The sequence below is a fragment of the Geodermatophilus sp. Leaf369 genome (assembly GCF_001424455.1).
GTDB lineage: Bacteria > Actinomycetota > Actinomycetes > Mycobacteriales > Geodermatophilaceae > Klenkia.
Map to the genome: position 1 here is coordinate 343,299 of NZ_LMQA01000001.1, position 453,209 is coordinate 796,507.

454 protein-coding genes, 11 tRNA genes, 1 other RNA gene and 1 pseudogene (2 of these 467 cut by a window edge) are annotated in these 453,209 nt (G+C 74.1%); 199 read left to right on the forward strand and 268 right to left on the reverse strand.

Annotation, left to right across the window (positions count from 1 at the left end):
* Together trpD and ASG36_RS01660 are read right to left on the reverse strand one after the other, a co-directional pair.
* Positions 1-463, reverse strand: partial view of an anthranilate phosphoribosyltransferase gene (trpD, locus tag ASG36_RS01655; RefSeq protein WP_235494474.1) — the beginning only. Its footprint begins 599 nt before the window's first position; 463 of the gene's 1,062 nt are visible here — the first part of the coding sequence; the start codon lies at positions 461-463; its stop codon lies beyond the left edge, outside the window.
* 2 nt (positions 464-465) lie between these two features.
* Positions 466-885 (reverse strand): hypothetical protein, encoded by a 420-nt coding sequence (locus ASG36_RS01660; protein WP_055758609.1) that lies wholly within the window; start codon positions 883-885, stop codon positions 466-468.
* A 128-nt stretch (positions 886-1,013) separates the two neighbouring features.
* Here ASG36_RS01660 and ASG36_RS01665 point away from each other — a divergent pair, with 128 nt between their 5' ends.
* From ASG36_RS01665 to ASG36_RS01680, 4 genes are read left to right on the forward strand one after another with little or no spacing between them, the layout of a single operon-like run.
* Complete coding sequence (locus ASG36_RS01665) at positions 1,014-1,628, forward strand: heme-copper oxidase subunit III (protein WP_055758612.1); 615 nt, start codon at positions 1,014-1,016, stop codon at positions 1,626-1,628.
* A 7-nt stretch (positions 1,629-1,635) separates the two neighbouring features.
* Positions 1,636-2,520: a cytochrome c gene (locus ASG36_RS01670; RefSeq protein ID WP_082522712.1), complete on the forward strand. Its 885-nt coding sequence runs from the start codon at positions 1,636-1,638 to the stop codon at positions 2,518-2,520.
* Positions 2,517-3,623, forward strand: a complete 1,107-nt coding sequence (locus ASG36_RS01675) for a ubiquinol-cytochrome c reductase iron-sulfur subunit (protein ID WP_055758615.1) — start codon at positions 2,517-2,519, stop codon at positions 3,621-3,623. Before ASG36_RS01670 ends, ASG36_RS01675 begins: the two co-directional genes overlap by 4 nt.
* Positions 3,623-5,284, forward strand: a complete 1,662-nt coding sequence (locus ASG36_RS01680) for a cytochrome bc complex cytochrome b subunit (RefSeq protein WP_082522713.1) — start codon at positions 3,623-3,625, stop codon at positions 5,282-5,284. The genes ASG36_RS01675 and ASG36_RS01680 overlap by 1 nt, the downstream gene beginning before the upstream one ends.
* A gap of 725 nt (positions 5,285-6,009) precedes the next feature.
* Here the strand turns inward: ASG36_RS01680 and ASG36_RS01685 are convergent.
* Positions 6,010-6,411, reverse strand: a complete 402-nt coding sequence (locus ASG36_RS01685) for a cytochrome c oxidase subunit 4 (RefSeq protein WP_055758618.1) — start codon at positions 6,409-6,411, stop codon at positions 6,010-6,012.
* A 33-nt stretch (positions 6,412-6,444) separates the two neighbouring features.
* A complete protein-coding gene (gene coxB, locus ASG36_RS01690) occupies positions 6,445-7,329 on the reverse strand; it encodes a cytochrome c oxidase subunit II (RefSeq protein WP_082522714.1) in 885 nt (294 codons plus the stop codon).
* 246 nt (positions 7,330-7,575) lie between these two features.
* On the opposite strand from coxB, the gene ASG36_RS01695 reads away from it, so the two are divergent.
* From ASG36_RS01695 to asnB, 3 genes are read left to right on the forward strand one after another with little or no spacing between them, the layout of a single operon-like run.
* The gene (locus ASG36_RS01695; protein ID WP_157498504.1) at positions 7,576-7,935 is read left to right on the forward strand and encodes a metalloprotease; all 360 of its coding nucleotides are present in this window, start codon (positions 7,576-7,578) and stop codon (positions 7,933-7,935) included.
* On the forward strand, positions 7,925-8,281 hold the full coding sequence (locus ASG36_RS01700) for a DUF3817 domain-containing protein (RefSeq protein ID WP_235494475.1): 357 nt from the start codon (positions 7,925-7,927) through the stop codon (positions 8,279-8,281). The genes ASG36_RS01695 and ASG36_RS01700 overlap by 11 nt, the downstream gene beginning before the upstream one ends.
* 52 nt (positions 8,282-8,333) lie before the next feature.
* Positions 8,334-10,268 (forward strand): asparagine synthase (glutamine-hydrolyzing), encoded by a 1,935-nt coding sequence (gene asnB, locus ASG36_RS01705; RefSeq protein ID WP_055758623.1) that lies wholly within the window; start codon positions 8,334-8,336, stop codon positions 10,266-10,268.
* Between the two features lie 120 nt (positions 10,269-10,388).
* Here asnB and ASG36_RS01710 read toward each other — a convergent pair whose 3' ends face one another.
* A complete protein-coding gene (locus ASG36_RS01710; RefSeq protein ID WP_055758626.1) occupies positions 10,389-10,760 on the reverse strand; it encodes an iron-sulfur cluster assembly accessory protein in 372 nt (123 codons plus the stop codon).
* A gap of 178 nt (positions 10,761-10,938) precedes the next feature.
* Here ASG36_RS01710 and ASG36_RS01715 point away from each other — a divergent pair, with 178 nt between their 5' ends.
* Positions 10,939-11,544, forward strand: coding sequence for a DUF3043 domain-containing protein (locus ASG36_RS01715; protein ID WP_055758629.1), 606 nt, complete (start codon positions 10,939-10,941; stop codon positions 11,542-11,544).
* An 11-nt stretch (positions 11,545-11,555) separates the two neighbouring features.
* Complete coding sequence (locus tag ASG36_RS01720) at positions 11,556-12,539, forward strand: aldo/keto reductase family protein (RefSeq protein WP_055758633.1); 984 nt, start codon at positions 11,556-11,558, stop codon at positions 12,537-12,539.
* A 33-nt stretch (positions 12,540-12,572) separates the two neighbouring features.
* On the opposite strand, the gene ASG36_RS01725 is transcribed toward ASG36_RS01720, so the two are convergent.
* Positions 12,573-12,797 carry a hypothetical protein gene (locus ASG36_RS01725; protein WP_055758636.1) on the reverse strand — a complete coding sequence of 75 codons (225 nt, stop codon included), beginning with the start codon at positions 12,795-12,797 and terminating at the stop codon, positions 12,573-12,575.
* A 112-nt stretch (positions 12,798-12,909) separates the two neighbouring features.
* On the opposite strand from ASG36_RS01725, the gene ASG36_RS01730 reads away from it, so the two are divergent.
* Genes ASG36_RS01730 through ASG36_RS01740 form a run of 3 tightly spaced genes read left to right on the forward strand, consistent with a single transcriptional unit; the run spans position 12,910 to position 14,819 of the window.
* Complete coding sequence (locus tag ASG36_RS01730; RefSeq protein ID WP_157498506.1) at positions 12,910-13,350, forward strand: phage holin family protein; 441 nt, start codon at positions 12,910-12,912, stop codon at positions 13,348-13,350.
* Complete coding sequence (locus tag ASG36_RS01735; RefSeq protein WP_055758639.1) at positions 13,347-13,628, forward strand: DUF3618 domain-containing protein; 282 nt, start codon at positions 13,347-13,349, stop codon at positions 13,626-13,628. Before ASG36_RS01730 ends, ASG36_RS01735 begins: the two co-directional genes overlap by 4 nt.
* Positions 13,629-13,676: 48 nt before the next feature.
* Positions 13,677-14,819: a YihY/virulence factor BrkB family protein gene (locus tag ASG36_RS01740; protein ID WP_055758642.1), complete on the forward strand. Its 1,143-nt coding sequence runs from the start codon at positions 13,677-13,679 to the stop codon at positions 14,817-14,819.
* Here the strand turns inward: ASG36_RS01740 and gcvT are convergent, their stop codons facing one another.
* Complete coding sequence (gene gcvT, locus ASG36_RS01745; protein WP_055758645.1) at positions 14,820-15,938, reverse strand: glycine cleavage system aminomethyltransferase GcvT; 1,119 nt, start codon at positions 15,936-15,938, stop codon at positions 14,820-14,822.
* Positions 15,939-15,993: 55 nt separating this feature from the next.
* Between gcvT and ASG36_RS01750 the strand changes: the two genes are divergently transcribed.
* Positions 15,994-17,499 (forward strand): leucyl aminopeptidase, encoded by a 1,506-nt coding sequence (locus ASG36_RS01750; RefSeq protein WP_055758649.1) that lies wholly within the window; start codon positions 15,994-15,996, stop codon positions 17,497-17,499.
* 31 nt (positions 17,500-17,530) lie between these two features.
* On the opposite strand, the gene ASG36_RS01755 is transcribed toward ASG36_RS01750, so the two are convergent.
* The gene (locus ASG36_RS01755) at positions 17,531-17,869 is read right to left on the reverse strand and encodes an oxidoreductase (protein ID WP_235494476.1); all 339 of its coding nucleotides are present in this window, start codon (positions 17,867-17,869) and stop codon (positions 17,531-17,533) included.
* Between the two features lie 211 nt (positions 17,870-18,080).
* On the opposite strand from ASG36_RS01755, the gene lpdA reads away from it, so the two are divergent.
* The 3 genes from lpdA to ASG36_RS01770 all read left to right on the forward strand — a co-directional run bounded on the left by lpdA (position 18,081) and on the right by ASG36_RS01770 (position 22,376).
* Positions 18,081-19,460: a dihydrolipoyl dehydrogenase gene (gene lpdA, locus ASG36_RS01760; RefSeq protein WP_055758652.1), complete on the forward strand. Its 1,380-nt coding sequence runs from the start codon at positions 18,081-18,083 to the stop codon at positions 19,458-19,460.
* A gap of 42 nt (positions 19,461-19,502) precedes the next feature.
* Complete coding sequence (gene sucB / locus ASG36_RS01765) at positions 19,503-21,311, forward strand: 2-oxoglutarate dehydrogenase, E2 component, dihydrolipoamide succinyltransferase (RefSeq protein WP_055758656.1); 1,809 nt, start codon at positions 19,503-19,505, stop codon at positions 21,309-21,311.
* Positions 21,312-21,470: 159 nt separating this feature from the next.
* Positions 21,471-22,376, forward strand: coding sequence for a TIGR01777 family oxidoreductase (locus ASG36_RS01770; protein WP_055758659.1), 906 nt, complete (start codon positions 21,471-21,473; stop codon positions 22,374-22,376).
* Between the two features lie 11 nt (positions 22,377-22,387).
* On the opposite strand, the gene ASG36_RS22955 is transcribed toward ASG36_RS01770, so the two are convergent.
* The gene (locus tag ASG36_RS22955; protein ID WP_055758662.1) at positions 22,388-24,031 is read right to left on the reverse strand and encodes a serine/threonine-protein kinase; all 1,644 of its coding nucleotides are present in this window, start codon (positions 24,029-24,031) and stop codon (positions 22,388-22,390) included.
* A gap of 119 nt (positions 24,032-24,150) precedes the next feature.
* Here ASG36_RS22955 and ASG36_RS01780 point away from each other — a divergent pair, with 119 nt between their 5' ends.
* Genes ASG36_RS01780 through ASG36_RS01795 form a run of 4 tightly spaced genes read left to right on the forward strand, consistent with a single transcriptional unit; the run spans position 24,151 to position 27,245 of the window.
* On the forward strand, positions 24,151-25,392 hold the full coding sequence (locus ASG36_RS01780) for an NAD(P)/FAD-dependent oxidoreductase (RefSeq protein ID WP_055758665.1): 1,242 nt from the start codon (positions 24,151-24,153) through the stop codon (positions 25,390-25,392).
* Positions 25,389-26,138, forward strand: a complete 750-nt coding sequence (locus ASG36_RS01785; protein ID WP_055758668.1) for a peptidase E — start codon at positions 25,389-25,391, stop codon at positions 26,136-26,138. The genes ASG36_RS01780 and ASG36_RS01785 overlap by 4 nt, the downstream gene beginning before the upstream one ends.
* A gap of 40 nt (positions 26,139-26,178) precedes the next feature.
* Entirely contained in the window at positions 26,179-26,823 is a 645-nt protein-coding gene (gene lipB, locus ASG36_RS01790; protein ID WP_055758671.1) for a lipoyl(octanoyl) transferase LipB, read from the forward strand.
* Positions 26,820-27,245: a PPOX class F420-dependent oxidoreductase gene (locus ASG36_RS01795; protein ID WP_055758676.1), complete on the forward strand. Its 426-nt coding sequence runs from the start codon at positions 26,820-26,822 to the stop codon at positions 27,243-27,245. The genes lipB and ASG36_RS01795 overlap by 4 nt, the downstream gene beginning before the upstream one ends.
* On the opposite strand, the gene leuS is transcribed toward ASG36_RS01795, so the two are convergent.
* A complete protein-coding gene (leuS, locus tag ASG36_RS01800) occupies positions 27,226-30,084 on the reverse strand; it encodes a leucine--tRNA ligase (protein ID WP_055758679.1) in 2,859 nt (952 codons plus the stop codon). The two genes, ASG36_RS01795 and leuS, sit on opposite strands and share 20 nt — an antisense overlap.
* 276 nt (positions 30,085-30,360) lie before the next feature.
* On the opposite strand from leuS, the gene ASG36_RS01805 reads away from it, so the two are divergent.
* The 3 genes from ASG36_RS01805 to ASG36_RS01815 all read left to right on the forward strand — a co-directional run bounded on the left by ASG36_RS01805 (position 30,361) and on the right by ASG36_RS01815 (position 33,740).
* Positions 30,361-31,800 carry a hypothetical protein gene (locus tag ASG36_RS01805; protein WP_055758682.1) on the forward strand — a complete coding sequence of 480 codons (1,440 nt, stop codon included), beginning with the start codon at positions 30,361-30,363 and terminating at the stop codon, positions 31,798-31,800.
* Positions 31,801-31,892: 92 nt separating this feature from the next.
* Positions 31,893-32,870 (forward strand): lipoyl synthase, encoded by a 978-nt coding sequence (lipA, locus tag ASG36_RS01810; protein WP_055762187.1) that lies wholly within the window; start codon positions 31,893-31,895, stop codon positions 32,868-32,870.
* Between the two features lie 45 nt (positions 32,871-32,915).
* On the forward strand, positions 32,916-33,740 hold the full coding sequence (locus ASG36_RS01815) for a DUF4191 domain-containing protein (RefSeq protein ID WP_055758683.1): 825 nt from the start codon (positions 32,916-32,918) through the stop codon (positions 33,738-33,740).
* Between the two features lie 3 nt (positions 33,741-33,743).
* Here ASG36_RS01815 and ASG36_RS01820 read toward each other — a convergent pair whose 3' ends face one another.
* Positions 33,744-34,163 (reverse strand): transporter, encoded by a 420-nt coding sequence (locus ASG36_RS01820; RefSeq protein ID WP_055758686.1) that lies wholly within the window; start codon positions 34,161-34,163, stop codon positions 33,744-33,746.
* 166 nt (positions 34,164-34,329) lie between these two features.
* On the opposite strand from ASG36_RS01820, the gene glnA (ASG36_RS01825) reads away from it, so the two are divergent.
* From glnA (ASG36_RS01825) to ASG36_RS01835, 3 genes are all read left to right on the forward strand, one after another.
* Positions 34,330-35,766 carry a type I glutamate--ammonia ligase gene (gene glnA, locus ASG36_RS01825; protein ID WP_055758689.1) on the forward strand — a complete coding sequence of 479 codons (1,437 nt, stop codon included), beginning with the start codon at positions 34,330-34,332 and terminating at the stop codon, positions 35,764-35,766.
* Between the two features lie 141 nt (positions 35,767-35,907).
* Positions 35,908-37,413, forward strand: coding sequence for a methyl-accepting chemotaxis protein (locus tag ASG36_RS01830; protein ID WP_055758692.1), 1,506 nt, complete (start codon positions 35,908-35,910; stop codon positions 37,411-37,413).
* A 62-nt stretch (positions 37,414-37,475) separates the two neighbouring features.
* On the forward strand, positions 37,476-38,498 hold the full coding sequence (locus tag ASG36_RS01835; protein ID WP_055758695.1) for an iron-containing redox enzyme family protein: 1,023 nt from the start codon (positions 37,476-37,478) through the stop codon (positions 38,496-38,498).
* A gap of 50 nt (positions 38,499-38,548) precedes the next feature.
* Here the strand turns inward: ASG36_RS01835 and ASG36_RS01840 are convergent, their stop codons facing one another.
* The 6 genes from ASG36_RS01840 to ASG36_RS01865 form a co-directional block, all read right to left on the reverse strand.
* Positions 38,549-38,806: a CDGSH iron-sulfur domain-containing protein gene (locus tag ASG36_RS01840; RefSeq protein ID WP_055758699.1), complete on the reverse strand. Its 258-nt coding sequence runs from the start codon at positions 38,804-38,806 to the stop codon at positions 38,549-38,551.
* Between the two features lie 35 nt (positions 38,807-38,841).
* The gene (locus ASG36_RS01845) at positions 38,842-39,951 is read right to left on the reverse strand and encodes an LLM class flavin-dependent oxidoreductase (protein WP_055758702.1); all 1,110 of its coding nucleotides are present in this window, start codon (positions 39,949-39,951) and stop codon (positions 38,842-38,844) included.
* Between the two features lie 68 nt (positions 39,952-40,019).
* Positions 40,020-43,124 carry a bifunctional [glutamine synthetase] adenylyltransferase/[glutamine synthetase]-adenylyl-L-tyrosine phosphorylase gene (locus ASG36_RS01850; protein ID WP_055758704.1) on the reverse strand — a complete coding sequence of 1,035 codons (3,105 nt, stop codon included), beginning with the start codon at positions 43,122-43,124 and terminating at the stop codon, positions 40,020-40,022.
* A 5-nt stretch (positions 43,125-43,129) separates the two neighbouring features.
* Positions 43,130-43,864: a type 1 glutamine amidotransferase gene (locus ASG36_RS01855; RefSeq protein WP_055758707.1), complete on the reverse strand. Its 735-nt coding sequence runs from the start codon at positions 43,862-43,864 to the stop codon at positions 43,130-43,132.
* A 9-nt stretch (positions 43,865-43,873) separates the two neighbouring features.
* Positions 43,874-45,214: a type I glutamate--ammonia ligase gene (gene glnA, locus ASG36_RS01860; RefSeq protein WP_055762190.1), complete on the reverse strand. Its 1,341-nt coding sequence runs from the start codon at positions 45,212-45,214 to the stop codon at positions 43,874-43,876.
* A 50-nt stretch (positions 45,215-45,264) separates the two neighbouring features.
* Positions 45,265-46,482 (reverse strand): Ig-like domain-containing protein, encoded by a 1,218-nt coding sequence (locus ASG36_RS01865; protein ID WP_055758710.1) that lies wholly within the window; start codon positions 46,480-46,482, stop codon positions 45,265-45,267.
* A 166-nt stretch (positions 46,483-46,648) separates the two neighbouring features.
* Between ASG36_RS01865 and panB the strand changes: the two genes are divergently transcribed.
* Entirely contained in the window at positions 46,649-47,497 is an 849-nt protein-coding gene (gene panB / locus ASG36_RS01870) for a 3-methyl-2-oxobutanoate hydroxymethyltransferase (protein WP_055758712.1), read from the forward strand.
* Positions 47,498-47,620: 123 nt separating this feature from the next.
* Here panB and npdG read toward each other — a convergent pair whose 3' ends face one another.
* Both npdG and ASG36_RS01880 read right to left on the reverse strand, forming a co-directional pair.
* On the reverse strand, positions 47,621-48,331 hold the full coding sequence (gene npdG, locus ASG36_RS01875) for an NADPH-dependent F420 reductase (RefSeq protein ID WP_055758714.1): 711 nt from the start codon (positions 48,329-48,331) through the stop codon (positions 47,621-47,623).
* An 86-nt stretch (positions 48,332-48,417) separates the two neighbouring features.
* Positions 48,418-48,609: a hypothetical protein gene (locus ASG36_RS01880; RefSeq protein WP_055758716.1), complete on the reverse strand. Its 192-nt coding sequence runs from the start codon at positions 48,607-48,609 to the stop codon at positions 48,418-48,420.
* 202 nt (positions 48,610-48,811) lie between these two features.
* On the opposite strand from ASG36_RS01880, the gene ASG36_RS01885 reads away from it, so the two are divergent.
* From ASG36_RS01885 to ASG36_RS01895, 3 genes are all read left to right on the forward strand, one after another.
* Positions 48,812-49,933 (forward strand): diguanylate cyclase, encoded by a 1,122-nt coding sequence (locus tag ASG36_RS01885; protein WP_235494477.1) that lies wholly within the window; start codon positions 48,812-48,814, stop codon positions 49,931-49,933.
* Positions 49,934-49,957: 24 nt separating this feature from the next.
* Positions 49,958-51,280 (forward strand): M24 family metallopeptidase, encoded by a 1,323-nt coding sequence (locus ASG36_RS01890; protein ID WP_055758723.1) that lies wholly within the window; start codon positions 49,958-49,960, stop codon positions 51,278-51,280.
* 130 nt (positions 51,281-51,410) lie between these two features.
* Positions 51,411-52,628 (forward strand): HNH endonuclease signature motif containing protein, encoded by a 1,218-nt coding sequence (locus ASG36_RS01895; protein WP_055758726.1) that lies wholly within the window; start codon positions 51,411-51,413, stop codon positions 52,626-52,628.
* Positions 52,629-52,635: 7 nt separating this feature from the next.
* Here the strand turns inward: ASG36_RS01895 and ASG36_RS01900 are convergent, their stop codons facing one another.
* The 14 genes from ASG36_RS01900 to ASG36_RS01965 form a co-directional block, all read right to left on the reverse strand.
* Entirely contained in the window at positions 52,636-53,067 is a 432-nt protein-coding gene (locus ASG36_RS01900; protein WP_055758729.1) for a ChaB family protein, read from the reverse strand.
* 10 nt (positions 53,068-53,077) lie between these two features.
* On the reverse strand, positions 53,078-53,485 hold the full coding sequence (locus tag ASG36_RS01905) for a thioesterase family protein (protein WP_055758731.1): 408 nt from the start codon (positions 53,483-53,485) through the stop codon (positions 53,078-53,080).
* Between the two features lie 2 nt (positions 53,486-53,487).
* Positions 53,488-53,700: a hypothetical protein gene (locus tag ASG36_RS01910; RefSeq protein WP_055758734.1), complete on the reverse strand. Its 213-nt coding sequence runs from the start codon at positions 53,698-53,700 to the stop codon at positions 53,488-53,490.
* Positions 53,701-53,737: 37 nt separating this feature from the next.
* Positions 53,738-54,628 (reverse strand): type II secretion system F family protein, encoded by an 891-nt coding sequence (locus ASG36_RS01915; protein ID WP_157498510.1) that lies wholly within the window; start codon positions 54,626-54,628, stop codon positions 53,738-53,740.
* Positions 54,628-55,566 (reverse strand): type II secretion system F family protein, encoded by a 939-nt coding sequence (locus tag ASG36_RS01920; RefSeq protein WP_235494478.1) that lies wholly within the window; start codon positions 55,564-55,566, stop codon positions 54,628-54,630. The genes ASG36_RS01915 and ASG36_RS01920 overlap by 1 nt, the downstream gene beginning before the upstream one ends.
* Positions 55,563-56,993: a CpaF family protein gene (locus ASG36_RS01925; RefSeq protein WP_055758737.1), complete on the reverse strand. Its 1,431-nt coding sequence runs from the start codon at positions 56,991-56,993 to the stop codon at positions 55,563-55,565. Before ASG36_RS01925 ends, ASG36_RS01920 begins: the two co-directional genes overlap by 4 nt.
* Entirely contained in the window at positions 56,990-58,180 is a 1,191-nt protein-coding gene (locus tag ASG36_RS01930) for an AAA family ATPase (RefSeq protein ID WP_055758740.1), read from the reverse strand. The genes ASG36_RS01925 and ASG36_RS01930 overlap by 4 nt, the downstream gene beginning before the upstream one ends.
* Positions 58,177-58,926: a Flp pilus assembly protein CpaB gene (cpaB, locus tag ASG36_RS01935; protein WP_055758743.1), complete on the reverse strand. Its 750-nt coding sequence runs from the start codon at positions 58,924-58,926 to the stop codon at positions 58,177-58,179. Before cpaB ends, ASG36_RS01930 begins: the two co-directional genes overlap by 4 nt.
* Before the next feature lie 8 nt (positions 58,927-58,934).
* Positions 58,935-59,885 (reverse strand): pilus assembly protein TadG-related protein, encoded by a 951-nt coding sequence (locus ASG36_RS01940; protein ID WP_235494479.1) that lies wholly within the window; start codon positions 59,883-59,885, stop codon positions 58,935-58,937.
* The gene (locus ASG36_RS01945) at positions 59,882-60,271 is read right to left on the reverse strand and encodes a TadE/TadG family type IV pilus assembly protein (RefSeq protein WP_055758749.1); all 390 of its coding nucleotides are present in this window, start codon (positions 60,269-60,271) and stop codon (positions 59,882-59,884) included. The genes ASG36_RS01940 and ASG36_RS01945 overlap by 4 nt, the downstream gene beginning before the upstream one ends.
* Positions 60,272-60,392: 121 nt before the next feature.
* Complete coding sequence (locus tag ASG36_RS01950; RefSeq protein WP_055758751.1) at positions 60,393-60,590, reverse strand: Flp family type IVb pilin; 198 nt, start codon at positions 60,588-60,590, stop codon at positions 60,393-60,395.
* A 229-nt stretch (positions 60,591-60,819) separates the two neighbouring features.
* Positions 60,820-61,368 (reverse strand): prepilin peptidase, encoded by a 549-nt coding sequence (locus ASG36_RS22140; protein WP_055758754.1) that lies wholly within the window; start codon positions 61,366-61,368, stop codon positions 60,820-60,822.
* 413 nt (positions 61,369-61,781) lie between these two features.
* Entirely contained in the window at positions 61,782-62,036 is a 255-nt protein-coding gene (locus ASG36_RS01960; RefSeq protein WP_055758757.1) for a hypothetical protein, read from the reverse strand.
* A 159-nt stretch (positions 62,037-62,195) separates the two neighbouring features.
* Complete coding sequence (locus tag ASG36_RS01965; protein WP_055758760.1) at positions 62,196-63,371, reverse strand: ROK family transcriptional regulator; 1,176 nt, start codon at positions 63,369-63,371, stop codon at positions 62,196-62,198.
* 172 nt (positions 63,372-63,543) lie between these two features.
* Between ASG36_RS01965 and ASG36_RS01970 the strand changes: the two genes are divergently transcribed.
* The 7 genes from ASG36_RS01970 to ASG36_RS02000 all read left to right on the forward strand — a co-directional run bounded on the left by ASG36_RS01970 (position 63,544) and on the right by ASG36_RS02000 (position 69,482).
* Complete coding sequence (locus ASG36_RS01970; RefSeq protein ID WP_055762199.1) at positions 63,544-64,272, forward strand: amino acid ABC transporter ATP-binding protein; 729 nt, start codon at positions 63,544-63,546, stop codon at positions 64,270-64,272.
* A 73-nt stretch (positions 64,273-64,345) separates the two neighbouring features.
* Positions 64,346-65,299 (forward strand): glutamate ABC transporter substrate-binding protein, encoded by a 954-nt coding sequence (locus ASG36_RS01975; RefSeq protein ID WP_055758763.1) that lies wholly within the window; start codon positions 64,346-64,348, stop codon positions 65,297-65,299.
* A 33-nt stretch (positions 65,300-65,332) separates the two neighbouring features.
* Positions 65,333-65,977, forward strand: a complete 645-nt coding sequence (locus ASG36_RS01980; RefSeq protein ID WP_055758766.1) for an amino acid ABC transporter permease — start codon at positions 65,333-65,335, stop codon at positions 65,975-65,977.
* The gene (locus ASG36_RS01985) at positions 65,974-66,846 is read left to right on the forward strand and encodes an amino acid ABC transporter permease (RefSeq protein ID WP_055758769.1); all 873 of its coding nucleotides are present in this window, start codon (positions 65,974-65,976) and stop codon (positions 66,844-66,846) included. The genes ASG36_RS01980 and ASG36_RS01985 overlap by 4 nt, the downstream gene beginning before the upstream one ends.
* Positions 66,839-67,801 (forward strand): asparaginase, encoded by a 963-nt coding sequence (locus ASG36_RS01990; protein ID WP_055758773.1) that lies wholly within the window; start codon positions 66,839-66,841, stop codon positions 67,799-67,801. The genes ASG36_RS01985 and ASG36_RS01990 overlap by 8 nt, the downstream gene beginning before the upstream one ends.
* A complete protein-coding gene (locus tag ASG36_RS01995; RefSeq protein ID WP_055758776.1) occupies positions 67,798-68,538 on the forward strand; it encodes a copper homeostasis protein CutC in 741 nt (246 codons plus the stop codon). Before ASG36_RS01990 ends, ASG36_RS01995 begins: the two co-directional genes overlap by 4 nt.
* On the forward strand, positions 68,535-69,482 hold the full coding sequence (locus ASG36_RS02000) for an ROK family protein (RefSeq protein WP_055758779.1): 948 nt from the start codon (positions 68,535-68,537) through the stop codon (positions 69,480-69,482). Before ASG36_RS01995 ends, ASG36_RS02000 begins: the two co-directional genes overlap by 4 nt.
* 1 nt (position 69,483) lies before the next feature.
* On the opposite strand, the gene ASG36_RS02005 is transcribed toward ASG36_RS02000, so the two are convergent.
* The 4 genes from ASG36_RS02005 to ASG36_RS02020 are packed head-to-tail and all read right to left on the reverse strand — an operon-like array spanning position 69,484 to position 72,888.
* Positions 69,484-70,209, reverse strand: a complete 726-nt coding sequence (locus tag ASG36_RS02005) for a GntR family transcriptional regulator (protein ID WP_055758782.1) — start codon at positions 70,207-70,209, stop codon at positions 69,484-69,486.
* The gene (locus ASG36_RS02010; protein WP_055758785.1) at positions 70,206-70,991 is read right to left on the reverse strand and encodes a glucosamine-6-phosphate deaminase; all 786 of its coding nucleotides are present in this window, start codon (positions 70,989-70,991) and stop codon (positions 70,206-70,208) included. The genes ASG36_RS02005 and ASG36_RS02010 overlap by 4 nt, the downstream gene beginning before the upstream one ends.
* Positions 70,992-70,993: 2 nt before the next feature.
* Positions 70,994-72,142, reverse strand: coding sequence for an N-acetylglucosamine-6-phosphate deacetylase (locus ASG36_RS02015; protein WP_055758788.1), 1,149 nt, complete (start codon positions 72,140-72,142; stop codon positions 70,994-70,996).
* A 44-nt stretch (positions 72,143-72,186) separates the two neighbouring features.
* The gene (locus ASG36_RS02020; protein WP_055758791.1) at positions 72,187-72,888 is read right to left on the reverse strand and encodes a TetR/AcrR family transcriptional regulator; all 702 of its coding nucleotides are present in this window, start codon (positions 72,886-72,888) and stop codon (positions 72,187-72,189) included.
* 81 nt (positions 72,889-72,969) lie between these two features.
* Between ASG36_RS02020 and ASG36_RS02025 the strand changes: the two genes are divergently transcribed.
* The gene (locus ASG36_RS02025; RefSeq protein WP_055758794.1) at positions 72,970-73,815 is read left to right on the forward strand and encodes an NAD(P)H-binding protein; all 846 of its coding nucleotides are present in this window, start codon (positions 72,970-72,972) and stop codon (positions 73,813-73,815) included.
* Positions 73,816-73,821: 6 nt separating this feature from the next.
* On the opposite strand, the gene rnpB is transcribed toward ASG36_RS02025, so the two are convergent.
* From rnpB to ASG36_RS02045, 5 genes are all read right to left on the reverse strand, one after another.
* An RNA gene (rnpB, locus tag ASG36_RS08800) (RNase P RNA component class A) lies at positions 73,822-74,224 on the reverse strand.
* Positions 74,225-74,253: 29 nt separating this feature from the next.
* A complete protein-coding gene (locus ASG36_RS02030; RefSeq protein ID WP_055758797.1) occupies positions 74,254-74,973 on the reverse strand; it encodes a PIG-L deacetylase family protein in 720 nt (239 codons plus the stop codon).
* Between the two features lie 16 nt (positions 74,974-74,989).
* Entirely contained in the window at positions 74,990-75,688 is a 699-nt protein-coding gene (locus ASG36_RS02035; RefSeq protein WP_055758800.1) for an alpha/beta hydrolase, read from the reverse strand.
* 19 nt (positions 75,689-75,707) lie between these two features.
* Positions 75,708-77,237: an MFS transporter gene (locus ASG36_RS02040; RefSeq protein WP_235494480.1), complete on the reverse strand. Its 1,530-nt coding sequence runs from the start codon at positions 77,235-77,237 to the stop codon at positions 75,708-75,710.
* A 49-nt stretch (positions 77,238-77,286) separates the two neighbouring features.
* Positions 77,287-77,640 carry a DoxX family protein gene (locus ASG36_RS02045; RefSeq protein WP_055758803.1) on the reverse strand — a complete coding sequence of 118 codons (354 nt, stop codon included), beginning with the start codon at positions 77,638-77,640 and terminating at the stop codon, positions 77,287-77,289.
* Positions 77,641-77,664: 24 nt separating this feature from the next.
* Between ASG36_RS02045 and ASG36_RS02050 the strand changes: the two genes are divergently transcribed.
* Both ASG36_RS02050 and ASG36_RS02055 read left to right on the forward strand, forming a co-directional pair.
* Positions 77,665-78,417: a sulfite exporter TauE/SafE family protein gene (locus ASG36_RS02050; RefSeq protein ID WP_055758806.1), complete on the forward strand. Its 753-nt coding sequence runs from the start codon at positions 77,665-77,667 to the stop codon at positions 78,415-78,417.
* Positions 78,417-79,667, forward strand: coding sequence for an SLC13 family permease (locus ASG36_RS02055; protein ID WP_055758809.1), 1,251 nt, complete (start codon positions 78,417-78,419; stop codon positions 79,665-79,667). Before ASG36_RS02050 ends, ASG36_RS02055 begins: the two co-directional genes overlap by 1 nt.
* A 66-nt stretch (positions 79,668-79,733) precedes the next feature.
* Here ASG36_RS02055 and nadA read toward each other — a convergent pair whose 3' ends face one another.
* Positions 79,734-80,753: a quinolinate synthase NadA gene (nadA, locus tag ASG36_RS02060; protein ID WP_055758812.1), complete on the reverse strand. Its 1,020-nt coding sequence runs from the start codon at positions 80,751-80,753 to the stop codon at positions 79,734-79,736.
* Between the two features lie 123 nt (positions 80,754-80,876).
* Between nadA and ASG36_RS02065 the strand changes: the two genes are divergently transcribed.
* The 3 genes from ASG36_RS02065 to ASG36_RS02075 are packed head-to-tail and all read left to right on the forward strand — an operon-like array spanning position 80,877 to position 83,364.
* On the forward strand, positions 80,877-81,743 hold the full coding sequence (locus ASG36_RS02065) for a transporter substrate-binding domain-containing protein (RefSeq protein ID WP_055758816.1): 867 nt from the start codon (positions 80,877-80,879) through the stop codon (positions 81,741-81,743).
* Between the two features lie 29 nt (positions 81,744-81,772).
* Complete coding sequence (locus ASG36_RS02070) at positions 81,773-82,618, forward strand: amino acid ABC transporter permease (RefSeq protein ID WP_055762205.1); 846 nt, start codon at positions 81,773-81,775, stop codon at positions 82,616-82,618.
* Positions 82,615-83,364, forward strand: coding sequence for an amino acid ABC transporter ATP-binding protein (locus tag ASG36_RS02075; RefSeq protein WP_055758819.1), 750 nt, complete (start codon positions 82,615-82,617; stop codon positions 83,362-83,364). Before ASG36_RS02070 ends, ASG36_RS02075 begins: the two co-directional genes overlap by 4 nt.
* Positions 83,365-83,413: 49 nt before the next feature.
* Here the strand turns inward: ASG36_RS02075 and ASG36_RS02080 are convergent, their stop codons facing one another.
* The 4 genes from ASG36_RS02080 to ASG36_RS02095 form a co-directional block, all read right to left on the reverse strand.
* On the reverse strand, positions 83,414-84,508 hold the full coding sequence (locus tag ASG36_RS02080; protein ID WP_055758821.1) for a bifunctional RNase H/acid phosphatase: 1,095 nt from the start codon (positions 84,506-84,508) through the stop codon (positions 83,414-83,416).
* Positions 84,505-85,245: a zinc ribbon domain-containing protein gene (locus tag ASG36_RS02085; RefSeq protein ID WP_055758825.1), complete on the reverse strand. Its 741-nt coding sequence runs from the start codon at positions 85,243-85,245 to the stop codon at positions 84,505-84,507. The genes ASG36_RS02080 and ASG36_RS02085 overlap by 4 nt, the downstream gene beginning before the upstream one ends.
* Before the next feature lie 53 nt (positions 85,246-85,298).
* Positions 85,299-86,549 carry a Nif3-like dinuclear metal center hexameric protein gene (locus tag ASG36_RS02090; RefSeq protein ID WP_235494481.1) on the reverse strand — a complete coding sequence of 417 codons (1,251 nt, stop codon included), beginning with the start codon at positions 86,547-86,549 and terminating at the stop codon, positions 85,299-85,301.
* Between the two features lie 230 nt (positions 86,550-86,779).
* Positions 86,780-90,544 (reverse strand): ABC transporter ATP-binding protein, encoded by a 3,765-nt coding sequence (locus ASG36_RS02095; RefSeq protein WP_055758827.1) that lies wholly within the window; start codon positions 90,542-90,544, stop codon positions 86,780-86,782.
* A gap of 51 nt (positions 90,545-90,595) precedes the next feature.
* Here ASG36_RS02095 and ASG36_RS02100 point away from each other — a divergent pair, with 51 nt between their 5' ends.
* Positions 90,596-92,539 (forward strand): FUSC family protein, encoded by a 1,944-nt coding sequence (locus tag ASG36_RS02100; RefSeq protein WP_055758833.1) that lies wholly within the window; start codon positions 90,596-90,598, stop codon positions 92,537-92,539.
* Positions 92,540-92,752: 213 nt separating this feature from the next.
* Here the strand turns inward: ASG36_RS02100 and ASG36_RS02105 are convergent.
* The 4 genes from ASG36_RS02105 to ASG36_RS21705 form a co-directional block, all read right to left on the reverse strand.
* Positions 92,753-92,824: transfer RNA gene (locus ASG36_RS02105), tRNA-Val, on the reverse strand.
* 34 nt (positions 92,825-92,858) lie between these two features.
* Positions 92,859-93,320 carry a peroxiredoxin gene (locus tag ASG36_RS02110; RefSeq protein WP_055758836.1) on the reverse strand — a complete coding sequence of 154 codons (462 nt, stop codon included), beginning with the start codon at positions 93,318-93,320 and terminating at the stop codon, positions 92,859-92,861.
* Between the two features lie 34 nt (positions 93,321-93,354).
* Positions 93,355-93,780 carry a DUF3052 domain-containing protein gene (locus tag ASG36_RS02115; protein ID WP_055758839.1) on the reverse strand — a complete coding sequence of 142 codons (426 nt, stop codon included), beginning with the start codon at positions 93,778-93,780 and terminating at the stop codon, positions 93,355-93,357.
* A 127-nt stretch (positions 93,781-93,907) separates the two neighbouring features.
* On the reverse strand, positions 93,908-94,429 hold the full coding sequence (locus ASG36_RS21705; RefSeq protein WP_055758842.1) for a hypothetical protein: 522 nt from the start codon (positions 94,427-94,429) through the stop codon (positions 93,908-93,910).
* Between the two features lie 195 nt (positions 94,430-94,624).
* Here ASG36_RS21705 and aceE point away from each other — a divergent pair, with 195 nt between their 5' ends.
* Together aceE and ASG36_RS02130 are read left to right on the forward strand one after the other, a co-directional pair.
* The gene (aceE, locus tag ASG36_RS02125) at positions 94,625-97,426 is read left to right on the forward strand and encodes a pyruvate dehydrogenase (acetyl-transferring), homodimeric type (protein ID WP_055758845.1); all 2,802 of its coding nucleotides are present in this window, start codon (positions 94,625-94,627) and stop codon (positions 97,424-97,426) included.
* Positions 97,427-97,636: 210 nt separating this feature from the next.
* On the forward strand, positions 97,637-98,653 hold the full coding sequence (locus tag ASG36_RS02130; RefSeq protein WP_055758848.1) for a type IV toxin-antitoxin system AbiEi family antitoxin domain-containing protein: 1,017 nt from the start codon (positions 97,637-97,639) through the stop codon (positions 98,651-98,653).
* Between the two features lie 95 nt (positions 98,654-98,748).
* Here the strand turns inward: ASG36_RS02130 and ASG36_RS02135 are convergent, their stop codons facing one another.
* Complete coding sequence (locus ASG36_RS02135) at positions 98,749-99,951, reverse strand: M20 family metallopeptidase (protein ID WP_235494484.1); 1,203 nt, start codon at positions 99,949-99,951, stop codon at positions 98,749-98,751.
* 80 nt (positions 99,952-100,031) lie between these two features.
* On the opposite strand from ASG36_RS02135, the gene ASG36_RS02140 reads away from it, so the two are divergent.
* Both ASG36_RS02140 and ASG36_RS02145 read left to right on the forward strand, forming a co-directional pair.
* A complete protein-coding gene (locus ASG36_RS02140) occupies positions 100,032-100,346 on the forward strand; it encodes a helix-turn-helix transcriptional regulator (RefSeq protein ID WP_055758853.1) in 315 nt (104 codons plus the stop codon).
* Positions 100,343-100,825 carry an SRPBCC family protein gene (locus tag ASG36_RS02145; protein WP_055758855.1) on the forward strand — a complete coding sequence of 161 codons (483 nt, stop codon included), beginning with the start codon at positions 100,343-100,345 and terminating at the stop codon, positions 100,823-100,825. Before ASG36_RS02140 ends, ASG36_RS02145 begins: the two co-directional genes overlap by 4 nt.
* Before the next feature lies 1 nt (position 100,826).
* On the opposite strand, the gene ASG36_RS02150 is transcribed toward ASG36_RS02145, so the two are convergent.
* Both ASG36_RS02150 and ASG36_RS02155 read right to left on the reverse strand, forming a co-directional pair.
* Positions 100,827-101,384, reverse strand: coding sequence for a pirin family protein (locus tag ASG36_RS02150; RefSeq protein WP_055758858.1), 558 nt, complete (start codon positions 101,382-101,384; stop codon positions 100,827-100,829).
* Positions 101,372-101,989 (reverse strand): phosphatase PAP2 family protein, encoded by a 618-nt coding sequence (locus ASG36_RS02155; RefSeq protein WP_235494486.1) that lies wholly within the window; start codon positions 101,987-101,989, stop codon positions 101,372-101,374. The genes ASG36_RS02150 and ASG36_RS02155 overlap by 13 nt, the downstream gene beginning before the upstream one ends.
* Positions 101,990-102,100: 111 nt before the next feature.
* Between ASG36_RS02155 and ASG36_RS02160 the strand changes: the two genes are divergently transcribed.
* From ASG36_RS02160 to ASG36_RS02185, 6 genes are all read left to right on the forward strand, one after another.
* Positions 102,101-103,270: a CdaR family transcriptional regulator gene (locus tag ASG36_RS02160; protein WP_055758865.1), complete on the forward strand. Its 1,170-nt coding sequence runs from the start codon at positions 102,101-102,103 to the stop codon at positions 103,268-103,270.
* A 145-nt stretch (positions 103,271-103,415) separates the two neighbouring features.
* Positions 103,416-104,621, forward strand: a complete 1,206-nt coding sequence (locus ASG36_RS02165; protein ID WP_055762211.1) for an ACP S-malonyltransferase — start codon at positions 103,416-103,418, stop codon at positions 104,619-104,621.
* Positions 104,618-105,592, forward strand: coding sequence for a beta-ketoacyl-ACP synthase III (locus ASG36_RS02170; protein ID WP_055758868.1), 975 nt, complete (start codon positions 104,618-104,620; stop codon positions 105,590-105,592). The genes ASG36_RS02165 and ASG36_RS02170 overlap by 4 nt, the downstream gene beginning before the upstream one ends.
* Positions 105,593-105,675: 83 nt before the next feature.
* The gene (locus tag ASG36_RS02175; protein ID WP_055758871.1) at positions 105,676-105,921 is read left to right on the forward strand and encodes an acyl carrier protein; all 246 of its coding nucleotides are present in this window, start codon (positions 105,676-105,678) and stop codon (positions 105,919-105,921) included.
* 62 nt (positions 105,922-105,983) lie between these two features.
* Positions 105,984-107,222 (forward strand): beta-ketoacyl synthase, encoded by a 1,239-nt coding sequence (locus ASG36_RS02180; RefSeq protein WP_055758874.1) that lies wholly within the window; start codon positions 105,984-105,986, stop codon positions 107,220-107,222.
* Positions 107,223-107,254: 32 nt separating this feature from the next.
* Positions 107,255-108,667, forward strand: coding sequence for an acyl-CoA carboxylase subunit beta (locus tag ASG36_RS02185; RefSeq protein WP_055758877.1), 1,413 nt, complete (start codon positions 107,255-107,257; stop codon positions 108,665-108,667).
* A gap of 119 nt (positions 108,668-108,786) precedes the next feature.
* On the opposite strand, the gene ASG36_RS02190 is transcribed toward ASG36_RS02185, so the two are convergent.
* Positions 108,787-109,287, reverse strand: coding sequence for a DUF3145 domain-containing protein (locus tag ASG36_RS02190; protein WP_055758880.1), 501 nt, complete (start codon positions 109,285-109,287; stop codon positions 108,787-108,789).
* Between the two features lie 308 nt (positions 109,288-109,595).
* On the opposite strand from ASG36_RS02190, the gene ASG36_RS02195 reads away from it, so the two are divergent.
* Entirely contained in the window at positions 109,596-109,868 is a 273-nt protein-coding gene (locus ASG36_RS02195; RefSeq protein WP_055758882.1) for a hypothetical protein, read from the forward strand.
* Positions 109,869-109,933: 65 nt separating this feature from the next.
* Here ASG36_RS02195 and ASG36_RS02200 read toward each other — a convergent pair whose 3' ends face one another.
* Complete coding sequence (locus ASG36_RS02200) at positions 109,934-110,437, reverse strand: OsmC family protein (RefSeq protein ID WP_055758884.1); 504 nt, start codon at positions 110,435-110,437, stop codon at positions 109,934-109,936.
* A 39-nt stretch (positions 110,438-110,476) separates the two neighbouring features.
* Here ASG36_RS02200 and ASG36_RS02205 point away from each other — a divergent pair.
* From ASG36_RS02205 to ASG36_RS02215, 3 genes are all read left to right on the forward strand, one after another.
* Positions 110,477-110,550, forward strand: a tRNA-Ile gene (locus ASG36_RS02205).
* Positions 110,551-110,632: 82 nt separating this feature from the next.
* The gene (locus ASG36_RS02210; protein WP_055758886.1) at positions 110,633-111,082 is read left to right on the forward strand and encodes a hypothetical protein; all 450 of its coding nucleotides are present in this window, start codon (positions 110,633-110,635) and stop codon (positions 111,080-111,082) included.
* A 192-nt stretch (positions 111,083-111,274) separates the two neighbouring features.
* Entirely contained in the window at positions 111,275-111,754 is a 480-nt protein-coding gene (locus tag ASG36_RS02215; protein WP_055758889.1) for a DUF2505 domain-containing protein, read from the forward strand.
* A gap of 2 nt (positions 111,755-111,756) precedes the next feature.
* On the opposite strand, the gene ASG36_RS02220 is transcribed toward ASG36_RS02215, so the two are convergent.
* Positions 111,757-112,281, reverse strand: a complete 525-nt coding sequence (locus ASG36_RS02220) for a gamma carbonic anhydrase family protein (protein ID WP_055758891.1) — start codon at positions 112,279-112,281, stop codon at positions 111,757-111,759.
* 287 nt (positions 112,282-112,568) lie between these two features.
* On the opposite strand from ASG36_RS02220, the gene ASG36_RS02225 reads away from it, so the two are divergent.
* Genes ASG36_RS02225 through ASG36_RS02235 form a run of 3 tightly spaced genes read left to right on the forward strand, consistent with a single transcriptional unit; the run spans position 112,569 to position 114,839 of the window.
* On the forward strand, positions 112,569-113,714 hold the full coding sequence (locus tag ASG36_RS02225) for a serine/threonine-protein kinase (protein WP_055758894.1): 1,146 nt from the start codon (positions 112,569-112,571) through the stop codon (positions 113,712-113,714).
* Between the two features lie 31 nt (positions 113,715-113,745).
* Positions 113,746-114,246 carry a DUF664 domain-containing protein gene (locus tag ASG36_RS02230; RefSeq protein WP_055758897.1) on the forward strand — a complete coding sequence of 167 codons (501 nt, stop codon included), beginning with the start codon at positions 113,746-113,748 and terminating at the stop codon, positions 114,244-114,246.
* A gap of 53 nt (positions 114,247-114,299) precedes the next feature.
* Positions 114,300-114,839, forward strand: coding sequence for a GyrI-like domain-containing protein (locus tag ASG36_RS02235; RefSeq protein ID WP_082522719.1), 540 nt, complete (start codon positions 114,300-114,302; stop codon positions 114,837-114,839).
* On the opposite strand, the gene ASG36_RS02240 is transcribed toward ASG36_RS02235, so the two are convergent.
* Positions 114,832-115,941: a glycerate kinase gene (locus ASG36_RS02240; protein WP_157498512.1), complete on the reverse strand. Its 1,110-nt coding sequence runs from the start codon at positions 115,939-115,941 to the stop codon at positions 114,832-114,834. The two genes, ASG36_RS02235 and ASG36_RS02240, sit on opposite strands and share 8 nt — an antisense overlap.
* A 28-nt stretch (positions 115,942-115,969) precedes the next feature.
* On the opposite strand from ASG36_RS02240, the gene ASG36_RS02245 reads away from it, so the two are divergent.
* Complete coding sequence (locus ASG36_RS02245) at positions 115,970-117,175, forward strand: acyl-CoA dehydrogenase family protein (protein ID WP_055762220.1); 1,206 nt, start codon at positions 115,970-115,972, stop codon at positions 117,173-117,175.
* Here the strand turns inward: ASG36_RS02245 and ASG36_RS02250 are convergent.
* On the reverse strand, positions 117,172-117,426 hold the full coding sequence (locus ASG36_RS02250) for a hypothetical protein (protein ID WP_055758902.1): 255 nt from the start codon (positions 117,424-117,426) through the stop codon (positions 117,172-117,174). The genes ASG36_RS02245 and ASG36_RS02250 overlap by 4 nt on opposite strands.
* A gap of 75 nt (positions 117,427-117,501) precedes the next feature.
* Between ASG36_RS02250 and ASG36_RS02255 the strand changes: the two genes are divergently transcribed.
* Positions 117,502-118,029 (forward strand): GNAT family N-acetyltransferase, encoded by a 528-nt coding sequence (locus tag ASG36_RS02255; protein ID WP_055758904.1) that lies wholly within the window; start codon positions 117,502-117,504, stop codon positions 118,027-118,029.
* 16 nt (positions 118,030-118,045) lie between these two features.
* Here the strand turns inward: ASG36_RS02255 and ASG36_RS02260 are convergent, their stop codons facing one another.
* The 3 genes from ASG36_RS02260 to ASG36_RS02270 are packed head-to-tail and all read right to left on the reverse strand — an operon-like array spanning position 118,046 to position 120,824.
* Positions 118,046-118,507: a cupin domain-containing protein gene (locus ASG36_RS02260; protein ID WP_082522720.1), complete on the reverse strand. Its 462-nt coding sequence runs from the start codon at positions 118,505-118,507 to the stop codon at positions 118,046-118,048.
* A gap of 2 nt (positions 118,508-118,509) precedes the next feature.
* Complete coding sequence (locus tag ASG36_RS02265) at positions 118,510-119,748, reverse strand: alpha-hydroxy acid oxidase (protein WP_055758910.1); 1,239 nt, start codon at positions 119,746-119,748, stop codon at positions 118,510-118,512.
* On the reverse strand, positions 119,748-120,824 hold the full coding sequence (locus tag ASG36_RS02270; RefSeq protein WP_255354615.1) for a LacI family DNA-binding transcriptional regulator: 1,077 nt from the start codon (positions 120,822-120,824) through the stop codon (positions 119,748-119,750). Before ASG36_RS02270 ends, ASG36_RS02265 begins: the two co-directional genes overlap by 1 nt.
* Before the next feature lie 108 nt (positions 120,825-120,932).
* On the opposite strand from ASG36_RS02270, the gene ASG36_RS02275 reads away from it, so the two are divergent.
* Together ASG36_RS02275 and rhaI are read left to right on the forward strand one after the other, a co-directional pair.
* Positions 120,933-121,277: an L-rhamnose mutarotase gene (locus tag ASG36_RS02275; protein WP_235494490.1), complete on the forward strand. Its 345-nt coding sequence runs from the start codon at positions 120,933-120,935 to the stop codon at positions 121,275-121,277.
* Entirely contained in the window at positions 121,274-122,473 is a 1,200-nt protein-coding gene (rhaI, locus tag ASG36_RS02280; protein ID WP_055758917.1) for an L-rhamnose isomerase, read from the forward strand. Before ASG36_RS02275 ends, rhaI begins: the two co-directional genes overlap by 4 nt.
* Positions 122,474-122,581: 108 nt before the next feature.
* Here rhaI and rhaD read toward each other — a convergent pair whose 3' ends face one another.
* From rhaD to ASG36_RS22145, 12 genes are all read right to left on the reverse strand, one after another.
* Positions 122,582-124,621 carry a bifunctional rhamnulose-1-phosphate aldolase/short-chain dehydrogenase gene (rhaD, locus tag ASG36_RS02285; protein ID WP_055758919.1) on the reverse strand — a complete coding sequence of 680 codons (2,040 nt, stop codon included), beginning with the start codon at positions 124,619-124,621 and terminating at the stop codon, positions 122,582-122,584.
* A gap of 59 nt (positions 124,622-124,680) precedes the next feature.
* Positions 124,681-126,141, reverse strand: a complete 1,461-nt coding sequence (locus ASG36_RS02290) for an FGGY family carbohydrate kinase (protein WP_055758922.1) — start codon at positions 126,139-126,141, stop codon at positions 124,681-124,683.
* Between the two features lies 1 nt (position 126,142).
* Positions 126,143-126,838 carry an HAD family hydrolase gene (locus ASG36_RS02295; RefSeq protein ID WP_055758924.1) on the reverse strand — a complete coding sequence of 232 codons (696 nt, stop codon included), beginning with the start codon at positions 126,836-126,838 and terminating at the stop codon, positions 126,143-126,145.
* Positions 126,835-127,611, reverse strand: coding sequence for a class II aldolase/adducin family protein (locus ASG36_RS02300; protein ID WP_055758928.1), 777 nt, complete (start codon positions 127,609-127,611; stop codon positions 126,835-126,837). The genes ASG36_RS02295 and ASG36_RS02300 overlap by 4 nt, the downstream gene beginning before the upstream one ends.
* Entirely contained in the window at positions 127,608-128,696 is a 1,089-nt protein-coding gene (locus ASG36_RS02305) for an ABC transporter permease (protein ID WP_082522722.1), read from the reverse strand. The genes ASG36_RS02300 and ASG36_RS02305 overlap by 4 nt, the downstream gene beginning before the upstream one ends.
* A complete protein-coding gene (locus ASG36_RS02310; RefSeq protein WP_082522723.1) occupies positions 128,693-129,727 on the reverse strand; it encodes an ABC transporter permease in 1,035 nt (344 codons plus the stop codon). The genes ASG36_RS02305 and ASG36_RS02310 overlap by 4 nt, the downstream gene beginning before the upstream one ends.
* Positions 129,724-131,253: a sugar ABC transporter ATP-binding protein gene (locus ASG36_RS02315; RefSeq protein WP_055758931.1), complete on the reverse strand. Its 1,530-nt coding sequence runs from the start codon at positions 131,251-131,253 to the stop codon at positions 129,724-129,726. Before ASG36_RS02315 ends, ASG36_RS02310 begins: the two co-directional genes overlap by 4 nt.
* 42 nt (positions 131,254-131,295) lie before the next feature.
* Positions 131,296-132,330 carry an autoinducer 2 ABC transporter substrate-binding protein gene (locus ASG36_RS02320; protein ID WP_055758933.1) on the reverse strand — a complete coding sequence of 345 codons (1,035 nt, stop codon included), beginning with the start codon at positions 132,328-132,330 and terminating at the stop codon, positions 131,296-131,298.
* A gap of 99 nt (positions 132,331-132,429) precedes the next feature.
* Positions 132,430-133,932: a rhamnulokinase family protein gene (locus tag ASG36_RS02325; protein ID WP_055758936.1), complete on the reverse strand. Its 1,503-nt coding sequence runs from the start codon at positions 133,930-133,932 to the stop codon at positions 132,430-132,432.
* A complete protein-coding gene (locus ASG36_RS02330; protein ID WP_055758939.1) occupies positions 133,929-134,714 on the reverse strand; it encodes a DeoR/GlpR family DNA-binding transcription regulator in 786 nt (261 codons plus the stop codon). The genes ASG36_RS02325 and ASG36_RS02330 overlap by 4 nt, the downstream gene beginning before the upstream one ends.
* A gap of 193 nt (positions 134,715-134,907) precedes the next feature.
* Positions 134,908-135,564, reverse strand: coding sequence for a TetR/AcrR family transcriptional regulator C-terminal ligand-binding domain-containing protein (locus ASG36_RS02335; RefSeq protein WP_055758942.1), 657 nt, complete (start codon positions 135,562-135,564; stop codon positions 134,908-134,910).
* Positions 135,561-135,770 (reverse strand): hypothetical protein, encoded by a 210-nt coding sequence (locus tag ASG36_RS22145; RefSeq protein WP_055758945.1) that lies wholly within the window; start codon positions 135,768-135,770, stop codon positions 135,561-135,563. The genes ASG36_RS02335 and ASG36_RS22145 overlap by 4 nt, the downstream gene beginning before the upstream one ends.
* A gap of 44 nt (positions 135,771-135,814) precedes the next feature.
* Here ASG36_RS22145 and ASG36_RS02345 point away from each other — a divergent pair, with 44 nt between their 5' ends.
* Entirely contained in the window at positions 135,815-136,786 is a 972-nt protein-coding gene (locus ASG36_RS02345; RefSeq protein WP_055758948.1) for a helix-turn-helix transcriptional regulator, read from the forward strand.
* 69 nt (positions 136,787-136,855) lie between these two features.
* Here the strand turns inward: ASG36_RS02345 and ASG36_RS02350 are convergent.
* Positions 136,856-136,928 (reverse strand) — tRNA-Asn (locus ASG36_RS02350).
* Between the two features lie 116 nt (positions 136,929-137,044).
* Here ASG36_RS02350 and ASG36_RS02355 point away from each other — a divergent pair.
* On the forward strand, positions 137,045-137,254 hold the full coding sequence (locus ASG36_RS02355) for a hypothetical protein (RefSeq protein ID WP_082522724.1): 210 nt from the start codon (positions 137,045-137,047) through the stop codon (positions 137,252-137,254).
* A 4-nt stretch (positions 137,255-137,258) separates the two neighbouring features.
* On the opposite strand, the gene ASG36_RS02360 is transcribed toward ASG36_RS02355, so the two are convergent.
* The 8 genes from ASG36_RS02360 to ASG36_RS02395 form a co-directional block, all read right to left on the reverse strand.
* On the reverse strand, positions 137,259-137,813 hold the full coding sequence (locus ASG36_RS02360) for a hypothetical protein (RefSeq protein ID WP_055758950.1): 555 nt from the start codon (positions 137,811-137,813) through the stop codon (positions 137,259-137,261).
* Entirely contained in the window at positions 137,810-140,653 is a 2,844-nt protein-coding gene (dnaG, locus tag ASG36_RS21710) for a DNA primase (RefSeq protein ID WP_055758954.1), read from the reverse strand. The genes ASG36_RS02360 and dnaG overlap by 4 nt, the downstream gene beginning before the upstream one ends.
* A 131-nt stretch (positions 140,654-140,784) precedes the next feature.
* A complete protein-coding gene (locus ASG36_RS02370; RefSeq protein ID WP_055758957.1) occupies positions 140,785-141,294 on the reverse strand; it encodes a hypothetical protein in 510 nt (169 codons plus the stop codon).
* Positions 141,291-141,911 carry a YdcF family protein gene (locus ASG36_RS02375; protein ID WP_082522725.1) on the reverse strand — a complete coding sequence of 207 codons (621 nt, stop codon included), beginning with the start codon at positions 141,909-141,911 and terminating at the stop codon, positions 141,291-141,293. The genes ASG36_RS02370 and ASG36_RS02375 overlap by 4 nt, the downstream gene beginning before the upstream one ends.
* A 40-nt stretch (positions 141,912-141,951) precedes the next feature.
* A complete protein-coding gene (locus ASG36_RS02380) occupies positions 141,952-142,398 on the reverse strand; it encodes a hypothetical protein (protein ID WP_055758960.1) in 447 nt (148 codons plus the stop codon).
* Positions 142,395-143,558: a tRNA dihydrouridine synthase DusB gene (gene dusB, locus ASG36_RS02385; protein ID WP_055758964.1), complete on the reverse strand. Its 1,164-nt coding sequence runs from the start codon at positions 143,556-143,558 to the stop codon at positions 142,395-142,397. The genes ASG36_RS02380 and dusB overlap by 4 nt, the downstream gene beginning before the upstream one ends.
* Before the next feature lie 125 nt (positions 143,559-143,683).
* Positions 143,684-145,096: a glycine--tRNA ligase gene (locus ASG36_RS02390; RefSeq protein WP_055758967.1), complete on the reverse strand. Its 1,413-nt coding sequence runs from the start codon at positions 145,094-145,096 to the stop codon at positions 143,684-143,686.
* A gap of 60 nt (positions 145,097-145,156) precedes the next feature.
* Complete coding sequence (locus ASG36_RS02395) at positions 145,157-145,426, reverse strand: antibiotic biosynthesis monooxygenase (protein ID WP_235494492.1); 270 nt, start codon at positions 145,424-145,426, stop codon at positions 145,157-145,159.
* Between the two features lie 57 nt (positions 145,427-145,483).
* Here ASG36_RS02395 and ASG36_RS02400 point away from each other — a divergent pair, with 57 nt between their 5' ends.
* From ASG36_RS02400 to ASG36_RS02415, 4 genes are all read left to right on the forward strand, one after another.
* Positions 145,484-145,885, forward strand: coding sequence for a helix-turn-helix transcriptional regulator (locus tag ASG36_RS02400; RefSeq protein WP_082522726.1), 402 nt, complete (start codon positions 145,484-145,486; stop codon positions 145,883-145,885).
* The gene (locus ASG36_RS02405; RefSeq protein ID WP_055758974.1) at positions 145,885-146,301 is read left to right on the forward strand and encodes a Fur family transcriptional regulator; all 417 of its coding nucleotides are present in this window, start codon (positions 145,885-145,887) and stop codon (positions 146,299-146,301) included. Before ASG36_RS02400 ends, ASG36_RS02405 begins: the two co-directional genes overlap by 1 nt.
* 42 nt (positions 146,302-146,343) lie before the next feature.
* Positions 146,344-148,026, forward strand: coding sequence for a serine/threonine-protein kinase (locus tag ASG36_RS21715; RefSeq protein ID WP_055758977.1), 1,683 nt, complete (start codon positions 146,344-146,346; stop codon positions 148,024-148,026).
* Between the two features lie 100 nt (positions 148,027-148,126).
* Positions 148,127-149,746: a serine/threonine-protein kinase gene (locus ASG36_RS02415; RefSeq protein WP_055758979.1), complete on the forward strand. Its 1,620-nt coding sequence runs from the start codon at positions 148,127-148,129 to the stop codon at positions 149,744-149,746.
* A 7-nt stretch (positions 149,747-149,753) separates the two neighbouring features.
* On the opposite strand, the gene ASG36_RS02420 is transcribed toward ASG36_RS02415, so the two are convergent.
* Genes ASG36_RS02420 through era form a run of 3 tightly spaced genes read right to left on the reverse strand, consistent with a single transcriptional unit; the run spans position 149,754 to position 152,193 of the window.
* On the reverse strand, positions 149,754-150,518 hold the full coding sequence (locus tag ASG36_RS02420) for an isoprenyl transferase (protein ID WP_055758983.1): 765 nt from the start codon (positions 150,516-150,518) through the stop codon (positions 149,754-149,756).
* Positions 150,519-150,528: 10 nt separating this feature from the next.
* Positions 150,529-151,278, reverse strand: coding sequence for a DNA repair protein RecO (gene recO / locus ASG36_RS02425; protein ID WP_055758986.1), 750 nt, complete (start codon positions 151,276-151,278; stop codon positions 150,529-150,531).
* Entirely contained in the window at positions 151,279-152,193 is a 915-nt protein-coding gene (era, locus tag ASG36_RS02430; protein WP_055758990.1) for a GTPase Era, read from the reverse strand.
* 61 nt (positions 152,194-152,254) lie between these two features.
* Here era and ASG36_RS02435 point away from each other — a divergent pair, with 61 nt between their 5' ends.
* The gene (locus ASG36_RS02435; RefSeq protein ID WP_055758994.1) at positions 152,255-152,848 is read left to right on the forward strand and encodes a hypothetical protein; all 594 of its coding nucleotides are present in this window, start codon (positions 152,255-152,257) and stop codon (positions 152,846-152,848) included.
* A gap of 18 nt (positions 152,849-152,866) precedes the next feature.
* Here the strand turns inward: ASG36_RS02435 and ASG36_RS02440 are convergent, their stop codons facing one another.
* The 6 genes from ASG36_RS02440 to ASG36_RS02465 form a co-directional block, all read right to left on the reverse strand.
* On the reverse strand, positions 152,867-153,205 hold the full coding sequence (locus ASG36_RS02440) for a hypothetical protein (RefSeq protein WP_055758997.1): 339 nt from the start codon (positions 153,203-153,205) through the stop codon (positions 152,867-152,869).
* A gap of 6 nt (positions 153,206-153,211) precedes the next feature.
* A complete protein-coding gene (locus ASG36_RS02445; protein ID WP_055759000.1) occupies positions 153,212-154,543 on the reverse strand; it encodes a hemolysin family protein in 1,332 nt (443 codons plus the stop codon).
* Entirely contained in the window at positions 154,540-155,031 is a 492-nt protein-coding gene (ybeY, locus tag ASG36_RS02450) for an rRNA maturation RNase YbeY (protein WP_055759003.1), read from the reverse strand. Before ybeY ends, ASG36_RS02445 begins: the two co-directional genes overlap by 4 nt.
* 2 nt (positions 155,032-155,033) lie before the next feature.
* The gene (locus ASG36_RS02455) at positions 155,034-156,002 is read right to left on the reverse strand and encodes a PhoH family protein (RefSeq protein ID WP_082522728.1); all 969 of its coding nucleotides are present in this window, start codon (positions 156,000-156,002) and stop codon (positions 155,034-155,036) included.
* A 243-nt stretch (positions 156,003-156,245) separates the two neighbouring features.
* Positions 156,246-157,088: an enoyl-CoA hydratase/isomerase family protein gene (locus ASG36_RS02460; RefSeq protein WP_055759005.1), complete on the reverse strand. Its 843-nt coding sequence runs from the start codon at positions 157,086-157,088 to the stop codon at positions 156,246-156,248.
* A 26-nt stretch (positions 157,089-157,114) separates the two neighbouring features.
* A complete protein-coding gene (locus tag ASG36_RS02465) occupies positions 157,115-157,474 on the reverse strand; it encodes a histidine triad nucleotide-binding protein (RefSeq protein WP_235494494.1) in 360 nt (119 codons plus the stop codon).
* A 138-nt stretch (positions 157,475-157,612) separates the two neighbouring features.
* On the opposite strand from ASG36_RS02465, the gene ASG36_RS02470 reads away from it, so the two are divergent.
* The 4 genes from ASG36_RS02470 to ASG36_RS02485 all read left to right on the forward strand — a co-directional run bounded on the left by ASG36_RS02470 (position 157,613) and on the right by ASG36_RS02485 (position 161,520).
* The gene (locus ASG36_RS02470) at positions 157,613-158,500 is read left to right on the forward strand and encodes a putative selenate ABC transporter substrate-binding protein (protein WP_235494496.1); all 888 of its coding nucleotides are present in this window, start codon (positions 157,613-157,615) and stop codon (positions 158,498-158,500) included.
* Positions 158,501-158,562: 62 nt separating this feature from the next.
* On the forward strand, positions 158,563-159,243 hold the full coding sequence (locus ASG36_RS02475) for a phosphonate ABC transporter ATP-binding protein (protein WP_235494498.1): 681 nt from the start codon (positions 158,563-158,565) through the stop codon (positions 159,241-159,243).
* The gene (locus ASG36_RS02480; protein ID WP_055759017.1) at positions 159,240-160,835 is read left to right on the forward strand and encodes an ABC transporter permease; all 1,596 of its coding nucleotides are present in this window, start codon (positions 159,240-159,242) and stop codon (positions 160,833-160,835) included. Before ASG36_RS02475 ends, ASG36_RS02480 begins: the two co-directional genes overlap by 4 nt.
* A 142-nt stretch (positions 160,836-160,977) precedes the next feature.
* Positions 160,978-161,520: a hypothetical protein gene (locus ASG36_RS02485; protein WP_157498518.1), complete on the forward strand. Its 543-nt coding sequence runs from the start codon at positions 160,978-160,980 to the stop codon at positions 161,518-161,520.
* 54 nt (positions 161,521-161,574) lie between these two features.
* On the opposite strand, the gene ASG36_RS02490 is transcribed toward ASG36_RS02485, so the two are convergent.
* The 3 genes from ASG36_RS02490 to hrcA are packed head-to-tail and all read right to left on the reverse strand — an operon-like array spanning position 161,575 to position 164,545.
* Entirely contained in the window at positions 161,575-162,342 is a 768-nt protein-coding gene (locus ASG36_RS02490; protein ID WP_055759025.1) for a 16S rRNA (uracil(1498)-N(3))-methyltransferase, read from the reverse strand.
* A gap of 2 nt (positions 162,343-162,344) precedes the next feature.
* Positions 162,345-163,484: a molecular chaperone DnaJ gene (gene dnaJ / locus ASG36_RS02495; RefSeq protein ID WP_055759030.1), complete on the reverse strand. Its 1,140-nt coding sequence runs from the start codon at positions 163,482-163,484 to the stop codon at positions 162,345-162,347.
* 14 nt (positions 163,485-163,498) lie between these two features.
* Entirely contained in the window at positions 163,499-164,545 is a 1,047-nt protein-coding gene (hrcA, locus tag ASG36_RS02500) for a heat-inducible transcriptional repressor HrcA (RefSeq protein WP_055759033.1), read from the reverse strand.
* A gap of 185 nt (positions 164,546-164,730) precedes the next feature.
* Between hrcA and ASG36_RS02505 the strand changes: the two genes are divergently transcribed.
* Positions 164,731-165,054: a type II toxin-antitoxin system VapB family antitoxin gene (locus ASG36_RS02505; protein ID WP_055759035.1), complete on the forward strand. Its 324-nt coding sequence runs from the start codon at positions 164,731-164,733 to the stop codon at positions 165,052-165,054.
* A 65-nt stretch (positions 165,055-165,119) separates the two neighbouring features.
* On the opposite strand, the gene ASG36_RS02510 is transcribed toward ASG36_RS02505, so the two are convergent.
* The 5 genes from ASG36_RS02510 to ASG36_RS02530 form a co-directional block, all read right to left on the reverse strand.
* A complete protein-coding gene (locus ASG36_RS02510; protein ID WP_055762239.1) occupies positions 165,120-166,004 on the reverse strand; it encodes an endonuclease domain-containing protein in 885 nt (294 codons plus the stop codon).
* Positions 166,005-166,161: 157 nt separating this feature from the next.
* Positions 166,162-166,767 carry a DNA-binding response regulator gene (locus tag ASG36_RS02515; RefSeq protein WP_055759038.1) on the reverse strand — a complete coding sequence of 202 codons (606 nt, stop codon included), beginning with the start codon at positions 166,765-166,767 and terminating at the stop codon, positions 166,162-166,164.
* The gene (locus tag ASG36_RS02520; RefSeq protein WP_055759041.1) at positions 166,764-167,873 is read right to left on the reverse strand and encodes a sensor histidine kinase; all 1,110 of its coding nucleotides are present in this window, start codon (positions 167,871-167,873) and stop codon (positions 166,764-166,766) included. The genes ASG36_RS02515 and ASG36_RS02520 overlap by 4 nt, the downstream gene beginning before the upstream one ends.
* Positions 167,874-167,890: 17 nt before the next feature.
* Positions 167,891-168,634: an ABC transporter permease gene (locus tag ASG36_RS02525; protein WP_055759044.1), complete on the reverse strand. Its 744-nt coding sequence runs from the start codon at positions 168,632-168,634 to the stop codon at positions 167,891-167,893.
* Positions 168,631-169,518, reverse strand: a complete 888-nt coding sequence (locus ASG36_RS02530; protein ID WP_055762242.1) for an ABC transporter ATP-binding protein — start codon at positions 169,516-169,518, stop codon at positions 168,631-168,633. Before ASG36_RS02530 ends, ASG36_RS02525 begins: the two co-directional genes overlap by 4 nt.
* Positions 169,519-169,613: 95 nt before the next feature.
* Between ASG36_RS02530 and recQ the strand changes: the two genes are divergently transcribed.
* Complete coding sequence (gene recQ / locus ASG36_RS02535) at positions 169,614-171,434, forward strand: DNA helicase RecQ (RefSeq protein WP_200944310.1); 1,821 nt, start codon at positions 169,614-169,616, stop codon at positions 171,432-171,434.
* On the opposite strand, the gene hemW is transcribed toward recQ, so the two are convergent.
* Positions 171,431-172,663 carry a radical SAM family heme chaperone HemW gene (gene hemW, locus ASG36_RS02540; RefSeq protein ID WP_082522730.1) on the reverse strand — a complete coding sequence of 411 codons (1,233 nt, stop codon included), beginning with the start codon at positions 172,661-172,663 and terminating at the stop codon, positions 171,431-171,433. The genes recQ and hemW overlap by 4 nt on opposite strands.
* Before the next feature lie 40 nt (positions 172,664-172,703).
* Here hemW and ASG36_RS02545 point away from each other — a divergent pair, with 40 nt between their 5' ends.
* Both ASG36_RS02545 and ASG36_RS21720 read left to right on the forward strand, forming a co-directional pair.
* Positions 172,704-173,465: an enoyl-CoA hydratase-related protein gene (locus ASG36_RS02545; protein ID WP_055759047.1), complete on the forward strand. Its 762-nt coding sequence runs from the start codon at positions 172,704-172,706 to the stop codon at positions 173,463-173,465.
* Positions 173,466-173,503: 38 nt separating this feature from the next.
* Positions 173,504-173,662, forward strand: a complete 159-nt coding sequence (locus tag ASG36_RS21720; protein WP_157498520.1) for a hypothetical protein — start codon at positions 173,504-173,506, stop codon at positions 173,660-173,662.
* A gap of 2 nt (positions 173,663-173,664) precedes the next feature.
* Here ASG36_RS21720 and ASG36_RS02550 read toward each other — a convergent pair whose 3' ends face one another.
* The 4 genes from ASG36_RS02550 to ASG36_RS21725 form a co-directional block, all read right to left on the reverse strand.
* Positions 173,665-174,102 (reverse strand): GNAT family N-acetyltransferase, encoded by a 438-nt coding sequence (locus ASG36_RS02550; RefSeq protein WP_157498522.1) that lies wholly within the window; start codon positions 174,100-174,102, stop codon positions 173,665-173,667.
* A 53-nt stretch (positions 174,103-174,155) separates the two neighbouring features.
* A complete protein-coding gene (gene selB, locus ASG36_RS02555) occupies positions 174,156-175,901 on the reverse strand; it encodes a selenocysteine-specific translation elongation factor (protein ID WP_055759053.1) in 1,746 nt (581 codons plus the stop codon).
* Positions 175,892-177,172 (reverse strand): L-seryl-tRNA(Sec) selenium transferase, encoded by a 1,281-nt coding sequence (selA, locus tag ASG36_RS02560; RefSeq protein WP_055759055.1) that lies wholly within the window; start codon positions 177,170-177,172, stop codon positions 175,892-175,894. Before selA ends, selB begins: the two co-directional genes overlap by 10 nt.
* An 18-nt stretch (positions 177,173-177,190) precedes the next feature.
* Positions 177,191-177,286 (reverse strand) — tRNA-OTHER (locus ASG36_RS21725).
* A 27-nt stretch (positions 177,287-177,313) separates the two neighbouring features.
* Here ASG36_RS21725 and selD point away from each other — a divergent pair.
* Entirely contained in the window at positions 177,314-178,315 is a 1,002-nt protein-coding gene (gene selD, locus ASG36_RS02565) for a selenide, water dikinase SelD (RefSeq protein ID WP_055759058.1), read from the forward strand.
* A 41-nt stretch (positions 178,316-178,356) separates the two neighbouring features.
* Complete coding sequence (locus ASG36_RS02570) at positions 178,357-179,322, forward strand: zinc-binding dehydrogenase (protein WP_055759063.1); 966 nt, start codon at positions 178,357-178,359, stop codon at positions 179,320-179,322.
* 90 nt (positions 179,323-179,412) lie between these two features.
* Here the strand turns inward: ASG36_RS02570 and ASG36_RS02575 are convergent, their stop codons facing one another.
* The 4 genes from ASG36_RS02575 to lepA are packed head-to-tail and all read right to left on the reverse strand — an operon-like array spanning position 179,413 to position 184,321.
* A complete protein-coding gene (locus tag ASG36_RS02575; RefSeq protein ID WP_055759066.1) occupies positions 179,413-181,131 on the reverse strand; it encodes an MFS transporter in 1,719 nt (572 codons plus the stop codon).
* Entirely contained in the window at positions 181,100-181,786 is a 687-nt protein-coding gene (locus tag ASG36_RS02580) for an LppX_LprAFG lipoprotein (protein WP_055759069.1), read from the reverse strand. The genes ASG36_RS02575 and ASG36_RS02580 overlap by 32 nt, the downstream gene beginning before the upstream one ends.
* 52 nt (positions 181,787-181,838) lie before the next feature.
* Positions 181,839-182,486, reverse strand: a complete 648-nt coding sequence (locus ASG36_RS02585; protein WP_055759072.1) for an MOSC domain-containing protein — start codon at positions 182,484-182,486, stop codon at positions 181,839-181,841.
* Positions 182,483-184,321 (reverse strand): translation elongation factor 4, encoded by a 1,839-nt coding sequence (gene lepA / locus ASG36_RS02590; protein WP_055759075.1) that lies wholly within the window; start codon positions 184,319-184,321, stop codon positions 182,483-182,485. Before lepA ends, ASG36_RS02585 begins: the two co-directional genes overlap by 4 nt.
* Positions 184,322-184,520: 199 nt before the next feature.
* On the opposite strand from lepA, the gene rpsT reads away from it, so the two are divergent.
* Positions 184,521-184,781, forward strand: a complete 261-nt coding sequence (gene rpsT, locus ASG36_RS02595; RefSeq protein WP_055759078.1) for a 30S ribosomal protein S20 — start codon at positions 184,521-184,523, stop codon at positions 184,779-184,781.
* 89 nt (positions 184,782-184,870) lie between these two features.
* Here rpsT and holA read toward each other — a convergent pair whose 3' ends face one another.
* The 4 genes from holA to ASG36_RS02610 form a co-directional block, all read right to left on the reverse strand.
* Entirely contained in the window at positions 184,871-185,839 is a 969-nt protein-coding gene (gene holA, locus ASG36_RS02600; RefSeq protein WP_235494743.1) for a DNA polymerase III subunit delta, read from the reverse strand.
* On the reverse strand, positions 185,743-188,328 hold the full coding sequence (locus ASG36_RS21350; protein WP_082522732.1) for a ComEC/Rec2 family competence protein: 2,586 nt from the start codon (positions 188,326-188,328) through the stop codon (positions 185,743-185,745). The genes holA and ASG36_RS21350 overlap by 97 nt, the downstream gene beginning before the upstream one ends.
* Before the next feature lie 105 nt (positions 188,329-188,433).
* Positions 188,434-189,078, reverse strand: a complete 645-nt coding sequence (bluB, locus tag ASG36_RS02605) for a 5,6-dimethylbenzimidazole synthase (RefSeq protein WP_055759084.1) — start codon at positions 189,076-189,078, stop codon at positions 188,434-188,436.
* Positions 189,079-189,101: 23 nt separating this feature from the next.
* Positions 189,102-189,986 (reverse strand): ComEA family DNA-binding protein, encoded by an 885-nt coding sequence (locus ASG36_RS02610; protein ID WP_055759087.1) that lies wholly within the window; start codon positions 189,984-189,986, stop codon positions 189,102-189,104.
* A gap of 110 nt (positions 189,987-190,096) precedes the next feature.
* Here ASG36_RS02610 and ASG36_RS02615 point away from each other — a divergent pair, with 110 nt between their 5' ends.
* On the forward strand, positions 190,097-191,668 hold the full coding sequence (locus ASG36_RS02615) for a hypothetical protein (RefSeq protein WP_055759090.1): 1,572 nt from the start codon (positions 190,097-190,099) through the stop codon (positions 191,666-191,668).
* An 11-nt stretch (positions 191,669-191,679) separates the two neighbouring features.
* On the opposite strand, the gene ASG36_RS02620 is transcribed toward ASG36_RS02615, so the two are convergent.
* From ASG36_RS02620 to ASG36_RS02705, 18 genes are all read right to left on the reverse strand, one after another.
* Positions 191,680-192,537, reverse strand: a complete 858-nt coding sequence (locus ASG36_RS02620) for a DegV family protein (RefSeq protein ID WP_055759093.1) — start codon at positions 192,535-192,537, stop codon at positions 191,680-191,682.
* A 20-nt stretch (positions 192,538-192,557) separates the two neighbouring features.
* Positions 192,558-193,367, reverse strand: a complete 810-nt coding sequence (locus ASG36_RS02625; protein WP_055759096.1) for a histidine phosphatase family protein — start codon at positions 193,365-193,367, stop codon at positions 192,558-192,560.
* Positions 193,364-193,912, reverse strand: coding sequence for a ribosome silencing factor (gene rsfS / locus ASG36_RS21355; protein WP_082522733.1), 549 nt, complete (start codon positions 193,910-193,912; stop codon positions 193,364-193,366). The genes ASG36_RS02625 and rsfS overlap by 4 nt, the downstream gene beginning before the upstream one ends.
* Positions 193,909-194,640 carry a nicotinate-nucleotide adenylyltransferase gene (nadD, locus tag ASG36_RS02635; protein WP_235494501.1) on the reverse strand — a complete coding sequence of 244 codons (732 nt, stop codon included), beginning with the start codon at positions 194,638-194,640 and terminating at the stop codon, positions 193,909-193,911. Before nadD ends, rsfS begins: the two co-directional genes overlap by 4 nt.
* Before the next feature lie 288 nt (positions 194,641-194,928).
* Entirely contained in the window at positions 194,929-196,341 is a 1,413-nt protein-coding gene (locus ASG36_RS02640) for a VWA domain-containing protein (protein ID WP_055759099.1), read from the reverse strand.
* Positions 196,341-197,231: a MoxR family ATPase gene (locus ASG36_RS02645; RefSeq protein WP_055759102.1), complete on the reverse strand. Its 891-nt coding sequence runs from the start codon at positions 197,229-197,231 to the stop codon at positions 196,341-196,343. Before ASG36_RS02645 ends, ASG36_RS02640 begins: the two co-directional genes overlap by 1 nt.
* Before the next feature lie 20 nt (positions 197,232-197,251).
* Entirely contained in the window at positions 197,252-198,529 is a 1,278-nt protein-coding gene (locus ASG36_RS02650) for a glutamate-5-semialdehyde dehydrogenase (RefSeq protein WP_082522734.1), read from the reverse strand.
* Between the two features lie 10 nt (positions 198,530-198,539).
* Positions 198,540-199,019, reverse strand: a complete 480-nt coding sequence (gene def / locus ASG36_RS02655; protein ID WP_055759107.1) for a peptide deformylase — start codon at positions 199,017-199,019, stop codon at positions 198,540-198,542.
* A gap of 13 nt (positions 199,020-199,032) precedes the next feature.
* Positions 199,033-200,166 carry a glutamate 5-kinase gene (gene proB, locus ASG36_RS02660; protein ID WP_055759110.1) on the reverse strand — a complete coding sequence of 378 codons (1,134 nt, stop codon included), beginning with the start codon at positions 200,164-200,166 and terminating at the stop codon, positions 199,033-199,035.
* A complete protein-coding gene (gene obgE / locus ASG36_RS02665) occupies positions 200,163-201,674 on the reverse strand; it encodes a GTPase ObgE (RefSeq protein ID WP_055759113.1) in 1,512 nt (503 codons plus the stop codon). The genes proB and obgE overlap by 4 nt, the downstream gene beginning before the upstream one ends.
* A gap of 102 nt (positions 201,675-201,776) precedes the next feature.
* Positions 201,777-202,052 carry a 50S ribosomal protein L27 gene (gene rpmA / locus ASG36_RS02670; protein WP_055759116.1) on the reverse strand — a complete coding sequence of 92 codons (276 nt, stop codon included), beginning with the start codon at positions 202,050-202,052 and terminating at the stop codon, positions 201,777-201,779.
* A 7-nt stretch (positions 202,053-202,059) separates the two neighbouring features.
* Entirely contained in the window at positions 202,060-202,377 is a 318-nt protein-coding gene (gene rplU / locus ASG36_RS02675; RefSeq protein WP_055759119.1) for a 50S ribosomal protein L21, read from the reverse strand.
* 217 nt (positions 202,378-202,594) lie between these two features.
* The gene (locus tag ASG36_RS22240) at positions 202,595-205,774 is read right to left on the reverse strand and encodes an Rne/Rng family ribonuclease (RefSeq protein WP_055759121.1); all 3,180 of its coding nucleotides are present in this window, start codon (positions 205,772-205,774) and stop codon (positions 202,595-202,597) included.
* 301 nt (positions 205,775-206,075) lie between these two features.
* A complete protein-coding gene (locus ASG36_RS02685; protein ID WP_055759124.1) occupies positions 206,076-206,843 on the reverse strand; it encodes a TIGR03936 family radical SAM-associated protein in 768 nt (255 codons plus the stop codon).
* Entirely contained in the window at positions 206,843-208,846 is a 2,004-nt protein-coding gene (locus tag ASG36_RS02690; RefSeq protein WP_235494506.1) for a TIGR03960 family B12-binding radical SAM protein, read from the reverse strand. Before ASG36_RS02690 ends, ASG36_RS02685 begins: the two co-directional genes overlap by 1 nt.
* Before the next feature lie 90 nt (positions 208,847-208,936).
* Positions 208,937-209,356 (reverse strand): nucleoside-diphosphate kinase, encoded by a 420-nt coding sequence (ndk, locus tag ASG36_RS02695; protein ID WP_055759127.1) that lies wholly within the window; start codon positions 209,354-209,356, stop codon positions 208,937-208,939.
* Positions 209,357-209,366: 10 nt separating this feature from the next.
* Complete coding sequence (locus tag ASG36_RS02700) at positions 209,367-209,759, reverse strand: DUF4233 domain-containing protein (protein WP_055759130.1); 393 nt, start codon at positions 209,757-209,759, stop codon at positions 209,367-209,369.
* Positions 209,756-211,168 carry a folylpolyglutamate synthase/dihydrofolate synthase family protein gene (locus ASG36_RS02705; RefSeq protein WP_055759133.1) on the reverse strand — a complete coding sequence of 471 codons (1,413 nt, stop codon included), beginning with the start codon at positions 211,166-211,168 and terminating at the stop codon, positions 209,756-209,758. The genes ASG36_RS02700 and ASG36_RS02705 overlap by 4 nt, the downstream gene beginning before the upstream one ends.
* Before the next feature lie 42 nt (positions 211,169-211,210).
* Between ASG36_RS02705 and valS the strand changes: the two genes are divergently transcribed.
* Positions 211,211-213,781, forward strand: a complete 2,571-nt coding sequence (gene valS, locus ASG36_RS02710; RefSeq protein ID WP_055759138.1) for a valine--tRNA ligase — start codon at positions 211,211-211,213, stop codon at positions 213,779-213,781.
* A 145-nt stretch (positions 213,782-213,926) separates the two neighbouring features.
* On the opposite strand, the gene clpX is transcribed toward valS, so the two are convergent.
* From clpX to ASG36_RS02735, 5 genes are all read right to left on the reverse strand, one after another.
* Positions 213,927-215,201 carry an ATP-dependent Clp protease ATP-binding subunit ClpX gene (clpX, locus tag ASG36_RS02715; protein WP_055759139.1) on the reverse strand — a complete coding sequence of 425 codons (1,275 nt, stop codon included), beginning with the start codon at positions 215,199-215,201 and terminating at the stop codon, positions 213,927-213,929.
* A 258-nt stretch (positions 215,202-215,459) separates the two neighbouring features.
* Positions 215,460-216,086, reverse strand: coding sequence for an ATP-dependent Clp protease proteolytic subunit (locus tag ASG36_RS02720; protein ID WP_055759143.1), 627 nt, complete (start codon positions 216,084-216,086; stop codon positions 215,460-215,462).
* A 17-nt stretch (positions 216,087-216,103) separates the two neighbouring features.
* On the reverse strand, positions 216,104-216,706 hold the full coding sequence (locus ASG36_RS02725) for an ATP-dependent Clp protease proteolytic subunit (RefSeq protein WP_055762254.1): 603 nt from the start codon (positions 216,704-216,706) through the stop codon (positions 216,104-216,106).
* 317 nt (positions 216,707-217,023) lie between these two features.
* Positions 217,024-218,541 carry a trigger factor gene (gene tig, locus ASG36_RS02730; protein ID WP_082522735.1) on the reverse strand — a complete coding sequence of 506 codons (1,518 nt, stop codon included), beginning with the start codon at positions 218,539-218,541 and terminating at the stop codon, positions 217,024-217,026.
* A gap of 120 nt (positions 218,542-218,661) precedes the next feature.
* Positions 218,662-218,735: transfer RNA gene (locus ASG36_RS02735), tRNA-Pro, on the reverse strand.
* A gap of 69 nt (positions 218,736-218,804) precedes the next feature.
* Between ASG36_RS02735 and ASG36_RS02740 the strand changes: the two genes are divergently transcribed.
* Positions 218,805-218,878 (forward strand) — tRNA-Gly (locus ASG36_RS02740).
* A gap of 245 nt (positions 218,879-219,123) precedes the next feature.
* Positions 219,124-220,287: an HD domain-containing phosphohydrolase gene (locus ASG36_RS02745; protein WP_055759145.1), complete on the forward strand. Its 1,164-nt coding sequence runs from the start codon at positions 219,124-219,126 to the stop codon at positions 220,285-220,287.
* Positions 220,288-220,296: 9 nt separating this feature from the next.
* Here the strand turns inward: ASG36_RS02745 and ASG36_RS02750 are convergent, their stop codons facing one another.
* Entirely contained in the window at positions 220,297-222,057 is a 1,761-nt protein-coding gene (locus ASG36_RS02750; protein WP_055759147.1) for a bifunctional diguanylate cyclase/phosphodiesterase, read from the reverse strand.
* Positions 222,058-222,254: 197 nt separating this feature from the next.
* Here ASG36_RS02750 and ASG36_RS02755 point away from each other — a divergent pair, with 197 nt between their 5' ends.
* Together ASG36_RS02755 and ASG36_RS02760 are read left to right on the forward strand one after the other, a co-directional pair.
* Entirely contained in the window at positions 222,255-223,304 is a 1,050-nt protein-coding gene (locus ASG36_RS02755; RefSeq protein ID WP_157498524.1) for a helix-turn-helix transcriptional regulator, read from the forward strand.
* An 87-nt stretch (positions 223,305-223,391) separates the two neighbouring features.
* Positions 223,392-224,309 (forward strand): LysR family transcriptional regulator, encoded by a 918-nt coding sequence (locus ASG36_RS02760; protein WP_055759153.1) that lies wholly within the window; start codon positions 223,392-223,394, stop codon positions 224,307-224,309.
* Here ASG36_RS02760 and ASG36_RS02765 read toward each other — a convergent pair.
* Entirely contained in the window at positions 224,306-225,313 is a 1,008-nt protein-coding gene (locus tag ASG36_RS02765) for a sigma-70 family RNA polymerase sigma factor (RefSeq protein ID WP_055759156.1), read from the reverse strand. The two genes, ASG36_RS02760 and ASG36_RS02765, sit on opposite strands and share 4 nt — an antisense overlap.
* Before the next feature lie 13 nt (positions 225,314-225,326).
* Entirely contained in the window at positions 225,327-226,970 is a 1,644-nt protein-coding gene (locus ASG36_RS02770) for a hypothetical protein (RefSeq protein WP_055759159.1), read from the reverse strand.
* Between the two features lie 158 nt (positions 226,971-227,128).
* Here ASG36_RS02770 and ASG36_RS02775 point away from each other — a divergent pair, with 158 nt between their 5' ends.
* A complete protein-coding gene (locus ASG36_RS02775) occupies positions 227,129-228,373 on the forward strand; it encodes a GNAT family N-acetyltransferase (RefSeq protein ID WP_055759161.1) in 1,245 nt (414 codons plus the stop codon).
* Here ASG36_RS02775 and ASG36_RS02780 read toward each other — a convergent pair.
* Genes ASG36_RS02780 through ASG36_RS02795 form a run of 4 tightly spaced genes read right to left on the reverse strand, consistent with a single transcriptional unit; the run spans position 228,360 to position 230,882 of the window.
* On the reverse strand, positions 228,360-228,932 hold the full coding sequence (locus ASG36_RS02780) for a hypothetical protein (protein ID WP_055759164.1): 573 nt from the start codon (positions 228,930-228,932) through the stop codon (positions 228,360-228,362). The genes ASG36_RS02775 and ASG36_RS02780 overlap by 14 nt on opposite strands.
* Before the next feature lie 3 nt (positions 228,933-228,935).
* Complete coding sequence (locus tag ASG36_RS02785) at positions 228,936-229,403, reverse strand: ribose-5-phosphate isomerase (RefSeq protein WP_055759167.1); 468 nt, start codon at positions 229,401-229,403, stop codon at positions 228,936-228,938.
* A 14-nt stretch (positions 229,404-229,417) separates the two neighbouring features.
* Positions 229,418-230,185 (reverse strand): SDR family oxidoreductase, encoded by a 768-nt coding sequence (locus ASG36_RS02790; protein WP_082522737.1) that lies wholly within the window; start codon positions 230,183-230,185, stop codon positions 229,418-229,420.
* A 28-nt stretch (positions 230,186-230,213) separates the two neighbouring features.
* A complete protein-coding gene (locus tag ASG36_RS02795; RefSeq protein WP_055759170.1) occupies positions 230,214-230,882 on the reverse strand; it encodes a DsbA family protein in 669 nt (222 codons plus the stop codon).
* A gap of 134 nt (positions 230,883-231,016) precedes the next feature.
* On the opposite strand from ASG36_RS02795, the gene pepN reads away from it, so the two are divergent.
* Positions 231,017-233,578 (forward strand): aminopeptidase N, encoded by a 2,562-nt coding sequence (gene pepN / locus ASG36_RS02800; protein WP_055759172.1) that lies wholly within the window; start codon positions 231,017-231,019, stop codon positions 233,576-233,578.
* 96 nt (positions 233,579-233,674) lie between these two features.
* Here the strand turns inward: pepN and ASG36_RS02805 are convergent, their stop codons facing one another.
* From ASG36_RS02805 to ASG36_RS02815, 3 genes are read right to left on the reverse strand one after another with little or no spacing between them, the layout of a single operon-like run.
* Entirely contained in the window at positions 233,675-234,121 is a 447-nt protein-coding gene (locus tag ASG36_RS02805) for a DUF5130 family protein (protein WP_082522738.1), read from the reverse strand.
* Positions 234,122-234,178: 57 nt separating this feature from the next.
* The gene (locus tag ASG36_RS02810; RefSeq protein WP_055759175.1) at positions 234,179-234,496 is read right to left on the reverse strand and encodes a hypothetical protein; all 318 of its coding nucleotides are present in this window, start codon (positions 234,494-234,496) and stop codon (positions 234,179-234,181) included.
* Positions 234,497-234,530: 34 nt separating this feature from the next.
* Complete coding sequence (locus tag ASG36_RS02815; RefSeq protein ID WP_055759178.1) at positions 234,531-235,952, reverse strand: amidase; 1,422 nt, start codon at positions 235,950-235,952, stop codon at positions 234,531-234,533.
* Between ASG36_RS02815 and kynU the strand changes: the two genes are divergently transcribed.
* A complete protein-coding gene (gene kynU, locus ASG36_RS02820) occupies positions 235,951-237,258 on the forward strand; it encodes a kynureninase (protein ID WP_235494508.1) in 1,308 nt (435 codons plus the stop codon). The two genes, ASG36_RS02815 and kynU, sit on opposite strands and share 2 nt — an antisense overlap.
* Positions 237,259-237,280: 22 nt before the next feature.
* On the opposite strand, the gene ASG36_RS02825 is transcribed toward kynU, so the two are convergent.
* Positions 237,281-237,829, reverse strand: coding sequence for an HNH endonuclease (locus tag ASG36_RS02825; protein ID WP_055759181.1), 549 nt, complete (start codon positions 237,827-237,829; stop codon positions 237,281-237,283).
* A gap of 221 nt (positions 237,830-238,050) precedes the next feature.
* Between ASG36_RS02825 and ASG36_RS02830 the strand changes: the two genes are divergently transcribed.
* From ASG36_RS02830 to ASG36_RS02855, 6 genes are all read left to right on the forward strand, one after another.
* Positions 238,051-240,144 carry a prolyl oligopeptidase family protein gene (locus ASG36_RS02830; RefSeq protein ID WP_055762267.1) on the forward strand — a complete coding sequence of 698 codons (2,094 nt, stop codon included), beginning with the start codon at positions 238,051-238,053 and terminating at the stop codon, positions 240,142-240,144.
* 102 nt (positions 240,145-240,246) lie between these two features.
* Positions 240,247-241,281, forward strand: coding sequence for a mechanosensitive ion channel family protein (locus tag ASG36_RS02835; RefSeq protein WP_055759184.1), 1,035 nt, complete (start codon positions 240,247-240,249; stop codon positions 241,279-241,281).
* A 59-nt stretch (positions 241,282-241,340) separates the two neighbouring features.
* Entirely contained in the window at positions 241,341-242,570 is a 1,230-nt protein-coding gene (locus tag ASG36_RS02840; RefSeq protein WP_055759187.1) for an MFS transporter, read from the forward strand.
* Entirely contained in the window at positions 242,567-242,998 is a 432-nt protein-coding gene (locus tag ASG36_RS02845; RefSeq protein WP_055759189.1) for a globin, read from the forward strand. Before ASG36_RS02840 ends, ASG36_RS02845 begins: the two co-directional genes overlap by 4 nt.
* On the forward strand, positions 242,995-244,563 hold the full coding sequence (locus tag ASG36_RS02850; RefSeq protein WP_055759192.1) for a glycoside hydrolase family 13 protein: 1,569 nt from the start codon (positions 242,995-242,997) through the stop codon (positions 244,561-244,563). Before ASG36_RS02845 ends, ASG36_RS02850 begins: the two co-directional genes overlap by 4 nt.
* Positions 244,564-244,657: 94 nt before the next feature.
* On the forward strand, positions 244,658-246,136 hold the full coding sequence (locus ASG36_RS02855; protein ID WP_055759195.1) for an ATP-binding cassette domain-containing protein: 1,479 nt from the start codon (positions 244,658-244,660) through the stop codon (positions 246,134-246,136).
* A 53-nt stretch (positions 246,137-246,189) separates the two neighbouring features.
* Here ASG36_RS02855 and ASG36_RS02860 read toward each other — a convergent pair whose 3' ends face one another.
* A complete protein-coding gene (locus tag ASG36_RS02860) occupies positions 246,190-246,558 on the reverse strand; it encodes a hypothetical protein (protein WP_055759198.1) in 369 nt (122 codons plus the stop codon).
* A 405-nt stretch (positions 246,559-246,963) separates the two neighbouring features.
* On the opposite strand from ASG36_RS02860, the gene ASG36_RS02865 reads away from it, so the two are divergent.
* The 4 genes from ASG36_RS02865 to ASG36_RS02880 are packed head-to-tail and all read left to right on the forward strand — an operon-like array spanning position 246,964 to position 249,414.
* Positions 246,964-247,527 carry a biotin transporter BioY gene (locus ASG36_RS02865; RefSeq protein WP_055762269.1) on the forward strand — a complete coding sequence of 188 codons (564 nt, stop codon included), beginning with the start codon at positions 246,964-246,966 and terminating at the stop codon, positions 247,525-247,527.
* A complete protein-coding gene (locus ASG36_RS02870) occupies positions 247,524-248,273 on the forward strand; it encodes an energy-coupling factor ABC transporter ATP-binding protein (RefSeq protein ID WP_082522739.1) in 750 nt (249 codons plus the stop codon). The genes ASG36_RS02865 and ASG36_RS02870 overlap by 4 nt, the downstream gene beginning before the upstream one ends.
* Positions 248,270-248,902, forward strand: a complete 633-nt coding sequence (locus ASG36_RS02875; RefSeq protein WP_055759201.1) for an energy-coupling factor transporter transmembrane protein EcfT — start codon at positions 248,270-248,272, stop codon at positions 248,900-248,902. Before ASG36_RS02870 ends, ASG36_RS02875 begins: the two co-directional genes overlap by 4 nt.
* Complete coding sequence (locus tag ASG36_RS02880; protein ID WP_055759204.1) at positions 248,899-249,414, forward strand: MOSC domain-containing protein; 516 nt, start codon at positions 248,899-248,901, stop codon at positions 249,412-249,414. The genes ASG36_RS02875 and ASG36_RS02880 overlap by 4 nt, the downstream gene beginning before the upstream one ends.
* Here the strand turns inward: ASG36_RS02880 and ASG36_RS02885 are convergent.
* Complete coding sequence (locus ASG36_RS02885) at positions 249,411-249,836, reverse strand: thioesterase family protein (protein WP_055759207.1); 426 nt, start codon at positions 249,834-249,836, stop codon at positions 249,411-249,413. The genes ASG36_RS02880 and ASG36_RS02885 overlap by 4 nt on opposite strands.
* 44 nt (positions 249,837-249,880) lie before the next feature.
* Between ASG36_RS02885 and ASG36_RS02890 the strand changes: the two genes are divergently transcribed.
* Positions 249,881-250,312, forward strand: coding sequence for a protein-tyrosine phosphatase family protein (locus ASG36_RS02890; protein WP_055759210.1), 432 nt, complete (start codon positions 249,881-249,883; stop codon positions 250,310-250,312).
* Positions 250,313-250,399: 87 nt separating this feature from the next.
* Here ASG36_RS02890 and ettA read toward each other — a convergent pair whose 3' ends face one another.
* Both ettA and ASG36_RS02900 read right to left on the reverse strand, forming a co-directional pair.
* Positions 250,400-252,070, reverse strand: a complete 1,671-nt coding sequence (ettA, locus tag ASG36_RS02895; RefSeq protein WP_055759213.1) for an energy-dependent translational throttle protein EttA — start codon at positions 252,068-252,070, stop codon at positions 250,400-250,402.
* A 149-nt stretch (positions 252,071-252,219) separates the two neighbouring features.
* A complete protein-coding gene (locus ASG36_RS02900) occupies positions 252,220-252,717 on the reverse strand; it encodes a single-stranded DNA-binding protein (RefSeq protein ID WP_055759216.1) in 498 nt (165 codons plus the stop codon).
* Positions 252,718-252,893: 176 nt separating this feature from the next.
* Here ASG36_RS02900 and ASG36_RS02905 point away from each other — a divergent pair.
* Both ASG36_RS02905 and ASG36_RS02910 read left to right on the forward strand, forming a co-directional pair.
* Positions 252,894-252,966, forward strand: a tRNA-Arg gene (locus ASG36_RS02905).
* A 344-nt stretch (positions 252,967-253,310) separates the two neighbouring features.
* Positions 253,311-253,640, forward strand: coding sequence for a tyrosine-type recombinase/integrase (locus ASG36_RS02910; RefSeq protein ID WP_055759219.1), 330 nt, complete (start codon positions 253,311-253,313; stop codon positions 253,638-253,640).
* Positions 253,641-253,676: 36 nt separating this feature from the next.
* On the opposite strand, the gene ASG36_RS21735 is transcribed toward ASG36_RS02910, so the two are convergent.
* The 7 genes from ASG36_RS21735 to ASG36_RS02945 all read right to left on the reverse strand — a co-directional run bounded on the left by ASG36_RS21735 (position 253,677) and on the right by ASG36_RS02945 (position 260,043).
* Positions 253,677-254,639, reverse strand: a complete 963-nt coding sequence (locus tag ASG36_RS21735) for a hypothetical protein (RefSeq protein WP_157498526.1) — start codon at positions 254,637-254,639, stop codon at positions 253,677-253,679.
* Complete coding sequence (locus ASG36_RS02920) at positions 254,636-255,565, reverse strand: hypothetical protein (RefSeq protein ID WP_055759225.1); 930 nt, start codon at positions 255,563-255,565, stop codon at positions 254,636-254,638. The genes ASG36_RS21735 and ASG36_RS02920 overlap by 4 nt, the downstream gene beginning before the upstream one ends.
* Before the next feature lie 195 nt (positions 255,566-255,760).
* Positions 255,761-257,332, reverse strand: coding sequence for an AtzH-like domain-containing protein (locus tag ASG36_RS02925; protein ID WP_055759228.1), 1,572 nt, complete (start codon positions 257,330-257,332; stop codon positions 255,761-255,763).
* Entirely contained in the window at positions 257,329-257,766 is a 438-nt protein-coding gene (locus ASG36_RS02930; protein ID WP_055759232.1) for a cupin domain-containing protein, read from the reverse strand. The genes ASG36_RS02925 and ASG36_RS02930 overlap by 4 nt, the downstream gene beginning before the upstream one ends.
* Before the next feature lie 8 nt (positions 257,767-257,774).
* Positions 257,775-258,515, reverse strand: coding sequence for a cysteine hydrolase family protein (locus tag ASG36_RS02935; protein WP_055759235.1), 741 nt, complete (start codon positions 258,513-258,515; stop codon positions 257,775-257,777).
* Positions 258,512-259,267, reverse strand: coding sequence for an SDR family NAD(P)-dependent oxidoreductase (locus tag ASG36_RS02940; RefSeq protein WP_235494510.1), 756 nt, complete (start codon positions 259,265-259,267; stop codon positions 258,512-258,514). The genes ASG36_RS02935 and ASG36_RS02940 overlap by 4 nt, the downstream gene beginning before the upstream one ends.
* The gene (locus ASG36_RS02945; protein ID WP_055759238.1) at positions 259,264-260,043 is read right to left on the reverse strand and encodes a creatininase family protein; all 780 of its coding nucleotides are present in this window, start codon (positions 260,041-260,043) and stop codon (positions 259,264-259,266) included. The genes ASG36_RS02940 and ASG36_RS02945 overlap by 4 nt, the downstream gene beginning before the upstream one ends.
* Positions 260,044-260,135: 92 nt before the next feature.
* On the opposite strand from ASG36_RS02945, the gene ASG36_RS02950 reads away from it, so the two are divergent.
* The 5 genes from ASG36_RS02950 (at position 260,136) to ASG36_RS02970 (ending at position 266,796) form a co-directional block, all read left to right on the forward strand.
* Positions 260,136-261,434, forward strand: coding sequence for an amidohydrolase family protein (locus ASG36_RS02950; protein WP_055759240.1), 1,299 nt, complete (start codon positions 260,136-260,138; stop codon positions 261,432-261,434).
* A 123-nt stretch (positions 261,435-261,557) separates the two neighbouring features.
* Positions 261,558-263,120: an NAD(P)/FAD-dependent oxidoreductase gene (locus tag ASG36_RS02955; RefSeq protein WP_055759243.1), complete on the forward strand. Its 1,563-nt coding sequence runs from the start codon at positions 261,558-261,560 to the stop codon at positions 263,118-263,120.
* A gap of 87 nt (positions 263,121-263,207) precedes the next feature.
* Positions 263,208-264,284: an aromatic ring-hydroxylating dioxygenase subunit alpha gene (locus tag ASG36_RS02960; protein WP_055759246.1), complete on the forward strand. Its 1,077-nt coding sequence runs from the start codon at positions 263,208-263,210 to the stop codon at positions 264,282-264,284.
* Positions 264,284-265,648, forward strand: a complete 1,365-nt coding sequence (locus ASG36_RS02965) for an amidohydrolase family protein (protein ID WP_055762277.1) — start codon at positions 264,284-264,286, stop codon at positions 265,646-265,648. The genes ASG36_RS02960 and ASG36_RS02965 overlap by 1 nt, the downstream gene beginning before the upstream one ends.
* Complete coding sequence (locus ASG36_RS02970; RefSeq protein WP_082522742.1) at positions 265,645-266,796, forward strand: acetamidase/formamidase family protein; 1,152 nt, start codon at positions 265,645-265,647, stop codon at positions 266,794-266,796. Before ASG36_RS02965 ends, ASG36_RS02970 begins: the two co-directional genes overlap by 4 nt.
* Here ASG36_RS02970 and ASG36_RS02975 read toward each other — a convergent pair.
* From ASG36_RS02975 to ASG36_RS03005, 7 genes are all read right to left on the reverse strand, one after another.
* Positions 266,785-268,212 (reverse strand): amidase family protein, encoded by a 1,428-nt coding sequence (locus ASG36_RS02975; protein WP_055759249.1) that lies wholly within the window; start codon positions 268,210-268,212, stop codon positions 266,785-266,787. The genes ASG36_RS02970 and ASG36_RS02975 overlap by 12 nt on opposite strands.
* Before the next feature lie 124 nt (positions 268,213-268,336).
* On the reverse strand, positions 268,337-269,509 hold the full coding sequence (locus ASG36_RS02980; RefSeq protein WP_055759252.1) for a hypothetical protein: 1,173 nt from the start codon (positions 269,507-269,509) through the stop codon (positions 268,337-268,339).
* Positions 269,510-269,683: 174 nt separating this feature from the next.
* Positions 269,684-270,571 carry an ABC transporter permease gene (locus ASG36_RS02985; protein ID WP_157498704.1) on the reverse strand — a complete coding sequence of 296 codons (888 nt, stop codon included), beginning with the start codon at positions 270,569-270,571 and terminating at the stop codon, positions 269,684-269,686.
* A gap of 32 nt (positions 270,572-270,603) precedes the next feature.
* Positions 270,604-271,392, reverse strand: a complete 789-nt coding sequence (locus ASG36_RS02990) for an ABC transporter ATP-binding protein (protein ID WP_235494512.1) — start codon at positions 271,390-271,392, stop codon at positions 270,604-270,606.
* Positions 271,393-271,509: 117 nt separating this feature from the next.
* Positions 271,510-272,751: an amidohydrolase family protein gene (locus ASG36_RS02995; RefSeq protein WP_055759257.1), complete on the reverse strand. Its 1,242-nt coding sequence runs from the start codon at positions 272,749-272,751 to the stop codon at positions 271,510-271,512.
* Positions 272,748-273,719: a methylenetetrahydrofolate reductase gene (locus ASG36_RS03000; RefSeq protein WP_055759259.1), complete on the reverse strand. Its 972-nt coding sequence runs from the start codon at positions 273,717-273,719 to the stop codon at positions 272,748-272,750. Before ASG36_RS03000 ends, ASG36_RS02995 begins: the two co-directional genes overlap by 4 nt.
* A 35-nt stretch (positions 273,720-273,754) precedes the next feature.
* Entirely contained in the window at positions 273,755-274,720 is a 966-nt protein-coding gene (locus tag ASG36_RS03005; RefSeq protein ID WP_055759262.1) for a PDR/VanB family oxidoreductase, read from the reverse strand.
* Between the two features lie 91 nt (positions 274,721-274,811).
* On the opposite strand from ASG36_RS03005, the gene ASG36_RS03010 reads away from it, so the two are divergent.
* Both ASG36_RS03010 and ASG36_RS03015 read left to right on the forward strand, forming a co-directional pair.
* On the forward strand, positions 274,812-276,152 hold the full coding sequence (locus tag ASG36_RS03010) for an FAD-binding oxidoreductase (RefSeq protein ID WP_055759265.1): 1,341 nt from the start codon (positions 274,812-274,814) through the stop codon (positions 276,150-276,152).
* Positions 276,149-276,742 carry a pyridoxamine 5'-phosphate oxidase family protein gene (locus ASG36_RS03015; RefSeq protein ID WP_055759268.1) on the forward strand — a complete coding sequence of 198 codons (594 nt, stop codon included), beginning with the start codon at positions 276,149-276,151 and terminating at the stop codon, positions 276,740-276,742. The genes ASG36_RS03010 and ASG36_RS03015 overlap by 4 nt, the downstream gene beginning before the upstream one ends.
* Before the next feature lie 15 nt (positions 276,743-276,757).
* On the opposite strand, the gene ASG36_RS03020 is transcribed toward ASG36_RS03015, so the two are convergent.
* From ASG36_RS03020 to ASG36_RS03030, 3 genes are all read right to left on the reverse strand, one after another.
* The gene (locus ASG36_RS03020) at positions 276,758-277,783 is read right to left on the reverse strand and encodes an LLM class flavin-dependent oxidoreductase (protein WP_055759271.1); all 1,026 of its coding nucleotides are present in this window, start codon (positions 277,781-277,783) and stop codon (positions 276,758-276,760) included.
* Between the two features lie 111 nt (positions 277,784-277,894).
* The gene (locus ASG36_RS03025; protein ID WP_235494514.1) at positions 277,895-279,010 is read right to left on the reverse strand and encodes an alkene reductase; all 1,116 of its coding nucleotides are present in this window, start codon (positions 279,008-279,010) and stop codon (positions 277,895-277,897) included.
* Positions 279,011-279,041: 31 nt separating this feature from the next.
* Positions 279,042-279,803: an SDR family NAD(P)-dependent oxidoreductase gene (locus tag ASG36_RS03030; protein WP_055759274.1), complete on the reverse strand. Its 762-nt coding sequence runs from the start codon at positions 279,801-279,803 to the stop codon at positions 279,042-279,044.
* Positions 279,804-279,994: 191 nt separating this feature from the next.
* Between ASG36_RS03030 and ASG36_RS03035 the strand changes: the two genes are divergently transcribed.
* Positions 279,995-281,719, forward strand: coding sequence for a bifunctional diguanylate cyclase/phosphodiesterase (locus tag ASG36_RS03035; RefSeq protein ID WP_235494516.1), 1,725 nt, complete (start codon positions 279,995-279,997; stop codon positions 281,717-281,719).
* A gap of 12 nt (positions 281,720-281,731) precedes the next feature.
* On the opposite strand, the gene ASG36_RS03040 is transcribed toward ASG36_RS03035, so the two are convergent.
* Complete coding sequence (locus tag ASG36_RS03040; protein ID WP_055759277.1) at positions 281,732-282,502, reverse strand: SGNH/GDSL hydrolase family protein; 771 nt, start codon at positions 282,500-282,502, stop codon at positions 281,732-281,734.
* Between the two features lie 90 nt (positions 282,503-282,592).
* On the opposite strand from ASG36_RS03040, the gene ASG36_RS03045 reads away from it, so the two are divergent.
* A complete protein-coding gene (locus ASG36_RS03045) occupies positions 282,593-283,378 on the forward strand; it encodes a transglutaminase family protein (protein ID WP_055759281.1) in 786 nt (261 codons plus the stop codon).
* A 28-nt stretch (positions 283,379-283,406) separates the two neighbouring features.
* Here ASG36_RS03045 and ASG36_RS03050 read toward each other — a convergent pair whose 3' ends face one another.
* Both ASG36_RS03050 and ASG36_RS03055 read right to left on the reverse strand, forming a co-directional pair.
* On the reverse strand, positions 283,407-284,333 hold the full coding sequence (locus ASG36_RS03050; protein WP_055759285.1) for an NAD(+)/NADH kinase: 927 nt from the start codon (positions 284,331-284,333) through the stop codon (positions 283,407-283,409).
* 4 nt (positions 284,334-284,337) lie between these two features.
* Positions 284,338-285,756 carry an NAD(P)/FAD-dependent oxidoreductase gene (locus tag ASG36_RS03055; RefSeq protein WP_055759288.1) on the reverse strand — a complete coding sequence of 473 codons (1,419 nt, stop codon included), beginning with the start codon at positions 285,754-285,756 and terminating at the stop codon, positions 284,338-284,340.
* 33 nt (positions 285,757-285,789) lie between these two features.
* Between ASG36_RS03055 and ASG36_RS03060 the strand changes: the two genes are divergently transcribed.
* From ASG36_RS03060 to ASG36_RS03090, 7 genes are all read left to right on the forward strand, one after another.
* Positions 285,790-286,302, forward strand: coding sequence for a flavin reductase family protein (locus ASG36_RS03060; RefSeq protein WP_055759291.1), 513 nt, complete (start codon positions 285,790-285,792; stop codon positions 286,300-286,302).
* 37 nt (positions 286,303-286,339) lie between these two features.
* Positions 286,340-288,940, forward strand: coding sequence for a bifunctional FO biosynthesis protein CofGH (locus tag ASG36_RS03065; protein ID WP_055759293.1), 2,601 nt, complete (start codon positions 286,340-286,342; stop codon positions 288,938-288,940).
* A 17-nt stretch (positions 288,941-288,957) separates the two neighbouring features.
* Complete coding sequence (locus ASG36_RS03070; RefSeq protein ID WP_055759296.1) at positions 288,958-289,386, forward strand: cupin domain-containing protein; 429 nt, start codon at positions 288,958-288,960, stop codon at positions 289,384-289,386.
* A 263-nt stretch (positions 289,387-289,649) separates the two neighbouring features.
* Entirely contained in the window at positions 289,650-290,369 is a 720-nt protein-coding gene (locus ASG36_RS03075; RefSeq protein WP_055759299.1) for a hypothetical protein, read from the forward strand.
* Entirely contained in the window at positions 290,366-291,865 is a 1,500-nt protein-coding gene (locus ASG36_RS03080) for a glycosyltransferase family 2 protein (protein WP_235494518.1), read from the forward strand. The genes ASG36_RS03075 and ASG36_RS03080 overlap by 4 nt, the downstream gene beginning before the upstream one ends.
* Before the next feature lie 55 nt (positions 291,866-291,920).
* Positions 291,921-293,597, forward strand: coding sequence for a DUF885 domain-containing protein (locus ASG36_RS03085; protein WP_055759301.1), 1,677 nt, complete (start codon positions 291,921-291,923; stop codon positions 293,595-293,597).
* A 9-nt stretch (positions 293,598-293,606) separates the two neighbouring features.
* Positions 293,607-294,617, forward strand: coding sequence for an NADPH:quinone reductase (locus tag ASG36_RS03090; protein ID WP_055759306.1), 1,011 nt, complete (start codon positions 293,607-293,609; stop codon positions 294,615-294,617).
* A 16-nt stretch (positions 294,618-294,633) separates the two neighbouring features.
* Here ASG36_RS03090 and ASG36_RS03095 read toward each other — a convergent pair whose 3' ends face one another.
* From ASG36_RS03095 to ASG36_RS03115, 5 genes are all read right to left on the reverse strand, one after another.
* Complete coding sequence (locus tag ASG36_RS03095) at positions 294,634-294,885, reverse strand: Txe/YoeB family addiction module toxin (protein WP_055759308.1); 252 nt, start codon at positions 294,883-294,885, stop codon at positions 294,634-294,636.
* On the reverse strand, positions 294,882-295,127 hold the full coding sequence (locus tag ASG36_RS03100) for a type II toxin-antitoxin system Phd/YefM family antitoxin (protein WP_055759311.1): 246 nt from the start codon (positions 295,125-295,127) through the stop codon (positions 294,882-294,884). The genes ASG36_RS03095 and ASG36_RS03100 overlap by 4 nt, the downstream gene beginning before the upstream one ends.
* 151 nt (positions 295,128-295,278) lie before the next feature.
* Positions 295,279-296,439: an acyl-CoA dehydrogenase family protein gene (locus ASG36_RS03105; RefSeq protein WP_055759314.1), complete on the reverse strand. Its 1,161-nt coding sequence runs from the start codon at positions 296,437-296,439 to the stop codon at positions 295,279-295,281.
* A gap of 1 nt (position 296,440) precedes the next feature.
* Positions 296,441-298,438, reverse strand: a complete 1,998-nt coding sequence (locus ASG36_RS03110) for an acetyl/propionyl/methylcrotonyl-CoA carboxylase subunit alpha (protein ID WP_055762290.1) — start codon at positions 298,436-298,438, stop codon at positions 296,441-296,443.
* A 45-nt stretch (positions 298,439-298,483) separates the two neighbouring features.
* Entirely contained in the window at positions 298,484-298,663 is a 180-nt protein-coding gene (locus tag ASG36_RS03115; RefSeq protein WP_055759317.1) for a hypothetical protein, read from the reverse strand.
* Positions 298,664-298,761: 98 nt separating this feature from the next.
* Between ASG36_RS03115 and ASG36_RS03120 the strand changes: the two genes are divergently transcribed.
* Positions 298,762-299,289 (forward strand): ferritin, encoded by a 528-nt coding sequence (locus ASG36_RS03120; protein ID WP_055759320.1) that lies wholly within the window; start codon positions 298,762-298,764, stop codon positions 299,287-299,289.
* A gap of 1 nt (position 299,290) precedes the next feature.
* On the opposite strand, the gene ASG36_RS03125 is transcribed toward ASG36_RS03120, so the two are convergent.
* The gene (locus tag ASG36_RS03125; protein WP_055759322.1) at positions 299,291-300,904 is read right to left on the reverse strand and encodes a carboxyl transferase domain-containing protein; all 1,614 of its coding nucleotides are present in this window, start codon (positions 300,902-300,904) and stop codon (positions 299,291-299,293) included.
* Positions 300,905-300,972: 68 nt separating this feature from the next.
* Here ASG36_RS03125 and ASG36_RS03130 point away from each other — a divergent pair, with 68 nt between their 5' ends.
* Positions 300,973-301,566 (forward strand): TetR/AcrR family transcriptional regulator, encoded by a 594-nt coding sequence (locus tag ASG36_RS03130; protein WP_055759325.1) that lies wholly within the window; start codon positions 300,973-300,975, stop codon positions 301,564-301,566.
* A gap of 3 nt (positions 301,567-301,569) precedes the next feature.
* On the opposite strand, the gene ASG36_RS03135 is transcribed toward ASG36_RS03130, so the two are convergent.
* Both ASG36_RS03135 and ASG36_RS03140 read right to left on the reverse strand, forming a co-directional pair.
* Positions 301,570-303,402: a hypothetical protein gene (locus ASG36_RS03135; protein WP_055759328.1), complete on the reverse strand. Its 1,833-nt coding sequence runs from the start codon at positions 303,400-303,402 to the stop codon at positions 301,570-301,572.
* 147 nt (positions 303,403-303,549) lie between these two features.
* A complete protein-coding gene (locus ASG36_RS03140) occupies positions 303,550-304,755 on the reverse strand; it encodes a hypothetical protein (protein WP_157498528.1) in 1,206 nt (401 codons plus the stop codon).
* A 74-nt stretch (positions 304,756-304,829) separates the two neighbouring features.
* Between ASG36_RS03140 and orn the strand changes: the two genes are divergently transcribed.
* Entirely contained in the window at positions 304,830-305,486 is a 657-nt protein-coding gene (orn, locus tag ASG36_RS03145) for an oligoribonuclease (protein ID WP_082522746.1), read from the forward strand.
* Positions 305,487-305,528: 42 nt separating this feature from the next.
* Positions 305,529-305,604, forward strand: a tRNA-His gene (locus ASG36_RS03150).
* Between the two features lie 62 nt (positions 305,605-305,666).
* On the opposite strand, the gene ASG36_RS03155 is transcribed toward ASG36_RS03150, so the two are convergent.
* Positions 305,667-306,899: an Ig-like domain-containing protein gene (locus ASG36_RS03155; protein WP_235494522.1), complete on the reverse strand. Its 1,233-nt coding sequence runs from the start codon at positions 306,897-306,899 to the stop codon at positions 305,667-305,669.
* 178 nt (positions 306,900-307,077) lie between these two features.
* On the opposite strand from ASG36_RS03155, the gene ASG36_RS03160 reads away from it, so the two are divergent.
* Positions 307,078-307,150 (forward strand) — tRNA-Lys (locus ASG36_RS03160).
* A 69-nt stretch (positions 307,151-307,219) separates the two neighbouring features.
* The gene (locus tag ASG36_RS03165) at positions 307,220-307,579 is read left to right on the forward strand and encodes a hypothetical protein (protein WP_055759339.1); all 360 of its coding nucleotides are present in this window, start codon (positions 307,220-307,222) and stop codon (positions 307,577-307,579) included.
* A 6-nt stretch (positions 307,580-307,585) separates the two neighbouring features.
* Here the strand turns inward: ASG36_RS03165 and ASG36_RS03170 are convergent, their stop codons facing one another.
* Positions 307,586-308,743 (reverse strand): MFS transporter, encoded by a 1,158-nt coding sequence (locus tag ASG36_RS03170; protein ID WP_055759342.1) that lies wholly within the window; start codon positions 308,741-308,743, stop codon positions 307,586-307,588.
* A 32-nt stretch (positions 308,744-308,775) separates the two neighbouring features.
* On the opposite strand from ASG36_RS03170, the gene ASG36_RS03175 reads away from it, so the two are divergent.
* A complete protein-coding gene (locus tag ASG36_RS03175; protein ID WP_055759344.1) occupies positions 308,776-309,315 on the forward strand; it encodes a gluconokinase in 540 nt (179 codons plus the stop codon).
* A gap of 3 nt (positions 309,316-309,318) precedes the next feature.
* Here ASG36_RS03175 and pruA read toward each other — a convergent pair whose 3' ends face one another.
* Together pruA and ASG36_RS03185 are read right to left on the reverse strand one after the other, a co-directional pair.
* Positions 309,319-310,944 (reverse strand): L-glutamate gamma-semialdehyde dehydrogenase, encoded by a 1,626-nt coding sequence (gene pruA / locus ASG36_RS03180; RefSeq protein WP_055759347.1) that lies wholly within the window; start codon positions 310,942-310,944, stop codon positions 309,319-309,321.
* Between the two features lie 14 nt (positions 310,945-310,958).
* The gene (locus tag ASG36_RS03185) at positions 310,959-311,885 is read right to left on the reverse strand and encodes a proline dehydrogenase family protein (RefSeq protein ID WP_055759350.1); all 927 of its coding nucleotides are present in this window, start codon (positions 311,883-311,885) and stop codon (positions 310,959-310,961) included.
* Between the two features lie 99 nt (positions 311,886-311,984).
* On the opposite strand from ASG36_RS03185, the gene ASG36_RS03190 reads away from it, so the two are divergent.
* From ASG36_RS03190 to ASG36_RS03200, 3 genes are read left to right on the forward strand one after another with little or no spacing between them, the layout of a single operon-like run.
* Positions 311,985-313,136 carry a helix-turn-helix domain-containing protein gene (locus ASG36_RS03190; protein ID WP_055759353.1) on the forward strand — a complete coding sequence of 384 codons (1,152 nt, stop codon included), beginning with the start codon at positions 311,985-311,987 and terminating at the stop codon, positions 313,134-313,136.
* Between the two features lie 12 nt (positions 313,137-313,148).
* Positions 313,149-313,802 carry a biliverdin-producing heme oxygenase gene (locus ASG36_RS03195; protein WP_235494524.1) on the forward strand — a complete coding sequence of 218 codons (654 nt, stop codon included), beginning with the start codon at positions 313,149-313,151 and terminating at the stop codon, positions 313,800-313,802.
* On the forward strand, positions 313,799-316,171 hold the full coding sequence (locus ASG36_RS03200; protein WP_055759356.1) for a SpoIIE family protein phosphatase: 2,373 nt from the start codon (positions 313,799-313,801) through the stop codon (positions 316,169-316,171). Before ASG36_RS03195 ends, ASG36_RS03200 begins: the two co-directional genes overlap by 4 nt.
* A gap of 1 nt (position 316,172) precedes the next feature.
* Here ASG36_RS03200 and ASG36_RS03205 read toward each other — a convergent pair whose 3' ends face one another.
* Positions 316,173-317,216, reverse strand: coding sequence for an FAD-dependent oxidoreductase (locus ASG36_RS03205; RefSeq protein WP_055759359.1), 1,044 nt, complete (start codon positions 317,214-317,216; stop codon positions 316,173-316,175).
* Between the two features lie 136 nt (positions 317,217-317,352).
* On the opposite strand from ASG36_RS03205, the gene ASG36_RS03210 reads away from it, so the two are divergent.
* The gene (locus ASG36_RS03210) at positions 317,353-318,327 is read left to right on the forward strand and encodes an ATP-binding protein (RefSeq protein ID WP_055759362.1); all 975 of its coding nucleotides are present in this window, start codon (positions 317,353-317,355) and stop codon (positions 318,325-318,327) included.
* On the opposite strand, the gene idi is transcribed toward ASG36_RS03210, so the two are convergent.
* The 6 genes from idi to paaA form a co-directional block, all read right to left on the reverse strand.
* Positions 318,320-318,853, reverse strand: coding sequence for an isopentenyl-diphosphate Delta-isomerase (gene idi / locus ASG36_RS03215; RefSeq protein ID WP_082522749.1), 534 nt, complete (start codon positions 318,851-318,853; stop codon positions 318,320-318,322). The genes ASG36_RS03210 and idi overlap by 8 nt on opposite strands.
* A gap of 40 nt (positions 318,854-318,893) precedes the next feature.
* Complete coding sequence (paaE, locus tag ASG36_RS03220; protein WP_055759365.1) at positions 318,894-319,970, reverse strand: 1,2-phenylacetyl-CoA epoxidase subunit PaaE; 1,077 nt, start codon at positions 319,968-319,970, stop codon at positions 318,894-318,896.
* Positions 319,971-320,477, reverse strand: a complete 507-nt coding sequence (gene paaD / locus ASG36_RS03225; RefSeq protein ID WP_082522750.1) for a 1,2-phenylacetyl-CoA epoxidase subunit PaaD — start codon at positions 320,475-320,477, stop codon at positions 319,971-319,973.
* Complete coding sequence (paaC, locus tag ASG36_RS03230) at positions 320,474-321,385, reverse strand: 1,2-phenylacetyl-CoA epoxidase subunit PaaC (RefSeq protein ID WP_055759368.1); 912 nt, start codon at positions 321,383-321,385, stop codon at positions 320,474-320,476. The genes paaD and paaC overlap by 4 nt, the downstream gene beginning before the upstream one ends.
* A 123-nt stretch (positions 321,386-321,508) precedes the next feature.
* On the reverse strand, positions 321,509-321,904 hold the full coding sequence (gene paaB, locus ASG36_RS03235; protein WP_157498530.1) for a 1,2-phenylacetyl-CoA epoxidase subunit PaaB: 396 nt from the start codon (positions 321,902-321,904) through the stop codon (positions 321,509-321,511).
* Complete coding sequence (gene paaA / locus ASG36_RS03240) at positions 321,901-322,881, reverse strand: 1,2-phenylacetyl-CoA epoxidase subunit PaaA (RefSeq protein WP_055759372.1); 981 nt, start codon at positions 322,879-322,881, stop codon at positions 321,901-321,903. Before paaA ends, paaB begins: the two co-directional genes overlap by 4 nt.
* Positions 322,882-323,070: 189 nt before the next feature.
* On the opposite strand from paaA, the gene paaK reads away from it, so the two are divergent.
* The 3 genes from paaK to paaZ are packed head-to-tail and all read left to right on the forward strand — an operon-like array spanning position 323,071 to position 327,088.
* A complete protein-coding gene (paaK, locus tag ASG36_RS03245; RefSeq protein WP_055759375.1) occupies positions 323,071-324,414 on the forward strand; it encodes a phenylacetate--CoA ligase PaaK in 1,344 nt (447 codons plus the stop codon).
* A complete protein-coding gene (locus tag ASG36_RS03250; protein ID WP_055759378.1) occupies positions 324,411-325,025 on the forward strand; it encodes a TetR/AcrR family transcriptional regulator in 615 nt (204 codons plus the stop codon). Before paaK ends, ASG36_RS03250 begins: the two co-directional genes overlap by 4 nt.
* Positions 325,022-327,088 (forward strand): phenylacetic acid degradation bifunctional protein PaaZ, encoded by a 2,067-nt coding sequence (gene paaZ / locus ASG36_RS03255; RefSeq protein WP_055759381.1) that lies wholly within the window; start codon positions 325,022-325,024, stop codon positions 327,086-327,088. Before ASG36_RS03250 ends, paaZ begins: the two co-directional genes overlap by 4 nt.
* Here the strand turns inward: paaZ and ASG36_RS21740 are convergent.
* Both ASG36_RS21740 and ASG36_RS21745 read right to left on the reverse strand, forming a co-directional pair.
* The gene (locus ASG36_RS21740; RefSeq protein ID WP_235494526.1) at positions 327,074-327,772 is read right to left on the reverse strand and encodes a uracil-DNA glycosylase; all 699 of its coding nucleotides are present in this window, start codon (positions 327,770-327,772) and stop codon (positions 327,074-327,076) included. The genes paaZ and ASG36_RS21740 overlap by 15 nt on opposite strands.
* A gap of 30 nt (positions 327,773-327,802) precedes the next feature.
* On the reverse strand, positions 327,803-328,204 hold the full coding sequence (locus ASG36_RS21745; RefSeq protein WP_055759384.1) for a VOC family protein: 402 nt from the start codon (positions 328,202-328,204) through the stop codon (positions 327,803-327,805).
* An 81-nt stretch (positions 328,205-328,285) separates the two neighbouring features.
* Here ASG36_RS21745 and ASG36_RS03270 point away from each other — a divergent pair, with 81 nt between their 5' ends.
* Genes ASG36_RS03270 through ASG36_RS03280 form a run of 3 tightly spaced genes read left to right on the forward strand, consistent with a single transcriptional unit; the run spans position 328,286 to position 331,256 of the window.
* Positions 328,286-329,119 carry an alpha/beta fold hydrolase gene (locus tag ASG36_RS03270; RefSeq protein WP_055759387.1) on the forward strand — a complete coding sequence of 278 codons (834 nt, stop codon included), beginning with the start codon at positions 328,286-328,288 and terminating at the stop codon, positions 329,117-329,119.
* Positions 329,116-330,186 (forward strand): winged helix DNA-binding domain-containing protein, encoded by a 1,071-nt coding sequence (locus ASG36_RS03275; protein WP_055759390.1) that lies wholly within the window; start codon positions 329,116-329,118, stop codon positions 330,184-330,186. The genes ASG36_RS03270 and ASG36_RS03275 overlap by 4 nt, the downstream gene beginning before the upstream one ends.
* Before the next feature lie 17 nt (positions 330,187-330,203).
* Entirely contained in the window at positions 330,204-331,256 is a 1,053-nt protein-coding gene (locus ASG36_RS03280) for an NAD-dependent epimerase/dehydratase family protein (RefSeq protein WP_055759394.1), read from the forward strand.
* A 3-nt stretch (positions 331,257-331,259) separates the two neighbouring features.
* On the opposite strand, the gene ASG36_RS03285 is transcribed toward ASG36_RS03280, so the two are convergent.
* Together ASG36_RS03285 and ASG36_RS03290 are read right to left on the reverse strand one after the other, a co-directional pair.
* Positions 331,260-331,937 (reverse strand): PaaI family thioesterase, encoded by a 678-nt coding sequence (locus tag ASG36_RS03285; protein ID WP_055759399.1) that lies wholly within the window; start codon positions 331,935-331,937, stop codon positions 331,260-331,262.
* A complete protein-coding gene (locus ASG36_RS03290) occupies positions 331,930-333,084 on the reverse strand; it encodes an acyl-CoA dehydrogenase family protein (RefSeq protein ID WP_055759402.1) in 1,155 nt (384 codons plus the stop codon). Before ASG36_RS03290 ends, ASG36_RS03285 begins: the two co-directional genes overlap by 8 nt.
* A gap of 116 nt (positions 333,085-333,200) precedes the next feature.
* Between ASG36_RS03290 and ASG36_RS03295 the strand changes: the two genes are divergently transcribed.
* Both ASG36_RS03295 and ASG36_RS03300 read left to right on the forward strand, forming a co-directional pair.
* Positions 333,201-334,247 (forward strand): chemotaxis protein CheB, encoded by a 1,047-nt coding sequence (locus ASG36_RS03295; protein WP_055759404.1) that lies wholly within the window; start codon positions 333,201-333,203, stop codon positions 334,245-334,247.
* Positions 334,240-336,075, forward strand: a complete 1,836-nt coding sequence (locus ASG36_RS03300) for a CheR family methyltransferase (protein WP_055759406.1) — start codon at positions 334,240-334,242, stop codon at positions 336,073-336,075. Before ASG36_RS03295 ends, ASG36_RS03300 begins: the two co-directional genes overlap by 8 nt.
* An 8-nt stretch (positions 336,076-336,083) precedes the next feature.
* Here the strand turns inward: ASG36_RS03300 and ASG36_RS03305 are convergent, their stop codons facing one another.
* Entirely contained in the window at positions 336,084-337,415 is a 1,332-nt protein-coding gene (locus tag ASG36_RS03305; RefSeq protein WP_055759409.1) for an ANTAR domain-containing protein, read from the reverse strand.
* Between the two features lie 105 nt (positions 337,416-337,520).
* Between ASG36_RS03305 and ASG36_RS03310 the strand changes: the two genes are divergently transcribed.
* Positions 337,521-338,786, forward strand: a complete 1,266-nt coding sequence (locus ASG36_RS03310) for a CynX/NimT family MFS transporter (RefSeq protein WP_055759412.1) — start codon at positions 337,521-337,523, stop codon at positions 338,784-338,786.
* On the forward strand, positions 338,779-339,384 hold the full coding sequence (locus tag ASG36_RS03315; protein WP_235494528.1) for a histidine phosphatase family protein: 606 nt from the start codon (positions 338,779-338,781) through the stop codon (positions 339,382-339,384). The genes ASG36_RS03310 and ASG36_RS03315 overlap by 8 nt, the downstream gene beginning before the upstream one ends.
* Here the strand turns inward: ASG36_RS03315 and ASG36_RS03320 are convergent.
* The gene (locus tag ASG36_RS03320) at positions 339,381-340,472 is read right to left on the reverse strand and encodes an EAL domain-containing protein (protein ID WP_055759416.1); all 1,092 of its coding nucleotides are present in this window, start codon (positions 340,470-340,472) and stop codon (positions 339,381-339,383) included. The two genes, ASG36_RS03315 and ASG36_RS03320, sit on opposite strands and share 4 nt — an antisense overlap.
* Positions 340,473-340,662: 190 nt before the next feature.
* Here ASG36_RS03320 and ASG36_RS03325 point away from each other — a divergent pair, with 190 nt between their 5' ends.
* Complete coding sequence (locus ASG36_RS03325; protein ID WP_055759419.1) at positions 340,663-341,283, forward strand: TetR/AcrR family transcriptional regulator; 621 nt, start codon at positions 340,663-340,665, stop codon at positions 341,281-341,283.
* A gap of 81 nt (positions 341,284-341,364) precedes the next feature.
* On the opposite strand, the gene ASG36_RS03330 is transcribed toward ASG36_RS03325, so the two are convergent.
* Genes ASG36_RS03330 through ASG36_RS03355 form a run of 6 tightly spaced genes read right to left on the reverse strand, consistent with a single transcriptional unit; the run spans position 341,365 to position 345,194 of the window.
* Positions 341,365-343,599: a cation-translocating P-type ATPase gene (locus tag ASG36_RS03330; RefSeq protein WP_055759423.1), complete on the reverse strand. Its 2,235-nt coding sequence runs from the start codon at positions 343,597-343,599 to the stop codon at positions 341,365-341,367.
* The gene (locus ASG36_RS03335; protein WP_055759425.1) at positions 343,596-343,802 is read right to left on the reverse strand and encodes a heavy-metal-associated domain-containing protein; all 207 of its coding nucleotides are present in this window, start codon (positions 343,800-343,802) and stop codon (positions 343,596-343,598) included. The genes ASG36_RS03330 and ASG36_RS03335 overlap by 4 nt, the downstream gene beginning before the upstream one ends.
* Before the next feature lie 25 nt (positions 343,803-343,827).
* A complete protein-coding gene (locus ASG36_RS03340; protein WP_082522907.1) occupies positions 343,828-344,121 on the reverse strand; it encodes a metal-sensitive transcriptional regulator in 294 nt (97 codons plus the stop codon).
* A 40-nt stretch (positions 344,122-344,161) separates the two neighbouring features.
* Entirely contained in the window at positions 344,162-344,656 is a 495-nt protein-coding gene (locus tag ASG36_RS03345; RefSeq protein ID WP_055759430.1) for a DUF427 domain-containing protein, read from the reverse strand.
* Between the two features lie 22 nt (positions 344,657-344,678).
* Positions 344,679-344,909 carry a DUF3618 domain-containing protein gene (locus tag ASG36_RS03350; protein WP_055762311.1) on the reverse strand — a complete coding sequence of 77 codons (231 nt, stop codon included), beginning with the start codon at positions 344,907-344,909 and terminating at the stop codon, positions 344,679-344,681.
* A 36-nt stretch (positions 344,910-344,945) separates the two neighbouring features.
* Complete coding sequence (locus ASG36_RS03355) at positions 344,946-345,194, reverse strand: hypothetical protein (RefSeq protein ID WP_055759433.1); 249 nt, start codon at positions 345,192-345,194, stop codon at positions 344,946-344,948.
* 42 nt (positions 345,195-345,236) lie between these two features.
* Between ASG36_RS03355 and ASG36_RS03360 the strand changes: the two genes are divergently transcribed.
* A tRNA-Leu gene (locus ASG36_RS03360) sits at positions 345,237-345,317 on the forward strand.
* Between the two features lie 22 nt (positions 345,318-345,339).
* Complete coding sequence (locus ASG36_RS03365; protein ID WP_055759436.1) at positions 345,340-346,044, forward strand: spermidine synthase; 705 nt, start codon at positions 345,340-345,342, stop codon at positions 346,042-346,044.
* Between the two features lie 42 nt (positions 346,045-346,086).
* Here ASG36_RS03365 and ASG36_RS21750 read toward each other — a convergent pair whose 3' ends face one another.
* Positions 346,087-346,245: a hypothetical protein gene (locus ASG36_RS21750; RefSeq protein ID WP_157498534.1), complete on the reverse strand. Its 159-nt coding sequence runs from the start codon at positions 346,243-346,245 to the stop codon at positions 346,087-346,089.
* Between the two features lie 21 nt (positions 346,246-346,266).
* On the reverse strand, positions 346,267-347,460 hold the full coding sequence (locus ASG36_RS03370; RefSeq protein ID WP_162245165.1) for a glycosyltransferase family 2 protein: 1,194 nt from the start codon (positions 347,458-347,460) through the stop codon (positions 346,267-346,269).
* Between the two features lie 200 nt (positions 347,461-347,660).
* Between ASG36_RS03370 and ASG36_RS03375 the strand changes: the two genes are divergently transcribed.
* Entirely contained in the window at positions 347,661-350,327 is a 2,667-nt protein-coding gene (locus ASG36_RS03375; RefSeq protein ID WP_200944314.1) for a glycosyltransferase, read from the forward strand.
* Positions 350,324-350,860 carry a hypothetical protein gene (locus tag ASG36_RS03380; RefSeq protein ID WP_055759438.1) on the forward strand — a complete coding sequence of 179 codons (537 nt, stop codon included), beginning with the start codon at positions 350,324-350,326 and terminating at the stop codon, positions 350,858-350,860. Before ASG36_RS03375 ends, ASG36_RS03380 begins: the two co-directional genes overlap by 4 nt.
* On the opposite strand, the gene rdgB is transcribed toward ASG36_RS03380, so the two are convergent.
* Together rdgB and rph are read right to left on the reverse strand one after the other, a co-directional pair.
* Positions 350,857-351,459 carry an RdgB/HAM1 family non-canonical purine NTP pyrophosphatase gene (gene rdgB / locus ASG36_RS03385; protein ID WP_055759441.1) on the reverse strand — a complete coding sequence of 201 codons (603 nt, stop codon included), beginning with the start codon at positions 351,457-351,459 and terminating at the stop codon, positions 350,857-350,859. The two genes, ASG36_RS03380 and rdgB, sit on opposite strands and share 4 nt — an antisense overlap.
* Positions 351,456-352,178 carry a ribonuclease PH gene (rph, locus tag ASG36_RS03390; protein ID WP_055759446.1) on the reverse strand — a complete coding sequence of 241 codons (723 nt, stop codon included), beginning with the start codon at positions 352,176-352,178 and terminating at the stop codon, positions 351,456-351,458. The genes rdgB and rph overlap by 4 nt, the downstream gene beginning before the upstream one ends.
* 106 nt (positions 352,179-352,284) lie before the next feature.
* Between rph and ASG36_RS03395 the strand changes: the two genes are divergently transcribed.
* From ASG36_RS03395 to gndA, 3 genes are read left to right on the forward strand one after another with little or no spacing between them, the layout of a single operon-like run.
* Positions 352,285-352,689: a YjbQ family protein gene (locus ASG36_RS03395; protein WP_055759448.1), complete on the forward strand. Its 405-nt coding sequence runs from the start codon at positions 352,285-352,287 to the stop codon at positions 352,687-352,689.
* A gap of 39 nt (positions 352,690-352,728) precedes the next feature.
* Positions 352,729-353,220, forward strand: a complete 492-nt coding sequence (gene bcp / locus ASG36_RS03400; RefSeq protein ID WP_055759452.1) for a thioredoxin-dependent thiol peroxidase — start codon at positions 352,729-352,731, stop codon at positions 353,218-353,220.
* A 41-nt stretch (positions 353,221-353,261) separates the two neighbouring features.
* Positions 353,262-354,698 carry an NADP-dependent phosphogluconate dehydrogenase gene (gene gndA / locus ASG36_RS03405; RefSeq protein WP_055759455.1) on the forward strand — a complete coding sequence of 479 codons (1,437 nt, stop codon included), beginning with the start codon at positions 353,262-353,264 and terminating at the stop codon, positions 354,696-354,698.
* Positions 354,699-354,753: 55 nt separating this feature from the next.
* Here the strand turns inward: gndA and ASG36_RS03410 are convergent, their stop codons facing one another.
* From ASG36_RS03410 to ASG36_RS03440, 7 genes are all read right to left on the reverse strand, one after another.
* The gene (locus tag ASG36_RS03410; protein ID WP_055759459.1) at positions 354,754-355,692 is read right to left on the reverse strand and encodes a DNA polymerase domain-containing protein; all 939 of its coding nucleotides are present in this window, start codon (positions 355,690-355,692) and stop codon (positions 354,754-354,756) included.
* 41 nt (positions 355,693-355,733) lie between these two features.
* A complete protein-coding gene (locus ASG36_RS03415) occupies positions 355,734-356,474 on the reverse strand; it encodes an MBL fold metallo-hydrolase (RefSeq protein ID WP_055759462.1) in 741 nt (246 codons plus the stop codon).
* Positions 356,471-357,274: a glutamate racemase gene (gene murI, locus ASG36_RS03420; RefSeq protein WP_055759465.1), complete on the reverse strand. Its 804-nt coding sequence runs from the start codon at positions 357,272-357,274 to the stop codon at positions 356,471-356,473. The genes ASG36_RS03415 and murI overlap by 4 nt, the downstream gene beginning before the upstream one ends.
* 4 nt (positions 357,275-357,278) lie before the next feature.
* Positions 357,279-357,983: an HAD-IA family hydrolase gene (locus tag ASG36_RS03425; protein ID WP_200944315.1), complete on the reverse strand. Its 705-nt coding sequence runs from the start codon at positions 357,981-357,983 to the stop codon at positions 357,279-357,281.
* Positions 357,974-358,924, reverse strand: a complete 951-nt coding sequence (locus tag ASG36_RS03430; protein WP_055759468.1) for a PLP-dependent cysteine synthase family protein — start codon at positions 358,922-358,924, stop codon at positions 357,974-357,976. Before ASG36_RS03430 ends, ASG36_RS03425 begins: the two co-directional genes overlap by 10 nt.
* A gap of 4 nt (positions 358,925-358,928) precedes the next feature.
* Positions 358,929-359,204, reverse strand: a complete 276-nt coding sequence (locus tag ASG36_RS03435) for a MoaD/ThiS family protein (protein ID WP_055759471.1) — start codon at positions 359,202-359,204, stop codon at positions 358,929-358,931.
* 78 nt (positions 359,205-359,282) lie between these two features.
* Entirely contained in the window at positions 359,283-359,729 is a 447-nt protein-coding gene (locus tag ASG36_RS03440; protein WP_055759474.1) for a Mov34/MPN/PAD-1 family protein, read from the reverse strand.
* Positions 359,730-359,832: 103 nt separating this feature from the next.
* Here ASG36_RS03440 and ASG36_RS03445 point away from each other — a divergent pair, with 103 nt between their 5' ends.
* On the forward strand, positions 359,833-360,189 hold the full coding sequence (locus tag ASG36_RS03445; protein ID WP_055759477.1) for a hypothetical protein: 357 nt from the start codon (positions 359,833-359,835) through the stop codon (positions 360,187-360,189).
* Here the strand turns inward: ASG36_RS03445 and ASG36_RS03450 are convergent.
* Positions 360,128-360,610, reverse strand: coding sequence for a DUF2017 family protein (locus ASG36_RS03450; protein WP_055759480.1), 483 nt, complete (start codon positions 360,608-360,610; stop codon positions 360,128-360,130). The two genes, ASG36_RS03445 and ASG36_RS03450, sit on opposite strands and share 62 nt — an antisense overlap.
* Positions 360,607-360,903, reverse strand: coding sequence for an ATP-dependent Clp protease adapter ClpS (gene clpS, locus ASG36_RS03455; RefSeq protein WP_055759483.1), 297 nt, complete (start codon positions 360,901-360,903; stop codon positions 360,607-360,609). Before clpS ends, ASG36_RS03450 begins: the two co-directional genes overlap by 4 nt.
* Before the next feature lie 36 nt (positions 360,904-360,939).
* Between clpS and ASG36_RS03460 the strand changes: the two genes are divergently transcribed.
* Positions 360,940-362,223 carry a nicotinate phosphoribosyltransferase gene (locus tag ASG36_RS03460; protein ID WP_055759486.1) on the forward strand — a complete coding sequence of 428 codons (1,284 nt, stop codon included), beginning with the start codon at positions 360,940-360,942 and terminating at the stop codon, positions 362,221-362,223.
* 19 nt (positions 362,224-362,242) lie between these two features.
* The gene (locus ASG36_RS03465; protein WP_055759489.1) at positions 362,243-362,821 is read left to right on the forward strand and encodes an isochorismatase family protein; all 579 of its coding nucleotides are present in this window, start codon (positions 362,243-362,245) and stop codon (positions 362,819-362,821) included.
* A gap of 3 nt (positions 362,822-362,824) precedes the next feature.
* Here ASG36_RS03465 and serB read toward each other — a convergent pair whose 3' ends face one another.
* The 3 genes and pseudogenes from serB to ASG36_RS03480 all read right to left on the reverse strand — a co-directional run.
* A complete protein-coding gene (gene serB, locus ASG36_RS03470; RefSeq protein WP_055762320.1) occupies positions 362,825-364,057 on the reverse strand; it encodes a phosphoserine phosphatase SerB in 1,233 nt (410 codons plus the stop codon).
* Positions 364,058-364,168: 111 nt separating this feature from the next.
* On the reverse strand, positions 364,169-365,065 hold an 897-nt coding region (locus ASG36_RS03475; RefSeq protein ID WP_235494530.1), incomplete at its 5' end, for a cbb3-type cytochrome c oxidase subunit I.
* Position 365,066: 1 nt separating this feature from the next.
* Positions 365,067-365,964, reverse strand: a pseudogene (locus tag ASG36_RS03480) (cbb3-type cytochrome c oxidase subunit I); the annotation flags it as partial.
* Between the two features lie 381 nt (positions 365,965-366,345).
* On the opposite strand from ASG36_RS03480, the gene ASG36_RS03485 reads away from it, so the two are divergent.
* Positions 366,346-366,615 carry a GlsB/YeaQ/YmgE family stress response membrane protein gene (locus ASG36_RS03485; RefSeq protein ID WP_055759492.1) on the forward strand — a complete coding sequence of 90 codons (270 nt, stop codon included), beginning with the start codon at positions 366,346-366,348 and terminating at the stop codon, positions 366,613-366,615.
* 124 nt (positions 366,616-366,739) lie between these two features.
* Here ASG36_RS03485 and ASG36_RS03490 read toward each other — a convergent pair whose 3' ends face one another.
* Both ASG36_RS03490 and ASG36_RS03495 read right to left on the reverse strand, forming a co-directional pair.
* A complete protein-coding gene (locus ASG36_RS03490; protein ID WP_235494531.1) occupies positions 366,740-367,585 on the reverse strand; it encodes a putative RNA methyltransferase in 846 nt (281 codons plus the stop codon).
* Entirely contained in the window at positions 367,582-368,091 is a 510-nt protein-coding gene (locus ASG36_RS03495) for a metallophosphoesterase (RefSeq protein WP_055759496.1), read from the reverse strand. The genes ASG36_RS03490 and ASG36_RS03495 overlap by 4 nt, the downstream gene beginning before the upstream one ends.
* A gap of 87 nt (positions 368,092-368,178) precedes the next feature.
* On the opposite strand from ASG36_RS03495, the gene ASG36_RS03500 reads away from it, so the two are divergent.
* Positions 368,179-369,675 (forward strand): MFS transporter, encoded by a 1,497-nt coding sequence (locus ASG36_RS03500; RefSeq protein ID WP_235494533.1) that lies wholly within the window; start codon positions 368,179-368,181, stop codon positions 369,673-369,675.
* A gap of 21 nt (positions 369,676-369,696) precedes the next feature.
* Here the strand turns inward: ASG36_RS03500 and ASG36_RS03505 are convergent, their stop codons facing one another.
* The 3 genes from ASG36_RS03505 to ASG36_RS22505 form a co-directional block, all read right to left on the reverse strand.
* Positions 369,697-370,653 (reverse strand): cytochrome c oxidase assembly protein, encoded by a 957-nt coding sequence (locus ASG36_RS03505; protein ID WP_235494535.1) that lies wholly within the window; start codon positions 370,651-370,653, stop codon positions 369,697-369,699.
* A gap of 100 nt (positions 370,654-370,753) precedes the next feature.
* The gene (locus ASG36_RS03510; RefSeq protein ID WP_055759500.1) at positions 370,754-371,683 is read right to left on the reverse strand and encodes a cation diffusion facilitator family transporter; all 930 of its coding nucleotides are present in this window, start codon (positions 371,681-371,683) and stop codon (positions 370,754-370,756) included.
* A gap of 58 nt (positions 371,684-371,741) precedes the next feature.
* Positions 371,742-372,941, reverse strand: a complete 1,200-nt coding sequence (locus ASG36_RS22505; protein WP_235494537.1) for a M23 family metallopeptidase — start codon at positions 372,939-372,941, stop codon at positions 371,742-371,744.
* A gap of 287 nt (positions 372,942-373,228) precedes the next feature.
* On the opposite strand from ASG36_RS22505, the gene ASG36_RS03525 reads away from it, so the two are divergent.
* The 3 genes from ASG36_RS03525 (at position 373,229) to ASG36_RS03535 (ending at position 376,630) form a co-directional block, all read left to right on the forward strand.
* Positions 373,229-374,407 (forward strand): alcohol dehydrogenase catalytic domain-containing protein, encoded by a 1,179-nt coding sequence (locus ASG36_RS03525; protein ID WP_055762333.1) that lies wholly within the window; start codon positions 373,229-373,231, stop codon positions 374,405-374,407.
* A 112-nt stretch (positions 374,408-374,519) separates the two neighbouring features.
* Positions 374,520-375,737, forward strand: a complete 1,218-nt coding sequence (locus tag ASG36_RS03530) for an MFS transporter (protein WP_055759507.1) — start codon at positions 374,520-374,522, stop codon at positions 375,735-375,737.
* Positions 375,738-375,763: 26 nt separating this feature from the next.
* Positions 375,764-376,630, forward strand: coding sequence for an oxidoreductase (locus ASG36_RS03535; protein ID WP_055759510.1), 867 nt, complete (start codon positions 375,764-375,766; stop codon positions 376,628-376,630).
* 49 nt (positions 376,631-376,679) lie between these two features.
* Here the strand turns inward: ASG36_RS03535 and ASG36_RS03540 are convergent, their stop codons facing one another.
* Entirely contained in the window at positions 376,680-378,032 is a 1,353-nt protein-coding gene (locus tag ASG36_RS03540) for an MFS transporter (RefSeq protein WP_235494539.1), read from the reverse strand.
* Between the two features lie 189 nt (positions 378,033-378,221).
* Positions 378,222-378,854, reverse strand: a complete 633-nt coding sequence (locus tag ASG36_RS03545; RefSeq protein WP_055759516.1) for a TetR family transcriptional regulator — start codon at positions 378,852-378,854, stop codon at positions 378,222-378,224.
* Positions 378,855-378,949: 95 nt separating this feature from the next.
* Between ASG36_RS03545 and ASG36_RS03550 the strand changes: the two genes are divergently transcribed.
* Together ASG36_RS03550 and ASG36_RS03555 are read left to right on the forward strand one after the other, a co-directional pair.
* On the forward strand, positions 378,950-379,834 hold the full coding sequence (locus tag ASG36_RS03550; protein ID WP_082522754.1) for a shikimate dehydrogenase: 885 nt from the start codon (positions 378,950-378,952) through the stop codon (positions 379,832-379,834).
* The gene (locus tag ASG36_RS03555; RefSeq protein ID WP_055759519.1) at positions 379,827-381,662 is read left to right on the forward strand and encodes a sugar phosphate isomerase/epimerase and 4-hydroxyphenylpyruvate domain-containing protein; all 1,836 of its coding nucleotides are present in this window, start codon (positions 379,827-379,829) and stop codon (positions 381,660-381,662) included. Before ASG36_RS03550 ends, ASG36_RS03555 begins: the two co-directional genes overlap by 8 nt.
* A 2-nt stretch (positions 381,663-381,664) precedes the next feature.
* Here ASG36_RS03555 and ASG36_RS03560 read toward each other — a convergent pair whose 3' ends face one another.
* From ASG36_RS03560 to ASG36_RS03570, 3 genes are all read right to left on the reverse strand, one after another.
* Entirely contained in the window at positions 381,665-383,284 is a 1,620-nt protein-coding gene (locus ASG36_RS03560) for an ABC-F family ATP-binding cassette domain-containing protein (protein ID WP_055759522.1), read from the reverse strand.
* A gap of 148 nt (positions 383,285-383,432) precedes the next feature.
* A complete protein-coding gene (gene sfnG, locus ASG36_RS03565; protein ID WP_055759525.1) occupies positions 383,433-384,578 on the reverse strand; it encodes a dimethylsulfone monooxygenase SfnG in 1,146 nt (381 codons plus the stop codon).
* A 165-nt stretch (positions 384,579-384,743) separates the two neighbouring features.
* A complete protein-coding gene (locus ASG36_RS03570; RefSeq protein ID WP_235494540.1) occupies positions 384,744-385,337 on the reverse strand; it encodes a bifunctional 2-polyprenyl-6-hydroxyphenol methylase/3-demethylubiquinol 3-O-methyltransferase UbiG in 594 nt (197 codons plus the stop codon).
* 99 nt (positions 385,338-385,436) lie between these two features.
* Between ASG36_RS03570 and ASG36_RS03575 the strand changes: the two genes are divergently transcribed.
* The 3 genes from ASG36_RS03575 (at position 385,437) to ASG36_RS03585 (ending at position 388,355) form a co-directional block, all read left to right on the forward strand.
* On the forward strand, positions 385,437-386,195 hold the full coding sequence (locus tag ASG36_RS03575; protein ID WP_055759528.1) for an SDR family NAD(P)-dependent oxidoreductase: 759 nt from the start codon (positions 385,437-385,439) through the stop codon (positions 386,193-386,195).
* Between the two features lie 85 nt (positions 386,196-386,280).
* Positions 386,281-387,801 (forward strand): FUSC family protein, encoded by a 1,521-nt coding sequence (locus tag ASG36_RS03580; RefSeq protein ID WP_055759531.1) that lies wholly within the window; start codon positions 386,281-386,283, stop codon positions 387,799-387,801.
* The gene (locus ASG36_RS03585) at positions 387,798-388,355 is read left to right on the forward strand and encodes a GNAT family N-acetyltransferase (RefSeq protein ID WP_055759534.1); all 558 of its coding nucleotides are present in this window, start codon (positions 387,798-387,800) and stop codon (positions 388,353-388,355) included. The genes ASG36_RS03580 and ASG36_RS03585 overlap by 4 nt, the downstream gene beginning before the upstream one ends.
* Here the strand turns inward: ASG36_RS03585 and ASG36_RS03590 are convergent.
* From ASG36_RS03590 to ASG36_RS03620, 7 genes are read right to left on the reverse strand one after another with little or no spacing between them, the layout of a single operon-like run.
* Positions 388,352-388,693, reverse strand: coding sequence for a hypothetical protein (locus ASG36_RS03590; RefSeq protein WP_055759536.1), 342 nt, complete (start codon positions 388,691-388,693; stop codon positions 388,352-388,354). The two genes, ASG36_RS03585 and ASG36_RS03590, sit on opposite strands and share 4 nt — an antisense overlap.
* Before the next feature lie 53 nt (positions 388,694-388,746).
* Positions 388,747-389,589 carry a biotin-dependent carboxyltransferase family protein gene (locus ASG36_RS03595; RefSeq protein WP_055759539.1) on the reverse strand — a complete coding sequence of 281 codons (843 nt, stop codon included), beginning with the start codon at positions 389,587-389,589 and terminating at the stop codon, positions 388,747-388,749.
* On the reverse strand, positions 389,586-390,197 hold the full coding sequence (locus ASG36_RS03600; protein ID WP_055759542.1) for an allophanate hydrolase subunit 1: 612 nt from the start codon (positions 390,195-390,197) through the stop codon (positions 389,586-389,588). Before ASG36_RS03600 ends, ASG36_RS03595 begins: the two co-directional genes overlap by 4 nt.
* Positions 390,197-390,949, reverse strand: coding sequence for a LamB/YcsF family protein (locus ASG36_RS03605; protein WP_055759545.1), 753 nt, complete (start codon positions 390,947-390,949; stop codon positions 390,197-390,199). The genes ASG36_RS03600 and ASG36_RS03605 overlap by 1 nt, the downstream gene beginning before the upstream one ends.
* Positions 390,949-391,911, reverse strand: a complete 963-nt coding sequence (gene ligD / locus ASG36_RS03610) for a non-homologous end-joining DNA ligase (RefSeq protein ID WP_055759549.1) — start codon at positions 391,909-391,911, stop codon at positions 390,949-390,951. The genes ASG36_RS03605 and ligD overlap by 1 nt, the downstream gene beginning before the upstream one ends.
* 41 nt (positions 391,912-391,952) lie before the next feature.
* Positions 391,953-392,882: an SDR family NAD(P)-dependent oxidoreductase gene (locus ASG36_RS03615; protein ID WP_200944316.1), complete on the reverse strand. Its 930-nt coding sequence runs from the start codon at positions 392,880-392,882 to the stop codon at positions 391,953-391,955.
* Positions 392,786-393,232 (reverse strand): nitroreductase family deazaflavin-dependent oxidoreductase, encoded by a 447-nt coding sequence (locus tag ASG36_RS03620; protein ID WP_055759552.1) that lies wholly within the window; start codon positions 393,230-393,232, stop codon positions 392,786-392,788. The genes ASG36_RS03615 and ASG36_RS03620 overlap by 97 nt, the downstream gene beginning before the upstream one ends.
* A gap of 81 nt (positions 393,233-393,313) precedes the next feature.
* Here ASG36_RS03620 and ASG36_RS03625 point away from each other — a divergent pair, with 81 nt between their 5' ends.
* From ASG36_RS03625 to ASG36_RS03640, 4 genes are read left to right on the forward strand one after another with little or no spacing between them, the layout of a single operon-like run.
* A complete protein-coding gene (locus tag ASG36_RS03625; RefSeq protein WP_055759555.1) occupies positions 393,314-393,730 on the forward strand; it encodes a hypothetical protein in 417 nt (138 codons plus the stop codon).
* Positions 393,727-393,954: a helix-turn-helix transcriptional regulator gene (locus tag ASG36_RS03630; RefSeq protein WP_055759557.1), complete on the forward strand. Its 228-nt coding sequence runs from the start codon at positions 393,727-393,729 to the stop codon at positions 393,952-393,954. Before ASG36_RS03625 ends, ASG36_RS03630 begins: the two co-directional genes overlap by 4 nt.
* 9 nt (positions 393,955-393,963) lie before the next feature.
* Positions 393,964-394,341 (forward strand): helix-turn-helix domain-containing protein, encoded by a 378-nt coding sequence (locus ASG36_RS03635; RefSeq protein ID WP_055759560.1) that lies wholly within the window; start codon positions 393,964-393,966, stop codon positions 394,339-394,341.
* Positions 394,338-394,694 carry a hypothetical protein gene (locus ASG36_RS03640; RefSeq protein ID WP_055759562.1) on the forward strand — a complete coding sequence of 119 codons (357 nt, stop codon included), beginning with the start codon at positions 394,338-394,340 and terminating at the stop codon, positions 394,692-394,694. Before ASG36_RS03635 ends, ASG36_RS03640 begins: the two co-directional genes overlap by 4 nt.
* Here the strand turns inward: ASG36_RS03640 and ASG36_RS03645 are convergent.
* The gene (locus ASG36_RS03645) at positions 394,681-395,403 is read right to left on the reverse strand and encodes a DUF4184 family protein (protein ID WP_055759565.1); all 723 of its coding nucleotides are present in this window, start codon (positions 395,401-395,403) and stop codon (positions 394,681-394,683) included. The genes ASG36_RS03640 and ASG36_RS03645 overlap by 14 nt on opposite strands.
* Positions 395,404-395,564: 161 nt before the next feature.
* Between ASG36_RS03645 and ASG36_RS03650 the strand changes: the two genes are divergently transcribed.
* Both ASG36_RS03650 and ASG36_RS03655 read left to right on the forward strand, forming a co-directional pair.
* Positions 395,565-396,017: an antitoxin gene (locus ASG36_RS03650; RefSeq protein ID WP_055759569.1), complete on the forward strand. Its 453-nt coding sequence runs from the start codon at positions 395,565-395,567 to the stop codon at positions 396,015-396,017.
* 37 nt (positions 396,018-396,054) lie between these two features.
* Complete coding sequence (locus ASG36_RS03655) at positions 396,055-397,707, forward strand: helicase HerA-like domain-containing protein (RefSeq protein ID WP_082522755.1); 1,653 nt, start codon at positions 396,055-396,057, stop codon at positions 397,705-397,707.
* Between the two features lie 24 nt (positions 397,708-397,731).
* Here the strand turns inward: ASG36_RS03655 and ASG36_RS21755 are convergent, their stop codons facing one another.
* Complete coding sequence (locus ASG36_RS21755) at positions 397,732-397,899, reverse strand: hypothetical protein (protein ID WP_157498536.1); 168 nt, start codon at positions 397,897-397,899, stop codon at positions 397,732-397,734.
* A 160-nt stretch (positions 397,900-398,059) separates the two neighbouring features.
* Between ASG36_RS21755 and ASG36_RS03660 the strand changes: the two genes are divergently transcribed.
* Genes ASG36_RS03660 through ASG36_RS03675 form a run of 4 tightly spaced genes read left to right on the forward strand, consistent with a single transcriptional unit; the run spans position 398,060 to position 401,116 of the window.
* The gene (locus ASG36_RS03660; protein ID WP_055759571.1) at positions 398,060-398,722 is read left to right on the forward strand and encodes an SIMPL domain-containing protein; all 663 of its coding nucleotides are present in this window, start codon (positions 398,060-398,062) and stop codon (positions 398,720-398,722) included.
* Entirely contained in the window at positions 398,719-399,648 is a 930-nt protein-coding gene (locus tag ASG36_RS03665; RefSeq protein WP_055759574.1) for a neutral zinc metallopeptidase, read from the forward strand. Before ASG36_RS03660 ends, ASG36_RS03665 begins: the two co-directional genes overlap by 4 nt.
* Positions 399,645-400,433: an enoyl-CoA hydratase/isomerase family protein gene (locus tag ASG36_RS03670; protein WP_055759577.1), complete on the forward strand. Its 789-nt coding sequence runs from the start codon at positions 399,645-399,647 to the stop codon at positions 400,431-400,433. Before ASG36_RS03665 ends, ASG36_RS03670 begins: the two co-directional genes overlap by 4 nt.
* A 17-nt stretch (positions 400,434-400,450) precedes the next feature.
* Positions 400,451-401,116: an NADPH-dependent F420 reductase gene (locus ASG36_RS03675; protein WP_055759579.1), complete on the forward strand. Its 666-nt coding sequence runs from the start codon at positions 400,451-400,453 to the stop codon at positions 401,114-401,116.
* 46 nt (positions 401,117-401,162) lie between these two features.
* Here ASG36_RS03675 and ASG36_RS03680 read toward each other — a convergent pair whose 3' ends face one another.
* From ASG36_RS03680 to pdxA, 3 genes are read right to left on the reverse strand one after another with little or no spacing between them, the layout of a single operon-like run.
* The gene (locus ASG36_RS03680) at positions 401,163-401,990 is read right to left on the reverse strand and encodes a siderophore-interacting protein (protein ID WP_055759582.1); all 828 of its coding nucleotides are present in this window, start codon (positions 401,988-401,990) and stop codon (positions 401,163-401,165) included.
* Positions 401,991-402,030: 40 nt separating this feature from the next.
* Positions 402,031-402,864, reverse strand: coding sequence for a DeoR/GlpR family DNA-binding transcription regulator (locus ASG36_RS03685; protein ID WP_200944317.1), 834 nt, complete (start codon positions 402,862-402,864; stop codon positions 402,031-402,033).
* Positions 402,865-402,880: 16 nt separating this feature from the next.
* The gene (pdxA, locus tag ASG36_RS03690) at positions 402,881-405,142 is read right to left on the reverse strand and encodes a 4-hydroxythreonine-4-phosphate dehydrogenase PdxA (RefSeq protein ID WP_055762349.1); all 2,262 of its coding nucleotides are present in this window, start codon (positions 405,140-405,142) and stop codon (positions 402,881-402,883) included.
* A gap of 188 nt (positions 405,143-405,330) precedes the next feature.
* Here pdxA and ASG36_RS03695 point away from each other — a divergent pair, with 188 nt between their 5' ends.
* From ASG36_RS03695 to ASG36_RS03735, 9 genes are read left to right on the forward strand one after another with little or no spacing between them, the layout of a single operon-like run.
* Positions 405,331-406,929, forward strand: a complete 1,599-nt coding sequence (locus ASG36_RS03695; protein WP_055759586.1) for an ABC transporter substrate-binding protein — start codon at positions 405,331-405,333, stop codon at positions 406,927-406,929.
* Positions 406,926-407,900, forward strand: coding sequence for an ABC transporter permease (locus ASG36_RS03700; protein ID WP_055759588.1), 975 nt, complete (start codon positions 406,926-406,928; stop codon positions 407,898-407,900). Before ASG36_RS03695 ends, ASG36_RS03700 begins: the two co-directional genes overlap by 4 nt.
* Positions 407,897-408,862: an ABC transporter permease gene (locus ASG36_RS03705; RefSeq protein ID WP_055759590.1), complete on the forward strand. Its 966-nt coding sequence runs from the start codon at positions 407,897-407,899 to the stop codon at positions 408,860-408,862. The genes ASG36_RS03700 and ASG36_RS03705 overlap by 4 nt, the downstream gene beginning before the upstream one ends.
* Entirely contained in the window at positions 408,859-409,707 is an 849-nt protein-coding gene (locus tag ASG36_RS03710; protein WP_055759593.1) for an ABC transporter ATP-binding protein, read from the forward strand. Before ASG36_RS03705 ends, ASG36_RS03710 begins: the two co-directional genes overlap by 4 nt.
* Positions 409,704-410,510, forward strand: coding sequence for a dipeptide/oligopeptide/nickel ABC transporter ATP-binding protein (locus ASG36_RS03715; protein ID WP_082522757.1), 807 nt, complete (start codon positions 409,704-409,706; stop codon positions 410,508-410,510). The genes ASG36_RS03710 and ASG36_RS03715 overlap by 4 nt, the downstream gene beginning before the upstream one ends.
* Positions 410,507-411,481, forward strand: coding sequence for an aldo/keto reductase (locus tag ASG36_RS03720; RefSeq protein ID WP_055759598.1), 975 nt, complete (start codon positions 410,507-410,509; stop codon positions 411,479-411,481). The genes ASG36_RS03715 and ASG36_RS03720 overlap by 4 nt, the downstream gene beginning before the upstream one ends.
* Positions 411,482-411,496: 15 nt before the next feature.
* Entirely contained in the window at positions 411,497-412,297 is an 801-nt protein-coding gene (locus ASG36_RS03725; RefSeq protein WP_082522758.1) for an HpcH/HpaI aldolase/citrate lyase family protein, read from the forward strand.
* On the forward strand, positions 412,297-413,475 hold the full coding sequence (locus ASG36_RS03730) for an exo-alpha-sialidase (protein WP_055759601.1): 1,179 nt from the start codon (positions 412,297-412,299) through the stop codon (positions 413,473-413,475). Before ASG36_RS03725 ends, ASG36_RS03730 begins: the two co-directional genes overlap by 1 nt.
* Entirely contained in the window at positions 413,475-414,143 is a 669-nt protein-coding gene (locus ASG36_RS03735; RefSeq protein WP_055759604.1) for an SDR family NAD(P)-dependent oxidoreductase, read from the forward strand. Before ASG36_RS03730 ends, ASG36_RS03735 begins: the two co-directional genes overlap by 1 nt.
* A 4-nt stretch (positions 414,144-414,147) precedes the next feature.
* Here the strand turns inward: ASG36_RS03735 and ASG36_RS03740 are convergent, their stop codons facing one another.
* Positions 414,148-415,326, reverse strand: a complete 1,179-nt coding sequence (locus ASG36_RS03740) for an acyl-CoA dehydrogenase family protein (RefSeq protein WP_055762356.1) — start codon at positions 415,324-415,326, stop codon at positions 414,148-414,150.
* A 140-nt stretch (positions 415,327-415,466) separates the two neighbouring features.
* Here ASG36_RS03740 and ASG36_RS03745 point away from each other — a divergent pair, with 140 nt between their 5' ends.
* On the forward strand, positions 415,467-415,712 hold the full coding sequence (locus ASG36_RS03745; protein ID WP_055759607.1) for a hypothetical protein: 246 nt from the start codon (positions 415,467-415,469) through the stop codon (positions 415,710-415,712).
* Positions 415,713-415,739: 27 nt separating this feature from the next.
* Entirely contained in the window at positions 415,740-416,930 is a 1,191-nt protein-coding gene (purT, locus tag ASG36_RS03750) for a formate-dependent phosphoribosylglycinamide formyltransferase (RefSeq protein ID WP_055759610.1), read from the forward strand.
* Here purT and ASG36_RS03755 read toward each other — a convergent pair whose 3' ends face one another.
* Entirely contained in the window at positions 416,931-418,010 is a 1,080-nt protein-coding gene (locus ASG36_RS03755; RefSeq protein WP_055759614.1) for a winged helix DNA-binding domain-containing protein, read from the reverse strand.
* A 55-nt stretch (positions 418,011-418,065) separates the two neighbouring features.
* Positions 418,066-418,647, reverse strand: a complete 582-nt coding sequence (locus ASG36_RS03760; RefSeq protein ID WP_055759616.1) for a TetR family transcriptional regulator — start codon at positions 418,645-418,647, stop codon at positions 418,066-418,068.
* Between the two features lie 112 nt (positions 418,648-418,759).
* Between ASG36_RS03760 and ASG36_RS03765 the strand changes: the two genes are divergently transcribed.
* The 3 genes from ASG36_RS03765 to ASG36_RS03775 all read left to right on the forward strand — a co-directional run bounded on the left by ASG36_RS03765 (position 418,760) and on the right by ASG36_RS03775 (position 421,805).
* Entirely contained in the window at positions 418,760-419,578 is an 819-nt protein-coding gene (locus ASG36_RS03765) for a mycofactocin-coupled SDR family oxidoreductase (protein WP_235494542.1), read from the forward strand.
* Between the two features lie 29 nt (positions 419,579-419,607).
* The gene (locus tag ASG36_RS03770; protein ID WP_055759621.1) at positions 419,608-420,462 is read left to right on the forward strand and encodes a mycofactocin-coupled SDR family oxidoreductase; all 855 of its coding nucleotides are present in this window, start codon (positions 419,608-419,610) and stop codon (positions 420,460-420,462) included.
* A gap of 101 nt (positions 420,463-420,563) precedes the next feature.
* Positions 420,564-421,805: a DUF2786 domain-containing protein gene (locus tag ASG36_RS03775; protein ID WP_157498538.1), complete on the forward strand. Its 1,242-nt coding sequence runs from the start codon at positions 420,564-420,566 to the stop codon at positions 421,803-421,805.
* On the opposite strand, the gene ASG36_RS03780 is transcribed toward ASG36_RS03775, so the two are convergent.
* Complete coding sequence (locus ASG36_RS03780) at positions 421,788-422,684, reverse strand: ABC transporter substrate-binding protein (protein WP_055762359.1); 897 nt, start codon at positions 422,682-422,684, stop codon at positions 421,788-421,790. The genes ASG36_RS03775 and ASG36_RS03780 overlap by 18 nt on opposite strands.
* A 30-nt stretch (positions 422,685-422,714) precedes the next feature.
* Here ASG36_RS03780 and ASG36_RS03785 point away from each other — a divergent pair, with 30 nt between their 5' ends.
* The gene (locus ASG36_RS03785) at positions 422,715-423,113 is read left to right on the forward strand and encodes a TIGR03618 family F420-dependent PPOX class oxidoreductase (protein ID WP_055759629.1); all 399 of its coding nucleotides are present in this window, start codon (positions 422,715-422,717) and stop codon (positions 423,111-423,113) included.
* A 48-nt stretch (positions 423,114-423,161) separates the two neighbouring features.
* On the forward strand, positions 423,162-423,560 hold the full coding sequence (locus ASG36_RS03790; RefSeq protein ID WP_055759632.1) for a hypothetical protein: 399 nt from the start codon (positions 423,162-423,164) through the stop codon (positions 423,558-423,560).
* Positions 423,561-423,655: 95 nt separating this feature from the next.
* Here ASG36_RS03790 and ASG36_RS03795 read toward each other — a convergent pair whose 3' ends face one another.
* Positions 423,656-424,753 carry an SDR family oxidoreductase gene (locus tag ASG36_RS03795; RefSeq protein WP_157498540.1) on the reverse strand — a complete coding sequence of 366 codons (1,098 nt, stop codon included), beginning with the start codon at positions 424,751-424,753 and terminating at the stop codon, positions 423,656-423,658.
* A 62-nt stretch (positions 424,754-424,815) separates the two neighbouring features.
* Here ASG36_RS03795 and ASG36_RS03800 point away from each other — a divergent pair, with 62 nt between their 5' ends.
* Positions 424,816-425,013 carry a hypothetical protein gene (locus ASG36_RS03800; protein ID WP_055759634.1) on the forward strand — a complete coding sequence of 66 codons (198 nt, stop codon included), beginning with the start codon at positions 424,816-424,818 and terminating at the stop codon, positions 425,011-425,013.
* A 50-nt stretch (positions 425,014-425,063) separates the two neighbouring features.
* On the opposite strand, the gene ASG36_RS03805 is transcribed toward ASG36_RS03800, so the two are convergent.
* From ASG36_RS03805 to ASG36_RS03855, 11 genes are all read right to left on the reverse strand, one after another.
* Positions 425,064-425,136 (reverse strand) — tRNA-Ala (locus ASG36_RS03805).
* Positions 425,137-425,260: 124 nt separating this feature from the next.
* Positions 425,261-425,857: a class F sortase gene (locus ASG36_RS03810; RefSeq protein WP_055759637.1), complete on the reverse strand. Its 597-nt coding sequence runs from the start codon at positions 425,855-425,857 to the stop codon at positions 425,261-425,263.
* Positions 425,854-426,930 carry an ice-binding family protein gene (locus ASG36_RS03815; protein WP_055759640.1) on the reverse strand — a complete coding sequence of 359 codons (1,077 nt, stop codon included), beginning with the start codon at positions 426,928-426,930 and terminating at the stop codon, positions 425,854-425,856. Before ASG36_RS03815 ends, ASG36_RS03810 begins: the two co-directional genes overlap by 4 nt.
* 217 nt (positions 426,931-427,147) lie before the next feature.
* On the reverse strand, positions 427,148-427,846 hold the full coding sequence (locus ASG36_RS03820) for a M23 family metallopeptidase (RefSeq protein WP_055759643.1): 699 nt from the start codon (positions 427,844-427,846) through the stop codon (positions 427,148-427,150).
* Positions 427,847-427,996: 150 nt separating this feature from the next.
* Complete coding sequence (locus ASG36_RS03825; protein WP_055759645.1) at positions 427,997-429,004, reverse strand: DMT family transporter; 1,008 nt, start codon at positions 429,002-429,004, stop codon at positions 427,997-427,999.
* A 49-nt stretch (positions 429,005-429,053) separates the two neighbouring features.
* On the reverse strand, positions 429,054-429,515 hold the full coding sequence (locus ASG36_RS03830) for a hypothetical protein (protein ID WP_055759648.1): 462 nt from the start codon (positions 429,513-429,515) through the stop codon (positions 429,054-429,056).
* A gap of 58 nt (positions 429,516-429,573) precedes the next feature.
* A complete protein-coding gene (locus ASG36_RS03835; protein WP_235494544.1) occupies positions 429,574-430,632 on the reverse strand; it encodes a hypothetical protein in 1,059 nt (352 codons plus the stop codon).
* A 16-nt stretch (positions 430,633-430,648) separates the two neighbouring features.
* On the reverse strand, positions 430,649-431,323 hold the full coding sequence (locus ASG36_RS03840; protein WP_055759651.1) for an SCO family protein: 675 nt from the start codon (positions 431,321-431,323) through the stop codon (positions 430,649-430,651).
* Positions 431,320-432,057, reverse strand: coding sequence for a YcnI family protein (locus ASG36_RS03845; RefSeq protein ID WP_055759654.1), 738 nt, complete (start codon positions 432,055-432,057; stop codon positions 431,320-431,322). Before ASG36_RS03845 ends, ASG36_RS03840 begins: the two co-directional genes overlap by 4 nt.
* 29 nt (positions 432,058-432,086) lie before the next feature.
* A complete protein-coding gene (locus ASG36_RS03850; RefSeq protein WP_055759657.1) occupies positions 432,087-433,817 on the reverse strand; it encodes a FixH family protein in 1,731 nt (576 codons plus the stop codon).
* Entirely contained in the window at positions 433,814-434,452 is a 639-nt protein-coding gene (locus ASG36_RS03855; protein WP_055759660.1) for a zf-HC2 domain-containing protein, read from the reverse strand. The genes ASG36_RS03850 and ASG36_RS03855 overlap by 4 nt, the downstream gene beginning before the upstream one ends.
* A gap of 76 nt (positions 434,453-434,528) precedes the next feature.
* Between ASG36_RS03855 and ASG36_RS03860 the strand changes: the two genes are divergently transcribed.
* The 7 genes from ASG36_RS03860 to ASG36_RS03885 all read left to right on the forward strand — a co-directional run bounded on the left by ASG36_RS03860 (position 434,529) and on the right by ASG36_RS03885 (position 440,278).
* Positions 434,529-435,110 (forward strand): sigma-70 family RNA polymerase sigma factor, encoded by a 582-nt coding sequence (locus ASG36_RS03860; protein ID WP_055759664.1) that lies wholly within the window; start codon positions 434,529-434,531, stop codon positions 435,108-435,110.
* Positions 435,111-435,205: 95 nt separating this feature from the next.
* Positions 435,206-435,823 carry a DUF47 domain-containing protein gene (locus tag ASG36_RS03865; protein ID WP_055759666.1) on the forward strand — a complete coding sequence of 206 codons (618 nt, stop codon included), beginning with the start codon at positions 435,206-435,208 and terminating at the stop codon, positions 435,821-435,823.
* A gap of 6 nt (positions 435,824-435,829) precedes the next feature.
* On the forward strand, positions 435,830-436,831 hold the full coding sequence (locus ASG36_RS03870; protein ID WP_055759669.1) for an inorganic phosphate transporter: 1,002 nt from the start codon (positions 435,830-435,832) through the stop codon (positions 436,829-436,831).
* Positions 436,832-436,847: 16 nt separating this feature from the next.
* Complete coding sequence (locus tag ASG36_RS03875) at positions 436,848-438,299, forward strand: MFS transporter (RefSeq protein ID WP_235494546.1); 1,452 nt, start codon at positions 436,848-436,850, stop codon at positions 438,297-438,299.
* Between the two features lie 65 nt (positions 438,300-438,364).
* Positions 438,365-438,445, forward strand: a complete 81-nt coding sequence (locus ASG36_RS23040) for a putative leader peptide (protein WP_369794074.1) — start codon at positions 438,365-438,367, stop codon at positions 438,443-438,445.
* An 89-nt stretch (positions 438,446-438,534) separates the two neighbouring features.
* Positions 438,535-439,512, forward strand: coding sequence for a sulfite exporter TauE/SafE family protein (locus ASG36_RS03880; RefSeq protein ID WP_055759672.1), 978 nt, complete (start codon positions 438,535-438,537; stop codon positions 439,510-439,512).
* A 103-nt stretch (positions 439,513-439,615) separates the two neighbouring features.
* Positions 439,616-440,278, forward strand: coding sequence for an SDR family oxidoreductase (locus ASG36_RS03885; RefSeq protein ID WP_200944318.1), 663 nt, complete (start codon positions 439,616-439,618; stop codon positions 440,276-440,278).
* A 10-nt stretch (positions 440,279-440,288) separates the two neighbouring features.
* Here ASG36_RS03885 and ASG36_RS03890 read toward each other — a convergent pair whose 3' ends face one another.
* From ASG36_RS03890 to ASG36_RS03915, 6 genes are all read right to left on the reverse strand, one after another.
* Positions 440,289-440,786: a DUF5994 family protein gene (locus tag ASG36_RS03890; RefSeq protein WP_157498542.1), complete on the reverse strand. Its 498-nt coding sequence runs from the start codon at positions 440,784-440,786 to the stop codon at positions 440,289-440,291.
* A 169-nt stretch (positions 440,787-440,955) separates the two neighbouring features.
* On the reverse strand, positions 440,956-442,848 hold the full coding sequence (gene typA / locus ASG36_RS03895; protein ID WP_055759678.1) for a translational GTPase TypA: 1,893 nt from the start codon (positions 442,846-442,848) through the stop codon (positions 440,956-440,958).
* A gap of 107 nt (positions 442,849-442,955) precedes the next feature.
* The gene (locus ASG36_RS03900; protein WP_055759681.1) at positions 442,956-443,300 is read right to left on the reverse strand and encodes a hypothetical protein; all 345 of its coding nucleotides are present in this window, start codon (positions 443,298-443,300) and stop codon (positions 442,956-442,958) included.
* Positions 443,301-443,320: 20 nt separating this feature from the next.
* On the reverse strand, positions 443,321-444,094 hold the full coding sequence (locus ASG36_RS03905; RefSeq protein WP_055759684.1) for a thioredoxin domain-containing protein: 774 nt from the start codon (positions 444,092-444,094) through the stop codon (positions 443,321-443,323).
* Complete coding sequence (locus ASG36_RS03910) at positions 444,084-444,560, reverse strand: MauE/DoxX family redox-associated membrane protein (protein WP_055759687.1); 477 nt, start codon at positions 444,558-444,560, stop codon at positions 444,084-444,086. The genes ASG36_RS03905 and ASG36_RS03910 overlap by 11 nt, the downstream gene beginning before the upstream one ends.
* 113 nt (positions 444,561-444,673) lie before the next feature.
* The gene (locus ASG36_RS03915) at positions 444,674-445,231 is read right to left on the reverse strand and encodes a YceI family protein (RefSeq protein WP_055759689.1); all 558 of its coding nucleotides are present in this window, start codon (positions 445,229-445,231) and stop codon (positions 444,674-444,676) included.
* Positions 445,232-445,318: 87 nt separating this feature from the next.
* Between ASG36_RS03915 and ASG36_RS03920 the strand changes: the two genes are divergently transcribed.
* On the forward strand, positions 445,319-445,816 hold the full coding sequence (locus ASG36_RS03920; protein ID WP_055759692.1) for a MarR family winged helix-turn-helix transcriptional regulator: 498 nt from the start codon (positions 445,319-445,321) through the stop codon (positions 445,814-445,816).
* A 33-nt stretch (positions 445,817-445,849) separates the two neighbouring features.
* Here ASG36_RS03920 and ASG36_RS03925 read toward each other — a convergent pair whose 3' ends face one another.
* The 6 genes from ASG36_RS03925 to ASG36_RS03950 are packed head-to-tail and all read right to left on the reverse strand — an operon-like array spanning position 445,850 to position 452,600.
* Positions 445,850-447,919, reverse strand: coding sequence for a xanthine dehydrogenase family protein molybdopterin-binding subunit (locus tag ASG36_RS03925; protein WP_055759695.1), 2,070 nt, complete (start codon positions 447,917-447,919; stop codon positions 445,850-445,852).
* Positions 447,916-448,941, reverse strand: a complete 1,026-nt coding sequence (locus ASG36_RS03930; protein WP_055759697.1) for a xanthine dehydrogenase family protein subunit M — start codon at positions 448,939-448,941, stop codon at positions 447,916-447,918. The genes ASG36_RS03925 and ASG36_RS03930 overlap by 4 nt, the downstream gene beginning before the upstream one ends.
* A complete protein-coding gene (locus tag ASG36_RS03935; protein WP_055759699.1) occupies positions 448,938-449,459 on the reverse strand; it encodes a 2Fe-2S iron-sulfur cluster-binding protein in 522 nt (173 codons plus the stop codon). Before ASG36_RS03935 ends, ASG36_RS03930 begins: the two co-directional genes overlap by 4 nt.
* Positions 449,460-449,515: 56 nt before the next feature.
* Positions 449,516-450,376 carry an enoyl-CoA hydratase-related protein gene (locus ASG36_RS03940; protein WP_055759701.1) on the reverse strand — a complete coding sequence of 287 codons (861 nt, stop codon included), beginning with the start codon at positions 450,374-450,376 and terminating at the stop codon, positions 449,516-449,518.
* Positions 450,373-451,350, reverse strand: coding sequence for an acyl-CoA dehydrogenase family protein (locus tag ASG36_RS03945; RefSeq protein ID WP_055759704.1), 978 nt, complete (start codon positions 451,348-451,350; stop codon positions 450,373-450,375). Before ASG36_RS03945 ends, ASG36_RS03940 begins: the two co-directional genes overlap by 4 nt.
* Positions 451,347-452,600, reverse strand: coding sequence for an acyl-CoA dehydrogenase family protein (locus ASG36_RS03950; RefSeq protein WP_369794064.1), 1,254 nt, complete (start codon positions 452,598-452,600; stop codon positions 451,347-451,349). The genes ASG36_RS03945 and ASG36_RS03950 overlap by 4 nt, the downstream gene beginning before the upstream one ends.
* 57 nt (positions 452,601-452,657) lie before the next feature.
* Between ASG36_RS03950 and ASG36_RS03955 the strand changes: the two genes are divergently transcribed.
* On the forward strand, positions 452,658-453,209 hold the 5' portion of the coding sequence (locus ASG36_RS03955; RefSeq protein WP_082522763.1) for a TetR/AcrR family transcriptional regulator. The gene runs 57 nt beyond the window's last position; 552 of the gene's 609 nt are visible here — the first part of the coding sequence; it begins with the start codon at positions 452,658-452,660; its stop codon lies beyond the right edge, outside the window.

Genomic DNA, 453,209 nt, shown 5'->3' on the forward strand with positions numbered 1-453,209 from the left:
AGCCGATCCCGGCCTCCCGCACACACCGGACCACCCCGGCCGCCGGCAGGTCGATGACCACGCCGAGGGCCTCGAGCACGTCGGCCGAACCGGACGAGGACGACGCTGCCCGGTTGCCGTGCTTGGCCACCGGCACCCCGGTCGCGGCCACGACGATGGAGGCCATCGTGGAGATGTTCACCGTGTGCGCGCCGTCGCCACCGGTGCCCACGACGTCCACGCACGCCAGCGGCAGGTCCACGGGGGTGGCGCGGTCGCGCATGGTGTCGGCCAGTCCCCGCACCTCCTCGGGTGCCTCGCCCTTCGCGCGCAGGGCGACGACGAAACCGGCGATCTGGGCCGGCGTCGCCTCACCGCCCATGATCTCGCCCATCGCCCAGGCGGTGTCCTGCGTGGTCAGGTCCTGGCGGGCGAGCAGGCGCGTCAGCAGCCCCGACCAGGTCGGGGTGGGGGTCCTCGACACGGTCAGCCGTGCACGGCGGGCCGTGCGGCCCGGTCCCGGAGCAGACCGGCGACCACGTACGGGGCGACCAGCGGGTCGACCGGGTGGGCCAGGGTGGCGTCGGCGGTGGACCAGTGGGCCAACCAGCGGTCGGCCTGCCGGGCGATGAGCACCACCAGCGGCGGGCAGTCGGTGATCTCGTGCGTCAGCTGTCGGGCGATGCCCATGCCACCGGTGGGCTGGGCCTCCCCGTCGAGCACGCACAGGTCGACGCTCCCGGCGTCGACGGCGGCCACGACCTCGGCCCCCGTGGCGCACTCCAGGTAGGAGACCGGCCCCACGTCGGCGGCGGGGAAGGTGCCCAGGGCGGTCCGGACGGCGTCCCTGACCTCGGGCCGGTGGCTGAAGACCAGGACGGTGGCCGGTGCAGCGGCTGCGCTCACGCAGGCGACCCTAGTGCCCGACCTCGGACACCCGGCCAGACTCGGGGGCAGAACACAGGTCGATCACGGCTTCGCCACACCGGCGACCCGCAGTCGTCTCCCCCGTGCACCGGTGCCATGATGAGCCGGTGACAACGGCCCCCGTGGCGAGCAGCACCTTCGACACCTCGCGGGTGCACTCCCTGACTCGACCGAACATGGTCAGCGTCGGCACGATCATCTGGCTCGCCAGTGAGCTGATGTTCTTCGCCGGCCTGTTCGCCATGTACTTCACCGCCCGCGCCCGCGCAGGCGACCCGTGGCCACCGGAGCCGACGGAGCTGGACCTGCCCTACGCCCTGGTCTTCACGATCATCCTGGTGGCCTCCTCGGTGACCTGCCAGCTGGGCGTCTTCGCGGCGGAGAACGGCAACGTCTACGGCCTCCGACGCTGGTTCACGATCACCTTCGTGATGGGCCTGGTCTTCGTGCTGGGCCAGGCGAACGAGTACCGCGTGCTCGTGACCGAGCACGCGACGAGCATCTCCTCGTCGACCTACGGATCGGTCTTCTTCCTGACCACCGGCTTCCACGGTCTGCACGTCATCGGCGGCCTCATCGCCTTCGTGTTCGTGCTCATCCGGTCCACCATGGGCCGATTCACGCCAGCCCAGGCGACCTCGGCGATCGTGGTCTCCTACTACTGGCACTTCGTCGACGTCGTGTGGGTCGGGCTCTTCGCCACGATCTACCTGATCCGCTAGGGAACCGGTGTCCTCCACGAACCCCACCCCCGACGCCCCGGCCGAGTCCGGCCGCGTCGGTCTGCGTGCCCGTCTCCGTCGCTCCGCCGACGGGACCCCCGCCTCCGCCGCCCGGGCCCGTCGTCGGTCCAAGCAGCGTCGGCGGCTCACCAACGTCGCCGGCCTGATGGCCGCCCTCGTGCTGACCGGGGTCGGCTACTCCGCCGTCGCCCCGGCCAACGCCGCCCCCGAGACCACCGCGAGCGAGTCCAGCGCGGTCGAGGCCGGCCAGGCGCTGTACGAGCGCAGCTGCATCAGCTGCCACGGCAGCAACCTGCAGGGCGTCTCCGACCGCGGCCCCTCGCTCATCGGCGTCGGTGAGGCCTCGGTCTACTTCCAGGTGCACACCGGCCGCATGCCGCTGGTCCGCCAGGAGGCCGACGCCGCCCGCAAGCCCCCGGTGTTCAACGACGCCGAGATCGAGCAGCTGATGGCCTACGTCCAGGCCAACGGCGGCGGCCCGACCCTCCCGTCGGGCGACCTCCGTGAGGGCGACGTCGCCGAGGGCGGCGAGCTCTTCCGGCTCAACTGCGCCTCCTGCCACAACTTCGTCGGCGCGGGCGGTGCGTTGTCCTCGGGCAAGGCCGCCCCCAGCCTGGGCGACGCGAACGACCTCGAGATCTACACGGCGATGCTGTCGGGCCCGGAGAACATGCCGGTGTTCGGGGACAACCAGCTGACCCCCGAGGAGAAGCGTTCGATCATCAACTACGTCCAGACCCTGAACGAGCAGGCCGACCCCGGTGGCGCCGGCATCGGCCGCGCCGGGCCGGTCTCCGAGGGCCTGGTCATCTGGGTCGTCGGCATCGGCGCCCTGCTGTTCGGCATCTTCTGGATGGGGACCAAGGCGTGAGCGCGCGAGACAAGGCCGGTTCTGCACCGGAGTCCGACGCCGGACCGCTGCACGGCGGACTGGACGACGACTACACCCCCGAGCAGCTGGCGGGGATGGACAAGGAAGCCCTCAACCGGCTGGGCGCCCGCTACGACGGTGTCGAGGTCCTGCACGTCGACCCGCCGCCGGCCCCGGGTTCGGGCCTGGAGAAGCAGGCCGAGCGTCAGGTCTCCCTGGCCTTCGGCCTCGCCGGTCTCTTCGCCCTCGCCTTCGCCGTCGTCTACTTCGGCTCCGACTGGTTCCTGCCCGACTGGCAGTGGACGTCGGACGCCAGCGGCTGGAGCGTCTTCTACACCCCGCTGCTGGGCCTGACGATGGGCGGCGCCCTCGCCTTCATCGGCGTGGGTCTGGTGCTCTTCGTCAAGAAGCTGCTCCCCCACGAGACCGCCGTGCAGGACAAGCACGACGGCTCGCAGTTCGACCGCACCACCACCGCCGCGACCCTGATGGGCGGGCTGGACAAGACCGGCTTCCCCCGTCGCAAGATGATCGGCCGCAGCCTCGGCTTCGCCGGCGGCGCGCTGGGCCTCATGCTCATCGCCCCGCTCGGTGGCCTCATCAAGAACCCCAACAAGGGGAACCCGCTGGGCACCACGCCGTGGGCCGAGGGCATCCGCCTGGTCCGCGACGACGGCAGCCCCATCCGCCCCGGCGACCAGGAGCCCGGCTCGCTGGAGACGGTGTTCCCGGCCGTCGAGGGCGGCAACCTGGCCGCGGACGCCGCGACCATGCTGATCCGCCTGCGTCCCGAGCAGATGGCCGTCCTGGAGCCCCGCGAGGGCCAGGCCGACTTCGGCTACGGCGACTACGTGGCCTACTCCAAGATCTGCACGCACGCCGGCTGCCCGGTGTCGCTGTACGAGCAGGAGACCAGCCGGATCCTCTGCCCGTGCCACCAGTCGCAGTTCGACGTGATCCAGGGTGCCAAGCCGGTCTTCGGTCCGGCGTCCCGCTCGCTGCCGGAACTGCCGATTACGCTGGATGACGAGGGGTACTTCGTCGCGCGCAGCGACTACATTGAGGCTGTGGGACCCACCTACTGGAACCGAGAGCGGATCTGATGGCTACGACTGCGGTCTCGCCGGGGCAACCGGCCACGAAGATCGGCAAGGCAGCGACCGAGATCGACGAGCGCCTCATCGTCGCCGGTCCGCTGCGCCGCACGCTGAACAAGGTCTTCCCGGACCACTGGTCGTTCCTGCTCGGGGAGATCGCCCTCTACTCGTTCGTCATCCTGCTGCTCTCGGGCACCTACCTGACGTTCTTCTACGACCCCTCGCTGTCCGAGGTGGCCTACGACGGCAGCTACGCCCCGCTCCGCGGCGTCGAGATGTCCCGGGCCTACGAGTCCTCGCTGCACATCAGCTTCGACGTCCGCGGCGGTCTGTTCATCCGGCAGATCCACCACTGGGCAGCGCTGCTGTTCGTCGCCTCGATCGTCGTGCACCTGATGCGCATCTTCTTCACCGGTGCGTTCCGCAAGCCCCGTGAGACCAACTGGGGCATCGGCGTGGTGCTGCTGGTGCTGGCCCTGCTCATGGGCGTCACCGGCTACACCCTCCCCGACGACCTGCTCTCGGGCACGGGCCTGCGCATCATCTCGGCGATCATCCTGTCCATCCCGGTCATCGGGACCTGGGCGCACTGGGCGGTCTTCGACGGCGACTTCGTCGGTGACGTGATCATCGGGCGCTTCTACATCGCGCACGTGCTGATCATCCCGGCGATCGTGCTGGCCCTCATCGCGGTCCACCTGCTGCTGCTGATCAAGCAGAAGCACACCCAGTTCCCCGGGCCGGGCCGCACCGAGCACAACGTGGTCGGCAACCGGCTCTTCCCCGCCTTCGCGGGCAAGGCCACGGCGCTGTTCTTCATCGTCTTCGGTCTGGTCGCGGCCCTCGCCGGCCTCGTGCAGATCAACCCGTTCTGGCTGTGGGGCCCCTACAACCCCGCCCAGGTGTCCGCCGGCTCCCAGCCGGACTGGTACATCGGCTTCCTCGACGGGTCGACGCGTCTGTTCCCGGCCTGGGACATCAACCTCCCCGGCGACTACACGATCCCGGCGCTCTTCTGGCCCACGGTCGTCGTCGCCGGCGCGATGTTCACGGTGCTCGCGCTGTACCCCCAGCTCGAGCGCAAGCTGACCAAGGACACCGCCTCGCACCACCTGCTCCAGCGTCCCCGCGACGTCCCGGTGCGCACGTCGGTGGGCGTCATGGCGCTGACCTTCTACGCCGTGCTGTGGATGTCCGGCGGCAACGACCTGATCGCCGACAAGTTCGACATCAGCCTCAACGCCATGACCTGGGTCGGCCGCATCGGCGTGGTGATCCTGCCGCCCATCGCCTACATGGTCAGCTACCGCATCTGCCTGGGCCTGCAGCGGCACGACCGCGAGGTGCTCGAGCACGGCATCGAGACCGGCGTCATCCGTCGCCTTCCCTCCGGTGAGTTCATCGAGGTCCACCAGCCCCTGGGCCCGGTGGACGAGCACGGCCACGGCCAGCTGACCTACGGCGGCGCCCCCGTGCCCAAGCGGATGAACCAGGTCGGCGGCGCCCGGCGGGCCGTCAAGGGCTTCTTCAAGCCGATCGAGCAGCCCAGCCAGGTGCAGCTCGAGGCGCAGCATGAGCAGCGCGGCCTGGAGGCAGCCGAGGACGACCGCAGGGTCGGCTCGGGTCGCCCCTCCGACGGTGGTCGACCGCAGGACCCGCGCGACTGATCCACCCGCACCACCCGAAGGGCCCCGACGGCATCGTCCGTCGGGGCCCTTCGTGCGTCCACCCCCGGACGCTGCGGCGAGCCGCCCCCCGGGCGTGCCCCCGGGGGCCCGTCGACCGACCCCGCCCCGGCGGGCGTGAGCCGGCTGCACGATCCAGTCGAGGACCCACCGGGGCTCGATCGAGGCCGGGGTCTGGGTCCAGCGGCTCGATCGCGCCCAGGAGACCCGGACAGGGCGCCTGAGCGGGCGCGATGGCGCAACCGGGGCCCGAGCACCTCCCCCCGGTCGCGGCGGGCCACGAGACGCGTCTGTACGACCGCCTGCAGACGCCGACCGGCGGCGGCAGGCTGGATCACCCCGTCCTCGGGGATGCCCAGGAAGGCTCGAACGGAGCGCCTCCGGTCCTGACGCACGGGCAGCGCCGCTGTGGAGGCAACCGGGGGCGCGAATCCCAGAGGCAGCCACGGTCGTCATCCAGGCCCGACCCGTGTGGGCCTCCCGCGGGTCGACCCAGGAGACCCGGACGTGGCGCCTGCGTGGGTCCCGTGGGCACGCCCGGTACCCACGGCATCCCCGCCATGGCGGGCCTGGGGGGATGCCCCCTCAGCCGGCCCGCCTCAGGTGGACGTCCCCGACATGGCCGGAGGGAACCGGGAGGGGCCCAGGAACGCCCCAGGGCCCCTCCCGCGCTGGCGGGAGGGGCCCTGGGGACCGAGCAGGTGGGATCAGGTCGTGGCGTTCTGACCCGTGTAGTACTCGAAGAGCAGCCCGCCGATGGTGATCAGCAGCGCGGCAGCAGCCAGCAGGATCAGCCAGACGTAGAAGAACGCCAGGGCCAGACCCATGAGAGCGGCCGAGAGGGCCAGGCCGAAGGGCCAGTAGCTGCCCGGGGAGAAGAAGCCCAGCTCGCCGGCGCCGTCGGCGATCTCGGCGTCCTTGCGGTCCTCGGGGCGAGCGTCGATGCGGCGGGCGACGAACCAGAAGAACCCGCCGATGAGGCCCATCAGACCGGCCGAGAGAGCCAGTGCGGTGGTGCCGATCGGCTCCCGCGACCAGATCCCGTAGACCACGGCGGCCACGATGCAGAACGCCGCGATGACGTTGAAGATGAGCGCTTCGACCTTCACGGCCGGACCTCCTGCTGCTGGGTCGTCGTCACGTCAGTTGCTGCCTGCCGCGTCCAGCTGCTGGGACTCCGTCAGCTGGTCGAAGGGCTCGGTCGTGGTGGCGGCACCGGGCTGGCCGATGCTCTCCAGCGCGTCGTAGGTGGACAGGCCGTCCTCGCGGGCAGCGAGGTAGGCGTCGTAGTCCTCACCGGAGACGGCGCGGACCTCGAAGTTCATGTTCGCGTGGTAGGTCCCGCAGAGCTCGGCACAACGGCCCACGAAGGCACCCTCCTCGCGGACGGTCACCTCGAAGACGTTGTCGCGGCCGTTCTCGTTGCCCGGGATCACGTCGAGCTTGAAGAGGAACTCCGGCACCCAGAACGAGTGGATGACGTCGGCCGAGGCGACCTCGAAGCGGATCGTCTGGTCGGTGGGGACCACGAGGATCGGGATCTCGGTGCTGGAGCCGACGGTGCTGACCGGCGTCCCCCCGTTGGACTCGGTGGTCTCCGGGTAGACGAACTGCCAGTTCCACTTGAACGCGTTCACCGCGATCGTCACGTCGGGGTTGTCGCTGCGCTCCTGGACCCGGTTCTGAACGACCACGGTGTAGAAGAACAGCACCGCGATGATGACGAACGGGATGATCGTGTAGACGATCTCCAGCGGCAGGTTGTAGGCGGTCTGCTTGGGCAGTTCCTCACCGCGCTTGCGGTGCCGGACGACCGACCAGAAGATCAGCGCCCACACGGCGATGCCGACGACGAGCGCAGCGATGACCGAACCGGTCCACAGCTGACGCATGTCCTGGGCCTGGTCGGTGATGCCCTCGGGCCAGCCGAACCGCCAGAACTCGTTGTTCAGGTCGCACCCGGTGAGGGTGAGCAGCGCCAGGACGCCGAGCGCGGCTCCCCGCGCGAGCTTGCTCTGTCGAGCCACTGCCCGCTGCCTCCTTGTTCCTCCACCGGGCGTGCGCCCGGCGGTCCGGCACGTGGTGGCCCCTCGGTGTCCCGACAGGTCCGTCCCACTCCGATCACAGTCTGGGGCGAGCGTAGCCGAGTGCACTCGCGCGGCGAGCCCTGGTCGGAGGGCGGGTGGCCGGGGTGTCGAGAACCACCCGGCCGACCACCTCGCGACCGGTCGGGGCGGCCCGGTCACAGGACGGTGACGGTTACAGTCGGGGGCGTGCTCCCCCGGTTGTTGACCCCCAGGTGGGTGCTGCTGCACCTGCTGGTGGCCGCGCTCTTCGTGGCCACCTTCTTCCTCGGCTACTGGCAGCTCAGCAAGGCCGAGAACGGCGGCGGCGCCGTGAACTGGAGCTACGCCCTGCAGTGGCCGCTCTACGGCTTCATGGGCCTGTGGTTCTACTCGAAGATGGTCCGGGACGAGCTGGCCCGTGACCCCGACGCCGACGAGCCGGGCAACGAGGTCGTGCTCTACCAGCGACCGCGCATCGACACCACCGGCGACCCGGAGATGGCGGCCTACAACGCCTACCTCGCCGAGCTCAACGAGCGCGCACTGCGAGGTCGAAGTGGCAGCTGAGACGTCGTCCCCACGGGCCCCCCGGCGGGACGAGGCGAAGATCCCCGGCGCCCTCAAGCGGTACCAGGTCATGGCCTACGTGGTCGGCGTGATGCTGCTGGTCCTCGTCGTGATCGCCATCCCGCTGCGCTACGGCTTCGGCATCCCCGAGGTGTCGATGGTCGTGTCCCCGATCCACGGCTTCCTCTTCATCGTCTACCTGGTCGCCGCGTTCGACCTGGCGCTGCGGGCCCGGTTCACCGCCAAGGGCACGCTGCTCGTGCTGCTGGCCGGTGTCGTCCCCCTGCTGTCCTTCTGGGCCGAGCGCCGGGTCACCGCCCGCGTCCGCGCCGGCCAGCCCATCTGACCCGCGCCCCCTGCGAGGGGCGCACCGCCGACCACCCGGAGACCTGCGCCTGATGTGCGGCCTGCTCGCCTACCTGTCCACCGACGCCGAACGGGTCACCGAGTCCACCGTGGGCGGGGTGCGGCACGCGCTGCACTGCCTGCACCACCGCGGACCCGACGACACCGCCGTCTGGGATGACGGGAACGCCGTCCTCGGCTTCAACCGGCTGTCGATCATCGACGTGGACGGCAGCCCCCAGCCCCTCCCCTACGCCGGCGGTCGCTACCGGATCCTGTTCAACGGGGAGATCTACAACTACCTTGAGCTGCGCGAGGAGCTGGCCGCGCTGGGTGCGGAGTTCGCCACCCAGGGCGACACCGAGGCCATCGTCGCTGGGTTCCACCACTGGGGCCCCGACGTCGTCTCCCGGCTGCGCGGCATGTTCGCCTTCGTCATCTGGGACACCGAGACCCGCACGGCCTTCGGCGCCCGGGACCCCTTCGGCATCAAGCCGCTGTTCACCGCCCGGCTGGCCGACGGCGGCCTGGTCTTCAGCAGCGAGAAGAAGGCCGTGCTCGAGCTGCTCGGCGGCTCCGAGGGCGCCGGCGGCGTGGACCCGGCGTCCCTGCAGCACTACCTGACCCTGCAGTACGTCCCCGAGCCCGCGACGCTGCACCGCGGCATCCGACGGATCGAGAGCGGGACGCGGTTCACCGTCGTCGGCGGCGAGCTGGCCACCGAGCGGTACTTCCACCCCGCCTTCACCCCCCGGCCGGTGCCGGCGGGTGGCGAGCAGGACCTCTACGACCGGATCGCCGCCACCCTCGACGAGTCCGTCGCCAAGCACATGCGGGCCGACGTCACCGTCGGGTCGTTCCTGTCCAGTGGCATCGACTCAACGGCCATCGCCGCGCTGGCCCACCGGTACAACCCGGACCTGATGACGTTCACCGTCGGCTTCGAGCGGGAGGCCACCTCCGAGGTCGACATCGCCGCGGAGTCCGCCGCACACCTGGGCGTCGCGCACGTGCCGGTCGTCATCACCGCCGAGCAGTTCGCCGCAGCGATCCCCGAGGTGGTCTGGTACCTCGACGACCCGGTCGCCGACCCCGCGCTCGTGCCGCTGTACTTCGTGGCCCGGGAGGCCCGCAAGCACGTCAAGGTGGTCCTGTCCGGCGAGGGCGCCGACGAGCTGTTCGGCGGGTACACGATCTACCGCGAGCCGCTGAGCCTGGCCTGGGCCGAGCGGGTGCCCCGGGTGGGCAAGCGGGCGATGGCCGCACTGTCGGGCCGGCTGCCCGAGGGCATGCGGGGCAAGGACCTGCTCCGCCGCGCCTCGATCCCGCTCGAGGAGCGGTACTACGGCAACGCCCGCAACTTCTCCGGCGCCGAGCTGGCCCGCGTGCTGCGCGGTCACGACGCCGACGTCTCGCACGTCCAGGTGACCGAGGACCTCTACCGCCAGGCGCGGGAGGCCGGGTACGACGACGTGACCGCCATGCAGTACGTGGACCTCTTCACCTGGCTGCGCGGGGACATCCTGGTCAAGGCCGACAAGATCACCATGGCCAACAGCCTCGAGCTGCGGGTCCCGTTCCTGGACACCGAGGTGTTCGACCTGGCCCGGACCATCCCGCTGGACCAGCGGGTGCCCCGGGGGTCCGACGCCACCAAGTACGCACTGCGCCGGGCGATGGAGCAGATCGTGCCGCCGGCGATCCTGCACCGCCGCAAGCTCGGGTTCCCGGTGCCGACGGCGGAGTTCCTCGCCGGCCCGCTGCACGAGTGGGCGCACCAGATCGTGGCCGAGAGCCAGACCGACCAGTGGCTGGACCGGGCCCGCGTCGCCGAGCTGCTCACCTCGCTGCGCACCGCCGAGGTGCCCAGCAAGCGGACGGCGCGTCAGCTGTGGGAGGTGCTGGTCTTCATGGTCTGGCACGGGATCTTCGTGGAGGAGCGGATCGTCGTCGACGTCCCGGAGACCGTGTACCCCGTCCGGCTCTGAGACGCGACGAGGCCCGGCCCCCCTGGGGGAACCGGGCCTCGTGACGTCAGTGCTGGAACGGCCCCTCCGCAGGGTCCCGCGGCGTGCGGAGCACGTCGTGGGGGGCGGAGAGGTCCTTCCTCAGGAGAACGAGTCCCCGCAGGCGCAGGAGCTGCCGGCGTTGGGGTTGTCGATCGTGAAGCCCTGCTTCTCGATGGTGTCGACGAAGTCGATCGTCGCGCCGCCGAGGTAGGGGCCGCTCATGCGGTCGACGATGACCTCGACGCCACCGAACTCGTGGGTCTGGTCGCCGTCGAGGTAGCGCTCGTCGAAGAAGAGCTGGTACCGCAGACCGGAGCAACCACCCGGCTGCACGGCGATGCGCAGGCGCAGGTCGTCCCGGCCCTCCTGGTCCAGCAGGGCCTTGACCTTGCCGGCTGCGGTGTCGCTGAGGCTGACGCCCGTGGCGCCGGGGGTACCAGCGTCCAGGGTCGTGGTGTCCTGCACGGTCATGTTCTGTCCTCCCACATCGAGGTGCTGGTGCACCGGTGTCGCACCAGACGCTCCCGGTACGACCAACACCGCCGTGGCGGAGCTGCTTCCCACTGTAGGCGTCCAGAGGTCGGTTCCGGTGTCGGTCGGGTCGACGAGCTGGCCCGGAGGGCCGATCCGGCCCCGTAGACTCCCACCCGTGAAGCTCCGCCTGCCCGGCCGCCGCCGCGACGACGAGTCGACGCCGGACGCCGCCACCGACCTGACCGCCCAGCAGCTGACCGCGGTCGGCAAGGGCCGGCCCACGCCGCGCCGCAGTGAGGCCCAGGGGCGCCGTCCCGGCCCGCCGCCCCCGCCGCCGACCACGCGGAAAGAGGCCTACAAGCGCCAGCGCGAGCAGAACGCGGCCAACCGCGGGTCCGCCCGTGAGGCCGCCGCCCGTGGTGACGAGAGCGCGCTGCCGGTCCGTGACCGCGGCCCGGAGAAGCGCCTGGTCCGCGATCTGGTGGACGCCCGGCGCAACGCCGGGAGCCTCTTCCTCATCGTGGCGGCGCTGGTGCTGGTGGGCTACTTCATCCCCAACACCGCCGTGCAGAGCTACACCGTCTACATCTGGTTCGCGTTCTTCCTGCTGATCATCGCGGACTCCGTCGTCCTGGGACGCAAGATCAAGAAGAAGCTGGCCGAGCGCTTCCCGGCCGTCACCAAGACCAAGGGCCTCATCTGGTACGGCATCAGCCGCGCCACGATGGTCCGCCGCTGGCGCTTCCCCAAGCCCCAGGTGCAGCTCGGCGCCGAGGTCTAACGTCGGGCGACGTGGACACACGTCGCCTGGGCCGTTCCGGCCTGAACATCACCGAACTCGCGTACGGCAACTGGCTCACCCACGGCAGCCAGGTCGAGGAGGACGCGGCGCACGCCTGCGTGCACGCCGCCCTCGACGCCGGGATCACCACCTTCGACACCGCCGACGTCTACGCCGGCACCAAGGCCGAGTCCGTGCTCGGCCGCGCGCTGAAGGGCCAGCGCCGGGAGGGCCTGGAGGTCTTCACCAAGGTCTACTGGCCCACCGGCCCCGGGGCCAACGACCGCGGGCTCTCCCGCAAGCACGTCATCGAGAGCTGCCACGCCTCGCTCGAGCGGCTGCAGACCGACCACATCGACCTCTACCAGGCCCACCGCTACGACGCCACGGTGCCGCTGGAGGAGACGATGACCGCCTTCGCCGACCTGGTCCGGGCCGGCAAGGTGCTCTACGTCGGGGTCTCGGAGTGGCGGGCCGAGGAGATCGCGGCCGGTGCTGCGCTCGCCCGTGACCTCGGCATCCAGCTGATCAGCAACCAGCCGCAGTACTCGATGCTGTGGCGGGTCATCGAGGGCGAGGTCGTGCCGACGTCGGAGCAGGAGGGGCTGTCCCAGATCGTCTGGTCGCCCCTGGCCCAGGGCGCGCTCACCGGCAAGTACCAGCCCGGTCAGGCCCCGCCGGCCGACAGCCGCGGGGGCCACCCCACCGCGGGCGGGTCGATGAAGCAGTACCTGACCGACGACGTGCTCACCCGGGTGCAGCAGCTGCGCCCGATCGCCGAGGAGCTCGACCTCACGATGGCCCAGCTCGCGCTGGCCTGGGTGCTGCAGAACGGCAACGTGGCCGCAGCCATCATCGGGGCAACCCGACCCGAGCAGGTGCACGACAACGTCAAGGCCGCCGGGGTGCAGATCCCCACCGAGCTGATGACCCGCATCGACGACGCGCTCGGCGACGTCGTCGAGCGCGACCCGGGCAAGACGAGCCGGGGCTGACCGGGTCGGGGGCGCCCGCGGGCGCCCCCGACCTCAGCTGGCGGCCAGGCCCATCGGGCCGTAGACGACCTCGTCGTCCTGCAGCAGGCTCGCGGTGGCGACACCGCGCTCCAGCAGCTCCCGCCAGTGCTCCCCCAGCCAGGACTCCGCCTCGGACTGCGCGTCCTCGACGGGCAGCACCACGCCCACCTCGGCGGGGTCGAGGGTCTCTCCTGCCGGGTCGAACAGGCGCCAGGTCCAGATCGACGGTGAGGTCATGGCCGCACCCTAGGTGGGGTGCAGCACGCCGCGCGCGTCCTGGGGTTCAGCCCCCGCCCCCCGGGGCATGGGACGCCTTCGATCTGTTGTCCACGCGTACCCGGGAGCACCCATGAGCACGTCCCCCGTGGCCGACGGCGCACACCGCGCCGACGTGCCGCTCGACCCCGCGAAGGCCTCGACCGGCCAACTGGTGGGTGAACTCCCCGAGCTGGTGACCCGTCTCGTCCGCGACGAGGTCCGGCTGGCCCAGGCCGAGGTCAAGGGCAAGGCCAAGAAGCTCGGCCTCGGCGTCGGGCTCTTCGGCGGTGCCGGAGTGCTCGCCCTGCTCGGCCTCAACGCCCTGATCACCGCCGGCATCCTCGGCCTGGCGAACGTCATCCCCGGGTGGCTGGCCGGGCTCCTCGTGGCCGTCGTGCTGTTCCTGATCGCCGCCGTCCTCGGCCTGATCGGCAAGAAGGACGTCTCGCAGGCCGCGCCCCCGCTGCCCACCGAGACGATCGAGAGCCTCAAGGCCGACGTGGCCACCGTGAAGGAGAGCGCAGCCCGATGACCGGACCCACCGCCACCCCGCACGACGGCTCCGCACTCGACCCGTCCGACCCGGACGAGATCAGGGCCGACATCGAGGCGACCCGGGAGCAGCTCGCGGCGACCGTGGACGAGCTCAGCCACCGGCTCGACGTCCCCTCACGCGCCAAGGAGTCCGCCTTCCAGGCCCGGGACACCGCCGTGGAGACCTACCGCGAGAACCCGCCGGTCGTCATCGGCGTGGCGGTCGCCCTGGTGGCCTCGATCGTCGGGATCGTCGTCTGGCGTTCCCGGCGCTGAGCCACCCCGCCCACCCCGCACGCCCCACACCCCAGGAGACACGACGACATGGTCGACACCCGACGGCCCGACAGCGCCGTGGACCGCATCCGCGAGCGGGTGGCGGAGAAGGCCGCCCGGCGGGCCGCCGCGGCCGCCCGGGAGTCCGGTGAGGACTCCCCCGCCCGACCCGGCGGCGACTCGCCGTCGTCCCGGCCCGGGCCGGCGGCGGAGGACGCCCGTCTGCCCGGTGTGGGAGCCGAGAAGCCGACCGACATCCCGGCCCGGGGGTGGAAGCAGATCCTGAAGCGGGCGTGGGCGGAGAACAAGGCCGACAACATGCCGATCATCGGCGGCGGCGTGGCCTTCTTCGGCTTCCTGGCGATCTTCCCGACGCTGATCGCCGCCATCTCGCTCTACGGCCTGGTGGCCTCGCCCGCCACGGTGCAGGAGCAGGTGGACGGTCTCCGGGGCACGGTGCCGCAAGAGGTCCTCACGATCATCAACGACCAGCTGAGCTCGGTGGCCGAAGCCGGCACCGGGGCGCTGTCGGTGAGCCTGGTGATCTCGATCCTGGCCGCGCTGTTCTCGGCGTCGGGTGGGGTGAACAACCTGATCACCGCGGTGAACCTGGCCTACGACGAGGTGGAGACGCGCAACGCGATCAAGCTGCGCGCCCTGGCCCTGCTGCTCACCTTCGGCGCCATCGTCTTCGTGCTGCTGACGCTGACCCTGGTCGCCGTCACCCCGATCGTGCTGGACGCGCTGCCGCTGGGCATCGTGGGCACGGTCCTGGCGCAGGTCCTGCGGTGGGTGCTGCTGCTCGGGCTGATGGCCGGCGCGCTGTCGATCCTGTACCGCGTGGCCCCCGACCGCGACGCCCCGAAGTTCCGGTGGGTGAGCCTCGGCTCCGGGGTCGTCACCGTGGCCTGGGTGGTCGTCTCGATCGCGTTCAGCTTCTACGTGAGCAACTTCGGCTCGTACTCGGCCACGTACGGGGCGATCGCCGGGGTCGTCGTGCTGATGCTGTGGCTGCAGCTGACCTGCTTCCTGGTGCTGCTGGGCGCAGAGATCAACGCCGAGGCCGAGCACCAGACGGCGCAGGACACGACCAAGGGCGACGAGCTGCCGATGGGCGACCGCCGCGCCACCGTGGCCGACGAGCTTCCCGACCCCGCCGTCCCGACGAAGGAGTCGGCGCGGAGCGCCTGATCAGCGCACGTGGGACGGCACGAACGGGGGCTTGACCACCTCGACCGGTGAGGTCCGCCCGCGGACGTCGACGGCCAGCTCCAGGCCGGGCGTCGGCTCGGCTGCCGTGTCCAGGAGCGCGAGGGCGATGCCGGCCCGCAGGGTCGGGGAGAACGTGCCGCTGGTGACCTCCCCGACCCGGGCGCCGTCAGCGTCCAGGACGGCCATGCCCGGGCGGGGGATCCCCCGGCCGGGGGCCCGCAGTCCCCAGAGCTGGCGGACCGGCCCAGCGGTGCGCTCTGCCGTGAGCGCCTCGCGGCCCCAGAACGCGTCCTTCTTCCAGCCGACCGCCCAACCGGCCCGGGCCTGCACCGGCGAGATGTCCACCGAGAGCTCGTGGCCGTGCAGCGGGTAGCCCATCTCGGTGCGCAGCGTGTCCCGGGAGCCCAGCCCGCAGGGCCGGATCTGCTCGGGCTCCCCGGCGGCCAGCAGCGCGTCCCAGAGCGCACCGGCCCGCTCGGCGGCGACCAGCAGCTCGTAGCCGTGCTCGCCGGTGTAGCCGGTCCTGCAGACGGTGACCTCGTCGCCGTCGCGGCCCGGGGTGTCGGCGAAGGCCATGTAGTCCAGCTCGCCCGGGAGCCCGACGGCCGCGAGCACCTCGGCCGACCGCGGCCCCTGCAGCGCCAGGACGGCGACCTCGGTGTGCCGGTCGGTCACGGTCACCCCGGCGGGGGCCGCGGCGGCCAGCCGCGCGAGCACCTCCGCGGCGTTGGCCGCGTTGGGCACCAGCAGGACGTCGTCAGGGCCGTGCAAGTAGACGATCAGGTCGTCGACGACGCCGCCGGCGTGCTCCTCGCCGTCCGGGCGGCAGCAGAGCGTGTACTGCGCCTGACCGGGGCCGATGCGGGACAGGTCGTTGGTGAGGCAGGAGTCGACGAACGCCGCTGCCCCGGGTCCCCGGACGGTGCCGGTGCCCAGGTGCGAGACGTCGAACAGGCCCACGCCCTCGCGCACCGCGGTGTGCTCGCTGATCACCCCGCCGCCGGCGTACTCGATCGGCATCGACCAGCCCCCGAAGTCGGCGAGCTTCGCGCCGGCCGCGAGGTGCCGGTCGTGCAGCGGGGAGGTGAGGGGGCTCATGCCCCGACCGTATCGCCGAGGTCGCCGACCACCGGTGTCCTCGTAAGCTGCCCTGGTGCCGCCGACGATCTCTGCCACCGACCGCCCCCTCGAGAAGCTCTCCGCCGACGCCGTCGTCGTGGGGGTCGGCAAGGGCCCCGACGGGCTGCTGACCACCCCCGGTGCCGACGCCGTCGACCGGCTCCTGGGCGGCAAGCTGCTCGCCGCCCTCGCCGACCTCGGCGCCCGGGGCGGTGAGGACGAGGTCACCCGGCTGCCCACCTTCGGTCAGGGACCCTTCCCGGTGGTCGCCGTCGCCGGTCTCGGTGCCCCGCAGGCCGACGGCGGGTACCCGGCCGAAGCCGTCCGCCGCGCCTCCGGTGCTGCCAGCCGGGCGCTGGTCGGCCGGGCCTCGGTCGTCAGCCTGCTCGCCGCCGTCGGCGGCCCCCCGGACGCCGAGCGGCTGCACGCCGTCGGTGAGGGCGCGCTGCTGGGCGCCTACGAGTTCACGACCTACAAGAACCTGCCCTCCGACCGCCCCACCCCGCCCTCCTCGGTGGAGCTCGTCGTCCCGGACGCCGGTGCCGCCAAGGCCGCCCTGGCCCGGGTGCGCGCCGTCGCCGACGCCGTCGCGCTGACCCGCGACCTGGTCAACACCCCGCCCAACGACCTGTACCCCGCCGAGCTCGCCGCCCGCGGCGCCGCCGCCGGCAAGAAGGCCGGCCTGTCGGTCGAGATCCTGGACGAGGCCGCACTGACCGCCGGTGGCTACGGCGGGATCCTCGCCGTCGGCGGCGGGTCGACCCGCGGTCCCCGCCTGCTGCGGCTGACCTACAAGGGCCGCCGGGCCAGCACGTCGGTCGCGCTGGTCGGCAAGGGCATCACCTTCGACAGCGGCGGCATCTCGATCAAGCCCGCCGCCAAGATGGAGGACATGAAGAGCGACATGGCGGGTGCGGCCGCCGTGATCGCCACCGTCTGCCTCGTCGCCGAGCTGGGCCTGGCCGTCGACGTCACCGCCACCGTGCCGATCGCGGAGAACCTGCCCTCGGGCTCGGCCTACCGGCCCGCCGACGTGGTCACCTTCCGCAACGGCAAGAAGGCCGAGATCACCAACACCGACGCCGAGGGTCGCGTCGTCCTGGCCGACGCCATCGCCCGTGCGGCGGAGGACTCCCCCGACTACCTGCTGGAGACCTCCACCCTCACCGGCGCCCAGACCGTGGCGCTGGGTGCCCGCACCTCCGGTGTGATGGGCAGCGACGACCTGCGCGATGCCGTCGTCGCGGCGAGCGTCCGCTCCGGTGAGCCCATGTGGGCCATGCCGCTGCCGCCCGAGCTGCGCCGCGGGCTGGACTCCCCGACCGCGGACTTCGTGAACGCCAACGCCGACCGCCTCGGCGGGATGCTCGTGGCCGGGCACTTCCTGGCCGAGTTCGTCCCGGCCGGCCTGCCCTGGGCGCACATCGACGTCGCCGGACCGGCCTACAACACCGGCTCACCCTGGGGCTACACCACCAAGGGCGGCACCGGCGTCCCGGTCCGCACGTTGTTGGCGACCATCGAGGCGCTGATCGCCTGACCCGCGGCGGTGACCCTGCCCCCGGGCGGGGTCACCGCTTGTGGTCGCGGTTCCAGTCGCGCATCCGCTGCGGGTAACCGGTCACCTGGGCGTCGTACACCGGGACGGCGAGGTCCTTGCTCAGGCTGCGGGCCACGCCCGGGCCGTCGATCCGCCGCCGGGTCCACTCGCCGTCGGCCGCGACCAGCACGATCGTGGTCTCGGTGACCGCGGTGCGCGGCTCGACGAAGCCCTCCACGCCGCGCCGGGTGGCCACGAACTGCTCCAGGTGGGCGAGGTCGGCCTTCCCCGAGGCCCGGTCCAGCGTCCGGTTGCGGTCGCCCGTCGGGCCCTGCCCGCTCTGCGGTCGCCTGCCCCGCAGCCTGTCCATGAGACCCACCGACGTGCTCCTCCCACCCGGCGCCGACCCGGCTCGCACCGTCGTCGTCGCGGGTGCCGACACGGCACCCGGCCGGTCAACGGAGCAGGCCGATCGCCCGTTCCCCGCAGGTGGCAGGATGGGGCGAGCACAGGCCCGAAACCGGTCCGACGAGCACGACCTGCGCGTCGCCGACCGAGCCGCCCAGCACCGAGGAGACCCCGTGAGCGCACCCGACCAGACCGCCGACCTCGTCATCCTCGGTGGTGGATCGGGTGGGTACGCCGCCGCCCTGCGGGGCGCCGAGCTCGGCCTCTCCGTCGTCCTCGTCGAGAAGGACAAGGTGGGCGGCACCTGCCTGCACCGCGGCTGCATCCCCACCAAGGCCCTGCTGCACTCCGCCGAGGTGGCCGACAGCGCCCGCGAGGGCGAGCAGTTCGGCGTCAAGACCTCCCTCGCCGGCATCGACATGGACGGCGTCAACGCCTACAAGGCCGGCGTCACCGCCAAGCTCTACAAGGGCCTGCAGGGCCTCATCAAGAGCCGCAAGATCACCTACGTGGAGGGCGAGGGCAAGCTCGTCTCCCCCACCGCCGTGGCGGTCGGGGACACCACCTACGAGGGCAAGCACGTGCTGCTGGCCACCGGCTCCTACGCCCGCAGCCTGCCCGGCATCGAGATCGACGGCACGAAGGTCATCACCAGCGACCAGGCCCTCGAGCTCGAGCGGGTCCCCGCCTCGGTGATCATCCTGGGCGGCGGCGTCATCGGCTGCGAGTTCGCCAGTGTCTGGAAGTCCTTCGGCGCCGACGTGACCATCATCGAGGGCCTGCCGCACCTGGTGCCGCTCGAGGACGAGTCCTCCTCGAAGCTGCTGGAGCGCGCCTACCGCCGCCGCAAGATCGACTTCTCGCTGGGCAGCCGGGTGTCCAAGGTCGCCACCACCGAGAACGGCGTCAGCGTCGAGCTGGAGAACGGCAAGTCCTACGAGGCCGAGATCGTCCTGGTCGCCGTCGGCCGCGGCCCGGTCAGCCAGGGCCTGGGCTACGAGGAGGCCGGGGTCGCCATGGACCGCGGCTTCGTCCTCGCCGACGAGTACTGCCAGACCAACGTGCCGACGATCTCCGCGGTCGGTGACCTCATCCCCACCCTGCAGCTGGCCCACGTCGGCTTCGGCGAGGGCATCCTCGTCGCCGAGCGTCTGGCCGGGCTCCCCGTCGTCCCGATCGACTACGCCGGTGTGCCCCGCGTGACCTACTCCGAGCCCGAGGTCGCCTCGGTCGGTCTCACCGAGGCCCAGGCCAAGGAGAAGTACGGCGAGGTCGAGGCGCTCACCTACGACCTGGGCGGCAACGGCAAGAGCCAGATCCTCAAGACCGCCGGCGCGGTCAAGCTCGTCCGCGCCAAGGACGGCCCCGTCGTCGGCGTGCACATGGTCGGCGCCCGGGTCGGTGAGCTCGTGGCCGAGGCCCAGCTCATCTACAACTGGGAGGCCCTGCCCGACGAGGTCGCCTCCCTCATCCACCCGCACCCCACGCAGAGCGAGGCCATGGGCGAGGCGCACATGGCCCTCGCCGGCAAGCCGCTGCACTCGCACAGCTGACCCTGCCCCACCCCACCCCTGACCTGAGGAGAACTGCACTCGATGCCGACGTCCGTCACCATGCCCGCCCTGGGCGAGAGCGTCACCGAGGGCACCGTCACCCGCTGGCTCAAGCAGGAGGGTGACACCGTCGAGGTCGACGAGCCCCTCCTCGAGGTCTCGACCGACAAGGTCGACACCGAGATCCCGTCGCCTGCCGCCGGTGTGCTGACCAAGATCGTCGTCGCCGAGGACGAGACCGTCGAGGTCGGCGCCGAGCTCGCGGTGATCGGTGGCGAGGACGGCGGCTCGCCCGCTGCGGACGAGCCGGCGGCCGAGGAGCCGGCTGCCGAGGCCCCGGCCGAGGAGCCCGCCGCCGATCCCGAGCCGGCACCGGCCGCACCGGCTGCTGCCTCCGGTGGCGACTCCGTAGGGTCCGGTGAGGGCACCCCGGTGACCATGCCGGCCCTGGGCGAGAGCGTCACCGAGGGCACCGTCACCCGCTGGCTGAAGGCCGAGGGCGACACCGTCGAGCTCGACGAGCCCCTCCTCGAGGTCTCCACCGACAAGGTCGACACCGAGATCCCCTCGCCCGCCGCCGGCGTGCTGACGAAGATCCTGGTCGCCGAGGACGAGACCGTCGACGTCGGCGCCGACCTGGCGATCATCGGCGGTTCGGGTGGGTCGTCGGAGTCCGCCCCGGCGGCCGAGCCCGAGAAGCCCGCTGCGCCCGCCGCTCCCGAGCAGCCATCGGCCACCGACGCCTCGGGCACCAACGACTACAGCGGTCCCCCGGCCTCGGCCGAGACCACCCAGGCCGAGCCGGAGCCCGAGCCGGCACCGGCGGCCAGCGCCCCCGCTGCCGTCTCCGCCCCGGCCGCGGCGCCCAAGCAGGCTCCGGCCCCCTCCGGTGACGGCGGCGGTGCGTACGTCACGCCGCTGGTCCGGCGACTGGCTGCCGAGAACGGCGTGGACCTGTCCACCCTGACCGGCACCGGCGTCGGTGGGCGGATCCGCAAGCAGGACGTGCTCGCCGCGGCCGAGAAGCCCGCGCCCGTCGAGACCCCCGCTGCCCCGGCCGCGGCGGCCCCGGCGGCGGCCGCCAAGCCCGCCGCCGGTGGGAGCCCGGCTCCCGCTGCGTCCGCCCTGCGCGGTCGCACGGAGAAGCTGTCGCGTCTGCGGACCGTCATCGCCAAGCGGATGGTCGAGTCGCTGCAGGTCAGCGCCCAGCTGACCACCGTGGTCGAGGTCGACGTCACCCGGGTGGCCAAGCTCCGTGCCCAGGCCAAGGACGACTTCGCCGCCCGCGAGGGCGTCAAGCTGTCCTTCCTGCCGTTCTTCGCCAAGGCGGCCATCGAGGCCCTCAAGGCGCACCCGACGGTGAACTCCTCGCTGGACATGGAGGCCGGCACGGTCACCTACCACGACGCGGAGAACCTGGGCGTCGCAGTGGACACCGAGCGGGGTCTCCTCGTGCCGGTGATCGCCGACGCCGGTGACCTCAGCCTGGCCGGGATCGCCCGCAAGATCGCCGACCTGGCCGAGCGGACCCGGACGAACAAGATCACCCCGGACGAGCTGGGTGGCGGCACCTTCACGCTGACCAACACCGGCAGCCGGGGCGCCCTGTTCGACACCCCGATCATCAACCAGCCCCAGGTCGCCATCCTGGGCACCGGTTCGGTGGTCAAGCGCGCGGTCGTCGTGCAGGACGCCGACCTCGGCGAGGTCGTGGCCGTGCGGTCGATGGTCTACCTGGCCCTGTCCTACGACCACCGCATCGTCGACGGCGCCGACGCCGCCCGCTTCCTCACCACGGTGAAGGAGCGGCTGGAGGCCGGTCAGTTCCAGGGGGAGCTCGGCCTGAGCTGAGCCACCCCGCACCGCACACCTCGGGCCCCGGCAGTCGTCTGCCGGGGCCCGAGGTGTCAGGTCGGGCGGCCGCGGGCACGAACGGGTCTCACCACCGTCCGGCCCGGTGCCGCGCCGCACGACCCCAGCCCCGTCCCCGCCCCGGAGGTCCTCCCCACCATGCAGATCGCGGTCACCGGTTCGTCCGGTCTGGTCGGTACCGAGCTCGTCCGCACCCTGCGCGCCGACGGGCACGACGTCCGCCGGCTCGTCCGTCGCACCCCCCGCACGGCCGACGAGCACCGGTGGGACCCCTCCCACGGCCAGCTCGACGACGGTGTCCTCGCTGACGTCGACGCGGTGGTCAACCTCGCCGGGGTGGGCATCGGGGACAAGCGCTGGACCGACGACTACAAGCGCGAGGTCGTCACCAGCCGGGTCGACAGCACCCGCACCGTGAGCTCGGCGTTCGCCCAGGCCGCGGCAGCCGACCCCTCGCGCCCCCGTGTGCTGCTCTCGGCGTCGGCCGTCGGGTACTACGGGGACGGCGGCGACAAGGTGCTCGACGAGACCTCCCCGGCCGGGGGCGACTTCCTCGCCGACGTCTGCGTGCAGTGGGAGGCCGCCACCGAGCCCGCCGAGCAGGCCGGCATCCGGGTGGCCCACCTGCGCACGGGTCTCGTGCTGGGCAAGGGCGGGATGATGGCCAAGCTGAAGCCGCTGTTCGCACTCGGCGTGGGGGGCAAGCTGGGCTCGGGCGACCAGTGGTGGCCCTGGATCAGTCTGCGGGACGAGGTCGACGCGATCCGCTTCCTGCTCACCGCGGAGGCCGCGGGCCCGGTCAACCTGTCCGGTCCCGAGCCGGTCACCAACGCGGCCTTCACCGCGGCCCTGGGCAGGGTGCTCTCGCGGCCCACGCTCATCCCGGTCCCGGGCTTCGCGCTGTCCCTGGTGCTCGGTGAGTTCGCCCAGGCCGGCGTGCTCGGCGGCCAGCGAGCACTCCCCCGCGTCCTGATGGACGCCGGCTACACGTTCACCCACGGGGACGTGGAGTCCGCGCTGCGCTGGGCCGTCGCCCAGTCCTGACCCCGGCGGCGTCACCCGGTGGCCACCGCGGTGTCGATGCGCCAGCCGTCCGGGGTGCGGGCCAGGGTGAGGGCCACCGCGGCCCCTCCCCGGGCAGCGACGTCCTGGTGCGTGCCGTCGGCACCCCGGAGCGCGTAGCCGGGCACCTCGTCCACCAGCTGCACCGTGGCCCCCGACCCGTCCGGCAGCACCTGGACGCCGGTCACCGCCAGCACCCGGGGTGAGAACGACTGCAGGTCCGCCCCCGACACCGTCAGCTCCTCCAGCCAGGCGGTGTCCTGGGCCCCCAGCGGGCTGTCGGCCGTGTAGACGCCGTCCAGCAGGTCCGCGGTCCCGTCCACCAGGGCGGTGGCCCGGCGTTGGTACAGCTGCTCGAGGACGGCCCGCCACCCCGCCTCGTCGGTCGGTGTCGCCGTGTCGTCGGCCGGCGCCGGGGTGGCTGCCGGCACGGGCCCCGGGGTGGGTGCCGGTGCGCTCGTGGTGGCCGGGGTCGGTGTCGGTGTCGGGGCCACCGCGGCCTGCTGCGCCGCCGGCACCGGGTCGGCCCTGCCGGTGCCTCCCCACTGCACCCCCAGCCAGACGGCACCCACCACCAGTGCCACCGCCCCCAGGGCGCCGCCCACGCGGCGGGTGACCGCGACCACCCGGGGTCCGTCCACCCGGTCGGCACCGGTCCGCCGCCACCGGGCCACCCGCCCCTCCCCCGCCGGGGCTGCGTGCGCCCGCGGGGGCCGCCGGACCTGGTGGGTCAGCTCCGTCCGGGAGACCTGCCCGGTGCGCGCCAGGTCGGCGTCGGGCACCCCGGTGCGGGGCATGGCGATCCGTTCGGGTCTGCAGGCGTGCCGCAGGTCCAACGCGAACGCGGCTGCCGTTCCCCGCAGGTGCGGGTGCGGTGACAGACCGCGGACGACCACGGCGACCAGCTCGGGGGGCGCCTCGGGGGCCAGCAGGGCCAGGTCGGGCACCTCCCCTGCCGCCGCCACCGCGAGGGTGTCCGCCGGCCCCGCGGCGTTCCACGGCGGCACCCCGGTGAGCGCGTGGAAGGCGGCCGCGGCCACCCCGAAGACGTCCGAGGCCGGACCCGGTGCCCCGCCCCGGGCGACCACCGGGTCGACGTAGGGCGGGGTGACGCCCCCGGTGTCACCGTCCTCCCCCAGCACCCGCCCGACGCCGAGGTCGGTGAGCACCGGACGCCCCTCGGCGGTGAAGACGACGTTGCCCGGCGCGAGGTCCCCGTGCACGATGCCCCGCTCGTGGGCGTGGGCGAGCGCCGCGGCGACCGGAGCCACTGCGGTGACCACCTCCCCCGGGCGCAGCCGGCCCCGCCGCGCCAGCAGCTGGGCCAGGCTGCCGCCCTCCAGGAGGTCCAGCACAAGGGAGACCTCGGCCGGGCCGCCACGCACCTCGCGCCGGACCACCTCGTGCAGCGCCACCAGGTGCGGGTGGTCCAGCTGCCCGAGGAGCTCGGCCTCACGGGTCTGCCGGTCGGGGTCGCCTCGTACCAGCACCTTGACCGCCACCGGGGCTCCACCGCCGCGGGGGCGGGCCCGCCAGACCTCCCCGGTGCCGCCGCGGCCCAGCCGTTCCTCCAGCACGTAACCGGGCACGACGGGGGTCCGGCGCCGGACCGGGTCGGGAGCCTCAGGGGTGGACACCGGCCGGACGCTAGGGCCCCGGGCAGACACCCGTCGTCCGTCGTCCACAGGTCCCGGCGCCGTCCACAGACCGGTTGCGCCGGGAGGTCGTCCTGCGTCCGGACGCCTAGGTTCGGGGCATGTCGCTGCCTGGTCGTGCCGAGGTCGTCGTCGTCGGTGCCGGGCTCGCCGGGCTGTCGGTGGCCACCCGGCTGAGCGCGGCCGGCCGCGACGTCCACCTGGTCGACGCCGCCGCCCACGTGGGCGGGCGGGTGACCACCGAGGAGGTCGACGGCTTCCTGGTCGACCGCGGCTTCCAGGTGCTCAACACCGGCTACCCCCGGGTGGCCGCGGACCTCGACCTGACCGCGTTGGACCTGGGCTGGTTCTGGACCGGGGCGATCGTCCGGGTGGACGGCACCCCGCACCGGGTCGTCGACCCCCGCAAGCACCCGCAGGCGACGCTGGACACCGTGCGCGCCCCCCTGGGCAACCTGCTGCAGGAGGCGGCCATCGGGGCGTTCTCCGCCCGGGCCGGGTACCTGCCCGTCGACCGGCTGATGCACGCCCGCGAGCGCACCGCCGAGGAGGCGCTGCGCCGGGCCCGGGTCGGCGAGGACGCCCTGGAACGGTTCTTCCGGCCGTTCCTGTCCGGCGTGCTGCTGGAGTCGGAGCTGACCACCTCCAGCCGCTACCTCGACCTGCTGTGGCGCAGCTTCGTCCGCGGCCGCATCGGGCTGCCCGCCCGGGGCATGCGGGCGATCGGCGAGCAGCTGGCCGACCGGTTGCCCCCCGAGGTCCGGCACCTGTCCACCGAGGTGCTCGAGGTGTCCGGCGACCGGGTCCGCACCAGCGCCGGTACGATCACCGCCGGTGCCGTCGTGGTCGCCACCGACCCCGACACCGCGGCCCGCCTGCTCGCCCCCCTGCCCGCCTCGGCACCCCGCCAGGTCACCACGCACCTGCACGTCCTGCCCGCCTCACCGTGGGACGAGCCGCTGATCGTGCTGGGTCAGCCGGGCGGGCGGTTGGTGAACTCCGTCGTGGTCAGCGACGCCCAGCCGGCCTACAGCCCCGACGGTCGCGCCCTGGTCGCGAGTTCCACGCTGGCCCCCACCAGCGAGGCCGAGGTGCGGGCCGAGGTGGCGCAGGCCCAGGGCGTGTCCGTGGCCGACCTCGAGCACCTCACCAGCGTCACCGTCACCGGCGCGCAGCCGGCGGTCACCGTCCCGCTGCGGTCCCGGCAGCCGGTCGACCTGGGCGGTGGGCTCTACGTCTGCGGCGACCACCGCGACACCCCGTCGATCCAGGGCGCGATGGCCAGCGGTGCGCGGACGGCCCGGGCCGTGCTGCGGCGGCTGCAACCGGGGGCCGGCCGGTGACGGCGTCCGCCCCGACCGTGCTGGCCACCAGCATCGGCTTCGACTCCCGCGGCCGCGGCCCGTACGACTGGTCCCCCGGGCCGGTGTTCGACCTGGCCTTCTCCCTGGCCGGAGCCCCCTCCCGGCCACGGATCTGCCACCTGGCCACCGCCACCGGCGACGACCCGGCCCGGGTGGGGGCCTTCTACGCGGCCTTCGCAGGCCGGGACGTCGAGGTCTCCCACCTGAGCCTGTTCCCGATGCCGACGGTGGCCGACGTACGGGCCCACCTGCTCGCCCAGGACGTGGTGTGGGTGGGTGGCGGCAGCGTGGTGAACCTGCTGGCGGTCTGGCGCGCCCACGGGCTGGACGAGGTGTTCGCCGAGGCGTGGCGGGCGGGGGTGGTGCTCGGCGGGGTGTCCGCCGGGGCGATCTGCTGGCACACCGGGGGCAGCACCGACTCCTTCGGCCCCGACCTCGCACCGGTGACCGACGGCCTGGGGCTGCTGTCTTTCTCCACCTCGGTGCACCACGACTCCGAGCCCCACCGCAGGCCGCGCTACCGGCAGTGGGTCGGGGACCGGACGCTGCCCGCCGGGTACGCCAGCGAGGACGGCGTGGGTCTGGTCTACCGGGGCACCGAGCTCGTCGAGGCGGTCGCCGACCGGCCGGGCGTCTCGGGCTGGCACGTCGAGCGCACCCCGGGCCAACCCGAGGACGGCACCGAGGTGACCGAGACCCGGATCGTCCCCCGGCGACTGCGGTGACCCGGCCCACCGGCCTCGGGCCGGGCCTAGGCTGGACCCCGTGACCGAGTTGCAGGTGGTGCGGGCAGGGACCGTCGACTACGAGCAGGCCTGGGCCCGCCAGCGCGAGCTGCACGCCGCGCGGGTGGCCGGCACCGGCCCGGACACGATGCTGCTCCTGGAGCACCCGTCGGTCTACACCGCCGGCCGCCGCACGCTGGACCACGAGAAGCCCCAGGACGGCACCCCGGTCGTCGACGTCGACCGCGGCGGCAAGATCACCTGGCACGGCCCCGGTCAGCTCGTCGGCTACCCGATCGTGGCGCTGCCCGACCCGGTCGACGTCGTGGCCCACGTCCGCCGCCTCGAGGTGGCCCTGATGGGCGTGTGCGCCGACCTCGGCGTCACCGTCGAGCAGGTCGAGGGCCGCAGCGGGGTGTGGGTGCGGGCCGACGAGCGAGGGCCCGACCGCAAGATCGCCGCGATCGGCGTCCGGGTGGCCAAGGGCGTGACCATGCACGGTTTCGCCCTGAACTGCGACCCCGACCTGTCCGCCGGTTTCGGCAGCATCATCCCGTGCGGGATCGTCGACGCCGGGGTCACCTCGCTGACCGCCGAGCTGGGTCGCGACGTCCCGGTGGCCGAGCTGCTGGACCCGGTCGAGGCCGCGATGCGCGCCGTGCTCACCCCGACTCTCGTCGGGTGAACGGGCTCCCGGCCGGCCGCTACGTCGCGCTGACCACCTACCGCCGCACCGGGACGCCCGTCACCACCCCCGTCTGGTGTGCCCTCGACGGCGAGGCGCGCCTGGTCTGGACCAACCCCGGGGCCGGCAAGGTCAAGCGGATCCGGCACACGGCCGACGTGCTGCTCGCCGACTGCGACGCCCGCGGCCGGGTCCGCGGGCCGCACGTGCGCGGCACGGCGACGCTGCTGCCCGCCGACGCCTGGCCCCGCTTGGACGCGGCGATGGCCGACCGCTACGGGTGGCAGTACCGGCTCTCCCGGCTCGGCTCGAGCCTGGCGGCCCGGCGCGCGGGGCGCCGGGGGCCGCTCGGCGTCGGCATCGAGGTCCGCCCGGCCGACCCGGCCCCCGAGGGGGCCGAGGTCAGCCCACCACGAAGTTGACCAGCCGCCCGGGCACCGCGATGACCCGGCGGACGGTCTTCCCCTCCAGCTGACCGACGATCCGCTCGTCGGCCCGGGCTGCTGCCTCCAGTGCCGCGGCATCGGCGTCGGCCGGCACCGCGACCTGGGCCCGCACCTTGCCGTTGACCTGGACGACCACGGTCACGGTGTCGTCCACCAGCAGCGCCGGGTCGGCGACCGGGAACGGCGTCCAGGCAGCGGACCCGTCGTGACCCAGCCTCGACCACAGCTCGTCGGCCACGTGGGGGGCCAGCGGGGAGACCAGCAGGGTCAGCCACTCGCAGACCTGCCGCGGCACCGGCCCGGCCTGCCCGTAGGCCTGGGTCAGGTGGTTGGTCAGCTCGGCGATCCGGGCGATGGCCACGTTGAAGCGCAGCGTGGCCAGCCCGTCCCGGACCCCGTCCACCGCGCGGTGCAGGGCCTTGGCGGTGTCCACGGGCAGGGCGTCCTCGCCCGCGCGGACCTCACCGGTGGTCTCGTCGACCACCACCCGCCAGACCCGCTGCAGCAGCCGCTGCGACCCGACGACGGCCTTGGTGTCCCACGGGCGGGACTGCTCCAGCGGACCGGTGGACATCTCGTAGACCCGGAAGGTGTCGGCGCCGTAGGCCCCGATCATCTCGTCGGGGGTGACCATGTTCTTCAGGCTCTTGCCGATCTTCCCGTACTCACGGTCGACCGGCTGGTCCTCGTAGAAGAAGGCACCGTCCCGCTCCACGACGTCGGCCGCGGGCACGTAGAAGCCCCGGGAGTCGGTGTAGGCGTAGGCCGAGATGTAGCCCTGGTTCACCAGCCGGCGGAAGGGCTCCTCGGAGGACACGTGGCCCAGGTCGAAGAGCACCTTGTGCCAGAACCGGGCGTACAGCAGGTGCAGGACGGCGTGCTCGACACCGCCGACGTACAGGTCCACGCCGCCGACGTCGCCCTCGGAGCGGGGGCCCATCCAGTAGGCCTCCAGCGACGGGTCGACGAACTGCTCGTCGTCGGCCGGGTCCAGGTAGCGCAGGTAGTACCAGCAGGAGCCGGCCCAGTTGGGCATCGTGTTGGTCTCGCGCCGGTACTCCCGCGGCCCGTCGCCCAGGTCCAGGGTGGCCGTCGTCCACTCGGTCGCCCGGGACAGCGGCGGCTCGGGGGCGGAGGTGGCGTCGTCGTCGGCGAAGGTCTTCGGGGAGTAGTCGTCGACGTCGGGCAGCAGCACCGGCAGCTGGTCGGCCGGGACGGCGACCGGCAGGCCGGCGTCGGGACCGTCGACGGCGTAGACGATCGGGAACGGCTCGCCCCAGTAGCGCTGCCGGCTGAACAGCCAGTCGCGCAGCTTGTAGGTCGTCGTGGACTCACCGTGCCCGCCGGCGACCAGCCACTCGGTGACGGTGGCGATCGCGGCGGCCTTGTCCAGCCCGTCCAGCGACAGCTGGTCGTTGGAGCTGTTGATCATGGGGCCGGACCCGGTGTAGGCACCGCCGGCGAAGTCCTCCGGGGGCTGCACGGTGCGGACCACGGGCAGCCCGAACACGTCGGCGAACTCGAAGTCGCGGGTGTCCTCGCCCGGCACGGCCATGATCGCGCCGGTGCCGTAGCCGGTCAGCACGTAGTCGGCGATGAAGACCGGCAGGTCGCGCCCGGTCAGCGGGTTGACCGCCGTCGTCCCCAGCCAGACGCCGGTCTTGTCCCGGCCCTCGGCCTGGCGGTCCATCTCCGAGCGGCGGGAGGCCTGCAGCTGGTAGGCCGCGACCGCCTCGGCCGGGGTGGCCGCGCCGGCCGTCCAGCGCGGGTCGGCGTCCGCGGGCCAGGACCCGGCGGTCAGTGCGTCGACCAGCGGGTGCTCGGGGGCCAGCACCAGGTAGGTGGCGCCGAACAGGGTGTCCGGGCGGGTGGTGAAGACCTCGATGTCACCGAACCGGACCCGGGCGCCGGTGGAGCGGCCGATCCAGTTGCGCTGCATCTGCTTCAGCGAGTCCGACCACTCCAGCCGGTCCAGGTCGGCCAGCAGCCGCTCGGAGTAGGCGGTGATCCGCATCATCCACTGGGTCAGCGGACGCCGGAAGACCGGGAAGTTGCCGCGCTCGGACCGCCCGTCGGCGGTGACCTCCTCGTTGGAGAGCACCGTGCCCAGCCCGGGGCACCAGTTGACCGGGGCCTGGTTCAGGTAGGCCAGCCGGTGCAGGTCGACGACCTGCCGGCGCTCGACCTCGGTCAGCTGCGCCCAGGGGCGGTCGAAGGGGTTGGTGTCGGGCTCGCGGGTGCCGGCGTCCAGCTCGGCGACGAGCTCCTCGATGGGCCTGGCCTTGTCGGCAGCGGTGTCGAACCAGGCACCGAAGACCTGGGTGAAGATCCACTGGGTCCACCGGTAGTAGCCCGGGTCGATCGTGGCGAAGGTGCGGCGGGTGTCGTGGTCGACGCCCAGCCGGCGCAGCTGCGCCGAGATCGCGGCGATGTTGGCCTCGGTGGTGACCCGCGGGTGCTGCCCGGTCTGGACGGCGAACTGCTCGGCCGGCAGACCGAAGGCGTCGTAGCCCATCGGGTGCAGCACGTTGTGCCCGTCCATCCGCAGGAAGCGGCTGGTCACGTCGGTGCCCAGGTAGCCCAGCGGGTGCCCGACGTGCAGCCCGGCGCCCGAGGGGTACGGGAACATGTCCATCACGAACGCCTTGGGCCGGTCGGCGACGCGCTCGAAGCCCGCGGCCAGGTGGCCGGTCGGGTTCGGGGTGTGGAACGTGCCCTCGGCCTCCCAGCGGTCCTGCCAGGCCAGCTCGATCTGCTGGGCGAGCGCCGGGGTGTAGCGGTGCGCGGGGACGGCGTCGGGGCTGGGCTGGCTCATGGCGGGACTCCTGGGGGCTGCGTGCCGGTGGGTGGGCAGAAAAAAACCCCTCACGCAGGAGGGGTGACCGTGGTGACCTGGGCGGGAGCGGTCAGCACGGCCTCGGGAGGAGCAGTCCACCGGACACGCCGCGAGATTACCCCGGCACGGACGGCCCGCCGAACGCCTGGGCGCCCGCCCCGGCAGCGCCACGGGTCACACCTGGCGCTTCGGGGTGTGCCCGGAGCCCGATCCGGGCAGGATGGCCGCCGAGACGATCAACCCGGAGGTGCGTCAGTGTTCCGCAAGAAGAGCCATGCCCAGGTCATCGGCGCAGAACTGCAAGAGGGCCTCGCCCACATCGGTTCGGCGGTCACCGAGGCCGGTCGGGCCACCGCGGAGCAGCTCGGCCCGCGCTACGAGGCCGCCAGCAAGGCCGCGCAGAAGACCCTCGAGAAGGACGTGACGCCGCGGCTGGAGGCCGCCGTCGCCGCCGTCAGCCCCAAGTTGGAGGCCGCTCGGGACGCGCTGGAGCCCCGCATCGAGGCCGCGCAGAAGACGCTGGCCCCGCAGCTGAAGAACGCCCAGAAGGTCTACGAGAAGGACCTCGTACCGCGTCTGGAGGCTGCTCGCGGCACCGCCGCGGCCGGGCTCGCCACGGCCGTCGCCACCGCGGGTCCCAAGCTCGCCGAGGTCCGCGAGACCGCCGGTCCGAAGCTGGAGTCGGCGGTCAAGAGCGCGCAGAAGACCCTGGAGAAGGACGTCACCCCCCGTCTGGAGGCAGCCCGCGAGTCCGCCGTGGGCTACGCGGCCCCCCGGGTCGCCGCTGCCCGCGACGCCGCCACGCCGGTGCTGGAGAACGCCCGCGGTCAGCTGGCTGCCGCCGGTGGCACGATCGCCGCCGCCACGCAGGAGGCCGGCAAGAAGGCCGGTCACCTGCAGGAGGACGCCGGCAAGAAGGCCGCGGCCCTGCAGAAGGACGCCGGCAAGAAGGCCGCCGCCCTGCAGAAGGACGCCGGCAAGAAGGCCGAGAAGGTCGCCGAGCGGGCCAAGTCCTCCCGGGCCGACGCCGTCGCCACCGCCGAGGCCGCCCGTGACCAGGCCGCCGCCCGGGTGGCGGCCCTGCGCGACGCCGCCGACAGCAACCGCAAGGCCGTGAGCAAGAAGGCCGACAAGCTCTCGAAGAAGGCGGACAAGCGCCGCAAGGAGCTCGCCAAGGCCGCGCACAAGGCCGGCAAGGACCTGGAGAAGACCTCGACCTCGGTCAAGCGGTCCGTCGGCCTGGAGAAGCAGCCGCGTCGCTGGCCCTGGGTGCTCCTCGCCCTGGCCGTCGGTGGCGCCGTCTTCGCCGTCGTCCGTCGCTCGACCTCCTCGAACGACCCCTGGACGCCCGCGCCCACCGGCGACGGCCCCGTCCCCGCCTACCGGGAGGACCCCGTGCCCAGCAGCCCGAGCAGCAACGCCCCCAGCACCTCCGACGAGAACCCGGCCGACACCGGGGTGACCGAGACCGACGGCGGCACCGCCGTCTCGACGGCCGAGGACGCCGCCGGCGACGCCACCCCGGCCAACACCGACCTGGGCTGGCGCGACGGCGGCCACGAGGACACCGCCGAATCCGACTCGCGCGACGACACCCCGCCGCAGGTCAACACCGTCCCCTCCGCCGAGACGCTGGCCAAGCCGGCCCTGGGCCGCGAGGCCGACGACACCGAGGGCGGCAAGCACCAGGCGTAGCAGCCACAGCACCCCGGAGGGGCGTCCCGCAGCACGCGGGGCGCCCCTCCGTCGCGTCCGGGGCCGAGCGCCCCGGGAGTACCGTCGTGGGCATGAGCGACGCGCCGACGACAGCCACCCCGGCGAGCACGGCGAGCATCGACCCCGCGGGTCGCAAGCTGCTGCGCCTGGAGGTCCGCAACGCCCAGACCCCCATCGAGCGCAAGCCCGAGTGGATCAAGACCAAGCTGAAGACCGGCCCGGAGTACACCGCGCTGAAGTCGCTGGTCCGCAGCGAGGGGCTGCACACGGTCTGCGAGTCCGCGGGGTGCCCCAACATCTACGAGTGCTGGGAGGACCGCGAGGCCACCTTCCTCATCGGCGGTGACCAGTGCACCCGCCGCTGCGACTTCTGCCAGATCGACACCGGCAAGCCCGCGGACTTCGACCGCGACGAGCCCCGCCGGGTCGGCGAGAGCGTCGCGACGATGGCGCTGAAGTACGCCACGATCACCGGTGTCGCCCGTGACGACCTCGAGGACGGCGGCGCCTGGCTCTACGCCGAGACCGTGCGCCAGATCAAGGCCCAGGTCCCCGGCTGCGGCGTCGAGCTGCTCATCCCGGACTTCAACGCCGACCCCGACCAGCTCGCCGAGGTCTTCTCCTCCCGCCCCGAGGTGCTCGCGCACAACGTGGAGACGGTGCCGCGCATCTTCAAGCGCATCCGGCCCGGGTTCCGCTTCGACCGGTCCCTCGCCGTCATCACCGCCGCCCGCGAGGCCGGTCTGGTCACCAAGTCCAACCTGATCCTGGGCATGGGCGAGGAGCCGCACGAGGTCACCGAGACCATGCAGGCCCTGCACGACGCCGGCTGCGACCTGCTGACCATCACCCAGTACCTGCGCCCCAGCCCGCGGCACCACCCCGTGGTCCGCTGGGTCAAGCCCCAGGAGTTCGTCGACTTCGCCGCCCAGGCCGAGGAGATCGGCTTCCCCGGCGTGCTCGCCGGGCCGCTGGTGCGCAGCTCCTACCGGGCGGGCCGGCTCTACCAGCAGGCCGTCGAGGCCCGCGGGCTCACCCCCGCCGTCTGAGGCGGGTGCCCCCGGGGTCCCACCCCGGGGGCTTACCCTCCTGTCATGGCACGCAGCAAGCCCACAGACACCCCCACCCCGCCGACGAAGGCCGGGAAGGGCGCCACCGGGTCCACCAAGGCGGGCGCGACGAGCGCCAAGGCCGGCAAGGCCCCGAAGCTCGGCAAGGACGGCAAGCCCAAGGTCGGCCGCTGGACGCGGATGAAGACCCAGGGCGGCCAGATCAAGCAGGCCTACACCCTCACGTACAAGAACGACCCCAAGCTCCCGTGGGTCATGCTGATCGCCTTCGTGGTGGTCGCGGCCGTGGTCGAGCTGGTGGCGGTCCTGTTCGGGGCTCCCCTGCTGTTCATCCCGATCGCGGTCCTGCTGGGCCTGCTCGCCGCCCTGGTCGTCTTCGGCCGCCGGGCGCAGGGCTCGGCCTACCGCCAGGTCGAGGGACAGCCCGGCGCTGCTGCCTGGGTGCTCGAGGGCATGCGTGGTGACTGGCGGGTTAGCTCCGGTGTCGCGGGCACCCCGCAGATGGACGCCGTGCACCGGGTGCTGGGCCGGCCCGGGATCATCCTGGTCGCCGAGGGCTCCCCGCAGCGGGTCCGCCCGCTCATCGCCGGCGAGAAGCGCCGGATCGCCAAGGTCGTCGGCGACACCCCGATCTACGACATCACCGTCGGCGACGACGAGGGCCAGGTCCCGCTGAAGAAGCTCAGCTCGCACGTGATGAAGCTGCCCCGCAACCTCGACGGCGCCGAGGTCAACAGCCTGGGCAAGCGGATGAACGCCCTCGGTGGGGCTCGGATGCCGATCCCCGGCGGTCCGATGCCCGGTGGCAAGCAGATGTCGGTCAGCCAGCGGCAGCTCCGCCGTCGGTAGCCCTCAGGTCGTCCGGATGACGGCCGTCGCGGTCAGCCGGTCGTGCAGGCCGCGGCCGTCGCCGTCGACCACCAGGGCCGGCACCAGCAGCATCAGCAGCCCGGTGCGGACGACCGCCCGCCACAGCGCCACCCGCGCCTCGGGGCGCGGGTGGGCCAGCTGCAGCTTGAGCAGGGCCTGCCCCGGCGTCCGGCCGACGAGCACCAGCGAGACCACGGTGACCAGGCCGAAGGACAGCAGGCTCCAGTTGGCCGGGATGCCCTGGACGACGACTGCGGCGACCGCGGCGGAGACCGCGGCGTCCACCAGGAACGCCACCGCCCGCACGCCGAAGGTCGCGACGGAACCGGGTCCCTCGGCGGGCAGCCCCAGGGAGGCGCCGCGCACCCGGCCCTGAGAGGGTGGTGTCTCGTCCCTGACCATGCACCCAGCGTAAGAGGGTCGACCGCGCGTGCCGCCCGCCGGCGGGCCGATCGAGACCCGCGACACGCCGGGGCCGGTGTTACCGCTCGGAAACACGCGAGACACCGGCGGGCAACTCCCCGCTCGTAGCTTCCCTGCCAGCCGTCCGCCCATCCTCGGAGGATCGATGTTCACCAGTCCCGATGACGTCACGAAGTACATCCAGGACAACGACGTCAAGTTCGTCGACGTCCGCTTCTGTGACCTCCCCGGCGTCATGCAGCACTTCACCATCCCCGCGGAGACCTTCGGTGAGGACACCTTCACCGACGGACTGGGCTTCGACGGCTCGTCCATCCGTGGCTTCCAGGCCATCAACGAGTCGGACATGCTGCTGCTGCCCGACCCGAACAGCGCCTTCGTGGACCCGTTCCGCACCTACAAGACGCTGAACGTCAACTTCTTCATCCACGACCCGATCACGCGTGAGGCCTACTCCCGTGACCCGAGGAACGTGGCGAAGAAGGCCGAGGCCTACCTCGCCAGCTCCGGCATCGCCGACACCGCGTACTTCGGCCCCGAGGCTGAGTTCTACGTCTTCGACTCGGTGCGCCACAACACCTCGATCAACGAGGGCTACTACCACATCGACGCGGTCGAGGGCTCCTGGAACTCGGGCTCGCTGACCGGTGAGAACGGCGTCGGCCCGAACCTGGGCTACAAGACGCGGCAGAAGGGCGGGTACTTCCCCGTCGAGCCGACCGACCACCAGAGCGACCTGCGCTCGGCGATGATGGTCAACCTCGCCAATGCCGGCCTCGAGCTCGAGCGCGGCCACCACGAGGTGGGCACCGGCGGCCAGGCCGAGATCAACTACAAGTTCGACACGCTGCTCCGCTCGGCGGACAGCTTGATGCTCTTCAAGTACATCATCAAGAACACCGCCTGGGCGCACGGCAAGTCGGCCACCTTCATGCCCAAGCCGCTGTTCGGTGACAACGGCTCGGGCATGCACTGCCACCAGTCGCTGTGGAAGGACGGCGTCCCGCTGTTCGCCGCGGAGACCGGCTACGCCGGCCTGTCGGACATGGCCCGGCACTACATCGGCGGTCTGCTCAAGCACGCCCCGTCGCTGCTGGCCTTCACCAACCCGACGGTCAACAGCTACCACCGCCTGGTGCCCGGCTTCGAGGCCCCGATCAACCTGGTCTACTCCGCCCGCAACCGGTCGGCCTGCACCCGGATCCCGATCTCTGGGGACAACCCGAAGGCCAAGCGCATCGAGTTCCGCGTGCCCGACCCGTCGGCCAACCCCTACCTCGCCTTCTCGGCGATGCTGATGGCCGGCCTGGACGGCGTGAAGAACAAGATCGAGCCCCCGGCCCCGGTGGACAAGGACCTCTACGAGCTGCCGCCCGAGGAGGCCCTGGGCATCGAGAAGGTCCCGGCCTCCCTCGACGCCGTGCTCGACCGGCTCGAGACCGACCACGACTACCTGCTCGACGGTGGCGTGTTCACCCCCGACCTGATCGAGACCTGGATCGAGTACAAGCGGGAGAACGAGATCACCCCGATCCGCCTCCGCCCGCACCCGCACGAGTTCGCGATGTACTACGACATCTGATCCACCGCTCCCCTGCGGCCCCCGACCTCGCCGAGGTCGGGGGCCGCAGTGCGTCGGGGGCTCGGCTCAACTCCCCCGGTCCGGTTCCGATACGAGATCTGTTGGTTTCCCCGGCCAACCCGGACCCGTCGAGGAGACACCGTGCTGCGCCGCACCAAGGACACCCCGGTCACCGCCCCGCCCCGCGGGCTCGAGGCCCTGGAGCAGGTGCTCGCCGCCCTCGAGGCCGGCGTGCCGGACGAGGCGCACGCCCACCGCGTCGTGGTCGCCGCCCTGGTGAACGCCCTGGCCCTGGACCACGGCGCGGTCTGGTTGCCGGTGCGCGGCGGGTTCGCCCTCGCCCACGAGACCGGACCCCTGGCACCCGCGATGGCCGGCACCGCGCTGGCCGCGGCCGGCGGGCTGGGCGGGCAGGCCCTGCTGCGCCGGGAGCCGGTGCTCGCCGGTCCGTCGACGGACCCCGCCGGGTGCGCCCGCTGGGCCGCCGCCGTCACCGCCGGTGCCCGGCAGGGCTGCGTCCTCCCCGTGCTGGTGGACGGCGAGGTGGTCGCGGTGCACGAGTACCTCGGTCGGGCCGAGCTGCCGAGCGTCGGGACCTGGCAGGCCGTCGCCCGGATCACGGCCCAGGCCCACCGCCGCGCCCTGGTGGAGGCGCAGCTGACCGAGACCATCCACGACCGGGCCGCCGTCACCACGGTGGTGACCGAGATCGGCGGGGCCGACAGCCAGTCCGACGCGCTGCGCACCGCACTGGAGACCGTCCGCACCGCCTTCGGCTGGGCGTACGGGTCCTACTGGGCCCTGGACACCGGCACCGGCGTCCTGCGCTTCGACACCGAGTCCGGGTCGGCCGGGCCGGAGTTCCGCGAGGTGACCCTGGCCGCCAGCTTCGCCGAGGGCGTGGGCCTGTCCGGGCGCGCCTGGCGGGCCCGGGACCTGGTCTTCGTCTCCGACCTCGCCGAGCTCACCGACTGCGTGCGGGCACCGGCCGCGCAGCGGGCCGGGGTGCGCTCCGGGGTCTGCTTCCCGGTCACGGTCGCCGGCCAGGTCATCGGCACGATGGACTTCTTCACCACCGAGACCATCGAGCTGTCGGACTCCCGGGCCTCGGCGCTGCGGAACGTGGCCCAGCTGGTCTCCCAGCGGATGGAGGTGCTGCGCCGCGGCGACAGCGACGCCGCCAACGCCCGGGCGCTGCTGGACACCGTCACCCGGTTGCGGCAGGCCGCCGACGACGCGGGCCGGGTGGCCGTCGGCGCGGTCGAGCAGGCCGGGTCGATGACCACCGAGGTCCAGGCGCTGGACGCCGCCTCCGCCGCGGTCGGGGAGGTGATCCGGATCATCTCCGGCATCGCCGACCAGACCAACCTGCTCGCCCTCAACGCCACCATCGAGGCCGCCCGGGCCGGTGAGCTGGGCCGCGGGTTCGCCGTCGTCGCCAACGAGGTCAAGGAGCTGGCCCGGGAGACCGCCGGCGCCACCAAGCGGGTGGCCGCCCAGGTCACCGGGATGCAGGAGACCACCCGAGCCGTGTCGGCCGGCATCGCCGAGACCAGCCGGCAGATCGGCCGGCTGGACGCCGTCCAGGCCCGGATGGACGACGTGCTGGCCGAACAGGCCCGGATGGCCACCGCGTTCGAGGGTTGAAACCCCTCCGACCAGCGGAACCGGATGTTCCGGACCCCCCGGGGGGTGGGCATGGACCGACGATGCCGCTGCCGACGCCCCGCGGGCCGCTGTCCGAGGCCCTCTTCTCCGACCTGACGACCGGGACCACGATCTCCCCGGCCACCCTCGCCCTGGCCGACCAGGCCGCCGCGACCCCCGTCCCGCTGGCCGACGACGACCTGCAGATCGCGCTCTACGTCTGCTACGAGCTGCACTACCGGGGCTTCCCCGAGGTCGACGACCGGTTCGAGTGGGACCCGACGCTGCTGGGCCTGCGGGCGGTGCTCGAAGACGCCTTCGAGACCGGCCTGCACACGGCAGCCGACCCGTGGGTGCGCTCCTTCGTCGACCCCGCGGACTCCGTGGACCGTCAGCTGGCCGCGATGGTCGCCGCCGACGACGGCCCGTCGATGTCCGAGCACATGGCCAAGCGGGCCGACGAGACGCAGTGGGCCGAGTTCCTCACCCTGCGCTCGGTCTACCACCTCAAGGAGGCCGACCCGCACACCTGGGTGATCCCCCGCCTGGACGGGCGGGCCAAGGCCGCGGTGGTGGAGATCCAGGCCGACGAGTACGGCGGCGGCTCCGACGTCCGGATGCACTCGGCGCTCTTCGCCCGGGTCATGGGCGCCTTCGGGCTGGACGCCACGCACGGCGCGCACGTCGACGTCGCCCCGGCCGAGCAGCTGGCCACGCTGAACGCGATGAGCTTCTTCGGGCTGCACCGCCGGCACCGGGCAGCCACCGTCGGTCACCTGGCTGCGCTGGAGATGACCTCCACCGTGCCCAGCCGCCGGTACGCCTCCGGGCTGCGCCGGCTGGGCAAGGGCGAGGACGCAACGCTCTTCTACGACGAGCACGTGGAGGCCGACGCCGTGCACGAGCAGGTCGCCTCGGTGGACATGTGCGGCTCGCTGGTCGCCGACGACGAGCCGCTGCGGGCCGACCTGCTCTTCGGTGCCGCCGTGGCCCTGGAGCTCGAGGCCCGCGCGGGCGCGCTGGCGCTGCAGGAGTGGACCGCCGGGCGCAGCGCGCTGCGCGCCCGGGCCGCCGTCCACGCCTGACGCACGACGGAGCCCCTCCCTGCTGCGGCGGGGAGGGGCTCCGTCGTGTCTCACTCGGTGTCGAGCGCCTCGAGCCGGGTGGTGGGGCGCTCGCTGCGCGGGGCGGACGGCGCGTGGAAGCCGGCCTTCTTGTGGCTGCCGTCGCAGAACGGCTTGAGGCCGGACTTGCCGCACCGGCACAGTGCGACGGTGTCCCGGCCCGGGTCGATCTCGTTGCCGTCGGTGTCGACCAGCCGGAAGTCGCCCCGCACGATCAGCGGGCCGTCCCGGTAGGGGGTGATGGTGGCGCGTTCGCGGTCCTCGGGCACGACAGGACGGTGCCCGGCCACACCCAGGCCGAACCTCAGGCAGCGACGGCGGCGTCCCGCTTGCCGACTTCCTCCCGCACCAGCGGGATCACGTACCGGCCGACATCGATCGCATCGCCGAGCAGGTCGTAACCGCGCATCGAGATGATGTCGACGCCCAGGTCGACGTAGTCCAGCAGCGCTGCGGCCACGGTCTCCGGGGTGCCGACGAGGGCGTTGGAGTTGCCCGCTCCCCCGCTGGCGGCGGCGGTGGGGGTCCACAGTGCCCGGTCGAAGCGCTCTCCGCGGGCGGCGATCTCCAACAGGCGCTGCGAGCCGGTGTTCTCCGGGCCGTCGGCCGGGGGCCGGCTGATCGACAGCGGCGCCCGCCCGGTGCCCGAGCGCATCGACTCGATCCGGGCGACCGTGCGGTGCGCCTTCTCCCAGGCCAGCTCCTCGGTGGGGGCGATGATCGGGCGGAAGGCGACCTGGATGCGGGGCATCTCGGTGCGCCCGGCGGCACGGGCGGCGGCGTGCACCCGCTCGATCTGCTTCGCGGTCTCCTCCAGGGGCTCGCCCCAGAGCGCGAAGACGTCGGCCTCGGCACCGCCGACGGCGTAGGCGGCCTCCGAGGAGCCGCCGAAGGACAGGTCCGGTCGGGGCTGCTGCACCGGGAAGGTGTCGGACACGAAGTCGGCGAAGCGGTAGTGCTCGCCGTCCCAGTCGAAGGGCTCGTGCGACGTCCACGCCTTCTTGACGATCTGCATGAACTCCCGGGTGCGGGAGTACCGCTGGTCCTTGGTGAGGAAGTCGCCCTCGCGCTGCTGCTCGTGGTCGGTGCCGCCGGTGATGACGTGCACGGTCAACCGGCCCTGCCCGATCTGATCCAGCGTGGCGAAGGTCTTCGCGGCGAAGGTCGGGTAGCTGACGTTGGGCCGGTGGGCCAGGAGCACCTGCAGCGTCTCGGTGTGCGCCAGCAGCCAGGCCGCCGCCGCCGAGGGCTCCGGGGCGCCCGAGCCGTAGGCGAACAGCACCCGGTCCCAGCCGAAGTCCTCGTGTGCCCGGCCGAGCCGGATCGTGTACTCCCGGTCGAAGGACGCCCCCGAGCGCGGGGTGGTCTCCGACCCGTCGTTGGTGGCGGCGATCCCGAGGAACTCGATCGGCATGGTGACTCCCGGTGGCTGGCGACGTCGTCCCCTCGGCCAGCGCACGGCCCGGGTGTCCTGTTCCCGGGTCAGGACGCGTCGGGCTCCATGCCGTAGAAGACCCGCTCGACCACCGACCGGGCGTGCCGAGTGGCCCGCCGGTAGTCGTCGACGAACTCCCCGGGGTCGACGTCGGCGCCGTACCCGCTGGCCCGGGCCACCCCGGAGAGCTCGAGGCCGGGCCGGGGCAGCTGGTCGCCCGGCCGGCCGCGGACGAGGAACACCGCGTTGCGGGCCCGGCTGGCCCGCTCCCAGGCCTCCCGCAGGGCGTCGGCGTCCTCCGCGGCCAGCAGCCCCTCCGCCCCGAGCGCCGTCAGCGCGTCGGTGGTCGGGGTGGTGCGCAACGCGGGGTGGGTGCCGGCGTGCTGGAGCTGGAGCAGCTGCACGGTCCACTCGACGTCGGCCAGCCCGCCTCGACCGAGCTTGGTGTGCGTGGCCGGGTCGGCGCCGCGGGGCAGCCGCTCGCTCTCGACCCGGGCCTTGATCCGGCGGATCTCGGCGACCTGGGCGTCGGTGAGCCCGTCGACCGGCCAGCGGAGCGGGTCGACCAGGTCGCAGAACTGCCGGCCCAGCTCCTCGTCACCGGCGACCGGTTCCGCGCGCAGCAGGGCCTGCACCTCCCACACCGACACCCACCGGTCGTAGTACTCGCCGAAGGAGGTCAGGCTGCGCGACATCGGGCCCTGCCGGCCCTCCGGTCGCAGGTTCGCGTCCACGTCGAAGGCGGGGTCGGGGGCCGGCTCGCCGAGCAGCCGGCGCAGGGCGTGCGCGATGGCGTTGGCGGCCGCGGCGGCCTTGGCGTCCTCGGCGCCCGGGCGCACCCGGTGCACGTAGAGCACGTCGGCGTCCGAGCCGTAGCTCATCTCGGCTCCCCCGAGCCGGCCCATGGCGATGACGGCCATGTCGACCGGCACGTCGGTGACGGCCACCTTAACATCGGCCGCCCAGCTGCGGACGGCGGCGTCGAGCCCGGCGCGCAGCGTGGCCACGGCGACGTCGCGCAGCGCCACCCCCACGGCGACGACGTCGAGCATGCCCAGCAGGTCGGCGCAGGCGATCCGCAGCAGCTCGGTGCGCCGCAGCGCGCGCAGCACCTGCACGCCCTCGGCGGCGGTGCCGGCGCGGGCCACCGACTGGCGCCAGGCCGAGGCCAGCGCATCGGCGCTGCGCGGGACCAGCTCCTCGTCCCGGGCCAGCAGCCGCAGTGCCTCGGGGGTGCGGGTGAGCAGCCCGGAGACGTAGCGGCTGGAGCCCAGCAGCTGGGCCAGCCGCTCGGCGACCTGCCCCTCGTCGCGCAGCAGCCGCAGGTACCACTGGTTCCCGCCCAGGGACTCCGACACCTGCCGGTAGGCCAGCAGCCCCGCGTCGGGGTCGGCGCAGGAGGCCAGCGTCTGCAGCAGCACCGGCAGCAGGTAGCGCTGCATGGACGCCGAGCGGGACACCCCGCCGGTGAGCGCGGCCAGGTGCCGCAGTGCGCCCTCGGGGTCGGCGAACCCCAGCGCGCGGAGCCAGGCGCCGGCGGCCTGCGGGCCCAGCGCGAGCTGCTCCCCGGGCACCCGGGCCACCGCGGACAGCAGCGGGCGGTAGAAGAGCTTCTCGTGGATCCTGCGCACCTCGCGGGTGTGCAGGGCGAGCTCGGCGCGCAGTACCGCCACGGCGTCCCCGCGGTGGTCGGGCTTGTAGCCCATCGAGCGGGCCAGCCAGCGCAGCTGGACCTGGTCGGTGGGCAGCAGGTGGGTGCGCCGGAGCTTCAGCAGCTGCAGGCGGTGCTCCACCGTGCGCAGGAACCGGTAGGAGGCCACCAGCGTGGCGGTGTCGTCACGGCCGACGTAGCCCCCGGCCGACAGCGCGAGCAGCCCCGGGATGGTCCCACCGGTGCGCAGCGCGACGTCCACCCGGCCGTGCACCATCTGCAGCAGCTGCACGCTGAACTCCACGTCGCGCAGCCCACCACGGCCGAGCTTCAGCTCCCGGCCGGCCTGCGCAGGCGGGATGAGCGACTCCACCCGGCGGCGCATGGCCTGCACGTCGGCCACGAAGCCGGGCCGGTCACCGGCGGTCCAGACCAGCGGCCACAGCGCGTCGACGTACTCCCGGCCCAGGGAGGGGTCCCCGGCGACCGGACGCATCTTCAGCAGCGCCTGGAACTCCCAGGTGCTGGCCCACTGCTCGTAGTAGGCGACGTGGTGGGCCAGTGTGCGCACCAGCTGGCCCGCCTTGCCCTCCGGGCGCAGCGCCGCGTCGACCTCCCAGGCCGCCTCGTGGCAGACCCGCATGAGCGTGCTGCAGACCCGGGTGGCGGTGGCGATCGCGCCGGCCTCGTCGGGCTCCTCCCCTGGTGCCGGGTGCGGCTCGGCCACGAAGACGACGTCGACGTCGCTGACGTAGTTGAGCTCCCGGCCCCCGGCCTTGCCCAGCGCGATCACCGAGATCCGGCAGGGTGTGGCCGCCGCTGTCTGGTCGGCCAGCGCCAGGGCCAGACCGGCCGTCAGCACGGCCGCGGCCAGGTCGGCCAGCTCGCCGGCCACCTCCTCGGCGCTGACGCCGTCACCGAGGTCGCGGCCGGCGATCGAGAGCACCGCCCGGTGGTAGGCGCGGCGCAGGTCGCGGACCCGGGAGACGTCGGCGTCCGGCGCCGGGGTGCCCAGCCCGACGCCCCACGGCGGGTCGTCGGGATCGGCCCCGACGGCCAGCAGCATCTGCTGTTCCAGGGCGTACGGGGTCGGGCGGGCCAGCCCCGGCTCGGTGTCCAGCACGACCCAGTCCTCGGGGAACCCGGCCAGGTGGTCGTCGAGCCCCGCGCTGGCGCCGAGGACGGCGAGCAGCCGGCCGCGCAGCAACGCCGAGCCGCGCAGCCGCGCGAGCAACTGGGCGGCCAGCTCGCCGGAGGGGTCTTCCCGGTCGAGGGCCTCCACCAACCGGGAGAGCGAGAGCAGGGCCAGGTCGGGGTCGCCGGCCCGGGCCAGCGCGGACACCACCGGCGCGGCCTCGGGGTCGGCGGGCTCGTTGCGCTCGAGGTCCCAGAGGCCCAGATCGGGGTGGGACAGCAGACGGGCGGCGCGCGCGCCGTCCTCGAAGCCGAACCGGACCAGCCGGACGACGGCCCGACGCGGGATCTCGGTCGGCTCGGTCACCGCGCTCAGCTCGCGGAGGTGCTGGCGCGGGACTCGACGAGGGCGGCGAACCGGCCGGCGAACGGGGCCCAGACCTCCTCGAGGTCGGGGTGCACGTCGGTCGCGGCCAGGCACACCGTCTCGACGTCCCGGCCGGTGGAGGCGACGCCCACCGGGTCGCCGGTCGCCCAGGTGCGCACCATCTCCGGCGTCGTCTCGATGTGGAACTGCAGGCCGTAGACGTGCCGGCCGACCCGGAAGGCCTGGTTCTCGTAGGCCGGGTTGCTGGCCAGCAGGGTGGCCCCGGCCGGCAGCCGGTCGATCTCGTCGTGGTGCCACTCGAGCACGTCGGGGCTCAGCGGCAGGCCGGTGAACACCGGGTCGACGTCGGCGGCATCCCGCTTGGCCACCAGCGTGGCGCCCACCTCGGGCCCCTCGGCCCCGACCCGGGTGCTGCCGCCGCCGACCATGGCGAGCAGCTGCGCGCCCAGGCAGACCGCGAGCGTGGGGACGTCGTCTGCCAGCGCCTGGGCCAGCAGCGTGCGGACGCCGACCAGCTCGGGGCTGGTGGCCGCGTCGTCCAGCGAGGACTGCGGGCCGCCCAGCACCAGCAACCCGTCGTGCCCGGACAGGTCGACCGGGAGCTCGTCGCCGCGGTCCAGGTGCCGGGCGTCGAGCTCGAGCCCGGCATCGGTGAGCCACTGCCCCAACCGCCCCGGCGGGTCGGTGTCGGACGGGACGACGACGAGCAGGCGGGTCACCCCGACAGGTTAGAGCCCGGGGAGGTAGCGCCTGAGCTCGAAGGGGGTGACGTTCTGCCGGTAGGAGTTGAACTCCTCCCACTTGTTGCGCAGGAAGAACTCGAAGACGTGCTCGCCGAGGGTCTCGGCGACCAGCTCGCTGCTCTCCATCGCGGTGAGCGCCTCGCCCAGACTGACCGGCAGGTCCTCGTACCCGGCGGCGCGCCGCTCGGTGTCGGTGAGCGACCAGACGTCGTCCTCGGCCTCGGGCGGCAGCTCGTAGCCCTCCTCGATGCCCTTGAGCCCGGCGGCCAAGAGCACCGCGAAGGTCAGGTACGGGTTGCAGGCACTGTCCGGGGAGCGCACCTCGACCCGGGCCGAGTTGGCCTTGGACGGCTTGTAGGAGGGCAGCCGGACCAGGGCCGAGCGGTTGGCCTTGCCCCAGGTCGCCGCCGTCGGGGCCTCGGTGCCGGCCAGCAACCGCCGGTAGGAGTTCACCGTCTGGTTGGTGACCGCGGTGACCTCGCGGGCGTGCCGGAGCAGCCCGGCGATGAACTGCTTGCCGGTGGTCGACAACCGCATCGGGTCGTTGGCGTCGTGGAAGGCGTTGCGGTCGCCCTCGAACAGCGAGAGGTGGGTGTGCATCGCCGAGCCGGCCAGGTCGGTGAACGGCTTGGGCATGAAGGTGGCGTGCACGCCCTGGGCCAGCGCGACCTCCCGGACCACGTGCCGCAGCGTCATGATGTTGTCGGCCATCGACAGGGCGTCGGCGTAGCGCAGGTCGATCTCCTGCTGGCCGGGGGCGACCTCGTGGTGGCTGAACTCCACCGAGATGCCCATCGCCTCCAGCGCGAAGACCGCCTCGCGGCGGAAGTCGTGGGCCACGTTGTGCGTCGACAGGTCGAAGTAGCCGCCGGTGTCGGCCGGGGTGGGCGGCGTGCCGTCGTCCGGGAGGTCTTTGAGCAGGAAGAACTCGATCTCGGGGTGGGTGTAGAAGGTGAACCCCATGTCCGCGGCCTTGCCCAGGGCGCGGCGCAGCACGTGCCGCGGGTCGGCCCAGGCGGGCGAACCGTCGGGCAGCGTGATGTCGCAGAACATCCGGGCGGTCTCGCTGACCCCGCCCTTGGCGCTGGGCATCACCTGGAAGGTGCCCGGGTCGGGCTTGGCGAGCATGTCGGACTCGTAGACCCGGGCGAAGCCCTCGATCGCCGAGCCGTCGAACCCGATGCCCTCCGCGAACGCGGCCTCGATCTCGGCCGGCGCGACCGCCACGGCCTTGAGGTAGCCCGAGACGTCGGTGAACCACAGCCGCACGAAGCGGATGTCGCGTTCCTCCAGGGTGCGCAGGACGAACTCCTGCTGTCGGTCCATGCCGGTCATCCTCGCCTCCGAGCGTGTCCGGGTCGTTACGCGGGGGTGGGTCAGGCGGCGGGCGGGGGCAAGGCGGAGCCGGCCACCCACTCCTCCCAGGAGACGTTCCAGTCGCCGAACCCGTCGGTCGCGTCGAGCTGCCCGCCGGCGTTGCTCACCTGGACGACGTCCCCGCGGCCGAAGTTCTCGTAGAACCAGCCGGCGTTGGCCACCGAGACGTTCAGGCAGCCGTGGCTGACGTTGCGGCGACCCTGGTCGCCCACCGACCACGGCGCACCGTGCACGAAGATGCCCGAGTTGCTCAGCCGCGAGGCGTACTGGACCGGGGTGCGGTACCCGCCGGGCTGGTCGATCGGGACGCCGTAGGTGGAGGAGTCCATCGTGTACTCGCGGGACTGCTGCATGACGACGTAGGTGCCGCTCGGCGTGGGGCTGGAGTCCTTGCCCAGCGAGGTGGGCATCTCGCGCACCAGCGCGTCGTCGACGTACAGCCGCAGCACCAGCTCGTCGGCGTCGACCACGCCGACCCGCTTGGGCCCGATGTCGAACTCGACGTGCTTGCTGGCCTCGCCGTGCACGCCGTCACCGACGTCCAGGCCGTAGGTGTCGACGTCCACGGCGACGTGGGTGTACGCGGGCCAGAACTCCGCCGGCCGGTAGTGCACGCTGCGGTCGGACAGCCACGACCACGAGCCGGCGACCGCCGGGGTGGTGACCACCGAGAGCCGGCGCTCGACCGCGGCCCGGTCGGTGACGTCCTCGTCGAAGGTGATCGCGATCGGCTGGCCCACGCCGACGACGCCGGTGTCGGCGTTCGGGAACACCGTCGGCATGGTCAGGGTGCGCGGGCTGACGGTGCCGACCGTGCCGCTGGTGGTGCCGGTGCGGCCCGCCGCGTCGGTGGTGGTGGCCGAGACGGAGTAGTCGGTGGCGTAGGCGAGGTCGGCCGCGGCGGTCCAGGTCACCCCGGTCGGATCGAGGGCCCCGGCCAGCGGGGTGCCGTCGGCGGCGGTGACCGTCACCGAGGTGAGCGTCCCGTGGCCGGCGTTGACCCGCAGCGGGGTGACCGGGTCGACCTCGGTCGAGCCCAGCGGGGGGTCGACGCTCACCACGGCCGTGGGCACCTCGGCGGTGCTGGGTGCGGCCGCCGTGGTCGTGGTCGGTGCCGCGGCGTCGGTCTCCGTGCCGGACCGGCAGCCGGACAGCAGCACGGCCGAGAGCACCGTGAGGACGAGGAGCGGGGTGCGGAGCGGGCGAACACCGGGCATGGCGTGACCTCGTGCGTCTGTCGGTCGGGCCGGGCGACACCCCGGTTCACCCAGAGTCTGACATGCGAAACGCAAGGGTCCCGGACGACTGGAGTCGAGAACCGACGAGAGATCCGCCGATCCACTGGCAGGTCTGTCCCGTCACCTCCGGGTGCAGGATGACGGCGTGACGACGACGTCCTCCCCCGAGCCCGAGTCCGTCCTCTACGGCGGCACCTCCACCGCCCGCGTGCGGATCCACCACCTGCAGGCCGCCAAGGCCGCCGGCGAGAAGTGGGCGATGCTCACCGCCTACGACACCTACGCCGCCCGGGTGTTCGAGGAGGCCGGCATCCCGGTCCTGCTCGTCGGGGACTCCGCCGGCAACGTCGTGCTGGGGCACAGCTCGACCGTCCCGGTCACCGTGGACGACCTGCTGCTGTTCACCAAGGCCGTCACCCGCTCGACCTCCCGGGCGCTGATCGTGGCCGACCTGCCCTTCGGCAGCTACGAGGCCTCGCCCACCCAGGCGTTCGAGACCGCCGTGCGGATGATGAAGGAGGGCGGGGCGCAGGCGGTCAAGCTCGAGGGCGGCGCCCGGGTCGCCCCGCAGGTGCGACTGCTCGCCGAGAACGGCATCCCGGTCATGGGCCACGTCGGGTTCACCCCGCAGTCCGAGCACGCCCTCGGCGGCTTCCGGGTGCAGGGCCGCGGGGACGGCGCCGAGCAGGTGCTCGCCGACGCCCGCGCCGTCGCCGACGCCGGGGCCTTCGCCGTCGTCCTGGAGATGGTGCCCGCCGACGTCGCCGCCCGGGTCACCGCCGAGCTCGCCGTCCCCACCGTCGGAATCGGCGCCGGGCCCGACTGCGACGCCCAGGTGCTGGTCTGGCCGGACATGGCCGGGCTCAACGGCGGCCGGGTCCCGCGGTTCGTCAAGAAGTACGCCGACCTGCGCGGTGAGCTGCTGCGGGCGGCGCAGGAGTACGCGGCCGAGGTGCGGGGCGGGGAGTTCCCCGGCCCCGAGCACTCGTTCTGATGTCGCGCTCCGCGCTCCCACCGCGGCCAGGAGCCGTGCCCGGCTCGCGCTGAGCTCGCCGAGTCCCCCCTCGGGGGACCCTCCGGGCCCCCGCTCGGCCGGACGGGCCTGCGGCCCGGTGGCTCAGACGTCGGTGACGCGGATGCCGGCGTGGACCTTGTACCGGCGGTTGACCGAGACCAGGTTGATCGTCAGGGCCTCCACCTGGCGGGCGTTGCGCAGCCGGCCGGCGTAGACCCCGCGCATGCCGGGCAGCCGGCCGGCCAGGGCCTGCACCAGGTCGGTGGCGGCGCGGTCGTCACCCACCACCATGACGTCGCCCTCCAGCGTCGGGTGGGAGAGGTCCTCCAGGCTCACCGCGGACAGGTGGTGGAACGCCCCGACCACCGAGCTGTCGGGCAGCAGCGCCGCCGCCTGCTGGGTGACGCTGCCCTCGGGCACGTCGAGCACGTAGGCGCCCAGCTCGTCCCAGCCCATCGGCACGACGCAGTCGACGACGACCTTGCCGGCCAGTGGTGCGGCCAGCTCGGCCAGCGTGTCGGCGTGCCCGGCGAAGGGGACGGCGACGACGAGCACGTCGGCGGCACCCGCGACGTCGGTGTTGGACCCGCCCTGCACCGACACCTCGACGCCTCCGGCGGCCGCCTCGGCGCGTGCGGCGACGGCGCGGGCGGTCTCGGCCGCGCGGTCGGCGTCCCGGGACCCGAGCAGCACCCGCTGACCGGCGGCCGCCCAGCGGACCGCCAGGCCCCGGCCCTGCGGCCCGGTCCCGCCGAGCACCCCGATGACGAGGTCCTCGACGGCTCGCTCGGTGGTCTGTCCTGTGTCCGTCACCTGGGTCGTCTCCTCGTGTCACGGGCGCCCGGACGCGGCCACCTCGGTTCGATCATGCCCCCGGGGAGGCTGCCCAGCAGAGCGGGTCAGCGCTCGCCGTCCCGCTCCCAGGCGCGGTCGGCGGCGTCGGCCTGCTCGTTGCGCTCGGCCACCGTCTGCAGCGCGGCCTGAGCCTCCTCGCGGGTGTCGAAGGGGCCCAGCCGGTGGCGCTCGGCGCACCCGTCCCGGTCCTCGACGGTGCGGTGCTTGAGGCAGAAGTACCAGGGACCCTCGGCCACGGTGGGCCTCCTCGTCGGTGATGGGCGGGCGTCGGCGCCCGCGGACCCACCCTGACACCACCGGTGACCGTCCGCCTCCTCGGCGTCGGTCGCCGCGGTCGGCGACGACACGCCGCACGACACGCCGGGGAAGGTCAGCACCGTGTCACCTGAGGTGTGCACAGGGCTCGCAGCGCGGGCCTGGAAGCAGGAGACTGCCCCCGTGTCCCTGGGCTGGAGTCACTACACCGATGCAGTGGTGTCGGTGCCGCCCCGTGCCCGGGAACCGCGCACCGCCGCCCGGTGGATGGCCGCGTTCATGCTCCTGGGTGCTGCGGCGGGTTCGGTGAACCTCGTCGTGGCCGGCGTCCTCCGGGACGGCGCCCCCCGCGGGGTCTACGCCGCGACGATGGCGCTGCTGGCCGTGCTCGGGCTCTGGTTCGTCGCCCGCCCCCGCGCCGGGGTGCGGTCGACGTTCGCCCTGGTCCTGCTCGGCGACCTGGTCTACGTCGTCGTCGCCGCCTCGGTGGTGGACCCGCTGCGGCACGCCACCCCGCTGATGATGCTGTTCGCCGCCTTCGTGGCGGCCTGGTTCCTGGACGCCTGGATGCTCGGCGTGCACATGGCCGTCGTCCCGTTCGCGTGCTGGTCCGCCCTGGCCCCGAGCTTCACCGACGCGCCGGGCCTCGGCGTCCAGGTGCTGGTCAACGCCGGGATGCTGGACGTGGCCGCGTTCGGCGTCTTCGTGCTGCGCCGCCGGGTGCAGGGCCTGCTCGCCGCCACCGAGGCCCTGTCCTCCACCGACCCGCTTACCGGCCTGGCCAACCGGCGCTCGCTGGTCACGCAGTCCGAGCGGCTGTGGCGGCAGGCCCACCGCGGAGGCGACCACGTCGTCGCGCTGGTGCTGGACCTCGACCACTTCAAGCAGCTCAACGACACCCACGGGCACGCCACCGGGGACGCCGTGCTCCGTGCCGTCGCGCAGGCGCTGCGGGCCGTCGTCCGACCCACCGACGTGCTCGCCCGGATCGGCGGCGAGGAGCTCGTGGTGGTCGGCCTGGCCGCGGACCGCACCGAGGCGCACCGGCTGGGCGAGCGGCTGCGCGGCGCCGTCCGGCAGGCCTGGGTGGACCACCCGGGGGTGACGGCCTCGATCGGCATCGCGCTGGACCGACCGTCCTCCGACACCGATCCCGCCGCCGGCGTGTGGCGCCTGGTCGACCGTGCGGACGCGGCGATGTACGAGGCCAAGCAGGCCGGCCGGGACCGGGTGGAGCTCGCCCCGCCCCTCGTGCCGCTGCCGCGGGCGGCGCACCCGGTCGTCCGGCTCGACCGCCCCGCCTGAGCGCGGCTCTGCTCTGATGGGGGCATGACCACCGCCCTGCGCCACCGCCCGCACGGGATCGATCCCACCCGCACCGTCCCGCTGCCCCTGCGGGACCAGGCCGAGGTCCGGGACCGGTGGCTGACCGAGCGGGTGCGCGACCTGCTGCCCGACCTGATGGACGACGCGGGCATCGACCTGTGGGTGGTCGTGGGCCGGGAGTACAACGAGGACCCGGTGCTGCCCACGATGCTCCCGGCGTCCTGGTTGTCGGCCCGCCGCCGGACCATCCTGCTGCTGCACCGCAGCGACGACGGCGTGACCCCGATGGCGGTCGCGCGGTACCCGGTGGGCCAGTTCGTCTCCGCCTGGGACCCCGACGACGACGAGCCGGGCGCCTCGGCCGAGCAGTCGCAGTGGGCCGCCGTCCGCCGGGTCGTGGAGCAGGCCCGGCCTCGGGCGATCGGGATCGACGTGTCGGACACGTTCGCGCACGCCGACGGTCTCTCCCACACCGAGCACGGCCTCCTCGTCGAGGCGCTGGGCCCGTGGGCGCAGCGGCTGGTGCCGGCCGAGCAGCTCGCCGTCCGCTGGCTGGAGACCCGGCTGCCGGAGGAGATCTCGGCGCTGCACGCGATGAACGCGCTGGTGCACGAGACCATCGCCGAGGCGTACTCCCCCGCGGTGCTGCGGGTCGGGGAGTCCACCGCGTTGGACGTGGCGTGGTGGATCCGGCAGCGGTTCCACGACCTGGGCGTCGAGCCGTGGTTCCAGCCGACGGTCGGCCTGCAGCGCGCGGGCGTCCCGCTGCTCGACGAGCGCGGCACGATCGTCGGCGGGGTGCCGCACGACGCGGTCGTCGAGCCCGGCGACCTGGTGCACTGCGACGTCGGGCTCAAGACCCTCGGGCTGACCACCGACACCCAGCGCAACGGCTACGTGCTGCGCCCCGGGGAGACCGCCCCCCCGGCCGGCCTGGTGCACGCACTGGCCGTGGGCAACCGCATGCAGGACCTGGTGACGACGGCGATGACCCCCGGCCGCACCGGCGACGAGGTGCTGGCCGCCGCCCGCGCCGCGGCGGCCGCCGAGGGCGTGGACGGCGACGTCTACTCCCACCCGGTCGGCTTCTACGGTCACGGCGCCGGCCCGGCGATCGGCATGTGGGACGCCCAGGGCGGGGTCCGCGGCACCGGGCAGGCACCCGTCCGGGAGTCCACGACCTGGGCCCTGGAGCTGTGCGTGCGGGTCGCCGTCCCCGAGTGGGACGGCCAGCTGGTGCGGATGGCCCTGGAGCAGGGCATCGCACTGACCGGCGAAGGCGTCTCCTACCTGGACGCCCGGCAGACGTCCCTGATCACGATCTAGGGCTCGTCCACCGGCGCCGTCAAGGGCTGTCGCACATCTGTGGACAGGCCTCTGACCTGTGGGTTCAGTAGTTCTGGGGTCTCGTGCCGACGTAGACTTCGAACACCTGATCGAACAGCCGGGAGGTGTCGTGAGCGAACTGCGGTCCGCCCTGGACGCCCTGGCTGTCGACGACCTGCACGCGGTGCCCGACGGTGCGCTGTTGGAGCGGACGGCCGATCTGGTCGAGTTCATCAACCGGGCCTCGGCCGAGTTGACCCGCACCGTGCGGCACGCCGACGTGGTCGGTGCTGCTGAGCACGACGGGCTGAGGACGATGCAGTCGCTGCTGCGCGGTCACCACCACTTCTCGAGCGGAGCAGCCGCTGCAGTGGTGCGGGCCGGCCGGGTGCTGGAGCACCTGCCACGGTTGGAGGCCGCGTTCGCCGAGGGTGCGGTGACCGCGGCCCAGGTGGGTGTCGTGACTGACGCGCTGCGGCCGTGCGACATCGCGGCGGCCGCCGAGCAGGACATCGATCTGGACGCCTTCGACGAGGTGTGGACCGAGGTCGCCCGGACGCTGCCGCACGCGAAGCTCGCGACCGCGGTCAACGCCTTCCGCAACGCGTTGGACCCCGACGGCCCAGAGCCCGACCCGACCGAGCAACGGTCTCTGACGTTCAGCCGCCGCGCCGACGGTTCGGGGTCCGGCCGGTTCGACCTGGACCCGGTCGGGTTCGAGAAGGCCCTGGCGGCGATCGAGTCGATCGTGCAGACCGACCGTCCGCTGGGCGATCTGCGCAACCGCGCCCAGCAGCAGGGCGACGCGTTCGTCCAGCTGTGCGACAACGCCCTGGCCCAGGGCGACCTGCCGTTCCTGCGCACGGTCAAGCCGCAGGTGATCGTGACGATCGACGTCGAGGACCTGGTCGACGCAGCCACCGGTCACGACACTGCCACCACCGGTTTCGGTGCGCTGATCTCTGCTGCCCGAGCCCGCTGGGTCGCCTGCGACTCGGCCGTCACTCGCATCGTGATGGGCCCCGACGGCCTCCCCCTCGACGTCGGACGGACCAAGCGGGTCGTCCCACCGCACATCCGCAAGGCCGTTGAAGCCCGGGACGGGCACTGCGTGTTCGCCGGCTGCCACGCCCCGACGCACTGGTGCGACGTCCACCACCTGCTCGAGTGGCTCCGCGACCAGGGCGACACCAGCCTCGACAACTCAGCCCTGCTCTGCGAACGCCACCACACGAAGGTCCACCACGGGTTCCGCGTCGAACGCGACGAGACCGCACCGCCGGGCAACAGGTGGCGCACCCAGCGCCCGGACGGCACCGAGATCGTTCTCGACCGCCTACGCGTGTGACCGTCGGCTACTGCTTCTCGCGCGCGTCCGCCGTCGCCCGGTCGTTGGCCTTCTCGATCGCCTCGACGAGCTCGTCCTTGGTCATCGACGAACGGCCCTCGACGTCCAGCCGCTGGGCGACCTCGTAGAGGTGCTCCTTCGTGGCGTTCGCGTCCACCCCGCCGGCGGTGCCCAGGTCGGTGTCCCGGTTGCCCCTCGCCGACTGCTCGTCCGAGGGGCCGGCCTCGTCCTTGGGCTCCCAGTGGTCGCCGACCTTCTCGTGGGTGTGCTTGACCGCGGCCCAGGCGACCCGGTTGGCGGCCGCGGGGTCGCCGTCGTAGGTCTCCTCGGCGCTGTCGTGCGCCTGGGCGTAGGTGTCCTTGGCCTTGTCGTCGGAGCGCTGCAGGGTGCTGGGCAGCTCGTCCTCGATGGGCCTGCCCTGGTCGTCGGTCTTCGCCATGCGGGCGCTCCTACCCGGCGGGCTCCTTGAGGAACGTCGTCCAGAAGGCCCGTTCGTTGTCGGTCAGCGGCCGGGACGACGCCCCGTCGGTCATCACCAGCACGGCGACGACGGAGACCGCGACGTGCCCGTCCTGGCGCAGCTCCTGCCGGGTGGTGACCGAGCTGGTGCCCAGCCGGGTCACCCAGCTCTCGATCGTCACCTGCTCGTGCGGGCGGTAGTACAGCTGACGCAGGTAGTCCACCTCGAGCCGGGCGAGGATCACCGGCGGGTGCGCCGACCCGTCGCCGCCCGCAGCGGTCTCGGAGGCCATGGTCAACCGAGCGTCCTCGACCAGGCTCAACGCCCGGGCGTGGTTGACGTGGCCGTAGACGTCGGGGTCGGACCACCGCAGCTGGACGGCGTGCTGGTGCCGCACGGTCAGACCGTCTCCTCCGAGGTGCGGTGCCCGCCCTCGTCGGCGTCCGGGTGCAGGGTGCGCTCCTCGGACTCGGCCAGGATCGCCGCGGCCTGCGCCTCGGGGTCCACGCTGCCGGCGGCCTGCTCCTCGGGGAGCAGGTCGGCCCGGGTCTCGACGTTGTGCTCTGTGACGTTGGCGCGCGCCTCGGGGGTGGGGTCCTGGGTGGAGGTCATGGCCTGGTTCTACCGTCCCCCCGGAGACCGCGCCGGGTCAGAAGTTCGCCATCATGTCCAGCACGGCCGGCCCCAGCAGGACGATGAACAGCGTGGGAAGGATGAAGAGCATCAGCGGGAAGATGACCTTGACCGGGATCTGCATGGCCTTCTCCTCGGCCCGTTGCCGCCGCTTGAGCCGCATCTCCCCCGCCTGCGTGCGCAGCACGTCGGCGATCGACACCCCGTAGGCGTCTGCCTGGTTGACCGCCCCGACGAACCGCTTGAGGTCTGTGACCTGCGTGCGCTCGGCGAGTGCCCGGTAGGCCTCCCGCCGCGGCCGACCCACGGCGATGTCCTGCACGGTGCGCACCAGCTCCTGGGCCAGCGGGCCCTTGCCGTTGCGGCCGGCCCGGGCCATCGCAGCCTCGAAGCCGAGACCGGCCTCCACGGCGATGGTCATCTGGTCGAGGGTGTCGGCGAGCTCCAGGGTGATCGCGGCCTGCCGCTCCTGGCCGCGGCTGTGCAGCAGCAGCTCGGGGAGGAAGTAGAGGACCGCGACGATCGTCGGCACGAGCAGGACAGCGAGCAGAGTGGAGTTCGACAGCAGGTAGAGGACCCCGAGAAGACCGCCCACGCCGGCCAGGACGAGCTTGCCCCAGAGCAGTTTCTCCACCGGCCAGGCCGCCGGGCTGCCCGCGCGCACCTGCAGGCGTCGCACCCGACGTGCCGTCGATTCGGGGGTCAGCGTCCGCAGCAGAGCCCCTGCACCCCCGCGCCGGCGGTCCCCGGTCGCGTCCATCCCGGGGACACCGGGGACGGCGAGACTACGGGTGAGGTTCAGGGCGATCTGGCCCGGAGGGCGACCCGGGGCGGCGACGACGACGAAGAAGGCACCGCCGATCCCGAGGACGACCGCCGCGACCGCGGCCCAGACGAGGGCGGGCATCAGAATGCGATCTTCACGGTCGAGCGGAGCCAGAGCCCGCCGATGGTGAGCATGACCGCCCCGGTACCCAGCATGATCCAGCCCACCAGCTCCTCGGTGAGCCGACCGATGTACTCCGGGTTGGTCATGCTCAAGAACCCCGCGATCCCGATCGGCAGGGCCATGAGGATGTAGGCAGACAGCTTCCCCTCGGCCGCCAGCGCCTTGACCTGACGGCGGATCTGGTTGCGCTCGCGGATGGTGTGCCCGACCTGGTCGAGCACCTCGGCCAGGTTGCCGCCCACCTCCCGGTGGATGGCGATCGCCTGGGTGACCCAGGCGAAGTCCTCGCTCGCCGTACGCGCCGACACCTCGTCCAGGGAGGTGTTCAGCTCCCGCCCCACCCGGGTCTCGTTGACCACCCGGGCGAACTCCTCGCTCGTCGGCGACTGGGCCTCCCCGGCGACGGAGTCCAGCGCGCGCAGCAGGCTGTGCCCCGCCCGCAGGCTCCCGGCCATGAGCTGCAGGGCGTCGTCCAGCTGGTCGGCGAACGCCGCCTGGCGCCGGCCGACCCGGAACCCCAGGAAGCCGCGGGCCGCCAACGGCACGACGAGGGCGAGGAGGACGGCGGCCAGCAGTCCCTCCAGCAGCAGGGCCAGCGCCGCAAGTCCCAGCGTCGCGCCCCCCGTGAGGACGACGACCTCGGCGGGCGTGCGTTGGACGCCGGCCCGCTCGAGCAGGGCGGCGAACGAGGCGCTGACACTGTGCCGGGTCAGCAACCGCTCGACAAGTGCCGTGGTCCCGCCGGTCGCCCCGGTCAGCCGGGAGTCGCTGGCCACAGCGGTCGGGTCGAGCTGGGCGAGCCCGATCCGGACCCGACCCGGCCACACCGCGGCCATCAGCAGCCCGCCGAGGCCCCCGGCGAGGCCGAGCACCCCGGCCCAGACGAGCGGGGTCACCGCCGGGCCCCCGGCGCCGCGGCGCCCTGGCCGAAGACCCGCGGCGAGAGCGTGATGCCCAGGTCGGTGAACCGGTCGGTGAACCGCGGCCGGACGCCGGTGGGCACGGGCTTGCCGAGGAACCTCCCGTCCGGGCCCAACCCGGCGGAGTAGTCGAAGAGGAAGGCGTCCTGCAGGGTGACGGTCTGCCCCTCCATGCCCTGCACCTCGGTGACGTGGGTGACCCGCCGGGTGCCGTCCCGCAGCCGGGTGAGCTGGACGACGACGTCCACCGCCGAGGCGATCTGCTCCCGGATGGCGCGCAGCGGGAGGTCCATGCCTGCCATCAGCACCAGGGTCTCGAGGCGGGCGATCGCGTCGCGCGGGCTGTTGGCGTGCACCGTGGACAGCGACCCGTCGTGGCCGGTGTTCATCGCCTGCAGCATGTCCAGGGACTCCCCGCCGCGACACTCCCCCACCACGATGCGGTCCGGGCGCATGCGCAGCGAGTTGCGCACCAGGTCCCGGATGGTGATCGCACCCTTGCCCTCGATGTTGGGCGGCCGGGACTCCAACCGGACGACGTGGTCCTGCTGCAGCTGCAGCTCCACGGCGTCCTCGATGGTGACGATCCGCTCCCCGTCGGGGATGAAGGAGCTGAGCACGTTGAGCAGCGTGGTCTTCCCCGTGCCGGTACCGCCGGAGACGATCACGTTCAGCCGGGCCTCGACGCAGGCGTGCAGCAGCTCGGCCATCTCCGGGGACAGCGTGCCGAAGCTGATCAGGTCGTCGACGCCGAACGGGTCCTTGGCGAACTTGCGGATGGTCAGCGACGAGCCGCCGAAGGCCAGCGGGGGGATGACCGCGTTGACCCGGGAGCCGTCGGCCAGCCGGGCGTCGACCATCGGGGAGGACTCGTCGATCCGGCGGCCGACCTTGCCGACGATCCGCTCGATCACCTGCCGCAGGTGCTGCTCGGAGGTGAACCGGGTGCCGGTGCGGGTGAGCTTGCCGGCCTGCTCGACGTAGACCATGTCGGCGCCGTTGACCATGATCTCGGTGACCGAGGGGTCGTCGAGCAGCCGCTGCAGGGGGCCGAGCCCGAGCACGTCGTCGCCGACCTCGGCGATCAGCCGCTGGCGCTCCTCTCGGGTGAGCGGGGCCTGCTCGTCGGCGACCACCTTCTGGAGCTCTGTACGCACCAGTGCGTACAGCTGCTCGTCGGAGATGTCCGGGTCGGACAACCGCGGGCCTAGCCGCTCGAACAGCGACTGGGAAGCGCGTTCCTTCAGCGCCCGCAGCGCATCGCTGCCGGCCTGGGTGCTCGCGACCACAGGGGGCTCCGGCGTGGCCGGCCGGGGCTCGGGGACGGCGACCACGGGCACCTCGACCGGGGCTGCCTCGACCACCTCCCCGCGGGCGGCGGCCAGCCGCTGACTGAGCTTCACGAGGCGGCTCGGTGGCGGGCGCCGCGGCGGCCGACCGCGGTCACCGGGGCGACACCGAAGCGGGCGACCAGAGCCCGGAGCTCCTTGGTGACCGGGTCCTTCGTACCGCTCTGCAGCAGGGGGACGCCGACGTTGGTGGACAGCGGGACGGCCTTGCTGCGCGGGATCATCACGTCGATGGGGCAGCCGATCGCCGTCTCGACGTCCTTGCGGCTCAACCCTCCGCGGGCATCGGCGAAGTTGAGCACCACGTGCTTGCTCGGCGGCACCAGGTCGAGCTCGGTGAGCACGTCGAGCTCCTTGCGCAGGCCGCGCACCCCGGGCACGTCCATCGAGGACAGCACGACCACGTCGGTGGCTGCCTCCAGGGCGGCGAGGGTGTGCTCGCTCAGCCCGGGGGCGGTGTCGACCACGACGTAGCGGAACTCCTGGGCGAGCGTGCGCAGCAGCCGGCCGACCTGTTCGGCGGTCACGCTGTCCCCGGCGATCGGCGACTCCGCGCCGCAGACCGCGAACAGCCCGGCCGGGTGCTGGGTGAGGAAGGTCTTGAGCACCATCGGGTCGGCCGCGGCCGGGCCGACGACGGTGTCGGGCAGCGTGTACTCCGGTGTCAGCGCCAGCGCGCTGGCGACATCGCCGAACTGCACGTCGAGGTCGACCAGGACGGTCGACTGCGGAGCGATCCGGGCCAGGCCGACGGCGAGGTTGGTGGACACGGTGGTCTTGCCGACCCCGCCCTTGGGCGAGGCGACGGTGACCACCCGACCGGCGAACGAGCCGAGCTCCCCGGCGGGGCGCAGCGCCCGCCGCCGTCCGGCTGCCACCCGCGCAGCCCGGTCGAGCACCACGCGGACGTCATCAGGCGCGGCATCGGGTGCCAGCACGTCCCGCACGCCGGAGCGCATCGCCCGGACCCACAGGTCGGGGTCGGCCGTGGCGACGATCACCACCGAGAGCGCGGGGTAGAGCTCGTCGAACCGACCGGCGAGTGCCAGGGCCCGCTCCACTGGCACGCCGGGGCCGAGCATGACGACCTCGGGCAGCGAGTCGGTGGGCACGCCCTCGAACAGGTGCCGGGGGTCGTGGCCGAGCCGCACCGGGTCGAGGACCTGGCACTGGCCGTCGGCGGCGGCGGTGACCCGGGCGAGCAGGTCGTCGTCGGCGCCGGAGAGGAGCACGCTGGTCATGGGGTCGCTCCTGCGTAGATCGAGCCGGGGTCGAGCACGCGGGTGTCGGCGGTGTCGGCGCCGTCGGGCTCGAGGGAGAGGTAGACGGTGCCGTGCTCCTGGCCGTAGACCACGGACTCCGCGTCGGCGCTGCGCACGGCGAGGGTGACGAGCAGGGCGCCGGTCGGGGCACCGGTGGCCACCGTCTCGGTCTCGGCCTCAGGGTCGGCCTCGGTCGCGGCGGGGGCGCCCTGCACCTGGGTGACGAGGACGCCGTGCAGCACGGCGTGGGTCTGGCCGGTGCCGTCGGGCAGCACCTGGGAGATGAAGACGCCGACGGTGTCGCCCGCGGTCAGGCGGCTGCCGACCGCGCGCTGGGGGTCGAGCAGGACGCTGACCTCGCTGAGCCCGGTCGGGACCTCCACCGTCCCGGCGAGCTGCGCGGCGGCCGGGTCCTCGAAGCGGGCCGCCAGGAGCTGCTCGCCCGCGGAGAGATCGGTGCCGGTGACGAAACCGGCCAGGGCGTCCAGGCTGTCGAGCGCACCGTCGGGCACCGACATGGCGGGGAGCTCCTGCACCTCGACGGAGTCCTCGAGCTCCTCCACCGGGGTCCCGGCGGGGATCTCGTCGAGCACCACGAGCACCGGGACGGTGCGGGTGCCGGCCAGGGCGCGCTCATCGGCGCCGCTGACCCAGCCCACCAGCACGACACCACCGAGGACGGCGAGCAGGAGGGCCAGCACGGCGGCCAGCAGACGACGGTTCAACGGAGTCCCTATCGGATGAGGTCGACGACCCGGGCACCGAGGTCCGGTGCGGTGGGGCCGTAGGTGAAGGTGTCGTCGAGGTCGACAAAGCGGGTGAAGTAGCCGCGGACGCACCGGTCGTTACCCGAGCAGGGCGCGTTCCAGGAGTACTGGCCGGCGAAGTAGTAGCCGGTGACGACGAAGGCCGCGTAGCCGTAGACCCGGTAGGAGGCGTTGTTGCCCTGGCCCCGGTAGTCCTCGAAGACCGGGAGCAGGACCGACTGTCCGTGCACCTGCGCGAAGGTCGCAGCGCTGCAGCCGTTGGACGGTGAGTTGCCCGGGTCGGAGTCCACCCACTGGCCGATGGCGGTGGCAGCGCGGCACCCGGTGCCGTTCGTGGTCAGCCAGCCGAAGCCGCCGGGGACGTAGTTGCCCGACGGCCCGGTACACCCGGTGTCGGAGGACTTCGTCAGCCGGATCGTGTACGCCGTCGTGGACGACGGCAGGCCGCCGTTGGTCTGCGCACGGAACTCGCAGGTGCTGAAGATCAGCGGCACGACGGATGTCCCCGAGACGGGCGCCCCCCAGCGGACGGTGGCCGCGGCGCTGACCCCGGTGGAGTCGAACCCGAGCACGGGGGCGAACCAGTGGTCCTGGCTGCCGCGGTTGGTGACGCTGACCTGGCCGTTGCCCATGGTCACCGTGGGGGTCCCGAGGGTCGAGTTCTGGGCGTCGTGGTTCGCCGCGGTCATCGCGGCAGCGGTGTTCACCGGCACGCCACACGCCCCGCGGGCACAGTCCTGGGCGATGGCCAGCGCAGCGGCGTCGGCGCCGTTCTGCAGCTGGACCCGCTCGGAGTAGAGAGCGGCGACGTCCACGGCGATGGCGGCGAAGCCGATCAACGGGACCATGAGCAGCGCGACGACGACGGAGACGGCGCCCCGCTCGCCACCGAGGCGACTGCGCAGCCGACGGGTCACCCGTTGCACCGCATGACCCCCCGTCCGGTCAGGTCCACGCCGGCGCCGAACCAGCCGGTCATGAACACCTGGCGGTACCGCAGGGTCACGGTGGCGTTGCCGGTCGCCGTCGTGCAGGAGGTCGGGGTGATGACGATCTGGGAGCTGGCCAGCGGGGTGGACAGCGAGGTGGTAGCGGCCTGCACCGCGGCGCGGGCGGCGGTGGCGTTGTTCTGCACCGCCATGACCCGGGCGCCCTCCCGGGCAGCCTGGGCGAGGGTGGCCTGGACCTGGAAGGCCCGGCCGAACTCGACGATGCCGAAGACGAGGAGGACCAGCAGCGGCAGGACGAGAGCGAACTCCACGGCGGCCGCGCCGCGCTCGGACTGCAGTCGTGCTCGGGCCATGTCGTCCTCCTCTGCTGCTCGTGGCTGGCGTGGTCGGTCGGTGCCGAGGTGAGCGACGGCGCGGCAGCCCGGGTGGGCTGCCGCGCCGTCTGCCGCGACTCGACTCAGAGGTGGTGTTGAGTCAGGGGAGGGCGTTCCCGATGTTGTTGAACAGGCCGGTCAGGCTGTCCCCGAGGAAGGTCACGGCGACGATGATCGCGACCGCGATCAGCCCCACGAGCAGGCCGTACTCCACGGCGGTGGCGCCCTTCTCGTCGCGACGCACGCGGTCCTCGACGAAGGAGGTCAGGGCGATGAGGGTGGCGTAGATGCTGGACATGTCGTGCTCCTGAGTGGTGTCGGCCGGCCTGGCACCGGGTCGGGATCGACCCGCCGTCGCGGCGTTCAGGAGGAGGGTCGGGTGCCGGGTTCGACTGCTGGAGCCCGTCTCACCCTCCGGAGTGCACGGCTCCACCCGGTGGAGCGTTCAACGACCCGGTTGCTCACCGTGACGTGATCACACTCGGAACGGGATCGTTTCCATCCCTCGATCTGAGCAGTAGGCCGCCCTAAGAGGGGCTGTTGACCAGCACGTTCCCTGCGACGAGGGCGATACCGGCACCCACGATCAGTGCCGGACCGAAGGGCAGCTCGCCCTTCCGCCCCACCCGACGGGCCCCCAGGAGGGTGACGGCCAGCAGCGCTTGGACGACGAAGGCGGCCAGCGCGCCGGCCAGCACGGCCCCCCAGCCGACCCACCCCAGGTACAGCCCCAGGAGGCCGGCGAGCTTCACGTCGCCCATGCCCAGTCCCGAGGGGCTGAGGAGTGCCAGCAGCAGGAAGCCGGCAGCCAGCACCCCGGCCCCCGCGGCCGCCCGGCCGAGATCGGCCCCCGACCCGTCGATCACCGCGCTGAGCAGCAGGAACGCCGCTCCGGCCAGGAACGTGGGCCCGATGACCAGGTTCGGCAGCAGGTGGTGCCGGACGTCGACCAGGACCAGCAGGACGGCCGCTGCAGCGAGCACCAGGAACGCCGGCAGGTCCGTCCGCGGACCGGTCCACAGCGCCGTCAGGCCGAACAGCACAGCGGTCGCTGCGGCCACGTACAGGGCGCCCACAGACCGGTGACTGCGCGTGGCCGGTTCACCCGCGGGAGTGGCCGGACGGGGCCAGCGGTGCTCCAGGGCACGGTGGAGGCCTGTTCCGACCGCCCCGCCGAGGACGGCGCAGACCCCCACGAGCAGGGCTGTCACCCGGCGTCCGGGCAGCTCCGGGGGGCCACCGGGCCACTCTGACACGCACGGTGGCCGACTCCGAGGCGCTCGCGACCGTGTCGAGGAGGGTGGCCTGCCGCGGCGGACTGTCCCCCGGCCGCTGGCTGGCCACCGAGCGCCGATCCGTACGAGACGGCGCGGCCGGGCACCCGGCAGGACAGCTCCGGCACCCCGGGTCTGGCCCAGGATGGCCGCCCAGAGGCGGCGTCATGCACGGCGCGCGACGCCGCGGACGCCCCCCGGTGGTCCTTCGGCACCTACCGCGATGAGCCCCGGCGCTGGCTCGAGGCCCGCTCCATGCAGGTGGGGCAGGCCTGGTCGGCGCCGGTGTCGAAGGACTGCTCGCCCCACACCCGCACGGCGACGTTGCACAGCGAGGTGGTCGGGGACAGGTCGGCACCGCCCGGTTCGACCGCGTGCCACGGCCCGGTCAGCTGCTCGGCCGTCTCTCCGCCGACGCCGCCGGACAGGGTCACCGGCGTGGTCTCGCGGCCGGTCCAGTAGTCGCTCATCCCCCGACCCTGCCGGTTCGGCGGCCGCGCCGCCGTCCAGAGGTCGCCGCCGACGGAGGTCGACCGCGCCGCCGTCGCTCGACCCGCGCCAGGGCGCGTGCCGGCCGACGACGACGTGGGTCGACCCGAGCTGCTGCGCGCCCCCCGACGGCCCGTGGGTCAGCGGGAGGAGGTGAGCCGGGGCAGGTCGGCGAAGACGGCGTCCAGGGCGGAGTGGGCCGCGCCCAGCAGGCCGGCGCGCGGGCCGGCCTGGCTGACCCGCACCTCCAGGCCGTCGGTGACCAGCGGGGGGCTCTGCGCGTACACCGCCGAGCGGACGCCGGCGACGAAGGCCTCGGCCTGGCTCAGCCAGCCGGCGAGCACCAGGCGGTCGGGGTTGACCAGGTTGACGATGGTGGCCAGCACGGTGCCGGTGCGGCCGCCGGCCTCGCGCAGCAGCCGGGTGGTCTGCGGGTGGGCGTCCCGCGCCAGGTCGAGCAGGTCGTCGACCCCGGCGACGGTCACCCCCTCGTCGCGCAGCCGCTGGGCCAGCGCGGCCCCGCTGGCCACCGCGTCCAGGCAGCCCACCCGCCCGCAGGAGCAGGCCACCGGCTCCGCGTCGGGCACGGTCACGTGGCTGATGTCCCCGGCGAACCCGCGGGCCCCGCGTTGCAGGGCGCCGTCCACCACGATCCCGCAGCCGATCCCCGACCCGGCCTTGACCAGCACCAGGTGCTCGGCCGTCGGGTCGGTGGCGTGCTCGCCCAGGGCCATCAGGTTGGCGTCGTTGTCGACCACCACCACCGTGCCCGCGGGCAGGTGCGGCCGGGCGACCGCGGCGACGTCGGCACCGTTCCACCCGGGCATCCGGGCCGGGGAGGTGACCACGCCACCGGGGAAGGCGACCGGCCCGGGGACCCCCAGGCCCAGGCCCAGCAGCGGACCCGCCGCGGGGCCCTGGTCGGCGAGCAGCTCGCCCAGCACCCCCGACACGGTGGCCAGGACGACGTCGGGCCCGTCGCCGACCCGGACCGGCACCCGGCGCTCCCCCAGCAACCCGCCGGTCACGTCGAGCACCGCGCAGTCGGCGTGCTGCTCCCCGAGACCGACCGCCCCGACCACCCCCAGCCCGGGCCGCAGGGCCAGCCGTCGTGGTGGGCGGCCGCTGCCGGTCACCGGCCCGGCGACCTCGGCGAGGACCCCCGCACCCAGCAGCTCGTCGACCCGGCCCGCCACCGTGGTCGGGGACGCCCCCGTCAGCCGGGACAGCTCGGCGCGCGAGGACGCCCGGCCACGGCGGACCAGGGAGACCAGCGACGTCGGCGACCCCGGGCGGGCGAGGGAGGCGGGAGGCACGACGGCAGTAGAGCACGCGATCGGCTCGAATGTCCCGCCCGTTAAAACCTTTCTGGATTAACTCCTGGGTCTTTTGCGTGCAACCCCCGGGTGCTTACTGTTCGCGGCGTCACACCCCGCCCCTGCCCCGGAGGAGTCAGCCGTGTCCGGTACCGCGCCCAGCGCCACCCCGATGGTCAGCCTGCGCGGCGTCCAGAAGCACTTCGGTGCCCTGCACGTGCTGCGCGACGTCGACCTCGACGTCGCCGCCGGGGAGGTGGTCGTCGTCATCGGCCCCTCGGGTTCGGGCAAGTCCACCCTGTGTCGCACGATCAACCGGCTGGAGCCCGTCGACTCCGGTGAGGTGCGCGTGGACGGCGTCCTCGTGCCCGCGGAGGGCGCCGCGCTCGCCCGGCTGCGCGCCGACGTCGGGATGGTCTTCCAGTCCTTCGACCTCTTCGCCCACAAGACCGTGCTGGAGAACGTCTGCCTGGCGCCGGGGATGGTGCGCAAGACCCCCAGGGCGCAGGCCCGCCGGGAGGCGATGGCCCTGCTGGAGCGGGTCGGCATCGCCGACAAGGCCGGCCACGTCCCCGCCCAGCTCTCCGGCGGCCAGCAGCAGCGGGCGGCCATCGCCCGCGCCCTGGCCATGCAGCCCAAGGTGATGCTCTTCGACGAGCCCACCTCCGCGCTGGACCCCGAGATGGTCGCCGAGGTCCTGGCCGTGATGACCGCGCTGGCCGACGAGGGCATGACGATGGTCGTGGTCACCCACGAGATGGGCTTCGCCCGCCGGGCGGCCGACCGGGTGGTCTTCATGGACGCCGGGCGCATCGTCGAGGTCGCCCCGCCCGAGGAGTTCTTCGCCGGCGGCGGCAGCGAGCGCACCCGCAGCTTCCTGTCCGCGGTCCTCACGCACTGACCCCTCAGCTCCGGCGCGCGAGTCCGCGGCGCCGGTCCTCCCCCGCCCCGGCGGGTCCGTCGAAAGGCAAGGAATGAGCCGCACCCTCCGGCGACGCTCCACGATCGCCGCATCCCTCGCGCTGGTCGCGTCCCTCGCGCTGGGCGCCTGCGGGGGCTCCGACTCGGGCTCCTCCGCGGTGCCGCCCTCCGCCGGCGGCGGCGGGGACGACGCCCTGCAGGAGGTCTACGACAACGCGCCCGTCGCCGAGGCCGCGGCCCTGCTGTCGGACTCCACGATGGCCGCGATCCGCGAGCGCGGCGTGCTGCGCGTCGCCGCCGCCCTGGACGCCCCGCTGCTGAGCCAGCAGGACCCGAGCAACCCCGACGACATCCAGGGCTTCGACATCGACCTGGCCAAGATGCTGGCGATCTACATCATCGGCGAGCCGAACATCGAGGTCGTGCCCCCGGCGTCGGAGACCCGCGAGGCGCTGCTGACCAACGGCACCGTCGACGTCGTCTTCAACACCTACACGATCACCGAGGAGCGGGCCGAGCAGATCTCCTTCGCCGGCCCGTACTTCGTCTCCGGCCTGGCCGTCGCCGTCGCGGCGGACAACGAGGACATCGCCGGGATCGACGACCTGGGTGGCCGCACCGTCATCGTCGGGGCGAACACCCCCGCCGTCACCGCGGTGCCCGAGCAGCAGCCCACGGCCGAGGTGGTCAGCTTCGCCACGGACCCGCAGTGCGTGCAGGCCCTCACCCAGGGCCGCGGCGACGCCTACGTGCAGGACTACACCCTGCTGGCCGCCGACGCGGAGTCCAACGACGGGATCAAGGTGGTCGGCCAGCCGTTCACCGAGGAGGCCTACGGCATCGGCCTGCCGCCCAACGACCCGGACTTCAAGGACTTCGTCAACGACTGGCTCGAGCAGATCTACGCCGACGGCTCCTGGGCCGCGGTCTTCGACGCCACCCTCGGCACGGTCGGTGACGGCAGCACGCCCGAGCCGCCGGCCATCGGCTCCGTCCCGGGTTCCTGACCTGATCAGCAGCAGCGCCGGCAGGAGGATCCGTTGAGCGCCCTCGTCGACGCCTGGCCCCAGCTCCTCTCGGGCCTGGGCACCACCGTGTTCGTCCTGGTCACCTCCGCCGTGGGTGCCCTCGTGCTCGGCACCCTGGTGACGGTGGCCCGGGTCAGCCCGGTCCCCGTCCTGCGCGCCGCGGCGTTCGGGTACGTCCAGGTGCTGGTCAACGTCCCCCTGCTGGCGCTGCTGCTGCTCGCCGTCTTCGCCCTGCCCGATGCCGGGCTGATCGCCCCGCTGGTGACCACGGCGATCGTCGTGCTCACCGTCTACGAGGCCGCCTACGTCGCCGAGGCGCTGCGCAGCGGCATCAACACCGTGTCGCGCGGGCAGGTCGAGGCCGCCCGCGCACTGGGCTTCACGCTCGCCCAGACCCTGCGGCTCGTCGTCGTCCCCCAGGCCGCGCGGACCGTCGTCCAGCCCCTGGGCAACGTGCTCATCGCGCTGCTGATGAACACCGCGCTGACCGCGACCGTCGGGGTCGTGGAGCTGACCAGCGCGACCAACAAGGTCAACCTGGTCCAGGCCCAGCCGATCCCGATCTTCGGCGCGGCCGGGCTGGTCTACATGGCCCTGGCGCTGGTGATCGGGCTGGGCGCCGGCCGCATCGAGAAGAGGGTGGCGATCCGCCGATGAGGCAGCCCGAGACCGCCCACCTCTACGACGAGCCCGGTCCGCGCGGCCGCCGCCGGATCCGCATCGCCTCCGTGGTCAGCGTGCTGGTGTTCGCCGGGGTCGTGGCGCTGATGCTCCGTCAGTTCGCCTCCCGCGGGCAGCTGGACGCCGACCGCTGGACGCCGTTCCTGTCCTGGCCCATCTGGGAGTACCTGCTCGTCGGGCTCCGCGGCACCCTGCTCGCGGCGGCGGTCGTCGCCGTCCTGGGCGGTGCGCTGGGCGTGCTGCTGGCCCTGGGCCGGCTCAGCCCGATCCGGCCGCTGCGCTGGCTGTGCACCGGGTTCATCGAGGTGTTCCGCACCCTGCCGGTGCTGCTGCTGATCTACCTCATGCTCTTCGGCCTGCCCGCCTACGGGATCAACCTGCCGGTGCTGTGGAAGCTCGTCGTCCCGCTGACGATCGCCAACGCGGCCGCCTTCGCCGAGATCGTCCGGGCCGGGGTGCTCAGCCTGCCCCGCGGACAGACCGAGGCCGGGTACTCCCTGGGCATGCGGCGGCTGCAGGTGATGCGCGCGGTGGTGCTGCCGCAGGCGCTGCGCGCGGTCACCCCGTCGCTGGTCGTCCAGCTGGTCAGCCTGCTCAAGGACACCTCGCTGGGCTACGTCGTCGCCTTCACCGAGCTGCTGTACCGGGCGCAGGTGCTCAGCGCCTACAACCGATTGCTCATCCAGACGTTCCTCGTCGTCACGCTCGTCTACCTCGTGGTGAACGGCCTGCTCTCCGCGCTGGCCTCCCGCCTGAGGCGCCGGACGACGAGGACGGCCGCCCCGATCGCCCCCGCCACCCCCGCCCAGCCGGGCGCACCCGCCGTGGAGGCCCCCCGTGTCTGACCCCGTGCTCGCCGAGCTCGCCGTCGTCGTCCGCTCCGGTCTGGTCGAGAGCCGGCACCTGGGCTCCCTGGTGGCCCTGGCCGCCGACGGGTCCGTCGCCCTGGAGCTGGGCGACCCCGATGCCGTCGTCCTGCCGCGGTCGACGACGAAGCCGCTGCAGGCGCTGGCCTGCCTGGAGGCCGGCGCCCCGCTGGCCGGCCCGGCCCTCGCGATCGCGGCCGGGTCGCACACCGGCGAGGACCGGCACGTCGACGTCGTCCGGGCCGTGCTGGCGGAGGCCGGGCTGGACGAGTCCGCGCTGCGCTGCCCGCCGGACCTGCCCGAGGACGAGGAGACCCGCCTGCGACTGCTCCGGGCCGGCGAGGGCCCCTCCCGGGTGCGGATGAACTGCTCGGGCAAGCACGCGGCGATGCTGCTGGCCTGCGCGGTCGCCGGCTGGCCCACCGAGGGCCACCTGCAGGCCGACCACCCGCTGCAGCGGCTGGTGCACGACGTCGTCGCCCGGGAGACCGGTCGGCCGGTCGGGCACACCGCCGTCGACGGCTGCGGCGCCGCCCTCTTCGGGACGACGGTGCGCGGCCTGGCCACCGCCTTCCGGTCCCTGGCGCTGGCCGCCGACGGCCCGGCCGCCCGGGTCGCCACGGCGATGCGGACCCACCCGGAGTTCGTCGGCGGGCGCGGGCACGTCAACAGCCGGCTGATGGCCGAGCTGCCCGGGGTGGTCGCCAAGGGCGGCGCCGAGGGCGTCATCGGGGTCGCCGGTCCCGACGGTCGGGCCGTGGCGATGAAGGTGGTCGACGGGAGCCCGCGGGCCACCACCGTCGTCGCGCTGGCCGTGCTCCGGGGGCTCGGGGTCGACACCTCCCCGGTGGCCGACCTGGAGACCGTGCCCGTGCTCGGCGGCGGCGTGCCCGTGGGCGAGGTCCGACCCGGGGCCGCGGTGGTCGGCCGGTGACCGCCGTCGAGATCTGCGTCGACGACGTCGAGGGCGCGCTGGCCGCGGCCTCGGCCGGGGCCGACCGGGTCGAGCTCTGCGCGGCCCTCGGCGAGGGGGGCGTGACCCCGAGCGCCGGCACGCTGGCCGCGCTGGCGAGCCGGGCACCGGCGCTGTCGGTGACCGTGCTGGTGCGCCCGCGGGGCGGGGACTTCGTGCACTCCCCCGTCGAGCTGGACGTCGTCTGCGCCGACGTGGCCGCCGCCCGTCGCACCCTGCCGGTCGTGGGGGTCACGGTCGGCCCGTTGAGCCCCGGCGGGTGGGTCGACCGGGCGGCACTGGACGCGGTGGTCGCCGCCGCCGGCAGCGCACCGGTCACCTTCCACCGCGCCTTCGACACCCTGGCCGACCAGCCGGCGGCCCTGGAGGACCTGGTCGCCGCCGGGGTCGCCCGGGTGCTCACCTCCGGCGGTGCCACCACGGCGCAGGAGGGCACAGCCACCCTCCGGGCGCTCGTGGAGCAGGCCGCCGGGCGGATCGAGGTCATGGCCGGCGGGGGCGTGCGGGCCGACCACGTCGCCCGGCTGGTGGCGGACACCGGCGTCCCCGCGGTGCACCTGCGCGCCGCCCGGACCGTCCGCTCCCCCGGCCACCGCAGCGCCACCCCGGTCGTCTACGACACCGGCACCCGCACGATCACCTCCACCGACGAGGTGGCCGCGGTCGTCGCGGCCCTGCGCGGACGGCGGGCGGGGTGAGCGACGGGTCCGCCGTGCTCGGCCTGGACGTCGGGGGGACCACCACCAAGGCCCTGCTCGTCGCCACCGACGGCCGGGTGGTGCACGAGGAGCGCCGGGCCACCGTCCCCGCGGCCGACCCGGTCGACGGGCTGGTCGCCGAGCTCGACCGGCTCACCGTCCTCGCCGCCGGCCACGGGCTCACCGTGGTCGGTGCCGGGGTGGTGACCCCCGGGCTCATCGAGGAGGCCACCGGCACCGTCCGGTACGCCTCCAACCTGGGCTGGCGGGACCTGCCGCTGCGCGCGGCCCTGCAGGCCCGGGCCGGCGTCCCGGTCACCACCGGCCACGACGTGCGGGCCGCGGGTCTGGCCGAGCAGCTGCTGGGCGCCGCGCACGGAGTCGACGACGTGCTCCTGGTGACCATCGGCACCGGGATCGCCGCGGCGCTGGTGAGCGGTGGGCGCCCCCTGGCCGGGGGCACCGGGGCGGCTGGCGAGATCGGGCACGCCCCGGTCCGGCCCGGCGGGGAGCCCTGCCCCTGCGGGCAGCGCGGCTGCCTGGAGGTCTACGCCTCCGGCGCCGGGGTGGCCCGCCGCTACGAGGCCCGCGCCGGGCAGGCCCGGTCCGCCGCCGGTGTGGTCGGGCGGCTGGACGAGGACCCGGTGGCCCGGGAGGTGTGGGCCGACGCGACGTCCGCGCTGGCCGACGCCCTGGTGACCGCCACCCTGCTCCTGGACCCCTCCGTCGTCGTCCTCGGTGGTGGGCTGACCGCGGCCGCCGCCGACCTGCTCGACCCGGTCCGGGCCGGGTTGGCGGCCGGGCTGACCTGGCGCCCGGCGCCTCCGGTGCACCTGACCCGGCTCGGGTCGCTGGCCGGGTCGCTGGGCGCCGCCGCGATGGCGATGACCCACGTCGGCCGGTCCGCCGACCTGGCGGGCTGGCGGGCCGTCCCGGCCCGGTGAGTCAGTCGCGCCCCAGCTCCAGGGTCGTCGCCACCTCGTAGCGGTCGCCGCGGTAGACCGACCGGGTGTGCTCCACCGGCCGCCCGCCCGCGCGGCCGACGCGGTCGAAGGACAGCACCGCCCGTCCGGGCGCCAGGCCGAGCAGGGTCGCCGTCCCGGGGTCGGCCTCGGCGGCGCGCACGGACTGCTCGGCCCGGTCGACGGTGGCCCCGTACGCGTCGGTGAGCAGGGTGTACAGCGAGCCGGTGAGGTCGTGGGCGTCCAGGTCGGGGGCCACGGTCGCCGACCACCAGCCGTCGTCGACCGACATGGGCTCGCCGTCGGCCAGCCGGAGCCGGCGGACGTGCCAGGCCGGTTCGTCCTCACGCAGGGCCAGCGCGGCCCGGGTCGGCGGGGGCGGCACGGCCGAGGCCACCTCGAGCACCACCGTGGAGGGCTGCAGGCCCATCCGTCGCATGTCCTCGGCGAAGGAGGCCAGGTGGAGCCGGGAACGGGCGGGCCGCTCGGCCACGAAGGTGCCCGACCCGGGCACCCGCACCAGCACCCCGTCGGCGACGAGCTGACCCACGGCCTCGCGCACCGTGATCCGGCTGACCCCGTGCACCTCGCACAGCTGCCGTTCGCTGGGCAGCGCGGCGCCGGGAGGCAGGCCCCGGGCCGATGCCAGCAACCGGTCCCGCAGCTGCTCGTGCAGTGCCTGCGGACCCCGGGTGAGGGGGTCGGTCACCAGCCCTGCCCGACCAGCTTGTGCGTCAGGACGTACCGGGCGTAGTCCGCGCGCTGCAGGCGCCCGGCGGCGGCCTCGTCGACGACCAGGGTGACGTGCGGGTGCAGCTGCAGCACCGACCCCGGGCAGGACGTCGTCACCGGTCCCTCGGCCGCGCCCGCGACGGCGGCGGCCTTGGCCTCGCCGGTGGCCACGAGCACGAGGTGCTCGGCCGCGGAGATCGTGCCCAGCCCCTGGGTCAGCACGTGCCGCGGGACGGCGTCGACGTCCCCGCCGAAGAACCGGGCGTTGTCCCGGCGGGTCTGCTCGGTGAGCGTCTTGACCCGGGTGCGGCTGGCCAGCGAGGAGCCCGGCTCGTTGAACCCGACGTGCCCGTTGGCCCCGATGCCCAGCACCTGGACGGCGACCGGCCGCAACCCGGTGACCAGCGCCTCGTAGTCGCCGGCGGCCTGCAGCGGGTCCGCGGCCGACCCGTCGGGCCCGTGCACCCGCGCCGGGTCCATGCCCAGGGCGTCGGTGAGTTCGCGCCGGATGACCTCGCGGTAGGACTCCGGGTGCCCGGCGGGCAGGCCGACGTACTCGTCGAGCAGGACGGCGGTGACGGCGTCGAAGCGGAGCCCGGCCGCGTGCCGGGCGACGAGCTCGCGGTAGGCCAGCAACGGCGAGGAGCCGGTGGCCAGGCCGATAATCACCTCGCCGGGGGCGCCCTCGACGGCGGCGGTCACCACGTCGGCGACCACCCGTCCGCAGTCCTCGGGGGTGGGCAGGACGACGACCTCCACGGTCAGTTCTCCTCTCGGTGCACCCGGACCCCGGCGGCGTAGACCGCGACGGGGACCAGGTCGGGGGTGGTGACCAGCACGTCGGCGCGCCGGCCCGGGGTCAGCTCGCCGACCTCGGCGTCCAGGCCGAGGAGCCAGGCGGGGGTGCGGGTGGCCGCGGTGACCGCGGCGGCGAGGTCGACGCCGGCGTCGCGGACCGTGCGGCGCAGCACGTCCGACAGCGTCGCGGTGCCCCCGGCGATCGCGGTCGGGTCGTGCGCGAGCCGGGCGACCCCCTCCCGGACGGTCACGTCCAGGGCGCCGAGGCGGTAGGCGCCGTCGGGCTCCCCGGCGGCCGCCATGGCGTCGGAGACCAGTGCGACCGCGTCCGGGCCCACCAGGTCGAACACCGTCGCGACCGTCTCGGGGGCGAGGTGCACGCCGTCGGCGACGAGCTCGACCACGAGCTCGCCCCGGGCGGCCGCGGCCAGGCAGGTGGCCACCGGACCGGGGGCCCGGGACAGCAGCGGGGGCATGCCGTTGAACAGGTGCGTGGCGCTCACCGGAGGCCCGGCGGCCCGGACGACCGCGGCGGTGGTGGCCGCGTCGGCGTCGGTGTGCCCGAGGCTGGGGAGCACCCCGTGCGCCCGGCAGACGGCCAGCAGCTCGGCGGCGTGGTCGGTCTCCGGGGCGAACGTCACCGACACGACGGCCCCGGTCGACAGCAGCGTCTCGAGCTCTGCCGGGTCCCCCGGGCGCAGGGCCGCGGGGTCCTGCGCACCGCACCGGGCGGCGGAGAGGTACGGCCCCTCCAGGTGCACGCCGGCCAGCACGTCGCCGACCACGGGGGCCAGCAGTGCCAGCCGGTCCCGCAGCACGGTGGGTGTCGCGGAGACCAGGGAGGCGACGAGCGTCGTCGTCCCCCGGGACCGGTGGTGGGCCGCTGCGCGCCGGACGCCGGCCTCGTCGCTGTCGGGGAACGAGCCGCCGGCGCCGCCGTGGCAGTGCACGTCGACCAGGCCCGGCAGCAGGAGGTGGCCGGTCGGCGGGGGCGGGTCGGGGTGGTCGGCCGCGGGGAGGACGGCGGTGACCCGGTCGCCGTCCAGGACCAGCACCGCGTCGTCGGTGGTCGTGCCGCCGGAGACGAGGCGTCCGCGCAGGGTGGTCGGCACGGCACCTCCTGGTCTGACCGGTCATGACCAGTAGACCAGACCGCTCAGCCCGCCGCGACCACCCGGTCCAGCCACTCCACCAGCAGCCGCTGCTCGGCCGGGGTGAGCACCCCGAGGTCGGCGGCCCGGGCCCGCAGCGCCACCGCAGCGGCCGCTCCGTCGCCGTCCGCGGCGGGGCCGGCGACGACGACCCGGGCCAGCACCGCCTCGATCATGGTGTCGACGAGCGCGGGGTCCCGATCCGCCGGCAGGGTGGCGAGCAGCGACAGCACCAGCCCCGTGCCGGCGGCGTGCACGAGCTCGGCGGCCCGGTGCTCGCCGACGCGCAACCGGCCGGCGAGGGCCACCCGGTGCACCCGGGCGGCGAGGACCTCCCGCCCCGCGCGGGCCGCCGCCGAGCGGGGTGCCCGGCCCGGGTCGCTCAGCAACGCGAAGACCCCGGGGTGGGCCAGGCCGAACTCGACCTGCGCCCGCCAGCCGGCCCGCAGGTCCTCGACCGGGTCGACGCCCTCGTCGGTGGCCGCCCGGACGACCGCCGCCTTGCTCGCGACGTGTCCGGCGAGCACGTGCTCGGCCACCGCCTCCAGCAGCCCGTCCTTGTCCCCGAAGAGCCGGTAGATCGCGGGGGCCTGCACCCCGGCCGACTCGGCGACCCCCCGGGTGGTCACCGCGTCCGGTCCGGCCTCGTGCAGCAGGCGCGCTGCCGCCTCGACGATCGCCGCCCGGGTCGTGGTCGCCGCTGTCATGCCGCCGACGATAGCGCCGGTCCGACATCGTGGTTATCGTCGATAACACCAACGAGGTACCAGCGATACGAGGAGCACTCCATGATCGTCGTCACCGGGGCCACCGGCGCGCTCAACGGCGCCACCGTCGACCACCTGCTGGAGCGGGTGCCGGCCGAGCAGGTCGCCGTCGCCGTCCGCGACCCCGACCGGGCCCAGCGCTTCGCCGAGCGGGGTGTCGCCGTCCGACAGGCGGGCTACGAGGACCCGGCTGCCCTGCGCGCGGCCTTCGCCGGGGCCGACCAGGTGCTGCTGGTGTCCTCCAACGACCCGGGCGCCGACGCCGTGGCGCTGCACCGGGCGGCCGTGGACGCCGCGGTGGCCGCCGGCGTCGGGCGGGTGCTGTACACCAGCCACCAGGGCGCCGCCGCCGGCTCGCCCTTCGCCCCGGCCCGCGTGCACGCGGCCACCGAGGACCTGCTGGAGCAGTCCGGGCTGGCCTGGACGTCGCTGCGCAACGGCTTCTACGCGCACAGCCTGGACTGGCTGGCCGGACCGTGGCGGGAGACCGGGGTCGTCACGGTCCCGGTGGAGGGCCCCGTCTCCTGGACCGCCCGCGACGACGCCGCCGAGGCCGCCGCCGTCGTGCTGGCCGCCGGCGGCGGGTACGACGGCCCGGTCACGATGACCGCCGGCGCCGCCCCCACGTTCGCCGACGTCGCCCGCACGGCCGCCGAGGTGTCGGGGAGTCCGGTGGAGCTCGCAGTCGTGGGCAGGGACGCGTGGCTCGCCGGGCAGCTGGCCGCGGGTCGCCCGGAGGGCGTGGCCCGCTTCACGCTGGGCATGTACGAGGCGGCCGAGCAGGGCTTCTTCGCCGGCACGGACCCGCTGCTGGGTCAATTGATCGGCCGGGAGCCGCGCACGGTGCGCGACCAGCTGGCGGGCTGAGGGCGACGGACGAGTCGGCCTGTACGCCGGGTTCTGTCCCCGGGTGCCTCACGGCCTCCCGATGGGCGGCCATCCATCTAGGCCTGCGGTTGCCCGCAGGCTCGAGCGGTCTACCCGGAGGCTCGGGCGGGCAGCCCTCGAACGCCTCCGCAGTGCGGCGGCGAGCCGCCGCACCTTCCTGACCTTGCTCCGGGTGGGGTTTACCGAGCCACACCGGTCACCCGGTGTGCGGTGGTCTCTTACACCGCCGTTTCACCCTTACCAGTGCGAGCACTGGCGGTCTGTTCTCTGTGGCACTGTCCCGCGGGTCGCCCCGGGTCGCTGTTGACGACCACCCTGCCCTGTGGAGCCCGGACGTTCCTCGGGACCCGGGGTCTCCCCCGCGCCACGCGGCCGCCCAGCCGACTCGTCCGTCGTGCTGGGCAGCCTACCGGTGACTCAGCCCCAGAAGAGCCGGAACCCGACCCGCCGGTCGCCGTCCTCGGTGAGCGTGGCCTGGTCGACCACCTGCCGCGCCTGCTCCTCGACCGGTACGTCCGGCGCGAGCACCTCCAGGTACCGGCGGTGCTCGGTGAGGGAGGCGACGGCGAGCTCCACGCCGTCGGCGACGTCCACGACGTGCGGCGGGTCGCCGATGGTCTGCACCGCGACGTACTCCGCGCCCGACCACGGCTCCTCGGTCAGCTCCGGGAAGATCCACTCGTTTCCGGCGTCGGCGACGGCGTCCAGCACCGAGCGGGACAGCGCCCGGTGGTCCGCGGAGTTCCAGGCGGCCGGCGTGACGTCGGGTCCGGTCCAGGTGTCCGCGCCGTGCAGGGTGACCACCAGCTCGGGGCGGTGCCGGCGGATCGCTGCGGCCAGGTCGCGCCGCAGCGCCGGGCCCTCGACCAGGGTGCCGTCGCGGTGGTCCAGGAACTCCACCTCGGTCACCCCGACGACGGCGGCAGAGCGGCGTTCCTCCTCCTCGCGCAGCGGCCCGGCCTCGGCCGGGGGCATCCCGGCGATCCCGGCCTCCCCGCGGGTGGCCAGCAGGTAGTGCACCTCCTTGCCGGCCGCGGTCCACACGGCGACGGCGGCGGCCACCCCGTACTCGATGTCGTCGGGGTGCGCGGCGACCACGAGCGCGCGGGACCAGTCGGTGGGGAACGGGGCAGGCATGCCCGGAGTCTGGTCCTCAGCTCCGGGCGACGTCGAGCAGGACGGCGGCCAGCTCCCCGGGCGCGCTGATCATCGGGTCGTGCCCGGTGGCCAGCTCCACCATCGACCACCCGGGCTGCCCGGCCACCCGGGCCCGCGACGGGTCGATGCTGGCCAGCGGCGGGGCCGTGCAGCTGACGTAGGTGCGCGGGCGGGCCGACCACCGCGCGGCGTCGAAGTGCACCGGGTCGTCGTAGACCCCGCCGGGGTGGGTCGTCTGCCGGCGGTCCACCCAGGCGGCGTCGTCCCCGGTGAGCCCGAAGACCGTCGCGGGCGGTGCGGGCAGCACCCCGTCGGCCGCGATCTGGGTGCGCTGTTCCGCCTTCGTGTCGGGCGGGCTGAGCGACGACCAGCACTCCCCCGGCTCGGGCAGCACGGCGTCGACGTAGACCAGCGGGCCGACGGCGTCCCCGAGCACGTCGGCGGCGGCGGTCACCGGCACCCCGGCGTAGCTGTGCGCGACGAGCACGGCCCCCCGGCACTCCTCGGCCCGGACGACGGCGACGACGTCGTCCACGTGGGTCTGCAGCGTCACCCCGGTGACCCCGGGCCGCTCCCCCACCCCGCTCAACGACACGGTGACCGCGCGCGCACCCCCGGCCCAGAGCAGCGGCAGCACCCGCCGCCAGCTCCACGCCCCGTGCCACGCACCGTGGACCAGCACGACGTCCCTCATCGGGCCATCATGGCCCGGCTCAGCTGCGGACGGCCTCCGCGCGCTCGGGGGCGGGTGACTCGGTCTGCGGGCTCGGCCCGCGCACCAGCAGGGCGACCAGCACGGCGCCGACCAGCCCGGCGGCACCGGCGACCAGCAGCACGTCGCGCAGGCCGTCGGCGTAGGCAGCCGACAGCAGCTCGGTGAGCCCCCCGCGGGCATCGGCGGGGGCCGAGCCGATCACCTGCTGGGCCTGCCCACCGGACAGCGCGGACGCCGTCCCGGTCGGGTCGTCGGCGCCGGCCTCGGTCAGCGCGCGCGTGGTGCCGGCTGCGAACACCGACCCGAGGACGGCGACCCCCACGGCGAAGCCCAGCTGGCGGGCGGTGTTCACCGCACCGGAGGCCATCCCGCTGCGCTCGCGGGGCACCGAGGCCAGCGCCGCGGAGGTGACCACCGGGTTGCAGATGCCGACACCCAGGCCCAGCACGGCGAGCCCGGGGACGAGGATCCCCCAGCTCGCTCCCCCGTCGACCCGGGCCATCAGGAGCGCCCCGGCACCGATGATCGCCAGGCCGACGGCCAGCACGACCCGCGGGGACCGGTCGGTGAGCTTCTTCCCGGCGACCGCGGCGGCGACGAAGCTGACTGCCGACAGCGGGATGAAGACCGCACCGGCCTGCAGCGGGCTGAGGCCGAGGATCGACTGCAGCCACAGCGACAGGTAGATCGAGTTGGCGAACGCGGCCAGGTTGAGCAGCAGCGAGCCGATCATGATGCCGGTGAACCGGGTGGTGCGGAACAGCCGGAGGTCGAGCATCGGGGCCTCGCGGCGCAGCTCGATGACCACCCAGCCGGCGAGGACGACGAACCCGGCGACGATCGGGCCCCAGGAGCCGAGGTCGGCCCAGCCGTTGGCGGCGGCCTCGACCAGGCCGTAGACGATCGCGCCGGCACCCAGGGTGAAGGTGGCGATGCCGGGGACGTCGGGGTGCGGGGCGCCGGACTGCTTGGACTCCTCGACCACCTTGAGGGTCAGCAGCACGGCGAACAGCGTCACCGGCAGGTTGACCAGGAAGATCCACCGCCAGGACAGCTCGGTGAGCAGCCCGCCCAGGATCGGGCCGGCCGCGGCGGCTGCGCCGACGACGGCGCCCCAGATGCCGAACGCCGTCCCCCGGTCGCGGCCGCGGTAGATCGCGTTCAGCAGCGCGATCGTGGTGCTGAACATGGCGGCGGCACCGATGCCCTGCACCGCGCGGGCCGCGATGAGCAGCTCGGCGTTCGGGGCGAGGCCGCAGGCCAGCGAGCTGACCGCGAAGAGCGTCAGCCCGCCGAGGTAGAGCTTCTTGCGCCCGTACAGGTCGGCCAGCGACCCGGCACCGAGCACGAGGGCGGCCAGGGCCAGGGCGTAGACGTCGACCACCCACTGGAGCTGGTCGAACGAGGTGCCCAGGGACGTCGCGATGTCCGGCAGAGCGACGTTCACGATCGTGACGTCGATGAGGAGCATGAACGTGCCGGCACAGACCGCGACGAGCGGCCACCACTTGCGCATGGCGCCGGTCATGCCCGGCAGTTGCTCACCCCAACCTCTCCGCCTGCGGAAGCGGCGCTGGTCACACCCCGCGGGCCACCCGGAGCGCCGTGGCGATCATCGGGGCCTGGAACGGGATCCGCGCCGCGGCGACGGCCCGGGCCCGGCCGGAGGTGACCCGGAGGGTGTGCAGGTGCGCCGGGAGGAAGGCGGCGAGCAGGCCGGCGGCGGCCCAGCCGCCCACCGACCGCGTGCCGGGGACGGCGAGCAGCGCGGCGGTGGCCAGCTCGGCCACCCCGCTGCCGGTCACCCAGGGCCGCCCGGGACCCAGCTCCGGCGGCACCATCCACGTGAACGTCCGGGGCCGGACCAGGTGCAGCACCCCCGAACCACCCAGAGCCACGGCCAGTCCCGCTGCGCGCACGTCGATCCCCATGCGGGAACCGTAGGCTCGCCGCTCGTGTCCGTCGTCGACCTGCTCATCGCTGCGGGGGTCGCCCTGCTGGCCGGTGGGATCAACTCCATCGCCGGCGGTGGCTCCCTGATCCTGTTCCCCACCCTGGTCGCGCTCGGCCTGCCCACGGTGGCCGCCAACGTCACCAACTCCGTCGCCCAGTGGCCGGGGTACCTCGGCGCGGTCATCGGCTTCCGGGACCACTACGCCGGCCAGCGCCGGCGGCTGGTCGCGATGTCGGTGGTCGCCACCCTGGGCGGGACGGCGGGCAGCATCCTGCTGCTGACCACCCCCTCGAGCGCCTTCGACACGATCGTGCCGGTGCTGGTGCTGTTGGCCAGCCTGCTCATCGGGCTGCAGCCGCTCCTCACCCAGCGCCTCAAGGCCCGGGAGACCGACGGCGAGCGCCGCGACCCGCTGTGGCTCTACGTCGTGGTGTTCCTGGCCTGCGTCTACGGCGGCTACTTCGGCGGCGCGCTCGGCGTCATCCTCACCGCGGTGCTGGCCATCGGGCTGGGCCGGCTGAAGCTGGCCAACGCGGTCAAGAGCCTGCTCGCCCTGGTCACCGCCAGCACCACGGTGGTGGTCTTCGGCTTCTTCGGCCCCGTCGACTGGCTGCTGGTCGCCGTCTGCGCCCCGGCCGCGCTGGTCGGGGGCTTCCTCGGTGCCCGGGTCGCCTCCAGGATCCCGACCACCCCGCTGCGGGTGTTCATCGTGGTCTTCGGCGTCGCCGTCGCGGCCTACCTCTTCCTCCGTTGATGGACGTGGACGTGGTGGCCCTCCTGGTCGCCGGTGTGCTGCTCGTGGCCTCCCTGGTCGCGGCCGTCGTCGACTCGCCCCGGCTGCCCGGTGCCGCCGTCGCCGTCCCCGGCGCGCTGCTGCTGGCGGTGCTCGGCGTGGTCGGCTGGCCCGACGCCGAGGCCACCGTGCGGGAGATCGCCCCCACGGTCGGCTTCCTCGTGGTGATCCTGCTGTTGAGCGACCTGGCCGACCGGGAGGGCCTGTTCTCCTGGTCGGCCGCGGTGACCGCCCGCCGGGCCGGCCGCTCGTCGCAGGGCCTGCTGGTGCGGGTGGTCGCGCTGTCCGCCGTCGTCACCGCCGTGCTCAGCCTCGACGCGACCGTCGTGCTGCTCACCCCGGTCGTGCTGGCCACCGCCGCCCGGATGCGGGTGCCGGCCCGCCCGCACGCCTACGCCGCCGGGCACCTGGCCAACTCGGCCTCGCTGCTGATGCCGGTGTCGAACCTGACCAACCTGCTCGCCTTCGCCGCGACCGGGCTGACGTTCCTGCACTTCACCGCGCTGATGGCCGGGCCCTGGGTGGTCGCCGTGCTGGTCGAGTACGTGGTGCTGCGCTGGCTGTTCCGGGCCGACCTGCGGGTCCCGGTGGGCGAGCCGGTGCACGACGTCCCGCCGACACCCCGCCTCGCGCTGGCCGTCGTCGTCCTCACCGTGATCGGGTTCGGGGTCTCCTCGCTGGTCGACCTCTCCCCCGTCTGGCCGGCGCTGCTCGGGGTGCTCGTGCTGGCCGGCAAGCAGCTGGCCACCCGGCGCACCCGCCACGCCGACCTGCTCGCCGCGGCCAACCTGCCGTTCGCGCTCTTCGTGTTCGGCCTGGCGGTCATCGTGCTGGGCCTGCAGCTCAACGGCCTCGAGCGGCTGCTCACCGCCGTGCTGCCGGACGGCGAGAGCCTGCTGGCCCTGCTGGCCGTCGCCGCGGTCTCCGCCGTCGTCGCCAACCTGCTCAACAACCTGCCGGCCACCCTCGCCCTGCTGCCGGCCGCCGCGGTGGGTGGCCCGCCGACGCTGCTCGCCGTCCTCATCGGGGTCAACGTGGGCCCCAACCTCACCTACGTCGGGTCGCTGGCCAACCTGCTGTGGCGCCGGGTCTTCGCCGCCACCGGCGAGGAGTCCCCCAGCCCGGCGAGGTTCAGCCTGGTCGGCCTGGCCACGGTGCCGCTCACCCTGGTGCTGGCCACCGTCGCCCTCTGGGCCGCCCTCCAGGTCTGACACCCCCTGACAAAGGAACCTCTGCACCCCCTGGGCGGCTCGTCAGGGGGTGCAGAGGTTGCTTCGTCATTCGCCGCCGCGGCCGGGGTCGCCGATGGCGATCATCGCCTCCACCGCCCGGCGGGCCTTCGTCGCGATCTCCGTCGGCACCTCGATCGCGCCGCTCCCCGTCTGCAGGGTCCGCAGCAGCTTGGCCGGGGTGATCATCTTCATGTAGCGGCAGGCGGCGCGGGAGTTCATCGGCAGGAACTCGGTGACGCTGTTGAGGTTGCGCAGCTGGTGCAGGATTCCGATCTCGGTGGCCACCAGCACCTGCTTGGCCGTCGTCGCCTGGGCGGCCTCGGCCATGCCCCCGGTGGACAGCACCCGGGTGCGGTCGGCGGGCAGGTCGCCGTTGCTGACCAGGTCCAGCACCGAGGTGGTGCAGCCGCACTCGGGGTGCACCAGGATCTCCGCGTCGGGGTGGGCGGCGATCTGCGAGCGGACGTCGGAGGGTGAGATGCCCGCGTGCACGTGGCACTCCCCGGCCCAGATGTGGATGTTCCGCCGACCGGTGACCCGCTTGACGTGCGCGCCGAGGAACTGGTCGGGGCAGAAGAGGATCTCGCGGTCCTCGGGGATCGAGCGGATGACGTCGGCGGCGTTGGAGCTGGTGCAGCAGACGTCGGTCTCGGCCTTGACCGCGGCGGTGGTGTTCACGTAGCTGACGACGACGGCGCCGGGGTGCTCGGCCTTCCACTCGCGCAGCTGGTCGGCGGTGATCGAGTCCGCCAGCGAGCAGCCGGCGTCGAGGTCGGGCAGCAGCACGGTCTTGTCCGGGGACAGGATCTTGGCGGTCTCGGCCATGAAGTGGACGCCGCAGAAGACGATCTCGCGGGCGTCGGTCTCGGCGGCGACCCGGGACAGGTAGAGCGAGTCACCGGTGTGGTGGGCGACGTCCTGGATCTCGGGCACCTGGTAGTTGTGCGCCAGGACGACGGCGCCGCGCTCGTCGGCCAGCCGGCGGACCTCGGCGGCCCACTCCTCGTACTGCGCCGGGGACAGCGTCCGCTCGTCACCGATGGGGGCGGCTGGGGCGATCGTCATGGGAGCTCCCGGGGGTCGACGGCGCTGACGGTGACCATGATCCCCCGTCGCCGCCGACCGCCGGTGCCCAGCCTGCCCTTACGATCTGCGCGTTCCCCCGATGCTCAAGCTCTTGAGGACCTCATGCGCCGTCGCCCGCTCGCTCTCGCCGTGCTCGCCACCACCGCCCTGGCGGTCACCGCCTGCGCCCCCCAGGAGTCCTCCGACGCCGGCGCGTCCGGCAGCAGCGGCGGCGGCTCTTGCGCCCCGGCCGACCTGGACACCGTCGCCGACGACACGCTCACCATCGCCACCGACCAGCCGGCCTACGAGCCGTGGATGGTCGACGACGACCCGACGAACGGCGAGGGCTACGAGTCCGCGGTGGCCTACGCGGTCGCCGAGCAGCTGGGCTACACCGAGGACCAGGTCGAGTGGACGCGGGTGCAGTTCAACACCGCGATCTCCCCCGGGGACAAGTCCTTCGACTTCGACATCAACCAGTTCACGATCAACGACGAGCGCCGTCAGGCCGTGGACTTCTCCTCGCCGTACTACACCGCCACCCAGGCCGTGATCACCACCGCGGGCTCCGCGGCCGACGGCGCGACCAGCCTGGCCGACCTGCAGGACCTGCGCCTCGGCGCCCAGGTGGCCACCACCAGCCTCACCGTGCTGACCGACGTCATCGACCCGACCACCGACCCGGTCGTGTTCAACACCAACGACGACGCCAAGCTCGCGCTGCAGAACGGCCAGGTCGACGCGATCGTCGTCGACCTGCCCACCGCCTTCTTCATCACCAGCGCGGAGCTGGACGACGGCGTGATCGTCGGCCAGGTCGCCGACTCCGGCGAGAGCGGCGACCAGTTCGGGCTGCTGCTGGCCAAGGACTCCCCGCTGACCGACTGCGTCAGCCAGGCCGTGGACGCCCTGGAGGCCGACGGCACGCTGGCCGACCTGCAGGACCAGTGGCTGTCCCAGGCCGCCGACGCACCGGTCCTGAACTGACCGCCACCGTCACCGGCGGGGCGCCGGGCATGCCGGCGCCCTCGGAGCTCGAACGGGGACGGCGGGCCTTCCGGGCCCGCCGTTCCCGGCGGTCCACCCTGGTGGCGCTGGGCTCGACGCTGGTCTTCTTCGTCGTCGCCTACCTCGTCGTCACCCGGTCCCCGGGCTGGCCCCGGGTGCAGGCCACGTTCTTCTCCCTGGACGTCGCCCGAGACTCCTTCCCCGAGATCCTGCAGGGCCTGTGGCTCAACGTGCAGGTGCTCGTCGTCGGCGGGCTGTGCGTGCTGGTGCTGGGCCTCGGCATCGCGGTCCTGCGCACGTTGCGCGGCCCGGCGTTCGCCCCGCTGCGCATCCTGGCCACCGGCTACGTCGACCTGTTCCGCGGCATGCCGCTGATCATCACGCTGTACCTGGTGGGATTTGGCTTCCCGGCGCTGCAGCTGCAGGGGCTGCCCACCTCCCCCTTCGTGCTGGGTACGACGGCGATCGTGCTGACCTACTCGGCCTACGTCGCCGAGGTGTTCCGCGCCGGGATCGAGTCGGTGCACCCCAGCCAGCGCGCCGCCGCCCGCTCGCTGGGCCTCTCGCACCGGCAGTCGATGCGGATCGTGGTGCTGCCCCAGGCCGTCCGCAACGTGACCCCCGCGCTGCTCAACGACTTCGTCGCCCTGCAGAAGGACGTCGGGCTGATCTCGGTGCTCGGCGCGATCGACGCGGTCCGCCAGGCGCAGATCATCGTCGGGCAGACCTTCAACTTCACGCCCTACGTGGTCGCCGGGCTGCTCTTCGTGCTGCTCGCCGTCCCCTCGGCCCGGATCGCCGACGGCGTCGCCGCCCGGGCCCGTCGTCGTCAGCAGTCAGGATCTGTGTTGTGAGTCAGCCCGTGCTCGACGTCCGCGGCGTGGTCAAGGCGTTCGGCGACAACGTGGTGCTGCGGGGCGTGGACCTCGCCGTCGGCGAGCACCAGGTGGTGGCCCTCATCGGCGGCTCGGGGTCGGGCAAGTCCACCCTGCTGCGCTGCACCTCGTTGCTGGAGACCGTGGACGACGGCCAGGTGCTGCTCGACGGCGAGGACGTCACCGACCCCCGGGTGGACGCCGACGCCGTCCGCCGCCGCCTCGGCGTCGTCTTCCAGGCGTTCAACCTGTTCCCGCACATGACCGTGCTGGACAACGTGACCCTGGCCCCGGTGCGCGTGCACGGCCGCTCCAAGGCCGACGCCCGCGAGGAGGCACTCGGCCTGCTGGAGCGGATCGGGCTGGCCGACAAGGCCGGGGAGTACCCGGACCGGCTGTCGGGCGGTCAGCAGCAGCGGGTGGCCATCGCCCGGGCCCTGGCGGTGCGCCCCCGGGTGCTGCTGCTGGACGAGATCACCTCGGCGCTGGACCCCGAGCTGGTCGGTGAGGTGCTGCGGGTGGTCCGGGAGGTCGCCGCACAGGGCATGACCATCGTGATGGCGACCCACGAGATGGGCTTCGCCAAGCAGGTCGCCGACACCGTCTGCTTCCTGTCCGACGGCGTGATCCTGGAGTCCGGCCCGCCCGAGCAGGTGCTGGGCGAGCCCGTCGAGGCCCGCACACGCCAGTTCCTCTCCCGCGTCATCGACGCCGGCCGCCTCTGACGAGAAGCGCCCTTCTCGTCAGCACGGCTGACGAGAAGGGCGCTTCTCGTCAGGCCAGGTGCGACGTGTCGTTGACCAGGCGGACGGACGACGAGCCGTCGGTGCCCCACGTGACCGTGGAGAGCGACGCGGCCTCCAGGAAGACCTTGTAGACGACCTCGTCGCCCACGCCCAGGCCGGCGGCGAGCATCAGCTTGATCGGCGTCACGTGGCTGACGATCAGCACGGTCTTCCCGGCGTGCCGCTCGAGGATGCGGGCGCGGGCCGCGGCGACCCGGGTGGACACGTCGACGATCGACTCCCCACCGGGCGGGCGGACGTCGAGCGCGGTGCGCCAGCGCCGGAAGGCCAGCGGGTTGGCCGCCAGCGCCTCGGTGCCGGTCATCCCCTCCCAGCCACCGAAGTCCAACTCGCGCAGGTCGCGGTCGACCTCGATGCCCGTGTCGAGCACCTCGGCGACGGCGCCGGCGGTCTGCCGGCAGCGCTTGAGCGGCGAGGACACGATCGCCTCGATGCCGCGACCCACCATCGCCTGCGCGGCGGCGGCGGCATCGGCCCGGCCCAGGTCCGACAGGTCCAGGTCGCTGCTGCCACTGAACCGACGCTCGGGGGTGTGCGCCGTCCGGCCGTGCCGCAGCAGCAGCGTGGTGGTGGTGACCACCGGCGGCGGGGGGCCGGCCGGGGCCGCGGGCTCCTCGACGGCGACCGCGTCGGTCCCGAGGTCGCGGTGCACCGGCTTGCCGTCCATCGCGGAGTTCGCCAACGCGTCGGCGGCGGAGTTCTGCGCGCGCGGGATCCAGGTGTAGCGCACCTGGGCGAGCTGCCGGGCCAGGTCGCGGGCCTGCACCGCGAGCTTCTTCATGTCCGGGTGCTTGATCTGCCAGCGGCCCGACATCTGCTCGACGACGAGCTTGGAGTCCATCCGCACCTCGACGGTCGCGGTCGGGTCGATGCCCAACGCGGCCTCGAGTCCCGCGACCAGACCGCCGTACTCGGCGACGTTGTTGGTGGCGCGGCCGACCGACGCGGCCCGCTCGGCCAGCAGCCGCCCGGTGTCGGCGTCCTTCACCAGGGCGCCGTAGCCGGCCGGACCGGGGTTGCCCCGGGACCCGCCGTCTGCCTCGATGACGAGCCGGCGGCTCACAGACCGGACTCGGCGGTGCGGACCAGGATCCGGTTGCAGTTCTCGCAGCGCAGCACGGTGTGCGGGTCGGCGTTGCGGGCCGCGGCCAGCTCGGTCCCGTAGAGCTCGATCCGGCACCCCTCGCAGCGGCGGGCGTGCAACGCAGCCGCCCCGGTGCCCCCGGTCTGCGTGCGGACGCGCTCGTACAGCGCCAGCAGCGGGGCGCTGACGGTGCCGGCGATCTCCTCGCGCTTGGCGCCGTGCTCCTGCTCGCCCTCGGTGATCTCGGCCAGCACGGCGTCGCGGCGGCCCTCGGCCTCGTCCTGCTGGGCCCGGGCGCCGTCGAGACCGGTCTGGGCCGTCGCCAGCGTGGCGTCGAAGGCCTCCCGGCGCTCCATCAGCTCGAGGACCTGGTCCTCCAGGTCGCCCTGGCGCCGGGCGAGGGACTCCATCTCCTGCTGCAGGCTGGTCATCTCCTTGGGCGAGGCCGCCCCGGAGTCCAGCTTCTGCTGGTCGCGGGCCGACCGGGCCCGCACGGTGTCGACGTCGGCCTCCAGCCGCTTCTGCTCGCGGTCGAGGTCACGGACCTCGGTCTGCGCGCGCACCACGTCGGCGGAGAAGGCCCGTTGGGCGTCCTCTGCCTCGGCGACGGCAGCGTGTTCGGGAAGGGTGCGCCGGCGGTGGGCGAGTTGCGCGAGCGCGACGTCCTCCGCGGCGAGTGCCAGCAGCTTCTGCTGGTCGAAGTGGTCGGCCTGCACCCGTCCAACCTACCCGCGGCGGAGGGCGTGCCGTACCGCCTCCGACCGGAGGGTCAGTCGGCGGTGTCGGAGGCGGCGTAGACGCCGGGAGCCGGCACCTCGGCGACCTGCTGGGACACGTGCATCGTCCACGGGTCGGTGCGCCGCCGGGAGACCGTGACCTCGACGCGGGCGCCGAGGTCCCGGTACAGGACGTCGGCGGCCACCGGCAGCCACGGGTACTCCGTCGCGTAGTGCGCGACCTCGACCAGGGCCGGGCCCGGCACCTCGCCGGCGTCGACGACCGGGTGGTGCTTGAGGTCGCTGGTGAGGAAGACATCGGCGCCGGCGGCCCGCGCGGTGTCGATGAGCGACCCGCCGCTGCCTCCGCAGAGGGCGACCGTGCGGATGACCCGGTCGGGGTCACCGGCGACCCGCACGCCTGCGGCGGTGGCGGGGAGCACGGCGGCGGCCCGCTCGGCGAACTCGCGCAGCGTGATCGGGTGGGTCAGCTCGCCGACCCGGCCCAGGCCCGCCCGGGTGGGGGTGGAGGAGTTCTCGAAGACCGCGTAGCCCGGGTCCTCGTAGGGGTGCCACTCGTGCAGCGCCCGCAGCACCTCGGCGCGGGCCGCACGGGGCACGACCATCTCCAGCCGGGTCTCCGGGACGCGCTCGAGGGTGCCGTGCGTGCCGATCGCCGGGTTGGTCTCGTTGCCGGGGATGAAGGTCCCGGTGCCGGTGGTCTGCCAGGCGCACCGCGTGTAGTCGCCGATCACGCCGGCGCCGGCCGCGGAGAGCGCGTCGACGAGCCGGTCGCCCTCCTCGACGGGGGCGAACACCACGAGGGTGTCGGTCAGCGGTGCGGCGACGGACTCCAGCGGGACGGCGTTGGCCACGCCCAGGGCGGAGGCCAGCGCGTCGTTGACGCCGTGGTCGGCGGCCCGGTCGGCGTTGGTGTGGGCGACGAAGAGCCCGATCCCGGCCCGGATGAGCCGGTGGACGATGCGGCCCTTGGGGTCGTCGGCGGGCACGCCGTGCACCGGGGTCAGCAGCAGCGGGTGGTGGGTGACGACCAGGTCGACCCCGGCCTCGATGGCCTCGTCCACGACCGCGTCGGTCGGGTCGACGGCGAAGAGCACCGAGTGGACGGCCTCGGCGGGGTCACCGCAGACCAGACCGACGGCGTCCCAGCTCTCGGCCAGGGCCGGGTCGTACCGCGCGTCCAGCGCCGCGACCACCTCGCTCAGCGGCGCGCCCGGGAGCGGGAGCTCACGGACCGTCGCCAACGGGTCGGAGTGCGCGCCTTCGTGCGCCGGGAGTGCCACAGGACCGGACTGTAGGTGAGCGAGCTGGGCTCGGCTCGTCATGACGTGTCGGTCTGCCCTCCCCGGGGTGGGGTGGCTCTCAGCGGGTTCACGGCGGGCGGTGGTCATCTCCCCGTGTTCGCGCGCCGGACGCCTCCTGGACGGGTGCGTGTCGCGCACTCCGGTTGTGGGTGACCTCACCGTCCGCGATCCACGGTGACCGACGTGTCGCCCGGGCCCCGGCGGCGCACTCAGTCCATCAACGGGTCGTCGTCCTCGCTGGCGGAGAAGGCGGCCCAGAGCACCGCGTACGGGCCCTCCACCCTCACCAGCTCGGCGTGCGGGCCGACCTGCACGACCCGGCCGTGGTCGAGGACCACGACCCGGTCGGCGCGGGCCGCGGTGGTCAGCCGGTGGGCGACCACGACGGTGGTGCGCCGTTGGGCCAGCGCGTCGGCAGCCCGGTTGACCGCGGCCTCGGTGGCCAGGTCCAGCGACGCGGTGGCCTCGTCGAACAGCAGCACGTCGGGGTCGACCAGCTCGGCCCGGGCCAGGGCCAGCAGCTGGCGTTGGCCGGCCGACAGCGACCGGCCCCGCTCGCCCACCCGGGTGCGGTAGCCCTGCGGCAGGGCGGCGACCATCGCGTGCGCCCCGACGGCGCGGGCGGCGGCCTCGACCTCGGCGTCGGTCGCCCCGGGTCGGCCGTAGGCCACGGCGTCCCGGACCGTCCCCTCGAAGAGGTACGCCTCCTGGGGCACCACCCCCAGCCGGGCCCGGTAGCCGAGCAGGTCGAGTTCGCGGAGGTCCGCGCCGTCGACCCGGACGCTGCCCGCGGTGGGGTCGTAGAAGCGGGCGATCAGCTTGACCACGGTGGACTTGCCGGCCCCGGTCTCCCCCACCAGCGCGACGGTCTCCCCCGGTGCGATGGTCAGCGAGACGTCGCGCAGCGCCGGGGTGTCGGCCCCGGCGTAGGCGAACGTGACGCCGTCGAGGCGGACCTCACCGCGCAGCCGGCCGACCGGGCGGGGGTCGGCGGCGGCCGGGGTGGACGTCGGGGTGCGCAGCAGGTCGCGCAACCGGCGGAGACCCACGGCTGCCTGCTGGTAGCTGTCGAAGACCTGGGACAGCGACTGGACGGGTGAGAAGAACGTGCCCACGTAGAGCAGGAAGGCCACCAGGACACCGGCGGTGATCGTCCCCGACGACAGCCGGGCAGCACCCACCACGAGCACCGCGGCGACGGCGATCTCGGAGAGGAACTCCACGAACGGGAAGTAGGTGGCGATGTAGCGCTGGGCCCGCAGCCGCACGTCGCGGTAGGCCTTCGCCCGTTCCCGGAAGACCGCCAGCGAGAGGTCGGTGCGCACCGAGGCCTGGGTGACCCGGACGCCCGCGACGTCCTCCTGCAGCCGTGCGTTGACGGCGCTGACCCGCTCCCGGGCCTCGGTGTAGGCCGGCACCGAGCGCGCGCGGAACCAGATCGTGGTCACCAGGAGCACCGGCAGGGTGGCCACCAGCACCAGGGCGAGCTCGCCGTCCAGGAGCACCAGGGCGACCAGCACCCCGACCAGGGTCAGCACGCTGACCACCGCGGTGGTCAACCCGGTCTGCAGGAACGCCGACAACGCGTCGACGTCGGTGGTCATCCGGGTCATGATCCGGCCGCCGAGCTCGCGCTCGTAGTAGTCCAGCCCCAGCCGCTGGAGCTGGGCGAAGGTCTTGACCCGCAGCGTGTAGAGCAGCCGCTCACCGGTGCGGCCGGTCAGCCAGGTGGAGCCGATCGTCACCGCCCAGTCGGCCAGCACGACGGCCAGCGCGATGCCGGTGATCACCAGCAGCGCGCTCAGCGACCCGCCGGAGACCCCGTCGTCGATGCCGCTGCGGACCAGGGCCGGCACCGCGATCTGGGCGACCGCGTCGGCCCCGGTGAGCAGCAGGGCCACCGCGAGCACCCAGCGGAACGGCTTGAGCAGGCTGCCCAGGGTGAAGCCGGGGTCCGCGGCGCGGGCCCGCTCGGCCGGCACCTCGGGGTCGTCGTCGGTGGGCGGCAGTGCGGCGACCAGGGCCCGCAGGCCCGGCGTCGGCGCCGCGGCCGCCTGGGCCGAGCCGCGTCCGCCGATGGAGTCCGCCGGGCCCTGCACCTCCCGTGCCGTGACGTCCTGGGCGACATCGGGCCAGGCCGCCGGGTCGGTGCCGGTGGGGACGGCCTCGGGTTCGGGCTCGCCGCCCTCGGTGCGCCCGGACAGCAGCAGCCGGTACAGCGGGCAGCGCAGCTCGAGCTCGGCCGCCGTGCCGACGTCGACCACCCGGCCGGCGTCGAGCACCGCCACCCGGTCGGCCAGCGCGAGGGTGGACCCACGGTGGGCGACCAGCAGCGTGGTGCGGCTGGCCGAGCCGTGCGCGCCGGTGCGCAGCGCGGTGTGGATGCGGGCCTCGACCGCGGCGTCGACGGCGGAGGTGGCGTCGTCGAGCACGAGCACCCGCGGGTCGGTGAGCAGGGCCCGGGCCAGGGCCACGCGCTGGCGCTGCCCGCCGGACAGCGTGAGCCCCTGCTCACCGACCACGCTGTCGTAGCCCAGCGGCAGCTCGGCGATGAACCCGTCGGCCTGGGCGGCCCGAGCCGCGGCCTGCACCTCGGCGTCGGAGGCGTCGGGCCGACCGAAGGCGATGTTGGCGCGGACGGTGTCGGAGAACAGGAAGCTGTCCTCGAAGACCACGCCGAGCGCCCCACGCAACGCCTCGGTGTCCAGCTCCCGGACGTCGACCCCGCCGACCCGCACCGTGCCGCCGGTCGGGTCGTAGAACCGGGGCAGCAGCGTGACCACGCTGGACTTGCCCGAGCCCGCGGTGCCGACCAGCGCCAGGGTCTCCCCCGGCCGGACGGCCAGCGACACCCCCGACAGCACCGGGTCGCCGTCCCCGAAGGCGAACGTGACGTCGTCGAGCTCGACCGACAACGGGCCGGCCGGCACCGGTGCGGTGCCCGAGGTGAGCACGGGGCGGGTGTCGACGATCTCCAGCACCCGCTCCACGCCGGCCCGGGCCTGCTGGCCGATGACCAGGACGGCGGCGAGCTGGCGGACCGGGGAGACCAGCGCGGCGAGGTAGGTGGCGAAGGCCAGGAAGGTGCCCAGGCTGATCTGGCCCTCCAGCGCCAGCCAGCCGCCGAACCCCAGCACGCCGACCTGACCCAGCGCGGGCACCGCCTGCAGCGCCGGGTTGTAGCGGGAAGTGAACCGGACGACCCGCATCCGGGCGCCGAAGAGCCGCCGGGTGGCGCCGTCGAGCCGGTCGAGCTCGCGGTCCTCCTGGCCGAAGCCCTTGACCACCCGCACACCGGTGACCGCGGCCTCGACGTCCCCGGCGACCGCCCCGGCCTGCTGCTGGGCCGCCCAGTTGGCCGGGAAGAGGTCGCGGCGCGAGCGCAGCGCCAGCCACCACAGCGCCGGGCCCACGGCGAGCGCGACCAGGGTGAGCAGCGGGGACAGCCAGGCCATCACCACGATCGAGGCGACGAAGAGCAGCGCGTTGCCGGCCAGGTTGGGCAGGAAGGCGAGCAGGCCCTGGACCAGGGTCACGTCGGAGATCGACCGGCTGACCACCTGCCCGGTCTGCAGCCGGTCCTGGGCCGGGCCGTCGAGGCGGGACAGCGCCGTCGCGACGTCGTTGCGCATGTCGTACTGCACGTCCAGGCTCAGTCGCCCGGCCAGGAAGCGGCGCACGAACCCGGCGCCGAAGCGCACCGCACCGGCCGCGACCAGCAGCCAGACGTAGGCCGCGACCGACCCGGTGCCCCCGGCGACCACGTCGTCGACGACGGCGCGGACCACCAGCGGCACCCCGGCGGCGATGACCGAGCCGAGGAGCGCGGCGGCGAAGGCACCGACCAGGTCGCCCCGGTGGCGCAGGCAGTAGCCGGTGAGCCGGCGCAGCCAGCCCCCGGTCTCGGCGGGAGGGGCGACGATCTCGGCCGGGGGTGCCGCTCCGGGACGGGTCTGGAGGTCGGTGGGCGGCACGTCACCAGTGTGCGCCGGGGGTCTGACACTCCCGGGTGGGAAGCTGCGCTGGTGGCGGACAGGGGGTTGCACGCGCCGGCCTGGCTGGAGGAGCTGGTGCGCACCAGCAGTCCCGCCGTCCCCTGGCGCGACGTCGTCCGGTTCGCCGTCACGATCCCCGGGCCGTTGGTCCTCGTGCTCCTGCTCGGCGGGCTGAGCGACCCCGCCCTGCTCGGCGCGGGCGTCTTCGGCACCACGGGGGCGCTGGCCACGACGCTGGCCCCCCAGGCCGGTCCGCTGCGCACGAAGCTGCGCCGGATCGTGGCGGCCGTCGGGTTCGGGGCGGTCGGGCTGCTGGCCGGGGAGTTCGCCTCCGGCGAGGGCTGGCAGCCGCTCGTGGTCATCGGGGTGCTGTCCGCGCTGGCAGCGCTGATCAGCTCGATCGACGCGGCGCTCAGCCTGGGGGCCCTGCAGCTGCTGGTCTACACGGCGCTGTCCTCGGGGCTGGTGACCACGCTGTCGCCCGGGGTGGAGATCGGGTTCTTCCTGCTGGGTGCGGTCTGGGCGACCCTGCCGGTGCTGGTCCAGGCCCGCACCGAGCAGACCGACCCCGACCGGGGCGCGGTCGGGGCGGTGTTCACCGCCCTGGGCGACCTGCTGGCTGCGGTCGGCACCCCCCGCACCGACGACGCTCGACGCACGCTCACCGAGGCGCTGAACACCGGCTACGACCGGGTGATCCACAGCCGGAGCACGTCGGCGGGGCGCAGCCGGGAACTGGCCGAGCTCGCCGGGCTGCTGAACGCCGCGGCTCCCCTGGTCGAGGGCGCGGTGGCCTCGGCGCGCGCCGGGGTGGCCGCCGACCCGGCGGACGTGACGGCCACGCACGCCCTGGCCGCGGCGGTCGGCACCCGCCGTCCGCTGGTCGGGGAGCAGCCCCCGGCGCTGGAGGAGGGCCCCACGACGCGGCGCGCGGTGCGGCACGGGGTGCGGTTGGTGTGGCGGGTGGTGGGCGACCCGGAGGAGCGGGCCCGGGCGGCCGTCGTCCGGCAGCACCTGGGCTGGCGGGTGCGGGCGCACGACCTGGCCGACCGGACCTACGGCAACGCCGACTCGAGGGCCTTCGTCGTCCGGCTGACGCTGTGCATGGTGGTGGCGGAGGCCGCGCGCCAGCTGCTGCCGATCGAGCGGCCGTACTGGGTGCTGCTGACCGTGGCGATCGTGCTGAAGCCGGACTTCGGGTCGGTGTTCACCCGGGCGGTGCAGCGCGGGGTGGGCACGGTCCTGGGGGTGCTGCTGGGCTCGGCGCTGCTGGCGGTGCTGCCCGGCCGGGAGTGGGTGCTGGTGGCCATGGCGGTCTCGGCGGCGGTGCTGCCGTGGGCGCGCAACGCGAACTTCGGCCTGTTCTCGGTCTTCCTGACCCCGTTGGTGCTGATGCTGCTGGACCTGGCGGCGCCGAGCAGCTCGGGTCTGGTGGGCGCCCGGCTGGTGGACACCCTGATCGGCTGCGCGATCGTGCTGGTGTTCGGCTACCTGCTGTGGCCCGGCACGTGGCAGGCCCCGCTGGACGACGCCCTGCGGGGCGCGGCGACGGCGTTGGACCGCTTCGTCGCGGCGGCGTTCGGGGACACCCCGGAGGCGACCCGGCGCGCCCGCCGGGCCAGCTACCGGGCGTTGACCGAGCTGCAGACCCAGCTGCAGCGCCGGTTGGCCGAGCCGCCGCCGATCAGCACCCGGGCCGCGGCCTGGTACCCGGTGATCGTGCAGCTGGAGCGCACCTCGGACGCGGTGACCGAGGCGGTGATCGCGATGCGCGCCGGCGCCGAGATCCCCCCGAAGGGCCAGGTCGACGTCCTCCGCCGCTCCATCCGCGAGCTCTCCGACGACCTCCGCCTCCACCTCTTCCCCGACGACGCCGAGATCCACGCCGACGGCGTCCTGGAACCCGTGGCCAGAGAAGTCGACAGCGCCCGCAGGCTGATCCGCCAGACCACCCCAGCCCATCGCGACCACTAGGGCCCGGAGGGCCGTCGTCGTGAGCGGGGGGCCCGCAGGGTCCCCCCGAAGGACGACTCGAGGCGACCAGACAGCAGCGGACCCCGAGCCGGAGGCGAGCGGGCGCGACGAGCGGGGGGACGAAGTCCTCCCCGAGGAGCGCAGGGGCAGCTCTACGCAGCCCGCACCGCATCCTGGGCGCGGTTGGAGGCCGGAGGCCGACCGATCAACCAGTGGGCGCGACAGGGTTCGAACCTGCGACCGCTCGCTTGTAAGGCGAGAGCTCTACCGCTGAGCTACGCGCCCGGGAGCGGCCCCACCGTAGCGGGGCCGTCGGTGTTCAGGAGGCCAGCGCGGCGACGGCGTCCTTCCAGCCGGTCTGGGCGCGGGCGTCGCCGGGGCCGTTGACCTCGGTGAAGGCGATCTTCCCGTCGGCGTCGACGAGGAAGGTGCCGCGGTTGGCCATGCCGGCGACGTCGAAGAACGCGTCGTAGGCCTTCGCGACCTCGCCGTGCGGCCAGAAGTCGCTGAGCAGCGGGAAGTCGAAGCCCTGCTCGTCCTTCCACGCCTTGAGCGTGGGAGCCGGGTCGCAGGAGACGGCGACGACGGTGACGCCGGCGTCGGTGTAGGTGGCGAGGTCGTCGCGCAGCTGGCACAGCTCGCCGGTGCAGATGCCGGAGAAGGCGAACGGGTAGAAGACCACGAGCACCGGGCTGCCGCGGTGCTCGGACAGCGTGAAGGGCTGGCGGTCGGAGTCGGGCAGCGTGAAGTCGGGGGCGGTGTCACCGACGGAGAGGCTCATGCGGCGATCCTGCCGCACGAGCCCCTGCCGTGGGTCAGCGCTTGGAGCGGGCGGCCTTGGGGGTGACCAGGCGGATGCCGGCCCACTCCTTGGCCGCGGAGATGCTGCTGGTCTGCTGGAGTCCGGCGGTGGGTGCGGCCTCGGTGACGTCCCCGGGCTCGACGTGTCCGGCGCGGCCGGACTTGGGGGTCAGCAGCCACACGACGCCCTCGTCGGCGAGGGAGGCCAGCGAGTCCACGAGGGCGTCGATGAGGTCGCCGTCCTCCTCGCGCCACCACAGCAGGACGACGTCGGCCACCTCGTCGGAGTCCTCGTCGACCATCTCGCCGCCGGAGACGTCCACGACGGAGTCGCGCAGGTCCTCGTCGGCGTCCTCGTCCCAGCCGAGCTCCTGCACGACCATGCCCGACTTGATCCCCAGCCGGGCCGCCATGCTGGCGCTGCCCGAGTCGACGCTCATCCCTGCTCGTCCTCCATGTGCTCAGTGAACCCGTTGCGTGTGTCCGGGGTGCGTCGCTGTGCCGCGACGCGCCCGGGTCGGTGCGTCAGTGTGTCCGACGGAGCGCCCCAGCGGTAGCCGAGCCTGCTCAGTCCGGGCACGCGGCGTCCAGTTGGTCGAAGGCCGCGCCCAGCGCGGACGCGTCGAGGCCGCCCCCGGCGCGCATGGCCGCGGCCAGCGCGGTGGCCTGGTCCAGGACGGCCTGCCCGGCGGTGCGGACGGCGCCCTCGCGGGCCTCGGCGACCGAGCCCTGGTTGTCGGCCACCGCCTGGTCGAGCGTCGCGGCGACCTGCTCGGTGGGCACCGGCGGCGGGGTGCCGGCGGCGGTGGCTGCCTGCCAGTCGAGGTACTGGCTGTTGGCGTCGATGAACCCCAGGTTGAGGAGGACGCAGACGAGGGTCTCGTCGAGGTCCTCGTCGGCGATGGTCGGGGAGGGCGAGGACGAGGACGACGGCGCCGACGAGCTGGACGACGAGGACGGGCTGGACGGCGAGCTGCTCGTCGTCGTCCCTGCTGCGGTGGCCGTGCCCGGCACCGTGCTCGTGCAACCGGTCAGGCCGAGCAGGCCCACCGCGAGCCCACCGGTCAGCAGCACCCTGGTCCGGCCCACGCGGCCCCCGTCCCGGGCCGCCCACGGCCCCGTCGTCCGCACCCGAGACGGTCCGGTTCCGGGTCACAGTAGGTGACCGCCACGCCGACGACCGGCCCGTCGTGAGGACGTCCTCGCCGTGACCACTGCGGACGAAAGGCCCTGTCAGGCGAGGCGGCGTGACGTGCGCGGGAGCGACAGGAGACGATGTGTCCCATGAGCGCCACGCAGCAGTCGGACGGAGACCCCGCCCGCGAGATCGGCACCCCCCGCGCGGTCATCACCGACGGCCTGCCGAGCCAGTTGATCGACAACGACCCGGACGAGACCGGTGAGTGGCTCGAGTCCTTCGACGCCGTCGTCGACAACGCCGGCAAGGGCCGTGCCCGCTACCTGATGCTCCGCATGCTGGAGCGCAGCCGGGAGCAGCAGGTCGGCGTCCCCGCCCTGCGCAGCACCGACTACATCAACTCGATCCCGCCGGAGCGGGAGCCGTGGTTCCCGGGCGACGAGGACGTCGAGCGCCGGATCCGCGCCTACATCCGCTGGAACGCCGCGATCATGGTGCACCGGGCGCAGCGCCCGGGCGTCGCCGTCGGCGGCCACATCTCCTCCTACGCCTCCTCCGCGTCGCTGTACGAGGTCGGCTTCAACCACTTCTTCAAGGGCAAGGACCACCCCGGCGGCGGCGACCACATCTGGTTCCAGGGCCACGCCTCCCCCGGCATCTACGCCCGCGCCTACCTCGAGGGCCGGCTGACCGAGCACCAGCTCGACGGCTTCCGCCAGGAGGTCAGCCACCCCGGCGGCGGGCTGTCGTCCTACCCGCACCCCCGGCTGATGCCGGACTTCTGGGAGTTCCCGACCGTGTCGATGGGCCTGGGCCCGATCAACGCGATCTACCAGGCCCGCTACAACCGCTACCTGCACGGGCGCGGCATCGCCGACACCTCCGACCAGCACGTCTGGGCGTTCCTGGGCGACGGCGAGATGGACGAGCCCGAGTCCCTCGGCGCGATCGGCATCGCCGCCCGCGAGGAGCTGGACAACCTCACCTTCGTCATCAACTGCAACCTGCAGCGCCTCGACGGCCCGGTCCGCGGCAACGGCAAGGTCATCCAGGAGCTGGAGTCCTTCTTCCGCGGCGCCGGCTGGAACGTGCTGAAGGTGGTCTGGGGCCGCGGCTGGGACAAGCTGCTGGCCGCCGACCGCGACGGCGCACTGGTCAACCTGATGAACCAGACGCCGGACGGCGACTACCAGACCTACAAGGCCGAGGACGGCGCCTTCGTTCGCGAGCACTTCTTCGGCCGCGACCCCCGCACCCGCAAGCTGGTCGAGGGCATGACCGACGACGAGGTCTGGGCCCTGCAGCGCGGTGGCCACGACTACCGCAAGGTCTACGCCGCCTACAAGGCCGCCCTGGAGCACAAGGGCCAGCCCACGGTCATCCTCGCCAAGACCATCAAGGGCTGGACGCTGGGCAGCCACTTCGAGGGCCGCAACTCCACGCACCAGATGAAGAAGCTGACCGCCGAGGACCTCGCGAACTTCCGCGACCGGCTGTACCTGCCGATCCCCGACGAGGCCCTCGACAAGACCCTGCCGCCGTACTACAAGCCGGCCGAGGACTCCGACGAGATGCAGTACATGCTCGAGCGGCGTCGTCAGCTCGGTGGCTCGGTACCGCGCCGGCGGTCCTCGGCCAAGGCGCTGAAGGCCCCCGAGGAGAAGGCGTTCGACGTCCTCAAGCGGGGCTCGGGCAAGCAGGAGGTCGCCACCACCATGGCGTTCGTCCGGCTGCTCAAGGAGCTGCTCAAGGACCCCGAGCTCGGCCCGCGCTTCGTGCCGATCATCCCCGACGAGGCCCGCACCTTCGGGATGGACAGCCTCTTCTCCTCGCAGAAGATCTACTCCCCGCACGGCCAGCGCTACACCTCGGTGGACCGCGAGCTGATGCTGGCCTACAAGGAGTCCGAGTCGGGGGTGATCCTCCACGAGGGCATCAACGAGGCGGGTTCCACCGCGTCGTTCACCGCCGTCGGGTCCTCCTACGCCACGCACGGCGAGCCGATGATCCCGCTCTACATCTTCTACTCGATGTTCGGCTTCCAGCGGACCGGTGACGCCTTCTGGGCCGCTGCCGACCAGATGACCCGCGGGTTCGCCCTCGGTGCCACCGCCGGCCGGACGACGCTGAACGGCGAGGGCCTGCAGCACGAGGACGGGCACTCGCTGCTCCTGGCCGCGACCAACCCCGCCGTCGTCACCTACGACCCCGCGTTCAGCTACGAGGTCGGGCACATCGTCAAGGACGGCCTGGCCCGGATGTACGGGGAGGACCCGGGTGCCCCCCTCGGTGGGGACCGCAGCCCGAACGTCTTCTACTACCTGACGGTCTACAACGAGGCCTACCGGCAGCCGGCCGAGCCCGAGGACCTGGACGTCTCCGGTCTGCTGGCCGGTCTGTACCGGCTCAGCCAGGGCCCGTGGATCGACGACGCGAAGAAGGCCCAGATCCTGGCCTCCGGCGTCGGCGTCCCGTGGGCCCAGCGGGCCCAGGAGCTCCTCGCCCAGGACTGGGGGGTCTCGGCCGACGTCTGGTCGGTGACCTCGTGGACCGAGCTGCGCCGCGACGCCGTCGAGGCCGACGCGTGGAACCACGACCACCCGGCCGAGGAGCAGCGGGTGCCCTACGTGACCCGCGCGCTCGCCGACGCCCCGGGCCCGGTCGTGGCGGTGTCGGACTGGATGAAGGCCGTACCGGACCTCATCACGCCCTACGTCCCCGGCATGGTCTCCCTGGGCACCGACGGGTTCGGTCTCTCCGACACCCGCCCGGCCCTGCGCCGGCACTTCCGGGTCGACGCCGAGTCCATCGTCGTCCGCGTCCTGGCCGAGCTGGCCAACCGCGGCGAGATCGACCGCTCCGTCGTCGTCTCGGCGGTGGAGAAGTACAAGACCACCGAGGTCGAGGCCGCCCCGGTCGACGAGTCCCAGGACACCCCGGCCACCTGACCCACCTCGCGCTGCCCCCAGCGTGGATCAGGTGACCTGATCCAACTCTCGCCGCCCTCACCAACACTGGTGAGGGCGGCGAGTCGTTGGTGAGGACGACACGGATCACACCGGGCGCCCACCCGCTCCCCGTCGTCCACACGCGGGGGTGCCGCCCACAGATCGCCCGCGGTGGCGCAGCCCACCTCAGAGCAGCTCGAAGGTCCGGGCATGAACCCGAGACTGCTCGCCGCCCTGCGGCGCCACCACGGCGTGTTCGCCACCGCTGACGCACTCGCCAGTGGGGTGGACCGCAACGCCATCGGCCCGTTGCTCCGCCAGGGCTCACTGCACCGGATCCGGCACGGCGTGATGACGCTCCCGCGGGTGTGGGACCTGCACGCCGCTCGGGGGACGACGCACCACCTGGAGTGCGCGGCCGTCCTGCGGCGGCTGGAACGGCCCCAGTCGGTCATCAGCCACACGTCGGCGGCGAGGCTGCACGGTCTGGTCCTGCCGGGCGACGTCGACCAGCAGGTCTGGCTCACCGACCCCGAGCAGTACCGCACCGGTCGCGGCTACCGGGTCCTCGAAGCGCCGGTCCCGCCGTCGGAGACCACGGTCGTGGACGGACTGCCCGTCACGACCCTGACCCGCACGCTGGCCGACGTCGGCCGCGGTTGGTCGTTCGTCGACACCGTCGTCGCCGCGGACGACGCCCTCGCCGACGGGCGCTGCACCCGCGCCGAGCTGACGGCCGCAGCCATGTCGCAGAGCCACTGGGTCGGTGCGGGGAAGACCGCGCGGGCACTCGGAGCCGCTCGGGTGGGGGCGCACTCCCCGCACGAGACACGCAGTCGCCTGGCCGTCGTGGGCGCCGGGCTCCCCGAGCCCCTGCTGCAGGTCGCCGTGTGGCGCGGCTCCCGGCTCGTCGGGGTCCTGGACTTCCTGTTCGAGGGCACCCCGGTCTTCGGTGACTGCGACGGCAGGGTGAAGGTCGAGGACCCGTGGGGCGATCGCACTCCCGCTGAGGTGATCTGGGCGGAGAAGATCCGCCACGACGAGATGCTGGACCTCGACCTCCTGGGCGTCCGCCTCAAGCCGGCTGACCTGTTCGCGCCGCTGCCGCACAAGGTCGAGCGGTTCCGTGAGCTCCTCGCCCGAGGGGGACGTCCCTCCGACCACTGCCGCCTCGAGGTCTGGAACGGCGGGCTCCGCCGGCAACCCCGCGTGGCTCGGGCGAGCTGACCCGCCGCCCTCACCCTCGTCTCGCCGTCCTCACCAGCGTTGGCGAGGGCGGCGAGACGTGGATCAGGTCACCTGATCCACGCTGGGACCGGGCGTCAGGGGCGGAGGGCCTGCAGCGCCATCTGCGCGTACATTGCGACCCCCGCCGGCAGCGCCGCCTCGTCGAAGACCACGAGGTTGGAGTGGTTGCCGGGGGACTCGCCGACGACGAGGTCGGGCGGGCAGGCGCCGAGGAAGGCCATCGCGCCGGGGACGCGCTCCAGGACGTAGGACCAGTCCTCGGCACCCATCAGCGGGTCGGGCATCGGCACGCTGGCCGCAGCTCCGAGCAGCTCGGTGGCCACCGAGGAGACCTGGGCGGCGGCCTCGGCGTCGTTCACCGTCACGGGGTAGCCCTCGACCCGCTCGAAGTCAGCGACCAGCTCGTGGGCCTCGGCCACCCCGCGGGCGACCCGCTCCACCCGGGCGACGACGTCCGCGCGTCGAGAAGCCGACAGCGTGCGGATGGTGCCCTCGAGGAAGGAGGTGGCCGGGATGACGTTGTTCGTCGTCCCGGCGCTGATGTGCCCGACGGTGACGACGGCGGGGTCGAAGACGTCGACCCGGCGGGTGACCATCGACTGCAGCGCCAGCACGATCTCCGCGGCGGCCGGGACCGGGTCGGCGGTCACCCAGGGGGTCGAGGCGTGCCCGCCGGCGCCGCGCAGGGTGATCCGGAAGTGGTCGGCGGCGGCCATCAGCGGACCGGGGCGCACGTTGACCGTGTCGGTCTCGAAGGCAGTGCTGATGTGCAGCGCGAACGCCCCGCTCACCGGCGCCTCGGGGACGACGTCGAGCAGCCCCTCCTCGAGCATGAAGCGGGCGCCGTGGTGGCCCTCCTCCCCCGGCTGCAGCATGAAGACGACCTGCCCGGCCAGCTCGTCACGCCGCTCGCACAGCAGCCGGGCGGCCCCGACCAGCATCGCGACGTGCGTGTCGTGGCCGCAGGCGTGCATGACGCCGTCGACCTCGGAGGCGAAGTCCAGCCCGGTGTCCTCCTGCAGCGGCAGGGCGTCCATGTCGCCGCGCAACAGGTACGTGGGGCCCGGCGTCGAACCGCGCAGCACGGCCACGACCGACGTGGTGGTCGTGCCGGTGCGCACCTCCAGCGGCAGCTCGGCGAACGCCTCGAGCACCGCGGCCTGGGTCTCGGGCAGGTGCAGACCCACCTCGGGACGACGGTGCAGCCGTCGGCGCAGGTCGACGGTGCGGTCGGCGTCGGCTCGGGCGGCGGCCAGGAGCGGAGCGGCGTCAGTCACCGGGACAGTCTGTAGCACCGCTCACCACCCTCGACGCATCGCCCTTGCGTCATATGACGCAGCAGTCATACAGTGTAGGAGTGGACGTCTTCACCGTGCTCGCCGAGCCCACCCGCCGGGCCGTGCTCGACCTGCTCGCCGGGGGCGACCGGACGGCGGGCGAGCTCGCCGCCGCAGCCCCCGGGCTCACCCAACCGGCCGTCTCCCGGCACCTGCGGGTGCTGCGGGAGGCCGGTCTGGTGCGGGTGCGGGTGGCCGGTCAGCACCGGGTCTACCGGCTCGACCCGGCCCCGCTGGCCGAGGTCGACGCCTGGGTCGACCGCTACCGCCGGCACTGGGACGGCGCCCTGGACCGACTGGCCCAGCACCTCACCGACGAGAGGGACCGATCATGACCAGCACCGGCACGTACTCCGCGGTCAGCGACGACCGCCGCACCGTCACCTTCGTCCGCGTCCTCCCGGCCCCGCCGGGACGGGTCTGGACGGCACTGACGTCCTCGGCCGACCTCGGCGTCTGGCTGGCGCCGGCGACGATCGAGCCGCGGGTGGGCGGGGCGGTGCGGATCGAGTTCGGCGGTGAGGACCGGACCACCGGCTCCGTGCTGACCTGGGACCCGCCGCACACCCTCGAGCACGAGTGGCACCACCCCGGCGACGACCGCTCCGTCGTGCGCTACGACCTGCGCGCCGTCGACGGCGGCACCGAGCTCACCCTGGTGCACCAGCTGCTGCAGTCCGGCCAGGCCCCCGGGTACGGAGCCGGGTGGCACGCCCACCTCGACGCGCTGGCCGCCCGCCTCACGGGCGCGACCCACGACTGGGACGCCGCGTTCGCCGACCAGCTGCCCCGGTACCGCGTCCTCGCCGGCTGACTCAGGAGGCCCAGGAGGGCCGGCTCGCGTCCAGCTGCCACACGCAGACCGTCGCCGGGCCGGCGACCGGACCCTCCCCGCCGCTGACCGCGCCGCCGTCCCGGGCGACGACGACGCGCAGCCCGTCCGGCGGCGTCACCGACTCCCCCACCCGCAGCCGGGCGGTCCACAGCCGGGCGTCGGGCCGGTCCAGGTCGACCCACCCGCGCGGCTGTTCCGCCGTCCAGCGCACCACGCCGTGTCGGGGGCCGACGCCGGTCACGTCCGAGCGCAGGTACGTCTGGAGCACGTGGGCACCGTCCGCGCCGGCGATCTCGTCGTGGGTCAGCCCGGTGCCGGCCCGCAGCACGGCGACGTCACCGGGGCGCAGCGTCACCCCGCGGCCGCCCCAGCCGTGCGCCAGCGACCCGGAGACGAGCACCGCCACCACGTCGACGTCGGCGTGGTGGTGCGCGCCGTAGCCGGCCCCGGCGTCGAGCCGGTCGTCGGCGATCCGCAGCAGCGGCCCGGTCGATCCGTCGAGCGGGGCGAGCAGCACCGCCGAGGTCAGGCCGTCCACGACGCCTCCCGGGCCGGCAGGGCGGCGCGGCCTCCGGGGAGCCCGCCCAGCAGCAGGGCGACCAGCACGGTCCAGCCGACCCCGACGGCCCAGCCGGCGAGCACGTCGGTCGGGAAGTGCACACCCAGCCACACCCGGCTGAGCCCGACGAGGACCACGACCAGGACGCCGAGGAGCACCCACCTCCGGCGGGCGCGCAGCCGGGGCCAGGCGAGCACCAGCGCCGTCGTCACCAGGCAGGCGATGCCGGCGGCGTGCCCGGAGGGGAAGGAGAGCGACGCCAGCTGCGACCCGCCCTCGGCGTAGTCCGGGCGCGTCCGGGCGACCAGCTGCTTGAGCCCCTCGTTGAGCGGGCTGACCAGCACCGTCGCCACCGCGACCCAGACCAGGGTGGCCCAGCGTCGCCGGACGCCCAGCCAGACCAGCACCGGGACGAACACGATCGCCCGGAACCAGGAGTAGCCGGGGGTGGTCAGCACCTCCAGCAGCACCGACACGGTCGACGACCGGTCGTCCCCGGCGTACAGCGCCCGGCTGACCACGGCGTCGAACCGCAACTGCGGTGCGAAGCCGAGGTGCACGCCGAGGCCGAGCAGGAGGACCACCGCGACGCAGCCAAGCACGGCTGCACCGGCAGCGCGGGTCCTCACCCGTCCGGGCCCCGTGATCACCGGCCAAGCCTCCCCCACGCCCCCGGTGCGTGACACGCTGACCCGGTGAGCGCGCCCCGACCGTCCGAGGCGACGCTGCGCCGGCTGGAGCGGGCCTCCGGTCAGGTCGCCACGGCCGCGGTGGCCCGGATGGACGACACCCTCTCCTGGTTCCGCGCGATGCCCGCCGACCAGCGCTCCTGGGTGACCCTGGTGGCCCAGGCCGGGGTGGCCTCCCTGGTCGAGTGGTGCCGCAACCCCGAGCGGCCCCCGCGGCTGACCGGTGAGGTGTTCGGCGCCGCCCCGCGCGAGCTGGTCCGCGCCGTCCCGCTCAAGCAGACCGTCGACCTCATCAAGGTCACCGTCGAGGTGATGGAGGACCGGATCGAGCAGGTCGCCCTCCCCGGTGAGGCCGACGCGCTGCGGCTGGCGGTGCTGCAGTTCAGCCGCGAGGTCGCCTTCGCCACCGCCCACGTCTACGCCACCTACGCCGAGAGCCGCGGCGCGTGGGACGCCCGACTGGAGGCCCTCGTCGTCGACGCGCTGGTGCGCGGCGAACGCTCCGAGGAGCTGCCCGGCCGGACGGCAGCCCTGGGCTGGGGGACGACGTCACCGGTCGTCGTCCTGGTCGGTCGCACCGCCCCGGACGTCGACGACCTGCACACCACCGTCCGCCGGGCCGCCCGCTCGCTGCGCGCCGAGGTGCTCGTCGGGGTGCACGCCGAGCAGCTCGTCGTCGTCCTCGGCGGCCTCCCCGACCTGGCGCCGGTGGCAGCACGGGTCGCCCGCGAGTTCGGCCCCGGCCCGGTGGTCAGCGGCCCGGTGGTGGACTCGCTCTCGGCTGCCGGGGAGTCGGCCACCGTCGCCCTGGCCGGGCTGCGGGCGGCCGCCGCCTGGCCCGGCGCGCCGCGCCCCGTGGCCGCCGACGACCTGCTCGCCGAGCGCGCGCTGGACGGCGACCCGCTGGCCCGGGTGGCGCTGGCCGAGCGGGTCGCGCTGCCGCTGCAGGCCGCCGGCGGCGAGGTGCTGGACACCGTGCGGGCGGTGCTGGCCAGCGGGGGCAACCTGGAGGCCACCGCGCGCACGTTGTTCGTGCACCCCAACACCGTGCGGTACCGGCTCAAGCGGGCCACCGAGCTGACCGGGTGGTCGGCCACCGACCCGCGGGGCGGCTGGACCCTGCAGATCGCGTTGGCCCTGGCCGAGCTGGAGGGCAGCCGGTCGCTCTGGTCCTGACCCCTCCTGTGGGCTCCCCCACCAGACACACCGGCACCACCCCGGTTGACGGGGGGCCCTTTGTGGGGATCCTCCAAGAGACAGCCCATGATCTTCGTGGTCCCCACGCGCCCGGGAAACGCCCCCGACTGGCACGGTGGAGCACGTGCTCGCCGTCCTCGCCCCCGGTCAGGGGGCCCAGAAGCCCGGGATGCTCACCGACTGGTTGGAGCTGCCCGGCGCCGAGTCCTTCTTCCGCTGGGCCGGTGCCATCGCCGACGCCGACCTCCTCGAGCTCGGCACCACCGGCGACGCCGAGGCGATCAAGGACACTGCGGTCACCCAGCCGCTGGTCGTCGCGATGTCGCTGTTCGTGGCCCGCGAGCTCGGGGGCCTGCCCGGTCCGGTCGCGCACACCCCGCAGACCGGCCGCGACGTCGTCATCGCCGGGCACAGCGTCGGCGAGCTGACCGCCGCGGTGCTCGCCGGCGTCCTCAGCATCGAGGCCGCGATCGCACTGACCGCCGTCCGCGGCCGGGCGATGGCCGCCGCGTGCGCGCAGACCCCCACCGGGATGTCCGCGGTGCTGGGCGGCGACCCCGCCGAGGTGCTCGCCGCGATCGAGGCGCACGGGCTCACCCCGGCCAACGTCAACGGCGCCGGCCAGGTCGTGGCCGCCGGCTCCCTCGACGGCCTCGCCGCGCTGAAGGCCGACCCGCCCGCCAAGGCCCGGGTCATGCCCCTGTCGGTCGCCGGCGCCTTCCACACCGAGTACATGGCCAGCGCCCGGACGACGCTCGAGGGCCTGATCGGTGGACTCCGTCCGGCCCAGCCCTCCCGGCTGCTGGTGTCCAACAAGGACGGTTCGGCAGTCGAGACCGGCGCCGGCGTGTTGAACCGGCTGGTCAGCCAGGTGACGAACCCGGTGCGCTTCGACGCCTGCCTGGACACCCTGCGCGAGCTGGGCGTCACCGCCGTCATCGAGCTGCCCCCCGCCGGCGCGCTGGCCGGGCTGGCCAAGCGCGACTGGAAGGGCCGGCACGACGTCGAGGTCCTGGCCATCACCGGCCCGGCCGACCTGGACCGGGCCCGCGAGCTGATCGCCGCCGAGCGCGGCCGGGCCGAGGCCGAGCACCTGCCCGACTGGCGGGTCGTCGTCTCCCCCGCCCGCGGCTCGATCTCCCCCGCCGACGTCGCCGAGGGCACCCGCCTCCCGGCCGGCACCAAGCTCGCCACCGTGACCGGACGACGGGAGACCGTCGACGTCGCGGCCGGCTACGACGGCGTGCTCGCCGAGTGGCTGGTCGCCGAGGGCGACCTCGTCGACGCCGGAGACCCGTTGGCCCGGCTCTACCCGGAGGTGTCGGCATGAGCGACGCGACCATCCAGCTCCCCACCGGTGCGCCCGGCGCTCAGGTCCTCGGCATCGGGGCCTACCGGCCCCGCCGCGTGGTGACCAACGACGAGCTGTCCCAGGTGATGGACACCAACGACGAGTGGATCCAGACCCGGGTCGGCATCGCCGAGCGGCGCTGGGCCGGCGACGGCGAGTCCCTCGTCGAGATGTCGGTGGCCGCCGGGCAGCAGGCGCTGGACGCCAGCGGGCTCACCGCCGCCGAGGTGGACCTGGTGATCGTGGCCAGCGCCAGTCTCGCCACCCAGATCCCCGGCGCCGGCCCCGAGGTCGCGAACCGGCTGGGCCTGGGCCGACCGGGCGCCTTCGACGTCAACGCCGGCTGCGCCGGGTTCTGCTACGCGCTGTCCGCCGCCGCCGACGCCATCCGCGCCGGGTCGGCCCGCAACGCGCTGGTGGTCGGGGCCGAACGGCTCTCCGACGTCACCGACCAGACCGACCGCAGCACCGCGGTGATCTTCGCCGACGGGGCCGGGGCGATGGTCCTCGGCGCCAGCGACACCCCCGGCGTGGGCCCGGTCGTGTGGGGCAGCGACGGCGACCAGCGCGACGCCATCGCCATCCCGCAGGGCACCGAGCACATCACCATGGCCGGCCAGGCGGTCTACCGCTGGGCCACCACCAAGCTCACCGACGTCCTGCAGGAGGCGATGGACCGTGCCGGCGTCACCGCCGCCGACATCGACGTCTTCGCCCCGCACCAGGCCAACCTGCGGATCATCGAGCTGATGGCCAAGCGGTTGGGCCTCCCGGAGTCCACCGTCATCGCCCGCGACATCGTGCAGGCCGGCAACACGTCCTCGGCGTCCGTGCCGCTGGCGCTGGCCGCCCTGCAGGAGTCCGGCGAGGCGAAGACCGGCGACCTCTGCCTGGTCCTCGGCTACGGCGCCGGCCTGACCTTCGCCGGTCAGGTCCTCCGGATGCCCTGACCCACCCCAGACCCCCGGGGCACCTGCCCCGGACCGTCGGTCAGCACCCTGCTGCCGGCCCACACTCGAGAGAGGACAACGCCTTGAGCAGCACCGCGGAGATCCAGACCGGCCTGGCCGAGATCCTGGAGGAGGTCGCTGGGGTCGCCCCCGCCGACGCCACCCCGGAGAAGTCCTTCACCGAGGACCTCGACGTCGACTCGCTCTCGATGGTGGAGATCGCCACCGCCGTCGAGGACAAGTTCGGTGTCGCCATCCCCGACGACGAGCTCGGCGGCATCAAGACCGTCGGCGACGCCATCTCCTTCATCGAGAAGAACAACGGCTAAGAGAGCTCCGGCTCGTCCCTGATCCCGGCCGCCCCGGCCAGCACGTCCCAGGAGGAAGCACCATGCCCGTCAACACCACAGACGTCGTCGTCACCGGACTCGGTGCCACCACGCCCCTCGGGGCCGACGTCGCCTCCACCTGGGACGCACTGCTGACCGGGCGGTCCGGGGTCACCCGCATCACCGACTCCTGGGTCGACCCCTTCCCGGCCAAGCTCGTCGCCCGTCTGGCGCAGGAGCCCTCGGAGAAGATCGACCGGGTCCGCTCCCGCCGCCTGGACCGCAGCCAGCAGGTCGCCGTCGTCGCAGCCGAGGAGGCCTGGACCGACTCCGGTGCCGGGGACGCCGGCTACGACGCGCTGCGCATCGCCGTCGTCATCGGCACCGGCATCGGGGGCGCCATGACCCTGCTCGACCAGGACGACATCCTGGAGGAGAAGGGCCCCAAGCGGGTCTCCCCCTTCACCATCCCCATGCTCATGCCCAACGGCCCGGCCGCGGCCGTCGGCCTGGCGATCGGCGCCCGCGGTGGCGTGCACGCCCCGGTCAGCGCCTGCGCCTCCGGCGCCGAGGCGATCCGCTGGGGCCTGGACATGCTCCGCCTGGACCGCGCCGACGTCGTCCTCGTGGGCGGCGCCGAGGCCTGCGTGCACCCGCTGCCGATGGCCGGCTTCGCCTCCATGCGCGCCATGAGCACCCGCAACGACGACCCCGAGCACGCCTCGCGTCCCTTCGACGCCGGCCGCGACGGGTTCGTGCTCGCCGAGGGTGCCGCCTGCCTGGTGCTCGAGCGTGCGGACGCCGCCAAGGCCCGGGGCGCCAAGGTCTACGGCACCGTCGCCGGCGCCGGGGCCACCTCCGACGGCTACGACCTGGTCGCCCCGCACCCCGAGGGCGAGGGCGCCCAGCGCGCCATCGGCGCCGCGCTCCGCGACGCCGGGCTCTCGGCCTCCGACATCGGCCACGTCAACGCCCACGCCACCTCCACCCCGGTCGGCGACGTCGCCGAGGCCGCCGCGATCCTCGGCGCCATCGGCGACCACGCCGCGGTGACGGCCACCAAGAGCCAGACCGGCCACCTGCTCGGTGCCGCCGGCGCCCTGGAGTCGGTGTTCTGCCTGCTCGCGCTGCGCGACCAGGTCGTCCCGGGCACCGCGAACATCGAGCAGCTGGACGACGCCGCCGCCGTCCAGGCCCTGGACATCGTCCGCGGGGAGCCGCGCAAGGCGACCTTCTCCGCCGCCGTCAACGACTCCTTCGGGTTCGGCGGCCACAACATCGCGCTCGTGTTCACGGCCTGACCCCCCCTGCGCCCCGTCTCCTGGAGGCCTGCATGACCACCGTCCACCCCGCCCCGACCGCCCTCGCCCCCGACCCGCGTGACCCCGAGGACCGGCTCGCCCGGTTCTTCGACACCGGCACCATGCAGCCGCTCGCGGCCCGGGACACCTCCGGGGTGATGGCGGCCCGTGGGCTGGTCCAGGGCTCCCCCGCGATCGCCTACTGCACCGACGCCACGATCATGGGCGGCGCCATGGGCGTGGACGGCTGCCGCCACGTCGTCGACGCCATCGACGCAGCGCTGCGCGAGCGGGTGCCGGTCATCGGCATCTGGCACTCCGGCGGTGCCCGGCTGGCCGAGGGCGTCACCGCCCTGCACGCCGTCGGTGAGGTCTTCGCCGGGATGATCCGGGCCTCGGGCCGGATCCCGCAGATCTCCGTCGTGCTCGGCCCGGCCGCCGGCGGTGCCGCCTACGGCCCCGCGCTGACCGACCTGGTGGTCATGGGCCCGGCCGGCCGCGTGTTCGTCACCGGTCCGGACGTCGTCCGCTCGGTGACCGGCGAGCAGGTCGACATGGAGTCCCTGGGCGGCCCGGACACCCATGGCCGCCGCTCGGGCGTGGTGCACATCGTCACCGACACCGAGCAGGACGCCCTGGACACCGCCCGCCGGGCGGTCGACCTGCTGGCCGCGCAGGGCACCTTCGCCCCGGCCGACGGCGAGCCGGACGTCGACCTCTCCGCCCTGCTGCCCGAGGCGCGGCAGCGGGCCTACGACGTCAAGCCGTTGGTCGCCTCGATCCTGGACGGCCCGCCGCTGGAACTGCAGAGCCGGTACGCGCCCAACATCATCACCGCGCTGGGCCGGATGGCCGGTCGCACCGTGGGCGTCATCGCCAACAACCCGCTGCGCCTGGGCGGGTGCCTGGACTCCCCCTCGGCGGAGAAGGCGGCCCGGTTCGTCCGCATGTGCGACGCGTTCGGCGTCCCGCTCGTGGTGCTGGTCGACGTCCCCGGCTACCTGCCCGGCGTGGGCCAGGAGTGGGACGGCGTGGTGCGCCGCGGCGCCAAGCTGCTGCACGCCTTCGCCGAGGCCGTCGTCCCCCGGGTGACGCTGGTGACCCGCAAGTCCTACGGCGGCGCGTACATCGCGATGAACTCCCGCTCGCTGGGGGCCACCGCGGTCTACGCCTGGCCCGGCGCCGAGGTGGCCGTCATGGGCGCGAAGGCAGCCGTCGGCATCCTGCACCGCAAGAAGCTCGCCGCCGCCCAGCCCGGCGAGCGGGAGGCGCTGCACGCCCAGCTGGCCACCGAGCACGAGCGGATCGCCGGTGGCGTCGCCCGCGCCCAGGAGATCGGCGTGGTCGACGAGGTCGTCGAGCCCGCGCAGACCAAGCGCCGCCTGGTCGCCGCGCTGGCGGCCGCCCCTGCCGGTCGAGGGGCGCACGGCAACATCCCGCTCTGACCCCGGACGACACTGCGGCCCGGCACCCGTGAGGGTGTCGGGCCGCTGTGTCGTGCTGGCCTGCGCGGGATCGGTCCGGGGTCAGGGGGCCGACGGTGCAGGCGGACTGCGCCGGGTCGTCAGACGACCTGGTGCAGCCAGGTGGGGGGAGCGCCGTCGCCGGCGTGCCGGTGCGACTCGAGGTCGTCGTCCCAGGCTGCGCCGAGGAGGTCGTCGACGCCGTGCCGGAAGGCCTCGACGCTGGTCGCGGTGGCGGCCAGGTGGCGGAGCTGCTGCTCGGTGATCATGAGGTCGCCGTTGGCGGACATCGGCGTGCGGAAGACGCCGTGCCCGGGCACGTAGGACATGCGCTCGCCGTCGCAGCCCTGGCTGGGCTCCTCGGTGACCTCGAAGCGCAGCATCGGCCACTGCTTGAGGGCAGCCACGAGCTTCGAGCCGGTACCGGCACTGCCGGTCCAGGACACCTCGGCCCGGTAGGAGCCGTGCGTCGCGGGCTGTTCGGCCCACGTCAAACTGACCGGCGCGCCGATGACCCTCTCGAGGGACCACTCGACGTGCTGGCACAGGGCCTTCGGGCACGCGTGCACGAAGACCACACCCTGCGTCGACCGTCGTTGCACAGCGCACCTCCATCGGATCAAGACGGGTCTCGTCTTCCCCAACGGACCTGACTCGGATGGAGTTGCAGCAGTACGTCTTCGGGCGGTTCAGCGTGCTCCGAGCAGTGTGCCCGACTACCACGTCGATGCGCCAGCGCGGGTTCGGATCGCTGGGCCAGAAGTGCCAGATGTTGCTTGTGTGACTGGTGGGACTCACCGTCACAGCGCACACCCAGCTCACCTGGGCAGTTGCCGCTCGTGACCTTCTCGTTACGCATCGTGCGTGTCGGACGACGGGTCACGGTGCGTGTCGGTGCGACTGTCTCCGGGTGACATCGACGCAGCGCCGAGGGCGGCACGCCACCGCCACCCGGGAGACCTTCGTCTGCGGGCAGGCCGCCGTCCAGGTGCTCTGGAACGGCGCCGTGAACACCGGGATCGTGGACTCCAGCGGTCCCTGGCACGCCGTCGAGGAGGGTCCCGCGGGGGTCGTCTTCTCCTTGTGCGGCCGACAGGTCGCCCGGGCCGACGCCGCCGTCGAGTGGCCGAGCCCGCGCCGGACGCCGGCCTGCGGGGTCTGCACAGCCCTTGCCGAGGACTGAGCTCCCCCAGCACGCAGAACGCCCCGCCGCGGAGCTCCGCGGCGGGGCGTTCTCGGTCTCGGGGGTCAGGCCCGGCGGACCGTCATCGTCGGGGTGTCCTTGAGGGTCTGGGCGACCACGCAGTAGCGCTCGGTCAGCTCGGCGAGCTTGGCCAGCTTGGCGTCGTCGGCGTCGGTGTCGACCTCGGCGACCACCTCGATGCCGGTCATCCCCACCGGCGCCTCCCGGGAGACCCCCAGGGTGCCGCGGGCGTCCATCTTCCCGTGGGCGGTCAGCTTCGCGCCCCGGATCTCGATGCTCATCGCGGTGGCCACCGAGCGGAGGGTCACCCCCGCGCAGCCCAGGAGGGCCTGCAGCAGCATGTCCCCGGAGCACGCGTCCGAACCGTCCCCACCGGTGGTGGGGTGGAACCCGGCGCGCTGCGGGCCCGACCAGGTGTCGATGGTCGCGGTGATGCCGTCGTCCCGGAAGTCACCGACGGCGTGAAGGTCGGCGATCGCCGCCGACGGGTCGTCCTTGTAGGTCTGCTTGATCGGGGCCTGCATCTCGCGCAGGGCGGCGGCGTCCATGGCCCGAGTCAACCCGCATGGCAGGCTGTCCGCACACGAGGGGCGGTAGCTCAGCCGGTCAGAGCATGGGACTCATAATCCCTGGGTCGTGGGTTCGAGCCCCACCCGCCCCACCGCATGGGCCTGCTGAGGCGCCATCGCCAATCCACCATCCGGGGCTCAGCGGTAGCACCGGCGGTACCACCCGGGGGTCGAATGACCGACACGCTCATCGGTGCCGTGATCGCGCTCGCTGGGGTGCTCATAGCAAACATCGCCACCCTTCGGTCGGCGCACGCCCTCGACACCCGCACCGCTCGCCGGGCGCGCCAGGACAAGAAGGAAGAGGTGTTCGCGGCCGCGATCGCAGCCATCCACACGTTACGGATGCGAGCTCTCTTCGCGGGTGCGACTGGTGTGCCCACAGCTTCCGTCGTCAGCGAGCAGCGGGACGCGGCCTTCACCAGCTTTGCGGACTGCCGTGCGGCCATGTTTCGCGCTTGGTTGCTGGCTGGCGACGACGTCAGGAAGCAACTAGACGCGGTCGATCTACCGACACTGCAGGCGGCAAGCGCAGAGATGTTCGGCCAGAGGACGGACGAACTCCGTCACCCCTCTTTGGAGCCGCTGAGATCGGCGATGCGGCGGGAGATCGCCACTATCTAGTCCTGAATCCACGGTGCGTTGCTCACCGCGGCGGCAGCCTGCTCAGCCGGCTCCGGCCACGCGTAGGAGTAGCTACACACCCGACGTCCGCTCCACGGTGGAGCGCCTGAGCACGTTGCGGCATACCCCGCATGGGACAAGCAGGGGTCCAGCTGTCCAGCGGCCCCGACGCACCGCGACGATCATGAGCGGGTGTCCTTCACCCACGACGTCACCGTCCCCGCCCCGCCCGCCCGGCTGATCGCCACGCTCACCGACGAGTCCTTCGTCCGCGAGGCACTGGCCGCGCTCGGCGCCGAGGTGCGCGAGGTGTCCGTCGAGGGCACGACGACGACCGCGCGCTACACCGTCCCGACGCAGGGCATCCCCGAGGCGTTCGCGAAGTTCGTCGGCGACCGGGTCGAGCTCCTCGACGTCCGCACCTGGACGGCGACCGGCGACGGCGCGACCGGCACCGTCGTCGTCACCTCGAAGCTGTTCGGCCGCGACGTCCGCCTCGAGGGCGAGCGTCGGGTCACCGCCGCAGGAGCGGGCAGCCGGATCGACAGCACCGGCACCTCGAAGGTCGACGCCCCGTTCGTCGGGCGCAAGGCCGAGGGCGCGGTCGACCAGCTCGCGGTGGTCGTGCTCCGCAAGGAGGCCGAGTCGCTCCAGCGCCGACTGGGCGGCTGAGCTCAGTCCAGCCGCTCGACGCCGGCGGCGTGCCGGCGGGCCAGCTCCTGGTAGATCGCGGGGTTCCCGTCCACCCACTGCGCGGCGCCGGCGGTGAGCGGTCCGCGCACCTTGGCCGGTGAGCCCAGGGCGAGCACCTCGTCGGGCACCACCATCCCGGGCGGGACGAGGGAGCCGGCGCCGATGAGGGCGCGCCGGCCGATCCGGGCGCCGTCCTGCACGGTCGACCCGTTGCCGATGAGCGCCTCGGCGCCGATGACGCAGCCGTGCACCACGCACAGGTGGCCGATGGTCGCCCCGGGGCCGACCTCGGTGACCGGGTCGTCGCCGCCGTGCAGCACCGAGTTGTCCTGCACGTTGGCCCCGGCTCGGATGACGATGGCGCCGAAGTCGGCCCGGACCACCACGCCGTACCAGACCGAGGCACCGGCCTCGACCGTCACGTCGCCCACCAGCGTCGCGGTGGGGGCGATCCACGCGTCGGGGTGCACCTGGGGGTGCTTGCCTTCGAAGGAGAACAGCGGCATGCGGCGAGCCTCACACACCCGGGGTGCGGACGACGAGGTCCGGGCGCAGGGTGGGCGGCATGTCGACACCGCACCCTGACGAGATGGAATCCGGCGAGCCGCAGCCCCGCGACATCGCCCTGGAGCAGGAGACCGAGGAGCAGGCAGCCTCCCTCGAGGAGCAGAGCGAGCCCGAGCAGGAGTGACCGCTCCGGCGGTGACCGGCACCCGCCGGTCACCGCCGCCGGCCATCCGAGGCGGTCCCGTCCGGCGGGTGGCCACCGCCCGCACCGCGTAACTTCTGCCCCGTGGACCCCTCCGGCACCGGCGAGCGCGTCGTGGCCGGTCGCTACCTGCTGCGCGAGGAGATCGGCCGCGGCGGGATGGGCGTCGTCTGGCTCGCCGAGGACCGGATGCTGGGCCGCGAGGTCGCGGTCAAGGAGGTCACCTTCGGCGTCGACGTGACCGCCGAGGAGCGCGCCGTCCTGCGCGAGCGCACCTTCCGCGAGGCCCGTGCCGCCGCCCGCCTCGACCACCCCGCCGTCACCACGGTGCACGACGTCTTCGAGGAGGACGGCAAGCCCTGGCTGGTCATGGAGCACGTGCGCTCCCGCACCCTGCTCCAGCTGGTCGAGGAGCACGGGCCGCTGCGGGTGGACCTGGTCGCCCGGATCGGGCTGGACCTGCTCGACGCGATCACCGCCGCGCACCAGGCCGGGATCGTGCACCGCGACGTGAAGCCCGCCAACGTGCTGGTCGACGATGCCGGGCGCGCGCACCTCACCGACTTCGGCATCGCCACCACCACCGGGGACAGCACGCTGACCTCGACCGGCACGGTGCTGGGCTCCCCCGCCTACATGTCCCCCGAGCGCGCCACCGGGCACGACCCCCAGCCGCAGGACGACCTGTGGTCACTCGGCGCCACGCTCTACACCGCGGTGGAGGGCCGACCGCCCTTCGACCGGGGCGAGCCGATGGCCACCCTGCTCGCGGTCGTCGCCGACCACCCCGCGCCGATGGTCCGGTCCGGGGCCCTGCAGCCAGTGCTGACGGCGATGCTGGCCCGCGACCCGCAGCAGCGCGCCACCCCGGGGCAGGCCCGGGTCGCCCTGCAGTCGGCGACGCAGGCCGCAGCCCCACCGCCGCCCCCGGTCCAGGCCCCCACTCCCCCGCAACCGGCCCCCCGGGCCGACGCCGGCGGCGAGGTGCAGCGCTTCGACCCCCAGGACCTGCGCCGCCGCGCCCACCGGGCCAAGGAGAAGCTCCGCTCGCTGTCCGAGCAGCTCACGGCCCCGACCACACAGCAGGCTCCGCCCCCGCCCAAGCCGCGGTTCCGGTTCAAGCGCCGCTGGGTGGTCGTGCCCACGATCCTCCTGGTGCTGGTCGCCATCGCCCTCGTCGCAGGCGGCTGGTGGCTGCTCGTCGAGGGCGGCGAGCTGCTCAACGGTTGACCGGCGTCCACCACCGGGTAGGCCACCGCGCATGCGCACCGACGAACTGCTCGCAGCCGCCTTCGACAACATCGAGGGCGTGGTCACCCGGGCCGTCGACGGCCTGACCGTCGACCAGCTCGCCCAGGCCCCGGCGCCGGGGGCCAACACGATCGGCTGGCTGGTCTGGCACCTCACCCGGGTCCAGGACGACCACGTCGCCGAGGTCGCCGGCACCGAGCAGGTCTACACCGCGCAGGGCTTCGCACAGCGGTTCGCGCTCCCCTTCGACGACCGGGAGACCGGCTACGGCATGGACGTCGAGGACGTCGCCCGGCTCCGCGCCGAGGCCGTCACCCTCCTCGACTACCACCGCGCGGTGCACGCTGCGACGACCACCTACCTGCGCACGCTGTCCGACGGCGACCTCGACCGCGTGGTCGACGAGCAGTGGGACCCGCCGGTGACCCTCGGGGTCCGACTGGTCAGCGTGGTCACCGACGACCTGCAGCACGCCGGGCAGGCCGCCTACGTGCGGGGGCTGGTGACCTGACGACCGATCTGGAGGACGACGACGTCTACCGGGCCCACCGCGGCGAGTTCCGCATGCTCCAGGTGCCCGACCGGACCTACCTGGCGATCGACGGGCACGGCGACCCGGACACCGAGGTCTTCAGCGCCGCGGTCCAGGCGCTCTACCCGGTGGCCTACGCACTGAAGTTCGCGAGCAAGGACGCCGGCCGCGACTACGTGGTGCCGCCGCTGGAGGGGCTGTGGTGGGCCGAGGACATGGACACCTTCACCCGCCGCCGGGACAAGGCCGTCTGGGAGTGGACCCTGCTCCTCCTGGTGCCCGACTGGCTCGGCGCCGCCGACGTCGAGACTGCGGTCGACCGCACCCGCGCCAAGGCGCCGGCCCGGCTGGACGACGTCCGGCTCGAACCGCTGGCGGAGGGACTGTGCATGCAGACCCTGCACGTCGGCCCGTTCGACGACGAGGGCCCGGTGCTGCACCGGCTGCACCACGAGGTCCTGCCCGGCGCCGGGTTCCGACCGTCGGGGAAACACCACGAGGTCTACCTGACCGACCCCCGCCGCACCGCCCCCGAGAAGCGCCGGACGATCCTGCGCCAACCGATCAGCTGAGGGCCCGGACAGTCAGCTCGGTGAGCAGCCTGGCCGGCTCGGCCAGGCAGACGGCGACGTCGGGCTCCACCTCGGTCAGTCCGTGCGCGGCGGTGAACCCGGCGACCGCCAGCTCCTCGGGCGTCAGCCGGACGACGCCGGCCAGCCCGAGACACGGCACCCCGGAGGCCGCGGCGCGACGGGCGACGACGGCCGGGCCCTTGCCGGTGAGCGTCTGCGCGTCCAGCGCACCCTCGCCGGTCACGCAGAGGTCGGCACCGACCAGCGCCTCGTCCAGTCCCACCAGGTCGCACACCAGGTCCGCGCCGGACGTGATCCGTGCGCCGAGCACGGCCAGCGCCCCGGCCGCGGTGCCGCCCGCTCCCCCGGCGCCGGGCACGTCGACGACGTCGAGGTCCAGGTCGCGCAGCACCACGAGGGCGAAGCGGGCCAGGGCGGCGTCGAGCTCGGCGACCTGACCGGGGTCGGCGCCCTTCTGCGGGCCGAACACGTGGGCGGCGCCGCGGGGGCCGGTGAGCGGGGCGTCCACATCGGTGGCGATCAGCAGCTCGACGCCGGCCAGCCGGGGGTCCAGCCCGGTGGGGTCGATCCGGTCCAGCCGGGCCAGCGCCGCGCCGCCCGAGGGCAGGTCGACGCCGTCGGCGTCGGTGAACCGGACCCCCAGCGCGGCGAGCATGCCGGTGCCGGCGTCGGTGGTGGCGCTGCCGCCGATGCCCACGACCAACCGCCGGCAGCCCTCGTCCAGGGCCCGCACCAGCAGCTCGCCCACACCCCGGGTGGTCGCGGTGAGCGGCGCCGGCGGCGCCAGGTGCAGCCCGGCCGCGGTGGCCAGCTCGACCAGGGCGGTGTCGCCGTCCACGGCGAACACCGCAGTCACCGGAGCGCCGTCCGGACCGGACACGGTCGCGGTCACCGCTCGCCACCCGGCGCGCAGGGCCGCGGCCACGGTGCCGTCGCCACCGTCGGCGATCGGGCGCAGCAGGACCTCGGCGTCGGGCCGCACCCGGGCGATGCCGGCGGCGACCGCGTCGGCCACGCCGTCGGCGTCCAGCGTGCCCTTGAACTTGTCCGGGGCGATGACGATGCGCACGACGGGCAGCATGCCCGACTCCGGCCTACCGTCCGACGACGTGAGCACCGCCGCTGACCCCCTCGCCCCCGCCACCGACTTCTACGCCGTCGACGACCTCATCGACCCCGGTGACCTCGAGATCCGCAACCGGGTGCGTGACTTCTGCGCCCGCGAGGTCACCCCGATCATCAACGACTACTGGGAGCGCGCGGAGTTCCCCGCGCACCTGGTGCCGATGCTCGCCGACCTCGGCATCGCCGGCGGGACCGTGCAGGGCCACGGCTCGGCCGGCATGAGCGCCGTGGCGGCCGGCCTGGTCGCCGCTGAGTGGGCCCGGGCCGACGGCTCGATGGGCACCTTCCACGGCGTGCACTCCTTCCTGGCCATGCAGTCGATCGACCTGCTGGGCAGCGAGGAGCAGAAGGAGCGCTGGCTGCCGGGCATGGCCCGGATGGAGACCATCGGCGCGTTCGGCCTCACCGAGCCCGACCACGGCTCCGACGCCGTCGCGTTGGGGACGACGGCCACCCGGGACGGCGACGGCTTCGTGCTCAACGGGGCGAAGAAGTGGATCGGCAACGGCTCGATCGCCGACATCGTGCTGATCTGGGCCCGCGACGAGGACGGGAACGTCGGCGGGTACGTCGTGGAGAAGGGCACGCCGGGCTTCACCGCCACGGTGATGACCGGCAAGACGGCGCTGCGCGCGGTGTGGCAGGCCGAGATCACCCTGGAGAACGTCCGGGTGGGCGCGGAGAACAAGCTGGAGAACTGCCGGAACTTCAAGGACGTGTCCCAGGTGCTCGACCGCACCCGGTACACCGTCGCCTGGCGGGCCCTCGGCGTCGCGCAGTCGGCCTACGAGCTGGCGCTGGCGCACACCCTGGAGCGCGAGCAGTTCGGTCAGCCGATCGCCGGCTACCAGCTGGTGCAGGAGAAGCTGGCCCGGATGCTGGCCGAGATCACCACCATGCAGCTGATGTGCTGGCGGTTGTCGACGCTGGCCGACCAGGGCCGGATGACCGCGGCGATGGCCTCGCTGGCGAAGATGAACTGCTGCAAGAAGGCCCGCACGATCATCGCCGATGCCCGCGACCTGTTCGGCGGCGACGGCATCCTGCTCGAGCACCACATCGCCCGGCACCACGCCGACATCGAGGCGATCTACACCTTCGAGGGCACCGACCACGTGCAGGCGCTCATCGTCGGGCGCGAGGTCACCGGGCTGTCGGCCATCACCGGCCGCCGCCCGAAGCGGGACTAGCCGGCGCGGCTGAGCTCCCGGTCGGCGATCGACTGGCACTCGGCGCACGCGGTGCGCGAGGCGCCGACCCGCTCCCAGCGCTGGGATCCCCACACCTGCACGATCGCCCCGCACGCGGCGAGCTCGACCTCCCCGTCGAGCTCGCCCGGCGGGCGGTGCGCCTCGACGGCGTGCCAGGTGCTGGTGGTCTGGACCGGTCGCGACTGCGACCAGCGGTCTGGTCGGGAGAACCCGACGGCGTAGCTGTCCACGCCCCCAGTGTGCCCCCGATCACAACGGCCTGCCACCGGATCGTCGGCCCCGGGGACGGCCTACCGTCGTGTCCCGTGGCTGCCGACCCCCACCGCGACCGGATCGTCACCGTGCGCGTGCACCCCGACGACCCGCTGGCCCGCCCGCTCCTGGACGACCTGCTCCGGGAGTACGACACCCGGTACGGCGACCTCTTCGGCAGCGCCGCCGACGAGATGTCGCTGTACCCGGCCAGTGAGTTCCTGCCGCCCACCGGGGCGTTCCTGCTGCTGCTCGAGGACGACGCGCCCGTCGCCGGCGGCGCCTACCGCCCGCACGAGGACGCCGGGACCGCCGAGGTCAAGCGGATGTGGACCCACCGGGACCACCGCCGCCGCGGGCTGGCCCGCCGGGTGCTGGCCGAGCTGGAGGAGCACGCCGCGGCGGCCGGCTACTCCCGGATGTACCTGACCACCGGCCCGCTGCAGCCCGAAGCGCGCGAGCTGTACACCCGGGCCGGGTGGACGCCGCTGTTCGACTCCCTGCGACCCACCGACGTCGAGGAGCTGCGGGCGATGCCGGTGCTCGACCGGCTGTACGCGTTCGAGAGGCAGCTGGGCTGACGAGTCGCCGAGGGGATCAGCTCGTCGTGGTGTCGTAGCGCGACCGGAGCAGCGCCAGCAGGTCGTCGGTGGGCTCGGCGCCGGACGCGACGGCGGCGTGCACGTCCCGGAAGTACTGCTCGTACCCGGCCGGGGTGTACAGGCACAACGCCCGAACCGGCTCCGTGCCGCTGTCGTTGCGGTAGCCGTGCGCGGTGCCCCGCAGGGCAGCCGCGACGTCCCCGGGGCCCAGGACGACGTCGTCCCCGGCGGTGCTCAGCGTCAGCTCCCCGGACAGGACGACGAAGTACTCGTCGTGCGCACCGTGCACGTGCGGCCGCGCACCGAGCGTGCCGGGCGGGAGCACGAACTCCTCCAGACCCAGACGCCCCTCCGTGTGCTCGGCGGTGAGGGCGAACAGGTGCCGGATGCCCCCGACGTCGAGCAGCTCGCCCACACCGCTGCGGACCACCACCGGCTGCCCCGCTGTCCCCGGCATGGTCAGTCGCGGGGCAGCAGGCGGTGCAGCTGGGTGACGTGCCGAGGCTCGAGCTCGGCGATCGAGCTGACGCCCAGCAGTCGCATCGTGCGCACGATCTCCGTGCGGAGGATCTCGATGGCGCGGTCCACGCCCTCCCGGCCGCCGGCCATCAGGCCGTAGAGGTAGGCCCGGCCGATGAGGGAGAAGGAGGCGCCCAGCGCGCAGGCGGCCACGACGTCGGCGCCGTTCATGATCCCGGTGTCGACCATGACGCAGGCGTCGTCCCCGACCTCCTTGCGCACCGCCGGCAGCAGGTGGAACGGCACCGGGGCCCGGTCCAGCTGCCGCCCGCCGTGGTTGGACAGCACGATCCCGTCGACTCCGGCGTCGAACAGCCGCGCGGCGTCGACCACCGACTGCACGCCCTTGACGACGAGCTTGCCCGGCCACATGCCCCGGACGACGTCGAGGTCCTCGTAGCTGATGGTCGGGTCCATCGCCCAGTCCAACATCTCCGCGACCGTGCCGCCGGTGCTCGACAGCGAGGCGAACTCCAGCTTGGGCGTGGTCAGGAAGTCCCACCACCACCAGGGCCGGACGGCGGCGTTGAGCACCGTGCCGGCGGTCAGCTGCGGCGGGATGGAGAACCCGTTGCGCTTGTCCCGCAGCCGCGCCCCGGCGATCGGGGTGTCCACGGTGAAGTGCAGGGTGTCGAACCCGGCAGCCGCGGCCCGCTCGACCAGCCCGTAGGAGATCGACCGGTCGCGCATCACGTAGAGCTGGAACCAGTTGCGGCCGTGCGGGTTGGCCGCCTTGACGTCCTCGATCGTCGTGGTGCCCAGCGTGGACAGCGTGAACGGGATCCCCGCGGCAGCCGCGGCGCCGGCCCCGGCGCTCTCGCCCTCGGTCTGCATGAGCCGGGTGAACCCGGTGGGGGCGATGCCGAAGGGCAGCGCGCTGGGCCCGCCCAGGACCTGGACCGAGGTGTCGACGTCGACGGCGGGCCGCAGCACGTCGGGGTGGAACTCGACGTCGGCGAAGGCCTGCCGCGCCCGGGCCAGGGACAGCTCGCCCTCGGCGGCGCCGTCGGTGTAGTCGAACGCCGCCCGCGGGGTGCGCCGCTTCGCGATCGTGCGCAGGTCGGCGATGGTCAGCGCCGCGTCCAGGCGGCGGCGCTTGCCGTTGAGCTCGGGCTTCTTGAACTTCACGAGCTCCAGGAGCTCGACGGGACGGGGGGCCTGACGGCGGGTGCGTGTCATCACGGGACCTCGGGGTGGTCGGGACGGGGGACGTGCTCGGTTCCGGGGAGCGGGCGCACGGGCGGCGCCCTGCCCGTCGAGGACTCCCGGACCACCAGCACCGGCTCGAAGACGAGCTGTTCGTGCACGTGGTCCGCGCGGGTGGCCTCGTCCAGCAGCAGCTGGGCCGCGCGCCGGCCCAGCTCCCGTCGGGGCTTGCGGACCGACGTCAGCGGCACGGCGGCCGCCGCGGCGAAGTCGATGTCGTCGTAGCCGACCAGGGCGAACTCAGCGGGCACGGCCACGCCGTGCCGGTGCAGCTCTTGCAGCATGCCCAGCGCCAGCAGGTCGTTGGCACAGACCGCCGCGGTGGGCCGGACGTCGGCGGGCATCGCGTTGATCGTGGCGGCGGCCTCGCGGCCGGCCTCGACGGTCAGCCGGGACGGGGAGAACACGGTGAGCGCGTCCTCGCTCCCCCGGGCCTCGCGCACGGCGGCCACCACCCCGGCGTGCCGTTCCTCGACCTGGGGCAGCCCGGAGGCACCCCCGACGAAGGCGATCCGCCGGTGCCCGCGCTCCAGCAGGTGGTCGGCGGCCAGCCGGCCACCCAGGACGTCGTCCACCGCGACCGTGCACTGGCCGGGCCCGGATGCCCGGCGGTCCAGCAGCACCACCGGGGTGCCCCGCCGGCGCAGCGCGGCCAGGTGCGGGGACAGCTCGGCGGTCGGGGTGATGAGCACGCCCTGCACCCGCTGCTCGGCGAGCAGGTCCAGGTAGGCGGCCTCCTTGCCCGGCAGGTCGTCGGAGTTGCACAGGATGACCGACAGGCCGGCCTCGTTGGCGACGTCCTCGACGCCGCGGGCGACGTCGGTGAAGAAGGGGTTGGCGATGTCCAGCACGACCAGCCCGATCGTGCGGCTCCGCCCGGCTCGCAGCTGGCGGGCCGACTCGTTGCGCACGAAGCCCAGCTCGGCGATCGCGGCCAGCACCCGCTGGCGGCTGCCGGCGCTCACCTGGTCGGGCCGGTTGAGCACGTTGCTGACCGTGCCCAGCGAGACCCCGGCCCGGCGGGCGACGTCGCGGATGCTGGCGGTCAGCGGGACTCCTCGAAGGCCGTGGCGGGGACCGGTTGACCCCGGACAGTGTCGATCCTAGTGTGCGGCACACCACTTGTGAAACGATTCAGAGGACATCAGTTGCCCCGCGTGTGCTTCACCCTCCAGGTACGCCTCGAGCGGCTGGCCGACTACCGGGCCGCGCACGCCGCGGTCTGGCCCGAGATGCTCCAGGCCCTGCGGGACGCCGGGTGGCGGGACTACCAGCTCTTCCTGCGGGCCGACGGTCTGCTCGTCGGCACCGCCGACGTGGACGACCTCGACGCCGCCCAGGCCGCCGTCGGCGCCACGGAGGTCAGCGCCCGCTGGGAGGCCGCGATGGGCCCGCTCTTCGTGCCCGGCACCGGCGACGGCAGCGACAAGGCGCCCCTGGAGCTCGTCTTCGACCTGGACGCCCAGCTCGACACCACCCCCACCCCCGAGGAGACCCCGTGACCAGCCCCGACCGCCGCGAGCACGCCAAGCAGGTGCTGCGCGAGCAGCGCATCGAGACCCCCTCGTGGGGCTACGGCAACTCCGGCACCCGCTTCAAGGTCTTCGCCCAGGCCGGGGTGCCCCGCACGCCGGAGGAGAAGATCGACGACGCGGCCACCGTGCACCGGTTCACGGGCGTCGCCCCGCTGGTCTCCCTGCACATCCCGTGGGACCGGGTCGAGGACTACGCCGCCCTGGCCGAGCACGCCCAGGAGCGCGGCGTGCAGCTCGGCGCGATCAACGCCAACGTCTTCCAGGACGACGCCTACCGCCTCGGCAGCGTCTGCAACCCCGACCCGGCGGTGCGCCGCAAGGCCACCGACCACCTGCTCGAGTGCATCGACATCATGGACGCCACCGGCTCCGACGACCTCAAGCTGTGGTTCGCCGACGGCACCAACTACCCCGGTCAGGACTCCATCCGGGAGCGCCAGGACCGGCTCGCCGAGGCCCTCGCCGAGACCTACGCCCGGCTGACCGGGGAGCAGCGGCTGCTGCTGGAGTACAAGTTCTTCGAGCCGGCCGTCTACACCACCGACGTGCCCGACTGGGGCACCTCGTTCGCGCACTGCGTCGCCCTCGGGCCCCAGGCCCAGGTCGTGCTGGACACCGGGCACCACGCCCCCGGCACCAACATCGAGTTCATCGTCGCCACGCTGCTGCGGCACGGGCGGCTGGGTGCCTTCGACTTCAACTCGCGGTTCTACGCCGACGACGACCTCATGGCCGGCGCCGCCGACCCGTTCCAGCTCTTCCGGATCATGCACGAGCTGGTGCAGGCCGACGCGGTGTCCGGGGTGCCGGCCACCGGGTCCTCGACGGGCCAGCCGATCTCCTTCTTCCTCGACCAGTGCCACAACATCGAGCCCAAGGTCGCGGCGATGATCCGCTCGGTCACCAACGTCCAGGAGGCCACCGCCAAGGCCCTGCTGGTCGACACCGAGGCGCTCACCGCGGCCCAGCGCTCGGGCGACGTGCTCGCGGCGTACTCGATCGTCAAGGACGCCTACGACACCGACGTCCGTCCGCTGCTGGGCGACCTGCGCGAGGACCTGGGGCTGGACCCCGACCCCTCGGCCGCCTACGCCCGCTCCGGGTACTTCGAGCAGGTCGCGGCCGAGCGCGTCGGCGGTGAGCAGGCCGGCTGGGGCGCATGAAGAAGGACCTCCTGCCCCCCACCACGGCCTCCGGCCGCGGCGGGACCCTGCAGGAGGCCGGACGGCCCCGCCTCCCGATGGGAGACGGGGCCGTCTGCGTTCCGTGGGTCAGCGCAGGAAGGCCGCCGCCACCCCGGAGTCGACCGGGACCAGCAGCCCGGTGGTGACGGCGAGGGTGCCGTTGGTCAGCGCGAGCACCGCCCCGGCGACGTGCTCGGGGAGGACCTCCTCCTTGAGCACGGTGCGCGAGGCGTAGTACTTGCCCAGGTCGTCCTCCTGCACGCCGTAGGTGGCCGCCCGTGAGGCGCCCCAGCCGCCGGAGAAGATCCCCGAGCCGCGGACGACGCCGTCGGGGTTGATCCCGTTGACCCGGATGCCGTCCTCGCCGAGCTCGGTGGCCAGCAGCCGCACCATGTGCGCCTGGGCGGCCTTGGCCGAGGAGTAGGCCAGGTTGTTCGGACCGGCGAACACCGCGTTCTTCGAGCAGATGTTGATCACGTCGCCGCCCAGGCCCTGCCCGCGCAGGACGACCGCGGCGGCCTGGGTGACCACGAAGCTGCCCCGGGTCATGACGGCGAACTGGGCGTCCCAGTCCTTCAACTCGGTGTCGGCCAGCGAGCCGGGCTTCACGAACCCGGCGTTGTTGACCACGATGTCGATCCCGCCCAGGGCGAGCACCGCCTGCTGCACACCGGCGGCGACGGCCGCCGGGTCCGAGACGTCCATCCTGACGGCGACGGCACGGTCGGGGCCCCCGAGCTCGGCCACGACCTCCTCGCTCTTGGCCAGGTCCAGGTCGGCGACGACGATGTCGGCGCCGTGCTCGGCGAGCAGCCGGGCGGTGGCCAGGCCGATGCCCGACGCCGCCCCGGTGACCAGCGCGATCCGGCCGGAGAGCGCCTTGGGCTTGGGCCGGCGGGCGAGCTTGTCCTCCTCCAGCTGCCAGTACTCCACGGCGAACTTCTCCGCCTCGCTGATCGGGGCGTAGCTGCTGACGCCCTCGGCGCCGCGCATCACGTTGATCGCGTTGACGTAGTACTCCCCCGCGACCCGGGCCGTCTGGTGGTCGGCGCCGAAGGAGAACATCCCGATGCCGGGCACCAGCACGATCGCCGGGGCCGAGCCGCGCATCGCCGGGGACTCCGGCTTCGCGTGCCGCTCGTAGTAGGCGCTGTACTCGGCCTGGTACTCGGCGAGCAGCTCGACGAGGCGGGCCTCGACGTCGGCCAGCGGGGCGTCGACGGCGGTGTCGAGCACCATCGGGCGGATCTTGGTGCGCAGGAAGTGGTCCGGGCAGGAGGTGCCGAGCGAGACCAGGTGGTCGAGCTTCTCCCGGGACATGAAGTCCAGCACCACGTCGGAGTCGGTCAGGTGGCCGACCTGCCGGCTGCTGGCCGAGGCGACCCGGCGCAGCAGCGGGAACAGCTCGGCGGCCCGGGTGCGCCGCACCTCGGTGGGCTGGGCCTCGCGGCCGGCGACGACGGGGCCGAACGGCTCGGCCACCGAGCGGGCGGCGAGGAACTCCGCGGCCTGGTCGATGATGCCCAGCGCGCGCTCCTGGGCCTCCGCGGAGGTGGCGCCCCAGCTGGTCAGGCCGTGCCCGCCGAGCACGGCCCCGATGACCTCGGGGTCCTGGGCCAGCGCGGACACCTGCCGGCCCAGCTCCCAACCCGGTCGCTTCCAGTCGACCCAGGCGACCTTCCCGCCCCACAGCTCGGCCACCAGGGCCGGGCCGTCGGCGGCGCAGGCCAGCGCGGTGACCGAGTCGGGGTGCAGGTGGTCGACGTGCGGGCAGTCGACCAGACCGTGCATCGGGGTGTCGATCGACGGCGTCGCACCGCCGGCGCCGAAGGCGGCGTGCGGGAACAGCCCGACCATCTCGTCCTCGTGCTCGACCCCGCGGTACACGTCGTCCAGGGCGAGGAACGGCTCGCGGCGCAGCACGGCCAGCCCCTCGGCGCGCAGGGTGCCCAGGTCGCCCCCGGAGCCCTTCACGTAGACCAGTTCGACGTCCTGGCCGGTGGCCGGGCTGGTCACGGTCACCTTCACCGAGGTGTTGCCGCCACCGTAGTTGGTGACGGTGGGGTCGCTGCCGTAGCGGTGGGACCGGGCCAGGAGTTCCTGGACGCCCTCGGGCAGGGAGGTCATCGTGTCGTGCTCCGTCCTGGCGGCGGGGCCGCCTGTGGGGGTCTGGGGGTGGGCGGTGCTCACGCGGGCACCGCAGGCGGGAGGAGGTGGGGGTCGAGCAGCCTGCGGGAGCGCAGCTCGGCGAGGAGGCGCTGGTAGCCCTCCTCCAGCCCGGCGACCTGGGCGGGGTCGGGGTCGACCACCAGCTCCGGGCGCACCGCGCGGGAGGTGACGTCACCCAGGGCACGCCCGGCGACGGGTTCCAGCGCGGTCGCGGCGAGCAGGGCGGCCCCGGACCCGCTGCTGGGCTCGGCGGGCCGGGTGACCGGCCGACCGAGCACGCTGGCCCGGACGACCAGCCACTCGCGGGATCCGCTGCCGCCGCCGACCACCCGGTGGTCGGTGCTGGCCACGCCGAGGGCGGCCAGCCGCTCGAGCCCGAGCCGCTCGACGAACGCGACGCCGTCCAGCTCGGCACGGTGCCGGGCGACCGGGTCCGCGGTGTCCGCGCCGGGGCCGACCAGGAACGCGGTCACGTCCGGGTCGGTGAGCGGGAAGCGCTCACCGCGCCGGGGCGGAGCGGGCAGCGGGTAGCAGGTGAGCGGGGACGGACCGGCGGCCAGCGCCGCGGCGTCCAGGCCGGCGAGGTCGTCGTCGGCGGTGAGCGTGCCGGCCCCGGTGTTCGAGGCGCCCCCGGGCCACCAGCTGCCGTCAGGGGCGAGGTGGGAGTAGACGCCGGCGGTGGCGACCTCGTGGTCGCTGACCCCCTTGAGCACCAGGGTGGTGCCCAGCACGCCGATCGTCTGGCCGGGCTGGACGGCGCCGGCGGCGATCTGCGCGGTGCAGCCGTCGGTCATCCCGGCGACGACGACCACCCCCGGCGGCAGCCCCAGCCCGGTGGCCACCGCCGGCAGCACGGTGCCCACGGGGGTGCCCGGCCGCACCAGCGGGGGCAGGCAGGAGGCCGGTACCCCCGCGGCGGTGAGGACGTCGGGCCAGCTGCCGGCGGCCGCGTCGATGCCGGCCTTCAGCGCGTGCGAGGTGTCGGTGACCAGCTCCCCGGTCAGCGCGGCGACCACCAGGTCGGGCACGTGCAGGTAGCGGCGTCCCGGGGCCGGGGCGGTGCCCGGCTGACCGAGCAGCCAGAGCAGCCGGCCGATGGTGGACGAGGACCCGGCCGGACCGCCCAGGGCGGCCTCGGCCAGCCCCCGGCCCCGGTCGTCGGAGTAGAGCAGCGCCGGACCGACGGGACGGCCGGCGTCGTCGGTGGCGACCACGCTGCCCGAGGTGGCGGTCACCGAGAGCGCAGCGACCGCCGCGGCCCGGGGACCGAGGTCGCGGACGACCTGGGACAGCGCCATGAGGGCGCCGGCCGCGTGCCCGGGGTCCTGCTCCACCCAGCCCGGTCGCGGGGTGCGTGGGGCGCCGAGCGGGCCGGTGGCCCGGGCGAGCACCGTGCCGTCCGAGGCGTCGACGGCGACCACCCGCACGGCGGCGGTGGCCAGGTCCACCCCGAGGACGACGGGGCCGGCTGCGGACACCTCAGACCCCCGCGGAGTGCAGCAGCAGGTCGGCCAGCCCGGTCAGCCCGGGGACGGCGAGGTCGGGCTCGGCCAGCTGCTCGGGGGTGGGGTGGTCGGGGGCCTCGCCCCGCAGCACCCACACGGTGCCCAGGCCGAGAGCGGCGGCGGGCCGGACGTCGGTGTCCAGCCGGTTGCCGACGTGCACCGCGTGCGCGGGGTCGGTGCCGGCCTGCGCCAGCGCCCAGCGGAAGAGCTCGGGGCTGGGCTTCTCGTGCCCGACGATCGCCGAGACGCCCCAGACGTCGACGTGCTCGGCGACGCCGTCGCGGGTGAGTGCGTCGACGACGGTGGCCTCCTGGTTGGCCAGGACCCCGACCACCACGTCGTCGGGGAGTGACTCCAGGAACGGCAGCACGTCGTCGTAGGCGGTGCCTGCCGGGTGCAGCCAGTGCTCCCGGGTGCGCTCGTGCAGCTCGCCGCGGGCCGCGGGGTCGCCCAGCAGCTCGGTGGCCAGCGCGGTGCGCAGCGACCCGCCCTGCGCGGCCCGGATCCGGTCGTAGACGGCGCGGAACGCGGCCCGCTCCACCGGGGGCTGCCCGGCGGCGGCGCGCATCTCGTCGAGGGCGGTGAGCACGGCGGCCACGAAGTTCTCGTCGTCGTAGACGGGCCCCCCGACGTCGAGGAACACCGCCCGCAGCTCGGCGGGCAGGGTCACAGCACGCCCCCGGCGAGGTTCCGCCGGCGCTCCTCGATGTCGTCGCGGGCGAAGAACTCCTCGACGGAGTCGGTGGGCAGCGGCGCCACACCGCCGGCCGCGTAGGCCGCCGTCCGCACCTGGGCGCCCTTGACCGCCATCTGCGAGACGCCCTCGATGCCGGCGGGAGTCGGCGCGTGCGCGACGATCCCGTGGTTGCCCAGCAGCACCAGCTGCGGCAGCTCGCCGTGGGTCTCCCAGTGCCGGGTCAGGCCCTCGAGGTAGACCCGGCCGAGCTTCACACCGGGCTGGGCGTAGGGCACGAACAACGGGCGGCCGATGACCACGGCCTCGTCGGAGTAGACGAACCGGTCGTAGGCGGTGGCGGCGTGCACGCTGGCCAGCAGCGCCACCACCGGGGTGGGGTGGGTGTGCCCGACGAACGCGGTGGGGGCGAACGCCTGGGCCGCGACGTGCACCAGCGTCTCGATCGAGGCGCGGCGGCGGCGGCCCTCGTGCTCCCCGGCGTCCAGGGCGGCGGTCAGGTCGGCCTGGGTCGAGCGGGGGTCGCGCATCAGGTCGACCAGCGGCTGCACGTCGACGACGACGAAGTCCTCGGCCGTCGACGTCCGCATGTTCGACCCGGAGGCCTTGACGACCACCCGGCCGTCGGCGAGCAGCTGGGAGGTGTTGCCCTCGGCCAGGATCACCAGGTCGCGGGCGGGTTCGCCCAGGTCACGGGTGAGCTGGACGAGTTCGGGGCTGACGAGTGAGGGGTCCCACGTCGCGGTCACTGGGTGCCTCCGTAGCGGCGGTTGGTGATGCCGTTGAGGAGCGCGGCGAAGACGAGGACGGCGCCGAGCGCCAGGAGCTGGAGCTGGCTGCCGGTGTTGCCCGGGACGGCGAGCAGGATCCCGGCGTTCAGCCAGACGATGAGCAGGGCGGCGAGCACGACGCCGGCGACCCGGCCGATGCCGCCGGTGATGGCGACGCCGCCCAGGACGGCGATGGTGATCGCGGGCAGCGCCATGCCCGTGCCGGAGACCCCGGCGTCGGGCCGGGCGGAGGCGAACTGGGCGACGGTGACCACCGCGACCAGGCCGGAGATGGCGCCCGCGGCGACGTAGGCGGTGAACCGGGTGCGGCGGACGTCGATGCCGGTCCACTCGGCGGCCACGTCGTTGGTGCCCACCGCGTAGAGCCGGCGACCCCAGGTGGTGCGGGCCAGCACCAGCCACACCACGATCACCGTCGGGATCAGGAAGGTGAAGATGCCCAGCGGCACCCGGGGGAAGGACTCGGGCAGGAACGGCAGCTGCACGGTCGCGGCCGTGGAGTAGAGGTCCTGGATCGGCTGGGTGCTGATCGGCTGCTGGTCGTTGATCACCAGGGCCAGGGACCGGAAGGCGTAGTACGTGGCCAGCGTGGTGATCAGTGCCGGGAAGCCGACGTAGGCCACGAGGACGCCGTTCAGGGCGCCGCAGAGCGCACCGAAGGCGACTGCCAGCAGCAGCGCCGGGAACAGCGACCAGCCCCACTCGCCGTAGGCGAAGCCGAACACCATGCCGGTCAGCGAGACGATCGCGCCGACCGACAGGTCGATGCCGCCGCGGCCGGAGGTGATGACCAGCAGCTGGGCCAGGCCCAGCAGCACCAGCGGCACGAGGTTGATCAGCGTGGAGGCCATGTACGACGGGCTGTACGGGGCGCTGAGGTAGTTGTTCTGGCTGAGCGTCGTCATGGTGAGCACGACGGCGACCAGCAGCAGCACGAGCAGGGCGATCCGCTGGGTCAGCGCGATCTTCAGCAGCCGGGCACCGAGCGAGGGCCCGCCGGGCGCGGCCTTCTCGGTGACGGGAGCGGGAGCGATGGTGCTCATGAGGTCCTCCGGGTCCGCTGGCGGACGATGTCGGCGCCGACGGCGATGACGATGAAGATCCCGACGAACAGGTCGGACAGCTGGGACTGCCAGCCGAGCTGCGTGACGCCGGTGCTGACCGTCTGGACCAGCAGCGCGCCGAGCACGGTGCCCAGCACCGACCCGCGACCGCCGGTGATCGAGGTGCCGCCGATGACCACGGCGGCGATGACGGCGAGCTCGGTGCCCGCCCCCACCGACGCGGCCAGGCTCGAGGTGCCCTGGGCGATCACGAAGCAGGCGGCCAGCCCGGACAGCAGGCCGGTGAGCACGTAGGCCAGCAGCACCCGGCGACGGACCTGCACCCCGGCGAGCCGGGCGGCGACGGCGTCCCCGCCGATGGCGTAGAAGTGCCGCCCGCCGGCGGTGTGCCGCAGGTACCACCAGGCCGCCGCGGCTATCACCAGCATGATCAGGAAGCTGTGCGGGACGCCGAGGGTGCGGCCGGCCTCGCCGCGGCCGAAGAAGGCCAGCGTCGCGGGGATGCCCTCGACGGTGGAGGAGCCGAAGAACTGCAGGCCGAGGAACTTGAAGAGGTTCAGCGTGCCGAACGTGATGATGATGGCCTGCACCCGGCCGTAGGCGATGAGCACGCCGTTGACCAGGCCGAGCACCCCGCCGACGACGACGGAGAGCAGCACGGCCAGCGGGAGCGACAGGCCGTTGTCGACCAGCGCCTGGGCGGTGACCACCGAGGACACCATCACCACGCTGCCGACCGACACGTCGATGCCGCCGGTGATGATCACGATGGTCATGCCGACGCCGATCAGCGCGATCGGGCTCATCGAGACCAGCAGCGGGATGATCGAGCCGCTGGTGAAGAACGCCGGGGTGGCCAGGCTCAGCGCCAGCCACAGCGCCGAGATCACCACGATCAGCACGACCTCCTGGCCGGTGACCGGGCTGGGCAGCACCCGACCGCGGGCCTTCGCCTCGTGCGTCACCTCGCCGACCGGGCCGGCGGGTGGGGTGGCGGTGGGGGCGCTCATGCCGGCACCCCCGCCTCGTCCACGGCGCCGGCGGCGGCGGCCAGCACGTCGACCTGGGTGGCGCCCGGGCCGAACTCGACGGTGGTGGTCCCGGCCCGGACGACCTGCAGCCGGTCGGAGATGCGGATGGCCTCGGCGAGGTCGGAGGTGACGATCAGCACGGCGGTCCCGTCGTCGGCGAGTTGGGTGATGATGCGGTGGATCTCCTCCTTGGCCCCCACGTCGACGCCCTGGGTGGGCTCGGCGAGGACCAGGAGACGGGGGCGTTCGACGAGCTGGCGGGCCAGCACGACCTTCTGGGCGTTGCCGCCGGAGAGCATCGAGACGGCCTGCTTCTCGTTCGGCGTCTTGACCGACAGCCGGGTGATCGAGGAGCGGGCGACCTCGCGCTCCTTGCGGCGGTCCAGCCAGCCCAGCCGGGACAGCAGCGGCAGGTGGCCGGCGGAGATGTTGAAGGAGATGGGCTGGAAGCCGAACAGGCCCTGCTGCTTGCGGTTGGCCGGCAGCAGCGCGATGCCCAGCTTCTGGGCCTGCCGCGGGGAGCGCGGGCTGACCTCGCGGCCGTCGATGACGATCGAGCCCGACGTCGCCCGGCTCATCCCGTAGACCGTCGCGCCGATCTCGGCCACGCCGGAGCCGACCAGGCCGTACAGGCCGACGATCTCCCCCGGTCGGATCGTCACGTCGACGTCGTGGAACCGGCCCGCGAGACCCAGGCCGCGCAGCTCCAGCCGCGGCTCGCCCTCGGGCACGGTGCGCTCGTGGCGGGCGTCGTCCAGGATGCCGCCGACCATCAGCTCGACGATCTTCCGGACGGTCAGCTCGCCGATCGGGTGGGTGCCGATGGTCTGCCCGTCGCGCATGACGGTGACGGTGTCGGCGATGGTGAACAGCTCGTCGAGCCGGTGCGAGATGTAGATGATCGAGACGCCGGAGGCGGCCAGCCGGCGGACGACGCCGAAGAGCACCTCGACCTCGGTGTCGGTGAGGATCGCCGACGGCTCGTCGAGGATCAGCACCCGGGCGTCCCCGGCGAGGGCCTTGGCGATGGAGACCTGCTGCTGCTCGGCGATCGAGAGCTGTCCGACGGCGACCGTGGCGTAGCGCCCGGGCAACCCGATCAGCTCGAGCAGGTCGACGACCTTGGCGTTCTGCGCGGCCCAGTCGATCCGGCCGCCGCGGGTGAGCTCGCGGCCGGTGAAGACGTTCTCGGAGACGGTGAGCTCGGCGAAGAGCTGCGGCTCCTGGTAGACGGTGGCGATGCCCAGGGCCATCGCGTCGCCGGTGGTGGCGATGCTGGCCGGGGCGCCGTCGAACTCGATCGTGCCGGTGTCCGCCGTCTCGGCGCCGGAAAGGATCTTGATCAGCGTGGACTTGCCGGCGCCGTTCTCCCCGACCAGGGCGTGCACGCTGCCGGCCTCGACCCGCATGTCGGCGTTGCGGATGGCGCGCACCGCGCCGAAGCGCTTGGCGACGCCGGCGACCTCGAGCCGGGCGGGCGTCGCGGGAGCGGGGTCTGCGGTCATGTCCGGGGGTCCTCCGGGGGTGGTCTCTGGGGTGGGTGGTGCTCAGTAGTCGAAGTCGCCGACGTTGTCCGAGGTGATGACCAGCGGCGGGCCGAGCAGCAGGGTCTTCGTGGCCTCGTCGTACTCGATCCCGGAGAGGTCGGAGCTGACGTCGTTGGTGGCCTCGAAGGCGGTGCCCTCGGCGAGCTGGGTGCCGGCCCAGGCGGTCAGGTAGCCCAGGTTCTGCACGTCCCACAGCACGCTGGCCGAGGAGGAGCCGTCCTCCAGGTAGTCGGCCATCGACATGGGCGTGCCCAGGCCGACGGTCGAGACCTGGCCGACGCGGCCGGCGTCCTGCACGGCCTGCGCGACGCCCGGGGCGGCCGAGGTGCACTCACCGACGAGGCCGGTCAGGGTCGGGTCGGCGTTGAGCAGGTCGGTCGCGATCTGGGTGGCCGCGGCCTGGTCCTCACCGGCGTAGACGACGTCGGTCAGCTCCACGTCGGGGTACTCCGAGGCGGTGTACTCCCGCTGCACCTCGATCCAGCTGTTGAGGTTCTCGGCCGTCTCACCGCAGGAGACGATGGCGTAGCGGCCGCTGCCGCCCATGGCCTCGACGATCTGGTCGGTGAGGGTCTCGCCGATGCCCTGGGCGGTCGCCTGGTTGACGAAGACCTCGCGCACCGAGTTGGGGGCGTCGGTGTCGGTGGTGCCGACGGCGATCCCGGCGTCGCGCGCCTCCTGCAGCAGCGGGGCCATCGAGTCGGGGTCGTTGGGGGCGACGAAGAGGACGTCGACGCCCTGCTGGATGAACGAGCGGACGATGTCGGCCTGCGCGGCGGCATCGGCCTCGACCGGGCCCTGGTACAGCCAGGTGCAGCCGAGCTCCTCGCAGGCGGCCTCGCCGCCGGCGTTCATGGCCTCGAAGTAGGGGATGCCCTGCAGCTTGGGGACGTAGGCGACCGTGGGGCCGCTGGCGTCGCCGCCGCCGGAGCCGCTGTCGCCGCCGGCCGAACCGCCGTCGCCCTGCCCGCAGGCGGTGAGGGCCAGGGACAGGCCGATCCCGGCCACCAGGCTCTTGTAGTGCACTGCCTTCATGATCACTCCATCGTGAAAGCGGGGTGTCCCCGCTGAGGGGCCGCCACCTGTGGGCTGGCGGGTGGGTCTCCCGGGCACTGGCTCCCCGGGTGGTCTGGGTCAGGGACTGCGGAGTCCCCGGGCGTGGTCGTCGCGCTCCACCAGGTCGCGCAGCCGCGCGGCGGCTGCGTCCCAGCGGTCGTCGGGACGTGGTTCGTGGGTGCGCAGCTCGGTCGAGGCGGCGACGACGCGGCGCAGGTCGGCCAGGTCGGCGAGCTCGCCCAGGGAGATGAGCTGGACCCCGGCGTTGCCCAGCGCGGTGGCCTCGACCGGCCCGCAGTGCACCGGGAGCCCGGTGGCGTCGGCGGTGGCCTGGGCCAGCAGTCGGTGGTTGGCCCCGCCGCCGGTGACGTTCACCGAGGCGGGCGCCTGCCCGGTCACGGTGGCGACGTCCTCGGCGGTGAGCCGGTAGGCCAGCGCGAGGCTGTCCACGACACAGCGGGCGACCGCACCGACCCCCTCGGGCACCGGGTCGCCGTGCCGGGCGCAGTAGGCGCGGATCCGGGCCGGCATGTCACCGGGGGCCAGGAAGTCCTGGGCGTTGACGTTGACGATGCTGCGCAGCGCCGGCTCGGCCGCGGCGAGCTCGGCGATCTCGGCGTAGTCCAGGTCGTGTCCCTCGGCGGCCCACTGCCGCCGGCACTCCTGCAGCACCCAGAGGCCCATCACGTTGCGCAGCAGCCGGGTGGTGTCGGCGTACCCGCCCTCGTTGGTCAGGTTCGCCGCCAGGGTCCCCGGCGTGATCAGCGGGGTGTCGCGCTCGACGCCCATCAGCGACCAGGTGCCCGAGGAGATGAAGAGCCCACCGGGGGTCGCGAACGGGGTGCCGACGACGGCCGCGGCGGTGTCGTGGCCGGTGGGCGTGATGACCCGGGTGCCGGCGAGCCCGCGGTCGGCCAGGGCACCGGTGACCGGGCCCAGGTCCGTGCCGGGGTCCACGACCTCGGGGAAGAGCCGGGCCGGGATGCCGAGCGCCTCGGCGACGTCGGTGGCCCAGGCCCGGGTGTCGCTGCGGTAGAGCCCCGAGGTCGACGCCGCGGTCGACTCGGTGACGCGGGTGCCCGAGAGCAGGTGGTGGAAGACGTCCGGGATCATCAGCAGCGTCTGCGCCCGGTCCAGCCGGTCGGTGTGCGCGGCGTCGTCCATGAGCGCGAAGACCGTGTTGATCTCCATGGTCTGGATCCCGGCGGCGCCGTAGAGCCGGTCGGCGCCGATCCGGGCGACCGCCTCGCGCATGGCCCGGGCCTGGCGGGGGTCGCGGTAGCAGGTGGGCTGGTCGACCAGCGACCCGTCGGCGGCGAGCAGGCCGTAGTCGACTCCCCAGGTGTCCACCCCGACCGAGGCGACCGGGGTGTGTGCGGCGAGGGCCGCCAGCAGGTCCGCCACGTGCGTCCAGAGGGTGTCCACGTCCCAGCGCAGCAGGCCGTCCGCGGCCACCGTGGCGCCGTTGGCGAACCGGCCCTCGACGTCCAGGTGCAGCTTCGCGCCGTCGAACGTGGCGGCGACGACCCGGCCGCTCTCGGCGCCGAGGTCGACGGCGGCGACGGTCCTCCCCGCGGTCATCGGAGGGCCTCGAGCTCGACGGCGTGCACGGGCACGCCGGCGTCCTTGACCGCGGCGGCGGCCGCGGGGTCGACGCCGGAGTCGGTGTAGACGGCGGTGAGCCGCTCGACCGGGACGCAGGTGTGGATGGAGAAGCTGCCGAACTTGCTGGCGTCGAGCAGGCCGTAGACCTCGTCGCACGCCTCGGCGAGCTGGGCCTTGGCGGCGGCCTCCTCGCCGGCCAGGTCGAGCAGGCCGCGCTCGGCGGAGATGCCGTGCCCGCCGAGGAAGCCGCGGTCGATCCGGCCGCGTCCGGCCAGCACGTCGCCGACGTGGCCGACCAGCGAGCGGGCCGAGCGCCGCACGACGCCGCCGGGCATGACGATCGTGGCGTCGGTGCGCTCGCTGAGCAGCGTCGCGGTGGGCAGGCTGGTGGTGACGACGACGAGGCCGCGCCGGTCGACGAGCTGCGCGGCGAGGTACCAGCACGTCGTGGAGGAGTCCAGGGCGATGACGTCGCCGTCGCGGACCAGCGGCGCGACTGCTTCGGCGATGGCCGTCTTGGCCGCCTGCCGGTGCCGCAGCCGGGTCTCGAAGGCGCCCTCGTCGGCGGTCCGGGTGGAGACGGCGCCGCCCCGCACCCGGCGCAGCGCGGCCCGCTGCTCGAGGGCCTCGAGGTCCTTGCGGATGGTCACCGTGGAGACGCCCAGCTGGGTCGCGAGGTCGGTCACCTGGACGCGTCCCCGGCTCTCCAGCTCGTTGAGGATCACCTCCGAGCGGGCGAACTCGTCCAGTGCGACCACGGTGCGGGGGTCCTCTCGGCCGGGGGGCTGCGTGAGCTGGGTCTCTGTGACCCAGGGCGCAACCTACGAGTGACCGAAAGCGAACGTCAAACAACGAAAGCATCACGAAAGCATGGCGCTTGTCGTGCGAAAGCCCCGACTTGCGGACGTCGCCCCGACCGGGGACCGACGCCCCGGGAGGCGGGTGGTCGGGTCAGCGGGGGCCCGGGTCGGACGGCACCACCGGTCCGGCCAGGAGCCTGCGCAGGACGCTGGCGGCGCCGGCAGCCGTCTCCTCCTCCACGGGCCCGGACGCCAGCCGGCTCAGGACCAGCGACCGGAGGAAGAAGACCGCCACCGCGGTCGGCTCCGCGCCACCCACCGTCTCGCCCCGGTCGCCCGCGCGGCCGAGCAGCTCGCGCAGGACCTGCTCCGCCGGCCCGTCGAGCGCGTCCCGGAAGGCGGAGCGGACCCGGTCGTCGGGCACGCCGACGAGCGCGCCGACCGCCCGCTCGGGCGTCGACATCGGTCGGGTCAGGAACACCGACAGCTGGGCCACGTCCGCGGTCAGGGACCCCTGGTCGGCCGGGCAGGCCAGGAGCCGGGTCCTGGCCACGACCTCCGCGGCCGCGGCGACCACGTCGGGCCACCGCCGGTAGAAGGCCGCCTTCCCGGCCCCCACGTCGGTGGCCAGTCCGTCCGAGGACAGGGCCCGCAGGCCGCGACGGGCCAGAAGCTCCTCGACCGCCGCCAGGAACCGCTCGGTCAGCTCCGGGCTCCGCGGTCGCCCCCGCCGGCGCCCGGTGGCCACCTCCCTCCCGCAGCCCGGGGGCGGGGCGGCCGCGTCGGCGGGGCCCTGCAGGGGGCTCACCGGTCGTCGACGGCGTCGCGGGTCATCACCTCCCCACCGTGGCGGGTGCTCTCCCGGCCGGCGATCCCTTCGACGCCGGTCGACGGGTCCCCGGTGACCGCCGCGTCGTCGACCTCCCGCGGCGTCCGGGCGGAGGCGTCGGTCGGTGCGGCCGAGACGCTTCGACGACGGTCGAAGGGTTCTCCCCCGGCGCGGTCGCCGGTCATGATGGGCGGTCCGCAGGTGTCGATCCCACGACCTGGGAGGTCAGATGGCGGTCATCGTCGACATGACCGAGCTCGAGGCCGCTCCGGAGATCATCCACCGGCCGGGGCTCACCGCGCACTCGCTGCTGCGCCGGATGTGGCTGCAGGACAGCAGCGTGCCCACCGGCATCCGGCACGGCATCACCTCCCTGGTGGGCCGGGAGCTGCTGACGGCGTACGCCCCCCTGCGGCTCAGCGCGGACCCGTTCTTCCCCGAGGCGATGGCCCCGGTCGTCGCCGACACGTCCCACTGGGTCCAGGAGATGGCCACCGCCGTGGCCGACGCCGATCCCGCTGCGGTCGCCGAGCGCATCCACGACCAGTACGCGGGCCGACCGCCCGCGCGGTGGTCGGCCGCCGCCGAGGACCCTCGAGCCTGGCTCGGTGCCGTGGCCGGCACCCTCACGGCCGCCTCCCCCGTGCTGTCGGTCGCCTGGGACCGCGCCCGCGCCCGGCTCGACGTCGAGGGGCCGTTGATCGCCGCCGCGCTCCGGGAGTCGGCCTTCCCGGTCGTGCTGGGATCGCTGTCCCGGCACGTCACCGTCCGGGACGGTGAACTGCGGATGCCCTACCTCCGGGACGTGCGGCCGTTCGCGCCGCCGCGGCGGCTGCGCCTGGCGCCCATGCTGAGCGGGCCCGACGCCTGGAGCGTCACACCGGACGACGCGGACTGCCTGTGCCTGGGCTACGCCGTCCGGGGAGCCCTGCCGGCCGTCAGCCAGGAGGCGTACCTGCCCCGCCGCGACCCCCTGGTGATCGTCATGGGCGCCGCCCGCGCCCAGCTGCTGCGCGCCCTGGACCGGCCGAGGACGGTCGGGGCCCTCGCCCGGACGCTGGACAAGGCGCCGAGCACCGTCAGCCACCACTGCAGCCGTCTCCGCGACGCCGGGTTGGTGGAGACCGTGTCGCACGCCAAGCAGACGTGGGTGGTGCGCACGACCCGGGGCAGCGCCCTCTGCGGCCTCCTCGACCGGTGACCGCGCAGCGGGGACCGGCCCAGGAACAGGACGAGCCTGGTCAGACCGAGGTCTGACCAGGCTCTGCTGCTCCCCCGTCTGGACTCGAACCAGAAACCGTTCGATTAACAGTCGAATGCTCTGCCAATTGAGCTACGGGGGAAGGCGTCGTGCGCGGGACGAGATTACCCCACGGCAGCCGCCTCCCCGGGAGGGGCCCCCGCGGGTGTCGGGCCGGTAGCGTCGGCGGTTTCCCAGCCCCCACCCAGGAGGTCCCTCGTGGCCAAGCTGTCCTTCCTCGCCGGCTTCGGTGCCGGCTACGTGCTGGGTGCCAAGGCCGGCCGCGGCCGGTACGACCAGATCCGCCGTGCCTACGACCACGCCAAGGACGACCCGCGGCTGCAGTCGGCCGCCGGCGTCGCGCAGGCCCAGGCCCAGGCGGCCGTCAGCTCCCTCGTCGGACGACGGGGTGGGTCCGAGCGGCCCTGAGGCGTCAGCGGCTGGCGTCGTCGGAGTCCACGGCGGCGGCCAGCCGCTCCCGGGCGACCTGCCGGGCGGCGGGGTCGTCCCGGTCGGCGTCGTCGTCGAAGACCACGCTCCACTCCCGGGCGGCCTGACCGGGCACCCGGCGGGCCACCAGCACCACACCGCCCCCGGCGGGCAGCGGGTGCCGCTGGCTGGCCACGACGGTCTGGTCGACCCGGCGGCGCACCACGGCGGGCAGCTCCCCCGCGTCGCTGAGCACGTGCCGGGTCACCGCGCCGCGGGCCTGCACGCCGGGCTCCACCTCGACCAGCGGGGTGACGGCGAACGTCCCCCCGGTGGCCGCGGCCGCCCAGCGGGCGTGCCCGACCAGGTGCCACGGCAGCAGGTCCGGTGCGCCGTCGTCGGGGCCGGCCGGCACCGCGCGCAGGCCGGCCGACGTGGCGGCCAGCCACCCGCCGGAGGACCGCGCGCCCCAGGCAAGCACGTCCTCGGCACCCGCGGCCGCGGCGACCTGCTCGGGCGGTCGCCCGAAGCGCTGTCTCAGCCGGGCCAGCGGGTTCACCCGACCACGCCGCCCATGGCCCGCTCGCGCAACGACCGGGCCTCCTGCTCCAGCGCGACGAGCTGGCCGAACACCCGGGTGTACTCCTCGGGGGCCTCGACCGGGTTCATCCGCTGCAGCTTGCCCTTGGCCACGGCCACCCGGCGGACGGCGTGCATCTCCAGCAGCCGGGCGACGACGGCCTGCACGTAGCCGCTGTCCACCTCCTCGCCGGGAGCCATCATCGGCTCGACGGCGAGCTCGGTGAGCAGCGCCTGCGCGCTGTCCCGGTCGCAGTGCTCGCGGACGACGTCCAGCCACGCCATGCCGGTGATCGTCGCGGCCGCGGCGCCCCCGGTGGCGGTGACCGCGGCGGCGATCGCGGCGTAGTCCGGGTGCGTCCAGGCCGCCTCGGGGACGGCGTCGAACGCCGGCCCGGCCAGTTCCGGCGACTGCAGGGCGGCCTTGACGGCCTCGCGCTCGATGAAGAACGCGGCGTCGTCGGCGGACCGGGTGGGCGCCTTCTGCCGCGGGCGGGGGCCCGCCGTCGGCTTGTCCTCCCCCGTCGCCGCACGCACCCGGGCCAGCACCTCGGCCTCGTCGGTGTTGCCCAGCATCCCGGCGAGCTGGCGGGCGTAGGCCGGGCGCAGCGCGTGGTCCTTGATCCCGGCGACCATCGGCACGGCCTTCTCCAGCGCCTGCACCCGGCCCTCGACGGTGTCCAGGTCGTAGCCGGCCAGCGTCGTCTTCAGCACGAAGGCGATCAGCGGCACCCGGCGGGCGACCAGGTCGCGCACGGCGGTGTCGCCGTGCGCCTGGCGCAGCTCGCAGGGGTCCATGCCCTCCTGCTCCACGGTGACGAAGGTCTGACCGACGAAGCGCTGGTCCTCGGCGAAGGTCTTCATCGCCGCGGCCTGGCCGGCGGCGTCGCCGTCGAAGCAGTAGACGACCTCCCCGCGGAACTCGTCCTGGTCCATCAGCAGTCGGCGCAGCACGTTGATGTGCTCGGCGCCGAACGCGGTGCCGCAGGAGGCGACCGCGGTGGTGACGCCGGCGATGTGGCAGGCCATCACGTCGGTGTAGCCCTCGACCACCACGGCCTGGTGCCGGCGGGCGATGTCGCGCTTGGCCCGGTCGACCCCGTAGAGCACGGTGGACTTCTTGTAGAGCGGGGTCTCCGGGGTGTTGAGGTACTTGGGGCCCGGGTCGTCGTCGGCGAGCTTGCGGGCGCCGAACCCGATGACGTCACCGGTGATGTCCCGGATCGGCCACAGCAGCCGGCGGTGGAACCGGTCGATGTAGGAGCCCCGGCTGGACTGCTTGCTCAGCCCCGCCAGCTCGAGTTCCTCCTGGCTGAACCCGGCCTGCCGCAGGTGCTTGGTCAGGGTGTCCCAGCCGGCGGGGGCGAAGCCGCAGCCGAAGTCCGCGGCCATCTCCCGGGTGAACCCGCGCTGGGCCAGGAAGGTGCGGGCGATCGAGGCGTCCGGGGTGGCCAGCTGTGACTGGTAGAAGTCCGCGGCCGCGGTGTTGGCCGCCACCAGCCGGGCGCGCTGTCCGGCCGCTGCCCGGTTCGGCGCCCCGGTGGGCCGCCCGCCGTCGTCCTCGTACTGCAGCTGGACGCCGGTCCGGCCGGCCAGCAGTTCGACGGCCTCGCTGAAGGTCAGGTGGTCGATCTTCTGCACGAAGGAGATGACGTCGCCGCCTTCCCCGCAACCGAAGCAGTTCCCGGTGAGGATGTTGTCCTCGAGGGTGAAGGCATGGGTGCCGGGGACCTCGGCGCAGAAGACCTCTTCCACCCGGTCGGACCACTCCACCGACCGGACGACCCAGTTCTTGCGCTCGTACTTCTTGGTCCGCCCGATGTGCCGCTCCCGATGCTGGCGGAGCAGGAAGAAGGACTCGGGCAGGCCCTTGGTCATGAAGCGGACGTTGTAGATGTCGCTCATCACGCCGTCGATCCCCAGCCGGGTCTGCTTGGCGACACCGAAGGTGCCGATCCCGAGGCGGGTGCACAGCGTGCGGACGTACTCCAGGTTCGCTGGGTCGGCCGAGTTCAGGACGGCGTCCCCGTCGTCAGCGACGCACCCGTCGGCGGCGAAGTAGCCGGCCAGCCACCCCAGGAGGTACGAGGCGTCCTCGTCCAGGGCCGGCCGTTGCTCCTTGAAGTAGGCAGGCAGGCCGTAGTAGCGGGTGCCCCGCTCCTCGGACCACGATCGACACCCGTCGAAGTAGGGCGCGAGCTCGGCGTCCTTCTCCCCGTAGAGGACGGCAATCGAACCGGCCCCTGCCCGGGTGCCGTCGCCGTAGACCAGGCCACGTGCGATGCCGAAGGGCGAGGGGCGGGTGGCCGGGTTGAGCACCCTGCTCATGGGGAACGAGTGCGAGAGGCGGTCGCCCGGCCGGAGGTCGGTCGTCAGCTTCTCCCGGCGGTTCTGCCGGAGAGCCCCCGAGGGCACGAACCACCGGTGCTCGTCGGTGGCGAACAGCTCTTTCACCCGTCCGTTCCGGGTCACCGTCACCCTCATCAGGCGCTGCTCGCCGTAGGAACGGAAGGGGGCCTCGACCCAGCCGCCGTTCCCGTTGAGCACCCGGACGGTCTTCCCGGCCAGTTCCCGGATCGGAACGGTGCCGTCCTCCGTCAGCACCCCGGTCTCGCCCGCCAGGCAGTGGAACAGGTTGCGTGTCGGGGTGACCTGGAAGGACGGGGACTTCTCGTCGTGGAAGGGACACAGGCCCTTCAGCGAGCCACCGCCGGCGCGCTTGAGCTGCAGGTGCTCCCCGACGATCTCGTCGATCTTGCTGCGCTCGCGCACGGTGGCGATGTCGGCGGCGCGGATGCGGCCGCGGCGTTCACCGGCCATCAGACACCCGTCCCGTGCGCTGCGGCCCTGCTCAGCTCGAGCACCGTTCCCCCTCCCGGACGGCCCGACCCGGGTCGCCGTCCCCATCATCCCGCGCGGGGACGACGACGTCACGGCGGTGTCCACACCGGTCAGGTGGCAGCAGCAGCCGCCGCCTGGTTGTTGCGCCGGGTGAAGGTGAAGTCGAGCCAGACGAGGAACACCGCGTGGTGCAGCGGGACGTCCTCGCGCAGCGTCAGGGTGGGCGTGGGGCTCCAGAAGCCGATCCGCCCGCTGGTGCCGATCTGCTGGCCGTCCACGGTCCACACCCGGTTGCGGGCCCCGCCCTGGACCTGGACGAGCACGCCCTCCAAGTCGACCTCGTGGCGGGAGGTCCAGAACGAGGTGCGGACGGCGCGCATCCGCGTGGTGTGCTCCGGGTCGGCCGACAGTCGCGCCCCGAGGTCCCCGGTCTCCTTGCCGAACACCCACTCCTGACCACCGACGAGGGCCCGGGCGCGTTCCCGCCAGAACCCCTGCTCCAGGGTCGCGACCACCACTCCCCCGGTCGCCGCCTTGTCACCGTCCCCGCCGGCGACGACGGCACGCACCCCGGCCTCCATCCCGCGGTGCCCGGCGCCGGTGAGCGTGTACAGCGTCACGAGATGCCCGGTGCCCCGGCCACGCTCTCGCCGGTCGCCCGGTACAGCAGGTAGGCCGCCGTCTCGCGCAGGATGTAGCGGAACTGCACGGCGCGGGTCTGCACGGCCGGGCCCTGCCGGGTCGGGGAGCTGCTGGCCTCCATGCCGGAGTCCTCGGCCATCCGCTCCGCGCGCATCGCGTGCCAGGGGTCGGTGACCAGCACCGCGGTGGACCAGCCGCGCTCGTCGAAGGCGGAAGCCACCTCGCGCATGCTCTCCAGGGTGTCCACGCCCTCGGGGACGGCGAGCAGCCCGTCGTCGGGGATCCCGGCCGCGGCGAGGTAGTCCCGGCCGGCCTCGGCCTCGCTGAACACGTCGCCCTCGGCCCGGCCGCCCACGGTGACCACGACCGGGGCGACGCCCTGCTCCCACAACGCCAGCGCGTGCTCCAGCCGGGCCTCGAAGATCGAGCTGGGCACGCCGTTGTACTGCGCGGTGCCCAGCACGACGATCGCGTCGGAGGTGGGCTGGGAGTCCTGCCGCGCCGTCCACCAGATCGCGGTGGCGGTGGAGACGACGACCAGGCCCGCGGCGAGCACGAGGGCGCCCACCGTGCGCGAGACGAAGCCACCGATCACGGGTCATGGGTACCACGCGACCCTGACGGTCCCGGGGAGGTCAGCTCCCCGCGCAGACCTTCGGACCGTCCTCGGCGACGAGGGTCAGCTCGCTGGTCGTCACCACGCCGTCGTCGTCCCAGCGGACGGTCACCGTGCGGGCCTGGACGCCGTCCAGCTCGGCCTCCGTCGCCGTCCCGACCTGCGGGGTGCCGGCCCGCAGGTAGTCCGTGGCGACCTGGCTGGCGTCGATCCGGTCCTGCTCGGCGTCGCAGAGCAGGCCCCACGCGGTCTCCTCGTCCCCGGCGACCAGCGCCCGGGTGAAGACGTCGGCGACCTGCTCGACCTGCTCCTCCGGGGAGCCCTGCAGCGCGTTGAGGCTGAACACCGCGGCGACGGCGACCACCACGGTGCCGCCGCCGATGGCCAGCAGCAGGCCCTTGCGGGAGCGGCCGGCACCGGCGTGCAGCGGCTGCGGGTCGTCGTCGTACAGGTAGGGCTCGCTCATCCGCCGCTCACCTCCAGCTCGGCACCGCGCGGGGGCCGGGGGTCGTCCCGGTCGCCCTCGAGCCAGCCCTCGGGGAGGGCGACCGGACGCGGCGGGGTGGTGCGCCCACGGGGCGCGCCGAGCACGGCGGTCGGGTAGGGCTGGTCCTCGATGCCGGCCAGCAGCTCGGCCAGCTCGTCCAGGGAGCTCACCATCGCCAGCGCCCGGCGGGTGTCCGAGCCGACCGAGAAGCCCTTGGTGTACCAGGCCACGTGCTTGCGGAAGTCCGAGCAGCCGTGCTGCTCACCGTGCTCGGCGGCCAGCAGGGTGGCGTGCCGGTGCATCACCGCGGCCACCTCGCGCATCGTCGGCAGCGCCCGCTGCGGGGAGCCGGCGAACGCCGCGGCGAGGTCGCCGAACAGCCACGGCCGGCCCAGGCACCCGCGGCCCACGACGACGCCGGCGCACCCGGTCTCGGCCACCATCCGCAGCGCGTCGTCGGCCTCCCAGACGTCGCCGTTGCCGAGCACCGGGATGTCGACGGTCTCCACGAGCCGGGCGATGTGCGACCAGTCCGCCGTCCCGCTGTAGAGCTGGTCGGCGGTGCGCCCGTGCAGGGTGATCGCGGCGGCGCCGGCGTTCTGGGCGATCCGCCCGGCGTCGAGGTAGGTGTGGTGCGCGGGGTCGATGCCGACCCGGGTCTTCACCGTGACCGGGACGTCCCCGGCCGCCCGGACCGCGCGGGAGACGATGTCGCCGAACAGCCGGCGGCGCCAGGGCAGGGCCGAGCCGCCGCCCTTGCGGGTGACCTTGGGGACCGGACAGCCGAAGTTGAGGTCGATGTGCGCCGGGCGGGTGCCGGCGACGCACTCGTCGACCAGCAGCTGCACCGCGCGCTCGACGGTCGCCGGGTCGACGCCGTAGAGCTGGACGGAGAAGGCGTCGGCCTCCTCGGTGGTCGCCCGCACCATCCGCAGCGTCTTCTCGTTGCGCTCCACCAGCGCGCGGGTGGTGATCATCTCGCAGACGTAGAGCCCGGCCCCGAACTCCCGGCACAGCGTGCGGAAGGCCGGGTTGGTGATCCCGGCCATCGGGGCGAGGACGACGGCAGGGTCCACGGTCAGCGCGCCCAGCCGCAGCGGCGCGGGCACGCCGGTGGGGCGTTCGAGGACGGCGGTCACCCCTCGAGGGTAGGCGGGCCCGCCGGTGGGCCCGCCTCGCCCCGACGGTGGCGCGGCCGCGGCGGTGTGGGGTGAGCCGCGTTCGACGGCGGCTCACCCCACGGCAGCGCGGCTCACCCCCGGCGTCAGCAGCCGGGCAGGCGCTGCGCCAGGTAGCCCACGACGGAGTCCAGGCCCACGCGCTCCTGGGTCATCGTGTCCCGCTCGCGCACGGTCACGGCGTCGTCCTCGAGGGTGTCGAAGTCGACGGTGAGGCAGAACGGCGTCCCGATCTCGTCCTGGCGGCGGTAGCGGCGGCCGATGGCGCCGGCGTCGTCGAACTCGACGTTCCAGTTCTTCCGCAGCGCCGCGGCCAGGTCCCGCGCCTTGGGCGAGAGGTCGGCGTTGCGCGAGAGCGGGAGGACCGCGGCCTTGACCGGGGCCAGCCGCGGGTCCAGCGCCAGCAGCGTGCGGGTGTCGACGCCGCCCTTGGCGTTGGGCGCCTCGTCCTCGCGGTAGGCCTCGACCAGGAAGGCCATCAGCGAGCGGGTCAGACCGGCTGCGGGCTCGATGACGTAGGGCGTCCAGCGCTCGTTCGTCGTCTGGTCGAAGTAGGACAGGTCGGTGCCCGAGTGCTCGGTGTGGGTCTTCAGGTCGAAGTCGGTGCGGTTGGCGATGCCCTCGAGCTCGCCCCACTCCGACCCCTGGAAGCCGAACCGGTACTCGATGTCCACGGTGCGCTTGGAGTAGTGCGACAGCTTCTCGGCGGGGTGCTCGAAGAGCCGCAGGTTGTCCTCGTCGATGCCGAGGTCGGTGTACCAGTTCTTCCGCTGCTCGATCCAGTACTCGTGCCACTGCTCGTCCTCGCCGGGCTTGACGAAGAACTCCATCTCCATCTGCTCGAACTCCCGGGTGCGGAAGATGAAGTTCCCGGGGGTGATCTCGTTGCGGAAGCTCTTGCCGATCTGGCCGATGCCGAACGGCGGCTTCTTGCGGGCGGCACCCATCACGTTGGCGAAGTTCACGAAGATGCCCTGGGCGGTCTCCGGGCGCAGGTAGTGCAGCCCCGACTCGTCCTCGACCGGGCCCAGGTACGTCTTCAGCATCATGTTGAAGTCCCGCGGCTCGGTCCAGGAGCCGGTCACCCCGCAGTTGGGGCAGGTGATCTCGGTCAGGCCCTCGGGCGCGCGGCCCTTCTTGGCCTCGAACGCCTCCTCGAGGTGGTCGGCGCGGAACCGCTTGTGGCAGTTCTGGCACTCGGTCAGGGGGTCGGTGAAGACCCCGACGTGGCCCGAGGCGACCCAGGTCTGGCGCGGCAGGATGACCGAGGAGTCCAGGCCGACGATGTCGTCGCGGCTCTGCACGACCGTGCGCCACCACTGCTTCTTGATGTTCTCCTTGAGCTCGGTGCCCAGCGGCCCGTAGTCCCAGGCGGAGCGCGTGCCGCCGTAGATCTCCCCGGCGGGGAACACGAAGCCCCGGCGCTTGCAGAGGTTGACCACCTTGTCCAGGCGGGCGGGGTCGGCCTTGCGGGGGGTGCTGTCGTTCTCGGTGGCCACGGGGTGGGCTCCATCCGGCTGGCGGTCGGCGGTTGACCCGTCGACGGTAGTCGCCGCCGGTCACTCCCCCGACACGTAGACCCCGGGCTCGTCGACCGCGTGCACCCACAGCGGCGCACCGACGATCTTGACCTGTGCCTGGCCGAGCGCCCGGCGGTAGGCGCCGACGCCGTCCCAGGTGGTGAGCAGTGCGAGCAGCCCCTCGTCGTCGGCGGCCGCACCCAGCTCCCCGGACCGGAAGCCGGGCAGCGCCTCGAGGACGGCGAGCAACGCGGCGCCGTGACCGGCCACCTCGGCGCGGACGGCGGGGTCGACCCGGAACCTGGTCACGACGAACACGGACACCTCCAGTTGACAACGGTTCTCACATGCGCGGACGATGGGGCGATGTCCGCCGCGCCCCCCTCCACCCGCAGGCTCCCGGACGACGTCGTGGCGGCCAGCGAGCTGCTGTCAGCCCTCGCCGCCCCGCTCCGGCTGTCCATCGTGGCCCTGCTCGACGAGCACGGCACCCGCTGCGTGCACGAGCTCGTCGACGCCCTCGGCGTCCCCCAGCCGCTGGTCTCCCAGCACCTGCGGGTGCTGCGCGGTGCGCGCCTGGTCGTCGGGGACCGTCAGCACCGCGAGGTGCACTACCGGCTCACCGACTCCCACGTCGGGCACATCGTGCGCGACGCGATCGAGCACGCCGCGCACTCCGCCGTCCCGGCCGCGGACCCCACCCTGGACCAGGGTCCGGACGCCGAGCACCACGAGACCGCCGGCACCGCGCGTGCCACCATCGCCTGATGGTCCGCACCACCCGTCAGCGCACCGCCGTCGCGGCGGTCTTCGACGACCTCGAGGGCTTCCACAGCGCCCAGGAGGTGCACGCCCGGCTGCGGGCCGACGGTGACTCGGTGGGCCTGTCGACGGTCTACCGCGCCGTGCAGGCCCTGGCTGACGACGGCGAGCTGGACTCGATCCGCACCGACTCCGGTGAGGCGCTGTACCGGCGCTGCAGCACCCAGCACCACCACCACCTGGTCTGCCGGGGCTGCGGCCGCACGGTCGAGGTGGCCGGCCCCGCCGTCGAGCGCTGGGCCGACCGGGTCGCCGACGAGCACGGCTTCGCCGACGTCAGCCACACGCTGGAGATCTTCGGCACATGCGCGGACTGCCGAGCCACCGCCGCGCGCCCGGGATCCGACGCCCCCCGGCCCTAGACTCCCCGCCAGCCGGGCCCACCGGCCCCAGGAGGTCAGGTCGTGGCAGCGGATCGGTTCGGCCCCTACCGGCTCGAGAAGCTCATCGGCCGGGGCGGCATGGGCGAGGTCCACCGCGCCTGGGACACCGAGCACGAGCGCACGGTGGCGCTGAAGCTGCTGAGCCCGCACCTGGCCGAGGACGCCGAGTACCGCGAGCGGTTCCGCCGCGAGGCGCACGCCGCGGCCCGCCTGGCCGAGCCGCACGTCGTGCCGATCCACCGCTACGGCGAGATCGACGGACGGCTGTTCCTGGACATGCGGCTGGTCCGCGGCGACGACCTGGCCGACGTCCTGCACCGCGAGCCCCTCTCCCCCGAGCGGGCCGTGTCGATCGTCGGCCAGGTCGCCCAGGCGCTGGACGCCGCGCACGCCGAGGGACTGGTGCACCGGGACGTCAAGCCCTCCAACGTGCTGCTCACCGGCACCGGTGAGGACGAGTTCGCCTACCTGGTCGACTTCGGCATCGCCCGCTCGGTCGCCGACGCCGGCGGGCTGACCCAGACCGGGGCCGCGCTGGGCTCCTTCGACTACATGGCCCCCGAGCGGTTCCTCGACCGCCCGGTCGACGGCCGGGTGGACGTCTACGGCCTGGCCTGCGTGCTCTACGAGTGCCTGACCGGCCGCCGTCCGTTCACCGGGACGGGCCTGCCCGCGGTCATGTGGGCCCACCTCAACACCGTCCCCGAGTCGCCGTCCGCGCTGCGTACCGACGTGCCCGTCGAGCTGGACGCGGTGGTCGCCCGCGGCCTGGCCAAGGACCCGGCTGACCGGTTCGCCACCGCCGGGGACATGGCCCGGGCCGCCCGCGAGGCCCTGCGGTCCGGTGGCCTGCGGCCCCGACCGGTGGTCCCCGCGCCCGGACCGGCGCCCGGCCCGCCGCTGCGGGTGCAGACGCTGGGCTTCACCGGGCCCTCGGGTGGCGGTCAGTCCCCGCCGTCCTGGCCGCCGGCCCCCGTCGTCACCGGCCCGCCGCCGACCGGCCCCGGCTGGGGCGCGCCGCCACCGCCACCGCCCCCGACGCCGGCGGGGAGCGGCACCAACCCGGTCCTGGTGGTCGCCCTCGCGGCGGTCGTCGTCCTCGCGCTGGTCGTGGTGGTCACCGTGGCGCTGACCCGTGGCGGTGGCAGCTCGGTGAGCGCGGACCCGACGACGGACGTCGCCCCGTCCCCCACGACCACCCAGGCGACGACCACGTCGACGTCCGCCGACCCGACCGCCGCCAGCCCCGAGGACGAGCTGCGGGCGATCCTGCCCGCGGACTTCGACGCCGACGCCTGCGAGTCGCGGGCGCTGCCCGCCGACGGGGCCATCGCGGCGTTGGACTGCGGCGGGTCGGTGTCGGGGAGCGGGCCGGAGCAGTCCGCCTTCTACCTCTACCCCGACGAGGACACCCTGACCGACGTGTTCGCCTCTGACGCCGGATCGCAGGGGCTGGTCGAGCTGACCAGCGGCTCGGACTGCCCGGACGAGGCCGGGACGCTGGGCTACCGGGACTGGACCGCCGGAGGCGAGCTGGCCGGCCAGGTCGGCTGCGCGGTCATCCAGGACCAGGCCGTGGTGCTGTGGACCCAGCTCGACGCCCGGGCCGAGGGCTTCGTCCAGGTGTCGGGCGACCAGGAGGACATCGCGACCCTCTGGGCCTGGTGGAACGACGCCGACCTGAGCGACTTCCAGACCCCCTGACGGGGGTGGACCGGCCGGGATGCCGGTCCGGCCCCCGGCCGCCACCTAAGCTCGGCCCCGGTACCGGACCGGCCGGGGCCGGGGACGGGGGCAGGTCGCGGTGGAGGGTCAGTTCGGCGCCTACCGCATCGAGGGTCTCCTGGGCCGTGGCGGCATGGGCGAGGTGTACCGCGCCTACGACACCGAGCACCGGCGCACCGTGGCGCTCAAGGTGCTGTCGGCCGGTCTGGCCGGCGACACCGCCTACCGCGAGCGCTTCCGCCGCGAGGCGCACGCCGCCGCCCGGCTGTCCGAACCGCACGTCGTGCCCATCCACCGCTACGGCGAGGTCGACGGCCGGCTCTTCCTGGACATGCGCCTGGTCGACGGCACCGACCTCGGCGACCTGCTGCACCGCGACGGGGCGATGGACCCCGCCCGGGCCGTCGCCGTGGTCGGACAGGTGGCCCGCGCGCTGGACGCGGCACACGCCGAGGGCCTGGTGCACCGCGACGTCAAGCCCTCCAACGTGCTGGTCACCGGCAGCGGGGACGACGAGTTCGTCTACCTGGTCGACTTCGGCATCGCGTGGTCCGCGGACTCCACCGAGGGCCCGTCGCTCACCGCGACGGGCTCGGCGCTGGGCTCTTTCGACTACATGGCCCCCGAGCGGTTCCTCGAGCGGCCGGTCAACGCCCGCACCGACGTCTACGCGCTGACCTGCGTGCTCTTCGAGTGCCTCACCGGCCGGCGGCCCTTCGTGGGCGACGGCCTGGCCAAGATGATGTACGCCCACCTCAACACCGCCCCGCCCCGGGCCTCGTCCCTGCGCGGCGGCCTGCCGCCGGCGTTGGACGACGTGCTGGCCCGCGGGCTGGCCAAGGACCCCGACCAGCGGTGGCCCTCGGCCGGTGCGCTCGCCCAGGCCGCCCGCGCCGCGTTGTCCTCCGGCGGGGTCGCGCCGCAGGCCGAGGCCTCCCGTCCGCCCGGCCCCTCGCAGCCGTTGCCGCGCCCCCAGGCGGTCGGGTTCTCCGACCCCGGTCCGGCCGGGGTCTGGGGTGGCCCGTCCCGCCCGGGCACCCCGCTGCCTCCCGCCGGCCCGCGCCAGCCCGGCTGGCAGCCACCCCCACCCCCACCGCCGCGGCAGCAGTCCCGCCGGTGGGTCCCGGTCGCCGCGGCCGCGGTGGCCGCGGTCGCCGTCGCCGGGGTGGTCGCCGTCGTCGTCACCCGGGGCGGCGACGAGCCCACGCCGCCGACCCCCACCAGCAGCTCGGCCGCGCCGTCCACGTCCCCGGAGCAGGCCGCGCTCATCGCGCTGCTGCCGGGTGGGCTGGCCGACTGTGCCCCGGTGCCGTCCACCGACAGCGGCCAGGTCGCCGCCCTGAGCTGCGGACCCAGCCCGGTCCAGCCCGGCCCGCAGGAGGCCGACGTCCGGCAGTACGGGGACGAGCAGGACGCCGATGCGCAGTTCCTGTCCGTGGTCGACGACCAGGAGCTCGAGCCGCTGAGCTCGGACCAGGACTGTCCCGGGGACCTCGGCTACAAGTACTACACCTACGAGGGCCAGACGTCGGGGCGGATCGGCTGCTACCTGACGACCCGGCAGGACGCCGTCCTGTTCTGGACCGAGGAGGCCTCGAGCACCGTCACCGTGCTGACCGTCCCCGGCGGCGGACCGGACGGCCTCGACGACCTCTACGACTGGTGGTCCGAGGCCGACAACAGCCGGTTCACCGACTGACCTGCGGTCAGGCCGAGCCGAACCGCCGCTGCCGGGAGGCGTACTCCTCGCAGGCCCGCCACAGGTCGCGGCGGTCGAAGTCCGGCCACAGCACGTCTTGGAACACCAGCTCGGCGTAGGCCGACTGCCAGAGCAGGAAGTTGCTGGTGCGGTTCTCCCCCGAGCTGCGCAGGAACAGGTCGACGTCGGGCATGTCGGGCTCGTCGAGGAACCGGGCGACGGTCTTCTCGTCCACCTTGTCCGGCTTGATCCGCCCCGCCGCGACCTCGCGGGCGATGGCGGCCGCGGCGTCGGCGATCTCGGCCCGGCCGCCGTAGTTCACGCACATGGTCAGCGTGAGCACGTCGTTGTCCTTCGTCAGCTCCTCGGCGACCTGCAGCTCGTCGATGACGCTGCGCCACAGCCGGGGACGACGACCGGCCCAGCGGACCCGCACCCCCAGCTCGTGCATCTCGTCGCGCCGACGGCGGATGACGTCGCGGTTGAAGCCCATCAGGAAGCGGACCTCGTCGGGGCTGCGCTTCCAGTTCTCGGTGGAGAAGGCGTAGGCGCTGATCGCCCGCACCCCGAGCTCGATGGCGCCCTCGACGCAGTCAAACAGGCTGGACTCCCCCGCCTCGTGGCCCTTGGTGCGCGGCAGCCCGCGCTCCTTGGCCCACCGGCCGTTGCCGTCCATCACCACGGCGACGTGGTGCGGCACCTTGTCGGCCGGGATCTCCGGGGGCCGGGCCCCCGACGGGTGCGGAGTGGGCTGCCTGACCTCGCGCTTCACCGGTGCTCCCTCACGTGCGTTCGACCAGGGACAGCGAGCGCAGGCCGCGCTCGAGGTGCCACTGCAGCAGCGCCGCCACCAGGCTGCTGCCCTCGCGCCGGTTGATCCCCTGGCTGGCCTCGGCGGCCTGCCAGTCACCGGTGAGCAGCGACTCCAGCAGCCCGATGGTGACCGGGCTGGGCATCGTGGACCCTGTGGGCCGGCAGGCCGGGCAGACCATGCCGCCGCCGGGGACGGAGAAGTGCCGGTGCGGGCCGGGCTCCCCGCAGCGGGCGCAGTCCGACAGCGCCGGCTCCCAGCCGGCCACCGACATCGCCCGCAGCAGGAACGCGTCGAGCACCAGGCCCGGCGGGTGGCTCCGCTCCGACAGCGACCGCAGCGCCCCGATGACCAGCAGGAAGAGCCGCAGCGAGGGCTCCTTCTCCTCCGCGGTCAGCCGGTCGGCGGTCTCCAGCACGGCGGTGCCGGCGGTGTAGCAGGGGTAGTCGCCCACGATCGCCGGGCCGTAGGAGCGCAACGACTCGGCCTGGCTGACGATGTCGAGGTTGCGGCCGGTGTAGAGCTGCAGGTCCACGTGGCTGAAGGGCTCCAGCCGGGCGCCGAACTTGCTCTTGGTGCGCCGCACGCCCTTGGCGACCGCGCGCACCTTGCCGGTGCGCCGGGTGAGCACGGTGATGATCCGGTCGGCCTCACCGAGCTTCTGCACCCGGAGCACCACGCCCTCGTCGCGGTAGAGCGCCTGCGGGGTGTGCGCGGACACTCAGTAGCCCAGCCGGTTGAGCTTCTTCGGGTCGTCCTGCCACTCCCCGAGCACCGTGACGTGCAGGTCCAGGTGCACCCGGCCGCCCAGCAGCGTCTCCAGGCCGACCCGCGCCTCGCTGCCGATCGCCTTGATCGTCGAGCCGCCCTTGCCCAGCAGCATCGGCTTCTGGCTGGCCCGCTCGACGTGCAGCAGCACGTGCAGCTCGGTGAACACCGCGGAGGCGTCCCGCGGGTCGGGCTTGCGGATGATCTCCTCGACACTGACCGCCAGGGAGTGCGGCACCTCCTGGCGGACCTTCTCCAGGGCGGCCTCGCGGACGAGCTCGGCGATCTGCCGTTCGACGTCGCCGTCGGTGGTCTGGTCCTCGGGGTAGAGCAGCGGCCCCTCGGGCAGCATCCCGATCAGCAGGTCGGCCAGCAGCTCGACCTGGTCACCGGCCACCGCGCTCACCGGCACCACCTCGCGGGCCTCGACCAGGCCGCTGGCAGCGATCAGCTGGGCGGTGATCTCCTTCTTCGGCGCCGCGTCGGTCTTGGTGACCACCAGGACGACGGGGGTGGTGACGTTCTTCAGCTGGCGGGCGATGAACGCGTCCCCGGCACCCACCGGCTGGTCGGCCGGGATGCAGAACACGATCACGTCGACGTCGGCCAGGGTGTCCCGCACGACGTCGTTGAGCCGCTGGCCCAGCAGGCTCTTGGGCTTGTGCAGCCCGGGGGTGTCGACCAGCACGATCTGCCCGGCCGGGCGGTGCACCACCCCGCGGATGGCGTGCCGGGTGGTCTGCGGCCGGTTGCTGACGATCCCGACCTTCTCCCCCACCAGGGCGTTGGTGAGCGTGGTCTTGCCCGCGTTCGGGCGGCCGACCAGGGCGACGAAGCCACTGCGGTGCGGAGGTGCGGGGGTGCTCACCGGGTCAGTCTCCCACCGGCCACCGACAGTCCCGGTCCACCGGCCCTGGGACGATGGGGTCATGGCCCGCCGACAGCGACGAGAGAACGACGAGCCGCCGGCGGTCCGCGCCGCCCGGGACCGGGAGCGGCACGTCAGCCAGGTGACCAGCTACGGCTTCCTCGCCCGGCGCGGGCCCAAGCGGTCGGTCACCGTGGTCCCCCGGCCGTTGCGGTACTGGCAGTACAACCCGGTCAGCCCCGGCGTCGCGCTGGCCACGGTCGCCGCCGTCGTCGTGTGGCTGGTCGCCCTGGGGCTGATCAGCGGGTGGGCCGACGCCCGGGAGGAGGCGCCGCTGGCGATCGGGCTGGGCCTGCTGGTGCTCGTGCTGGCCACCAGCCGGTTCACCGTCTCCGACCACGCGCTGTCCACCGACATCGCCGGGCTCCGGCAGACGTCGTCCTTCGGCGTGGTCCCGCTGGTGCTGCTGGACGACGTGGTCCTCGCCCCGGCCCCGGCGGACTGGCCCCGGGCCAGGCGCCGCGGGGGCTGGTGGCCCGGCCGCACCCGGGTCGTCGTCCGGCACCTGGACTCCGACGGCGTCGCGGACAAGGCGTTCACCGTCTGGGTGCGCGACCCCGAGGCCTTCGCCGAGGCCGTCGACCGCCCCCTCTGACGAGGAGGGCGCTCCTCGTCAGGAGGTGGCGACGAGGGTGCCGTCGGGGGCGGCGAGGTGGACCGGCGCGGCGGCGGTGAGGTCGTGCACCGCGGCCAGGCCGGCCGGCTCGACCTCGCCGGCCGAGCTGACCACGGCCGCGGCCTCCAGGCCCTCGACCCCGCTGCTCACCGCGGCCGCGACGGCGGCCTGCAGCGCCGACAGCTGCATCGAGGGCAGGGACACGGTGGCGGCCAGGTAGGTGCGGCCGTCGGTGTCCCGGACAGCGGCCCCCTCCGGCGCGCCGGTGCGGCCGCGGGCCGAGCGGGCGAGGGTGACGAGCTTGGCGTCCTCGGGCTGCAGTGCGGGTGCGCTCACGGGCGGTCAGCCTTCCACGACGAGCGGCGGCTCGGCGCGGGCGGGCTCGGCGGGCTCGGCCGGGTCACCGTCGGTGACGCGGCAGACGAGCATGGTGTCGATCTGGTTGCGCCGGCCGCCGGTGCTCTCGGCGACCAGCCGCAGGCCGCCGACGACGGCCTCGGAGCCCTCGATGGGCACCCGGCCGATCTCGCGGGCCAGCAGCCCGCCGATGGTCTCGACGTCGTCGTCATCGGGCAGCTCGACCCGGAACAGGTCGGCGAGGTCCTCGACCGGCAGCCGGGCGATGACCCGGTAGGAGCCGTCGGGCAGCTCCTCGATGGGCGGCCGCTGGACCGTGTCGTGCTCGTCCTGGATCTCCCCGACGATCTCCTCAAGGATGTCCTCGATCGTGAGCAGCCCGGCCGAGCCGCCGTACTCGTCGACGACCACGGCCATGTGGATGCGGCGGGCCTGCATGTCGCGCAGCAGGACGTCGACGGGCTTGGACTCCGGGACGAAGGAGGCCGGTCGCATGACGTCCTCGACGCGCTGCTTCCCGCCGTCCCCACTGCCCTGGGTGCGCTTGACCAGGTCCTTGAGGTAGACGACGCCGACCACGTCGTCGACGTTCTCCCCGATGACCGGCAGCCGGCTGAACCCGCTGCGCAGCGCGAGCGCCAGGGCCTGCCGCAGCGTCTTGGTCTGCTCGATCCAGACCACGTCGGGGCGGGGCACCATGACCTCACGGGCGATGGTGTCGCCGAGCTCGAAGACCGAGTGGATCATGTTGCGCTCGCCGGACTCGACCACGCCACGTTCCTCGGCCATGTCGACCAGCTCGCGCAGCTCGACCTCGGTGCTGAACGGGCCGTCCCGGTAGCCGCGACCGGGGGTGATCGCGTTGCCCAGCAGGATCAGCAGGGTGGAGACCGGCCCGAGGACCCTGCCCAGCAGCCGGGTGAGCCCGGCGGTGCGCAGCGCGACCGGGTAGGCGTGCTGGCGGCCCAGGGTGCGCGGGCCGACGCCGATCAGCACGTAGCTGACCACCGTCATGACCGCGGCCGCGGTGACCACACCGGCCCCGACGCCGTCGAAGACGACGAACAGGATCACCGCGATCAGCACGGCGGCGGTCATCTCGCAGGCGATCCGCAGCAGGAGCAGCAGCGAGACGTGCCGCGGCCGGTCGTCGACGACCTCCAGCAGCACGCCCGCCCGGGCGACGCCCTCGCGGCGCATCTCCTCCACCCGGGCCCGGGAGACCCGGGCCAGGGCGGAGTCGACGGCGGCGAACAGCCCGGCGACCGGGACCAGCAGGACGGCGATCACCAGGAGGGTGACCGCGGTGGCGCTCATCGCTCGGGGAGGGCTTCGCCCGTGACCTGGTGCCGGGGAGCGGACCGGAACCCCTCGAGGAGGGAGGACTGGAGACCGAACATCTCCTTCTCCTCGTCGGGCTCCATGTGGTCGTAGCCGAGCAGGTGCAGCACGCCGTGGGTGGCCAGCAGCAGCAGCTCGTCGTCCATGGTGTGCCCGGCCGCGCGGGCCTGGCGGATGGCGACCGCGGGGCACAGCACGACGTCGCCGAGCAGCTCGGGGCCGGCCTCGGGGTCGTCGGGCCGGGCGGTGTCCAGCTCGTCCATGGGGAAGGCCAGCACGTCGGTCGGGCCCTTCTCGCCCATCCACCGCTCGTGCAGGCTGGCCATGTGGTCCACGTCCACGCACAGCACCGACAGCTCGGCCAGCGGGCTGACGTCCAGCTCGCCCAGCACGTAGCGGCAGACGCCGGTCAGCGACGTCTCGTCGACGGCGATCTCGGACTCGTTGGCGACCTCGACGGCCACGGTCAGCTCCCCTTCTGCCGGCGCGGGCCGGGGCTGCGCACCGGGTCGGGGCGGGTGGCCTGGACGGTGTCCCAGCGCTCGTAGGCGTCGACGATGTCCCCGACCAGCCGGTGCCGGACGACGTCGGAGCTGGTGAGCAGGGAGAAGTGCACGTCGTCGATGCCGGTGAGGATCTCCCGCACGACCCGCAGCCCGGACGGCGCACCACCGGGCAGGTCGACCTGGGTGACGTCGCCGGTGACGACCATCTTGGAGCCGAACCCGAGCCGGGTGAGGAACATCTTCATCTGCTCGGCGGTGGTGTTCTGCGCCTCGTCGAGGATCACGAACGCCGAGTTCAGCGTGCGCCCGCGCATGTAGGCCAGCGGGGCGACCTCGATCGTCCCGGAGGCCATCAGCCGCGGGATCGACTCGGGGTCGACCATGTCGTGCAGCGCGTCGTAGAGCGGCCGCAGGTAGGGGTCGATCTTCTCGCTGAGCGTGCCGGGCAGGAAGCCCAGCCGCTCGCCGGCCTCGACCGCGGGGCGGGTGAGGATGATCCGGTCGACCTGCTTGGTCTGCAGGGCCTGCACGGCCTTGGCCATCGCCAGGTAGGTCTTGCCGGTGCCGGCCGGGCCGATCCCGAAGACCACGGTGTTCGCGTCGATGGCGTCCACGTAGTGCTTCTGGTTCAGCGTCTTGGGCCGGATCGTGCGACCACGCCGGTTGATGATGTCCAGGCTGAGCACCTCGGCGGGCCGGGCGCTCTCCCCGCTGCGCAGCATCCCGACGACCCGGCGCACGGAGTCCGGGCGCAGTGCCTGACCGGTCTGCAGCAGGGCGATGAGCTCGTCGAAGACGCGGACGGCGAAGGCGTTGTCGGCGGGCTGCCCGGTCAGCGAGATCTCGTTGCCGCGGACGTGGACGTCGGCGGCCAACTCGCTCTCGACCAGTCGGAGGAGCTCGTCGGCCGAGCCCAGCAGGCCGACCATGGAGATCGACTCGGGGACGGTGATGGAGGTGCGGACGGGCTCTGCGGCTGCCGTGGCAGGTGCGGTACCGGCGTCACCGTGACCTGCGGCGCGCGCCGAGGCCTCTCGGGACGCGCTGGCACCGGGCTGCGGGGCGCTCGGTGAGGTGTCGGGCAAGAACGCTCGACCCTGCCTTCCTGCGACGGGGGTGGGAACGCAGCGAGCGTACCCGCGCGACGGGCCCGGGGCTGCCCGTTTCACCGGTCACCGACCCTGGTGGGTGGCCTTCCCGGGACCGTCGGTCAGGAAGGAGGCGACCGCACCGCGCAGGTCCGCGGTCCCGAACAGCGCACCGGACACCGCGGGGACGACGGCGTCGGCGGCCCGCGCGCCCTCCCGGGCCGCGGTCGCCACCAGGGTCTTGGTGGCCGCGTGCGCCACGGTCGGGCCGGCGGCGACCCGGCGGGTGAACTCCCGCGCGGCCTCGGCGAAGCCCTCCACCGGCAGCACCCGGTTGACCACGCCCCAGGTCTGCAGGGTCGCGGCGTCGTACCGGTCGCCGGTGAACACCAGCTCCTTGGCCCGGGCGGTGCCGGCCCGCTCGGCCAGCCGCTGCGGCCCGCCCATCGACGGGGTCAGCCCCACGACGATCTCGACCAGCCCGAAGGACGCCTTCTCACTGGCCAGCAGCACGTCGCAGGCCAGCGCCAGCTCGAACGCCGCGGTCAGCGTGAGCCCGTGCGCGGCGAACACGGTGGGGACGGGGAGATCCTCCAGCGTCTGCACCGTGCGCAGCAGCCGCTTCCACAGCCACCCGCCGACGGCCGTGGGGTCGGGGCCGTTCGCGATGTCGGAGAACAGCTGCACGTCCACCCCGCCGGAGACGATCTTCCCCTCGGCACGCACCAGCACCGCCCGGGCCCGGTCGGACCGACCGGGCGCGGTCATCTCGGCGAGCTCGTCGACGCAGGTCTCCAGTGCGTCGAACGTGGAGTCGTGGAAGAGGTTCAGCGGCGGGTCGTCCAGCACGAGGACGGCGACGTCGCCGTCCCGCTCGATCCGGACGCCGGGGGACGGGGTGGCGGGGGCTGCGCTGCTCTCGGTCACCCGCGCATCGTGGCACCCGCGACAGGTCAGCCGGGGGGCCAGGTCAGGTCGCGGCCGCCCAGGACGTGCAGGTGCACGTGGTGCACGGTCTGCCCGGCGGCGGGGCCGGTGTTGGCGACCAAGCGGTAGCCGGGCTCGGCGCCGTCCGCGGTGGCCAGCCCCTCCTGCACGGCGACGGCGTGCGCGGCGGCGACCACCTCGGCCAGCAGGCCCGGGTCGGCGCCGACCAGCAGGCCCGCGGTGGCGTGGTGGTCCTTCGGGATCACCAGCACGTGGGTGGGCGCCTGCGGGTTGATGTCCCGGAAGGCGAACGTCCGGTCGGTCTCGTGGACGACGTCGGCGGGGATCTCCCCGGCGACCATGCGGCAGAACAGGCAGTCGGTCACCCGCGCGACCCTAGGGACCGGGCGACGCAGGACGCCAGCCCGGAGGATGGGCACCATGAACCCCCTCGCTCCCCCACGACCCACCGGTCGGGCGTAGTGACCGCCCGCCGCGCCGCCCGGTCGGGTGGCCCCGCTCTCGTGGACCGTCGCTCCTTCCTCGCCGGCACCGGCCTCGCCCTCACCGCCGCGCTCGCCGCCTGCGGTGGACGGGAGTCCCCGGTGACCACCAGCTCGCGGGGGTCGCTGACCATCAGCGCGATCCCCGACCAGGACCCCGAGGTGCTGGCCCGCCTCTACGGCGCCGTCGCCGACTCCGCCTCGGCCGCCCTGGACCTCGACGTCACCTACGAGCCGGTCACCGACTACGCCGCCGCCGTCTCGCTCTTCCGCACCGGCGACCTCGACCTGGTCTGGTTCGGCGGCCTGACCGGCGTGCAGGCCCGGCTGCAGACCCCCGGCGCCGTCCCGGTCGCCCAGCGCGACATCGACGAGGACTTCCACTCCGTCTTCGTGGTCAACGCCGCCACCGGGCTCGCCCCCTCCGACGACCTGGCCCCGCTGGCGCCGCTGCGGTTCACCTACGGCAGCGAGACCTCGACGTCGGGCCGCCTCATGCCCGCGTACTTCCTGCAGGAGGCCGGCGTCGACCCGCAGGGCTTCCCGGGTGGACCCGGCTTCTCCGGCTCGCACGACGCGACGCTGGCCCTGGTCGCCTCCGGCAGCTACCAGGCCGGCGTGCTCAACGAGCAGGTCTGGACCTCCCGGCAGGCCGAGGGCACCGTCGACCCCGCCGTCGTGCGGTACGCCCACAGCCCCGGCTACCACGACTACCACTGGCTGCTCGGCCCGCAGGCGGTCGAACGGATCGGGGACGACCTCCCCGACCGGGTGCTCGACTGGCTCACCGGGCTGCCCGCCGGCGACGAGGTGCTCGAGCTGTTCGGCGCCGGGTCGTTCATCCCGACCGAGGCCTCGAACTACGACCAGATCGAGGAGATCGGCCGCGACCTGGGGCTGGTGAACTGACCGCCGTCCTGCAGCTGGACGACGTCTCGGTCACCCACGGCCGCACCACCGCGCTCGCCGGCGTGGACCTCACGGTCCGCGCCGGTGAGCGGGTGGCGGTGGTGGGGGCGTCCGGGGCCGGCAAGTCCACGCTGCTCGCCGTCGCCAACGGCAGCGTCGTCCCCACGGCCGGGCGGGTGCAGGTGCTCGGCACCGACCCCGCCGGGCTGACCGGTGCCGCGCTGCGCCGGCTGCGCGCCCGGGTCGGCACGGTGCACCAGCACCTGGAGCTGGTCGGACCGCTGCGGGTCGTGCACAACGTCAACGCCGGCCGGCTGGGCCGCTGGTCGGCCGGCCGCGCGGCCTGGTCGCTGGTCCGACCGCAGGGGGTCGAGGAGGTGGTCGCCGCCCTGGACCGGGTGGGGCTGGCCGACCGGGTCTACGACCGCACCGAGCGGCTGTCCGGGGGGCAGCAGCAGCGGGTGGCACTGGCCCGGGTGCTGGTACAGCGCCCGGAGCTGGTGCTCGCCGACGAGCCGGCCTCCGCCCTGGACCCCGCGCTGGCCGACACCGCGCTGGAGCTGCTGGGCGAGCTCGCCGCCGACACCGGGGGTGCGCTGGTGGTCTGCCTGCACGACCCGGCGCTGGCGCTGCGGCACTGCGACCGGGTGGTCGGGCTGCGCGCCGGCCGGGTGGTGCTCGACGCCCCCGCGACCGAGCTGACCCTGTCCGCCCTGGAGGCGTTCTACGGCGTGACCCGGTGACCGCCCCGGTACTGCGCCGGGACCGGCGGCGGTGGACGTGGGGGGTCGGTGCGCTGGTCGTGCTGGCCTGGTCGCTCGCCGGGGCGGGGGTCTTCTCCGGCGAGGTGCTCAACCCGGCCGGCCTGGCCCAGTTCGGCCGCTTTGCCGCCGGTGCCGTGCACCCCGCGCTGGACGCCGACCTGCTCACCGTGCTCGCCCGGGCCGCACTGGTCACCGTCGCCTACGCCGCACTCGGCGCCGGGCTGGCGATCGGGCTGGGCGCGCTCGGTGCCGTGGCGGTCGCCCGCACCACGTGGGGACGACGGCGCCTGGGCTGGACGCTGACCCGCGGCGCGCTGGCCGTGCCCCGCGGGCTGCACGAGGCCGTCTGGGGCCTGCTGCTGGTCAACGTGCTGGGCCTGGACCCCTGGGTGGGCGTGCTGGCGATCGGCATCCCGTACGGCGCGGTGACCGCCAAGGTGTTCGCCGACCTGGTCGACGAGGTGCCCCGCGGCAGCCACGACGCGCTGCGCGCGGCGGGCGCCACCCGCACGACCGCGGTGGTCTACGGGCTGCTGCCCGCGGCGTCGGGCGGGCTGCTGTCCTACGCGTTCTACCGGGTGGAGTGCGCGGTGCGCTCGGCCGTCGTCCTGGGGCTGATCGGGGCCGGCGGGCTGGGCTACGAGCTGCTGCTGTCGTTCTCCTCGCTGCGCTGGCCCCAGGTGTGGACGGCGGTCTACGCGATCGCCGGGCTCTGCCTGCTGGCCGACGTGGCCGGCCGGGCGGTGCGCCGCCGGGTGGCCTCTCCCGCGCCCGCCGCGGCCGGGGTGCTGCGCCGCGACCCGGTGGTCACCGGGGCCGTGCTGGGCACGGTCGCCCTCATCGGCTGGTCGGCCTGGTACCTGGCCCTGGACGCAGCCACCCTCGTCGGCCCACGGGCCCGCGAGCAGCTGGGCTACGTGCTGGGTGCCGCGTGGCCGCCCGCCACCGACGGCGACCTGCTGCGGCGGGTGCTGGTGCTCTCGGTGGACACCGTGCAGATGTCGGTGGTCGCGATCGCGGTGGCCCTCGCCGGGTCGGTCGCGCTGGCCGGTCTCGCCGCCCACCCCGGTCCGGGCGCGAACACCGGCCGGCGGACAGCCGGGGTCGTCGTCCGGCTCGCGCTGCTGCTGCTGCGCGCGGTGCCGCCGCCGGTCTGGGCGCTGGTGCTGCTGTTCGTGTTCCTGCCCGGCGTGCTGCCCGGGGCCCTGGCGCTGGGGGTCTACACCCTGGGCGTGCTGGGCCGGCTGACCGCCGAGGCCACCGAGTCCCTCGACCCGCGCCCCCGGGCCGCGCTCACCGCGCTGGGCGCCCGGCCCGCCGGGGCGTGGCTGGTGGGCACCGCCCCCCGGGCGGTCGGTCCGGTGCTGGCGTTCGCGCTCTACCGGTGGGAGGTCGCCATCCGCGACGCGACCCTGGTCGGGCTCCTCGGCGCCGGCGGCATCGGCGTGCTGTTGTCGGCCGAGATCTCCTCGTTCGACTGGCCGGCCGTGGCCACGGTGCTGGCCGCGATGGTGCTGCTGACCTGGGCCGTCGACCTGGTCAGCGCCCGCGCGCGGGAGGCGGTCCGCTAGCTCCAGCTACCTCAGGGGCGTGCGACACGCGGTTGAGAGAGCCGGTCACCCATCTGAGTATCGAGACACTGCAGTACTTGACCCGCGCCGCGCAGCAGCACACAGTGACGCCGACATCCACGGGTGAACACGGGGCAGCACTGTGCGCAAGACCATCTACTCGCTTGCCGTGGCCGGAACAGCTGTTGTGCTCTCGGCTTGCTCCGGTCAACCGGCGGCGTCCATCGAGGCGGCTTCGCCACCTGCCGTGACCCCTGTCTTCGTGGGCCCGTCCGGGATGGCAGTCGAGGAGGAGATCAGTTCGGGTCAGGCTGTGGACCTCCAGGAAGCGGCTGCGGTTCAGGCTGCCGCCGACGCTGCGGCCGCCGAGAGCCAGCGCCTGGCCGACGAAGCAGCCGCCCGAGCCGAGGCTGAAGAGCAGGCTGCGGCCGAAGAGGCCGCCGCGTCTTCGTCCGACGACGAGGGTGACTTCGACGACGGGTACGTCACCGACGGCCTGGAGAGCGCCTGTGCTCAGGGCACAGCTTCCATCGAGGAGTGCTTCGGCCCAGGCTCCGACCTGAACGACAACGGCGTGGCCGACGTCAACGAGACCGAGTACGAGCCGGAGGCCACCGAGCCCGACTACCCGGTCATCTCGTGTGACGTCCTCCCCGACGGAACGCCCATCTGCGAGGGTGGTTGACCCCCGAGTCCCGGCGATGAGCACCCGAAGCGCGCGAGCCCGAAGGGCGGTCCGCTAGCTCCAGCGGGTGCGGGCCGCCAGCGCGGCCAGCGCGGCGGCCCCGGCGGTCGAGGTGCGCAGCACCTCGTCCCCGAGCCGGACGACCACGGCGCCGGAGGCCCGGAAGGCCACCGCCTCGCCGTCGGAGATGCCCCCCTCGGGGCCCACGATCACCGCGACCGCCCCGGTGCTCGGGACGTCGATGGCGGAGAACCGCCGGGTGGCCTGCTCGTGCAGCACCAGCGACAGGTCGACGTCACCGAGCAGGCCGCAGACCTGGCGGGTGGTCATCGGGTCGGTGACCACCGGCACCCGCGGACGGCGGGCCTGCTTGCTGGCCGTCCGGGCCGCCGAGCGCCACTTGGCCAGGCCCTTGTCGACCCGGTCCTCCCGCCACTTCGTCACACACCGGGACGCCGACCACGGCACGATCCGGTCGACCCCCAGCTCGGTGGCCAGCTCCACGGCCAGCGGGCCGCGGTCGCCCTTGGGCAGCGCCTGCACCAGCACCAGCTCCGGCTGCGGTGCAGGCACCTCGTGGCGGGCGGTGACCTCGACCCGCAGACCGGCCGGCCCGGCTGCGACCACGACGCCCTCGACCAGGGTGCCCTCGCCGTCCCCGACCCGGACCCGCTCACCGGCGACCAGCCGGAGCACCTCGACGGCGTGCCGGCCCTCGCCGCCGTCGACCAGCACCTCGGGCGTCTCGGGCAGGGCGTCGAGCAGGAACAGCGGGGTGCCGTCCAGCGGCGGCACGGCGGTGTCGGTGACGACCTCGCTCATGCTCAGCGACCGTTGAACGCGTCGCGCACCCGGGAGAACAGCCCGTTGTGCTGGGCGCGGCTGGCCTCGGGGTGGTCCTCCCCGCGGACGGCGGCGAGCTTCCGCAGCAGCTCCTCCTGCTCGTCGTCCAGCCGGGTGGGGGTCTGCACGTCGATGTGCACCATCAGGTTGCCGCGGCCGGTGGCACGCAGCCGCGGGGCGCCGTGCGCGCGCAGCGTGAGCACCGAGCCGGACTGGGTGCCGGACTTGACGGTCAGCGGCTCGTCGCCGTCCAGCGTCTTCAGCGTCAGGGTGGTGCCGAGGGCGGCCGCGGTCATCGGCAGGGTGACCCGGCAGTGCAGGTCCTCGCCGTCCCGGGTGAAGACGTCGTGCGGGCGCTCGTGCACCTCGACGTAGAGGTCGCCGGCGGGACCGCCACCGGGGCCGACCTCGCCATGCCCGGAGAGCCGGATCCGCATGCCGTCCTCGACCCCCGCGGGGATCTTCACCGGGATGGTGCGGCGGGCCCGGACGCGGCCGTCGCCGGCGCACTGCGGGCAGGGCTCGGGGATGACCTGGCCGGTGCCGGCGCAGGTGGGGCAGGGCCGGGAGGCCACGACCTGGCCGAGGAAGGAGCGCTGCACGCTCTGCACCTCACCGCGCCCGGCGCAGGTGTCGCAGGTGCGCGGGTGGGTGCCCGGCGCGGTGCCGGCCCCGGTGCAGGTGGTGCACAGCACCGCGGTGTCCACGGTGATGTCGGTGGTGGTGCCGAAGACGGTCTCGTCGAGGTCGAGGTCGACCCGGATGAGGGCGTCGCCGCCGGCCCGGGTGCGGCTGCGCGGCCCGCGGGTGGCGCCACCGCCCCCGAAGAAGGCATCCATGATGTCGCCGAGCCCGCCGAAGCCGGCCCCGCCGCCGAACGGGTTGCCCCCGCCGCCACCACCGGTCTCGAAGGGGTCACCGCCGAGGTCGACGATGCGCCGCTTCTCCGGGTCGGTGAGCGCCTCGTAGGCCCGGCTGACCTGCTGGAACTCCTCCTTGGCCCCGGGGCTGGGGTTGACGTCGGGGTGCAGGTCGCGGGCCTTGCGGCGGTACGCGCGCTTGATGTCCGCGTCGCTGGCCCCCGCGGAGAGGTCCAGCACGCCGTAGTAGTCCGTTGCCATGCTTCTCTCAGTCCTCAGCTCTCGGCCAGCAGTTGGCCGACGTAGCGGGCCACGGCTCGTACCGCGGCCATGTTCCCCGGGTAGTCCATCCGGGTGGGCCCGACGATCCCCAGCCCGCCGAGCGCCAGGTCGCCGGTGCCACCGACCGACCCGTAGCCCACCGAGACCACGGACGCGCCCGTCAGCCCCTCGTGCTCGTTCTCCTCGCCGATGCTCACCAGCACGGTGCTCGGCGCGACCTCGCCCATCAACCGGAGGACGACGACCTGCTCCTCCAGCGCCTCGAGCAGCGGACGCAGGCTGCCCGGGAAGTCCAGCGCGCCCCCGCGGGCGAGGTTCGCCGTGCCCCCGACGAGCAGCCGGTCCTCGCCCGGCTCGACGAGGGTCTCCACCAGGGTGGCACTGACCGCAGCCACCAGCCCGCGAAGGTGCGGCGGGGCGGTGTCGAGCAGGTCGGCCACCTTCAGCGAGGCCTCGGCGAGCTTGGCGCCGACGAACGCCCCGTTGAGCAGGGTGCGCAGCTCGGCGACCGGGTCGGACCCGGCCGGGGCGTCGAGCACCGGCGGGACCTCGATCGAGCGCTGCTCCACCCGGCCGGTGTCGGTGATGAGCACCACCAGCAGCCGGGTGCTGGCCAGCTGCACGACCTCCAGGTGCCGGACGGCGGAGCGGGCCAGCGTCGGGTACTGGATCACCGCGACGTTGCGGGTGAGCTGGGCCAGCAGCCGGACCGTGCGGCCCAGCACGTCGTCCAGGTCCAGCGCGCCGTCCAGGAACCGCTCGACCGCGCGCTTCTCCGCCGCCGACAGCGGCTTGACCGCCGAGAGCCGGTCGACGAAGAACCGGTAGCCCTTGTCGGTGGGCACCCGGCCGGCGCTGGTGTGCGGCTGGGTGATGTACCCCTCCTCCTCCAGCACGGCCATGTCGTTGCGGATCGTGGCCGGGGAGACCCCCAGGTCGTACCGGGCCGCCAGGGCCTTGGAGCCGACCGGGTCGTTGGTCGACACGTAGTCCTGGACGATCGCCCGCAGCACCTGCAGGCGGCGTTCGTCGTGCGCCACGTCGAACCCCTCCCTCGCTGCCGGACTGGCACTCCCCGACGCTGAGTGCCAGCGCTCAGCATACGACCGGGCGACGACACCGCCGGTGCACCCGAGGCGCTCCCGGGAGTGCCGGACCGGGCGCACTAAGGTGGTCGGCGGTCGAGTGCTCCGGGTCACGGGGCCGCGTCGGGAGGAGTCGGGCACTGATCTTCAAGGCGGTGCGCGACGGACGTCCCTACCCCGACCACGGCTTCTCCACCCGGGACTGGGCGATGATCCCGCCCCGGCAGATCCGGCTGGACACCCTGGTCACGACCAAGCGGACCCTCGAGCTCGACGCCCTGCTGGCCGACGACTCGACGTTCTACGGGGACCTGTTCCCGCACGCCGTCCAGTGGCACCGCGAGCTGTTCCTGGAGGACGGCCTGCACCGCGCCCTGCGCGCGGCCCTGCAGCAGCGCAACGTGATCCACGTCCGTGTCCTCGACCTGGACAGCCTCATGCCGGGCGCCCCCGCACCCCAGTAGGCCCGGGCGCGAGTGCGTCCGCAGGCCGGTCTCCGCGGCGCGAGGGCCGCGCCCGGCAGCACTCGTCACACCGCTGCGGCCTGCGCCATCGCCGCGGCGATGCGGAGCAGCAGCCGCTGCGGGTCGTGCAGGTCGGTGGCGGTGACGAAGAAGACCCGCCACCCCGCGGCTTGCAGGGCGTTGAGCCGTCGACGGTCACGCGCCAGCCGGTGCACGTGTCCGGCGCCGTCGTACTCGACGGCGAAGCAGAGCCCGGGCCAGCCGAAGTCGACCCGCGCGACGAAGCGGCCCCGCTGGTCGAACACCTCGTGCTGGGCGATCGGCGCCGGCAGCCCACTGGTCAGCAGCAACAACCGCACTCTGGTCTCCGGTGGCGACGCGGCGAGCCCGTCGGCGGCGTCGGCAGCTGCCCGCACGCGGGCGGATCCCCGGCCCGTCCGCTCAGCCGCCTCGGCACGGATCGCCCGGATGCCGGTGAGACCGGCCGCGACGAACTGGTCGAGCACCTCGACGGCGGCGGCGTGCGGCAGCTCCCCGGCGAGGTCGCAGGCCGTCGTCAGGGGAGCAGTGACCCGGATGCCGTTCCACCAGCTGACGACTCGGCGGGGCAGGTCGCGCCGGCGCACGCGTACCCCGACCGGAGCGCACCCCCCGCGACCGCGCGGCACGGTCACCTCGACGGGCTCACCGGTGTCCGGTCCGAGGTCCACCCCGCAGACCCGGGCAGCGGTGCGGCCGCTGACGACCGCTCCGGGCAGGAGCACGAGCGCGGCCCGGGCGCGGACCGGCAGGTCGACCGGCGTGCCGGCCGCCACGTAGACGTCCCGGAAGAGCCGCACCCAGCCCGGTCCGGCCAGTTCGTGCCGGGTCAGCAGGCCGGCGGCGGTGGCGGCGGTCCCCCGGAAGGGGACCGACCCCAGCTCGGGGACGACGCGGGGGACTCGAGGCATGCCGGCGACGGTCGCGGCTCCGGGCGGCACGCGTACCGCGTCGTCCCCACCAGGCGACCCCGTCCACAGACCACCGGCGCCCCTTGCGCACCCACGACGTCCGTGCTGTCCCAGGCCGTTCTCCGAGGGCCGAGAGCGGCCTGGCGACGCACTCGGGTCAGAGCCAGCCCTTGTCGGCCGCGACCCGCGCGGCCTCGACGCGCGTGCGGGCGCCGGTCTTGCCGATCGCGTTGCTCAGGTAGTTGCGCACCGTGCCCTCGGACAGGAACAGCCGGCCGGAGATGTCGGCGACCGTGGCGCCGTCGGCGGCGGCGCGCAGGACGTCGGCCTCCCGGGCCGAGAGCGGCGTGGCGCCCAGGGCGAGCGCGGCGGCGGCGAGGTCCCGGTCGATCACCCGCTCCCCCGCCACCACCGACCGGATGGCGGCGGCCAGCTCGGCGACGGGTGAGTCCTTGACCAGGAAGCCCTGGGCACCGACCTCCATCGCCCGCCGCAGGAAGCCCGGCCGGCCGAACGTGGTGAGCACGACGGCCTTGACCGCGGGCAGCTCGGCGGCCAGGTCGCGGGCGGCCTCGATGCCGTCCTTGCCGGGCATCTCGATGTCCAGCAGCGCCACGTCCGGGGTGTGCTCCCGGGCGGCGTCGAGCACGAGGTCGCCCCGACCGACCTCGGCGACCACGGTGATGTCGGGCTCCAGCTCCAGCAGGGCGCGCAGGGCCCCGCGGACCAGCTGCTGGTCCTCGGCGAGCAGCACCCGGATCACGCGGTCACCTGCGCGGGCACCAACGGGACCGTGGCGGCGAGCCGGTAGCCGCCGCCCTCGGCGCCGCCCCCGGTCAGGGTGCCGTCCACGGCGGTCGTCCGCTCCCGCAGGCCGAGCAGCCCCGACCCGGGCGCGGTGTCCTCGGCCGGGCCACGGCCGTCGTCGGTGACGGTCAGGGTGGCGCTCACGCCGTCCTCGGTGAGCGTGACCACCACCCGGCGGGCGCCGCTGTGCCGCAGCACGTTCGTCGTGGCCTCGCGGACCACCCAGCCCAGCGTCGCGTCGACCGGGCCGGGCAGCACCGGCACCCGCTCGGGGCCGCGGAAGGAGATGCCTGCGCCGGACAACGCCGCCCGCGCCTCGGCCAGCGCCTGTGCGCAGTTCACCTGGCGGTAGCCGCTGACGGCGTCGCGGACCTCGGCCAGCGCGCGCCGCGCGGCGGTCTCGACGTCGGCCATCTCGGCCGCTGCGCGCACCGGGTCGGCGCCGGCCAGCCGCCGGGCCAGCTCGCTCTTGAGCGCGATCAGCGACAAGGAGTGGCCGAGCAGGTCGTGCAGGTCGCGGGCGAAGCGCAGCCGCTCCTCGGCGACGGCGTTGCGGGCGAGCTCCTCGCGGGCCTCGCGGAGCTCGGCGTTGACCACGATCAGGTGCCGGGTGCCCCACAGGGTCGCCGCGGTCAGCGGGCAGAGCACCGGCAGGAACAGCGACGTCCAGTCCTGCCAGGACACGATGACCACCAGGGAGGCGAGCGTCGCCGCGCCGGTCACCGGCCACACCAGCCGGTGCGGCAGCGAGGCCGCCGCGGCCGCCGAGACGTAGATCCACAGCCCCGCGTAGCTGGTGCCCAGGCCGGCGGACAACGCCAGCGCCAGGACGACGACCACGACGAAGTCCGGCCGCACCCCGGTCGGGCGGGCGAAGCGGCCCAGCACGCTCAGGTAGGCACCGGTGAAGGCAATCAGTGCCACCGCGATCACCAGCCGGGCGGCCAGCGGACGGGGCGTGCCCACCAGGTCGAGCACCGGGAAGACCTGGAAGACCAGCCACGGCACCGACCAGGCCAACCGCCGCCACAGCGGCGGCCGGACGTCCTCGAGGGGCTCCACGGGGGTCAGTGTCCCGCTCAGCCGGCGACGGCGTGCAGCGGACGGCGCGAGGCCACCGCGAGCGCGGCCACGGCGAACAACGCGGTGAACCCGGCGAGCACCACCGCGGCCAGCAGCGGCTGGCCACCGACCACCACGTCGCGACCCAGCTCGCCGTACCAGTAGGAGGGCGTCGCGCGGGCCACCAGCTCCAGGCCGGCGGGGAAGAGCCAGACCGGGATCCACAGCCCGCCCAGGGCCGCCAGCACAACCGAGAGGATCCCGATGGCGGCCCCGGCGGCCTTCTCCTCCAGCGCCAGGCCCAGCAGCATGCCCAGCGCCACGAAGGCCGCCGAGCCCAGCCACAGCACCCCGAGCAGACCCAGCCAGGTGCCCAGACCCAGCTGGACGTCGTTGACGAACCGGCCGACCAGCGCGACGACGACGAGGCTGGGGAGCACCAGCACCATCCCGACGGCGACGTCGACGGCCACCACGGTGCGGCCCGGGATCGGCAGCACCCGCAGCTGCCGCAGCCAGCCCGAGGCCCGGTCGAAGGAGAGCCGGATGGTGGCGCCCAACGCCGCGCCGAGCCCGCCGTAACACATCATCGAGACCATGTAATCGCTGGCGTGGTCCTGGTACTCCGCCGCGCTCACCGCCTGCCCGCCGAAGACCTTCGTGAAGAAGACGGTGAACAGCGCCGGCAGCAGGACGGTGAAGAACAGGTACTGCCAGGAACGGGTGACCCGACGCAGCTGGAAGAGGAACAGGTCAGTCATCGGGTGCCTCCGGTGAGGGTGAGGAAGGCCTGCTCGAGGCTGGCGCCCCGGACCTCCAGGTCGGGCAGCCGGTCGCGGGTGGCCAGCAGCGCGCGCAGGGTGGCCTCCGCGTCGGTGGTCGCGAGCTCGACGAGCCCACCGGCGCCACCCACGGCGGTCACCCCGGGCAGTCGGTCGAGCCCGGCGCGGTCGGGGCAGGAGAAGCGCACGGTGCGCCCGGCGATCCCGGACTTGACCTGCGCGGAGGTCCCGTCGGCGACGATGCGGCCGCCGTCGACGACGACCACCCGGTCGGCCACCGCGTCGGCCTCGTCGAGGTGGTGGGTGGCGAAGACGACGGTGTGCCCGCGCCCGGCCAGCGAGCGCATCGTCGTCCAGAAGGCGCGACGGCCCTCGACGTCCATCGCGCTCGTGGGCTCGTCCAGGACCAGCAGGGGCGGTGTGCCCGCGAGAGCCAGGGCGAGCAGCACCCGCTGCCGCTGGCCGCCGGACAGCGCCTCGGTGCGCCGGTCGAGCAGACCGTCGATGCCGGTGGTGGCCACCAGGTCGGCGAGCGGCCAGGGGTCGGCGTACCGGCCGGCGACCAGCCGCAGCACCTCCCCCACGCGCGCCTCGCTGGGCAGCCCGCCGTGCTGCAGCATCGCGCCGACCGACCCGGTGCGGACGGCGTCCTGCGGGTCGCGCCCCAGCAGCTGCACGGTGCCTGCGGTGGGCCGGAACAGACCCAGCGCGGCGTTGACCGCCGAGGACTTGCCGGCGCCGTTGGGGCCCAGCAGCGCCACGGTCTCCCCGCGGGGGATCTGCAGGTCCAGGGCGTGCACGGCGGTCGTGGCGCCGTAGGTCACGGTGAGGCCCCGGATCTCCAGGGCGGGTGTCATGGGCATGCCCCGAGCCTGGCCGGGCAGGGTGCCCCGGCGGCAGTGCGAGACGTCGTCCACACCCTCTGACGGATGTCAGACCGTCCCCCTACCCTCGGCTCGTGACCCTGGCGACGGACCCTGCCCTCGAGGTGTTGAGCCGGGTCTTCGGCTACGACGCCTTCCGTGGCCCGCAGCAGCAGGTGGTCGAGCACGTGGTCGCCGGCGGGGACGCCCTGGTGCTGATGCCCACCGGCGGCGGCAAGTCGCTCTGCTACCAGGTCCCGGCGCTGCTGCGCGAGGGGGTGGGCGTCGTCGTCTCCCCGCTGATCGCGCTGATGCAGGACCAGGTCGACACCCTGCAGGCCCTCGGCGTCCGGGCCGGGTTCCTGAACTCCAGCCAGGACCGGGACGAGCGCCGGACCGTCGAGCAGGCCTTCCTCGCGAACGAGCTCGACCTGCTCTACGTGGCCCCGGAGTCCCTCGGTGGCGGCAACTCCCCCACCTCCCGGCTGCTGGAGCGCGGCACGATCGCGCTGTTCGCCATCGACGAGGCGCACTGCGTCGCCCAGTGGGGCCACGACTTCCGCCCGGACTACCTGGCGCTGTCGATGCTGCACGAGAAGTGGCCCGACGTCCCCCGCATCGCGCTGACCGCGACGGCCACCCCGCGCACGCACGCCGAGATCAGCACCCGACTGCAGCTGGACGACGCCCTGCACGTGGTCGCCGGGTTCGACCGCCCGAACATCCAGTACCGGATCGCGCCCAAGAACGAGCCGCGCAAGCAGCTGCTGGACCTACTGCGCACCGAGCACCCCGGCGACGCCGGGATCGTCTACTGCCTGTCCCGCTCCTCGGTGGAGACCACCGCGGACTTCCTGGTCAAGAACGGGGTCGCGGCCCTGCCGTACCACGCCGGGCTCGACCAACGGGTGCGCGCGCAGAACCAGTCCCGGTTCCTCCGCGAGGACGGCCTGGTGATGGTCGCGACCATCGCCTTCGGCATGGGCATCGACAAGCCCGACGTCCGCTTCGTCGCCCACCTCGACCTGCCCAAGTCGGTGGAGGGCTACTACCAGGAGACCGGCCGGGCCGGCCGCGACGGGCTGCCCTCGACCGCGTGGCTGGCCTACGGGCTGGCCGACGTGGTGCAGCAGCGCAAGATGATCGAGGGCTCGGACGGCGACCTCGCCCACCGCCGGGTGCTCTCCGCGCAGCTGGACGCGATGCTCGCGCTCTGCGAGACGGTGGAGTGCCGGCGGGTGCGGCTGCTGGCCCACTTCGGGCAGCAGGGCGAGCCGTGCGGCAACTGCGACACCTGCCTGGTCCCGCCGGAGTCCTGGGACGCGACCGTCCCGGCGCAGATGCTGTTGTCGACGGTGCTGCGGCTGCAGCGCGAGCGCGGCCAGTCCTTCGGGGCGGGCCAGTCGATCGACATCCTGCTGGGCAAGCGCACCGAGAAGGTCACCGCGAACGCCCACGACGAGCTGACCGTCTTCGGCATCGGCACCGACCTGGCCGAGGGGCAGTGGCGCGGCGTCGTCCGGCAGCTGCTCGCCCAGGGGCTGCTGGCGGTGCAGGGCGAGTACGGCACCCTGGCGCTCAACGAGGCCAGCGGGCCGGTGCTGCGCCGCGAGCAGACCGTGCTGATGCGCCGCGAGCCCGACCGCCCGGTGCGGTCCCGGTCCTCCCGCAGCACCAAGGCCGCGGTGGACCTGCCCGCCGCGGCGGCTCCGGCCTTCGAGCGACTGCGCGCCTGGCGGGCGGCCACCGCCAAGGAGCAGGGCGTGCCGGCCTACGTGGTCTTCCACGACGCGACGCTGCGCCAGATCGCCACCGACGAGCCGGCCCACGTCGCCGCGCTGGGCACGATCAGCGGCGTGGGTGCGGCCAAGCTGGAGAAGTACGGCGAGCAGTTGCTGGAGGCCCTGCGGGGCTAGTCGGTCAGGTCTCGGACGACGGCGTCGGCCAGCAGCCGGCCGCGGTCGGTGAGGACGGCGCGGCCCCCGGCATGGGGTGCCTGCTCGAGGAGGCCCTCCACCACGGCACCGGCCGCCCGGGCGCGGCCGACGTCGGACAGCGCGTCCAGCGGCAGACCGTCCCGCAGCCGGAGCCCCAGCATCACCCGCTCCAGCGCGCGGTCGGCGGCCGTCAGCTGTTCGGCGTCCGCGGCCGGGTGCTCGCCCGCGGCCAGCCGGCCGGCGTAGGCGGCGGGGTGCTTGACGTTCCACCAGCGCAGCCCGCCGACGTGGCTGTGCGCGCCCGGGCCGATGCCCCACCAGTGCGCATTCGCCCAGTACAGCTCGTTGTGCCGGCACCGCGCTGCGTCTCCGCGGGCCCAGTTGGACACCTCGTACCAGTCCAGCCCGGCGCCGCGGAGCACCCGGTCGGCCTGCTCGTAGCGGTCGGCGAGCACGTCGTCGTCGGGCATCGGCAGCTCGCCCCGGGCCACCCGGCGGGCCAGCTTGGTGCCCTGCTCGACGATGAGCGCGTAGGCGCTCACGTGGTCGACGGGGGCGTCGAGCACGGCGGCCAGCGACAGGTCCCAGTCGGCGTCGGTCTCGCCGGGGGCGCCGTAGATCAGGTCGAGGTTGACGTGCTCGAAACCGGCGGCGCGAGCCTCACGGGCGGCCTCGGCGGCGCGACCGGGGGTGTGCCGGCGGTCGAGGACGGCGAGCACGTGCGGTGCCGCGGACTGCATGCCCAGGCTGATCCGGGTGAAGCCACCGGCGCGCAGCACCGCGAGGGACTCCGGGGTGACCGACTCGGGATTGGCCTCGGTGGTGACCTCGACGTCCTCGGCGACCGGGAAGAGCTCCCGGGCCCGGTCGAGCACGGCGACCAGGTCGGCCGCGGGCAGCAGGGTCGGGGTGCCGCCGCCGACGAAGACCGTGCTGATCGTCGGCGGGGTGGGGCCGAGCACCCGCGCGGCCAGCTCGACCTCGGCGATGGCGGTCGCGGCGTACTCGCTGCGGTTGGCGCCCGGGCCCAGCTCGTCGGAGGTGTAGGTGTTGAAGTCGCAGTAACCGCAGCGCGTCGCGCAGAACGGCACGTGCAGGTAGAGCCCGAACGGCGTCGTCGGCAGCTCCGCGCGGGCGGCGTCGGAGAGCATCGCCGGGCCGGGCGGCAGGACGGGGGTCTGGCCCAGGACGGGCAGGGTGGTGGTCATCGCTGGGCCCAGTGTCCCCTCCCCCGGCAGGATGGGGCGCGTGACCGACTCAGTGCTGCACGTCGAGGTGTCCCGCGGCGTCGCCACCCTCACCCTGGACTCCCCCGCGAACCGCAACGCCCTCTCCCGGGCGATGCGGGCGCAGCTCCGGCAGGCGCTGGCGGACGCGCTGGCCGACGACGCCGTCCGGGTCGTCGTGCTCGACCACACCGGCCGGGTGTTCTGCTCCGGCATGGACCTGTCCGAGGCCGCCGGCGGCGCAGCGGCCGACCAGGGCGTCAACGAGTTCCCCGAGCTGCTGGCCACGCTCTGGCACTCCCCCAAGCCGGTGCTGGCCGCCGTCCGCGGTCCGGCCCGGGCCGGTGGGGTGGGTCTGCTCGCGGCGTGCGACGTCGTCGTGGCGGGCGCGTCGGCCACGTTCGGCTTCGCCGAGGTGCGGATCGGCGTCGTCCCCGCCGTCATCTCCGCGGTCTGCCGCCCGCGGATGACCGCCCACACGGTGCACCGGCTGATGCTCACCGGCGAGGTGTTCGACGCCGCCACCGCCGCGCAGGCCGGTCTGGTGGACCTCGCAGTCGCCGACGACGCGGTGACCGACACCGTGGCCGCGCAGGTGCGGGCCCTGGCCGCCGGTGCGCCGCTCGCGCTGGCCGAGACCAAGCGGCTGCTGCGCTCGGGCACCGAGCTGGACTTCGAGCCGCTGCTGGCGACCTCGGCCCGGTTCTTCGCCTCCGCCGAGGGCCAGGAGGGCATCGCGGCGTTCCGGGAGAAGCGCCCAGCGTCCTGGGTGCCCACCGACTGACCCTTGCCCCGGGGCGGCGGCAGCGGGACCCTGCGGGCATGAGCGAGGACCCGCGGGCGGCGTTCCGCACCCTGCCCGGCCCGGTGCACCCCGACGAGCTGGTCGAGACGTCCGCCGCGCCCCCGGCTGTTCCGGTCCCCGACGAGGGCGAGCTCGAGCGGGCCTGGCGCACCGTGCTGCTGGGCGCCGGCGGCTGACCTCAGTCCAGCCGGCGCACCAGGTAGCGGACGTCGTCCACCGCGTCGCGTTCCACGCCGTCCGCGTCGGTGTAGGAGTACGCGTCGGCGTAGGCCAGGCCGGTGTCGAGGAACCCCAGCCGGAGGTAGAGCCTCGCGGCTTCCGGGTTGTCCAGGCCCACCCCGATGCCGATGCGCGCGTGCCCGGCTGCGGAGGCGCGCGTGCAGGCGTCCGCGACCAGCGCGGTGCCGTGCCCGTTCCCCCGCTCGTCGGGGTGCACCTGCAGGTTGCTGACCTCGGGCATCCCGGGCCACCGTTCGGCGACGACGGCGTCGCGCGGCGCCCAGCGAAGCAGCCCAGTGCCCACGACCCGCCCGCCGACCTCGGCGACCAGCAGCAGACAGGAGCCCTCGGCCTGGGCGGTGAGGTGCGCGGGGTAGACGTCGGCCGGTGCGGCCATCACACGCGTCAGTGAGTCGGCCTCAGTAGGTGCACCGAGCCGGACGACGGTCCTCAGCGCAGCCGCCGGGTCGCGTCGCCGAGGCGCTCGGTGACCCCGCGGGCGTCCAGCCACTCGGCCAGCGGGACGGCGACCCGGCGGCTGGTGCCCCACGCCTGCTTCGCCTGGCTGAGGGTGAAGGGCTGGGGCACGGCAGCCAGCGCCGTTCGGGCCCGCTGCTCGACGCCCGGCGCCAGGTAGACGCCGTCGGCGATCCGGACCAGCTGCCCGTCGCGCACGGCCGCGGCCAGCTCACGGGCGCCCAGGCCTGCGGCAGCCAGCGCCTCGGTGTCCGGAGCCGCGAACGGCTCTGCGGCCAGCCGGGCGAGGATCCCCGTGACCGCTCGCTGCACCGGCTCGGGCAGACCGGAGTCCGCGGCCACCACCCGGCCCTCGCGCAGGGTCAGCGGGGCCCGCACCAGCCCGGCCACCAGCTCGGCGTCGGGCAGGTCCAGTGCGCTGCGCAGCACCGCGGTCGGCGGGCCGGGCTCCAGCGGGCGCAGCTGGCGGTACCGGGCGACGACGGCGGGCACCCAGGCGGCCAGCTCGTCGGCGAGGCCGGGTGCGAGCAGCCAGCGGCCGACGGTCGTGGCGCCCTCGGGGACCGGCCAGCCCATCGCCTCGAACTCGGCGCGCACCACCACCCGCCGGCGGGTGAGATCGGCGAGCGCGCCGGCCTCCGCGGTGTCCGAGGCCGCGAGGTCCCCGGCCCGGGCGGCAGCGGCCCCCCGGCGGCGGAGCGCGGGCGGGTCGACGTCCCGGACGTCCGCGCCGTGCACCCGGCGGGCACCGGGGTCACGCAGGATCAACCGGTCCCCGACCCGCAACGGCAGGGGGTGCACCAGCCGCAGCCGGAGCGCGGCGTCGTCCAGCGGCCGGACCCGGGCGGCCACGGTGGCCGAGCCGACGTGCACCACCAGCTCGGCGGGCAGCCGGTCCTCGACCGGGTGCACCAGGGTCACGTCGAGCTCGTCGGTCTCGCGGAACGCCGCCGGGGTGAGCAGTGCGTCGCCCCGGGACAGGTCCTCCACGGCGACGCCGCGCAGGTTCAGTGCCACCCGGGCGGTCGCGCTCGCCTCCTCGACCTGCTCGCCCAGGGAGTGCAGACCCCGCACGGAGACGTCCCGCCCACCGAGCACCAGCCGGTCGCCGGTGCGCACCGTGCCCGCGGCCAGCGTGCCGGTGACGACGGTGCCGGCGCCGCGGATGCTGAACGCCCGGTCGACCCAGAGCCGGACCGGCGCGGTGGTGTCCGGCGCAGGCAGCCCGGCGAGCAGCCGCTCCAGCGCCGCGGCGACGGCCGGGACGCCGTCCCCGGTGCGGGCGCTGACCGCGACGCCGGGCACCTCCCCGAGCGAGGTCTCGGCCAGCCGGGCACGGGCGTCGGCGAGCACCGGCGCGGGGTCGCCCAGGTCGGCCTTGGTGACCACCAGCAGCCCGTGCCGCACGCCGAGGGCGTCGAGGACCGCGACGTGCTCGGCGGTCTGCGCACTCCAGCCGTCGTCGGCGGCGACCACGATCAGCGCGGCGGGCACCGAGCCGACCCCGGCGAGCATGTTCCCGACGAACTTCTCGTGGCCGGGCACGTCGACCACAGCCACCGTGCGGCCGGAGTCCAGCGTCGTCCAGGCGAACCCGAGGTCGATGGTCAGCCCACGGCGACGCTCCTCCTCCCACCGGTCGGGCTCCATGCCGGTCAGCGCCCGGACCAGCGTCGACTTGCCGTGGTCGACGTGCCCTGCGGTGGCGACTACCTGCACGCGAGCACCGCTGCGACCAGGGCCTCGTCGTCGGCCGGGTCGAGGCTGCGCAGGTCGAGCAGGGTGCGGCCCTCGGCGGTGTAGCCGACGACCGGCGGGCTGCCGTGCCGCAGCGGCTCGGCGAGCGACGCCGGCAGCGAGACCGCGACGCTGGGCAGCTCGAACTCCGGTGCCCCTCCCCCGCCGACGCGGGCGCCGGCCTCGACCACGAGCGCATCGCCGCCCAGGGCCGCGACCACCGCCTCGGCCCGGGTGCGCAGCTCGGACACGTCGACGGCGAGCATCCGCTGCACCGGTGGCTGCGGGCCGCGCAGCGTGGCCTCCAGTGCGGCCAGCGTCGTCTTGTCCACCCGCAGTGCCCGGTAGAGCGGGTGCCGGCGCAGCCGCTGGACCAGGTCGGCACGGCCCAAGACCAGTCCGGCCTGCGGACCGCCGAGCAGCTTGTCCCCGCTGCACAGGACCAGGTCCGCGCCGTCGGCGAGGGTGGTCTGCAGGTCGGGCTCGTCGGGCAGCGCGGGGTGCGGACGCAGCAGTCCCGAGCCGACGTCGGCGACCACCGGCACGTCGACGGCGGCGGCCAGCTCGGCGACCTCGACCGACCGGGTGAAGCCGCGGACGACGAAGTTCGACGGGTGGATCTTCATCACCGCACCGGTCTGCGGCCCGACCGCGGCGGTGTAGTCGTCGACGGTGACCCGGTTCGTCGTCCCCACCTCGCGCAGGCGCGCGCCGGTGGACTCCAGCAGGTCCGGGATGCGGAACCCGTCGCCGATCTCCACCAGCTCACCGCGGGCCACGACCAGCTCACCGCCCAGCGCGGTGGCGACCAGGGCGAGGGCGGCGGCGCAGTTGTTGACCACGATCGCCGCCTCGGCGGCCGGGACCGCGGCCAGCAGGGCACCGATCGCGCCCTCCCCGCGCGGCCCGCGGCGGCCGGTGCCGAGGTCCAGCTCGACGTCGGTGGTGCCGCTGGCCGCGACGACCGCCTCGACCGCGGCCGTCGACCACGGGGCCCGGCCGAGGTTGGTGTGCACCAGCACCCCGGTCGCGTTGAGCACCCGGTGCAGGCTGGACGCCGTCCCGGGCAGGGCGGCCAGCACCGCGTCGGCGGCGTCGTCCGGCGGCAGGTCACCGGTGCGCACCCGCTGCTGCACGTCCTGCACGACGGCCTTGACCAGGTCGCGGCCGAGGCGGTCGGCGGCTGCGGCCACCCGGGGCTCGGCGAGCAGGGCGTCGGTGCGCGGCACGAGGCGGCGGGGGTCGGTCGTCATCTCTCCCGGGGTGGGCTGTGGCGGAGGCGGACGGGAATCGAACCCGCCTGACCCGGGTACCGGGCCACGTCGGCTTTAGAGGCCGCGGGGGTCACCAGACACCCTGACGCCTCCGCTGGTGAGAGTACGTACGGTCGGGTCATGACGGCGACCGCGATCCGGCTGACCCAGTTCGCCCACGGCGGGGGCTGCGCCTGCAAGATCCCGCCCGGTGAGCTGGAGGCGGTCGTCGCCGGCCTCACCCACACCGGCCCGACCGACCCCGCCGCCGAACTCGTGGTCGGTCTGGACGACGGCGACGACGCGGCGGTGGTGCGCATCGCCGGCGGGCAGGGCCTCGTGCTCACCACCGACTTCTTCACCCCCGTGGTCGACGACGCGTACACCTTCGGGAAGATCGCCGCGGCCAACGCGCTGAGCGACGTCTACGCCATGGGCGGCACCCCGGTGGTCGCGGTGAACCTGCTGGGCTGGCCCCGCGACGTGCTGCCGGTCGAGCTGGCCGCCGAGGTGCTCCGCGGCGGGCTGGAGGTCGCCCAGGCCGCCGGCTGCCACGTCGGCGGCGGGCACTCCATCGACTCCCCCGAGCCCACCTACGGCATGGCGGTCACCGGCCTGGTCGACCTCGAGCGGCTGATCCGCAACGACGCCGCCGTGGCCGGCACCCCGATCTCGCTGACCAAGCCCCTGGGCGTGGGCACCTTGAACAACCGGATGAAGGCCACCGGGGAGCCCTCCCCGGAGGCGATCGACTCGATGTCCCGGCTCAACGCCGAGGCCTCCGTCGCCGCGGTCGCCGCCGGGATCCGGGCCGGCACCGACGTCACCGGGTTCGGCCTGCTCGGCCACCTCTACAAGATGGCCCGGGCCAGCGGGGTCACGGCCGTGGTGGACGCCGCCGCCGTCCCCTACCTGGCCGGCGCCCGGCAGTCCGTCGCCGACGGGTACGTCTCCGGCGGGACCCGCCGCAACCTGGACTGGGTGCGCCCGCACACCGACCTCACCGCCTGCTCCGAGGACGACGCGCTGCTGCTCGCCGACGCGCAGACCTCCGGCGGGCTGCTGCTGGCCGGTGAGGTGCCCGGCGCCCCGGTGATCGGGGAGTTCGTGCCCGCGCAGGAGCACGCCGTCGTCATCAGGTGACCCACGTCGCACCGGGTCGGGCCGGGCGTTAGCGTCGGGCCATGCTGGCAGCCTTCGTGTCCACCCCGTCCCCCGACGACCCGCTCTCGGTGCTGGAGGTCGGCGAACGCCCGGCCCCCGAGGCCCCCGACGGCTGGGTGACGATCGACGTCAAGGCCGCCTCGCTCAACCACCACGACGTCTTCAGCCTGCGCGGGGTCGGCCTTCCCGCGGAGAAGATGCCGATGATCCTGGGCTGCGACGCCGCCGGCACCGACCCCGACGGCAACGAGGTCGTCGTGCACGCGGTCATCAGCTCCCCCGACTGGCGGGGCGACGAGACACTGGACCCCAAGCGCTCGCTGCTCAGCGAGAAGCACCAGGGCACGCTGGCCCAGCAGGTCGTCGTCCCCCGCGGGAACGTGCTGCCCAAGCCGGCCGAGCTGTCCTTCGCCGAGGCCGCCTGCCTGCCCACCGCCTGGCTGACCGCCTACCGGATGCTGTTCGTGAAGTCAGGCCTGCGCCCGGGGCAGACCGTGCTGGTGCAGGGCGCCTCCGGCGGCGTGGCGACGGCGCTGATCGTGCTCGGCTCGCACGCCGGCTTCCGGGTGTGGGTGACCGGGCGCAGCGAGGAGAAGCGCGCCGCAGCCGTCGCTCTCGGCGCCGACCAGGCCTTCGAGACCGGCGCCCGGCTCCCCGGCCGGGTCGACGCGGTCATGGAGACCGTCGGCAAGGCCACCTGGTCGCACAGCGTCAAGTCCCTCAAGCCCGGCGGCACCCTTGTCGTCTCGGGCGCCACGACGGGCTTCGACCCCTCCGCCGAGCTCAACCGGGTCTTCTTCACCCAGCTCTCGGTGGTCGGGTCCACCATGGGCACCCGCACCGAGCTGGAGTCCCTGATCCAGTTCTGCGCCACCGCCGGCGTCCGCCCGCTCATCGACGTCGAGATGCCGCTGGCCGATGCCCGCGACGGCTTCGCCCGGATGGTCGAGGGCCGCACCGCCGGGAAGATCGTCTTCACCGTCTGACCCCTGAGCGTTGATCAGGGTCCCTGATCAACGTGCGTCCTCCCGCGCCAACGTCCACGAGGGAGGACGCACGTCGGTGCAGGACCCTGATCAACGCTTCGGTAGGGGCCCCCGCAGCAGGAGGACGGCGGCGACGGCGGCCAGGGCGGCGGCGATCGCGGCGCCGGCGAAGACGGTGTGCAGCTGGGTGAGGACGGCGGCGTCGGTGGCGGCCTCGTAGGCCGGGCAGGTGGTGGGGCTGGTCGGGCACGTGACCAGCGGGCTGGGGATCTCGGCCACCGCGGCGGTGAACCGGCGGAGCGCGATCGCGGTCAGCAGCGACAGCCCGACGAGCATCCCGACGGTCCGGGAGACGACGACCAGCGCGCTCGCGCTGCCGTGCACCCGCTGCGGGGTGACCGCCAGGAGCACGGCGCTGACCGGGGCGACCGCCAGCCCGAAGCCGAGCCCGGCGGCCAGCAGCGCGGCGGTCGACGTCCAGGAGTCCAGCGCCGTGGCATCCCAGCGACCCATCGCCACGAAGGCGACCGCGGCCACCGCCATCCCGGCACCGGCCACCCACCGCGGGCCGACGACCCGGCACAGCCAGCCACCGGCCACCGCGCCGACCGGGACGGCGACGAGCAGCTCCACCAGGACCAGCGCGGCGCCCAGCTGGTCGGTCGCGGTGGTGGCCCGGGCGAACAGCGGGACGTCGACCAGCGCCGCCACCAGCGCGACGCCGACCAGCAGGTTCACCAGCAGCGCCCCCCACGCGCCGACCGGCCGCAGGTCACCGAGGGGCACGAGCGGGTCCGCCGTCCGGCGCTCGTGCAGCACGAACACCACCGCCGCGACCGCCGCCAGCGGCAGGAGCACCGGCCCGTGCGCGACCACCTCCGATGCCGGGTCGGCGGCGGCGAACGCCCACACCAGGCTGCCGAGCGCGACGACGACCAGCACCGCTCCGAGCAGGTCCACCTCGCGGGCGAGCCGCGGCAGCCCGCGCAGCGGGAGCACGGGGTGCGCCGCCGCCGCCGACCGGGCCAGCACCCCGACGGTCGCGAGCACGGCGACGAGCACCAGCGGCGTCGTCCAGCCCGGGCCGGCCAGCGGCACCCAGGCCAGCCCGAGGGTGACGTCGGTGGCCAGCGCGTCGGGCTCGCCGAGCTGCAGGGCCAACGCCGCCGCGGCGAGCACCGCGAGCGCCGTGCCGACGACGTCCCGGCCCTCCCGGGGAGGCCCGGTCACCCGCAGCGCGACCGCGAGCCCGACCCCCAGGACGAGGTTGAGCCAGAAGATCCCGCGCCAGTCGGTGACGGCCAGCACGGCGGCCCCGGCGAGCGGCCCGAGGACGGCGCCGGCCTCCTGCACCGCACCGACCACGCCCAACGGCACCGCTCGGCGCTCCGGCGGCCACCGGTCGGCGACCAGCGCGAACGTGGCCGGCACCAGCCCGCCGGCGCCCACGCCCTGGAGTCCGCGGCCGAGCACGGCCGGCCCCAGGTCGACCGCGGTGGCGGTCAGCAACGAGCCGAGTGCGAACAGCAGCAGACAGCCGACCAGCACCGGCAGCCGTCCGCGGAGGTCGGCGAGCCGGCCGAGCAGGGGCAGCGTGGCGGTGTAGCCGAGCAGGAACCCGCCGACGATCGGGGTGGCCCGCTGGAGCTGGTCCAGCCCGACCCCGACGCCGGTGAGGATGTCGGGCAGGGCCAGGACGACGACGTAGGTGTCGGCGGCCGACACCAGGACGGCGAGGGTCGCCAGGGCGAGGGTGGCCCGCCCGGGCGCCCGGACGTCAGCCGGTGGGGGGTGCGGTGATCTGGACATCGGCCCCGAAGTCGGACAGGACGATCGTGTAGCCGCCCGCGTCGTCGGCGGTGAAGAACGGCCCGGTCAACGCCACCTCGCGCAGTTCGCCGGAGTCCGTCGCGATCGAGAACACCGCGTCCACCGGCTGCGACGGGTCCTCGGTGGTCAGCAGCGACTCCACCAGGTCACCGGGCAGCGACCCGGTGACCTCCCGGACGACCTCGCCGTCCACCCGGGACTCCTCACCCAGCTCCGGGGACTCGACCGCGGTCAGCAGCTGGGAGATGCCGTCGTCGGGGTCGATGAGCGCGCCGGGGTCGCCGAAGCCGAGGGTCGCCGGGTCCACCACGCTGAAGCCGCTGGTGAGGGGGAGCTGGGCGTAGACGGTGCCGTCGACCGACACGACCTGCGCGTCGACCGAGCTGCCCAGCGCCTGGACCTGCAGGGTGCCCTCGAAGGAGGCCGGCCGGGCGATGTCGCCCTCGCCGCCGAGCACCGCGGTGCCCCCGCTGGGCGCGCCGTCGCTGGTGAGCACGAAGTGCACGCTGGACGTGGCGTCCAGGGTGGTCTTGGCCCGGGCGAGGAGGTCGCCGGCCGACTCGTCGCTGCCGCCGCCGCAGGCCGCCGTCACCAGGGCGCTGAGCAGCAGCACCGCCGTCGTCCGCACCCGCACGTGTCCCTCCCCCGCGCCCCCCGCTGGGGCCCGGGCGGACAGTAGCGCGGGCTCAGGCCCGCAGGGCCGCGATCCGGGCGGAGAGCTTGGCGCGGTCCTTGTCCGGGACGGCGGCCAGCGCGGGCTCGACCTCCACCAGGCGGGCGCGCTGGGTGGTCAGCGCCCGGAACAGCAGGCCGGTGGTCACCCCGTGGTCGGGCCGGGAGAGCACCTGGACGGCGTCGCCGGCACCGATCTCCCCGGTCTGCAGCACCCGCAGGTAGGCACCCGACGCCCCGTGCGCGGTGAACCGCTTGACCAGGTCGGGCACGTCCCAGAAGCGGGCGAAGTTCGCGCACGGGATGCGCGGTGCGGTCACCTCGAACACCGCCGAGCCGACGGCCCACCGCTCGCCGAGGACGGCGTTCGTCAGGTCCAGGCCGGTGGTGCGCAGGTTCTCCCCGAACGCACCGGCCGGGAGCTCCCGGTCCAGCTCGGTCTGCCACCAGTCGGCGTCGGCCTGGGCGTAGGCGTAGACCGCCTGGCCCTCGCCGCCGTGGTGCTTGCGGTTGACCTGCCGGTCGCCGTCCAGGGTCTCCTCGAGGACGGCGACCCGGCCGTCGACCGGGCGCTTGTGGATGCCCGACGTCGAGGGGCGCTTGCCCGGCAGCGGGTGGAGGTCCGCACCGGACACGCAGACCGCCTCGAGCCGGCCGGTCACTTCTTCGCGGGCTCGGCGTTGGAGAGCGCGGCCACGAAGGCCTCCTGGGGGACCTCGACGCGGCCGACCATCTTCATCCGCTTCTTGCCCTCCTTCTGCTTCTCCAGCAGCTTGCGCTTGCGGGTGATGTCACCGCCGTAGCACTTGGCCAGCACGTCCTTGCGGATCGCGCGGACGGTCTCGCGGGCGATGACCCGGGCGCCGATGGCGGCCTGGATGGGCACCTCGAACTGCTGGCGCGGGATGAGCTCGCGCAGCTTGCCGGCCATCATCACGCCGTAGCCGTAGGACTTGTCCCGGTGCACGATCGCGGAGAACGCGTCGACGGCCTCGCCCTGCAGCAGGATGTCGACCTTGACCAGGTCGGCCTCCTGTTCGCCGGCCTCGGCGTAGTCCAGGCTGGCGTAGCCCCGGGTGCGGGACTTCAGCGAGTCGAAGAAGTCGAAGATGATCTCACCCAGCGGCAGCGTGTAGCGGAGCTCGACGCGGGACTCGGACAGGTAGTCCATCCCGGTCAGCGAGCCGCGTCGGCCCTGGCAGAGCTCCATGATCGTGCCGGTGTAGTCGCTGGGGGCGATCACCGTGGCGTTCACGATCGGCTCGTAGATCTTCTCCATCTTCCCGTGCGGCCAGTCGCTGGGGTTGGTGACGACGTGCTCGCTGCCGTCCTCCATCACCACCCGGTAGACGACGTTGGGCGCGGTGGAGATGAGGCTCAGGCCGCTCTCGCGCTCGAGACGCTCGCGGACGATCTCCAGGTGCAGCAGGCCCAGGAAGCCGACCCGGAAGCCGAAGCCCAGCGCCGCCGACGTCTCGGGCTCGTAGACCAGCGCGGCGTCGTTGAGCAGCAGCTTGTCCAGGGACTCACGCAGCAGCTGGTACTCGCTGCCGTCGATCGGGTAGAGCCCGGAGTAGACCATCGGGTTGGGGTCGCGGTACCCGCCGAGGGACTCGGTCGCTGCCGCGTGCTGCAGGGTCACGGTGTCCCCGACCCGGGACTGGCGCACGTCCTTCACCCCGGTGATGAAGTACCCCACCTCGCCGACGCCGAGGCTCTCCACCGGCTTGGGCTCGGGGCTGATGACGCCGATCTCCAGCAGCTCGTGGGTGACGTTGTTGCTCATCATCTTGATCCGCTCGCGGCCGGAGATCCGGCCGTCGACGACGCGGACGTAGGTGATGACCCCGCGGTAGATGTCGTAGACGGAGTCGAAGATCAGCGCCCGGGCCGGACCGTCGGCGTTGCCGGTGGGGGCCGGGATCTTCTCCACGATCATGTCCAGCAGCTCGGGCACGCCCTCGCCGGTCTTGCCGCTGACCCGCAGCACGTCGTCGGGGTCGCAGCCGATGATGTGCGCGATCTCGGCGGCGAACTTCTCCGGCTGCGCCGCCGGCAGGTCGATCTTGTTGAGCACCGGGATGATCGTCAGGTTGTTCTCGATGGCCAGGTACAGGTTGGCCAGCGTCTGCGCCTCGATGCCCTGGGCGGCGTCGACCAGCAGCACGGCACCCTCGCAGGCGGCCAGCGAGCGGGACACCTCGTAGGTGAAGTCCACGTGGCCCGGGGTGTCGATCATGTCGAGCACGAACTCGGTGCCCACGTGCTCACCGGTCCGGGGGGTCCACGGCAGCCGCACGTTCTGGCTCTTGATGGTGATCCCGCGCTCGCGCTCGATGTCCATCCGGTCGAGGTACTGGGCGCGCATGTTGCGCCCCTCGACGATGCCGGTCACCTCGAGCATCCGATCGGCCAACGTCGACTTGCCGTGGTCGATGTGGGCGATGATGCAGAAGTTCCGGATGCGGGTCGGGTCGGTGCGGGCGGGTGCAGTCACAGTGCTGCCATGGTCCCACGTCCCGACGACGACGTGACCGCTCACCTCCGGTGTCGCCGTGGGCCGGAGCACCCGGTGCGACCTGGTGGGCGCTCCCAGGTCCCTGGTATCTTGTGAGACCGGTCCTGTGGTGCGTCCTGCGCTGCCGCGGACGCACTGTCAGAAGTACCCCTCCCTCCGAACACCCTGAGGCTCACGCGTGGCGAACATCAAGTCCCAGATCAAGCGGATCAAGACCAACGAGATCGCGCGCAAGCGCAACGTCGCGGTCCGTTCCGCCCTGAAGACGTCGGTCCGACGCTTCCACAAGGCTGCCGGCACCGGCGACGCCGAGGCTGCCAACGCGGCGCTGCTGACCGTCTCGAAGGCGCTCGACAAGGCCGCGAGCAAGGGCGTCATCCACAAGAACCAGGCTGCGAACCGCAAGTCGGCGCTGGCCAAGCAGGCCGCCAGCATCTGACGCGACGTCCGCGGCCCCCGGCCGCGGCGCGCTCCCGACGAGCCCCCTCCCCCACCGGGGACGGGGGCTCGTCGCGTTCCACGGCGTGATCAGCGCCGGGCGGGCACCCGGGCCCCACGACCGGCCCCGGCCTCGACCCGCAGGGCCACGATCCGCCGGACCGCCCGTTCCAGCGCGTAGTCGGCGCTGGCCGCGACGCCCTTGACGTCGGCGTTGAGCGAGGCGGCCACCCCGATGGCCTGCTGCAGTGCGTCGATCGTCCAGCCCCGGGCCTGCGCCTGGGCCTTCTTGACCTTCCACGGCGGCAGCCGGAGGGTGCGCGCGAGCTCGCCGATGTTGGTGGTGTTGAGCGAGGCGACCCGGGCGGCGGTGCGCACCCCGTCGGCGATGGCGTCGGCGAGCAGCACGTGCGGGACCCCGCGGTCCAGCGCCCAGCGCAGCATCTCGATGGACCCGGTGTGGTCCCCGACCAGGACCCGCTCGGCCACGGTGAACCCGGTGACCTCGGCCTGCCCGCGGTGGAACCGGGCCACGGCGTCGGCGTCGATCGAGCCACCGAAGTCGCTGACCAGCTGGCTGGCGGCCGCCGACAGCCCGCGCAGGTCGTTGCCGACGGCCTCCACGAGCGCGGTCACGGCGTCGGGGGTGATCCGGCCGCCGACCCGCCGCACCTCGTTGCGCACGAAGGCGATCCGCTCCCCGGCCGAGGCGACCTTCGGGCACTCGTCCACCGCGGCGCCGGCCTTGCGGAAGGCGGTCAGCAGGGCCTCGTTGCGCTTGCCGCCGTGGTGTACGAGCACCAGCGTCAGCTCGGGGTCGGGCTCCTTCGCGTAGCTGAGCAGCGAGTCGACCAGCCCGGAGGCGGCCTCGTGCACCCCCCAGACGACCACCAGCCGGTGCCCACCGAACAGCGAGGGGGCCAGCACGTCCGCCAGCTGCCCGGGGGGCAGCCCGAGGGCTGTCAGCTCGTGCTCCTCGGTGCCCGGGTCGGCCTCCAGCGAGGCGGCGCGGACGGCGGATACCGCGCGGGAGCGGAGCAGCTCCTCCTCCCCGACCACGATCCGCAGGCGCGACGTGGGCGGCGGAGCGGCGGCGACGGGCACGACCTCATCGTGTCACGGGGGACCGACAGCGACGCCCGGTCGGGACGGCCCCGGGAGGTCCTCCGTCCGGTCCCGGACACGCCGTCCGGCGGCCCGGCCGCGACGGCGCGCTGGACCTCGTCGGGCCCGCGGACCGCCACCCCCCAGGAGCCGGCGGAGCCCACGACGGCCAGGTCGCCCTCGAGGTCGGTGCGGTGCACCCGCATGCCGTCGGCCGCCAGCCAGTCGAGCAGCCGGCCGGTGGGGTGCCCGTAGCCGTTGTCCACCCCGACCGAGACCAGCGCCACCCGCGCCCCGGTGGCGGCGAGGAAGTCCGGGTCGGCGTCCCCGCTGCCGTGGTGGGGCACCTTGAGCACGTCGGCGCGCAGGTCGACCCCGCGCCGCAGGATCCGGGTCTCGGACTCCTCCCCCAGGTCACCGGTGAGGAGCAGGCGCAGGCCGTGCTGGGTCACCCGGACCACGAGGGACAGGCCGTTCGGGTCCGCCGAGGGCACCGCGTCGGACGGTTCGGGCGCGAGCGCCTCGACCAGAGCGCTGCCGACGGTGCGGGACTCCCCCGCCGTCAGGACACCGACGGCCGCCCCCGCCCGCTCGGCCACCCGGCGCACCGCGGGGAGCCGGTCGTCGGTGGGGGCCAGCGGGCCGGTCAGCACCTCGGTGACGTCCCGTCCCTCGAGAGCCCCGGCGAGCCCGGTGACGTGGTCGGCGTCCAGGTGGGAGAGCAGCACCAGCGGCAGCCGGTCGATGCCGAGCCTGCGGAGGCAGTCGTCCACCAGTGCGCTGTCGGGCCCCGCGTCGACGAGCACGCCCTCCCCCGGCCCGGTCGGCAGGACGAGGGCGTCGCCCTGCCCGACGTCGCAGGCCACCAGCACGCTGCCGGGCACCGGCCACCCGGTGGTGACCTGCCGGACCGGCCAGCCGAGCACCACCACGCCGACCACGGCTGCCAACGCCAGCGGGCGGGTGCGTGGCCGGCGCACGAGCACGACGGCCACGGCGGCGAGCAGCGCGGTGAGCAGCACCGCACCGCCCACCCCGGCCGGCCACCCGCCGGCACCGTCGGGCACCGCGGCGGCCCGGTCGGCGACCAGCACCAGCCAGCGGGTGGGCCAGCCGGCCGCCCAGACCAGCAGGTCGGCGACCGGGGTGCTGACCGGGCCGGCGAGGGTGGCGAGCAGGCCCAGCACGGTGGCCGGGGCGACGGCGGGTGCGACCAGCAGGTTGGCCGGCAGGGCGACCAGGCTGACCAGGCCGGAGAACCCGGCGACCAGGGGCGCGGTGACGAGTCCGGCCGCGGCGCTGACCGCGAGCGCGTCGGCCAGCAGGACCGGGGTGCCCCGCCGCCGCAACGACCGGGACCAGCCCGGCGACAGCAGCACGATGCCCGCGGTCGCGACCACCGACAGCGCGAAGCCCGGATCGGCGGCCAGCCGCGGGTCGACCAGGAGCAGCACGACGACCGCAGCGCCCAGGGCGGGCACCGCGACCCGGGAGCGCCCGGAGGCCAGGGCGAGCAGCGTGACCGCCCCCATCGCGGCGGCCCGCAGCACGCTGGGGCTCGGCCGGGCCAGCACCACGTAGCCGAGCAGCCCGAGGGCGCCGACGACGGCCTGCCACCGCCGGTCGACGAGCCTGCGGCGCAGTGGCCACAGCAGGAGGGCCAGCACGATGGCCACGTTCGCCCCGGACACGGCCGTCAGGTGGCCCAGCCCGGCGCGGCGGAAGTCGGCCGTGACCTGGGGGTCCATCCCCGAGGTGTCGCCCACGACGAGGCCGGGCAGCAGACCGGCCGGGGCCGGCGGCAGCACCCGGGCGCCGGCGTCGGCCAGCCCGCGCCGCAGGTCCGCCGCGACCTGGAGCCCCGCCCCGGCGGGCGCCACGGTGCTCGGCGGGCTCCGGGCGGACAGCACGGCGACCACGTCGTCGCCGTCCTCCGCCCGACCGGGCGATGCGCGCAGGGTGACCGCGGTACCCGGCAGCACCGCGTCCCACTCGTCGGCGGGCCCGAAGACCAGGACCCGGGCCGGGCGCATCGCCGGGCCACCGACGACGGCGGTGACCGAGCCCGGTACGAGCACCCGGGCGGGCCCGGCGCCCCCGGTGAGCACCCGGGGCTCCTCGTCGACGGTGAGGACCACCTCGACGACACCGCCGCGGTCGGCCAGCGCGGGCAGCGGCGACGCCGACCGCTCCCCCGCCCGCACCGAGGCCAGCACCGCGGTCACCGCCACGGCGGCGAGACAGGCCACGACGGCCCAGCGGCGGGGGCCGCGGAGCAGTCGGCCCGTGGCCAGTGCCAAGAGGGCTGCGGCCGCCGGCAGGACCAGCAGCACCGGCGGCGGGAGCACCGGGAGGAGCAGGGTGAGCGACCAGACGGTGAGGGCGGGCGGGACCAGCCGCAGGTCGACCCACGACCAGCGCTCCCAGACCCGTCGCCGCTGCACGGATCGGACGCTAGGGAGAGCCTCGGTCGCCCGGTGCGGTCTCCCGGGAGGTGTGGACGCCGCTCCCCGGTGTGGACGACGGCCGGCACGGGCACCGCCGGGCTGCTACGGGGCGGGGGTGCCCCAGCGGTCGGCGTGCAGCGCCTCGTCCAGCGACCGCCGCCGACGCCAACCGTGCCGCTCCAGGTCGGGGACGTCCTGCAGCCCCTCGACCGGGCCGACGCAGAGCCAGGCGACCGGGCGGACGTGCGCGGGGATCCCGAGCAGCTCACGCAGGAAGGGCTCCCGGTAGAAGGACACCCACCCCACTCCCCAGCCCTCGGCGGTCGCGGCCAGCCACAGGTTCTGGATCGCCAGGCAGGTCGAGTAGAGGCCGGCGTCGGCGATCGCGTGCCGACCCAGCACCGTCGGTGCACCACGGGTGGGGTCGTAGGTGACGACGACGCCCAGCGACGACTGGAGCACCCCCTCGACGGAGATGCGGGCGAAGGTCGATGCCTGCCCGGCGTCCAGGGTCGCGTCGAAGACCTCCCGCTCGGCCGCGACGTGGGTCTGGAACGCGGACCGCAGCCCGTCGTCACGGACCAGCACGAAGTCCCAGGGCTGGGTCAGCCCGACGCTCGGTGCCGCGTGCGCGGCCTCCAGCACCCGCCGCAGCACCGCCGGCTCGACCGGTCCCCCGACGAACTCCCGGCGCACGTCCCGCCGGGAGTGGATGACCTCGTACAGATCGTGCAGCCCGTCGCCCATGCCCCCATCCCACCGCGCGCCCCTCAGACGGTGACCAGTGGGGAGACCTCGGCGTAGAGGGCGGGGCCGATGCCGCTGACGTCGTCGAGCTGTTCGACGGAGGTGAACGCCCCGGACTCCGTGCGGTGGTCGACGATCCGCTGGGCCAGCACCGGACCGATGCCGGGCAGGGTGTCGAGGTCGGCGACCGTGGCGGTGTTCAGGTCGACCGGTCCCCCGGCCACCGCCGGGGTGCCGTCGGCGGCCGGGGCGGGCCCGGCGCCGGGGACCCCGACCGCGATCTGCTGGCCGTCGGTCACCAGGGCAGCGGCGTTGACCGACGCCGGGTCGGCCTCGGGCAGCAGCCCGCCCGCCGCGGCGAGCGCGTCGGCCACCCGCGACCCCGCCGGCAGGGTGACCAGGCCCGGGGAGACCACCTGCCCGACCACGGCGACGACGACCACGGACTCCGCGGCGGCGGCCGTGCTCGGGGACGGCGGCACGGTCGCCGCAGCGGGTGCTGAGGACACGGCGGCGCCGGGGACCGGCGCCGGGTCCACGGCGGGCCGGCCCAGCCAGCTCCACCCGACGACCAGCGCCCCGGCCAGGACGGCCGCGATCCACATCGCCCGCGCCCCGGAGCGACCGGGGGGCACCCGCACCTCGGTGCCGGCGGCGCGGTGCCGGCCCACGCGGTCGACAGGGCCCTCGGAGGGGTCGCCGGTGTCGGGGGCGCCGACCGGTGCGACCCGCCCCGGGGTGCGGCCGTGGGGCGGAACGGGCACCGTCGCCACGTCGTCGCCCCACGCGTCGTCGTCGGCGTCGTCCTCGGGCAGCCAGCCCCGGCGGGCGGACCCGTCGTCGAGCAGGGCACGCAGGCGGGCCCGGATGACGTCGGCGTCGTCGTCGCGGCGCGAGGAGAACAGCACGGCGGCACGCTAGGACGGCGTGGGGGCCCACCTGCTGCCCCCGGCACATCTGTGGACAACGCACCCTGGTGTGGACGACGGGCAGCAGGACCGGGCGGGAGGGGGTCAGCGTGCGCACGTGGACCCGACCTCTCGACCCGCTGCGCACCACCGCCGTCCTCGCGCTGGCCGTGGCCGTGCTGGTCGAGCTCCTGCCCTGGGTGGGGGCCGACCTGGTGGCCCAGCAGTGGTGGGCCTCCTGGGCGGCCTCGGGGGGCGACCAGCCGGTGGACCTGGGCTGGTACGCCGGCTCGCCCGCCGTCTCCTACAGCCTGCTCTCGCCCTGGCTGATGTCCTGGGCCGGCCCGGCGGTGCCCGGCGTCCTCGCCACGGTGGTCGGAGCGACCGCCACGACGGCCCTGCTCCGGCGGGCCGGTGCGGTCCGTCTGGTCGCGGCGGGGGCCACCGCGGCGCTCGCGTTCGGGGCCGACCAGCTGTCGGGCCGGACGACGTTCGCCCTGGGTCTCGCCGTGGGACTCCTCGCCCTCTGCGTGGCCGGCCGCCGCTGGCCGCCGGTCCGGCGGACGGTGGGCACGGCCGTCCTGGCCGCCGTGGCCGGGGGCCTGAGCCCGGTGGTGGCCGTGTTCCTGGGGCTCGCCGCCGTCGCCTGGGTCTGCGGTTCCGGACGGCCGCTGCGCCACACCGCCGACGCGGTCGCCCTGACGATCGGGGCGGGCCTCCCGCTGGCGGCGATGGTGGGCCTGGGCGCGGCCGGCGGCCCGATGACCGGCTCGGCCCACCAGATGGCCGCCGCGGTGCTGGCCGCCCTCGTGGTCGTCGCCGTGCTCGGCCCGGACCAGCCGGTGGCCCGGGTGGGCGCGGGGCTCACCGCGGCCGGCCTGCTGCTCGCCTGGGCTGTCCCGGACCCGGTCGGGTCGAACGCGACCCGGCTGGTGCTGCTGTTCGCAGTGCCGGTGCTGGTGGGGCTGGCCCGTCGGGACCGGGTGCTGGTGGCGCTGGCCGCCGCCCTGGTGACCTGGCTGCTCCCGCCGCTGGTGCCCGGCGACCTCTCCCCCCGGGGCGGCCTGGACGACGCGGTGGCCCGGACCGGCAGCGCCGGGCTGCTGGCCGAGCTGGCGCGTCGGGGGCCGGTCGGCCGGGTCGAGGTCGTGCCGCTGGCCACCCACCAGGAGTCGCTGCTGGCCGACACCGTCCCCCTGGCCCGCGGCTGGACGCGCCAGCTCGACCTGGCCCGCAACCCGGTCTTCTACGACGGGTCGCTGGACGCCGGCAGCTACCTGGGCTGGCTGCGCGACCGGGGGGTCTCCTGGGTGGCGCTGACGGACCGGCGTCCGGACTGGGCAGCCCGCCGGGAGGCCACGCTGGTGCGCCGCGGGGTGCCCGGGTTGTCCCCGGTGTGGTCCGACGACACGTGGACGCTCTACGCGGTGGACGGGCCCGGTCTGGTGCTGGCCGGCGACGCGGTGCTGACCGGCAGCGACCGGCGGTCGGTGGCGCTGACCGCCGCCGAGGTCGGACGGGTCGAGCTGTCGCTCTTCTGGTCCGACCACCTGGACGTGACCGCCGGGGACGCCTGCGTGGCACCCGGTCCGACCCCGGGCACCGTCCTGCTCCGGGTCGGCTCACCGGGCCCGGTGACGCTCAGCAGTGCCTGGCGGCCCCGGGGGCACTGCGCCGGCTGAAGCCGGCCGGCTCAGTCTCGGTCGGTCGGGTCGACGACCACACCCACCGCACCGGGGCCCACGTGCGCACCGATCGCAGCACCGAGCTCGGCCAGGTGGACCTCGCCACGCAGTGCGGGCAACCGCGACCGCAGCTCCTCGGCCAGCGCCCGGGCCCGTTCCGGGGCGGCGAGGTGGTGCACCGCCACCGAGACCGGCGCACCGGCAGCGAGGTCCACGACCCGCTGCACCATCTTGGCCACCGCCCGCGTCGTCGTCCGGACCTTCTCCAGGGCGACGATGCGACCGTCCTCGACGTGCAGCACGGGCTTCACGGCCAATGCGGTGCCCAGCGCGGCTGCAGCCGGGCCGATCCGGCCCCCGCGGCGCAGGTGCTCCAGGGTGTCGACGACGAAGAGCGTCCGGGTGGCCGCGGCGGTCCGGCGGGCGGCCGCGGCGACCTCCTCGGCGGAGCGGCCGGCAGCCGCGGCGCGGGCAGCGGCGAGCACCGCGAAGCCCGAGCCCATCGCGGCCTGCCGGCTGTCGACCACGCTCACCACGTGCGTACCGACCTGGGCGGCGGCCAGCCGGGCGGCGTCCCAGGTGCCCGACAGCTCGCTGGACAGGTGCACCGACACCACCCGGTCGGCACCGGCGTCCAGGCGGCGACGGTAGGCCGCGACGAAGTCCCCCGGCGTGGGCCGCGAGGTGGTGACGTGCTGCCCCCGCACGGCCAGGGTGCCGGCCACGTCGGCCGGGCTGACGTCCAGGCCCTCGCGACCGGACCGCCCGGTCAGCACCACGTAGAGCGGGACGACCTCGATGCCGAACGCGGCGGTCAGGTCGTCGGGGAGGTAGGCCGTGGAGTCGGTGACCACGGCGACGGACATGCCCGGAGGCTAGCCGTCGCTCAGAGCCCGGCGTCGGCGTCGGTGGGCGCGCCGGCAGCAGGGGCGGCGTCGTCGGGGGTCGCGCCACGGTCCAGGGGCGCGTCGGAGACCCCGGCGGCCTCGGCGACGTCGGGTCCGGTGTCGGCGCCCGACCGCCGGGCGGCACCCTCACCGGGTCCGGCCGAGGGGGCACCGACGTTGTGCCGCAGCACCCGCCACCGGGTGCCCTGGAAGGCCAGCTCGGTCCAGTGGCAGTTGGCCAGTGGACCGAACACCCGGCGGTGCTCCGGGCCCAGACCCAGCAGCGCCTCGATCAGCCGGCCCCCGGTGCCGCCGTGGGTGACCACCACGGCGACCGGTGCCGCGGGGAGGTCGGCCAGGGCCGCCTGGGCGCGACGGGCGACCTCGGCCGGGTCCTCGCCGCCGCGCCCGCGCACGGGCCGCCCAGCCATCCAGTCCGCGTACTGATCGGGGAGGTCGCGGGCGACCTCGTCCCGGGTGCGGCCCTCCCAGCTGCCCAGCCCGTGCTCGCGCAGCCGCTCGTCGACCCGCACCGGGACGCCGAGCCGGTCGCCGAGGGCCTGCGCGGTCTCCCGGGCACGGACCAGGTCGCTGCTGACCACGAGGGCGTCGGCGGGGAGGCCGGAGGTGACCAGGTCGTCGGCGGCGTCCACCGCCTGCCGACGGCCGGTCGCGTCCAGCGGCGGGTCGAGCTGGCCCTGGAAGCGACCACTGGCGTTCCACTCGGTGCGCCCGTGCCGCCACACCAGCAGCCGGGTGACCCGGGGTGGTGCGACGGCGGGGGGCGCGGCGGGGGCGCCCTGGCTCATCGGGTGGTGTCGGCCTCGGGCGCGTGCGCGGTCGCCGGGTCGAGCGCGGCCTCGGCCGACTCGCCCTCCCCGGACACGCCACCGGAGACCACGTCCCCGGCCTCGTCGGCAGGAGCCACGTCGTCGGTCACGCCGTCGACGGTCACGTCCCCGGTCGCCGGCTGCGAGCGGCCGGCGGCAGCGAGCGCGGCGTCGGTGAAGGGGATGGTCGGGCAGTCCTTCCAGAGCCGCTCGAGGGAGTAGTAGGCCCGCTCCTCGGCGTGCTGGACGTGCACCACGACGTCGACGAAGTCCAGCAGGACCCAACGTGCCTCGGCCACGCCCTCGCGACGAACGGGCTTGAGGCCGTGCTCGCGCAGGGCCTCCTCCACGCCGTCGACGATGGCCTGGACCTGGCGTTCGCTGGGTGCCGAGGCCAGCACGAAGGCGTCGGTGATGGCCAGCCGGTCGCTGACGTCGACGATGGACACGTCGGTGGCGAGCTTGTCGGCTGCGGCCTGGGCGGCCCACAGCGCGGTGTCGCGGGCCTCTGTCGAGGCGGTCATCGGGGTGTCTCCTGGAGCTCGGTGGTGCCGGTGCCCGGGGTGGGCCCGGCGGGGGGTGTGGCGGTGTGCAGGACGGGCGGTGCACCGAGGTGCCGGACCGCGGTGCCGGGCAGCAGCTGCCCGGGCGGGGTCGGCGGGCGGCCGTCCTGGTAGAGGCCGCGCTTCTCGATGTACTGCACGACGCCGTCGGGGACGAGATACCAGACCGGCATACCCCGGGCGACGCGTTCCCGGCAGTCGGTGGAGCTGATCGCCAGGGCGGGGATCTCGACCAGGCTCACCGCCCCGTGCGGCAGGTCGGCGTCGGCCAGCTGGTAGCCGGGCCGGGTGACCCCGACGAAGTGCGCCAGGTCGAAGAGCCGCTCGGTGTCCCGCCAGCCCACGATCTGGGCCAGGGCGTCGGCGCCGGTGATGAAGAACAGCTCGGCGTCGGGCCGTTGCCGGCGCAGGTCGGTGAGCGTGTCGATCGTGTAGGTGGTGGTGCCGCGGTCGACGTCGACCCGGCTGACGGAGAACCTCGGGTTGGAGGCGGTGGCGATGACCGTCATCAGGTAGCGGTCCTCGGCGGGACTGACCTCGCGGTCGGCCTTCTGCCAGGGCTCACCGGTCGGCACGAAGACCACCTCGTCGAGCCCGAACAGGCTCGCGACCTCGCTGGCGGCGACGAGGTGACCGTGGTGCACGGGGTCGAACGTCCCGCCCATCACGCCCAGTCGACTGCCTGCCACCGTCCGAGCCTAGCCCGGGACGGCACGCGGGGGTCGGACAGCGAGACGGCAGGGACGACAGCAGCCCGGCCGGAGGGCGTCACCGCCACCCCGACCGGACCTCGCACCGCGACCGGCGCCCCCGTGTCGCCGATCGCCCGGAGCGGCCGGCTCGCGCCGTCCCGGGTCCTGCAGCGGACCGGCGGTGCAGCTGCCGGATCCGTCCTGAGAAACGGCACCGGGGGGGTTCTGGATACGCCCACGGCCGGTATTTCGTCAGCGGGACCGTTGCCACGGCGAACGACCTGCTCAGAGCGTCGTGACGAAGTCCGCCAGTTGGGCCGCGGTGCGCACCTCGATCATCGGCAGCACCTCGCCGTACCGGTCGGCCGCGGAGTCACCGCTCCCCCACAACCGACGCGGCTCCGGGTTGAGCCAGTAGGCCGAGCGGGAGCGGCGCACCAGGTCGGCGAGCACCGGCAGGCCGGGCTGCCGGTAGTTGGTCCGGCCGTCGCCCAGCACCAGCAGGGACGTCTTGGGACCGACGGCGCCGGGCCACTTCTCGGCGAACACCTCGAAGGCGTTGCCGTAGTCGCTGTGCCCGTCGAAGGACACCACGTCGGCCTCCCGGCCGATCCGCTGCACGGCGTCGGCGACGTCGGCACCGGGTGCGAAGAACCGGGTGACCTCGTCGGTGGAGTCCACGAACGCGAAGGCCCGGACACCGGAGAAGTGCTCGCGCAGCGCCTGGGTGAGCATCAGGGTGAAGTGGCTGAACCCGGCGACCGAGCCGCTGATGTCGCACAGCACCACGAGCTCGGGCTTGTGCACCGCCCGCGGCTTGTGGTGGGTGACCACCGGCACGCCCCCGGTGGCCAGCGAGGCCCGCACGGTCTTGCGGAAGTCCAGCCGGCCGTCGCGGCCCAGCCGACGGCGGGCCGAGAGCCGGGCGGCCAGCCGCCGGGCCAGCGGGGCCACCGACCGGCGCAGCTCGGCGAGGTCGGCGGACTGGGCGCGGAGGAAGTCGACCTGGTCGGCCAGCGGCTTGACAGCGGTGCGGGCCACCCGGTCCCGCCCCCGCTCGGCGGCCGACCGGCGGCGCACCTCGGCCTCCACGGCGGCCCGGAAGGTGGCCAGCCGCTCGCGGACGGTCTGCCGGGCCACCTGCTCGTCCAGCCCGCCGCGGGGGGCGTCCCCGAGCAGGCCGGCCAGCAGCTGGGCGACCAGCGTGTCCGGGGACAGCGCACGCAGTACCCGGTAGGAGAAGAACGACTGCCCGGACGGCGAGGGCTGCCCCTGACCCAGCACCTCCACCGCGAGCCGGGCGAAGCGGCGCAGCTCCTCGTCGTCGCCGTCCTGCAGCTTCGCCAGGAGCTCGGCCCGCAGCTCCGCGGCCAGCGCGGCCATCCGGTCGGCGTCGGGAACCCCGTCGTCCGGGTCGGTGTCGGCCGGCTCGTCCGCGGCGGCAGGCACCACCGGCCGGTCCGACAGCGGCCACCACAGGTCGAACAGCACGTCGTAGGTCGCCCGCTGGGCCGCCCGCTGCAGCAGCACAGCGGCCAGGCCGTGCCGAAGCTGCTCCCGGTCGAGCAGGTCCACCACGGTGAGCACCTGGGCGGCGTCGACCGCGCCGGTGATGCCGACCGGGATGCCGGCCTCGCGCACCGCCCGGACGAACCCGTCCAGGTGGGCGACCAGCCCGCCCGTGGCCGGGGCGTCCATCAGTTCAGCCGCAGCTCGGCCGCGGCCCGGGTCTGGTCGCTGGCGTGCTTGAGGACGACGCCGAGCGTGGCCTTCACCGCGTCGGAGTCCAGGGTGTCGAAGCCCAGCGCCAGCAGCGTCTGCGCCCAGTCCAGCGTCTCCGAGATCGACGGGGACTTCTTCAGCTCCAGCGCCCGCAGCGCCCGCACGGTGCGGACCAGCTGGTCGGCCAGCGCGGGTGCCAGGTCGGGCACCCGGGACAGCACGATCTCCCGCTCCCGCTCGGCGCTGGGGTAGTCCAGCGACAGGTAGAGGCAGCGGCGCTTGAGTGCCTCGGACAGCTCACGGGTGGCGTTGGAGGTCAGCACCACCAGCGGACGTCGGGTGGCCACGATGGTGCCGATCTCGGGGATGGTGACCTGGAAGTCGCTGAGCACCTCCAGCAGCAGGCCCTCCACCTCGACGTCGGCCTTGTCGGTCTCGTCGATGAGGAGCACGGTCGGCCCGGTGCGCCGGATGGCGGTGAGCAGCGGGCGGGACAGCAGGAACTCCTCACCGAACACGTCGTCGTGCAGGTCTCCCCAGTCACCGCCGTCCGCGCTGTTCTGGGACGCCTGGATGCGCAGCAGCTGCTTCTTGTAGTTCCACTCGTACAGCGCCCGGGCCTCGTCCAGCCCCTCGTAGCACTGCAGCCGGATGAGCTCCGAGGACGTCGCGGTGGCCAGTGCCTTGGCCAGCTCGGTCTTGCCCACCCCGGCGGGGCCCTCGACCAGCAGCGGCTTGCCCAGCCGGTCGGCCAGGAAGACGGTGGTCGCGATCTGGGCGTCGGGCAGGTACCCCGCGGCCGAGAGCCGGGCGGTCACGTCCGCCACGTCGGCGAACTGGGCGGACTGCAGCGGCTGCGCGGGCACGGGGCTCCTCGGGGACGGGCTCAGCGGGTGTGACCGGAACCGGTCACGACGTAGGTGGTCGAGGTCAGCTCGGGCAGGCCGAGCGGGCCGCGGGCGTGCAGCTTCTGGGTGGAGATGCCGATCTCGGCACCGAAGCCGAACTCCCCGCCGTCGGTGAACCGGGTGGAGGCGTTGACCAGCACGGCAGCGGCGTCGACCCCGGCGGTGAAGTCGGCGATCGCGGTCGCGGAGTCCGCGACGATCGCCTCGGAGTGCCCGCTGCCCCAGGTGGCGATGTGGTCCAGGGCCGTCGGCAGGTCGGCGACGACCCGCACGGCCATGTCCATCGACAGGTACTCGGTGGCCCAGTCCTCGTCGGTGGCCGGGACGACGGCCGGGTGGGCCGCCTGCGCCGCGTCGTCCCCGTGCAGCGTGACCCCGGCGTCCACCAGCGCGGTGAGCAGCCGACCCAGGTGCGGGGAGTCCGCGTGCACCAGCAGCGACTCCGCGGAGTTGCAGACGCTGACCCGGTGGGTCTTGGCGTTGAGCACGATCGCCTCGGCCATCGCGCCGTCGGCGGAGGCGTCCACGTAGACGTGGCAGTTGCCGACGCCGGTCTCGATCACCGGGACGGTCGACTCGGTGACCACCCGCTGGATGAGGGCCGCTCCCCCGCGCGGGATCACCACGTCGACCAGGCCGCGGGCGTGCAGCAGCTCCCCGACCGAGGCCCGGTCGGCCGGCAGCAGCGCGATCGACCCGGCGGGCAGGCCGGTCTTCTCGGCGGCCTCGGTGAGGACGGCGACCAGCGCCTCGTTGGTGCGGTACGCCGAGGCCGAACCGCGCAGCAGCGCCGCGTTGCCGCTCTTCAGGCACAGCCCGGCGGCGTCGACGGTGACGTTGGGGCGGGCCTCGTAGACGATCCCGACCACGCCGAGGGGCACCCGGACCTGCCGCAGCTGCAGCCCGTTGACCAGCGTGGACCCGCGGACGACGTCGCCCACCGGGTCGGGGAGGGTGACCAGCTGGCGCAACGCGTCCGCGGTGCCGGCGACCCGGTCGGCGTCCAGCCGCAGACGGTCGAGCACCGACTCCGGGGTGCCACCGGCGCGGGCGGTCTCGACGTCGGCGGCGTTGGCGGCCAGCACGTCCTCGGTGTGCGCCACCAGCGCGTCGGCCATCGCGAGCAGCGCGGCGTCCTTGGTCTGGGTGGGCAGCGTGCGCAGCACCCGGGCGGCCGCACGGGCCTGCAGGGCCGCGGCACCGATCAGCGGCAGGGCGGAGACGTCGGGCACTCGTGCAATGTACTCAGCCGTCAGGGCTGACTGCTCAGCCGCGGAGCGCCCGGAAGGCCTGCTTGCGGGCGTCGCCCACCAGCCGGTCGAGGAAGACCTTCCCGTCGAGGTGGTCCACCTCGTGCTGCAGGCAGCGGGCCATCAGGCCCTCCCCCTCCAGCCGCAGCGACTCGCCGTGCACGTCGACGCCCTCGGCGACGCAGTGCATCGCCCGCACGGTGGGGGCGAACAACCCGGGGACGGACAGGCAGCCCTCGTCGCCGTCCTGGGTCTCGTCGGACCGCTCGGTGATCACCGGGTTGACCAGGTGGCCGATGACGCCGTCCACGTTGTAGGAGAAGACCCGCAGCGAGACGCCGATCTGGTTGGCGGCCAGCCCGGCGCGGCCGGGGTGGTCGACGGTCTCCTCGAGGTCGCGGACCAGGTCGGCCAGCTGACGGTCGAAGGACCGGACCGGGTCGCAGGGGGTGCGGAGCACCGGGTCGCCGAGTTCACGGATGGGACGGAGTGCCACGCCGAGCAGTCTCTCAGGCGACCGGATCGGTCGAGAGCCGTGCCCGGACCAGCACCATCTCGTCGCGGTGCACGACCTCGCGGCGGTGCTCGGGGTCCAGGTCGGCGGTCTTGCGGCCGAGCACCGCGGGCAGCTCGCGTGCGTCGTAGGACACCAGGCCCCGGGCCACGACGACGCCGTCCGGTCCGGCGAGCTCCACCGGGTCGTCGGCCAGGAAGTCCCCCACCACGCCGGTGATGCCGGCGGCCAGCAGCGAGGCGCCCCGCTCGACCACCGCGGTGACCGCACCGGCGTCCAGCAGCACCCGGCCCCGCGGGCGGGTGGCGTACCGCAGCCAGAACTGCCGGGCCGAGGGACGGCGGCCGCGGGCGGCGAACAGCGTGCCCACCGGTTCCCCGGCCAGCGCGGCGCCGGCCTGGGGCGTGGAGGTGACGACGACGGGCACCCCGGCGTTGGCGGCGATGAGCGCGGCCTCGACCTTGGTGGCCATCCCGCCGGTGCCCACGCCGTTGCGCGAGGCCGAGCCCAGCGTGACCGCGGCGAGGTCCTCGGCGGTGTGCACGGTGTCGATCCTCTGCGTCGGACCGGTCCGCGGGTCGCCGTCGTGGACGCCGTCGACGTCGGACAGCAGCACCAGGGCGTCGGCGACGGCGAGGTGGGCGACCATGGCAGCGAGCCGGTCGTTGTCGCCGAACCGGATCTCCTCGGTGGCCACGGTGTCGTTCTCGTTGACGATCGGCAGCACCCCGAGGGCGAGGAGCCGGTCGACGGTCTGCCGGGCGTTGCGGTAGTGCCCGCGCCGGGTCAGGTCGTCGGCGGTGAGCAGCACCTGCCCGACGGTGACCCCGTGCGCGGCGAAGGCGTCGGCGTAGGTCTGCACCAGCCGGAGCTGACCGACGCTGGCCGCGGCCTGGGCGGTGGCCAGGTCACGGGGCTTCCCGGTGAGCCCGAGCGGGGCCAGGCCGGCCGCGATCGCCCCGGAGGAGACGAGCACGACCTCCCGGCCGTCGGCCCGCAGCGCGGCGAGCACGTCGACCAGGGCACGCAGGCGCTCGGTGTCCAGCCCGTCGGCCAGCGTGGTCAGCGAGGAGGACCCCACCTTGACCACGACCCGGTGCGCCCCGGCGACGTCGGCCCGGGTGCTCATGCCCGGTCGTCGTTCCACAGCTCGTCGGGGTACTCCTCGATGAGCTCGTAGGGCGTGCGGCGCAGCTTCTTGGCCGCGAGCCGGTCCTCGGCGCGCGGCCGGGTGTTGTTCTCCAGCCGGACGTCGGTGCCACGGCCACCCAGGCCGGCGGTCTCCTCGACGGTGAGCGTGCCGGCGGGCAGCGTGGGCTCCCAGTCGAAGGTGACGTCGCCGACGGTGATCGCGTCGCCGGGCTTGGCCCCGGCCTTGGCCAACGCGATCTCCACGCCGAGCCGGTTGAGCCGGTCGGCGAGGTAGCCCACGGCCTCGTCGTTGCTGAAGTCGGTCTGCCGCACCCAGCGGGAGGGGCGGACGCCCAGGACCATCCAGCCGTCGGTGCGCGGGTCGGGCTCGACGGTGAAGCCGCCGTCGTCGACCGCGCGGGGGGTGAGGGTGATCCGGGTGGCCTCGGGGGCGGGCAGCGAGGCGCGGTGCGCCTCGACCGCGGACGCCAGGGCGTAGCCGAGCTCGGGCAGGCCCTCGCCGGTGACCGCGCTGATCGGGAAGACCTGCAGTCCGCGGGCCTCCAGGGCGGTGCGTACCAGGTCGACCAGCTCGCGACCGTCCGGGACGTCGATCTTGTTCAGCACGGCGATCTTCAGCCGGCCGACCAGGTCGATGCCCTCGCCGGCGTCCTCGCCCTCGGGCGACTGGTCGGTGGAGTACAGCGCGAGCTCGTGCTCCAGCGCCGCGATGTCGGTCTCGGGGTCGCGGCCGGGCTCCATCGTGGCCATGTCGACCACGTGCACCAGCACGGCACAGCGCTCGACGTGCCGGAGGAACTGCAGGCCCAGGCCGCGCCCGGTGGAGGCACCGGGGATCAGGCCGGGGACGTCGGCCATCGTGTAGGTGACCCCACCGGAGCGGATGACGCCCAGGTTGGGCACCAGGGTGGTGAACGGGTAGTCGGCGATCTTGGGCTTGGCCGCGCTCATCGCCGCGACCAGCGAGGACTTCCCGGCCGAGGGGAACCCGACCAGGCCGACGTCGGCGACGCTCTTGAGCTCGAGGACGGCGTCCACGGTCTCGCCGGGTTCGCCGAGCAGGGCGAAGCCGGGGGCCTTGCGCCGGGCGTTGGCCAGTGCGGCGTTGCCGAGCCCGCCCCGCCCGCCGGCGGCGATGACGACCCGGGTGCCGATGCCCATCAGGTCGGCGAGGACCTCACCGTCGGCGGTGGTCACGACGGTGCCCTCGGGGACGCGCAGCACGGCGTCCTCGCCGCGGGCGCCGTTGCGGTTGCTGCCGGCGCCCGGCTTGCCGTTGGGGGCCTTCTGGTGCGGGTGGTGGTGGAAGTCCAGCAGGGTGTGGACGCCGGAGTCGACCTCGAGGACGACGTCCCCGCCGTCCCCGCCGTTGCCCCCGTCGGGGCCGCCCAGGGGCTTGAACTTCTCGCGGTGCACGGAGCTGACGCCGTGCCCCCCGTTGCCGGCGGACACGTGCACGGTCACACGGTCGATGAAAGCGGCCATGATCGCCGCCTCTCTCTGATCGGTGGCGCGGTGGGTGCGGGGTGGGACGCGAACGGGCCCGGCGGGAGATCCCGCCGGGCCCGGATCACGCTGGTGCTGAGGTCAGACGGCGGGAGCCAGCGCGGGCTCGACGGCCTGCACGTTGACGACGCGGCGGCCACGACGGCGGCCGAACTCCACGGCGCCCGGGGCGAGCGCGAAGAGGGTGTCGTCCTTGCCGCGGCCGACGCCGAGACCCGGGTGGAAGTGGGTGCCGCGCTGGCGGACGATGATCTCGCCGGCCTTGACGACCTGGCCGCCGAAGCGCTTCACACCCAGACGCTGGGAGTTCGAGTCACGACCGTTGCGGGACGACGATGCGCCCTTCTTGTGAGCCATGAGGTGCTCAGCCCTTCTTCGTGTCGATGGCGGTGACGACGACGTCGGTCAGGGGCTGACGGTGTCCCTGACGCTTGTGGTAGCCGGTCTTGTTCTTGAACTTGTGGATCTTGATCTTCGGGCCCTTGGCGTGCCCGACGATCTCACCGGTCACGGTGACCCCCGCGAGGGCACCGGCCTCGCTGGTGACGGTGTCCCCGTCGACCAGGAGCACGGCGGGCAGGGCGACGGTGTCACCAGCTGCTCCGGACAGGCGGTTGACGGTGAACGTGTCACCCACGACCACCTTGTGCTGCTTGCCACCGGCCTTGACGACTGCGTACACCACTGACTCCTCGATAGGTCTTCGTTGTCCTGGGCGCACCCCGGTCGGGACCGGTGTGCGGGACGGGCTGTTCACGATCCGGGGGCGCCGCCGGCGGCGCACGGGGCGCAGGGCAGCAGCCGCTCCGGACGGAGCAACCCTGACAGCGTACCCGAGGCCGACCGTCCGGGTCGAACCCCCGGCGGGAGACCGTGGTCCCACCCGCCGGGGCGTCCGATCAGGCCGGCGGGCCCGCCGGTCGGCTGGCTGCCCGACGGCGCCGCGGCCGGGCCGGGGCGGCTGCCTCGACCGGCGCAGGCTGGGGCTCGGGCTCCTGCTCGACCGGGGCCTCCGGCTCGGCCGGGGCCTCGACCTGCGCCTCGGCCGGGGCCTCCTCGACGGGGGCCTCCTCGACCGGGACCTCGTCGACCGGGAGCTCGGCCTGCGGCTGCTCGTCGGGCTCCGGGGCGGCGTCGCCCTCGGGCGAGGTGGCCGCGGTGTCCTCGGTGACCGCGTCCGCGGCGGGGGGCAGCTCGAGCTCGGTCTCGGAGGTGTCGACAGCCAGCTGGCCGTCCTCCTCCTCGACCGGGGGCGCGGGGGTGTCCCCGTCGTCCCCGCGGGCGCCGGCCAGCACGGCCGCGTCCTCGGCGGCCCGGGCCTCACCGGACTGACCGCGGTTGCGGCGACCCCGGCTGCGGCGACCGGAGCGGCCGGAGGACTCCTGCGGCTGCTCCTCGTCGGTGGAGGCGGCCGGGGTCTCGGCGGCCGGGACCTCCTCGACCACCTCGGGGGCCGACGGCGTGCCGTTCCCCCGTCGTCCGTTGCCGGTGGAGCCGCTGCCGTTGGAGCCGTTGCCGTTCGGGGCAGACGGCGCCGGGACCGGGCTGCCACCGGAGCGCTTCTTCTCGTCGACCGGGTCCAGGTGCACGACCACACCGCGCCCGCGGCAGTGCTCGCAGGGCTCGGAGAAGACCTCGAGCAGGCCCTGGCCCACCCGCTTGCGGGTCATCTGGACCAGACCCAGCGAGGTCACCTCGGCGACCTGGTGCTTGGTGCGGTCCCGGCCCAGGCACTCGGTGAGCCGGCGCAGGACCAGCTCGCGGTTGCTCTCCAGGACCATGTCGATGAAGTCGATGACGATCATGCCGCCGATGTCGCGCAGCCGGAGCTGGCGCACGATCTCCTCGGCGGCCTCGATGTTGTTGCGGGTGACGGTCTGCTCCAGGTTGCCCCCGGAGCCGGTGAACTTCCCGGTGTTGACGTCAACGACGGTCATGGCCTCGGTGCGGTCGATGACCAGCGAGCCACCCGAGGGCAGCCAGACCTTGCGGTCCAGTGCCTTGAGCAGCTGCTCGTCGACCCGAAGCTCGCGGAAGACGTCGCCGTTGCCGGTGTAGCGCGACAGCCGCTCGGAGAGCTCCGGGGAGACGTGCGCGACGTAGGCCTCGACGGTGTCCCAGGCGTCCGAGCCCTGGACGACCAGCCGCTTGAAGTCCTCGTTGAACACGTCGCGGATGACCCGGATCGCCAGGTCGGGCTCGCCGTAGAGCAGCGTCGGGGCGGTGCTGGTGGACTTCGCCTTGGTCTGGATGACCTCCCACTGCGCCTGCAGCCGGGCCACGTCGCGGGTGAGCTCCTCCTCCGAGGCGCCTTCCGCGGCGGTCCGGATGATCACGCCGGCGTCCTCGGGCACGATCTTCTTGAGGATGTCCTTGAGCCGCTGACGCTCGTTGTCGGGCAGCTTGCGGCTGATCCCGGTCATCGAGCCGCCGGGCACGTAGACCAGGAAGCGTCCGGGCAGGTTGATCTGCTGGGTCAGCCGGGCGCCCTTGTGGCCGATCGGGTCCTTGGTGACCTGCACCAGGACCTTGTCCCCGGACTTCAGCGCCTGCTCGATCGAGCGCGACTTGCCCGAGAGACCGGCGGTCTCCCAGTTGACCTCACCGGCGTAGAGCACGGCGTTGCGGCCCTTGCCCACGTCGACGAACGCGGCCTCCATCGACGGCAGCACGTTCTGCACCCGCCCCAGGTAGACGTTGCCGGCGAAGGACGCCGACTGCGCCTGGGTCACGTAGTGCTCGACCAGCACGTCGTCCTCGAGGACGGCGATCTGGGTGCGGTCGCCCTGCTGGCGGATGACCATCGCCCGGTCCACGGCCTCGCGGCGGGCCAGGAACTCGGACTCGCTGAGGATCGGGGCGCGCTTGCGACCGGTGTCCCGGCCGTCCCGGCGGCGCTGGCGCTTGGCCTCGAGCCGGGTGGAGCCGGCCACGCCGCGGACGGCGTCGTCGCTGGAGTCCCGACCGTTGCGGCCGGCGCGCTCGGGCCGGTCGTCGTCGGAGCTGTCGGTGGTGTCGGCGGTGGCCCCGGTGGACTCACCACGGCGACGACGACGGCGACGCCGGCGCGTGCTGGAGCCCTGACCGTCCTCGGCGTCGGCACCGTCGGCGTCCTCGGCGTCGTCCTCGGACTCGGCGTCGGTCCCGCTGTCGCCGGTGCCCTGGTCGGCGGCGGACTCGTCGCGGTCGGCGTCGTCCTCGTCGTTGCGGCCCCGGCCACGGCCACGGCGGCCGCGACGACGGCGACGGCTGCCCGCCGACGCGTCGTCGGAGTCCTCGCCGTCGTCGTCGGTGTCCTCGGACTCCTCGCCGGTGGTGTCCTCGGCGGCGGTGTCCTCTGCGTCGCCGGGGGCGGGCAGGACGACCGGCTCGGTCTCCTCCTGCTCCTGCGCCTCGGCGGCCTCGGCGGCACGCTCGGCGGCGGTCTTGCGACGGGAGCGGCTGCGGCGGGCGGGCTTCTCGGCCGGCCGGTCGTCCTCGCGCTCGGCCGCGGGGGCGTCGTCCTGGGCCGGGCTCTCGACGGGGGCCTCGGCGGGCGTCTCGGCCTGGGCGCGGCGGCTGCGCCGGCGGGGGGCCGGAGCCGCCTCGGCGGCCTCGGCGGCCGGGGCCACGAAGCTGACGAAGGCCGGCCGGGTGGGGGCCGCGGCAGGAGCCGGCTCGACGGAGTCGGGGTCGGCAGCCAGCGCGGGGCGGGTCGCCCGGCGGCGGGGGCGCGCGGTGACGCTGGTCGGCTCCGGGGAGCTGAACTGGGCGCCGAAGCGGGGGGCCTCGGCGTCGGAGGGGGCCTCGGTGGACCGCGAGGGCGGGATCGCCGCGGCCTCGAGGGTCTCGGCGTCCGCCCGCAGTCGGGGCTCGGTCTCGGGCTCGGGGGCCGGCTCGGGCGCCGGCTCCTCGGCCAGGACGGCGGCGGGATCGGCGTCCGCGGGGGCCTCGGGGTCGATCTCGAGGTCGGCCGGGGCCTCCTCGTCCCCCTCGGCGTCGGCCGGGGCCTGCGGGTCGAGCTGTGCGGGTTGCACCTGGGCCGGGTCGTTCTCCGGGGTGGTGTCGGGTGTCTCGGGGGTGGTCTGGTCGTCGGCCACTGAGGGCTCGCCTCCTGGTGCGTCCCCGGGCGCCGATCGTCTCCTCGACGACTGGCGGCCGCGCAGGGACGCGGGTCGGGCAGGTCGGACTGCCGGTGATCGGCAGTGCGTCCGACCCACTGAAGTCTGGGGATGGTGCTGGTGGTGCGGTGTCTGGGTGGTGCAACGGTGCGGCGGTACGGGTTCGGCGGAGCTGGCTCACGGGTGGAGCGGTCCTGCACGGAGACGGGGTGCGCCACGGCTGGCAGACGTGGTGCGGGGCGACGGTGCTGTGTCGGTCGCGCAGCCGGCTCCCCAGGGGTCAGACCGGCTGGGGCTCCCCCTGGCAGCGGGAGCCGGCCTCGCGGTCGGGCCCGAGCGGATCGGCCACCTCACCGCTGTCGTCGAGCCGGCCCTGCGCCTCACGCACGGCCCGTGGGGGCAACGGCGGGTGCAGGTCGGCGACGGCAGCGAGAGCGGCCAACACGTCGTCCGGTCGTACGGTCGGCGTCAGCTGCCGTACCACCACGTGCAGTATGGCACAACCTGCCCCCTCCGACGCCGAGGCGGAGACGACGGCAGCCCGGGCGTCGATGTCCCGCGGGCCGTTCTTGGTGCGCTTGGAGACCGTCACCACCTCGGCGGCGAGCAGGGCCTCGGTCGCCGCGGCGAGCTCGGCGACGTCCACCCCGGCCAGGTCGATCCGCCAGACGGTGGCGTCCAGCCGGTCCGCCAGACCCCCGGTGCCCTCGGCCGCCTCGACGCACTCAAGCACGTCGATGCCCGTGGGCAGCGAGGCGTCCAGGGCCACCCGGACCGCCTCCGGGTCGCACCGGACGGCGAGCCCGATCTCGACGTACTCGGCCTCCGAGGCGGCCCCGGTGGGGGCCGCGCCCATGTAGCTGATCTTGGGGTGCGGGCTGAAGCCGGCGGAGAACGCCATCGGCACCTGGGCCCGGCGCAGCGCCCGTTCCAGGGCACGCGCCAGGTCCCGGTGCGAGGCGAACCGCAGCGGACCGCGCTTGGTGTAGCGCAGCCGCAGCTTCTGGACCGTCGGCGGGGGCGGCGGACCGTCGGGGGTGCGCGCCATCAGTGCGTGTGGACCGGGTCCGCGGCGTTCGCCTCGACACCCACGTCGACCTGGGCGGTGACCTGGGGACGCGGGCCGGCCCCGATGGGCGTGAGCGGGATGAGCGAACGACCGGTGGGCCCGATCTGGATGTCGGTGCCCATGGTCGGGCAGACCCCGCAGTCGTAGCAGGGGGTCCACCGGCAGTCGGCGACCTCGTCCTCGTTGAGGGCGTCCTGCCAGTCGTCCCAGAGCCACTCCTTGTCCAGGCCCGACTCCAGGTGGTCCCACGGCAGCACCTCGTGCTCACCGCGCTCCCGGGTCGTGTACCAGGCCAGGTCGAGCCCGAAGGGGGCCAGCTCCTCGGCCGCGGCGGTGGCCCAACGGTCGTAGGAGAAGTGCTCGCTCCAACCGTCGAAGTGCCCGCCGTCGCGCCAGACCCGCTCGATGACCCGGCCGACCCGGCGGTCGCCGCGGGACAGCAGTCCCTCGATGACCCCGGGCTTGCCGTCGTGGTAGCGCAGACCGATGGAGCGACCGATCCGCCGGTCGGCGTTGATCGCGTCGCGCAGCACCTTGAGCCGGTGGTCGATCGTCTCGGCCGAGGCCTGGGCGGCCCACTGGAACGGGGTGTGCGGCTTGGGCACGAACCCGCCGATGGACACCGTGCAGCGGATGTCCTTGTTGCCCGCGGCCTCGCGGCCGGCCCGGATCACCTCGACCGCCAGCTCGGCGATCTCCAGCACGTCCTCGTCGGTCTCGGTGGGCAGACCGCACATGAAGTACAGCTTCACCTGGCGCCAGCCGTTGGCGTAGGCCGTGGTGACCGTGCGGACCAGGTCCTCCTTGGACACGGTCTTGTTGATCACCCGGCGGATGCGCTCGCTGCCGCCCTCGGGGGCGAAGGTGAGCCCGGAGCGCCGTCCGTTGCGGGAGAGCTCGTTGGCCAGCGTCACGTTGAACGCGTCGACCCGGGTGCTCGGCAGCGACAGGCCGGTGTTGGTGCCCTCGTACCGGTCGGCGAGCTCCTTGGCCAGCTGCCCGATCTCGGAGTGGTCGGCGCTGCTGAGGGAGAGCAGGCCCACCTCCTCGTAGCCGGTGGCCTTGAGACCGGCGTCGACCATCGAGCCGATGCCGGTGATGGTCCGCTCGCGCACCGGGCGGGTGATCATCCCGGCCTGGCAGAAGCGGCAGCCGCGGGTGCAGCCGCGGAAGATCTCCACGCTCATCCGCTCGTGCACGCTCTCGGCCAGCGGGACCAGCGGCTGCTTGGGGTAGGGCCACTCGTCGAGGTCCATCACGGTGCGCTTGGCGACCCGGGTGGGGACGTCGTCCCGGGTGGGCGTGAAGGCGGCGATGGTGCCGTCGGGTGAGTAGGTGACCGCGTAGAACTGCGGCACGTACACGCCCTCGACGCGGGAGAGGCGGGCCAGCAGCTCGGTGCGACCGCCCGGCTTCCCCTCGGCCTGCCAGGCGCTGTGCACGTCGGTCATGTCCCCGACGACCTGCTCGCCGTCACCCAGCACGGCGCAGTCGACGAAGTCGCTGACCGGCTCGGGGTTAAAGGCGGCGTGCCCGCCGGCGACGACGACCGGGTGGCGCTCGTCGCGGTCGACCGCGTGCAGCGGGATCCCGGCGAGGTCCAGGGCGTCGAGCAGGTTGGTGTAGCCCAGCTCGGTGGCGAAGCTGACCCCGAGGAAGTCGAAGTCGTGCACCGGGCGGTGGTTCTCCAGGGTGAACTGGCCGACCCCGGCCTCCCGCATCAGCCCGGCGAGGTCCGGCCACACGGCGTACGTGCGCTCGGCCAGGGCGTCGGCGCGCTCGTTGAGCACCTCGTACAGGATCATCAGACCCTGGTTGGGCAGGCCGACCTCGTAGGCATCGGGGTACATGAGCGCCCAGTGGACGGCGACGTCGTCCCACGGCTTGGTCTGGGCGTTGAGCTCACCACCGACGTACTGGATCGGCTTCTGCACCTGGGCGAGAAGCGGCTCGAGACGGGGGTACAGGCTCTCGACAGTCATAGCGCGTCCGAGAGTAGTTGAAGGACCCCGTCCCCCCCGCCCCTCGCAAGCTCAGGACGGGCCCCTGGACGGGGCCGGAAACAGGGGCGACTACAGGGCGGGGAAGAACAGGCCGATCTCTCGGGTGGCGGACTCGGGCGAGTCCGAGCCGTGCACGATGTTGTTCTGGACCTCGAGGGCCAGGTCGCCGCGGATGGTGCCGGGGGCGGCCTTGACCGGGTCGGTGGCGCCGGCGAGCGCCCGGAAGGCCTCGATGGCGCGGGGGCCCTCGACGACCAGGGCGAGCAGCGGGCCGCCGGTGATGAACTCGACGAGCGAGCCGAAGAACGGCCGCTCGCTGTGCTCGGCGTAGTGCTGCTCGGCGACCTCGCGGGGCAGGGTGCGGAGCTCGGCGGCGACCAGGCGCAGGCCCTTGGCCTCCAGGCGGCTGACGACCTCGCCGACCAGGCCGCGGGCGACGCCGTCGGGCTTGACGAGGACGAGGGAACGTTCGGTGGTGGGTTCGGACACGCCCGAGAGGCTACGGGCCCTCGACGACCGGCGACTCCGGCACGGGTCCGAAGCGGGTGCCGACCAGGTCCTTGCGGATCTGGAGCAGGTAGATCCACACCAGCACGAAGACCCCGCCGACGAACCACATGGCGCTGGAGAAGAGCCCGGTCGCCAGCAGCGGGACCTGCAGCACGGTGCCGATGAGCAGGCCTTGGGGACGACGCTGCACCCCGCTGGCCAGGATCAGCACGATCGACAGCACGACCAGCGCGGCGAGCACTCCCCCGCCCAGCCCCTCGGTCGGTGCCAGCGCCCGCGGCACGAAGAGCACGGCGATGCCCTCGAGCAGCACCGTCGCGGCAGCAGCACCGGACAGCGCCTTGGCCGCCCGGGCCGGGTCGGCCGCCTGCGGGGTGCTCACTTCTTCTTCCCGCCCATCATCCGACGCGCCTCGCCGGCGGTGATGACGCTGCCGGTGACCAGCACCCCGGACCCGCCCAGGGCGTGGTCGGCGCCGGCCTCGGCCAGCTCGATCGCCGACTCCAGGGCGTCGAACAGCTGCGGGTGCACGCTGACCCGGTCGGCGCCGAACACGTCGACGGCGATCGCGCCCAGCTCGTCGGCCGGGATCGCCCGGGGCGAGCTGTTCTGGGTGACCACCAGCTCGGCGCACAGCGGCTCGAGCTCGGTGAGCATCGCCGCGACGTCCTTGCCCTGGACACAGCCCACCACGCCGATCAGCCGGGTGAAGTCGAAGGACTCCCGTACCGCCTCCACGGTGGCGGCCATGCCGGCCGGGTTGTGCGCGGCGTCCACCAGCACCGACGGCGAGGTGCGCACCCGCTCCAACCGCCCCGGGGAGCGGACGGCGGCGAACGCGGCGCGCACGACCTCGGGGTCGACCGGGCCGCTGGCCGAACCGGCGCCCAGGAACGCCTCGACCGCGGCCAGGGCGACCGCGGCGTTCTGCGCCTGGTGCGCACCGAACAGCGGCAGGTACACCTCGGGGTACTCCCCGCCGAGGCCCTGGACGCGGATCTGCTGGCCGCCCACGGCGACCCGGCGCTCGAGCACGCCGAACTCGGTGCCCTCCCGGGCCACGGTGGCGTCCACCTCGACGGCCCGGCGGACCAGCGCCTCCAGGGCCCCGGCGGGCTGGTGGGCGAGCACCGCGACGACGTCGGGACCCGGGACGCCCTCCTCGGTCGGCGGCGCGGGCTTGATGATCCCGGCCTTCTCGGTCGCGATCGAGGCCACGTCGGGCCCGAGGTACTCGGCGTGGTCCATCGAGACCGGGGTGACGACGGCGACCCGGGCGTCGACGACGTTCGTGGCGTCCCAGGTGCCGCCCATGCCGACCTCGACGACGGCGACGTCGACCGGGGTCTCGGCGAAGGCGGCGTAGGCCATCGCCACCATCACCTCGAAGAAGGACAGTGGCACCTCGCTGCCGGCGTCGACCATCTGCACGTAGGGCGCGATGTCGTCGTGCACCTCGACGAAGCGCTCCTCGCTGATCGGGCGGCCGTCGATGACGATCCGCTCGCGGACGGTCTCCAGGTGCGGGCTGGTGAACCGGCCGACCCGCAGGCCGAAGCCGCGCAGCAGCTCGTCGACCATCCGGGCGGTGGTGGTCTTGCCGTTGGTGCCCGTCACCTGGACGACGGGGAAGGCCCGGTGCGGGGAGCCGAGCAGGTCGAGCAGGGCCGAGATGCGGGTGAGGCTGGGCTCCAGCCGGGTCTCCGGCCAACGGGCCAGGAGGGCGGCCTCGACCCGGGCCAGCTCTCGGGCGGTCCCGGCGGACCTGGGCTGGGACGGGGAGGTGGTCATCCTGCCCAGGATGCCAGTCGCGGGGCTTCCTAGGATGAGGGCATGTCCACAGACGTCACCGCCCCGGGCACCGTGCCCGACAAGCCCACCCTCGACGGCCTGGAGGCCAAGTGGGTGGCCGCCTGGGCCGAGGACGACGTCTACGGCTTCGACCGGGCCGCCGCCCTGGCCGCCCCCCGCGCGCAGACGTTCGCCATCGACACCCCGCCGCCGACCGCGAGCGGGTCCCTGCACGTCGGGCACGTGTTCAGCTACACGCACACCGACATCGTGGCGCGCTACCACCGGATGACCGGCAAGCACGTCTTCTACCCGATGGGCTGGGACGACAACGGCCTGCCCACCGAGCGCCGGGTGCAGAACTACTACGGCGTGCGCTGCGACCCCTCGCTCCCCTACGACGAGTCCTTCCAGCCCCCCGAGAAGCCGGGCAAGGACCAGCTGCCGATCAGCCGGCGCAACTTCGTGGAGCTGTGCGAGCGGCTCACCGCCGTCGACGAGGACTCCTTCGAGGAGCTGTGGCGCCAGGTCGGGCTCTCCGTCGACTGGTCGAACGTCTACCGGACCATCTCCGAGACCTCCCGGGCCACCGCGCAGCGGGCGTTCCTGCACAACCTGGCGCGCGGGGAGGCCTACGCCCAGGAGGCGCCGACCCTCTGGGACGTCACCTTCCGCACCGCCGTCGCCCAGGCCGAGCTGGAGGACCGGGAGCGCCCCGGCGCCTACCACCGGATCGCCTTCGCGGGCCCGACCGGCCCGGTGCACATCGAGACCACCCGCCCCGAGCTGCTCCCGGCCTGCGTGGCGCTGGTCGCGCACCCGGACGACGAGCGCTACCAGCCGCTGTTCGGCCAGACCGTGACCACGCCGGTGTTCGGCGTCGAGGTCCCGGTGGTCGCGCACCGCCTGGCCGAGCCGGGCAAGGGCTCGGGCATCGCGATGATCTGCACCTTCGGCGACCTCAACGACGTCACCTGGTGGCGTGAGCTGCAGCTGCCCACCCGCCCGGTGGTCGGCTGGGACGGCCGGCTGGTGCCCGACGCCCCCAGCGGCGTCCCCGCTGCGCCGTACGCCGAGCTCGCCGGCAAGACCGTGTTCAGCGCGCAGGCCCGGATGGTCGAGCTGCTGCGCGAGTCCGGGGACCTGGACGGCGAGCCCCGCCCGATCACCCACCCGGTGAAGTTCTTCGAGAAGGGCGAGCGCCCGCTGGAGATCGTCACCACCCGCCAGTGGTACATCCGCAACGGCGGACGGGACGCCGACCTGCGCGCCGCGCTCGTCGCCCGCGGCAAGGAGATCCAGTGGGTCCCCGAGCACATGCGGCACCGCTACGAGAACTGGGTCGAGGGCCTCAACGGCGACTGGCTGGTCAGCCGGCAGCGCTTCTTCGGCGTCCCGTTCCCGGTCTGGTACCGCCTGGACGACGCCGGTGAGCCGGTCTACGACCAGCCGCTGCTGGCTCCCGAGGAGTCGCTCCCGGTCGACCCGTCCTCCGACGTGCCCGAGGGGTTCACCGCCGACCAACGCGGCGTGCCCGGCGGGTTCATGGCCGACCCCGACGTCATGGACACCTGGGCGACCTCCTCGCTGTCGCCCCAGGTCGCCTCGGGCTGGGACACCGACCCGGAGCTCTTCGCGCACGTCTTCCCGATGGACTTGCGGCCCCAGGCGCACGACATCATCCGCACCTGGCTGTTCTCCACCGTCGTTCGTGCGCATTACGAGCAGGGCCAGGTGCCCTGGACGCACGCGGCGATCTCCGGCTTCGTGGTCGACCCCGACCGCAAGAAGATGAGCAAGTCCAAGGGCAACGCGACGACCCCGATCGACGTGCTGCAGAAGTACGGCACGGACGCCGTCCGCTGGCGCGCCGCCGGGGCCCGCCCGGGTGCGGACTCCCCCTTCGACGAGGTGCAGATGAAGGTCGGCCGCCGGCTGGCCATCAAGCTGCTCAACGTGGGCAAGTTCGTGCTGGGCAGCCTGGGCGCCACCGCCGACCTGGTGGGCGCCCCGGTCACCGAGCCGGTCGACGCCGCGCTGCTGGCCCGGCTGCGCGGGGTCGTCGCCGAGGCCACCGCCGCGATGGACGCCTACAACTACACCCGGGCCCTCGAGGTCACCGAGACCTTCTTCTGGCAGTTCTGCGACGACCACGTCGAGTTGGTCAAGACCCGGGCCTACGGCGAGGACGGCGGCCCGGCCGAGGGCGCGGCGTCGGCCAAGGCGGGTCTGGCGACGGCGTTGTCGGTGCTGAACCGGCTGCTCGCCCCGGTGCTGCCCTTCGCCACCGAGGAGGTCTGGTCCTGGTGGCAGACCGGCTCGGTGCACCGCGCCCCGTGGCCGACCACCGACGAGCTCGCCGGTGACGGCGACCCGGAGCTGGTGACCGTCGCCGCCGAGGCGCTGGCCGCGGTCCGCAAGGCCAAGAGCGAGGCCAAGGTGTCCATGCGCGCCCCGGTGCAGACCGCGGTCGTGCACGCTCCCCCGGCCCAGGTCGCCCTGGTCGAGGCCGTCCGCCGCGACCTGGTGGCGGCCGGCATCATCGCCGAGCTCACCGTGTCGGCCGGCGACGGCCCGATGACCGTCGAGGTCGTCCTCGCCCCGACCGAGTAGCCGAGCCGCACAGACTCACGCGGTCCAGGGACGCTGTCGCGCTGCAGGGCGCCAGCATCCCTGGACGGTGTGAGTCTGTGCCTGGAGAACGCGAGAGGCCCAGGACCGGGTGGTCCTGGGCCTCTCGCGTGCGGTGGCGCCTGGGTCAGGCGGACTTCTCGCGGCGCTCGCGGACGGGCTTGCGCGGGACGATGGTCGGGGCGACCCGGTCCATCACGACCTCGCGGGTGATGACGACGGTGGCGACGTCCTCGCGGCCGGGGATGTCGTACATGACCGACTGGAGGACCTCCTCCATGATCGCCCGGAGACCGCGGGCGCCGGTGCCCCGCAGGATGGCCTGGTCGGCGATCGACTCCAGCGCGTCCTCGGTGAACTCGAGCTCGACGCCGTCGAGGTCGAAGAGGCGGCGGTACTGGCGCACCAGGGCGTTCTTCGGCTCGGTGAGGATGTTGATCAGCGCTTCGCGGTCGAGCTTCTGCACGCTGGTGATCACCGGCAGACGGCCGATGAACTCGGGGATCATGCCGAACTTCAGCAGGTCCTCGGGCATGACCTCGGCCAGGGCGTTGGCCTCCTCGACCTCGGCCTTGCCGCGCACCTCGGCACCGAAGCCGATGCCCTGCTTGCCGATCCGCTGCTCGATGACCTTGTCCAGGCCGGCGAAGGCGCCACCCACGATGAACAGCACGTTCGTGGTGTCGATCTGGATGAACTCCTGGTGCGGGTGCTTGCGCCCGCCCTGCGGCGGCACCGAGGCCGTCGTGCCCTCGAGGATCTTCAGCAGCGCCTGCTGCACGCCCTCGCCGGACACGTCCCGGGTGATCGAGGGGTTCTCGCTCTTGCGGGCGATCTTGTCGACCTCGTCGATGTAGATGATCCCGGTCTCGGCGCGCTTGACGTCGTAGTCGGCGGCCTGGATCAGCTTGAGGAGGATGTTCTCGACGTCCTCACCGACGTAGCCGGCCTCGGTGAGCGCCGTGGCGTCGGCGATCGCGAAGGGCACGTTGAGCATCCGGGCGAGGGTCTGCGCCAGGTGGGTCTTGCCGCACCCGGTGGGCCCCATGAGCAGGATGTTGGACTTGGCCAGCTCCACGCCCTCGTCGCGGGAGCCGCGCTCACCGCCGGACTGGATGCGCTTGTAGTGGTTGTAGACGGCGACCGCGAGCGTGCGCTTGGCCTTGTCCTGGCCGATCACGTACTGCTCGAGGAAGTCGTGGATCTCCTTGGGCTTGGGGAGCTCGTCGAACTTGAGGTCCGAGGACTCGCTGAGCTCCTCCTCGATGATCTCGTTGCACAGCTCGATGCACTCGTCGCAGATGTAGACCCCGGGGCCAGCGATGAGCTTCTTGACCTGCTTCTGGCTCTTCCCGCAGAACGAGCACTTGAGCAGGTCGCCGCTCTCACCGATACGTGCCACCTGGCTGACCTCCGAGTCACTGCGGGCCTGCGGGGAGGCAGGGCCCTCGTTCGTTGTGTCGATGACCGCCCGCCGGGCAGCGGGCCTCTGGCGGGAGCCGGCGAAGGCCGGGGATCGGGCGTTCGTCCGACCGTACCGGCCACCACCGACGTTCTCGGGCAGTGACGCACCCGGGGGTCCGGCGGTCGGGGACGTGCTCCGGCGGTGCGGCCGGCAGGGCCCCGAGGGGCCCCGCCGGCCGCGCCGCCGGGTGGGGCGTCAGGCGGGGAGGGCGTTGAGCTTGCGGCTCTGGATGACCTCGTCGACGATCCCGTACTCCTTGGCCTCCTGGGCCGTGAGGATCTTGTCGCGGTCGATGTCCTTGCGGACCTGCTCCTGGGAGCGGCCGGTGTGCCGGGACAGGATCTGCTCCATCTGGGTGCGGACCCGCTCGATCTCCGCGGCGTGGATCTCCAGGTCGGTGACCTGGCCGCCGGCCTCGCCCGAGGGCTGGTGGATGAGCACCCGCGAGTAGGGCAGCGCCAGCCGCTTGCCCTTGGTCCCGGCGGCCAGCAGGACGGCGGCGGCCGAGGCGGCCTGGCCCATGCAGACGGTCTGGATGTCGGGGCGGACGAACATCATCGTGTCGTAGATGGCCATCAGCGCGGTGAACGAGCCACCGGGGCTGTTGATGTACATCGTGATGTCACGGTCGGGGTCGTTGGACTCCAGCGTGATCAGCTGGGCCATGACGTCGTTGGCGCTGGCGTCGTCGACCTGCACCCCGAGGAAGATGATGCGCTCCTCGAAGAGCTTGTTGTAGGGGTTGGACTCCTTCATCCCGTAGCTGGTGCGCTCGGTGAAGGAGGGCAGGATGTACCGGCTCTGCGGCATCTCGAAGCTCATGTCAGGTCCTCCGACCGTCAGTTCTCGGTGACCGGGTTGTCGGTCTCGGTCGTGGCAGAGGCCTTGGTGACCACGTGGTCGACGAAGCCGTACTCCAGCGCCTCGGCCGCGGTGAACCAGCGGTCGCGGTCGGAGTCCTCGGCGATGCGCTCGACGGTCTGCCCGGTGTGCTGGGCCTGGAGCTCGTTGAGCTCCTTCTTCGTGCGGCGGAACAGGTCGGCCTGGATCGCGATGTCCGACGCCGTGCCCCCGACACCGGCCGAGGGCTGGTGCATCATGATCCGCGCGTGCGGCAGGGCGTAGCGCTTGCCCGCGGTGCCGGCGGTGAGCAGGAACTGCCCCATCGAGGCCGCGAGGCCCATCCCGTAGGTGGCGACGTCGCAGTCGATGAACTGCATCGTGTCGTAGATCGCCATGCCCGCGGTGACCGAGCCGCCGGGGCTGTTGATGTACAGGTGGATGTCGCGCTTGGGGTCCTCGGCGGACAGCAGCAGCATCTGGGCGGCCAGCTGGTTGGCGATCTGGTCGTCGACCTGGCTGCCCAGGAAGATGATGCGCTCGCGCAGGAGGCGCTCGTAGACCGAGTCGCCGAGGTTCATCATGGTCCCGGAGCCGCGCATCACGGGCGCGGACGGGTGTGCGGTGTTCACGTGTGCGGTGACCTCCGTGGGACTGGCGTGCTGGCGGTCTGGGTTCGGGTGGAGCGGTGGTGCTGGTCGTCCGCCGGGGATGGCCCGGACGCCGGCCGGAGCCGGACCCGGGTGCCTTCTCGGTGTCACGTCGACCCTAACGCGGAGGTCCGACGGCCCACTCCCGTGACGGCCGGTGTTCGCCGAGGGCGCAGCGACCTCACCCCTCCCCCACCGACGACGACGCCCGCCCCTCCGCGGTGCGGGGGGACGGGCGTCGGTGCGTGCGGGTGGGTCAGGCCTCGGGATCAGGCCTCCGCGTCGTCCTCGGCGGCAGCGGCCGCCTTCTTCTTCGGCGCGGCCTTCTTCTTCGCCTTCGGGGTCTCCTCGACCGGAGCCTCGTCGACCGGGGCCTCGTCGACGGCGGGGGCCTCGGCCTCGGCCGGGGTCTCCTCCACGGACTCGGCGGCGTCCTCGTCCTCGGCGGACTCGGCGGCCCGGACCGTCTTCGGGGCCAGGGCCTCGAGGTCGACGGCGTTGCCCGAGGCGTCGGTGATCGTGGTCTGCTCGAGCAGCTGGGCCAGCGCCTTGGTGCGGCGCACGTCGGCGACGAAGTCGGCGATGTTGTTGCCCTGCTGGAGCTGCTGGGCGTACTGCTCGGGGCTGACCCGGTTGCGCTGAGCCTGGGCCATGATCTGCGCCGACAGGTCGTCGTTGTCGACGGTGACCTCACGGGCGTCGGCGATCGCATCCAGCACGAACTGGGTGCGGACGGCGTTCTCCACGTTGGACTTCATGTCGGCGTCGTAGGCCTCGCGGCTGTCGACCCCGGCGGCGGAGAAGTAGGCGTCCCAGTCCATGCCGGCCTGGGCGAGCTCCTGCTCCATGGCACGGGTGCGCCACTCGAGCTCGCGCTCGACGAGCTTCTCCGGGACGGGGACCTCGATGGTCTCCAGCAGCTGCTCGACCAGCTTGTCGCGGGCCTGGCTGCCCTGCTGCAGGACCTTCACCCGGGAGAGCCGGGTGCGGACGTCGCCGCGCAGCTCCTCGAGGGTGTCGAACTCACTCGCCGTGGAGGCGAACTCGTCGTCGAGCTCGGGGAGCTCCTTGGTCTTGACCGAGCGCACGGTCACGGTGACCTCGGCGGCCTCGCCGGCGTTGTCACCGGACAGCAGCGGGGAGGTGAAGGTGGCCGACTCATCGGCGGACAGCCCGCGCACGGCCTCGTCGAGGCCGTCCATCAGGGTGCCGGTGCCGACCTCGTAGGACATGCCGCTGGTGCTGCCGTCCTCGAGCTCCGCGCCGTCGAGCGTGGCGACGAGGTCGATGGAGACGAAGTCGCCGTCCTCGGCGGCGCGCTCGACGCCGGTGAGCATCGCGAAGCGCTCCCGCATGGTGGAGACCTGGGTGTCGATCTCCTCGTCGGTGACCTCGACGTCGTCGACGGTCACCGCCAGGGAGTCCAGCTCCGGCAGCTCGAGCTGCGGGGCGACGTCGACCTCGGCGGTGAAGGCCAGGGTGTCGCCGTCGTCGATGCGGGTGACCTCGACGTCGGGCTGGCTCAGCGGCCGGACCTGGTTCTCCCGGACGACCTCGGAGTAGACCTCCGGGACGGCGTGCTGGACGACCTGCTCCAGGACGACGGGACGGCCGACCCGCTGGTCGAGGATGCGGTTGGGGACCTTGCCCGGCCGGAAGCCGGGGACCTTGACCTGCCGGCCGAGCTCCTTGTAGACCTCGCCGAAGGCGTGGTCCAGGTCGCCCCACGGCACCTCGATCGCGAGCCGGACCCGGGTCGGGCCCAGGTTCTCGATGGTGCTCTTCACAGCGCAGCGCTCCTCGGTGTGCAGACGTCAGGTGGTGGTCGGCGTGGCCGGCCCGTCGCAGGACGACGGGGCGGGACACGCCGGGATGCCCCCGAGTCTCGCAGAGACCCGGTGACGGTGTCGGGGTGACAGGATTTGAACCTGCGGCCCCCTGCTCCCAAAGCAGGTGCGCTACCAAGCTGCGCCACACCCCGTGGCCGGGGCGAGTCTAGGCGCCTCGGGCTACCGGTACTGTGGCCGGGCAGCAGGACGCACGACACCTCGCGGGTGTAGCTCAATGGTAGAGCCCCAGCCTTCCAAGCTGGCCATGCCGGTTCGATCCCGGTCACCCGCTCCACCACCGGCGCCTGCCCACGCGCACACCCGCCCGAAGCCCGCCGTCCCCGGCCGCCCGCGCAGGTCCACGTGCTCGCCCCAGCGCACCCGGCACCGACCACCGGTGGGCCCGGCCCGGTCGGGCGTGCCCGATGGGGGGCATCGACAGGTCCCGACCCGCTCCGCGCGATGCCGGGCCCCGCGGTGACGAGAGCACAGGACGGCAGCACCACCGCCGCCCGGTGTGGTCGATCCCCAGGAGTCCCCGTGAACGTCCCTCTCGCGCGCACCCCCGACGGTCCGGCCCCGGTCCTGCTCGTCGGCGACGAGGCCACTGTCCTGGACTGCCTGCGTCGTCCGCTGCCGCCGCGCTTCCGGGTGCTGACCGCCGTGGGCGGCGCCCGGGCCCTCGAGGTGCTCGGGTCCGAACCGGTGGCCGCAGTGGTCTCGGAGCTGGGGATGCCCGAGATGGACGGGGCGACCCTGCTGTCCCGGGTGCACGCCCTCCACCCCGACGTCGTCCGGGTCGTGTTGACCGGCCGGTCAGACGCGCGGACCGCCGTGGCCGCGGTCAACGAGGCCCGCGTGCACCGCTTCCTCACCAGGCCCTGCCCGGTGCCGGTGCTCGCAGCGGAGCTCGACGGCGCCCTCGCGCAGCACCGCGCCCTGGTCGCCGAGCGGGAGGCCCGGGCCTCGCTCCTGGGCCGGGTGGTCGAGGCCCTGGCCGAGACCTTGTCGGTCGCGCAGCCCGCTGCGTCCGGCCGGGCGCTCCGGGTCGCCCGCACCGTGGCCGAGCTGGCCGCCGTCCTGCAGGTGGAGACGTGGGAGCTGGAGGCGACGGCACTGCTGTCCCAGCTGGGCGCCGTGGGCGTCCCCGCGAGCGTGCTCGCCAAGCTGGACGCCGGGCGCCCCCTGACCGAGGACGAGTCGGCCGCCGTCGGCCGGGTCCCGGCGATCAGCCGCGACCTGGTGGGCCGGATCCCCGGGCTGGACGGCATCGGGCTGGCCATCGGCTGGCACCTGGCCCGCTACGACGGCGGCGGGTCCGCCCCCGGGGTCCCGCGGGGGGAGGACCTCCCGCTCCCGGCGCGGGTCCTCCGGCTGGCCGTGGACTTCGACGCGGGGATGGCACAGCGACCGTCGGTGCAGGCGACCATCGACGCGCTCCGGACCGACCCCGGCGCCTACGACCCCCGGGTGCTCGCCGCCCTGGTGGCCTGTCACGACGTCCCGGGGAGCGGGGTCCCCTCGCCCGAGGTGGACGTCGCCGACCTCGCCCCGGGCATGGTCGTCGACGACGACGTGCGGACGACGGACGGCGTCCTGCTGGTCAGCCGGGGTACCCGGGTCACCGACACGCTGGTCCGGCGGATCGCGGACTTCGCGGAGCGGGACCGGGTGGGACGCCGGATCCGCGTGCAGCCCGGCTGACCGGCCCGGTCACCGGCGCCCGGCCCGCGACCTCCAGCCGGCCCGCGTGCGCTCGACCGTGCGGTGCCGCACCCAGTCCGCCAGGTCCTCGGGCGGCATCGGCCGGGCGATGTGGTGGCCCTGGGCGAGAGCGCACCCCAGCGCCGTGGTGACGGCCAGCTGGTCGGCGGTCTCCACCCCCTCGGCCAGGGCCCGCATGCCCACGGCCTCCGCCAGCGCGACGACCGCCGCCACGGCTGCGGCCGACCGGCTGCGTCGGTCGGCCGCACCGGCCACCAGGCTGCGGTCGATCTTGAGGATCCCGGCCGGGATGGTGACCAGCTGCCCCAGGGAGGAGAAGCCGCTGCCGAAGTCGTCGATGGCGACCTCCACCCCGGACCTCCGCACCGCGGCGAACTGCGCCGCGGCCCGTTCGGGGTCCTCGGCCACCGCGGTCTCGGTGAGCTCCACGATCAGCCTCTCGGGCGGGAGCCCCGCCGCGGCCAGCGCTGCGGCGACGTCGCCGGCCAGCGACCCGGCGACCAAGGAGGCCGCACTGACGTTCACGCTGACCACGAGCGGCAGGCCCTGCGCGGCCCACCGCGCTGCCTGCCGGGTGGCGGCCGAGAGCACCCAGCGGGTCAGCGGCACGATCAGGTCGCACCCCTCGGCCACGGCGATGAAGTCCGCCGGTGGCAGCAGCCCGCGCTCGGGGTGCTGCCACCGGACCAGGGCCTCGACGCCGTGCACCCGGCCCGAGCGCAGGTGCACGATCGGCTCGTAGTGCAGGACGAGCTGGTCGGCCCCGATGGCCTCCCGCAGCTCGGCGGCCACCTGCACCTTCTGCTGCACCGCGTCCCGCAGGTCGGCGCTGAAGACGCGCACCCGGTTCCGGCCGCCCCGCTTGGCGGCGAACACCGCCAGGTCGGCGTCCCCGACCAGGTCGGCGGCCGGGCCGCTGCCGCTCGCCACCCCGATGCCGACGGTCACCCTCGCCGTCCGGCCGGCGACCTGGAAGGGCTCGTCGAAGAGCGCACGGAACCGTTCGGCGAGGGCGACGCCACCGGCGGGGTCGCAGTCCCGGCACAGGACGACGAACTCGTCACCACCGAGCCGGCCCACGCTGTCCTGTGGCCGGGTGCGTGCAACCAGCCGCCCGGCGATCTGACGCAGGAGGTCGTCCCCCGCGTCGTGACCCAGGCAGTCGTTGACGTCCTTGAAGTCGTCGACGTCCAGGAGGAGGACGGTGACCGGTGGTCGGTCCGGCTGCCGGAGCTCGGCGTCGACCAGGTCCCGGAGCGCGGCCCGGTTGGGCAGGGCGGTGAGGTCGTCGTGGCGGGCCCGCCACGACGACAGGCGCCCGGCCAGCACCCGGTCGGTGACGTCGCCGTGGGTCACCACGAGCCGACCCCGGGCCCCCGCCCGCGAGGCGCGCAGGTGGTACCAGCGGGTGCCGGTCGGGTGCTCCACGGGGTGGTCTCCCGCGACGGACCCACCCGCAGCCCGGGACAGCGTCCGCAGGGCGTCCACCACCGGCCGACCGGAGACCTCCCCGCACACGCGCAGGACCAGGGCGAAGTAGTCGCTCCCGACGCCACCGGCGACCCGGTCCTCGCCGAGCGCCCCGACGGCGTCCTCCCACGCCGGGTTCGTCAGCAGGACGGTGCCGTCGGGGTCCACCAGCACGGTCGGGGCCGGCAGCGCGTCCAGCACCGCGGCCGCGAGGAGCACCGGGTCCTCCGGTGCCGCCGCGTCACCGTCGGGTGCGGGGACGGGGTGGGCGATGTGCACGAGAACTCCCGGCGGTGGTCCGATCGAGCACCCTCGACGAGGGCGACCCAGGTTTCGTGCCGGACCCCTCCCGGATCAAGCGTGCAGATCCGGTGGGTGACAGCGACTCCGTCGATGACGGGGAGATCCGGCCGTCCGATGTCCCCCGGTGGGCCGCCTCCGGTGCCAGGCTGGGGGTCGTCCCCGAGGAGGCCCTCGTGCACCCGTCCGGTGTCACCCACCCGTCCTCCCCCGCCGCCCCCGGAGGACCACCGCAGGCGGTCCTCGACGTCGTGACCGCCTGCCCGCTCCCGTCGCTGCTGCTCGCCATCCCCTCCGAGGAGGTCGTGGCCGCGAGCGGGACGGCCCGGCGACTGCTGTGCCCCGACGGCGGCTCCCCGGTCGGTCGTGGCTTCGAGGAGTTCACCGTCGACGGGCCGACCGGTGCCCTCGAGCTGGTGGTGCAGGGCTCACTGGACGGCTACGAGGCGCGCCGCACCCTCCGCCGCGGCGGACGGGCGGTCCCGCTCACCGTGTGGGTCCGCGGGGTGGGCGGCCCGCAGCGCCGCACCCACGCGCTGGCGAAGCTGCTGGTCGACCCGGCAGCGCTCGGCGGGGCGCTGCCGCGGCCCGAGGGCGCGGGGGCCGCCGCGGTCGTCGGGTCGACCGACGGCCACCTGACCGTGGACCGGGTCAGCACCGACGTCGTCGCCCTCCTGGACCACCCGGCGACCGACGTGGTGGGCCAGTCGCTGTTGCGGCTCGTGGACACCGCCGACGTGGCGCCGCTCCTGGAGGCCCTGGCCCGCAGCACCGGCTCGGGCCTGGGCACGAGCCTCGTCGTGCGGATGCAGCTGTCCGGTTCCCGACCCAGCCGCCGGCGCCTGCTGCTGCTGCCGATGGAGCCCTCCCCCAGCTTCGCCTTCGCGGTGCTCGACGTGGCACCGCGTGACCCGCTGACCTCCGCCCCCGGGATGCGGGAGGCGCTGTGGGGGTTCGACGAGGCCGTGCGGGCGGCGTCGTCGTCGCGTCGGGCCGGCGCCCTCCCGGCGGACCGGGGGCTGGGCGACCTGTCCGGCCGGGAGCTGGAGATCGTCCTCCGGCTGCTCGACGGGGACCGCGTGCCCGCGATCGCCGAGTCGTTGTTCCTGAGCTCCAGCACCGTGCGCAACCACCTCTCCGCGGTGTTCCGCAAGCTGCGCGTCGGCTCTCAGCAGGAGCTCATCCACCTGCTGCGCAGGACGGACGGTGTGTCCATGTCCTCGTGACGGTCCGCCCATGCCGCACCGGGCCGGAGGCGTCGATGCTGGAGCGGTGACCGCCGGACGCACTCCTGGGCACAGCGCGGCCCGGCCGTGGAGCTGAGGCAGCTCGAGCACTTCCTCGCCGTGGTCGAGGAGGGCTCGTTCACCCGCGCCGCCGCCCGGGTCCACCTGGTGCAGTCCAGCCTGTCGGCCTCGGTGCTGTCCCTGGAGCGCGAACTGCGGACCGAGCTGTTCGTCCGCGGGCGTCGCGGGACCGAGCTGACCGCCGCCGGCCACGCGCTGCTCGACCCGGCCCGCACGGTCCTGCGCGGGGTCGGCCGGGCACGGGACGCGGTCGCCGCGGTCGAGGGGCTGCTGCGGGGCTCGGTGCGCGTCGCGACCGTCCCGCTGCCCCGGGAGCTCGACCTGAGCCGGACCATCAGCGGGTTCCGGACGGCGCACCCGGGGGTGGACCTGCACGTGGTGCCCTCCCGAGCCCAGGAGGCGGTGCAGCTCGTCGTCGAGGGCGACGCTGACTTCGCGGTCGCTCCGCTGCCGCCGCAGCCGGGCCGTCCCCTGCGGTTCACCCGGTTGACCTCGACGCCCCTGGTCGGGCTGTGTCCCACCGGCCACCGGCTCTCCGGGGGCGACACCGTCGACCCTCGGGAGCTCGTGGCCGAGCCCCTCGTGGACCTGGCCCCCGGGTGGTGGTCCCGCGTCCTGTTCGACCGCCTGCTCGAGGCGGCAGGACTGCACCGGGAGGTGCGGCTCGAGGTCGCCGACTGGCACTCGGTCCTGACGTTGGTGCAACGCGGGGTGGGGGTGTCCTACGGCCCCGCCGCCTGTGTCGACCGGCAGACCTTCGACCGCATCGACCTCGTCCCGCTGGTCGGTGCCCCGACCTGGGAGCTAGGGGTGGTCACCCGGGACGACGGGCCGCACGGGGCAGCCGGCCGGGCCTTCCTCACCTCCTACCTGTCCCGGTGCCGCCCGCGGCGGGCCACCGTGGGCGCGACGGGCGCTCCCTAGCCGGGCAGCAGTTCCGCCGGCGGGGTCTGCGGCAGCCCGAAGAGCTCGAAGAGCCGGGTGTCCAGGAACGACGTGATGCGGCTGATCTTCCCGTCGTGCACCTCGAGGGCCTGGAACGCGAACGGCTCGAACGCCCCGCCCGGCCCGCTGGGCTTCCACTGCGCGAACGCGGTCGACCCGTTGAGCTCCACCGGCATGAGCACCGAGCCGCGGCAGGCCGAGCCCGGCCCGACCATCCAGGCCACCACGTCCTGCGCCGAGCGCAGCCACATGGTGAACGGCGGCATGTCCTGCACGGCGTCGGCGTGCAGCAGCGCGACGAAGGCCTCCATGTCGTACCGCTGGAAGGCGTCGACGTAGCGCGCCAGCAGCTCGGCCTGCTCGGCGTCCACCTCGCCGGGGCGGGCCTTGCCGTCGTGCCCGGCCAGCGTGGCCCGGGCCCGCTGCAGTGCGCTGTTGACCGCCGGCACCGTGGTGTCGAGCAGGTCGGCGACCTCGTCGGCCTTCCAGCGCAGCACCTCGCGCAGCACCAGGACGGCGCGCTGGCGTGGGGGCAGCACCTGCAGCGCCGCCACGAACGCCAGCCGCACCGAGTCCCGCTGCACCGCGACCTCGGCCGGGTCGGTGCCGAGGGCCACGACCTGGCCGGTCAGCGCCGGCTCGACCCAGGCGCCGTCGGGCAGCGTGCCCGCCAGCGACGCCTCGACCGGAGCCGAGGGCTCGTCGGAGAGGTCGACCGGCAGTGCCCGCCGCTTGCGTCCGTCGAGGACGTCCAGGCAGACGTTGGTGGCGATCCGGTACAGCCACGAGCGCAGGGCGCCGGGTCCCTGCAGCTTCTCCAGCGACCGCCAGGCCCGCACCATCGTGTCCTGGACGGCGTCCTCGGCGTCGAAGGAGGAGCCCAGCATCCGGTAGCAGTACCCGGTCAGCTCGGGGCGGTGGGTGGCCATCCTCGCCTCGAGGTCGGCCCGGTCCTCGGTGGTGGGGCCCAGCAGGTCGGTCACGGCGTCCCTCAGTTCACTGGTAGGTGACGAGCTCCGGCACGGGGAGGACCTGCTCGATCGTCTGCTCGGGGGTGAGCATCGGCTCGTCCTCGTCGTAGAAGTTCTTCCAGCCCCAGTAGAGCGGGCTCGGCGCGTCCTGGTGCAGCACGTTCCAGGTGTCCTGCTTGGCCGGCTGGGAGCCCTGGCCGTCCACGTGCACCATGATCGCCAGCTCGTCGCGGCTGGTGTCCAGCCGTTCGCGGTCGACGATCATCCGCACCTGGAACTGGTGCAGCACCAGCAGCTTCTGCGGCAGCGCGTTGGCCCGGGTCAGGTCGGCCAGCCAGGTGACGACCTGGTTGACCTCGTCGATGCCGACCTGGCCGATCTGGGTCAGGTGCACCTGGTTCGGCTGCAGCCGCCACTCGGGGTCCAGCGCGAGACCGACGTAGGGCAGCTCCAGCAGCGACTGGTACTGCTGGGCCTGGGTGAGGAAGTCGGTGCGGCCGGGCTGCAGGTCGAGCACCACGTAGAGCCCGGCCGCGCCGGCCGCCTCCACGTAGGGCCGCAGGGTCTCCAGGTCGGCCTCGGTGGAGTAGTTGCCGTCCGGGCCCGCCGAGGCCGAGGCCACCGTCACGATGATCTCGAACATCGGGACGACGGTGCGGTCGGGCACCAGGGCGTCGTACTGGGCGGCGGTCTCCTCGGCCCGGGTGATCGACTGCTCCAGCGGCTGCTCGCCGAGCACGCCGAGTGCGCCGCCGTCGGGGTAGCCGTAGAGCGCGACGAAGAAGTGCTCGGGGAACAACAGCTGCCCACCGCCGGGCAGCTGGGTGCCCGAGGCCGCGGTGGCGGTCTTCCAGTCCAGGCCGGCCACGCCGGCGAAGTCGGCACCGAGGACGACGACCGCGTCGGGCTGGGCCTGGGCGAGGGCGTCGACGACCGAGGCCGAGGCCCGCGGGTCGGTCTGGCCCTCGGTGAGGGTGACCGTGGCGCCGGCGGCGCGCGCCGTGGCGACGCCGGCCAGGGACTCGGGGCTGCCGCTGGCGAGCACCACGACGTCCTCCAGCGGCTCGGCGCGCGTCACCTCGGGCAGCTCCCCGCCCTCGGACTCCCCCTCGCCCGCCGCACCGTCTTCCGGCACCAGGGCGACCGGGGCGTCGCCGTCCAGACCGGCGACCGCGGCCACCGCACCGTCGGCGGCCACCTCGTCGGCCTGCCCCAGGTCCACCCCGGTGGCCCCGGCGACCGCGTCGGCGGTGGCCGGCACCGAGACGACGTCGCGCCCCTCGGTGGCGGGCAGCTCGGCGTCGACGGCGAGGACGTCGGTGGCGCCGAGCCGGTCGAGCTCGTCACCCACCGGGTCGTCGGCGCCACCGGTGGTCAGCAGCAGCGGCACGCCCAGGGAGACCGCGGCCGAGGCGCCGAGCAGCTGGCCGGCCTCGTCGTCGGCACCGGCGACGACGACCACCGGGGAGCTGGTGAACAGCGCCCGGCTGGTCGAGACGGCGGAGGCGGCCGGGTCGGTGTCGGCGACCAGGGTGCTGGCCGCGTCGGGGGCCGCCGTGACCGGCTCGACCGGCGCGGCGTCGCCACCTCCCCCACCGGAGGACCCGGTGCAGCCGGACAGGAGCAGGAGCCCGGCGAGGGCGGCGGAGGGGACGGCGGCGGAGCGCATGGACCTTCTTCCAGCGGCAGAGCAGAGACGGGTCGACCCTAGCGGCCACCACCGACACAGCCGGGTCTCCCGAGGTGACCGTCCGGTGACACCGGTGTCGGTCCCGCGCACCGGAAACCGGGTCGCGGCGGGCCGCCCGCGACGGGTACACCTGACCGGTGATCGACCCCGCTGACCTCCGCCCCGCCACCGCCGAGGACTGGCCCCGCTTCGGCCGGGCGATGGACGTCGTCTTCGGCGAGCCGTCCACCGGCCCGTACCTGGACACCCCCACCCCGCTGGCCGAGCTGGACCGCTCGCTGGGCCTGTTCGGTGAGGACGGGCGGGTGCACGCCACCGCCGGGATCTACAGCCTGGAGATGACCGTGCCGGGCGGGGCCGCCGTCCCCACCGCCGGGATCACCTGGATCACCGTCTCCCCGGCCCGTCGCCGGCAGGGCGTGCTGACGGCGCTGATGCGCCGCCAGCTCGACGAGGTGCACGCCGCCGGCCGSGAGCCGCTCGCCGCGCTCTGGGCCGCCGAGGCCGGCATCTACGGCCGCTTCGGCTACGCCCCCGCCGCGCTGAAGGGCGGCTGGAGCGTCGACCCGACCCGGGTGCGGCTGCGCCCGGACGCACCCGCCGGGGAGGGCCGGGTGACGCTGGTCGACGTCGAGGAGTTCCGGCCGGCCGCGGCCGCGCTGTACGAGCGGGTGCGTCGGGAGGTGCCCGGCACGATGGCCCGCGACGACCGCTGGTGGACCCGCACCCTGCGCGACGACGAGGAGCAGCGGCACGGCGCCACCCCCCGCCAGCTGGCGCTGCACACCGAGCCCGACGGCACCGTGACCGGCTACGCCACCCACCGGCTCAAGGCCGCCTGGACCGAGGGCGGGCTGCCCGACACGACCATGACGGTGCAGGAGGTCCGGTCGGCGACCCCGGCCGCCCACACCGCGCTGTGGCGCTTCCTCCTCGGCCACGACCTGGTGCGGCGGCTGACCTACGAGGCCGGGCCGGCCGGCGAGCCCGTCCAGCACCTGCTGGTCGACCCCCGTCCGCTGGCCTCCCGGCCCTTCGACGGGTTGTGGGTGCGGCTGGTGGACGTCGACCGGGCGCTCGCCGCCCGCCGTTACCCCGCGCCGATCGACCTGGTGATCGAGGTGCGCGACCCGTTCTGTCCCTGGAACGAGGGGCGCTGGCGGCTGTCGGGCCACCCGGCCGGTGGGTACTGCGGCCGCACCGACCGCGACCCGGACCTGGTGCTGGGCGTCGAGGAGCTGGGCGCGGCCTACCTGGGCGGCACGTCGCTGGCCGCGCTGCACGCCGCGGGCCGGGTGACCGAGGTCAGCCCGGGGGCGGTCACGCTGGCCTCGACGTCGTTCTCCTGGCCGGTGGCGCCCTGGTGCGTCACGGAGTTCTGAGCGGCTCCACCCGGTAGCGCCAGGTGGCCGGACGCGGGCGGCCGGGCAGGTCGGCCCGACCGGTCGCCCAGCGCAGCGTCGTGGCCGGGTCGGTGTCGGTCGGCGCCTCGGGGAAGAGCCGCGCGAGCGTCGCGGCGGCCAGGTCGGCCGGGACCCCGAACGACCGGTCGGTCGCCTCGGCGACGTCCCCGGTGTGCACCAGGACCTCGGCGCAGGCCATCGCGGCGAAGCCGGCCGGGTCGGGTGAGCCCCAGCCGTGGAAGCCGCGCTCGCCGGGGTCGGCGCCGTCCAGCACCCGGGCGAGCACCTCGCCCCAGCTGGTCAGTCCGGTGATCAACCGGCCGTAGCCGGCCTCCGGGTCGCGTTCGTAGCGGCCGGCGGTGAGGTCCACCCGGCCGACGAGCAGGTCGTGGCCGTACCAGTGCAGGCACTCCCCCACGTGCCAGGCGACACCGGCGACGTCGGTGCCGGACGACGGCACCGGGGCCGACGGGTCCGGCGCCATCGCCAGGAAGGCGGCGGCCTCGTCGACCGCGGTGCGGACGTCGTCCCCGGTCACGGCTCAGCCCCCCGCGGGGTGGTGGCGCTCCTGCTCGTAGGCGCTGACCAGACCGATGCGGCGCACGTGCCGCTCCTCGTTGCTGAACGGGGTGGCCAGGAAGAGCAGCACCAGCTCGGTGGCCTCCTCGACGCTGTGCTGGCGGCCGCCGACGGCCACGACGTTGGCGTCGTTGTGCTGGCGGGCGAGCTCGGCGGTGGACCGGTTCCAGACCAGCGCGGCCCGCACGCCGGGGACCTTGTTGGCCGCGATCTGCTCGCCGTTGCCCGACCCGCCGATGACGACGCCGAGGCTGCCTGGCTCGACCACGACCCGCTCGCCCACCTCGATGCAGAAGGGCGGGTAGTCGTCCTCGGGGTCGAAGTCGAACGCCCCGCAGTCCACCGGCTCGTACCCGGCGGCGGCGACCGCCTCCAGCAGGTGGGCCTTGAGCTCGAGGCCCGCGTGGTCGGTGCCGAGGAAGACGCGCATGCCCCGATCCTCCCCTAGGAGAGGCGCGCGGCCACCGGGAGGGGCAGCGCGCGCAGCAGGGCGGCGACCGGGCGCCACGGCCACTCCGGTACGTAGGCCCGGACCGGCTCGCGCTCGACCGCGGCGGTCATCGCGTCCACCCCGGTGTCCAGGTCGACGGTGAACGGTCCCCGGCGTCCGGTGTTGATGTCGGTCTCGATGAAGCCGGGGTGGATCGTCGTCACCCGGATCCGCCGGGTGGCCCGCGAGGACAGCAGGTCGGCCCGGATGCCCTCGGCGAGGACGGCGTCGGCGGCCTTGGAGGTGGCGTACGCCGTCCGGGTGCCGCTCATGCCGCGCACCCCGGCGACGGAGGAGACCACCACGAGGTGGCCGTGCCCCTGGGCGCGGAACAGGGCGACCGCGGCCTCGCAGCAGGCGTGCGTGCCGAGCACGTTGGTGGTGAGCACGGCGCGGTTGGGGCCGGCACCCCCGGTGCCGACCGGGACGCCCTTGCCCAGCCCCGCGTTGGCGATGAAGCGGTCCAGCCCGCCGAGCCCGGCGGCCAGCCGGGGCACGACCTCGGCGACGGCGGCCGGGTCGTCGACGTCCAGCGCCGCGGTGAGCACGGTGACGCCCGGGTGGGCGGTCGTCAGCTCCTCGCGCAGCGCGTCGAGCCGGTCGGTGCGCCGGGCGACCAGTGCCAGGTCGCGGCCGAGGGCGGCGAACCGGCGGGCCATCCCCTCGCCGAGTCCGGAGCTGGCCCCGGTGATGAGGATGCGCTGGCGGGTCGGGTGCGGCACCCGGTCAGGATGCCGCACCCGGGTGCCCTCAGCCCTGCGCGCGGGTGATCTCCAGCGCCGACGCCGGGACGGTGGAGAAGTCCGGGCCCTCGGTGCGGGTGCGCTTGAGCTCCCAGAAGCCGGGCAGGTTGGCCAGCAGGACGGCCCCGTCGAGGGCCTTGCCGGCGTCCTCACCGGTGGGCACGCGGCTGATGACCGGGCCGAAGAACGCCACGCCGTCCACGTGCAGGACGGGGGTGCCGACCTCCTCGCCGACCGGGTCCATGCCCTCGTGGTGGCTCTTCTTCAGCGCCTCGTCGTACTCGGTGGAGTCGGCGGCCTCGGCCAGCGAGGCCGGCAAGCCGACCCGCTCGAGGGCCGGGGCGATGACGTCGGGGAGCTCGGCGCCCTCCTGGTGCCGCAGCGTGCCCATCGCGGTGTACAGGTCGCCGATCACCTCGTCGCCGTGCTGCTGGGCGGCGGCGATCAGCACCCGAACGGGGCCCCAGGCCTCGGCCATCATCTGCTGGTACTCCTCGGGCAGGTCCTTGCCCTCGTTGAGCACGGCCAGGCTCATCACGTGCCAGTGGACGTCGATGTCCCGGACGGTGGACGCCTCGATGACCCAGCGGCTGGTCAGCCAGGCCCAGGGGCAGAGCGGGTCCACCCAGACGTCGACCCGGGCCTTCGTGGGTGCGGTCTGCACGGCCTCGGACATGCGGTCTCCTCGTGATCGGTGGTGCTGGTGGTCTGCCGCCGACAAGTCCGACGGCCTCCCCCGGCATTCCCCGCGGGGGGCCCGGCACAACCGTCGCCCCGCCCGCCGTCCCGGCCACGTGGGAAGCTCCACCGGTGGCTGTTCCCAACCTGACCCGCGACGACGCTGCCGCGCGCGCCCAGCTCCTCACCGTGCACGCCTACGACCTGCAGCTGGACGTCAGCGACGGCGCCGGGCACCCCGGCGAGGACGTGTTCCGATCGACGACCACGGTGCGCTTCGCGGCCGCGACCCCCGGCGCGGACTCCTTCGTCGACCTGGTCGCCGAGCGCGTGCACTCGGCCACGCTGAACGGCACCGAGCTCGACGTCACCACCTACACCGAGGAGCACGGTCTCCCGCTCCCCGGCCTGGCCGCCGAGAACGAGCTCGTCGTCGACGCCGACTGCCGCTACTCCCGCACCGGCGAGGGCCTGCACCGGTTCGTCGACCCCGAGGACGACGCGGTCTACCTCTACTCCCACTTCGAGCCGGCCGAGGCCAAGCGGGTCTTCGCCTGCTTCGACCAGCCCGACCTCAAGGCCCCGTTCACCGTCCACGTGACCGCGCCCTTCGACTGGCAGGTCGTCTCCAACACCGGCGGACGCACCATCGAGGCCGGCACCGGCGGCTCGCAGCTGGTGCACTTCGAGCCCACCGAGCCCATCTCGACGTACCTGGTCGCGCTGATCGCCGGCCCGTACGCCAAGGTCACCGACTCCCACGAGGGCCTGCCGCTGGCGCTGTACTGCAGGGCGTCGCTGGCCCAGCACCTCGACCCGGACGCACTCTTCGAGGTCACCAAGCAGGGGTTCGACTTCTACCACCGGGTGTTCGACTACCCGTACCCCTTCGACAAGTACGACCAGCTCTTCGTGCCCGAGTTCAACGCCGGGGCGATGGAGAACGCCGGGGCGGTCACGTTCCGGGAGGACTACGTCTTCCGGTCGCGCACCAGCCGGGCCCGCTACGAGCGGCGCGCCGAGACGATCCTGCACGAGCTGGCGCACATGTGGTTCGGCGACCTGGTGACCATGCGGTGGTGGGACGACCTGTGGCTCAACGAGTCCTTCGCGACCTACATCTCCACGCTCTGCCAGGCCGAGGCGACCGAGTACACGACCGCCTGGACGACGTTCGCCAACACCGAGAAGTCCTGGGCCTACGCCCAGGACCAGCTCCCCTCGACGCACCCGATCGCCGCGGACATGGTCGACGTGGCCGCCGTCGAGGTGAACTTCGACGGGATCACCTACGCCAAGGGCGCCTCGGTGCTCAAGCAGCTGGTGGCCTACGTCGGCCAGGACGCGTTCCTGGCCGGGGTGCGCCAGTACTTCAAGGCGCACGCGTTCGGCAACACCACGCTCGCCGACCTGCTCGGCCCGCTGTCGGAGGCCACCGGCCGTGACCTGTCCGCCTGGGCCCAGCAGTGGCTGCAGACCAGCCAGGTCAACACGCTGCGTCCGGTGTTCGAGACCGACGACCAGGGTCGCTACTCCTCCTTCGCCATCGAGCAGACCGCGGTGCGCGAGCACCCGGTGCTGCGCGACCACCGGCTGGCCGTGGGGCTCTACTCCGCCGGGTCGGACGGGCTGACCCGCACGCACCGGGTCGAGCTCGACGTCTCCGGTGCCCGCACCGTGGTCGACCAGCTGGTCGGCCACCCGGCCGCGGACCTGGTGCTGGTCAACGACGACGACCTGACCTACGCCAAGCTGCGCCTGGACGAGCGGTCGCTGACCACCCTGCGCACCGGCATCGGCTCGCTGTCGGACCCGCTGGCCCGCGCGCTGTGCTGGTCGGCCGCCTGGGACACCACCCGGGACGGCGAACTGCCCGCCCGCGACTGGGTCGCCCTCGTCCTGGCCGGGGTGGACGCCGAGAGCGAGATCTCCGTCGTCCAGTCGCTGCTGGCCCGGGTGCAGGCGGCGCTGTCGAACTACGCCGACCCGGCCTGGGCCGACGAGGGCTGGGCGGCCCTGGGCGAGAAGTCCGTCGCCGCCCTGCGCGCCGCCGAGCCCGGCTCGGACGCCCAGCTGCAGTGGTCGCGCACGCTGGCCTCCTCGGCCCGCACCGAGGAGCAGATCGGTCTGCTGCGCGGGCTGCTGGACGGCTCGCAGGAGGTGCCGGGGCTCGAGGTCGACGCCGACGCCCGCTGGGCGTTCCTGCACGGCCTGGTCGCCGTCGGCGCGGCCGGGGACGCCGAGATCGACGCCGAGGCCGCCCGGGACGCCACCGCGACCGGCGTCCGGCAGACCGCCACCGCCCGGGCCCTACGCCCGACCGCGGAGTCCAAGGCCGACACGTGGCGGCGCGCGTTCACCGACGAGTCGATCGCGAACTCGATCCACGAGGCGATGGTGGCCGGCTTCTGGCACCCGGCCCAGCGCGCGCTGACCGAGCCCTACGTGCAGCGGTACTTCGCCGACATCGCCCCGCTGTGGGACCGCCGTCCGGGCGAGATCGCGAAGAACGCGGTGGAGTACCTGTTCCCGAAGCAGGTCTCCCCGGCCACCGTCGATGCGGCCGACGCCTGGCTGGCCGACCCCTCGCACCCGGCCCCGCTGCGGCGGCTGGTCAGCGAGGGCCGCGACGGCGTCGCCCGCGCCCTGCACGCCCAGCAGCGAGACGCCGAGGCCGGGCGCACCCGGGCCTGAGACGACGAAGAGCGCCCTTCCTGTCAGGAGTCCTGACGGGAAGGGCGCTTCTCGCGTTCGGGGCTGACGAGGAGGGCTCTCCTCGTCAGGTCGTCGTCAGTGGCGGGAGCGGTGGGCGGCGGGGTGGCCGGCCTGGTCGGAGAGCTGGCGCAGGCCGTTGACGATGCCACCGACGAGGTCACCGGAGCCGAAGGACGTGGTCATCGACAGCACCGCGAGGGCACAGGCCCGGTCGGGGAGGCGACGGGCGGCAGCGGCGCCGGTGACGACCTCCATGACCCGCTGGTCCGGGGAGATCGCGATGAGCACGGAGCTCGCCGTGTCGCCGCCGGAGCGGGCGTGCAGGTCCTCGGCGCCGGCCCGGGTGTCGGCGGGGAGCTCCCCGAGGAACAGGGTGAAGCGCAGCCCGGTCTCCCGGGAGGACATGGTCAGCGCCTCGTCGAGGCGGAGCAGCTCCGCCGGGGTGAACGGCGGCGCCCCGGCGTCGGGGGACTCCTGGTCGTCGACGATCGGCTCGTGGGTGCCGGCGAGCTCGGTGGCCATCAGGCGGTGCCTCCGGAGGCGGTGACGCAGGGACGGGTGGGGGTGCTCACGCTCGGGTCACCAGGTCCCGCGGGCGCCACCGGACGCGGTGCGCGCCACGGTGGGGACGGCGGCCGGTGCGTGCGGCGCCTGGCCGATGGCCAGGGCCGACGCGCGGGCGCCGGGGGTGATGGAGGCGTGGTCGTCGTCGTGCTCGTCGTGCGCGGCCGCACCGGGCCGGTGCGGCTCGTACCAGACCGGGCCGTGGCCCCAGGGCTTGCCGGGCTTGTACCGGTCCCGGTTCTTCAGGGCGGGGAGCATCACGAGCGCGGCCACCACGGCGAAGAACGCCAGCGGGGCCACGACGAAGACGAGCAGGGTCTCGACCACGGTCACGCCGCGCAATCTACCGGGGTCACCACCGGGCGGCTCACCAGCCCGGGGGGTGCCGGTGCGCCCAGGGCAGGGCCTCCTCCAGCTGCGCGGCCAGCGCGATCAGCGTGACCTCGTCCGCGGGCCGGCCCACGAGCATGGTGCCGATCGGCAGGCCGTCGGGGGTCCAGTGCAGCGGGACGCTCACCGCGGGCTGACCGGTCACGTTGTAGACGGCCGGGAACGCCGCGTACTGCTTCTGCCGCTCGAAGTCGGCGGCGCCGTCACCGTCGTGGTCGAACCACCCGAGCGGCCGGGGCGTGTCGGTGCAGATCGGGGCGAGCAGGACGTCGAAGGCCGCGGTGGCCTGGACGAAGCGGCGGCTGAACACCCGCAGGGTGAACAGCGCGTCCATCGCCTGCGCCGCGCTGAGCGCCAGGCCCCGGTCGCGCAGGTACCGGGTCAGCGGGCGCAGCAGCGGCACCTGCTCCTGGGTGACCGGCAGGGTGGCCCCACCCAGGGACCAGGTGGTCTCGAAGGCCGCCAGCACCTGCTCGGTCAGCGGCGCCGCCGGCAGGTCGACGACGTCGTGGCCGAGGGACTCCAGCAACGCCGAGGCCTCGTCGAAGGCGGTGGACACCTCCGCCGACAGCTCGGCGCCGGGCATCCCCGAGTCCCGGTACCGGCCGACCCGCAGCCGGCCGACGGGGCGCTCCGCGGCGGCCAGGAAGGTCTCCCCCGGCGGCAGCGGCGGCGCCCAGGTCGGGTCCCCGGCCACCGGGCCGGCCATCGCGTCGAGCATCGCGGCGGCGTCGCGCACGGTGCGGGCCAGCGGGCCCTGCACCCCCAGGCCGGTGATCTCGGCGCCCAGCGGGGCGCTGCTCACCCGGCCGCGGGCGGTCTTGATCCCGACCAGGCCGTTGATGCCGGCCGGGATGCGGATGGAGCCACCGCCGTCCGAGCCCTGGGCGAAGGGCAGCATCCCCGCCGCCACGGCGGCGGCCGCTCCCCCGCTGGACCCACCGGCCAGCCGGGTGGTGTCCCAGGGGCACCGGGTGGGTCCGACGACGTCGTTGTCGGTGTAGCAGGGGAAGCCGAACTCGGGGGTGTTGGTCTTGCCCAGGCTGATCGTCCCGGCGGAGGCCAGCGCGGTCACGACGTGGTCGTCGACGGTGGGCACGTGGTCGGCCATCGCGGCCGACCCGAAGGTGGTGCGCACCCCGGCGGTGAGGTTCAGGTCCTTGATCGCCGTCGGCACCCCGAGCAGCGGGGGCAGCTCGCCGCCCTCGGCGAGACGGCGCTCGGCGGCGGTCGCGGCGGCCCGGGCCCGCTCGGGGGTCACCGTGACGAACGCGCCGATCCCGGCATCGAGGGCCTGGATGCGGGCCAGGTGGTGGTCGACCAGCTCGGTGGGGCTGGTCTGCCCCGACCGGACGGCCGCGGCCTGCTCCAGCGCGGTCAGCTCGTGCAGCTGCGTCATGCCCGGGGACGCTAGCCCGTGGATCATGGGCCCGGTGCTGACCCGTGCCGATGCCCAGGCGCTGGACGCCGCCGACCCCCTGGCGCCGTTCCGGGAGCGCTTCGTCGGCGACGGCCCCGACGGCAGCTGGGACGACGGCCCCGGGCGCCGGCTCTACCTGGACGGCAACTCCCTGGGCCGCCTGCCCCGCGCCACCCCCGCCGCGCTGGCCCGGGTGGTGGAGCAGGAGTGGGGGCAGGGCCTGGTCGGCTCCTGGTCGCAGTGGGTCGGGCAGGCCGGCCGGGTCGGGGACGCCCTGGCCGCCGGGGTGCTGGGCGCCCGGCCGGGCGAGGTGCTGGTCTCGGACTCCACCTCGGTCGACCTGTTCAAGCTGCTGGTCGCCGGCTGCGATGCCCGCCCCGGCCGGGACGTGCTGGTGTGCTGCGCCGACGACTTCCCCACCGACCGCTACGTGGTGGCCGGGGTCGCCGGGCAGAAGGGGATGACCGTCCGCGAGGTCCCCGCCGACCCCGACACCGGGCTGGACACCGCCGTGCTGGCCGCGGCACTGGACGAGCGGGTCGCGGTCGTCGTGCTCTCGCTGGTGGCCTACCGGTCCGGCGCGCTGGTCGACCTGGCCGCGGTGACCGCGCTGGCCCGGGAGCACGGCGCGCTGGTGCTGTGGGACCTCAGCCACGCCGCCGGCGCCGTCGAGGTCGACCTGCACGCCGGCGGGGCGGACCTGGCGGTCGGCTGCACCTACAAGCACCTCAACGGCGGGCCCGGCGCCCCGGCCTTCCTCTACGTCCGGCGCGAGCTCCAGGCCGACCTGCGCCAACCGGTCTGGGGCTGGTTCGGGCAGCGCGACCAGTTCGAGATGGGCCCGGCCTACGACCCGGCACCGGGCGTCGACCGGTTCGCCGTCGGCACCCCGCCGGTGCTGGCCACCGCCGCCGTGGAGGTGGGCGTGGCCCTGACCGCCGAGGCGGGCATCGGCCCGGTCGCGGCCAAGGGCCGGGCGCTGACCGACCTGCTGGTGGCCCTCGCCGACGAGCGGCTGCCGCAGCTGCGGCTGGCCTCGCCCCGGGACGCCGCCCGCCGGGGGGCGCACGTGAGCCTCGCGCACCCGCAGGCCTGGCAGCTGACCCAGGCGCTGCTGGCCCGCGACGTCGTCCCGGACTTCCGGACGCCGGACCGGGTGCGGTTCGGCCCGGCCCCGCTCTACACCCGCTTCGTCGACGTCTGGGACGCCGTCGACCGGCTGGCCGACATCCTGGCCACCGACGCCCACGAGGCCTTCCCGACCGAGCGGGCCCGGGTGACCTGATGGAACGGCCCCCTGCAGAGGCTCACCCCGCGCGGAGCGTGGGGTGAGAGGCAGGGGGTCCTTCTCCCAGCCAGCTGCGCCAGCGGGGGTCGACGGTGCGGTGGCCGAGCAGCCGCCAGGCCGCGCCGCTGGGCGCACCGGGCGGGCGGGGCAGCGTCCAGCCCAGCTCGGCCAGCGACCGGTCGGCCTTGGTGTGGTTGCAGCGCCGGCAGGCCGCGACCACGTTGTCCCAGGTGTGGGTGCCACCGCGGCTGCGCGGCCAGACGTGGTCGATGCTGGTCGCCGCCGCCCCGCAGTAGACGCAGGTGCCCTCGTCGCGGGTGAAGACCGCGCGGCGGGACAGCGGCACCTGGGCCGGGTAGGGCACCCGCACGTACCGGGTCAGCCGGACGACGACCGGCACCGGCAGGGCGAACACCTCGGCGTGGCACAGCACGTCGGAGACGTCGACCGGTTCGGCCTTGCGCGCGATCACCAGCACGATCGCGCGCCTGCTGGACACCACGCACAGCGGCTCGTAGGTGGCGTTGAGCAGGAGACAGGACGCGGTGGTCGCCGGTGAGGGCGTCACGGGAGCGGGCGTGCGGGTTCCAGGGCGGGGGTCGCGCCGCGGGCCCGGCGGGCCCGATGCGGTCGACGACCCGAGTGCGGCGAGCGACACGGGGCACCTCCGTCTGCCCCGGACCGCCGGGGTGTGCACGACCCACGGGCACCCTCATCCTGCCCCCCGGGGGTGTGCTAAGGGCAAGCGGGTTCTCCGACCCGGGTGTGACGGTGGCTACCGTCGCCGGTGTGACGTCTGCCGTTCCCCTGCCCGACACCTCCGCGCTCGCCCCCCGCCTCGACCTGGTCGAGGACCTGCACGGACACCGGGTCGCCGACCCCTACCGGTGGCTCGAGGACGGCGCGGACCCCCGGACGACGGCGTGGACGCAGGCGCAGGACGCGTACTCGACCGCCGTGCTGGGCGGTCTGCCCACCCGGGAGGCCTTCGCGGCACGGCTGGGCGAGCTGGTGCGCTCCGGTGTCGTCGGCACCCCCGCGTGGCGGGCCGGCCGGGCGTTCTCACTGCGCCGCGACCCGGGCCAGGAGCACGCCGTGCTGCGGGTGCGGGAGGCCGACGGGTCCCAGCGCGTGCTGGTCGACCCGATGCAGCTCGACCCGGCCGGGACCACCACGCTGGACGCCTGGTCACCCTCCTGGGAGGGCACCCGGCTGGCCTACCAGGTGTCGGTCGGCGGCGACGAGGAGTCCGCGCTGTACGTCCTGGACGTCGCGACCGGTGAGCTGCTGGAGGGCCCGGTCGACCGGTGCCGCTACTCCCCCGTGGCCTGGCTGCCCGGTGGTGCGGAGCTCTTCTACGTCCGCCGGCTCGCTCCCGACCAGGTGCCCGCCGGCGACGAGCAGTTCCACCGCCGCGTCTGGCGGCACCGGGTGGGCAGCGACCCGGCCACCGACGTGCTGGTGCACGGGGAGGGGCTGGACCCGACGAACTACTACGGCGTCCGGGTCTCCGCCGACGGCCGCTGGCTGGTGGTCTCGGCCTCGGCCGGCACCGCCCCGCGCGACGACGTCTGGCTCGCCGACCTGCAGGGCGACGGCGAGCTACGCCCGCTGCAGGTGGGCGTGGACGCACAGACCTCGGCCTGGGTGGCCCGGGACGGCCGGCTCTGGCTGTTCTCCGACCGGGACGCCCCGCGCGGCCGGCTCGCCGTCGCCGACCCGGCCGACCCGGCCACCTGGGAGCCCCCCGCGTGGACCCCGGTGATCGGCGAGCAGGAGTCCGGCGTGCTGTCCGACGTCGCCCTGGTCGACGGCGTGGACGGCGACCTGCGGGTGCTCGCGGTGCACGCCGTGGACGCCACCGACCGGCTCTCGCTCTGGGCCGCGGACGGCTCGGGCCGACTGGCCGACGTGGCCGTCCCGCCGGGCAGCATCTCCGGGGTCAGCACCCCGCCCGAGGGCGGCACCAGCGCCTGGGTCGGCTACACCGACCACGCCACCCCGCCCTCCGTGCTGCGCTGGGACGCCGCCGACCCGACCGCGCTGGTGGACTGGGAGCGGGCCCCGGTGGCCGGCGCCGTCCCCGACGTCGTGGTGACCGAGACGCACGCGACCTCGCCCGACGGCACCCAGGTGCACCTGTTCGTGGTCGCCGCGGCGGCCGCCCCCGACCGGCCGCGGCCGACCGTGCTGTACGGCTACGGCGGCTTCAACGTCTCGCTGACCCCCGGCTACAGCGCGCAGACCCTGGCCTGGGTCGCCGCCGGCGGGGTGTGGGCGGTGGCCAACCTGCGCGGCGGTTCCGAGCACGGGGAGGAGTGGCACCGCGCCGGTATGCGCGAGCGCAAGCAGAACGTGTTCGACGACTTCGCCGCCGCCGGGGAGCACCTGGTCGCGCAGGGCTGGACGACGCCCGGACAGCTGGGCGTCTTCGGCGGGTCCAACGGCGGGCTGCTGGTCGGCACCACCACGACCCAGCGGCCCGACCTGGCCGCGGCCGTCGTCTGCAGCGCCCCGCTGCTGGACATGGTCCGGTACGAGCTGTTCGGGCTGGGCCGCACCTGGAACGACGAGTACGGCACCGCCGCCGACCCCGAGGAACTGGGCTGGTTGCTGGGGTACTCGCCCTACCACCACGTGGTCGAGGGCACCGCCTACCCGGCGGTGCTGTTCACGACCTTCGAGTCCGACACCCGGGTCGACCCGCTGCACGCCCGCAAGCTCGCCGCGGCACTGCAGCACGCGACGTCGTCCGGTGCGCCGGTGGTGCTGCGCCGGGAGGTGGCGGTCGGGCACGGCGCCCGCGCGGTCTCCCGGACCGTCGGCCTGGCCGCCGACCAACTGGCGTTCCTGGCCGAGCACACCGGGCTCGTCGCCGGCTGATCCAGTCGTCCGCGTTCCGATCCGGGACCGCCTCGGCATCGGCACGCGGACCGACCCGGGGACCCCCCGACCACCGCAGCCGACCTGGGAGACTCCGCCGTGATGACCAACGCACTCACCGTCACCGCGGCGGCGACCGACGGCCTGGACGGACTCACCGACCTGGACGTGCCCAGCTGCGTCACCGAGGACTCGACGTCGCTGTGCGCCCGGCTCTACGAGTGGTTCGGACTGGACTGGCTGGCCGCGAACGCCCAGACCCTGGTCGCGACGCCGCTGCGGATCCTGCTCGTCGTCGTGGTCGCGCTGATCGCCCGGGCGTTGATCAACCGCACCATCCACCGGCTCACCGACCGCACCGCGACCGGTCAGGTGCCGACCATCCTCAAGCCGCGGCGGACCAAGAACGGGGAGTCCCACCAGCAGGTCGTCGAGCAGGTGGCGGCTCGGCGCACCCAGCGGGCCGAGGCCGTCGGGTCGGTGCTGCGCAGCTTCGCCTCGATCGTCGTCTTCTTCATCGCCATCGTGCTGGTGCTCGGCGAGCTGGGCATCAACCTGGCCCCGATCGTGGCCTCGGCCGGGGTGGTCGGCGTCGCGCTGGGCTTCGGCGCCCAGAACCTGATCAAGGACTTCATCGCCGGGATCGGCATCATCCTGGAGGACCAGTACGGCGTCGGTGACGTCGTGGACCTCGGCGAGGCCAGCGGGACCGTGGAGGCCGTCGGCCTGCGGATCACCCGGCTGCGCGACGTCAACGGGGTGGTCTGGTACGCCCGCAACGGCGAGGTGCTCCGGGTGGGCAACAAGAGCCAGGGCTACGCCCAGGTCGTCATCGACATGCCGGTCGCCCACGACACCGACCTGGAGCGCTGCAAGGCGGTCATGCAGGAGGTCGGGGACGCCGTCTACGCCGAGCCCGAGTGGGCCGAGGTGCTGCTCGGGCAGCCGGAGTCCCTCGGCGTGGAGTCCATCGCCGCCCAGGGCATCGTCATGCGGCTGCAGGTCCGGACGACGAACGCCGACCAGTGGCGGGTCGGCCGGGAGCTGCGGATGCGGCTGCAGGAGCGGTTCGCCGTCGAGGGCATCAAGATCCCGCTGCCCTCGCTCGGCGGGCCCGTGGGGGGCCAGGCGCCCTGAGCCACCGCGCAGCGGACGAGACGGCAGACCGACCGGCCACGTACCGGGCGGTCTTCGCCGTGCGCGAGTTCCGTCCGCTCTTCGGGTCCTACCTGCTGTCGACCATCGGCGACGAGCTGGCCCGCCTGGCGCTGACCGTGCTGGTCTACCAGCGCACCCAGTCCACGCTGCTCTCGGCGGCGACCTTCGCGGTCAGCTACCTGCCCTGGGTGCTCGGCGGGCCGGTGCTGGGCGTGCTGGCCGACCGGTTCCCGCGGCGCACCGTGCTGGTGGCCTCCGACGTGCTGCGCGCCCTCCTGGTGGCCTGCATGGCGCTGCCGGGCACGCCGTTGCCGGCGTTGCTGGGGCTGCTGGTGCTGGTCTCCTTCTGCGCGCCGCCCTTCGAGGCGGCCCGGTCCGCGCTGACGGCCGACATCCTCACCGACGACCGTTACGCGGTCGCCACCTCGCTGACCGGCATCGTGCTGCAGCTCTCGCAGGCGGTGGGCTTCCTGGCCGGCGGTGTGCTCATCGCGGTCTTCTCACCCTCCACGGCCCTGCTGGTCAACGCCGCGACCTTCGCCGTCTCCGCCCTGTGGCTGCGCGCCGGGCTGACCCAGCGGCCGGCGCCGGTCCCCGACGACGAGGAGGAGGTGGCGTCCCCGCTGGCCGCGGCGCTCCAGGGGCTGCGGCTGGTCCTCCGCACCCCGCGGCTGCTGTCCATCGTCGTCCTGCTGTGGGTGGGCGGGGTCTTCCTCAGCGCACCCGAGGGCATCGTCACGCCGTGGTCGGTCGAACTCACCGGGAGCACCGCGGCCGTCGGGCTCCTGCTGGCGGCCAACCCGGTGGGCGCCGTCCTCGGCGGGGTCCTCATCGGCCGGTTCTGCCCGCCGTCCCTGCGGGAGCGGCTGGTGCCCGGGCTGGTGGCGACGTCCTTCCTCGGCACCGCGGTCGCCGGCGCCCTCGCCCTGCTGGCGCCCGACGGGGTGGCGCGGGACGCCGGCGTCGTGGTGGCCCTGTTCGTGTCGGGTGTGGGGTCGGCCTGGTCGATCCCGCTGAACGTCCTGTTCGTCCAGGCCGTGCCACCGGAGTACCGGGGCCGGGCGTTCGCCATCGCGGTCGCGGGGCTGTCCGCGGCGTCGGGGGCGGGGATCTTCGCCGGCGGGGCCCTGGCCGAGGTGGTCGCACCCAGCGTGGTGGTCGCCTGCGCCGGCGTCGTAGGGACCGTCGTGGCCGTGGCTCCCCTGGTGGCCCTGCGCCGCACCCGCCCGCCCGCCGACGCCCGCGTTGCGGGACCATCGGGGGCATGAGCGAGTCGAGTCGGCCCCTCCCCTCGGCGCGCAGCTTCTACGCCGAGGTCGGCGGGGCCCCCGTGTTCCACGACCTGGTCGCGCACTTCTACCGCGGGGTCCGGCAGGACCCCGTGCTCGCCCCGCTGTACCCCCAGGACGACTGGGACGGCGCCGAGGAACGGCTGCGGCGCTTCCTCGAGCAGTACTGGGGCGGACCCACCACCTACTCCGAGCAGCGCGGCCACCCCCGGCTGCGGATGCGGCACGCCCCGTTCGCCATCGGCGAGGCCGAGCGGGACGCGTGGCTGTCGAACATGCGGGCGGCGGTCGACTCCCTGTCGCTGACGCCCGAGCAGGACGCCCAGCTGTGGGGCTACCTGGAGATGGCCGCGCGCAGCATGCAGAACCGCTGGACCGAGCCGACCGAGGGGGACCTCTCCCCGTGAGCACCGCGAGCACCCCGACGGCCACCGACTGGTGGCGTGAGGCCGTCTTCTACCAGGTCTACATCCGCTCCTTCGCCGACGGCGGGGACGACGGGGTGGGCGACCTCGCCGGCCTGCGGGCCCGGCTCCCCGAGCTCGTGGCCCTCGGTGTCGACGCGCTGTGGATCAACCCGTTCTTCCCCTCCCCGATGGCCGACCACGGCTACGACGTGTCCGACCCGCGCGACGTGGAGCCGGTGTTCGGCGACCTCGCGGAGTTCGACGCGCTGCTGGCTGAGGCACACGGCCACGGCATCCGGGTGACCATCGACCTGGTCCCCAACCACACCTCCGACCAGCGCGACTGGTTCGTCCAGGCGCTGGCCGACGGTCCGGGGTCACCGGCCCGGGCACGCTACGTCTTCCGGGACGGCACCGGCCCCGACGGCGCCGAGCCGCCGAACAACTGGCCCTCGATCTTCGGTGGCCCGGCCTGGACCCGGGTGCCCGACGGCCAGTGGTACCTGCACCTGTTCGCCCCCGAGCAGCCCGACCTGGACTTCACCCACCCCGAGGTGCTCGAGGACCTCGCGCAGACGCTGCGCTTCTGGCTGGCCCGCGGGGTCGACGGCTTCCGGATCGACGTGGCGCACGGGATGGTCAAGGCCGACGGGCTGCCCGACGTCGACTTCGACGAGGCCGGTCTCTTCGACGACCACGGCCCCACCGACCCGCGGCTGGACGTCGACGGGGTGCACGACGTGCACCGGATGATCCGCCGCGTGCTGGACGAGCACCCGGGCGCGATGACCGTCGGTGAGGTGTGGGTGGCCGACGACGAGCGGCTGGCCCGGTACCTGCGCCCGGACGAGCTGCACTCGGCGTTCAACTTCCGGTTGCTGACCGCCGACTGGGACGTCGAGGAGCTGCGGGACGCCGTCGTGCACTCCCTCGCCTCGGTTGCCGGCACCCCCGCCCCGCCGTGCTGGGTGCTGTCCAACCACGACCGGCCCCGGCACGTCACCCGTTACGGCGACGGCGAGCTGGGCACCCGCCGGGCCCGGGCCGCGGCCCTGCTCCAGCTGGCCCTGCCCGGGATGGCGTTCGTCTACAACGGCGACGAGCTCGGCATGCCCGACGTCGACCTGCCCGACGAGGCCCTGACCGACCCGGTCTGGACCCGCTCCGGGCACACCGAACGGGGCCGCGACGCCTGCCGCATCCCGGTGCCGTGGTCCGGCGACGCCCCGCCCTACGGGTTCACCGCCGGGACGACGACCTGGCTGCCCATGCCCGAGGGCTGGGCCGGTCTCACGGTGGCCGCCCAGGCGGCCGACCCCGACTCGGTGCTGTCGCTGTACCGAGCTGCGCTCCAGCTGCGTCGCACGCCGCTGGCCAGCGGGGACGTGCACTGGCTGACGGCGCCGGAGGGCTGCCTGGCCCTGCGCCGGGACGGCGGACTGGTGCTCTGGCTCAACCTGTCCGGTGCCCCCGTGGCGCTGCCGGAGGGACGTCTCGTGCTGGCCAGCGCACCGGTGGTGGAGGGCCTGCTGCCGCACGACGCGGCCGCCTGGCTCGAGGGCTGAGCGGACCGCCGTCCCGACGGGCGGCGGCACCCGGCACGGGTAGCATCCGTACCGGTACAGGACGTCACGACAACCCTCTCGGAAGGCCGCCCGCATGGCCCTGCTGCAGGTGGTCGGACTGACCCACTCGTTCGGCCCGCGCCGCGTGCTGCGCGGGGTGGACCTGACCGTGGAGCCCGGCGAGGTGGTCGGCCTGGTGGGCGCCAACGGCGCGGGCAAGTCCACCCTCGGGGACGTCGTCGCCGGCATCACCGCCCCCGACGGCGGGTCGATGAGCCTGGCCGGACGGCCCTACGCCCCGCTGTCGCCCGAGGACGCCCGGCACCTGGGGGTCGGGGTGGTCGAGCAGCTGGTGCGCATCGACCCGACGCTCACCGTCGCCCAGGCCCTCACCCGCCGCACGGGCACCGCCGGGCTCACGCCCGAGGCCGTCCGCGAGGAGGCAGCCGCCGTGCTCGCCACCGTCGGGCTGGACCTGGACCCCGACCTGCCCGTCGGCGACCTTCCCCGCTTCGTGCACGGCCTCGTGGAGGCCGCGCGGGTGCTGGCCGAGGACACCCGGGTGGTGGTGCTCGACGAGGTGTCCGCGGCGCTCACCGGGTCCGAGGTCGCCGCGCTGCACGCCGTCGCCGGCCGGCTGCGTGCCCAGGGCCGCGGGGTGCTCTACATCAGCCACCGGCTCCCCGAGATGCTCGAGGTCGTGGACCGCGTGCTGGTCCTGCGGGACGGCGTCATCGCCGCCGACAGCCCCGCCGCCGGGCTGGACCCCGCCCGGCTGGCCGCGGCCACCCTGGACGGCGCGGCCCTGGTCCCGCGCCCCCGCCCCCCGGTCGACGCCGCACCCGTCCGGCTGCCCTCGCGGAGCCCGCGGCGGGTCTCCACCGCCACCACCGAGGTGGCGCTGCGCCTGCGCGGTCTCCGGGTGGCGGGCCACGTCGAGGGGGTGGACCTCGACGTGCACCGCGGCGAGGTGCTCGGCCTGACCGGCGACCGCACCTCGGGGCTGCGCGAGCTCGCCGCCGCCCTGGCCGGCCTCGTGCCCGCCAGCACCGAGCAGGGCCCGCTCACCCTGCGGCTGCCCACCTACGCCCCGGACGACGACGCCTACGGCGTGGACCCGGGCGAGACCATCGTCCGCACCCTCGTGGACGAACCGTGGGGGCGCCCGACCGACCTCAGCACCGAGATCGCCTCGCTGCGCGGGGTGATCAAGACCGTGCACGAGCTGCACGTCAACACCGGGAGCATCCGCACCGTGTTCGGGGCGCTCTCCGGCGGGGACCAGCACAAGCTGGCCCTGGCCCGGTGGATGGCCGACGCGGGCGAGGTGGTGGTCGTGCACGAACCGACCCGCGGGCTGGACCTGCGGTCCCGGCGCGAGGTGCGGCGGGTCGTCGAGGAGGCCACCGCGCGCGGCACCGCGGTCGTGGTGGTCTCGGTGGACCCCGACGAGCTGATGGAGTTCTGCGACCGGGTCGGGGTGCTGGCCGGCGGCCGGCTCGTCCGGTGGGTCGACCCGGTCGGGTCGGACCCGACCGCCGTCCGCGACCTCGTGCTGGCACCGACCGGCTGAGCGGTGCGGTGGGGGTCGTCCCGGTCCCCCCGGTCCGGGACGACCCCCCGGGGTCAGACGGCGATGGCGCCGGCGACGCTGCGCAGCTTGTGCCGGGCCAGCGCCAGGTTCGCCGTCGTCCGGTTCAGCACCAGGTAGACGAACAGGCCGCTGGTGCCCGCACCCTTGAGCACGTTGATCAGGTGGTACTGGGTGCGCAGGGTGATCAGCACGTCCTCGATCTCGTCGTCGAGCTCGATGTCGGTGATCGTGCGCAGCTTGGCGCGCACCACGTTCGAGTTGCCGGCCGCAGCCACGTTCAGGTCGAAGCCGGGGTTGCCGCCGGCCGCGAGGGCCATGCCGCTCTCGACGTCGACGATGGCGGCGCCGCTGGCGCCCTCGATGGCCAGCAGGTCGGCGATGACGGTGTCCAGTTGTGCCACGGGGAGTGCTCCTGTCGTCGGGGTGGGGGGTCGCGGCGGTGCGCCGCGGTCCGGGTCGACGGGCGACCCGGGACGTCCGGTGGAGCCGGACGGGTCAGGGGGTGCCGGGGCCGACCGGGGCGGCGCGGGAGACGGACGGGGAGCCGCCGGGTCCGCTGCGGGGTCCCACCAGGACCGCCACGCAGCACGCCAGCCGGTCGCCATCGTCGATCCACCTGCCCTGTCGACCCCCGTGCGTGACCAGCCAACTGCGCTCCGCCGATGGGTGCAACTCCTGTCTCGGATGCCCAGGTCAGCGCGGCGGGCCCCGCCCCACCGGGCGGCGACCCCGGCGTGGTCGGGTACTTTTCCGCCGACCGGGACGCACGGTCCCACCCCGCCGTCGCAGCCGGAGGCACGCACCTCGTGAAGACCAGGGACCTCGCACTCGTCGCGCTCTTCGCCGCCCTCACCGCCGTCCTCGGCCTGGTGCCGGCGATCGACGTCGGGCCGGTGCCGATCACCGCCCAGACCCTCGGGGTGATGCTCGCCGGCTCGGTGCTGGGCGCCCGCCGCGGCTTCCTGGCCATGCTGCTGTTCCTGGTCCTGGTGGCCGTCGGGCTGCCCGTGCTGCCCGGTGGCGGGGGCGGACTGGCCGTCTTCGCCGGCCCCACCGCCGGCTACCTGCTGGCCTGGCCCGTCGGTGCCGCCGTGATCGGGTTCGTCACCGAGCGGGTGTGGTCGCGCTACAACCTGGCCTGGGCCGTGGTGGCCAACGTCGTCGGCGGCATCGTGGTCGTCTACGCCGTCGGCGTCACGGTGCTCGCCCTGGTCCTGGACCTGTCCTTCGGTGCCGCCCTCGCCTCCGGCGCGGTCCCGTTCCTGATCGGCGACGCGGTCAAGGTCGCCATCGCCAGCGTGGTCGCCGTCCAGGTGCGCCGGGCCTACCCGGTGATCGAGCGGCCCCGCCGGGCGGCCACGGCCCCGTGAGACGCCGGCGGTCGGCGTCCGACGGCAGCACCGCCCCGGCCGCCGCCGCCGACCCCGCGCGGGGCATCGAGCTGCGGGACGTCGGGCACGCCTACGGCGAGCGGACCGTCCTCACCGACCTGACGGTGACCCTGCACGAGCAACGGGTCGGCGTCGTCGGGGCCAACGGCTCGGGCAAGTCCACCCTGGCCCGGCTGCTCAACGGCCTCGTGCTCCCCACCAGCGGCGAGGTGCTGGTGGACGGGCTGTCCACCGCCACCGAGCTGCGCGCCGTCCGCCGCCGGGTCGGCTTCGTCTTCCAGGACCCCGACGCCCAGATCGTGCACCCGACGGTCGCCGAGGACGTCGCCTACGGACTGCAGAACCAGGGCGTGCCCCCCGCCGAGCGCGCCACCCGGGTGGCCGAGGCGCTGGTCCGGTTCGGGCTCGACGGGCACGCCGACCACCCCGCCCACCTGCTCTCCGGTGGGCAGAAGCAGCTGCTGGCGATCGCCGGGGTGGTCGTGATGCGCCCGCACCGGATCGTCTTCGACGAGCCCACCACGCTGCTCGACCTGCTCAACACCCGCCGGATCGCCGACCTCATCACCACCCTGGACGAGCGGGTCGTCGTGGTCACCCACGACCTGGACCTGCTGACCGACTTCGACCGGGTGCTGGTCGTCGACCGCGGGCGGATCGCCGCCGACGACGCCCCCGCACCCGCGCTGGCGGCCTACCGGGCCCTGATGGACGCCCGCCGGTGACCCTCGCGCTCTACGTCGCCTCGGGCAGTCCGGTGCACCGGGTGCCCGCCGGGGTCAAGCTCGCCCTGCTGGCTGCTGGCAGCCTGCTGCTGTTCGTGTTCGCGTCCTGGCCGGTCGTGCTGGGCGGGCTGGCCGTCGTGCTGCTGGTCGGCCTCGGCCTGGCCGGACTCCCCTCGGCCGTGTTGTGGCACCAGGCCCGGGCGGTGCTCTGGGTGCTGCTGGCCCTGCTCGTCGTGCACGTGCTCGTGGACGGCTGGCGCGTGGGCCTGACCGAGGGCGGGCTGGCCGTGACCCGGTTGCTCACCCTCGTGCTGGCCGGGGCCGTCGTCACCGCCACCAGCCGGGTCAGCGAGATGGTCGAGGTGGTCGAGCGGGTCTGCTCGCCGCTGCGGGTGTTCGGGGTGCGCCCGGCCCGGATCGGCCTGCTCGTCGCCATGACGCTGCGCTTCATCCCGGTGATCAGCGAACGCGCCGCCCGGATCCGGGAGGCCCAGGCCGCCCGCGGTGGGGCAGGCCGGGGGCCGCGGGCGCAGGCCCGGATCGTCGTCCCGCTGCTGGTGCAGGTGCTGGTGCTGGCCCACACCCTCGCCGAGGCGCTGGACGCCCGCGGGGCAGACTCCGAGGCGTGACCCCCACCGTCGTCGCCATCCACCTGGCCCCCGAGGCGGCTGCGCCCATGGTGTCGGTGTCCGCCGCGCAGGCGCTGCCCGGCGTGGGGCTGGCCGGTGACCGCTACGCCCTGGGCGGCGGCACCTGGGCGGACTGGCCCGACGGGGAGAAGCAGCTGACCCTCGTCGACGCCGACGCCGTCGCCGAGGTGGCCGCCGAGCTGGGCGCGCCGTTCACCCCGGCCGACACCCGGCGCAACGTGGTGACGCGCGGCATCGACCTGCCCGGCCTGGTGGGCCGGTGGTTCGTGCTCGGCGACGTGCTCGCCTTCGGGATGAAGCGCTGCCCGCCGTGCCGGCACCTGGCCACGCTGACCGGTCTGCCGCTGGTGAGGCCGATGGCCCACCGCGGCGGCATCAACGTCCGGGTCTACTCGGCCGGGACCATCGCGGTCGGCAGTGCGGTGCGGGTGGTCTCCGACGCCGAGGCCGCCTCCCTGGGCGCTCCGGCCGACCGCCCGGTGCCGGTCTAGCCGCTGGTGGGCAGCGGGCCCTCGTCCAGGTGCGCGCCGATGAACTCCTTCTCGTCGGCGGTGAGCCGGCGCGGCCGGTTCAGCGCGAAGTCCACCGGGACGAGCAGCGTGCTGCCGGTGACGGCCAGCCGGCCGTGGTCGAAGAGCTCGTAGTGGCAGGTGAAGGCCGCCGCGCGCACGTCGGAACACCAGATCTGCACCTCGAGCGGCGCGGCGTCGTAGACCACCGACCGCTTGTAGCTGATCTCGTGCTTGGCGACGACGATGCCGCGGCGCAATCCGGTGATCTCGTCGTGGGTGGGCTGGTCGAAGAACAGCGCCACCCGCGCGGACTCGAAGTAGCCGAGGAAGGCGACGTTGTTGACGTGCTGGTAGGCGTCCATGTCCGACCAGCGCATCGGGACCTGCACCGAGAACCTCACGGACGCACACCCTGCCGTACCCCGGCCCGCCCTACGGTGCGGGGGTGACCTGGACGGCGGGCGACCGCGGCGTGGTCGAGCTGCCCTCGGGCCGCCTGGTGCGGGGACGCGGTCTGCGCGAGGAGCTCCCCGACCCCGGGTTCGGGCTGGTGCTGCTGGGCCGGGACCGCCCGGTGCGCTGGGCGCACCGCTGGGTGGCGTGGCCGGACTTCCGGCTCCCCCGCTCCCCCGCCGACCTGCGGGACGCGCTGGTCGACCTGCTGTCCCGGGCCGCCACCGAGCGGGTGGAGGTGGCCTGCGCCGGGGGCACCGGCCGCACCGGCACCGCCCTCGCCTGCCTGGCCGTCCTGGACGGCGTGCCGCCGGCCGAGGCGGTCGCCTGGGTGCGGACGGCGTACCGGCGCCGCGCGGTGGAGACCCCCGCCCAGCGCCGGTTCGTGCAGGACTTCCTCCGCCCAGGTCCACACGTCGAGTGACAGCTGCGCGGGGTCCGGACGCCCGGGTGACCCCGCTCAGCTGTCACTCGGCGAGGAGAGGCCCGAGCGAACCGACTGGAACGGCCCCTAGTCGCGGCTGAGCTTGCGGTAGGTCGCGCGGTGCGGGCGGGCCGCGTCGGCGCCCAGGCGCTCGATCTTGTTCTTCTCGTAGTCGTCGAAGTTGCCCTCGAACCAGAACCACTGGGAGTCGCCCTCGTAGGCCAGGATGTGCGTCGCCACCCGGTCGAGGAACCAGCGGTCGTGGCTCACGACCACGGCGCAGCCCGGGAACTCCAGCAGCGCGCTCTCCAGACTGGTGAGCGTCTCGGTGTCCAGGTCGTTGGTGGGCTCGTCGAGCAGCAGCAGGTTGCCGCCCTGCTTCAACGTCAAGGCGAGGTTGAGGCGGTTGCGCTCACCACCGGACAGCACGCCGGCCTTCTTCTGCTGGTCGTGGCCCTTGAACCCGAACGCCGACACGTAGGCCCGGGAGGGCACCTCGACGTTGCCGACCTTGATGTGGTCCAGGCCGTCGGAGACGACCTCCCACAGGCTCTTGGTCGGGTCGATGCCGCTGCGGTTCTGCTCGACGTAGCTGATCTTGACCGTCTCGCCGACCTTGATCTCACCGCCGTCGGGGGTCTCCTGGTCGACCAGCATCTTGAACAGCGTGGTCTTGCCGACGCCGTTGGGGCCGACGATGCCGACGATGCCGTTGCGGGGCAGCGAGAAGGACAGGCCGTCGATGAGCACCCGGTCGCCGAAGCCCTTGACCAGCTTGTTCGTCTCGATGACCACGCTGCCCAGGCGCGGGCCCGGCGGGATCTGGATCTCCTCGAAGTCCAGCTTGCGGAACTTGTCGGCCTCCGCGGCCATCTCCTCGTACCGGGCGAGGCGGGCCTTGCTCTTGGCCTGGCGGGCCTTGGCGCCGGAGCGGACCCACTCCAGCTCGTCCTTGAGCCGCTTGGCGCGCTTGGCGTCCTTGGCCCCCTCGACCTTGAGGCGGGCGGCCTTGGTCTCCAGGTAGGTGGAGTAGTTGCCCTCGTAGGGGTAGGCCCGACCGCGGTCGAGCTCGAGGATCCACTGCGCCACGTTGTCCAGGAAGTACCGGTCGTGGGTCACGGCGACGACGGTGCCGGCGTACTTCTCCAGGTGCGCCTCCAGCCAGGCCACGGACTCGGCGTCCAGGTGGTTGGTGGGCTCGTCGAGCAGGAGGAGGTCCGGCGCCTCGAGCAGGAGCTTGCACAGCGCCACGCGGCGACGCTCACCACCGGAGAGGACCCGCACGTCGGCGTCGCCGGGCGGGCAGCGCAGGGCGTCCATGGCCTGCTCGATGCGGTTGTCGAGCTCCCAGCCGTCGGCGTTCTCGATGACCTCCATGAGGTCGCCCTGCTCGGCGAGCAGCGCGTCGAAGTCGGCGTCGGGCTCGCCCATCGCGGCACTGACCTGCTCGAAGCGGGTGAGGGCGTCGCGGACCTCCTTGACGGCCTCCTCCACGTTGCCGCGGACGTCGAGGTCCTCGTTGAGCGGCGGCTCCTGCTGCAGCATGCCCACGGTCGCGTCGGGGGCCAGCGTGGTGTCGCCGTTGGAGGCGTGCTCCAGGCCGGCCATGATCTTCAGGACGGTCGACTTGCCGGCGCCGTTGGGGCCGACGACGCCGATCTTCGCCCCCGGCAGGAACGCCAGGGTCACGTCGTCGAGGATCACCTTGTCTCCGTGCGCCTTGCGCGCGCGGACCATGGAGTAGATGTACTGGGCCACGGGAGCCTTCCGTCGGGATCGGGGATCGTGCTGGTCTCAGCGGTGGGGGCGACCGACCAGGGTCCGCACGCCACACCTGCACCCCAGTCTCCCAGCCCCCGGCAACCCCGATGGCGCCGGGACCGGGAGACCCAGCCCCGGCACCGGCCTCAGAACGGGGCCGCGCCCGAGTCGGCGAGCTCGCCGGTGCGGGTGTCCACCGGCTCCCCGTCCTCGGTCGTCGTGTAGGCCGTCGGGTCGACCTCACCGGTGTCCCCGCCCTCGGGACCGCTGGCGGGCTGCTCGGCGGCCTTCGGGGTCCGCTTGAACACCGCGCTCCCGCGGCCCAGGTCGTGCCCGACCGCGAACGCCCGGACCACCGGGCGGCTGCGCTTGGCGCCGTCGACCTCGTACTCGGAGGTGGCGATCTTCCCGGTCACCACGACCGGGTCGCCCTTGAAGACGCTCGAGGACACGCTCGCTCCCAGCGCGCTCCAGGCGTCGACGTCGACGTAGAAGGTGTCGCCGTCGACCCACTGGCCGGCGGCGGAGTCGAAGTAGCGGTCGGTCGCGGCCATCCGGAACTTCGTGACCTCACCGGTGCCGGCCCGGCGGCGGACGGGTGAGTCGACGACGTTGCCGACGACGGTGATCTGGGTCTGGCTCATGGCGGTCCTCCGGGTGGTCTCGCCGGCGACGGCCGCCGGTTCCCCCTGACCTTGGGTCCACCCGGGCCGCCGGAGCCCGGCCCCGACCGTTCTGTGGACGACACCCCGGATGTGGACGGCGGCATGCACGTCGCGCCGGGACCGGCTAGGGCGGATGGGATGATCGGCGCCGCCGAGCGCCCGTAGCTCAGCGGATAGAGCAGGGGCCTTCTAATCCCTTGGTCGCAGGTTCGATTCCTGCCGGGCGCACTTTGAATCACCAGGTAGAACGGTTAGCGGTCCGTGGCCCGTCCGAACGACACAGCCCCGTGAGCCACTCCTGGGCGACACCCCGCCCCAGAAATCAGATCTACAGGGCTCGTCCCATCCCCGCTGCAGCCCTTGCGTCCTTGCATTGATCAGCCCCATCATGGCCGGGCAACACCCGCTGGTTCCTTGGCACTCGTCAGAGGCGAGTGCACGGCAAAGCCCAAGGACGCGAGCGCCGGCAGGACGGGTGCCGATCCTGGACGACGACCTGCTGCACGACGTGGGTACCTACCTGGCCGCCCACCCACGGCGTGACGAACTAGACGCCCCGTTGTGGCCCGGCCGTGGGCGCCGGGGGTCTGGACTACGGCAGCGCCGACGCAGACCACCTGTGGGACGCATTGCTGTTCTACAAGACGGTCTACCGCCCGGCCGTGGCCGCCGTGGGCCTGCCCGCCGAGTCGTTCACTGGAGTGCGGTTCCACGACCTGCGGCACACCTGCGCCAGCCAGTGGATTGCGGACGGCATCGACACGTTCTTGGTCAGCCCTTGGCTGGGCCATTCCAGCGTCGCCTTCACCGACAAGGTCTACTTGCACACCCCGAAGGAGCCGGACTACGCCGCCGCGCTCGCCAAGGTGCGGGCCGCCAGAGCAGCGAGCACCGCCTCCTGACCCGAGCAGCCGTGGTCCACGTAGGGCGCTGACGACCTAGCGTTTGAACTTGCCAGGGAGGAGCTTCGTCAGCGATGCCACTTTCTCCCGTGCGTGCTTGTACTCCATTCCTGCCAGCCGGGGCAACCACCTCAGCTTCTCGCGGACGGACCCGTTGAACAGGGGCAGAGATAGCTCGCGTTGTTCGAACCACGCGCGTTGCTGCGATTCGGCACGCCAAGTGGCGACCATCCAGACGTAGCCAATATGGCATCCGTAGTCGATTCCACTGAACCTGCCCTCGGTGGTGTAGGCGGGGGCGGGCAGTAGACCGATGAAGTTCATCAAGCCTTCCCCACCACGATCATGTCGGCGCATCACGCGGTCGGCTGAGACCCCACGCCAGTTTCGAGCCATAGAGAAGCCAATGCTGGGGCAATTCTGGCTTCCATCGAGGAACTGCACCAATTCAGCCGGCACTAGGAGATTCTGCGCAGCGAGCATGCACCCCAACTGCTTGCCGAAGTAGCGTGCGAGATTGGCCGCCCCAACTTTCCAGTCTTCACCGAAAACTTCGGTCCAATCTAAACTTGACCGCCCACCCAGCCAAGACCCGTTATCGAAGAGGAAAGCCTCGAACTCGTCGTAGGCGTAGTCGAAGGGCTGACTGCGCGAACCATTACAGTTTGCGCATAGATTCTTCGGCCACTTCACCTGCACGCCCTTTGAAATGCTCTTGAGGGTTCCGGAATAGTCGTTGCTGACCTTGAAGACATTGGTGGGACCCTTCCCGGCCGCGACCCGACGCAACGATGAGTGCTTGAACCGATGCTCCTGCGTGTCGGCCTTGCTGCCGCACCACCAGCACTTGTCGGATGGCGGTATGCGGAGGTGGTCGAGGTCCGGATTGTGAGCTAGCGGGCCGCGCCTCTTCGGACCTGTCGCATCTCTCCTGCCAGCATCGGCGCTTTCAGCGGCAGGTGGCGTCACCGCCTCGCCATCGTGCGGCGGTGTGGTCATCGACCTTCTCGCAGCCTCTCGTTCAGCGCGGCATGGGCTTGCTCCTGCAAGAAGGCGGCCAGGTTATGTAACTCCCCCGCCCCATTGCTCCGACCGTAATAGGTCGCCAAGTCGTCGATGTACCTAGCGGCCATCTTCGCCACGTTCGCTACTACTGCGACATGGGCGTATTCCTCCATGTCTGACCGGAAGGACATCCCCGCCCCAGATATCCGCTCTTGCGCGGTGGCGGTCAGGCGGCCCCTTTCGGACCAAAGCGCATGATGCGATCGCCCGCTCCACTGACTGTAAAGCGCGGCGCCTTCTTCGCCGAAGACGGTCCGGATGGCGACGCTGTGGTGGAATCGCTCGGGTGGTCGACCAACCACCTGCAGACCGGGCATGGCCCCCTCCTTGTGAACTACGACAAAACCAGCTCCCTGAACCAAGGACTTCGTCTCGGCAAGAAGACGGGGGGCTTCGCCAGCTCGGTCGTTATGGGCGGACGACCACAACTCGAGAAGGGTTACCCTGCGCAGAAATGCGTCAACACCCGGAGCCGCCTCGACCAGCCAACAAGCAGTAGCCACTCCTTCCAGAATCGACCTGGCAATCGTGAATGCGGCTCCGCCGGGCCATCTTTGGTACGCATCGAATGGTTCACCTTCATAGTGGGGGCCGGGGTCGCCGCTGGTGTAGGTCAGCGCCAGCGCGCCAACATGTTGTCGTACCCGAATGCCGACGCTCGCGAGAATGAACCCACCGATGCGGAGGAGAATCTCCTGCGCCGTCGCCGGGGCATCGCCTTCCTGCTCGATTTCTTCCATCATCTGAAACGCCGGGGCGTCATGGGAGCGGCTCTCGTCTTGGCCGCACGCCGTGAGCGAGTCGTAGATGTTGCGGTAGGCGGTATGCAGGAACTGCGTAACCGTCAGCGACTCGCTCATCCTCGGAACGTACGTCCCGCTACCGACAATTTCTGCACAGACGGACGGGCTGGTTCTGCACCGTGGTGGCACACCGACCACGGAGGTACACCGCCATGCTGGGCAGCACCGTCTTTTACACCCCCGACCCCGTCGAACTCGCCGTGCTCGGCGCCTTGGTCGCAGGTTCGATTCCCGCCGAGCGCACCACGCAGGTCAGGACGGTGGCGCGAGGCGCCGGTCCCAGGAGGCCAGCACCGCGGTGAGAGCCGTGTCGCTGCCCGCGGCGCCCAGCAGCGCCAGCCCCACCGGCAGGCCCTCGACCAGCGCGGCCGGCGCGACCGCCGACGGCAGCCCGCCCACCCCGGCCAGGCAGGTCAGCCGCAACGTCGCCGCCCGGTAGACCGCCTTCCGCTCCGCCGGCGCCGAGACCGGGGGCGCGGTCGAGCTGGCCGCCGGCAGCAGCACCGCGACGCCGAGACCCACCCGCTCGCGCAGCGCGGCACGACCCTCGGCGAGCACCACCTCCGCCACGGCGACCACGTCCGGCCCGGCCGCGGACCCGTCGGCGAACCGCTGCGCGATCCCGGGCCCCAGCACGCCCGGGTTCGCCTCGATCCACGCCCCGTGCGCGGCCCACGCCTGGGCGCCCTGCACGGTCCGGAACGCGGTGAACCACCTCTCGTGCTCCTCCGGCGTCACCAGCTGCGCGCTGCGCACCGGCAGCCCCGAGGCCGCGGCCAGCTCAGCCGCCGCCGACGTCAGCGCCGACGCCACCGCCGCGTCGGCCAGGGCCACCAGGTCGGTGGCCAGCACCAGCGAGGTGATCGGCGCGGCGTCCGGCAGCAGGACCGACGCCACCTCGTGCAGCAGGCCGGCGTCGCGGGTCAGCCAGCCCACGGTGTCGAACCCGGGAGCCAACGGCAGCACCCCGTCCAGCGGCAGCGACCCGTGCGTGGGCCGCAGCCCGTGCAGCCCGCAGTACGACGCCGGCACCCGGATCGACCCCGCCGTGTCCGTGCCCAACCCCAGGTCCGCCTGCCCGCGCGCGACGGCCGACGCCGGACCGTTGGTGGAGCCCCCGACCACCAGCCCCGCACCCCAGGGGTTGACCGGGCTGCCGTGGTGCACGTTCGTCCCCGACAGGCTGTAGGCCAGCTCGTCGGTGCGCGCGATGCCCTGCACGTGCGCGCCGGCGGCGAGCAGGTCGGCCAGCACCGGGGCGTGCGTGGCCGCCGGCACGGCCTGGGCCAGCCGCACCGGGTTGCCCGCGCCGACCGGATGCCCGGCGACGTCCAGCAGGTCCTTGACCGCGACCGAGACCCCGTCCAGCGGCCCGGCCAAGGTCGGGGCGACCAGCGGCGATCCGACCACCCGCCACGTCGCCGGGTCGGCCCGCTCGGACTCGGCGTCGGCCGCCGTCCGGGTCGAGGGCACCGGGCCGGAGCTGACGTGCGCCACCCGGACCTGCCAGCCCGCGGCACCCCGCTCCCACACCTGGGTCTGCAGGCCCCGGGTGCCGTCCGGGCGCAGCGTCTCGGCGACCGCCGTCGCCAGGTCGGCGGTGTGCTCGACCACGTGCAGGGCGGTCACCGTGCGCGCCGGTGCCCCGCCCCGGCCGCGGCGGTAGTCGCTGATCGCGGCGTGCGAGACCAGCACTCCCCCGGCGTCGGCGCGCAGCGTGTCGTCCCCGGGCGCGAACAGCGCGTCGAGCTCGGGCAGGTCGTTGGCCCCCAGCGCGGTCTCGTACCGGGCGACCGCGGCCCGCACCTCGTCCGGGACGCTCACGCCGCGGTCAGGACGGCGCCCAGCACCGCGGCATCCGCGGCGTCCAGGGACGCCTCCGGGCCGGTCAGGATCAGGTCGGCGAAACCGCCGTCGTTCTCCATCACGGTGATCGTGTACAGCCGCTCGGTGGCCGAGGTGTTCACGATGTGGTGCACCGAGGTGGCTGGCAGCACGATCACGTCACCGGGGCCGAGGTCGGCGACGTGCTCGTCGCTGTGCGCCCGCGCCGTCCCGCGCAGCACGACGAAGGTCTCGGTCGACTCCTCGTGCGAGTTGTCCGGCTGGGAGCCGCCGGGCTCCCAGATCTCCAGGACGACGGTCGTGCCCGACCCGTCGGCCGGACCGGACAGCACGGCCAGCCGGACGGAGCGGTTGTCCCCGATGTAGTGCGGGGTGATGTCGGACAGCGACTTGACGACGGGGGCGATGGCCACGGGATCTCCTACGGGTGCAGGCCGGCGAGGAGCTCGGCCGAGGTGGTGGTGAAGCCGAAGCACTGCCGCACGTTGTAGAGCGTCGCGGCGGTGCAGAAGTCGGGGGACGTCGTGGCGCAGAGGTCCTCGACGAGGACGACGTCGTAGCCCAGGTTGGCGGCGTCGGTGAGCGTGGCCAGCACGCACTGGTCGGTGTTGACGCCGGCGAACAGCAGGGTGTCCACGCGCAGGTTGCGGAGCACCGAGTCCAGCGGGGTGTCGGGGAAACCGCTCATCCGGTACTTGGCGACGTGCAGGTCACCGGGCTCGGGCACCAGCTCGTCCACCAGCCCGGCCGACCAGGAGCCCAGCTCCAGCACCCGTGAGCCGCCGGGCAGCGGGTCACCGATGCCGGTCGAGGCGCCGTCGGGGTCGTAGACGTGCCGCACGCCCGGCGGCAGGTTGGCCCGGTCGGGCCGGTTGCCCCAGTTCAGCCACACGACCGGGACGCCGGCTGCGCGCAGCGGGGGCAGCGCGGCAGTCAGTGCGGCGACGGGTGCGGCGGCTCCGGAGACGTCGACGCCGATCGAGGCCAGCCAGCCGTCGGGGTGGCAGAAGTCGTTCTGCAGGTCGACCGCGACCAGCGCGGTGCGGGCCAGGTCCAGGGTCAGCCGCTGGGGCAGCGCGGCCACCTCGACCGGCCGGCACTCCACGACCGGGCGCCGCAGGTCGACGGCGTCGGGGCTCAACCCCCAGGCGTTGCGGCTCAATGCGTGATCATCCCGCCGGCCACGTTGAGCGCGTCCCCGGTCAGGTAGTCCGAGTCCGACGACGCCAGGAACAGCGCCACCCGGGCGACGTCCTCGGGCTCGCCGAGGCGGCCCAGCGGCGACCTCGTCGACCAGCGGGCGACGTCGGCAGGCGTCCGGGTGCCGGCGCCCATCTCGGTGAGCACGTACCCCGGGCACAGGCAGGTGGCGGTGATGCCCAGCGGGCCGAGCTCCTCGGCGGTGGCCCGGGTGAGGCCGATGACGGCGGCCTTGGACGCCGCGTAGTGCGCCTGCCCCGCGCCGCCGGCCTTGCCGCCCATGGAGGCGGTGTTGACGATCTTGCCGACGACGTCGCCGGGGCGCGCCGGGGCCCGCTCGGCCACCATCGCGGTGACGGCGACCTGGGTGGTCACCAGCATCGCCCGCACGTTGACGGCGAAGACCTCGTCCCACTCGTGCGGCTCGAGGTCCAGCAACGAGGCGAAGCGCAGGATGCCGGCGTTGTTGACCAGCACGTCGACCCCGCCCAGGGCGTCGATCGCCGTCGTCGTCGCCGTGCGGGTCGCCGCGACGTCGGCCAGGTCGACCTCCACGGCGTGCCCGCCCACCTCGGCGGCCAGCTTCCCGGCCTCGGGGGCCAGCCGGTCCACGATCGCCACGACGGCACCCTCGGCGGCGAACGTGCGGACCATCGCCGCGCCGATCCCCCGGGCCCCGCCGGTGACGACGACCCGCTTGCCGGCGAGCCTCACGACCGCGGGCCGGGGTCGAAGGCGGCGACCTCGGCGAACGCCTCCCCCAGGTAGGCCAGCATCGCCTCGGTCTTCTCCTTGCCGTGCTCGGCGGTGGCGGTGCTCGCGTCACCGATCACGCCGTCGGGGCCGAAGTCGTCCGACGTCCAGCCGAAGCTCACCGACCCGCCGAAGCGCACGTGCCGGTACTCGGTCAGCTGCTCGGGCACCCAGCGCTGCGCCTTCTCCATGTCCACCAGCTCCGGGCGCAGGTGCAGCATCAGCGAGGTCTCCTCGTGCCCGCCGTGGATGCCCAGGCCCAGCTCGCTCTCCGGGCTCTTCCCGCCGTGGTCGGCCGGCAGCGAGGGGTGCAGCGTGAAGGTGCGCAGGCCGTACGCGATCCGCAGGTCGCGGGCGGCCACCTGGAGCAGCGCGGAGTTGCCGCCGTGCCCGTTGAGGAAGGCCAGCCGGCGGGCCGGGGTCTTGGTCATCGACGAGCCGAGGTCGTGCAGCACGCTGAGCATGGTCTGCGCGGAGAGCCAGAACGTGCCGCAGCTCCAGTGGTGCTCGTTGCTCTTGGTGTAGGCCAGCGGCGGCAGCAGCCAGAGGTCGAGCTCCTCGCCGAACTGCGCGACGGCCAGCTCGGCCATGCTCTGCGCGGTGATCAGGTCGGTCGCGACCGGCAGGTGCGGGCCGTGCTGCTCGATGGCACCGGTCGGCAGCACGAGCACCGAGTCCGGGCCGAGCGCGTCGGCGATGGCGGGGGCGGAGAGCTCGGTGAGCAGTCGGACGGTCACCCGGCGGACGCTAGGGGCGGGTCGTTGCGCGCCGGTGACGGCGGCGTTCCAGCTGTCACCTGGGCGGAACACGGGGCTGTCAGGGTCGCCGCATGCTGACCGTGCGAGGAGCCGTGGCCGTGCTGGGGCAGGACGGGACCGGGGACCTCACCTGCGGGGACGACGGCCGGTTCGGGGCGACGTCCGGCGGCGAGGTGCTCGACGCCACCGGCTGCGTCGTCACCCCGGGTCTGGTCAACGCCCACCACCACCTCCTGCAGACCGCCTTCCGCACGCTGCCGGCCACCCGGGGCGTGCTGATGGCGCAGTGGCTGCCGACGATGGCGGCGGCCTACGCCGCGGTCGGGGTGGACGCCGAGCTGGCGCACGCCGCCGCGTCAGCCGGGCTGGCCGAGGCCCTGCTGTGCGGGGTGACCACGGTCGCCGACCACCACCTGACCTGGCCCACGCTCGCCGACGGCGGGGTGGGCATCGCCTCGGCCACGGCGACGGCGGCCCGTGAGCTCGGCGCCCGGGTGGCGTTCGTCCGCGGCAGCGCCCGGGACGACGCCGAGACCGCCGCCGCCTCGGCCGACGCGATCGCCGCGGCCCTGGTGCCGCACTCCGGGGTCGGGGGCGACGGCGTGACCGAGGACGGCGTCGTGCAGGTCGCCGTCGGCCCGGCCGGCGTGCACTCGGACTCCCCCGAGACCTTCCGGCTGATGGCCGAGGTCGCCGCCGCCCGCGGGCTGCGGCGACGCACCCAGGCCAACGAGCAGGTCGACGTGGTCATCGCGGTCGAGCGGTACGGCCGGCGGCCGCTGGAGCTGCTGGACGAGTGGGGCTGGCTGGCCCCCGACGTCACCCTGGCCCACCTGTGCGAGGTCACCGACGCCGAGGTCGCCCGGCTGGCCGCGACGGGCGTCACCGCCACCCACGCGCCCGGCTGCGACCTGCCGATGGGCTGGGGCATCGCCCCGGTGGCCGCGCTGGCCGACGCCGGAGTGACGGTCGGGCTGGGCACCAGCGGCGGCGGGTCCAACGACGCCGGGCACCTGCTGGCCGACGCCCGGCTGGCGATGCAGGTCGCCCCGCTGGTCGGCCGGCCGGTGAGCGCCCGCGAGGTCCTGGGGTGGGCGACCACCGGCTCGGCCGACGGGCTGGGCCGACCCGACCTGGGCCGCATCGAGGTCGGCGCCCGCGCCGACCTGGTGTGCTGGGACGTCACCGGGGTGGCCGACGCCGGGGTGGCCGACCCGGTCGCCGGGCTGCTGTGGGCCGCCCCCGGCCGACGGCCGAAGCACGTGGTGGTGGGTGGCCGGGTGGTGGTCCGGGACGGCCGGTTGGTGAACCGCGAGGAGTCCGACGTCGTCCGCGAGCTCACCACCCTGCTCACCGCCCGCCGGCGTTGATCAGCTCCGACGACCAGCGTGCGTCCTCCTCCACCGACGTCGGTGGAGGAGGACGCACGGTGGTGGCGGAGGACGAGCGTCGGCCGTAACGCCTCCGTCACGGTCGCGGGCGACAGTGCGGTCATGACGACGATGGTGGTGGTCGGCGGCGGGCACAACGGGCTGGTCTGCGCGGCGTACCTGGCCCGGGCCGGGCTGGCGGTCACCGTGCTGGAGGCCGGCTCCGAGACCGGCGGCTGCGCGGCGACCGTCGACGCGCTGGACGGCGCACGGGTCAACACCTGCAACTGCGACCACACGATGGTCCGGACGACGACCATCGCCGACGAGCTGGACCTCGCCGCGCACGGCCTGGCCTACCTCGACGTCGACCCGCAGGCCCTGCACGTGGGCTGGGACGACGCCGCGGGCCCGGCGTTCGTGCAGTTCCGGGATGCCGAGCGCACCCTGGACGCCCTCGCGGTCACCCACCCCACCCAGGTCGCCGGCTACCGGCGCTACCTGGCCGACGCCACGCCGGTGGCCCGGCTGCTGGTCGAGCTCACCTCGACCCCGCCCACCCCCGGCCGGGTGCTGCGGAAGCTGGCCGACCGCAAGGCGCTCGCGCTCCCCCGGCTGCTGGACTGGTCCCGGCGCAGCGTCGTCGACGTGCTCGGCCGCTACCTCACCGACGAGTTCCTGGTGGCCGGCGCGTTCACCACCGGGCCTGCGGTCTGGGGCGTCGCGCCGTCGACCCCGGGCACCGGACTGGGTGCCACCGGGATCGCGATGCGGCACCTGGTCGGGATCGGCCGCCCGGTCGGCGGCTCCGGTGCGCTGCCGACGGCGCTGCGCGGTGCGCTGGAGGCCGCCGGCGGCGTCGTCCGGACCGGCGCCCGGGTCGTCCGCGTGCTGGCGGAGGGTCCGCGGGTGCGCGGGGTGCTGCTGGACAGCGGCGAGGAGGTCCCGGCCGACGTCGTCGTCAGCTCGATCGACCCGCGCACCACCGTCGTCGACTGGCTCGGTCCGCAGCCGCCGTCCGGGGCCGAGGCGATGGTCGCGCGGTGGACCGACCGGGCTCAGCCCGACGGCTACGAGTCCAAGCTCGACGCCGTCGTGGGCACGCTCCCGGCGTTCCCCCAGGTCCACGACCTGCAGGAGCGGGTCGGCCCGTTCGACCCGCACGTGCCGACGACGACGCTGGCGCCGTCCCTGGCCGCCGTCGAGGCCGCGCACGCCGCACTGCCGAGCGGTGCCGTCGCTGCCCGGCCGATGGCGCTGGTCAACACGCCCTCCGTGCTCGACCCGACGATGCTCGTCGGTGCGGACCACGTGCTCTCCCTCGAGGTGCTCTGGACGCCGTACGCGGTCCCCGGTGGCTGGGCTGCGTCGGCCGAGCCGCAGCGGTGGCTGGACCTGCTGGCCGCCCAGGTGGGCCCGGGGTTCGCCGCCGGTGTGCGGCGCTGGCGGGTGGTCACCCCCGAGGACTACGAGCGCGACCTGGGCATGCCGCGGGGGTGGGCGCCGTCCTTCTCCGGCGGACCGCTCGCCGCCCTCGTCGGCCGGGACCCCGAGCTCACCCGGTACGCCACCCCGGTGCGCGGGCTCTACCTCACCGGCGCGGGCACCTTCCCCGGCGCCGGCGTGTGGGGCGCCTCGGGTCGCAATGCCGCGGCCGTCGTCCTCGCGGACGTGCAACGGGGCTGAAACGGCACCGCAACCCGCGGCGGGCAGCGTGCCCCCGGGGCCGCGCGAACGGCGCGAGCGGCCCGTGCGAGACCAGGACGACGACCCATGACCGCACTGCAGGAGCGCACCACCCGGCACGCCGGACCCGACCACCTCGTGCTCTCCGAGCACCCCGTCTTCCGACGGTTCTGGTACGTGGTGTGCGCCGTCGACGACGTGCGCACCGAGCCCGAGCCCGGCCGACGGGGCGCCGCCCCGCTGCACCGCCGGCTGCTCGGCACCGACCTCGTCGTCTGGCGCCCCGACCCCGACGGACCGGTCAGCGTCGCGCACGACCGCTGCGCGCACCGCGACGCCCCGCTGTCGATGGGCTGGGTGACCGACTGCCGCCTGGTCTGCGCCTACCACGGCTGGGAGTGGGACGCCGACGGCACGACCCGGCGGATCCCGCAGTTCCCCGACTCCCCGCACCCCACGAAGTCCGGGCTGACGATGGTGGCCAGCACCGAGCGCTACGGGCTGGTGTGGGTCTGCCTGGCCGGCGAGGACGAGGGCGGACCGATCGCCGACGTCCCGCACGTGGCCGAGTGGGACGACCCCGCCTGGCGCCAGGTGCCCGAGGGCTCCTGGGACTTCGACTGCACGGCCATGCACCTGGTGGAGAACAACATCGACCCCGGGCACGTCGCGTTCGTCCACCGGAACTCCTTCGGCAACCCGGACAACCCCGAGCTGACCGACCAGAACGTCGAGCGGACGCCGTACGGGCTCGTCACCTGGACCGACGTCCCGGTCGAGGGCCGCCCCGGGGAGACCGGTTCCACCGTGCGGCACACCTGGAGCCAGGTGCACCTGCCCTTCTTCATGCACCTGCTCATCCGCTACCCCGACGGCCTGGGCCACGTGATGCTCAAGGCGATCACCCCGGTCGACGACCGCAGCTGCGTGATCCACCAGGTGGTGCTGCGCACCGACACCGAGGCCGACCGCCCGGCCGCCGACATCCGCGCCTTCGACCACCAGGTGGAGCTGGAGGACAAGGACCTGCTGGACCGGCTGCCCGACGGGTTCCCGCTGGCCCAGCACCTCAACGCCCACGCCAAGGCGGACAAGAACAGCCTGCTGCTGCGCCGCATGTACACCGAACTGGTCACCGGCCAGTGGACCCCGGAGGCCTCCTGATGACCACCCTGCTCGTGCACGGCGCCACCCTGCTCACCGTCGACCCCGACCGCCCCGCCCCCTTCGTCGGCTGGTTCGCCGTCGGCGCCGACGGGCGGCTCACCGACGTCGAGCCGGGGACGCCGACCCCGGAGCAGCTCGCCGCCGCCGACGAGGTGCTCGACGCCACCGGCACCCTGATCGGACCGGGGTTCGTCAGCGCGCACAGCCACCTGTTCACCTCGGGCAGCCGCGGGCTGGGCATGGACGAGACGCTGTACGGCTGGATCGAGGCGATGCTGCGCTACGTCATGCCGGCCACCCCGGAGGACATGTACTGGTCGACCCGGCACGGCGCGCAGGACTTCCTGCGCAACGGGATCACCACCGCCTACGACTTCACCGACGGCGGGCTGCAGTTCGACAAGACGATCGCCAGCTTCGGCGACTGGATCCCCTCGGTGGCCCGCCAGGAGGCGCAGCTGCGCGCGAAGCTGGACGCCGGGTTGCGCAGCCTGCACTCGGTGATGCTGGCCCAGGGCGACGTCCCTCGGGCCGACGCCCTGGCGCACGTCGAGGACACCGTCGCGGCCGCGGCCGGCGCCGATCCCTCGCTGCTGCTGGGCGTCGCGGTCAGCGGCGCCGTGCAGTGGGCGCCGACCCCGGACACCGCGGCCCTGGAGGTCGAGGTGATGCGGCGGTACGGGCTGGTCAACCAGGCGCACTTCCTGGAGACCGCCGAGATGCTGGACCTGCAGCGGTCCAAGTTCGCCTGGTACGCCGAGGCCGGGGCGCTGACCCCGCAGCTGGTGTTCGGGCACTTCATCCAGACGACGCCGGAGATCATCGCCGCCGCCGCGGCCGGTGGGTGCGGGATGAGCTGGCAGCCGATGAGCAACGGCCGCCTGGCCAGCGGGGTGGCCTCGATCCCGGAGCTGCGGGCGGCCGGGATGCGGGTCGGCATGGGTCTGGACGACCAGTCGTGCACCGACGTCGCCGACCCGTGGAACAACATGCGCACCGGCATCGCGATGCTCCGCGCGCAGTACAAGGACCCGATGGCCGCCCCGGTCGCCGACGTGCTGATGATGCACACCCGCGGCGGTGCCGAGGCCCTGGGCGTGGACGGCGACGTCGGCTCGCTGCGGGTGGGCCGGTTCGCCGACTTCTGCGTCGTCGACCCGCGCAGGCCCGACACCGGGCCGGTCTGGGACGCCGTCGGCACCTACGTGCTGGCCTGCTCGCTGCGCAACCTGCGTTCGGTCTGGGTGGGCGGGCGCATGGTCGCCGACGGCGCGGAGCTGACCGACCCGCAGGCCGACGAGGTGGTCGACCAGGTGCACGAGCGGATGGCCCGGCTGGCCGCGGAGGTCGCGGCCCGGTGACGGCGGTCCTCCAGCCCGGCCGCGGGCCGATCGCGGCCGACACGTACCTGCCCTCGACCCCCGAGCACGTCCTCTGGGGCAGGCTGCCGTGCGCGGCGGACGAGCCGGTGCTCACCGTCGAGCCCGGGACGGCGGTCACCCTGGACACGGTCAGCCACGAGGGTGTCCTGGAGGACCAGGGCCGCGACCCGGCCGCGTTCTTCGGCCGGCACGGGGTGACCGAGGTGCTCGAGGACGCCGTGGCCCTGGCCACGAGCGCGCACCCGCACGAGTTCGGCGTCGACGGACCGCACGTGGTGAGCCGCCCGGTCGCGGTGCACGGCGCCCGGGTCGGCGACCTGCTGGCGATGACCGTGCTCGACACGACGCCGCGGGTGCCCTACGGCGTCATCTCCAACCGGCACGGCAAGGGCGCGCTGGCTGGCGAGCACCCGTTGGGCCGCGCCCCGGTGTTCAGCGCGTTCGCCGCGGTGTCCGCGGACGGCGGCCACGGGCTGCTGCCGCTCACCCCCGGCGCACCGCCCACGGTGCGGTTCCCGCTGCGGCCGTTCCTCGGGATCATGGGCGTCGCCGTCCCGGGGGCGGAGCGGCCGCACTCGGTCCCGCCGGGGCGGCACGGCGGGAACCTGGACATCGCCCTGCTGACGACCGGCAGCACGCTGTACCTCCCGGTGCAGGTCGACGGGGCACTGGCCTACGTGGGCGACCCGCACTTCGCCCAGGGCGACGGCGAGGTGTCCCTCACCGCCATGGAGGCCAGCCTGCGGGCCACCGTCCGGTTCGACGTGGTGCCGCGGGAGGACGCACTGGCCCGCTTCGGCGACCTCGCCGGTCCGCTCGCGGAGACGGCGGAGTTCCTGGTGCCCACCGGGCTCGACGAGGACCTCGACGTCGCGGTGGCCGACTGCGTCCGCGCCGCCGTCGCGCTCCTGCAGGCCGCGTTCGGCATGGACGCCTCGCTGGCCTACGCCTACCTCTCGGCGGCGACGGACTTCCGGATCAGCCAGGTCGTCGATGTGGTCAAGGGCGTGCACGCCACCATCAGGAAGGCGGACTTCCAAAAGGACCCCGCCGCCCCCCACCACGCGCTCCGCGCGCGGCGGGCCCCTGCGGCGGGGCCGACCTGCACACCGGACTCACCACGGTGATCTGAACCCGACCAGCCCGGCCTGCTCGGCCAGGCGGGCGACGGCCAGCGGGGTGCGGTCCTCCAAGTAGGCGCCCAGCAGCTGCGCCCCCACCGGCAGGCCGCTGTCCGCGCCCGGTCCGAGCGGGACGACGGTGGCCGGCAACCGGCCCAGGCTGGACATCCGCGCCCAGTCGCAGACGGTGTCGATCGGCACGTCCCGGCCGTCGACCTCGACGAGCTCCGGTGCCTTCCGCTCGTCGGTGTAGGCCGTCGCGGTGCGGGACACCGCCGGGCACAGCACCACGTCCACGCCGCCGAAGACCTCCGCCCACCGGGCCGTCGCCGCGCGCGCGGACTCCAGGTCGCGCAGCGCCGCCCACACCGACTGGTGGTACTGCGCGGGAGCGTCGGCGAGGTCCTGTGCGGAGAAGCCGTGCACCACCTCGGCCGCCTGCAGCCGGTGGTAGAGCGCGAGGTCCCCGGCCCCGCCCACGGGGGGCGCGGTCAGCTCGGTGACCCGGGCGCCGGCGTCGGCCAGCCGGTCGGCAAAGGCGCGGACCGCCGTCCGCACCTCGGGGTCGACGGGCAGCGCCGGGTCGTCGGTCCAGACCGCGACCCGGGTGCCGGCCAGGTCGGTGACCCGGGCCGGGGGCAGCCGCAGCCCCCAGCCCACCGCGTCCAGGCCCTCCACCCCGAACAGCACCTCGCTGAACAGCTCGGTGTCCGCCGCCGACCGGGCGAACGGCCCGATCGCGGACACCATCGGTTCCAGCAGCCCGCCGTCCGGCCAGGGCATGTTGCCCAGCTTGGACACCGCGCCGTTGCTGGGCCGGTGCCCGAAGAGCCCGCACCAGGCCGCCGGCACCCGCAGCGACCCGGCCAGGTCGCTGCCGAGGTCGGCCACCGCCAGCCCCGCCGCGACCGCGGCGGAGGAGCCACCGCTGGACCCGCCGCTGGACCGGGAGAGGTCCCACGGGTTCAGCGTGGCGCCGAACAGCTCGTTCTCGCTGTGCATGCTGGCCAGCCACACCGGCACGTTGGTCTTGCCGAGGACCACGCAGCCGGCGTCCCGCAGCCGCCGCACGCTCGGGGCGTCGGCAGCCGCGACCCGCCGGTCCTCGGCCCGGCCATGGGAGGTGGGCAGCCCGAGGGCGTCGACGGAGTCCTTGACCGTGATCGGCAGCCCGGCCAGCGGACCCAGCGGCCGGCCGGCGGCCCGGTCGGCGTCGATCCGGGCGGCCGCGGCCAGCGCGCCGTCGGCGTCGACCACGACGACGGCGTTCAGCACGGCCCCCGGCCCGGCGATCCGGTCCAGGTGCGCCCGGGTCAGCTCGACCGCGGACACCTCGCCGGCCGCCAGGGCGGCCAGCATCGTCGTCCCGTCGGCGAGGGTGTCCACGTCGATGTCGCCGGCGACGGCCGCGTCGGTCTGCATGCTCGCTCCTGTGTCCGGGGGGTCTCCCGGGTCGTGACCGGTCGCTGGCGGGGCCGGACCCGACGAGAAGCGCCCTTCTCGTCAGCGGGGCTGACGAGAAGGGCGCCTGTCGTCGGGGCGGGTGCTACGAGGCGGGGACGCCGATGGAGTCGTCGATGAACTCGTTGGTGACGAGGTCGTCGGCGGTGATGCCGTCCAGCGGGGGCGTGCCCTGCTCGGTGAAGATCGGCGTCGTCTGCTCGATCAGGGTGTCCACGCGGTCGGTGTCGAAGTTGCCGTGGGTGTCGTCCGGGCCATTGCCGACCAGACCGAGCTCCTTCTGCGTCTCCACCGAGTAGTCGGCCACGCCCTGGGTGTAGACCCAGCCGGTGTCGTACTGCTCCACCAGGTCGAAGATGATGTCGTTCACCCGAGCCGGGTCCTCGAGGTAGTCCACGTCGGCCTGCTGCATGAGCGGGACGAGCTCGGAGAGGCAGTCGCTCATGCCGTCCAGGTCGTCCGAGCGGACCGAGATGGAGGACTGGTAGGGCTGGAAACCGGCGTCGTAGACGAGCTGGTAGTCCACCGCCCGGCCCCAGGCCTCGACCTCGTTCTCGTAGACGTAGGGCTCGGCGGAGGCGAAGCCCTGCTGGGCGACCTCACCGGCGGCGGCGACGAAGCCGGCCGGGGTGCCGTCGTAGGAGCCGTCGACCTGGTCGGCGTTCAGGATGCCGGCACCGGTGAGGTAGGCCATGTAGGCCGAGCCCTCGAAGTAGCGCACCGTGGTGCCGGCGGCACCGAGGTCCTCGATGGAGGTGACGTCGGGGTAGGTCTCCGGGTCCCACATGATCATGGTCGGGGAGATCTCCAGCGGGGCCAGCACCGCGGTGGTGGGCTGGGTGTCCGAGAGCTGGATGGCCTCGTCGGTGGCGATGTAGCCCAGGTTGATGTCGGTGTCGGTGTACATCTGCGCCGTCACGGTCTGGAAGCCGATGGCGGGGCCGCCGGCCCGGATCTCCAGGGTGACACCGGTGCTCTCCCCGTCGGAGTCGATGAGGGTGCCGCTGACGCTCTTGCTGCCGGCGTCGACCACGTAGTCGTCACCGAGGGACTCGTAGAGGCCCCCGTGCTCGGCCTCGGGGTTCCAGTCGGTCTGGACGACGACGTTGGCCGGGCAGACGTCGGAGAGGTCGTTGGCGCCGACCTCGCCCGAGGGGCCGGCCGAGGCGGTGTCGCTGTCGCCACCGCCGCACGCGGCGAGGGAGAGGGCGAGCACGGTCGTGGCCGCGAGGGCCGACGTGGTCCGGGTGATGCGCACACGTGCTCCTAGGGGTGGGGAGAGGCACGGCCCCTCAGGATCGGGGGGTCGTGTCGGGGCCGGCGGCGGTGCGCGGACCCGGTGGTGCAGGGGTGGTGCAGGGGTGGTGCGGACAGCACCGACCACCGGGGCCACCGGGGGTGGCTCCGGGTCGGGCGTGGAGGGGGGGGTGCGTCAGCCGGCGTCGCGGGACTGGTCGTACCAGCGCCCGACGGCGACCTTGGCCAGCCAGCCGAAGAGGCCGAAGACGGCGAACCCGAGGGCCGCGGTGATGATGATCGTGAGGAAGAGCTCCTGGCCCTGGAGCCGGGCGCGGAAGTTGTCCAGCAGGATCCCCAGCCCGGGGTCGCCCTGCTTGAAGAACAGGTCGCCCACGATCGCGCCCACCACCGACAGCCCGGCGGAGATCCGGAAGCCGGCGAAGATGGCCGGCATGGCGGCCGGGAGCTCCAGCTTGAGCAGCCGCGTCGTCCGGCTGGCGTTGTGCAGGGTGAACAGCTCGTGCATGCCGCGGTCCACCGACTGGATGCCGAACAGCGTGTTCGACACGATCGGGAACAGCGCGATCATCACGCAGACGATCACCCGGGACGGGAAGTCGTAGCCGAACCAGAACCCGATCAGCGGCACCAGGGCGAGGATCGGGATGCACTGCAGGGCGACCGCGTAGGGGAACAGCGAACGCTCGATCGGCCGGCTCTGGCTCATCGCGATCGCCCAGACCATGCCGATGACGATCGCGATCGCCAGCCCGGTGAAGGTCACCACGATCGACCGGCCCAGCGCCGGGAGGATCTTGTCCATCGTCGGGCCGTCGAACAGGGCGTCGGTGACGATCGTGTGCGGGGCGGGCATGAGGAAGCGCCGGTTGGGGTCCAGCACCAGGTAGGTGATGGCGTACCAGACGGCGATCAGGCCCAGGAAGACCGCGATCGGCAGCAGGGAGTCGGTGACCCGCTTGCGGCCCTTGCCGCGGCGCTTGACCAGGGGCGCGGTACCGGCGCCGGTGAGCACCGGGTCCGCGGTCGGCGCGGCGGGCGGGGTGTCGACCGTGGTGGTCACGAGGGTCTCCTCGGCAGGGTGCGCGGTGGTGGTCACGAGTGGCCCTCGCGGAGGGCGTGGGAGACCTCGCCGGCCAGCGCGGCGAACTCCGGGGTGAAGCGCAGCTCGGGGGTGCGCTCGGGGCCGAACGGGACGTCGAAGGACTCCACGATGTGGCCCGGCCGGCCGGACATGACCAGCACCTTGGTCGACATGTAGACGGCCTCGCTGACCGAGTGGGTGATGAACAGCGCGCCGAAGCCCTTGGCCGCGAAGAGCCGGATCAGCTCGTCGTTGAGGCGCTCGCGGGTGATCTCGTCCAGGGCACCGAAGGGCTCGTCGAAGAGGAAGAGGTCGGGGTCCAGGGTGAGCGAGCGGGCCAGCGAGGCGCGCATCTTCATGCCGCCCGACAGCGCCCGCGGGAGCTTCTTCTCGTGCCCGCGCAGGCCGACCAGCTCGATGGCGTCCATGGCGGCCTGGTTCGTGGCGGTCTTGCTCATCCCGTGCAGCTCGGCGAGCAGCTCCACGTTCTTCTTCACGCTGCGCCAGGGCAGCAGCGTGGCGTCCTGGAAGACGTACCCGATCCGCTCGGCGTCGACCTGGGAGGTGCCGGCGGTGGCCGGGGACAGCCCCGAGGCGATCCGCAGCAGCGTGGACTTGCCGCAGCCCGAGGGGCCCACGACGGTGACGAAGTCGCCGCGTCGGACGTCGAGGTCGACGCCCTCGAGCGCGACGGTGCCGTCGGGGAAGGCCTTGGCGACGTCGCGGAACCGCAGCACCAGGTCACCGGGCTGGCCCGTCGCGGGGCGGGCGGACGACAGGGTGGGCGCGGGTGCGCTCACGGGCACCTCCGGGGGCTCGGTGTCGGTGGGTCGACCGGGTGTCCGGCCGACGACGTCACCTTCCGGTGGGTCTGTTTCGCCTGCGTGTGCCATCGGTGAACGCAGCCGACCGGTTCGTCACGACTGGGACACGGCACGCCCCGTGACCACGCGCTGCACCTGCGTGCTCGCCACGACCCGGCCACGGGAGAGCACGACCCGGGCGGTGCCGGCGCCGGCGACGGCGGCGTCCAGGCTCTCCGCGGCGATCGCCACGAACTCCGCCGGTGCCCCCACGACGACGGCCGGCACGGGCAGCCCCATGCACCGGCGGGCCGCGGCCGACACCGCGTCCCACGCCTCCCGGGTCGACAGGTGCCCAGAGGTGACCAGCAGCGAGGCGGCCTCGGTGGCGTCGGCCCGGCCCATCGGGTTGAACGGGTCGCGCAGGTTGTCCCCGCCGGCGCCGACGACGGCCCCGGCCTCGAGCAGCGTGCGGACGGCGGTCAGCCCGCGCGGGGTCGCCACCGGTGCGTCCCGGCCCTGCAGGTAGAGGTTGGTCTGCGGCAGGGCGACGACGCCGACGCCGGCCGCGGCGACCTCGGCGGCGGTGGCCCGCGCGACGTCGAGCGGGTGCACGCCCAGGGAGACGCAGTGGCTGGCGGTGGCGCCGTGGGCGAACCCGGTGGACCGCACCCGCTGGGCCAGGTGCAGCAGGCCCTGCGCGGTGGGGTCCAGCGTCTCGTCGGTGTGCAGGTCCAGCGGCAGCCCGCGGCGCTGCGCGACCCCGAAGGACAGGTCGAGTCCGGCCGCCCGGTCGGCCCACATGTGCGGTGCCCCGCCGACCAGGTCCACGCCCAGGTCGACGGCCTCCTCGAGCAGCCGGGCGTTGAGCTCGGCCTCCCCCGGCGCCCACGGCGCGCTGGCCAGGGCCACCACCTGCACGTCGACGAGCCCGGCCAGGGCCTCGCGGACCTCGACGAGCGCACGGGCGTGCCGGGTGCCCGCGTGCGCCCCGACGTCGGCGTGCGTGCGGATCGCCGTCGTCCCGTTGGCCAGGTACTCGTACGCCGCCCGGGTGGCCCGGTCGACGAGGTCCTCGTGGGTGAAGCCCTCGCTGATCTGCCGGATGGCGACGATCGCCCCGGCCAGGTCGCCGGTGGCGTTGGGCGCTCGGTGGCTGGTCAGCGCCTTGTCCAGGTGCGCGTGCGGCTCGGCCGGGGCGGGCAGCAGGTGGTGCCCGGCGAGGTCGTGCACCTCGTCGTCCGGCCGGGGGGCCAGCGTGCCGGCGGGGGCGACGTCGGCGACGGTGGCCCCGTCGATCCGGACGTCGAGGAACCGACCGTCGAGGTCGGTGACCGACTGCAGCAGGAGAGTCACGTGAGAGCGCGTCCGATCTCGGCCAGGGCCGTGGCGGTGGTCAGTTCGGCGCCGGGCGTGGGGACGCCGGACAGGTCGACGCCGCGCACCCCCGGGACCGACAGGTAGGACTCGGCGAGCGCGATGGCCGCGGCGATGCCGGCCCGGCGGGGGTCGCGGGCGGACTCGATGCCGGCCAGGTGGCCCGCAGGCAGCCGGAGGCTGGTGAACCGGCGCAGCTGGTCGGCCGAACCGGGGTCCAGCGCCACCGCGACACAGGCCACGAAGGGGACGTCGGCGCCGGCGTCGGTGGCCCGCTCGACGAAGGAGCGGAGTGCCTCGACCGAGCCGGCGTGGTTGACGAAGCAGACGTCGGCACCGGCCCGCACCTTCTCCACCAGCCGGTGCGGTCGGCGCTCGGCCGGTGGTCCGTGCGGGGTCTCCCCCACCGACACCAGCACCCCGGCGGCCCGGGCGGCGGCGGCCAGCTGGGTGGAGTCCAGGTCGAAGACCGGCTGGGCGTCGGGCCGGTCACCGGTCGCGGTGTGGTCGCCGGTCACGCAGTGCACGGCGCCCACGCCCAGGTCGGCCAGCCCGGCGAGCTCGCCCTCCAGCGCCACCCGGTTGCGGTCCCGGCAGTTCAGCCCCTGCCACACCGGCAGGCCCCGGGCCTGCACGAGCGAGGCCCGGTAGGTCGGGGAGAACTGCACCCGGGCGGCCCCGTGGTCCCCGAGCAGCACCGCGTCGACGTGGCCGACGACCCGGTCGGCGGCCCGCTCCAGGGAGTCCCGGTCGAGCGCGACGGCGGGGAGGTCGGCGACCACCACCGGGCGTTGGCGCATGAGGGCGAGCAGGTGCGGTTCGGGTCCGGTGCGGGGCCGGGCCGCCCCGGGCCACTGGACGGTCGGCACGGGCAGGAAGGCGCACGGCCCGTGCCCCACCTCGCAGCCGCCGTCGTCGGTGACCCCGCCGCAGGGCCCGAACGTCATGGACTTCGGGCAGGCCGGGGCGCCCGCGGGCGCGCTCAGAGGTCCAGCACCAGGCGCGGGCCGGCCGCCCGGGACACGCAGACCATCATCATCGTGTCCTCGGCCTGCTCGCCGGGGCTGAGCACCGAGTCGCGGTGCTCGACCGCGCCCTCCAGCACCGGGGTCTCGCAGGTGCCGCAGGTGCCCACCCGGCAGGAGGACAGCACCACGGCGCCCGCCCCGGCCACGGCGTCCAGCACCGAGGTGCCCGGCTCCACCGTCACCGTCTCCCCCGTCAGCGCCAGCTCCACCTCGAAGGCACCGGGCCACACCGGGGCGCCGAACTCCTTGGCCTCGAACCGCTCGACGTGCAGCGTGCCGGCCGGCCAGTCCGCACCGGCGGCCTCCACGGCGTCCAGCAGCTTCGTCGGGCCGCACACGTAGACGGCGGTGTCGGCCGGCGGGGTCTCCAGCAGGGTGTCCACGGCCAGCCGGGAGCCCTCGTCGGCCGGGTGCAGCCGGACCCGGTCGGGGTGTGCGGCGACCAGCTCGTCGGCGAAGGCCATCGAGGACCGGGACCGGCCGGCGTAGTCCAGCTCCCAGTCGGCCCCCGCCGCCTCGGCCGCGGTGACCATCGCGAGCAGCGGGGTGATGCCGATGCCGCCGGCGACGAACCGGTAGCGGGTGCCGGGGGTGACCTCGAAGGCGAAGTGGTTGCGCGGCCCGCGGATGCGCAGCCGGTCGCCCACCGCCACCTCGTCGTGCAGGGCCAGCGACCCGCCGCCGCCGTCGGCCTCGCGGAGCACCGCGATGCGCCAGTGGGAGCGGTCGGCGGGGTCGCTGCACAGCGAGTACTGCCGTTCCAGGCCGGGGCGCAGCAGCACGTCCAGGTGCGAACCGGGGGTCCAGGCGGGCAGGTCGCGGCCGTTGTGCGACCGGAGGTCCAGGGCCACCACGCCGTCGGCCAGCAGCGTGCGGTCGGCCACGACGAGGTCGCGTTCGACGTCGGAGAAGAAGCTCACGCGCCGGATGGAAGCACCCCGGGAGCCCCCGGGTCACCGATGACCCGAAGAGGTCACACGGACGTAACCGCCGCGCGTTTCCATCCTCGGTGTGACCCTCACCGACACCACGCGCCCTGCCGCCGTCGCCGCCCTGGATGCCGAGCTCACCGACCTGCTGGGCGAGCGCAACGTGAGCACCGAGCTGCGGGCCCGCGAGCGCGCCTCGGTCGACGGCGCCCGGATGAGCCCGATCATCAGCGAGCTGCTGCCGCTCGGGGTCGCCGACGTGGTCGCGTTCCCGACCGACGCCGCCCAGATCGGGCAGGCCGTGGCCGCCGCCGTCCGGCACGGCGTCCCGGTCACCCCGCGGGGCAAGGGCACCGGCAACTACGGGCAGGGCATCCCGATGTCCGGCGGGCTGGTGCTCGACCTGTCCCGGGCCCGGGCGGTCGTCGAGGTGGGCGAGGGCTGGCTGACCGCCGAGGCCGGGGCACCGATGGTGACCTGCGAGCGGGCCGCCCAGGCGACCGGTCAGCAGCTGTGGATGTACCCCTCGACGGTGCAGTCCTCGCTCGGCGGCTTCCTCGCCGGCGGGTCGGGCGGCACCGGCAGCATCGTGCACGGCACCAACGACGCCGGTTTCGTGGCGGCGCTGGACGTGGTGCACGCCGACGGCTCCCCCGAGCTGCACCACGTCGAGGGCGACGAGGCCCAGCAGTACGTGCACAACTACGGCACCGCCGGGGTGATCGCCCGGGCCACCGTGCGGCTGGAGCCGCTGCAGGAGTGGCGCGGGGTCTACGCCAGCTTCCCGGACTTCCCCTCGGCCCAGTCGGTGCTCCGCGACCTGGGCGCGATGACCCCGACCCCGCGGCTGGTCTCGGCGGACAACCCGGTGATCACCGCCGCCCTGCCCGAGGACCCGGCGTACCCGGCGGGCCGGGCCAGCGTCCGGGTGATCGCCGAGGCGAGCACCGTGGCCCGGGCGACCGAGCTGGTCGAGGCCGCCGGTGGGCGGCTCGAGGACGTCCGCGAGGGACCGCAGGTGCCGCTGGCGATCAGCGTGCTCAGCTACAACCACCCCATCGAGTGGCTGCAGAAGAGCGCCCCCGGCGTCTACTTCCACCTCGAGGTCGGCGGGGCGGCGCTGATCGACCGGCTCGCCGAGGTCGAGGCCGTCTACGAGGGCGGCCAGTTGCACTGCGAGATCGGCAACTCCGGGCCGATCGGCATGCTCGCCGGGGTCTACCGCAGCCCCGAGCAGGTCGCTGCCGGCATCCTGGCGCTGAACGAGATCGGCGTCGGGGTGCACGACCCGCACCAGTGGAACGTGGACTTCCAGCTCCAGCGCACGGTCGAGACCGCGAAGCGCACCGACCCGCGCGGGCTGCTCAACCCCGGCAAGCTCAACCCGGAGTACGGCGGCCCCACCAAGGGCGCCGTGCGGTGACCCGGCCGTTCGACCTGCACGCCGACGGCCGGCCGCCTCCGGACCCCATGGACGTCGCCCGCAGCTGGCTGCCCGACGACGACGAGCCCGACCGGCCGCAGGTCGTGCTGTCCACGCTGGGCACCGACGGCTGCCCGGACGCCCGGACGGTGCTGTTGACGTCCTTCGACGCGACCGGGTTCGCCTTCCACACCGCCCGCTCCAGCCGCAAGGTGGAGCAGCTGGCGGCCGCACCCCGTGCGGCGATGACGGCGACCTGGCCGGGGTTCACCCGACAGCTCGTGCTGCGTGGCGAGGTGGTGCCGGACCCCGACGAGGCCCGGGCGTGGGCGGCCCGCTCGGACCACCTGCGCCGGCTGGCCTGGCTGAACACCCACGAGCTGGCCCGGCTCGACCTCGCCGGGAGGCGCAGCGGGTGGGCCGCCGACGTCCCCACCGACGAGGGGTCGGCCCCGGCGCCGTCCTGGGTGGGCTACCGGCTGCAGCCGGTGGAGCTCACCTTCTGGGCCGGGGGCGCGGACACCGCCAGCCGCCGCCTGCGCTACACGCGGCAGGACGACGGCTGGCGGTGGGAGCACCTGGCCGGGTGAGACCAGCGGGGTGACTCAGTGCTTCGGGGTCCACCCGATCGCCGGGGCGACCTCGCGGACGACGGTCTCCAGCAGCCGGGTGTTGTAGTCCACGCCCAGCATGTTCGGCACGGTGAGCAGCAGGGTGTCGGCCTCGCGCACCGCGGCGTCCTTGGAGAGCTCCTCGGCCAGCTGGTCCGGGGGGCCGGCGTAGGTCTTGCCGAAGCGGGAGCGCACGCCCCCGAGCAGGCCGACCTGGTCCTCGCCGCTGCGGTCGCCGAAGTACATCCGGTCCTCGTCGGTGACCACGGGCATCACGCTGCGGCTGACCGAGACGCGCGGCTCGCGCTCCCAGCCGGCCTCGGCCCAGGCGGCCCGGTAGCGCTCGATCTGCTCGGCCTGCAGCTCGTCGAACGGGATGCCGGTGTCCTCGCTGAGCAGCGTGGAGCTCATCAGGTTCATGCCCTGGCGGGCGGTCCACACGCCGGTGTCGCGCGTGCCGGCACCCCACCAGATGCGGTCGCCCAGGCCCGGGGCCTGCGGCTGGATCGCGAGCTTGCCGCTGACCCCGCCGGTCATCGCGGGGTTGGCGTCGGCCACCCCGGCCCCGGCCAGGGCGGCCCGGAACACCTCGGTGTGCGCCCGCGCGAGGTCACCGCCCTCGGCGTCGCCGGCGAAGGAGTACCCGAAGGACTCCGCCCCGCGCAGCGCCGTCTCCGGTGACCCCCGGCTGATGCCGAGCTGGAGCCGGCCGTCGCTGAGCAGGTCGCTGATCGCGGCCTCCTCGGCCATGTACAGCGGGTTCTCGTAGCGCATGTCGATGACGCCGGTGCCGATCTCGATCCGGCTGGTGCGCGCGGCGACCGCGGCGAGCAGCGGGAACGGGGCGGCCAGCTGCCGGGCGAAGTGGTGCACCCGGTAGTAGGCGCCGTCCAGGCCGAGCTCCTCGGCGGCGACGGCGAGCTCGACGCTCTGCACGAGGGCGTCGCGCCCGGTGCGCACCTGCGAGCCACGGCCCGGGTTCCAGTTCCCGAAGCTCAGGAAACCGATCTTCTTGTCCATGTCGAGACCTCCTCGGTCACTCACTTGAACACTCAACCACTCCGACCTGTTCCAGCACCAGCTCGGGCCCGACCGCGGTGTGCGATCGGGCCCGAGGGGACGTGCGGGAGGTCAGACGCCGGCGGTGTGGAGGGCCGGGTAGTCGGTGTAGCCCTCGGCGCCGCCGCCGTAGAACGTGGACGAGTCGGGCTCGTTCTCCTCGTGCCCGCCGACCCAGCGCTGCACCAGGTCCGGGTTGGCGATGAGGGCGCGACCGACGGCCACGACCTCGGCCTGCCCGGACTCGACGAAGCCGATGGCCTCCTCGCGGGCGGTCGGCGAGGCGAAGCCGGTGTTGGCCATGAGCGGGCCGCCGAAGCGGGTGCGCAGGTCCTGCACCAGCTCGCCGGCGGGCTCGGCGTGCAGCACCGACAGGTAGGCCAGGCCCAGCGGGGCCAGCGCGTCGACGAGGACCCCGTAGGTCTCGTGCACGTCGGCAGCGTCGGGCTCGACAACGCCCTGCACGCCGTGCGACGGGGAGATCCGCAGGCCCACGCGACCGGCGCCGATCTCGGCGGCCACCTCGGTGACGACCTCGACGACGAAGCGGGCCCGGGCCTCCGGGCTGCCGCCGTAGACGTCGGTGCGCAGGTTGGTGTCCGCGGCGAGGAACTCGTGCAGCAGGTAGCCGTTGGCGCCGTGCACCTCGACCCCGTCCATACCGGCGTCGACGGCGCGGCGGGCGGCGGCCACGAACTCGGCCTTGACCGCGACGGCCTCCTCGGTGGTCAGGGCGTGCGGCACCGGGTAGGGCTTCTTGCCGTCGGCGGTGTGCACCTCCCCGTCGATGGCGATGGCCGAGGGAGCGACGATCCGGTCGGTGCCGGTGATGTCGGTGTGCGAGACGCGGCCGGCGTTCATCAGCTGCATGACCACGGTGCCGCCGGCGGCGTGCACGGCGTCGGCGACGCGGGCCCAGCCGGCGGCCTGCTCGACGGTGACGATGCCGGGCTGGCCGGGGTAGCCCCGCGACTCGTGGCTGGGGTACGTGCCCTCGGTGACGATCAGGCCGGCACTGGCGCGCTGGGCGTAGTGCTCGACGACGATGTCGCCCGGCACGCCGTCGGCGCCCGAGCGCATCCGGGTCAGCGGGGCCATGGCGATGCGGTTGGCGAGCTCGAGGTCACCGAGCTGCACGGGGGAGAACAGGTCCATGTCACCGGTCAGCCGCCGGGGCGCCGGGACCATTCCGTCCCGGTGCCGTCAGCCCGGTCACACCTCAGCCGATCGTGTAGCCGCCGTCCACCACGACGGTCTGCCCGGTGACGTAGCCGGCGCCCTCACCGGCCAGCCACACGACGGTCGCGGCGAGCTCGTCGAGCCGCCCCTGCCGGCCCAGCACGATCCGCTCCAGCTGCCGCTCGACGTAGCCCTCGGCGTAGGACTCCCCCATCTCGGACTCGAAGAAGCCCGGCGCCACCGCGTTGACCCGGATGCCCTTGCGGCCCGACCACTGCGCGGCCAGGTCGCGGGTCAGGCCGATCAGCCCGGCCTTGCTGGAGGCGTAGGCCGCCTGCGGCAGCGGCTGGGGGTGCAGGCCGATGACGCTGCTGATGTTCACGATCGCCGCACCGGGCTGCATGACCCGCCCGCAGGCCTGGGCCATCCAGTAGGCGCCCATCAGGTTCACGTCGAGCACGGCGCGGAACTGCTCGGGGGTCTCCCGGGTGGCCGGCACGGCGGTCCCGACGCCGGCGTTGTTGACCAGCACGTCGAGCCGGCCGAACTCCGTGGTCGCGGCGGCGACCAGCGCCGTGCAGGCGTCGGGGTCCGCCACGTCGGTGGGGACGACGAGGGCGCGACGCCCGGTGGCCCGCACGTCGACGGCGGTCTCCTCCAGCCGATCGGCGCGGCGGCCGGCCAGGACGACGTCGGCGCCGGCCTCGGCCAGCGCGGTGGCGAACCGGACGCCCAGCCCGGAGGAGGCGCCGGTGACGACGGCGACGCGGTCGTCGAGACGGAAGCGGTCGAGGATGCCCATGCCCGGGATCGTCGCCGGGCCCGCCGGGCGCCGTCAACACGGGCGTGGACGGGTGGACCGCGCCACAGCCGCACCACAGCCGCCCCACCGGCCACCGCACCCCGCCAGCCGTGACGCGGTGTCACGACTCGACCACGACGCTCCCGGTTCAGTTGCGCGGTTACTGCGGGTGCATGGGTGAGGCTGTCCGGGTGAGTCTCTCCGCCCCGCCCACCCCGCCGGGATCCCCCAGCGGGCCGCGGGCCGTGGACGCCCTGCTGGCCGACCGCGGCCAGCTGTTCCGCGCGCTGTTCCTCTCCGCCCCGATCGGCAAGGCCGTCGTCGGCCTCGACGGCCACCTGCAGGTGGTCAACCCGGCGCTGTGCGCGCTGACCGGCCGCACCGCCGAGGAGCTCGTCGGCCGGCACCTGGACCTGCTCGCCCACCCCGACGACATCCCCGTCGAGGACCTCGCACCGCCGCACACCGCCGGCGAGCCGGCCCTGGACCCGCACCTCGAGGTGGTCGGCGAGCGCCGGCTGCAGCGCGCCGACGGCAGCACGCTCTGGGTGCAGCAGGCCCGCGAGCTGGTCCGCCGCACCAACGGCGACCCGCAGTTCGTCGTCCTCTCCCTGGTCGACGTCACCGACCGGCGCCGCGCCGAGGAGGACCTGGTCCGCCGGGCGCTCACCGACCCGCTGACCGGGCTGCCCAACCGCCGCTCGCTCACCGACCGGCTGCAGCACGCGCTGAACCTGTCCCGTCGCCGCGGCGGCCCGGTCGGGCTGGTCTACCTCGACCTCGACAGGTTCAAGTCGGTCAACGACTCCCTGGGCCACGAGGCCGGGGACCAGCTGCTCTGCCAGGTCGCCGACCGGCTGCGCTGGTCGACCCGGGTGGAGGACACCGCCGTCCGGCTCGGGGCCGACGAGTTCCTGATCCTGGCCGAGGACGTCGACGACGTCGAGGCGCTGCGCACCCTGGCCGACCGGCTGATGCGGGTGCTCGACGACCCGTTCCACGTCAACGACCGGGAGATCGTGCTGTCGGCGAGCATGGGGCTGACGCTGGGCTCCGACGCCGCCCCCGACGCGTTGCTGCGGCAGGCGCACGGTGCGCTCACCCGGGCCAAGGAGAACGGCGGCCGGGGCCGGGTCGTCGTGCACGACGAGGCGCTCAGCGGCGGGGACGTCGACCAGCTCCAGCTGGAGACCGACCTGCGGCACGCGGTGGACGCCGGGGAGCTGCGGCTGTTCTACCAACCGATCGTGGCCCTGAGCGACGAGCGGCTGCTGGGCTACGAGGCGCTGATCCGCTGGCAGCACCCCACCCGCGGGCTGCTCCCGCCGGGTGCGTTCCTGGACGCCGCGGAGAACAACCGGCTGACCTCCAAGCTCGGCGCCTGGGTGCTCAAGCAGGCCTGCGGGGACGCCGCCGGCTGGGAGCCCAGCCTGCGGGTGCACGTCAACATCTCCTCCCGGCACCTGGCCGAGCCCGGCTTCTCCGAGCTGGTCGCGGCCTCGCTGGAGGAGTCGGGCCTGGAGCCGGGCCGGCTCGAGCTGGAGATCACCGAGTCGACCGCGCTGTTCGCCGCCGAGGCCACCCTGCGCTCGGTGTCGGAGGTGACCGCCAGCGGCGTCACCCTGGCCCTGGACGACTTCGGCACCGGCTACTCCGCGATCACCGCGCTGCACCGGCTGCCGATCCACACCGTGAAGATCGACCGGTCCTTCGTGGCCGACGTGGTCACCGAGCCCTCGACCGCGGCGCTCGTGCAGGGCCTGCTGCAGCTGGGGCAGGGCATGGGCCTGGAGGTCATCGCCGAGGGCATCGAGGACGCCGACCAGGCGACCTGGCTGCGCGAGCACGGCTGCCTGATGGCCCAGGGCTACGCGTTCGGCCGGCCGGCACCGCTGCCGGCACCCACCCCGGCCTGAGGGGCGCGCCGGTCAGCCGGTGACCGTGGTCAGCTCGGGGCGCTTGGCGCTCCGGCCGTCGCCGGAGGACCGGCCGCGCACCCGGCGGCCGACCCACGGCACCACGAACGAGCGCACCCAGGCGGCCTCGGCGGCCACCCGTTCGCGGCGGGGCAACGGGTCGGCCGGACGCAGCGGGGTCGACCAGTCGTCCTCGACCTCCAGCCCGAGCACGGCGGCCGCGGCCAGCGCGGTGCGCCGGTGGCCCTCGGTGTTCAGGTGCAGCCGGTCGACGTCCCACATCCGGGCGTCCTGCACCCAGACCGCGCCCCACTGGTCGAGCACCACGGCGCCGTGCCGGCGGGCGATGGACCACAGGTGTGCGTTGTAGGTCGCCGAGCGACCACGCGTGCGCCCGATCAGCGGGGTCTGCCGGGGGTCGACCCCGGTGGCCAGCAGCACGTCGGCACCGGTGGAGCGGACCTCGGCCACCGCCTCGTCCATCAGCGCGGCCAGCGCGTCGGGGTCGGCGCCGGGCCGGAGCAGGTCGTTGCCACCGGCCACGATGCTCACCAGGTCCGGTGCTGCGGCCAGCGCCTCGGGCAGCTGGTCGTCGAGCACCTGGGCCAGCAACCGGCCGCGGACGGCGAGGTTGGCGTAGTCGATCTCGCCCTGCGCGGTCGCCAGGTGCTGGGCCAACCGGTCGGCCCAGCCACGGAACTCGTCAGGCCGGTCGCCGGGGTCACCGACACCCTCGGTGAAGGAGTCCCCGACCGCCACGTACCGCTGCCACTCGTCGCGCACGCGCCCATCATCGCCGGAGGGCCACGGTGGCCGAACACACACCCGGGCGGGTGCGTCGCGCAGGGCCAACGACCGGGATCATCTGGCCCCATGCGCACCGACGTCGCCTGCACCCTCACGATCTCCGCCCCCGTCCCGGCGACGGCCTTCCTCCAGGTGGCGGTGGCGACCCCCACCACCGAGGAGCTGACCATCGTGTCGGCCGGCACGGCCCGGACAGCGATCGAGACCCAGGTGCTCGGGGCCCGCGTGCACGAGCTGGAGCTGGCGGCCGGGGAGACGACGATCGCCTACTCGGCCTCGGTGGAGTCCGGCGGTCCCGCCCGCGAGGTCACCCCGGCCGACCGGGCCGAGTACCTCCGCCCCTCCCGCTACTGCCCCTCCGACCAGATCGAGGGCTACGCCTCCACCGAGTTCGACCAGACGACCGACCGGGCCGAGCTGGTCGGGCAGGTCGCCTCCTGGGTGGGCAACCGGCTGGTCTACGTCGCCGGGGCCAGCCGTCCGGTGGACACCGCGATCGACACCCTGCTCGCCGGCTCCGGCGTCTGCCGGGACTACACCCACCTGACCGTGATGCTGCTGCGGGCCCTCGAGGTGCCCGCCCGGCTGGTCGCCGTCTACGCCCCGGGCCTGGCGCCGATGGACTTCCACGCGGTCGTCGAGGCCGACGTCGACGGCGTCTGGAAGACCGTGGACCCCACCCGGCTGGCGCCCACGTCGTCCCTGGTGCGGATCTGCCACGGCCGCGACGCCGCCGACACCGCGTTCCTGTCGCTGTTCGGCGGCCGCGCCACGCTGGGCCGGATGACGGTCACCGCCACCGTCGACGGCCAGCTCCCGGCACCCTCCGACGAGCCGTTCCCGATGTCATAGCCCCGTAGGGACCTCTCGGCGTGGTCCTTCACCCGGGGGTGGACGCGCCGCCGGGGTGCCGGCGGCGCAGCTCCTCGGGCACCAGCTCCAGCAGCTCCTCCGGGAGCAGCGGCAGGTCCAGCAGCGACAGCTTCACCCGGCTGCGGTCGGCGGCCACCGAGTCGTCGATGCGCACCAGCCGGCCGGCCTCGGCCCGGCTGGTCACCTCCAGCACGTCCCCGGGTGCGACCCGGCCGGCCAGCAGCCCGTCCACCTCGACCGCCGGGCGTCCGGCGGTCAGCGTCACCCGCAGCGGCTCCCCGTGACCGAGCACCAGCGACCGGCTGATCCCGTTCATCGGCGCCGACGGGGTGACCAGGATGCCCTCGGCGCCCGGGCTCATCACCGGCCCCCCGGCGGCGTAGTTGTAGGCCGTGGAGCCCATCGGGGTGGCGATGATGAGCCCGTCGCAGCGGTAGTGCCCGTACCGCCGTCCGCTCACCGCGAGGTCGCCCTCGACCAGGCCCTCCCCGGGCACCCGGGCGAGCACCACGTCGTTGAACGCCACGGTCTCCCACCCGGGCCCGCGGACCACCAGGCAGGTGCGCGACTCGGTGGTCGACCGGCCGGCCGCCATCGCGGCCAGCGCGTCGTCGAGCTCGCGGCCCTCCACCTCGGCCAGAAACCCCAGCCGGCCCAGGTTGACCCCGAGCACCGGCACCGGCCGGTCGACGACCAGCCGCATCGCGCCCAGCAGGGTGCCGTCCCCGCCGAGGGCGATCAGGCCGTCGCACTCATCGGCGAGCTCGGCCAGCGCGACCGGCCGGACGCCCTCGACGCCCAGCCGGGCCACGTCGGGCTCGGCGGCGACCAGGTCGACGTCGTGCGTCGACGTCCAGGCCGCCACCTGGCGGGCCGCGGTCGAGCAGTCCCGCCGCGGGTGGAGCACCAGACCGATCCGCCCGGAGGCGTGCACCCGGTCAGCCCTTCAGCGTCTCGAGCAGCCGCAGCCAGACCTCGTTCATCGTCGGGTAGGCCGGGACCGCGTGCCACAGCCGGCTGATCGGCACCTCGCCGACCACCGCGATGGTGGCCGCCTGCAGCATCTCCGAGACCCCGGGGCCGACGAAGGTCAGCCCGACCAGCACCTGCCGGTCGGTGTCGACCACGGCGACGGCCTTGCCGCTGTAGCCGTCGGCGAACAGCGCGGACCCGGCGACGTTCCCGAGCTCGTACCGGACGACGGTGTGCGCCAGGCCCTGCTCCTCCGCCTGCGCCGCGGTGAGCCCGACCGAGGCGACCTGCGGGACGGAGAAGGTGACCTGCGGGGTGGCGGCGGCGTCGGCGGTGGCCACGAACGGCGACCAGTCGGCCATCGACACCTGCTCACCGGTCGCCCGCGCCACGATCGCGGCGCCGGCCTGCCGGGCCTGGTACTTGCCCATGTGGGTGAGGAGCCGGCGGCCGTTGACGTCCCCGACGCCGTACAGCCAGTCGACCCCGCGCACCCGCAGGGTGTCGTCGACGTCCAAGTACTCCCCCGCGGTCAGCCCGACGGTGTCCAGGCCGATGTCCTCGGTGCGGGCCTTCCGGCCGGCGGCGACGAGGAACTCGTCCCCGCGCACCTCGCCGGCGTTGGTCACCACGACCACGTCGTCGCCGTCCTTGCGCACGGCGGACACCGAGGTGTTGAGCTGCACGTCCACCCCCCGGCCGCGCAGCGACTCGGCGACGGCCTCCCCGGCCTCGGGCTCCTGCCCGGCCAGCAGCCGCCCGCCGCGCTGGAGCAGGGTGACCTGCGAGCCCAGCGCCGACCACGCGGTGGCCATCTCCACCCCGACCACCCCGCCGCCCAGGATCACCAGCCGACCGGGGGCCTGCTGGGCGCTGGTGGCCTCGCGGGCGGTCCAGACCTCGACGTCCTCGATGCCCTCCAGCGGCGGGACGGCGGCGTCCGAGCCGGTGCACACCGCGACCGCGTGCCGGGCGGTGAGCGTCGTGGTCGTGCCGTCCGCGGCCGTGACGACGACGGTCTTCTCCCCGTCGAGCCGGCCGGCGCCACGGACCAGGGTGATGCCGGCGCCGGTGACCCACTCGGCCTGGCTCGAGTCGTCCCAGTTGCTGGTGAAGGAGTTGCGGCGCTCGAGGGTGGCGGCGACGTCCTGGTCACCGGTCACGGCCGCGGCGGCACCGGAGACCGCGCGGGCCTCGTCGAGCACCTCGGTGCCGCGCAGCAGCGCCTTGCTCGGCATGCAGGCCCAGTACGAGCACTCGCCCCCGATGAGCTCGCTCTCCACGATCGCCGCGCTCAGGCCGCCCTTGACGACGGCGTCCGCCACGTTCTCACCGGTCGAGCCGGCGCCGATCACGATCACGTCGAAGGTCTGGTCTGCAGTCACGGCTCCAGTCTCCGGGTGTGGTCGACTGGCCGCATGCCGGTCGAGGGGTCCGAGTTCGCCGCCGCGCTGCGGCAGTACGCCGCCGGCGTGGTGCTGATGTGCGTGCGGGACGACATCGACGACGTGGGGACGACGGTGACCTCGGCGATGAGCGTCTCGGCGGACCCCCCGCTGGTCGCGGTCGCCCTGACCACCGACGGCTACCCGCACGAGGTGCTGGAGAGCGTCGGCTCGTGCGCGCTGAACGTGCTCGGCGTCCAGCACGAGATCCTGGCCAGCCGGTTCGCCTCGGCCGGTCGGCCCAGCGCCCGGCACCTGCTGGAGACCGTGCCGTGGCAGCGCGCGGAGCACAGCGGCGGGATCGTCCTGGACGACGCGGTGACCGCGCTGGACTGCCGGGTCGCCCAGCTCGTCCCGGCCGGGGACCACACCCTCGCCGTCCTCGAGGTGGTCGGCGTGCCGGTGCTGGAGGAGACCCGCGACCCGCTGCTGCGGCTGCGCGGCCGGTGGACCGACGGTGCGGGGCGGTCGTTCCGCCGCTCGTGACACCGGGTGTCGTACCGGAGGTCTAACTTCAGGGGCGATGACCGACTCCCCGTTCTCCGAGTCCGCCGTCCGCCGCGCCGTCGTCCGCGCCGAACGGGGCGCGACCCTGGACGCCGTCGAGGCCGAGACCCTGCTGCACGCCCGCGGGCTGGCCGAGGGCGAGCCGCTGGACCGGCTGCTCACCGCCGCCTCCCGGGGCCGAGACGCCGGCCTGGCCTCGGCCGGGCGCCCCGGGGTGGTCACCTACAGCCGCAAGGTGTTCATCCCGCTGACCCACCTGTGCCGCGACCGCTGCCACTACTGCACGTTCGTCACCACCCCGGGGCAGCTGCGGGCCGAGGGCAAGGCGCCGTTCCTGTCCCCCGACGAGGTGCTCGACGTCGCCCGGGCCGGCGCCGCGCTGGGCTGCAAGGAGGCGCTGTTTACCCTCGGCGACCGCCCGGAGGACCGCTGGCCGGTCGCGGCGCAGTGGCTGGAGGAGCACGGCTACGACTCCACGCTGGGCTACCTGCGGGCGATGGCGATCCGGGTGCTGGAGGAGACCGGCCTGCTGCCGCACCTGAACCCCGGGGTGCTGTCGTGGGAGGAGGTCCAGCGGCTCAAGCCGGTGTCGGCCTCGATGGGCATGATGCTGGAGACCACCGCGACCCGGTTGTTCACCGAGCCCGGCGGCCCGCACTTCGGCTCCCCGGACAAGGACCCCGCCGTCCGGCTGCGGGTGCTGGAGGACGCCGGCCGCTCGGCCGTGCCCTTCACCACCGGCGTCCTGCTGGGCATCGGGGAGACCCCGGCCGAGCGGGTCGACGCGGTGCTGGAGATCCGGGCCTCGGCGCAGCGGCACGGGCACGTGCAGGAGACGATCGTGCAGAACTTCCGGGCCAAGCGGCGGACGGCGATGGCCGCCACCGAGGACCTGGCGCTGCAGGAGTACGTGGCCGCGGTCGCCGTCACCCGGCTGCTGCTGGGCCCCAGGCACCGGGTGCAGGCGCCGCCGAACCTGACCGACCCCGCCGAGCTGGGCCTGCTGCTGCGGGCCGGGGTCGACGACTGGGGCGGGGTCTCCCCGCTGACGCCGGACCACGTGAACCCCGAGCGGCCCTGGCCGCACATCGACACCCTCGCCACCCTCACCGCCGAGGCCGGGTTCACCCTGCGCGAGCGGCTGGCGGCCCAGCCGCCCTACGTGGGCTCCCCGGAGCCCTGGCTGGACCCGCGGGTGCGCCCGCACGTCGCCGCGCTCGCCGGCCCGGACGGGCTGGCCGTGGAGGGCCGACTGCCCGTCGGGCTGCCCTGGCAGGAGCCCGACGAGGCCTGGGGCGGGACCGGCCGGGTCGACCTGCACACCGAGATCGACACCACCGGGCGGACCGGGGACCGGCGCAGCGACTTCGACGCCGTCTACGGCGACTGGGCCGAGCTGCGCGACCGCACGACCGCCGCCCGCGACGGGTCGTCCTCCGCGCTGCGGGTCGGTGACCCCGCGGTGCACGCCGCCCTGGGCCGCGCCGAGCTCGACCCGGCCGGGCTCACCGACGCCGAGTACCTCACCCTGCTCGGGGCCGACGGCGACGACCTGGAGGCGCTGACCGGGCTGGCCGACGCCGTCCGCCGGGACGTCAACGGCGACGACGTCACCTACGTCGTGAACCGCAACATCAACTTCACCAACGTCTGCTACACCGGCTGCCGGTTCTGCGCGTTCGCCCAGCGGCGCACCGACGCCGACGCCTACACGCTGTCCCTGGAGCAGGTCGGCGACCGGGTGGACGAGGCCTGGGCCGGCGGCGCGACCGAGATCTGCATGCAGGGCGGGATCCACCCCGACCTGCCCGGCACCGCCTACCTCGACCTCGCCCGGGAGGTGAAGCGCCGGCAGCCGGGCATCCACCTGCACGCCTTCTCCCCCATGGAGATCGTCAACGGCGCCGCCCGCACCGGGCTGTCGTTCCGGGAGTTCCTGCTGGCGGCCAAGGAAGCCGGGCTGGACTCGATCCCGGGGACGGCGGCGGAGATCCTCGACGACGAGGTCCGCTGGGTGCTGACCAAGGGCAAGCTGCCCAGCGCGACCTGGCTGGAGATCGTGGAGACCGCCCACTCGGTGGGCCTGCCCTCGACCTCCACGATGATGTACGGCCACGTCGACACCCCCGCGCACTGGGTCGCGCACCTGCGCACGCTGGCCGCGCTGCAGGACCGCACCGGCGGGTTCCGGGAGTTCGTGCTGCTCCCGTTCGTGCACCACAACTCCCCCATCTACCTGGCCGGGGTCGCCCGCCCGGGCCCGACGATGCGGGAGAACCGGGCGGTGCACGCGGTCGCCCGGCTGCTGCTGCACGGCCGGATCGACAACGTGCAGACCTCCTGGGTCAAGCTCGCCGAGGCCGGCACGCACGCCGTGCTGCAGGGCGGGGCCAACGACCTCGGCGGGACGCTGATGGAGGAGACCATCAGCCGGATGGCCGGCAGCGAGAACGGGTCGCTGAAGACCATCGCCGAGCTGGAGGCGATGGCCGCCGCGATCGGCCGCCCGGCCCGCCAGCGCACCACCGAGTACGGCACCCCGTCGGCCGAGCGGCTGGCCACCGCCCGCAGTGACGCCGGCCGCCGCGCGCTGACCCTGCAGATCACCCCCGCCTGAGCATCCGGAGGCCCGCGATGACCGATCCCTGGCACCAGCCGCTGCGGCACGTGCGGGCCACCGAGCTGTCCGAGGACACCGGCCAGACCGGCGGCATGCGCCGCCGCGAGGCGGTGTCGGCGCGCACCGTCGGCTCGCAGCGGCTGTGGATGGGCCAGACGCACGTCGCGCCGCACACGAACTCCGGGGACCACCACCACGGGGACTCCGAGACCTCGATCTACGTCGCGGTCGGCCACCCGGTGTTCGTCTTCGCCCGGGACGGCGCGGAGGTCCGGCTCGAGACCTCGCCCGGGGACTACGTGTTCGTGCCGCCGTTCGTGCCGCACCGGGAGGAGAACCCGACCGGCGAGGAGGCCGTGGTCGTCATCGCCCGCAGCAGCCAGGACGCGATCGTGGTCAACCTGCCCGGGCTCACCGCCGTCGAGCCCCCTGCGGGGGACTGACGCCACACGTCTGCGCCCGGCGCGGTCACCGGGCGTGAGCGCACGGCGCCGTCGGCGGCGGTCACCGTGACGCCCGCGGGTGCACCTGGGCCGGCAACCTCCCCCCAAAGGCTGGAGTCGCTCCAGCACCGTTGACGCCGTCTCACGCTGTGTCACATCCTGCTCACTGAACGCCTGCTACCGCAGGTGGAGCAGGGGTCGCCGTCGCCCCCGTCGCTCATCTCCGAGCGACGCACCCGCGTCGCGACCGAAGAGGACGTCCCGTGATCCCACGTGCCGGTCGCACCCGACCGACCCGACTCGGCCCGGTGCTGGTGCGCGCCGGCGTCGTGCTGCTGACCGCGGGCGCGCTCAGCGCCTGCCAGCTGCCCGACGTCAGCATGAGCCCCCCGATGTCCGAGAGCACGCCCGCGGCCACACCCCGCGCGACCGCCTCCCCCACGGCCACCGCCACGCCGACGGCCGACGCCGCCGAGGTCGACGCCGCAGCAGCCGAGGCCGCCGCCCTGGAGGCCGCCGCCACCCCCGTCCGCCCGCCGGGCGAGCTCGACGTCGGCTCGACCACGCACGTGGTGCCCGCCGGTGACCGCGACCTCGTCGTGGACTGGTGGACCGACCAGACGGCCGTCGACTGGACCGCCGGCGACCCGAAGACCCTGCAGCTGTCCGCGCACCTCGAGGGCGGCTCCGACGACGAGGTCCTGGTGCTGGTCACCCGCTTCGCCGCCGTGCTGGACGACGGGGTCACCCGCACCCAGGTCGACGAGGACCTCGGGGAGTTCGTCATCTCCGCGCCCTACACCTACGGCACGGTGCTGACCCTGCCGCCCTCGGACTCCGCGGCGACGTCGCTGTCGGTGTCCCTGCAGTTCGACCTGCTCGTGGAGACCGAGCCGGGTTCCGAGCGCTACTTCCGCCAGACCGTGATGGACACCCTCGTCCTCCCCCTCACCACCACTGCAGCCGAGCAGGAGACCCCGTGACCGAGATCGCCGTCCCCGACGTGACCACGCGCGGCATGCGCCGGTCCACCGACCGGGTCACCCTGCTGGCCCGCAGCGGAGGGGCCGACGTCCCCGACGTCTCGACCCTGGTGCCCGAGCAGTTCGCCGACCGCCGCGGGATGGCCTCCCGCCGGCACGCGACCATCGCCTGCGTCATCCCGGCCTACAACGAGCAGTCGACGATCCACGCCGTCCTGACCTCGATCCTGTCCCAGACCCGGCCGCCGGACACGATCCACGTCGTCATCAACAACACCGACGACGACACCGGCGAGATCGCCGGGGAGTTCCTCGGCGAGCACGAGCGCACCGTCAAGGGCCAGACCTACTCGACCGTCGTGCACGTGCACGACATCGGGGTCAACCCGGACAAGAAGGTCGGCGCGCTGAACTTCGGCTACTACGTCAGCCGCGGCCACGACTACATCCTCGGCGTGGACGGCGACACCACCCTCGACCGCTTCTGCGTCGAGTGGATGGAGAAGGAGATGGTGACCGACCAGCGCATCGGCGGTCTGTCGGCCATCTACTCCTTCGACAAGTCCACCGTGAAGGGCCCGATGGCGCGGTTCCTGGTCGCCGGTCAGCGCGCCCAGTTCGCCGGCTTCAACATGGACAACCTGGTCCGCGGCCGGAACATGGCCGTGCTCGGCGGGCAGTGCTCGCTGTTCAGCGTGCGCGCCCTCGAGCAGGTCATGTACCTCAACCACCAGGCCGCCCCCTGGGTGCGCGACTCCGAGGTCGAGGACTCCAAGCTCTCCCTGCAGATCAAGGACGCCGGGTACAGCACCAAGATCAGCGCCCGCGCCCGGGCGAACGTGGGGCCGATGGAGACCCTCCGGTCGCTGCACGGCCAGCAGGTGAAGTGGAACTACGGCGGCATCGACCTGCTGTGGCCCGGCCAGCGCGGGGACACCAAGGGCCAGCCCATGCACCCGAACCTGCGGCTGCGCTGGTACGAGAACCTGGCGATGGTCTTCAACATCTTCAGCCGGATGGCCTTCCTGCTCCTGCTGGCCGCGGCGCTGAGCATCGACGCCTTCGTGTTCAACCCGATCTGGCTGATCCCGCCGGTCGTGGCGACCTGCCTGAACCTGCGGATCGCGGCCTCCATGCACGACAAGAGCGGGTCGGACATCTTCTACGCCCTGCTCGTGGTGCCCGCCGAGGCCTACATGTGGCTGCGGATGGGCCACTTCCTCACCGCGTGGACGCAGTTCTTCGCCCGCTCGGACAAGGACAACTGGGCCGCCCAGGCCGCCGCCGAGCGTGGTCGCGGTTCGGCCTACGTCATGCCGCTGATCTGCGCCGTCGTCACCTTCGCGGTGCTGATCTTCGCCTGGAGCCAGCAGAGCGTGCAGCTGCAGTCGGCGATCCTCTCCATCGGCTGGCCGGTGCTCTACCTGCTGACGGTGCTGCAGACCGTCTTCATGCTCAAGAAGCTGGTCCGCCGCCAGCGCGGCTTCCAGGTCTGAGCGGTCGCCCGGCCGGCCCCCCCACGGGCCGGCCGGGCTCTATAGCGTGCGGGGCGTGAGCGCTCCCGCCCGACCCCCGTCCGCACTCGACGCCGTCGCCGACTCCTTCGTCGACGCGTACGCCGCCGCCGTCCCCGAGGTCGCCACGTACATCGGCGTCCCCGGGCACGACGACCGGTGGAGCGACCACTCCCCCGCGGGCCGGGCCGCGCTGGCCGACCTGCTGCGGACGACGATCGAGCAGGTGCGCGCCTGCGAGCCGGTCGACCACCGGGACGCCGTGGCCCGCACCGCGATGGTCGAGCAGCTGTCCTCCGAGCTGGCCCTGCTGGACTCCGGGTGGGCCGCGGCGAGCCTGAACAGCATGGAGTGCCCGCTGCAGGACTTCCGCCAGACCTTCGACGTCATGGCCGTGGACACCGACGAGGACTGGGCGGTGGTCACCCGTCGGCTGACCGCCCTCCCCGCCGCGGTGGCGCAGTACCTCGAGGGTCTGGACGCCGCCGCGGCCGACTGGAAGGTCACCGCCGCCCGGCAGGTCCGGCTCACCGCCGCCCTGGCCCGCACCTGGGCCGGCACCCCGCACGTCCCGGGCTTCTTCACCACCTTCACCGCCCCGGCCCCCGCCACCCTGCGCGCCGAGCTCGACCGTGCGGTCGAGGGCGCCCACGACGCGTTCCTGCGCTTCGCCGAGCACGTCGAGCGCGAGCTGCTGCCCCTGGCCCCCGAGCGCGACGGGGTGGGCCGTGAGCGCTACGAGATGGAGTCCCGGTACTTCACCGGCACCGCGCTGGACCTGGAGGAGACCTACGCCTGGGGTTGGCAGGAGCTGGCCCGGATCGTGGCGGAGAAGGCGGCGGTCGCCGAGTCGATCGCGCCCGGGCGGGGGTTCGCCGGCGCGGTCGAGGTGCTCGACGCCGACCCGGCCCGCCAGGTCCGCGGCCGCGACGCCCTGCAGCAGTGGCTGCAGGACACGGCGGACGCGGCGATCACCGCCCTGCACGGGGTGCACGTCGACGTCCCCGAGCCCGTGCGGGTGATCGAGGGCCGACTGACCCCGACCGCCGGCGGTGGCGTCTACTACTCCAGCCCCACCGAGGACTTCAGCCGACCGGGACGCATGTGGTGGTCGCTGCCCGACGGCGTGGAGGACATGACCACCTGGCGGGAGACGACCACGGTCTTCCACGAGGGCGTGCCCGGGCACCACCTGCAGATCGGGCAGGCGGTCTACAACTCCGCGCTGCTCAACCGGTGGCAGCGGGTGCTCTTCTTCTGCTCGGCGCACGGCGAGGGGTGGGCGCTCTACGCCGAGCGCCTCATGGGCGAGCTCGGCTTCCTCGACGACCCCGGTGACCGGCTGGGCATGCTCGACGCCCAGGAGCTGCGCGCCGCGCGGGTGGTCCTGGACATCGGGGTGCACCTGGACCTGCCGATCACCCCTGGCCACGGCATCACGGCCGACCGGTGGGGCTACGACGTCGCACTGCAGTTCCTCCGCGACCACGTCTCCATGGAGGACCAGATGCTGGTCGACGAGCTGCACCGCTACCTGGGCTGGCCGGGCCAGGCGCCGGTCTACAAGGTCGGCGAGCGGGTCTTCCTGACCTGCCGCGAGCAGGCCCGCGCCCGCCACGGGGACGCCTTCGACCTCAAGGCCTGGCACCAGGCCGTGCTGGACCTCGGCCCGCTGGGACTGGGTCAGCTGGCCGACGAGCTCGACCGGCTGTAGGCAGGTCCCGTGCGAGCGATCACCTACACCGAGACCGGTGGCCCCGACGTCCTGCAGCTGACCGACCGACCCACCCCGGAGCCGGGGCCCGGGGAGGTGCGGGTGCGGCTGGCGTTCTCCGGGGTCAACCCGACCGACTGGAAGTCCCGCAGCACCGCCGACCCCGGCGAGGCCGGGAAGACCCCGAACCAGGACGGCGCCGGCACGATCGACGCCGTCGGTGCGGGCGTGTCCCCCGACCGGGTCGGCGAGCGGGTCTGGGTCTGGGAGGCCGCCTGGCAGCGCCCGACCGGGACCGCGGCCGAGCAGACCGTCGTCCGCGAGGAGCAGGCCGTCCCGCTGGGCGAGCACTCCTTCGAGCTCGGTGCCGCACTGGGCATCCCGTTCATGACCGCGCACCGGTGCCTGACCGTGGCCGAGCACCTGCCCCGTCACCTGGCCCCCGGGTCGCTGGCCGGGGTGGCCGTGCTGGTGCAGGGCGGGGCCGGCGCGGTGGGCAACGCCGCGATCCAGCTCGCCCGCTGGGCCGGGGCCACCGTCATCACCACCGTCAGCTCGCCGGAGAAGGCCGCGCTGGCCCGGGCCGCGGGCGCCGAGCACGTCGTGGACTACCGGCAGGAGGACGTCGCGGCCCGGGTCCGCGAGATCGCACCCGACGGCGTGCAGGCCGTCGTCGAGGTGTCCATCCGGGCCAACGCCGAGGTCGACACGAAGGTCGTCGCCCAGCACGCCTCGATCGCGGTCTACGCCGACGACGGCGGCCCGGAGTTCAGCGCCCCGACCCGGGCGTTCATGGCCCTCAACACCCGGTTCCAGTTCGTGATGGTCTACACCGCCCCGGCCGAGGCGAAGGCCCAGGCGGTCACCGACATCACCGCCGCGCTGGCCGCCGGGGCGATCCGGGTGGGCGAGGACGCCGGGCTGCCGCTGCACACCCACCCGCTGGCCGAGACCCCCGCCGCGCACCAGGCGGTGCAGGACGCCGTCGTCGGCAAGGTGCTCATCGACGTCACCGCCTGAGCGTCGCGGCCCGACCTCAGTAGTGCCGTCGGGCCTGCAGCACCACGAGGTCCTCGCCGTCGACCAGGTACACCAACCGGTGTTCCTGGTCGATGCGCCGGGACCAGCACCCCGACAGGTCGCCACTGAGCCGCTCCGGCTTGCCCGTACCCGATCCGGGATCCCGGGCGGCCTCCACGATGAGCCGGTTCAGCCGGGTGAGCGTCTTCCTGTCCCCCGACCAACTCGTGTAGTCCCGCCAGCCGTGGGGGGTGAAGACCACCCTCACGGCAGGAGCCCGTGCTCCTCGACCTCACCCCGTCGGGCCTGCGACAGGCTCTGCCGCAGGTGCTCGGCGTTGGCCGGTGACTGCAGGAGGAAGACGGTCTCCTTCAGCGAGCGGTACTCGTCCTCGGAGACCAAGAAGGCCGTGCCGCCCTTGGACACGATCTCCACGGCCGTCTGGTCCTCGTTGACCTCCTGGATCAACGGGAACAGCCGCTGTCGGGCCTCGCTCGCGGTGACGGACACCGGACCTCCTGGAGGGTCGTCGTACGAGAAACGGTACCAGTGCACGCGGCCGACCGTCACCCTCACGAACGACTGGCCGCCCTCACCAGCGTTGGTGGGGGCGGCCAGGCTTCGATCAGGTCACCTGATCCACGCTGCGGAGCGGGCGGGGTCAGGCGCCGACGCCGAGGGAGCGGGCGATGAGCATCCGCTGGACCTCGCTGGTGCCCTCGCCGATCTCCAGGATCTTCGCGTCGCGGTAGAACCGGCCGACCGGGAACTCGTTCATGAAGCCGTAGCCGCCGTGCACCTGGGTGGCGTAGCGGGCGTTCTCCATGGCCATCTCCGAGCTGTAGAGCTTGGCGATGGCGGCCTCGCGCTTGAACGGCTCGCCGCGCAGCATCTTCTCCGCGGCCCGGTAGTAGGCCAGCCGGGCGGTCGACGCCCGCACCTCCATGTCGGCGATCATGAACGCGACCGCCTGGTTCTTGCCGATCGCCTGCCCGAACGCCTCCCGCTCACCGGCGTACTTCACGCTCTCGTCCACGCAGCCCTGGCACAGCCCGACGGCCAGCGCGGCGATCGCGATCCGGCCCTCGTCGAGGATCTGCAGGAACTGGGCGTAGCCGCGGCCCCGCTCGCCGACCAGGTTCTCCTCGGGCACCCGGACGTCGGTGAAGGACAGCTCGCGGGTGTCGGAGGCGTTCCAGCCGACCTTGGAGTACCGCTGGCCGACGACGAACCCCGGCGTGCCGGACGGGATCAGGATCGCCGAGATCTCCTTGCCGCCGTCGGGCCGGGTGCCGGTGACCGCGGTGACGGTGACCAGCTCGGTGAGCTCGGTGCCGGAGTTGGTGATGAAGGACTTGGACCCGTTGACCACCCAGTGGCCGTCCTCGAGCCGGGCGGTGGTGCGGGTGGAGCCGGCGTCGGAGCCGCCGCCTGCCTCGGTGAGCCCGAAGGCACCCAGCGCCTCACCGGCGCAGAGCTTCGGCAGCCACTCCTTCTTCTGCTCCTCGGTGCCGAAGCGGAACAGCGGCATGGCGCCCAGCGACACCCCGGCCTCCAGGGTGATCGCCACCGAGGAGTCGACCCGGGCCAGCTCCTCCAGCGCCACGCAGAGGGTGAAGTAGTCGCCCCCGGAGCCGCCGTACTCCTCCGGGAAGGGCAGCCCGAACAGCCCGAGCTCGCCCATCTGCCGCACGATCGCGGTGGGGAACTCGTCGGCCTCGTAGAAGGCCCCGATCTGCGGGCGCACGACCTCGTTGGCGAACTCGCGGACCATCGTCCGCAGCGCCTCGGTCTCGGTGTCCAGCCGGTAGTCCAGTGCCATCTCAGCTCTCCTGCTCGGACGCCGCCGGTGGGGTCACCACGGCCAGCGTCTCGTCCAACCGGACCTGCTGGCCGGTCGTCACCGCGAGCTCGGTGACCGTGCCGTCGATCGGCGCGGTCAACACGTGCTCCATCTTCATCGCCTCGACGACCAGCAGCGGGGTCCCCGCCGTCACCTCGTCGCCGACACTCACGCGCACGACGGTGACCGTCCCGGGCATCGGTGCGGTCACCGCCCCGTCGCCGCCGGCCGCCGCACCCGCCGGGGCCAGCCGCCCGACCTCGCGGAAGGGCAGCGCGTACCCCTCCACACCCAGCCACACCGTGCCGCCGTCCCGGGCGGTGGCGTACCGGGTGGTGACGTCGTCCAGGGCGACCGCGAGCCGGCCGTCCTCCCGCCAGACCCGGGCCCGCTGCGGGGCGCCGTCGCCGACCCGGACCTCGGCGGCGGCCGCCCGCCCCCGGGTGCGGACGACGACCGGCTCGCCGCCGGGCACTGTCAGCGTGCGCGGGGTCCAGGCGTGCTCGCCGACCCGCCACCCGCCGGGCACCGTCCACGGGTCCACGACGGCACCGGTGGGCTCGGACTCCAGCAGCAGCGCGAGCGCGGCGGCCGCGAACGCGGTCGGCGGCGGGTCGTCGGTGCGGGTCAGTGCCGCACCCCGGCGCTCGATCAGCCCGGTGTCCAGGTCGCCGGCGACGACGTCGGGGTCGGCCAGCAGGGCGCGGAGGAAGACGGTGTTGGTGGTCAGCCCGAGCACCACGGTGCGGCCGAGTGCCGCGACCAGCCGGGCCCGGGCGGTCTCCCGGGTGGGGCCCCAGGCGATCACCTTGGCCAGCATGGGGTCGTAGTCGGTGCCGACCACGCCGCCCTCGACCAGCGAGCTGTCCACCCGCACGCCCTCGCCGGTGGGCTCGGTCAGGGCGAGCACCGTGCCGGTCTGCGGCAGGAAGCCCCGGGAGGGGTCCTCGGCGTAGAGCCGGGCCTCGACGGCGTGCCCGTCCAACGAGACGTCGGCCTGCTCGAAGGGCAGCTGCTCCCCCGCCGCGACCCGCACCTGCAGCTCGACCAGGTCCAGCCCGGTGACCAGCTCGGTGACCGGGTGCTCGACCTGCAGCCGGGTGTTCATCTCCAGGAAGAAGAAGTCCCGCGGGTTGTCGGCGTCGACGATGAACTCCACCGTGCCGGCGCCGGTGTAGCCGACCGCGGCCGCGGCGTCGACGGCGGCCTTGCCCATCGCCGCGCGCATCCGCGGGGTCAGCAGCGGGGAGGGCGCCTCCTCGACCACCTTCTGGTGCCGGCGCTGCAGGGAGCACTCCCGCTCCCCGAGGTGGACGACGCTGCCGTGCGTGTCGCCCATGACCTGCACCTCGACGTGCCGGCTGTTGCCCACGTACCGCTCGACCAGCAGCGTGTCGTCGCCGAAGGAGCCGCGGGCCTCCCGCCGGGCGCCGGCGATCTGCTCGGGCAGCTCCTCGGCCGACCGGACCACGCGCATGCCCTTGCCGCCGCCGCCGGCCGAGGGCTTGAGGAGCACCGGGAAGCCGGCCGCGACGGCGGCGGCGGCCACCGCGTCGTCGTCCATGCCGGGCTCGCTGGACCCGGGGACGACGGGGACGCCGGCGGCCTGCACCGTCGCCTTCGCCCGGATCTTGTCGCCCATGGCCTCGATCGCGGTGACCGGCGGGCCGATGAAGGTGATCCCGGCGGCCTCCAGGGCGCGGGCGAACTCGACGTTCTCCGACAGGAACCCGTAGCCGGGGTGCACGGCCTGGGCGCCGGTGCGTCGACAGGCCTCGAGCACCCGCTCGATCGACAGGTAGCTCTGCGCGGCCGGGGCCGGGCCGATGGGCACGGCGACGTCGGCGACCCGGGTGTGCAGCGCCCCGGCGTCGGCCTCGCTGTAGACGGCGACGGAACGGATGCCCATGGACCGCAGGGTCCGGATCACCCGGACGGCGATCTCCCCGCGGTTGGCGACGAGCACGGTCTGGAACATCACGCGTCTCCCGACTCGGGGCCGGACGACGCGGGCAGTGCGGGCTCAGGCCGCCTTGCGGAGGATCGCGTCGGCCTTGCCCACCTTGACCAGCTGGCGCTTCTTGACCGTGTAGCCCGCGGGGAGCGTGCCCTCGGCGAGCATCCGCAGCGGACAGCGGCCGCAGCGCGGCTTGTCGACACAGCACTTCTTCTTCGGCATGCGCTGCTTGGCCTTGGAGGACACACGGTGAGGTTAGCCATGCCTACCTCCGGCGTCCAGGGGCTGTCGGCGGGGCCCGGTACCGTCGTCGCGACGTCCGCCGCACCGACAGAGGAGCCCCCGTGGCAGCCGAGGCCTTCATCGCCCAGCTCAACCAGCAGATCGGCCACGAGTTCGCCGCGCACCAGCAGTACGTGGCCTGCGCCGTCTACTACGACCAGCAGACGATGCAGCAGACCGCGCAGCTCTTCTTCGACCAGGCCGCCGAGGAGCGCAGCCACGCGATGATGATGGTGCGCTACCTGCTCGACGCCGACGCCGAGGTGCGCATCCCGGCGCTGCCGGCCCCGATCAACGACTTCTCCGACGTGGTCGCGCCGATCGCGCTGGCCCTGGAGCAGGAGAAGCGGGTCACCCAGCAGATCAACGAGCTGACCCGGATCGCCCGCGAGCAGTTCGACTTCGCCTCCGACCAGTTCATGCAGTGGTTCATCAAGGAGCAGGTCGAGGAGGTCAGCAAGATGAGCGACCTGCTGGCCGTGGCCAAGCGGAGCGCGCACGACGTCGAGCAGATCGAGGACTACGTGCAGCGCGAGGCCGCCGCCGGCGAGGGCGTCGACCCGACCGCCCCGCGCGCCGCGGGCGTCTGACTCACATCCGGAAGACGCCATAACCCACCTCCTCGAGGGGGGCGTGGGAGACCGCCGACAACGCCAGGCCCAGCACGGTCCGGGTGTCGGCGGGGTCGATCACGCCGTCGTCCCAGAGCCGGGCGGTGGCGTGGTACGGGTGGCCCTGCGCCTCGTACTGCTCCCGGACCGGGGCCTTGAAGGCCTCCTCGTCCTCGGCCGACCACTGCTCCCCGCGGGACTCCAGGCCGTCGCGGCGGACGGTGGCCAGCACGCTGGCGGCCTGCTCACCGCCCATCACCGAGATCCGGGCGTTGGGCCAGGTCCAGAGGAAGCGCGGGGAGTAGGCCCGGCCGCACATCGAGTAGTTGCCGGCGCCGAACGAGCCACCGATCACCACGGTCAGCTTGGGCACCCGGGCGCAGGCGACGGCGGTGACCATCTTGGCGCCGTGCTTGGCGATGCCGCCGGCCTCGTAGTCCCGGCCGACCATGAAGCCGCTGATGTTCTGCAGGAACAGCAGCGGCACCTTCCGCTTGTCGCACAGCTCGATGAAGTGCGCGCCCTTGACCGCGGACTCCCCGAACAGGATGCCGTTGTTGGCCACGATGCCCACCGGGTGGCCGTGGACGCGGGCGAACCCGGTGACCAGGGTCTGCCCGTAGAGCGCCTTGAACTCGTGGAACCGGCTGCCGTCGACGAGCCGGGCGATGACCTCGCGGACGTCGTAGGGCGTCTTGCTGTCCGGGGGGACGACGTCGTAGAGCGACTCCGCCGCGTAGGCCGGCTCCTCGACGGGCTCGACGTCCCACGGCGGTGGTTCGACCGGACCGAGGGTGCCCACGATCTGCCGGACGATCTGCAGGGCGTGCGCGTCGTCGTCGGCCAGGTGGTCGGTGACCCCGCTGACCCGGCTGTGCAGGTCTCCCCCGCCCAGGTCCTCGGCGGTGACCACCTCGCCGGTCGCGGCCTTCACCAGCGGCGGGCCGCCCAGGAAGATCGTGCCCTGGTCGCGGACGATGACCGCCTCGTCGCTCATCGCAGGCACGTAGGCACCGCCGGCGGTGCACGAGCCCATCACCGAGGCGATCTGCGGGATCCCGCGGCGCGACATCTGGGCCTGGTTGTAGAAGATCCGGCCGAAGTGCTCGCGGTCGGGGAAGACCTCGTCCTGCAGCGGCAGGAACGCCCCGCCGGAGTCCACCAGGTAGACGCACGGCAGCTGGTTCTGCAGCGCGATCTCCTGCGCCCGCAGGTGCTTCTTCACCGTCATCGGGTAGTATGTGCCGCCCTTGACGGTGGCGTCGTTGGCCACCACGACCACCTCGCGACCGGACACCCGGCCGACCCCGGTGACGATCCCGGCCCCGGGGGCGGCACCGTCGTAGAGGCCGTGTGCGGCCAGCGGCGAGAGCTCCAGGAACGGGCTGCCGGGGTCGAGCAGGGCGTCCACCCGGTCGCGGGGCAGCAGCTTGCCGCGGGCCACGTGCTTGGCGCGGGCGCGCTCACCTCCCCCCTCGGCGACCCGGGCGAGGGCCTCGGCGAGGTCGTCGGCCAGGGCCCGGTGCGCCGCCGCGTTGCGGGCGGGGGCCTCGGGGTCGGCGGGCGGGGCGCTGGCGAGCACCGGTGCATCCACGTCGGCGATGTTAACCGCCGTTCACGCCCGTGACCACCCCCGGGGTGAACAGCGGTTAACCTGTGCGCATGGCCGAGCAGGACAGTGCGCTGCACCTGGACGCCGGGCGTCCCTCCCGCCGGGAGCAGATCCTGCGCGCCGCCGCCCAGCTGTTCGCCGAGCGGGGTTCGCGCAGCGTCGGGGTGGACGACGTCGGCGCCGCCGTCGGCGTGACCGGTCCCGCCATCTACCGGCACTTCGCCAGCAAGGACGCGATGCTGGCCGAGATGCTGGTGCGGATCAGCGAGCGGCTGCAGGCCGGTGGGGCCACCGTCGTCGCCGGGGCCGGGGACGACCCCGAGGCCCAGCTGGACGCGCTGATCGCCTTCCACGTCGACTTCGCCCTGGACAACCCGGCGCTGATCACCGTGCAGGACCGTGACCTCGGCGCCCTCGAGCAGTCCGACGCGGCGAAGGTCCGCCGGCTGCAGCGCCGCTACGTCGAGGAGTGGGTCGCCGTCCTCGGCCGGCGCGACCCGGCCGCCGCCACCGCCGACTGCCGGGCGCGGGCGCACGCGGTGTTCGGGTTGATCAACTCCACCCCGCACAGCGCGGGCCGGTTGTCCCGGCCGGCCATGGCGGCCCTGCTGACCGCGATGGCCCGGGCCGCCGCGACCGTCTGAGCCTCAGGTCGCCTGGGCGTCCAGCTCGAGACCCCCGAGGGCGAGGCCGTCCAGGCCCTCCGGGGTGCCCGCGGCAGCGGGGTCGGTCCACGAGCTCTCCACGATGGTGGCGACGTCGTCGGTCACCGCGCTCTCGTACGCCGCACCGGAGAGCCCGTCCGGGCCGCCGGCGTAGCGCACGCCCTCGCGCAGCAGGTCGCTGATGTTGCCCGTGCCCGAGGTGTCGGTGAGGGCCAGCAGGGCCTGGGCGCGGGACGGGTCGGGCATGGTCACCCGCGCGACCGAGACGACGGCGGACTGCCCGTCGGCCTCGGCCGACCACAGCGACCGCACCAGGCCCGCGCAGTCGGAGGTGCCGAAGAACCCGGCGGCCGCACCGTAGGAGTGGTCGGCGCAGGAGTCGTCGTAGGCGAAGGCCTGCAGCGTGTAGGTCGTGTCCCCCACCTGCTGGGTGCTGCCCACCGGCAGCCCCTCGGGGGTGGGCGGCGCGGTCGAGGTGGGGGCCACGGAGGTGGTCTGCGCGGCCGGGTCGGTGCCGCCGTCGCCGTCGTCGCCGCCCTGAGTGAGCAGGAAGCCCCCCACCCCGAGCACGACGACCAGGGCGAGCGCGGCGAGCACGACGAGCAGGCCGCGCCGGCGGCCGGGGACGGACTCCTCGTCCAGGGCGACCGGCGGGGACCACGGGGGCGGGGACTCCGACCCGTGCGCGGCGGTCGGCCGGGGCGGGGTGGCCACCGGGGGGCCACCGGGGAACAGCCCGCCGATGCCACCGCTCTCGTCCCGGGCCGGGCGCTGCTCCGGGGCGACGGGGCGGATCTGCTGGGTCTCCTGGACCGGCGGTGCCTCGTCCCGGTCGGCGAGGGCGACGGTGTCCCGGGTGGGCCGGCGCAGCTGTTCGGGCAGCGGGTCCTGGGCCGAGGCGAGCGGGACCCCGGCCCGTGCGGCGGACTCCCGGCTCTCCTGGTCGGCCACCGCGGCGGCGGCGAGCGCGGCCGCGGCAGCCGGGTCGACGAGGGGGCCGTCCGGGCTGCCGACCGGCGCACCCGAGGACCCGGGCCCGGTGGCCGGCAGGTCGGTCGGGCGGTGGTCGGTCGGGCCGGCGGTGTGCGGCGAGGCCGTCGGGGCAGCCGTCCGGACGGCGGGCTGGGCCAGCGTGGCCGGGGCGAGCAGCTCCCGGCGGCGCAGCACGTAGGGCGAGTACGGGAAGCCCTCGCCGTTGAGCTCCTCGACCGAGGGGCTGCGTCCGCCGACCCCGAGGGCCTCCAGCGCGGCCCGCACGTCGGCCGTCGTCCACAGCCGGGGGTTGTCGGTGCCGGCGTACCGGCTGGCCCGCGCGATGCCCAGCAGCAGGGAGCGCGGGTCCAGCAGCGCGACCTGGTCGCCCTCGCCGAGGTCGCCGTCGGCCGGCAGCAGCCCGTGCAGGTCGCCGGACAGCACCGTCAGGCGGGCGATCCGGCCGGGCTCCAGGCCCACCTTGCGCAGTCGGACGGCGGCCTCCATGCCGGCCCGCATGAGGCCGTCGAGGGTGGTCGAACCGCCCCCGGCCAGCCGCAGCACGTCGCCGGGGCCGGCACCGGGCCCGATCGTCCAGGCGCCCTCGGGCAGCGCGGTGACCACGCCGGACTGGCGGACCACCTCCACCACCCGGATGACGGCCAGGCCCTCGGGGACGAACACCACGGCGTCGGAGACCCGGCGGTTCATCGCGCCGTCGGTCAGCGGCAGCGAGGCCACCACGGCACCGCGCACGGCACCGCCGGTGTCCCAGCCGGTCAGCTCCCGGAAGAAGGAGAGCTCGGCCTGGGTCTCCAGACCCGAGGGGGTCAGGGTGAGCACCGGGCCTCCTCGTCACGCACGTCGGGGGTGGCCCCTGGCGGGCTGGCGGGGAGCCACGTCGACCGGCTCGCAGCACCGGTCGGCAGAGCGGCACGGCGGCCGCGGTCGACCCCGACGGTACGACACGGGCTCCCCCGTGCCGGGCACTCAGCCCCGGGACGCGCCGCCCGTCACCGTCACACGGGCCGGCTCCGGCGGGGTGCCGACCGGTCGCCGCCACCGCGCCCAGGCCCGGCTGCCCGCGGTCCGGTCGACCGCCGTCCAGAGGACCGCGAAGCCCAGGCAGACCACCGGCGCGACCGACCACTCCCAGGGCGGGACGACCGCCCAGAACTCCTGCAGGAAGGCGGCGAGGAACACCGCCGCGGCCACCGGGACACCGGCGATCCAGCCGGGCACCCGCCAGGTCACCGCGCAGTCGACCAGCACCGCGCCCACCAGCAGCATCACGGGCAGGACCGAGGGCGGGAAGCCGGTGGCGACGAGCAGCCCCCAGACCACGGCGCGGTAGCCCAGGTAGGCCGCGGTCAGCAGCGTCGCCGTCGAGCGCCACCGGACCACCCGGCGGGCGACGACGAGGGTCAGCAGGCCGACGCAGACCAGCCAGGCCGGGTGCACCCACGGCGGCACCGGGAGCATGAAGTCCGCCGGGGAGGAGCCCTGCCCGGCGGCGAAGTCCAGCAGCTGGGGCTCGGCGGTGGTGTTCCCGGCCCGGTAGGCGGCCAGGGAGAGCACGCCGTACTCCTGGTGCTGGTTGGGGAACAGCACGTTCTCCAACGCGAAGAACCACAGGCCCAGGCCCACCCACAGCCGGGCGCGACCGGGCGCGGCGTACAGCCACCACCCCCGGGCGGCGCCGGCGAGCATCACCGCCGTCCCCAGGTAGAGCAGCACGTGGCTGGGGCTCCAGCTGGTGATGTCCAGGCCGTTGACCCGGTGGTTGACGATGTCGATCGGGACGGCGAGCAGGAAGACCGCGGTGCCGGCCTGCATCCAGCGCAGCGCCCGCCGGTCCACGCCCCGTCCGCTGTAGCTGTGCACCACGACCAGGCCGACCACCAGCACGGTGCCCGCGGAGTTGAGCAGGTGCGGCGGGGCGAGGTCGTCGCGCAGCCACCGGAAGTGCCAGGAGACGTCCCAGCTCGAGCCGAGCATCTTCAGCGCGAAGGCGAGCAGCCAGCCGCCGTACAGCCAGCGCAGCTCGGTCTGGCTGGTGGCCCGCCCCGGGGCGCCGGGGGTCATCGCGTAGGCCCACAGCCAACGCACCGCGCGGACCGGGTGGCGGAGAACGGCGCGGGGCGAGGCCGGTGCGGGCGTCACCGTCGTCTGGGTCGTGCGGGTGTCGGCGGACACGGGCAGCTCCTCGGCCGGTGGCGAGCCCGGAGCGTATCGGCGCGGGGGGCCTCCGGTGCGTACTGTCGCCGGTCGTGGCGGACAGCGGAACACGGAACCTGGTCTGGATCGACTGCGAGATGACCGGGCTGGACATCGGCTCCGACGCGCTCATCGAGGTGGCGGTCGTGGTCACCGACTCCGACCTGAACGTCCTCGACGACGGCCTGGACGTGATCATCCACGCCGACGACGACGCCCTGGCCGGCATGGGCGGGGTCGTCACCAAGATGCACGCGACCTCCGGGCTGACCGAAGCCGTCCGCGCCTCGACGGTGACGATGGCCGAGGCCGAGCAGCTGGTGCTGGCCTACGTGAAGCGCTTCGTGCCCGACCGGCGCACCGCCCCGCTCTGCGGCAACTCGATCGGCACCGACCGCGGCTTCCTGGCCCGGGACATGCCCGAGCTGGACGACCACCTGCACTACCGGATGATCGACGTCTCCTCGATCAAGGAGCTGGCCCGCCGCTGGTTCCCCCGGGTGTACTTCAGCCAGCCGCCCAAGGGCCTGGCGCACCGGGCGCTGGCCGACATCCTGGAGTCCATCCGCGAGCTGGCCTACTACCGCGAGGTCGCCTTCGTGCCGGCGCCGGGCCCGACCAGCGAGCAGGCCCAGGCCGGGTCGGCCCTGGTGATCGACCGCTACGCCCAGCTGCTGGCCGACGGACAGGCCCCCGCGCCGCAGGGCTGAGTGCTCCGGTACCCTTCACGAGGCCCGTTCGCGGGCCGCACGGTGGGTGTAGCTCAGCTGGTAGAGCGCCAGGTTGTGATCCTGGATGTCGCGGGTTCAAGTCCCGTCACTCACCCCACGCACGAGAGGCCGTGACCCGGTTCGGGTCACGGCCTCTCGTCGTTCCGCGGCTGGTGCGGGTCAGCTCAGCGCGCTGCCGGCCACCCACTGGTCCCACGGGATGGCCCAGTCGTAGATGTCGCCGTCCACCGGGCTCAGGGTCGGGCCGATGGAGTTGACCACCTCGACGACGTCGCCGGGCTGGCTGAAGTCGTAGAACCACTGCGCGCGGTCGGTGGACAGGTTGATGCAGCCGTGCGAGACGTTGCTGGAGCCCTGCTGGCCCACCGACCACGGGGCGGCGTGCACGAATTCGCCGTTGTTGGAGATGCGCGTGGCGTACTGCACGTCGGTGCGGTAGCCGCCGGCGGCGTCCACGGCCAGGCCGAAGGTCGAGGAGTCCATCGTGATGTCCTCGTACTTCTCCAGCACGACGTGCGCGCCGTTGCGGGTCGGGTTCTCCGAGCTGCCCGCGCTCATCGGGTAGGTCTGCACGACCTGGTCGCTGTCGTAGACGGTGAGGGTGTGCGAGCCGGCGTCGGCGACCGAGACGTGCTTCTCGCCGACGGTGAAGGTGACCGTGCGGTCCTTCTCGCCCCAGATGCCGTCGCCGGTGTCCACGCCGTACAGGTCGGCGTCCAGCGTCACCGTGGTGTTCGCCGGCCAGTAGGTGGAGGGGCGGAAGTGCACCTCGCTGCTGCTCACCCAGTTCCACCGGCCGTCGGTCGGGGTCGAGCTGGTGACCAGCAGGTGGCTCTCCACGGCGGCCTGGTCGGTGACCGGCTGGTCGAAGAACACCCGGATCGGCATGCCGACGCCGACGGTGGTGCCGTCCAGCGGGCCGATCGACGGGGTGGTGACCGAGGCCGGGGTGACGGTGGAGAACGTCGTCGAGGCGTCGGTCTCCGCGTCGTCGGCGTTGGTCGCGGTCGCGTCGACGGTGTAGGTCGTGCCGTAGGCGAGCGGGTCGGTCGGCGTCCACACCGAGGTGGTGGCGCCCGGGGCTGCCGTCGTCGGCGCTGCGGGGTCGGCCGGGGCCTCCGCGACGGCGCCGGGGACGACGGTGCCGGCGGCGTCGGTCACGGTGACCTCGCCGATCGCCCCGTCGGTCACCGCGAGCTGCACCGGCGTGGTCGGGGAGACGTCGGCGGTGCCGTCGGTCGGTGAGACCGCCAGCTGCGCGGCCGGTGCCTCGCTCGTGGGTGCGCTGCTCCCGTCGGCCTGCCCCGAGGACGACGAGCCCCCGGTGCACCCGGCCAGCAGCACCAGCCCCCCGGCCACCGCCACCGCGGCCCACCGCTGTCGTGCACGCACCCCTGCCCCCAGCCGACGCCGGTCGGGCACCCGGGGCGTTCCCGGTACCGACCACACGCCGCTCACCAGTGTCCACGCCGATGCTGACAAGTCACTGTCACCGCGTGTCCGACCCCACGGTGCCGTGACCCCTGGGGCCGGTGTAGTGTCTTCGGAGTTGCTGCACCACCGCGACGCCGCGCCATTAGCTCAATTGGCAGAGCAGCTGACTCTTAATCAGCGGGTTCGGGGTTCAAGTCCCTGATGGCGCACCCACCCCAGTCCGGCCCCGCCTCGGCGGGGCCGTTCTGCGTTCGGGGCAGGCCGACGGAGGAGACCGGATGAGCACCGCAGCAGCAGGCCCCACCGAGGGACAGCGCCGCGCCGAGGAGCACCTCGCACTGGCCGCGGCCGGGGACACCGAGGGCGCCCAGCGGGTGCTCGACGAGGCCGTCGACCTGCCGGCGATGACCTACCTGGGAGCTGCGTTCACCGCGGTCTCCCGCGGTGGCGCCCGCGAGCTCTCCCCCGCCCAGCGGGCCCAGGCCACCGGCCGGCACATGCGGATCAGCGCGCTGCGCGACAGCGCCCGCCGCGACCCGGAGGCGCTGCGCACCTGGCTGGCCGCCTCGGCCGCGGAGGCGGTGTTCGTCCGGCAGATGCAGGCGAACACGGCCGCCCGGGCCGCCGGGACCGCCTGACGCGGCTCAGCCCGGCCGGGTGACCCGCACGGCCAACGGCAGGACGAGCACCAGCAGCGCGGCGAGGACGGCGTAGGCGAGGTCCAGCCCGACCGCCGCGGCGACGACCCCCACGACGAGGGCGCCCACCCCGGTGCCGGCGTCGAACGAGGCGTTCCAGACCGCGCTGGCCGTCGTCGTCCCCCGCTCCCCGGCCCGGGCCATCGCGACGACCAGCGAGGTGTTCTGCACCCCGCCGTAGGAGAGCCCGAACACCGTCGCGCCGAGGAGCACCAGCGCGTCGACGTCCAGACCGAGGGCCAGCACCACCAGGCCGGCCACACCGACCAGCAGCGACGCCGGGAGCAGCACCCGGGTGCCGACCCGGTCGGCCAGCACTCCCCCGCCCCAGCGGGACAGCGCGCCGGTGATGCCGAACAGCAGCAGCGCGAGCGTGGCGATGAGCCCGTCCGGGCGGGCGATCGGCAGGAACGTGACCAGCCCGGCGCCGGCGAGGGTGACCACGAGGAGCACCAGCGCCGGTGGCGCAGCGGCCCGTGCGGCCGGGCCGGTGGGGTCACCCGAGGGGGCGGTGACCGCGGCCGGGACCGCGCGCACCAGCGCGGGGACGGCGAGAAGGCCGAGCACGGGCAGGGTGGCCAGCGCGACGACGACGGGCAGGTGCCCGGACAGGACGAGCGCCACCCCACCGGGCACCGCGGCCAGGGTGGGCAGCCCGAGGGCGAGGCCGTACAGGCCGAGGGACTCCCCGCGGCGGGCCACCGGCACCGCCCTCGCCGCGATCGTGGCGCCGAGCACGGTGATCACCCCGAAGCCGGTGCCGCGCACCCCGGAGACGACCGACAGCCAGACCAGGCCGTCGCCGAGCAGGTACAGCGGCGCGGGAGCGCCCAGGGAGAGCAGTCCGCCGGCCAGCACCGGGCCGAGGCCGAAGCGGGCGACCAGCCGGGGCACGACGAGCTGGGTGAGCACCGTCGCGGCGAGGAAGACGGTGGTGACCAGCCCGGCGCCACCGACCCCCGCGCCGGCCTGGACGGCGTAGGAGGGCAGGGCGGAGAGGGTGACGGCGTAGCTGGTGAAGCCGAGCACGGAGGCAGCCAGCAGGGCGCGGACGGCGGGCAGACGCCACACCGGGCCCGTCTGCTGCTCTGCTCCCCCGTCCATCGGCGTCGTCGAGCATGCCGCAGACTCAGGAGATGCCCGACGCCGCCCTCCCGCCGTCCACCTCCGTCGTCGTGATGGGGGTGTCGGGGACCGGGAAGTCGACGGTCGGTGAGCAGATCGCCCAGCGGCTGGGCTGGGAGTTCGTCGAGGGCGACGACCTGCACCCCGAGGCCAACGTCGAGAAGATGCGCTCGGGCACCCCGCTGACCGACGAGGACCGCTGGCCGTGGCTGCGCGCCGTGGCCGCCGCCATCGGCGAGCACGAGGCGGCCGGCACGAACATGGTCATCACCTGCTCGGCGCTCAAGCACGAGTACCGCGACCTGCTGCGCGAGGGCCACGACTCGGTCTGGTTCGCCCACGTGGACACCCGCGAGGAGGTCCTCGTCGAGCGGCTGCGCAAGCGGACGGGCCACTACATGCCCGGTTCCCTGCTGGAGAGCCAGCTGGCCACCCTCGAGCCGCTCACCGCCGACGAGCCCGGCCACCGCTACGACGGCGAGGGCTCCATCGAGGAGACCGTCCAGACCCTCCTCCGCGAGCTCGCCGAGGAGCGCGGCGTCACCGCCTGACCCTCACCCCATGTGCGGGTAGCGGTGGTCGCGGGCCGCGTCGAACGTCTCCTTGACCACCCGCGTCGACGTCCAGCGCTGCAGGTTCTGCGCGGCGCCGGCCTTGTCGTTGGTGCCCGAGGCGCGGGCACCACCGAAGGGCTGCTGGCCGACGACGGCGCCGGTGGGCTTGTCGTTGACGTAGAAGTTGCCCGCGGCGTTGCGCAGCACGCGCGAGGCGTGCGCGATCGCGGCCCGGTCGCGGGCGATCACGGCGCCGGTGAGCGCGTAGGGCGCGACGGACTCCATCTGGTGCAGCACGGTGTCGTAGTCGGCGTCGTCGAAGACGTTCACGGCGAGCACCGGGCCGAAGTACTCGGTGCGGAAGACCTCGTGGGTGGGGTCGGTGCCCTCGATGAGGGTGGGCCGGACGAAGAAGCCCTCGCTGTCGTCGGCGGTGCCACCGGCGACGACGCTCAACGCGTCGTCCGAGCGGGCCCGGTCGAGCACCCCGGAGAGCTTGCCGAAGCTCTTCCGGTCGATCACGGCGCCCAGGAAGTTCGAGAAGTCGGTGACCGGCCCCATCGGCAGCGAGTCCACGGTGTCCACGAGGTCGTCGCGGACGCGGTCCCACACGCTGCGCGGCACGTAGGCCCGGGAGGCCGCCGAGCACTTCTGGCCCTGGTACTCGAAGGCGCCGCGGACCAGCGCGGTGCGCAGCACGTCGACGTCGGCCGAGGGGTGCGCGACGACGAAGTCCTTGCCGCCGGTCTCCCCGACGATGCGCGGGTAGGAGCGGTACTCGGCGATCCGGGTGCCCACGGTGCGCCACAGGTGCTGGAACACCGCGGTGGACCCGGTGAAGTGGATGCCGGCCAGGTCGCGGTCGGCGAGCACCACGTCGGAGACCGCGACGCCGTCCCCGGGCAGCATGTTGATCACGCCGTCGGGCAGGCCGGCGGCCTCGAGCAGCCGCATGAGCTGGTGCGCGGCGAACTGCTGGGTGGGTGCGGGCTTCCACACCACGGTGTTGCCCATCAGCGCCGGCGCGGTGGGCAGGTTGCCGGCGATGGCGGTGAAGTTGAACGGGGTGACGGCGTAGACCGGGCCCTCGAGCGGGCGGTGGTCGATCCGGTTCCAGACCCCGGGTGAGCTCACCGGCTGCTCGGCGTGGATCTGCCGGGCGAAGTGCACGTTGTAGCGCCAGAAGTCCGCCAGCTCGCAGGCCGCGTCGATCTCGGCCTGGTACGCGGTCTTGGACTGCCCGAGCATGGTGGCGGCGTTGAGCGTCTGCCGCCACGGTCCGGCGAGCAGGTCGGCGGCCTTGAGGAAGACCGCGGCCCGGTCGTCCTGGGAGAGCTCGGCCCACCCGGGGGCGGCGGCCCGCGCGGCGGCCAGCGCGTCGGTGGCGTCGGCGGCGGTGGAGTGCGCCGACGTCCCCAGCACCTGGGCGTGGGCGTGCGGGGCGACGACGTCGAAGGACTCCCCGCCGGCCATCCGCTGGACGCCGCCGATGGTGGCGGTGAGCTCGGCCGGCGCGGCGGCGAGCCGGGTCAGTTCGGCCTGCAGCTCGGCGCGCTCGGCAGAGCCGGGGGCGTACTGCAGCACCGTCTCGTTGCGCGGGCTGGGGACCTGGGTGATGCCGTCCACGGTGGGGTCCTTCCTCAGGATCGGGTCAGCAGGGATCGGACGAAGAACTGGACGTTGGCCGGGCGCTCGGCCAGCCGGCGCATGAAGTAGCCGTACCAGTCGGCGCCGTAGGGCACGTAGGCCCGCACGGTGTGCCCCTCGCGGGCCAGCCGCTGCTGCTCGCCGGTGCGGATGCCGTACAGCAGTTGGAACTCGTGGCTGTCGGCGGCGCGGCCGGTCTCGGCCACCAGCTCCAGCGCGAGGGCGATCATCGCGGGGTCGTGGGTGCCGGCCATCGGGTACCCGTCGCCCCGGTAGAGCGTGGTGAGGCAGCGCCGGTAGGCGGCGTCGACGTCGGCCTTCTCGGTGTGCGCGACGGCGGCCGGCTCGGCGTAGGCGCCCTTGACCAGCCGCACCCGGGAGCCGGCGACGGCGAGCGCGCGGGCGTCGTCCTCGGTGCGGTGCAGCGCGGCCTGCAGCACCGCGCCGGTGCCGGGGTGGTCGCGGCGCAGCTCGGCGAGCACGGCCAGCGTGGAGTCCACGGTGCGGTGGTCCTCCATGTCCAGCGTGACCGTCGTGCCGATCGCGGTGGCGGCCTCGACGACCGGGCGGACCAGCTCCAGGGCCACGTCGTGCCCGCCGGGCAGCGCCTGCCCGAAGGCCGACAGCTTCACCGACACCTCGGCCGCCCGCCCCAGCCGCAGCGGGGCCAGGCCGTCGAGCAAGGCCAGGTAGGCGTCCCGCGAACGGGTGGCCTCGGTGCGGTCGGTGACGTCCTCCCCGAGGTGGTCCAGGGTCACCGCCAGGCCCTCGGCGCGGAGTGACTCCACGGCGGCGAGGGCGTCGGGGAGCGTCTCCCCGGCCACGAAGCGGTCGACGACGCGGCGGGTCACCGGGGTGCCGACGACGGCCCTGCGCAGGGCCGGACGGCGGGACGCGGCGAGCAGGGCCTGACCGAGCACGGTGACCTCCGGGGGCGGGGTGGTGTGCCGACGACGCTAGGAGCGCGGACCGCCCGGGCACCAGCGACAGACGTCCGGACTCCTTCGTACGATCGTCTGATGCGGGACGACCTCCAGGACCTCGTCGACGAGGTGTCGAGGCTGCTGGGCGCGCCCGCGACGCTGGAGGACCCGGACTTCACCCTGCTGGCCTTCTGCGCCCAGGGGGAGGACACCGCCGGCACCGCCCTGGACGCCGTCCGCACCCGGTCGATCCTGACCCGCGGCTCGCCCGAGGCCACCCGGCGCTGGTTCACCGACTTCGGCATCGCGGGGGCGACGGCACCGCTGCGCACCCCGGCCGACCCGGTCGCCGGGATCCTCACCCGGCTCTGCCTGCCGGTCCGGCACCACGGCCGGCTGCACGGCTGGCTGTGGCTGCTGGACGAGGGCCGCACCGACACCACCGACGCCGAGTCCCCCGCCCTGGCCGCGGCGATGGCGCTGGCCGCCCGGGCCGGCGCGCTGCTCGCGGCGACCCGCCCGGGCGCCGACGACCTGCCCGCGACCCTGCGCACCGCCCTCACCGGTGACGCACCGGCCGCGGCAGCCCTGGGGGTGGCACTGGGCCCGGACACCCCGGTCACCGTCGTGGCGCTCCGCCCGGCGGGCCCTCTCCCGTCGGGCTGGGCGCCCCCGGGGGCCGGCGCCGTCGGCGTCGTGACCGGCCGGTGGGTCGCGGTGCTCCTGCCGTTGCCGGGCACCGCCGACGCACGGCCCGCCGGGGCACTGACCGCGGCTGCGCTGCGTGACCTGCCGGCGGGCAGCACGGCCGGTGTCGCGACCGCGCGCTTGGGCTGCAGCGCGCTGACCGTGCAGTGGCAGGAAGCCCGGGACGCCGCACGGGTCGCGGCGGTGGAGCCGCGGCTGGCTCCGGTCGCCTCCTGGTCGGAGCTCGGGGCGTGGCGGCAGGTGGTCCGGCTCGACGGCCCGGACCCGGCCTTCGCCGTGCTGCTGGCCGACCCGGTGCTCAGCCGCACCGCCGACGTCTGGCTGGACGCCGCCGCCTCCCCGCAGCGCGCAGCCGCCCTGCTGACCGTGCACCGGCAGACGCTGTACTACCGGCTGGGCCGGATCGCGGAGCTGACCGGGCTGGACCTCGCCGACGGGGCCGACCGGCTGGCGCTGCACCTCGCCGTCCGGGCGGCCCGGCTGGGCGCCCCCGCGGCGGACCCGGCGCGAGCGGACCGCCCGACGCCGGTGGTGCCCTAGGGTCTGCTGGTCGTGGCACGGAACGGGACGGCGGGCGTCGACGTGATGCTGGCCCTGCGCACCGGCACCGCCACCGAGCACCAGCAGCTCGAGGACTCCCTCGACCTGCTCGACCCGGCCCTCGACGCGGCCCGGCTGGGGCACGTGCTGGACCGGATGCACGGGTTCTGGGTCACTGCCGAGGCCGGCCTGGACGACTGGGCGGCCGCCGACCCGGACACCGCCACCGCGCTGGACTGGCCGGCCCGGCGCCGGGCGCACCTGTTCGCCGCCGACCTGGCCGCCCTGGGCCGGGCCCCGGAGGGCGACGCACCGGCGCTGGACCCGGTCGTCGACACGGCCACGGCGCTGGGGCGGCTGTACGTGCTGGAGGGCTCGACGCTGGGCGGGCAGTTCATCGACGCCCACCTGGCCACGCTGCCGACGCTGGCCGGCGCGGCACGGCTCCACGCGTTCTCCCCCTACGGCGAGCGGACCGGGGCGATGTGGGCGGCGTTCCGCCGGGTCGTGCGCGACCGGCTCGTGCCCGGCCCGGACGCCGACACCGCCGTGTCAGCCGCACGCCGTACCTTTCACGGACTGGCCGCGTGGTGCACCGACGTAGAGCAGCCTGCGTCGCACCCGGCCGTCCCGTCGTCGTCCCCTCCGGGAGGTGTCCCCGCGTGACCGATCTGCGCCCGTCGCCGTGGCTGGACCCGGAGACCCCGGTCGACCTCACCAACTGCGAGCGCGAGCCCATCCACGTGCCCGGCAGCATCCAGCCTCGCGGGGTGCTGATCGCGGTGAGCGAGCCCGACCTCGTCGTCGAGCAGGTCTCGGAGAACCTCGCCGACGTCACCGGGGTGGACTGGACCGCGGCACTGGGCCGGCCGCTGGCCGACGTGCTGGGCACCGTGCCCGCCCAGGCGGTGGCCCGGTCGGCCGCGGCCTTCGGCGACCTGCGCGAGCGCAACCCGGTCGAGCTGACCCTGGACCTCGACGGCAGCCCCGTGCCGGTGGACGCGATCCTGCACCGCGCCCTGCACGGCGAGGCCGGCCCGCCCATCGGGGTGCCCGAGGCCGCGGACGCCCCGGCCAGCAGCCTGGTGATCGAGCTCGAGCCGGCCTTCGGCCCGCGGCCCTTCAGCTTCCCCAACACCTACCAGGCCGTCCGCGGGACCATCGCCGAGCTCAACCGCGCCACCGACCTGCAGGAGCTCTACGACACCACCGTCGCCGCCGTCCGCAGCCTCACCGGGTTCGACCGGGTGATGCTCTACCGGTACGACGCCGAGTTCAACGGCGAGGTCGTCGCCGAGGCCGCCGCCGGCCACCTCGAGCCGTTCCTCGGGCTGCACTACCCGGCCTCGGACATCCCGCCGCAGGCCCGGGCGCTGTACGAGAAGAGCTGGATCCGGCTCATCTCCGACGTCTCCTACCTCCCGGCCCGGCTGCACCCGGTCGCCCACCCGGCGACCGGTGAGCCGCTCGACCTGACCTACTCCACGCTGCGCAGCGTCTCCCCGCTGCACGTGGAGTACCTGCACAACATGGGCGTCCGCTCGTCCATGTCGATCTCGCTGCTGCGCGACGAGAAGCTGTGGGGCCTCATCGCCTGCCACCACTACTCCGGACCGCACGCCCCGCCGTACGCCACCCGGGCGGCCGCGGAGTTCCTGGCCTCGACGCTGTCGCTGCGCCTGGTCGACCGCGCCGCCGAGGAGGAGGTGCGCCGGGCGCTGCGGGCCCGGTCCACGCTGGCCTGGCTGACCGCGGCCACCCTGGACGAGGACCGCCCGCTGGCCGAGTCGCTGCTGGGCACCCCCGACCTGCTCGACCTGGTCGAGGCCGACACCGTCGTGGTGCACCTGCAGGGCCGCACCGCCGTGCGCGGGGCGCCGCTGGACCCGGGCACCGCCGCGGCGATCGCCGGCTGGGCCGCCGACCAGCACGTCGACGTCGCCCACTCCGACGCGCTGCCCGCCGTCGCCCCGCAGCTCGACGTGCCCCGTCACCTGGCGTGCGGCGCGCTCGTCGTGCCGCTGCCGGACGGGCAGTACGTCCTGTGGGCCCGGGGCGAGCACCTGCGCACCGTCGACTGGGGTGGCGACCCGCGGGCCAAGGTGATCACCCTCCAGGAGGGCGAGGACGTCCGCATCTCCCCCCGGAAGTCCTTCGCCCGCTGGCAGGAGGCCGTGCGCGACCGGTCGCAGCCGTGGACCCCCGAGGAGGTCACCGAGGCCACCGCGCTGCGCACCAACCTGCTCGAGGCGCTGTACGCCCGCAGCCGGCGGGTGGCCCGGGCCGCGGAGACGCTGCAGCGCAGTCTGCTGTCCGAGCCCCCGCAGCCCGACCACCTGCAGATGGCCGTGCGCTACGTGCCCGCCGCCCGCGAGGCCCAGGTCGGCGGCGACTGGTACGACGTGTTCACCCAGCCCGACGGGGCGACCGTGCTCGTCATCGGCGACGTGGTCGGCCACGACGTGGAGGCCGCGGCGGTCATGGGCCAGCTGCGCGGCCTGCTGCGCGGGATCGCCTTCGACGCCGAGGTCGGACCCGCCGGCGTGCTGAGCCGGTTGGACCGGGCGATCGAGGGCCTGCGGGTGGCCGCGATGGCCTCGGTGCTGGTCGCCCGGCTCGAGCAGACCGACGAGGAGCGCGAGCGCGGCGTCAGCCGGATCCGCTGGTCCAACGCCGGCCACCTGCCCCCGCTGGTGCTCCCGGCGTCCGGGGACGCCGTGCTGCTGGGCACCGACACCCGGTCCGACCTGCTGCTCGGGGTCGCCCCGGAGACGACCCGGCACGAGCACGTGGCCGTGGTCGAGCGCGGCTCGACCGTGCTGCTGTACACCGACGGGCTCGTCGAGCGCCGGGACCAGGTGTTCGACGAGGGCATCGCCCGGTTGCTGACCGAGATCGCCGGGCACGGCGAGACCCCGGTGGAGGAGCTGGTCGACCTGCTGCTGGAGCGGATGCTGCCCGACCGGGCCGAGGACGACGTGGCGCTGCTCGCCGTCCGGCTGCACGAGCAGGACCGCCCGCGCCCCGACCGCTGAGTCAGCCCGCCAGCGTGGCGAGCAGCTCCCGGACGGCGGACCGGCCGGCCCGGTTCGCCCCGATCGTGCTCGCCGAGGGCCCGTAGCCGACCAGGTGCAGCCGGGGCTCGCCGACGACCGCGGTGCCCTCGACCGCGATGCCGCCGCCGGGGGCCCGCAGGTGCAGGGGCGCCAGGTGCTCCAGGGCGGCCCGGAAGCCGGTGGCCCACAGCACGACGTCGACGTCCAGCGTGCGGGCCGGTGACCCGTCGACGCCGTCCCAGGCCAGTCCCGCGGGGGTCATCCGGTCGAAGACCGGCAGCGCGTCCAGGACGCCGCGCGCCCGGGCCCGGCGGACCTCGTCGGTGACCGGCAGCCCGGTCACGCTGACCACGCTCGCCGGGGGCAGCCCGGCGCGGACCCGCTCGGCGACCATCGCGACCGCGGCCCGGCCGGCGTCCTGGTCGAAGTCGTCCTCCCGCCAGACGGGGGGACGACGGGTCAGCCAGCTGGTCGTGGTGACCTCGGCGATCTCCACGAGCAGCTGCAGCGCCGAGATGCCCCCGCCGACGACGGCCACGTGCTGCCCGGCGAACTCCGCCGCCGTCCGGAAGTCCGCGGCGTGCAGCTGCCGGCCGCCGAAGGTCTCCCGACCGGGGTAGGCGGGCCAGAACGGGCGGGACCAGGTGCCGGTGGCGTTGACCAGCCCACGGGCGGTCCACTCCCCTGCCGACGTCTCCAGCCGGTAGCCGTCGTCGGTGCGCGTGACCCGGCGGACCGCGACGGGACGGTGCACCGGGAGCGAGTAGTGCTCCTCGTAGGCCGCGAAGTAGCGGGCCATCGCCACGGAGGCCCGCTCGTCCGGGTCCCCGGTGAGCGCCATCCCGGGCAGGTCGGCGATGCCGTTGGCGCGCTCGAGCCGCAGCGAGGCCCACCGGTGCTGCCACGCTCCACCGGGCCCGTCGTCGGCGTCCAGGACGACGAAGTCGGCGCCCGCACGGTGCAGCGCGTACGCCGCCGAGAGGCCCGCCTGGCCCGCTCCGACGACCACAACCTCCGCGTGCACGGCCGACCCAACACCACCGACGGTCCGGTCATGCCCGACCCCGCGGGGGGAGCCCGGCGGAACGGTGTCCAACGCCATGGTTGCGCGCGCCACCTGCGGGCATGACCGAACAGTGCTGCAAGGGCGAGACGTCACCGTGTCGGGTGACCCCTCGGTCGGCTACCGGCACGTGGGGTGCCTCGGCACCGTCGACGCCCCGACGACCACGGCGCTGGCCGACCACCTCCGCCCCCGGCTCGAGGCCGGCGACCCGCTCGTGCTGGCCTGCTCGGCAGCCCTCCGCGACGCACTCCAGGCCCGTCTGCCCTCCGGTGCGTCCGTCGCCGTGGTCGACGAGGACGTGCTCGTCGGGCGGACGTCGGACGCCCTGGCCGGCTACACCGCGCTCATCGACGAGCACGCGCCCGCTGCGGGCTCCCGTCTGCTGCTGGTCACCGACAGCTCGCACGGCTCCGGCCGCCCCGCCTGGCTGCAGACCGAGGCGCTGCTGAACCACGTGCTGGCCGACCGGGCGCTGGACCACGTCTGCCTGCTCGACCACGCCGACCTCGGCGAGGACATCGACCGCGCGTCCTCCTGCCACCCGCGGCTGCTCGGGGCCGACGGCGTGGTGGCCAACGCCGGGTACCGCGAACCGGCCGACCTGCTGCGCGAACTCGGCCGGGTCGATCTCGCCGACCCGCTCGAGGACGCCCCGCCCACCCTCGCCCTCCAGGACGTCGGCGACATGCGGGTGCTCCGCCGGGCGCTGCAGGGCCTGTTCGCCGACGGTCCGTTGCCCGCCGACGACGCCGAGGACCTGGTGCTGGCCATCGACGAGGTCGTGGCCAACGCCGCCGAGCACGGCGTCCCGCCCGTCGACGTGCGCCTCTGGGTGACCCCGGAGCAGGTGCTGTGCGTGGTCAGCGACCACGGGCCCGGCTTCGACGAGCCGCTCACGGGCTACGGCCCGGCCCACGGCGGCGACCTGTCCGTCGGCGGGATGGGGCTGTGGCTGGCCCGGCGGGCGGTGGACTCGATGACCACCGGACCGCTGGACGCCGACGGCGAAGGCTGCGTCGTCCGGTTGTCGATCGACCCGCGGCTGCGCTCGGCCGACCGGGTCAGCTGACCGGGACGGCCCCGGCCTCCTCGATCAGCCGGGCCTGCTCCCGGCACCACGGGGACCAGGCGTCGCCCTCGACGTCCTGCCGGGCCCGGAAGGCCGACCAGGACAGCAGCTCCCAGTCGCCGACCTCGTCGTCGGCCGGGCGCGGATCGCCGTGGAACACCCCGACGTACACCGGGCAGATCTCGTTCTCCACGACCCCGGCGAACTCCGCCCGGTACCGGTAGCCCGGGAGCACCGGCTCCAGGGCGGTGACGGTGAGGCCCAGCTCGTCGTCGGCGCGGCGGGCGATGGCAGCGCCGTCGTCCTCACCGGGGCCGGGGTGCCCGCAGACGGTGTTGGTCCACATCCCGGGGAAGGTCTGCTTGACCTGGGCCCGGCGGGTCACCAGCAGCCGACCGGCCTCGTCGAAGAGATAGGCCGAGAAGGCGCGGTGCAGAGGGGTCTCCCCGTGGTGCACGAGCCGCTTGGGCATCGTGCCGACCTGCCGGCCGTCGTCGTCCACGAGCACGATGAGTTCTTCGGCCACACCGCCATCGTCCCACGACGCTGGCCGGCGACGTGCTCGCTCAGGCGTCGAAGTCGACGGTGACCTGGTCGGACAGCGGGACGGTCTGGCAGGTGAGCACGTAGCCCCGGGCGACCTCGTCGGGGTCCAGGGCGTAGTTGCGGCGCATCTCGACCTCGCCCTCGGTGACCTTCGCCCGACAGGTGCCGCAGACCCCGCCCTTGCAGGCGAACGGCAGGTCCGAACGCACCCGCTGGGCGCTGTCGAGCACCGGCACGTCCTGCTCCAGGGACAGCGTGGTCGACCGGCCGTCCAACACGATCGTGACCTCGCTGGTCGGTCCCTCGGCCCCCTTCTCCTCCCGGCGCACCGGCTCCGGCGGCGCGTCGTCGACGAAGAAGAGCTCCTGGTGCACCCGTTCCCGCGGCACCCCCAGCTCGGCCAGCAGGTCCCGGGCCTCGGTGACCATGCCGTGCGGCCCGCACAGCCACCAGTGCTCCACGTCGGGCACGTCGACCAGCGCGGCCACCAGGGTGCGCAGCCGCTCGCCGTCCAGCCGACCGCTGGTCACCTCGGCGTCGCGCGGTTCGCGGGAGAGCACGTGCACCAGCTGCAGCCGGTGGCCGTAGCGGTCCTTCATGTCCGCCAGCTCGTCGGCGAACATCACGGTGTTGGTGCGCCGGTTGCCGTAGAACACGGTGACCGTGGACTCGCCGTCCTTCAGCACGCTGCCGGCCAGGCTCAGCACCGGGGTGACCCCGGAACCGGCGACGACGAACACGTGGTCGGCCGGTGTCGACAGGTCGGCGGTGAAGGTGCCGCTGGGGGGCAGCACGTCGATCTGCTGGCCGGGGCGCACCTCGTTGACCAGCCACGCCGAGAAGTAGCCGCCGGGCACCTCGCGCACCCCGACGCGGGGGGCCTCACCGACCGGCGCGCAGATCGAGTACGACCGGCGCTCGTCGCGGTCGCCGTCGACCCGGCGCAGGGTGAGCGCCTGGCCGGGGGCGAACGCGTAGTCCTCGGCCAGCTCGGCGGGGACGTCGAAGGTGACCGCGACCGCGTCGTCGGTGAGCTGGTCGACGCGGGCGACGGTCAGCGGGTGGAACTGCGGGCGGCGACGCGCGGGGGCGCTCACTCAGATCTCCTTGACGTGCTCGAACGGCTCGCGGCAGGTGCGGCAGCGACGCAGTGCCTTGCAGGCGGTGCCGCTGAACTCCGAGAGCTCCTCGGTGTCCGCGGACCCGCACAGCGGGCAGGACGCGGTGCGCCGGGTGGGGCCCAGCGACAGGGGCACCGGCCCGGCGGCGCGGACGGGGGCGTGCCCGGGCGGGGCGATGCCGCCCTCGGCGAGCTTGCGCCGGCCGTCCTCGCTGATCCAGTCGGTGCTCCACGGCGGGGACAGCACCGTGCGGACGTCCACGTCGGCGAACCCGGCCCGGTGCAGGGCGTGCACCAGGTCCGCGCGCATGACGCCCATCGCCGGGCAGCCGGAGTAGGTCGGGGTGATGGTGACGACCACGGTGCCGTCCTCGGCGGTGTGCACGTCGCGCAGCACGCCGAGGTCGGCCAGCGTCAGCATCGGGAGCTCGGGGTCGGTGACCGTCCCGGCGACGTCCCGGGGGTCGGTCAGCACGGCGCTCACCAGGTCGCCGCCGGGTGCTCGCGGGCCAGGCCCTGCAGGGTCGCCAGCAGCGGGGCCAGCTCGGCGGTGTGCTGCCCGGCGCGCCCGGGGCTGGGGCGTTCGGTCGGCCACGGGGGGACGGCGAGGGTGGCGCGCTCGAGCACCATGGTCAGCACGCCGCGCACCTCCTCGCGCACCCCGGCGGGGTCGACGGCGACACCGGCGGCGGTCAGCCGGATCTCCACCTCGGTGGCGGTGAACAGGTCGGCCAGCAGCGGCCAGACGGCATCGACCCCGGCCTGCGCCCGGCGGTGGGACTCCGGGGTGCCGTCACCCAGGCGCAGCACCCAGCGGGCCGCGTGGTCGCGGTGGTAGGTCAGCTCGGGGACGCCCTTGGCCGCGATCGCGGACAGCACCGGGTCGCGCGACTCCCGCAGCTGGGCGAACAGCGCCAGCCGGAACGTGCTGGCCACGAACAGCCGGATCATCGTCTGGGCGAAGTCGCCGCCGTCGGCCTCCACGAGGTGGTGGTGCACGAACTCGTCGGCGTCCCGGAAGTAGGCCAGCGCGTCCTCGTCGGGGATCGAGTCGGTCGCGCGCTCGCGGCTGCGCCCGAGCACCCCGGCCGAGCCGGCGCGGGCCAGCAGCAGCCGGGCCTGCCCGAGCAGGTCCAGCCCGCAGTTGGCGATCGCGACCTCCTCCTCGAGCTCGGGCGACCGGGTCGCCCACTCGGTGAGCCGCTGGCAGAGCACGAGCGCGTCGTCCCCGAGCATGAGGCAGTAGGCGCCCAGGTCAGCCGCGTCGACCCCGTCCGGGACCGTGGTGTCCACCCCGGCCAACGGATCGTCGAACCCGGTCCCGAACGCCCACTGCCCCTCCCCCCCGTGCGCGGTGTCCAACGCGTCGTACACGGTCTCTTCGTGAGCCACCGCGGTGCTCCTTCTTCCATGGGCCAGTCGGCCACGCGCCCGGAACGGGTGCGGGCACTGCGGCCCCCTCGTAGGGGCCCCGACTCCCGAGGAACGAGGGAGGTGGGGGGACGAGGGGGTCCTTCACATGTGCGGTACGTCGTCCGGGATCTCGTAGAACGTCGGGTGCCGGTAGACCTTGTCCCCGGCGGGGGCGAACATCGGGTCCTTCTCGTCCGGGCTGGACGCGGTGATGTCGTTGGCCTGCACGACCCAGATGCTCACGCCCTCGTTGCGGCGGGTGAACAGGTCCCGCGCGGCGTGCACGGCCATCTCGTCGTCGGGGGCGTGCAGCGAACCGACGTGCACGTGGTTCAGCCCGCGCTTGCCCCGGACGAACACCTCGTACAGCGGCCAGTCCCGCCGGGTGTTGGCCGCGGTCGGCTCGGCGCCGCTGGGGATGTCCGGCCCGGTGGGGACGGCGCCGTGGCCGCCCTCGGCGGTGGTCTCACCGGCCGACGGGGTCGTCGGCTCGCTCACGACGCGTGCTTGTCCGCGTACGCGGTCGCCGCCTCGAGCACCCAGGCGTTGTCGTCGCGGGCGGCCCGACGACGGGAGACCCGCTCCTCGTTGCAGGGGCCGTTGCCGGAGATGACCTGCTTGAACTCGGCCCAGTCGATCTGGCCGAACCGGTAGCGGCCGGTCTCGGGGTCCAGCGCGAGCTCGGGGTCGGGCAGCGTCACGCCCAGGGCCGCGGCCTGCGGGACGGACATGTCGACGTAGCGCTGGCGCAGTTCGTCGTTGCTGTGCCGCTTGACGCCCCAGGCCATCGACTGCGCCGAGTTCGGGCTGTCGTCGTCCGGCGGGCCGAACATCATCAGCGAGGGCCACCACCAGCGGTCCACGGCGTCCTGCACCATGGCGCGCTGGGCGTCGGTGCCGCGCATCATCGTCATCAGCAGCTCGTAGCCCTGCCGCTGGTGGAAGGACTCCTCCTTGCAGACCCGGATCATCGCGCGCGCGTAGGGGCCGTAGCTGCTGCGGCACAGCGGGACCTGGTTGCAGATCGCCGCGCCGTCGACCAGCCAGCCGATGACGCCGCAGTCGGCGTAGGTCAGCGTGGGGTAGTTGAAGATCGAGCTGTACTTCTGCCGACCCTCGATGAGCTTGTCGGTGAGGTCGGCCCGGTCGGCGCCGAGGGTCTCGGCCGCGGAGTACAGGTACATCCCGTGCCCGGCCTCGTCCTGCACCTTGGCCAGCAGGACCGCCTTGCGGCGCAGCGACGGCGCGGCGAGCAGCCAGTCACCCTCGGGCTGCATCCCGATGATCTCCGAGTGCGCGTGCTGGGCGATCTGGCGCACCAGGCCCTTGCGGTAGGCCTCGGGCATCCAGTCGCGCGGCTCGACCCGGTGGTCGGCGGCGATCGTGGCGTCGAAGTGCGCCTGCAGCGCCGCCTCGTCCGGCACGGGGGCCGCGACGGGAGCGTCGGCGGAGCGGTCGAGCGTCGGTGCGGACATCGGGATGAGCCTCCTGCGGTCATTTACTGACCAAGCGGTCGGTAATGAGTGTGCCGCAGGTGGACGTGCTCCACAACCCCGTCTTGACAGCCCACGCCCTGCGGTAGTTGGTTACTGACCGGGCGGTCGGTAAATCGTCCGTCGCACGTGACCGCGCACCGCCGCCGGAGTACCAGGGAAGGCCCCCTCGTGAGCGCACCGACCACCAGCCCGACCGCGAAGCGCCTGGGCACGGCCCCCGACCCGGCCACCCTCGACCCGGCCGAGCGGATGGGGGTCGACGAGCTGCGCGCCCTGCAGCTCGAGCGGCTGCAGTGGACCCTGCGGCACGCCTACGACAACGTGCCGCACTACCGCCGGGCCTTCGACGCCCACGGCGTGCACCCCGACGACTGCCGCTCGCTGGAGGACCTCGCCCGCTTCCCCACCACGTCCAAGGCCGACCTGCGGGAGAACTACCCGTTCGGGATGTTCGCCGTCCCCAAGGAGCAGGTGCGCCGCGTGCACGCCTCCTCCGGCACCACCGGCAAGCCCACCGTGGTCGGCTACACCGAGCGCGACATCGCCACCTGGGCCGGCGTGATGGCCCGCAGCATCCGGGCCGCCGGCGGTCGGCCCGGGGACACCCTGCACAACGCCTACGGCTACGGGCTGTTCACCGGCGGGCTGGGCGCGCACTACGGCGCCGAGGCGCTGGGCTGCACCGTCGTCCCGGTCTCGGGGGGCATGACCCCGCGGCAGGTGCAGCTGATCGGGGACTTCGAGCCCCGGATCATCATGGTCACCCCCAGCTACATGCTCGCCGTGGTCGACGAGTTCGAGCGGCAGGGCATCGACCCCCGCTCCAGCAGCCTGCAGATCGGCATCTTCGGCGCCGAGCCCTGGACCGAGCAGATGCGCCAGGAGATGGAGGACCGGCTCGACATCGACGCGGTCGACGTCTACGGCCTGAGCGAGGTCATGGGCCCCGGGATCAGCCAGGAGTGCGTGGAGACCAAGGACGGCCTGCACGTCTGGGAGGACCACTTCTACCCCGAGGTCGTCGACCCGACGACGGTCGAGCCGCTGGCCGAGGGCTGCGAGGGCGAGCTGCTGTTCACCTCCCTCACCAAGGAGGCACTGCCGATCATCCGGTACCGCACCCGCGACCTCACCCGGCTGCTGCCCGGCACCGCCCGGCCCGGGATGCGGCGGATGCAGAAGGTCACCGGCCGCACAGACGACATGATCATCCTGCGCGGGGTGAACCTCTTCCCGACCCAGATCGAGGAGGTCGTGCTCCGCACCGCCGGCCTGTCGCCGCACTTCGCCCTGGAGCTGTCCACCCGCGGCCGGATGGACCACCTGGTGGTCTCCGTCGAGGCCCGCCCGGACTGCCCGCCCGAGCGCCGCGCGGTCGCCGCCCAGGAGGTGCAGGTGCTGGTCAAGGAGACCGTGGGCACCAGCGTCGAGGTGGTCGTCGTCGACCCGGCCACGCTGGCCCGCTCGATGGGCAAGCTGCAGCGGCTCACCGACCGGCGCGAGCGCGCATGACGGCCCCCACCCGCCGCGGCCGGCCCGGACACTCGCTGGACTCGCTGCTCGACGTCGCCGTCGCGCTCTTCATCGAGCGCGGTTTCGAGGCCACCTCGATGGACGCCCTGGCCGACCGGCTGGGCGTCACCAAGTCCGCGATCTACCACCACGTCCCCTCCAAGGTGGAGCTGCTGCGGCTGGCCCTGGACCGGGCGCTGGACGGGCTGTTCGCCGTGCTGTCCGAGCCCGGGGCGGCCCAGGGGCCGGCCATCGACCGGCTCGAGCACGTGGTGCGCGGCTCGGTCGGCGTGCTCACCGACCGGCTGCCCTTCGTCACCCTGCTGCTGCGCGTCCGGGGCAACTCCCACGTCGAGTCGCACGCCCTGCACCGGCGTCGCGACTTCGACCACCGGGTGACCGAGCTGGTGCGCGAGGCCGTCGCCGAGGGGTCCGTCCGCCCCGACGTCGACCCCCGGGTCACCAGCCGGCTGCTCTTCGGCACCGTCAACTCCCTCACCGAGTGGTACCGCCCGGGCGGCGGCCTGTCTCCGTCCGACCTCGCGGACGGCCTGGTCACCACCCTCTTCGCCGGCCTGCGCGCCCCGACCCGACCCCAGGAGCACCGATGACCGCTGCACCCCTGCTCGAGAGCTATGCCGCCGGTGCCTGGTGGTCCAGCGCCGACGAGGGCACCCCGCTCCCGGACGCCGTCACCGGGGAGACCGTCGCCCGGATCAGCAGCCGCGGGCTGGACGTCGCCGGGATGGTGGCCCACGCCCGCACGGTCGGCAGCCCGGCGCTGCGCGAGCTGACGTTCCACCAGCGCGCCGGCCTGCTCAAGGCAGTCGCGCTGCAGCTGATGGCCCGCAAGGAGGAGTTCTACGCCCTCTCCCACCGCACCGGAGCCACCGACGGCGACAACGCCGTGGACATCGACGGCGGCTTCGGCACCGTGCTGTCCTACGCCTCCACCGGACGCCGCGAGCTGCCCGACGACACCCTGGTGCTCGACGGCCCGCCCACCCCGCTGGGCCGGCGCGGCACCTTCCTCGGCCAGCACGTGTACACCTCGCTGACCGGCGTCGCGGTGCAGGTCAACGCCTTCAACTTCCCGGTCTGGGGGATGCTCGAGAAGCTGGCCCCGGCCTTCCTCGCCGGGATGCCCACGATCGTCAAGCCGGCCTCGCAGACCGCCTACCTCACCGAGGCGGTGTTCCGGGCGATGGTCGAGACCGGCCTGCTGCCCGAGGGCTCGGTGCAGCTGCTCGCGGGCTCGGCGTCCGGGCTGCTGGACCACCTCGACGGCCAGGACCTGGTCGGCTTCACCGGCTCGGCCACCACCGCGGCCCTGCTGCGCAGCCACCGGGCCGTGACCGAGCGGGCGGTCCGGTTCAACGCCGAGGCCGACTCGCTCAACTGCTCGGTGCTGGGCCCCGACGCTGGCCCCGACACCCCGGAGTTCGACCTGTTCGTCCGCGGCCTGGTCACCGAGATGACGGTCAAAGCCGGTCAGAAGTGCACCGCGATCCGCCGGGCGATCGTGCCGCGCGAGCACGTGGACGCCGTCGTCGAGGCCACCCGGGCCGCGCTCGAGCAGGTCGTCGTCGGCGCCCCGGGGGCCGACGGCGTGACCATGGGCGCGCTGGCCTCCCGGGACCAGCGCGACGAGGTGCTGCGTGCGGTCGACCGGCTGCGCACGCACGCCGAGCTCGTCGTCGGGGACCCGACCGACTTCACCGTCACCGGCGCCGACCGCGACCGGGGGGCGTTCCTGCCCCCGATGCTGCTGCGCTGCGACGACGCGAGCGCGCCCGAGCCGCACGACGTCGAGGCCTTCGGCCCGGTGTCCACCGTGCTGCCCTACTCCGACCTGGACGACGCGATCGCCCTGGCCCGCCGGGGCCAGGGCTCGCTGGTGGCCAGCCTGGTCACCCACGACCCGGCCGTCGCCCGGGCCTTCGTGCTGGGCGCGGGGTCGGCACACGGCCGGGTGCACGTGCTGGACCGGGACGACGCCCGGGAGTCCACCGGGCACGGCTCCCCGCTGCCGGTTCTGGTGCACGGCGGCCCCGGACGGGCCGGCGGGGGCGAGGAGCTGGGCGGCGTCCGCGGCGTGCTGCACCACATGCAGCGCACCGCCGTGCAGGGGTCTCCGGACCTGCTCACCGGGGTCGGCCGACGCTGGGTCGCCGGCGCCGCCCGCAGCGAGGACGGCGTGCACCCCTTCCGGAAGTCCCTGGCCGAGCTGCGCATCGGGGACTCGGTGACCGCCGGGCCCCGGGAGATCACGCTGGAGGACGTCGAGCACTTCGCCGCGTTCACCGGCGACACGTTCTACGCGCACATGGACGAGGAGGCAGCCCGGGCCAACCCGCTGTTCGGCGGCCGGGTCGCGCACGGCTACCTGGTGCTCAGCTGGGCCGCGGGTCTGTTCGTGGACCCCGACCCGGGCCCGGTGCTGGCCAACTACGGCCTGGACTCGCTGCGGCTGCTCACCCCGGTCAAGCCCGGCGACACCGTGACCGTGACGCTCACGGCCAAGCAGATCACCCCGCGCGGGGGCGCCGACCACGGCGAGGTGCGCTGGGACGCCGTCGTCGTCAACTCCGCGGGCGACCCGGTGGCCACGTACGACGTGCTCACGATGGTCGCGAAGACGTGGCCCCCGGCGGGGGACTCAGGCGGGCAGTGACCAGTCGACCGGGTCGGCGCCCTGCGCCACGAGCAGGGCGTCGACCCGGCTGAACGGCCGCGACCCGAAGAACCCCCGCGAGGCGCTCAGCGGGGAGGGGTGCACCGAGGCCACCGAGGGCACCGGCCCGAGGGCCTCGGTGAGCCCCTGCGCGTCCTTGCCCCACAGCACCGCGGCCATCGGCTGCCCGGCCGCGGCCCGCTCCACCAACACCGCGATGGCGTGCGCGGTCACCTGCTCCCAGCCGCGGCGGCGGTGCGAGCCGGCCCCCCCGGGCCGCACGGTCAGGCACCGGTTGAGCAGCAGCACCCCGCGGTCCCGCCAGGCGGTCAGGTCACCGTGCGGCGGGGGCTCGACGCCGAGGTCGTCGCGCAGCTCGCGGTAGACGTTCACCAGGCTGCGGGGCAGCGGCCGGACGTCACGGTCGACGGCGAAGCTCAGCCCGATCGGGTGGCCCGGGGTCGGGTAGGGGTCCTGCCCGACGACCAGCACCCGGACGTCGGCCAGCGGGGTGGCGAAGGCCCGGAACACCTGGTCGGGGTGCGGGAGCCAGGGTCGGCCGGCGGCGGTCTCGGCGGCCAGGAAGGCCAGCACCGCGTCGATGCGCTCCTCGACCGGCGTCAGGGCCGCGGCCCAGTCGGGGGCCATCAGCCCGCGGTCGGCGAGGTCCTGCAGGGTGCCCACCCGGCCGAGACTAGGTGGGCACCCGAGGGCTCACTTCGCCGGCGGGGCCATCAGCTCGAGGGCGATGTTGTCGGGGTCGCGGAACTCCAGGATGTAGCCGGCACCGATGTCCTTGACGCCCTCGTGGGCGATGCCCAGGGAGTCCAGGTGGGCGGCGGCCTCGTCCAGGGCCTCCTTGGAGGAGACGGCGAACGCGACGTGGTCCAGGCCGGTGCGGTCCTCGCTGAAGGTGTCGTCGGCGACCGGGCGCAGGCCCAGCAGTGACTCACCGAGGGCGTAGATGACGCCGCCGAAGGCGAAGTCGGGGGCGTCCTCGGTCTGGCCGTCGATGGCGACCGGGAGGGCGAACACGTCGTCGTAGAACTTCCGCGAGCGGTCGATGTCGGTGACCGTCAGACGGACGTGCGCGTAGTGGCTGGTGGTGATCGGCATGGTCCTGCAGTGCCCGATCCGACCGTGCTCAACCGGGTGCAGGCGGACGCATCTGTCCGACCCACCCGGCATCCTGTCGGCGTGGACACCTTCACCCGCAGCGGCCTGACCTTCGACGTGCGCGACGCCGGCCCGGGCGACGGCACCCCGGTGGTGCTCCTGCACGGCTTCCCGCAGCACGCCGGGAGCTGGGACCGGGTGGCGCCGACCCTGCACGAGGCCGGGCTCCGCACGCTGGCCCCCGACCAGCGCGGGTACTCCCCCGCGGCCCGGCCCACCGGCCGCCGGTCCTACGTCGTCCGCGAGCTGGTGGACGACGTCCTGGCGCTCCTGGACGCCGCCGGTCTGGAGCGGGCGCACGTGGTCGGGCACGACTGGGGTGCGATGGTCGCCTGGTCCGCGGCGGCCTGGCACCCCGACCGGGTCAGCAGCCTGACCGCCGTCTCGGTGCCGCACCCGGCCGCGTTCACCCACTCGTTCCTCACCAGCTCGCAGGGCGTGAAGTCGGCCTACATGGCCTTCTTCCAGCTGCCCGTCGTGCCGGAGAGGCTGCTCACCCGGGGCAACGGCGTGTTCCTGCGCGACCTCCTGGTGCGCGCCGGGATGCCCCGCCCCGACGCCGAGGACACCGTGGCCCGGCTGCGTCCGGCCGGCGCGCTCACCGCCGCGCTGGACTGGTACCGCGCGCTGCCGCTGGGTGCGGGTGACGGCGTCGGCCGGGTCCGGGTGCCCACCCTGCACGTGTGGAGCGACCGGGACGGCTTCCTCGGCCGGGCCGGCACCGAGGCGACCGCGCCCTACGTGACCGGGGAGTACCGCCTGGAGGTGCTGCCCGGGGTCACGCACTGGGTGCCCGAGACCGCCGGCCCCCGGCTCGGGGAGCTGGTCGCCGAACACGTGCGGGCCCACGGGTGAACCGGGGCGAGCTGCTGGCCGCCCGGGTGCGGGCCCAGCAGCTGGACCGCGACGAGGGCACGGTCGACGACACCGCGGTGCTCGACCTCGGGGTCCAGGACACCGGCCCGCCCGGGGCGGCCCGCTGGGCCCTGGCACTCCGCGGCCTGGCGCGGCCCGCCGCGGCGGACCTGGCACTGGTCTGGTCGGTCCGCGGCGCCCCGCACGTGTACCGGCGGGCCGACCTGCCCGGCGTCGCCGCGGCCACCGCCCCGTGGTCGGACGCGGACGCCGCGAAGCGGGTCTTCGACGCCGCGACGCCGCTGACGGCGGCCGGCCTCGGGGTGCTCGGCGCCCTGGACGTCGTCGCCGACGCGATGCGCACGATCGTCACCGGGCCGACGGTCAAGGGCGAGCTGTCCGCCGGCCTGACCGCGGCCCTGCCCGCGCCGTTCCTGCGGCACTGCCGGCCCTGCGGCACCACCCACGTGTTCGAGCAGCCCTTCCGGCTCGCCGCGCTGCGCGCCGGGCTCGAGCTGGAGCCGGGCACCTCACCGCCGGTGCTCCGCCCGGTGCCGGACCTGGTGCCGGCCACCGAGGTGCCCGACCGGCTCGACGTCGTCCGGGCGCACCTGCGGCTGTTCGGACCGTCCACCCCGGCGATGGTCGCGGCGTACCTCGACGCCCCGGTGCGCGAGGTGCGCGCCCACTGGCCCGCCGACGCCGACGAGGTGGACGTGGCGGGTGGGACGCGCTGGGTGCTCGACCTGCCGTCCACCGACCCGGTCCGCGGCACCTGGCTGCTCGCGCCCTTCGACCCGTTCCTGCAGGTGCGGGACCGGGAGCTGCTGGTGCCCGACGCCGACCGCCGGAAGGAGCTGTTCCCGGTCCTCGGCCGCCCGGGCGCCGTGCTGGTGGACGGCGAGGTGGCCGTGGTGTGGCGACCGCGGTCGGCCGGGAGGCGGCTGGCCCTGACCGTCACCCCCTGGCGGGAGCTCACCGGACCCGAACGGGCAGCGGTGGAGGACCAGGCGGCGCGACTCGCCGGGGCCCGCGGTTCGACGCCGGGCGGCGTGACCCTGGGCTGACCGGGTAGGGCCGGTGGATGACCTCCCCCGACACCGGCCACCTCGACGGACAGACGGTCGCCGTCACCGGCGCCACCGGCAACCTGGGGACGGCGTTCCTGCGGCAGCTCTTCCTCACCGGGGTGCACCAGGTGCGCGGTCTCTCCCGCCGCCAGGCCCCGGACACCGCCCCGTACTCGAACGTCTTCTGGACCCACACCGACATCGGCACGGCGGCCAGCTCGGCCCCGCTGACCGAGTTCCTCACCGGCGCCACCACGCTGGTGCACACCGCCTGGGCGCTGCAGCCGGGCCGGGACCCGGAGCTGCTGCACCGGATCAACGTCGACGGGGCCCGCCGGGTGCTGGACGCGGCGGGTTCGGCCCGCGTGGGCCACGTGGTGCTGGTGTCCTCCCTGGGCGCCTACGCCCCCGGCAACCCGGCCGACCGGATCACCGAGGACTGGCCCACCACCGGGGTGCCCAGCTCGCAGTACAGCCGGGACAAGGTCGCCGTCGAGGCACTCGCCCGCGAGTTCGCCACCGCCCACCCCGACGTCACCGTGACCGTCGTCCGGCCCACGCTGGTGCTGCAGTCCGACGCCGCGGGCGCGATCGGCCGCTACTTCCTCGGGCCGCTGCTGCTGCGCGGGGCGCAGGCCCTGCCCGGGTCGGTGGCCTCGAAGCTGCCCCTGCCGCTGCCGGAGGACCTGCACCTGGGCTTCGTGCACGCCGACGACGTGGCCGACGCGCTGCTGCGGATCGTGGACCGCCGGGCCGGCGGGGCGTTCAACCTCTCCGCCGAGCCGGTGCTGGACCCCGACGCGTTCGCCGCCGCGCTGGGCACCCGCCGGGTGCCGGTGCCGGCCGCGCTGCTGCGGGCCGGGTTGTCGGCGGCCTTCCACGCCCACCTGGTGCCCACCGAGCCGGGCTGGCTCGACCTGGGCCTCAGCGTGCCGGCGCTGGACACCACCCGGGCCCGCGAGGTGCTCGGGTGGGACCCCCGGCACCCCAGCGACCGCCTGCTCCCGGAGTTCGTCGCCGCCCTCGGCCGGGGCGACGGCGGCGAGGGCCCCGTGCTGCACCCCTGAGACTCAGGGGCGGGCCGACCAGGCCGAGACCGCGTGGCTCATGCCGGCGAACGTGCTGGCCGCGGCGTCCGGACGCAGCGCGACGAACAGGCCGTCGGCCTCGGCGAGCACCGTGTCGGGGTCCTCGGCGGAGGCGATCGTGGCGTGCGCGGTGGCCCGTCGTCCCTCGGTGGAGGTGACGGCCGCCGCGAGCACGACGGGCACCCCCAACCGGACCGGGCGGCGGTAGGTGACGGTCAGCGTGGCGGTGAGCCCGCCGTGCCCGGCGGTCCGCAGCGCCCGGGCCAGCACGTGGTCCAGCAGGGTCGCGATGGTGCCGCCGTGCACCAGCCCCGGCGGGCCCTCGTGCGCCTTGGGCAGCGTGGCGTGCGCCGTCACCCGACCGTCGGCCGACGTGTCGACCGACAGGGGCGGGGCGATCGGGCTGCCCGGGCCGTACACCGGGGAGTACCACCGCTCACCGGCCGCGGGGTCGTCCACGGTGGCGATGTCCCGCAGGCCCCGCTCGGCCACCCGGAGCCGGGCGGCCAGCTCCCGGGCGGCGCCGGCGACCGCGGCGAGCTCGTCGGCGTCGACCTCGGTGCGCACGGTGGCGTCGACCAGCTCGCGCAGGGCCTCGCCCAGCACGCCGACGGCCTCGCGCCGCGCATCGCGGGCCGCCCCGGTGAGCAGCTCAGCCACGCGGCATCCCCGCCGCCCGCAGCAACGCCCCGCCGATGATCACCTTCTGCACCTCGCTGGTGCCCTCGTACAGCCGGTACAGCCGGGCGTCCCGGTAGAACCGCTCGACGGGGGTGCTGCGCAGGTAGCCCAGCCCGCCGTGCACCTGCACCGCACGGTCGGTGGCCCGCCCGACCATCTCCGAGCAGAACAGCTTGGCCGCCGAGGGCCCCACCGAGGTGTCCTCGCCGCTGTCGTAGCGCGCCGCGACGTCGACCACCATCGCGCGGGCCGCCAGCAGCTCGGTGTGCACGTCGGCGAGCATCGCCTGCACCAGCTGGAACCGGCCGATCGGCGCCCCGCCCTGCTTGGCCGTGGCGGCGTAGGCGACCGACTCGTCGAGCACCCGCTGGGCCATCCCCACGCACAGCGCCGCCACGTGCAGCCGTCCCCGGGAGAGCACGGTCAGCGCCTTGGCGTACCCGCGGCCCGGCTCGCCCACCAGTGCGTCGGCCGGCACCCGGACGCCGTCGAAGAACACCTCCGCCGTCCACGCCCCGGACTGCCCGGTCTTCCGGTCGTGCGGGCCCACGCTCACCCCGGGCGTCGAGGCCGGGACCAGCAGCGTCGAGATGCCGCGCCCCCCGGTCTCGCCGGGCTCGGTGCGGGCGAACACCACGAAGAGGTCGGCGATCGGGGCGTTGGTGATGTACCGCTTGCCGCCGTCGACGACCCAGTCGTCCCCGTCGCGCCGGGCGCTGGTGCGCAGCCCGGCCGGGTCGGAGCCGGCCTCGGCCTCGGTGAGGGCGAAGGACCCGATCAGCTCACCGGCGGCCAACCCGGGCAGCCACGCCTTCTTCTGCTCCTCGCTGCCGAACCGGGCGATGACCTGACCGGCGATGCCGTTGTTGGTCCCGAACAGCGAGCGGAACGCCGGCGAGGTGTAGCCGAACTCGAAGGCCAGCTGCACGTCCTCGCTCATCGTCACGCCCAGCCCGCCGAACTCCTCGGGCAGCGCGTAGCCGAACAACCCCATCCCGGCCGCGGCCTGCCGGAGCGCGTCGGGCACCGCGTCGGTGTCCTCGATCTCCTGCTCGCGGGGGACGACGACGTCCCGCACGAGCCGGCGCACGGCATCCCTGACCTGGCTGAAGTCCTCGGCGTCCACGGGCCCATCGTGGCCCGCGACCGGCACGGGAGCCACCGGCGGAGGCCTCGGCACGGCCGTCGGGCGGGCGGGGTCGTCCCGGCTGGGGGAGGCTGTTCCGTAAACCGGGAGGCGCAGTGCCACAGAGGGACCTGATCGTCGTCGGCGCCTCTGCAGGAGGCGTCGAGGCGTTGCGCACGCTGGTGGGCTCCCTGCCCGCCGAGCTGCCCGCCGCCGTGCTCGTCGTGCTGCACGTGCCGGCGCAGGGCGCCAGCGCGCTGGCCGCCGTGCTGGCCCGGGAGACGGCCCTGGACGTCGCCCCGGCCGTCGACGGGGAGGTGCTGGCACCCGGCACCGTCCGGGTGGCACCCCCGGACCGGCACCTGCTGGTGGTCGACGACGAGGGGGTGCTCCGGACCCACCTGTCCCGGGGGCCGCGGGAGAACGGCCACCGGCCCGCCGCCGATCCGCTGTTCCGCAGCGCGGCCCACGTCGCCGGCGCCCGGGTGGTCGGGGTCGTGCTCTCCGGCAGCCTGGACGACGGTGCCGCCGGACTGCGGCGGGTGCGCGGCCGGGGCGGGCTGGCCGTGGTCCAGGACCCGGCCGACGCCGCCTACAGCGGGATGCCCGAGGCGGCGCTGCACATCGCCGGTGCCGACCACGTCGCACCGGTCGGTGAGCTCGGGGACCTGCTCGGGTCGCTCGTCGGGCTCGACGTCCCCGCGGTCCCCGGTGCCGGCGACGGCGGACCCCGGCCGCTGGAGGACGCGCTGGCCGAGATGGAGGGCGCGGCACTCGCCTGCGCCGACCGACCTGGGGCACCCACCGGCATCAGCTGCCCGGACTGCGGTGGCCCGCTGTACGGCTCGGCCGTGGGGCCGATGCACCGCTTCCGGTGCCGGGTCGGGCACGCGTGGTCGGCCGACACCCTGGTGGGTGCCCAGACCTCCGCGGTGGAGTCGGCCCTGTGGGCGGCGCTGCGCAGCCTGGAGGAGAAGGCCGACCTGGCCGACCGGATGAGCGAGTCCGCGGTGTCCCGGGGCCACCTGCTGACCGCGGACCGCTTCACCGAGCACGCCGGCGACGCCCGCCAGGCGGCCCTGGTGCTGCGCGACCTCCTGGAGGGCGCGGCGCTGTCGGTCCCCCGAGCGGGTGGCGATGAGGGACCATCGACCGGTGACTGACCCGACGGCGAGCGTGGTGCCCGACAGCGACCCCGGGTTCGAGCACCTCCTCGCCTGGTTGAAGGAGAGCCGGGGCTTCGACTTCACCGGGTACAAGCGGCCCAGCCTGGTGCGCCGGGTGGCCCGCCGGATGTCCGACGTCGGCATCACCGACGTCGCCGCCTACCGCGACCACCTCGAGCTGCACCCCGACGAGTTCACCGCGCTCTTCAACACCGTGCTCATCAACGTCACCAGCTTCTTCCGGGACCAGGAGTCCTGGGACCACCTCACCCAGGTGCTGCTGCCGCCGCTGCTGGCGCGCAACCGGCCGGTGCGCGCGTGGAGCGCGGGCTGCGCCTCCGGCCAGGAGGCCTACAGCCTGGCCATCGTCCTGGCCGAGGCGCTCGGGGTGGAGGAGTTCCGCCGCCGGGTCAAGATCTACGCCACCGACGTGGACGAGGAGGCCCTGGCCGCGGCCAGGGCGGCCCGCTACACCGAGGCCGAGCTCGCCGGGCTGCGGCCCGAGCAGGTGGAGAAGTGGTTCGTCCGGGACGGCGACCGCTGGACGGTGGTCGCGCCGTTGCGCCGGGCCGTGGTCTTCGGCCGCAACGACCTGGTGCAGGACGCCCCGATCAGCCACATCGATGTCCTGACCTGCCGCAACACCCTGATGTACCTCAACGCCGAGACCCAGGCCCGGGTCGTCGGGCGACTGCACTTCGCGCTGGAGCCGCACGGGGTCCTCATGCTCGGCAAGGCCGAGATGCTCCTGGCGCACTCCCCCCTGTTCACCCCGGTCGACCTGTCCCGTCGGCTCTTCCGGCGCCGCGCCGAGCCCGTCCTGGAGGGCTTCGCCAGCCCGCCCCGGACGACCGCGGCGAGCGACGGGCTGGAGCTGCTCGGGCACGAGGCGCTGCGCACCGCGCCGACCGCCCAGGTGGTCATCGACGGGGAGGGGCGGCTGGCGCTGGCCAACGACCAGGCCGACCGGCTCTTCGGCACCAGTCCCCGCGACCTCGGCCGGCCCTTCCAGGACCTGGAGCTCTCCTACCGCCCGCTGGAGCTGCGCTCGCACCTGGACCGGGCGCTGGCCGAACAGCGCAGCCAGTGGGTCCGCGGGGTGGAGCTCACCCGCGTGGGCACCGACCTGGTGGTGCTCGACGTCCAGGTCGTCCCGCTGGTGGAGTCCGACGGCACCCTGCTCGGTGCGACCGTGGTCTTCGACGACGTGACCCGCTACCACCAGCTCCAGGACGAGCTGGAGGCGGCGAACCGGAAGCTCGCGGTGGCCTACGAGGAGCTGCAGAGCACCAACGAGGAGCTGGAGACCACCAACGAGGAGCTCCAGTCGACGGTGGAGGAGCTGGAGACGACGAACGAGGAGCTCCAGTCCACCAACGAGGAGCTGGAGACGATGAACGAGGAGCTGCAGTCCATGAACGACCAGCTCCACTCCGGCAACGACGAGCTGCGGGTGGCCTCCGAGCTGGCCACCGGCCGCCGGGACATGGTCTCGGCCGTGCTGGCCGGCATGCGCTCGGGCGTGGTGGTCGCTGACGACGAGGACCGGTTGATCGCCTGGAACCCCGCGTCGGAGGAGCTGTGGGGCCTGCGGGAGGACGAGGTGCTCGGGCAGCGGCTGGTGGACCTGGACATCGGGCTCCCGGTCACCGAGCTCGCCGAGCGGCTGGCCGGTGCGGACGCCGAGGGCGGTCACCGCACCGTCGAGGTGAGCGCGGTCAACCGACGCGGGCGGACCGTGCGGGTACGGGCGACGCAGAGCCCGGTGGCGGCGCTGCTAGGTGACCTCCAGGGCACCGTGCTGGTCACCGAGCTGCTCGAATGAGGTCCGGGTCAGCCCGGTTCGGACATCCAGGGACGCAGACCCGACGCCGCCCCGCCCTCGACCAGCAGACCGGCGAGGTCACGGACCTTGACGTTGTGCTGGTTGGACAGCTTCACCAGCCGGGCGAATGCCTCGTCCGGGCTCCCACCGTGGTGGGCCATGACGATGCCCTTGGCCTGCTCGATCACCGCGCGCGAGCGCAGTGCCTCCTCGAGGTTGCCGGTCGTGGTCTGCAGCGCGAGCTTCTCCTCGACGTCCTGCAGCACCGCGGTCACCGCGGCCGCCACGAGCCCGCCGACCAGGACGGCGTGCTCGTCGAAGGCCCCCTGGTCGGTGCCGTACACGTTCAGCACGCCCACCCGCTCACCCCGGCCCACCAGCGGCAGGGCGAGGGCCGAGTGCACCTCGTGCCCGCGCATCGCGGCGGCCAGCGCCGGCCACCGGACGTCGACGGCCAGGTCGGCGGAGACCGCGGGGACCGACGTGGCCTGCGCGCTGACGCAGGGGCCCTCGCCCTCGCGCAGCTGCAGCCCGTCGACCTGCTGGGCCGTCGAGGAGTCCGCAGCCAGCCGCGACGGGGCCGCGGGCGTGCCGAGCGTGACGCTGGCCGCCGTCGCACCCGGGACCGCGTCGCGCACGATCCGCGCCACCTCGGTGAGCAGGCGCTGGCTGTCGAGCACCCCCAGCGGCAGCAGGCACAGCCGCGCCACGGCCTCGGCCACGGTGACGTCGACACCGGCGGGCCGCGGGGTGCCGCTGCTCCGCTCGGAGACGGAGGCGGCGGGCGCGGTGGGCGCGGGGAGCAGCACCCAGCGCACGCGCGGGGAGTCCGGCAGCGACTCGGCCAGCCCGACGGCCTCCACCGTGGTGCCGGGCCGGTCACCGGGGTCGAGGTGCACGGTCACCCGGACCTCCTCGGCGCCCCGGGCCAGTCGGGTCAGCGCCGAACGCCAGGGCGTGCGGGAGCGGGGGGGCAGCAGGACCACGAAGGGCTTGCCGACCAACCGCCCGGCGTCCCGTCCGGCCAGCGAGGCCACCCGGGCGTCGGCGCGCAGCACCACGCCCTGGGCGTCGGTGTCGAAGGTGCCCGCGGGGAGCAGTGCGGTGACCCGGTCGCGCCACCGTTCCTCGGCCTGGTGGGCGGCGACCAGGGCGGTGAGGGTCGACTGTTGGTCGCGGAGGGCCTCGTCGGCGACCCGCAGCTCCTCCTGGGCGACGTCGAGCTCGCCCAGGGCGGTGACCACGTCGGCGTACACGGCACCGGTGGCCGCCCCGGGCTCAGCGGGGACGAGCCTGGCGGCCAGCCCGAGGGGCGTGTGGGAGCCGGGGAGGTCGGACAAGGGTGCCCTCCCGGGAGGTCGACGAGCCGCCCAGAGTAGTCGGTGACCGGGGTCCCGGGACCCCTCCGACGAGGGTGCCCGGCGGGCGGGGAGGAAGGTGTCGGGGTGACCACCCCGGCCCCCACCGCCCCGGACCGCACCCCACGGCGGCTGTCGGCCGTCGCGGTCCCCGGACTGCTGCTCGCCGGCGTGCTGCTGGTCGCGCTCAACCTGCGTGGCCCCCTGGTGGCGACCGCCCCGGTGGTCGGGGACCTGCGGGTGGACCTCGACGTCGACGCCGGGACGATCGGCCTGCTCACCGCCATCCCGGTGCTCTGCTTCGGTCTGGCCGCCCCGCTGGCCTCCGCGGTCATCGCCCGCACCGGGCCGCACCGGGCGGTGCTGGTCGCGCTGGCCGGGATCCTGGCCGGCACGGTGCTGCGCTCGGTCGGCGACGCGCGCACCGCGATCGCCGGCACGGTGGTGATCGGCCTGGCCATCACGGTGGGCAACGTGGTGCTGCCGGTGGTCATCGGCCAGGACTTCCCCACCGCACGGAACGTGGTCACCGCGGCCTACACCGCAGCACTGAACGTGGGGTCGGCGCTGACCACCACCGCCACGGCCCCGTTGGCCGACCTGGTGGGCTGGCGCTGGGCGCTGGCCTCCTGGGGGCTGCTGGTGCTCGCCGCGGCCGGGGTGTGGACGGCGGCGCTGCGCCGGCAGCGGGTGCGGACCGCCGCGGTGAGCGCCGCCCAGGCCGCGGCCGGGGACGTCCCCGGACCGCCGACCCCGACCGTCCCGCACCGCCCGGTCACGCGGCAGCCCGCGGTGTGGGGGCTCACCCTGGCGTTCGGCATGCAGGCCTTCAGCTACTACGGGGTGACGGCGTGGCTGCCCAGCCTGCTGGCCGACGAGCAGGGCCTCACCCGCGCCGCGGCCGGGGCCAGCTCGTCGCTGTTCCAGGTGTTCGCCGTGGTGGGCGCCTTCGCCGTCCCGGCGCTGGTGGCGTGGTGGAAGCGGCCCGCGGCGGTGCTGCTGGCCGTCACGGCCGCCTGGGCCACGCTGCCGATCGGGCTGATCGTGGCACCGGGGCTGTGGGCGGTGTGGTCCTCGCTGGCCGGGGTCGCCCAGGGCGGGGGGATCACCGTGGTCTTCATCGCGATCGTCGCCCGCTCGCGGGACCTGGTGGAGAACCGGCGCACCTCGGCGACCGTGCAGGGTGGCGGGTACGTCATCGCGGCGACCGGGCCCCTGGTCATCGGCGCGGTGCACGACCTCTCGGGTGGCTGGACCGTCCCGATGCTGGTCATCCTGGGCGCCGTCGCCGTGATGGCGGTGGCCGGCGGGCTGTCCGCCGGTGGACGCACGGAGGGGGCCGGACGTGGCTGAGACGTTGCACGAGCTGGTGGTGCTGCGGCACGGACAGACCGAGTGGAGCCGCAGCGGTCAGCACACCAGCGTCACCGACCTGCCGCTGCTGCCCGAGGGCGAGGAGCAGGCCCGTCGGCTGCGTGGGCCGATGGCCGCCCGCCGGTTCACCGCCGTGCTCGTGAGCCCCCGCGAGCGGGCCCGGCGCACCGCCGAGCTCGCCGGGTTGTCCACCGACACCGTCGACCCCGACCTGGTCGAGGTCGACTACGGCCGGTGGGAGGGCCGCACCACCCCCGACATCTCCGCCGAGCTCGGGCGCACCTGGTCGCTGTGGACCGACGGCACCGAGCCCGGCGACACCCCCGGGGAGACCCTCGCCGAGGTCGGCGCCCGGGTGGACCGGGTGCTGTCCCGGGTGCGCCCCCTGCTGACCGACGGTGACGTGGCCCTGGTCGCGCACGGGCACGTGCTGCGGGTCCTGACCGCCCGGTGGCTGAGCCTGGCACCGGAGGCCGGGTCGCTCTTCGCGCTGCACGCGGGCTCCTACGGCGTGCTGGGCCACGAACACGACCGCCCGGCCCTCACCGGCTGGAACGTGAGCACCCCCGAGGGCTAGGGGACCGCCAGCTCCTCGGGCAGCGCGACCGCCGGCCGCACCGGGCGGCCGAACAGCCACCCCTGCCCGAGGTCCACGCCCAGCGCACGCACCTGTTCCGCCCGCTGCTCGCTCTCCACGCCCTCGGCGACCACGACGGCGTCGAGGGAGTGCGCCAGCTCCACCAGAGCGCCGACGACGGCCTGGGCAGCAGCGTCGTCGAGCCGACCGACCAGCGCCTTGTCCAGCTTCACCACGTCCGGGCGCAGCGCGGAGACCAGCGCGAGGCTGGACCAGCCGACCCCGACGTCGTCCAGCGCCACCCGCCAGCCCAGCGAGCGCTGGTGCTCCAGCACGGCCAGCAGGTGCCCCCGGTCGCGGGCGGCGTGCGCCTCGACCACCTCGACCACGACCTGCTCGGGGCGCAGGCCCGCCTCGTGCACCGCCGCCTCGGTGCCCTCCAGGCAGACCTGCGGCCGGTAGACCGCCTCGGGCGAGCTGTTGACGTACAGGTCGGCGTCTCCGAGCCAGCCGGCCGCCCCGCGGACCGCGGCCTCCCGGGCCAGGCGGTCCAGCCGGTCGGTCCACCCGGCGGCCGCGGCGAGGAAGAACAGGTCACCGCCGCCGACCTCGCGGCCGTCCACCCGACCGCGCAGCAGCGCCTCGTGACCCACCACCCGGCCGTCGGTCAGGTCGACGACCGGCTGGTAGACCGGCCAGAGCGCGGCCTCGGTGAGCAGGCCGACCTCCACGGTCACCCCGCGCCGGGCCAGCTCGACCGACAGCGAGGGCGCGGCCAGCAGCTGGGCGGCGAGCACGGCCCCGTCGTCGGAGTCGGGGTCGGTCGCCACCCGCACCGCGTCGGTCTCCGCCGCGGTCAGCTCACGGGCCAGCCGGGCGAAGAGCTGGTCGAACCGCCGCCCGTCCAGGGGACGCGAGTCCTCCACCACGTCGAGCAGGCCCGGTGTGGACTCCGCGTTCAGGCCGAGCGCCGTCGCGGACCGGGCGACCATCGGCAGCACGTGCTCGACGGGCGTGGCCAGCAGCAGCCGGCGCACCCGGCGCGGCGTGGGCCAGCCCGGGCGCAGGTCCTCCGCGGGTCCGGTCACCCCTGGAGGATGCTCGACACGCCCGGGCGCGTTCGCCAGGCGCGCGGGTGCCACACTCGGGGGACGGTCAACACGAGCGTTGGCGGCAACGGCCCCCCTGGTGTGAACTGCCCCACGAACACCGGCGTGTCGGAACGCAGCAGGCCAGCTCGGACGGTCGTCGAGGATCTTTCGGTCTAAAGTATTGGCCATGGCAGCTCTCATCTCCACGGAGGCCCCGCGTTCCAGCCGCGGCGGCCGCCCGCGCGACCCCTCCCGTGACGGCGTCATCCGAGCGGCCATCCTGCGACTCCTCGCCGACGTCGGTTACAACGCCCTCACCATGGACGCCGTGGCTGCCGAGGCCGGTGTCGGCAAGGCGACCATCTACCGCCGCTGGCGCACCAAGTCCGACCTCGTCGTGGACACGATCGCCGAGATGAACCGGGCCGAGACCTCCACCCCGGACACCGGTTCCCTCGAGGGCGACCTCCGCGGGCTGCTGCGCTCCCTGGTGCACGTGGTCAACGGCCCCCTCGGTGCGGCCACGATGTCGCTGCTGTCCACGCTCCCCCACCAGCCGGCGCTGGCCGACGCCTTCCGCAACGGCCCGCTGGGCCAGTGGACCGAGGCCTTCCGCGAGGTCTGGGGTCGGGCCGAGGCCCGCGGCGAGGTCCGCGAGGGCCTGGTCGGCTCGACGGTCGCCGACGCCGCCTCCGCCCTGGTCGTGCAGCGGTGGCTGCTCACCGGTGAGCCGCTCGACGAGGCCTACGCCGACTCGATCGTCGACACCGTCGTCCTCCCGCTGGTCCGGGAGCGCTGCAGCAACTGACCCGACCCGGGCCGCGAGGCCCGCACGATCCGGCGCGGCCCGTCCTCTCCCCCGGGGGGCGGGTCGCTGCCACGTCCGGGGTCAGCCGCTGGCGGTGAACCTCCGCAGCCGCAGGCTGTTGCCCACCACGAGCACCGAGGACGCCGCCATCGCCAGCCCGGCCAGCACCGGGTTGAGGAACCCCAGCGCGGCCAGCGGGACCAACGCCACGTTGTAGGCGAAGGCCCAGAACAGGTTGGCCTTGATGGTGGCCAGCGTCCGCCGCGACAGCCGGACGGCGTCGACGGCCGCGGACAGGTCGGCGCGCACCAGGGTCAGGTCGGCGGCCTCGATCGCGGCGTCGGTGCCGGTGCCCATGGCCAGACCCAGGTCGGCCTGGGCCAGGGCCGGGGCGTCGTTCACCCCGTCCCCCACCACGGCGACGACCCGCCCCCGGGCCTGCAGGCCGCGGACGACGTCGACCTTGCCCTCGGGCAGCTCCCCGGCGACCACCTCGCCGGCGTCGGGGTCCAGCCCCACCGCCCGGGCGACCGCCGCAGCGGCCCCGGCGTTGTCGCCGGTGACCAGGACCGGGGCCAACCCCAGGTCCCGCAGCGCGGCGATCGCCGCGGCACTGCTGGGCTTGACGGTGTCGGCGACGACGCAGAGCCCGACCACCTCGCCGTCCACGGCGACGAGCACCGCGGTCCGGCCGGAGTCCTCTGCCCGGGCGACCGCGACCGCCAGCTCGGCCGACGGCGGGGCGGGCATCTCCCCGACCCGCCCGACGACGACCAGGCGGCCCTCGACGGTGCCGGAGACCCCCCGGCCCTGCCGGTTCGCGAAGTCGTGCACCTCGGGCAGCGGCTGGGCGGCGGCGCGCACCACGGCCCGGGCGATCGGGTGCTCGGAGGCCGCCTCGACCGCCGCGGCGAACCGGAGCGTGTCGGGGTGCCCGACCACCTCGACCAGGGCCATCTCCCCGGTGGTGACCGTGCCGGTCTTGTCCAGCACGACGGTGTCGACCCGGCGCGTGGACTCCAGCACCTCGGGGCCCTTGATCACGATGCCGAGCTGGGCGCCGCGGCCGGTGCCCACCAGCAGGGCGGTGGGGGTGGCCAGGCCCAGCGCGCACGGGCAGGCGATGACCAGCACGGCGACGGCGGAGGTGAACGCCGCGGCGACGTCACCGGTGACCAGCAGCCAGACCACCAGCGTGGCCAGCGCGATCACCAGCACGACGGGGACGAACACCGCCGACACCCGGTCGGCCAGCCGCTGGACGGGGGCCTTGCCGCTCTGCGCGGCGGTCACCAGCCGGCCGAGCGCGGCCAGGGTGGTCTCGGCACCGACCCGGTCGGCCTCGACGACCAGCCGGCCGCCGACGTTCACCGTCGCCCCGGTGACCCGGTCGCCGACGCCGACCTCGACCGGCACGGACTCCCCGGTGAGCATCGAGGCGTCCACGGCCGAGGACCCGGAGACGACGACGCCGTCGGTGGCGACCTTCTCCCCCGGCCGGACGACGAACCGGTCCCCGACGGCGAGCCGGTCCGCCGGCACCCGGACCTCGACGCCGTCGCGGAGCACGGCGGCGTCCTTGGCGCCCAGGGTCAGCAGCGCCCGCAGCGCGGAGCCCGACCGGCGCTTGGCCCGGGACTCCGCGTACCGGCCGGCCAGCAGGAACACGGTGACGGCGGCGGCGACCTCCAGGTACAGCTCGCTGGTCCCGGCACCCTGCTCGGCGAGCAGGTGGAACTCCATCCGCATGCCGGGTGCCCCGGCGTCACCGAGGAACAGCGCGTACAGCGACCACACGAAGGCCGCGACGATGCCGATCGACACCAGGGTGTCCATCGTGGAGGCGCCGTGCCGGGCGTTGACCGCCGCGGCCCGGTGGAAGGGCCAGGCCCCCCAGACGGCGACCGGGCTGGCCAGGGTGAGGGCCAGCCACTGCCAGTTCTCGAACTGCAGCGGCGGGACCATCGACAGCAGGAGCACCGGCAGGGCCAGGGCGGCGGACACCACGAGCCGCTGGCGCAGCGCACGGTCCTCCGCCGTCGGGGCGTCGTCGTCGGGCCCGGGCTCGTCGTCGACCGCGGGCGGGGCCGGCAGCGACGCGGCGTAGCCGGCGGCGGCGACCGTGGCGAGCAGCTGGTCGGTGTCGACGGTGTCCCGGTCGAAGCGCACCGTGGCGGCCTCGGTGGCGTAGTTGACCGTGGCCTGCACGCCCTCGACCTTGTTGAGCTTGCGCTCGATGCGGTTCGCGCAGCTGGCGCAGGTCATCCCGGTGATGTCGAGGCGGACCTCGTGGTGGGTGCCGGCCGCGGCGGTCATGCCGGGTCCGCGGTGTAGCCGGCCTCCACCACGGCCGCCTGGACCTGCTCGGTGGTGACGTCCTGCCCGGTGACCCGCAGGGTCGCGCTGTCCAGGTCGACGTCCACGCCGGTGACGCCGTCGAGCTCGGACACCTCCTCGGTGACGGAGGCGACGCAGTGCTGGCAGGTCATGCCGGTGACGGTGAAGGTCTGGGTCTGCACGGGGGTCTCCTGGGGTCTCGGGGGGTCAGCGACGGACGAGGCGCGCGATCGCGGCCGAGGCCTCGGCGATCTTGGCGTCGGCGGCGGCACCGTCGTCCTGGGCGCTGCTGGCGACGGCGTCGCGCACGCAGTGGCCCAGGTGGTCGTCGAGCAGGCCCAGGGCGACGGCCTGCAGCGCGCTGGTCGCGGCGGACACCTGGGTCAGGACGTCGATGCAGTAGGTGTCGTCCTCGACCATCCGGGCGATGCCCCGGACCTGCCCCTCGACCCGCTTGAGCCGGGCCAGCACCTGGTCCTTGTTGCCCTCGTATCCGGTCACACCGCCGAACATACCCCTAGGGGGTAGGGGTGTCGACCCGTCACCAGCCGCGGGTGCCGGCCTCGCCCTTGAACGGACCGACCACGTCGTCGGTGATCCAGCCGCCGTAGAAGTCCCCGGCCTGGGCCCGCACCGTCTCCCCGTCCACGGTCGCCCGGTCCAGCTTCGAGGGGTAGAACGCCACGGCCCCCCGCAGGTGCCGGTACCCGTCCGTGGGGTTCTCGTAGCTCCAGCCCACGGCGGGGAAGCGGACGCCGTCGACCACGGCGTCCCAGTAGGTGGCCACGCCCTTCCACTCGCACCAGCTGGCGCCGGACGCCTTCTCCAGCACGCCCTCGGCGATGTCGGCGCGGGGGACGTAGAACACCGGCGGGTGGCTGGTCTCGCAGACCCGGGCGGCGCCGGTGGTGCTGGCGATGGTGCGGCCGCCGAGGACGACCTCGACGCGGCGGGGCGTGACGTCGGCGGAGGGGGGCCGGGGGTAGTCCCAGACGGACTCCTGGCCGGGGCGTACGGGGTCGGGGCGCGGGTGCATCACGCCTCGAGTGTGCGCCTGGTCACCGGTTGCGGTGCCGGATCTTCTGCACGACGACCACGGTGACCAGCAGCCCGACGGCGGCCATCGCCGCCTGCCCGGCCGGGGTGGTGAGGAAGTGCTGTGCCCGGGCCTGGGCCTGGGCGGTCAACCGCTTCGGGCTGCCCCGGTAGACGAGCTGGTCGAGAGTGGCCGCCAGCGACTCGCGGGCGGCGTCGATCTCCTGCTGGATCTGCTCGGGGCTGCGTGGCACGGGCACAGCCTGCCATGCGCAGGCCGCGCGCACCCCTCAGCCCAGCTGCTCCATCACCTCGGCGCGGAACTGGGCGAGGAACTGGTCCCGGCTGACACCGCGGCGCTCGGCCTCCCGCTCGCACAACATCGCCACCACCAGCGAGGACTGCCGCACCACGTCGGCCCGCAGGTCCTCGTCGAGCCCGGCGATGATCGTCGTCCAGCCCGCCCAGTCGCCGTCCCCGGCGGCCTCGGCCATCTCCAGCACCACACCGAAGCGACGCAGCGCCTCCAGGTCAGCCATGCGCCCGACGGTAGCTCCCCCACCTCGTAGGATCCCCGGCACGCGGGAGTGGTGTAACGGCAGCCACGCCAGCCTTAGGAGCTGGTGCCTTCGGGCGTGCGGGTTCGACTCCCGCCTCCCGCACCCCGGCGACCGAGAGGCACCCGTGAGCGCACGTCTGCAGGAGCTGGCCTTCCGCGACACCCCGATGGGCGAGATCAGCCTGCGCCGCCGCCGTGACCCGCAGCTCGGGGTGGACGTGTACGAGGTGAAGCTGGGCGAGGAGTTCCTCATGTCCAGCGCCTTCACCGAGGGCGAGGTGCAGCTGTCCCGGCTGGGTCTGGCGGAGGCGGGCCCCGGGCCGCTGGACGTCGTCGTCGGCGGGCTGGGCCTGGGCTACACCGCCCGGGCCGCACTGGCCGACCCCCGGGTGGCCTCGCTGACCGTGGTCGAGGCGCTCGAGGACGTCGTCGACTGGCACCGCCGCGACCTGCTCCCCGACACCGTCGGGCTGGCCGCCGACCCCCGGGTGCGGCTGGTGCAGGGGGACTTCTTCGCCCGGGTGGCGGCCGGTGACCTCGACCCCGAGCAGCCGGGCCGGCGTTTCGACGCCGTCCTGCTCGACGTCGACCACACCCCCACGCACCACCTGCACCCCAGCCACGCCGGCTTCTACTCCCCCGACGGGCTGCGCCGGCTCCTCGCCCTCCTCCGTCCCGGCGGGGTGTTCGCGCTGTGGTCCGACGCCGGCGACGACGCGTTCGCCGCCACCCTGGCCGGCGTCGCCACCCACTCCGCCGTGCACGAGGTGGTCTTCGCGAACCCGCTGACCGGCGGGACGTCGTCGAACGTGGTCTTCACCGCCCGCTGAGCCACCCCTGCGGCGCACCCGGTGGGTGCGCCGCAGCCGAGCTCAGCGCGCCCGACGCGGGACGAGCTTGAGCAGCGCCAGGCCGGCGAAGAGCAGCGTCACCGCCGCGACGACGACGGCGAGGGTGGAGAAGCCGGTGTAGGCGAGCGTCGTCGCCCCACCCAGTCCGCCTGCGGTCGCAGGACCCACGTTGCTGTACACGGAGCACCTCCCTCCGGGGTGTCAGGCCGCGGCCGAGGTGGCCGGGACGGCGAGGTGGTGCCAGGTCGCCTCGCGCCGACGCAGCACGTCGAGGAGGGACCGGACGAAGACGGCCTGGATGAACAGGTCGTAGAGCAGCTCGGGCACCAGCGGCAGGGCCAGCGCCTGGGCCCGCCAGCCCCCGCGCGAGACGGTGACGACCCGTTCGAGCAGGAAGACCCCGCCCACCCCGGTCCAGAACCAGTTCAGCTGCGGGCCGCTGCCCACCGTGAACACCAGGACGGTGAGCAGCAGGTAGCACTGGAAGGCGAGCACCCCGAGGCCGATGCCGAGCTGCTGCCCCCAGTACCGGAGGGTCACCCGGGAGAGGCCGTAGTGCCGCAGGTTCTCCAGCGCCCCGCGCTGCCACCGCATCCGCTGCTTCCAGAGGTCGGACCAGGCCGGCATGATCTCGGTGACGACGGCACAGGCGCGCGGGCTGGTGAGCCGCCAGCCCAGGGTCTTCAGCGCCAGGGTGAGCTCGTTGTCCTCGGTCAACGCCAGGGTGTCGTAGACCTGCCCGCGCGTGCCCGGCAGCGTCGTCCCCCGGGCGGCGGCCACCTCGCGCAGCGCCGAGACCCGGAAGAGCGTGCCGGTGCCGGTGAGCACCATGACGCGGCCCGTCCGGCCGACGTCCCGGCTGTAGCGGCTGTACTCGTTGCGCTGCAGCTGACCGAGCACTCCCGCCCCGGGGTGGCCGTAGAAGAGGCCACCGGCCGCCCCGATCGCCGCCGAGCTCTCCAGGCTCGATGCGGCGGCGGCGATGAAGCCCGGTGCCAGCTCGGTGTCGGCGTCCATCACCAGCACGAAGTCGTCCTCGGACAGGTCCGGGGTGGTGTTGTCGGCGACGGCCCGGCGGTCGGGACCGCGCCGGACGTGGTGCTTGGGGGTCGGCCCGTCCCGGCGGTCGGCGGTGGTCGCCCGGCGGAACCGCTGCTCGAGGGCCTGGTTGAGGGCGCCGGCCTTCTTGTCGGTGTTCCCGACGGTCTCGAGCACCTCGGCGCCCTGGGCCCGGGCGAGGGCTGCGGTGTCGTCGGAGCAGTTGTCCGCGACCACCACCACCCGGTCGGGGTGACGCGTCTGCGACCGGAGCGCCACCAGTGTCGACACGATGGTCGCCGCCTCGTCGTGGGCGGGGATGAGCACGACCACCTTGGCCGGGGGGACGTGCGACACCTGTTCTCCTGCTCGTTCGCTCCGGGACTCCTGTCGGGGCGAACTGCACCCCACCCGGTCGTGCACGACAAGACCCTCGGTGCAGGGTCCACCCTCGGGGGTGACGGCCCGGCTTCCCGGCGCCCGGGCACCCCACCCCACCGGGTGACACCGGGCCACCCCGCCTGTGATCACGGCGTGGGGGTGCCGACCTCCACCGGGTGACCACTTCCGTACGCCCCGATCCGGGAGAGGACGACGCCACCCTGGTGCGCGGCCCCCTGCCGGCCACCCCGGTCGGCCGGGAACGCCGACTGGGCGACGTGCTGGTCGACACCCACGTCGTCACCGCGGAGCAGCTCGCCGAGGGCCTGCGGCAGGCCGCCCGGGTCGGCGAGCCCCTGGGCAGCGTCCTGCTGGCCAAGCAGTGGATCACCCGCCGGCAGCTCTACGTGGCCCTGGCCGAGGTGTGGGGCGCCGAGATGGCGTTCGTCGACCCAGTCGAGGTCGACCCCGACCTGGCCCAGCTCTTCCCCTACCCGATGCTGGCCCGCGAGACGTGGGTGCCGCTGCGCACCGAACGCGACGAGGACGGCGAGCTGCAGGTCGTCGTCGCCACCGCCGGCCGCCCCTCGGCGCACATCGCCCAGGAGGTCGTCGAGCGCACCGGGATCGACCGGGTGCACCAGGTCGTCACCACCGACTGGGACGTCCAGCGCGCGCTGCGGACCGTCTGGCGCGAGGAGGTCGTGCACGAGGCGGTGTCCTCGCTGGCCGAGCGTCGTCCCGACGAGTCGGCCTCCACCGTCTTCACCTGGCAGCAGGTGGCCGCCGCCGGGGTCGCGCTCCTCGCCGTCGTCGTCGGGCTGCTGCTCGACGCCCCCACCACGATCGTCGTCCTGCTGGCGGTGGTGAACGTGACCATCGGGCTCTCGGTCGGGGCGAAGGCGCTCATCAGCACCGTGGGGACGGCGTCGGAGACGGTCGAGCAGGTCACCGAGGAGGAGGTCGCGGCGCTGGTCGACGCCGAGCTGCCGAGGTACACGATCCTGGTGCCGGTCTACCGGGAGGCCGGGATCGTCGGCCTGCTGATGAAGAACCTGTCCTCGCTGGACTACCCCCGGGAGAAGCTGGAGATCCTGCTCCTGCTGGAGGAGGACGACCCGGAGACCCTGCAGGCCGCCCTCGCCGCCGCCCCGCCGGACATCGTCCGCATCCTCGTGGTGCCGCACTCGCTGCCCAAGACCAAGCCGCGGGCCTGCAACGTGGGCCTGGCCTTCGCCCGCGGTGACCTGGTGGTCATCTACGACGCCGAGGACCGCCCCGACCCCGACCAGCTCAAGAAGTCCGTGGTGGCCTTCGCCAAGGGCGGGGACGACCTGGTCTGCGTGCAGGCGGCGCTGAACTACTTCAACGCCGAGGAGAACCTGCTGACCCGCATGTTCACCCTCGAGTACTCCTCGTGGTTCGACTACACGCTGCCCGGCCTGGACGCGATGCGGCTGCCCATCCCCCTGGGCGGCACCAGCAACCACTTCCGGGCCGACATGCTGCGCGAACTCGGCGGCTGGGACCCCTTCAACGTCACCGAGGACGCCGACCTGGGTGTCCGCTCCTCGGCCCGTGGCGGCCGCGTCACCGTGGTCAACTCGACCACCTACGAAGAGGCCAACATGGCCGTCGGCAACTGGATCCGGCAGCGCAGCCGCTGGATCAAGGGCTACATGCAGACGTTCCTGGTGCACACCCGGCACCCGCTGCGGCTGGTCCGCCAGATCGGTCTGCGTCAGGCGATCGGGTTCCTGCTGACCATCGGCGGCACCCCGGCCACCTTCCTGCTCACCCCGCTGCTGTGGGTGCTGTTCGCGCTGTACCTGGCGATGCCGCAGTGGTTCGCCCCGGTGCTGCCGCCGTGGCTGATGTACGTCAGCCTGGCCAACCTGCTCATCGGCAACGGGATGATCGTCTACCTGAGCCTGCTGGCCGGGTTCAAGCGGCGCACGTACGGCCTGGTCGGCTACGCGCTGCTCTCGCCGTTCTACTGGATGCTGCACTCGGTGGCCTCCTACAAGGCGGCCTGGCAGCTGGTCACCAACCCCTTCTACTGGGAGAAGACCCAGCACGGGCTGACCAGCCACACCCAGGACGACGACGCCGACGACGACGCGTCCCCCGCCGAGCCCGCCACCCCCGCGGTCGGCGAGAGCGCCACGGCCGCCGCCGGCCCGGTGCGCGAGCGGGTCCCCGCCGCCCTCGCCGTGCCCGCCCTGGCCGCGGCTGCTGCCGCTGTTGCCGCTGCGGCCGCCCCGCAGTCCCCCACCGACCCGACCCCGACGCCCGCGGAGGACCCCGTGCCCCCTCTCGACCTCGACGACCTCGCGCTGCTGCGTGCCGAGCTGGAGGTCCTCGACGAGCGGGACCTGCTGGTGGAGTTCGCCCCGCGGGACCCCGGCAGCCCGCAGCGGGCCCGGCCGGACTCCTCGCTGGTGCTGCTGGCACCGGCGACGCCGACCACCCCGCCGGTGCTGCTGGCTCCCCCGTCGCCGACACCGGTGCCGGTGCTCTCCACGCCGGACGAGACCCCGGTGCCGCAGCGGGACCGCCCCCCGGTCCCCTCCGCGCCGAGCGAGCCCGACCCGGTGCGCCGGTCGGGCCCGCTGCCCCCGGTCGCGCCGCGCACCCCCGGGCCCGAGCACGTCCACCCGTTGGCCACCCCACCGGTGCCGGTGCCGCCCTCGACGAACCCCCAGCCGACCCTGCCGCCGGTGCCCGCGAGCGCCGGCACGCCTCACGCCCGGCCGACCGCCCGGCCGACCGCCCGGCACGCTGCGCGGCACCGTCAGCCCGAACCGTCCACCGGGCTCCTCGGCTGGCTGGAGCGGCCGTGACCGCCCTCGCGCCGGCCGCACCCCGGCACCCCATCCGGATCCCGATGACCGCGGTGCTCCTGGTGGCGCTGGCGCTGGTGGCCGTCGAGCTCGTCGTCGCCCTGCTCACCACCACCGACCTGCACCTGACCCTGGTCGGGGTCTGCGCCACCCTCGTGCTGCTCTTCGGCCTGGTGTTCAGCCTCGGCGCCATCACCATCGCCGGGTTCGCCGCCGGGGCCGGGGCCGCCGGGCTGGTGGTGCTGGAGCCCGGTCACCTGCTGTCGACGCTGCTGGTGCTCGTCGTCGTCGCGCTGGTCTGCGGCGTCGCCCCGGGGTGGGCGCGCGTGGAGGCCTGGCAGGCCGCGCGCTCCACCGGGGCGCCGCTGGAGCCGGCCCCCGGCGACACGTCACCGGGCAGCGGGCTGCCGTCCCGGCTGCGGGTGCTGTGGCGGACCGACCGGGTGGTCGCGGCCTTCCTGGTGCTGGCCTTCCCGCCGGTCTTCGTCACCGGGGCCCTGGCGTTCATCACCTGGACCCAGCACCGCGGCTAGCCCAGGAGCTCGGCCAGCACCGGTACCAGGGCGGCGAACGCCTGGCCGCGGTGGCTGGCTGCGTCCTTCTCCTCGGGGGTCAGCTCGGCGGAGCTGCGGTCCCCGCCGGCGGGGACGAACACCGGGTCGTAGCCGAAGCCGTTGGTGCCGCGCCCCTCGCGCAGCACCACCCCGCGCCACTCCCGCTCCAGCACCCGCTCGACGCCGTCGGGGGTGACCAGCGCGGCGGCGCAGACGAAGGCCGCGCCCCGGCGCTCGTCGGGCACGTCGGCGAGCTGCGCGAGCAGCAGTGCGGTGTTGGCCGGGTCGTCGCCGTGCCGGCCCGACCAGCGGGCCGACAGCACGCCGGGCATGCCGTTGAGCGCGTCCACGGTGATCCCCGAGTCGTCGGCCACCGCGGGCAGGCCGGTGTACCGCACCGCCTCGCGCGCCTTGAGCAGCGCGTTCTCGGCGAAGGTCGCGCCGGTCTCGGGCGCCTCCGGGTACTCCGCGACGTCCCGCAGCCCGAGCACCTCGACCCCGGGCACCGCGGTGGCCAGCAGCCGCTGCAGCTCCAGCAGCTTCCCGGCGTTGCGGGTGGCCAGCAGGAGCTGCGTCATCGCGCCAGCGCCTCGGCCTGCAGGCGGGTCAGGTCGGCGCACCCGGCGACGGCGAGGTCCAGCAGCTGGTCCAGGGTCGCCCGGTCGAACACCGCGCCCTCGGCGGTGCCCTGCACCTCGACGAAGCCGCCGTCCCCGGTGCAGACCACGTTCATGTCGGTGCCGGCCCGCACGTCCTCCTCGTAGGCCAGGTCCAGCCGCGGCTCCCCGTCGATCACGCCGACGCTGACCGCGGCCACCGACTGCACCAGCGGCTCCTTCTTCGCCAGCTTCTTCCGCTCGCCCAGGTACGACACAGCGTCGGCCAGGGCCACGTACGCGCCGGTGATCGCCGCGGTCCGGGTGCCGCCGTCGGCCTGCAGCACGTCGCAGTCCAGCGCGATGGAGTTCTCCCCCAGCGCGGAGAGGTCGATCGAGGCGCGCAGCGAGCGGCCGATCAGCCGGCTGATCTCGTGGGTGCGGCCGCCGATCTTGCCCTTGACCGACTCCCGGTCGCTGCGGGTGTGCGTGGCCCGCGGCAGCATCGAGTACTCGGCGGTCACCCAGCCCAGCCCGGAGCCACGGCGCCAGCGGGGGACGCCCTCGGTGACGCTGGCCGCGCACAGCACCCGGGTGCGGCCGAACTCCACCAGCACCGAGCCCTCGGCGTGGTCGAGCCAGTTGCGGGTGATGGTCACCGGACGGAGCTGGTCGGCGCTACGGCCGTCGGGGCGGGTCACGGGGGTCGAGGGTAGTGGGGCGGCCGCGGCCGTCCCCGTCGTCCCGAGGGCAGCGGGTCGAGGCCGCCACCGTGCTGCGCCGCCCGCGGTCGGGGACGATCACCGCATGCGATCGGAACTGCGCCAGGTGCGCACCGGCGGCGTCCCCAGCGTGGTCGACCTGACCGAGGAGTGCGCGGCGTTCGTCCGCGGCGAGGGCGACGGCCTGCTGCAGGTGTTCGTCCCGCACGCCACCGCCGGCATCGCGATCATCGAGACCGGCGCCGGCAGCGACGACGACCTCCTGGCGCAGCTGGACGTGCTCCTGCCCACCGACGGTCGCTGGCGGCACCGGCACGGCTCCCCCGGGCACGGCCGGGACCACGTGCTGCCGGCGTTCGTCCCGCCGCACGCCACCGTCCCGGTGCTCGAGGGCCGGATGGCGCTGGGCACCTGGCAGCGGGTCTGCTTCGTGGACACCAACGGGGACAACCCGACCCGGCACGTGCGGTTCAGCTTCCTGCCCGGCTGAGCTGCGCACCCGGGTCGCCGGGTCTGCCACCATGCACCCGTGACCGACAGCGACACCGCCACCCCGTTCCGGCTCGCCCCCGGCGACCAGGCCCCCGACTTCACGCTGCCGGACGCCGACGGCAACCCGGTGTCCCTGGCCGACCAGCGCGGCCGCCGGGTCGTCGTCTACTGCTACCCGGCGGCACTGACCCCGGGCTGCACCACGCAGGCGGTGGACTTCACCGCCGCGGCCGGGGAGTTCGCCGAGGCCGGGCTGGACATCATCGGCATCTCCCCGGACGCCCCGGAGAAGCTGTCCCGCTTCCGGGAGCAGGAGTCCCTGTCGATCACGCTCGTCTCCGACCCGGACAAGGCGGTGCTGCAGGCCTACGGCGCCTACGGCCCGAAGAAGCTGTACGGCAAGGAGGTCGTCGGGGTCATCCGGTCGACCTTCGTCATCGACGCCGACGGCAAGGTCGAGCGGGCCGGCTACAACGTCAAGGCCACCGGCCACGTGGCCAAGCTGCGCCGCGACCTGGGTCTCAGCTGACCCTGGTGTAGCCACCAGATCGGTGGGGCACGACCGATCTCATGAGTGAACAGATCGGTGTCACCGGACTCGCCGTCATGGGCGCCAACCTGGCCCGCAACCTGGCCCGGCACGGACACCACGTCGTGGTCCACAACCGCACCCAGGCCAAGACCGACGCGCTGATCGAGGCGCACGGCGACGAGGGCGACTTCGTGCCGGTCTCCTCCGCGCAGGAGCTGGTGGACGCCCTCGAGCGCCCCCGCAAGCTGATCGTCATGGTCGCCGCCGGCGCACCGACCGACGCCGTGATCGACGAGTTCGCGCCGCTGCTGGACGAGGGCGACGTGCTGGTGGACGGCGGCAACGCCCGGTACACCGACACCATCCGCCGCACGAAGGACCTCGAGGCCCGCGGGCTGCACTTCGTCGGCACCGGCATCAGCGGTGGCGAGGAGGGTGCCCTCAACGGCCCCAGCATCATGCCCGGTGGCTCCGACGAGGCCTACGCGATCATCGGCCCGCTGCTGGAGGACATCTCCGCCCACGTCGACGGCGAGCCCTGCTGCACCCACGTCGGCACCGACGGCGCGGGGCACTTCGTGAAGATGGTGCACAACGGCATCGAGTACGCCGACATGCAGCTCATCGCCGAGGCCTACGACCTCCTCCGCCAGGGTCTGGGCCTGACGCCGGCCGAGATCGGGGACGTGTTCGCCACCTGGAACGAGGGCGACCTGCAGTCCTACCTGATCGAGATCACCGCCGAGGTGCTCCGGCACACCGACGCCGAGACCGGGAAGCCCTTCGTCGACGTCGTCCTGGACGAGGCCGAGCAGAAGGGCACCGGCCGCTGGACCGTGCAGTCCGCGCTGGACCTGGGCACCCCGGTCTCCGGCATCGCCGAGGCGGTCTTCGCCCGGGCGCTGTCCGGCCACGTCGACCAGCGCGCCGCCGCCCAGGAGGTGCTGCCCGGCCCGGGCAGGGACTGGGACGACCAGGTGGAGGACCGGGACGCCTTCGTGGAGAGCGTCCGGCAGGCCCTGTACGCCGCCAAGGTGGTCGCCTACTCCCAGGGCTTCGACATGATCGCCAAGGGCGCCGAGGAGAACGGCTGGGACGTCGACCGCGGCGCGCTCGCGGCGATCTGGCGGGACGGCTGCATCATCCGGGCCGCCTTCCTCGACCGAGTGCGCGAGGTCTTCCGGGACGAGCCCGACCTCACCACGCTGCTGACCAACGAGTACTTCCGGGACGCCGTCGCCGACGCCCAGGAGGGCTGGCGGCAGGTCGTGGCCGGCGCCGCCCGGCACGGTGTGCCCGCCCCGGGCTTCGCCAGCGCGCTGTCCTACTACGACGGGCTGCGTGCCGAGCGCTCCCCGGCCGCGCTCATCCAGGGCCTGCGCGACCGCTTCGGCTCGCACACCTACAAGCGGGTGGACAAGGACGGCTCCTTCCACACGGTGTGGTCCGAGGACTCCCGCGAGGTCGACGCCTGACCGTCGGCCACTGACGGACGAGGGGGCGCTGCCGTTGGGCGCGCCCCCTCGGCAGTCACTCGGCGTCGCGGGCGGCCTTCTTCCGGCGCTTGCCCTCGTGCATCGCGGCCACCCGGGCCACCGGGATCTCGTGGCCCTCGGCGACGACGTCGGCCGGGAGCCGCTGCGGGTCGGGCAGCTCGGTGGCCCACGGGTCGCCACGGCTGGCGACGGTGGCGATCGTCAGGTCGGCCGGGACGACGTCGCCCAGCTCGTCCCAGGACAGCGGGGTGGACACCGGCAGACCCGGCCGGGCGCGCGGGCTGTACGCCGCGGCCACCGTGCCGCCGCCGGACCGGGTGGAGTCGACGAACACCCTCCCCTCCCGCTCCTCCTTCAGGTAGGCCACGGTGGCGATCGAGGGGTCCAGCGCCGCGACCCGGCCGGCCAGGGCCCGGGTCGCGGCCGCGACGTCGGCGTACCCGCTGCCGGTGACCGGGACGACGACGTGCACGCCCTTGGACCCGCTGGTCTTCACCGCGCCGGCCAGTCCGGCGTCGGTGAGCGCCTGCCTCACCAGCCGGGCGACGGCGACCACGGCGGAGAAGTCGGCGCCCTCGGGCGGGTCGAGGTCCAGCAGCAGCGTGGTCGGCTCCTCGTCGGAGATCCGGCCCAGCGGCACGTGGAACTCCACCGCCCGCTGGTTGGCCAGCCACACCAGCGTCCGCACGTCGTCGCAGACCACGAAGTGCACGGTCCGCTTGGACCCCGGTGACCAGACCGCCTCGGTGCGCAGCCACTCGGGGGCGCCCTTCGGGGCGTTCTTCTGCATGAAGGGCGCCGACCCGGGACGCACCCGCACCACCGACAGCGCCCGGTCGGCCAGCAGCGGGAGCATCCGGTCGGCGTGCGCCAGCAGGTGGTCGAGCAGGTCGCGCTTGCTCACCCCGAGGTCGTCGCCCAACGGGTCGTCCAGGTGCGAGAGCGGGACGCCCTCGACCTCCTCGGCTGTCATGGGCCCACCGTGCCCACCGGGAGCCCGCGCGGCAACCGGGCTCAGACGGTGTAGACGCCCAACGGCTGCACCAGCTCGGTCGCCGGGAAGACCGCGGCGGCGTCGGCGAGCTGGCCGGCGGGGTCCACCCACGGCGGCACGTGGGTGAGCAGCAACCGCCCGACCCCGGCGTCCCGGGCGTGCTCGCCGGCCTCGCGACCGGTGAGGTGCAGGTCCGGCGGCAGGTCGGGGACGTCGGGGTACGCGGCCTCGGCCAGCAGCACGTCGGCCCCGCGGGCCAGGTCGACGACGGCCGCGCAGACCCCGGTGTCGCCGGTGTAGACCAGCGACCGGCCGCCCGCGGTCAGCCGGACGGCGTGGCACTCCACCGGGTGGGCGGTGCGGGCGGTCGCGACGTGGAAGGGGCCCAGCTCCCACTCCCCCGGGCCGATGGCGAAGGTCTCGAACACGTCGTCGATCGGCCCGTCGGCGGCGTCGTAGGCCAACCGGAGCCGGCGGTCGGCACCCACCGGGGCGTAGAGCGGCACCCGGTCGCGGGAGGCCTGCCCGGAGTACCGGTGCCAGACGACGAACGGGGCGACGTCCAGGCAGTGGTCGGCGTGCAGGTGGGAGAGGAAGACGGCGTCCACGTCCCCCGGGGACACGACCTGCTGCAGGGTGCCGAACGCCCCGCTGCCCAGGTCCAGCAGCAGCCGGTACCCGTCGTGCTCGACGAGGTAGCACGACGCCGGGGAGTCCGGGCCCGGCGCGGACCCCGAGCAGCCGATCACGGTCAGTCTCACGCGGCGCTCACCGTCTCGATCTCGGGGCCGAGGAACCGGCGGCCCAACCGGGCGAACGGCTCCGGGTCGCCGGTGGCGAGGAAGGCGTGCTGCGGCGGGCCGGCGCCCTCGGGGCGCAGCAGGTCGGCCGTGGTCAGCACCCGGTAGACGTCCTTGGCGGTCTCCTCCGCGCTGGACACCAGGGTCACCCCGTCGCCGAGGACGAGGGACAGCACGCCGGTGAGCAGCGGGTAGTGCGTGCACCCCAGCACCACGGTGTCCACGTCGGCGGCCAGCAGCGGGTCGAGGTAGGACTGGGCCAGGCCCAGCAGCTGCCGGCCGCTGGTCACCCCGCGCTCAACGAAGTCCACGAAGCTGGGGCAGGCGGCGCTGGTGACGGTGATCTGCGGGGCGGCGGCGAACGCGTCGGCGTAGGCGCCCGAGGTCACCGTGGCCTGGGTGCCGATGACGCCGACCCGCCCGGTGCGGGTGGCCGCGGTGGCCCGGCGGACGGCGGGGAGCACCACCTCGACCACCGGGACGTCGTAGCGCTCGCGGGCGTCGCGCAGGCAGGCCGCGCTGGCGGAGTTGCAGGCCACCACGAGCATCTTGACCCCGGCCTCGACCAGGTCGTCCATCACCGCGAGGGAGTGCCGGCGGACCTCGGCGATGGGCAGCGGGCCGTAGGGCCCGTTGCGGGTGTCGCCGACGTAGCGCACGGCCTCGTGCGGCAGCTGGTCGAGCACCGCCCGGACGACGGTCAGCCCGCCCACGCCGGAGTCGAAGACCCCGATCGGCGCACTGCTCCCCGGCTCCCCCACGACGTCAGCGGGGCTGACGGGCGTCCGGGCCCCGCAGCACGGTGGCTGCGGGCAGCAGCAGGCCGTCTCCGGCCCAGCGCGCCCCGGCGAGGTCCCGGACGACGAGGTCGGCGGGGGTGTCGAGCGCGGCCTCCCCGATGCCCAGCACCCGGCACCCGGCAGCCTGGCCGGCGGCGACGCCGCTGCCGCTGTCCTCGAGCACCAGTGCCTGCGTCGGGTCCACGCCCAGGGCGCGGGCCGCGGCCAGGTAGCCCGTCGGGTCGGGCTTGCCGACCTCCACGTCGTCGGCGGTCACCACGACCTCGGGCAGCGGGATGCCGGCGGCACGCAGCCGGGCCGTGGCCAGCGCCCGGGTCCCGGAGGTGACCACCGCCCAGGTGCCGGCCGGCAGCATGGCCAGCAGCGCAGGGACCCCGGGCATCGCGGGGCAGATCTCGGAGTCCTCGATCTCGAAGGCCTCGATCTGGTCGACCGCAGCGGCCCGCAACGACGGGTCCTCCAGCAGCAGCGCCACGCTGTCCGCGGCGCGGCGCCCGTGGATCACGCCCACCACGTGCTCGGGCTCCAGGTCGTGCGCCCGCGCCCAGCGGGCCCAGGACACCTCGACCGCGGCCAGGGAGTCCACGAGCACGCCGTCGTTGTCGAACAACAGCCCGCGGGCCGGCACGTGCAGGTCGGGAGCCAGGTCGGCCGCCCCGGCTACGCCCACAGCTGGCCCTCCAGAGCTGCGGTGGCCTCGTCCAGGGTGCCGGCGTAGGCGCCGGTGGACAGGTACTTCCAGCCGCCGTCGCAGACGATGAAGCAGATGTCGGCCGCGCGTCCGGCCGCCACCTCCTTGTCCGCGATGCCCAGCGCGGCGTGCAGGATCGCCCCGGTCGAGATGCCGGCGAAGATCCCCTCGCGCTCGACGAGCTGGCGGGTGCGGTGCACGGCGTCGTCGGGCCCGACGGAGAACCGGCTGTCGAGCAGGTCGGCGTCGTACAGCTCGGGGATGAACCCCTCGTCGATGTTGCGCAGGCCGTAGACCAGCTCGCCGTAGCGCGGCTCGGCGGCGATCACCTGGACGTCGGGCTTGTGCTCGCGCAGGTAGCGCGAGACGCCCATGAGCGTGCCGGTGGTGCCCAGCCCGGCGACGAAGTGGGTGATCGAGGGCAGGTCGGCGAGGATCTCCGGGCCGGTGCCGGTGTAGTGCGCCAGCGCGTTGGCCGGGTTGCCGTACTGGTAGAGCATGACCCAGTCGGGGTTCTCCGCCGCCAGTGCCTTGGCCTGCCGGACCGCCTCGTTGCTGCCCCCGGCGGCCGGCGAGCCGATGATCTGCGCGCCGTACATCTCCAGCAGCTGACGCCGCTCGACCGAGGTGTTCTCCGGCATCACGCAGATCAGCCGGTACCCGCGCTGACGGGCGACCATGGCCAGCGAGATGCCGGTGTTGCCGCTGGTCGGCTCCAGGATGGTCGACCCCGGGTGGAGCCGGCCCTCCTTCTCGGCCGCGTCGATCATGGCGATCGCCGCGCGGTCCTTGATCGACCCGGTCGGGTTGTGGTCCTCGAGCTTGGCCCACAGCCGGACGTCGGGCGTGGGCGACAGGGACGGCAGCCCCACCAGGGGCGTGCCGCCGAGGGAGTCGACCAGGGAGGCGAAGCGCGCCACCGGGTCAGCCGCCGGCGACCGCGGGCAGGATGGTGACCGAGTCGCCGTCCTTGACCGCGGTGTCCAGCGAACCGGTGAAGCGAACGTCCTCGTCGTTGACGTAGACGTTGACGAAGCGGTGCAGCTTGCCCTCGTCGGTCACCAGTCGGCCCTTGATGCCGGGGTGCTGGCCGTCGATGTCGTCGACCAGGGCACCGAGGGTGTCACCCGACCCCGAGACGGTCTTGTTGCCGCCGGTGTGGGTGCGCAGGATGGTCGGGATCCGGACCTCGATGGCCATGGTGGTCGCCTCTTCCGTCGGTGGTGGAGTGGCCTCGCGCAGCAGGCAGCGAGGGTCGTTGCTGGGGGAACGCGCGAGTCAGGGCTGGGATTCCGACGCCACGAGCTCGACGTCCTCCTCGGTGACCTGCCCGTCGACGATGCGGAAGCTGCGGAACTCGACCTCGTCGTCGACCAGCCCGGTCTGGGCGCCGTGCTCGCGGGTGGAGACGAGCACGTAGTGCGCGAAGGGCTCCGAGGCGTAGCTGACGTCGGTGCGCGAGGGGTAGGCCTCGGTGGCGGTGTGCGAGTGGTAGACCACGACCGGCACCTCGTCGCGGTCGTCCATCTCGCGGTACAGCCGCAGCAGGTCCCCGCTGTCGAACTCGTAGAACGTCGGCGAACGGGCCGCGTTGAGCATCGGGACGAACCGCTCGGGGCGGTCGCTGTCCTCGGGCCCGGCGACGACGCCACAGGCCTCGTCCGGGTGGTCCCGGCGGGCGTGGGCGACGATCGCGTCGTACGTCCCACGGTCGATGCGCAGCACGGCCGGGAGTCTACGGGCCACCCCCGGTCGGGGTGCGGGGCCCGTGGAGCGGGCACCGGTTGCGGCCCGGGACGGTACGGTCCCGCCCCATGGTGGTGCGCGGGTGCTGATCGAGGTCCTGATGATCGCGGGCTCGGTGCTGGTCGCCGTCCCCGCACTGGTGCTGGGCGTGCGTCGGGTGAACCGGCACGGGGGCCGCGTGCTGCGCCCCACCGGTGCCGACAAGCGCGAGTACGCGCTCATCGTGGTCGGCCGGGTGCTGGGCCTGCTGTTCCTGCTGGCGCTGACGCTGCTCGTGCTGGTCGCCGCGGTCGGCGGGCTGGTGCGCGACCGGGAGGTGCCCGACCTGGTCTACGTGTTCTTCGTGCTCGCCCTGCTGCTGTCGGCGCTGGTCGTGCTCACCAGCGGCGGCGGCCCGCGGCGGCGATCGCGTCGACGAGGGACCCCTGCGCGGCGGTGAGCCAGTGGTAGACCGCCACCTGCTGGTCGGCGGGGTCCTCGGGCAGCTCGCGGTCGGCGGAGACGCCGAGACGGGTGCCCAGGGCCAGGCGCAGGTCGTTCGTCGTCCGCAGCCAGGCCCGCGCCTGGTCGTCGTCGAGCCGCACCTCTCCGCCGTCGACCGGCAGGGTCGCCCGCAGCAGCGCGATGTCGTCGGCCTTGCCCTCCCGCAGCGCTGACTCGGTCAGGTCCCGGTAGTCCGCCGCGATCTGGGTGTCCGAGGCGTGCCCGGGCGGGAGCAGCCGCTCGACGACGGGGTCACCGGCCGGGCCGTCCCCGGCGAGCAGCTGCTCGAGCTGGTCGACGAGCAGGCCCAGGATGCCGACCTCGGCGGCCTCGAGCCGGCCGACCAGCTCGGTCCCCTTCCGGCGGAACGGCTTCATGCGTCCTTCTGGTAGCTGGCCCACAGGCCGTAGGCGTGCAGCCGCGAGGTGTCGTGCTCCATCTTCTCCCGCGGACCGGAGCTGACCACCGCCTTGCCCTCGTGGTGCACCTGGAGCATCAGCGTGGTGGCGGTGGGCTCGTCGTAGCCGAACAGCTCCTGCAGCACGAAGGTCACGTAGGTCATCAGGTTCACCGGGTCGTCCCAGACGACGGTGACCCAGGGCCGGTCGAGGTCGTGCTCCTCGTGCACGGTGGTGTCGGGCGTCCGCGCGGGAGCCATGGGTGCGGCCACGCGCCCACTCTAGGACGGGCCCTACGCTCTGCCCCCATGCCGCTGGGCCCCGCACTCCTCACCGACCGTTACGAGCTCACGATGCTGGCCGCGGCTCTCGCCGACGGCACCGCCGACCGGGACTGCGTGTTCGAGGTCTTCGCCCGCCGGCTGCCGCACGGCCGCCGCTACGGCGTGGTCGCCGGCACCGGCCGGTTCCTGGAGGCGCTGGCGGGGTTCCGCTTCGGGGACGACGAGCTGGCCGCACTGCAGGAGCAGGGGCTCACCGACCCCGCCCTGCTCGACTGGCTGGCCGACGTCTCCTTCACCGGGGACGTCGAGGGCTACGCCGAGGGCGAGCTGTACTTCCCCGGCTCCCCGGTGCTCACCGTCCGCGCGACCTTCGGACAGGCGGTGCTGCTGGAGACCCTGGTGCTGTCGATCCTCAACCACGACAGCGCGATCGCCTCGGCCGCGGCCCGGATGATCGGCGCCGCCGGCGGCCGCCCGTGCATCGAGATGGGCTCGCGCCGCACCCACGAGGAGGCCGCGGTCGCCGCCGCCCGGGCCGCCTGGCTGACCGGGTTCGCCTCCACCTCCAACCTCGCCGCCGGCGCCCGCTACGGCGTGCCCACCGCCGGCACCAGCGCGCACGCCTTCACCCTGCTGCACGACGACGAGGCCTCGGCCTTCCGCGCCCAGGTCGACGCCCTCGGGGTCGGGACGACGCTGCTGGTGGACACCTACGACACGATGCAGGGCATCCGCACGGCGATCGAGGTGGCCGGCACCGGGCTCGGCGCGGTGCGCCTGGACTCCGGCGACCTGGGGTCGTTGGCGGTGCAGGCCCGGGAGCTGCTGGACTCCCTGGGCGCGCACGACACCCGGGTCACCGTGACCAGCGACCTCGACGAGTTCGCCATCGCCGCCCTCGCCGTCGCCCCGGTCGACGGGTACGGGGTGGGCACCTCGCTGGTCACCGGCTCCGGCGCCCCGACGGTCGGCATGGTCTACAAGCTCGTCGAGCGCGACGGCGTGCCGGTGGCGAAGAACTCCGAGGGCAAGCGCTCGGTCGGCGGCCGCAAGTCCGCGGTGCGCCGGCACGACGCCGAGGGGACGGCGACCGCCGAGGTGGTCAGCCCGCACCCGATCGAGGCCCGGGACGGCGACCGGGACCTGCTGGTGCCCCTGGTCCGCAGCGGCGTGCCCGTGTCCGACGCCTCCCCCGCGCAGGCGCTGCGGGACGCCCGGGAGCACCACGCCCGGGTCCGCGAGGCGCTGCCCACCGAGGCCTGGTCGCTGTCCCGGGGTGAGCCGGCCCTGGACACCCTCACCTCCTGACCCGGGGCAGGATGGGGGCATGTCCCGAGCGCTGATCGTCGTCGACGTCCAGAACGACTTCTGCGAGGGCGGCAGCCTGGCCGTCGCCGGGGGTGCCGCCGTCGCCGCGGGGATCACCGCGCACGCCGGGCAGGGCCTGGAGGCCGGGCAGTACGCCCACGTCGTCGGCACCCGGGACCACCACGTCGACCCGGGCGCGCACTTCTCCGACACCCCGGACTTCCTGGACTCCTGGCCGCGGCACTGCGTGGTCGGCACCGACGGCGTGGAGCTGCACCCGGCGCTGGACCGGGGGCTGCTGCAGGCGGTCTTCGACAAGGGCGAGCACGTGGCCGCCTACTCCGGGTTCGAGGGCGCCGCCGACGGCACCGGCCTGGCCGACTGGCTGCGCGCACACGGCGTGGACGCCGTCGACGTCGTCGGGATCGCCACCGACCACTGCGTGCGCGCCACCGCGCTGGACGCCGTGGGCGCCGGGTTCGCCACCCGTGTGCTGCTCCCGCTCACGGTCGGGGTCGCCGAGGCCAGCACCGAGGCCGCGCTGACCCAGCTGGCCGCCGCCGGGGTCGAGCTGTCCGGGGAGCGCCAGCGGTTCTGACCCTCAGCGGGCGTCGAGCACCTCGTCGCGGGTGAAGCCGAGCACCTGCAGGACGGCGTCCAGGTAGGGCTGGTTGAGCGCGGTGTGCGCCTGCTCGCGCACGAACGGCTTGGCGTTGAACGCGATGCCCAGCCCCGCGGTGGCCAGCATGTCCAGGTCGTTGGCGCCGTCGCCCACCGCGACGGTCTGCTCCAGCGGGATGCCGTGCTCGGCGGCGAACCGGGCCAGCGCCCGCGCCTTGCCGGGCCGGTCGACGATCTCCCCCACCAGGCCGCCGGTGAGCAGCCCGTCGGCGACCTCCAGGGTGTTGGCCGCAGCGAAGTCGAGCCCGAGCGAGGCGGCCAGCGGGTCGGTGATCTGGGTGAACCCGCCGGAGACGATGCCGCAGCGGAACCCCAGCCGCTGCAGGGTGCGGATCAGGGTGCGGGCACCGGGGGTGAGCACCAGGTGTTCACGGACCTCGTCCAGCACGCCCACCGGCAGGCCCTCCAGGGCGGCGACCCGGGCCCGCAGGGACTGCTCGAAGTCCAGCTCGCCGTTCATCGCCGCCGCGGTGATCCGGGCGACCTCGGCCGCGCGCCCGGCCCGGGCGGCCAGCTCGTCGATGACCTCACCGCGCACCAGCGTGGAGTCCACGTCGAGCACGATGAGCCGCTTGCTCCGCCGGGCCAGGCCGACCTGCTCCACGGCCACGTCGGCGCCGGTCGCGGCGGCCACCGCACCGAGGGCGGCCCGCAGTGGTCCGGCCTGCGCCCCGGAGACGGTGAGCTCGAAGCTGGTGACCGGGTAGTCCGAGAGCCGCCGGATCGCGTCGATGTTGCCGCCCACCTCCGCGATCGCCCGGGCGGCACCGCCCACGGCGTCCGGGGGCACCGGACGGCCCAGCACGATCACGTGGTGGCGCAGCACGCCGTCGTCGACCAGGCCGGTGATCCCGCCGGCCGCCTCGACGAGCACGTGCACCCCGGTCTGCGCGCCGACCTCGGCCGCCAGGGGGGTCAGCCGGTCGACCAGCGCCACGTCGTCGGCACCGCCGTGCTCGTGCACCACGACCCCGAGGACGAGCTGGCCGTGCACCACGACCTGCTCGACGTCGACCACCTCGAGGGCGGGCACGGTGGCCAGGGCCGCGAACAGCCGGGCGGTGACGCCGGGCCGGTCGGCCCCGGTGACGGTGAGGAGCGCCCCGGCGTGCGGGACGTCGACGGTCGGGGCGTCCTGCGCGGGGCCGGTCACGGCGGTCATGGTGCCCGACCGGCCGGTGCGGCCCCGCACACACCTGCCCCGGACGCGGGAACGCCCCGCCGGCCGGTGGCCTGCGGGGCGTTCCTCGTGCGCTGCGACGACCTAGAACGGGTCCGGGTCGTTGGCGCCCTGCCGGGCGCCGGTGCCGTCGACCAGCTCGCTGGCGTAGGGACCGTGCTTCTTGCCGGCGTGCGCCTCGGCCTCCAACCGCTCCCGCAGGTGCGGGTAGTGCAGCTCGAACGCGGGGCGCTCGGAGCGGATCCGCGGGATCTCGATGAAGTTGTGCCGCGGCGGCGGGGAGGACGTCGCCCACTCCAGGGAGTTGCCGTGGCCCCAGGGGTCGTCGCGCAGCGCCAGCTGCCCGTACTTCCAGGACTTCACGACGTTGTAGAGGAACGGGATCGTCGAGGCGCCCAGCACGAAGGACCCGACCGTGGAGATCGTGTTCAGCGTGGTGAAGCCGTCGGTGGGCAGGTAGTCGGCGTAGCGGCGCGGCATGCCCTCGTTGCCCAGCCAGTGCTGCACCAGGAACGTGGCGTGGAAGCCGATGAAGGTCAGCCAGAAGTGCAGCTTGCCCAACCGCTCGTCCATCATCCGGCCGCACATCTTGGGGAACCAGAAGTAGATGCCGGCGTATGCGGCGAACACGACCGTGCCGAAGACGACATAGTGGAAGTGCGCCACCACGAAGTAGGTGTCCGACACGTGCCAGTCGACCGGCGGGGAGGCCAGCAGCACGCCGGTCAGCCCACCGAGCAGGAAGGTGACCAGGAAGCCGACCGAGAACAGCATCGGCGTCTCGAACGTCAGCTGCCCCCGCCACATGGTGCCGATCCAGTTGAAGAACTTGATCCCGGTCGGCACGGCGATCACGTAGGACAGGAAGCTGAAGAACGGCAGCAGCACCGCGCCGGTGGCGAACATGTGGTGCGCCCACACGGTCAGCGACAGGGCGCCGATGGCGATGATCGCGAAGATCATGCCCTTGTAGCCGAACAGNAGAAGCTGAAGAACGGCAGCAGCACCGCGCCGGTGGCGAACATGTGGTGCGCCCACACGGTCAGCGACAGGGCGCCGATGGCGATGATCGCGAAGATCATGCCCTTGTAGCCGAACAGCGGCTTCCGGCTGAACACCGGGATGATCTCGGAGATGATCCCGAAGAACGGCAACGCGATGATGTAGACCTCGGGATGGCCGAAGAACCAGAAGAGGTGCTGCCACAGCATCGGCCCGCCGTTGGCTGCGGAGAAGACCAGCGCACCGAGGTGGCGGTCGGCCAGCAGCGCCATCAGCGCAGCGGTGAGGATCGGGAAGGCCAGCAGGATCAGGACGCTGGTGACCAGGGCGGCCCACACGAAGATGGGCATCCGGAACATGGTCATGCCCGGGGCCCGCAGGCAGACGATCGTGGCGATGAAGTTGACGCCACCGAGGATCGTGCCCAGACCGGAGACGGCCAGACCGGCGATCCACAGGTCGCCACCGGCGCCCGGGGAGTTCGTCACGTCCGAGAGCGGGCTGTAGGCGAACCAGCCGAAGTCCGCCGCGCCGCCGGGGGTGAAGAAGCCGGAGATCATGATCAGCCCGCCGAACAGGAACAGCCAGTAGCTGAACGCGTTGAGGCGGGGGAACGCGACGTCCGGCGCACCGATCTGCAGCGGCAGGATCAGGTTCGCGAAGGCGAAGAACAGCGGCGTCGCGAAGAAGAGCAGCATCACGGTGCCATGCATGGTGAACAGCTGGTTGTACTGCTCGTTCGACAGGTACTGGAGACCCGGACGAGCCAGCTCACCGCGCATGAGCATGGCCATCAGGCCACCGATCATGAACCAGCTGAACGACGTGGCCATGTACATCAGGCCGATGGTCTTGTGGTCAGTGGTCCGCAGCAGCATGGAGAGCCGCGAACCCTTCTCAGCCACGTGAGCCGGGCTGGGCCGGCTCACGATCGGCGCTGGTGCGATCGTCACGTTCGGGAGCTTAGACGGTGGTGCACGCGTTGGTGCGTGGGATCGGCGAGGTCCGTCCGCGACGTCGGCCCGGGCGGCTCCCCAGCGCCGCCCCAGTGGGCGCTGTGACGAGACGCACCTGCTGTCTGACCTGCACGAACACCGCCCGAAACGGCCCTTCCGCAGGTCGGTGGGGCTCCCCCATCGGGACCAGATCGTGACCCGCGGTGCGTTTGGCCCGCGCCCGTCCTGGACACATGATCATCTGCGTCGGAGAGACCGGCGCAGCACGCACGGCACACCCGCCGCGAACTCCTGGAGGTCCCCGTGATCTGGAACATCATCGTCCTGCTCGTCATCGGTCTCGTCGCCGGCTTCATCGCCCGCGCCGTCATCCCCGGCTCGCAGAAGCTCTCCATCGTCGCCACGATCGTCCTGGGCATCATCGGCTCCCTGGTCGGCAACCTGCTCGGCAGCCTGATCTCGGGCAACGGCTTCGAGCTCGGCACCGCCGGCTGGATCGGCTCCATCGTCGGCGCGATCATCGTGCTCGGCGTGTACGTGGCCGTCACCGGCCGCAAGTCCGTCCGGCGCTGACCCGCGGCGGTCCCACAGACCGCCTCCCACGCAGGACCTCCGACGAGGGCCCGGCCGTCAGGCCGGGCCCTCGTGCGTGTCCGGGGCAGCGTCGCCCCGGCACCGCCGGACCCCCGTCGGTCTCTCAGCGCCGGCCGTACGTCCGGACGTCGACGGCCACCGTCACCGGCACCCGCTCGGGCAGCCGGGACACCGCGTCCGCCAACTCGGGCAGCGACAGGTGCCGGGCGTGCGGCCCCATCCCCACCAGTGTCGCCACCGCCGCGCGGTCGAGGACCAGGACGTCCTCCCGCCGTCGCTCCGACAGCGGGACGAGGTGCGGCTCCAGCGAGTCGGCCAGCCGGGTCGTCTTGTCCGGGTCGACCGACAGCATGCCCAGCGGGCCGACCAGCTCCCCCAGGTGCGCCGCCGCCGGGGTGACCACCACCAGCTGTCCGTGTGGGGTCAGCACCCGCGCCGTCTCGGCCCCGTTGCGCGGGGCGAAGACCACCAGCACGCGGTCCACCGACGCCGATTTCACCGGCAGCCTCGACCAGCTGTCGGCCACGACCGCCATCGCGCGGGGGTGCGACCGGGCCGCACGCCGGGCCGCGTACCGGGAAGCGTCCAGGACGACCCCCACCGCCCCGGGTGCCCGGTCGAGCACCCCGGCCAGGTGCTGGCCGGTGCCGCCACCCAGGTCCAGCACGGTCTCCGGCTCGCCGGCGTCGAGCACGGCCTCGGCCAGGGCCTCGGTCACGCCGGCGTAGTGCCCCGCCCCCAGGAAGGCGGCCCGGTCGGCCACCATCGCCGCGGAGTCGCCGTCGTGCCGCGCCCCGCCGGGCGGCAGGAGGGTCACGTGCCCCTGCTTCGCCCGGTCGAAGGAGTGCCCGCTCGCGCAGACCAGGGCGCCCCCCACCTCGGTCAGGCCCGCGGCACACACCGGGCAGGCCAGCAGGGCGACCGCGCGCGCCGGCAGGGACGGGCTCACGTGCGCGGCGGCAGCCGGTGCAGGACGACGTCGGACAGCCGCCCGTCCTCCGCGGTCGCGGTCAGGTAGGTGCAGGCCGGCTGTCGGCGGCGGTCGGTGGGCGAGCCGGGGTTGAGCAGCCGCAGGCCGGTCGCGGTCGTGGTGTCCCACGGGATGTGGCTGTGCCCGAACACCAGCACGTCGACGTCGGGGTACAGCGCCGAGCAGCGCTCCTCGCGCCCGGCGGCGTCCCCGGTCTCGTGCACCACGGCGAACCGGACGCCGCCGAGCTCCACCCGGGCCACCTCGGGCAGCCGGGTGCGCAGCTCCCCGTGGTCGTTGTTGCCGTGCACGCCGACCAGACGCCGCGAGCGCGCCGTCAGCTCGTCGAGCAGGGCCACGTCGACCCAGTCCCCGGCGTGCAGCACGACGTCGGCGGCCTCGATCGCGGCCCAGACGGGCGCAGGCAGGTCGCGGGCCCGACGGGGCAGGTGCGTGTCGGCCACGACGGCGAGCTGGACGGGCACGCACACATCGTTGCAGGGCGCTACGTTCGCGCTGCCGGCCACCGTCGTCCGCTCCCCCGCACCATCCCCCGACACCGAGGACCGACCGTGACCGCAGCCGCACCCACCCACGCGGAGCCCTACCCGAGGCGGTGGCTGGCTCTGGCCGTCATCGCCGTCACCGTCCTGATGATCGTGCTCGACGCGACCATCGTGAACATCGCGCTGCCCGCCGTCTCGGTGGACCTCGACGTCAGCGAGGCCAACCAGCAGTGGATCGTCACCGCCTACACGCTCACCTTCGGCGGGTTCCTGCTGCTCGGCGGTCGGATCGCCGACTTCTGGGGCCGCAAGCGCACCTACCTGGTCGGTGCCGTCGGCTTCGCGCTGGCCTCCGCGCTGGGCGGTCTGGCCCAGAACGAGGCCATGCTGTTCGCCGCCCGCGCCCTGCAGGGCACCTTCGGCGCGCTGCTCGGCCCGGCGTCCCTGGCGCTGATCACGGTGCTGTTCACCGACGCCACCGAGCGGTCCAAGGCCTTCGCGGTCTACGGCGCCATCGCCGGTGGTGGTTCCGCGGTCGGCCTGCTGCTGGGCGGGGTGCTCACCGAGTACGCCGACTGGCGCTGGTGCTTCTGGGTCAACGTGCCGATCGCCGTCCTGGCCGTCGTGTTCGCCTGGCGGATCGTGCCGGAGAGCCGCGCGTCGGGTGAGACGTCCTACGACGTCCCCGGGGCGGTGCTGGTGACCCTGGGTCTGGCCTCGCTGGTCTACGGCTTCACCAAGGTCGCCGAGGCCGCGCAGGCCGACGGCGGCGGCAGCCCCTGGGGCGACGGGACGGCGCTGACCTTCATCCTGATCGGGGTCGCGCTGCTGGTGGTGTTCGTGGTCGTCGAGTTCCGGGTGCGCAACCCGCTGCTGCCGATGCGGCTGGTCCTGGACCGCAACCGCGGTGGTGCCTACCTGACCGCCACGCTGGTCGGCGCCGGGCTGATCGGCTCGTTCTTCTTCCTCAGCCTCTACTTCCAGCAGGTGCTCGGCTACACGCCGGTGACGGCGGGCTTCGCCTCGCTGCCGGTGACCGTCGGCGTCCTCATCGCCGCGGGCTCGGCCAGCCAGCTGGTGCCCCGCATCGGGCCCAAGCCGCTGATGGTCGCCGGTGGGCTCTTCGCGGCGGTGGGGCTCTTCACGCTGTCCTTCCTGGGCCTGGACACCCCGTTCTGGCAGGTGGCCCTGCCCGGGCAGGTGCTGCTCGGCCTCGGACTGGGCTTCACCTTCGTGCCGCTGTCCAACCTGGCGCTGGTCGGCGTCGGGGAGCACGACGCGGGCGCGGCCAGCGCGGTGCTGCAGGCGGTGCAGCAGGTCGGTGCCTCGATCGGCACCGCCCTGCTGGCGACCTTCTCGGTCACCGCGATCACCAACGCCCTGCAGGACCGCCCGCCGACGCCGGAGGACCCGACGGCCGCCCTCGTCGCCCAGATCGACGGCTACACCACCGCCTTCACCTGGGGTGCGGGCTTCCTGCTGGTCGCCGCGGTCGCCTCGGCCGTGCTCATTAAGGCCAGTAAGGACGACCTGCCCAGCGAGATGGCCGTGCACGCGGGCTGACCGTGGCCACCCGCACCGGCCTCAGCTGGTGCGGGTGGAGGCCATCGCCCTGAGCCGGGCGTTGTAGGCGTCGAGCTCGGCGTCCCCGACCCGGTCGATGGTGCGGTCCCGGGTCTTGTTCTTCCGGCTCTCGGAGTTGGCCCACTGGAAGAACACGACGGCCAGCACGAGCACGGTCGGCAGCTCGCCGAAGGACCAGGCGATGGACCCGGCGGTGGTCTGGTCGGCCAGCGGGTCCACGCCCCAGCTCTCGGGCGGGTTGGCGAAGGTCTGCACGACCAGCGAGCTGCTCATCATGATCGCGACGCCGAAGAACGCGTGGAACGGCATCGGCAGCAGCAGCTCGAGCATCCGGCCGGCGTGGCCGACGGTGCGCGGCCAGGGGTCGGCCCCCAGGATCGGCCCGAAGAACAGCAGCCCGGTCACGGTGAAGTGGGCGAGCATGAACTGGTGGCCCAGCGGGTCGGCCATCAGGTCGTCGAAGACCGGCGTGAAGTAGACGCCGTAGAGGCTGAGGATGAACAGCGGGATGGTGAACCCGGGGTGCGACAGGAACCGGGCGAGCCTGCTGTGCAGGGCCTCCAGCAGCAGCGCCCGCGGGACGCCGGCGGTGCCCTTGCCACGGGGCAGGGTGCGCAGCGCCATGGTCACCGGGGAGCCGAGCAGGAGCAGCAGCGGCGACACCATCGACAGCACCATGTGCTGGGCCATGTGCACGCTGAACAGCACCATCGAGTAGCCGTGCAGCTCGGTGCCGGTGACGGCGAACAGCGAGACCGCGCCGAGGATGAACGACAGCGTCTTCCACCACGGCCAGCGGACACCGGCGCGGTGCAGCCGCGCGAGCCCGACCAGGTAGGCGACCAGCGCCAGGATCGTCAGCCCGGCGATCCAGGACCAGCCGTCCAGGTGCGGGGTGAACAGCCGTGCCCAGGTCGGCGGATCGGTGGGCATCCACATGTCGGAGTGGTCGTGCACGCCCCCATGGTGCACCCGATGTCGGTGAGGTGACGGAACGGCCCCGGTGCAGGGTCCCGCAGGGCGCGCAGCGTCCTGTGGGGGGCACCGGGGTCCTTCCTCAGTCGTGGACGGGTGACTCGTGCCCGCGGTGCGAGGCGCTCTCCAGCTGGAAGGTGCAGTGCTCGACGTCGAAGTGGCTGCCCAGGCAGGCGCACAGCGCGTCCAGCACGCGGCCGCCGTGCCCGTCGGCGAGCACCGCGTCCTCCACGACCACGTGCGCCGACAGCACCGGGAGGCCCGAGGTGATGGTCCAGGCGTGCAGGTCTTGCACCTCGGTGACGCCCTCGACGCCGAGCACGTGCCGGCGGACGTCGTCGAGGTCCACCCCGCGGGGGGCGGCCTCCAAGAGCACGTCGAGCGCATCGCGCAGCAGCGACCAGGCCCGGGGCAGCACCAGCGCCCCGACGACGAAGGAGGCCACGACGTCGGCGCCGGTCCACCCGGTGGTCGCGATGACCACCGCGGCGACGATGACCGCGATCGAGCCCAGGGTGTCCCCGAGCACCTCGAGGTAGGCGCCCCGCACGTTCAGGGACTCGCCCTGACCGGACCGCAGGAGCGCCAGGGAGACCAGGTTGGCGGCCAGGCCGACGAGGGCGACGGTGAGCATCAGCCCGGAGCGGATCTCCGGGGGGTCCCCGATCCGGCGGACCGCCTCGACGACGACGTAGGCCCCGACGCCGAGCAGCAGCAGCCCGTTGGCGACGGCGGCGAGCACCTCGATGCGCTGGAGGCCGAAGGTCCGTCGTCCCGAGGCGGGTCGCTGGGCCAGGGTCACCGCGCCCAGGGCGAGGGCGATGCCCAGGGTGTCGGTGGCCATGTGCGCGGCGTCGGCCAGCAGCGCCAGCGACCCGGAGGCGACCGCACCGACGGCCTGGACGACCAGGACGGTGCCGGTGATGCCGAGCACGAGGGCCAGCCGGCGCCGGTAGCCGGCGCCCGCGGTGGCCGTCCCGTGCGCGTGCCCGTGCGCGTGGTCGTGCCCCATCAGCGCTCCCCCGGGTCACATGCAGCAGTTCGCATGCCAGGAGTGTGCCACCTGGCGGCTACAAGGTGACGCCGCGCTCCGCGAGCCACGGGATCGGGTCGATCTTCTCCCCGTTCATGCCGCCGACGTGCACCTCGAGGTGCAGGTGCGGTCCGGTGGACTGGCCCTGGTTGCCCAGCAGCGCGATGGTCTCGCCGGCCTGCACCACCTGACCGGCGGTCACCAGGATCTCCTCCATGTGGCCGTACACGGTGACGTCGCCGTTCTCGTGCTGGATGTAGACGGCCTGCCCGAAACCACTGGCCGGACCGGCCTGCAGCACGACCCCGTCCATGACGGCGTACTCGGGGGTGAGCATGGGGGCGGCGAGGTCGATGCCGGCGTGCAGCGTGCCCCACCGGTACCCGAACTGGCTGGAGAGCCGGGCGCCGGCGACCGGGGCGACCGCCGTGGGTCGGGCGGCCTCGGCCGCGGCCGCGGCCTGCGCGTCGAGCACGGCCTGGTCGGCGGCGGCCTGGGTCTGTGCGGCGGCCGCCTGCTCGGTCTCGCGCTGGGCGCGGCTGGCGGCCATCTGCTGGAGCTGACCGACCGCGTCGGACTCGACGGCGGCCGTGCTGGGCGCGGCGGCCTGCAGGCCGAGGGCGTCGGCCACGCTGACCGCCTCGCTGGCGGTGGCGGTCTGCGGCTGGTCGGCCTGGGCCTGCGGGTCGCCGGTGGTGACCAGGCCGATGCCGGTCGCACCCACCAGGGCCGCGGCCAGGTACAGGGTCGGACGGCGCATCCGCGCCGGGCCGGTGAGCACCCGGGTGCGGGGGCTGCGGGCCTGGCGGTGCCGGCCACGGGCGACGCGGCCCTCGGCGATCGCGGCGATGATCTCCGCGGCGGAGACCTCGACGTCCTCCCGCGGGCTGTCGGCGACGACGAGGTCCCCGTCCCGGGCAGCGGCGCGGTCCACCACGGCGGCGTCGGGGGCCGGGACCTCGGCGTCCAGGGTGGCGGCCACGCGCCCGGCGAGGTCACGCACCAGGGCGTCCCGCTCCGGGGCGGCTGCCGCGGACACCAGCAGGGACACGACGGCCGTGTCGGACTGCCCGTGGGCGGTGTGGGAGGTGGTCTCGAAGGCGGTGTCGGCTCCCCCAGCCGTGACCGTGCCCTGCGGCCCCTCGACAGCGACGGAGCCACGGTCGGCGGTGCCGTCGGCACCGTTCCGTGGCTCCAGGTCGTGCCCGAGGAGTCGTTGCGGGTGTTGCGACTTCATGCACCTGTCTTTCGTCGGCCAGCTGGGGAGCGGGACCCATGTAAACACGCCGTGACCCGACCGTGACCAGCGTTCTGACCGAATCACACGGCGATGGTGGCGCAGGTCACGACAACAGCTGCCAGTTCGGCACCCTCCGTGAGGTGGTGATCGCACAGCGGGAACGCATGCGCCTCGCCGTGTCGGGTAGGTGCGACAGACGCCACACGCGCCGCTGCCCGCCTGGAGACCACGGGAGTGCAGTGCGACCCGCGGTGGCGACCCCGCAACCGGAGGAGACCTCCACCATGCGCGCAGTCACCTGGCACGGTCGCGACGACGTCCGCGTCGACACCGTCCCCGACCCCACCATCCAGGACCCGACCGACATCGTCGTGGAGGTCACCTCCAGCGGCATCTGCGGCTCGGACCTGCACCTCATCGAGGTGATGGCCCCGTTCATGTCCGTCGGCGACGTGATGGGCCACGAGCCGATGGGCATCGTCCGCGAGGTCGGTCCCGAGGTCACCGCGGTCAAGCCCGGTGACCGGGTCGTCGTCCCCTTCAACATCTCCTGCGGCACCTGCTGGATGTGCGAGCGCGGACTGCAGAGCCAGTGCGAGACCACCCAGAACCGCGACCAGGGGATGGGCGCCTCGCTGTTCGGCTACACCAAGCTCTACGGCCAGGTGCCCGGCGGGCAGGCCGAGTACCTGCGGGTGCCCTTCGGCAACACCCTGCCGATCGTCGTCCCCGAGGGCCCGGCCGACGACCGGTTCGTCTACCTCTCCGACGTGCTGCCGACGGCCTGGCAGGCGGTCCAGTACGCCAAGATCCCCGAGGGCGGCAGCGTGCTGGTGCTCGGGCTGGGCCCGATCGGCGACATGTGCGCCCGCATCGCCGCGCACCTGGGCCACCAGGTCATCGCCTCCGACGTCGTCCCCGAGCGACTCAGCCGGGCCCGCCAGCGCGGCATCGACGTCATCGCCAGCACCGACCAGGCCGAGGTCGTGGCCGCGGTGCGGGAGAAGACCGCCGGACGCGGGGCCGACAGCGTGATCGACGCGGTCGGCATGGAGGCGCACGGCTCCCCCGGCGCCAGGCTCGCCCAGAAGGCCTCGGCCCTGGTCCCCGACGCGATCATGGAGAAGGTCATGACGGTGGCGGGCATCGACCGGCTCGCCGCGCTGAACACCGCGATCGAGGCGGTCCGCCGCGGCGGCACCGTGTCGCTCTCGGGCGTCTACGGCGGGGCCACCGACCCCCTGCCGCTGATGAACATGTTCGACAAGCAGATCGGGCTGCACATGGGCCAGGCCAACGTCTGGCGGTGGGTGCCCGACATCCTGCCGCTGCTCACCGACGCCGACGTGCTGGGGGTGGACGACTTCGCGACCCACCACGTGTCGCTGGAGGACGCGCCCACCGCCTACGAGGACTTCCGTCAGAAGCGGAACGGCACGGTCAAGGTGCTCCTTCAGCCCTGACCTGCACGTCCGTGTGACGTGACCGGTCTCATGCCGGTCGCGGGATGGCGTCGGGGGTCCCGTGCCCTTGGCTGGGGAGGAACCCCCGACGTCTCCCTCGTAGAGGACTGCTGTGCCCCGCGCCCTGCTCGCCCTGGCCATCGGTGCCTTCGGCATCGGAACCACCGAGTTCGTGGTCATGGGCATGCTGCCCGAGATCGCCGACGGACTCGGGGTCTCGGTGTCCGCCGTCGGCCTCCTCATCAGCGCCTACGCGGTCGGCGTCGTGATCGGTGCCCCGACGCTCACCGCGCTCGGCGTCCGGTTCACCCCCAAGCAGACCCTGATCGGGCTGATGGTCGTGTTCGTCGTGGGCAACGTGCTCTCCGCGCTGGCCCCGAGCTACGGCCTGCTGGTGGTCGCCCGGGTGCTCACCGCCCTGGCGCACGGCTCGTTCTTCGGGGTCGGTGCGGTCGCCGCCCGCCGGCTGGTCCCGCGCGACAAGGCCACCCAGGCGATCTCGCTGATGATGGTCGGGCTCACCCTGGCCAACGTCATCGGCGTCCCGCTGGGCACGTTCGTCGCCCAGCAGACCAGCTGGCGCCTGGTGCTCGCCGGCTGCGCGGTCATCGGCCTGGTCACCATCGCCGGGCTGGTGGCCTGGATGCCCGCGGTCAGCGGGGAGAAGACCGACCTGCGCAGCGAGCTGCGGGCCTTCCGCCGCCGCCAGGTGTGGATGGTGCTGGGGCTGACGATGATCGGGTTCGCCGCGCTCTTCTCCGTCTACTCCTACGTCTCCCCCATCCTCACCGAGCTCGGCGGGCTCACCGAGGGCTGGGTGACGCCGGTGCTGGCGCTGTTCGGCGTCGGGACGACGATCGGCACCCTCGCCGGCGGCAAGCTCGGCGACCGCTACGGCCTGCGCTTCGTGGCCGTCGGCCTGCTGGTCAGCGCCGCACTGCTGGTCGGCTTCGCGCTGACCGCGCGCACGGCGGCCTCCGCCGTCGTCCTGCTGGTGCTCTTCGGCACGGTCGCCTTCGCCGCCGGACCGGTCGTCCAGAACAAGGTCATCGAGGCCGCCCGGGTGCGTGGTGGCTCGCTCGTCTCCGCCGCCAACCAGGGCGCCTTCAACGTGGCCAACGCCCTCGGCGCGGCCCTGGGCGCGGCCGTGCTGAGCGCGGGCTACGGCTACACGGCGCCCATCTGGGTGGGTGCCGCACTGGCGCTGGCCGGCACCGTCGTCTGCCTCGCGGCCATGCGCACCGAGCGGGCCGACACCGCCAGCCCCGACCCCGTGGTCACCGACGTGGACACCTGGGAGCGCGCGACCGCCGACATCGGCGCGCGCTGACGCCTGCCCCGGAGTACACCGGGGACATGACGACGACGGCAGACCGCTCCGGGCAGTTCCAGCTCGGTGACCGCACCGTGCACCGCACGGGCTACGGCGCCATGCAGCTGGCCGGACCGCACGTGATGGGCCCGCCCGCCGACCGCGAGGCGGCGGTGGCGGTGCTGCGCCGGGCCGTGGAGCTCGGCGTGGACCACATCGACACCAGCGACTACTACGGGCCGCACGTGACCAACGAGGTCATCCGCGAGGCCCTGCACCCCTACCCCGACGACCTCACGATCGTCACCAAGATCGGTGCCCGCCGGACGCCCGAGGGCGAGTGGCCCGAGGCGCTGGAGGCTGACGAGCTGCGCCAGGCCGTGCACGACAACCTCGACCACCTGGGTCTCGACGTCCTGGACGTGGTCAACCTGCGGATGCCCGGGTTCGCCGAGCCGGTGGAGCGTTCGGTGACCGGCCCGATGGAGACCATGGCCGCCCTGCAGGCCGAGGGGCTGGTGCGGCACATCGGGATCAGCAACGTGAGCACCTCGATGCTGGCCGAGGCCCAGGAGGTCGCCCCGGTGGTCTGCGTGCAGAACCACTACAACCTGGTGCACCGCGACGACGACGCGATGATCGACGCGCTGGCGCGCGAGGGCATCGCCTACGTGCCGTTCTTCCCGCTCGGCGGGTTCACCCCGCTGCAGTCGCACGCCCTGGAGGAGGTGGCCCGCTCGCTGGAGACCACCCCGATGGAGGTCGCGCTGGCCTGGCTGCTGGCCCGCTCGCCCAACGTCCTGCTCATCCCCGGGACGTCGTCGGTGGCCCACCTGGAGGCCAACCTCGAGGCGGCGGCCCGCGTGCTCGGCCCCGTCGAGCTGGAGCAGCTGGACCGGATCGGGGGCTGAACGACCGAGGACCCGCAGCCCTGGGCTGCGGGTCCTGGTCGTCCTCCCCCTAGACGGTCTCGGCGACGCGCTCCTCCTGGCCGCTGCGCAGCCGCTCGTACTCCGCCTTCTCCATCGGGACCGCCGACGGCTTGCCCAGGTCGTCCAGGGCCACCCGGAAGGTCTCGCGGGCGGAGAGCGCCGCGACGGCCACCGCGATGCCGATGCCGAAGACGATGCTGCCCACGATCAGCGGGACGTTGGAGTCCGGCGGGGCGATCGCGGCGAACAGCGAGGGCAGGAACGCGGTGATCATGGTGCCGATGTTCTGGCTGACCGCGAAGCCGGTGACGCGGGTCCGGGTCGGGAAGAGCTCCTGGTAGAAGCTCGGGAACACCGCGTTGTAGCCCTGGTAGACCGTGCCCCACATGAGGATCGCGAAGACGAACGCGAGCGTCACGTTGTCGATGCTGATGGCGTGCAGGTAGGCGTAGGCCATCGCCGTGGAGCCCAGCGCGCCGACGATGATGCAGGGCCGGCGGCCGATCCGGTCGGACAGGCTGCCGATGAAGGGGATCAGCACCATCGCGACCAGGTTGCCGGCGACCGAGATCCACAGGTAGGTGGCGGTGGAGAACCCGACGCCGTAGGCCTCGCTGGTGGCGTAGGTGGCACCGAAGACGGTGGCGGTCAGCGGCACGGCGTTCATCAGCGCCATCACGACCACCCGCAGCATGTCGGCGCCGTTCTCCTGCACGACCTGCACGATGGGGGCCTTGGGCACCTCGCCGGTGGCGGCCTTCTCCTGGAAGGCGGGGGTCTCCTCGACCTTGCGGCGCACGACGAGCCCGATGACGATGACCACGGCGCTGAGCAGGAACGGGATCCGCCAGCCCCAGCTCTGGAAGTCGTCCTCGGGCAGGACCGCGGCCAGCGGCAGGAAGATCGCGGCGGCCAGCAGCTGCCCGCCCTGGACGCCCTGCAGGGTGAAGCTGGTGTAGAAGCCGCGCTTGCCGAAGGGCGCGTGCTCCATCGTCATCGTGCTGGCACCGGCGATCTCGCCCCCGACGGCGAAGCCCTGGATCAGGCGCATGAGCACCAGCAGCGCCGGGGCCAGCACGCCGACCTGGCCGTAGGTGGGCAGCACCGCCACCAGCAGGGTCGAGATGCCCATCATCAGCATGCAGAGCACCAGCATGTTCTTGCGACCGTGGGTGTCGCCCCAGTGGCCGAGCACGAAGGCACCGATCGGGCGGGCCACGTAGCCGACCCCGAAGGTGGCCAACGAGGCCACCACGGCGACCTGCGGGTCGTCGGCCGGGAAGAACACCGTCGGGAAGACCAGCGCGGCCGCCTGGGCGTAGATGAAGAAGTCGTAGTACTCCAGGGCGCTCCCCAGCCAGCTGCTGAGCGCAGCCTTCACGGGTGTCCGCTTCACGGGTGGGGTGGCCGGGGGACTCGAGGTCGCACTCATGCGCAGGGCTCCTGGATCGGTGGCGTCGGTGCCGGGGACCGGTCGGCTCTATGTACCAACTGGTTAGTACGACGCAGAGGATGGGGTGGTGCCGGTCACGGTGTCAAGGCCCGGTCCGCGTCCCGCGTGTCCGCGGAGCTACACCACCAGGTAGTCGGTCACCAGGTCGGTCAGGAGCGCGCGCTGGCGTCGGCGCAGCTCGGGGGCGAGCATGTCGCGGCCGAAGAGGGCGCCGAAGGTGTGCTGGTTCGCCGTCCGGAAGATGCAGAAGCTGCTGATCACCTGGTGGACGTCGAGGGCGTCGGCGTCGGCCCGGAACAGGCCCGCCGCGCGCCCGCGGTCCAGGATCGCGCCGAGGACGTCGAGGGCCGGGTTGGCCAGGTTCGACAGCACCGCGGAGCCGGCGATGTGCTCGCCGTGGTGGATGTTCTCGATGCTGACCAGCCGGATGAAGTCCGGGTGGGCCTCGTGGTGGTCGAAGGTGAGCCCGGCCAGCTCGCGGATGGCCTCCACGGGGTCGAGGTGCTCGACGTCGAGCTGCTGCTCCAGGCCGCGGATGCGCGTGTACGCCGCCTCGAGAGCTGCGACGTACAGCTGCTCCTTGCCGCCGAAGTAGTAGTAGATCATCCGCTTGGTGGTGCTGGTCTTCGCCGCGATGACGTCCACCCGGGCCCCGGCGTAGCCCGAGTGCGCGAACTCCTCGGTGGCCACGGCGAGGATCTCCGCCCGGGTCCGCTCGGCGTCCCGGGTCCGCTCGGGGGTCTCGGTCACGGGGGCGAGCCTAGGCCCGGGGGGTGGTGCCCGGCGTCACGGTGTGGTGTCCTGGAGCCAGTCAACTCACCAGTTGGTACATACGGAGGTCGCTCGTGAGCCCAGCCCGTCCCGGCATCGTCGTCGGACTCATCGGCTCGGGCATCGGGCCCTCCCTCAGCCCGGCCCTGCACGAGGCGGAGGCCGACGCGCTGGGTCTGCGCCACGTCTACCGCCGGCTGGACATCGACGTCCTGGGCAGGGCCCCCGAGCAGGTCGGCGAGCTGGTCCGGGCCGCACAGCTGGCGGGCTACGACGGGCTCAACGTGACCCACCCCTGCAAGCAGCTGGTGATCGAGCACCTGGACGAGCTGTCCCCCGATGCCGAGGCCCTCGGTGCGGTCAACACGGTGGTCTTCACCGACGGCCGGGCCGTCGGGCACAACACCGACTGGTCCGGCTTCGCCCGCAACGTCGACCGCGGGCTGCCCGACGCCGCGATGGACCGGGTCGTGCTGCTGGGCGCCGGCGGGGCGGGGGCCGCGGTCGCGCACGCGCTGCTCACCCTGGGCGCCGGTCGGCTGACCGTGCTGGACGTCGACGCCTCGCGGGCCACCGCCCTGGCCGGTGCGCTCCAGCAGCGGTTCGGCCCCGGCCGGGCGGACGGCGGGGACCTCACCGGGCTCGCGACCGCGCTGGCCGCAGCCGACGGGCTGGTGCACGCCACCCCCACCGGCATGGCCGCCCACCCCGGCTCCCCGGTGCCGGCCGAGCTGCTGCGTCCCGAGCTGTGGGTCGCCGACATCGTCTACCGCCCGCTGGAGACCGAGCTGGTGCGCACCGCCCGTGGGCACGGCTGCCGGGTGCTCGACGGCGGCGGGATGGCGGTGTTCCAGGCCGTGGACTCCTTCCGGCTGTTCACCGGGCTCGAGCCCGACGCCGACCGGATGCTCGCCCACTTCGCCACCCTGGTCGACCCTGCGGACTCCCCCGTTGGCTGACCGGTCCACCCGCCGGCGCGCCGTCGCCACCGTCTGCCTGTCCGGGACGCTGGAGGACAAGCTCACCGCCGCCGCGGGTGCGGGGTTCGACGGCATCGAGGTGTTCGAACCCGACCTGGTGGCCGCACCGTGGGCGCCGGCCGAGCTGGCCGCCCGGTGCGCCGACCTCGGCCTGTCGATCGACCTCTACCAGCCCTTCCGCGACCTGGACTCCACCGACCCGGCCACGGTCGCCCGCAACCAGCGCCGGGCCCGGGCCAAGTTCGACGTGATGGCCGCCCTCGGCGTGGACACCGTGCTGGTCTGCTCCGCGGTCTCCCCCACCGCGGTCACCGACGACGACGAGCTCGCCGCCCAGCTGCACGCCACCGCGGAGCTCGCCGCCGACCGCGGTCTCCGGCTGGCCTACGAGGCGCTGGCCTGGGGCACCCACGTGTCCACCTGGGAGCACAGCTGGGACGTCGTCGCCCGCGCCGACCACCCCGCGCTCGGGCTGTGCCTGGACTCCTTCCACGTGCTCTCCCGTGGCGGCGACCCGGCCGGGTTCGCCGCGGTGCCGGCGGACAAGCTGTTCTTCCTGCAGCTGGCCGACGCCCCGCAGCTGGACATGGACGTGCTGCAGTGGTCCCGGCACCACCGGCTCTTCCCGGGCCAGGGCGCGTTCGACCTGCCCGCCTTCCTCGGCCACGTGCTGGCCGCCGGGTACACCGGACCGCTGTCGCTGGAGGTCTTCAACGACGTCTTCCGGCAGGCCGACCCGGCCCGCACCGCGGTCGACGCGATGCGCTCGCTGCTGGCGCTGGAGGAGGCGCTGCCGGTCGACCCGCTGGTGCTGCCCACCGCGCCGGCGCTGACCGGGCACGCCTTCACCGAGCTCGCCGTGGACGGCGTCTCCGGTCCCGTGGTCGCCGACGTCCTCGACCGGCTGGGCTTCGCGCACACCGGCCAGCACCGCTCCAAGCCGGTGCAGCTGTGGGAGCAGGGCACCGCCCGGGTGCTGCTCAACGCCGGCGCCGCGCGGTCGGCCGGCTCGGGCGAGGCCGCCGTCGTCGCGCTGGCCCTGGAGTCCACCGACCCCACCGGCTCGGCGGCCCGCGCCGAGGCACTGCTGGCCCCGGTGCTCCCCCGCACCCGGGGCCGGGCCGAGGCCGAGCTGTCCGCCGTCGCCGCCCCGGACGGCACCCAGGTGTTCTTCGCCCGCACCGGCCCGGACGGCTGGCCGGCGGACTTCCTCGCCACCGGGGAGACCGCGGCCGGCGCCGGGCTCACCGGCACCGACCACGTCGGGCTCACCCAGCCCTTCGACGCCTACGACGAGGCCGGGCTGTTCTACCGCTCGGTGCTGGGCCTGCTGCCCGAGGCGGGCGCCGAGGTGGCCGCGCCGTTCGGGCTGGTCCGCTCCCGCGGGGTCACCACGCCCGGCCGCGACGTCCGGCTGGCCCTGTCGGTGTCCCTGCTGCGCCGCGGCGGCGGCTGGGCACCGGGGGTGCCCGACCCGCAGCACGTCGCGTTCGCCACCGACGACGTCGTCGCCACCGCCCGGGCGGTGCGCGCGGCCGGCGCACCGCTGCTCGCCGTCCCGGCGAACTACCACGACGACCTCGACGACCGGCTCGAGCTGGACCCCGGCCTGCTGGCCGACCTGCGCGAGCACGGGCTGTTCTACGACGCCGACGTGACGGGTGCGTTCCTGCACCTCTACACCGAGGTGTTGGGCGGGCGGGTGTTCTTCGAGATGGTCCAGCGGCTGACCGGCTACGACGGGTACGGGGCGGTCAACTCCCCGGTCCGGATGGCCGCCCACCGACGGGCCCGCACCGGCGGCTGAGCTCAGCGGGTGCGCTGCACCCGCGCCTCGTCGAAGACCGGCTCCGGGGTCTCGCGCACCCGGCCGTCGGAGCCGAAGACCAGGAACCTGTCGAAGGAGCGGGCGAACCAGCGGTCGTGGGTGACCGCGACGACGGTCCCGTCGAAGGCGGCCAGCGCCTGCTCCAGCGACTCGGCGCTGAGCACGTCGAGGTTGTCGGTCGGCTCGTCGAGCAGCAGCAACGTCGCCCCGGAGAGCTCCAGCAGCAGCACCTGGAACCGGGCCTGCTGCCCGCCGGACAGCGACCGGAACAGCGAGTCGCCGGCCGCGGCCAGGCCGTAGCGGCGCAGCACGGCCATCGCCCGGCCGCGGTCGATGCCCGGTCGTCCGGGCTCGCCGTGCCAGAGCAGGTCGGTGAGGGTGCGCTCCATCCACTCCGGGTGCGCGTGGGTCTGGGCGAAGAAGCCGGGGACGACGCGGGCGCCCAGCTTCCAGCTGCCGGTGTGCGTGACCTCCTGCCCGGCCATCAGCCGCAGGAAGTGCGACTTGCCCGCCCCGTTGGAGCCGAGCACCGCGACCCGGTCGCCGTAGTCCAGCTCGACGTCGAAGGGCTTCATCAGCCCGGTCAGCTCCAGCTCCTCGGCGACCAGCACCCGCACGCCGGTGCGCCCGCCCTTGAGGCGCATGGCCACCTCCTGCTGCGGCGGGCGCTCCGGGGGCGGCCCGGCGGCCTCGAACTTGGCCAGCCGGGTCTGCATCGCGTGGTACCGGTTGGCCATGTCCGGGGAGTTCGCGGCCTGCTGCTGCATGGTGCGGGTGAGGTCGACCAGCCGCTGGTGCTCCTCCTCCCAGCGCAGCCGCAGCTCGGCCATCCGCTGGTGCCGGGCGTCCCGGGCGGCCGGGTAGGCCGCCCAGCTGCCGCCGTGCACCCACGCCGTCCCGCCCTCGACGGTGACCACCCGGGTGGCCACGGTGTCCAGCAGCTCCCGGTCGTGGCTGACGAACAGCACGGTCTTGCGGGTCTCCCGCAGCCGCTCCTCCAGCCAGCGCTTGCCCGGGACGTCGAGGTAGTTGTCCGGCTCGTCGAGCAGCAGCACCTGGTCGGGGCCGCGCAGCAGGCACTCCAGGGCCAGCCGCTTCTGCTCGCCACCGGACAGCGTCTGCAGCTCGCGGTACTTGCACTGCTCGTAGGGCACGCCCAGAGCCGCGACGGTGACGGTGTCCCAGGTGACCTCGACGTCGTAGCCGCCGACGTCGCCCCAGGTGCCCAGCGCGTTCGCGTAGGCCATCTGGGTGGGCTCGTCGTCGGCCTCCATCATGGCCAGCTCGGCGGCCTCGACGGCGTGCCAGGCAGCGCTGACCGCGGGCGGGGCCAGGTCGACGAGGAACTGCTGCACGCTCGTGGCGTCGCGCACCGAGCCGATGAACTGGCGCATCACGCCGAGCCCGCCGACGAGGGCGACCGAACCGGCGTCCGGGGTCAGGTCGCCGGTGATGATCCGCAGCAGCGTGGTCTTGCCGGCGCCGTTCTCCCCGACCAGCGCGGCGACCGCGCCGTCCCCCACCCGGAAGGAGACGTCGTCCAGCAGGACCCGTCCGTCGGGCAGGGTGAACCGGATCCCGGTGACGTCGACGTATCCCACGGCGTCCAGTGTCCCGGACGCCGTGGCGGGGTCAGGTCAGCAGGATGGAGAACACCACGGCGCCGGCGGCCAGCACCATCGCCAGGACGACGACGCCGGCCACCCAGCGCTGACGGTCCCGGTTCATCACGCCCGGACCGTACCGGGCTCAGACGGTGGTGGCGGGCTGGAACTCCGTCGGGGCGAAGCCGGCAGCGGCCTCCATCTCGCGCACCAGCGGCAGCACCTTCGCGCCGAAGTACTCGATCTCCTCCTGGAAGTGCAGGAAGCCGCAGAGGAAGAGGTCGACCCCGTGCCGGCGGAACTCCACGATCCGCTCGGCGATCTGCTCCGGGGTGCCGATCAGGTTGGTCTTGAAGCCGTCGTTGTACTGGACCAGGTCCTCGAAGGAGGAGTCGGCCCACATGCCCTTCTTGTCCCCGGTCGAGTTGCCGGCCTGCTGGACGGCGTCCCGGAACCCCTCGACGGCGGGCTTGTTCGCCTTGGCGACGATCTCGCGCAGGGTGTCGTGCGCCTCGGCCTCGGTGTCGCGGGCGATGACGAACCCGTTGAGCCCGAACCGGACGCGGCGGCCCAGCGGGTCGGCCACGGCGCGGACGTCGCGGATCTGCTCGTCGATGCCGGCCAGGTCCTTGCCGTTGGAGAAGTACCAGTCCGAGACCCGACCGGCCATCGCCCGGGCGGCCGTGGAGTTGCCGCCCTGGAAGATCTCCGGGTGCGGCCGGCCCGGGACGGTGAGCGGCTTGGGCTTGAGGTCGAAGTCGCGGAACCGGTAGAAGTCCCCGCCGAGGGTGTAGCCCTCCTCGGTCCAGATGCCGCGCAGCGCGGAGATGAACTCCTCGCTGCGGCGGTAGCGCTCGTCGTGCTCGAGCCACGGCTCGCCCATGGCGGTGAACTCGCCCTTGAACCAGCCGGAGACGACGTTCACGGCGAACCGGCCGTTGCTCATGATGTCGGCGGTGGCGCCCAGCTTGGCCAGCACTCCGGGCTGCCACATGCCGGGGTGCACGGCGGCGATGAGCTTGATCCGCTCGGTGGCCAGCAGCAGCCCGAGGGAGAAGGACACCGACTCGTGCTGGAACTCGGCGCTGTAGCTGGACATGTAGCGCACCTGGGAGAGGGCGTACTCGAAGCCCACCGCCTCGGCGGTCTGGGCGAGCTTCTTGTTGTAGTCGAAGCCCCAGTCGGTGCGCTGCTCGATGGTCGAGGTGACCAGGCCGCCGCTGACGTTGGGGACCCAGTAGGCGAACTTCGCGGCAGCGAGCTCGTCGGCCGGGCTGGTGGGTGCGCTCATGGCAGGGGTGTCCTCGGGGAGGTGGGGGACGTGCGGAGGCGGGTCCGGGAGCGAACGCTCAGCGCGGACAGGCAGAGGTGCAGACCAGGGCGTAGTCGATGACGCGGCGACGCGTCAGCTCGCTGGTGGGCACGGGTCGAGGAAACCACACCGACCTGGTGCTGTTCACCCCGAGACGGGTCGGGTCCCCCACAGCAGGGTGTCCAGCGCGGTGCCCGCCGGGGTCTCCCGGGGCAGCTGTTCGAGCCGGTCGACGTCCAGCAGGGCGGCCACCGGGGCGAGCCGCTCGACCGAGTGCAGGATCGCGGTGTCCTGGGGGCCGCCGACGCCGTGCGCGACGTTGTCCACGTCGTGGCCGAGCACCAGCAGCCGGCCGCCGGGCCGCAGCCACGCCACCGCCCGGGTGAGCAGCGCGACGGTCTCGGGCTCGGGGAGGTGCAGGTAGACGACGAGCACCAGGTCCAGGCTGCCCTCGGCCGTCGTCCAGGTGGTGGCGTCGGCGACCACCCAGGTGACGTCGTCCCCGTGCCCGGCGGTGCGGCCGCGGTCCAGGCCGACGGCGGAGAAGTCGACGGCGGTGGCCCGCCAGCCCCGACCGGCCAGCCACAGCGCGTGCCGGCCCTCCCCGGCGGCCAGGTCGACCGCCGTCCCGGGCTTGAGGTCGGCACACAGCTGCGCGACCAGTGCGTTCGGCTCGGCCGACCACTGGGCCTTCTCGGCGTACCGGGCGTCCCAGTCCTGTGCCTGCACACCGCGCACGCTACGCACGGTGTCCGACGAGACAGTGCCGTCCCGCGCGGAGGTGGGCAGGGAGGAGGTGAGCGGGACGAGAGACGCCCCGGGTGGGAGGAGATCGACGTGGTGCACTACGAACTGGACGGCAAGGTCGCGCTGGTGACCGGGGCGGGGTCGGGCATCGGCCGCGCCGTGGCGCTCACCCTGGCGCGCAGCGGCGCCGCCGTCGCGGTCGCCGACCTGGCCGAGGAGAAGGCGCAGGCCGTCGCGGCCGAGATCACCGGGGCAGGCGGCCGGGCGCTCGCGTTCGGCGTCGACTCCTCCGACCCGGACGCCGTCGACACCCTCGTCGCCGACGTCGTCACCCAGCTGGGCGGGCTGCACGTCGCGGTGAACAACGCGGGCATCGGCGGCCCGGCGCAGACCGTGGACGAGTACTCCACCGCCGACTGGCGGAAGGTGCTGTCGGTGAACCTGGACGGCGTCTTCTACGGCGTGCGCGCCGAGACGCGGGCGATGCTCGCCGGTGGCGGCGGGTCGATCATCAACATGGCCAGCGTCTTCGGGGCCGTCGGCATCGAGACCGCACCGGCCTACGTGGCCGCCAAGCACGGCGTGGTCGGGCTGACCAAGGCCGCCGCGCTCGCGCACGCCACCGAGGGCATCCGGGTCAACGCGGTGGGCCCGGCCTTCATCAGCACCCCCCTGCTGATCTCGTCGATGAGCGAGGAGGCCCGCGCCGGGCTCGCCTCGCAGCACGCGCTGGGCCGACTGGGCACCCCGGAGGAGGTCGCCGAGCTGGTGGCCTGGCTGGCCAGCGACGCGTCGTCCTTCGCGACCGGCACGTACTACCCCCTCGACGGCGGCCTGCTCGCCCGCTGAGGCGCACCGTGACGGTGGTCGCGGTCTTCCGGTGAGCGGTGGCCGACCGGCGACGGCGCGGCGCGCGGACGGCGAGGATGCCCGGGTGTCCTCCCCCGTCCGCCGTGCCGTGCCGCACCTGCTGGGGTCCCGACCGCCGTCTGCCGCTGCGCTGTGGGCCGGTGGTGGTCGCAAGGCGGTGTCGGCCGGGGTCTCGGTGTCCCTCCCGCTGGCCCTGGGCGTGGCGCTGGGCCACCCCGACCTGGGCTCGGCGGCGGCCCTGGGCGGGTTGACCGCGATCTACGGCAGCACCCTCCCGTACCGCCGACGGGCCGGGGTGGTCGCCGCCTGCGGGCTGGTGCTCGTGCTGGCCGTCGCGGCCGGCGGCCTCACCGGGGGCAGTCCGCTGCTGCTCGCCGTCCTGCTGGGTGTGCTGGCGGCCGCGGCGACGGCAGCCACGGCGGTCTTCCGGGTCGGCCCGCCCGGCCCCCTGGGGGTGGTGCTGGTCGGTGGCAGCGCCAGTGCGCTGGGCGCCACGCCCGAGGTGCTCGCCGAGCACGTCGCCGCCGCGGCCGCGGGGGCGACGCTGGCCTGGCTCGTCGTCATGCTGCCGTGGGTCTGGGACCCGGCGGGCCCCGAACGGCGCGCCCTCGCCGCGGCCCGTGCCGCCGTCTCCGGCGACCGCTCCGTGCGGCCCGCCGTGGTGGCCCGGGCGGTCCGGGTGGCCGACGCCGCGGTGTCCCGGGGCAGCCGCCGCCGGCCGTCGCTGCGACCGGCGCTGGCCGAGGTCGAGGAGCGCTTCCTGCACGAGCTCCCGCTGGCCGACTCCCCCGGCCCGCCGCCCCCGGGCGCCGTGCTCGCCGTCCGCCCGGTGCCGCCGTGGGTCTGGACCTCGCTGCGGATCGGCGCGGGCGTCAGCGCCGCCGGGCTGGTGGCCGGGCTGCTGGGGCTGTCCAGCACCTACTGGGCCTGCACGACCGCGGTCGCCGTGCTGCTGGGCACCGACGCGCGCAACACCCGGGCCCGGGCCGGGCACCGGGTGACCGGGACGCTGCTGGGCATCGGCGTGGCCGCACTGCTGTTCGCCGCCGACCTGCCGGTGGGGGCCGAGATCGTGGCGGTCGGGCTGCTGCTGGTCGGCGTCGAGCTGCTCATCGCCCACCAGTACGTGCTGGCGGTCTCCTTCATCACCCCGTTGTCGCTGATGCTCGTCCACGTCGGGGTGCCCGAGCGGACCGGACCGGAGCTCGTCACCACCCGGCTGGCCGAGACCGTGGTCGGCATCGTGCTGGCGCTGGCCGCCGGTCTGCTGCTGGCGCCCCGGTCGGCCAGCCGTCGGCTGCCCGGCGCGGTCGAGGCCGCCGGCGACCGGGTGCGCGGGCTCGTCGAGGGCCGCACCACGGAGCCCGCCCTGCACGACGCGCTGCTGCTGCTCCACGAGATCGCGACCGCGTCTCGAGCGGAGCTGCGACCGGCGCCGGGCACCGACGCCTGGCTGCGCCGCGGCCGGTGGACCGCCGACCTGGGCTGGGGTCTGCTGGGCACCCGTGCCCGCGGGGAGGCCCACCTCGAGCAGGTGCTCGCCGCCCGGGTGGTCAGCGACCTCGGGCCCGGCGGCGCCCGGTGACGCCCGACCCGACCTGGGTGTGGCCGGCCCGGGCACCCGCGTCCGGGGGTGTGCGGCTGCGGGCGTTCACCGACGCCGACGTCGCCGCCGTCCAGGCGTTGGCCCGTGACCCGTACGTGCCGCAGATCGGCTCGCTCGTGCTCGACGCCTGCGCCGAGGAGGCAGCAGCGTGGATCACGGCCCAGCACGGCCGGCTCGCCGAACGGGCCGGCTTCTCCTTCGCGGTGGCCGACGCGACCACCGACGCCTGCCTGGGTGCGTGCGGCCTCTGGCTGCGGGACGTCGGGACGGGCACGGCGACGGCCGGGTACGCCGTGGTGCCCGAGCACCGCGGGCGCGGGGTGGCGACCGACGCGCTGCGGGCCGTGACCGCGTTCGCCTGGACCCGGCCACCGGTCCAGCGGGTCGAGCTGCACGTCGAGCCGTGGAACGCCGCGTCCCGCCGGGTGGCGCTGGCCGCGGGCTACGCCGAGGGGGCGCTGCTCCCGGGCGCGCACGAGATCGGCGGACGGTTCCGCGACGTCGTCGCCTTCACCGCCACGCGACCCGGCTAGTCCAGCGCGGCGGTGACCAGCGCCCCGGCCGTGGGGGTGAGCAGCCACGCCAGGACGACGGCGGACGTCACCGCGACGGCCGACCACCGGAGGAGGCCCACTCGCTCGCGGCCCCGCGCGTGCGCGACGAGGACCGTGAGGCTGACGGCGCCGGCGACCACGGCACCCAGCAGGGCGAAGGCGGTGACCACGACCGCCACCAGGTTGCCGGTCTCCCGCGGGGACCGGTCGCCGAGGAGCCAGGGAGCCAGCACGACCAGGGCGTAGGCGAGGGCGGGGAGGACGACGAGCGCCGCCGTCGGCACCGTGCGCCACCGGGGGCGGTCGAGGACGTCCACGCACCGGATCGTGGCGGGCCGGCCGGGGTGCGTCAACACCCGTCGACCGCCCGTCAGCGGCGTCGGAACCGCAGGGTCTGCCCCGGGGCCAGCTGCCCGCAGCGGTCGACGTCGGGCTCGGCGACGTAGCCGATCACCGGGTAGCCGCCCGTGACCGGGTGGTCGGCGAGGAACAGCACCGGCTGCCCGGACGGCGGCACCTGCAGCGCACCGCGCACCATGCCCTCGCTGGGCAGCTCCCCGGTGCGGCCGCGGGTCAGCTCGGGTCCGGCCAGCCGGAGGCCCACCCGGTTGCCGTCGCCGGTGACCGTCCACCCGGTGCCGGTCAGCAGGGCGTGCGCCTCGTCGGTGAACCAGTCGGCGCGCGGGCCGGGCAGCACGGTGACGCTGACCTCGCCGGCGGGCGGATCGGCGACACCGACGACGTCCACCGTCCCCGGCTCGCCCCGGGCCGCACCGACCGGCAGCACGTCACCGGCGGTGGGCACCGGCGGGCCCAGTCCGGACAGCAGGTCGGTGGACCGCGATCCCAGCACCGGGTCGACTGCTATGCCGCCCCGGACGGCGAGGTGGGTGCGCAGCCCGCTCACGGGGGGACCGAGGCGCAGCTCCTCCCCCGCCGCGAGCCAGAACGGGGCGGCGTGGGGGGCGGGTCCGGCGCAGCGGGCGCCGGTGAGCGCCAGCCAGAGCCCGGTCTCGGCCCGCACGGCGAGGCCACCGGCGGTGACCTCGAGGACGGCGGCGTCGGGGTCGTTGCCCAGCAGCCGGTTGGCCAGCGCCGCCGCCGCCCGGTCGCAGACCCCCGACCGGCCGATCCCCTCGGCCGCCCGGCCGGGACGGCCGCGGTCCTGCACGGTGGTCAGCGGACCGGGGGCGACGACGGTGAGCGCCCTCACCGGGCGTCCACGAACCGCACGCGCACGCCCGGCCTCAGCAGTGCCGCGGGCTCCCGGTGCAGGTCGAACACGGCGGTGTCGGTGTGCCCGAGCAGCTGCCAGCCGCCCGGGGACTCCCGCGGGTAGACCCCGCTGAACTCCCCGGCCAGCGCCACCGCACCGGCCGGCACCCGGGTCCGTGGGGTCGAACGGCGCGGGACGTCCCAGCCGCCGTCGGCCGCCGTCAGGTAGCCGAACCCGGGCGCGAACCCGCCGAAGGCCACCGTCCACTCCGTCCCGGTGTGCCGGGTGACCACCTCGGCCGGGCTGCAGCCGAGCAGCTCGCCGACGTCGGCCAGGTCCTCGCCGTCGTAGACCACCGGCAGCTCGACGAGCTCTCCCCCGGCCCGGTCCGCCGCGGTCGGCCGCGCCGCCCGGACAGCGGCGGCGACCGTGCCGACCGTGGTGGCCGCCGGGTCCAGCACGAGCAGCACCGTCCGGGAGGCCGGGACGACGTCGAGCACCCCGGCCGGGGGGTCGGCCGCCAGCGTCCGGTGCAGGGCGAGGACGGCGTCCAGGTCGTCGAGCTCGACCAGCAGTCCGGCGTCCCCGCTGGGCAGCAGCCGCATCAGCGGGCGAAGGGGGCGAGCCCCACGCCGGCCCCGGCGAGGGCGTCGCGCACCTGCCGGGCGATGTCGACGGCCCCGGGGGTGTCGCCGTGCACGCAGATCGAGCCGGGCTGCAGGGTCAGCTCCCCGCCGTCCACGTCGGTGACCGTCCGCCCGGTGGCCATCGCGACGCAGCGGCGGGCGATCTCCGCGGCGTCGTGCAGCACGGCCCCCGGCAGCCGGCGGGAGACCAGGGTGCCCTCGGGGGTGTAGGCCCGGTCGGCGAACGCCTCGGCGATCGTGGTGAGCCCCGCCTCGGCGGCCAGCCGCAGCCAGACCGAGCCCGGCAGGCCGAGCACCGGGAGGGTGGCGTCGTAGTCGAGGACGGCAGCGACCACGGCCGCCGCCTGCTCCTCGTGGTGGACGATCGCGTTGTAGAGCGCCCCGTGCGGCTTGACGTAGCGCACCCGGTCACCGGCCACCCGGGCGAACCCGTCCAGCGCCCCGAGCTGGTAGAGCACGTCCTGGGTGAGGGCGTGCGGCTCGACGTCGATGAACCGGCGGCCGAAGCCGGGCAGGTCGCGGTAGCCCACCTGGGCACCGATCGCCACGCCCCGCTCGACGCACCGGGCGGTCACCCGGCGCATCGTCACCGCGTCCCCGGCGTGGAACCCGCAGGCGACGTTGGCGCTGGTGACGACCTCGAGCAGAGCGTCGTCGTCGCCCAGCACCCACTGGCCGAAGCCCTCGCCGAGGTCGGAGTTGAGGTCCATCAGGCCTCGGGCTCCGGCGGCACCTCGGCACCGGCGGCCTCGTCGCGGTCGGCCCACTCCAGCAGCGGCGCCAGGTCGAAGGGGTGCTCGTCGATGTCGGCGTGCAGGTCGCCCAGCTCGGCGAACCGGGCGGGGACGGTGGCGATGGTGAAGTCGCCGGGCTCGACGTCGGCGACCTCGGCCCAGGTGACCGGGGTGGAGACCGTGGCCTCGCGGTTGCCGCGCACCGAGTAGGCGGCGGCGAGGGTGTGGTCGCGGGCGTTCTGGTTGTAGTCGACGAACAGGGCGCTGGGGTCGCGGTCCTTGCGCCACCACGTGGTCGTCACGTCCGACGAGCGGCGCTCCACCTCCCGGGCGAAGGCCAGCGCGGCCCGGCGGACGTCGGTGAACCCGTGCACCGGGGGGATGCGGACGTAGACGTGCAGGCCGCTGCCGCCCGACGTCTTCGGGTACCCGACGGCGCCGAGCTCCTCGAGCACCTCCTGGACGACGCCGGCCACCCGCCGCACCGTGCCCCAGTCGGCCTCGGGCATCGGGTCGAGGTCGATCCGCCACTCGTCAGGCAGCTCGACGTCGTCCCGTCGGCTGTTCCAGGGGTGGAACTCCACGGTGGACATCTGCACGGCCCAGGCGACGTGCGCCAGGTGGGTCACGCACAGCTCGTCGGCTGTGCGCTTGTACCGGGGGAAGAACACCCGGACGGTCTCCAGCCACGGCGGCGCCCCGGCCGGCACCCGCTTCTGGTGCACCTTGTCGCCGTCCACACCCGTCGGGAAGCGGTGCAGCATGCAGGGCCGTTCGCGCAGCGCGTTCACGATCCCGGGGCCGACGGCGAGGTAGTACTCCAGCAGGTCCCGCTTGGTCTCCCCGCGCGCGGGGAAGTAGACCCGGTCGGGGCTGGACAGCCGCACGTCCAGCCCGTCGACGTCGATCTCGACCGCGTCGCCGGCCTTGCTCGCCATGGGCAGAACCTAGCCGCGACCGACGAGAAGGGCGCTCCTCGTCAGGGGGCGAGGCCCACGAGGTCGGCGGAGAGGTCCCAGAGCTCGCGGGCGCGGCGGTCGTCCTTGGCGGCGAGCAGGGTCAGGCCGGGCGAGCGGTCGACGTGGTAGCCGCCGTTGCGCCAGCCCTCGGGGGCGGTGGCCAGCCAGACCATGGTGTCCGCTCCGTGCGCCGGGGTGCGGAAGAACGCGGTGAGCGGGGTGCGGAACGCCAGCCCGACGACGCCGCCCGAGGCGACCCCGAAGGAGCTGGCGACCGCGCCGGGGTCGTAGCAGGTGCTGCTCACGTCCGGGCCCCATCGGCGGGCGAGCTCCCGGGTCGTGAGCACGTTGGCGAACTTGGCCTTGGCGTAGGCGCGGTTGGCCACGTACGGCGGACGCGACTCGAACGCCCGGGCCAGCCGGCCACGCGGCACCCAGCCGAAGCGGTGCATGAACGAGGCCGTGTGCACCACCCTCCCGCGAGCGGCGCGCAGCTGGGGCTCGAGCAGCCGGGTGAGCAGGTAACCGGCGAGGTGGTCGACCTGGAACGTGGTCTCGTGGCCGTCCACGGTGAGCCGGCGCCTGCCGAAGGACGCGCCCGCGTTGTTGCAGAGCACGTCGACCCGGGGGTGCCGTGCGGCGATGGCCGCCGCGAGCGCGCGGACGTCGTCCAGCCGGGCGAAGTCCGCGGTCAGCGGTTCGGAACCGGGCAGCTCGGCGGCCACCGCGGCGGTCTTCTCCGGGGAGCGGCCGACCACGACGACGTGCGCGCCGTCGCGGTGCAGCCGGCGGGCCGCCGCCGCGCCGATGCCGTCGGAGGCACCGGTGACGACGACGACCCGCCCGTCGCCGCTCAGGCCCGGGGCTCCACGAGCACGACCGGGATCTCCCGGTCGGTCTTGCGCTGGTAGTCGGCGTAGTCGGGGAAGGCCGCGACGGCGCGCTCCCACCAGACCGCCTTCTCCTCCCCGCTGATCTCGCGGGCCTGGCCGTCCCACACCTGCTCGCCGTCCTGGACGGTCACCTGGTCGGGGTGGGCCTTGAGGTTGAAGTACCAGGTGGGGTGCTTGGGCGCCCCGCCCTGGCTGGCGACCATCGCGTAGACGCCGTCGTGCTCGACCTTCATCAACGGGTTCTTGCGGACCTTGCCGCTCTTGGCCCCACGCGTGGTGAACACGACGACGGGCTCGGGGCGGTTCGGGAGGGTGTTGGCCTCCCGGCCGCCGGTGCGCTCGTAGGTCTCGACCTGGTCGCGGACCCACTTCTCGGGGCTGGGCTCGTACTCGCCTTCCAGTGGCATGCCCCGACCCTAGGACCCCGCGGCGCGACCTGTCTGTCAAGGACGCTTGACACCGAGCGCCGACCGGGACACGGTGGGGGCATGACAAGCGACCTTGACACCCCGCGCCGCAGCGCCGGCGACCGCTCCCGCGCCACCGCTTACCTGCGTGACTTCCTGCCCGGGGTGGTCGGCTACGTCGTGGTGATCGGGCTGGTCGGCGCGTTCGGCGACCTGGACGGCGACTCCCCCGCCCGCTTCGGCTGGGCGCTCCTGCCGGTGCTGCCCGCGCTCTGGATCGGCTGGGCGGTGCTGCGCCACCTGCGCCGGGTCGACGAGTACGAGCAGCTCGTCCTGCTGCGCGGACTGGCGGTGGGCTTCTCCGTCGCCATGCTCGCCGCCGTCGTGCTCGGGATGCTGGCCGTGGCCGGCGTGGCCCTGCTCCTGGCGCCCTGGTTCGTCTTCGCCGCGGGGATGGCCGGCTGGGCCGTCGCGACCGGGGTGCTGAACGCCCGGTGAGGAACTCGCTGCGACCGCTCCGCGAGGAGCGCGGCTGGAGCCAGGCCGCGCTCGCCGACGCCCTCGGGGTCTCCCGGCAGACCGTGAACGCGCTGGAGACCGGGCGCTACGACCCCAGCCTGCCGCTGGCCTTCCGCATCTCCGCGCTGTTCGAGCGGCCCATCGAGAGCCTCTTCCACCCGGACGAGCTGGTTTCTGGAACGATCGGTCAAGAACTGGGCTAGGGTGGGTGCATGGCCCGCCCCCGCAGCTTCGACGAGACCGTCGCCGTGCGCGGCGCGGCCGGGGTCTTCGCGGCGCGGGGCTACGAGGGCACCAGCGTCGACGACCTGGTGACCGCCCTCGGGATCCAGCGGGGTTCGCTCTACGCGGCCTTCGGCAGCAAGCGGGCGCTGTACCTGCGGGTTCTCGGGGACCACGTGCAGGCCCTGCCGGACGGCGACCTCACCCTCCTGCTGCGCGCCGCGGTCGAACGCGCACCGGTCGACGACGACGTCGCCGTCCTGGTCGCCGCCGGGTTCGACCGGCTGCGCCCCACCACCGACGACCTGCCGGGCCTGCTGGGCCGGGAGCTGCTCGCCCACGCCGCCCGACGACCGGAGGAACCATGACCGAGATCGACGTGACCACCGACCAGCTCGTGGTGACCCTGCACGGCTGGGACCGGGTCTGGGCCCTCGAGCGCCGGATCGCCGTCCCGCTGGGTGCCGTCCGCGGCGCCACCGCCGACCCCGGCATGAGCCGGGAGCCCGCCGGCCTCCGGGCGCCGGGCACCCACCTCCCCCGCGTCATCACGGCGGGCACGTACTTCCGCGGCGGCGAGCGGGTGTTCTGGAACCTGCGCGCCTCCCTGGAGCCGGTGGTGGTCGAGCTGGCCGGGCAGCGGTACACCCGTCTGGTGCTCGGCGTCCCCGACGCCCGCGCGACCGCCGAGCGGATCGAGCGAGCGCTCACCCGGAGCTGACCCGCCGCCGGACGTGCCAGCCCAGGGCCAGCACGACCATGGTGACCAGCGCTGCCGTCCCGCCGGTGAAGGCGGCCAGCACCGCGACGCTGCGCAGGTCGGGCTGACCCACGGCTCCGGCCGCACCGGCCGCCACCGCGATCGCGGCCACCAGCCCCCAGGCCCACGGACGCCGCGCCGGCACGGGACGGACCGGCGCGCGCCGCCACCAGAGCACCAGCCAGCCCAGGACGACGAGCCCGCCGACCAGGCTGCTCGTCTCCTGGGCCCAGCTCCACCCCGGGCGCCCACCCGCGTCGTCGGCCAGGAACGCCAGGTGCCGGGTGCCCCAGCGGCCGGGGTGGGTGAACTCGTCCCAGAGCACGTGCGTACCGGCGCCCAGCAGCACCCCGCCCACCACCCCGGCGGCCCCGCGGGGACCGGCCACCGGCAGCCCGGTCCGCACCGCGCCCAGCCGGGCCCGCAGCGCGGCCGGGGCACCGGCCACCACCGGCGCGGCCAGCACCCCGTGCCACAGCGCCCACAGCAGCAACCCGCCCGCCAGGTCGACGGTCACCAGGGCCACCGCGGTGTGCGTGCGCACGCCGAGGTCGACGGGCAGGTAGTACGGCAGGTCGGGCACCGTGCTGCCGGCCACCAGCGCCGACGCCGGCAGACCGGTGCGCAGGAACGGCAGGACGGCGGCCGGGTGGCTCAGCGTGAACGGCACGGGCTCAGCCGGTCGGGTCCTCGGCCAGGGTGTGCTTCTCGCTCATGCGGGCATCCTGACCGACCCCACCGACATCCGCGGCCAGCCCCTCCCGCTGTTGTCGGTCTCCCCCGGGACCGGCAGGCTGAGGCCGGACAGCCCGACGAGTGGAGGAGCGCGACATGGTGGACTTCGGCAAGATCGCCAAGCAGGCGCAGCAGGCACTCAGCGACAGCGCCGAGAAGCTCGAGACCGCGGTGAAGGACAACGCCGGCAAGATCGAGGGCGCGGTCGACAAGGCCGGGCAGTTCGCCAAGGACAAGTTCCCGGACAAGGCCGCACAGATCGACCAGGCCGCGAGCAAGGCCAAGGGCGCCGTCCCCAGGCACGAGGACGCGACCGGCACGTCCGCCCCGGGTTCGCCGCTGAGCAGCGTGCCCACCCCGGTCGAGACCGCGCCCACGACCACCCTGCCGACGGACACCCCGCCGGACCCCTCGGCCACCCCCGAGGTCGACCGCACCGCCGCCGAGGCCGCCGGGGTCCAGTCGACCTCGCCGTCCAGCGCCGGGTTCGCCCCGCCGGCTCCCTCGCCCACGCCCGAGGTCGACCGCGTCGTGCGCGACCAGGGCTGACCCGGCCGACGACGGACGACCAGGGCCGGACGACGACGTGACCGCACCGCAGCAGCCCCCGACCGACCCGTCCCCCACCGAGGGGGTGGACCCGGTCGCGGCGGAGATCGCCGCGGGCTACGCGTTCACCGGTCCGGCCCTGGAGTTCGGCGCCGTGGTGCACGGCGGGAAGCCGCACCCCGGCGCCCAGGTGCGGGTGCCGCTGTCGATGATGAACCGGCACGGCCTGATCGCCGGGGCCACCGGCACCGGCAAGACCAAGACCCTGCAGCTGCTGGCCGAACAGCTCTCGGCACAGGGCGTGCCGGTGGTGCTCGCCGACGTCAAGGGCGACCTGACCGGCCTCGCCCAGTCCGGCGCGACCAGCGACCGGGTCACCCAGCGGGCCACCGACACCGCCGACGCGTGGACGCCCACCGGGTTCCCCGTCGAGTTCCTCGCGCTGGGCGGGCTGGGCACCGGGGTGCCGGTGCGCTCGACGATCACCGACTTCGGCCCGGTGCTGCTGGCCAAGGTGATGGACCTCAACGCCACCCAGGAGAGCTCGCTGGGCCTGGTGTTCCACTACGCCGACCAGGCCGGCCTGCCGCTGCTGGACCTCAAGGACCTCCGCGCGGTCATCTCCTGGCTGATCAGCCCCGAGGGCAAGGCCGACCTGCAGGGCCTGGGCGGGTTGAGCAAGGCCACCGCCGGGGTGATCCTGCGCAACCTGATCGCCCTGGACGACCTGGGCGGCGACGTCTTCTTCGGTGAGCCCGAGTGGGAGACCACCGACCTGATCCGCACCGCCCCCGACGGCCGCGGGGTGATCAGCTCCGTCGAGCTCACCGAGGTGCAGGACCGCCCGGCGCTGTTCTCCACCTTCCTCATGTGGCTGCTGGCCGACCTGTTCGAGGAGCTGCCCGAGGTCGGGGACGTGGACAAGCCGAAGCTGGTCTTCTTCTTCGACGAGGCGCACCTGCTCTTCACCGGGGCCAGCAAGGCCTTCCTGGAGTCGGTCACCCAGACCGTGCGGCTGATCCGCTCCAAGGGCGTCGGGGTCTTCTTCGTGACCCAGAACCCGACCGACGTGCCCACCCCGGTGCTCGGGCAGCTCGGCAACCGGGTGCAGCACGCACTGCGGGTGTTCACCCCCGACGACGCGACCGCGCTGAAGAAGACGGTGAAGACCTACCCGACGTCGGAGGCCTACGACGTCGCCGAGACGCTCACGTCGCTGGGCACCGGCGAAGCGGTGGTCACCGTGCTCTCCGAGCGCGGCGCCCCGACCCCGGTCGCCTGGACGATGGTCCGGGCGCCGCGCTCCTTCATGGGCCAGATCGACCCGGCCGTCCAGCAGCAGGCCGTGGCGTCGTCCCCGCTGCACGCGAAGTACGCCACCGCGGTGGACCGGGAGTCGGCCTACGAGCAGCTCGCCGCCCGGCTCGCCCCGCCGCCCGCTCCCCCGGCCCCGGCACCCGCACCGGCGCCCGCACCGCGGCCCGCCCCCGAGCCGGACAGCTGGCGCGAGCCCGACCTCGGGCGCGCCGAGCCGGCACCCCGCCGCCGGGAGCGCGCCCCCGAGCCCGAGCCGGACCTGGTGAGCCGCGTGTTGGGCTCCTCGGCGTTCCGGTCGTTCACCCGGTCGGCCGCCTCGGCGCTGGGCCGGGAGATCACCCGCGGCGTCTTCGGCACCCGCCGACGCCGCTGACCCGGTGCCGGGTCCGTCGTCGGGTCAGTCGTTCGGGGGGCGGATCAGGCTGACCAGCACCAGCCCGGCGAAGACGACCCCGAACACCAGCATCGAGGGCTGCCCCAGCAGCCACGAGGTGAGCACCGCACCCAGCAGGCAGACCACGCCGAGGACCGCGAGGGTGACGAACCTGCCCTCTGCCAGCGCCATCGCTGCTCCTCCCACCGGGTGAGAGCGCAGCCTGTCACCGGCGGGTCACAGGCCCGTCACGGTCGGGAGAGCGTCACCGACCCGTGACCTGGGGGCCCCGTCGAGCGGGCCGGGGCGGCAGGCGGGACGATCCGGTGTCGACCCAGCACGAGGAGGAACCGTGGAACCCAGCCCCACCCCCCGGGTGGTCGTGCGTGGTGAGGTCACCCTCCGGGTGCCGCCCTCGCACGCCACCCTGAGCATCACCGCGACCGGGCGCGACCGCCGCCAGGACCGCGCGCTGGCCCAGCTGGGCGAGCACCAGCAGCAGGTGACCGCACTGCTCGAGCGCTTCAGCGCGCTGGTGACCCGGCACTCCACCGCCGGGGTGTCGGTGCGCCCGGAGCTCGCCGAGAAGAACCGGGTCACCGGCTACGTCGCCAGCGTGACCACCCAGGTGCGGCTGGACGACGTCGACCGGGTCGGCGAGGTGGCGGTCGCCGCGGCCGGTCTCGAGGGCTGCTCGCTGTGGGGCCCGAGCTGGCGGCTGGAACGGGATGCCCCCGAGTACGGGCAGGCCCGCACCGAGGCGATCAGCGAGGCCCTGAGCAGGGCCCGCGGGTACGCCGCCGCCGTCGGCAGCAGCGTCACCGGTCTGGTCGAGCTGCGCGACGTGGGCACCGGCGCGATGGCGCCGATGGCCTTCGCCGCCGGGGGCGCCCGGATGCGTGGTGCCGCCGCCGCGGCACCCGAGCTGGACCTCGAGCCCGCGCTGCAGGAGGTGCACGGCGCCGTCGAGGCCGTGTTCACCCTCTCGCCGCCCGACCTGGACGCACTGGCATGAGGTACCGCGAGGGTGCCGACGTCGACACGTCCGGCGTGCAGGACCGCCGCGGTGGCGGCGGTGGTCGGGGCGGTGGCCGCGGGCTGGCCGTCGGCGGTGGCGGGCTGGGCGTCGTGGGGCTGATCGTGGTCGTGCTCTTCCAGGTCCTCGGCGGCGGTGGGGGCGGCGGTGGCGGGTCGTCCGCCGGGCTGTCCGACGTGCTCGGGGGCCTGCAGCAGGGCCAGACCGCCGACAACACCGACCTCGAGGCGGCCTGCCAGGACGGCGCGGACGCCAACTCCTCGGTCGACTGCGCCACCGCGGCCAACATCGACTCGATCCAGGACTACTGGGAGCAGACGCTGGAGGGCTACGTCCGCACCGACACCGTCTTCTTCTCCGACCAGGTGCAGACCCGGTGCGGCGGGGCGACCTCCGGGTCGGGGCCCTTCTACTGCCCGGCCGACCAGCTGGTGTACATCGACCTGTCGTTCTTCGACGACCTGCAGAGCCGGTTCGGCGCCGAGGGCGGGTTGTTCGTCAACGCCTACGTGATCGCCCACGAGTACGGCCACCACGTGCAGAACCTGCTGGGCACCAACGCGCAGGTGCAGCCCGGGGAGACCGGCCCGACCAGCGGCACCGTGCGGCTGGAGCTGCAGGCCGACTGCTACGCCGGCACGTGGGCGAACCACGCGGAGACCGTGCCCGACGCGTCGGGTCAGCCGCTGATCGCCGAGATCACCCAGGCCGACATCGACGGGGCGCTGGACGCCGCCGGCCGCATCGGTGACGACTTCATCCAGACCGAGCTGGGCGGTGGCACCGTGGACCAGGACGCCTTCACCCACGGGTCCTCCGAGCAGCGGCAGCGCTGGTTCACCACCGGCTACCAGAGCGGCGACCCGAACGCGTGCGACACGTTCGGCACCGACGACCTGGGATGAGCGACCTCACCGTCACCGTCGAGGGCTCCCTGGCCACGCTCACCGTCGACCGGGCCGACAAGCGCAACGCGATGACCGGCGCCATGTGGGCCGCCGTCCCGGGCCTGCTGGCCGACCTGGCAGCCGACCCCCGGGTGCGCGTGCTGGTGGTGACCGGCGCGGGCCCGTCGTTCTGCGCCGGGGCCGACATCGCCGACCTGCTCGGCGGACCCGACCCGGCCGACCCGATGGCGCAGCTGCGGGCGGCGAACCTGGCCGCCCAGCACGCCCTGCGCACCTTCCCGCACCCCACCATCGCGATGGTGCGCGGGCACTGCATCGGCGGCGGGGTGGAGCTCGCGGCGTGCTGCGACCTCCGGTTCACCGACGACACCGGGGTCTTCGGGGTCACCCCGGCCAAGGTGGGCGTGGTCTACCCGGCCGAGCCCACCCGGGCACTGCTGGACCTGGTGGGACCGGCGACGACCAAGCTGCTGCTGTTCAGCGGCGAGCTGCTGGACGCCGCCGAGGCCCTGCGGGTCGGCCTGGTGGACAAGCTGCTGGCCCCCGACGCGCTGGAGCCCGAGGTGCGCCGCTTCGCCGACGTGCTCGCCTCCCGGTCCGCGCTCACGCAGCGCGCCAGCAAGGAGGTCCTCGCCGCCCTCACCCACGGCGCGGACGCCGATGCGGTGGCCCGGCGCTGGTACGGCGAGACCATCGCCAGCGGTGAGCTCGCCGAGGGCGTCACGGCCTTCGACGAGCGTCGTCCGCCCCGGTTCGGATGGGCCGGAACGGGCGGCAGCTGACCGTTGTTGGGCCCCACATGACCACCATCGGCATCATCGGGGCCGGCCTGATCGGCTCCCAGCTCGCCCGCATCTCCACCGACGCCGGCTACGACGTCGTGATCGCCAACTCCCGCGGCCCGGAGACCCTCGCCGACCTCGTCGCCGAGATCGAGGCCCGCGACTCCCGCCAGGGCTCGATCTCCGCGGCCACCGCCGCCGAGGCCGGTGCCGCCGGCGAGGTCGTCGTCGTCACCGTGCCGCTGAAGAACCTGGGCGACGTCCCGGTCGAGCCGCTGGCCGGCAAGACCGTGATCGACACCAACAACTACTACCCCGAGCGGGACGGCCACATCGCCGCCCTCGACGAGGAGACCACCACCACCGCCGAGATGGCGCAGGCCCACCTGCCCACCTCGCACGTGGTCAAGGCCTTCAACCACATCTACTCCGAGCACCTGACCAGCAAGCGCGCAGCGACCGGCACCGAGCACCGCCGCGCGCTGGTCATCGCCGGGGACGACGCCGACGCCAAGGCGTGGGTCGCCGAGTACATCGACCGGATCGGCTTCGACACGTTCGACGTCGGCCCGCTCGCCGAGGGCTGGCGCATCCAGCGGGACACCCCCGGCTACGGCCCGGAGTTCGACGTCGAGCAGCTGCGCCAGGCGACCGCGGAGGCCAAGCGCTACCGCGACATGTGAGCAGTGGAGGGCAGGAGTGCAGCTTCTCTGCGCTCCTGCCCTCCGCTCAGGCGGTGAGGGCGGCCTCGTCGGCCTCGACGGCGGCGTTCCACTCCGGCTTCTCGGCCTGCCAGCGGTCCTCCGTGCGCCCGAGCCGCCAGTACCCCGACACGCTCATCCGCTCCCGCGGCAGGTCCAGCTCGGCCCGCAGGAACCGGCGCAGCTCACGGACGAACCCGGCCTCCCCGTGCACGAACGCGTGCGGGATGCCGGCCGGTCGCTCGGCCGACAGCACCGCCGCGGTCAGCGCCGCACCGACCGGCTGCGAGCCCCGGTACACCCAGGTGACCCCGGGCAGGTCCTGCTCGTCGGCCGGGCCCTCCACCTCGACGAACACCTGGGCCGGGACGCCGGCGGGGAGCCGGGGCAGCGCGGCCGCGATGGCCGGCAGCGCCGAGTCGTCGCCGACGAGCAGGTGCCAGTCGGCGTCCGGGCTGGGGGCGTAGGCGCCGCCGGGGCCGGCGAACTGCAGCTGGTCACCCGGCTGGGCCGCCGAGGCCCACGGTCCGGCCACCCCGTCGTCCCCGTGGGTGACGAAGTCGATGGTGAGCTCACCGGCGGCGGCGTCCCACTCCCGGACCGTGTAGGTGCGGCTGACCGGCCACAGCTCGGCGGGGTGCTCGGCCTGCACGGCCTCGGCGTCGAAGGGCGCGCCGTAGGGCGCCCCCTTCGGCGGGAGCTGCAGCTTGACGTAGTGGTCGGTGAAGTCCCCGGCGCCGAAGCCGGTGAGCGACTCCCCGCCCAGCACCACCCGGACCAGGTGCGGGGTGACCCGCTCGGTGCGGACGACGGTGCCCACCCGGGTCACCCGCCGCTTCCTCGGTGCCTGCGTCACGTGCTCTCCTCGGTTAGGGTGCCCTAACCGTACGCCGCCCTCAGGGTGCCTCGGCGAGCCCCTGCGGGTCCACGACGACCACCGACACCCCGGCGGCGAGGAACGGGGCCAGTGCGGCGGGCTCGGCGCCGTCGTCGGTGACCAGCGTCCACGGGTCGGTCAGCCGCGCCCAGGCGTGGAAGGGCCGCCGGCCGAGCTTGGCTGCGTGGGCGAGCACGTAGACGTGCTGGGCCCGGCGGGCCATCAGCTCCTTGAGCCGGGTCTGCTCGAGCGCGGCCTCGCAGATGCCGCTGTCGGCGGTCACCCCGTCGGCGCCCAGGAAGACCCGGTCGAAGGTCCTCCGCTCCAGCGCGGCCTCGGTCAGCGGGCCGACGAACCCCTGCGAGAGGTGGCGCAGCGTGCCGCCGAGGCACTCCACGTGCACGTCCTCGACGTCGGCGAGCGCCTCCAGCACCGTGAGCCCGGTGGTCGCGACGGTCAGCGGGGTGGTGGCCCGCAGCTCGTGGGCGACCGCGCCGACCGTGGACCCGGCGTCCAGCAGCACCGTCTCCCCCGGCCGCACCTGCGCCGCCGCCCACCGGGCGATGCCCCGCTTGGCGCTGTAGGCCTCGCCGGTGCGCTGGCGCAGCGAGGTCTCCGGGTGCGCGATGAGCGCCATCGCCCCGCCGTAGGTGCGGGCGAGCCGGCCGTCGCCGGTCAGCTGGGCGAGGTCCCGGCGGATGGTGGAGGCGGTCACCTCGAAGACGCCGGCCAGCTCCTCCACCGAGGCCAGCCCGCTGGTGGTGGCCAGCCGGACGATCTCCTCCCGCCGGGCGCGGGAGCCCAGCTGTCGGGAGGTGGCGGTGTCGTCGTCGGTCGGCACGTCGTCGTGCACGGGTCCTCCTCCGGGCTCAGGCCGCCGGGGCGGGCGACATCTGCGCAGCCTGCCGCAGTGCCTCGATCATGCTGCGGACGTCGACCGTGCCGGTGCCGGCGATGTCGAAGGCGGTGCCGTGGTCGACCGAGGTGCGGATGACCGGGAGCCCGACGGTGATGTTCACCCCGGCCTCGATGCCCAGGATCTTCACCGGGCCGTGGCCCTGGTCGTGGTACATCGCGACGATGAGGTCGTAGTCACCGCGGCCGGCGACGAAGAAGGCGGTGTCGGCGGGCATCGGGCCGCGCGCGTCGATGCCGGCGGCCTGCAGCACCTCGATGGCGGGGACGATCTTCTCCTCCTCCTCGCCGTAGCCGAACAGGCCGTTCTCCCCGGCGTGCGGGTTGATGCCGCAGACGCCGATCCGCGGGTTCTCGATGCCGGCGCGGACCAGGGCGTCGTGGCCGCGACGGACGGTGCGCTCGACCAGGCCGGGCTCGATCTTGGCGATGGCGTCGATGAGCCCGATGTGGGTGGTCACGTGGATGACCCGGATCTTCGGCGAGCTGAGCATCATCGAGACCTCCTCGATGCCGCAGAAGTGCGCGAGCAGCTCGGTGTGCCCGGGGTAGACGTGCCCGGCGGAGTGCAACGCCTCCTTGTTCAGCGGTGCGGTGCAGATGCCCTGCACCCGGCCGGCCATGGCCAGCTCGGCGGCGACCCGGATGTACTCGTAGGCGGCGTGGCCGGCGACCGGGGACAGCTGCCCGAACGGCAGGTCGGCGGGCAGCAGCCCGAGGTCGACCACGTTGATCCGGCCCGGGGTGAAGACCGCCTGCTCGGGGCCCTCGACGGCGACCAGCTCCGGGGCCAGGCCGAGCACGTCGGCGGCCTGCTGCAGCCGGGCGAGGTCGCCGACGACGACGGGGCGGCACGCGGCGTAGGCGGTCTCCTCGATCAGCGCACCCACGACCACCTCGGGGCCGACGCCGGCGCCGTCGCCCATGGTGACGGCGATCCAGGGCCGCTGGTCGGTGCCGGTCTCCGGGTGGGCGGCGGGGGTGGTGAGGGTGCTCATCGGGAGGGTGCCTTCCGTCGGGGTGCGGGGGTGCCTTGCATCTGGTCGCAGGGAGTGCAGGATCGAGACGAGGGAGTCCGGCCCGCCGAAGCTGCCGGGCCGGGTGACGACGGTGCGGCCGTCGTCGGTGGTGGAGACGACGGCGCCGTGGTGCACCGCGCCCCGGGGGGTCAGCCGGACGACGTCGAGGGCGTCGAGCACCCCGCGGGCGGTCTCCCCGCCGGTGAGGACGAGGTCGACGAGGGAGTCGGTGAGCTGGAGGGCGTCGGCGACCAGCCGGGACAGCCCGGCGGCCAGCGCGCGGGAGGCGGTGGGGTCGACGGCGTCGGCCGGGTCGGGCCGCAGCACCAGCGGTCCGCGTGCGACGGCGGCGGCGACCTCGGCGGCCCACCGCGCCTCGGCCGCGGGCTCGACGAGCGCCGCCACCGGGACGACGAGCTCGGGCACGCCGGTGGCGACGAGCCGGGTGACCTGCTCGGCGGCCACGGCCTCCGCCGTCCCCACCACGACGAGCGGGCCCTGCCGCGGCACGTCCTGGACCTGACAAGGAGGGCGCTCCTCGTCAGCAGGGAGGGTGCGGCCGAGGGCGGCGGCGAGGCCGCCGGAGCCGGCCAGCGCGACGCCGGGCAGGGTGGCCACCGCGGCGACGACGGCGTCCAGGTCGGCGTCGGTGACGCCGTCGCAGACCGGCACCCGGCCGGCGGCCAGCAGGTCGGCGAGCACGCCCGCCAGCGCGGCCGACCGCACGGTGCCCAGCGCCACGACGGCGACGGGGAGGGGGGCGAGGGCGGCGGTGACCGAGACGGGTGCGGGGCGGCCCTCGGTGGCCCAGGCGTGCACCTCGGCCAGCGGGCGGCCGTCCGCGGTGGGCGTGCCGTCCACGACCACCCGGTCCAGTGCGGGCAGTGCCGGGGCGACGACGACCGGGCCGACGGCGCCCACGGTGGCGGCGACCGGGCCGCGGAGCAGGGAGTCGATCTTCAGCAGCACCTGCGCGGACTGCGCACGATCGACGAGGGCCCGGACGCGGGCCACGACGGCCTCCGGGGCATGGTGGCGGGCGTGCAGGTCGACGACGCAGACCCGCCCGGCGAGCACCGGCGGGGTGTCCCCGGCGAGCAGCAGCGCGACGCCGTCCACATCGTGTCCCAGCAGGTCAGCGGTCTCCGCAGCACCGGAGAGGTCATCGGCCAGGGCGAGCACCGCAGGGCCGGGCACGTGGGTCACCTGGCACCTCCCGGGGAGCTCGTCGACGTCCGACCGGCAGGTCGGTGCGGTGTGCAGCGTGACACAGAATGCGCACAACGCGCCAGACGCTTGCGCAGAACACGCATGAATGGCACGGTGACCCACGCAACACCGACCTGGCCCGGCGTCCTGCCGGCCGATGACGCGAGAGGTCGACGATGACCAGCAGTTCGAGCAGCGGGGCACGGGTGGGCCGGGAGATCTCCCGGCGGTCCCTGTTCCGGCTGGGTGGCGTGGTGGGGGCCGGGCTGGCCCTCGGCCCCGCGCTCTCCGCCTGCGCCGGCCCCACCGGCACCCCCGGCCCCGGCACGATGACGATGGCGCTGAACCGCTCGCTGGTCAGCCTGGACAACAAGCTCAACCAGTTCGACGCCGCGGTCACCGTGCAGCGCGCCGTCCGGCAGGGCCTGACCCGGATCGGCGCCGACCTCACCCCGGAGCTGGTGCTCGCCGAGCGCTTCGAGCTCACCGGGGACACCGAGTGGACCGTGCAGCTGCGCGACGGGGTCGTCTACTCCGACGGCACCCCGGTCACCCCGCAGGACGTGGCCACCGCGCTGGAGATGTACCAGGGCGTGAACGGCTCCTTCCTGGCCTCCTTCTTCCGCGAGTGGCCCACCGTCGAGGTGCTCGACGAGCGCACGTTCACGATGAACACCGAGCTCCCCGAGCCCAACCTCGACTTCCTGATGGCCAACATCCTCATCACCCCCGCGGCGGCCAACCTGCCCGAGGAGCTGCAGTCCGGCGTGGGCAGCGGCCCGTACGTGGTCACCGCCAGCAACCGGGGCACCGGGGACTACACGCTGCGCCGCAACGAGGCCTACTGGGGCCCGCGCGCGGCGATCGAGACCGTCCAGGTGCGGTTCGTGCCCGAGGAGTCCAGCCGGGTGGTCTCCATGCGCTCGGGCGAGGTCGACGTCATCGACACCATCTCCCCCGACTCCGCCGACCAGCTCGCCGGCGTCCGCGACGTCACCATCGAGCGCACCGACGGGCTGCGGATCAGCCAGCTGTTCTACAACTTCCGCAAGCCGGCCGACCACCCGCTGGCCAACGTCCGGGTCCGCCAGGCGCTGTCGATGGGCATCGACGGGCGGGCGCTGGTCGACGACGTGCTCGTCGGCTCGGTCACCGCGGCCACCGGCGTCGTCCCCGAGGGCCTGTCGGGGGGCACCGGCGGTCACGAGTACGCCTTCGACCCGCGCGGGGCCCGCCAGCTCCTGGAGTCCGAGGGCGTCACCGACCTCGAGCTCACGATGATCTGGGAGACCGGGGAGTTCGCCAACGACACCTCGGTGATGGAGGCCGTCGTCCAGATGATGGGCGACATCGGCGTCCGCACCCGGCTCGTGCAGTTCCAGCCCGGCGGCGACATCTCGCTGTGGCGACAGGGCCGCGGCGGCGACTGGGACGTCCTGGGCAACGGGTTCGCCTCCCCCACCGGCCTGGCGCTGACCATGCTGCAGGGCATGTACGGCGGCACCGCCGAGCGCGAGGCCACCCGCGACACCTACCACGGGTACGTGTTCCCGGAGATCCAGCAGGTGATCACCGCCGCCGGCACCGAGGTCGACCCGACCCGTCGGCAGACCCTGCTCGCCGAGGCCCAGGACGCGGTCTGGGAGACCTGGCCGTGCATGTGGGCGTTCGTGCCCAACGCGGTGCTCGCCCGCCGCGACCGGGTCAGCGACCTGCTCCTCAAGCCCTCGAACTCCTTCGAACTGTCCTCGACGAAGCTGGCGGCCCGCGCATGACCCGGTACGTGCTCAAGCGGGTCGGGCAGAGCGTCCTGACCCTCTTCCTGACCCTGACCACGGTGTTCGTCCTGCTCCGGCTGGCCCCGGGCGACCCGGCCGCGGCCTACGCCGGGCCCAACCCGACGACCGAGGACCTCGAGCGGATCCGCCAGCAGTTCGGCCTGGACGACTCGATCCTCGTCCAGTACGGGACCTTCCTGAAGGGCCTGGTCACCGGCGACCTGGGAACGTCCTTCTCCTTCCAGGCACCGGCACTGGACGTCGTCCTCGAGCGGCTGCCGTACACGATCACCCTGGCGCTCTCGGCGATCCTGGTGACCGCCGTCGTCGCGATCCCGCTGGGCGTGTGGATGGCCCGTCGGGCCGACACCGCCAAGGAGTTCGGCGCCAACCTGCTGACCATCACCGGCCAGTCGATGCCCGACTTCTGGAGCGGCATCATGCTGCTCACCGTCTTCGCCGTGGTCGTCCCGGTGTTCCCGGCGTCGGGCTTCACCAGCTGGGGCGGCCTGGTGCTGCCCACGATCACGATCGCGATCCTGCAGATCGCGCTCATCAGCCGGATGGTCCGCCGCGAGATGAGCACCAACATGGCGGCGCCCTACCTGACCGTCGCCCGCTCCCGCGGGGTCGCCGAGCGCTCGCTGACCTGGCGCTACGCGATGAGCAACTCGGCCATCCCGGTGCTCACCGCCCTGGGCACCCGGTTCGCCGCGATGCTCAACGGCGTCGTCGTGGTCGAGGTCGTGTTCGCCTGGCCCGGCGTCGGCAGCCTCGTCGTCCGGGCGCTGGAGACCCGGGACTACCCGCTGATCCAGGCCACCGTGCTGGTCACCGCCGCCCTGACGGTGCTGGTGCAGCTGCTCATCGACCTGGCCTACCCGCTGCTGGACCCCCGGGTGCGGCTGGCGAAGACCACCCCGAAGACCGCGCCCGCGGTCGCCGCCCCCGAGGGAGCCCTCGCGTGACCACCACCCTGACGCCCGGGCCGGCGACCGCGCCCAGCCCGGCACCCGCGGAGCGGCCCAGCGCGGTCACCCCCGCGGACCTCAAGAACGCCGGCGCCCGCCGCCGGGCCCGCAGCTCCCGGGTCAAGCTCTGGGTCGGCGGGGTCTGCACCCTGCTGGTCGTGCTGCCGGTGCTGCTGGCCTCGGTGCTCCCGCTGCCCGGCCCCGACGAGCAGGACCTCGGCGCCCGCCGGCTGGCCCCGTTCACCGACGGGCACCTCTTCGGCACCGACCAGCTGGGCCGCGACCTGCTCTCCCGGGTGCTGCACGGGGGTCAGACCTCGCTGATGATCGGCCTGCTGGCGATCGTGGTCTCCGGGCTCATCGGCATCGCTCTCGGCGCCGCGGCCGGCTTCTTCGGCGGCTGGGTCGACACCGTGGTCTCCCGGCTCCTGGAGGCCCAGCTCTCGCTCCCCCTGCTGCTCATGCTGCTGCTGGTGGTGGCGCTGTTCGGCCCCTCGATCCTGGTCATCACCGTGGTCATCGCGCTGGCCCAGTGGCCCGAGGTCGCCCGGCTCACCCGCTCGCTGGTGCTCGTCGAGCGGGGCAAGCCCTACGTCTCGGCCGCCACCGTGCTCGGGCTGCGCCGCACCTCGGTGCTGGTCCGCCACGTCGTCCCCAACGTGCTCTCCCAGGCCACCCTGGTGGTCCTGCTGCTGCTGGCCCAGGCCGTGCTGCTGGAGTCCGCGCTGTCCTACCTGGGGGCCGGGCCGGAGCGCCCGTTCGCCACCTGGGGCCGGATCATCTCCGACGGGCAGGACTACATCACCACCTCGTGGTGGCTGGTCACGCTCCCGGGCCTGTTCATCGTGCTGCTCGTCGTCGGGGTCAACCTGCTCGGCGACGGCCTGCGCGACCGCACCCGGCGCCCCCGCCGCCGGGCCGCCGCCGGCACCCCCGCCGCGACGAAGACGGAGGCGTGAGCACCGTGGTCTTCCCGATCCCCTTCGACAGCACCCCGATCCTCGAGGTCACCGACCTGCAGGTCGAGCTGGTCACCGCCGACCGCGTCGTGCGCGCCGTGGACGGCGTCTCCTTCCGGATCTCCCGCGGCGAGACGGTCACGCTCATCGGCGAGTCCGGCTCGGGCAAGTCGACGACGGCGATGGGCGTGCTGCAGCTGCTGCCCGACGACCTCGCCGTGCTGTCGGGCTCGGTCAAGGTCGGCGGGGTGGACCTGCTGGTCGACCGGGACGCCGCCCGCCGGATCCGCGGCCGGCTGGTCTCCCTCATCCCCCAGGACCCGATGACCGCGCTGTCCCCGGTGCACTCGGTGGGCAAGCAGCTCACCGGCGCGATCCGGCTGGCCGGCCACCCCCGCTCGACCGCCAGGGCCCGGGCCGTCGAGCTGCTGGAGGCCGTGCGCATCCCGCGGCCGGAGGAGCAGCTGGACAAGTTCCCGCACCAGCTCTCCGGCGGCATGCTGCAGCGCGTCCTGATCGCCATCGCCCTGGCCGGGCACCCGGTGCTGCTGGTCGCCGACGAGCCGACCTCGGCCCTGGACGTCACCGTGCAGGCCGGGATCCTGGACCTGCTCATGGAGCTGCAGGAGCGCACCGGCATCGGGATCCTGATGATCACCCACGACCTGGGGGTCGCCCGGTTGGTCAGCGACCGGATCCACGTGATGAAGGACGGCCGCTTCGTGGAGTCCGGCGAGGCCGAGCAGGTCGTGGAGGACCCGCGCGAGGAGTACACCCGGCGGCTGCTGGCCGCCGTCCCCCAGCTCGGCACCTTCGACGAGACCCCCGCGGAGGTGTCGGCATGACCGCCCCGTTCCTGTCCGTGCAGGACCTGGTCGTCAGCTACGGCGACTTCCGGGCCGTGGACGGCGTCAGCTTCGACATCCCGAAGGGCGGGACGCTGGCCGTGGTCGGCGAGTCCGGCTGCGGGAAGTCCACGATCGCCCGGGCCCTGGTCCGGCTGGTCACCCCGACCTCGGGCGCGATCGTCGTGGACGGCACCGACATCGCCCAGCTGAAGGAGAAGCAGCTGCGCCCGCTGCGGCACCGGGTGCAGATGGTCTTCCAGGACCCCTACGGCTCCCTGGACCCGCACCTGACGGCCGAGAAGATCGTCGCCGAGCCGATGCGGGACCGCTCCAAGGCCGACCGGCACCGGGAGGCCGCGCGGCTCATCGACCTGGTCGGGCTGCCGTCGTCGGCGCTGGACCGCCGTCCGGCCGAGTTCTCCGGCGGGCAGCGCCAGCGGATCGGGATCGCCCGGGCGCTGGCCACCAGCCCCGACCTGCTGGTGCTCGACGAGGCCACCAGCGCGCTGGACGTGAGCGTGCAGGCCCAGGTGCTCACCCTGCTGACCGACCTGCAGCGCGAGCGCGGCCTGACCTACCTGTTCATCAGCCACAACCTCGGGGTGGTCAAGCAGATCAGCGACCGGATCGTGGTGATGCGGGCCGGGAGGCTCGTGGAGACCGGGTCCACCGCCGACGTGCTGCGCGCCCCCACCGAGGAGTACACCCGGGCGCTGCGCAAGGCCGCGCTCGACCCCACCACGATGCGCGGCCGCAAGCCCCGTGACGTCGTCCGACAGCTGCAGGGAGCCCCCGCATGACCCTCGAGATCCCCGGGGCCCCGGTCCCGATGAGCCGCCTGGTCCTGGGCACGATGACCTTCGGCGACACCGTGGACGCCGCCGGCTCCGCCGCGATGCTCGACGCCGCCCTGGAGGCCGGGATCACCGGCCTGGACACCGCCAACGGCTACGCCGGCGGGGCCACCGAGACCATCCTCGGCCCCCTGCTGCAGACCCGTCGGGACTCCGTCGTGCTGGCCACCAAGGCCGGCATCCCGCACCCGGACGCCGGGGACCACGCGCCGCTGTCGGCAGCCGCGCTGGAGGCCTCGCTGGCCGGGTCGCTGTCCCGGCTGCAGGTCGACCGGGTGGACCTCTACTACCTGCACCAGCCCGACCGGGCGACGCCGATCCGCGAGACGCTGACGACGATCGCCGGCTTCGTCGCCGACGGCCGGGTCGGCGCGCTGGGCGTCTCGAACCTGGCCGCCTGGCAGATCGCCGAGCTCAACGCCGCCGCCGACGAGGTCGGCTGCCCGCGGCTGGTCGTCGCCCAGCAGCTCTACAACCTGCTGGCCCGCCGGGTCGAGGAGGAGTACCTGGAGTTCGCCCGGGTGAACGGGCTGGCCACGATGGTCTACAACCCGCTCGGCGGCGGGCTGCTCACCGGCAAGCACTCCTTCGGCGAGGCCGCGACCAGCGGCCGGTTCGGGGACTCGAAGCTCGCCGCGATGTACAAGCAGCGCTACTGGAACCCCGAGCTCTTCCTCGCCGTCGGCCGGCTGTCCGCCGTCGCCGACGGCGCCGGGATCCCACTGGCCGAGCTGTCGCTGCGCTGGCTGCTCGGCTCCCCCGACGTCACCGCCCTGCTGCTCGGGGGCTCCAAGACCGCCCAGCTGCAGCAGAACGTCGCGGCCGCCGCGGCCGGCCCCCTCCCGGCCGACGTCGTGGCCGCCTGCGACGAGGTCGGCGCCACGCTGCGCGGCCCCATGCCCGCCTACAACCGCTGATCCCTGGAGCCCGAGTTGACCCGCCACACCGACCTGACCACCGCGATCCGCGCCCGCGAGCGCGTCCTGGGCTACTGGATCACCCTGGACTCCCCCGTCTCCACCGAACGGATCGCCCGCACCGGCTGGGACTACGTCGCCCTGGACGCCCAGCACGGCCTGTTCTCCTACGAGGGCATGCTGCGCGGGATCACCGCCGTCGACGCCGTCGGCGGGGTCGCCTGGGTGCGCGTGGAGGCCAACGACCCGACCTACATCGGCAAGGCGCTCGACGCCGGGGCCTCCGGGGTGATCGTGCCGCTGGTGGACGACGCCGCCCAGGCCGCCGCCGCCGTGGCCGCCGCCAAGTACCCCCCGCTCGGACGACGCAGCTACGGCCCGATGCGCTCGGCGCTGCGGGTCGGCCCGACGCCGGCCGACAGCAACGACACCACGCTGGTCTTCGCCATGATCGAGACCCCCGAGGGCCTGGCGAACGTGGCCGAGATCTGCGCGACCCCGGGCCTGGACGGCGTCTACGTCGGCCCGTCGGACCTGTGCCTCGCCGTGGGCGGCGCGTTCCCGAACGACCCGGCCGTCGCCGACGTCTTCGAGGCCGCCCTGGTCACCGTGCGCGAGGCCGCCGCCGCCGCGGGCGTCGCCGCCGGCATCCACACCGCCGCGGGCTCGCAGGCCGCCCGGCGACTGGCCGAGGGCTACACCTTCGCCACCGTCTCCTCCGACCTGACCCACCTCGAGCAGGCCGCCGCCGGGCACCTCGCCGCGGCCCGCTCGAACGAGGCCGCCTCCTCCGCCGACGCCGGGTCGGGGTACTGATGACCACTGCTCAGCTGGTCCGCAACGGCGCCCTCCGGGACGCCGGACCCGGACGCCGCGACGCGTTCCTGCCGAGCACGACCGTGCAGGTGCACGCGGCCAACCTGATGACGCTGCCCGACGGCACGCTGGGCTGCGTGTGGTTCGGCGGCACCCAGGAGGGCGTCCCGGACATCTCGATCTGGTTCTCCCGGCTGGTCGACGACACCTGGACACCGGCCGAGCAGCTGTCCGACGACGGCGCCCGGTCCGAGCAGAACCCGGTGCTCTTCCCCGCCCCGGACGGCTCGCTCTGGCTGCTGTGGACCGCCCAGCACGCCGGCGACCAGGACTCCGCCGAGGTGCGCTGCCGGGTGTCGCCGGACTCCGGTGCGACCTGGGGTGAGACCCGCACGCTGTTCCCGGCGACGTCGACCGGCGGCGTCTTCGTCCGCCAACCCGTCGTGGTGCTGCCCTCGGGCCGCTGGCTGCTGCCGGTGTTCTCCTGCGTCACCGTGCCCGGGCAGAAGTGGGTGGGCGACGTGGACACCAGCTCGGTGATGGTCTCCGACGACGCCGGGGCCACCTGGCGCGAGGTCGCCGTCCCGGCGTCGACCGGCTGCGTGCACATGGACGTCGTCCCGGTCGAGGGCGGACTGGCTGCCTTCTACCGGAGCCGCTGGGCCGACTGGGTGTACCGCTCCACGTCCGCCGACGACGGGGACACCTGGACCGCGCCGGTGCCCACCGAGCTGCCCAACAACAACAGCTCGATCCAGGTGACCGCCCTGGCCGACGGCCGGCTGGCGATGGTGCTGAACCCGACCCAGGCCGGCCCGGACACCCCGCGTCGGCTGTCGCTCTACGACGAGATCGACGACTCCGGGCTGGCGTCGGAGCAGGGCGCTGCCGAGCCGGTCGTGGACGACGGCGAGCGGCACGCGTTCTGGGGCACCCCGCGGGCGCCGATGACGCTGGCGCTGTCCGCCGACGGCGGGGTGACCTGGCCGGACCGCCGGGACGTGGAGACCGGCGACGGGTACTGCCTGTCCAACAACAGCCGCGACGGGGTGAACCGGGAGCTGTCCTACCCCTCGGTGCACCAGACCCCCGACGGCGCGCTGCACCTGGCGTTCACCTACCACCGGACGGCGATCGAGCACGTCGTCGTCACCCCGGACTGGGTGACCGCGGGCTGATGCACGCCCTCGTCACCGGCGTCAGCTCCGGCATCGGCGCCGCCGTCGTCGACCGGCTGCTCGCCGACGGCTGGTCGGTCACCGGGGTCAGCCGCACCGCCCCCGAGCCGCGCCCCGGGCTGACCTGGCTGGGCGCCGACCTGGCCGAGGTCGAGGCCGTGCCGGGTCTGCTCGCCGAGATCGGACCGCTGGACGCCGTGGTGCACTCAGCCGGCGTCCAGCGGTCTGCCCCGCTGGGCTCGCTGTCCCCGGCCGACGGCGCGCTGATGTGGCGGCTGCACGTGGACGCGGCGACCGCCGTCGTGGACGCCGTGGTGGACCGGGTGGTCGACGGCGGCCGAGTGGTGCTGATGGGCAGCCGCACCGCGGTCGGGGTGGCCGGCAAGAGCCAGTACGCCGCGACCAAGGCCGCGCTGGTCGGGCTGGCCCGGTCCTGGGCGATCGAGCTGGCGCCCCGGCGGATCACGGTCAACGTGGTGGCCCCGGGCCCGACCGAGACCCCGATGCTGCTGGACCCCGGCCGGGCGGCCACCCCGCCGAAGGCACCCCCGCTGGGCCGCTTCGTCCGCCCGGCCGAGGTGGCCGGGCTGACCGCGTTCCTGCTGGGACCCGAGGGCGGGATGGTCACCGGTCAGCAGCTCGTCGTCTGCGGCGGCGCGTCCCTGTGAGTGCTCAGACGAAGGCGCTGAGACCGGTGATCGAGCGGCCCACGATGAGGGTGTTCATCTCGCGGGTGCCCTCGTAGGAGTACAGCGCCTCGGCGTCGTTGAAGTACCGGATGACGTTGTTCTCCAGCACGATCCCGTTGCCCCCGAAGAGCTCGCGGGCCATGGCCACGGTCTCCCGGCCGCGGGCGGTCACGTAGCTCTTGGCCAGCGCGGCCTGGTCGTCGCGCAGGTCGTCGGTCTCCTGCAGCTGGGCGATCCGGACGACCATGCCGAGCGAGGCGGTCACGTTGCCCAGCATCTTGGCCAACAGGTCCTGGATGAGCTGGAAGCTGCCGATCGGCTTGCCGAACTGGACGCGCTCCTTGGCGTAGGCCACCGCGTACTCGTAGGCGCCCATCTGGCAGCCGACCCCGGACCAGGCGACGCCGCCGCGGGTGACCTTGAGGACCTTGTTGACGTCCTTGAAGGTGTTGCCGCCCTCGAGCTTGTGGTCGGCCGGGATGCGGCAGTCGGTGAAGACGAGGTCGGCGTTCTGCACGGTGCGCAGGGCGAACTTGTCCTCGATCTTCGACGCGGTGAACCCGGGGGTGCCCTTGTCGACGACGAAGGTCTTGACCGCGTCGTCGGCCTCGTCGCGGGCGAACACGATGACGTGGTCGGCGAAGGTGCCGTTGCCGATCCACCGCTTGGCGCCGTTGAGCACCCACTCGTCGCCGTCGCGGCGGGCCGTGGTGCGCAGCCCGCGGGCGACGTCGGAACCACCCTCGGGCTCGGTCAGCGCGAAGGCGCCGATCTTGGTCATCGCCATCATCTCGGGGATCCAGCGCTGTCGCTGCTCCTCCGAGCCCAGGATCATGATCGAGCCCATGGCCAGGCCGTTGTGCACGCCCAGGAAGGTCGCGATCGAGGGGTCGACGCGGGCGAGCTCGAGGGCCTGGAAGCCGCCGTACATCTTCGACGCCGGCACCCGCCCGTCCCACTCGTAGGCGCGGCCGACCGCGTCGATGGCGGCGAACTCCGGGATGAGGTCCATCGGGAACTCCGCCGCCGCCCAGGCCTCGTTCACCCGGGGGGTCACCTTCTCGGCGAGGAACTGCCGCAAGGTGAGCAGCTCCTTGCGCTCCTGGTCGGACAGCAGGGTCTCGTAGCCGAAGAAGTCCCCGGTCAACAGGTCAGCGGTCATGGTGCAGCACTCCTCGGTGACGACGGCGTCGGACTCGATCGTCCGCCGGTTACCCGCCGGTAGCCACTCCACCCGCCCCTGGCCGGGGTGACCTTCCCCCCAGGCTGCGCGGCCATCGCCCACCGATCCCGGGAGACCGCGTGCGCTTCGCGCAGGTCCGCTGCTGGGGGTGGCGACCGGCGCGTCGTCGCCGCTGCATCGACACCTCGGGCCGCGTCCGGGCCCGCGACCCGGCCCCCGACGTGCTGCCCCGGGCGCTGGAGCGGCCCCGGCTCCGGTCCGGGGTCGGCGAGGTGCTCCTCACCGTGAGCGCCCGCTGGGGCTCGGCCGGGGCGAGGGTGTGGTCGAGCCCGGACGGCACCGTGCTCCGGGCCGAGATCGGGTGAGCCCGGCCCGCCACTAACCTCGCCCCCATGGTCTCCCTGGGCACCCCGCTGTCTCCCTCGGCCACCCGCGTGATGCTCCTGGGCAGCGGTGAGCTGGCCAAGGAGGTGCTCATCGCGCTGCAGCGGCTGGGCGTGGAGACCATCGCGGTCGACCGGTACGAGCACGCGCCGGGCCACCAGGTCGCCCACCACGAGCGGACGATCACGATGAGCGACCCCGCCCAGCTGCGGGCGCTGATCGAGGCCGAGCGGCCCGACGTCGTGGTCCCGGAGATCGAGGCCATCGCCACCCCGACCCTGGTGGAGCTGGAGGCCGAGGGCGTGCGGGTGGTGCCCACCGCCCGCGCGGCCCGGCTGACCATGGACCGGGAGGGCATCCGGCGGCTGGCCGCGGAGACCCTGGGCCTGCCCACCAGCCCCTACCGGTTCTGCGACTCCCTGGACGAGCTGCGCGCCGGCGCCGACGCCGTGGGGTTCCCGTGCGTGGTCAAGCCGGTGATGAGCTCCTCGGGCAAGGGGCAGAGCACGCTGCGCACCGAGGTGGACGTCGAGCGCGCCTGGGACCACGCGATGGCCGGGAGCCGGGTCGCCGGCACCCGGGTGATCGTGGAGGGGTTCGTCGACTTCGACTACGAGATCACCCTGCTGACCGTCCGCTCGCTGCGCGACGGTGAGCCGGTCACCGACTTCTGTGCCCCGATCGGACACCGCCAGGAGTCCGGGGACTACGTGGAGAGCTGGCAGCCCCAGCCGATGTCGGAGGTCGCGCTGACCCGGGCCCGGGAGATCGCCGCCGCGGTGACCGACGACCTCGGTGGCCTGGGCCTGTTCGGGGTCGAGCTGTTCGTCCGCGGGGACGAGGTGTGGTTCTCCGAGGTCAGCCCGCGCCCGCACGACACCGGGATGGTCACGATGACCACCCAGTGGCAGAACGAGTTCGAGCTGCACGCGCGCGCTCTGCTCGGTCTGCCGGTGGACACCTCGCTGCGCACCACCGGCGCGTCGGCCGTGGTCTACGGCGGGGTCGAGGCCACCGGCATCGTGTTCGACGGCGTGGACGAGGCCCTGGCCGTGCCGGGCGTCGACGTCCGGCTGTTCGGCAAGCCGGAGAGCTTCACCCGGCGGCGGATGGGGGTCGCGCTGGCCCGCGGCGAGGACGTCGACACCGCCCGGGCCACCGCCCGCGAGGCCGCCGGCAGGATCCGCCCGCACGCCTGATCACCCCTCCCCGCGGAAGGGCAGCACCGCCGCGGCGGCCTCCCGGTGGCGCACGCGGGCCCGGACGCCGGGGAAGGGGTCGATCGTGACCCCCGCCTGCCCCCGGGTGACGACCCGCTTCCAGGTGCCGACCACCTCGCCGTCCTCGACCAGGGTCGGGAAGAAGACGCCGTTCATCCCCGGCACCACCCGCTCGAAGAACCGCGGGGCCAGCACCGGCGACCGGTCGGTGTAGCCGAGCACCCACTCGTCGAAGCCGGCCAGGGCGCGGACGCCGTCGGGCACGGGGTCCGGAGGCTCACCCAGCGTCCAGTACGAGGCGCCCCCGCAGGTCACCTCGGTCAGCTCGTCACGCACGGCGGCGAACCCGGCCCGGACCTCGGTGAGCGTGAGCTTGGTCCACCAGGCGAGGTCCCGCTCCGCCGCCGGCCCGTGCCCGGCCAGGAAGCGGCGGACCACCTCGGCGACCGCGGCCGACCGGTCCGTCGGCGGCTCCCCCGGGGCCCACTCGTCGAGGAGCACGAAGCCCTGTGCGGGCCCACCGGGCAGCTCCCCGAGCGGCGGCCCGAGCACGAGGAGGCCGTCGTGGGCCAGCCGGCCGATCAGGTGCACGCCGCGCTGACCGGCGGTGTCGATCCCGGCGTCGACGAACGTGGCCAGCAGGTCGGCCCGTCCCAGCCCACCTGCTGCCGAGGTCCCGGCCAGTGCCACCCGCGCGGCGTCGGCGGCCCGCGCGCAGTCGTGGTCGGTGAGCCCGAGCTGCCGGTGTCGCGGTGTCGACTCGGCGACTTGTCGATGCGCGGTCAACCACAGCAGCAGGCGCAGGTCGGCCGGAGCGAGGGTGAAGAGCGTGCCGCGCATCGGCCACGACCGGACGACCTCACCGGCAGCGAACGCCGCCCACACGTCCTGCACCGTCCCACCCGCCAGCCGTGCGCCCACCGCCCACTCGGCCTGCCGGAGGTCCTGGGACTGCAGCGCGAACAAGCCCCGCACCACCTCGGCGACACCACCCAGCGGCCGGGTGAGGCCCTGGCCGGCCAGCCGCATCCGACGCAGGGTCGGGGTGTCGACGTCCATGCAGCCTCCCGGGTCGGTGGGCGGCGAACGTAGCGGGGAGGTCCGACAGAACCCCTCAGAGGTCGGGGACCAGCAGTGCCGCAGCCCGGGTCAGCACCTCGCCGAGGTCGCTGTCGGGGTGGGCGATCCAGTGCTCGTGCGCGGCCAGTGACGCGGCCAGCGCGGCGTGGCCGACGGCCACCGGCACCACGTCGTCCGCGGGCAGTCCGAGCCGCTGGGCGGTGAATTCCGCCGCAGCAGCCCGCCAGGCGTCGAAGGTGGTGTGCGCGTACGCCCGCAACGCCGGGACCTCGAGGATGAGCTGCGCCCGCTGGCGGGCCCAGACCTCGTCCCCCGGCGCCACGGCGAGGGCGGCGACCACCCCGCGGCGCACCGCGGCAGCGACCGGCTCGTCGGCCGGCGCGGCATCCAGGGCCGCACGCAGCCGGGCGACGTCGGCCGGGGACTCCAGGAAGAGCACGTCGGCCTTCGTGGCGAAGTACCGGAAGAAGGTCCGTCGGCCGATGCCCGCGGCCGCAGCGACGTCGTCGATGCTGGTCCGTTCGTACCCGCGGGAGAGGAAGAGGTCCTGCGCGACCCCGGCCAGCTCGTGCGCCGACGTGGCCGCCGGCCGTCCGCCGCGTTCCCCCGTGGTCACGCTCCGATGGTGCCGCACCGGTCGGTGGGAACGATCCCCTTCCGTTGTGACACCCAGTGCCATAACCTGCGACCCAGATCACACACCGAGGAGAGGAACCGACATGGGTCGCATGGACGGGAAGGTCGTCTTCGTCACCGGAGCCGCCCGCGGGCAGGGCCGCAGCCACGCGCTGCGACTGGCCCAGGAGGGCGCCGACGTCATCGCCGTCGACGCCTGCCGGCAGATCGAGACCACGCCCTACCCCACCGCGACCCCCGAGGACCTCGCGGAGACCGTCCGCCAGGTCGAGGCGCTGGACCGCCGGATCGTGGCCAGCCAGGTCGACGTCCGCGACCTCGACGGGCTCACGAAGGCCGTCGCGGACGGCGTGGCCCAGCTGGGCCGGCTCGACGTCGTGCTCGCCAACGCCGGCATCTCCACCCCCGCGTCCACGCTGGACATGGACGAGGAGACCTGGCAGACGATGATCGACGTCAACCTGACCGGCGTCTGGAAGACGGTCAAGGCAGCGGTCCCGCACGTCATCGCCGGCGGGCGCGGCGGCTCGGTGGTCATCACCAGCTCGCTGGCCGCGATCTACGCCAACCCGAACACCGCGCACTACTCCGCGGCCAAGGCGGGCCTGGTCATGTTCGCGAAGGTGCTGGCCAAGGAGCTGGCCCCGCAGAGCATCCGGGTCAACACGATCCACCCGACGACGGTGGCCACCGACATGATCCTCAACGAGCCCACCTACAAGCTCTTCCGCCCCGACCTGGAGCACCCGACCCGGGCGGACTTCGAGGAGGCGGCGCTGACGCTGAACAAGCTGCCGATCCCGGCCGTCGAGGCCGTCGACATCTCCAACGCCGTCCTCTACCTCGTCTCCGACGACGGCCGCTACGTCACCGGCACCACCCACGTGGTGGACGCCGGCGGCCAGCTCTGACCCACCCCACCCACCAGGAGGAGAACAGCATGGGACTGCTCGACGGCAAGGTCGCCCTCATCACCGGCGGCGCACGCGGCCAGGGCCGGGCGCACGCACTGGTCTCGGCGAAGGAGGGCGCCGACGTCGTCCTGGTCGACATCGCCGACCAGATCGCCAGCGTGCCCTACCGGATGGCCACCCAGGACGACCTCGCGGAGACCGTCCGCCAGGTCGAGGCGCTGGACCGGCGCGCGATCGCGGTCACCGCCGACGTGCGCTCGCAGCAGCAGATGGACGACGCCGTGGCCCGCGGCATCGCCGAGTTCGGGAAGATCGACATCCTCATCGCCAACGCCGGCATCTGGACCCAGGCCCCGTTCTGGGAGATCACCGACGAGGCGTGGGAGGACATGATCGGCACCAACCTGACCGGCGTCTGGAAGTCGGCCAAGGCGGTCGCCCCGCACATGATCGAACGCGGCAGCGGCTCGATCGTGATCACGTCGTCGGTGAACGGGTTGGAGCCGGGACCGGACTACGCGCACTACGTGTCCAGCAAGCACGGCGTGATCGGGCTGATGAAGAACATCGCGCTGGAGCTGGCCCCGCACGGGATCCGCTGCAACTCGATCAACCCGGGGGCGATCAAGACGCCGATGACCGACCACCAGGGTGCGTGGGACATGTTCGCCGGGCACGAGGGCGGCACCGAGGCCGACATGCTGGAGGGCGGGTACCACTTCCACGCGCTCAAGGGCATGACGTTCCTGTCGCCGGGGGTCATCGCGAACACCGCGCTGTACCTGAACTCCGAGCTGGCGGCGGCCGTCACCGGCGTGACCATCCCGGTGGACGCCGGGCACATGTTGCTGACCGGGTTCAACCAGGCGCCGGTGAAGTAGTCGGTCCTGACGACGGCCCGGGTGTCCACAGCCCGGGCCGTCGTCCACAGACCCGCCCCGCGGGGTGTCCGGTGTCGGACCCGACGGGCAGGCTGACCGGCATGCGCACCCCGTGGCGGACCTCCCGCCGCTCCCCCGAGGACGACCCGTCGGTCGTGTTCGCCCACGCCGTGGGCGCCGCGCGACAGCAGGACGTCCCGGTCGAGGTGCTCGACGCGCTGACCACGGCTCTCGCCGGGCTCTCCCCCGACCTGGACCTGCCCGAGGTGCCCGGCTCCCTGGCCGATGCGGTCACGACGCTCTACGGCCGGGGGTGGCAGCCCGCCGACGTCGCCCACGTCGCGCGCCGCCGGCTCAGCCAGCGGGCCGGCAAGCTCGCCGCTGCCGTGGTCACCGCGGAGGCCTCGTCCAGCGGTGCGGCCCGGCGGGCGCCGCGCGAGTGGGTCGACCAGCTCGACGCACTGGGGACGACGACGGGCCTGCCCGGCTGGTGGCGCTCCACCGGGGTCGAGCCGGCCACCGCCTGGCGGGACGTCGTCCGGTTGCTCGCGCTGCTGCTGCAGCTCCCGGCGATGGAGCAGCTCCTGCCCACCCCGGCCGGCTGGCCGCAGCACCGTGTCGAGGGCGCGGCCGTGCCGGCCGGGCCGGTGGACGAGAAGGTCCTGGGCCGGGTGCGCGGGCTGCTGGCGAAGGCCGAGCGCACCGAGTTCCCCGAGGAGGCCGACGCGCTCACCGCGAAGGCCCAGCAGCTGATGAGCCGGCACGCCATCGACGCCGCGGTGCTGGCCGACCGTCGGCCGGCCGGTGCCGAGGCGGGGGTGGTCGCCCGCCGGCTGCACCTGGACGACCCGTACGCCGAGCCGAAGGCACACCTCCTGCAGGCGGTCGCCACGGCCAACGGCGCCCGGGTGGTGCTGCTGCCCGACCTGGGGATCGCCACGGTCGTGGGGCAGCCGGTCGACCTCGAGCTGGTCGACCTGCTGTTCACCTCGCTGCTGCTGCAGGCCACCCGCGCACTGGCCGACGCGAGCCGGGGCGAGAGTGCCCACACCCGGGCGGCGGTGTTCCGACGCGGCTTCCTCTACTCCTACGCGACCCGGGTGGGCGAGCGGCTGACCGAGGCCCGGGAGCAGGCCACCCGGGAGGCGGCCGGGGAGTACGGGTCGGCGCTGGTGCCGGTGCTGGCCCGGCGCGAGGAGGCGGTCGCCGAACGGGTGGAGGAGCTGTTCCCGCGGCTGCGGGTCAGGCGCGGGCGCACCGTCGACCCGGCCGGCTGGTACGCCGGCCGGCAGGCCGCCGACCGGGCAGACCTGGGGTCGGGACGGTCACCGCTGCGCGGGTGAGCCGGCGACCAGGGCCACCGCGGCCGACGCCGGCACGGCGCCGGGGTGCAGCACCAAGGCAATCGCCTCGACCCCGTCCACCAGTCGCGGTCCGGGCCGGACGACGAGCCCGTCGGCGTCGATCGCCCACACGGTGCGTCCGGGCAGGTGCGCGGCGACCTCCCGGGCCTGCTCCACTGCAGCCTCGAGCCCGAACCCGCACGGCGCCACCAGCACGACCTCGGGGTCCCCGGCCTCGATCGCGTCCCAGGTGGTCGGCACGCTGCGGGTGCCGGCGACCGCGCCCACGGGCTCCCCGCCTGCGGCGGCGACCAGGTCGGGCACCCAGTGCCCGGCGGTGAACGGCGGGTCCACCCACTCGACCACGGCGACGCGGGGTCGCGGGCGTCCGGCGACGGCACGGGCCACGGCGGCCAACCGGGCCCGGAGCGCGTCGGCGACCTCGGCGGCACGGTCCGGGACGCCCGCCCGGGCACCGACCGCGGTGATCGTGGCCAGCACGTCGTCCAGGGTGTGCGGGTCGAGGGTGAGCACGTCGGCCGTCGTCCCCAGGTGGGCGAGGGCGTCGGTGACCGCACCGGCGGGCAGCGCGCAGACCTGGCAGAGGTCCTGGGTGATGACGAGGTCGGGGGCGAGCTCGGCCAGCGCACCGGCGTGCAGCGTGTAGAGGTCCTCCCCGGCAGCCACGCGGGCCCGTACGGCGGCGTCGATCTCCCCCGGGGACAGCCCGACGGTGTCCAGCCCGCCCACGACGACGGCCGCGCGCTCTCGGATCCCCGGCGGCTGGTCGCACTCGAAGCTGACCCCGACCAGGTCACCGGACAACCCGAGCGCGTCGACGATCTCGGTGGCGGACGGGAGGAGCGAGACCAGGCGCACCACCCCACGGTAGGTGCGTAGCGTCGGCTCATGGACCTGCCTGCCGGACTGCTCGAGCTGCTCCGCTCCCCCGCGCCCTGCTTCATCGCGACGCTGATGCCCGACGGCGGGCCGCAGATGACCGAGACGTGGGTGACCACCGACGACGCGGGCCGGATCGTGATCAACACCGTCGCCGGGTTCCAGAAGGTGAAGAACATGGAACGCGACCCGCGGGTGGCGCTGAACATCGCCGACCCACAGGCCCCGGCCCGCTACTACGGGATCCGCGGTCGGGTCGTCGACATCACCGCCGACGGCGCGGTCGAGCACATCGAGGCACTGGCCCAGAAGTACCTCGGCGGGCCCTACCCCTGGTACGGCGGGCGGGACCAGCAGCGGCTGGTCGTCACCATCGAGGCCGACTCGGTGCACTCCCCGCAGGGCTGATGCGCCGGTAGGTTCCGCGGCGCCGCTCCCGTCGTCCCGGAGGTCCCCGTGCTCGGTCGTAACTCCTTCACCGCCGCGGAGATCGCCGCGGCCCGTGCCGATGTCGCCGGTCAGCTGGCGACGTTCCGCGCGGTGCCGCCCGGACCCGAACGCGACGCCCTGGAGCCCCGCTTCGCCTCGGCCGTGCTGCTCGCCCTGGACCGCCGGTTCGTGCACCGCACCCGCGGACTGGCCGGCAGGAAGGGCACCCCGCTCAACGAGCTGGAGTTGGTCGCCGAGGGCCTGATGGGCGCCGGGCAGCTGCCGGGCAGCACGGTGGTGAGGTACGACGCCGCGACCGCCGTGCTGGGTCTAGCGGTGGGCGCGGAGATCGCCCCGTCCGCGGACGACGTGGAGGCCCTCGCCGCCGCCGTGTTCACCGAGCTGGAGGAGACGTCCGCCGGTTGAGGTGGCACGCGGCCGCGTCGACGAGGAGGCCGTCGTGAGCCGACCGCAGTCCGCTCACGACGACCTCCCCGCTCATCGAGCGGTCACCGGTCGGCTCAGGGCAGGACGCCGTCTGCCCGGTAGCGGTCGAAGAGGCGGTAGAACGAGTCCTCGGTGCGCACGTACCCGGTGAAGCCCATCAGCCGGGACTTGCTCATGTCGGCGAGCACCTCGATGTCGCGGCCGAGGTCGGAGTCGGTGTGCCACCAGGAGGCCACCCGGGACAGGTCGGGCTCGACCAGCCCGTGCTCGGCGACGACCCGGGCCCACACGGGCTCGGCGTCGGCCATCTGCTCCTCGAGGGGCCGGGGCGCCTCGGCGAAGCCGACCGGCTCGACGTCCAGGGCGGTGGCGAGCTTGGGCCACATCCAGCGCCAGCGGAAGACGTCGCCGTTGACCACGTTGAAGGCCTCGTCGGCCGCGGCCTCGGTGGTGGAGGCCCAGATCATGTGGTCGGCGAGCAGGCCGGCGTCGGTCATGTCGACCAGGGAGTTCCACTGCGTCTCCGAGCCGGGGAACACGAACGGACGCCCGTCGGCGCGGCAGATCGCGGCGTAGGCGGCCAGCGTCGAGCCCATGTTCATGGCGTTGCCGACGGCGTGCCCGATGACGGTGTGCGAGCGGTGCACGCTCCAGGTGAAGCCCTGCTCGGCGGCCGCGGCGAAGAGCGCGTCCTCCTGGGCGTAGTAGAAGTTCTCCACCGGGAGACGCTCGGCGTCCTCGTGGAACGGGGTGTCGGGCATCTCGCCCTGCGCGTAGGCCTCGAAGGGCCCGAGGTAGTGCTTGAGCCCGGTGACCAGCGCGACGTGCCGGACGCTGCGGCCCGGGGCAAGCGCAGCCAGCAGGTCGGCGACCATGGCCTTGTTGACGACGATGTTCTCGGCCTCGGTGTCCTGCTTGGACCAGGCGCAGAAGAACACGTGGGTGGGCCGCAGCTCGCCCAGCGCGGCGGCCAGGGACTCTGCGGAGCGCAGGTCGGCCCTGACGTGCCGGGCGGTGGAGCCCTCGATGGGGTTGCGGGAGAGTCCGGAGACCTCCCAGCCGCCCGCGGTCAGCTTCTCGACCAGCGCGCTGCCGGTGATGCCGCTGGCGCCGACCACGAGGGCGTGCGCGCCGAGGAAGGGCGGGGTGGGTGCGTTCTGCTCGATGCTCATCGACAGGGGCAGCACCCCTCGGCGTCGCCCTGTTCCGCCGCGCGGGCTGGGATGCTGGCCACATGGAGATGTTGCGCCGACTGCAGACCGAACGACCCGTCGTGTTCTGGATCGTCCTGCTGGTGGGCTTCTGGGTCGCCTTCCGGCTGCTGATCTTCGTGGCCGAGCTGATCCTGGGCCCGTTCGGCCTGCCCGGCTGGGCGCCGCTGGCGCTGGTCCTCGTGGGCCTGGTCGTGCTCGCCCGCCGACAGAACCGCTGAGGAACGACGAAGGCCGCTCTCCCGGTGGGAGAGCGGCCTGTCGTGAAGGGTGGAGCTGAGGGGACTCGAACCCCTGACCCCCACACTGCCAGTGTGGTGCGCTACCAGCTGCGCCACAGCCCCTTGCCGACCCGGTCTGGTGCGTCCGAGCCGTTGCCAACCATACAGTCCCCGCGGCGTCGTCCCCGAGGGGGGTCCCGGCCACCGGGAGGCCACCGGCGCCCGCCCTGCGCAGGACCGCCCGACCTCAGCCGACGAGGTCGGCGTAGACGACGACGTCGTCCAGGTAGTCCCCGGTGGCGGCGTCGAAGTCCCCACCGCAGGTGATCAGCCGCAGCCCGGCGTGGTCGAGGTCGCCGTAGACCTCCGCGGTCGGGAAGTCCTCCTTGGCCATCTGGTCGACCTCGGTGACCACGAACCGCGCAGTGCTCCCGTCGGCGCGGTCCACCACCACCTCGTCGCCGGCGGCCAGCTGGGCGAGGTCGGCGAAGACCCCGGGCTCACCGGCCCAGTCGACGTGCCCGGCGAGCACCGCCGGACCGAGCTCACCCGGAGTCGGGGCGCCGGTGAACCAGCCGGCCGGGAAGCCGTCCGGCGGCACCTCGAGGGTGCCGTCGGCCTGCAGCCCGAGGTCCATCAGCTCGGAGTCCACGCCGATCGCCGGCACCTGGAGCCGCACCGGCGCCGCGGCCGGCAGCACCGGGGCCGCCGCCGTGGGCCCGGCGCTGCTCGCCGACGGTGCCGCCACCGGCGGGGGTGCCGCCGAGGAGCCGCACCCGGCCAGGACCGCCGCGGCCAGGAGGGCGCCGACCACCCGGGCCCGGCGCCCCCGCAGCGGGGTCACGGGAGGGACGGGGTCTCGGCGGCGCTGCCGTCGCCGGTGTCCACCGAGCCGACCGGGACCGTGCCCACCTGGGAGAAGACCCCCGTGCCGCGGGTGCCGTTCCCGCCGGCGTTGCCGCCCGTGGGGCCGGCTCCGGTTGGGGTGCCCCCGCCCGGGGTCCCGCTCGTGCCGCCGCCGGCCGTACTGCTCGGGGACCCGGGGCCGCCCGCCGGGGTCGTCGTGGGACCGGCCGGGGTCGTCGGGGCCGCCGAGGTCGTGGGGGCCGCCGACGTGGTGACCGGTGCCGTGGTGACCGGTGCCGAGGACGTCGGCGGGGTGGTCGCACACGCCGGGGCGGTGATCACGTTGGAGTCCAGGGTGACCGCTGCGTTGCGCGCCAGCAGCCGCCCCTGGACGACGGCACCCGTCTGGGCCTCGATCGCGGTGTTCGCGTAGACCGTCCCGACGAAGGTGCTGTTGGTGCCCAGCGTCGCCGAGCTGGTGACCTGCCAGAAGACGTTGCAGGCCTGCGCCCCGCCGATCAGCGTGATGGTGCTGTCCGAGGCGGTGATCAGCGTCGAGCCCGACTGGAACACGAAGACGGCCGTGGGGTCGCCCTGCGCGTCGAGGGTGAGCGGGCCGGTCAGCGACAGTGACGTCGGGTTGGTGTAGACCCCCGGCACGAGGGTGCGGGCGTCCACGTCGGCCAGGTCGGCCGGCACCTGGTCGGCCGGCCCCTGACCCGCGGTGTCCAGGTACGCGACGTCCAGGTCGCTCTGCGCCTGCTGGGCGACACCGTCACCGCCCCGGGCCACACCGGTCTGCACGATCGTCCCGTTGTCGGTGAGGCTCGCGTCCGGGAAGCTCCCGGTGTCCCCGTTGATCGTGGTCGTGCCGGTGTTGGTGATCCCGGTGGCCGCCAGGACGGCGAACGACTGCGTCGTCCCCTGCGGTACCGCGGTGGCGGCCGCCGCCTCGGCGGTGCCGGCCGTGCTGATCAGTCCGACGGCAGCCAGCAGGATCGTGGAGGCGACCCCGCCGGCGAGCCATGTGGTTCGGGTGGGCTGACGCCCGTGGTCGAGAACCGACGTCATGTCGGCACTCCTGTCTCCGACCCTCGTGGGCCGGTTCGCGTCGTTCACAGAAGACGACGCCGGCGTGGATGCCGAGGCACGAGGGACCTTCGTGGGATCAGCCTGACTCCCCGGCCGGCCCATACCGGCAGGATCAGCGGCGTGTCGTCACAGACGTGGAGTGATTCCACTCGCCGAGTGACTCTCGGACCGGCGGCTCACCGTGGGTGAGCGCGCCTCAGATGTCTGCGCCCTGTTCGCGGAGCCAGACGACCGGGTCGACGGGCGGGCCGTCCAGGCCGCCGGAGTGCACCTCGAAGTGCAGGTGCGGGCCGGTGGACTGTCCCCGGCTGCCCAGCAGCGCGATGGTCTGCCCGGCCTCGACGACGTCGCCGGCGGAGACCTCGATCTCCTCCATGTGGCCGTAGATCGTCACGTCGCCGCTGACACCCAAGACGTAGACGGCCTGGCCGTACCCGCTGGCCGCACCCGCTCGCAGCACGACGCCGTCCTCGGCCGCGTACTCCGGCGTCAGCATCGGCGCGGCGAGGTCGATGCCCCAGTGCATGGTGCCCCAGCGCTGGCAGAAGCAGGTGGTCATCCGGGCGCCGTCCACCGGGACGACGACCTTCGGGCGGGCCGCCTCGGCAGCGGCGACCGCGGCCGCCTCGGCCTCGGCGCGCTCGGCCCGGCTGGCGGCCACCTCGGCCAGCCGCTGCTGGGCCTGGGCCTCGGTGATCGCCATCTGCGGCATGAGCTCGGCCTCGTCGAGGAACGCCGCGTTCTCCGAGGCGGCCAGCGCCTGGGCGACGCTGTCGTCGGACGTGGCCTCGGCCGGGGTGCCCGGGAACCCCAGGGTCGCGGCGAGCACCCCGCCCAGGGCGAGCGCCGCCACCAGGACCGCCGGTCGCCGTCGAGCACCCGTTACTACCGCCACCCGTGCTCCCCCGTCGTCTGCTGCGCCTGGTTCGACAGCAGGCAACCTAACGAGCCGTGACCGGTCTGTGACCCCCCGCTCGGCGCGTCCTCGCTGACACGCCGTGTGGCAAACCACACCGGTGTCATTCGGGCCGACCGGGGAGGTCGGTCAGTGGTGCGGGTGTGGTGCCGGTGCGGGCGCCGGGACGGCGAGGGGCACCCCGGTGGTCTCCCGCGCCGCGGTGCGCCGGGCCAGGACGGCGACCCCGACGACCAGCCCGACCACACCGACCACCTGGCCGGTGGTGGCCAGCAGACCCGGGGCCAGGACCTCCCCGTAGACCGGTGCGGCGAGCCCGACCGCGACCAGCGGCTCGAGCACGGCCATCACCGGCAAGGACTCGATGAGCGCGCCGGACTGGTAGGCCCACTGGGCGAACACGATCGAGGCGGCACCGGAGGCCAGCAGCAGGTAGGTGGTCCAGCTGCCGAGCAGCTCGGCCGGCGGGTGGGCCACCACGTCCTTGAGCAGCAGCCCGGTGATGCCGAACCCGCCTCCGGCCGCCAGGCCCAGCGCCAGCGCCTTGTGCGGGGCGGCCGGGCGCAGCGACCAGAGCGCGGCCAGCACCATCACCGCTGCAGCCCCGCCGGCGCACAGCAGCAGCGCCCTCGGCTCGGCGAAGGAGCTGCCGTGCTGGGGCCGGGCGGACACGACGAACAGGCCCAGGGTCACCGCGACGACGCCGGCGGCGATCCACTGCCCGCGCTCGGGCAGCAACCGGTCGGCGTGCCGCCGGTCGACCAGGGCACCGAGCGCCAGGGAGATGACGAGACCGCCGGACAGCAGCGGCTGCACGACCACGACCGGCCCGAACTTCAGCGCCGAGGCGTGCAGCAGGAACCCGCACAGCGCGGCACCCTGACCGCCGATCCAGGCCCGGTTGCGCACCAGCTTGCCGACCAGGCGGAGCACCGCCCCCTGCGGGAGGTCGGCGGCGGCGTCCGTGGCCGCCCGGTGCTGCACGACGGTGGACACCGCGAAGGCGCACGCCGAGAGCAGCGCCAGCAGGATCGACGCCCCGAGGTGCCCCTGCTGACCGGGCGGAGGGCCCTGGGCGGCGAGGACCGCCAGGGCGTGGGTGTCCAGAGACCCGGCGCGCACCCCCGTGTCCAGCACGGGCCCGAGCCTGCCACGGGTCGGGGTCGACGTCGCGCGGGACGCCCGATCAGCCGGTGACCGGCACCGTCACGGTGACCTCGCCGGACCGGTCGAACACGAACGTCACCTCGACCTCGTCGCCCACCGCCACCGGCCGCTCGGTGTCCGGGAGCACCACCGCGGCCGTGCCGTCCAGGCCCAGGTGCAGCACCCCCTCGGCCGGCACGGTCCACGGCCCGGCGTCCACGGCGCCGAAGCCCGTGCCGCTCACCGTCTGAAGCGTGTCGTCGTCGGGCCCGGCGTTCTGCACGTCCAGCCGCAGCACCGCGTCGTCCCCGGCGTCCAGCGCCCCGTCGCTCGCGTCGGCGATCGAGGCCCGCAGCACCGTGACGTCCTTGCTCACCTCGACCTGCGCCGAGGTCTCCCCGCCCGGTGCCTCCTCGGCAGCGGTCTGCCCGAGGTCACCGCTGCCGGCGCACCCGGTGAGCACGAGGGCGGCGAGCGGGAGGGCCAGCAGGGAACGGGTCACGAGTGGTGGAGGTGCCCCCGGTCGAGGTGGTTGAACCCGTGACCGTCCTCTCCGGGGCTCAGACGGGGACGACGACGGGCCGGTCGCGGAACCGGCGCGCGGCCAGCGCCCCGCCGACCACCAGGCCCAGCCCCCCGGCCAGCAGCACGGCGACCGAGGCCCGGGCCAGCACCGGGGGGCCGGCCGCGAGCAGGTTCGCCGTCCACAGCACGTCGACGTCGGGCAGGCCCTGCACCAGCAGCAGCCAGCCGACGACGACGGCCAGCACGCCGGTCAGCGACCCCCGCCCCCGCGCCGCCGCCCGGACCGCGGCCACCACCACGAGCAGCACCAGCAGCGCCGGCACCAGCGCGGACAGCACGGCGCCCGGGTGCGACCCGACGGTCACCGAGGGGGCCGGGGTGGCCACGGCGTGGCCCAGCGAGGCCGACGCCCCCAGCCCCAGCGCGGCAGCGAGCGGACCGGCGGTGCGGGCGAGCGAGCCGGCGGCGACGACGCCGGCGAGCACCAGCGCGTAGAGCGGCCACACCAGCCAGCCCGGTGGCGGGGGCGACCAGGTCAGCACCCCCGCGACGTCCACCGGCGTGCCCCCCAGCGCCATCGGCACCGTCCAGGAGATGACGGTGTGCGACACGGTCGGGTCGGCGGTGACCACCGGGGGCAGCTGACCCTCGCTCATCCAGTGCGTCCGGTGGTCGTGCCAGGCGTACTGCGGCTGCGTCGAGACCTGCACCCAGTCCGGCGTCCCCAACGGGTCGGCGTCGGACGGCAGCGGCGTCCGGCCGAACCGGTCCAGGTTGATCGTGGTCGCCGGGCTGTGCGCGTTGCGCCAGACCCCGTCGGGGCCGATCCGCAGGTAGGGCTCCCCGGAGTAGCCGGGCACGGTGAGCTCGGTGTCGGTGGTGTTGACGACCTCGAGCTCGTCGCCGAACTGCAGCACCCGGACGTCGACCCCGGGCAGGTCCGGACGCACCGAGGTCACCGCGCCGTCGAAGTCGCTGCCTGCCACGCCCTCGCCGACGTGCGCCGCGGCCGGACCGGCCGGCGCACCGGCCGCGACCACGGCCAGGAGCACGAGCAGCGCCCGTGCCCCCATCCGGCGCAGCCCCGCGGTCACGCCGGCCAGTCTGCCCTCACTCGCCGGCGACGACCGCCAGGTCGTGCGCGATGTCCCGCGAGGTGTTCCCGGCGTCGAAGGCCACGTCGGCCTCGCCGTCCGTGCCGTAGAGCAGCAGCAGCGAGGAGTGCTGCTGGCCCATCTCCTCGGCCAGCGGCACCCCCGCCGCCAGCTGGGCGGCGTCGATCTCGGCCTGCGAGCCGGTGAGCCCGACGATCGCCGGGGCCGGTGCGGTGGAGAACAGGGACAGGTAGTCCCCCAGCACCTCGGGGGTGTCCCGGGCCGGGTCGGTGGTCACGAAGACCACCGTGGTCGCCGCGGCGACCTCCGGGTCCGACGTCTGCAGCGCGATCGCGACGTCGGCCATCGTGGTCGGGCAGATGTCCGGGCAGTTGGTGTACCCGAAGAACAGCAGCGTCGGCCCGTCGGCGGTCTGCGCCGCGAAGTCGTACGGCGCCCCGGCCTGGTCGGTCAGGGTGAACGACGGCTTCTGGTACGCGTCGCGCAGGAACAGCCCGTCGTACGGGTTGTCCGGCCCGGACACCGTCGCGGGGGCCTCGCCCGAGGTGTGGTCGCCGTGCCCGCCGGCCGCGGCCTGGTCGGCCTCCGCGGACCCACCGCAGCCGGCCAGCACCAGCCCGGCGGTCAGCGCGATCGCGGCCAGGGACGTGCGACGTGGGAGGGAGCTCACGAGGCCACGGTACGACGGCGTGCGGCCAGGCCCAGGGCGAGTCCGGCCACACCGGCGACCAGCCCGAGCCCACCGAGCACCAGCGCGGTGACGGCGATCCCGTTGCCGCTGCCGTCCTCGGCCGCGGTGGCATCGGTGGCCGAGGCGGCGGTGTCGGTGCCGCCGTCCGAGCCGTGCGCGTCACCGCTGGCGGCCGTCGAGCCGCTCAGGTCCAGGACCGGGGCCGGGTACTGCGGCTCGGGCTGGCCCTCGACGGTCGGCTCGATCCAGGCGGACTCGGTGCCGTCGCTGTAGGTCTGCACGGTGCCGAAGGAGACGGTCTCGGCGTCGGGGAACGGCCCGCCCAGCAGGGAGAACTCCTGGAACTGGCCGGGGGCGATGCCACCACCGGCGTCGGCGGTGAACTGCACGACGGTCACCGCGCTGGTGATCTCCTCGCCGTCGGACTCCACCGGCGGGTCGAGCTGGGTGGTGGTCGGGGTGATCGTCCAGCCGGCCACCGGCTCGGCCTGCACGAAGGTCAGCGGGGTGTCGGTGGGCAGCTGGATGCGCAGCGAGACGGTGCTGGCGGTGTCGCTCTCGTTGGGCACCCGGAAGGTCATCACGCCGAAGCCGCCCGGGGCGGCCTCGTCGGAGGACACCCGGACGTGCGCGGAGGCGACGCCACCGCCGGCGGCCACGGCGATGCCGGTGGCCAGGGTGAGGACGGCGAGACGACGGGGGGTGGTGGACATGCTTCTCCTGTCAGAGGGGTGTGCGCAGGTCAGCGCACGGGGAACGTGGTGGACGCCGTGAGGGCGGTGAACTCGTCGAGCCGGACGGTGACGGTGACCGTCCAACTGCCCGCGGTGGGCAGCTGGGCGTCGCCGACGGAGTGGCCCGGCCCGGCCGGCTGGAGCTCGACGTCGAGCGGGCCGATCTGCTGCTCGGCCTCGGTGAGGGTCACCCGCAGCGACTGCGGCTGGGCCAGCTGGCCGTCGGCGTCGAAGAGGTAGACGTGCAGGGTGTTCGGGCCGGGCTGCGCGGGGTCGACCGACAGCTGCACGCTGCCGTCGGCGCCGGTCGCACCCTGCAGCGGGAGCGTGACGTCGACCGGGTCGGCGACGGCGGCCTTGGCCGGCGGGGTGCCCACCAGGACCGCCGAGAGGGCGAGGACCACGGCCGCGACCCCGACCTCGATCAGCACCGAGCGGCGGAACGGGGCGACGTCGGCGACCGCGGCACCGGCCCGCTCCCGGGCAGCGCTGTCCTCGTCCTCGGCGCTGAACGCGTGCGCCACCACCCGGCGCCGGGTGGTGCGGGGGGCGCCCAGCTGCTGCTGCACCCACACCCGGCTGACCCCGGCGACGGCGAGCAGCCCGAGCACCAGCGCGAGCTTGGCGACCAGCACCCAGCCGTAGGTGGTGGACACCAGCGCCGCCGGTGAGCCGACCTCGCGCACCGACTGGACCACCCCGGTGACCACCAGCGCGGCCACCGATCCGGCGGCGAGCCGGCTGTAGCGGGGCAGCGCGGTCGCCAGCTCACCGGCCGGCACCCCGCGCCGCAGCGCGCCGGCCAGCAGGGCGGTCAGCCCGCCCAGCCACACGGTCATCGCGGCCACGTGCACGGCGGTGACGACGACGGCCAGACCCGGCAGCGGGCCGGCGACGGGGTGTCCGACGGCCGCGGTGGTGACCACGAGACCCAGGGCCAGCACCACCCCGGCGACGACCAGCCCCCGCGACGGGGCAGCGGCCCGGAAGGCCACGACGGTCAGGGCGGCGAGCCCGGCGGCCAGCACGACCCGGGCCAGCAGGGTGAGGCCGAACGCCGAGCCCGCGGTGGTGGCGAGCAGCTGCGGGTCGACCAGGTCGGCCAGCCCGGTGGCCGCGGCGTAGGGGCCCTGCAGCAGGAAGGACAGCACTGCCCCGGCGGCGACGGCACCGAGCCCGGAGAGGGTCAGCGTGCGCACCCGGCGGGAGCGCCAGCCGGCCGACCAGCAGGCGAGCAGGAAGACCGGGACGCCGACGCCGAGGGCCAACCCGGCGAAGCCGAGCCAGCGGGCCACCGGGAGCAGCGCCCCGACGACCGGGTCGACGTCGCTGCCGGCCTCGGCACCGGTGGTGGGCACGAGCTCCCCGTCCCCGACCACGAAGGCGTAGGCCCCGCTGATCGGGTGCGAGTCCGCCGAGACGACCCGGTAGGTCACCACGTAGCTGGCGTCGGGCAGGTCGGCCCGCAGCGGGACGGTGATCGTGCCGTCGCTGGCGGTCGCGGCACCGGTGTCGACGCGTTCGCCGACGCTGTCGAGCACCCGGGCGTAGCCGGCCCCGAGCGAGACCCCCTCGTCGAACTCCAGGGTCACCTCGGTCGGGGCGGTCTCCAGCCGGGCGCTCTCGGCCGGGGTGGTGGTGACCAGGGTGGCGTGCGCGCTGGCCGGGGCCGCGGTGCCGACGTCGACCAGCAGGGCCAGGGGCAGCGCGGCGAGCAGGAGGAGGACCAGGCGCCTCACGCGAGCACCCGCACCCCGGCCGATGCCGTCCCGCGGCGCCGTCCTCGCCAGGCCAGGGCCGCGGTGACCACCAGCCCGGCCAGGAGCAGGAGGTGGCCCACCGCCCGGTCGGCGTGCACGTGCCCGGCGCCGAGGTCGGTGACCGTGACGACGGTGAGCACCGCGGTGAAGGTGGCCAGGAACGGCAGCGCGCCGGCGGCCAGCCGCGGGGCGGCAGCGCAGGCCAGGAAGGCCACGGCCAGCCCGAGGTTCCAGGCCCCGGTCTCGTGCGCGACGTGCACCGGGGCGCTCATCGCGCCGGCCCCGCTGACCAGCGACGGCGTGGCCAGCCCGACCTGGGCGACCCCGACGGCCAGCAGCGCCAGCCGCAGGGCCGTCGTCACCAGCCGGGAGCGGGCCGCGGCAGCCGCACCGGGGAGCCGGTCGGGCAGCGCGGACAACACGGCCGCGGTGAGGTCGGGGACGGCCGGGGCGGGCGCCAGACGGGCGCGCCGGGTCACCAGCCCCGCGGTCTCCACCCAGGCCGAACAGGCCGCACACCCGGCCAGGTGGGCGTCCAGGGCCGCCGCGGGGACCGGGGACCCCTCGCCGTCCATCCGGGCAGAAGCCGCCTCGCGCCAGCGCTCGCAGTGCATGGGAGGAGAGTCGCTCCCGGGGCACCCCTGGTTCCCGGGGTCCGCATGGGCCCGGTCACAGGTCAGACTGGGGGGCGTGGAACCCCCGGTCGACGAGCTGGCGCGGGTCGCCGCGGCCGCCGCCGACGGGGACCCGCTCGCCGCTGCGGCCTTCGTCCGGGCCACCCAGGCCGACGTGTGGCGGCTGTGCGCGCACCTGGGCGACCGGCAGTCCGCCGACGACCTGACCCAGGAGACCTACCTGCGGGCCTTCGGCTCGCTGCACCGCTTCGCCGGCCGGTCGACCGTGCGCACCTGGCTGTTCTCCATCGCCCGCCGCACGTGCGCCGACGCCATCCGCCGCACCGGCCGCCGGCGGCTCACCCTCGTCGGGGACGACGAGCTCCTCGAGCGCGCCGACACCGGCAACACCGCCGACCGGGTGGGCGAGGACGCCGTCGTCGGCGACCTGCTCGCCCGGCTGCACCCCGACCGGCGCGAGGCCTTCGTGCTCACCCAGCTGATGGGCCTGCCCTACGCGGAGGCCGCCGCCGTGGCCGACGTCCCGGTCGGCACGATCCGTTCCCGGGTCGCCCGTGCCCGGGCCGACCTGGTCGAGGCGCTGGGCGCCGACACCGCGGCCGACGACGAGCACGGGGGACGACGCACCCACGGCTGAGATGACGGCCCGGTGGACGGTTGGTGAACGCAAGGGGACCTAAGCTCTGCCGCGGCCGTCCGGCCGTCCCCGTTCTCCCCCCGGAGTCTCTGCTCGTGGCCTTCAGCCTCACGCCCAAGGACACCCGCTTCTACGACATGTTCACCGCCTCGGCGCAGAACCTCGTCGAGGCGACGACCGTGCTCGGGGACTTCGTGCACGACGTCTCCCGCCGCGAGGAGCTCGGCGGCGTGCTGCGCGACCTGGAGCACGCCGGGGACAACCTGACCCACGCGGTGTTCCGGCAGCTCAACTCCAGCTTCGTCACCCCGTTCGACCGCGAGGACATCTACGCCCTGGCCAGCGACCTCGACGACGTGATGGACGCGATCGAGGCCGCCGCGGACCTGGTCGTGCTCACCGGGCTGGGCACCCTCCCGGCCGAGATGGGCCAGCAGGTGGCCCTGCTGCAGCGCTGCGCGCAGGTGACCGCCGACGCGATGCCCCGGCTGCGGGCGATGAAGGACCTCGCCGACTACTGGATCGAGGTCAACAGCCTGGAGAACGAGGCGGACAAGCTGTACCGCCGGCTGCTGTCCCGGCTGTACTCCGGGGAGTTCGACGCCCTGGAGATCCTCAAGCTCAAGGAGGTGGCCGACCAGCTCGAGGAGGCCGCCGACGCCTTCGAGCACGTCGCCAACGTGGTGGAGACCATCTCGGTCAAGGAGTCCTGACCGACGGTGGACGGGCTCTTCCTGGCTCTCGTCGTCATCGTGGTGGTGGCGCTGGCCTTCGACTACACCAACGGCTTCCACGACGCCGCCAACTCCATCGCCGTCGCCGTCTCCACCAAGGCGCTCACCCCGCGGGTCGCCCTGGCGCTGGCCGCGGTGATGAACCTGGTCGGGGCGCTGATCTCCACCGAGGTCGCCCAGACCGTGGGCGCCGGCATCATCGACACCCCCAGCGGCAGCGACGGCCTGCAGATCGTCTTCGCCGCGCTCATCGGCGCGATCACCTGGAACCTGATCACCTGGTACTTCGGCCTGCCCAGCTCCTCCTCGCACGCCCTGATCGGCGGCCTGGTCGGCGCTGCGCTGTCCGCCGTCCACTCGGTGCAGTGGCTGGGCATCGTGGAGAAGGTCGTCGTCCCGATGGTGCTGTCCCCGCTGGTCGGGTTCGGCCTGGGCTACCTGGTGATGCTCGCGGTGCTGTGGTCCTTCCGCGGCGCCAACGTCACCCGGGCCAACCGCGGCTTCCGGTACGCCCAGATCGTCAGCTCGGCCACCATGGCACTGGGCCACGGACTGCAGGACGCCCAGAAGACGATGGGCATCATCACCCTGGCCCTGGTCACCGCCGGGCAGATCGACACCTTCGAGGTGCCGCTGTGGGTGGTGCTGGCCGCCGCGCTCGCGATCAGCGCGGGCACCTACGCCGGTGGCTTCCGGATCATGCGCACGCTGGGCCGGCGGATCATCCAGCTCACCCCGGCCGGGGGCTTCTCCGCCCAGACCGTGGCGTCCAGCGTCATGATCACCACGGCCACGGTCTTCGCCGTCCCGGTGTCGACCACGCACATCACCACCACGTCGATCATGGGGGTGGGTGCCACCCGCCGGCTGTCCGCCGTCCGCTGGGGCGTGGCCGGGAACATCGTCGTCGCCTGGGTGTTGACGCTCCCGGCCGCCGGTCTCGTCGCCGCCGCGGTGTACTGGGTGACGCACGCGATCGTCGGCTGAACAGGGAGGGGCCCGGGTGTCCGCGCACGACCCCGTCGGGAACCCCGTCGACCACCCGCCGACGACGACCGCCCCGGCCCCCCTGGCACTGGGGACGACGTCGGCCCGCTGGGTGCTGCTGGCCACCGTGCTCGCCTCGGCGATGGCGTTCCTGGACTCCACCGCGGTCAACGTCGCGCTGCCCACCATCGGCGCCGACCTGGGGTCCTCGCTGTCGGGCCTGCAGTGGACCGTCACCGGTTACACCCTCGCGCTGGCCTCGCTGATCCTGCTCGGCGGCGCCCTGGGCGACCGGTACGGCCGCCGCCGGGTGTTCCTGGTCGGCGTCGTCTGGTTCGCCTCCACCTCCCTGCTCTGCGGTCTCGCACCCACCACCGAGCTGCTGGTCGCCGCCCGCGTGCTGCAGGGCATCGGCGGCGCGCTCCTGGTGCCCGGCTCCCTGTCGCTCATCCAGTCCTCCTTCCGGCACGTCGACCGGGCCCGCGCCATCGGGCTGTGGTCCGGGCTGGGCGGGGTCGCCGGACTGGGCGGGCCCTTCCTGGGCGGGTTCCTGGTCGACGCCGTCAGCTGGCGGTGGGTGTTCCTGGTCAACGTGCCGCTGGCGGTCGCGGTCGTGGTCGTCGCGCTGCGGCACGTGCCGGAGAGCCGGGACCCCGCCCACCACGGGCGCTTCGACGTCCCCGGTGCCGCGCTCACCGCACTGGCCCTCGGCGGTGTCACGTACGCGCTGATCGACGCCGGTTCCGGCCCGGGCACCTGGGTGGCGCTGGCGCTCGGGGTGGCCGGCGCGGTGGGCTTCGTCGCCCGGGAGCGGACGACGGCGGACCCGATGCTGCCCCTGGGCGTCTTCGCCGACCGGCAGTTCACCGGCGCGAACCTGACCACGCTGGCCGTCTACGGCGCGATGGGCGGGTTCTCCTTCTTCCTGGTGCTGCAGCTGCAGACCGTGCTCGGCTACGACGCGCTGCAGTCCGGTGCGGCGGTCGTGCCCTCGATCCTGGTCATCTCGCTGCTGTCCTCCCGCGCCGGAGCGCTGGCCACCCGGCTGGGCCCCCGCATCCCGATGACGGTCGGTCCGCTCGTCGCGGCGTCCGGGGTGCTGTACCTGTCCTTCGTCGACGCCGGCACCCGGTGGGCGACCGGCATCCTGCCCGGCTCCCTGGTGTTCGGCCTGGGCATGGCGCTGACCGTGGCCCCGTTGACCGCGACCGTGCTGGGCGCGGCGCCGGACCACCTGGCCGGGGTGGCCAGCGGGGTGAACAACGCCGTCGCCCGGGCCGCCCAGCTGCTCGCCGTTGCCGCGCTGCCCCTGGCGGTCGGCCTCTCTGGGGACGACTACGCCCGCCCGGACGCCTTCACCGACGGGTACGCGCTGGCCATGCGGCTGTGCGCCGGGCTCATCGCACTGGGCGGCGTGATCTCGCTGGTGACCATCCGGGCCGACGTCCTGGAACCCGATCCCACCTGACGGGATGCCGGTGTACCTCCTAAGTGCATCGGGCTGGTAGACATTGCCCCGTGTCGGCGACCGGTGTGCTCCCAGGTGACCTCCTGGTGACCCGCATCCACGTCGACCTGGTGCGCGTCACCACCGCAGCCTGTCTGGCTCGCTGAACGACCCGGGGTCCTCGACGACCCCCGTCCCGGCGCGGGTGCGCAGCCGGGCCCCTCCCCCGCCAGACCCCTCACCCCGGAGCACCCCTGTGCGCACCCTGATCCTCTTCGCCCTCGTGGGCCTCGGCGCCCAGCTCGTCGACGGCAGCCTGGGCATGGCCTACGGCGTCACCTCCACGACGCTGCTGCTGGCCGTCGGCGCCAGCCCGGCCGCCGCCTCGGCCACCGTCCACCTCGCCGAGATCGGCACCACGCTGGTCTCCGGCGCCTCGCACTGGAAGTTCGGCAACGTCGACTGGAGGGTCGTCGCCAAGATCGGCATCCCCGGCGGCGTCGGCGCCTTCGCCGGAGCGACCTTCCTGTCCTCGCTGGACACCTCGGTCGCAGCCCCGCTGATGAGCGGCATCCTGCTGGTTCTCGGCCTCTACGTGCTGATCCGTTTCACCTTCCGCGGCCTGAACAAGCAGAACCTCGGCAAGCCGATGCGCAAGCGCTTCCTCGGCCCGCTCGGCCTGGTCGCCGGGTTCGTCGACGCCACCGGCGGCGGCGGCTGGGGCCCGGTCGGCACGCCCGCCATCCTGGCCAGCGGCCGGATGGAGCCCCGCAAGGTGATCGGCTCGATCGACACCTCGGAGTTCATCGTCGCGCTCGCCGCCTCGCTGGGCTTCCTGTTCGCCCTCGGCTCGCAGGGGATCAACGCCACCTGGGTCGCCGGCCTGCTCATCGGCGGCGTCATCGCCGCCCCGATCGCCGCCTGGCTGGTCCGGCACGTCCCGCCGCGGCTGCTGGGCTCCGCGGTCGGCGGGATCATCGTCTTCACCAACACCCGCTCGCTGTTCAACGCCTTCGAGGTCGCCGACGCCGTCCGCTGGCCGGTGTACGCGGTCATCGTCGTCGGCTGGATCGCCGCGGTCGTGCACTCCTGGCGGGTCTACCGGGCCGACACCGAGTCCGAGTCGGTCGAGGCCGCCGCGAAGCTCGAGCAGGAGCGCCGCGACGCCCTGGTGCGGCAGCTCTCCGACAGTGGGTCCGTCGGCGCCGGTCGCCCGCAGGACCCCCGCGACTAGTCCGACGGGACGGGTGGGTTGCGCACAACCGGGTAGGGGGCGGAGGACGGCGTCGTCACCCGGACGGCGCGACACCGCAGGAGGTACCACCGCAATGAGCGTCATGGCCATCATCGGAGCCGGTCGGGGACTGGGCGCCGCCACCGCCCGCGTGTTCGGGGCACAGGGCTACGACATCGCCCTGGTCGCCCGCAACCAGACCCGGGTCTCCGAGCTCGCCGCCGACCTGGCCGCCGAGGGCATCACCACCGGGGGCTTCGTCGCCGACGTGCGCGACCCCGACTCGATCACCCACACCCTGGCCCAGATCGGGGAGACCATGGGCCCGATCGAGGTGCTGCAGTACAGCCCGCTCCCGGACAAGACCTTCCTGCGCCCGGTGCTGGAGACCACCGCCGCCGACCTGGTCGGCCCGGTGGAGTTCTCGATCTACGGCCCGGTGGCCGCCGTCCGGCAGGTGCTGCCCGGGATGCGTTACCTGCCCGAGGGCTCGAAGCCCTCGATCCTGTTCGTCAACGGCGGTTCGGCCGTCGTCCCGAACAAGGGCGTGGCCGGCACCAGCGTCGCCTTCGCCGGACTGACCGCCTACGCGCAGCTGCTCAACGAGGTGCTCACCGACGAGGGCATCCAGGTCTCCCAGCTGGTCATCCCCGGCGCGATGGTCGACGGCGACCCGGTCAAGGGCCCCGACGTGATGGCCGGCCACCTGTGGGACCTGCACAGCAAGCGCGACGCCTTCCGCTTCCAGGTCGAGGGCACCGACTGAGACGAGGCGCTCACCCGGCGCTGCGGACCACCTGCAGCGCCGGGTGCCGGGCGGCGTCGTCGAGGACGGCGACCGGGGTGCGGGCGCGGCCGGGGTGCGCGGCCAGCCGGAGCGCCCGCGCGCTGAGCAGTGCCTCGGTGGCCGGCGGGACGACGAGCAGCTGGAGCTGCAGCTGTCGGTCACCGCAGGTGAGCGTGACGACCTGCGGGTCACCGGTGGCGAAGCCGCCGACCCGGACCACCCGCTCCCCCACGGCCAGCTTGCGCGGCACCCGGTGCCAGGCCGAGAACGGGTAGGTGAACCGGGTGACGCCGACCCCGCGGCGGTCCAGGGCGGCGACGAGCTCGGGCAGCTCCAGGGCCAGGTCGGTGGAGCGGGGCCACCAGGCGCCGTGCAGACCCTCGCCGGCATCGGTGCGCAGGCTCACCCGCACGTCGATCCCACCGCGGAAACCGGGCAGCTCCTGCTCGCCGACCCATGCCGCGCGGTTGGTCCTCGGGTTCTCCACGGGACGACGCTAGGCAGCCCGGGGACGCCGTCCCGACGGACACGCCGCGCCCCACCGGACCCCTCCGTCACACGGCCGGTCCTCACCCACCGTCACCGATCCGCGACCACCGCGGAACGACGACGCCCCCGCCACCACGAGGGTGACGGGGGCGACGACAGCCAGTCGATCAGACCGGCTTGGGCTTGCGGTTCTTGCTCTTGCCGCGCTCGGTCTGGTCCAGCACGACCTTGCGCACCCGCACGGTGGCCGGGGTGACCTCGACGCACTCGTCCTCGGCGCAGAACTCCAGCGCCTGCTCCAGGTTGAGGATGCGCGGCGGGATGAGCCGCTCCAGCTCCTCGGAGGTGGACTTGCGCATGTTGGTGAGCTTCTTCTCCTTGGTGATGTTCACGTCCATGTCGTCGGGACGCGAGTTCTCACCCACGAGCATGCCCTCGTAGACCTCGGTGCCGGGCTCGACCATCATCTGGCCGCGCTCCTGCAGGGAGAACATCGAGTAGGTCGTGGCCACACCGGTGCGGTCGGCGACCAGGGAGCCGGTCGGACGGGCGCGCATGTCGCCCAGCCACGGCTCGTAGCCCTCGAGCACGTGGTTGAACACGCCGGTGCCGCGGGTCTCGGTGAGGAACTCGGTGCGGAACCCGATCAGGCCACGGGAGGGGGCGACGTACTCCATCCGCGCCCAGCCGGTGTCGTGGTGCACCAGGTTCTCCAGGCGGCCGCGGCGGATCGCCAGGGCCTGGGTCAGCGTGCCGACGTACTCACCCGGGGTGTCGATGGTGACCCGCTCGACCGGCTCGTGCAGCTTGCCGTCGATCTCCTTGGTGACCACCTGCGGGCGGCCGACGGTGAGCTCGAAGTCCTCGCGGCGCAGCTGCTCGACCAGGATCGCCAGGGCGAGCTCGCCACGGCCCTGCATCTCCCAGGTGTCGGGGCGCTCGGTGGGCAGCATGCGCACCGAGACGTTACCGACGAGCTCTTGGTCGAGGCGGTTCTTGATCAGGCGGGCGGTGACCTTCTTGCCCGACTTGCCCGACAGCGGCGAGGTGTTGATCCCGATGGTGATCGAGATCGAGGGCTCGTCGACGGTCAGCGCCGGCAGCGGACGCGGGTCGTCGGGGTCGGCGAGCGTGTCGCCGATGCCGATGTCCTCGATGCCGGCGATGGCGACCAGGTCGCCGGGGCCGGCGCTCTCGGCCGGCACGCGGGTCAGGCCCTCGGTGGACAGCAGCTCGGTGATCTTGACCTTGGTGATCGTGCCGTCGACCTTGCACCACGCGACCTGCTGGCCGCGCTTCATCTCACCGGAGTGGATGCGGAGCAGGGCGAGGCGACCCAGGAACGGGGAGGCGTCGAGGTTGGTGACCTGCGCGCGCAGCGGCTCCTCGGCGTCGTACTCGGGGGCCGGGATGGTGTCCAGCAGCGTCTGGACCAGCGGACCGAGGTCCGGGCTGTCCGGGACGGTGCCGTTCTCCGGCTTGTTCAGCGAGGCCTGGCCGGTGCGGCCGTTGCAGTAGACGATCGGGAACTCGAGGGTCTCGGCGGGGAGGCCGGCGTCCTCGAGCAGCTCCATGAAGAGCTCGTAGCACTCGTCGACGACCTCTTCGATCCGGGCGTCGCCACGGTCGGTCTTGTTGACGGCGAGGATGACCGGCATCCCCTTGGCCAGGGCCTTGCGGAGCACGAAGCGGGTCTGCGGCAGCGGGCCCTCGGAGGCGTCGACGAGCAGCACGACACCGTCGACCATGGACAGACCGCGCTCGACCTCACCGCCGAAGTCGGCGTGGCCGGGGGTGTCGACGATGTTGACGACGACGGGGTTGCCGTCGGCGTCGGCGAGCCGGATCGCGGTGTTCTTGGCGAGGATGGTGATGCCACGCTCGCGCTCGAGGTCCATGGAGTCCATGACCCGGTCCTGCGTCGAGTCGTTGTCCGTGCCCTCGCCCTTGGCGCGCCCGAGGGCGCCGGCCTGGCGGAGCAGCGCATCGACCAGGGTGGTCTTGCCGTGGTCGACGTGGGCGACGATCGCCACGTTGCGCAGGTCATTACGGGTGGGCATGCGGAGAGGCACCTCAGGAGATCGGGGTTCGCGGCACTGGTGGGATCCCCCGAGCACCGCCCGTCGCCGACCGGCGACCCTCCCATGGTAGGCGCTCCGGCCCGACCTCAGGCCGGCTGTGACCGGTCAGCCACCGCGAAGGCGATGCCCGCGGCCACGATCGTGACGACGCCCACAGCCAGCCAGGCCGGCCAGCCGACGCCGATGGCCAGCACGTGGGCGAGCACGAAGGCCACCAGGTAGACCGCGGCCAGCCCGGCGGTGACCGCCCAGCCGCGCCGGCGCCGCCACAGCCACCCGGCCGCGAGCCCGCCGGCGAGGAAGACGGCGCCACCCAGGGCCCGGACGCCGGTGCCCTGGGCGATGCCGAACCCGGCGGCCAGGCCGATCGCGACGGGCAGGGCGGAGGGCAGGGCGGCGAGCCGGGAGCGGTTCAGCGTGCTGGTCGACATGGGCCCAGTGTCCCCGCCGGTCACTGCTGGGCGGCGGCGACCGCTGCGGTCAGCCCGTCGGCGGACAGGTCGGTCAGCGCCGTCCCGTCGACGAAGACCGTCGGGGTGCCGGTGACGCCGTCCTTCGACGCCTGGTCGGTGGCGGTGACCGTCCAGTCCCGGTAGGTCTGGTCCTCGATCCCCGCGGTGACCGCGTCGCCGGTGGCCCCGGCCTGCTCGGCGTAGGAGACCAGCTGGTCGTCGGTCAGCCCGCTGCCGGTGGCCTCGTCGGGCTGGTTCGCGTAGAGCAGGTCGTGGAAGCGCTCCAGCGCCTCGGGGCCGGTGGTCGAGGCCACCACGGCCGCGGCGTTCAGCGCCCGGGTGGAGTAGTCGTCGTTCCGGTCGGAGTCCAGGAAGGCCATGCCGTGGTACTCCACCCGGACCGTCCCGGCGTCGACGAGGTCCTCCAGCGTCGAGCCGGCGGCGGCCTCGAAGTCCCGGCAGTTGGGGCACTGGTAGTCCTCGTAGAGGTCCACCGTGACCGGGGCGTCGGCGCTGCCGACCGCGAAGGCGGTCTGCGAGCTGCCCGGCGCCGTCCCCGAGGGCACCGCAGCGTCGGCGGCGGTCGACGTCCGGGCGGTCTGCACCAGGACGACGGCGACCACGGCCACCACGACGAGCACCGCCGCGACGACCCCGCCGACCAGGGTGCGTCGGCGCTTCTGCTCCGCGGCGCGGACGGCGGCCTCGGCGGCACGCCTCTCGGCGATCCGGCGCTGGGCGGCCGCGCGGCCGCGGGTGGGGTCACTGGACACGGAGGGGCTCCTGACGGGAGGGGGCGAGCGAGAACCGGGAGTGCGGCCACCGGGCCAGCGCCAGGGCGACCAGCAGCAGGGCGGTGTCCCGGGCGACCTCGGCCGGGTAGGCGGTCTGCCCGGTCTGCACCTGACCCCCGCCGCCGAAGCAGCCGCAGTCGATCTGCAGGCCGCGCGCCCAGGCGGAGCCGACGCCGACGAGGAAGACCGCGAGCAGCAGCGCGGAGGCCACCGCCGCCGTCCGGACGAACACCCCGGCGAGCAGCGCCAGACCGACGGCGACCTCGACGACGGGCAGGCCGAAGGCGACCGGGCCGACCAGCACCTCGGGCAGCAGCCGGTAGGCCCGGACGGCCCGCACCGCCGCGGCGGGGTCGGGCAGCTTCAGCAGGCCGGCGACGACGAAGACGCCGCCCAGGAGCAGCCGGGCGGCGAGAGCCAGCCAGGGACGCAGGTCGGACCGCACTCCCCCACAGTCGTCCGGGGACCGTCGGAGGTTCCCGCAGCTCAGCTGTGGATCTCCCGGGAACGACGGAGGGCCCCGGGGGTGTCGTCACCCCGGGGCCCTCTGTCAGCGTCCTATGAGGCGCGGAGCACGGCCTCGATCTCGAGCTCGACGGAGATCTTGTCGCCGACGACGACGCCGCCACCGTCCATGGGCATGTCGATGTCCACGCCGAACTCCTTGCGGGAGATGTCGGTCTTGCCGGTGAAGCCGGCGCGCGTGCCGCCGTAGGCGTCCGGCCCGAAGCCGTTCAGCTCCAGCGACAGCGTGGTGGGCTTGGTGATGCCCTTGATGGTGAGCTCGCCCTCGACGGTCCAGTCGTCGCCCTTGGCCTTGATGCCGGTGGACCGGAAGGTCATCACGGTGTGGTTGCCGGTGTCGAAGAAGTCGGCGGACTTGATGTGGGCGTCGCGCTGCTCCTGGCGGGTGTCGATCGAGTCCATGTCGATCGAGGCCTCGACGGTGGAGGCGGCCGGGTCGGCGGCGGTGACGATGACGCCGTCGAACTTCGTGAAGTAGCCGCGGACCTTGCTGACCATCATGTGGCGGACGGAGAAGCCGACCGTGGAGTGGGTGGCGTCGATGTCCCAGGTGCCGGCCAGGTAGCCGGGGATCTGCGTGGTGCTGCTCATGCTTCCTCCAAGTGGTTGAGCGCTTGACTGCTTCGCTGGACCGTAGCGTAGTTGAACCCTTGAGCATTCCGCCAGTACCCTCGGGGCATGACCGCAGAGGTGTCGTCCCCGTCACCGGCCACCGCGCCCGCCCCCCGCTGGCTGGACGAGTCCGAGCAGCAGGCCTGGCGCGCCTGGTTGTACAGCACCCAGCTGCTCGCCGACCGCCTCGACCGGGAGCTGACCCGGGAGACGGGCATCTCGCACGCCTACTACGAGATCCTCGTGCAGCTGTCGGAGACCCCGGGCCGCTCGCTGCGGATGAGCGAGCTCGCCGAGCGCTGCCTGTCCTCCCGCAGCCGGCTCTCCCACGCGGTGTCCCGGCTCGAGGAGCGCGGCTGGGTGCGCCGGCAGGTGTGCCCGGACGACGGCCGGGGCCAGCTCGCCGTCCTCACCGAGGAGGGGTTCAGCGCCCTGGAAGCTGCTGCCCCGGTGCACGTGGAGAGCGTCCGCACCCACCTGTTCGACCAGCTCAGCCCGGCGCAGGTCGCGGCGATGACCGACATCGGCCAGACCCTGCTGGCCCACCTCGACCCGCCCCGCTGACCGGCTCCCCCGCGGGGGAGCCGGTCGGCAGGATCAGCGGAAGTACTTGTCCGGGGTGATGGGCAGGTCGCGGACCCGGCGTCCGGTGGCGTGCCAGTACGCGTTGCCGATCGCCGACGCGGACCCGACGATGCCGATCTCGCCGATGCCCTTGGCGCCCAGCGGGTTGTGCAGGTCGTCGGACTCGTCGATCCAGCTGATGTCCATCTCGCCGACGTCGGCGTTGCTGGCGATGTGGTACTCGGCCAGGTCGTGGTTGGCGTAGTGCCCCCGGGTCTGGTCGAGCACCGACTCCTCGTGCAGCGCCATCGACAGGCCCATCGTCATGCCGCCCAGGAACTGTGAGCGGCCGGTCGTGGCGTTGATGATCCGCCCGGCCGCGAACACCCCGGTCATCCGCGGCACCCGCACCTCCCCGGAGTCCCGGTCGACCCGGACCTCGGCGAAGTGCGCCCCGAAGGCGTGGCTGGAGTACTGCTCGGCCTCGTCACCGGGGCCGGCCTCACCGGTGACGGTGAGCCCACCGGCGGGGATCTCCCGGTCGGCCAGCTGCTCCGCCGCGGCCATGATCGCCGGGCCCCACGAGGTGATCCCGGTGGAGCCGCCGGCCCCCGACGCCTTCGGCAGCCGGCTGTCGCCGATCCGCAGGTCGATCCGGTCCATCGGCACCCGGAGGGCGTCGGCGGCGATCTGGGTCAGGGCGGTCCACGCACCGGTGCCGATGTCCGAGGCGTCGATGCTCACCACGTAGGGCTTGCCCTCCACGGCCTCGATCCGGGCCGCCGAGGGACGGCGACGCGTCGGGTAGGTCGCCGCGGCGACGCCGGTGCCGATCAACCAGCGGCCGTCCTCCCGGACGCCGGGGCGCGGGTCGCGGTCGGCCCAGCCGAACCGCTGCGCCCCCTGGCGCAAACAGGCGACCAGGTTGCGGGTGCTCCACGGCACGTCGCGCTCGGGGTCGCGGTCGGGCTCGTTGCGCAGCCGCAGCTCGATCGGGTCGATGCCCAGCTCGGCGGCCAGCTCGTCCATCGCCGACTCCAGGGCGTACATGCCCGGGGTCTCCCCCGGCGCCCGCATGATCGTCGGCGCCGGGACGTCGAGCTTGGCCAGCCGGTGCGTCGTCCGGCGGGCCGGCGCCGAGTACATGAGCCGCGTCGCGGTGGCGGTCTGCTCGGCGAACTCGGCGTTCTGCGAGGTGTGCTCGACGACCTCGTGGCTGATCGCCGTCAGGGTGCCGTCGGGCTGCGCGCCCAGGCGCAACCGCTGGATGGTGGGCGTGCGGTGCCCGACCAGGGTGAACATCTGCGGCCGGGTCAGCTCCAGCTTGACCGTGCGCCCGGTGACCTTAGCGGCCATCCCGGCGATCAGCTGGTGCACGTGGGTGTAGGCCTTGGACCCGAACGCGCCGCCCACGTAGGGCGAGGTGATGTGCAGCTGGTCCTCGGTGATCCCGAACGCCTCGGTGATCACCGGCACGAGGTTGTGCGGGCCCTGGTTGGCGTCCCACATGCGCAGCACGTCGCCGTCCCAGCGGGCGACGGTCGCGTGCATCTCGATGGGGTTGTTGTGCTGGTTCGGCGTCTCGTAGGTGACGTCGATGCTCACCGGTGCCGCGGCCAGCGCCCCGTCGACGTCCCCGATGACCGAGTCGGTCTCGAAGCCGGCCATCAGCTCCTCCGGCGGGTACAGGTCGTCCCGGTCGGTGGCCAGCCGGACGTCGGCGGGCTGCGCGTCGTAGCTGACGACGACCCGGCCGATGGCGTCCCGGGCGACCTCGGAGGACTCCGCGACCACGGCGGCGACCGGTTCGCCGACGTACTGCACCCGGTCGTACTGCAGCACGACGATCTCGTCGGCCACGTCACCCAGCCGCGGCGCGTTCTCGTGCGTCAGGACGGCGAGCACCCCCGGCAGCGCCTCGGCCGCGCTGACGTCGATCGAGGTGATCCGTCCCCTGGCCGCGGTCGACTGGACGAGGGCCACGAAGACCGCCTGCGCACCCAGTTCGTGCTCGTAGGCGTAGGGCGCGCGGCCGCGGACCTTGTCCGGTCCGTCGATGCGGCGGACGTCGCTGCCGACGGCCCGTTCGGTGGTGGCGGTCATGCGCGGGCCTCCGCGGAGATCTGGAGCAGGGTGCGGGTGATCATGTTCGTGACCATCGGGATCTTGAACGCGTTGTCGCTGAGCGGGTCGGCGGCGGCCAGCTCGGCCTCGGCGGCCGCGGTGAAGGCGGCCTCGGTGGCCGGCCCGCCGCGCAGGGCGTCCTCGGCCACGGTCGCCCGCCAGGGCTTGTGCGCGACCCCGCCCAGGGCGATCCGGACGTCACCGACGACGGCGTCCGGGCCGGTGCCCTGCAGGTCCATCGCCGCAGCCACGCTGACCAGGGCGAAGGCGTAGGAGGCCCGGTCCCGGACCTTGCGGTAGCGCGAGCGGGTCGCCCACGGCAGTGCCGGGACGTCGATCGCGGTGATCAGCTCCCCGTGCGCGAGCGTGGTGTCGCGGGTCGGGTCGTCCCCGGGCAGGCGGTGCAGCTCGGCGATCGGGATGCTCCGCTCGCCGTCCCGGCCCAGCACCTGCACGGTGGCGTCCAGTGCGCGCAGTGCGACGGCCATGTCGGAGGGGTGGGTGGCCACGCAGGTGTGCGGGGACTCCCCGCCCTCGTTCGTGGCGCCGAGCACGGCCAGGTTGCGGTGGTAGCCGCCGACGGCGGCGCAGCCGGAGCCCGCCTCCCGCTTGTTGCACGGCATCGTCACGTCGGTGAAGTAGGTGCACCGGGTGCGCTGGAGCAGGTTGCCACCGGTGGTGGCCCGGTTGCGCAGCTGCCCGCTCGCCCCGGCCAGCAGCGCCTGGGCCAGCAGCGGGTAGCGCTCCCGCACCCGGCGCTCGCCGGCGAGGTCGGCGTTGGGCACCGCGGCACCGATGCGCAGCCCGCCGTCGGGCAGGTCGGTGACCTCGGTGGAGGTCAGCTGCCGGACGTCGACCAGCAGGTCGGGGGTGGCCACGCCCAGCCGCATGAGGTCGACCAGGTTGGTGCCGCCGCCCAGGTAGGCCCCGGTCGGTTCGTCGGCCAGCAGCGCGACCGCGCCGGCCGGGTCGGCGGCCTTCTCGTACCGGAACTCCCTCACGCGCGCACTCCCTGTTCCGTGGCGACCTCGGCGACCGCCGGGACGATGTTGGCGTAGGCGGCGCAGCGGCAGAGGTTGCCCGACATGCGCTCGCGGATCTCGGCGTCGGTGAGGTCGGTCCGCTCGGCGACGAGGTCCTCGCTCACCGCGCTGGGCCAGCCCTGCGCGGCCTCGGCGAGCACGCCGGCCGCCGAGGTGATCTGGCCGGGGGTGCAGTAGCCGCACTGGTAGGCGTCGTGGTCGACGAACGTCTCGTGCAGCCGGTGCGGTCCGTCGCCGGCCAGCCCGTCCGAGGTGGTGACCTCCTGGCCCTCGGCGGTGACCGCCAGGACCAGGCAGCTGTTGACCCGGCGGCCGTCGAGCAGGACCGTGCAGGCCCCGCACTGGCCGTGGTCGCAGCCCTTCTTCGCACTCGTGTTGCCCAGGCGCTCGCGCAGGGCGTCCAGCAGGGAGGTGCGGGTGTCGACGGTCAGCGGGGTGACCGCCCCGTCCACCCGCAGGGTGATCTCGTTGTCCACGGCAACACAGGTGCCCCAGGCCCCCCAGGCTGAACCGGGGACCACCCGGTCTCTGGTCAGGCCAGGTCCGGCGGGGGTGCGGGCCAGCCCTGGCCGATGCCGTCCAGCGGGGCGGTGAACACCGCGGGGCGCTTCTCCAGGAAGGAGGCCACGCCCTCCGCGGCGTCGGCCCCGGCGCCGAGCTCGACCAGCGCCCGGGACTCGGCCCGGTGCGCGTCCCACGGGCTGGACGCCGACAACATCGACCACAGCAGCTGCCGGGACGCCGCCACGGAGACCCCGGAGGTGTTGTCGGCGATCTCGTGGGCCAGCGCGTAGGCGGTGTCCAGCAGCTCGGCATCGGGGACGACGCGGGACACCAGGCGACCGCGCAGCGCCTCGGCGGCGTCGAACACCCGCCCGGTCGCCACCCACTCCATGGCCTGGCTGATCCCCACCACCCGCGGCAGGAACCAGCTCGAGGCGGCCTCCGGGACGATCCCGCGGCGGGCGAAGACGTAGCCGAAGCGGGCCGACTCCCCGGCGATCCGGACGTCCATCGGCAGGATCATCGTGGCGCCGATGCCCACCGCGGCACCGTTGACCGCGGCGATCACCGGCTTGCGCAGCGCGGCGAACGGCAGCGCACCGATGCCACCCCAGTCGCGGGCGACCCCGTCGATGGTGCCGGCCTGCGCGGCCTGGGCGCTGCGGTCGAAGGTGCCCGCCCCCTGCAGGTCGGCCCCGACGCAGAAGTCCCGTCCGGTGCCGGTCACCACCACGACCCGGACCGCGTCGTCGGCATCGGCCACCGCGGCCACCTCGCCCAGCTCGCGGGCCATCACCGGGGTGTAGGCGTTGCGCCGGTCCGGCCGGTCCAGGGTCAACGTGCCGACCCCGCCGTCCACGGCCCAGACGACCTGGCTCCAGTCGCTCACGACAGCGCCCCGGCGAGCACGAGGCCGGCGACGACGTCGTGGTGCTCGGCGGCGTCGCCCAGCAGCAGCCGGTCGACCTTGGCCCGCCGCCAGTACAGGTGCGCGTCGTGCTCCCAGGTGAACCCGGTGCCGCCGTGCACCTGGATGCAGGTCTCCGCGGCCCGCTCCAGGGTCTCCGCGGCGAACGCCTTCGCGGCGGCTGCGGCCAACGGCAGCTCGTCGGGGGCGCGGTCGGCGGCCCAGGCCGACCACCAGACCAGCGAGCGCAGCTGCTCGACCCCGACCCAGGCGTCGACCAGGGAGTGCTTGACCGCCTGGTAGCTGCCGATCGCCCGGCCGAAGGCGTGCCGCTCCTTCGCGTAGGCCACGCCCACCTCGACGGCCCTCCCGGCCGTGCCCAGGTCCTCGGCGGCCAGCACGACCAGGGCGACGTCCCGGGCCCGGGCCCACAGCGCCGCGGCGTCGGGCACGAGCACCCGCGGGTCGGTGAGCGTGACGACGCCGAGGCCCCGGGTGGCGTCCATCGGCTGCCCGGTGACCACGGTGCCGCGCCCCACCACGAGGTCGCCGTCGACGAGGGCCAGGAACGTGTCGGCCCCGACCGCGTCCAGCGCCGGGGACGACCCGTCCACCACGCAGAGGGCCCGTGACCCGTCGGCCAGCGCGGCGGCCAGCTCGGGCTCCTCCGCCAGCAGCACCGCGGCACGGGCCGCGGTGACCAGCGAGGGACCGGCCAGCACCGCACCGGCCTGCTCGGCGACGACGGCGAGGTCCAGCAGCGCACCGCCGCCCCCACCGAGGGACTCCGCCACGGTGATCCCGAGGAACCCGATGTCGGCCAGCGCCTGCCGGCCCGGCTGCACCGGTCCGTCCTCCAGCGCCGCGCGGGCGGCGGCCGGGGAGGCCTGCTCGGTGAAGAACCGGCGCGCCCCGGCGGCGGCGTCGAGCTGGTCCTGGTCGAGGTCGAAGTTCACGCCCGGCTCCCGGCGTCGAAGGGACGGTGCTTGTCCTCGCGCGGCTCCGGCGGGAGCCCCAGCACCCGCTCGCCGATGATGTTGCGGAGCACCTCGTCGGTGCCCCCGGCGATCGCGATGCCGGGCAGCCAGGCCTGGTTGCGCTGCCAGCGGCCGGCTCCGTCCTCCCCAGTGCCGTCGTCCCCCGTGCCGACGGCGAAGACGGCGTCGTCGCCCAGCAGCCGGACCCCGGCGTCGGAGACCAGCCGGGAGGCCGCGGTGCCGGCGAGCTTGCCGGCGCTGGCCTCGGGCCCGGGCAGCCCGCCCTGGCTGATCGCGGTGAGCCGGCGGTAGCCGGTGTACCGGTTGCCGAGCGCGGCGACGGCGGCCCGACCGATCGCCTGCCGGGCCAGCACCCGGCGCTCGGGGGTGAGCCCGGGCAGCTTCGCGGCAGCCAGCCGGGCCAGCGACTCCACCGACAGCCCCAGGTCGTTGCCGCCGCCGCCGACCGCCACCCGCTCGTTGAGCAGCGTGGTCAGCGCGACCCGCCAGCCCTCGCCGGGCTCGCCGAGCCGCTCGCTGTCGGGGATCCGGACGTCGTCGAAGAACACCTCGTTGAAGTCCGACTGCCCGCCCATCTGGCGCAGCGGCCGGACCGTCACCCCGGGGGCGTGCATGTCGACCACGAACATGGTCAGCCCGGCGTGCTTGGGCTTCCCGGGGTCGGTGCGGGTCAGCAGGATGCCGAAGTCGGCGACGTGCGCGAGCGTCGTCCAGACCTTCTGCCCGTTGACCACCCAGTCCTCGCCGTCGCGGACGGCGGTGGTGCGCAGTGCGGCGAGGTCCGAGCCGCTGGCCGGCTCGCTGAACAGCTGGCACCAGACGTCGTCGGCCCGCAGCAGCCGGGCCAGGTAGCGCTCGTGCTGCTCGGGGGTGCCGTGCGCGACCACGGTCGGCCCGCACATGCCCAGCCCGATGTGGTTGATCAGCGCGGGCACCCGGGCGCGGGCCAGCTCCTGGCCCACGATCGCCTGCTGGGCCAGGCTGCCGGCCTGTCCCCCGTGCTCGGCGGCCCAGGCCACCCCGACCAGCCCGGCGTCGGCGAGCACCCGCTGCGTGCGGCGCAACGCCTGCTCCTGCTCGGCGGCGTCCCCGGCCTCCTCGCCGGCATCGAGGTGCACCAGGTCGGCGGCGTGCTCGGCCAGCAGGTCCCGCACGCGCGCCCGGTAGGCGGCCTCGTCGGGTGTGTCGTCGAAGTCCACGTCGGGCATCCTCCGGCCGGGTCACGGAACGGTCAACCCTGACTGTCACCTGCGTAGGCTGTCGCGGTGCAGACCCGCAGCCGCAGCGAACGCAGCGCCGACAGCCGCGCGCTGATCCTCGACGCCGCCGTCGCCTGCCTGGTCTCCGACGGCTACGCCGGGGCCTCGACGCTGGCCGTGCAGGCCCGGGCCGGGGTGTCCCGCGGCCGGCTGCTGCACCACTTCCCGTCCCGGGAGGAGCTGCTGGTCGCGGCCACCTCCCACCTGGCCGAGACGATGCTGACCGAGGCCGCCGACCACGCCGTCGAGGTGGGTGCGGCCATCACCGACCCCGCCGAGCGGGTGGACCGCTGCGTCGAGCTCATCTGGGCGACGTTCTTCGAGCCGCCGTTCTGGGCGGCCATGGAGCTGTGGAACGCCGCCCGCACCGACGCGGCCCTGCGGGCGGCACTGCGCCCGCAGGAGCGCCGGTTGCGGGCGGCGATCCGCGGGGTCGGGGACCGCATCTGGGGCCCGACCGTGACGTCGTCGCCGCGCTACCCGGTGGTCTCCGAGCTGCTCTTCACCTCGATGCGCGGGGTGGCCATCGCCTACGCCTTCGAGGACCGCCCCCCGGCC

Coding starts and splice junctions, on each gene's coding strand:
- ASG36_RS02265 (WP_055758910.1), bottom strand. CDS start 119,748: ATGACACGCACCCGCCGTCAGGCCCCCCGTCCCGTCGAGCTCCTGGAG.
- ASG36_RS02950 (WP_055759240.1), top strand. CDS start 260,136: ATGCTGACCGTGCGAGGAGCCGTGGCCGTGCTGGGGCAGGACGGGACC.
- ASG36_RS03775 (WP_157498538.1), top strand. CDS start 420,564: ATGCGCACCCCGTGGCGGACCTCCCGCCGCTCCCCCGAGGACGACCCG.
- ASG36_RS03410 (WP_055759459.1), bottom strand. CDS start 355,692: ATGACAGCCGAGGAGGTCGAGGGCGTCCCGCTCTCGCACCTGGACGAC.
- ASG36_RS03920 (WP_055759692.1), top strand. CDS start 445,319: ATGACCGCAGAGGTGTCGTCCCCGTCACCGGCCACCGCGCCCGCCCCC.
- ASG36_RS03450 (WP_055759480.1), bottom strand. CDS start 360,610: ATGAAGCCGTTCCGCCGGAAGGGGACCGAGCTGGTCGGCCGGCTCGAG.
- obgE (WP_055759113.1), bottom strand. CDS start 201,674: ATGGCCGCTTTCATCGACCGTGTGACCGTGCACGTGTCCGCCGGCAAC.
- proB (WP_055759110.1), bottom strand. CDS start 200,166: ATGAGCACCCGGGCCGACGTCGCCGGGGCGCACCGGGTCGTGGTCAAG.
- ASG36_RS02690 (WP_235494506.1), bottom strand. CDS start 208,846: ATGACTGTCGAGAGCCTGTACCCCCGTCTCGAGCCGCTTCTCGCCCAG.
- ASG36_RS02490 (WP_055759025.1), bottom strand. CDS start 162,342: ATGAGCGAGGTCGTCACCGACACCGCCGTGCCGCCGCTGGACGGCACC.
- ASG36_RS03675 (WP_055759579.1), top strand. CDS start 400,451: ATGACCACCATCGGCATCATCGGGGCCGGCCTGATCGGCTCCCAGCTC.
- gcvT (WP_055758645.1), bottom strand. CDS start 15,938: ATGAGCCCCCTCACCTCCCCGCTGCACGACCGGCACCTCGCGGCCGGC.
- ASG36_RS03915 (WP_055759689.1), bottom strand. CDS start 445,231: ATGAGCAGCACCACGCAGATCCCCGGCTACCTGGCCGGCACCTGGGAC.
- ASG36_RS02315 (WP_055758931.1), bottom strand. CDS start 131,253: ATGACCGCAGACCCCGCTCCCGCGACGCCCGCCCGGCTCGAGGTCGCC.
- ASG36_RS02815 (WP_055759178.1), bottom strand. CDS start 235,952: ATGACGCAGCTGCACGAGCTGACCGCGCTGGAGCAGGCCGCGGCCGTC.
- ASG36_RS03170 (WP_055759342.1), bottom strand. CDS start 308,743: ATGGACGGGGGAGCAGAGCAGCAGACGGGCCCGGTGTGGCGTCTGCCC.
- ASG36_RS03045 (WP_055759281.1), top strand. CDS start 282,593: ATGCGCACCGACGTCGCCTGCACCCTCACGATCTCCGCCCCCGTCCCG.
- ASG36_RS01930 (WP_055758740.1), bottom strand. CDS start 58,180: ATGACCAGCGTGCTCCTCTCCGGCGCCGACGACGACCTGCTCGCCCGG.
- ASG36_RS03715 (WP_082522757.1), top strand. CDS start 409,704: ATGACCGCCCCGTTCCTGTCCGTGCAGGACCTGGTCGTCAGCTACGGC.
- ASG36_RS03885 (WP_200944318.1), top strand. CDS start 439,616: ATGGCCATCATCGGAGCCGGTCGGGGACTGGGCGCCGCCACCGCCCGC.
- ASG36_RS03355 (WP_055759433.1), bottom strand. CDS start 345,194: ATGGCTGACCTGGAGGCGCTGCGTCGCTTCGGTGTGGTGCTGGAGATG.
- ASG36_RS03000 (WP_055759259.1), bottom strand. CDS start 273,719: ATGACGTTCGGGCCCTGCGGCGGGGTCACCGACGACGGCGGCTGCGAG.
- ASG36_RS03325 (WP_055759419.1), top strand. CDS start 340,663: ATGGCAGCTCTCATCTCCACGGAGGCCCCGCGTTCCAGCCGCGGCGGC.
- rpmA (WP_055759116.1), bottom strand. CDS start 202,052: ATGGCTCACAAGAAGGGCGCATCGTCGTCCCGCAACGGTCGTGACTCG.
- ASG36_RS02400 (WP_082522726.1), top strand. CDS start 145,484: ATGTCCGCCGCGCCCCCCTCCACCCGCAGGCTCCCGGACGACGTCGTG.
- ASG36_RS02725 (WP_055762254.1), bottom strand. CDS start 216,706: ATGCGCGGCTCCGGGACCATGATGAACCTCGGCGACTCGGTCTACGAG.
- ASG36_RS02855 (WP_055759195.1), top strand. CDS start 244,658: ATGGCCCTGCTGCAGGTGGTCGGACTGACCCACTCGTTCGGCCCGCGC.
- ASG36_RS03925 (WP_055759695.1), bottom strand. CDS start 447,919: ATGACCGCCACCACCGAACGGGCCGTCGGCAGCGACGTCCGCCGCATC.
- leuS (WP_055758679.1), bottom strand. CDS start 30,084: ATGAGCCAGCCCAGCCCCGACGCCGTCCCCGCGCACCGCTACACCCCG.
- ASG36_RS02575 (WP_055759066.1), bottom strand. CDS start 181,131: ATGTCCAGATCACCGCACCCCCCACCGGCTGACGTCCGGGCGCCCGGG.
- ASG36_RS03815 (WP_055759640.1), bottom strand. CDS start 426,930: ATGACGTCGGTTCTCGACCACGGGCGTCAGCCCACCCGAACCACATGG.
- ASG36_RS03700 (WP_055759588.1), top strand. CDS start 406,926: ATGACCCGGTACGTGCTCAAGCGGGTCGGGCAGAGCGTCCTGACCCTC.
- typA (WP_055759678.1), bottom strand. CDS start 442,848: ATGCCCACCCGTAATGACCTGCGCAACGTGGCGATCGTCGCCCACGTC.
- ASG36_RS03175 (WP_055759344.1), top strand. CDS start 308,776: ATGCCCGACGCCGCCCTCCCGCCGTCCACCTCCGTCGTCGTGATGGGG.
- hemW (WP_082522730.1), bottom strand. CDS start 172,663: ATGACCACCACCCTGCCCGTCCTGGGCCAGACCCCCGTCCTGCCGCCC.
- ASG36_RS21720 (WP_157498520.1), top strand. CDS start 173,504: ATGAGCGAGGACCCGCGGGCGGCGTTCCGCACCCTGCCCGGCCCGGTG.
- ASG36_RS03065 (WP_055759293.1), top strand. CDS start 286,340: ATGACCGACTCCCCGTTCTCCGAGTCCGCCGTCCGCCGCGCCGTCGTC.
- purT (WP_055759610.1), top strand. CDS start 415,740: ATGGTCTCCCTGGGCACCCCGCTGTCTCCCTCGGCCACCCGCGTGATG.
- rdgB (WP_055759441.1), bottom strand. CDS start 351,459: ATGACGCAGCTCCTGCTGGCCACCCGCAACGCCGGGAAGCTGCTGGAG.
- ASG36_RS21735 (WP_157498526.1), bottom strand. CDS start 254,639: ATGACCACACCGCCGCACGATGGCGAGGCGGTGACGCCACCTGCCGCT.
- ASG36_RS03900 (WP_055759681.1), bottom strand. CDS start 443,300: ATGTCGACCAGCACGCTGAACCGCTCCCGGCTCGCCGCCCTGCCCTCC.
- ASG36_RS01735 (WP_055758639.1), top strand. CDS start 13,347: ATGACCGGACCCACCGCCACCCCGCACGACGGCTCCGCACTCGACCCG.
- ASG36_RS01915 (WP_157498510.1), bottom strand. CDS start 54,628: ATGCCCGCCCTCGTCTGGGCCGCGGTCGCGGCGGTCGTCCTCGGGATC.
- ASG36_RS22145 (WP_055758945.1), bottom strand. CDS start 135,770: ATGACCGGCGACCGCGCCGGGGGAGAACCCTTCGACCGTCGTCGAAGC.
- ASG36_RS02525 (WP_055759044.1), bottom strand. CDS start 168,634: ATGACTGACCTGTTCCTCTTCCAGCTGCGTCGGGTCACCCGTTCCTGG.
- glnA (WP_055758689.1), top strand. CDS start 34,330: ATGTTCACCAGTCCCGATGACGTCACGAAGTACATCCAGGACAACGAC.
- ASG36_RS03190 (WP_055759353.1), top strand. CDS start 311,985: ATGCGGGACGACCTCCAGGACCTCGTCGACGAGGTGTCGAGGCTGCTG.
- ASG36_RS02310 (WP_082522723.1), bottom strand. CDS start 129,727: ATGAGCGCCCCCACCGCCACCCCACCCGCCGGCCCGGTCGGCGAGGTG.
- ASG36_RS03070 (WP_055759296.1), top strand. CDS start 288,958: ATGACCGATCCCTGGCACCAGCCGCTGCGGCACGTGCGGGCCACCGAG.
- ASG36_RS02025 (WP_055758794.1), top strand. CDS start 72,970: ATGATCGTCGTCACCGGGGCCACCGGCGCGCTCAACGGCGCCACCGTC.
- ASG36_RS03770 (WP_055759621.1), top strand. CDS start 419,608: ATGGGACTGCTCGACGGCAAGGTCGCCCTCATCACCGGCGGCGCACGC.
- ASG36_RS02305 (WP_082522722.1), bottom strand. CDS start 128,696: ATGAGCACCATCGCTCCCGCTCCCGTCACCGAGAAGGCCGCGCCCGGC.
- ASG36_RS02920 (WP_055759225.1), bottom strand. CDS start 255,565: ATGAGCGAGTCGCTGACGGTTACGCAGTTCCTGCATACCGCCTACCGC.
- paaZ (WP_055759381.1), top strand. CDS start 325,022: ATGACCGCTGCACCCCTGCTCGAGAGCTATGCCGCCGGTGCCTGGTGG.
- ASG36_RS02445 (WP_055759000.1), bottom strand. CDS start 154,543: ATGAGCGCCACCGCGGTCACCCTCCTGGTGATCGCCGTCCTGCTGGTC.
- ASG36_RS03030 (WP_055759274.1), bottom strand. CDS start 279,803: ATGGGCATCCTCGACCGCTTCCGTCTCGACGACCGCGTCGCCGTCGTC.
- ASG36_RS02625 (WP_055759096.1), bottom strand. CDS start 193,367: ATGAGCCAGGGCGCCCCCGCCGCGCCCCCCGCCGTCGCACCACCCCGG.
- ASG36_RS01815 (WP_055758683.1), top strand. CDS start 32,916: ATGGCACGCAGCAAGCCCACAGACACCCCCACCCCGCCGACGAAGGCC.
- ASG36_RS01730 (WP_157498506.1), top strand. CDS start 12,910: ATGAGCACGTCCCCCGTGGCCGACGGCGCACACCGCGCCGACGTGCCG.
- bluB (WP_055759084.1), bottom strand. CDS start 189,078: ATGGGCGACGGGCTGCACGATCTGTACGAGGTCATCCACTCCCGGCGG.
- ASG36_RS02055 (WP_055758809.1), top strand. CDS start 78,417: ATGGACGTGGACGTGGTGGCCCTCCTGGTCGCCGGTGTGCTGCTCGTG.
- ASG36_RS01960 (WP_055758757.1), bottom strand. CDS start 62,036: ATGAGCGACTACTGGACCGGCCGCGAGACCACGCCGGTGACCCTGTCC.
- ASG36_RS03845 (WP_055759654.1), bottom strand. CDS start 432,057: ATGTCCACCACCCCCCGTCGTCTCGCCGTCCTCACCCTGGCCACCGGC.
- aceE (WP_055758845.1), top strand. CDS start 94,625: ATGAGCGCCACGCAGCAGTCGGACGGAGACCCCGCCCGCGAGATCGGC.
- ASG36_RS02835 (WP_055759184.1), top strand. CDS start 240,247: ATGACCAACGCACTCACCGTCACCGCGGCGGCGACCGACGGCCTGGAC.
- ASG36_RS03105 (WP_055759314.1), bottom strand. CDS start 296,439: ATGGCACTGGACTACCGGCTGGACACCGAGACCGAGGCGCTGCGGACG.
- dnaG (WP_055758954.1), bottom strand. CDS start 140,653: ATGGCCGGTGAACGCCGCGGCCGCATCCGCGCCGCCGACATCGCCACC.
- ASG36_RS02020 (WP_055758791.1), bottom strand. CDS start 72,888: ATGACAGCGGCGACCACGACCCGGGCGGCGATCGTCGAGGCGGCAGCG.
- lipA (WP_055762187.1), top strand. CDS start 31,893: ATGAGCGACGCGCCGACGACAGCCACCCCGGCGAGCACGGCGAGCATC.
- ASG36_RS02030 (WP_055758797.1), bottom strand. CDS start 74,973: ATGCCTGCCCCGTTCCCCACCGACTGGTCCCGCGCGCTCGTGGTCGCC.
- ASG36_RS03635 (WP_055759560.1), top strand. CDS start 393,964: ATGGCCCGCCCCCGCAGCTTCGACGAGACCGTCGCCGTGCGCGGCGCG.
- selD (WP_055759058.1), top strand. CDS start 177,314: ATGACGGCGACCGCGATCCGGCTGACCCAGTTCGCCCACGGCGGGGGC.
- rsfS (WP_082522733.1), bottom strand. CDS start 193,912: ATGACCGCCTCGACAGAGGCCCGCGACACCGCGCTGTGGGCCGCCCAG.
- ASG36_RS02130 (WP_055758848.1), top strand. CDS start 97,637: ATGAACCCGAGACTGCTCGCCGCCCTGCGGCGCCACCACGGCGTGTTC.
- ASG36_RS03740 (WP_055762356.1), bottom strand. CDS start 415,326: ATGACCGCTGACCTGTTGACCGGGGACTTCTTCGGCTACGAGACCCTG.
- asnB (WP_055758623.1), top strand. CDS start 8,334: ATGTGCGGCCTGCTCGCCTACCTGTCCACCGACGCCGAACGGGTCACC.
- ASG36_RS01680 (WP_082522713.1), top strand. CDS start 3,623: ATGGCTACGACTGCGGTCTCGCCGGGGCAACCGGCCACGAAGATCGGC.
- ASG36_RS02720 (WP_055759143.1), bottom strand. CDS start 216,086: ATGAGCTTCGAGATGCCGCAGAGCCGGTACATCCTGCCCTCCTTCACC.
- ASG36_RS03165 (WP_055759339.1), top strand. CDS start 307,220: ATGAGCACCGCAGCAGCAGGCCCCACCGAGGGACAGCGCCGCGCCGAG.
- ASG36_RS03735 (WP_055759604.1), top strand. CDS start 413,475: ATGCACGCCCTCGTCACCGGCGTCAGCTCCGGCATCGGCGCCGCCGTC.
- ASG36_RS02640 (WP_055759099.1), bottom strand. CDS start 196,341: ATGGACGCCCCGGCCACGGGCGGGCTGGTCGCCCACCTGGACGGGTTC.
- ASG36_RS01755 (WP_235494476.1), bottom strand. CDS start 17,869: ATGGACAGGCTGCGGGGCAGGCGACCGCAGAGCGGGCAGGGCCCGACG.
- ASG36_RS03765 (WP_235494542.1), top strand. CDS start 418,760: ATGGACGGGAAGGTCGTCTTCGTCACCGGAGCCGCCCGCGGGCAGGGC.
- ASG36_RS02955 (WP_055759243.1), top strand. CDS start 261,558: ATGACGACGATGGTGGTGGTCGGCGGCGGGCACAACGGGCTGGTCTGC.
- ASG36_RS02685 (WP_055759124.1), bottom strand. CDS start 206,843: ATGGCGCGCACCCCCGACGGTCCGCCGCCCCCGCCGACGGTCCAGAAG.
- ASG36_RS02040 (WP_235494480.1), bottom strand. CDS start 77,237: ATGACCGGCGCCATGCGCAAGTGGTGGCCGCTCGTCGCGGTCTGTGCC.
- ASG36_RS03460 (WP_055759486.1), top strand. CDS start 360,940: ATGCCGCTGGGCCCCGCACTCCTCACCGACCGTTACGAGCTCACGATG.
- ASG36_RS02510 (WP_055762239.1), bottom strand. CDS start 166,004: ATGCCTCGAGTCCCCCGCGTCGTCCCCGAGCTGGGGTCGGTCCCCTTC.
- ASG36_RS03525 (WP_055762333.1), top strand. CDS start 373,229: ATGCGCGCAGTCACCTGGCACGGTCGCGACGACGTCCGCGTCGACACC.
- ASG36_RS02260 (WP_082522720.1), bottom strand. CDS start 118,507: ATGCCGGGGACAGCGGGGCAGCCGGTGGTGGTCCGCAGCGGTGTGGGC.
- ASG36_RS02705 (WP_055759133.1), bottom strand. CDS start 211,168: ATGACCACCTCCCCGTCCCAGCCCAGGTCCGCCGGGACCGCCCGAGAG.
- ASG36_RS02785 (WP_055759167.1), bottom strand. CDS start 229,403: ATGCGCGTCTTCCTCGGCACCGACCACGCGGGCCTCGAGCTCAAGGCC.
- ASG36_RS01890 (WP_055758723.1), top strand. CDS start 49,958: ATGACCACCGCCCTGCGCCACCGCCCGCACGGGATCGATCCCACCCGC.
- ASG36_RS01845 (WP_055758702.1), bottom strand. CDS start 39,951: ATGCCGATCGAGTTCCTCGGGATCGCCGCCACCAACGACGGGTCGGAG.
- ASG36_RS01975 (WP_055758763.1), top strand. CDS start 64,346: ATGAGCCGCACCCTCCGGCGACGCTCCACGATCGCCGCATCCCTCGCG.
- paaA (WP_055759372.1), bottom strand. CDS start 322,881: ATGTCCGCACCGACGCTCGACCGCTCCGCCGACGCTCCCGTCGCGGCC.
- ASG36_RS03730 (WP_055759601.1), top strand. CDS start 412,297: ATGACCACTGCTCAGCTGGTCCGCAACGGCGCCCTCCGGGACGCCGGA.
- ASG36_RS02325 (WP_055758936.1), bottom strand. CDS start 133,932: ATGACCGCGGGGAGGACCGTCGCCGCCGTCGACCTCGGCGCCGAGAGC.
- ASG36_RS02070 (WP_055762205.1), top strand. CDS start 81,773: ATGCCGGCGCCCTCGGAGCTCGAACGGGGACGGCGGGCCTTCCGGGCC.
- ASG36_RS03535 (WP_055759510.1), top strand. CDS start 375,764: ATGACGACGACGGCAGACCGCTCCGGGCAGTTCCAGCTCGGTGACCGC.
- ASG36_RS02900 (WP_055759216.1), bottom strand. CDS start 252,717: ATGAGCCAGACCCAGATCACCGTCGTCGGCAACGTCGTCGACTCACCC.
- ASG36_RS01950 (WP_055758751.1), bottom strand. CDS start 60,590: ATGTCCAGCATCTACGCCACCCTCATCGCCCTGACCTCCTTCGTCGAG.
- ASG36_RS03020 (WP_055759271.1), bottom strand. CDS start 277,783: ATGGACAAGAAGATCGGTTTCCTGAGCTTCGGGAACTGGAACCCGGGC.
- ASG36_RS03435 (WP_055759471.1), bottom strand. CDS start 359,204: ATGGCCATCGAGGTCCGGATCCCGACCATCCTGCGCACCCACACCGGC.
- ASG36_RS03695 (WP_055759586.1), top strand. CDS start 405,331: ATGACCAGCAGTTCGAGCAGCGGGGCACGGGTGGGCCGGGAGATCTCC.
- ASG36_RS02185 (WP_055758877.1), top strand. CDS start 107,255: ATGACCACCGTCCACCCCGCCCCGACCGCCCTCGCCCCCGACCCGCGT.
- ASG36_RS02965 (WP_055762277.1), top strand. CDS start 264,284: ATGACCACCCTGCTCGTGCACGGCGCCACCCTGCTCACCGTCGACCCC.
- ASG36_RS02115 (WP_055758839.1), bottom strand. CDS start 93,780: ATGAGCGTCGACTCGGGCAGCGCCAGCATGGCGGCCCGGCTGGGGATC.
- rhaD (WP_055758919.1), bottom strand. CDS start 124,621: ATGACCTCCCTGCCCGAGGGCGTCCAGGAACTCCTGGCCCGGTCCCAC.
- ASG36_RS03280 (WP_055759394.1), top strand. CDS start 330,204: ATGACCTCCCCCGACACCGGCCACCTCGACGGACAGACGGTCGCCGTC.
- ASG36_RS03465 (WP_055759489.1), top strand. CDS start 362,243: ATGTCCCGAGCGCTGATCGTCGTCGACGTCCAGAACGACTTCTGCGAG.
- ASG36_RS02380 (WP_055758960.1), bottom strand. CDS start 142,398: ATGAGCGAGCCCTACCTGTACGACGACGACCCGCAGCCGCTGCACGCC.
- ASG36_RS02960 (WP_055759246.1), top strand. CDS start 263,208: ATGACCGCACTGCAGGAGCGCACCACCCGGCACGCCGGACCCGACCAC.
- ASG36_RS03345 (WP_055759430.1), bottom strand. CDS start 344,656: ATGCACCCGCGCCCCGACCCCGTACGCCCCGGCCAGGAGTCCGTCTGG.
- ASG36_RS02210 (WP_055758886.1), top strand. CDS start 110,633: ATGACCGACACGCTCATCGGTGCCGTGATCGCGCTCGCTGGGGTGCTC.
- ASG36_RS02805 (WP_082522738.1), bottom strand. CDS start 234,121: ATGGCCACCGAGCTCGCCGGCACCCACGAGCCGATCGTCGACGACCAG.
- nadA (WP_055758812.1), bottom strand. CDS start 80,753: ATGACGATCGCCCCAGCCGCCCCCATCGGTGACGAGCGGACGCTGTCC.
- ASG36_RS03330 (WP_055759423.1), bottom strand. CDS start 343,599: ATGACCGCCGCGGCCGGCACCCACCACGAGGTCCGCCTCGACATCACC.
- ASG36_RS03060 (WP_055759291.1), top strand. CDS start 285,790: ATGCCGGTCGAGGGGTCCGAGTTCGCCGCCGCGCTGCGGCAGTACGCC.
- selA (WP_055759055.1), bottom strand. CDS start 177,172: ATGACGACCGACCCCCGCCGCCTCGTGCCGCGCACCGACGCCCTGCTC.
- ASG36_RS21745 (WP_055759384.1), bottom strand. CDS start 328,204: ATGCCGATCACCACCAGCCACTACGCGCACGTCCGTCTGACGGTCACC.
- ASG36_RS03640 (WP_055759562.1), top strand. CDS start 394,338: ATGACCGAGATCGACGTGACCACCGACCAGCTCGTGGTGACCCTGCAC.
- ASG36_RS03795 (WP_157498540.1), bottom strand. CDS start 424,753: ATGAGCATCGAGCAGAACGCACCCACCCCGCCCTTCCTCGGCGCGCAC.
- ASG36_RS02035 (WP_055758800.1), bottom strand. CDS start 75,688: ATGAGGGACGTCGTGCTGGTCCACGGTGCGTGGCACGGGGCGTGGAGC.
- ASG36_RS02170 (WP_055758868.1), top strand. CDS start 104,618: ATGAGCGACGCGACCATCCAGCTCCCCACCGGTGCGCCCGGCGCTCAG.
- ASG36_RS01835 (WP_055758695.1), top strand. CDS start 37,476: ATGCCGCTGCCGACGCCCCGCGGGCCGCTGTCCGAGGCCCTCTTCTCC.
- ASG36_RS03665 (WP_055759574.1), top strand. CDS start 398,719: ATGAGGTACCGCGAGGGTGCCGACGTCGACACGTCCGGCGTGCAGGAC.
- ASG36_RS02550 (WP_157498522.1), bottom strand. CDS start 174,102: ATGGCCGCACCGGCCGACGTCTACCCCGCGCACCTCACCGCCCAGGCC.
- ASG36_RS02320 (WP_055758933.1), bottom strand. CDS start 132,330: ATGAAGGCAGTGCACTACAAGAGCCTGGTGGCCGGGATCGGCCTGTCC.
- ASG36_RS03605 (WP_055759545.1), bottom strand. CDS start 390,949: ATGGACCTCAACTCCGACCTCGGCGAGGGCTTCGGCCAGTGGGTGCTG.
- ASG36_RS03950 (WP_369794064.1), bottom strand. CDS start 452,600: ATGCCCGACGTGGACTTCGACGACACACCCGACGAGGCCGCCTACCGG.
- ASG36_RS03800 (WP_055759634.1), top strand. CDS start 424,816: ATGGAGATGTTGCGCCGACTGCAGACCGAACGACCCGTCGTGTTCTGG.
- ASG36_RS21755 (WP_157498536.1), bottom strand. CDS start 397,899: ATGGCGCTGGCAGAGGGCAGGTTCGTCACCCTCGCGGTCCTCGGCGTG.
- ASG36_RS03110 (WP_055762290.1), bottom strand. CDS start 298,438: ATGTTCCAGACCGTGCTCGTCGCCAACCGCGGGGAGATCGCCGTCCGG.
- valS (WP_055759138.1), top strand. CDS start 211,211: ATGTCCACAGACGTCACCGCCCCGGGCACCGTGCCCGACAAGCCCACC.
- gndA (WP_055759455.1), top strand. CDS start 353,262: ATGAGTGAACAGATCGGTGTCACCGGACTCGCCGTCATGGGCGCCAAC.
- ASG36_RS03510 (WP_055759500.1), bottom strand. CDS start 371,683: ATGGGGCACGACCACGCGCACGGGCACGCGCACGGGACGGCCACCGCG.
- ASG36_RS03785 (WP_055759629.1), top strand. CDS start 422,715: ATGGACCTGCCTGCCGGACTGCTCGAGCTGCTCCGCTCCCCCGCGCCC.
- ASG36_RS02200 (WP_055758884.1), bottom strand. CDS start 110,437: ATGGACGCCGCCGCCCTGCGCGAGATGCAGGCCCCGATCAAGCAGACC.
- glnA (WP_055762190.1), bottom strand. CDS start 45,214: ATGGACCGACAGCAGGAGTTCGTCCTGCGCACCCTGGAGGAACGCGAC.
- ASG36_RS03855 (WP_055759660.1), bottom strand. CDS start 434,452: ATGCACTGCGAGCGCTGGCGCGAGGCGGCTTCTGCCCGGATGGACGGC.
- sucB (WP_055758656.1), top strand. CDS start 19,503: ATGCCGACGTCCGTCACCATGCCCGCCCTGGGCGAGAGCGTCACCGAG.
- ASG36_RS02065 (WP_055758816.1), top strand. CDS start 80,877: ATGCGCCGTCGCCCGCTCGCTCTCGCCGTGCTCGCCACCACCGCCCTG.
- ASG36_RS03755 (WP_055759614.1), bottom strand. CDS start 418,010: ATGGACGTCGACACCCCGACCCTGCGTCGGATGCGGCTGGCCGGCCAG.
- ASG36_RS03025 (WP_235494514.1), bottom strand. CDS start 279,010: ATGGTCCCGGCGCCCCGGCGGCTGACCGGTGACATGGACCTGTTCTCC.
- ASG36_RS02230 (WP_055758897.1), top strand. CDS start 113,746: ATGCGCACCGACGAACTGCTCGCAGCCGCCTTCGACAACATCGAGGGC.
- ASG36_RS02240 (WP_157498512.1), bottom strand. CDS start 115,941: ATGCTGCCCGTCGTGCGCATCGTCATCGCCCCGGACAAGTTCAAGGGC.
- ASG36_RS03670 (WP_055759577.1), top strand. CDS start 399,645: ATGAGCGACCTCACCGTCACCGTCGAGGGCTCCCTGGCCACGCTCACC.
- ligD (WP_055759549.1), bottom strand. CDS start 391,911: ATGGCGAGCAAGGCCGGCGACGCGGTCGAGATCGACGTCGACGGGCTG.
- ASG36_RS01900 (WP_055758729.1), bottom strand. CDS start 53,067: ATGGCGAAGACCGACGACCAGGGCAGGCCCATCGAGGACGAGCTGCCC.
- ASG36_RS02795 (WP_055759170.1), bottom strand. CDS start 230,882: ATGTCCGAGGCCGTGCAGACCGCACCCACGAAGGCCCGGGTCGACGTC.
- ASG36_RS01865 (WP_055758710.1), bottom strand. CDS start 46,482: ATGCCCGGTGTTCGCCCGCTCCGCACCCCGCTCCTCGTCCTCACGGTG.
- ASG36_RS02770 (WP_055759159.1), bottom strand. CDS start 226,970: ATGCGCTCCGCCGCCGTCCCCTCCGCCGCCCTCGCCGGGCTCCTGCTC.
- ASG36_RS01985 (WP_055758769.1), top strand. CDS start 65,974: ATGAGGCAGCCCGAGACCGCCCACCTCTACGACGAGCCCGGTCCGCGC.
- ASG36_RS02455 (WP_082522728.1), bottom strand. CDS start 156,002: ATGGTCGGCCTGCTGGGCTCGGCCGACGAGCTCCTCCGACTGGTCGAG.
- ASG36_RS02530 (WP_055762242.1), bottom strand. CDS start 169,518: ATGCCCATGACACCCGCCCTGGAGATCCGGGGCCTCACCGTGACCTAC.
- ASG36_RS01725 (WP_055758636.1), bottom strand. CDS start 12,797: ATGACCTCACCGTCGATCTGGACCTGGCGCCTGTTCGACCCGGCAGGA.
- ASG36_RS02570 (WP_055759063.1), top strand. CDS start 178,357: ATGCTGGCAGCCTTCGTGTCCACCCCGTCCCCCGACGACCCGCTCTCG.
- ASG36_RS02845 (WP_055759189.1), top strand. CDS start 242,567: ATGAGCGAGTCGAGTCGGCCCCTCCCCTCGGCGCGCAGCTTCTACGCC.
- ASG36_RS02975 (WP_055759249.1), bottom strand. CDS start 268,212: ATGCAGACCGACGCGGCCGTCGCCGGCGACATCGACGTGGACACCCTC.
- ASG36_RS03600 (WP_055759542.1), bottom strand. CDS start 390,197: ATGCGGCTGCTGCCCAGCGGGGACGCCGGACTGCTGGTCGAGCTCGAC.
- ASG36_RS02620 (WP_055759093.1), bottom strand. CDS start 192,537: ATGTCCGTCGCCGTGGTCACCGACTCCACGGCCTACCTCCCCGACGAC.
- kynU (WP_235494508.1), top strand. CDS start 235,951: ATGCCCGGGGACGCTAGCCCGTGGATCATGGGCCCGGTGCTGACCCGT.
- ASG36_RS03395 (WP_055759448.1), top strand. CDS start 352,285: ATGCGATCGGAACTGCGCCAGGTGCGCACCGGCGGCGTCCCCAGCGTG.
- ASG36_RS02180 (WP_055758874.1), top strand. CDS start 105,984: ATGCCCGTCAACACCACAGACGTCGTCGTCACCGGACTCGGTGCCACC.
- ASG36_RS02345 (WP_055758948.1), top strand. CDS start 135,815: ATGGCGGTCATCGTCGACATGACCGAGCTCGAGGCCGCTCCGGAGATC.
- ASG36_RS03620 (WP_055759552.1), bottom strand. CDS start 393,232: ATGCCACTGGAAGGCGAGTACGAGCCCAGCCCCGAGAAGTGGGTCCGC.
- ASG36_RS02435 (WP_055758994.1), top strand. CDS start 152,255: ATGGCCCGCCGACAGCGACGAGAGAACGACGAGCCGCCGGCGGTCCGC.
- sfnG (WP_055759525.1), bottom strand. CDS start 384,578: ATGAGCGCACCCACCAGCCCGGCCGACGAGCTCGCTGCCGCGAAGTTC.
- ASG36_RS01910 (WP_055758734.1), bottom strand. CDS start 53,700: ATGACCTCCACCCAGGACCCCACCCCCGAGGCGCGCGCCAACGTCACA.
- ASG36_RS03720 (WP_055759598.1), top strand. CDS start 410,507: ATGACCCTCGAGATCCCCGGGGCCCCGGTCCCGATGAGCCGCCTGGTC.
- ASG36_RS02235 (WP_082522719.1), top strand. CDS start 114,300: ATGCTCCAGGTGCCCGACCGGACCTACCTGGCGATCGACGGGCACGGC.
- ASG36_RS03250 (WP_055759378.1), top strand. CDS start 324,411: ATGACGGCCCCCACCCGCCGCGGCCGGCCCGGACACTCGCTGGACTCG.
- ASG36_RS01820 (WP_055758686.1), bottom strand. CDS start 34,163: ATGGTCAGGGACGAGACACCACCCTCTCAGGGCCGGGTGCGCGGCGCC.
- ASG36_RS02220 (WP_055758891.1), bottom strand. CDS start 112,281: ATGCCGCTGTTCTCCTTCGAAGGCAAGCACCCCCAGGTGCACCCCGAC.
- ASG36_RS03650 (WP_055759569.1), top strand. CDS start 395,565: ATGGTGGACTTCGGCAAGATCGCCAAGCAGGCGCAGCAGGCACTCAGC.
- ASG36_RS01740 (WP_055758642.1), top strand. CDS start 13,677: ATGGTCGACACCCGACGGCCCGACAGCGCCGTGGACCGCATCCGCGAG.
- ASG36_RS02110 (WP_055758836.1), bottom strand. CDS start 93,320: ATGAGCCTCTCCGTCGGTGACACCGCCCCCGACTTCACGCTGCCCGAC.
- ASG36_RS02045 (WP_055758803.1), bottom strand. CDS start 77,640: ATGGGGATCGACGTGCGCGCAGCGGGACTGGCCGTGGCTCTGGGTGGT.
- ASG36_RS22505 (WP_235494537.1), bottom strand. CDS start 372,941: ATGAAGTCGCAACACCCGCAACGACTCCTCGGGCACGACCTGGAGCCA.
- dnaJ (WP_055759030.1), bottom strand. CDS start 163,484: ATGGCAACGGACTACTACGGCGTGCTGGACCTCTCCGCGGGGGCCAGC.
- ASG36_RS02405 (WP_055758974.1), top strand. CDS start 145,885: ATGGTCCGCACCACCCGTCAGCGCACCGCCGTCGCGGCGGTCTTCGAC.
- ASG36_RS02145 (WP_055758855.1), top strand. CDS start 100,343: ATGACCAGCACCGGCACGTACTCCGCGGTCAGCGACGACCGCCGCACC.
- ASG36_RS03130 (WP_055759325.1), top strand. CDS start 300,973: ATGGCCGAGCAGGACAGTGCGCTGCACCTGGACGCCGGGCGTCCCTCC.
- ASG36_RS01945 (WP_055758749.1), bottom strand. CDS start 60,271: ATGGCCCGAGCACGACTGCAGTCCGAGCGCGGCGCGGCCGCCGTGGAG.
- ASG36_RS01710 (WP_055758626.1), bottom strand. CDS start 10,760: ATGACCGTGCAGGACACCACGACCCTGGACGCTGGTACCCCCGGCGCC.
- ASG36_RS03625 (WP_055759555.1), top strand. CDS start 393,314: ATGACAAGCGACCTTGACACCCCGCGCCGCAGCGCCGGCGACCGCTCC.
- ASG36_RS01970 (WP_055762199.1), top strand. CDS start 63,544: ATGGTCAGCCTGCGCGGCGTCCAGAAGCACTTCGGTGCCCTGCACGTG.
- ASG36_RS01770 (WP_055758659.1), top strand. CDS start 21,471: ATGCAGATCGCGGTCACCGGTTCGTCCGGTCTGGTCGGTACCGAGCTC.
- ASG36_RS01780 (WP_055758665.1), top strand. CDS start 24,151: ATGTCGCTGCCTGGTCGTGCCGAGGTCGTCGTCGTCGGTGCCGGGCTC.